Below are 461,373 nucleotides of genomic sequence, written 5' to 3' on the forward strand. Positions count from 1 at the left end.
CCGAAGAGGGCCGGCGCTACCTCGGCGCCATGGCCTGCGCCGCCAACTACGCCTGGGCCAACCGCCAGATCCTGCTGCACCGCTGCCGGGAGGTTTTCGAAGAGACCCTGGCCATCGGCCCGAGGGATTTGAACATGCGCCTGGTCTATGACGTGTGCCACAACATGGCCAAAAAGGAAGAGCACATGGTCGACGGCCGCCGGCAGTGGCTCTGCGTGCACCGCAAGGGCGCCACCCGCGCCTTCGGCCCCGGCCAGCGCGCCGTGAGCGAGGCGTATCGCGAGGTGGGCCAGCCGATTTTGATCCCCGGCGACATGGGCACCGCCTCTTACGTCCTGGTCGGCACCCAGCGAGCCATGGAAGAGACCTTCGGCTCCACCTGCCACGGCGCAGGCCGGGTTCTCAGCCGCAAGGCGGCCATGCGCAAGGCCAAGGGGCGCTCCATCGCCCGGGAACTCGAGGACCAGGGGATCCTCGTGCGTTGGACCGGCCGCAGTACCCTGGCCGAAGAGATGCCCGAGGCGTATAAAAACGTCTCCGAAGTCGTCGACGTGGTCCACGGCGCCGGCATTTCCAGGAAGGTGGCGCGGTTGCGGCCGTTGGTGGTGGTGAAGGGATAGAAAAAGTTTAAAGTTTAAAGTGTAAAGTATAAAGTGGTGGAAGTTTGTCGATTTTGACAGTACGTAACTACTTGTTGTCATTTGGGCGATTACCGGGTACGCAACGAAGTTTCGGCGCTGATCGGAATGATCACTGGATCCCGGATCAGGTCCGGGATGACGGGAAAGACAAGAATCAGGCCGTTACGAGACTGTCGATTTTTATGGTTCCTGTCGGCATGGGGCCTTTCCAGTGAAAGCCGAGCACACAGTAAAACCTTGACGCTGACCAGGATGCTTTAAGTATCCAGAATCAAGTTCGTGTTTGGGGTAGATTGAACATTACATGGCTGCATCTATAATAGACAGCATTCCTTCACTTAACACTTAAAACTTAACACTTTAAACTCTTCTTCTAAACAAGGAGCCATCATCGATGATCAATCCTGAAATATTTCGTCAATACGATATCCGCGGCATTGCCGGCAAGGACATGACGGCCGATGATGTGATGCGCATCGGCCAGGGCATCGGTACCTATCTGCAGCAGCAGGGCAACCGGCACGTCGCCGTGGGGCGGGATTGCCGAACGACCTCGGATGAATACGCCGAACGGATCATCGAAGGGCTGGTGGCCACCGGCTGCCGGGTGGTGGACATCGGCGTCTGCCCCACCCCGGTCTCCTACTTCGCCATCCGCCACCTGGAGACCGAAGGGGCGGTGATGGTCACCGCCAGCCACAATCCGCCCGAGTACAACGGCTTTAAAATTTGCAGCGGGGTGGATTCGGTCTTCGGGGAACAGATCCAGCAGGTTCGCGCGATCATCGATGAGGGGGCGTTCCAGAAAGGCGCCGGGGCCGTCGAATCCTACGAAATCCTGCCCGACTACATCGAGCATGTGTTGGACAATATCGAGCTGCGGCGGCCGCTGCGGGTAGGGCTGGACGCGGGCAACGGGACCGCCGGCATCACAGCCGTACCGATCATCGAGAACCTGGGCTGCGAGGTGCACGAACTCTACACCGAGATGGACGGCACCTTTCCCAACCACGAGGCCGATCCCACGGTGGCGGCCAACATGGCCGAACTGGTCGCGTTGGTCAAGGAGAAGGGGCTGGACGTGGGCCTCGGTTTCGATGGCGACGGCGATCGCCTCGGCGTGGTGGATGCCGACGGCAGCCTCGTCTACGGCGATCAGCTCATGATCCTTTTCAGCCGGGAAATACTCGGCCGCAAGCCGGGCGCCACCTTCGTCTCCGAGGTCAAATGCTCCCAGACCATGTACGACGACATCGAAAAGCATGGCGGACGGGCCATCATGTGGAAAACTGGCCACTCCATGATCAAGAAGAAGATGAAGGAGGTGAAGGCCGAACTGGCCGGCGAGATGAGCGGGCATCTTTTCTTCGCCGACCGCTACATGGGATTCGACGACGCGACCTATGCGGCCTGCCGCCTGCTGGAGATCCTGGCCGCCGAGAGAAAAACCATCGCCCAACTTCTGGCCGATGTCCCCAAGACCTGCAACACGCCGGAAATCCGGATGGATTGTCCCGACGACATCAAGTTCGATGTGGTAGCCCGCGTCACGGAATACTTCCGCCAGCGCGAAAAGGTCATCGACATCGACGGCGTGCGCGTCCTCTTCGACAACGGATGGGGCCTGGTGCGCGCCTCCAACACACAGCCGGCCCTGGTATTGCGCTTCGAAGCATTGTCGCAGGAGCGCTTGGCGGAGATCAGGAGCCAGGTGGAGACGGTGTTGGAGAAGATTAAAAAGGAAGTTTAAAGTGTTCAGTGTAAAGTGTTAAGTGGTGGAATTCTGTCATTATAAAATCGACAGGGCACCATCACATTAAACTTTAAACTCAATGTCGTTAACTTAAGCTGGCCACTGAGGGCGGGCATAAAGCCCGCCCCTACGAGGTCTTCTTGCAATACCGGCAGTTGCCATAGCCGGGTGTTGCAGGGGCAGGATTTATCCCCGCCCGCAGCATCGTTAAAACAATGACGCTGATTTTCAAGTATTAGACGGTGGATTCCACCATTATATAATCGACAGAATTCCTTCACTTTAAACTTTAATCTTTAAACTTAAAACTTTCACTTAAAACTCGATTAAAAAAAGGCCCTCATGCACACTCGAAGATTTGCCACCCGACGTCCCCCCGGTGCCACAAATGAATAAACCCATCTTCGCGACGCTTTTCTTCGCCCTGTTTTCAACCATCACCGGGGTGGGCATCGTGGTGCCGCTGCTGCCGGTCTACGCCCACGACATGGGGGCCGCCGGCATTTACATCGGGCTGATCTTCGGCGCCTTTTCCATATCCCGCACCTTCTTCCTGCCCTATTTCGGAAGACTTTCGGACCGCAAGGGGCGCAAACCCTTTATCGTCGTGGGGTTGATGGCCTACACGCTGGTGTCGGCGGCCTTCGTGGTGACCACCAGCGTGCTTCAGCTCGTGATCATCCGCTTCCTGCAGGGCATCGCCTCGGCCATGATCATGCCCGTGGTGCAGGCCTATGTGGGCGACATCACGCCGCCGGGCCGGGAGGGCTTCATGATGGGGCTGTTCAACATGTCCCTGTTCCTGGGGCTGGGATTGGGTCCGGTGGTGGGCGGGCTGATCAACGACCACTGGAGCCTGCGGGCCACCTTCGTCTGCATGGGGGTGCTTTCGCTGATCGGCTTCGTCCTGTGCCTGTGGCTGTTGCCCCCCCGACGGGAAGAGGCCGTCGTTTTGCGCCGCCGGCCGCCGCTGTCCTGGCGCGCCATCGTCTCCGATCGAACCGTGGCCGGACTTTTTATCTTCCGACTCGCCTACACGGCCGGCATCGGTGTGATCTGGGGCTTTCTGCCGGTCCTGGCCGACACGGAGCTGCACCTGAGCAGCGCCAGGATCGGTGTGCTGGTGATGCTCGGCGTGCTCGTCTCCGGGGCGGTGCAACTGCCCATGGGCAAGCTGGCCGACAAAGTCAGTCGCACGGCCATGGTGGTCGTGGGCGGCGTGCTGGCCGGTGCGGCCATGCTGGCCTATCAGCACGCTTACAGCTACGAATACCTGTTTGTGGTCAGCATTCTCTTCGGCCTGGGCGGCGGAACGGCCATGCCGGCCCTCATGGCCATGGCCGTGACCAAGGGCCAGCAGACCGCTGCCATGGGATCGATCATATCCCTATTGACCATGGCCCACAGCATCGGTATGTTTGTCGGCTCGGTGGGCGCCGGACTGCTGATGGACTGGTTCCAGCTGCGCTACGCCTTCCTGGTCGGCGCGATCCTGATGGCGTGCGGCACGGTCCTGTTCATGATGTTCACGGCCGGCCGCGCAGCGAACGAAGAGACTTGACCCCGGGCGGTCGCCTGAACCGGTGCACTGTGGCCCAAAAAGAAGAGAGACCCATGGCAGCCATTGAAATTCATCCTATCGGCATCATCTCCACTCCCTACCAGAAGGCCGAGGATATGCCCATCCAGCCGGGTGGTGCGGCCGAGACTGCGGGCGTGATCACCATCGACGAGGCTTACGCCGAGGGACTGGCGGATATCGAGGGATTTTCCCACATCATTTTAATCTACCTGTTTCACCGGAGCCGGGGATTCGAGCTGCGCGTAAAACCCTTTCTCGACGACCAGCTGCGCGGTCTGTTCGCCACCCGCGCGCCGCGCCGGCCCAATCCCGTCGGCCTGTCCGTGGTTTCCCTCGTCCGGCGGGAAGCCAACATCCTGCACGTCCGCAATATCGATGTGCTGGACGGCACCCCCCTGATCGATCTCAAGCCCTACGTGCCCTCGTTCGATGCGCCCCGGGTGACGGCTACCGGTTGGCTGGAAGGCAAACAGGGCGTGGAGAAGACGCTGCGCTCGGATGACCGCTTCAGCCGGCCTCGCTAGTGTCGGCCATGGCCCTGAACCCCAGGTTGCCGTAGCGGTGGAAGTTGTCGCAGACCGACTGGTTCCGCACGTAGTGGAGCAATTCCAGGCGCCCTTCCATCAGCACGGCGGCGCGGGCGATGTAGTGCCCGCCGCGGGCGGCCGCGGCGAGGATGTCGGCCGGCACCCGCTCCGGCGCGGCATATCGGACCCGCACATCCGGGGAGAGCGAAGCGGCGAGCTGTTCGTCGGACTGCCGATCCAACCGGGCGGGCCCCAGAAAATCCCGACCTTCCCGACCTTCGAGGAATTCGATCACCGGGCTGTGCATGTTGCCGGGAATGCTCACAACCACGGTGTTGCCGGCGATGCGGGCGGCCGCCACCCGAGCCAGCGCGTCGAACAGGGTGTCGTCGGGGTGCAGGCGGACGACGATGGCGCCGATGGGCCGGTAGCGGTGGATGTTGTCCTGGCCTCGCAGATGGAAATAGTCTTTTTCGACCCCGAACTCCTGCTCCCATTGAAATAGATAGCTTTTGACGGCGCGGCTGGTCTTTTGCAGGTCATCGGCCCATTCCGCCAGCCGGCCCCATCGCAGGCCGGCCTGCCAGGCCTGAATCCGGCTCAGCAGGGGGTGGGCTGCGCGGATCGCATCCACGCGCGGCGGCGCGGTTTCGGAAACCGCCATGAACTGCAGGACGTAGTTGGGCCCCCCGGCTTTGATGCCCGGCCCCAGGGCCGACTTGCCCATGCCGCCGAACGGCTGGCGCAAGGTGACCGCTCCCGTAGTCCCCCGGTTGATGTAAAGATTGCCGGCCCGCACGGAGGCCTTCCAATAGGCCTGCTCGCGCTCGTCCAGGCTCTCCAGGCCGGCGGTGAGGCCGTAGCCGGTCTGGTTGGCCAGCTCGACGGCATGTTCCAGGTCGTCGGCGCACATCACCCCCAGCAGCGGACCGAAGAATTCGGTGGTGTGGGTCACGCTGCCCGGCTGCACCCCGTATTTGATGCCCGGTGTCCAGAGGTGCGGATTGTCCGGGTCTTGCCGGGGCTCCAGGGCCCAGCGCTCCAGGGGTTCCAGGCGCGTCAACGCCCGTTCGAGGCGGCCGGCCGGGGGATGGATCAGCGGCCCCATGCGGTTGGAAAAGTCCCAGCAGGCGCCCACCGGCCGGCTTCGGACCGCGTCCACCAGTTTGCGTTCGAAATCTTCATCGTCGTAGACCTCCTTTTCCAGGATCAGCAGGGAGGTGGCCGAACATTTCTGGCCGCCGTTGCTGAAGGCCGAATGGACGACATGCTTGATCGCCTGGTCCCGGTCGGCCATGGCCGTGACGATGGTGGCGTTCTTGCCGCCGGTTTCGGCATGCAGCGCCAGGTCGGGCCTGGCGCGGAGCATGGCCAGCCCGGTGGCGGTGCCGCCGGTGAGGATCACGAAATCGACGCCCGGGTGGCCGGCCAGGTGCGCGCCGGCCGACTCGCCCGAGCAGGGCACGAACTGCAGCGCGCGCCGGGAGACGCCCGCCCGCCAGAAGCATTGGCACAGCACCCAGGCCACCGGCACGGCCTCGCTCGAGGGCTTGAACACCACCGTGTTGCCGGCGGCCAGCGCGGCGATCAGACCGCCGCACGGGATGGCGATGGCAAAATTCCACGGCGAGATCACTGCGCCCACCCCTTTGCCCCGGAAGGTCAAGTTGGGCATCTCCGCGAAGGCGCGCGCCGAATGGGGATAGTACTCCGCGAAATCGACGGCTTCCGACACCTCGGGATCCGCCTCGGTGAAGAGCTTGCCGGTGCCGGCGGCGGCCGCGCCGATCAGGTCGCCCCGCGCCTTGCGCAGTTCGGCGGCCACGGCCGAAAGGATGTAGTGCCGCTCGTCCAGCGGCAGGTTGCGCCATCCGTCGGTATCCGCCGAGGCCGCAGCCACGGCCGCATCGACGTCCTGGATCGTCGCCAGGCGGAAGCGGGCGACCGGGATGCGCTGGGGGAGCCGCGACGGGTCGAAGCACGGACGCACCTCGCGGTCGTCGTGTATCTCCCGGCCGTCGACCACCAGGGGGATCTCCATCGGCGGGCTGTCCGATGCGGCCATCCAGCGCTCCCGGATGGTTTCGGCCCAGTGCCGGTTGGCGGCCAGGCTCCAATCCGTGTCCGGTTCGTTGTGGAATTCGCCTTCGAACCAGCTGCCCATCTCTTTGGGAAAGCGTTCCGTCCGGTGGTCCTGCACGCGGTGGGTGACGGGCCCGGCAGGTTCCGGGCGGGCGCAGGCCGCCTCGAACCGGGCGCCGAGGCGGCGCCAGTCGGCGGAGCCGGGCTTCAGGCCGGGCGCATGGCGCAGAAAATTGTCCGGCGCCGTGTTTTCGTCCAGGCGGCGGACCAGGTAGGCCAGGGCGTTGATGAAGTCGTCCCGGTCGGCCACCGGCGCGTAGAGCAGCACCTCCAGGTCCTCTTCGCGCAAGGCCCGCCAGATCGGATCGGCCATGCCTTCGAGCATCTCGAAATGGCAGTGCGGCGCCACCCCATTGGCCTGGGCCGTGTGCCAGGCATAGGCCAGGTCGAACAGGTTGTGCGACGCGATGCCCAGGTGCACGGCCGGCGCATGTTCGGGCCGCAGGCCGAACCGCACCATGCGGATGTAGTTGGCGTCGGTGTCGAGTTTGGTGTCGAAGATTGCCGGGGGCCAGTTGCGGTGGGCCGCTTCCAGCAGTTCCATCTCCATGTTGGCTCCCTTGACGAGGCGCAGGGTGATCGGGCTGCCGCCCCCGGAGACCCGCCGGCGGGCCCATTCGGTGAGCCGTTGCTGGATGAAATAGGAATCCGGCAGGTAGGCCTGCAGCACGATGCCGGCGTTGCAGTCGATCAGGTCCGCCTGCTCCAGGGTCTGGGTGAATGCCGCCACGGTCATCTCCAGGTCGCAGAACGCCTCCATGTCCAGGTAGACCAGCTTGGGCACGCTGGCCCCGTCGTTGCGCTCGAAGCCGTGGGATTGGGCCGCATGGTACAAGGCCGCCAGACGGTCCGACAGGATCTCCACGCCGTGCCGCATGGCCAGCGGTTCGATCTGGGAGTAGATGGTGGAGATCTTCACCGAGATCGCCTCGATGTCCGGGCGTTCGAGATCCGCCAGATAGGCCTGCAGGCGGCGGGCGGCTTCCGCTTCGCCCAGCACCGCCTCGCCCAGGTGGTTGATGTTCATGCGCACCCCTTCCGCGCGCCGCTGCCGCAAATGCGCGCGCAGGGCGCCGGGATCGCCGTCGATGATGACCCGCCGCGTGTCGCGGCGCATCTTCTCGACCATCTTGGGCACGGTCCAGAAGGGCAGGTGGCGTCCCAGGGTCAGAAACATCTCGGCCAGCACCTTCTCTTTGGCCGAGAAGAAATGCGGCACCCCGCGGGTTTTGAGAATGGCGGCGATCTGGTCGGCCACCCGGCGCTTGTCGCGCGTTCGAAAGCAGCGGTCGAGCAGCTGGATCAGGACGACTTTGTCCTGGGGATGGTCGAGCAGCCGCGCCAGTTGCGCCTGGCTCTCTTTTTCTTCTTCGGTCGTCAACGCAATGGCGCGCGACAGCCACTTTTCGGCCGTCTCGACGGCTTTTGAAATGATGTCGGGGTGGCGATGTTCTTCCATTTGGACCTCGCGAAAAAGGGGGGAAACCGATCTACAGCGTTTCGGGAACGAAGGCGACCACGTCGTCGATGCGATCGCTGTCGGTCAGGAGCATCGCCAGGCGGTCGACGCCCAGGGCATTGCCCGTGGCCGCGGGCATCCGTTCCAGGTCGCGCAGGAACCGTTCGGGGGCCGGGTAAACCGCCTTTCCGGCGGCCCGGCGCCGTTCGCTCTCGGCGGCGAACCGCTGGCGCTGTTCGACGGGATCGGTCAATTCGGTGAAGGCGTTGCACAGCTCGATGCCCGCGATGTACAGCTCGAAGCGTTCGGCCAGGTCCGGTTGCCCGGGCTTCAGCCGCGCCAGGGCGCCGCAGGCCGCCGGATAGTCATACAGGATCACCGGCCGGGGCCAGCCCAGTTGCGGTTCGATGACCAGGCCCATGATCTCGTCGAAGCGCCCGCTGTCGAGCGCCGCCGACGCGGAGCAGCCGCCCCAGGTCCGGAAGGCATCGTCCACGCTCATGCGCGGCCACGGCGGCCGAAAGTCGATGGTGCGGCCCTGGTAGCTCAATTGGAGCGGCGACCCGAGCGCTGCCGCCACGTGCGGGACCAGCGCCTCGCACTGGGCCATCATGTGGGTGTAATCCTCGCCGGCCGTGTACCATTCCAGCATCGTCAATTCCGGCAGGTGGCGCCGGCCGCGCTCGCCGGTGCGAAAGCATTTGCAGATTTGATAGATCCGGGTGAACCCGTCGGCCAGCATGCGCTTCATGCACAGTTCAGGAGAGGTCTGCAGGTACCAGTCGCCGGCCGGCTCGGCGTCGATGTGCGTCTCCGGGGCCGGCGCCGGGATGCGAACCGGCGTATCGACCTCCAGGTAGCCCTGGCCGGTGAAAAAATCACGCAACGCGGCGATGATCCGGGCGCGTTGCGCCAGGTTTCGAAACCGTGCCGATGGGGGGATCGCTGCCATGAGGCCCATCGACGATCAGGCGTCGCCTTTCTTGCGCTCGAGGTACTTGTCTTCGGGCCGGTCCTGGAGAAACACATGGTCGAAGCGGGCCAGGTTGGCCGATTCGTACCATTCGTAGGCCTGGGCCCGGCAGGCCGGACACGCCTTGCGCGGCAGGTGCACCGCCAGGATGGCGACATCCCTGTCCGACGACGATTCGATGCGCAGGGCGCCGGCGCACTCGTCGCAGACGCGGATCGATTCGGATTGCACCTCGTAGATGTTGTCCGTGTCGTAGAAGATGCGCCGGGACCGCTGGTGGATGTTCGGGCCGACCCGGACCTTTTCGGCCAGGGCCTTGCGCTGCCGCCACTGCTTGAGCACCCGCAGGCCGGTCTGTTCGATCCAGCGGGTGGTGGCCGCGCTTTGCTGGTAGCGTTCCGGGTCGAAGTCCGGTTCGCGCAGGTGGTGGTAGTCGAGGCCGGCCATGGCCAGAATGATGCCGGTGTTGACATAGGGCAGGGCGCCCTCGATGGCGTAGCCGCCCTCGAGCACGGCGATGTCGGCCTGCAGCATTTCGGTCAGCTCGGCATAGCCCTGCGCCGAAAAGTTCATGTTGGTGATCGGGTCGGAGTAGTGGTTGTCCTGGCCGGCCGAGTTGATGATCAACTCGGGCTTGAAATCGTCCAGGATGGGCATCACCACCTCACGGATCGTGTAGAGAAATCCCTCGTCCGACGTCTGCGGCGGCAGGGGAATGTTCACCGTCAGCCCCACGGCGTTGGGGCCGCCCATCTCGTCGAGAAACCCCGATCCCGGGTAGAGCGTGCGGCCGTCCTGGTGCAGGGAGATGAACAGGGTGTCCGGATCGTGCCAGTAGATGTCCTGGGTGCCGTCGCCGTGGTGGCAGTCGGTGTCCACGATGGCCACCCGGTCCACGCCGTAGGCGCGCCGCAGGTACTCGATCATGATGGCTTCGATGTTGACGTTGCAGAACCCCCGGGCGCCGTGCACCACCCGGTTGGCGTGATGGCCCGGCGGCCGTACCAGGGCGAATCCGCGCTCGATCTTGCCGTCCATCAACGCCATGCCGATGGTCTTGGCTCCCCCGGCGCTGATGAAGTGGGACTCGGTCATCACCGTCCAGGGGTCCGGCACGCAGAAGTGCACCCGTTGCACATCCTTGATGTTGACCAGGTCCGGCTTGAATTCCGTGATGCCGTCGATATCCAGCAACCCCTCCTCGAACACCTGGTCCTGGGTATAGAGCAGCCGTTCTTCGCGCTCCGGATGCGACGGGTCGATGGCCCAGTCAAAGGCCGGAAAGAAGACGAGGCCGGTTTTCTTCTTGGTGAGTAGCATGGTTTTAGACCACCTGTTTATGGATGGGCGCTATTTTGAAATCGATATCGCGTTGGAGCCGGCAGAACAAAAGCCGTCCGGATAAAATAGAGCCATTAGAATCAGATCGCATACAACCGCTTAACACTTTAAACTTAACACTTAAAACTTTACTACAAATCTTCCCGCCGCAACTTCCCCGCGATCGGGTCGTACCCGGCGATGAGCCCCGGCTTGATCTGGGCCCTCACCCGGATGTTCTTGCCGATGGTGTGAAACCCGCGGATCATGTTGAACTGGTACGACTCGATCACCTCCATTTCGAGATGATCGGGATTGGCGCCGCGCTGCAGCGCCTTTTCACGCAGCAGGTCCAGCGTCAACTGCTCCGCGTCCTCCAGGCTGAAGCTGCGCGGGATGTCCCGCCGCGCCTTTTCGCCGGCCGCCACGGCCACCTGCTGGGCCGTGTCGGCAAAGAGCATCACCTCGCAGGTGGTGCGGGCCAGGGCGCAGCCCACGGCGTTGGCCACCTGCCAATGGGGCACCACGCTGACGCTGCCGTCGAACAGGGTCATCAGCTTTTCGGCGAACTGGGGCGCCGGTCCGCCGAGAATCATCAGATGGCGCGGTTTGATCTCGCTGCCTTCCCACAGCTCGTGAACCGTGTAGACCGGCTTGCTGTTGACGCGGTCGATCATCTGCTGCGCGCCGTCCAGAATCTGCCGGCAGGCCTGATCGAAAATCTGCACGGACGCCTCTTCCACAGAGACCTTGAGCCGGTCCGCGATGGGCTGCAAGCCTTGAACGGCGCGCGAACGATCGCCGCCGCTGACCAGCCCCAGAACACAAAAGGCGTCCGTCGGGGTCGGCACCGGCCCGCCGTAGGCCATGGCGCGGCCCTGGCGTTCCGGACCGATCGTCAGCACCCCGTCCTGCTCGTGGATCACGCTGTCGCCGCCCACACCGATGGATTGGGTGTGCAGCGCGCGAATCAAGGTTTTATACGGGCTGATTTCGATTCCCAACGGATCCAGCAGGGGAACCCCGTCGATGAGCAGGGCCATGTCCGTGGTCGTGCCGCCGATATCCAGGACCAGCGAGGCGCCGCTGCTGGGCGCATAGGCCAGGGCCCCCATGACGCTGGCCGAGGGGCCGGAGAGGATCGACAGGGCCGGATCGTTGAACGACGAATCGAAACTCATGTTCCCGCCGTCCGGCTTGAGAATGCGGATCGGCACATCGAGCCCCTTTTTGACCAGGGACTGTTTGACCGCTTCGAAGAACGCCTTGTGGACCGGGTAGACGGCGGCATTCAAATAGGTGGTGGCGATGCGCCGGGGAAAGTTGAGGCTGCCCGACAACTGGTGGCCCATGAAGACCCGCTCGAACAGCGGAGAGATCAGGCTGGCGATGTGCTTCTCGTGCTCCGGATTGTGCACCGAAAACTTGGTGGCCACCCCCGCATAGCGAACCCCCTTTTTCTTGAGATTCTGGGCCACCATGGCGATCTCGAAATCATCCAGAGTTTCGATTTCCCGGCCGCGGTGGTCCATGGCGCCGCGCACCACGTGAAAGTCCTCGTTGGTGCGGAACTCCCGGGGATCGATGCCCGGCCCGCCGGCCACGATCATGCCCACCGGCGGCAGTTTGTGTTGGACGATGAGATTGGCCGCCAGGGTGGTGCTGAGAACCGCTCTGCGGATCTCTTTGGGATCGACCCCCTCGGTCACTTTTTCAAGACCGGTGAGCACGGTTTCGAACAGGTGGTTTTCGTCGGTGAGGACCTTGACTTCCTTTTCGATGCCTTTCTGGCTGATCAGGGCCACATCCGTGTGGGTGCCGCCGACATCCAATCCTATGATCATGATTTTATCCCGGCAACATCCCAACCGGTCACTGCGTCCCGATGGCAACACCACCGCCGTCCGACGGACGCATGGATTGTTTCGTCGCCTGATTTGAAAATGTTATCGTTTGTCTGAAAGACGCCCCAAAGCCATGAAACCACGCTATCCAAAAGGCCCCCAAAAGTCAAATTTTCCTTTGTTGTTGACTCTGTTACGCCACATGGGCTATCAGAGACAGTTTATGTAACGGGTGCCGCCGCGCGAGGCGCATCCGGATGAAAAACGGCGGGCCTCACGGCGTGCCCGCCGGGTTCGGACACCGGGATCGGACACCAAGGTCAATAATAGATTCAGGTATATTAAATGATACAGCTCATTCGCGGATTCAAGGATATTCTGCCGGCCGAGACGGCGCTCTGGCAGCACATCGAGCGCACGGCCGCATCCCTGCTGGGTGATTTCGGCTACGGGGAGATCCGCGTTCCCATCATGGAGAAGACCGAGCTGTTCGCCCGCAGCATCGGCGAGGACACGGACATCGTCGAAAAGGAGATGTACACCTTCGTCGACCGCGGCGGCGACACGCTCACCCTGCGTCCGGAAGCCACCGCCTCCATCGTGCGGGCCTATATCCAACACAAAATGTACGCCGACGACCCGGTGCGCAAGTTCTACACCATCGGCCCCATGTTCCGTCGCGAACGCCCCCAGAAGGGCCGCTACCGCCAGTTTTACCAGATCGATGCGGAAGCCTTCGGCATCGAAAGCCCCCTGGTCGACGCCCAGATGATCTACATGCTGCACACCCTGTTCGAGCGGCTCGGCGTGCAGGATACCCAGGTGCTCATCAACTCCCTGGGCTGCCCGGATTGCCGGCCGCGTTTCAGGCAGGCCCTGCTCGACCTGCTCGACGGCGTGGAAGAGCAACTGTGCAGCGACTGCCGCCGCCGCAAGGCGAACAACCCGCTGCGCGTGCTCGATTGCAAGGTGCCCGGATGCCGCGAGGCCGTGGCCGGCGCGCCGGCCATCATCGATTACCTCTGCGACGCCTGCCGGGCCCATTTCGACACCGTCACGGGCGCCCTCACCGCCCACGGCATCCCGTTCGTCCTGGACAAGCGGCTGGTGCGCGGGCTCGATTACTACACCCGCACCACCTTCGAAATCCAGACCACGGCCCTGGGCGCCCAGAGCGCCGTGGCCGGCGGCGGCCGCTACGACGGCCTGGTCCAAGCCCTGGGCGGACCGGCCACCCCGGCCATCGGCTTTGCCATCGGGTTCGACCGCCTCGTGGAGATCCTCGGCCAGCAGACGCAGATCACCGCCGCCGGACCGGCCCTGTTCATCGCCGCCATCGGCGACGCGGCCCGGGCCGCGGCCTTCGACTGGTCCCTGCGGCTGGGCGGCGCCGGCCTGTATGTAGAGATGGAGCACGGCGACAAGAGCCTCAAAGCCCAGATGAAGCGGGCCAACCGGCTGGACGCCGGTCATGTGCTCATCGTGGGCGAGAACGAACTGGCCGCCGGCAAGGCCGTGCTGCGCGACATGGCCACCAAAGAACAGACCGAGCTGCCCATCGACGGCATCGTCGACGCATTGCGGCAGCGCCTGGCGCCATGAGCGCGACACATAAATTTCCATGATGACATAAGGAGTAAGGCAATTGGCTGATTTGCTTGGCGATATGAGACGCACCCACCATGGCAACCAACTGGGCGCGCAGGACGTGGGATCGGAAGTCGTGTTGATGGGCTGGGTTCAGCGCCGCCGGGATCACGGCGGCGTCATATTCGTGGATTTGCGCGACCGCGAGGGCATCACCCAGGTGGTCTTCAATCCAGAGATCAGCGCCGATGTCCACGCCAAGGCCCACGCCCTGCGCAGCGAGTACGTCATCGGCGTGCGCGGCCGCGTGGACCACCGTCCCGAAGGCATGGTCAATCCCAACCTGCAGACCGGCGCCATCGAGGTGATGATCACCGAGCTGCGGATCTTCAACACGGCCGCCACGCCGCCGTTTCCCATCGAAGAGGAGGCCGAGGTCTCCGAGGCGATCCGCCTGGCCCAGCGCCACCTGGATCTTCGCCGTCCGCACCTGCAGCGCAACATCATCCTGCGCCACAAGGCCGCCGCCGCCGTGCGCCAATACCTCAACGGCAACGGCTTTCTCGACATCGAAACCCCGGTGCTGACCCGCAGCACGCCCGAAGGCGCCCGCGACTACCTGGTGCCCAGCCGCGTCAACCCCGGCCAGTTCTACGCGCTGCCCCAGTCGCCCCAACTCTTCAAGCAGCTCCTCATGGTGGCCGGTTTCGAACGCTACTACCAGATCGTGCGCTGCTTCCGCGACGAGGACCTGCGCGCCGACCGCCAGCCCGAATTCACCCAGATCGATATGGAGATGTCGTTCATCGGCGAAGAGGACATCATGGCCATCTCCGAAGGGCTGATCGCCTTCATTTTCCAGGAAGTGCTCGGCGTGACCATACCCACGCCGCTGCCCCGCCTCACCTACCAGGAGGCCATGGCCCGCTACGGCCTGGACAAACCCGACACCCGCTTCGGCATGGAGCTGGTCGAAATCTCCGACATCGTCAAGGATTCCGGCTTCAAGGTCTTCGCCGACGTGGTCAAAAAGGGCGGTATCGTCAAGGTCCTGAACGCCAAGGGGTGCGTGGACATGACCCGCAAGGAGATCGACGACCTGACCCAGTTCGTGGCCGTCTACAAAGCCAAGGGGCTGGCCTACGTCAAGGTGCGCGACACCGAGTGGCAGTCGCCCATCGCCAAGTTTTTCACCGACGACGAGAAGGCCAGCATGGCCGAACGCATCGGCATGCAGCCCGGTGACCTGGTCTTCTTCATGGCCGATCAGCCCGCCGTGGCCAACGAGGCCATCGGCCAGCTGCGCGCCCACCTCGGCCGCAAGCTCGGCCTGATCGACCCAAATGCCTTCGCCTTCACCTGGGTCACCCACTTCCCCATGTTCGAGTGGGACGAGACCGAAAAACGCTACGAAGCCCTGCACCACCCGTTCACCGCACCCCTGGAGGAGGATTACGGCCGCCTGGAAACCGATCCCGTCTCCGTGCGGTCGCGCGCCTACGACCTTGTCCTCAACGGCTTCGAAATCGGCGGCGGCAGCATCCGTATCCACGACATGGATCTGCAATCCAAAGTGTTCAACATCCTGGGCATGGCGCCCGAGACCTACCGCGGCAAGTTCGGCTTCCTGCTCGACGCCCTGCAGTCGGGCGCACCGCCCCACGGCGGCCTGGCCTTCGGCTTCGACCGCCTGGTGATGCTGCTCTGCCGCGAAAGCTCGATCCGCGACGTGATCGCCTTCCCCAAGACCCAGAAGGCCGCCTGCCTGCTCACCGGCGCACCGTCGGAAGCCGCTCAGGCTCAGCTGGACGAGCTTTCCCTGCGCATCAAGGCCACAGCCAAGGTGTGAAGCATATGAAAATAAACAGTTTTCCGGCGACCTCAAAATTGCGAATAGCCCTTGACAAGTCGCCACGGTTTCTATAAAAGACCAATTTTCAGCAGGGGTGCCACACTGCCCCGACCACGATCCCTGATAGCTCAATCGGCAGAGCGGGTGGCTGTTAACCACTAGGTTGTAGGTTCAAGTCCTACTCAGGGAGCCAACAAAATCAAGGGGTTAGCCAAATGAGGCTAATCCCTTTATTATTTTGTGTGAGAATCCGTGTGAGACTTTTTCGAACCATTTGTCCTGCCTGCACTCATCTGACATTAACTATTGGATCACTTTCGGGCTGCTTTCGTAGGCTCGGATCCACTTGCGAATCGCGTTATCGCTGACACCATACTTTCGGCCAGTACCTTTATATCCGAGTTGTTCGACTTCACGCATCAATACATTGTATTGTGGGCGTTTCGTTACCTTTCTGTGCCAAAAGGCCAAGTGTTTGTTCGTTGGCCCTTCAGATAACGATGTTAAGTCGCCTTGGAGCAGTTGAGTGGCTTCAAGTTTGGCCATGGCCTCTCTGTCGGCCTCACCGATGGTGTGAAGATAGATCTCAGTCGTTCGCCGATTTTGATGACCCAAGATTCTCTGAATAACGCCTATTGGGACGCCAAGATCATCAAGCATCGAGGCGGTCAGGTGGCGGAGGGCATGAAACCGGAAATATCTTACCCCTGAAGCTTTGCACAGGGCTTTCATGAGCGATTTTCGCTCGCCATAGGGCCCCTTGACCCATTGCCCGACTTTCCTACTCCAATAGGTATGCCAAAATACCCACGGTAGGTCGTCCTTTCGGGTGTGGAAGCGATACCGCAAGATGTCGTATAGCCTTTGAATCATCGGCACCTCGCGCGGTTCCCGATTTCCACCTTTGCGCTTTCGGGTCCAAAGGGTCACAAGTTTCCGATCAAAATCGACATCATCCCAGGTCAGCGCATTGATTTCTCCGACCCGCGCAGCTGTCAGAATAATGGTCCACAAATACTGCTGCGCTTCGGGATCACCCGAAGATATCGCCTTGAGAACATCGTCTTTGGGTGGGATGTATTTTTTTCGTCGCTCTATTGGAAAAAACTCGATACCTGCTGTTGGATTATTATTGATGAAACGCTTTTTGATTCCGAAATTGAACAAAGCTCGCAGGTATTGGAGTTCTTTATTGGCAACGTGAGCGGAAACTTCCAGTCTGCCTTTGAGAAATAGCTCTATCATTTCCGTTGTTATTTCTCCGACTATCAAGCCTTTCCAATGAGATACCCATCGTCTGCCATGATATTTGATATCCCGATAATGCGTTACCGAATTATATGCCCTCACATGATCCAGCCGTCTATTGACCAAGTCCAAGAAGGCCATGTCGGTCTGGATCGTCTCGGACTGTATCGGCGGCGGCGCCGGATTTACAATCTCCTCCCTTCGTTCGTTTTCCGCCTTTCGAGCGGCGCCTTTTGTCTTGAACCAGCCCCTTGTGTGCCTGGTCCCGTTCAGGGTGAAGTCGTATCTCCATCCCTTTGCCTTTACCGAATAAACGCTCATAGAGGTCCTCCTTTCTGGGGAAGAGCAGAGAACCTCCGAGTTTCCTGCCGCCCAACGCCTGCCAGTGCTTGTACACCCAGCTGGGGCTTTTGCGCAGGTATAGGGCGACCTCCTCGGGTGTCAAAATATCGTGACCGCCGGGATTGTCAATGGAATCTGTCATGATGACCTCTGTCCTTCCCGGGTCCAGAGGTAACATCTTTTAAATTCGGTCAGTTATGACCTGTAACTAAATCGGTGTTGCGGGTAATTGGGGTAGGTTGGCCGGTGCACTGTGGCGGTGGCCTTAACATGATCGGGGTTCGGGACCCTGTATTGAATTATCGCTTAAAATTTTCAGTCATTTTGGAGTGACTGTTCTTGGTATAGGGAATGGAACTTAACCGTTGGGTTTCGATACCCATCCTGATTTATCCCGAAACCATTGGTTTTTATGCCTGGAATAAAACGGTCCGCCAGCAATCTACACAGTTGGTGTTGTTTGGAACAGCAAAACCACCGGGGTAGACAGCCAAAGTCAGCAAATTGGCCTGGGTTTTAAAACGCCGCATTAAAGACCGTGCGGTGCTCGAATCCATAATCCGGCTGAAGAAAACAAAAACTGTATAGGGTATTTCTTTCGACAAAATGATATCCCATTTCCCATCGTCCACTGAAAAATTGCCTGCATAGTCCACTTTGAATTCAGAACCCATGTAATTTAAGCTTTACTTAATTAAATCGATGACATAAAGATCTAATTCATTCATTCCTTAATCAATCCTTTCTGATCCCAATTTTTTCTAAACCTTTTGCTTGGTGAGTCGCAAGGGCTCCAGTCGGGATATAACTAAAGCCCATCGATGCAGGCCTGAACCGTTCAGGCCCTCTACCGTAGCCTAAAGTAAACCAAAAATTCATATATTATATTGAAATATTTGGGTATATAATGATAAAAAAATAACCAATAAGCTCACATGATGGTATGGCCGGTCATGTTGAAGGGTGGTGTTTCAAAATGATAAAAACCTGTTCCGAATGCCCACGAAGTGCTTCCTGTACGGAGCTTTGCGATGCCATAAAAAAAATGTTGGATCCTGAAATTAAGTCAACAAAAAATGATGACCGAATGACGTTTTTGGATCCAGGGGAAATTGAAAAAAACATCAAGATCGATGTAGGACGAAAATTTGAAGATATCGAAGATCTTAACGTGGAGTATTTGCAGACTCAGGTTGGTCCCCGATCGATGGGTCCGTCGCCGGATGAACTACGAATAATTAGAAAATATGTTGATGATGTGCTACGATCCGACCAGAAAAAATTAAAGGGTCGCTTCCTTTCCTTTCTTCGGTGCAATAGTATGGTAGATATTGCTACCAGGGCTAATGTTAAAAAACAGGCGATTTATAAGCAATTTTATAACATTGTAAAAAGAATTCACTACAGAATGTCAGCTGGAAAAAGGCACTTAAAAACAACGATTACTCCCTATCAATTCAAATTGAAATTGTCTTAAACAATATGAGAGTTGGCGATATGGATCAATATGGAGAACTATTAGAAATTGTTTTCTGGCATCAATTAAATAAGCAATTCAATGCACTTATAAAGAATGGCTATGGTATTGATGATGAATCAAGAGTTATTTTTAAAAATTTCATTTTAAATAATGAAGTATTTCGTAAAGTCACAGAAAAAGATCTAATTGATTCATTACCTTTATCTTTGATTACCGATTTAGCTGAAATTCAGACACTAACGCATGGCCTTTCAGAATGGACCGCGGCCATAAAAAAACTCAATGAAAAAATGGTCGCATTAGATCTCGATCAAGCATCCTACGAAGCCTTTGAAGTTGTAGAGAAGTTAGAAACAGAATATCAATTAACTAAAAGAACTGATGAGAAAGATGATCGTGAACTATTTACTGTTATCGATCAGTACGAAACTCTTTGTGAGAAAGTAGATAGAGATTTTTCTACTTTAATAGAAACATTATTTTATTTGAAATCTACTGCATTAAATAAAATCGGCACAATGTTTCAAATAAACCAATCCGTCAGATACAGCAATGATATAATGATGGTTGATTTTGAGAAAGAATCAAACCGCAACTCAATTCTGGAAGTATATAAAAATGAATTTTGTAAACCCGCGAAAGATGCGATTGGACATTTGGTTTCTGCAACCTCAGTTTTCTCAGACAGCGAAATCGTCCAATTTTTTAATAACATTGAAAGCGATTCGGGGGCTAAACAATCTGTTCTTGACTTTGTAAATAATGAAAAAGCCGTATTTCATAACCTTAATAGAATGACCAGAAGATTTAACGCTGAGCTTTCAAAACGACTGAACGACAACTTTAGCTATGACCTTCCCATTATTAATCTCAACAGTTTCTCATTTTTAGAATTCCCCTTCCCATCTGCCTAACGTCAGCTTTTTTTAGCGTAAATTCACCATCCCACTTTTATTAAGTCCAATACCATACACATTGTCATCCCCTTCCCAACACCATCTAATCGCCAACAATCGGCCGTTTAAACCGTAAAATTTAAATAACTAAATAAAACTATAGGTTACCCTTACTTTGAGTTGACTTTTTCCATTAACAGGATCTGTGAGGGCAGAATCACGGATCTGTCGGGCAACGGCAACAACTCAAAAAATTTGGCTGGGATGAATAGTGCATACGAAAGCCCAGCAGAAAATGACATTTAAATCAAGGAGGGGTAATGTCACGTATTATAAATGATTTTATCGATTGTTCCATACAAGGTTGTGGGGTCGGTTGTTTCCAGAATAATCCATTGGCTATTTCATATTCAAGGACAGTAGGAGCAAACCAACTTCGGAAATACAGAAAGTATGGGATTGTTCCTGCCGCGTTCATTGCCTATCTGAAGGCGAGCAATGCCCTTCAACCTGACGCATGGCTTCCGGAGCGGAAAAGAACGGTGCATGGTCTGCTGGATCTGCTCTGCCAAGGCCCGGAAAGGCATCCTGGTGAATTTTCTGAAGGAGAAGCACTGCGGGAGGCTTTGTTGGTCGAGATGTTTCCGGAGCTGAAAAATGCGATGGGCTCATCCGAACGCATTTGGCAGACGTTTGAACGGGACGGTAGCTTGTTTGGGTTAAACGGGCGAGGCGGAACAAGCAAGGCCCCTGATTATCTGGATGAAAAGTAATTAGCATCAATAAGTAAAAGTTCGATACCCTATCCTATGTCCGGCCGGATTCTTTCCGAGCCGGTTTTTTATGCCCCATCATTTATATAGCTGACGAAGTGGCCGACCGACCCCATTAGGGACAAATGGGACCGATGGGACAAATTCATTAATAACTTTTTAATTTCAACCGGGGGCATGCCTTGTCCTTAATTTAAAACATGGAGGTGTAAATGACAAAAAAGAAGAATTTGGAAGAAAGCTTGAGCCAGCAGGTGCAACTTTGTGCTGCGAAACAGGCAATCGATGAGACTGGTGTGGACCAGGTCCTGACAGACAATGGAAAGGACCCTCCTTCCCAGGATGCATTCGAAGATGAGGTGCCCAATGACGGTCCTCAGCCAAAACCCTGCACCGATCTTGGCAACGCCGAGAGATTGGTTGAGAGGTTCGGTCGTGAGATGCACTACTGCCAGGAAACCAACCTCTGGTATGTGTACCGACGCGGTAGGTGGATTAAGGGCTCCAAAGGAACAATATTTCGGATGGCGTATAAGGTCGTTCGAAGTATTGCCGATGAAGCGAAAGATGACCATCTGACGGCCGATCAGGCGGCTGACCTGAAAATCCATGCGAAAAAATCGGCATCCAAGGGACGAATAAGGGCCATGCTCGACCTGACCAAATGGTTTCCAGGTGTCTGCGTATCTGTTGGAGAAATGGACGCAGATCCGTGGCTATTGAATTGTTTAAACGGCACCCTTGATCTTCGGACTGGTCAGCTAAGAGCCCATGACTCAAATGATTTGATCACCAAGATGTTGCCCGTAAACTATGACAAAGATGCCACCTGTCCGGGTTGGCAGGCCACCATCGATCGGATCATGGGCGGTGATGAAGAAAAAATAGGCTTTTTGAAACGGGTCTTCGGATACGCATTGCCCGGGGTGACAAGCGAGCAATGCATGTTTGTTCTTTACGGTTCAGGTGCCAATGGGAAATCGACCATCTTGGAGATCTTTCGTGAGCTTTTGGCCGGCTATGCCATGCACACGACGACCGCATCTTTGTTGGGCTCCAACGGGTCACCGATCAGAAACGATTTGGCCCGCCTCAATGGGTCGCGGTTCGTATCGGCAGTTGAGGTCGGCATGGGTAAAAAATTGGACGAGGCCCTGGTCAAACAACTGACCGGTGGTGATCAGGTGACCGCCCGGTTCCTGTACAACGAATTTTTCGAGTACAAGCCCCAGTTCAAGCTGTTCATCGCTGCCAATCACAAGCCCGAAATCAAGGGCGTCGATCATGGCATTTGGCGCCGCATCCATCTCATACCGTTTGATGTGACGATACCACCGGAGGAGATTGACAGGGATCTGCCCAACACATTGCAGGCAGAGCTTGCCGGTATCCTGGCGTGGGCGGTGCAAGGATGTTTACAGTGGCAGGTGCAAGGGCTCAATGTGCCAGAGTCGATAAAAAATGCCACGGCAAGGTATCGTGCAGAAATGGATGTCGTAGCCGAGTTCATAAATGACTGCTGCAGACTGACCGCTGATAACAAAACGGCCTTGGCGGCTCTGTATGATGTGTACAAAAAGTGGGCGGATGATGCCTGTCAGGATGTTTTAGGCAAAAAGACTTTTGGCAACCTGATGCGTCAGAAGGGGTTTATTCAATCCAAAAGCGGGGGTGTTCGTTTCTGGAACGGCATTGAGCTTATCGAGCAGTAGCTTTCAGTTAAACCATTATATGCGGCAACGGCGGCTCCCATGCGGGGGCCATTTTTATTTACACGTTCTGCTTTCACGAAGGGGGTGGTTGCATTGAGGGTCTAAATGATCGCACGCGAAGAGAAAACTGGTCGGCCGATCCAATATCTGGGTCGGCTTTTTTAATTGAAAACATTCAAAAAGGAAGATTTTATGAAAAAAAATCAAATAGTAAAAGAAGAGAATCATGCAAAAGAGTTAGAGGGTGACTACATCACCGATATGCCGGTGGTCAAAACAGAGGCCCCAAGTGAAGACCCGTTGAATCGTTTCATCGAATGGCCCATCATCAGGCCAGATGGCACAAGACAACCCTTTCAGTTCCGCACGGCCGGTCATTTGATATCCAGTGGTGTTCATCCGGAAAACATCCAGGCAGCTAGCCTGATACATACCATTATGGTTTCGGCGGCATTGGAGCATCCCATCTCGGCAATGATTGTATCGGATGATCGTCAGGAGGTTGTTCGCGTGCTGGATCAGTGCAAGAAGCTGATCCCAAAGGACGCGACCATCGAAATTCAGAATCTAAAACCCGAGCATCTCTATTGCAAGGGCGGTGATCTGTTGGATCGCAAATGCATCATTTGCCCCGATGTGGGAGGATTTAAAACGGTGCATCGGGATCTGGACTTGATTATTGGCCGTGGGCATTGTGCCCGACAGGAAATCGTCAAGGGCAGATTTGAGTCCTCGTTGGCCGAATACAAGGCGAGGATGAAGATATCTATCATTGGAATAGATAATGGGCGGACAGACAAGGGATTGTCCCATCCGTCGATTCTCAAGATCCCGATTCGCGCTGGGGGTATCGCTTTGGATCTGCCGAATTCTAACTTGGTCGAACAGTTCGGCCTGCTGCAGGCTCCGCCATTTAAGGTTCGCAAGTCATTGCAGCGGCTCAAGCCAAGAAAGGTCCTCATACCCTTTGCGGCCCAACTGACCCAGGTCATGAAAGAAAGTGGTTGTGACTATCTTCGTGAAAAGATGGACGTCTTACTCAATATGATTTCGATATGCACCATTATCAATCAGCCGCCGCCGGTTCATCCAGCCGAGTTGGGGGCGATCATGTATGATACGGATGAAAGCGAGGTGCAGCGATGGCTCATTGAATCTGGCCTTCAATCGCCGGGGCAGGACGCTATGGCTGAGCCGCTTGTTGCCACAAAAGTCGATTATCACATCAGCCGTTTGCTATTAGATGGAATGCTACTGGTCGGGTCGACACGTTTTACTGACCGTCAGAAGATGATTTTCGATACGGTCAAAACCTTGAATATGGCCAAACTCAGCACCGCCTTGTTGAGCAAGGGCGATGATGTCGAAAAATTGTCCACGATTGCTCAAGGTTCAGGATATTGGGTCACACGAGAAAAGATATTCGAAAAGATAGGCAGATCCGATGCCAAATTTTCGTTATCGAGCATGAGCAACGATCTTATGGCTCTTGTGACGATGGGTATGCTGGAGCGTGCCAAGCCCCCCAAGAGCCGCTATTACGGCTACTATATCACGACGCCAACGCTTGAAAATGCAATTGGGTTGCCGGCTCCTGAAACGATCCAGGATCCGATCTATGAGGGTAAAGAGGTGTTGGTGGTCAATCCACTATCCGGTCAAGTCGAGAAGATTTAAAAATTTAAACTTTTAAAAATTCGGCAGCTTGAGCGGATAAATTTTTAAAACTTGAAACCTTGCCATGATGGCAGAGCTAAGGAGCCAATCTTCGTTTAAGGGGATTGGCTCTTTTAATTTTACTTTGAAAGGAAAAAAAAATGATTAAAAAATCGATAAAATGTGAAGGTACGCAAGAGTGGTCAGTAAAGACTGTAAATTGCTGCACCGGTTGTTCCCATGATTGTCTGTATTGTTATGCCAAAGAGATGGCCGTTCGTCGAAAACAACTGACGGTGGGACAATGGCCGCTTGAACGAGTGCGGGAAAAGGACGTGTACAAGTCTCATAAGAAATATCCTGGCCAGGTCATGTTCCCATCTACACATGATATTACCGATAGTAACTTGGATGCTTGTGAAAACGTCATTTGGCGGCTTGTTCAAGCGGGCAATCAGATCTTGATCGTATCCAAACCTCATTTCAACTGCATTGAGCAACTGTGCGTTTTTCTTCGCTCCTACAGAGATCAGATCCTATTTCGCTTTTCCATCGGCGCCCGCGATAATCGCATTCTTTCATTTTGGGAGCCGAATGCCCCAAGCTATGATGTCCGCAAGCAGTGTTTGATCCACGCCTGCCAGGCCGGTTTTAGGACATCGGTAAGTGTCGAGCCCATGCTCGATTCTGCCAACATAGATGCGCTTGTAAGCGATTTGTTGCCATATGTGACCCATTCGATATGGATCGGTACGATGAACCACCTGGTCCGCTTAGAGAAGCATGCAGACCCTGTTATGCTACAGGCCATCGATAACGTGCGTCAGGGGCAAACCGAAACCATCATCAAGGCAATTTATCGGCGCCACAAGGACAACCCGATGATCCGGTGGAAAAAAGAGATTAAAAAGATCGTGGGTATTCCAATTCCCAAGCAAAACGGGTTGGATATTTAAGCAGAAAATTGCAGAAAAATATTGGTGGGGCGATCTCCAACAGGGGGTTGCCCCATTCTTTTTGCACGGACGAGTTTGCAACTGAATACTTCATGCTTCATTCGCGGTAACAAATAAATACAAAAGCAATTATCATTGCTGTTCATTTCATTTATAGGAGGAGTTAACCATGAGAACACGTCAGTATTCAAAATCCCTCAGCGTGGCGCTGCCACAAGAACACTTCGATCTGATTAAACGGATTACAGACGAAAAACACATCAGCATGGCTGAATGGGTCAGAGATGCCGTGGCATCGGCGCTGAACAATATTAATCGAGAGGAGGATTATATGTAATGAATCCACAAAACATGATCACAGACAAAGAGCAATTCAAAAACACGGCAACACATTTTTTAAGCAGTTTGTTCGAAGCATCTATGCAGAACGATTGCGGTGAAATCCAAATTGACGGGTTTTGCAACGGACCAAAATATCAATCCTACCACAACACTATACCTGACGCTGTAGATGCAGCCTATAGAGCATGTCAGCAGGGTCTTGATGTCTATTATGGTGTAAATCCACGGGTAGGGAAGGCAGGCAAAGAGGAAAATGTACACTACCTGTCGTCCTTTCATGCTGAGATCGACTATGGACATGATGGCCATAAAAAGAAGCCGGAATACGATACGTATGATGAAGCGCTCACTGCAATAAAGGCATTTGAAATGCCAGCGTCACTTGTTATTCACAGCGGTGGCGGATTTCATTGCTATTGGATATTGGACTTTCCGGCAGAGGTTTTAAAAATAGGCTTAAATGACCTTAAGAACGTCAACAGGGCGATTTTAAGTAAAATCCATGCTGATGGTGGGACGCACAATATTAACCGCATATTGCGCGTTCCTGGGACATTTAACTTCAAGATCCCTGGCAATCCCCGTCCTGTAATTATAATTGATGACTCGGGGCCGACCTATGATCTGAAAGCGTTCGAATCATTTATGGATTTTCAGCCCAGACCCAAAAATAATGCGATACCACAAGCCACCGTCTATGATCCACCCTCTTCGGATTGGGATAAAAACATATCCTCACTACCGGTATCGGATAAAATCAAAAACCTGATCCTGCATGGTAAGGATGGATCCTATGCATCCCGAAGTGAGGCAGACCAGGCGGTTATTATTGCTTTGGTAAATAAGGGTTTTGACGCTGGCCAAATCAGGGTCATATTTGAAAACTATGCCATCGGTGCCAAATATCGGGAACACTCCTCGCCAGAGGCCTACCTGAAACACAGCATTGAAAAGGCCAAGGAGTTTTCCCATTTGACTGAAGAAGAGCGCCAGGATCCACTATTCATATCAGGCGCCCTGCAAAAAGACGACAAGGGTAAATACACCCTTAAAATCGTCAACTTTCAAGAATTCATGTATAAAAAGCATATGCTCAAATTCCTTGAAAAAGAGCGGGCTTTTTTCAGATACAATGGCCAATGCTATGAACAGTGCAGCGATGACCGGTTGAATAATATCTGTCAGGCCGAATTGGGTAAGCACCGTGAACTGTTTACACCGGCATCGAAAGCGAACTTTATCCATTATGCCATCGGAAATGATCTGATCGACATCGAGACGGCATTTGAAGACCAGGTCCGTTACCTGACCATGCAAAACGGCTTGTATGACCTGTCCCGATACAAGTTAGTCCCGCATGATCCGGACATATTTACGACCAACCTGCTGCCCTATGATTATGCCCCCAGCGCCCAATGTCCCAGGTGGCTCCAATACTTGAATGAAATTTTTATGGGTGATAAAGCGACAATCCTATTTGTCCAGGAGGCGGTCGGTTATGCATTCCATAAGGCCATTCCCAAGGCGGTCATATTCTTTTTAATCGGTGATGGTGGCAATGGAAAATCGGTATTCATCGATGTGATTAGCTGTCTCTGCGGGAAGGACAATGTGGCTAACATCAGCTTGAATCGATTGAACGATGAAAAATACCTGCCTGAACTTTTCGGAAAAATGATCAACGTATCGGGGGAAACGCCCAATGCCAGGTGCATGAATACCGATCTGATCAAGTCCGTCGTCGCTGGTGATTGGGTGACAGGCCGGGAGGTGTATAAGAAACCATCGAAATTCAAACCCTATGCCAAGCACTATTTGGGAATGAACACGCTGCCTGAAATCGAAGACAATACCTATGGCATGTGGAGAAGAATTCATGTGATCGAATTTCCGAAAAAATTTACCGAAAGTGAAATGGATGTGGAGTTGACCGGAAAGCTGATGAATGAACTGTCCGGGATATTTAACTGGGCGCTTGAAGGGTACAGACGGTTAAGGGATCATGATTTTATATTCGCTGTCAGTGATTCCATGAGAAAATCGAAAAGTCAGTACAAGCAAAAAAACAACAGCGTTTGTGAGTTTATCGAATCCCATTGTGACATCATTTTTTCGGATGACAGTTCAGCTCCACTAAAAGAGGTCTATAAGCTTTACCAGGAATTTTGTGAATCCGCTGGCATTAAACGGATATCATCGAAAATTGATTTTCGTAAGACGCTTGAGTCCGAGGGATTCTTGATTGAAAATTCGAGTAAACACGCCAATCAACTTCGGATATTTGCACCTGACAATGAAATCGTGAATTAACAGCAGTAAACGAGGGATTGTCCTGAGCGATTAGTCTTGGGATGATCTCTCGCTTATTTGAGCGGATTTTATGCCGATGAGAATTTTGATGTGTGAAAATTATAGTAAAAAAATGAAGAGCGTTGCTCTTCCCAAAGCTGCTTGCTGCTAAAAATAATAATCCCCGCAGATTTAGATTAATAAAATTAAAACGGATTAAAATGTTTTTAATCCCATAAATAAACTGATTCCAATATCTTACAACGAAAATTAAAAGATTAACTCACTTTATATCCCAAATACTCAAAAGTATAAAAATAATACAATATATAAAAAAGCATATATATAGTATAAAAGTTCAGATCTTCGTTAATCTTTTAATTTTTCAACTACTATATTGTTATTATTCCAAATAATAGATTAAAAGAGTTTTTTAAATAACTTCACATTTTTTAATCTCACCGAGATGGCATCTACAGTTTATCAGCAGCTAATCATTGGTCACATATTCATTTATCCTCGTATATCGTCTCAAGATTAAAGTTTTTAAAGCAGCAGCGACTTTGGGAAAAGCAACGCTTTTCAAACTATCTCTAAAATGGGTTGCGAATATTAGATTTCAGCTAACCTAAATTATTTTTAATAAATTCGGGCATCTTGCTTAGGGCTATAATTATTATTAAAGTTCTTTTGAATAGTGACGACTATTAAGAAAAGGAATCGGATATTTGCCAAAAATAAAATGAAAAGTAAGAGGTTTCTATGAAAAACCAGTGCAACAACAAAAAAGTTGAAATTATTGCTGCAGCAGTGATTAAAAAATTTAAAGAAATGAATGTACCACTTGAAAAGTCTAAGAAAGAAAATAACTATATTTCTCTTTTTTCGCCTATAATGATTTCGGTAGTCGATTGCCAGGTTTTAATTGGAATCGATACTAAAAAAGAAATTATAGGTATTAACATACAATATAAAAAGCAGTTAGAGGAAAACGATATACCTATAATGGTTGAATTTGCAAACTATTATAACAAATTATATTCTACAGTTGGGTTCGCAACTTTTGATCCAGAGAATACTATCATTCAATTTAAGGCAGGGGTTGAATTATTTCCGGGCAAAATTGATACTAATCATTTAGAGGCATGTTATAATTCTATTTATAGTGACGCAATTAGATATTTTGCATTTATTGAAAATACGAAGGACTCAGGTTACAGTGCGAAAGAATTAATGTCGAAATTTTGTGGATACAAAACTGATATCCCTTCAGCCGTAGAAGCCAAAATGAATTAATACTTAGGAGATAAAAGTGGACCAGAATAAATTAATGGCAAATACCAAAATGTTAGAAGAATGTTTCAAAAAGTTTGATCTGGAAATTGTAAATAAAAAAAATCAGACTGTTACTGGTATTAACCATACCGAATTTTCATCTTCCATTTTTGTAAACGGAGCAGGGCAGCAGACGTTCAATGCAAAATATTATCATGAGCTTAATATGATTGAAGTTTGTTTTTATTTGAAGTTAGACTTTGAATCGAGGCTCAGAGAGGCAATTGCCCATCTATTAAATCTTATTAATTCTTTAAGAAATGACTCTTTTTGGGCGATTTGCAGTTGCTGCAACGAGATAGAAATGAGATACGCAACTAGGATAAAAGATGTTATTTCAAAAAGCTATCTTGAAAGAATGTTTAAAAAATCATTATTCCTTGCAAAAACGTTTACCCCACTGATTCTCCATCTGATCGCATCTAAAGATGATCCATATCAATTGTCGAAGGAATTCTTTTTAAACAATAGATATTTGGCTATGAGGCGAATTATAGCAAAATACGATGAAAAGAATCCAAATGTTGTCTATATCGATGAAATGGCCCTTGATTGAATATTGTGATATGCATATGCTTCCTAAAGTTTAGATGGACATTAGTAGCTGTATTCTTTTCTATCGGATTTTTTTCACTCATTGCGGCCGCAGATATCCGTCGATGAAACGATAATGAAGAAATAAAGATCGGCGATGATTCTCCGGTTGGATATCATAAACTAAAGCATTTCACCGGAAGGCGATGAAGAACATGATCGTAAATGATAAAAGATTGGTTTAGGATCTTTCTGACTATCTTAACATCTTAACTGAATTAGTTAAGATCTTCCCGGACACCTTACCGAAAAAATAGTTTGGAACTCGGTGTAGGGGCGGCATAGCCGGGGGGACCATAAAATCCCCCCGGCTATGGCGGCCCGGTCGCTCTCTCGGTTATAATCGTTGTTGCCCAACAACCAACCGTAACCGAAAGGAGCCGACCATGACCGCCAAATCCAAATTAGCACAGAAACGATTGACCTTGCTACAGCTTGCCGAAAAGCTCGGAAACGTATCCAAGGCGTGCCAGATGCACAAAGTCTCTCGAAGCCAATTTTATGAATATAAACGAGCCTTTCAGCTCCACGGGCTGGACGACCTCATAGACAAGCCGCCGATCCCGGGATCGCATCCAAACGAACTGACCGATGAAGTGAAACAAAAGATCATCGATCTGTCCTTAAAGCATCCAACTTATGGCCAGCAGCGCATTGCCGACCAGCTGGCCCTTGAAGGGATCTCAGTGTGTGCCACCTCGGTGCGCAATCTATGGATCAAACAAGATCTGGAAACGCGCTACAAACGTTTGCTGCGCCTTGAAGATGTACACGCTGAAAAAGGCTTTGAACTGACCGAGCAGCAAATCCGGCTGATTGAAAAGGCCAATCCGTGTTTCAAGGAACGTCATGTGGAAAGCAGCTACCCTGGCCAATTGTTGTGTCAGGACACCTTCTATGTGGGCCGCTTAAAGGGCGTTGGCCGCATCTACCTGCAAGCAGTGGTGGATACCTATGGCAGCTTCGGCTTTGCCAAGCTGTATACCAGCAAGCGCCCAGAGACGGCCGTGGACGTGCTCTATGATCGCGTCCTGCCTTTTTACCAGCAACATGGGCTGCCCATCGAAGCGATCCTGACCGACAATGGCACCGAGTACAAGGGCCGGCCGATGATCCACCTGCATGAAATCTTTCTTGAGTTCAACGACATCGAACACCGCACCACCAAAGTGGGAAACCCCAGGACCAACGGCTTTGTAGAACGATTTAACCGCACATTGCTCGATGAGTTCTTTAGATCCTGCTTTCGCAAAAAACTGTATGAGTCGGTGCAAGCCCTTCAAACAGACCTGGATGCTTGGCTGCACCATTACAACTATGAGCGCCCCCACCGCGGCTATCGTAACCTGGGGCGCAGACCATTTGAAACCATTGAAAACGGAAAAATGGAACGAGAAAAAGTGATGGAGAAAGCCGCTTAATATTCTCCTCCCGAGAGAGTGAATTGTTCGGGAAGATTTTGACTTTTACATCTTAACACCTTGTGCCGTGAAATTTTTACCCGAGAAACCGGCCACACATGGCGTACCCTCTTTTGAGACAAATTTCCCTCGTTGTCCCATCTTCAAAATGATTGGCACCGGCCCGTCAATACAGCTTTCTATTCCCTTCTAACATTCTGTTATAATATCCTATTCTATTATTTCATTGACATAACAAAGCCATAGCGCTACGTATCACACGATCCCTGCTCCAAATTCATAGCTATAAATCAGATGACAAAGGATCGCCCAGTAGCGTATGAATAGAATTATTTCAATGCCTATTTTACCGTGATGACCGGGCAATGGGCGTTTAAAATCAGGTACTGGGCAGTGGAACCGAAAAACAACTTGCTCACCTTGGATCGCTTTCGAATACCAATTACGATTTCATCGATCCCCTTTTCCCTCGCATAGGAGACCAAGTCCTCACCCGGCGTCATTCCGCGCACCAGTAGTTGCGTTTCGCATCCGATGCCTTCACTGGTCAATTTATCTTTTCCGTTTTTCAACCCGGTCTCGAGATTCTGAATATCTTTTTGCTCGTCTTCGGTTCCTTTTTCCATAGAAGCCACTAAATGTAATTTGGCCTTAAATGCATGGGCATACTTGATTGACACATCCAACGCTGCTCTCGATCCATCGGATCCATCATAACAAACCATGATTTTCATATTTGCAACTCCTTAGATCCTTTTTTGTACCCGGCCGATAATTTGAATATATACCCATTCTCCATTGCAACTTTGCATGGCCACAAAAAAAATCAATTGGTTAAGAAGATTGTAACTATTGGATGCGTAATTATAAATGATGCAATGAATAAACTTGAGATCGACATTTTAAGTAAGCGCCTTTTTTTTTAAGGTATTGAAAACAAAGAAGTGTTGAAAAAATGTACTGGGTAGAGATGCTGCCACCGAACGGATTTACAATATAATTCCTTCTATGTATCCTGCGTGGCTGATTTACCAGTCTAACCAGAAATAATAGAGTTATCGGCCCTTGAAGGTCGGGTTGCGTTTCTCATGAAAGGCTGCCACACCCTCCATTACGTCATCGCAGTAATTGGTCACAAGTGTTCCGAGAGCGGCATCTTCCAACGCATTTTCGAGATCCATTTGCATCTGCTTGTACATCATCCTTTTTGTGATCCTCATGGCGATTGGAGGGCCTGCGGCGAGTCTTTTTGCCCATTCCCAGGCCACAGACATAAGATTTTCAACCGTCGTCACTTCATGCACCAGGCCAAGTTCTTTGGCTTTTTGGGCCGGGTAAATTTCAGAAAACAACGACATCTTCAGCGCATTCGCCAAGCCCATCACCCTCGGGAAAATCCATGCACCTCCTTCGTCTGGCATAAGCGCGAATCTGAGGCTCGTATCGCCCAATTTAGCGCTTTCAGCTGCAATTCGAAAATCGCAACACAATGCCAGCGTTAATCCCCCTGCAACAGCGGCGCCGTTAATTGCAGCCACCGTGGGTTTATCGAAACGCCAAAGGAACCTTACTATTTGATGGAAATTTTCGCGCATTTCGAGCATTGATTCAAGACGGTGGCCTCGGTAGCGTTCCGGATATCGATAGTCAGCTGAAACCTCCCCCCCGGAACAAAATCCACGACCGGCACCGGTAATGATGACCGCGCGCACCTCATCGTCATCGCGTGCGTTCGAAAGGGCCGTTATTATTTCATGAACCATGACTTCCGAATAGGCGTTCATTTTCTCAGGGCGGTTCATTGTAATGGTGGCGACGTGCTTCTCCTTTGAGCATATTATTTGGCTATATTCCATTCGCGGACCTCCATCCCGATATTCTCAATCTTAATATGCGGCTGCTGGGTTCAAAGGACCCACTGTTCACTTCAAGGAGATTTTCTTGAATTTGGGTGGCCGTTTTTCTATAAATGATGCGATGCCCTCTTTGAAGTCACCACGCACCATGCTTTCCTCCATCAAGTGGGAAGTCTCCTGCATTGCCTCTCCCAACTGCATGTTGAGGTGCCGGTAAACTTGCCGTTTCATTGCCATCAGAGACATGGGAGCCGTCGTATTTGCCAGATGCTCGATATAATTGATCGATTCCTCGATCAACCTTTCGGGTTTAAAAACCCGATCCACCAAGCCGATCTGGAAAGCTTCTGCCGCATCCACCTTGCGGGAGCTCCACAGCAGATCGAGCGCCCGCGAAGGATGGACGATCCTTGGTAGTATCCAGCTCTGTCCATGCTCAGCTACAAGTCCACGAGGAGAAAAGGATGTCAGAAACTTCGCATTTTCCGAGGCAAATCGCAGATCGCAAAAAAGAGAGAGTGACATGCCCAGCCCGACGCAGGCGCCGTTTACGGCGGCAATTATCGGTTTTCGAACGGACAGCAAGTAAGTAAGCCCAGGCCCAAAATTATCACCCATCGTCTTGTCGCCCGGGCTGACCTTGATCGTGTCTGATTGGCTTCCTTTTCCGTCTTGCTGCAGTTGATTAAGTGTATTCATGTCCACGCCAGCGCAAAAACCTCTGCCCGCTCCCGTAACGACAATGCCCGTTACATTCTCGAGGCCCTCGGCTTCTTGGACAGCATATCCGAATTCATCGATCATCGGATAGGTAAAGGCGTTGAGGCTTTCAGGCCTGTTTAGCGTAACAATGGCTGCATGTCCGACAAATTCGAGCTTTATCGATTCGTACATGACATCCTCCGGTTAAAAATGAGTTATTATTCGTAACCCATCAAGTCGAGGCACCCTCGGCATCAACGTCCTGGAAACTTCGGCGGACGTTTTTCAAGAAAGGCTTGTACACCTTCTTTGAAGTCTTCCGTCATGCCGCAACGGAGGTGTGTCTCGGCTTCGCGATCCAGCATGGTCCTGAAGTCCGCTGTTGCGGAGAGGTTAATATTGGCCTTCATGTAGCGGAAACTCGTCTGAGCCCCATGCGCGATGTGTGCCGCCACTTCGGTGACGCGGGCCTGAAAGTCCTCCTGCCGGACCACCTGGTTCACCAGTCCTATCCGGTGGGCTTCGGCCGCGTCTATGATGCTCGAAAGAAAAAACAACTCTTTTGCCTTCGGGCCACCCACGTATTGCGCCAGCAACCAGCTGGTCCCAAAATCGCCCCCGAGGCCCACACTTGCGTAAGCAGCCCCGAATTTGGATTTATCAGAGCAAATGCGCAGATCACATGCCAGGCAGATGCCCAGACCCGCGCCCATGGCAGGCCCGTTTACGGCGGCAATCGTCACCTTGGGCATATTGTAGAGTAGCCAGGAAAGCTCCTGTTCCTGCCGCAGGCCGTCGACATGCTGCTCCAGCGTCGAGCCCGCAAGCAGGTCCCCATTCTCCTTGCCCATCTTGGAAATGTCTCCCCCCACACAAAAGCCTCGGCCGGCGCCTGTTACCACAACCGCACCCACATTGGGGTCAACGCTCCACTTTTTTAAAACTTCGATGGCTTGGAACTCCATTTGAGGGCTGAGCGCATTCAGTTTTTGTGGTTGATTGAGGGTCAACGTTGCTACTCTTTCGTTAACCTCTGTCAGGATTAGATCATCGGGTTGAGCAGGTTTATCTTTCATCTTTTCCCCTTACTTTTGAAGAAAAACTCAAGTTAAAGTTTCAGCTCTTTTAAATCGAGTGTGCATTTTATAAAGATCCATTCGTTTACATCAGCGCCGGTTTATTCACATCGCTGAGCAGCCCTGTGCGCTCAACCGCATTTTCGATCACGGCTGCCAAAAAAAAAGCCTATGAATTTTAAGCCTAATGATCCTCATTTCCGATCTTTCCAAATGTAATCGTTGTCTGCCCCCAGAGCAGTCATGAGTCTGTTAATCCTGGTTGGAGTTTCAGACATTCGCGGTGGCAGTGCCGGAAGAGTGATAATACCTGCCCCTTGGGCCTCGATATCCACAAAGCTTCTGCGTATCTCCCAATGTTTATCCGCCGCAGCTTCCTGAGGGGTTCGCGTTTCGACCACCATTGGAAAACCTTTGGAGCGCAGTTTATCTCGAGCCGCTTTCGCGCCATAAGCAAACGTCTTGTCGAAGAGTTCTTTACGAGTGAACTTGGCGATTTCTTTTTTTATCTCGCGCTCGAGTTCATTTAGTTTTTCGGGGTCATCCGCGATTCGATCGAAAAGAAAGCGCCAATCATCTTCCAGATCCCATCTTCCAAGAATTTTGAGCAATCCCCGAAAATCGCTATCTGATGAAGCCGCCACGGTCACATAACCGTCCTTGGCCTTGTAATACCCATAAGGGAACAGGCACCAGTCGAAATTACCGATGCGCTTGCGCGGTTCCTCATTGGTAAAGCCCCATACCAGCGAGAAAGGCTGCCAGGTGGACAGGGCATCATAGGTGGCCACATCGACCATCTGTCCACGACCCGTTTTGATCCTAAAAAGCAGGGCGGTCAGAATGCCGGCAACGGCAACGGCTGCGCTCGTGTAGGCAGCCGTCCAGATTCCAGCCCTTAAAGGAAAATTGTATGGCTCTGGTGCCTCAGGACTCCCTGTCAAAGCCGGATATCCGGATTCGGCCTGGGCTGTCAGATCGGTATCCGGAATATTGCGAGCTTCTTTGGCTTTGGAGGTAAAGTGCCCGTAAGGGCTGAGTGCCGCATAGATCAGGCCGGGGTTGAGTTCACACATACTGCGGTAACCTGCACCGTGAAAATCCAAATAGCCCGGCTGCATTGCATCGATGACGATATCCGATTTGGACGCTAAACTAATAATTTTTTCCAAACCAGCGGCTTCTTCGATATCAGCTGTAACCAGGCATTTGTTTCTGCTTTCCATGACGAACGGGATACCGGCGCCGTTCAGGTATATGCCACTGTAAGTGGCCTCGCGGGCGGGATCTCCGCCCTGGGGTTCGATCTTGATGACGTGGGCACCCATTTCGCCGAGCATTGCCCCACATATTAATCCCGGAAAATTGGCGCTTCCCAGTTCGATGACATTCAGCCCATCGAGGGGACCTTTCTTAGCAGCATCCGGGGCCATCATTTGTTTCAATAGATTGTTGAAGCTGTCCAGGTGATCGCGGGTCTTTTTCCCGGTCATGTGTTTGGAAAAAACTTGTTCTTTTTTTTCCACGGGGATCATTCCTCTTCTTCACGTTTAAAATTGAACAGACTATCTTTAGCGATATCTATATAGCTGGGCGGACGTTTACCCACCCGGTTGTCCCAGTAGCCGATAACGCCTTCTTTTTCCAACAGCTGGATCTTTTTTTCAGTCAGACCAAGTCTTTCTTTCAGTATGAGGCGATTGTGATATCCGATAGGTCTTGTTAGTTGTTTTATCCTTCCTGGTGTTTCGCTAAGTGCTGCGGCTGGCCCCGCCCATGTACCGCGGCCGTACATCGGGTCCTCGAAATCGATAACGCTGCCACGTTCTTTACGCCACCGATCCGAGACCAGCCGCCAGTCATCCATCACTGGCGATGCTGCGAAGCCATGTTGCCGTGCCGCCGCGATGATTTCCAATTCATCGTGGTTTTCAATCCACTCCTCGACGCGCTTATTCAAAACATCGGCATTGACCTTTTTTAACCTATCTTTGGTTTCGGCAAATTCGGGGACGGTCGCAAGTTCGTCCGACCCCATGGCCTTGCATAAGGCTTTGAACTGTTCTGCTGTGGCGACCGCTACTGCAACAAAACGCTCGTCACGGGTTTTGAAAATTCCCGATGGCGACATGGTTGGGTCGAAATTGCCGCTCGGTCCTGGTGGGTCTCCGTCGGCGCTCTGGACGGTCCAATGCGGCATGGCTCGCATCAAAGCCTCTGTCTGGGTCATATCGATGTATTGGCCTTTTCCTGTTTTGTTTCTGTGGTAGAGTGCCGAAAGTACACCGACAGCCCCTAGAATTGCTGGGAAAAAATCTCCGAAGTAGTCGGGCAGTTTATAAGTATTATCTTCGGAATAGCCTGTTAGTCGCGCCACCCCTGACATGGACTGTGCGATCAGGTCATAGCTGGGGAAGTACCGTAACGGGCCGTATTGACCATACCCGCTGCAACTGATGTAAATAATGCGGGGATTTATTTTACTGATTGCCGTATACCCCAACCCCCAGGCCTCTATGAGTCCCGCCCTGAAATTTTCTATGACGACGTCCGCCTGCTTGGCCAGCTCCTTGACCAGCTCTTTGCCTCGCTCTTTCTTCAGATCGATCGCAATGAAGTACTTATTCGGGTTCAGCGACTGGAAATAAGGACACGAGTCCTTCCAGTATTTACCCCAGTAGGTTCCCGTCCGCCAGTCGTCACCCTCCTCGGGCTGTTCCACCTTGATGACTTCTGCACCGAAAATGGCAAGCCATTTGCCGACCATCGGGCCGAAAATCACGCGAGTCAGATCCAGAACCTTTATGTTTTCCAATGCTTCCGGTTTTTCGTTTATCCGTGCTGCATCGAAAAGCTTCCCTGTATAATCGAAGTAATCCTGTGGCATGCATCGCCCTCCTACAAGCCAAGATAGGCCTGCTTTACAAAATCATTCTTGAGCAAGTCCTGATTGGAACCTTCTAACACAATTCTGCCGTTTTCCAGCACATAGCCCCTGGATGCCAGCCTGAGTGCTTGGGTGACATTTTGTTCCGACAAAAGTATAGTGACGCCCTCCTCGCGGAGCTTGGCCAGGGTTGAGTATATTTCCAGCAATATTTTGGGGGACAGGCCGAGCGAAGGCTCGTCGATCATGAGTAGTTTCGGAAGCGCCATGAGACCGCGGGCGACCACCAGCAACTGACGTTCACCGCCACTCAAAAAACGCGCCTCCTGGGTCAGACGTTCATTTAGCCTGGGGAAGATCTTATAGATCCATTTTAGTGTCTCGGTCCGCTTTTTCCAGGCTTCATCGCGGCAAGAGGCGCCCATAAGAAGGTTTTCCCGCACGGTCATATGTGGAAATATTTTACCTCCCTCAGGGACCTGAGTTATGCCGACCGCATACCTTGCACTGGGCGATAAGCCATTAAAGCTTTGTTCTTCGAAGTGGATTTGACCGCTCATCAGCGGAATCAACCCTGACACTGCCTTTAGAATTGATGTCTTGCCCGCGCCGTTGGAACCGAGTAATGCGACGCATTCACCTTCTTTCACGTAAAAACTCACTTCGTGGATGACTTGAATCACACCGTAGGCGATATTTGCATTTTCAATTTTCAGCAATTTTCTCTCCTAAATAGGCCTCGATGACCATGGGATCATTTACGACATCCAAGGGGATGCCCGACCTGATGAGCTCGCCATGATGAAGCACAATCACACGCTGGGTCGCCTCCATAATGATCTTCATGACGTGCTCGATCCATAGAATCGTTACATGAAATTCATCCACCATTTTTCGGATGAGGCGCACTGCTCGTTTGCTTTCGTATTGGTTTAATCCGGCCATTACTTCATCGACCAGGATAAGCTTAGGGGTCGTGGCAAGGGCTCGTGCCATCTCTAACGCCCTGAGTTCAAAAAGAGACAGGTCGCGGGCCAGAGTGTTTCGTTTTCCGAAAAGGCCCACAAACTCAAGAAAGTGCGATGCGTCCAGCATGGCATCCCCCAGACTCATGTTCGGCCGCGGCTTTCCGCAAAAGGCACCCACCGCTACATTGAGAAGCGCTGTCATATCCGGAAAAGGTCGCGGAATCTGGTAGGTCCTGCTGATACCGCTGCGACAAATCCGATGTGGCTCCCATCCTGTGACGTACGTCCCGTCGAATTCGATCCGGCCTGTATCGGGTTTGAAAGCGCCTGAAATGAGATTCATGAGCGTCGTTTTGCCGGCGCCGTTCGGTCCGATCAGCCCGACGATCTCGCCGGTTTCGATACCGAAGGATACATCGTTGACAGCCACCAACCCCCCGAAACGTTTACTCACCCCCATTGCCTGGAGCAACATAACTTATGCCTTTCATGGTTACTTGCGCACACGCATGGTCGGGTAATATTCCCGATAGCGGTGTTTGCGGTAAATTCCATAGAGCCCCTCGGACAATGAAAAAAGAAGGATCATCAGAATGAGCGGGAAAAGGATGTAATTTATCGTACCCGCGAATGTGAGCAATTTTTCGAGGATGACAACGAAATATGCGCCGTAGATCGCCCCGTAAATGTCGCCCCTTCCACCAATCATGACCATAAGCAGAATCTTCAGCATAAATGGCAACTGGAGGTAAGTGACGCCGGCAAAAGTTCCAAAGTAATGAGCCGCAAACCATCCAGTTAAAGTGACCATTACGGAGGTAACTACAAAGCTAATGACCTTCCAGAGCTTTATGTTCAAACCGAGGCTCTCTGCTACGTCTTCATCATCGTTGATGGCTGCTGCATATAGGCCAATCCTGGATGAAAGCACTTTTTGAACAATGACCAGGTAAAGAACCATCATTGCCAGGGAGATATAACCCATCACGAGATATTCCGCCTTTATGCTTTGCAGCCTGACCAGCGGAGCAATCCCATAAAGCCCGGTCTCTCCCTGGAAAATTCGAAAATAGTAAGTGACCTCGAGAAAGATCAAGGGCAAGATTAATGTTATTAATGAAAAGTAGAGCCCCTTGGCGATGGTCGTAAGGGGGCTGAGTGCAAGTCCGAGTAATAGCCCCAAGCAGAAAGCTACGGGCAAGGTCTGCCAAGGCCCCCAACCGAAGTGGACGCTGAGCAAGCCTGCGGCGTATCCACCAAGTCCAACAAAAAATTGAGGCCCGAAGTTCATTCGCCCTATACCGGTCATCTGCCAGCCCAGTGGGATTGCGATGCAGGCATATATATTGGCGGTCGCAAATAGGCTTAAAAAATCGGCTTTAGAATGAAAAACGAGGGGAAGAGTCGCCAGCAGTGCGATCCCCAAAAGCGGATTCCGCCAGTAACGGGGTTCGATAGGCCATTCAAATTTCTTTTGACCGAGACGGAAGACCAGCAGCGCTCTCTTATGCTCTATTTTCACCATAATGATTCACTCTTCGCAATTCCTTGAGGTTTAAATAGCAACACGAAAAACACGATCACCAAGATCGACAGCCCAACGAGCCGCGGGTTGGCGAAAAAAGCCACTGCAGATGAAACAAACCCAACAATAAAGCTCGCCGCCAGGGTTCCCCGCAGATTGCCGAGCCCCCCCAAAATAGTAACGAGAATCGCCGTCTGGAGCATGGAATGACCCAGTGTGGGTTCTATTGACCAGATGGGAGCGATGACCAGCATGCAGACCGTAGGTGGAATAACCGACAACCCCATGGCCAGGGCATAGACTTGTTCGACCTTAACGCCAAGCAACCGCGCTGCCTCGCTGTCCTGGCTAACGGCCCTGATCTTGTATCCAATGCGTGTCTTCATGAGAAACAAGATGAAGAATGCTGTGATCAAAAGGGAAACAAAGACCATGACGATCATTTGGGTAGGAATAGTTGTCGTGCCTATCTGGATCGTGTCGGAAAAAATGGAAGTTGGGATATCCACACCGGCGGTAACAGGGTAGAAATGATTGACCGTTTCTTCCACGATCAAAGCGACCAGGAGCAATGAAGTGAGCAGAAGCTCCTCCTTTTCCATGTAGCGTTTGACAATAGGAAAGTAAACGAGGCCAATCCAAAAGATAAATTGAAGAACGAAAACACCAACAATCGATAACGCCAAGCTCAACCCAAAAGTACTTTTAAGCATCCACATCCCGTACACCGCGACCAAGAACGTGGCGCCATAACCTAGATTGAATATTCTCAAGACACCACATACAAGTGAAAATCCTAAGGAAATCAGAAGGTAAAGCGAGCCAAAGAGAACGGCATAGATCATGACTACCAGTAACGTTTGCATGAGCACCCCTTAGTTTTCATTATTAGGCGAGTGCGGGCGACCCGGCGGTCTCTGATTTCACTTTTCTCGGATTTTTTGACCATGCCTCGGATCGACGAGGCATGGTCACTCGGACGGCCGGATGCAGGTGAACTAAACTTTTATGTTTTATTGACCGGCGCGCTTTTTCAGTTCTTTTGACCGGATGTATGTCGCCTCGGGATTCGTTATTTTTACCAGCTCCGGAGGATAGACCAGCACGAATTTCCCGTCTTCTTGAAATTGGCCAATCAGTGAAGGATGGTAGGGATGACCTTTAAGCGGTTCATGGCGTTCGTCGAATTTCCATTTCCAGAACCCTCGCTGGATTTCAACCTTTTCAAGCGCACTAATGAGTTTACCCACATCGTTGACTGTACCAGCTTTTTCGGCGGCGCCCTTTACGATCCAAGGACCATCATAGGCACCGTAGGTGGATGCGAGCATTCCGGCCTTCTTTTCTTTCATTTTTTCGAATAACGTACGGGATTGAGCCGTGAAGGGAATTTCTATTTGGGGCCAATTGGAGGACGCACCCAGGGCTTGCCCACCTGTCATTTGCCAGAATGCAGCATAGCAGCTGGCTCCGCTCATCAGGATCAGATCAATATCCTTAGCTGCAGATTGGGCCCATTGTTTGGTCAAGGTGACCGTGTCCGAGTAACCGGTAAGCCAGTAAATAGTGTCGGCCCCACTCTCGGCTGCTTTTTCCAGCATTGGCAGAAACATTTTTTCTTTAATATCGGTTTCTGCGTAGTAAACCACCGGTATTCCTTCCTTTTCAAAGTATTCCTTGAGGGTCGGCAATTTTCCTTTTTCTCCCTTTCGGAACACCTCGGTCCAGCCGATGTCTTCTATCAGCAGGGCGAGTTTTTCGGAACCGACCGTGTTTTTAAAGAAGCCGGCGGAATCCAGCGCTTTGTTGTAGGCATCTGCTGTGCTGGAATAGACCCGAAAGAGAAACTTATATTTTTCGTATTCATCCGCCACAAGGTCGGTTAGCCCAGCGTGTGCGGTCCAGAAAGCAAACTGAAGGTGTGGGTAAGAATTGTAAAGCCGCGAGGCGACCTGGGCGCAAGCCGTGGTCCCCTCGGTGCCCTCGGTAAACACCAGGAAGCATTTATCCTCCATCACAAGCTTTTTATAGGCTGCGACGGCCAGAGGGACTTCACGCTTCCAATCCTCAGTGATAAGCTTTACCGGATGGCCGAGAATGCCTCCCTCTTCATTGATTTCATCGATGCTGATCTCAAGTGCGGCCTTGTTGCTCGCTCCATATGGGGTGGAAAGTGCTCCTATAAATCCAATTTTTAGGGGTTCCGCGGCATTAACCGTATCGATAGTAGCAAACATAGATATACCCACGATAAGTAGAACAAAACACACTGTGCCAAATTTGCTTATGGTCCCCATGTCATTCTCCTTTGTAATTTGTGTTTGACTTGCCACCTTTAAACGGAACCTATAACCAATTTTTTCCTAAATTCATTCATTGAAGCGAATTGGTGGGCAGTAACGGTACCAAGGTTGAAAAGCTCATCTCTCTGGTATTATTTAAACAGCACCAATCCATATTTCCGTATCCAATCCCCCTTTTTTTGGATTAGAGAATCGATATCGTGATTCAACAACACTAAAACAATATCCATGCCATTCTTGATGATTTCCGAAAATGATGCACAACTGCTGCATGGACTACAGGCATGAATTATCCGTCCATTATTCGTGTCGCAAAATAGCAACATTTTTGGACCTTCGATGTCGCATTTTAACGACATATAAATATATCTTAATCTCTGAACCATTTTTTCTATTTGAATTTTATGCTAAAATAAAAAAAATTATGTCGCAATAACGCGACAACTTTGTTAAACTTTTTTTAGGATTTCACCGCGCCGCCAGCGAAACTGGAGAGACAGATGGGGCTTTAAAGTGGCTAATTCGAACCAATCCGCCATTGGCAAGACCGTGATAAAGCCATGGATGCAAGTGAAATGGAAATTCGTAAGGGTACCGGGTAAATTCGTTTTTGATTTTTGTCAGAATGGCGGTTAGAAATTAAATGTAGTTTCCTTTGTTTTATGAGGTCCAATTGTCAAGATATCCATATATCAGAAAAAAATGCCCATAATATATTATGACTAAACGTATTTATAGTGGCATAAATTTTGTTTCAAACTTTACTGCGGTGACCATAGAAAAAGGCTAACTTTAGGATAAAAGGATTGGGATCTGTCGTGGGTGAAGTTCAAAATATTTGGAAATCTCTGCGTAAAACCGGCCATTGCGATGGTATTACCATAACGCCGGAAATCAGAGAGTCTTGGTCACGAAGCGAAAAATATGGGGTTGATCCATATAAACGTTATTGCGACGTGATCGTCTCTCCCGAAGAACTTAAAGAGAGGAGACATCGAAATAGTTTTTTAATGGAACAGGCAGCCGTGATGATGTCCCATCTCAACCAGTTTGTCGAGGGAACCGATTTCGTTTTTGCCCTGGCCGATCGCGACCTAGTCATTCTCTCCCGGGTGGGCGGTCAAGGTGGGCTTGATTTTGCTAACCTCGCCAATTTCGTGGAGGGAGCCGACTGGTCAGAAAAAGTCATGGGAACAACTCCGGCAGCCATTGCCCTTATCCTAAAAAAACCAGTTCAGTTTATTGGCTATGAATCATTTTGTCGAGTGGCTACCTTTGGCTGCGGCTGTGCATCCCCGATTTTTGACAGTGAGGGGGAGATCCTTGGATTCCTCACTGTCGCCGGACCGCAGCACCTTTTCAATCCTCACACGCTGGGTATGGCGGAGGCGGCAGCACGAGCTATCGAGCACCAGATGGCCCTCCTGGATTCATGTCAACAAAGTGAAATGGCCAACCTTCATAAAACAACCATCATGGAATCCATGTCTGAAGGTGTCTTAACGTTAGATCGCAATCACAGAATTACCCATATCAATATGATTGCAGGCAGAGTTCTGGGGATCGATTCAGCAAAGTCGGAAGGTAAAGCTCTTGAGAACCTGATGCCTCCCGGCAATGAACACTTTCTTTCCAAGCTATTCAGTAGCAAGAGACTTTCCGCAGAGCCTTTGTTGATCCGCAAAAAGGGAAAACTGGAAAAATTGGCCGTCAGTTCTACTGCTTTAATAGGACAAAATGGCAGGATCCTTGGCACGGTTGTCATCCTCCAGCCTATGAAACAGTACAAACAATTGATTGAAAGAGTCTCGGGAGCCCGCGCCAATGTTACTTTCGACCAAATCATAGGCCAAAGCCGTGAATTTACATCTGCCTTATCCTATGCCCAAAAGGCTGCCGACTCAGACTCCAACGTGCTTTTGCTGGGTGAGAGCGGAGTAGGTAAGGATTTGTTTGCCCAGGCGATTCATAACGCCAGTGATCGTTCTAAGGAACCATTCTTTGCTATTAATTGTGCTGCGTTGCCCAAGGAACTCATATCCAGTGAGTTGTTCGGCTATGAAGACGGAGCATTTACCGGTGCACGAAAGGGAGGAAATCCCGGTAAATTCGAGCTGGCTGACCAAGGGACGGTCTTTCTTGATGAGATTGGAGAAATGCCGTTGGACATGCAGGCCTCGCTGTTGCGATTGCTTGAGGAAGGGACTGTCGTTCGACTGGGAGGCAAAGAGGTGATTCCGGTTAATGTGCGAATCATCGCCGCCAGCAACAAAAACCTATTGGAGGAAGTCAAAAACGGCAATTTTAGACTCGACCTCTATTATCGACTGGGGGTCATGGATATCAGAATACCTCCCCTGAGAAACAGAAAGGATGATATTCCAGGATTGGTAACCCACTTCATAAAGTCAATCGGTCCTAAGCTGGGTAAATCGGTTCTTGGTGTTGATGATAAGGCAATGGCCTTGCTGCTGAATTACGACTGGCCTGGTAACGTGAGGGAGCTGAGCAACGCCATTGAACGCGCCATCAACCTCTCCTCGAAGACTTTGTTGACGGCAGACGATTTTTCTCTGGAGATAGGAAAACAAACACAAGCAGTCCCAGCGAGTATGGACTTTAGAACCACTAAGATGAACATGGAAGATCAGTTGATCAGGACATGCCTGCTAAAGCACAACAATAACCGGGTCAAGGCGGCCGAGGAACTGGGAATCAACCGAGCTACACTCTATAGAAAAATGGCAAAGTATTCTATCAAGTGATAATATCTTTGTTCAATGTTCAAAAGGGTTGAACTATGCCCGTCTTGCCAGAACTTTTACACCATATGTCTCTATAGTTTGCCTTAATTGTTCCATCTGATCCCGTTTGGGAGGCTCAGTATCTCTAAGCAAATAATCTCTACCCATTCGAATATACGTATTCAGGCCAAATTGATGATATGGGAGCAGCTCTATCTTCAGAAGATTTTTTCCGAGGCCGGATGCAAACTTCGCAGTGGCTTTGATGTTGTCAACATTATCATTACATCCAGGGATCACAGGGACACGAAGGATCAGGGGCCGAACTTGGGCAACCCTTTGTGCATTCTTTAATATCAGGTGGTTTGAGACCCCGGTCAACTCACGGTGGCGCGTGTCGTCCATATGCTTGATGTCCATATAGACCAAATCCAAGTGCTCGAGGAGGCTTTCCAATTTTGCCTGTTGGCAATACCCACAGGTTTCAATTGCCGTGTGATAAAATTGCCGTTTGCACAAAGCCAAAAACTGGGCCACAAATTCAGCCTGAAATGTTGGCTCACCGCCGCCAACTGTCACGCCTCCTTTGGAACGTCTGAAAAATGCACTATCTTTGCTAACCTCTTTAACGAGTTCATCCGGCGTGACTTTTTTTCCGACAAGCTCCAAAGCCTTGGCAGGACAGTTCTCTGCGCATTTTCCACAGTAATCACATAAAATTGCATCAACACTGACTCCCGTTTCATGGGATAACGATATAGCGTTTAATGCGCATGTTTCAACGCACGTGTTGCACTCCACACACTGTGTAGCGTCATATAACAACTCCGGGGTGTACTTCTGGGTATGCGGAGAGGAGCACCATAGACATCTTAACGGACACCCCTTCATAAAGACCAAGGTGCGTATGCCGGGTCCATCATGAATGGCAAATCTTTCGATACCTGATATAAGTCCGACCGCTTCGGCCAATTTAATACTCCCTCATGTTGTATTTTATTGTCGATCTTTTTTATTCAAACTACACATGTGCAGATAAACATATTCCCCATATTTGTTGATATTCTTTATTGCTAAACTAAAGAAATTCATCTAATTCTCTCCATCACGTTATTTATTCCAGTAGGGATCACGCAGTTGTTTTTTAATTACCTTTAAAAGAGCATTCCGTGGGAACTCTTTTCTAAATTCAATGGCGCTTACCTGCTGATACTTAGCAAGTCTTGAGTTTAGCCATTCTTTGAGGTCTTCTTCACTGACATGTGATCCTTCCCTTCTAATCACCAGTGATAGTGGCGTCTCGCCCCATTTCTGATGAGGAATTGCAATCACTGCCGCATCCACCACGTCGGGGTGCATCTTGAGTACCGATTCAATATCTGAGGCATAAATGTTGACCCCTCCGGAAATGATCATGTCTTTCTTCCGGTCCACGATGTAAAGAAAACCTTCTTCGTCGTACTTGCCCATGTCTCCCGTCTTTATAAATGTATAGCCGCGCTTATCCATCCACATTGACTCTTCATCTAAATCCCGTCTTTTGTAATATCCTCTAAACATGGTCGTTCCGAAACCAATTATTTCACCGTATTCACCCCAAGGCAATTCCTGCCCGGAATCGTCTATAATCCGAAAATCCATGCAATGCATAGGTTTGCCTACTGAGGCTACTTTTCTCAGCATGTTGGCCGGATCCAGACAAGTTGAGATACCCTCTGTATTTCCGTATATCTCAAAAAGTACATTGCCGAATCGCTTAATAATCGCCTTTTTCATCTCCGGCATTAATGTCGAGCCAGTGGAAAAAATGCATTTGAAGTTGGCTATGTCATAATCCCTTATTTTTGGATGATTCATGATAACGCCAAACTGAGTGGGAACCAGAAACGAGTGGGTCGGCCTTTCTTTCTCGGCTACTTTCATCCACCCTTCAGGATCAAATTGGGGTATTATAATAATTGTTCCGCCTTTTAACAGGGTCGGTTGCATAATTGACATACTTGCCGAGTGATATAAGGGAGTGCTGACGAGAGTTTTAGAGGTGTCTGTGATCCCAAAAAACGCGGTTAATTCGAGGGTCCATATGTATCGGCCGCAGTGGGTAAACAAAGCCCCTTTAGGAGTCCCAGTTGTTCCAGAAGTGTAAAGGATAAGGCCATGGTCTTCATTATCATATTTGACCACCGGATCCTTATCAGACACTTCCCATGTGAAATCCTCATAAGAAACCCAACCTTCCTTCTCGAATCCTACTGAAATGAAATACCCGGGTTTAATATTTATGAGTTTCTTTCTTATAGGATCTATGAGTGCTTCCATTTCTGGACCGACAAAGATTGCAGATGCGTCAGAGTCATTAATCAAAAGGCGCAGAGTTTCTGGTTGGGATAGAGCTGATAAGGGCACCATTGCCGCCCCAGACTTAGTAATGCCGTACATGATCTCGACAGTGCTGATCGCGCTGGGTAGAAGCGTACAGACCTTATCGCCCTTGCCAATCCCTCGTTGAATTAAACTGTTTCCAACTCGGTTCATGCGGCGGTTAAGTTCCCCCCAAGTGATACTATCTTCGCCGCATATCAAAGCTACTCTGTCAGCGTAGTGCAATCCATGGTGATTAAAACAGTCTTGTAGAGTGAAATATGGAATCCCAAATCTATTCATCCTACAACCTTTCATTTTTAGTGATTTTATAGAATAATAGTACTTGTATTTTGGTTACGTGATAGATCAACTAGACTACTGATTTTTTTGATTTCAAACTGAACCATATATTTCTGCTTATGAAAATTTTGGTGCATTATAAACTTCATAAACCTTAGGTATGAATAACGTGATGAACCAAAATTTATGCCTTACGAGGTATTTTATCGAATAACAAATACTTGTTTGATAATTTTTATCCATAATCAAGATAGGAGGATCCTATCTTTTATTAATGGCCATGTTCAGTTCTCGCAATAATGCTGTCCTGAAGTGGCTTGACCAATTTTACAAAATAGGCAACATATCCTGCGACCCTAACCATCAAATCCTGATAGTCTTCAGGCCTTTCCTGGGCAGCTTTCAGGGTAGCGGAAGAGACGAGGTTAAACTGGATATGATGGATTTTTAAGTCGATGAATGTTCTGATAAAACTTACCAGACGTGAAATCCCTTCCTGGTCACTGAAAACCTCCGAATTTAGTCTCATGTTCAGGGTTTCACCAAAAAAAACTGATGGGTTATCGATTTTGGCCACTGATTTTAAAACTGCCGTCGGTCCGTTGATATCGCTGCCAAGTGTAGGGGAGATCCCATCAGAAAGCGGTTCCCATGCCTTACGTCCCGAGGGGAGGGCGCCAATCATTTTTCCATGGCTAAAGTATGCGGCGAGAGGATTTTGATATGGCATCAGGTGCCCACCTCTGGTGTTTTTATGCTTCACAGTCTCCTTGCAAAACACCTCTGTCACCCATGCGACGAGGCTGTCAACGCTGTCATCGTCGTTCCCAAATTTTGGAGCATGAAGAAGCTGTGTTCGAAGATTCTCGTATCCCTCAAAATTGTTTTTCAATGCCGATAGTAATTGGTCCATGTCTATTTTCTTTTCATCAAACACCAGCTTTTTTATGGCAGCCAGAGAATTACCCACATCCACGGCTCCGGAAGTGGCAATGCAAGGGCCAAAGTTATAGCGAGCGCCTCCTGATTCTCTTGGAACACCCTTTTCAATGCAATCTTCGATCAGCGCAGACTGATAGACTGTGGGATACATTTCAGCCATGGCCAGTTCAAAGCAATCTATAATAATCGCGCAGTGCCAGGCTAGATATTCCAGCTGTTTGACAAAGGCCTCTTGCAGATCCTCAAACCTTTTAAATTCCCTGGGGTCCCCTGTCTTTATAGTCATCTGTTTGTTGTGCATCGGGCTCCACCCGTTCCATAGAGCCATCTCCAGGACTGCAGGAAGCGGTATGGCTGCCCCGAGGGTATATTCCGAATCATAATTGGCCACGTGGTTTTCGTTACATCCAATGGCTCCGCTCGTACGAGCTAATCCAAGAGGAACGGTGGGGCCCCCAAGATTTCCTCGCGATAGAAAGTTTTCAACGAATACGTCATTGTTTAGAAACGTTGGATGGCCGGTCCCTAAAGAACATAATTGACAGGCTTTGATCAGTAAATCATCGGGCGTCTTGCTATGCACCAAGATCCCGATATTCGGTTCAACCAGCCGAGTATGCATCATTCCTTCGAGGAACATAAAAGAGAGTTCATTGGTGGCATCGCTACCATCTGCATTAAGACCACCCACATCAAGGTGATAGCCGGCGCCCGAATGCGAATGGTAGGGAGTGGCATCCTGAGAAAACCGCATCATCCAGCAATCAATCAATTCCTGGGCTTCTTCTTTAGTAATTTTTCCTGCCTTCAGGTCATTGGAATAGTAAGGGTAGAGATATTGATCGGCCCGGCCGGGTGATACGGCTAATACCAAGGGCGTTTCCCAAAAGTTCATAATCTGAGTAAACCATACTGATTGCAGGGCCTCATGGAAGGTACGAGCGGGGTGCGCGGGAACCCAATCACATATTTCAGCAATTTTTTGGAATACTGCCTTTCCAACCGAATCAGGCTCCATTCGAGCCATTTCCCAGGCTTTATCTGCAAACCTCTTGCCGACCCCCGCTGCTGCTTCCATGGCTATGATTACAGCTTTTATAAAGGGGAGTTTCCTGAGATCTTCCGGGTTTCTCATGTCCAGCCTGGCCAGCCGATTCTCCGCATCTTGCTTTATCCCTAAAAAACCTTTTTCCAAAACCTTTTCATAACCGAAACTGCAGTGGCCCACATGCTGGTTCCGCATCAACTCGTCAATCAAACCCCGTCCCAGTGTTTCATGCTTTTTTTTCAACTTGATATAAGGGCTGCCATGAGGATCTGACAGGCTGACCATCCAGGCCTTTTCGCCGTCAGGGTCAGCATCCCCATAAAGAATATAACGGGTTTCGGGAGGCATCATCTGATAAGCTCGCGTTCCCCAATTTTTTCTCCATCCACCATCCCCCTTCCAGTAGGGGATGATTTCCTCCTTCAAAACACGCCGGTCTTCCTCGTCAATCTTCTCAATGTATTCGAGTTGCAGCTCAAATTTGGCTCCACGCTGCTCGGGACAGGCTGCAGTGGATTCCGGTGTTCCGGCAATCCAACCCACAAACAGTTCGTCCGGATATATGTTTATCGGCATTTCAGCCACCACGGCGGCAAAGGCCTTCGCCCGTCGCAGCACCATTGGTTCCCCTTCAGTTTCCTTCATTACTCTGGCAATAGCGCGGTCGGCATAGATGGTGTAGCTAGGCTGAGAATGTTTAAAGTTTTCCAAGTAAGCATTACGAAGACGCTCTACTCTAGTAGTAGGACTCGTGGTCATGAATTTTTCATAATTCCTCAGCATAATACATCTCCTATAGTAATTGGTGAACTTTCATAATCGGCTAACCGATAGTTACGAATTTAAACAACCAAAAATACCTGGCCAGAAATAATAGGATATTTTTTATAGATCATCCGGCCGCGTCTTCTCGGCCGATAGCGGACATGATCAGAAGATCAATACTGTTTTACAACAAAGCTGATAACAATATCCGTGCCATTCTTGACAATTGTCGAAATTGCAGGATGAATACTAAAAGGATCATCGCGATGAGGTTCCCGGCCTGAATTTAATTCGCGAAAAAGCAACATTCTCGGAAACTTGATGTCGCATTTTTACGACAATCCAGCCTGTGCTATCTCTGGATCTTCTTTCTGCTGAGATTATATATTACAATTTGATTACTTTAGGAGTCGCAGAAAAGCGACAACTTTGAAAACAGTTCAGGGTTTAAAAAATTACCACACTACCAGTCGAAACAGCGTAAACTGCGATGCATATGAGCGTTATGATCAGAGCGGATTTCATAATGCACTTAATGCCCTTAGAATATCCTGTTCTCAATTCAGGATGATAGGCGAAATGGCAGGCGTTGAATTTTGAGATATCCATAGGAAAAGCGTAGGTATCATCGCTTATAGCCAATTATAGATATGTCTTTAGCCTCATTAATCCACATCATATTGTAATATCGGGCGACTCAAGATTTTTCTGCCCCCTAAATCCCTCCACCCCGCCTCCATCTATATATATTAATCCCCAATAGACCACCAAACCCATCCCACCTAAATCCATCAACCCAACCAAGGAGGCAAATCCATGCTCAATTCATGCATTTTAACCGGCAACCTGGGCGCCGACCCCGAGATTTTCTATTCCAGCGAGGGCGACCCGGTAGCCACATTCAACCTGGCTTTCCGGTCATCGAAAAAGAAGACCGGCTGGATCAAGATCACCTGCTTTCAAAAACTGGCAGAAATCACAGAACGCCATTTGCATAAAGGCGCCCGCATCGCTGTAGTCGGCATCTTGGACCAGAACAAGTGGGAAACCGATGAAGGCGTCACCCGCACATCGATCCAGCTGATTGCCAATTCCATCGAGTTTATAAAGACAGACGGCAGGGGATTTGGCGACAACCCAGCCGATGATGTCCCTATCTGAACCACAAGGAGGGCGATGAAGACAAGAACCGCTGAACTGATCATCGCAATTGGACTTGAGCTGCTCGACTGGCTCAAAATCATACTCACGGAGAAACGGAGGAACCATGACGGCAAAAGAGATACAGAAAAGAAACCAGAAGGCGGAACAACTTAAAGTGCTGCAAAGCGATGACGGCCAATACTTCGTCGAAAGCAGCGAGGGCAAGATTTTATACAACGTGATCATCAGCGATGCGGGCGATTCATGCACCTGCGGAGACTATGCCCGCAATGTGAAAAAGTCACCTGACTTTAAATGCAAACATATCCTGGCTGTATACAACGCCATTCCCCAAAAACAGGTCGAAGGGGCCACTTTCTTAGAACGTCAAGCGCCCAAATTGGATGAACGCTGGATCACAAAGATTGAGGGAAAGGAATTTGTCAAATATCCGGGCCTGCTCGACCTGGGACATCAAAAGGGAATTTCCAGCATCGAAGTTGAGATCGTCCAGATGCCCACCGGGGACAATGGACATTTTGCTGTGTGTCGGGCAACCGTAATGTCAAAGCTCGGTGAGACGTATTCTGACATCGGAGACGCCAATCCCTCCAATTGTTCGAGCAAGGTATCGAAACATTTACTCAGGATGGCCAGCACCCGTGCCATTGCAAGAGCGCTCAGGTCCTATACCAATGTGGGGATGACCGCTTTGGAAGAGCTTGCCGACATCAATGAAGCCATCAACGAAGGGGGAAATCATGAGCATCCTAAAGCGCAATCCAGACCGGCGAAAAAGGCTCCTTCCAAGGCGCCAAAAAAGAGTGCTGCTGAAGATGACCAACCGAAATCAGACGCAGAGCCGGTGGCACCTGCCGTGGAAAACCAAAATCAGCCGGAGCCTTCTTCAAACACTGCTTCAAAGAGTCCTGCCCGTGCCGGGATGAGTGAGGCACAGCGCCGTGCCATATTCAATCTGTCCAGACGCCGGGGCATCAGCGTTGAGGAGATCGAGTGCATGGTTGAAGAATCCTATGGTGTCACGCTCGACAACCTAACCAGCAGCGATGCCTCGGCCTTCATCAGGCAACTGCAGACCGCTGCCTAAGGGAATTAAAGCAGATCCTTAACGTATGCCATTTTAAAGGCGATAGGCAGATCCTAACTCGCGCCAACCGGATGCCTATCGCCTTCGTATTTTAACAAATACGCAGCAACTGCGTTTTTAGGATGCCTATGAGGAGGAACTGATAATGGTTTTAAGTGAATTGCGGCAAACGCCGCACCTATCGGCATCGAGCATCAACGAATATGTGGAGTGCTCGCTGCTGTATAAATGCGGGCGCATCGACAAACTGCCTATGGAGTTTAAATCCGATGCCCTTGAGTTTGGCACCTGCATTCATCGGGTGCTTGAAGCATATTACAGCGCCAAGATGATGGGGGACCGGATGCTTTTAAAAGAGGTCCATGAGTTTTTCGTGTTCACCTGGTTGGATATGGCAAGGGGCAGAGATGACATCCGGTATGCGGACGGCAACGATTACAACTCGCTTTTGATGTTTGGAAGAGATCTACTGACTGCCTGGTATACCAAGTTGCCCGATGACGATTTTACGATCCTGGCCATAGAAGAAGCATTCAGTTTCAACCTGCCGGGTATCGATATTCCCATCATCGGGGCCATGGATCTGGTCGAACAGGATAGCTGCGGCACCATCATCATCACGGATTTTAAAACCAGCGGTCGGGCCTATTCAAAAGACGAAGTTGACCAGAACCAGCAGCTGACCATGTATCAGATCGCGGCCAAGCAAAACGGATACGGCAATCGTGAGATCCTGCTGCGCTTCGATACCTTGATAAAAACGAAAGTACCTCGTTTTGAACAGTATTGGACCACCCGTACAGAATTGGATGAACGGCGTTTGATTAAAAAGGCCAGGCAGGTATGGGACGGGATCTCAAAGGGAGTGTTCGTAGCTAACGATACCAGCTGGAAGTGCAAGGGGTGCGCCTACAAAAAAGCATGTGACGCTTATCTGGAAGGAGAAGAGTATGACCAAGCGAGCAATCAATGACGTTCAATCGTTTTTAACGTTCATGCAGTCAGACGGGGACCGGGTCTATCAGATCGTCAATGTGGAGTTGTTGCTCAGACGCCATCCACCCGAGGCGGTCGTGTCATTTTTGCAGGAGCTTCACAAAGATTACGGCAAGGCGCTGTCCAGGCTCATTCAGGAGGACAAGACCAGTTCCCAGATCAATGAACTGGTGGCCAAGCGCTTCCGCATCAAGATGGCCATCAACACCATTCGCAACCTTGAAAAGGAGGATCAGGCAGCATGAGCGAATTAAATCCCAAACAGCAGGAAGCGGCACAGTTCAAAGAGGGCATCGCCGCCGTCATAGCAGTGCCGGGTAGCGGTAAAACCAGAACCATGATGGAAAGGATCGGCATCCTTGTCACCGAATACGGCATACCGCCCGAGCATATCCTGGGATTGACCTTTACCAGAAATGCCGCCGACGAAATGCGATCACGCCTGGTGCCGGTATTAGGGGAGATGTCGTCACGGGTCCGATTGTCCACCATCCATTCGTTTTGTCTGCATCTGCTCAAAGTCGAGGGCAAAGTTTTTGAAATCCTGTCCGGCAAAGAGCAGCTGGTGTTCATCAAAAACGTCATGAAGGGCCTTAAGGTAAAGGATCTGACAGTGGGCACCGTGCTGCGAGAAATCTCTCTGGCCAAAAACAACATCATCGACCCGGTAGAGTTTAAAGCGCTTTTTGAAAGCGACAAGACCATGATGCGCATTTCTGAGATCTACCAGGCATACGATGAAGCCAAGGAACACAAGCTGCTGCTCGATTTTGATGACCTGCTCCTTGAAACTTACTTCCTGCTGCGGGATAACGATGAGGTGCGAGCGAAATACCAGGGCAGCTTTCAATCGATCCTCGTAGATGAATTTCAGGACACCAACCCGGTGCAGTTCGAGTTGCTGCGCCTGCTGATTCGGGAAGACGGCAATCCTGACGCTTCAAGTTTCTGGGTGGCCGGCGACGATCATCAGGCAATCTATTCATTTACCGGCGCATCCGTTGGCAATATCCTCAACTTTCAGTCCATGTTTCCCGGCTCCCGTCAGTTCATTTTGGATTTAAACTATCGATCAACGCCCCAGATCCTTGCTGCCTGTCAAAACCTGATCCGTCACAACGTCAAGCAGATCCATAAGGAATTAAAGACCGACAACCCGGATGGAGATGATGTCGTTGTGCTCGAAGCGTCCAATGAGGAAACCGAAGCCATGGGCGTGGTCAATGAAATCGTGGATCTTATCGAGCGCCATGGATATCAATACAGCGATATTGCCGTGCTCTATCGAGCAAATTTTCAATCCCGGTATGTGGAAGAGGCCTTCTTGCAAAACAAAATCCCGTATCACATTCAAAGCGGGCGCACCTTTTATGATCGCTACGAGGTCAAGTGTTTGCTGGACTATCTGCGGGTAATCCATGCCCCGGATAGCGATGAAGCAGACGAGGCGCTACTCAATATCCTCAATGTGCCGGTCCGCTATGTGAGCAACCAGGTCAAGGATCAATTGAAAGAATACTGCCGAAAGCGGGGGATTCATCTGTATGCAGGATTACAATCCATGATCATCACCGTTGCCTATGTGAGAAAGCTGATCAGAGAATTTGCAGCGTTCATGGACCCGCTGATTGAAAGCGCCGAAACATTAGAGCCCGTGCAGGTCATACAGAAAATTCGCATCATCTGGGACTATGATCGCTTTATCGTGGACGAAGACATTCCCAGTCCCGATGACATCAAGATTTCAAACATCAACCAATTGCAATTAGCGGCCGCCCGTTATTCAAACATTGCCGCCTTTCTTGAATATGCCGACAGCTTCACGGACGAGACAGTGGGTGACGACAAAGAGGGCGTGAGTTTAATGACCGTGCATAAGGCAAAGGGTCTGGAGTATGCCGTGGTGTTCGTGATTGGTCTGGTCGAGGGGCTGATGCCCAGCGGTAAAGGAAACTTGGAAGAAGAAAGGCGCATATGTTTTGTCGCCATCTCAAGGGCCATGAGATTGCTGTTTGTGTCATACCCATTGAACTATCTGGGGCAACCAGCCAAAAAGTCCCAGTTTTTGGATGAAATGCTCGGCAAGCGTAATGTCGACCTGCATAAATCCGCCGCTTAAAACCCCACACAACCGCTACAGCACCCGTTCTCTCTATACCCCATTATAGATATCACACCTTATATAAAAGGAGGTCCAATCGTGGATTTTCAGCTGATTCATTTCAGAGACGCAGACAAGATCATCGAGCAAAAGGCAATGGTCTCGGATGTGGCCATGACCATGGAATATGTGTTTACCGCCCTGCAAGGATCACTTTATCGAAAAGAGCTGCTACGTCTTGCCCTGGATGAAATGGGATGGCGGGAAAGCGGATGTCTCAATGTCATCGCCGGCCGCCGTTACCAATACAAGGGGTTCAAGCACGGTGTTGCCATCGATGGGCATTTTAGCGCCTACGAATATATCCTGGAGGGTCTGATGCGACTTCAGATCGGCTATGACAAGGGCAACATCGAAGCAGGAATCCTCATGCTGACCGCCAAGCGAAGTGAAAAAAGTCCTTATGGGGATATCGTGAGCATGGTCAAAGAGGACGTGGATTCGCTCTATCCAACCATATCCATGCCCGTATCGATCTGCCTGTTTGATTTGGGAGAGCCCTATTTGCCTGATTAGATGGAGGTAATGACATGGCCTACCCATTTGAAAAGATGACGACCCGTAAGTTGAGAAGTAAACTGCATGATAAATGCAAAGATGGTCGTCCTCATTGTGAAAACTTTGACCGTTCAGAAGCAAACCCATTGAACGTCAACTCCCGCAGATTCAATCCCACCCATTGTAAAATCAACGAGAATCCAACCAGCCGGTAATCATCAGCAATAGTCCGTAACCAGCATCTTTCCGGAAGCCACCCGTCCGCTTGTATGGATACGCACCCTGTAGAGTCGTCAGGGAAAATATAGTGCGCCAGGTGGTGAAAGGCGCATCTCCCGGAATTCAACCCTTAAAGGAGAATCGTATGAAACCCAATTTGACAACCCTTGGCAAAGTGTTCGACCGCGTGGATGCAATGTCGGTAAACTGCTTTGATCAGAACATCGCCGTGCCGGACATATCGTTTGATAACCTGGACATCGTTCGCATTGCAGGAGAGCCCCACCCGTTAAGGCCTGTGGCGCAAAGGTCCATATCCAATCGCCTGGGGATCCCCTATCCGTATTTGACCAGATGTCCATCCGATGTGCAGGCGATGAATTTAAACCACTGGATCAAGCATGAGAAAAATGACCAACTGCTGTTCCGGTTCGATGGACAGGAGGTGCGGGCAGTGTTTACGACCAAGTATATTCCCGTGGACAATTTCGAGGTGATGGAGCGTTTGGATTCCCTGGGATATAAACCCGAGACTCCGGTTCAATGTCATCTGGATACAGAGTTCATGTCGTTGAGCATCCCGGATGGTGCCAAGGCATTTGACATCAACGGGGACAAATTCAAACCGGGCATATCGATATCTAATTCGGAAGTAGGTCTGGCATCATTATCCATTGCAGCATTTGTGTTGAGACTGGTCTGCACTAATGGTCTTGTGGCGAAATCCGATGTGTCTGCCTCCTATCGGCATGTGAGCACCAAGATTTTAGGTGAGTTTCCCATCGTAATGGACAAGGTGTCGCTGGAATTGGGCGCCCAGCGGGAACAGTTCCGGTTGTCTTTGGAATCACGGGTGGATAATCCAGAATCGACCCTGGCCAGCTTCAATCGTCAGTTTGCGTTAAATGGCGGCGAAAAAGATGCTGTGGAGTGGGCCTGGCCACAGGAAGCTGGAGAGACCATGTTTAATGTGGTCAACACGTATACCAGGGCGGCACAGAAGGAGGATTTGCCGGCCGAATCGAGTTTTCGATTGTCACGGGTTGGCGGGAATATATTGGGGATGTTGAACTGAGAAACGAACTGTGGTTCGTTTTCTGGGGGATGAAATCTGGCCCGGTAGGTTGGGAGGGGGCACCGGGCCATATCAGCAAGCCTGTCATCATCGAATAGCGGCCCAGCTTGGGCTCATGAGCTGGGGCTTTATAGACGAAGTCAAAAATTTTTCGAAAACCAACCAGATCAAAAAATTTGATCAGCGGCAAAACGCCGCAAAATGCGCTCAGCTGCTCGCTACACGTATCATAAGCGGTTGACGCATTGATTTTCTTGGCTTTCGTGCCATTTGGGCTAAATCCTTTAAGGTTGCGGTTTTTGCTGAAATCTGATTTCTTGGATTTTACCATCTGGGTACCTCCTGTTGTTATGGGTTGTCTTTGCAACTCCCACATTAGCAAGGGTTCCCAGATGGTTTCTACCCTTTCTCGCTATTCAGGTGAAAAATTCAGGTAATAGTTTGTGCCAGGTAAATTAATGTGCTGGAAAGAGAATAACAAACAATGATAGATCTTACAAAGCAGAATGGAAATAATTTCCGATCTCACTAAAAGAGTCCAAAATTCTACATATATGAAACTTTTGGAACAAAACCAAGAACTGTATCACTTGCTTTTTCATCAAAGCCCTATAGGAGTCTATCTTTATGACAAACACTTGGTGATTACGGAGTGCAATGAGAGGTTCCTATCCATGATCCGGTCGAGACGCGAGCGGATAATCGGTCTGGACATGAATATGCTTTATGACAAACGCACGCTCCCGGCAATGCGTAGAGCCCTTCAAGGCAAATTAGGCGTCTATGAAGGCCCGCACCGGCCGAGTAAGAAGGCGCCCGAAACCTGGGCATATCTGAGATGTGCTCCCCTGTTCGACCGTAACGATGAGGTGGACGGCGGCGTTGCCATTATCGAAGACATCACCCGGCGGAAAACGCTTGAGACAAAGCTCCAGAATTCGCTTACGCGCATGCGCCAATATTCAGCTCGAATCGTACAGGAAGGTGAGAAAGAAAGGGCGCGGGTTGCACGCGAAATCCATGACATGCTCGGTCAGTCCCTTACATGCTTGAAGATGGATTTGGAATGGATGGCAGACAGAATAGGCCAACCGGAATACAGAGAGAAAATTTATTCCATGTCAAAAATGGTTGATTTAACAATCGAGTCCATGAGGAAGATTTGCACCGAATTGCGACCCAGCGTTTTGGAGGAACTGGGGCTTTCAGCCGCTGTGGAGTGGCTTGCGCAGGACATAGAGAACAGAACCGGTTTGAAAATCGAGGTCGATTGCGAAGACATTTTCCTATTCCCGGATCAGGCGACCACGGTTTTTCGCATCATTCAGGAGGCATTGACTAACATTTGTAGGCACGCGAAGGCGACGAAAGCGATCATCGTTCTTTTCATCAAGGACAAAATCCTTCATCTGGAGATCAGTGACAACGGCATCGGAATCAGTGAAGAGATTGTTACAATTAATAATTCTTTGGGCTTGATGGGAATACGCGAGCGAGTGCTTCTTTGGAACGGCACCGTGCATATAAAAGGGACCCCCGGCCGGGGAACCAGTGTCAGTGCAAGAATCCCTGTACCTGAATCGGAAGGTCGGGAGGTATGAATTGATCAGAATTTTTATACTGGATGATCATTCGGTTGTAAGGGAGGGGTTAAAGCGGATTATCGAGGAATCCCCAGATCTGAAGGTGATGGCGGAAGCCGCCGACGGGGCCGAGGCTCTTAGAGTGCTAAGCAAAACCGAGGTGGACCTGGTCATTACGGACTTATCGGTGCCCGGAATCAGCGGAGTGGAGCTGATCAGCCGAATGAAGGCTTTGAGGCAGAAGACGCCAATTTTGGTGCTAACAATCCATCCCGAGGATCAGTTCGGTTTAAGGATACTCAAGGCAGGGGCGTCAGGTTACTTGACGAAAGAGAGCGCCCCGCGAATGCTTCTGAGGGCGATTCAAAAAATTCTTGCAGGCGGAAAATTCATTAGCGAAACGCTTGCCGAACAGATAGCCCTACAGCTCGACAACGTGGACAAACTCCCGCATGAAAAATTATCCGACCGGGAATTTTCAGTACTATGTATGTTCGGTATGGGCAAAACAGTGTCGGAGGTTGCCTCCGAACTGGGTCTGAGTGTCAAGACGGTCAGCACTTACAAGGCAAGGATCATGCAGAAAATGCAGATCAAGACTACCGCTCAACTGATACGCTACACCATCATGAATAATCTCGTCTGAGACACATTTACGGCCGCAGGCCGCCTCAAAGAACTCGCCAAGGCAGGGTCGTTGGGCAAGCGACGCCGACCAGTTTCCACAATACAAATGATCGCAAAGCCGCATTCTAAGACCAATCAGCATGAAACCTTACAATCTTTATAGGTTTTTTCCTACAAATTTTTCCGGCCTTGTCTGATTGTTTCCTTTTTTTGGGCATGTAATATCAACATCAGGGAAATGAGGCTCAATTTGGGTATCTGATCGATTTCGGTTGGCGCATTCCTAAATACAGCAGATCCGTCGCTGGGTAAGCAGTTAATCATTATGGAATTGAACGATTTTCTATCTTACATTATTGCAAAACATACAAAAATAGGAGAAATTTAATGGCCACCATCCCAGAAGCGTATTTACCTCCCAAAGAATGTCTCCCCGAGAAGATTTTTGCACTCCCCGAATGCCGCCTTCCTGAGCGGTTGAACATTGTAGATTACTGCATCGACAGGCATGTGCGGGCAGGTAGAGGTGAACACATTCTCATTTATTTCAAGGACCAAAGAATTACTTACCGGCAGATGCAGGAATTGGTCAACAAGCTTGCAAACGCCCTACGCGAACTTGGCATGGATAGAAACGACCGGGTGATGCTGCGATCAGAAAACAATCCGAAAATATTTGCCGCCTATTTTGCATGCTGGCGAATTGGCGCGATCCCGGTGCTGACCCACCATTTGCTGCGAGCAGAGGAAATTGCTTTCAGGGCCAACGATTCGGAAGCTATATCCATCATTGCAAGCGCTAAGGGCTTCGATGACGTGCAAAAAGCAAGGCCCAGCTTCAAGACGGTCAAGGACGTCATCCTGTTGGACGGCACGATGGAAAACTGTCTATCCTATGATACCCTTGTCTCCAACCAGTCTGCGGACTGCGAAAGTGCAGACACCCATAAAAACGATTTGCTTAGAATTATTTACAGTTCAGGCACCACAGGCAATCCCAAGGGGATCATCACGTCGGTTGGAGACATTGTCTGCCTGATGGAAAGTTACTGCCCGAATATCTTGGACTTGAGACCTGAGGACGTCATTGGCGGCCATCCCGCATTTGCATTTGCTTTCGGCTTTTCTTTGCTCCTTTTTCCAGGTTTTAAGGGCTCCAGCGTGTCTTTAGTCGAAAGTTTCGACCCGAAGCAGATGTTCGAAACCATCCAGCAGCATAAGATTAGCGTCCTGTTCTGTGTGCCCACGGCATTCAGGATGATGCTGGGCGTCCAAAACGCAGAAAAGACATATAATTGCAGTTCGCTGCGAATCTGCCAAAGCGCAGGCGAATGGCTACCAGGGGTAACTACCAGGGAGTGGAAAAAGCGTTTCGGCGTGACGATCATAGATTCAGTTGGATCCGGTGACCTTAATTACTGGCTTACCACAACGATAGATACCCCAGATGACAAACTGGATTCATCGGGCAGACCCTTTCCAGGCGTTGAATGCAAAATCGTTGACGATTTTTTCAAGGATGTGCCCGTCGGTACGGAAGGCGAACTTTTGGTGCGGGCGCCATGGGGACAACAATATTGGCGGCGCCCGGACAAACAAAAGGAGGGTGTAGTGAAAGGCTGGAATAGGCCTGGGTTGATCTATTTAGAGGATGAGGACGGCTATTTTTGGTATCGCGGCCGCAACGATGAAATGATTGTCAGTGGGGGCTATAAAATTCCCGGTGGAGAAGTCGAGTCAGCGCTTCTTCAGCATCCTGCGGTGATCGAATGCGCCGTTATTGCAGTGCCCGACGAGGTAAGGGGTAACATCGTAAAGGCCTATGTGGTTTTGAAAGATGGATATACCGGCTCTGAGTCCCTGGTGGAGGAAATGAGGGATTTTGTCAAGCAGAAGATCGAGGTATACAAGAATCCACGAGCGATCGAGTTCGTTAAATCAGAGAATTTGCCAAGGACCATCACTGGCAAAATACAGCGGTTCGCACTGAGAGATCTGGAGAGGGCAAGACAGCAGAAAACCAATCGACAATAGCTTGGTTAGGAATTTAAGGAGATCGAAATGTCTATTAAAAAATATGGATTTTTTTGTTTCTTTTGCGGGAAGCACTGTAGTCTCATCGCCCACGTGCAAGATGGGAAGGTTATCAAGGTCACCAAAGACAGGGAAAGCGGTATTCTTTCCGATATATGCCCGGATGCAAAGGGTCCCGTAACCATTCCCGGTGTATACAATCATCCGGGACGGCTGAAATATCCACTCAAGCGAAAGGGAAAAAAAGGCGGCGGCCAATGGGAGCGCATTAGCTGGGACCAAGCCCTGGATGCAATTACCAGCACTTTTCAGTCTTGCAAAGACCAATTCGGACCGGAAAGCATCGCCATGGTCCTGGGAGAGCCCAAGGGCCTAGATTTCGCCTTCGGACAACGTCTCGCTTCGGTAATAGGGACCCCTAACGTTATCACGCCAGGCTGCTACTGCGGTGTACAAACAGCGGCCGCCAATCAGTTTACGCACGGTTCAATGATGGTGAACGCTGATTACGATACGAAAAAGACACGCTGCATGGTGATATGGGGTAATAACCCAAGGCATATCGGCGGGACTTTCAACGGCATGATGCCGACCGAGATCGATGAACGCCTTGACAACGGATGCAAGCTTATTGTCATTGATCCCGGCACTATCGATTATGCATCCAAGGCCGATCTGTGGATCAAGCCTAAGCCTGCTATGGACGGGCTTTTAGCCCTCGGCATGATCAAGGTGGTCATTGAAGAAGGCCTTTACGACAAGAAATTCGTGGGGCGTTGGACGGTGGGATTCGATCAACTCAAGGAACACATCGCAACGTTCTCCCTTGATGACATCGAAAGGGAAACCTGGGTGCCCCGTGATCAGATCGTCGCTGCGGCCCGAATGATTGCGTGTAACACACCTTGCATCATCGGCACGGGAAATGCCCTTGAGGGAACTATTGCAGCGCTTCAAACCTGCCGAGCGATATTTATATTGAACGGACTGACCGGCAGCGTGGGGGTTCCCGGCGGACTCATCGTCAAAACCCAGAACAAATTTTACAGGCCGGGCAAGTTTTACTTTCCGAAAGGATTTCCACGACAGAAGGAAAATTCCATTGCCAACCAATTTGTACTTGCGATCGGGTCGGCCTATGTTCCAACCCAGACGTTAGTGAATACCATCCTGACCGACAAGCCATACAGCATCAAAGCCGGCTTTTTCTCGGTGACCAATCCTCTCTGCACTTACCCGGACGCAAAGGCGACCTACGACGCCCTGATGAAATTAGAATTCATGGCCGTAGCGGAAATTTTTCACACTCCAACCACTGCTATCGCGGATATAGTCCTCCCAGCTGCATTGCCTGGAGAACATGCCACCATTGCCTATTGGCCAGCATGGACAGGGCAGGTCAAATGTGATCCGAAATTCATCGACCCACCTGGAGAAGCATGGCCCGACATGAAAATTTTCAACGAACTGGCAAAACGGCTTGGGTTCAGTGAGTATTTCTTCGAGGATACCGATGAGAAAATGCTGGATTTCTGGCTCGAGCCGGGAGGCATTACGTTCGAAGAATTCAAAACCAAACGGATTCTGTACCCTGATCATATCTACCTCAAAGGAAACGAGGACGGGTTTTTTCAGACGCCTTCGGGGAAGATGGAAGTTTTTTCGGCCCAAATGGAGCAATTGGGCATCGACCCGCTGCCCTACTATAAAGAACTCATGAAGCCTAAACAGGTGGCCTCCGAATCCGAGGATTACCCTCTCATCTTCACTAACAGAAAGGAAACGGGCTACATGCTTTCCGGTTATCGCTCCGACCCTGCGATGCGGAAGCGTTATCCAGAACCCTTGGTCGAACTTCACCCAGACACTGCTCGGGACGCCGGGATAGAAAAGGGTGACATGGTTTACATTGAAGCTGCCAAAGGCCGCATCGTTCAAAAGGCGCAATTTAACCCCGACTTAGACCGCCGGGTCGTCATGCCCGCGTTTGGTTGGTGGTTTCCCGAAGAGTCTGAAGAAACCCAATACGAGTGGCGGAAATCCAACATTAACATCCTGACCAACGGATACCCGGAGGAACTTTCCACCGGGGCCGTCCAACTCAGAGGAATACCGTGTCGCATTTACAGAGTGGACGACCAGGTGCTTTGAAGGATGTTTCGGTTGCCCGCAGCCACCGAAAAGCAACTGGCAGATGGAAAATTGGCGGCAGAAAATATTTTGAAGAGGAGGTGATTGCCTGCATCCCATCGTCAGCCCTTGCGTAAAAATGTAGCTTAAACCAGAAAAGGAGAATCAAATGAGACTTAATTATCGATCCTGCTTCACATACTTGATGTGCCTGACCATCGTACTTCTGACAGGTACTGCTATGGCTGAATCGGCAAAAACCTACAAATTCAAACTACAAAACATATATGTTCCCGGGACCACGATAGAGACCTATGCAGGGCCGAAATTCATCGAGCTCGTGGACAAGCTGTCGGGTGGCAGGATTAAAATCGAGAATTTTCCTCCCGGTGCCCTTGCCCCGCCTACGGAAATACTTCAGGCTGTAGGTGCGGGAATGTTTGAGATGTCGGCTTCGGCCGGAGCCTATGCGGCCGGAACCATTCCCGCTGCCTATCTGGAATTCGGCGTCCCTGGAGGGCCGAGAACTTTCGGGGAATTTGCATCCTTCTTCCGTAATACGGGCTATCTCGAACTGCTCAGGGAAGAATATGCCAAACAGGGCGTCTTTTTCATCGCGCCCTTAATTGACGAATGGTATGGTATGATTTCCAAGAAGCCTGTCCGGAAACTGGACGATTTCAAAGGGATGAAAATTCGGGCCACTGGGCTGGTTGCGAAAATGTTCGCAGAACTGGGAGCCTCACCCGTTTTTATACCATTGGCTGAAGTCTACACAGCCCTTTCGATGGGTACCATTGACGCAATGAGTTTCGCGGATCCTGATTCTCACTGGGATATGAAGCTGATGGAGGTGGCCAAATTCGAGATCGCCCCGCCCATTATGGTTTCGGCAGGCAACTTGATCATGAACCTCAAGATTTGGAAGTCTCTGCCCGAAGACCTCCAAGCCATCATCGAAGTGGCGGCCTGGGAGATTTCCTTCAGGGTTTTTGCCGCCACCAAGGTCGCCAGTTTCGATGCATTGGACAAGATGAAAAAAGAGCACGGCGTCGAAATAACTACCCTGCCTCCGGAAGAGGTGGAAAAGTGGGATGTTGTTAATCGCAAGGTGATGATGGACATCGCCAACAAGGGCCCCGCCGCAAAGAAAGCGGTCGATATGATGGTTCAGTGGATCGAAAAGAATCGAGAATATTTCGATTAAAAAAGTCGGGTCGTGCCCGGTATAATTCCGTTCCTTTGCTTAAGCGCAACTTCGGGATTTATGTGGCGGGGATTTCACCAGGAGAAAATACATGAAGGTTTTTTTTCGAATCGTCGACGGGATTAGTGTAGGCTTCATGTGGATATCGGTTGTCATGACATGGGCAATGGTGCTCATCGTTTTCAGTGGCGTCGTGGCCAGATATTTTTTCAATTCTCCGATAAATTGGATTCCCGAGTTTTCCCAATTTCTTTTCGGTGCCTCGTTCATGCTCGGAGGTGCCTATGTGTTAAAGATAAACGGACACGTTCGCATCGACATACTAGTCCGCCGGATTGGCCGCAAAGCGAGGGCCTTTCTCGAGTGCGTGAACTCCTCCGCATTCTGGCTGTTTAGCATGGTTTTGCTTTTCAAAGGAGCCGAAATGGCGATGACATCGCTGAGAAACATGGAGACTTCGGGCACCTATTGGGATCCTCCGGTTTACCCAATCAAGATGGTGATTCCTTTGGCGGCGGCACTGATAATGATTCAGGGACTGGGCAAGCTGATAGCCGATTTTACTACCATCTTCAAAGGCGATTAATAAATGGACATAGAATTAGTCACAGTTCTGATGTTTTTATTTTTTATTGTCGGCTTGTTCATCGGTATCCCGCTGGCATTTGTACTCGGTGCAATCGGAGTCGTTTTCACCATTGGCTTGTGGGGGGTTAACGGCCTGTATGTTGTTCCATCGTTGACTTGGCAGATGATGGGTTCGGAGGTTTTGATTGCCGTGCCCCTTTTCGTTTTGATGGGTGCCATCTTGCAACGGTCCGGTATTGCCGACGATCTGTACGATGTCGCCTACAAATGGGCGGGATCCATCAATGGAGGACTAGGGGCGGGCACGATTGTCATCTGCGCCCTATTTGCGGCCATGGCTGGCATTGCCGGTGCGGCCACGGTTTCTCTTGGCCTGATCGCCTTACCGGCCATGCGCAAGCGCGGATACGATACACGACTATCCATCGGTACCATCGCGGCCGGAGGAACGCTAGGGATTCTCATACCCCCGAGTGTGCCGATGATTTTTTATGCCCTTTTTGCTAGGATGTCCATTGGACAACTTTTTCTGGCCGGGATTTTGCCAGGGGTGCTCTTTGCCTTGCTACTAGGCATCTATATTCTCATAAAGGGAAAGTGCAGTCCGAACACTTGTCCCTCCATTCCATTTGAGGAGAGGGCTTCGCTTCGAGAAAAATTTGCGGCCCTTCCCGAGGTATTGCCCTCAATCATCCTAATCATTCTGGTTCTGGGATCCATCTTTTCAGGCATCGCCACTCCAACGGAGTCCGCCAGCGTCGGAGTTGTCGGATCATTCATCATTGCACTCATCAAACGAAAGGTAGATTTCAGGCTCATCAGAGAATCTACTTTTCAGACCGTCCATATCACTACGATGGTAATATGGGTGATGATGGGAGCTGCTGTCTTTGCCGCAGTTTACCAGGCTCTGGGTGCCTCACAGCTCGTGCAGAAAATTGCGGTTTCGGGAGACCTCTCGGTCAATCGATGGTTCATCATGGCCATCATTATCGCCATTCTTTTCATCGTTGGTATGTTTTTAGATGCATCCGCTATAGTGATTCTCTTCGTGCCGACCCTTGTTCCTCTGATAACGCAGCTGGGTTTTGATCCTCTGTGGTTTTCCGTGATTTTCATCATTTCCCTAATGGTTGGATATCTGTCGCCTCCTTTCGGGCTTTCGCTCTTTTATATCAAGGGCATCGTCCCACCCGATGTGAGCGATTCGGATATTTACACATCGGTCTTGCCATTTATCGGTGTTTTCATCCTCGGGACCTTGTTGCTCATACTTTTTCCCTCCATCGTACTGTGGCTACCGAAGGTCCTGATGTGATGCGATTAAATTGGTCCGGCTGGTGATGATGAGATCGGTTGTAGGAATTCTCGATTAAAAGGGGTGGACTTGCCAACAGTTCCGAATCCTTAATTAGAGGAGTTGATTGCGGCCTAAAACAGGATACGCTGCGGCAAATAAGGAAATCTCATGCTATCTTTGCCTTCAAAGCCATGGAAAAAAGTACGGATTGAGCTAATCGGACAAAACCTATGCCGGTTGACCTTTCTCAATCCCATTCCTTCTGTCCGTGAGTTTGAACAATTCTTGGAGGATCTCGAAGATGTCATTTCCGATAACGAGGACATCGTTATCAGGGATTTCGGGAAACGATATGTGGAATTGCGCATCACCGATTATAAGTCATTTAAAATACGTTTGGTTTTCTTGAATATCTCTGTCGCCCAGGAAGACGTTTGAATGCATATGGAGCTTACCGACCGGAAGTTGGACCAAACGCTGAGCCTTTGTCCTTTCTGCCTAAAAACCCTTCCTGCAACGATCAGGTTAGATGCTCGAGGGGAGGTATGGATGGAATGGGTTTGCCCGGAACATGGCCCGCAGACTTCCCCGGTTTGTCCGAATTTAGAAAGCTACCTATCGATCCGCAACATACCCCGAAAAGTAAAAAAACCTGCTGCTCAGAGGGAATCGACCGATGCTGGCTGCCCGAATGATTGCGGACTGTGTCCTGCCCACAAACAGCATACCTGCCTGGCCATATTGGAAATTACAAACCGCTGCGATGCAGGGTGTCACATTTGTCTGGCCAATTCAGTTGAACACGGCTGTGATTTGAGTATCGAGGCGGTAGAATTCGCCTTACGCCGATTCATCCACTATGAGGGAGCACCTGCACCTCTTCAGTTGAGCGGTGGTGAACCAACACTGCATGCGAATCTTTGTTCGATTATACGGTTGGCACAATCGCTCGGCTTCAGAAAAATAGAAATTGACACAAACGGCGGTGTCCTTTCGGAGAATCAGGACCTCTGTTTCAAGTTGAAAGAGGCCGGGCTGTCCGGTATCTATCTCCAGATGGACGGCATCAGGTCCGACATTTCTCGCAGAATACGCGGCCGCGATTTGACCGCAAGCAAACTAAAAGCGATCGATAACTGCAAGCGCTCCGGACTGCAGGTTGTCCTTTCCGTTACTCTTTTGCCTGGTCTAAATACAAATTATATTTGGGAAATGGTTCAGTTTGGAATTCACCAAGGACTGACCGGCGTCAACTTCCAGCCGGTCGTTTTAAGCGGACGGTATCCGCAAGATCTCCCCGCCGAACGGTCCTCTCGGTTGACGCTCGGGCATTTCCAGAAAAAGATTGAGACACAGAGCGGAGGGATAGTGTGTGTCGGGGATATGCAGCCGATTCCCTGTCCTAGCCCTTTGTGCGGTGCCATGGCCTACGTGATCATCTCCAACGGAAAGATAACGCCGCTCAATCGGCTCGTGGGGAAGGATTCTTTATCGGGCTTTCTTGCAGATCAGAGCGATTGGGAGGAAGTCCTGAAATGTCTGGACGAGGATTGTTCTTGCGGCCGGCCCTGTCTATCAGGAATCGGCAACTCGGACAGCCTCAGCGGCGCTCACGATTTTTTCTCGATAGGATTTCACGGTATGATGGACGCTTTCAGTTTTGATATAGAAAGAGCCAAACGCTGTTGTGTACATGAGCTGCTTCCAGATGGACGGCTTATTCCTTTTTGTCTTTACAACACTAAGTATAGAGGGAAATTGCCTGTTTGATATAATAACGCGGTTATCCACAAAACCCAAGTGATTAAAAAGGCTCGGGTCTCATCCACCTGAGTTGGAGCCATGACAAATTATCGAAAATGGCTCCGAATGCGCAAAAGATGGGAATCTGGGCACTAACGTCGGCCACCTCGGATAACTGATCGAATCTGTCACTTGGGTTTTGTGCATAACCGCATTAAATAATGGACGCGCCAAACTGGCCGATCTTTTGCCGCATATAAAACGCTTTGTCGATAAGAGCGCGCATCTGATGACCGATCTGCTTTAAATCTATCGAAAGGTCGGCAAGATGTTTGCCGCTCAAGATTGGGTGAACCATAGCCAGAAAGAATATGTTCGTGGTGAAGCTCACAATAACACGGCAGAGTCCTTTAATGCGAACCTGGAGCGCGCCAAACTGGGGGTTTTTCATTATATGAGTAAGAAGCATTTGGCGCGCTACCTCCACGAGGTCTGTTTCAGAATGCAATGGCATCCTAAATTTGAGTTACACAACTTAAAGCCTTTTTATTGGTTATAGATCCGTTTTTTTTATCCCCAAGATAGGTTGGAGGCCATTATCATGATTACCTGCACCGACATCCCCATCCTGCCCAATAAAGACAAGGAGTTGAAGGGAGGCAATGAAGGCCAATGAAAACGTTTGATCATCTCTTGGAGGCGTCCGCGGAGGCTCACGGACATCTGTGCCCAGGTCAGGTGGTGGGCGTGCGTATGGCCTTGTTGGGCTGCCGGCTCATCGGCCTGGACAATCCCCGCAGTATCGAACAGATCAAGAAACTGATCGTTTATGTGGAGATGGACCGCTGCACGGCCGACGCCGTGGCCTTTGTGACCGGCGTCAAATTGGGCCGCCGGTCGCTTAAGTTCATGGATTACGGCATCATGGCCGCCACCTTTGTTAACCTTGAGACGCAGAGCGCCTTCCGGATCATTTCCACTGAGGAGGCGCGCGACCTGATTTCGCTCTATGCTCCCGAGATAACCGAAAAACGCAGGCAGCAGATCGTGGCTTACCGTCGGATGCCCGACTGCGTCCTCTTCAACGTTCAGAAAGTGCGCGTGCTCATAGAGCCCCATGATCTTCCCGGGCCGACACGAAACAAAGCCACTTGTGCCCGTTGCGGGCAGGTGGTGCGTGATCACAGGGAGATCATCGAAAATGGACGTCCATTGTGCCGGCCTTGTGCCCAAAGCGCCTACTTTAAAAGTCCCCAGGCCATATCGTGGTCGGATATGAACTGGTCGCCGGGAGATGAGAAGTCAACCGCTTATCATGAAACAAAACCCGAGAAAAGAATAAGGAAAACGGTTACACCATGTTGAAAAAAGTGCCCCTGAAAGACGCTGTCGGCTCCGATCTGGCCCATGACATCACCGAAGTGAGACCGGGTGAGTTCAAGGGGCCGGCCTTTCGCAAAGGACATCGGGTCTGTGATGAAGATATTTGCCGTTTGCAGAGATTGGGCAAGAACCATCTCTACCTGATCGATCTAGAAAATGACGAACTCCACGAAAACCAGGCAGCCAGAATGCTTGCGACGGCCATCGCCGGGGAAGGCGTAACGTGGGAAGACAATCCCAAAGAGGGCAAAATCGAAATGTTTGCGCAGCACGACGGCCTACTGCGGATTGATATGGCCGCACTGGGGGCCTTGAACATGATCGATGAAGTGATGTGCGCCACCCTGCACAACCATACACGCGTCAGAAAGGGAGAATTGGTGGCGGCCACAAGGTCCATCCCGCTGGTCGTCAAGCGCGAACCGATCGAACGAGCGGTCGCCATCGCATGCCAGAAAGGCGCCGTGGTGGAAGTTAAAGCGATGAAAAAGGCGCGTGCCGGACTGATCATCACCGGCAACGAGGTTTATCATGGCCTAATTCAGGACGGCTTCGAGCCCATTTTAAAAAAGAAACTGACCGACCTTGATGCATCCGTCGAGACCGTCGATTTTCAACCGGACGATGCCGAACGTATAGCCAGGGCAATTCGAAACCAGGTGGATAAAGGATTTGATCTTTTACTGCTCACAGGCGGTATGAGCGTGGACCCGGATGACGTCACCCGGCACGGCATACAAATGGCCGGCGCCGAAGAGGTTCACTACGGTGCGGCCGTGCTGCCGGGCGCCATGTTTCTGGTTGCCTATATTGGCGAAACGCCGATTCTGGGCGTACCAGCCTGTGGCCTGCATCATCGTGCCACGGCACTGGATCTGGTCTTGCCGCGAGTTCTCGCAGGTGAACGAATCGGCAAAGCACAGTTGGCATTTCTGGGACACGGCGGGTTGTGCCGACAGTGCCCAAAGTGTTCGTTTCCCAACTGCGCGTTTGGGAAAGGCCTTTAAAACAAAAATCTTTATATTGAAAGAGGAAAAAAAGCGCACTGCCAAGAGCACAATTCTATTATGTGGAGGAGGCGTTTATGGTCAAGGCGGAAAATACCAAAGTTAGGAGTATATATCGGGTGCCCACAAGTTTACTTTATACTTGATCTCGTATTTGGCTATGACGGCTATCAATATCTTCGCATCCTTTACGAGAAAGGCGCTATTATTTAAAGGATTCCGAGGAATTTGCACAGTTTCAAGCCCCCTGTGTCAGGATAGATGTCGCCTCCCGGTGACGGGTTTTGTTTGAACAAAGGAGGGGCGATCCTGTAAAGAAGGGTTCATGAAACAATATCCTGACGAATTGAAAAACAGCATTATCGCCAGAATGATGCCACCGAACAATGAGTATGTTCCGGCCTTATCCCAGGAGACCGGAATACCCAAGGACACCCTGTATGCCTGGCGGATCAAGCATCGCAGAGGCAATCAGCGGCTGCGAGCGGAACACATTGACAGTACCAGCAAAATCAGCAGTGCCGACAAATTCGACATTGTGGTTGAGACCGCTTCTATGAATGAGGCGGAACTGAGCCAATATTGCCGTCGCAATGGTGTGTACCCGGAACAAATCAAGGCCTGGCAGGACTCATGTCGCAGCGCGAATTTGCCGTTGACCAACCGGATCGACAAGCAAAAGAATCGAGAGTTGACCAAAGAGAATAAGCAGCTCAAGGCCGAATTGAGGCGCAAGGAAAAAGCCCTGGCAGAAGCGGCGGCGTTGTTGATATTGAAAAAAAAAGTCCAGGAACTCTGGGGGGACCCAGAGGACGACTGACAGATCTGTCGCAGCGGCTTAACGCGTTAAAATTAATTGACAGTGCCATGGGCTCTGGAGCACGCTTGACAGCTGTCTGCGACATATTGAAAACTACACCAAGGACCATTGAACGCTGGCGTCATCAAACAGCTCAGGGCGATCGGCGAAAGATGGCTGCCGAGAAGCGGGTGCCGGCAAACAAGCTGACTCAATCCGAACGCAGCAAGATATTGCAGATCTGCAACCAGGCCGAGTTTGCAAACATGGCGCCCAATCAAATTGTGCCGGCCTTGGCCGATCAGGGCAGCTACGTTGCCTCGGAATCGAGTTTTTACAGGATCCTGCGACAGGAAAGACAACTGGCTCTCAGGGGCCGGGCCAAAGCCCCGGTGCACAAACGTCCTGATTGCATTGAGGCGACGGGTGCCAACCAGTTGTGGAGTTGGGACATAACCTATCTGCCGAGCGCCATCAGGGGGTTGTTTTTCTACCTGTATATGATCATGGACGTATACAGCAGAAAGATAGTGGGCTGGGAAGTATATAACAGCGAATCAGCTGAAAATGCAGCTTTGTTGATACGCAAAACATGCCTTAAGGAGACAACCACGGGCTCACCATTGATACTGCATTCAGATAATGGTTCGCCAATGAAAGGCGCTACGATGTTGGCCACATTGCAAAAGCTCGGGGTGGTCCCTTCGTTCAGTCGCCCTTCGGTGAGTAACGACAATGCCTATTCAGAGTCGCTGTTTAAGACCTTAAAATACCATCCGGGGTATCCGGACAGTGCATTTGACGATATGGACAAGGCTCGGCAGTGGGTATTGAAATTCGTGCATTGGTACAATGAAATCCATCACCACAGCGCGATAAAGTTTGTCACCCCCGGTCAACGCCACCGCGGGCAAGATATTGAGATATTGAAAAGACGGGACGCGCTGTATTGTAAAGCAAAGGGCCGGCACCCAGAACGCTGGGCAGGTATCTGCCGAGATTGGAATCCGGTTCGGGTAGTGAGTTTGAATCCGAATAATGAATTGAAGCGATTGAGTCGAGCAGCATGAATCAGTGGAGAAGAGCTATTTGAAAAATAGAGATGATGCCAATCATCTCATAGCTACCCAAAAGCCCCCTGCAGACAGGTCGTCAAGGGCGCGGTCTTCAGCGTTCATCTTGACCCTTGACGAACTGGCTGCAGGGGGCTACCTGAGCAAAAGTTAGAATGGGAAAAAAGCGACATCTTTCTTGACAACGACCGCAAGTGCCCCGCCTGCAAGTTTCGAAACATAAAACAAGAAAGGTGCTAAATCGTGCGATAAATCAAGATGAGGTTTTTCAGTGCACGTCGTTCATACATGTGGGTCTTTAAATACATGTTTTGGAGTTATCCCGCAACAGTAAATTCATAGATAAATCTCAGCTTTTGGTAAAGGCGACAACTATGACGTTAAAAAAACTATTATTTTTAAGGAGAGCAACTAAAGGAGGAAGCGTATGAAAAAATCAGTTGAAAGGGAGTGGAAACATGTATTTTGCCATGTCTGTCCAAGTCATTGCGCTCGTAAGGTAGCAGTTGAAGATGGAAAAATTGTGGCAGTGGAGCCGGACCCTGAGAGCGGCTATGCAAGTGCAAAGTGTGTTTATAACAAAAGTGAAATAATGAAAGAAGTCTGTACACATCCAGATCGCCTAAAATTTCCACAAAAAAGATTGGGGCCAAAAGGGAGCGGCAAGTGGAAACGAATTTCTTGGGATGAAGCTTTGGATACAATTGCCAAAAAAATCTTGAAATATAAGGCTGATTTCGGTCCGGATAGTCTTGCTATGATTTTGGGAGAGCCTAAAGAGATGGAATTCGCATTCGCACAAAGATTTGCGTCTGCATTTGGTACCGCAAACACTGTTACGCCAGGGAATTATTGAGGAGTGCCTAGACTGGCAGGTGCCAGTTCTGTTTTCGGAAATATTTTTTTTGCAGACCCTGGTCCCAAAACTGGGCTCCTATTGCTATGGGCATTTAACCCGATAGGCCTGATGGGTGGTGAGATGAGAGAGAATATAGAAGCAGCACTCTCAGCAGGCGCCAAATTGGTGGTCGTCGATCCGAAAAGAATCCAACTTGCGAGGAAAGCCGATCTTTGGCTTGCACCTAGACCCCAAAGCGATGGGGCTTTAGCGATGGGTATTATTAAAATAATAATCGAAGAAAAGCTATATAATGCAGATTTTGTATCCAATTGGACAATTGGGTTAGAAGAACTTGAAAAAGAAATTAAATCATTTTCATTAGAAGATGTGGAAAATGCTACCTGGATACCGAAGAAAAAAATTGAACAGGCAGCTAGATTACTTGCAGATTCAAAAAACCAGCCTGTTTGTTACTTTGAAGGAAATGGCATAGAGAGGAGCATTCATAGTTTTCAAGCATGCCGTGCAATAAATGTCTTGAGAGCTCTTCTCGGTGACGTGAACACCCCGGGTGGAAATTCTGAATTGACACCCCAACCTTTCGCAAGAATGGGGCGTTTTTATTTCCCGAAAGGAGTTCAAAGAAGAACAGATAGAGGCCTTTGTAGTCCCTTTCGTATAGGTGCCCCACACCTCTATGTTCCGCCACAGTCGCTAGTGAGGGCAATCTTGGACGAGAAGCCATATCCGATAAAGGCTGGCATAAATATCTTGACCAATCCCCTTGTGAGCTATCCGGATACGGAGGCTACTTACAATGCGTTTTTGAAACTCGATTTTTTAGTTGTGTCAGAATTATTTCCCACTCCAACATCAGCGGTTGCCGATATTGTTCTTCCAGCGGCTTGGGGTGGGGAGCATGAATCGGTGGGGTATTGGCCAGGATGGCAGCAACAAATTAGGGCTTATCCAAAGTTGGTCGATCCTCCCGGGGAGGCCAAACCGAATTCAGAATGGCTAAATGAGCTTGCAAAGAGAATTGGACTCGGAAAGTATTTTTGGGAGAATTGGCAAGATTGTTTGGATGAAATTCTTGAACCGGCCGGGATCACCTATGAGAAGTTAAAGGAGGTGAGATGTCTTGAAGCGACAAGGCTTTTCAGAAAACCAGATGAGGGAATTTTCCATACCGAATCGGGAAAAATTGAGCTATACTCTAATATGCTGAAACTGCTGGGCTATTCGCCAACTCCGGTATTTAGGGAATTAACCGATTTTCTTTATGATCCTTCCGAAGAATATCCTCTGCTTATGTTCAACGGTAAGGAAGCTGCATTCATGAATAACGGATATAAACATGTTAAGATGGCGAGGGCGAAAAGACCTTATCCAACGGTGGATTTAAATCCTAAAACGGCTGAGAAACTAGGCGTTGAGAAAGATGAATGGGTTTACATTGAAACAAAAAAGGGAAGAGTTAAACAGGTACTTAAACTGGACCCGGATCTCCATCCTAATCTGGTATTCCCATCGATGGGGTGGTGGTTCCCAGAAGAGTCTGACGATCTTTTTCAATTTAGGAAATCAAACATAAATGTACTTACCTCTTGTGATCCGCCTTATGATCCTGAGTTAGGCGCAGTGGAGTTAGGAGCCATTCCGTGTAAAGTTTATAAGGCTGATTAAAAGTGCCGGTGAACCCTTGATCTGTAATGGTTAAGACGGGGGGTGGATTGGTCCGAATGAAAAATGGGCGCTGATAATTGGGTGGTGTTTTTGCTTCGGTCTGTGGATGATTCTCTATACTGCGGCATTACAAACAAACTGGAAAAACGGTTATTGAAGCATACCTCAGGTAAATGCACCAAGTACACAAGATCCCGTTTGCCCTTACAATTGGTCGGTGTCAGTTCCAAAATGACAAAGAGTGCGGCGTTGAAACTGGAATACTGTCTGAAAAGGACTCCGACGCCCGACAAGATAGCTGCATTGGAACGATTGAACACAAATTGAGCAAGGAGGTAATTTTCACATGCTCCCGAATATCAATGAGGAAGACTTGATGACAGACCTGATCTGCTATTGTTTCAATTACACCAAAAAAGATATTGAACGGGATCTGCGACAAAACGGCAAGTCCACGATCATGGAGAAAATTCTTGCCGAAAAGCGGATGGGTGGATGTCAATGCGCTGTTAAAAATCCCAAAGGGCGCTGATGTCTTTCCGATGTCCGCCAGGTGGTGGAAAAATACATAACATATAGATTTAACAGCAAAAATATCATTTTTCGAGGAATTCTTACATGCCCCCGCAAAATCATAGGCGTCATATTCTGCATCCTGGCAGTCGGCATCTATGCTTGGAAATACAAAGAGCCGCCCCTGTGCCGACCATGTATCATGTTGCCCCTTGGTATCGGCGTCGGGTACGCCGTTTATTGGTTGGTGAGGCGGATGATTTGATTAAAATCGTTTATTTATGATTCTCCAACATAAAAGCCTTCCTAAAACAATTATTCTATGCACCGGAGATATGATCATATTCGCTTTTTATGAGATCCTGTTTGTCCTCTGGGTATTTCTTATATTTTTTTCTAACATGCTGATATTTAATTCTATAGATCGAATAGAAGAATCAATTGAATCAATTTGTGGCATTAGCTGAAATTCAACTGCCATTTCTTCAATCTTGTTAAGATTTAAACCAACCGCCTGCAATATTTCATCAGCGCTTTCTGTTTCGAAAAGCAATATGTCGAATATCAAGCAATTACCTTGGGAGGTGAAGCCAAGAGTGGTTGAATGACCGCCTTTGTACCACCCTTTGTTTTTATTGTGTTTTTGATATGTAATCCAGTCATATTTAGGGAAAACTTTTCTTGCCAACGCCTCCTGCCATTCGGCAAGGTAAAAACAACCACCATAACATTGGTACCACCTATAAGTATTTCTTTTTGGTAGATATTTCGAATAAATGCGTTCGAATTTTTCTTGAAATTTTAGGTTCACTTCCTTGACTTTTTTATCTTCTGAGCCTTGATAAAGACTATTGTCATAAACAACAATACCAGTAAAATCGACCCCCAAGCTTTCTAATATTTTATTGTATTCATGAAATAATTCGGAATATTCTGGATCTTCCCCCTGTTTATCAGATGCATATCCATGATGAATATAGGCTTTTGTATATTCCCATGGACCGTGTCCATTCTTTACATCCCACTGTGGCAAATGATTCCAATTAATAGGAAGCTTCGAAAATTGAAGCATGCCCTTATTAAGGAGTCCCTCTACTTCAGAATCATTAAGGTGTGGCTCGACAAGCTTCCAGTTCTTTTTGAAGTTAAAAACATTAATACGCATATTTCACCCCCATATTAAGTGCGTGTTTGTTCGTATATCGGTTGATTCACAATTTTCATGAGAGAATATTTATTCAATATAAAAATCAACAGGGTAAAAACAGACCAAGCCAACGCCAGATTTCTATACAATTGAATCATGTTGCCCCTTGGCATCGGCGTCGGGTGAGTTGGGTATTGGTTGGTGGGGAGGATGATATCTTAAGTGGGGTTCGAGCAGTTTAAAATTGCCTCATTCTGTGTGAGAATCTGTGTGAGAAAAAGTTTTCAAAACTGACCAAAACGTGGAAAATATACAAAAATGTAAAAAATGTATACCTAATAAATTCAATATTATAATATAAAATTAGGAGGTTAGGAAACTCAGAGGTTCTGCCTGTTAACCACTAGGTTGTAGGTTCAAGTCCTACTCAGGGAGCCAACAAAATCAAGGGCTTAGACGAAAAATCTAAGCCCTTTTTCTTTTTTGGTTTCAAGATACCCACCATCATACCCACCACCCACCAAAAACGAAAGCCCCAGGCATCGCGCCCAGGGCCTTGTCATTTAAATGAGATGGTCAGCTCATGCCGGGCAAGCCATCGCCTTATAGTATCGAGACTCGATCCCTCGGTGAGATACCGGGCGCCTTACGACCTGAGCATACCGTTCGGCAATCCTCATGAATGCCTGCCGATGGGATAGACCCTGATCGACGTAGTTCTCGACCATTTTCACGACCTGCCCACGGGTCAGCTTGCCATCAATAGGTGGATCATCGATAGGGGTTTCTTCCTGGAGTTCCTGGCCATCGAATAGCGCCGCGTAGGTGTCTGCCATCCGCTTGACCTTTTTGTTCACTACGTCTCGGTCCCGGTTGAACATTTTTGCCACCTCGATCTGAGTGAAACCGAACACATTGCACAGCAGGAAAAACTTTTGATCGTCGTTGAACTTGTCGGGCTTTGCGGCCTTTATGCCCTCGCGCCTGGCGTCCAGGGCCTCGATGATGCGCTCCACATGCTCCAGGGCTTGCTTGTACATGGAGACGATGCTGTTTTCCTCGACGCCATACTTTTCGGCCAGCAGGGAAACCGGCATCCGATTGAAAAAACGATCCACGAACACGGCCGTCTTTCTCAGGCGTAGGTCCTCGGAGCTGAATTGAATCATATCATCGGCGCTAAAATCTTCGACCTGGTTGTCCCTCAGCTCGCTGAAATGAACTTCACGGCCCATTGGATAACAGACGATCATGTCGTCGAAATGGCGCTCCATGACTCGGTTCCCGGCCCGTAGGATGCGCTCGACTTCCTTGCATGGTCGCCGGCATCGGTCCCGTTTCTTACAATCCGCGCAAAGTGCATGATGTTCCATGGGGTTGCTCCTTTGGTCGGCTGGAAAGTTTTGAAGGGGGGTGCCGGCCGCTCGCTCCTGCGGCCGGCGGGGGCGGCCTACTCGGTGGCGAGAGTGTTGCCGCCATCCATGGCGTTCATATTCTCGGCCCGCCGGACTTCATTTTTGGTCATGAAACCGGCATCCAGGGCGATCTTGTATGCCTCAAAGCGGGTCTTGGTATCGCCGCGCAGTAGATCATGGGTCAGGTATTCAGCGAAGTAGCGTTTCTTTTCGGATTCGGTCAGCAGGGACTTAAAGACGGCCTGCTCGATGCGGGTCAACCATGGCCTTAAGGTATGGGTCAAAAAAGAGCGGTTCTGTTCGGTGACGTTCGAATATGTGGATCGCTCGTAATCCATGACCAGGTTCAGCGGCACTCTGAATATGCGCGCAATCTCTACGACGCTAAACTTCATGCTATCGATCATTTGGCTATCTTCCGGGGAAACACCCACGGCCTGCCATTTCAGGTCGCCGGCCAGCACGGCCACCTTGTGGCTTTTCTTCGATCCTGCAAATCCCTCGTTCCAGTATTCCCGGATCGCTTTGGCCTGATCGACGTTGATGCTATGCGGTGAGGTCAGGATGCCACCCGGTGAGGCATCGTTTTTGAAGTATTTGGCGCTGTATTCCCTGATCGCAATGGCGCTGCCAAAGGTGTTCCTGCACATGGCCAGAGGCGAATAGCCGATGATCCCATCAGAGGACAGGCCACGGATATGCAGGATGTCTGAGGACCGATATTTGCGTTCCTGGCCATCGTTCTGATGGGTATAGATCAACTCCCGATCCTTCAGTTCGATGGACATCCGGCCCGGATGCAATGGCCACAGGGCCACGACCTCGCCGGCCTCGCGCTCGATGTAGGCAAAGGCATTGCCCCTGAGGGCCAGGTGCCCGGCCATCATCTCCCACAACTCAGAGGCGGTCATCAACGGATTGGGGATGTCATGCAGGATGCGGTATAAAGAGAAGTTTCTCGCCCGGTGCCGGTCGCCGTTCTCCTGGCGCTCGTACACGATCAACGGCAAGGATGCGATGGACTCGGCCAGGACCCTGGTACATGCGAACACGGCCGGAATCCCCATCACGGTATCGTCGGTCACCCTGGCGCCGGAAGTCGTTTCCTCGCCGCCATGATACTGATCGTAGCGTGCCCAGGATGCCGAACGGCGCTTCAGGAAGTCAAATAGACCCATATCATTACCTCAGAAGAAAAGGGGCGGTCACCCGCCCCATTGGGTTATCCTTCAGCACGTTCGGCCAGGGTCACACACCAGGACAGGGAATCGCCGTTGCGGGGGCTGATGTAGGTGTTCCAGGTGCCCATGCCGTCAACACGAACGATCACGCGATAGGACATCAAATCGTTGGTCCAGCCGGGGATGTTGGATTTCTCCAGGCGCAAGTCTTTGCGGAGGCCGATGGCGTATTGAGAGAGGTCAACAAACACCAGATCGCCGGCATCACCCAGGACGGGCAAGTTCGGGGTAAAAATCAGAGGTCGGCCCAAAAGGGTGAATTGCCCGTTGGATTCTTTGAACACTTCGACACGGCTGCCGCCGGTGCCGATGGCAATGCTCATGGTGAGAAGTTGCGGAATCGTCGTTTCGTTGGCCAGCCAGACAGCCTTGGAGCGGCCGGCGGGGTACATTCTGGCGAACATGTTGACCGCGTTTTCAAAAATGACGGTATCGGCCGATTGACCGGACTCTTTCGCCACTTCGATCTTGGCAGGGTTCTGCAAAATGCCTTGAGGCATACCGGCCCCGGTGCCGTTAATGAAGTGGTAATCCAGGCCCAGGCTGATGGACTTCTTCATGGCCATTTCGAGTTGAGACTCGAAACCCTGGCCGTCTTCGCGCAATTCGTTGCTGATGTTGCAAAAGATGGCGCCTTTGTGGGCTTTAAAGGTAATGGATCGCAGCTTGCCGTCTTGAGCGGTGCCCTCGGCATTTTCCGCCAAAAACTCCATGGCGAAACCGCCATACAGCAGGCCGCCGGACTGATCCTTGCCATCCCATCCGGGCACGGTGCGGGTCGAACTGGTCATCGGCCATACGGTTGCCCTCGGTCTGATGATCTCGTTCTGGAGAGACTCGTCCAGCCATTGCGCTGCCAGGGGATCGGGCACGGAAAAACCGCCGGCCGATCCGGTGCCCTCGATCATGACGCGCTTGAACTTCTCCATCTCGGCATCGTCGGCATCGCGCACTTCACCGAACATGCCCTTGTAGGAGCGGTCCGCCGCCGGTCCGCCCTCGAACCGGATGGTCCGGTCCTGCTTTTTCTCCAGTTCGGGCTTGAATGTGCCCGAGCGTTTGGCGAGGTCTTCCTTGCCGGCCTTGGCCAGTTCGATGGCCTCGATGCGGCCGTCAAGGGTGCGGATTTCGCCCTTCAGCTCATCGAAACGAGCGGTCGCGGCATCGTCCAGGTTCTCGGTCATGGCCAGCTCGGTGAGTTCATCGACGGCCCTTTTCTTCGCCTTCAAAATGTCGTTGTAATCCATGGTAGTCTTTTCCTTTTTGATGATAGTAGTAATTGAACGGCCAATACCGGCCGCCGGATCGGCGCCGGCCGCCACCAGGCTGCACTCATAGGGCTGCCACTTGGTCACCAGGTAACCTTTGGCGGTCCTTTTCTTCTCTTTGATGAAATATCCGATGGACAGGTTCCGAAGTATTCCGTCCTGGATGTCTCCCCATATGCGGTCTTGTGATTTGCTGATGCGAAGCAGACCGCGCAGCTTGCCGCCTATGACCTGGAGACTTTCGACAATGCCCACGGGCAAGGATCGCTCATTGTGAGCGGATATGAGCGGCAGGGGGGCACGGGTCAGGTCGATGGCATCAGGATCATGGGAGAGGACTTCTTCGCCGTCATAGCGTCTTACGGGGTAGGTGGTGGATAGTGTGGCTTCTACGGTTCTTTGATCGGCATCACGAATCGATCCGACCTCGATTTGAAACGTACGTTTCTCCATGTGGCATCCTTTCAAAAAAAAGAGGGACAGGTAACGATGGTGCGGCATCGCTCCCTGCCCCCCTCTCCGCTTCGCAAACCGGCCAGCCATCCGGTCAACGAAAAATTACATTTATGTCATTCCATAAAATAAATATTACATATTTGTCAAGTGAATTATTCACATCCACATAATTGTCGGTTCTACCTTTTTGACCTGGTTGCGGATGGCGCCGTCCAAGGCCATGGCCAGGGCCACGGACAGATCGATCTTTTCCCTGCTTTTGGACTTGGAAAATTTCACGTTCCCGGCCGGGTCCACCTCGGCAATCACATTACCCAGGCACCATTTGAGGACCGGATGATCCGGATAGGCGATCTTGCGTTCCAGGATCAACTTTTCCAGTTCCTTGCAGGGTGGGCTCATGCTGGCAAAACCCTGCCCGAACTCGAGCACGGTCATGCCGGCCTCGGTCAGATCGTTCACAACTCGGGATGCTCCCCATCGGTCAAAGGCGATGGCCCTCAGGTCATATTTTTTGGCAAGTTCATCGATCCGGGCAAGGATCGGTCCGTAGTCGATCACCGATCCCGCCACGGCCTCGATATGGCCTTGCCGCTGCCATACGTCATAGGGCACCCGATCCGCCCGAGAGCGTTCTCTGATGGCCTCAGACGGCACCCAGGCGAACGGCAGGACGTAAAACGGTTCATCCTCGACCTGAGGCGGAAAGCATAAGACAAAGGCGGTGAGGTCCTGCGTAGATGATAGATCGAGTCCGCCGTAACATGGACGGCCGGAGAGGTCCGGGAAGTCCACAAGGGCACAGGCATCGATGTCGCCGGTTGACATCCATCGCGCCTCGGCATCGACGCGCTGATTCAGGTACAGGTTGCGAAATGTCGCTTCCTTGGTCGGAATCCGTTTGGCCTGCTCGGCAAATTGCTTCATTTCCTCCAGGGACCGAAAATCACCCAGGGCAGGGTTGCAGGACTTCCAGACGACCAGGTCCCAGGGGTCCGCGTCATCCGGTGCCGCATAGACGCACCCGAAAAATGAAGGGTCTGGGGGCAGGCTGCCGTCATCCAGACCGATGGCATAGTCCACAAGTTCGGACATGACATGATGCGGATCCGGGCTTTGGGTTGATATGACGATCATCAAGGGTTCGGCACGGGCGCCGGTGCCGGTGACCAGGTTGTCGTACAGTTCACGGGTCCGAGACTGAGCGAGTTCATCGTAGATCATGAAGGACGGTGACAGACCATGGGCTTTGCGGCCATCGGCCGTCAATGCCTTGTAGACGGTGCCGGTCACCATGTCGGTGATCGTCTTGTGGAAACTCTGGATATGGCATCGGGCTTCAAATTCGGGGATGGCCAGGATCATGGCTTCCATTTCTCGGAAGGTGATCGCCGCCTGTTCCCGGTCGGATGCCGCGGAATAGGCTTGACCGCGGGCCTCGGCCTCGGGTCCCAAAAGGTGACATAGGGCGAGGGCGGCAGCCAGGGCGGTCTTGCCATTTTTTCTCGGGAAACTTAGAAGGGCGGTCCTCACAATGCGCTTCCCGCGCCGGGTCCGATAGAGGGCCCGGACGATCTTACGTTGCCATGGACGGAGTTTGAACTTCCGGCCGGCATGGATGCCTGAGGTGATCGGCAGGGACTCGATAAAGGCGATCACCCGAGCGGATCGGGTCTGACCTGGCTTGTCCCAGGGGTAACCGTCCGGGTAATATGGTTCCCGGCCGGCCTGCTCGGCATATCGTTTAGCTGCACTTTTTGGTCCTCGTTTGCCCATTACGAACTTTCTCTCAAAATTAACTCCGCGCCGTGTTGCCAGCCCGGTCGATGGCGTTGCCTACGCGATGATTTTCCCGCCGGAGAGCGGCCTCACGCGCTGTTTTCCGCTGATGGCACCGTCTGCATAGGCTTTGAGCGTTATCTTCACTCAGAGGCGCTCCACCGTCCTTCAGTTCAACAATGTGATCGACAATAACAGCAGGCTCGATGCGTCCTTCAGCGAGGCATTGCTCACAAAGCGGTTGCTTCCGAATGTACCAATCTCGGAAACGGCGCCATGCACCCGTACCATAGAACTGGTCCCGGACCTTGACCGCCTTAATGGGCTGATGCTCGGCACAGTAGTTCGAGTTGGGTTCGGCCAGGTTGTTGCATGGGAAACAGGCGCAGTATCTACGGGGTTTCATCGCCATCGATTTCCCCCATCGTCATGCGTTCCTTGATCTGTTCCTTTGTTAAATCATCATAAGCAGACGTCTTCTTTTTCGGTTGATGTTCCTCACAGAACTTCGATCCGGGTATGGATGGATTTTGACAGCGTAAATGTTCACAAAGAGGTCTGACTCTCGGCTCGATCATGTTAAATTTTGGTTTTGTGGTCATTTCATTTTCCTTTCGTTTAGTTTTTTGCTGGTTGATACCATCCTTTTTGTTTCACGAATCGGCAGCCGTCAACCAGTTTATACTCATACTTCATGCCTCTGGGGTTGCTCCCCTTGAATTGCCCTTTGAATTTGGAAATGGTGCAAACACCGTAATCCAGCAGCAGGGAGAGGATCGGCTTCTCGTTGCCGAACGATCCACCACGGCCATATTGGGCGTTTGGGTCCTTCTGGAGAGCAACAACAGCGATCCCTTGACCGATCTTATGATGCAGGGCTGCCAAGTACTCGGCCACCCGATAGAATTCATTGTGGACTTCCAGGTAATCGATAAGGTTCAGGTCATCGCGGCCGGTTCGGATCACATCTTGAAAGCCATCCGAACGGGAGTAAAACTTGATCGGCCACATATCGGGGGTCATGCCTGGAAATTTGGAGACGCGCATTTTGAAGGCGCTGGCATTCAGTTCTGAGCTGAAATAGTGGACGTTCCACTTCCGCATGTTCTCCTTTGCGATGTTCATCAGGAATGCGGATTTCCCGGCATCTTGGCTGCCGGCCACCAGGACGATTGATCCGGGGGGAATTTCGATCATGGTGTCGAGTTCAAACGGCAGCCATATTTGGACCTTCTCTACGGGAGCGTTCTGCCAATCCTCGGCCGCGCAGTCGGACTCAACACGGCGATATGTACCGACTTTTCCCTTGACCTTCTCGATCAATCCTTCCTTTTCCAGTCGGCCCAGGACGACATGCCCCTTCTTTTTTTCCTCGCGTGTTGTCAAATGTTGGCATTGGAAGACAAATGTTGTCGTTATGTTGTCAGATGTTGTCAAAATGAAGTCCCGAATCTCTTGCGTAAGGTTCCGATCACGGGAATCTGAGCGTTTCAGGGCTGACTGAATTTTGGTCTGAATCTCTTTTTCCGGGAAAGGCGGGTTGCAATTTCTACCGAAAAAATACATGTATTTTTCGATATTTGCGTTATCCATGCCACCCTTGACCAGACAGTTGGCGAGGTGAAAAAGGGTCTGGTCGCGGCCACCTTCATCAAAGGAAATGTTGTCAAATGTTGTCGGATGTTGGCAAATGTTGGCACTCTCGGGGGGGTGCCCACATACATCCCCAAAAGGAATTCTATCATTATATGGCGCGCTCGAGGGCGCGCTAGCAACGGCGAGGGTGTCAAAGAGCATTGATGGCATTTCGGCCATCGCCACCTCATGGATGCCGAAGTTTTCCATCCATGCGTAAGGCTTGCCGTTGGCGCCAATACTCGCAGGGGCAACAACGTATCCGCCATCGGTCCGAACGTCACAATCGGTAATCACCCTGGCACGATTAACCAGGCCAGACCGATACCTGAACCAATAATGCCACCCGCCTGATGGGGTCCGACATATCGGGGTCAGGATGTTCTCGGGCAGGAATTCGTTAAGGGCGTCATGGCCGGCCTGAGAATCAACGTCAACGACCATCAGGTTCGATATGGCGCCGGTAACGATCCCGATGTTGGCCTCAGGCCATTGCTGCCACCAGGCACGGATTTGCTGCTCAGAGGCGGCTTGACGCTGGCATTGCTGCCACTTGATGAGGGGCTTTTTGTCGCGGCCCACGGGGATGATGGAATAACCTTTCGATTGATACCATAGAGCCTGATCTAAAATTGATTTCACGGCCGCACCCGATCCCTTCAATAGCATTCAAGAAAAGCGTTGATGGCGTCGATTTGTTGGCTTCTCTGGGGGTCGAACGGCTGACTTTCGAGTTCGGCCAGCAGGACCAGCATATCCAGGCGCAGTTGGCGCCGGCGGATGATGGTTTGGATTTCTCCCCGTTCCCACGGCTGCGCCACGGGCAGGACCTTGACCAGTTCGCGGATGATGTTTTGATGCTGCTCGATGGGGGTCATTGTCCACCCCCTTCCGGATACACGGTCGCCCGCTGAAGAATTTCATGGACGGTCGGCCAGAAGTAGCGAACGGATTTACCGTCCTTGGAGTACGGGAATCCCTTGCCCATATGGCGCTCATTGGCGAGGGTCTGAACGGACTTGCCGGTTCGGCGGGCCACTTCGGCGGGCGTTAGCCAGATTGGTTCTGCTTCGAATTGCTTCATGATTTTTGCTCCTTCTAAAAAAAAATACCTGCGAATCAAACTTGATGCACAGGTATTACATGAAGCAAAAATCTAATCAGGAGACGCAATAAAAAAGTTTTGGGGTTACATCCCCCTGATCGCCTCTCGGGCAAGTTTTTTGGGGTCGGAAAGATTTATGCCAATAGCCTCGAAAATAATAATCAGCAAATTGCAAAACGGACCTGGATCGGTACTTGTTGGCTTTACACCAAGGTTTTCATAGAAACATTTTGCAATGCGGGTGGCGAGTTCCTTGCGATTGGTTCTCGATTTTGTGTTCTCTGGAATCGATTCCGCTCCCCGCTTAAATGCGTCAAGAATTTTTTGGATATGTGGTATTGCGCGACCAGCATTGAATTGAGCGACATGATTAAAGGATCCAGCATTTTTTTCCATGGCCATATATAGTTCATCAATGCTATCTGGAGTAAAAGGAGCTATGTCGCATTTCTCGACCTTACGGAGTAATCTCAATGTGTCCTGTAATAACTTTACTGCATCATTTACCCCTGGTCGGATTTCCGCTATTTTCCTTCTATCGTACTGCTCTCCGAGTTTGCCTCCCAAGTTTTGGCTTATAGCTATCGGGGCTGAGCATAGTGATTCAAGGAAGAAAATAAAAGTCCTCACCCGGCCATCGTCAAAGGCTTTCAGTTCTTCCTCAATACTTGCCTTTTCCTCAGGCGTAAACCGCAATTCGGTATCGGTTTTCTCAACCCCGTTGCTCAAATAGACAATTTGTTTGATTTCCATATATCACCCTGTCTGATCTTTCTTCTCGGTAACAGCAGCCGTCACCAGCTCGCCGGCCAGGTTGCTGGCCTGCCTCAGTGCATCGTCTCGTAAATGGGCATATCTCGCCGTCATAGTCGGGCTCTTATGGGTCAAAAGTCGTTGCAAGGTATAGAGGTCAACGCGCCCGGATGATGCCAGCATCGAGGCGTAAACGTGCCTCAGACCATGAAGCGGCCGGAATCCGACCGGCAGCATGGCTGCTTTTCTGATCCGGTCAAATGCCTTGCGGCACTCCGTTAAATGGGTGCCTTTTTTGCGGCCTGGAAACACATAGGGGTTGCCGTCCAGGGCGGTGATACCGACGAATATCTTCTCGGCCATCTCGTTCATGGGGATGGTCTGGTCCCGGCCACCCTTGGGATCGCGGATGGCGATGAACTTTCGTTCGAAGTCCAGATCGGCCCATTTGAGCCCGAAAATCTCTGATCGACGCATCCCGGTATAGAGGGCAATTCGCATCACATTGGCAGCGGCCTGATCTTCATCGGCATCCAGGGCCTTTAGTAGCGCCTTGAGTTGATCCTGGTTCAAGTCCTCAGTGGTCTGGTTGTTCAGCCGGGGAACTTCGATTTTGAAGGGCAGGGGAGCTATCAGGCCGCGCTTGACACCATAGTTGATGGTCCGTCGCAATATCTCAAGCACTCGGGCAGCCTGGGTGCGCTTTCCGGATTTTTGCAGAGACAGACGAACTCGGTCAACGTCCAGGGGCAGCAGTTCGGCCGGGTCCTTTTTGCCGATGCCATCCCGTAGGTGCAAGTCGAATTTGCGCTTGTCATGGCCCAGGGCCTTATTGTCGGGGTTTGATTCACAATAGGCATCCCACAGCTTAGCGATGGTATATCGGCTGTCCTCGGCCCTCTTGGCTGCTTCTACTGCCGCCCGTTTTTCGACGTTCGGCAATTCCCGGCCCTCTATCTTATTGGTGCGGATCCGGTTCGCCTTGGCAGGGGTCATGTCGTCTTGGTACTGGCGCCCAGCTTTCTCTTGGATACGTTTGCCGTCCTTGCGATAGTCGATGTAATAGATCTTTTCGGGCTTGCCGGTGGCAATGGCCTTGCCCATGATGAAATAGACACCCGGATAATCGGTTTTGAATCTCTCTTGTGCCGGCATCATGCCCCCTTTGTGGTGGGTATTTTGGTGGGTGCGATCATCCCCGAAATAAAACCATCAGTTTTTCATACCCACCACTATACCCACCACCCAAAATGAATGTCAAGGTATTTTAAAGTAGGCAAGTAAATTAAAAAGTCCAATCAAAAAAGGATGATAAAACAGATATGGTATTTTCAGGTAAAACGCGGTAAGTACCAAAACAATGGCTGTTAACCACTAGGTTGTAGGTTCAAGTCCTACTCAGGGAGCCAATCAAAAATAGCGCATTTCGAGCGCTTGTTAATTTAACGCAAAACCCCGAGGAAGTCGTTCCTTGGGGTTTTGCACTTTTAGCCTTTATTCACAGCCTTTTGCGGCGTCGGATCGCCGCCTCCCGATTCTCCGCTTCCAACCGTTCTGCCCGGGCATCGACTGTAAACCCGGGGGTTGCGTCCGAATCCCAAGACAATCTTTCATGAATTCTCCAATTCTCCGTTTAACATGTCTTCTTGGTTAACGCCTGGGTTTCAACCGAACCCCGATCCGACACTTCATGATTCCTTCCGGTAGGTAAACAGCGTCAACCGGATGATGGGTCCGGTCAAATGCAAATCACCAGACAGCGGATGCGGCCGTGAAACGGAGACCATTTTGGGTGCCGTCGACATCGCGTCAAAGCGGTTTCCGGCAAGCCCCAAGGGCTCTTCCCCAGTCCCTTCCGCGCCTGCCTGCGGCATCCACAACACAATCCTGCGGCCTTTCGCAAGGAGGGATCGGATGCCAAAAAAAGAAAAACTTCCCCATAGAATCGACGAGACCGTCGCGGAGATCGCTGCGATACTGGCCCGGGGCTTTTTGGAATACAAAAGAAATAGGCAACCTGCCGAAGATTTGGCAAACCTTGAACGTGATGTGAGCCAATTCGAAGAATCTAAGGAACTTGTCGAGAAACGTCTTGCTTGTTCGCCCTACCAGAGCGTTCATGCGCTCAAAAGTTAACGGCTGGGAGATTTGAACGGTAATCCATTGATCAAGGAGATTTCGGATGGAAGCAAGACTATTTCAGGAGATTCAAGGCCTTTCACGCATGACGGTGGGCGAACTGCGGGAAAAGTATATCGAGGTCTTTGGCGAGGAATCACGCTCTTTTCACAAGGATTTTTTGCGCAAGCGCATCGCCTGGAGAATCCAGGCCCTGGCCGAAGGTGACCTGTCGGAGCGCGCCAGACGACGGGCTGATGCGCTGGCCAACGACGCCGAACTGAGAATCCGGACCCCGCGCAAGCCGGTCGAAACCGACATGGCACAGGAGATATCCAGAATATCGACCCGCCGCATCTCAGGCGGCCGCGATCCCAGGCTGCCCATTCCGGGAACCATCCTCGCCCGTGAGTTTCAGGGCCGTGATATCGTAGTCAAGGTCCTCGACCATGACTTCGAGTTCGAGGGTCGGCGATATAAATCATTGTCCGCCATAGCCCGGGAAGTCACCGGTACCAAGTGGAACGGGTTTCTCTTTTTTGGCATCGACCATAATCGGGGGACCGGCTTCAAAGCCAAAAGGAGTTGATCATGTACCAAAGGATCACAAACGAACGGCCCGATGTAGGTGATCATGTCCTGGGGCTGTTGGAGAACCTTCATCGACGAATCGAGCGCCTGGAACGCGGAGCCAGATTGCCGCTCGAGGAGGCTGAGGCTTTTGCCGATTTGTTTGAGCGTATGCAGACCGACGAGACCCACAATCTGGAGTTGCACACCAGTTTAATCATGCAGCATTATAATGGTGAGAATGAGCAATCACAAGAATCTATCGATTAACCACAAGATTTTATTTGCATTTTTATCTTTCTTTGCTATAGTTTTTTATTCTAGAAAATCTAAATACATTTTACACGTGCTGATGCTGACAGGCCATTACATGAAGCACCTTGTCTATAATTTCGGTGAAAAATTGGAGTCATGTGGTCGGCTACCAATCTCTTTAATGGCCCCTGCCAACCCAAATAGCCTGCAAACTCAAGATGACAGATAACTGTATGAAAAAGATACAAATACGGATGTTGGACATGTTTTGTGGCGGTGGCGGCAGCTCACGTGGGGCGGTTATGGCTGGAGCGACGCCAGCAGCTGCTCTGGACATGTGGAAACTGGCTGCCGAAACATATAAGCTGAATTTTCCGGAATCCACAGTTTACCGAATGAAAGCCAGTTCGTTAACTCCTGCGCGCATCCTGAATGAAGTCGGCAGGATCGACCTGCTTCTCGCATCACCGGAGTGTACGAGTCACAGCGTGGCCAAAGGCAATAAACCCCGATGTGAAATAAGCAGGGAAACTGCTTTTGAGGTTATCCGCCTCGCCAAGGTTTTAAGGCCGCGTTGGATAGTCGTTGAGAACGTCATGCAGATGCAAAAATGGCGTCGTTTCGACGAATGGCATGAAAAAATCATGGACATTGGCTATCACACCGAGAGTGCCATATTTGATGCACAGTATTTCAGTACTCCGCAATCGCGTCGACGCCTGTTTATTGTGGGTGATCTGGAAGGCGCACCTGTTCTGCCCAATCCCGGGGGGCGCACAAAGAAAACAGTTGATAGCAGCATCCTGGGGCGTGGTGAATCGAAGAATGCGCCCTGGGCCTTCTCGCCGGTCAACAGCCCAAGGCGTGCCAAGGCAACTGTTGAGCGTGCAGAAGGTGCTATCAGAGAACTCGGTGCTGATACTCCATTCATCATGGTATACTATGGCACAGACGGTGCTGGGGGATTTCAAACGCTCGATCGCCCGCTACGGACTGTGACAACACTCGACAGATTCGCTATCGTACGGCCGAACTGTAATGGTCACGAAATGCGGATGTTGCAGCCACCTGAGCTCGCTGCTGCAATGGGTTTCCCAAATTATCATGTCTGGCCACAATCAAGTCGCCGGGAACGAATCAAACTGATTGGAAACGCTGTCTGCCCACCAGTAATGCAATCCATTGTAAAAGCGTTGACTGGCGGGTGAGAAAAGAGGCCCCGATGTGGCTTATCAGTTAACATACTCGGATCGTGAATTTCTGCTGCAGACATTCGACACACTTAAGTCTGAATGGCGCGGAGAGGACGAACAGCTGCTTGCAGGTGCATGCGACTGGGCAAAAAGACTTGAACCCAGCTGTGGATTCGAGCATGCACTGACGCGTGATATCGCAGTTCTTTCCAGGTTTTTAACATCCCATAAAACAGACCAAGACCTGTCCGATATTGCCCGTGGCGGACTGCTTTATGTGTTGCGGGCGAGCCAGAACGATCCATCCAGGCTCGGGGCGCTTGGTCTTCTTGATGACGCATTTATTACGAGTTTTGCCGTCCACGAGATCCGCGTCAGGCTTGACGAACAGGCGGTTTATAACCCTCCTCGATTATCTCGGGATGAACAAAAGCATGCTGAGAACCTGTTTTTGGAACTAGCTGAAAAACCCGTATCAAATGATCAATATCTGATCGATAAATCCCGAACCGTCTGTGATGGATTAGCCAACCTTGCTGCCTGCGGCCTGTTTCAAAGGCTGAAAAGAAATGTTGAATTTCTCATTACAGTGGTTTCGAATGCAGACTGGAGTCAGGAACAGCGTTGCTATGCTCGTGCAGCCCTGAGCTATTTGATTTGTGAAGAAGACGCTATCGATGATCGATTAGGAATTGTTGGATACCTCGACGACAATTTTATTGCCCAGATGGCTGTAGACTTAATTGAACCAAAACGTGATCCATGGATTGAAGTCCTTGACACAACAGTGGGGGCTTGGCCATTTTTGAATTCCATGGTGATTGACGATGGCAGCGGTGGTCGCCCGATTTCTGAATACGTGATTGTGAATTCTGCACTCTCATGCCCGTTGGTAAGAGGAGGACAAAGTGGCTTGACCGCCCTTGTTGTCCCGTTTGTAGGTCCGATGCCGCTATTGCTTGGTTTTGTTGCTTCTCTTGGATTGATACAGAATTCAGGGCAGCACGAAGTTTCGGAGAATACATTTATTAAAGGACAAAAGGTTCTCGTTGATAACAATGCAATTGCCGAATTTGCCGGTATCAAAGAGATTAACGGGCATAGAAGGTTTGGTCTGACCCAGGACCTGTATCGGAATGGCCATTACCAGCCATGCACGCATTGGTGGCCCATATCATACTTGCGTCGACTGACACTTGCTGACTCGTCGCGGTCCACCCGCGGGAAATTGACCTGCGATCTTAGCAAGAGCGGCGCGATGCTTCCAGCCTTGGAATACTTGTTTAATGCGAGCAGGTCCGCAGATCTTGCAGCCGTCAGAAAAAAGATGCTCGTTGTGACACCGGTGACAGTTGCAGGCGATTTGGCAAAACGTTTGCGATTTTTCGGTTACCCATTGAAAGAAGTTGTACCGATGGGCAACATCGTCGACAATGAAATCAAACCCTGGTCAAACAGCTTTGGCCAGCAAGAACCTCTGCTTGTGTTTTCATCTGATGTGGATGTTGCATGTGTCTATGCCGAAGAACATTCAGACCTAATAGATACAATCATCATTGATATGACAGGTCGAAATTCAGGAAAATTCGCGAGCCTGGGCGAACTGCAACGCATGGATTTCCAGACTCTCGTTATTACTCCAGAAAGGTCTGCGAGCGAGTTTCCTGTTGAAGACGATGATTCAATTATTATGTGGGAGTGGGATGCTAAAGATTTATCGGCATTACTGTGGCCAAAGGGTAAGGTGACAGATGCAGACGGCATAATCGTTCGATACGAGCACAGGTTGCAGACTCAATCATCCGTTGTGCCGCAAGCAAGGCTCATAGATTGCCCATTGACCGATGAAGTTTTCGAATCGGTCAGGCATCTTAAATCTGTCGCGCAACAACGGGGTGAGGACTTCTTGGCTGAACTTGATGAACTCGTCGTTTTGGCGTTTGGAGTCACATCATATATGTTCCGTTCGGCGACCTTGCTGACCGATAATATTCCGTCGTACCATGCAATAAAAAATAACATCGTAAGGATTGGGGATATTGCACGAGAGTCTCGTTATCTGTCAGAAATGGAGCAAGCTGCAGCCACCAACATAAAGGTGTTGCTTCAGGACCTTTTTGAAAAACTGAAGATGGACAATCCAAAAGCCATCGCAGTTCAAGAAATTCTGGATGCTCAGTCGGGGCGGGCGATCATCTGTCCTGATCGTCGGCTTCTCGTCGACCTGGAACAAGTATACGGAAACCAAGGCCTCCGAATCCTGAGTGACTATGCCCCTGATGATGAAGAGAATATCGGTGGCGCTATTATCCCGGGCTGGTTTCGCAAAGACCGCATGGCAAGAATACTCATTCCGCCTGCAACCCAACCATTGACTTTGCTGCTTTACAACCCGGAGTACCGATGGCATGCAGACTTCTGTCATGAGCGAAAGATATCCCGGATGAGGCGAGCGAGATGCGGCAGACGATCAAAGGTGTTTCCGAGTGTAAGAGGATGGGCCGAGCAGGATAACGAGAGGGCACGCTTGGCCGTGGATGAACATGATTCCAGCTTTCTACGCGAACTGGAATCCATCCAGGAGCGGATTCATGCAGCACGCCGGAAGCATGCATATCAGACCGCAAAATCCGACGGAAGCGAAATAGAGGTTCCTGCCCGCCTTGTTTTGTTTGAGGGCGGAGCCCATGCATTTTTGCGGGAGTCCTATAAGGCCACCGTCGTAACTCATCTCCTTGATGCCATTGTCGAAGACACGGAAAAAGAGAACGTGGATGTTAGCTACAAGACAGCGAAGGAGCTCAAACCCAATGATGCATTACTGTTTCATCGCCGTTCTGACCGTGACGTAATTCGGATGACCGCAGATGAAGATATGCCCGAAGGCCTTCGCGAGACTGCCATGGCGTGGCAAAAAGCGCTGGTGAGTTATGCGCAACGAGAAGACTTGAAACCCCAGGAAATACGTAAGCATCTCAGGATCGCGGGTTGTGCCGTTCACATCCAGACCATCCGTGGCTGGCTTCATGATAATGACAGGATTGCTCCCCGCCAATATGAAAGGGATATTGGCATCATTGCAAAGGTTACTGGCGATCCTTACCTCAACAATAACCTTGAGACCGTGCTTGACTCTGTCAGCGCCGTATTTGGCGCTCATCAACGGGCTTCACACAAACTGGCACGGAAGGTTTTACGTCGCGCTGTCGAAATTTTAAAAGAAGAACGCCGCCAGTTGAAACTGATTGAGCTTGAATCCGATATAGTGCTTGCCCGTATCATCGAAATAGATGAGTACGACACAAATGTTCGCCTTTCAATGATCAACCGTTTGCAGGAATCAGAGCAATGGCACGTGTGATCCCTGCGTCGATTCATCCAAACGTGCGCAGCGGCGCAGAGCAAAAATTGTTTGGCATAATCCGCGATACACCTGGAACAGACGATTGGGTGTGCCTGCACTCGCTTGGGCTGGCCCGGCATGCCAGGAAACGGCGCGGGGAGATCGATTTTCTACTACTTACACGCAAAGGTGTTTTTGTTCTTGAGGTTAAAGGCGGTCGCGTTTCACGTCGTGACGGCGTGTGGGAATTTACTGATCGCTATGGCATTGCTCATGAGAAGCATGAGAGCCCTTTTGACCAGGCTTCCAGCGCGATGTTCGCTCTGGAACGCGATGTACAGCAGGAGTTTCGGAGTGATCAACGAAGATCCCGCTTGCTGTTTTGCTATGGGGTCATGTTGCCGGACATTATTTTCAATGAGGCAGGTTGTGAAGCGGACCTCAGGTTGGTTTACGATGCGCGTGATCGTCACAGGCCCATAACCGACTTTATTGAGCGTTTGTCAGCCTTTGCCAGAGAGAGTGATTCACGCAACCGTTACGCACCCACAGATAAAGACATCCAGGCGCTTGTAGATTTCCTGCGGCCCGATTTTGATCTTGTACCTCCTCTCGGGGTCCAGGCAGATGCTGCAGCAGACAAATTCTTGTCCCTCGAAAGAGAGCAATATGCGGTGATCGATGCCTGGGAGCAGTATAATCAGCCCCGGGTATTGGTTCAGGGTGGGGCAGGAACCGGAAAAACCCTGCTTGCCCTTGAAGCTGCTGTTCGCGCAGCCCAGAAGACAGAAGGTAAGGTATTGCTGCTATGCTATAACCGTTTGCTTGCAAGGTTTCTAGAGGAAAATGCAAAAACCCGCCATCTGGCAGGTGAGATCCAGGTCAAATCAATTTACAGCCTTCTGAACGATCTGATCAGCGCCTCATCGTTTTCAGGTGAGTTCATGAGCAGGCGCTCCGATCTTGATGCATCAGTTGTATATCAGCAGCTATATCCCGAATATGCCTCTCTTGCTCTGATCGAACTGAACACCATGCCGGCAAAAACACTAGTCATCGACGAAGCCCAGGACATGATGACAATAGGATTGCTGGATGTGATTGATGCATTTGTGGAAGGTGGACTCAAGAGCGGTCAATGGCGCATATTCTGCGACGTCAATAACCAAGCCAGTGTATTTGGTGCTTTCAACCAGGAAGCTTTGGAGCGTTTGATGTCTTATGGGCAACTATCGATCCTTGCGACTAACCGCAGAAATACAAAGCCGGTCGCCGAGGAGACGGCCATGCTGACCCGCCCGAGGATTGCTGCCCCAGCTTCCATAGCTGGAATTCCGGTCCAGTACAACTGGTATAAGACACCAGATGCGCAGGGCCGAAAACTTTCATCTGTTCTTAAATGCCTGCATCGCGAGGAAGTGGCCCCCGGCCGCATCACCGTGCTTTCAGCACGCAACCTTGAGAAATGCTGCGCTGCATCCATATCCAATCCTAACCTTGTACCTGTGCAATGGAACAATGTATGGGAGATTGTCACCGGAAAATGTCCATCGGCCAGCTATTGCACGATTTCGGCATTCAAGGGGCTTGAAAACGATTTTATTATTCTGACTGACATAGAGGACCTTGAATCCGATTGGTGGCGATCCGTAATTTATGTGGGGATGTCACGGGCACGGGTCGGTTTATACTTGCTTATGCATGAGTCGCTGCGCGAGGTTTATGAGACACGTCTTCGTCAGTGGATGGCAGAGAAAAATATTCAAGAGATGGGGACTGAACAATAATATGGAGTCAACAGAATGACACATGAGGAAATCTTCAGGCAGCAGATGATAGAGGCCCTTCGGCATGAATTGATTGGTCCACCATGGCTTACGACAGGAACCGGAGGAGATGTCGGCAATGGAATTGTCGAGCAGCCCGGTGAGGTACTGCAAGAGTCTCCTGTCCAGCGGTACTCTGCTGGCGTCCTGTTCCCACCTAGCCAGCCAATAATTGAGGTAGAAGATGCCGATGTCTCAACTGATGAACCTGAACTTGATGAAGCGAGGCCAGAGATTTTTGCAGATGAGGAGGTAAGGGATTCGGATAAGAAAGGACGGGGAAGCGATGCAATCAGTGACGCATATGATGAAACCGTCCGGATGGCAAATGAATTTATGCCTGCAGCCATCGGCTTGACATTCATTGCCAAAGTGCCAGCTGAGGGTCTGATTATTCAACCCCGCGCAGCAGTGTATAAGTCACAAAAACCTGGGGGAGCGGATTCGAAACTGAGGGAGTGGCATCGGATTGTGCTGGACCTTGAGCCGGTAAGGCTGAAAATTCCGCAAAATACCGTTCGTGATCTGCAATCATTCAAACTCGCAGAACACCTGCGTTTGCGCGCCATTTATCATCTGCGCCAAAATGGGGCGTACCTCATTACTGTATCGTTGCTCAATACAAGGACATCCACTGGAAATACCTTTCCGTCAGGCGCCGACTGTTTTTTTCAGACCGAGTTTGATGTGACCGCACTGGACAAACAGTATGTGTTTTTTGAGTACCGTACATCACCTGGGGTTTTGAACGATCCAGAGGAGGCAGCCCTGGAACTGCTCTACAGAAAACGCAGGGCATTTGCCGTCGGTCATGGGTGCGCCGCCGACTGGGGGACGGAATCGGGTGGCCGTACAAATCGGATTGCGACATCCACGATACCGGCATTCAAGGTAGCACCTGTCCTGCCTCGAGAAGGTTCTGGCGATGAACTGAACATGTTCGTCCTTTCCGGCGCTGAAGGCAGAATGACACGTGAAGAGATCCCCGGATTGCTTGCTCAGCTCAAACGGGATTACGAGGCCTGGATCCGTGACAGGGAGGAGGAAGTTGACACCCTGCCATCGCATCTTCAGGAAGCCGCTCGTCGGAATCTGGCATATTGTCGTCGGTGTCTGTCACGAATTCAGGCTGGAATTGAATTGCTCCGCACAAACGATAATATGTTGACTGCATTCATGCTCGCCAACCGTGCCATACTCATGCAGCAGTACCACTCCCGCAGAGAAAAGCGTACAATTTCGGGACCATGGGAAGGCCTACCAACGAGTTATGAACCGAGAGAAACACGAAATGGCCGGTGGCGTACATTCCAGCTTGCCTTTATTCTGATGAATTTGTTGTCGCTCGTAAAACAGGAGGATGGAACCGACCATCCTGACAGAAGTCTTGTGGATTTAATCTGGTTCCCGACTGGAGGCGGAAAAACGGAAGCCTATCTCGGTCTGGCTGCATGCGACATATTCCTTCGTCGTCTGAACAATCCCGAAAACGCTGGCTGTACTGTCCTGATGCGTTATACATTGCGACTTCTGACGGCACAACAGTTTCAGCGCGCAAGCTCCATGATTTGTGCTTGTGAACTGATACGTCGCGAAATGTCAGGGGCGCTGGGGAATGAACCCATCACTATCGGACTCTGGGTCGGCCTCTCCCTTACGCCCACTCGGCGCGGCGATGCTATCAGAGCTGCAAACGCTCTTGCCAATAAGCAAAAACAGGCTGAAAATCCGTTTCAGCTATTGAAATGTCCCTGGTGCGGAACGGAATTGGACGACCGCGAGCACCTTGGCTATTTGCCACACCCCAGACCTAAGACCGTTATATTTAAGTGCCCTGATTCCCGCTGCCCGTTTTCGAAGAGGAGCAACCGACTACCTGTGATGGTTGTGGATGAGGATATTTATGAATCACCACCGACACTAATTATTGGTACAGTGGATAAGTTTGCCTTGCTTGCTTGGAATGGTGATTCAGGAAGCATATTTGGTCATGGCACGCAGTACGACCCTCCCGACCTTATAATACAGGATGAACTGCACCTCATTTCAGGCCCTTTAGGTTCTGTAGTTGGCTTGTACGAAAGTGCCATCGATATGCTTTGTTCCTGGCGAGGAAGACTTCCCAAAATTGTGGCATCTACGGCAACAATTCGTCGGGCTTCACAGCAATGCCGGTCCCTTTATGACAGGGATCTGTTTCAATTCCCGCCACAAGGACTGGATATTTCAGATTCTTACTTCGCCATAGAGGATGCGCATGCACCAGGTCGGATATATACTGGTGTGTTCGCAACCGCAGCACCTTCATTCGTTACGGCGATGATTCGTACCTTAAGTTCGCTGTTTCAGTCCTGTAAATCAATTGCACTTCCTGACGGTGCAAAAGAAAGCTGCCGTGACCCCTATTGGACAGTACTTCAATATTTCAACAGTCTGCGCGAGCTTGGCCATGCTGCCACTCTTGTCGAAGCCGACATCCCCGAATACATGTGGGCCATTGTCAGTCGGGATCGCATACCTAAAGAACTATGCCGACGCTTCCTCTCTAGCGAAGAGCTCACTAGTCGCCGAACTGCTGATGAAATTCCGAAGATACTCGACCGACTCGAAGTGAAATATCCGCGCCAATCCGAAAATGATCCCTATCCCCTCGATACACTGCTGGCAACTAACATGATTTCAGTAGGTGTTGATGTTTCTCGCCTGGGCCTGATGGTAGTGGCCGGCCAGCCAAAAACCACATCGGAATACATCCAGGCGAGCAGCCGCGTCGGTCGTTCGGACAAATCTCCAGGATTGATCGTTGCAATGTACAACCCAGGCAAGCCGCGGGACAGGTCTCATTACGAACAGTTCCGTGCCTATCACTCAGCTTTTTACAGATTTGTCGAACCGACAAGTGTTACTCCATTCTCCATCCCGGCCTTGGAGAGGGCACTGCACGCAGTGCTTGTCGTAATTGCACGGCATCTGGCCAGAATAGAAACGCCGGACAAGATTGAACCGACTGCAAAAGCCATAAACAATGCTGTTAACTTTATTCGTTCACGTTGTGAGAACTCGCATCCCGAGCACTCATCCCTCATTGAAAGCAAGCTGCGTGCCTTGCTGCGACAGTGGGTCGAATTCAAGCCTGGGATATGGGGAGGCTTTGGCCGGCCACCCGAAAATCAGCCTCTGATGTACCCTGCTGGTACTGAACCGCGTGTGGAATGGGACGTTTCATGGCCTACACCAACATCTATGCGAAATGTTGACGTAGAGTGTCTTGCACGAGTGGTCTCGACATATCCTGATCCAAACGAATCAACAACGGGGGAATAGCCATGGCACGAAAATCGTTAAGACGATCACAGGCAGTGATCCCATTTGGCATAGGTGCGCTGGTTGATTTCCCGGGACAGAGTCTCATGGCTGCAGGGTTGGACGTTTGGCCAGATCAGCCAGAGTGTCAGGTCCGTGATGACCGTTTGGCTCGTCGGCTTGAGGTGGATTATTTCCGTTCTCCGCCACCACCACCGCAGCCCGGGTTTGCAGGTGAATATCTTCCCTTTGTACGGTTTCCTCTGTGGCATTTTTGCCCCCGATGCAGGACTATGAAGAGGGCCAACTGGAACGACGTTTCCCCGCCGCGCTGCGACAGTGAATTGTTGCCGCTGCGTACGGGAGCACCATCTTGTGCAACGCTTCCAGAGAAAAAACGATGGCGCATGGTTCCATTGCGATTTGTTGTGGCCTGTGAGAATGGACACATCGACGATTTTCCTTGGGTACTGTGGGCACACAGCAGGCCCGGCGAGTCATTGGATACTGTTACACCATGCAATGATCCTGTGCTGCGATTCAACTATACTGGGAAAGCCGGATTGATGGGGCTGCTCATTAAATGCGAAGCGTGTGGAGCCAAAGCACGATCATTGATGGGATCAGCTGGACCAAATTCGCTAAAGGGCTTTAAATGCGAGGGTAATCGGCCATGGCTTGGACCGCATGGCCAGGAAAACTGTATTTCCGTGGATCCGCCACGGATGCTGCAAAGAGGTGCAACCAACCTGCATTTTTCGAAAATTGCCAGCTCCATTCTTATTCCGCCATTCAGTGATCCTATCCGAAAACTGGTTGATGATGCTCATAACTGGAGTGTCTTGACGTCAGGAGTCGAGGAGGGCGGGACACCCGACGAAATGCGTTTGCGAATCTTCGCTGAAATGAAAAAACTCGACTTCAAGCGCCTTAAAGAGGTGGTTACTCAGAAACTCGCTGGTGTTGGTCTTGAAAATGGTATTCAAACCGAAGAAGAATACCGGTTCTCCGAATACAAGGCTATGTTGGAGTCCCCTGGTGACACGGATCAGGAGTTCATCACGGAAAAACCAGAAATGGGCACCTATGAGGAGGATATCCGTGAATACATAGATCAGGTCGTATTGGTGAAGAAACTCGCAGAAACACGTGTTTTAACAGGCTTTTCACGCATCAACCCGCCACCTTACCGTGAATTTGACCAGCAGGATCAATCGCAGTTGAGCCTTCAGGCAAAACCCTGGTTGCCTGGTATACGCGTTTATGGCGAAGGTATCTTTTTCACTTTGAAGGCATCAAAAATTCAACTGTGGCTCAGCAATACGGATACCCGGCGCTATGATGAAATCTTTGCGAACCACCGGCGCATTTATAACAAACTGGGCCGAAAACCTCGGGAAATCCCCTCCAAGTTTTTTCTGCTGCATACGCTGGCGCACATCCTGATCCGTCGTTTGAGTTTCGAATGCGGATATGGGAGCTCCTCCTTGAGGGAACGGATATATTGTTGGGAGGGCGATGACCGGGCCATGAACGGTATTCTGATATATACTGCCGCTGGCGACAGCGAAGGAACAATGGGCGGTCTTGTCGAGCAGGGGAAGCCTGGCCGGCTAGAATTCCTGTTTCAGGGTGCGCTAAAAGACGCATTATGGTGTTCCACCGATCCACTTTGCATTGAAAGTCACGGGCAGGGTATTGATTCGTTAAACCGCGCAGCATGTCACGCCTGTGCATTGTTGCCTGAAACAAGCTGCGAAGAAGGTAATCGTTTCCTGGACCGTGTAGCCGTGGTTGGAAAGCCTGATAACCTTTCATTGGGCTTCTTCTATGACATCGTGAACAATATTTTGTCAGGCACTGAACAGGAATAGAGAGACGTTGGCTGCTATAAAAGAATTCGATTTTATAAAATTGGAAGAATCAGATCTCATCGTTGATGCTGTATACAAGGGTGGACGCTCAGCGAATGCCGGGGATGATCCTCTGCATCCACTAATTGGGGTCAGTAATCAAGGGGGGTTTCGTTACCTTGGCAATGTTGAAACGCCGCGCTTAGTTGTACTAACGTCAAGTTTCAATGATCCGGATTGGCCGGACAACCTTGATAAAGAAACAGGGATTTTGACTTATTTCGGAGATAATAAGCGACCTGGACGTGCACTGCATGAAACTCCACGAAATGGAAACAGGTTGTTGCAAAATATGTATAATGCGGTTCATGCCAACCCTCCTCGCAGGGAGGAGGTGGCCCCAATCCTTGTATTCGGAAATGCAGGGTCTTTCCGAGATATGGTTTTTCTTGGGTTGGCTGTCCCTGGGACACAAGAATTAACAGCCATGGAAGACCTTGTCGCTGTATGGAAAGTTGCAGGGGGACAGCGATTTCAAAACTATAAGGCTTCGTTTACAATCTTAAAAGTGCCCTGTGTTTCTCGTGATTGGATCAATGACATTAAACTTGGCGACCCCCTGTCTATTAACTGCCCAGTTCCGTATAAGCGCTGGGTACAAAATGGAATCTATATCCCGTTAAAAGCAGAGAGCTCAGTAGAACATCGGAGCAGGGCAGAGCAGATGCCTGAAGCTGCTGAATCCCAGGAGATTGTTCGAACTATTCATGAATATTTCAAGGATGCACCGGTTTTGTTTGAAGCGTGCGCCGCAAATATAGCTCAACTGATGGATAGGAATTTTTTCTCCTTCAATCTCACCAGGCCAAGCCGGGATGGTGGTCGGGATGCCATTGGTCTTTATCGAATTGGTCATGGTGCTTCTGCGATTTATGTGGATTTTGCCTTGGAGGCAAAATGTTATGACCTGGCAAATTCGGTTGGTGTTAGAGGATTATCACGCCTGATTTCAAGGCTGCGACATCGCCAGTTCGGTGTTATAGTGACGACGTCATACATAAATTCACAGGCGTACCGCGAACTAAAGGAGGATGGTCATCCTGTTGTGGTAATTGCGGCGAAGGATATCGTTTCGATTTTATCGCTTTCAGGTCTCAACAGGGTTGAGGACGTTCGGCATTGGCTTGAGACCAATTTCCCGAAGTAAAAATTGGGAACTTCCGAAACCTGCAAGGCAGAAAATGGCAAAAAAAAATCAGAATAAAAAACGGACAACGCCAAAGGCCGGCCACCGTTCCTGGGCTCCAGGTAATGCCCCCATACCTGGCGAACATCGTGGCGATATCATGTCTGCCGAAAAGCGCAGTTGGGTCATGTCCCGGATCAAAGGGGAAAATACCAAACCTGAAAAAATTATTTTTGCCCTCCTTGAAGAACATGACATTTCATTCTCGAGGCACGTAAAGACACTGCCGGGTAGACCTGATATAGTTTTTCATCAGGCGAAGATAGCCGTTTTTATTGACGGAGATTTTTGGCATGGCTGGCGATTCCCCTTATGGCAACATAAGCTATCTGAAAAATGGAGAGAAAAGATCGCCGCAACCAGGAAGCGAGACCAGAAAAATTTTCGGAAACTACGTCGGTTGGGGTGGCGAGTCATTCGCATCTGGGAGCACAAGGTTGAACGAGCGTCCGAGGATTGCGTGGAAAGAATTCTGAAAGCACTGAAGCGAAGTCCGTCCCGCATTTCTAAAAATGATGGACGATTACAATGTTGAGTTCGTATGGATTATGTCTAAGTATATCGCCTGCAACCGTGAAAATATCAAGCAGCTAATTCGGACTCCAACGATCAGAAGGCACATTTCCAAACAGCAATCCTGGATCAATGAGCTGCTTGATGATTTCCCGTTGGAACAAAATCAGGCGATTTGATAAACAGGACATTAGCCTTAAATACGTTTCCTCTGGAGAACACGGCGTACTCTTTAAAAAGTTGATAAATTCCAATTTGTTGGCGTTTACCTGCCAATGGGAGAATGTTATGAAGAGGGTTGCACCCGGGGAGCCAGTCAAAAATAGCGCATTTCGAGCGCTTGTTAATTTAACGCAAAACCCCTAGGAACCCGTTCCTCGGGGTTTTGTAGTTTTAGCCTGTATTCACAACCTCTTGCACGGCCAGGCCGAACTTGTCCGATTCTCCGTTTCCAACCGTTACACGTGGGAATCGAACGTAAACCCCGGGGTTACGTTTCAACCCCCGGTACATTTTTCCGCGAACTCTCCGTTTCAGGTAACAGGCACTACTAATTTTGAGTTAGCCCAAAAGATCGAAGCCGATAAGAAATACCCACCCATAATAGTACCGAAGGCGTTGCGGAATCCGCACCCCTTTATTCAACAATCCCAGGAGATCCTTGAACTATGTCAACCGAATGATGTCGGGATTATCGAGCCAAAGGACAAGAATTGTCTGGATATCCGCGTTTCAAAAAAGAGCCTGCCGCGTGCACTCAGAATTATGAATGCGCTCATCAATGCCCTGCTCGAGAGAGGATTCGAAGTTTTTCAGGAAGATGGCTCGCTTAAGGTCGAGATTGAAAAAGAATACTTGGGGATAGGTATTACCGAGGAGATCATCTCAAAAAAGACCAAACCCAGAGACACGAAGCTGGATGGATATTACCATTTCGGCCACAGCCGGTTTGACTACGTGCGTATTCCTTCTGGCAAACTGTGCCTGACCATCCATGATAGGGGCCATTATTGGGGTGATAATTTTCGTAAAAACTGGCGAGATAAAGAAAAAAAGCAAGTTGAAGACTGCCTGGATGCTTTTATTATCGGACTCCATAAAAGGATTGCCCAGAAAAAGGAACACCGGCGTCAGGAAGAAGAGCGTGAACGACAGCGTCGTGAATTGGCGCGTCAAAGGGAGGAACAGGAAAGACGGCGTGCTGAGCTCGAACGTATGATACGGCAGGAAAAAGCGCGGGTCGCAAAACTGGTCACCGACGCAGAAAATTATGAAAAAAGCAGACTGATTCGAGAATTCATCGATGCCGTCGAAAAGGAGCACTCAGGCGGTAACCCTGTTTATGTCACGGATCAAGATCATGAAACATGGATGAAGTGGGCAAAAGAGCAGGCCGATAGACTGGATCCATTATCGCATAGTCCCTCATCCATACTCGACCAAGCTGCGGAGACGGATAAGGATGGGCCTGACGATGATAAAAAACCCGAAAACCCTTTTAAACGACGGTAACGGCACAAAGATAGTTTGCCGCTTTCTGGCTGCAGCAGGGCGACATAGATGGAAGTCTCGGTAATTTCCTGATGCCTTCGATGTCCCGGGGGAATACCCAGTTGCCTTGGTTGAGGGGTGGATTCTCGGTGTGATGTGATGGGGCCGTATTGACAAACATTGGCTTTTAGCTTATTCTCAATTCGCGAATCGCGAAAGGAGAATGACTGATGATTCTCAAGCCCCAAGATGTTTTTGTGTTAATTAAATTGATTTCAATTAATCCACATGAGTGGGCTTACAATACCTTGGCTGTTGATTTGGGCATGAGTCCATCCGAAGTGCATGCCGCTGTAAAGCGCTCTATCAAAGCTGGATTGGCAAACCAGGGTGAGTCCCAAATCAAACCCAATATCAGCAGGCTTGAAGAATTTCTTGTTCATGGCATCCAGTACGTATTCGTTCCGGACAGAGGCGAGCTGACGCGCGGAATGCCCACCGCTTTTGCGGCTAAGCCCTTGCTCGGAAAAATTGTTATGCCGGATGAACCCGCGCCTGTTTGGCCAGACCCGGAAGGCCCTGAGCGTGGTCAGGCATTCTCGCCACTGTATAAATCCGTACCCAAAGCAGCACGGAAAGATGCGCTCCTTTATGAATACCTGGTGATCGTCGATGCTATTCGAGGCGGTAGAGCCCGAGAGCGGGAGTTGGCGATAAAAGAATTAACGATGCGATTCAGGCAATGGTTATAAAAAAAGACCACCCCAATATCAAAATCCTTGAATCGGCCATTCAAAAACTTGGCCCGCTAGTCGATGAAATGGTCTTTTTGGGAGGCTGCGCCACCTGCTTGCTCCTTACCGATCCGGCCACACCGCCGCCCCGTGTAACCTATGATGTTGACGTCATCGTAGAAGCAGCATCTTTGTTGGATTATCACAGGTTGTCTGAAAAACTCAGAAGGCATAATTTTTCTGAAGACCTGAGTCCTGACGCATTCATATGCCGGTGGCGGTGCGGTGAGACCATTTTGGATGTCATGCCGACGCATTCGGGCATCCTTGGATTTGGGAATCAATGGTATACGGCCGCCTACACCGCCGCAATCTCTGTACCACTGCCTTCCGGCAAACTGATTCGGGTGTTACCAGCGCCATACTTTTTGGCCACTAAATTCGATGCCTTCAAAGGGCGGGGTAACCAGGACTTTCTTTTGAGCAAGGATATGGAGGATATCGTAACCATTTTGGATGGAAGACCGGAGATCGTCGATGAAATTCAGCAGGTGGCTGACGATTTAAGATCATACCTGTCCGGTGCACTCTCAGAACTATTGAACAACAGGCATTTTACCGATGCTTTGCCTGGCCACCTGCCTCCGGATAAAGCCAGTCAATCCAGATTGCCGATCATTCTCAAGCGCATTGATTCAATATCTAAGCTTTAGGGGCAAGAATAGCCGATTAATATCGTTTCCATCTCCAGTAAACTGAGAAAATAATAAAAAGTAGATAAAATACGATATGTTGAGACTCTGCGGCGTAAACGGAGAATGTTATGAAGAGGGTTGCGCTCGGGGATCCTGCCTGGCGGTTTCGGTCCAATAGAGCTTCATAACTCTTTGTCCAGATCCTCATCCGAGATCACCCGCCCATTTTGGACATCTGTCAATCCCCTTTGCACGGCATCGACGAAGCGGGCCTGTTCCGTTAGGAGGTCGAAATCGGACGGAGATATCAGCACTGCCGCTGCCTTGCCGTTCTGGGTGATGACAAGGGGGCGGTGTGAACTCTTTACTTCATGAAGCATCCTGGACGCTTTATTTTTAAAATCCGATAGGGAAACGATATCTTGAGAAATATTGATCGGTTTCATAGTTTTCACCTATTTAACTTAGGCTGATTTTGATCTTTAATATGGGCCAGAATTCGGGCTTCATCAAGTGAATGTTCTGTCAGCATTGGTGAAAGTGCAAGGAACTCCTTATTCCAGGAAATTTTGATTGAGAACAATTTCTCTTTCGAAGTCGGGAAAGGATCAGGCGGGTCGTGTGTGGCGCCGGATAAACACAGCCACGTCGGCTTTGTCAATGTCGCCCCGAGCCACGGCCAGCACCATCTCGGCGAGGTCATTCTCGGGGGCGTCGAAGTCAAATCCATTCAGGTAGAGAAAAATGAGTGCAGTTACAGCACCGACGCGCTTGTTGCCATCGACGAAGGGATGGTTCTTGACCAGGTGGAACAGACAGGCTGCGGCCATCTCGTAAATGTCCGTATGCAGGAACTGGCCTCCATAGGTAGCCGACGGCATACCGAGGGCGGATTTGAGCAACTCGATATCCCGGATGCCGGCGGCGCCACCGTAGCGGGTAACCTGGTCCTGGTGGATTTCCAGGACCTCGCTCAGCCGGAGGAAGATAGGCTCCACTGTTTATTCCGCCAGCTTTTTCAAGGCCTTGGGGTACCTGGTGTTCACCTTGTCGAGAGCGGCTTTGAAAGCTTTCCGTCGACCGGCATTTTTCACCGGGCTGAGAATCAGGACCTGCCCGTCGGTGGAAATATCGAACGGGGTATCGGCGTCTGCACCAATCAGTTCCAGCACAGGCTTTTCAATCACTAGTGCCAAGCTGTTTCCGTGTTTAGTCAGGGTCTTGATCATGGCTCGGACCTCCCATTTGCGTTGACACATTGTCGATACAAAGATACAACAAGCAATCGACCCGGTCAAGGGCCGTTTGCAATATCCGAAATCTCTTCGCCAATAACAAGATTCACCGGTATCCTCTACCCATCCCGGTTTGCTAATTTTTCGGCATATGTTCTGGGAGTGTGTATCTACATGCGTTCCTTGCCATTTTTATAGAAATCTCCAAGTCCTCGTTTTATTCCGTGGATCATTTGACTCTCCTCCATCCTCCCAGGTCCGCTTTTCTTATGCGGTCTGAATCATGTCAATAAATTCGGGGAGCATCAAAATATTCACGTGTCGATCTTTCGGCATTTTGACAACGGCCTGCGAATAGCAGCCGGTGCAGATATGGACCATGGTGTCGCTTTGGACATGATCGAGCATATGCGCCAGGCCGGCAGGTGTAAAGCAACAGGAGGGCGCGCTGATCCTGTTTACGGAAAGTCCTTTGATCTTGTCGAAGACCTGATTTGTTGATTTCAAATCCACGGGAACAGGTGCAAAGCGGCGGTGTAGCTTATAGCATCCGGCATAATAATCGATTTGTCGATTGCATTCCAAAGTGCCGATGGACTCAAGCAGGACCTCGGGAAAATAGATGATGTTCTCCTCTGGAAACGCAAACTTATAAATTGGATAGCATGGCGAGCAGAAAAGAATGGTTCGGTTTGCCCCCAGCTTTTTCACCTGTTCGATGTTGTTGCCGACAAATTCTTTTGAAAGCGTGCGGCACGCTTGCATTGCCGTTTCATCTTTTGCCTTGATTGCCGGCCGATACAGATAATTGCCGCAGCAATATTCCTTGGACAAAAAGGTGAAATCAACGCCGGCGCGTTCCAGTATCCGGGCGAATTTTTCCACTGCATTGGGAACCATTTTCAGATTTTGACAGCCCATGATGACCACATTTTCCGCCGGGCGATCAAACGGGAGATTCATCGCTTTCATCGTTTCGATGCGGTTGGGTAGATTGTCGAAAGTGTGCCCGAGGGTCCGAATGGTTTCGACCATTTTGGCATCGATCAGCGGGTGCATCATCTTGATCCTCCATAGTGGTTGGATATCTTGTTTCCCTTCGCCTTCATTCGTCTCAGTCTCGCACCGTGACCTCGAACCCGCCTTTAAACGGGACCGTTATGGTTCGGAATCGGTTTACAGGGTCATGCACGAACTCAAAGTAGTCGCGGTAGAGGTTGGCGAACGCCGTGGTGTTGTCGCAAGCCACGATGGCCCCTGGACGCAGGTGCGGGGCAACGAGCTCCAGAGCTGGCAGTGCCACTTCCCAGATATCAATCAGCATGAAATCTACTGGACCGCCTACATCGCGCAGGGTCTGTCGGAGGTCCCCCTCGCGCAACTCGATGAATTCGCTGAGCCCGGCCTCCCGGAAATTGGCTCGGGCGGCTTTTGCTTTCTCAGGCTCGTACTCTGTTCCAATGACCACACCGTGTCCGACCCGGTTGTCGCGCACCGCCGCGGCAAGGTGGAGTGTCGATACCCCAAATGAAGTGCCGGCTTCAACGACCCGCGTCGCCCGCAGGGAACGGCAGAGCATATAACAAAACTGCGCTTTCTCTTGGTCAAGAGCAACCATCTTGTCCGCGAAAAAGCGATGCATGTCCTCGTCAAAGCGGTAATTCTGATCCATGGTGCCTTCCTGCACCCGCCGTGCAATGTAAGCTTTAATTTCGTCGTTTTGCTTTTTGCTCTGTGAATACAAACGGGCGAGGAGGGACTCGAGCGTCGGGTCGTTCAAAGGGGAGGTCATTTTTTGTTTCTCCTTAGTTTCAACCGTGGGGCCCTGTTTGCTGTCGTGCGCGATCAGGCACATACTGCGTAGAATGCCACAGGCATGCCTGTACCTATCGGCGTCCATCCAAAATTGCAATGTGTTTAGACGATGCTTCAGCGCATGGATGACGGGCAGCCGGTTCAAATGAACCAAACAGAACCGCCACATGGATATTCATCTGATTGGGCAATCGTACATTTATCGAGATTGACCAGATGGATAGAATGAATATGGTACGACGTAAACCAGGAACTCACAGTCGTTTTCGTAAATAGACCCCGGTAAACGATCTTCCCTGGTCAAGGAGGGAAAAATGAACCCAAAAAAGATACTCATCGGCTTGTTGTTTTCGGTAGGCCTGATGCTTGGAGTTTCCAGCTGCCAACCCGATCCTCATTCCCCGGAAGGTATTTTGAAAAACGTCGATGCCAGGCAAGCCATTTCGATCGCAAATGAATGGAAGTGGTCCAAAAAAGAGATCAAGAGCCATGTGACGAGCCGCAACGTCGTGTTTGAAATACCCGAACATAAACCCATCCGGATTCCACTGCCTGATGATCAGATGATGATCGCCATTGCACCTTACATAAATCAGACACACACCTGAGGTGTTCACTTCATGTCCTCCTGTCAGGGGGAGCTGCCTGAAACAACGTTTGAAGTGAGCGCAATCGATCAGAAAGGAAATGAACTTTTTAAAGGACCCAAAACCACCTTGAAAAATGGCTTCTTTGAGATCTGGTTACCAAGGGACCGCAATATCCAGTTGACGATTCAAGGGTTGGGACTGAAAACCCAGGGGCAGATTGGGACCTTTGACCAAAGCGATACCTGTATTACCACGTTTCAATTGAAGTAAAACAATGCTGAAAACCAAGGGCGGAAGTCGACCCAACCGCCGCAATATCAGCGATGTCCTCTCTCGCCTCGACAATTATTTCGTCATGGAGGATGTGAACGATGCCTGCATCCTGAAGAGCAGTTGTTTGTCCAATTCAATCAACGCCGACTTGAATCCATCGGCCGCCGTTCCCTTGACACGATGAAAAGAAGGAGATGACATGATCTATACCGAAGAAACCTTGAACCTCGCCCATGCCAGCTTCGAGGCGCTGGACAACTATATCGAATTTGCCCAGGAGAAATTGGTGCCTGTGCTGCCGGAGCTGGGGGCAAGGTTGATCGCAGCGTTGAGCAGCGACGTCGAGTGGTTCTGCCAGGTCAAGCAGATCATGGAATTCGATAACATGGCGTCGCTCAAGGCGTTTCGCGTGAACTGCAGTCGGAGCAAAGCCTGGGGAGACTACGCCGCCGGGCTCGAGGACCATGCGCCTGTAAGGTCCTGCCGGCTGTTGGAACCCCTTGGACATGCCGTTCCAAGCGAGGTTCTGCACCAAGCCATTGCCGACAGCAGGGAAACGCCGAACCACGGCTATTTGTTTGCCATACTGGAAGCCGCCAATGGGCAGATGGCCAAGCTGGAAGCGGGGCTTGCGGAGTCCCGGAAATTCGTGCCGATCATTGCCAGCTGGCGGCCCATCAGCGGAAGCCCGAATGAAGTCATCGATGTCTGGAAATCCCCGGAGCCCCAGCAGAAATACGAGCCAGCAGGAGAGTGGCGGACAAAGTTTTTAAGGAGTGTCCGGCTGCTGGCCCCGAAAGAAAGGGCGATGCGGCTGATCGCCCTGCCATTTTCACCCCTGCGGTAGAGAATATTCGGGACTCTTCGAGGATGGTTCCATATTTTTATGGCTCTATTTTTATGGAGATGCGGCCGAATCCGGCTGATCCAGTACAGATCTCACTTTATCCGTCAACCCCCTGATGGAAAATGGTTTTTGCATGAAATGGACGTTATTCTCCAGGACGCCCCGGTGCATGATGATATTTGAAGTGTATCCGGACATGTACAGGACTTTGATGGCGGGTCTGACTCGAATCAGACGCTCTTTCAGCTCCTTGCCGTTCATTTCAGGCATGACCACGTCGGTGATCAATAGATGGATGGCTCCTGGATGGCCAAGGGCCTGCTCCAACGCCTGGGAGGGTTTCTGGGCTGTCAGCACCGTATAGCCATTGTGTTCCAGCACACTTTTGATCAGATCCAGAATCGTTGCTTCATCCTCCACGACGAGGACCGTCTCGGTTCCTGTTGCAATGGGGGCGTCAGCGGCCCTTGTCGTATCCTCCAGCACCTGTTCAGACTTGGGCAGGTAGAGTCTGAACGTGGTTCCCATGCCCGGCTCGCTGTACACGTTGATAAACCCCTCGTTTTGCTTCACGATGCCGTAGACCGTGGCCAAGCCCAACCCGGTGCCTTCGCCGACTTCCTTGGTGGTGAAAAACGGTTCGAAGGCATTTTGAAGGGTTAGCTTGTCCATGCCGCAGCCGTCATCGCTGACCGCCAGCATCACATACGCCCCGGGCTTGAAGCCGGCGTGAACCGCGCAATAGTCCTCATCCAGGACCCGGTTCCTGGTTTCGATGGTGATGGTTCCCACCCCTGCGATGGCATCTCGGGCATTCACGCACAGGTTGGTCAGGAGCTGGTTCACCTGGGTCGGGTCCATCTTGACCGCCCACAGGGTCGTGGCCGGATGCCACAACAGTTCGACATCCTCCCCGATCAAGCGGCGCAACATCTTCAGCGAGGTTTCGACCACGTGGTTGAGATCGAGCACTTTGGGCGAGATGGCCTGTTTGCGGGCAAAAGCTAAAAGCTGCTGGGTCAGATCCGCCGACCGTTCGGCAGCGCGGTAGATTTCCTGTAAACTCGACCGATGGGGGTCGTCCGGCGCCATTCCCAGCAGCATCAGTTCGGTGCGGCCCAGGATGGTGCTGAGCATGTTGTTGAAGTCGTGGGCGATACCGCCGGCCAATGTCCCGACCGCCTCCATTTTCTGTACCTGGCGCAACCCATCCTCCAGCCGCTTCAACTCCGTAATATCGGACAAGGTGACCAGGGCCCGGCCGTCGGCCAGAAAAACCCCGTGAAACTCGACATCCTTGATCCGGCCGTCCTCGCAGGTCACCTTGAACTCCCGCGCGGCACGGACGGTCTGCCTGGCGGCCTCCCAATCCTCGATCACCTGTCGGCGGTAATCCGGGTCCGGATAGGCGCGGGGAAACCAGTCGTCCAGATGGTTGATCTCCACCTGGGTGTATCCGGTGAGGTCGGTGAACCCCTTGTTGGCCACCACCAGGCGGCCGCAGCGGTCCCAGATGGTGATTCCCAGGGGAAGGCTTTCGAACAGGTTGTTGAGCATATCGCGCTGGTTGCGCAAGGTCTCGTAAGCCTGAATCTCTTCGGTGATATCGTGGGCCACGGCATAGGTGACCCTTTTTTCCGGGGCCGGGTGGGACACCCAGTTCAGCCAGCGGTAGTCGCCGTTTTTGCAGCGATAGCGATTCTTGAAGTTGATGACCTTTTCACCGCGCCGAAGCTTGTCGGCGATCTTCCGGCGGGTGGCATCGACGTCGTCCGGATGGACGAATTCGGTGAACGGCACGGAGAGCAGTTCCGCCTCGCTGTAGCCGAGGGTAGCCATAAAGGCGGGATTGACTTTGAGGAAAGTGGCGGTTTCGATGTCGGCGATGCAGATCATGTCCAGGGACATGTTAAACAGGGTCTGCTGTTCCGACTGGGCGTGTCGGATCTCGCTGATATCGACGACAGCGCCCACAAGTCCGGCCACCTCGCCCTTTTCGTCGCGGAACACATGCTTATGGTAAATGACGGGCCGGATACGGCCCATTTTGTCTTTGACCTCGAATTCATAGACTTGCAATTGCGGGTTCTTGAGAAGATCCAGGTCCTTTTGATGATAGATCCGGGCGTGCTCGCCGGGCCACAGCTCCTCGACAGTTTTTCCGCGGATCTGTTCGGCGGTGACGCCCATCAGATCAGTAAACGCTCTGTTGCAGCCTTGATAGCGGCCGCGGGTGTCCTTGTAAAATATCGGCGTCGGGATCGAGGCCAGCAGTGATTCGGTAAAATTCAGGCTGCGCTTGAGTTCGGCTTCCAACTGCCCCAGGTGTCGGGTTCGGGCTTCGAGGTCGGCAACCCGCTGCTGCAACGCTTCATAGGTGGGTTTGGCGGGCATGGATTCCCCCTGCGTGCGTGATTCCTGTCCATCTTGTAATAGGACGTTTTCTTTTCACCACTGAGTATGGCAGTACTGCCCATTTGTGTCAATACGCAAATAAATACAGTACCTTGTACTTCATGGCGATCCTGTCTTCGTAAACAGGACGGTATCGGGCCGTTGTATTCAAAAACGGTCGAGTCATAGCCTGCCGGTTTTGTTTGCCATAGACAGGGAAAAGGCCGTAAATACACGGGTCATATTTAACGAAATGTCAAAAGCAATAACGGAAAAATGCCCGGTGGTTCAAAACGAAGGGGGCGGCGACAGGCTGCTTGTGCCACCGCAGCATCATGATTCAGGCAGTTTGGTAGAGATAATGACTCTTAAAAAGTGGAGTGGAGATAATCGTGAGTGAAGAGAAAGGCACCTCGATCGACTGGCACCGGCTGGATTCAAATGAGGCCGCGCGGAAACTGAAGTCATCCGAAACGGGTCTTGCCGCCGAAGAGGCGCGCCGCCGCTATGCGCAATACGGACCCAACGAACTCATCGAAAAACAGCGCAAATCGTTGTGGATGATGTTTTTGGATCAGTTCAAGGACTTCATGATTCTCGTGCTGATCGCCGCCGCCTTCGTGGCGGGGGTGATCGGCGAACCGGCGGACAGTATCGCCATCGCCGTGATCGTCATGCTGAACGCCGTACTGGGGTTCGTACAGGAATACCGGGCCGAAAAGGCCATGGATGCGCTGAAAAAGCTGGCGGCCCCCTCTGCCGTCGTGATCCGGGACGGGCAGGCCGCGTCGGTCGCCGCGGCGCAATTGGTGCCGGGCGATCTCGTGATCCTGGAGGCCGGCAACGTGGTTCCGGCCGATCTTCGGCTGACCGAGGCGGTCCGGCTCCGCATCCAGGAGTCCGCCCTGACCGGCGAGTCCGTGGCCGTGGAAAAGGACAGCCGGTCCATCGAGGAGGCGGACCTGCCCATCGGCGACCGCAGGAACATGGCCTACAAAGGCACCCTGGTGACCTACGGCCGGGGACAGGGACTGGTGACCGGCACCGGCATGCGAACCGAGCTCGGGCGGATCGCCGGCATGCTCCAGGACCAGGGTGAGGGGCGGACCCCGTTGCAGAAACGGCTCACCACGTTCGGGCAGAAGCTCGCCTGGGCCGTGCTGGCCATTTGCTTCATCGTATTCGTCACCGGATTGCTCAGGGGAGAGCCGCCGCTCCTGATGCTCCTGACTGCGATTTCGCTGGCGGTGGCGGCCATTCCAGAGGCCTTGCCCGCGGTGATCACCATCTCCCTGGCGCTCGGCGCCAGGAAGCTGGTCAGGCAGCAGGCGCTGGTGCGAAAACTGCCGGCCGTGGAAACCCTCGGATCGGTCACCTATATCTGTTCCGACAAAACCGGCACGCTGACGCTGAACCGCATGGTCGTGGAAGAGGTCTATGTCGACGGCCGCCGGCAACCGTCCAGGGAGATATCGCCGCTGGCCCGGGAGACCGGCGCAGGCGGGACGCCATCGGGCGGGGATGCCGTGGATCTGTTGTTCAGCGCCATGGCGCTGTGCAACGACACCCGTCGGGAAGGTTCGGACACCCTCATCGGCGATCCCACCGAAACGGCGCTGTTCGAGCTGGCCCGCGCAAAAGGGTACGACCGGGACAAGCTGCATGAAAGCCATCCCCGGGTGGCGGAGATTCCCTTTGATTCGGACCGTAAACTCATGACCACGTTCCATCCATGGAAAGACGGCCGGGTCGTTTCCTTTACCAAGGGAGCGGTCGAGGAAATTCTGGAGCGTTCCGAATCGGCTGTCGGCAACCGCGGGCAGGAGGCGGTGGACCGCCCGAAAATCCTTGAAGCGGCGGACCAGATCGCCGGCAACGGCCTGAGAACCCTGGGATTTGCCATGCGTGTGTGGGACGCCGTTCCCGATCCCCCGACCTCGGAACAGGCGGAAAAAGCCATGGTCTTTATCGGCATGGTCGGCCTGATGGATCCGCCCCGGCCCGAAGCGGCGGAGGCCGTGGCCATGTGCCGGTCGGCGGGCATCCGGCCGGTGATGATCACCGGAGACCATCCGCTGACCGCTGCAAAGATCGCGGAGCGGGTCGGGATCATCCGCGCCGAGGGGGAGGGTGTCCTGACCGGGCGGGAACTCTCCCGGCTGCCATTGGAAGCATTCGAGGACCGGGTGGAGCGGATCCGGGTCTATGCCCGGGTCGCCCCGGAGCAGAAACTGAAGATCGTCGAGGCCCTGCAGGACAAGGGACATTTCGTGGCCATGACCGGGGACGGGGTCAACGATGCGCCGGCGCTGAAACGGGCGGACATCGGGGTGGCCATGGGCATCACCGGCACGGATGTGTCCAAGGAGGCCTCCCACATGATTCTGCTGGACGATAATTTCGCCACCATCGTCAAGGCCGTGCGGGAAGGGCGGCGCATCTTCGACAACATCCGCAAATTCATCAAATACACCATGACCAGCAATTCCGGGGAGATCGTCACGATTTTCCTGGCGCCGTTTCTCGGCCTGCCCATCCCCCTGCTGCCGATCCACATCCTGTGGATCAACCTGGTGACCGACGGGGTGCCCGGTCTGGCGCTGACCGCCGAACCCGGCGAGCGCAACATCATGAGCCGCCCCCCGCGGCACCCCAGGGAGAGTATTTTCGCCAATGGGCTCGGCGTCCACATCGTATGGGTCGGTCTGCTCATGGGCGCGGTGTCCATCGTCACCCAGGCCCTGTTCATCAACAGCACCCAGACCCACTGGCAAACCATGGTGTTTACGGTTTTGTGCCTGAGTCAGATGGGGCACGTGCTGGCCATTCGCTCCGAGCAGGACTCTTTTTTCAAACAGGGCGCCTTTTCGAACAAGCCTCTCCTGGGTGCCGTGCTGCTGACATTCGCTCTTCAGATGGCCACGATTTATGTCCCGGTGCTCAACCCGATCTTTAAGACCGCGCCGCTGACCGCCGGCGAGCTTGTCATCACGTTGCTGCTGTCCACGGTCGTGTTTTTGGCGGTGGAGATCGAAAAGACCATCAAAAGGTCGAAACTGAAGCGTTCTTGATCGCATCCTCTCCCGCCGTGCGGGGGGGGCATGGGTTAGTCAAGATCATGGCAACGGGTGTGACCGGATCGGACGCGATGAAAGCCAACCCGGTGTGTTTACCCTTTTGCGGCGCCTGTCGATGCCAGTTCCGCGATCAGTTGGCCGGTGACCGAGCCGTCGTAGCCGGGCAGGCAGTCCAACTCTTTGTGCAGGCAATGCGGTAGGCGCCTTCGCGGTGGGAGAACACTTCGTTGCGATACCCATTGATGGCTTCTGAATCTATGCCGGCCGTCCTCAATTGATCGTCCAGAAGCACCCGAAGTGCGGCGCCGGGTTCGCGATTGACAAAACGCACCATGGGCTGTGCCAGATCGGCCACGGTGCGAATGCCCAGGGGGTTGCCCCTGCCTACCATCAGCCCCTCCTCCATCAGGGAAAAACCGAACACCCGGACGGGCGTGTTCATCCGCTGGCGCGCGGCCTCCACATTGGATTCGGCTTTGCCCGAATTGTGCAGGTGGGTGCCGGCGACGTGGGCCGGTCCCCGGGCGAGGCCGTCGGCTGCGCGCAGGCCGAAGGGGACCGATTCCGTGCCTTTCAATGGAAAGCCCACCACCCGGTCCCGCACCTTTCCCAAAGTCAGACGGGTGGATGGTTCGACGGTGTCGCTGACCACCTGAACCGGCGTGTATTCGGGCGGCGCGGTCTCGACAAACAGATCGTCCACCCGGCAGCTGAACAACCGGCCAACTGAAGGACAATCGCCGTGTTGGGCAGGTTCCGCCCGGATTCGATGTCGTATATTGCCTGGCGCCGAATGCCCAGGCTTTCGGCGAGCTCTTCCTGTGACCAACCTTTTTTCAGCCGGAATTCCTTGACATCGTATCTGATGGTGTCGCGATTGAGACTTTTTTTCCGGCCCATGAGCACTTGCTCAAAGTGCCTCCCATGCCGGCAGGGCGGGGTGCTCCGATTCGTGTACGCATTTCGGCCCGGAATGTGGCCGTGGCCCTCCAGGCACCCAGCGTAACCAGCTTCCAGAACATTTTCCCCGGCAAGGTTGACCAGATCATTGATCAGGGAGAATCTTATGTCGATCTGCGTTTGAATATCGGTTGTTTTCTATGGGCACGCATTACCCGTCAATCCTTCCTGGACTTGAATCTGAAAACGGGCCAGCCGGTATTTGCACTTATTAAAAGTGTGGCCGTATCATCAGGTGCCGTCAATGACGTGGTGAACGAGCGCAAGACGCAAAGAATCTGACATGCACCCAGACAGTCCATAGAACTGTCACCCACCGCAGGCAGGGACTCAGCGGAGGTGCACAGGGCGAATCGGGTACTGAAAATTTTGTATTTCGACCTCATTATTTCCGCTCCGGACCGGAAATCTTTTCACCCTCGCTTATGATTTGGCGCATACCCGGATGGTGCTGGCACCGAACCCCGCCCACTCATTCAACGGCCTGTCCGATACAATAACGAATCCTTCTCTGCCGGGATCATCCGTCGAGGATATTGAAACGTCACCGACCATTTTGTGGGTCGCCGGGTCTATGGCGATGGTCAAACCGTCTATTTCCTTGATGAGATCGTTTGCTCCGGGCGCTTCCGCCGCCAGGCCGAGGGACGCGTCGCAGCATCCTGTCGATCGAATCTCGATGCGCACGGAAAGCGGCAGTCCCTTTTCCAGCAGCGTCCTCTTGATGTCCTCACAGGCAAGCGGACCAAATTTGATCATCGCTATTGTCCTCCTATTTTTCAGCACGTCAAGACGGAAGAATTTGAGGGGGCATGCTGTCGGCCCGCCCCCTCATATCGTGATGGTGTTTAATATACCTGCCTGCAGAGTTCAAGGGTTCCCGCCGGACTGAATAGGGGGCTTGCGTTGTAAAGCACTACCGGGTCGCCTGCGGCATCCAGAATGCGCGCTTCGAGAGCTTTTTCGGAAATCCCTAAACCCTGGTCTCATGGGATGTTCCACCCTCTTCATCAGCCCCATTTTTCCTCGATCATGTCGCGGATGGAAAGCCGTCAAGGCGGCAAAAAGTTATTGGGCCAACCCACTATTTTGAGGTAGACTTGTAAACTACTGCACACAGCCCGGAGAATCGGCATGATCGAAAAAGTGATCATCATGGGGGCCGCCGGCCGCGATTTTCACAATTTCAACGTCTATTTCAAAGGCAACCCCCGCTATCGGGTCATTGCCTTCACGGCCGCCCAGATTCCGGATATCGAAGGCCGGACCTACCCGCCGGAGCTGGCCGGCGAAGGCTATCCGGACGGGATCCCCATCCACCCGGAGGTGGAACTGGCCCGGCTGATCCGAAACCACCGGGTGGACCTGGTCGCCTTTTCCTACAGCGACGTCCCTCACGTCCAGGTCATGCACAAGGCCGCCATCGTAACGGCCCAGGGCGCCGATTTTATCCTGCTGGGGGCCGCCTATACCATGCTGAAGTCCCGGAAACCGGTGGTTTCCGTCTGTGCCGTCCGAACCGGTTGCGGCAAGTCCCAGACCACCCGCAAGGTGTGCACCATTTTCAAGCAGCACGGCTGGCAGGTGGTGGCGGTTCGCCATCCCATGCCCTACGGCGATTTGAGAAAGCAGGTGATCCAGCGTTTTTCTTCCTACGAGGATTTCAAAACCCACCAGTGCACCCTGGAAGAGCGGGAAGAATACGAACCGTTGGTGGACCAGGGGATCACGGTCTATGCCGGCGTGGACTACGGCAAAATCCTCGAGGCCGCTGAAGAGGAAGCGGACATCATCGTATGGGACGGCGGCAACAACGATACGCCTTTTTATCGTCCCGATGTCCACATCGTGCTGCTCGATCCGCACCGGGTGGGGCACGAACTGCTCTACTACCCCGGTGAAACCAACCTGCTCATGGCGGACATCGCCATCATCAACAAGGTGGACACGGCGGATCCGCAAAACGTCGCCCGCTCCCGCGAAAACATTCGCAGCCATGCGCCCGATGCCCAGATCGTGCTGGCGGAATCGCCCATACGGGTCAGCCGGCCGGAAAGAATCAAGGGCAAGCGCGTGCTGGTGGTCGAAGACGGCCCCACCCTGACCCACGGCGAAATGCCCTACGGGGCCGGGGTCATTGCCGCGCGGACGTACCAGGCGGCAGAGATCGTCGATCCACGGCCCTATGCCGTGGGAAGCCTGAAAAAGACCTTTGAAGCGTATGCCGGCACCGGACCGGCGCTGCCTGCGATGGGGTACAGCCCGGAGCAGGTTCGAGACCTGGAGCGGACGATCGACCGGGTCGACTGCGACCTGGTGCTGTTTTCAACACCCATCCAGCTCAAACGCATCTTGAACATCGACAAACCCTCGATCCGGGTCCGTTACACCTACAAGGATCACGGGGCGCCGCTGCTGGAGGACGTCCTGCTCGACAAACTCAAAGGCCGCATGCCATGAGAGCGGAGAAAGCCAAAAAACTAGTGCTGGTCGCACTGGGCGGGAACGCGCTGATCCGCAAGCACCAGACCGGCACCCTGGAAGAGCAGTTGGAGAATCTCAAGGTGCCGATCCGGGAGATCGCCAGGCTGTCCATGGCCTACCGGATCATCATCACGCACGGCAACGGTCCGCAGGTGGGCAATCTGCAGTTGCAGCAGGAATCGTGCAGCGCGGTGCCCAGGATGCCGCTGGAGATCCTGGTGGCCCAGACCCAGGGGCAGATCGGATACATGATCGAATCCACCCTGGACAGCGAGCTGATGGCGCTCGGCATCGTGACCCAGAAGTATATCGTGAGCCTGATCAGCTATGTCGTCGTGGACGAACAGGATCCGGCCTTTAAACATCCGTCCAAGCCCGTGGGTCCGGTCTATTCCGAAACGCAGGCCGCATCATTGCCCTATCCCACGCGCAAGACCGCCAAAGGCTACCGCCGGGTGGTCGCCTCGCCGAAACCGTTGACCATCGTGGAAAAGAGGGAGATCCGGGAACTCATCAAACGGGACTTCATCGTCATCTGCTGCGGCGGCGGGGGCATCCCGGTGATCCGGGAGGGAAGGTCCTTTTGCGGCGTGGATGCGGTAATCGACAAGGACCTGGCCAGCGCCAAACTGGCCGGGGAGGTGGGCGTGGACATTTTCGTCATCGCCACGGATGTGAAAGGCGTCGCCCTCGATTATGGCAAGGCGGGCGAGAGATATCTTCGAACCCTTTCCTGCAGGGAGGCAGTGGTGTACCGGGAACTGGGGCATTTCCCCGACGGCTCCATCTGGCCCAAGATCGAGGCGGGGATGCAGTTTTTAAACAGCGGCGGGCAGACGGCAGTGATCTGCTCCATCGAAGAGATCGGCGATGCCGTTCTCGGCAAGGCGGGAACGCGGATTATCCCCTGAATCCCGTTTTTCTTCTCCTCAGGCCTCGTTCCACATTCACCACGAAATCCTGCACGTTGGTCAAAATGGCGCGCGCCGACAGGGAGCCGCGGTTGACCAGTTTGCTCACCGCGAACTCGGACATGTCGACCGAGTAGAAATAGACCGGCCGGACCCCATGGCCCTCCGTCACCTGGTAGGCGGGGACCATGTTGCCCGTGGCAATGGTGTGCAGTACGGTCGCCATGCCGATGACGGTCGTGGCGCGCCGCGCAATGGCTCGCATGCGGTCCTGGGCCTGGCAGGCGTCGGTGATGGTTTCGGGAAGGGGGCCGTCGTCGCGGATCGAGCCGGCGAGCACGCAGGAAATGTCGTTTTCGACGACCGCCTTCATGATGCCGTTGCCCACGATGCCGGCATCGATCGCCTTTTCGATGGAACCGATCGCCCTGACCCGGTTGATGGCGTCCAGGTGGTTGTAGTGTCCCAATTCAGCGCTTTTCTTGGCATAGATCCCCTGGCCCAGGGCCGTCGAAAAGAGGGCCGCCTCCACATCGTGGACGGCCAGTGCGTTTCCGGCCAACAGGGCGTGGACATAGCCCTCGGCGACCAATTTGGCAAAGGCTTCGCGGGAATCTCGGTCGAATACCACCGCCGGTCCGAGGACCCAGACGATGAACCCGTTGCGGCGTTCGAATTCCAGAAGATCGTAGAGCTCGTCGTAGTCGATGGAAAAGGAGGTCTCGCGGGTCGTCCGGGTGCGGAACGCAAACTTCTGCAACGTCTGGTCCTGGGATTCAAACGGCTCGGCATGCACGAAGATGCCGTCCTCGCCGTTTTCCCGCCGGCCGCAGGCCACCCGTTCGCCGCGTTCGAGTTTCCGGAACGCCTTGACGACCAGCGATCCGTCGTCCCGTTTCACCACCACGCAGTCCATCCGGGACTGTTCCAGGAGCGTCCATCGGTTTTTTTCCACCTGGAAATACTCCGGGTGGATCGAGGTGGCGTGATAATCGTCCGGGGCTACGCCGGATTTTACGACCCGTCTGAACGTTACCGGCGGAGCGTCCACGAACGGCGGCTGTGTAAAATCCGGTGGGTGATAGGCGGGAAGTTGGAAGGTCATGGCGTGCTCCTTGCTGTTTTCTTCATTCCGACATGAGGACCACCGAATAGCTGCTGAAGAAGACCCATGTCTCGTCTCCCTCGGCCAGGCCCAGCCGCCGGCTGCTGTCGCTGGTCACTATGGCACACACCTCTGTGCCGTCGGCAATCCGCACCACATATTCGGTATTGATGGCGCCCCGGGTGATCTTGTCAACCGTGCCATTGAACCGGTTGTCCGCGCTGCACTCGAGGCCGTGGCCGTTTTTCGACAACATCACCCACGGGGCCTTGACCTCGGCCGCAATGGTCTTGCCCGGTTTCAGACCCAGGCGCTGCACGCTGTCGTTGGTGATCACCGTGGTGACCACGTGCCCGCCCAGGGTCACGATCTCCACGCGGGTTTGAATGTCGCCCTGCTCGATGGTTCGAATGCTGCCGAAAAACGAATTGCGGGCGCTGGTCTTGCGGGAGAATTCCTTTTCCACGATCAGACGGGTCACCTGCTGGATCTCCTCTTCGGAAAAGGAGACAAAGGAGGAGGTCAGGTTGGGCGTCGAATGCCCCAACAGCATCTGGACCGCAGGCAGGGGGAGGTTGCTCTGCATCAGCTCCACGGCCCGCGATTTGCGCAGAACTTCCGGCGCGCCGAGCTGCTTGGGGATGCCGCAGGCCTCTGCGCGCTCATAAAACTTGCGGCGGACAAATCCGGGATCCGTCTGGAACATCCCCTGCTTCCCCTTATTCAGGGATGGATCGCTGATCAACGATCGGATCTCATGGCACAGTTTTTCAGGCAACTGGACCTTGCGCCGGTGGCTGGATTTTCCCCTGGCGCGGCCCAGGATGACGAATCCCTTGTCGAACTCGAAATCCCGGCCCGGGTCGAGATTCGCCGCCTCATGGAGCTTTGCGCCGGCGTAGCGGATAATCAGGAAAATGAGCAAGATGCGGCGCCGCGACCTGAGCACGTCGGGACGCGGGGCTGCCTTGGTCCACTCACGGAAGGATTTCTCCAACCGGTCGAGCTGGACCGAATCGAGGTATTTGTCTTTTTCCGGCGTGGAGAAGATGCGTCCATGGTAGTTTCGCTCGGGCGCCGAAGGCGGCCGGGGGGATTGGCTGTCGGTTGTCTGGTCAGATTTTTTCATGGGCTCTCGACGATGCGATCGTTGTCCCTGTCGTGTGCCGTGCAGCTCCACACCCAATGTCGCATATTTAAGACGTTCCGGTTTCCATACGGGCGGGGTTAACCCCCGCCCCTGCCCCGCCGGTATAGGTCTACGGCCTGTATTACCACCCGAATCTCGTAGGGGCGGGCTTTATGCCCGCCCGCAACATCCAGTCATGCTCATGGCCTCCATGCCGACAATGAGCTTGACATTTGTGGGGCGCATCCGTAGTATCACGATTAATACAATAATCGTGATTATGCGTCAAGGCCGAGATTGCCATTTCATGCCGGCGGACCCCGCCGGTAGCGAGCAATCGCCAGGAGAAAGAGACATGGATGTAAACGAAACCACCGCTCGACGATCCGGCGCCGTTTCGGCGTTCCGTTTCAACCGCATGGAGCTGGCGGGCAGCCTGGGCGACCTGGGAACCATTCTGCCCCTGGCCATCGGCATGATTTTGATCAACGGTCTCAATCCCCTGGGGTTGTTTTTGGGCGTCGGCCTCTATTACGTGTTTGCCGGGCTCTATTTCAGAGTCACCAGCCCCGTGGAACCCATGAAGGTGATCGGCGCCTATGCCATCGCCACCGGTATCACGGCCAGCCAGATTCAGGCGTCGAGCTTGTGGATCTTCCTGTTTCTGCTGGTGATCGGCGGGACCGGTATCATCACCATGATCGGCCGATACATTCCCAGACCGGTCATTCGCGGGGTCCAGCTGTCCACCGGTGTGTTGCTGGTGACCCAGGGCGTGAAGCTGACCCTGGGCACCGCCACGTTTCAGGCCCTGCGGGATGCGGCCGAACCCTACCTGAGCATCCAGAGCCTGGGGCCGATACCTTTGGGTCTGCTGATCGGCGGGATACTGGGGGTGCTCACCCTCTTGCTGCTGGAAAACAAACGATTGCCCGCGGCCATTGTCGTCGTGGGCGCCGGCCTGTTGACCGGCATCTTGCTGGGAACCGGCGAAGGACTGCACCTGATCCGGCCGGGCCTCTACCTGCCGGATCTGCTGCCCTACGGATTTCCCTCGGCCGGCGATTTCACCTTCGCCCTGCTGGTGCTGGTCCTGCCGCAGATTCCCATGACCCTCGGCAATGCCGTCATGGCCAATGCCGACCTGTCGATCCAATATTTTCCACAGGATGGCCAACGGGTGACCTACCGGGCGCTTTGCATCAGTATGGCCCTGGCCAACCTGATGAGTTTCTTCCTGGGCGGCATGCCCATGTGTCACGGCGCCGGCGGCCTGGCGTCCCGCTATCGTTTCGGCGCCCGCAGCGCCGGCTCCAACCTCATCATCGGCGCCATATTCGTCGTTCTGGCGCTGCTCCTGGGCGAACATCTCATGGGCGTCATCTACCTGCTGCCCATGGCCGCCCTCGGGATCCTGCTGATTTTCGCCGGCGCGCAGCTGAGCCTGACCCTTCTCGACATGAAAACGCGCAAGGAGATGTTCGTACCGATCCTCATGGTGGGGATCACGCTGGCCTCGAATCTGGCCGCAGGCTTCCTGATCGGCATTGCCGTGGCCTATGCACTGAAATCGGAAAAGCTCAACGTTTGACGGCGCCGTCATTCGAGCAATTCTAATTGAATATGATTCACCTGAGGGCTGCATTACAGAAGTAGTTTGATAAAAGAATTCGCGTGGCATCGGTGATGGCAGGCGTGGGTGGAGCAGGTGACCGATGCCACACGCCAAGCTGTCAAGTGCCGGTAAAATGCACGGCGGGCGGCCCAGAAACTCGCTGCGCTCAAACAGTCTGGACCGCTTGTCCGCCGTTTGCATTAAACCGGCACCAGGACCGCAGGCGTATGTGGCCCTGGCCACCTGCTCCACCCACGCCGGGTTTAGTGGATGGCGTTCAGTTAGAATCGTTGCCGGTTTTCAACGACTGTTGACGAATTCATCAATTTCTGATGAAGCCCATGAAAAGATAACATAACAGACAACACCTATCTATGACGGAGCTTATAGAATGAACCCATCCCCCTGGACCAAATTCACCCTGCTCGAGGTCGCCAACAGCTACTGGAAAACCTGCGCCCTGCATACGGGCGTGAAACTCGAGCTCTTCACGGTCATCGGCGACGAAAAGATAGATGTCGAAGCGGCAGCCCGACGGATCGGTGGAAACACGCACGGCGTTGAAACGCTGCTCAACGCCCTGTGCGCCATGGACCTGCTCACCAAGGAGAAGGGGCTTTACGCAAACACGGAATTCTCCCTCAGGTACCTGGTGAAAACATCGCCGGATTACACGGGGTTCATCATCATGCACTACCACCACCTGATGGACTCGTGGAACCGGATGAGCGAATCGGTCCTGACCGGCAAACCCTGCCGTCAGAGACCGGTGACCGCCTCGGAAACCGAGCGGGAGAGTTTTTTGATGGGCATGTTCAACCTGGCCATGGACCTGGCGCCCCATTTCGCCAGGGAAATCGACCTTTCGGGACGGAAGCGGTTTCTCGATTTCGGCGGTGGGCCGGGAACCTACGCCATCCATTTCTGCCTGGAGAACCCGGGGATGACGGCCACGGTGTTCGATCTGCCCACCACCCGTGTCTTTGCGGAAAGAACCATCGCACGTTTCGGCCTGACCGAACGGATCGACTTCCAGGAAGGCAGCTATGTCCACGATATCGTGGACTTTGACAAGGCATACGACGTGGCCTGGCTCTCCCACAACCTTCACGGCGAAAATCCGGAAGACGCGGAAAGGGTCGTGGCCCACGCGGTATCGGCTCTGAAACCCGGAGGGCTGGTGTTCATTCACGAGTTCATCCTCAACAACGACAAGACGGGCCCGTTGTTCCCGGCCCTGTTCTCTATCAACATGCTTCTCGGCACGTCCGGCGGCCGGGCCTATTCCGAACAGGAACTCCTGACCCTTCTTGAGAAAAACGGAGTGGTGGATGTGAAACGGCTGGACGTGAAGGCGGCGGTGACATCGGGCATCGTGTGCGGACGGGTGGGGGCTGCCTGATCTTTCATTGACCCACAGCTATTCAAACGGAATTTGATTCCCCCTGAAGGGAGTGCCCTCCAAATTATCTTTAGCAAGAATTTGTATGGCAAGGCAGATGGCAGGCGTGGGTGGAGCAGGTGGCCAGGGCCACATACGCCTGCGGTCCTATTGCCGGTTAAATGCAGACGGCGGACAAGCGGCCCAGACTGTTTGAGCGCAGCGAGTTTCTGGGCCGCCCGCCGTGCATTTTACCGGCACTCGACCGCTTGGCGTGTGGCATCGGCCGCCTGTCCCACCCACGCCGGGTTTAGTGAATAGCATTTAATTGGAATAGCTGATTGACCTTTAGGTCCAAAGCAAATAATCAGACTCAAAGCTGGGTTGAACAATCGGGTCGATCCGATCCAGACCATCCCGGGAGGCATCCATGCCGGAACTGACATGCATCTTTTGCGGAGGCCGCGCCGAGCTGCACGGCCGGTGAGCCAATTTTAAGTTTTCAACCGGCGTCCATGGGGGCGCGTGCCATGGCCATCACCACTTTCCAGGGATTTTTGAGCACCGCCGGCCTGCACCACGGGCTGCTGGTCGATTTGTGCGCCGAACAGGGCGTGATCACGCGCGCCCAGCTGCTGGCCTACATGGAGCGGCACCTCATCGCGCCGGCGGAAAAAGACCGGCTCATCGAGCGCTATTGCCGCACGGCGATCCTCTACGCCGAAGCGGACTGTGAATATACCGTCAACCCCATCGTGGCCGGTCTGGTCAATTTTTACGAGCGCCGCGGCAAGCTGACCCACGCCGATTTTCTGCGCGACCAGATCTACGAGATCGGCGCCCTGACCGACCTGCTGCAGCAGCAGTTGTTCGCCGAGGAACCGGTGGTGGCCCAGGTCGCCGATACGGTGGACAAGCTCTACCTGGCGGTGCGCGACGTTCGCGAAAGCGGTTACCAGCATTACCAGGCCTGCATGCGGGCCTTCGGCGACATGAAGCGCAACGATGCGGGCCGGCCGATCGACGCTCGCATCGAGTCGTTGCGGACCGTTCACCGCCGCTACATCGAGCCGCTGCGCGAGCTGATCGATCCCCAGTCCGAACCGGTGCGCAAGATGGCCCTGCTGCGCCGCCGCATGGCCGACCTGGCCGCCGACCGCCGCCTGCTGGGCGAGTCGGTGGAGCTGGACATGCGCCGGCGCCGGCTCAACATCGATATCCAGTATATCGACTACACCCTGATCCGCCATTTCGAGACCCTGATCGACACCAGCCGCTCGCTGCTCAACTCCCTGCTCGAGGAGAAGAGCATCAAGGAGGCCCTGGCGCGCTGCCTGGGAAACCTGGGGTCCGTTTGGCCGCGACTGCAGGCGGAGACGATCGTGGCCCCGGGGTTGATGTCCAACCAGGCCGCCGACCTGGAGAAGGTGGGCCTCTTCTTCAACGACGTGGCGCACCGCAAGTTCGTTCCCCGGCCGCGGCCTCTGGCCATCCATCTGCCAAAGGAGGAACCGGCCGACCGTCTCCTGCTCATGGAGGAGACGCTGCTGGCGTGCATCGCCAAAGAGCGCCATATCGCCGGCTGGCCGGGGTTCGTGGCCCGGGAATTCGGCGACTATCCGCCCGGCGAACGGCTCAAGGCCATGGTGCTGCCGCTGGTGATCACCGATCCGCCCTTTGCGGTGCGCATGGGCGATCGTCCTTTTGCCATTGATTTGAATGAGTTCGAGGTGGAGATGGAAGATTTCGATGTTACTTGGGAGTCTATCCATGGTTGATGCGCCCCAGGATACCCAGAAAATCATCCAGGTGCTGCTGCGCGGGTACCAGTTCAGCGACTCGGATCTTTACAAGGCGGTCTACGACCGCTGGTACGCGATCCTGGACCGGCATTTCGACTGGTTCCGGGATCACCTGGCGCTGAGCGGGTTCACCCTGTCGCGTGAGAAGCAGGTGATCTTTCTCGAAAAGGAGAACAAGACCCTCAGCCAGGAGGAGCGACAGGCCGTGGTGGCGCTTTTCCTGCTGGCCGATCTGTGGCTGGAAAAGGGCAAGAGCTACGGCGACCTGTTTCAACTGAGCGTTCCCTGGGCCGAACTGGACTGGTTCCGGGACGGGTACGGCAAGGAGTACCTCGACCAGGTGGGCATCGAAGGCGGCAACGACGGCGCCCTGGAACAGCTCTTCCGGCGCCTGGCCAACAAGGGGTTTCTGGAATACGACGACAATGCGCGGACGATGACGCTGCGACGGCCCGCCGAACGGCTGATCGACTTGGCGCGGCGGCTGCACCAGCAGATCAACACCGGGGAGCCGGACGACACCGTGGCAGAAGCACAAGAGCAGGGCGATGCATAACTACACCAGCAGCATCCGCAGAATCGGGCTGATCAACAGCGGCATGTTCGACACCCTCAGCCTCAACTTCGATGTCGAGGCCGTTCACCTGGTGGGCGCCAACAACGTGGGCAAGACCAGCCTGATCGCGCTGATCCAGTTTCTCTTCTTCCCCACCATCCAGGAGATGACTTTCATCAAGCCGGTGGGAGAATCGCTGAACTTTTACTTCCGGCCGGAAGGTTCCTATATCCTCTTCGAGGTGCGCACCATCACCGGCAGCATCCGCACGGTGGGCATCTACGGCACCGGCGAATCGGACTCGCGGGTCAACTTCGTGTTCAACGGGGCTTTCGATCTACAGGCGTTTCTCGGCCCGGACAAAGCGCCGCTGCCGTTGCAGGAGCTCCAGTCCGCTTTCTTTACCCGCGACTTCGCCCGTTTCGATCGCTTCGAGCGCTACGAAGAGGCCCTGCTGGGGCTGCACACGCGCAGCGAGTACAACGTGCCCATGTTCGATCTCTCCAAGACCAACTTCCGGCTGCTTCGGAAACTCATGCAGGGGCTGCTGCGGCTGGACCGCATCGACGCGGCCGATGTACAGCAGTTCTTGATCCGCATCGTGGAAAAGGGGGCGGTCAGGACCAGCTTCAACTTGCTGCAGGATTTCGAGCAGAAGTACCGGCACATCAACCGGCTGCGGATCGAGCTGCACGAGCTGGAAGGGCTCAAACCGGTCATGGCCCGCTACCAGTCGATCCTGGCCCAGATCGCCGCGGCCGAGGAGAACCGGCAGCGACATGCCGAACGGCTGTATCACTTGTCTGCGGTTTACCTGGCCCGACTGGCCGCGGAAAAAGAGGCGCGCGCCGGCGAGAATCAACGCCAGGAAGAGCGGCAGGTGCGGCTGGATCAATCGATCAGGCGCCTGGTGCAGCGCATTCACGAGGCCGGGACCGAACTGAAAGATATCGAGGCCCGGAAGGCGCGTTTCGCAAAGCTTTCCGAGATCTGCTCCCGGCACTCGGAACCCTTGATCCGCCAGGAGCGGGACGAATTGACCCACAGCCGGGTGGAGTTGCAGAACGCCCTGGCGGCGGTTCAGGCGGGCGATGCCGGGGATCTGCAACGGCAGTTGCGCAGTCTGGAACGCGAACATGAGCGTGTGCTGCGCCTGATGCAGGCCGGCACCCTGCAGCAGCTTTGGGAGGAGGCCGGTTTCGACGAATCCCATCGGGCGCTGCTCAGGTTCCTGGTCTCCCATGATCTGGCCAGTCTGCGGGCGGCCGAGGTCTTGACCGACCGGGAGGCGTTTCTGGACGCTTCGGCCCGGGTCACCGGATTCCTGGATGAGGAGGGGCGCTTCCAGGCGTTCGGCCTGGATGTGCCCCGGTCCGCGTGGTTCGTGCCCGACAAGGAGCAGGAACCCCTGGCGTCTCGGAAATCGCGGCTCGAAAGCGACATGGCCAAGGTGCGCGCGCGGATCGAGATCGCCGGAAACGTGGCCCGCAAGGAGCAGGAGCTCAGGGACCTGGATGCGGCTGTCCGGGACAAGGAGACGCTTCTGGGCCAGTTCGCCGAGCTGCAGGAGTTGACGGCCCGCTGGGAAAATGCCGATCGCCTCGCTGCCGAAGAGAAGCGGTTGGGCGAGGCGGTGCAGCGGATGAGCCAATCCCAGGAAGAGCAGGAGAAGGAGAACCAGGCCCTGCGCCGGGAGCAGCTCAAGACCCATGCCGCCCTGCAGGCCGCCCAGGCCCAGTGGGAGCATGTGAGCCGCGCGCACGATCGGTTGACGTTCTGTGAGAGCGACGCGCCGCAACAATTGGACGAGCTCACCCTGGAGGCCTTGCGTGACGAATATCGCCAGCTGCAGGCCCAACTGGAAGAGATCGTCAAGGCCATGGGGCGCCTGCAAAACGATTTGAACGAGCCCAAGGCCGAGCTCGAGGCACGCTACGAGCGGGCCGCGGCCGACATCTCCTTCGAGCGCTGGCTGGCCCAGAAGGCAAACCTGGCCGAAGAGGTCGGCGGGCTGGAAGCCCAGCTGCAGCGCGAGTACGATGGGGTTTTCACCCTCGTGCGGGCCAAGCTCTCCAAGATCACCCAGGCCTACGCCGGGGTCGAGGCCCAGGTGGCGGCGCTGAACAAGGCGGTGCGCAACGTGCGCATCTCCAACATCGAACAGATCGGCGTGGCCCTGGAGAAGACCGACCTGCTGGACGCCATCGACCACAGCACGCCGGGCCAGCTGGACCTGTTCGCCGCCAGTTCGCCGGCCACACCCCTCGAAGCGGCCCACGCCATCGTGGAAGATTACTTCAACCAGATCAAAAAATACGGCAACGAGATCAACCTCAAGGACATGTTCCGCCTCAAGTTCTCGGTGCGGTTCAGCTACCAGGACAAGCCGGTGGAGCGTTACGAGATTCACCGCTTCGAATCCCACGGCACCGAGACCGGCGTCAAAATCGTCATCTACCTGGGGCTGATCGGCCTGCTGCAGGAGCGCAAGAACATCGTCGGCACGCGCATCCCCTTCTTCCTCGACGAGGTGGGCAGCATCGACGCGGACAACCTCAACCAGTTGATCGCCTACTGCGGCCGCAACAACTTTCTGCCCATCTTCGCCAGCCCGGAGATCCGCAAGGATATTTCCCACAACTACATTTTCCGGCGCAACGGCAGCCGCAGTTACCTGGCCGCCATGGTGAAGGTCACCAAGAAACCCCAACCGCCGGTGTCCGATGAAGCGCCCCGCCTGGCTGACCACGCTTCTTGAAACGGGCAGGGTGGCCCATTCGGCCGCCGACGGCCGGGTCGTGGGCGAGTTGCTCGCCCTGGAGATCGTCGCCATTCGCAGCGCCGGTCTGCGGCGGACCGTGGTGGCCGCCGATCCGGCCCAGTTGCGCCAATGGACGGACGCCAGGTACCCGCCGCATGCGGTCGATTGGCAGACCCTGCCCACGCGCCAGGCCAATATCGTGCGCAGCGGCGGGAGCAAAATCGGCAGGAGCGCCCATTCGGTGCTACCGTTTCTCTTCAAGTGGTTCGGCGACGGCCCATTGAGCGCCATGACCCGCACCTATGGCATGGCCGCCGCGTGCAGCGACCGGCTGGCCGAATTGCCCGTGCCGGTCCGCTGGCGGCTGCTCACCATCGAAAACTGGGAGCCGTTTCACCGCACCGACTATACCGGTGCACCTGTCCCGGTGATGGCGGCCTACCTGGGCGGCAATGTCTCCGAGATGGTACTCGACGCCCTCAATGCCTTTCGCCACCCTCCGGAAACCGTGCTGCACTTCGGCGATTACGACTGGGAGGGGCTTTACATTTTCCAGCGTCTGCAAAAGGTGGTGCCCTCGGCCAGGCTTTACATTCCAACGAACCTGGAGACGCTCTTTCAGCAGTACAGTCGCCGGGAATTTCTCGACAAGCAGAAGCGCAAGGCCGCCTTCGACACCGACAATCCCGAATGCGGGCCGGTGATCCGGCTGATCGAACAGTACAACGGTGGAGTGGAGCAGGAGGTGGTGGATTTGCCGGAGATGCTTTCGCCTTGAATAATATTCCGTCGTGATGCCGGCGCCGGTGTAACCTTTTTTGGGCCAACTATTCTGTCTGGCTGGTGTGCATTAAACCCGGCGCGGGTGGAACAGGTGGCCGATGCCACACGCCAAGCGGTCAAGTGCCGGTAAAATGCACGGCGGGCGGCCCAGAAACTCGCTGCGCTCAAACAGTCTGGGCCGCTTGTCCGCCGTTTGCATTCAACCGGCACTAGGACCGCAGGCGTATGTGGCCCTGGCCACCTGCTCCACCCGCGCCTGCCATCTGCCTTGCCATGCAAATTTTTTCCTGAAAATATTTTGGAGAGCACCCCCTTCCGGGTGGATCACGTTCAGTTAGTGGTGATGGACTCGTAACAAGTCGTCAGAATTGCTGTCTTGACACCGATGATCCGAACGACTATGGTCACGCCCATCAGTGTGACCTACCTTTTCCGGCGCATCTTCAGCATGCCGAGGCTGCATCTGTTTTTCATCGTCAGATGCGAATGTTTCAGAAGATCAACAGAGACCATCAGATGAATACACAGCGAATTTTTATTTTTTTAGGGCTTATGCTCCTGCTGGCCTGCAAGAGCACGGCCCAGCCGTTGCCTCAAAGCGAAAAGCTTTCCCCCGCCAAAGTCAAGGAGATCGCCGCAAGGATCGACCGCCGTCACGGTGATTTGCCTTCGGAAATGCGCCGTCGCATTCTCGAAACCGTCGTTCGATCCATTGACAATATGGTGTTCATCGAAGGCGGGGAATTTGAGATGGGTGATTTCGGCATCCCATGCGAATACGATCCATCCAACATGTGCGAGTGGCCCTGCGGCCTGGCACCCGAGGAGATGTGTCCGATCACCATGTACACGGACGATGACCATCTTCACAAGGTTCGGCTGAGCAGCTTTTACCTATCCAGGTATCATACGACGTTGAGAGATTTTGATCTGTTTCGGACGGCGCATGGAAAAGAGTTGTTTGATAAAGAGTATCGAGAGAGAGAGGATCTTAAAGTGCATTTTTTGCCCAATAAGCCTGCGCATACAAAAGGTTGGCAGGAGGCCAAGGATTACTGCTTATGGCTGGGTGAGTTGAGTGGGTATCCGGTTGACTTGCCGACGGAAGCCCAATGGGAGTATGCAGCCCGGAATCGCGGCCAATATGTTTGGTATCCGACCGATAATGGTAATATCGATTTTGGAAGAAATTACCCTCGTAGGCAAGAAAACATGAATCCAATTGTATCATCAATCGGCAGCGTCTCTCCAAATCCACTCGGCCTGTATGATTTGGTTGGGAATGTGAATGAATGGGTAAATGACTGGTATGCGGAAGATTACTACCTGGTATCCCCAGTAGACAATCCTACGGGGCCGGAGAATGGGAATAAAAAGGTGATGAGAGGAACACCATTCTATGAAACACCTTGGATGACCGCGCACTCCGTTTTGCGCAGAGCTGAAGATCTAATCAAAAAAGATTACTACTCGACCTTAAGCTTTCGTTGCGCCATACAAATGGACAGGCCCTTGGAGGATTAATCTCGCATTTAAGCAACGCCATCGAAAAGTCCGCTGGTTTTTGCTGCTATTAGTATCTCCCTTTTAAGATTGGGATTTCTTGTTGCCCAAGCAATTGTTTTTTTGTTTTCAGCCTTTAGAGAGCTTTCTGGAAGGTTGTGAATGAATTGATTGAATTGATCTTGCTGGCGCCCATCCAAGATTGAATTCAACCGATTTAGACTTCCAGCAGCATTGACTTTTTCGGCTTTGGGAGACATATGTTCCAATACTTTGACAAATTGGTGCCAGCTGCCAATTGAGCTCAAAAGTAAAACAATCGCCTCTTCCTGACCAGACTCCCAACTGCCGATAAAACTCTCGCTTAAGACATAAATCATCGGCCCCACTGTTTCTGGAGGCAACTTTCCAATGGACAGGCTTTTGCCATCCAACAACACCGTTCTATCTTGAAGCAAGTTCGTGGCTATTCTTTCCGCCTCTGCTTTTAAGAATGTGCGAAACTGCCACCACCTCATGACTTCGCGAAAGCCATTTTGAAATATCTCCGCAGCAGTCCGGCCTGGAGATGAAATTGCCTGATAAATTCCAAAAGAAATGAATTTAAATGCCTCTTCCGTAACACTATACAAGTAACGGTAATCGATATCCGCCAACGCCTCGCACACCAGTTTGATCACATCGTAGATTTTCTCAAAATCGACGATGGTGCCGAACCCGCCGGCGGCACCGGGCCCGAATACCAGGCTGGCGTTGCAGTTAAAGGTCAACTGGTCCTTGGATATGCTCAAACCAAAATTGGCGCCGGCGCCCAGGCCGGCGGCCACGTTGCCTTCGGTCTTGACCGTGGCCAGTTCGCGCCAGTTCCCCGCGCCGCTCATCTGCCGGCCGTAAAGCCGGGCGCCGCGGCCTTGGTGGGCCGGCGCGAGCCACTGCAGGTCGCCGCTCAGGCTGCCGCCGGCCCGGGCGCCGGCAAAGGCTTCGGCTTTAAGGCCCAAACGGCCGCCCAGGCCGACCGATACGGACGGGGTGCCGAGCAGGGCCGTGGCGCCCGAGGCCACCTCCTGCGCCTTGTAAGTGGCTTTGATCCCTGCGTCGGCAAAGGCCTGGGCCCCGGTAAAACAGCTGAGCACGACGCTGCCGTGCAGGCGCAGCGCGCCAAAGGGATGGTGTATCGTCTGCCCCAGCCCGTTGCGGTAGGACAGGTGCAGGGGATAGCCGCCCTGGGACGGATAAAAGGTGTTCAACGCGACCTTGCCTTCGGCGAGGGAGATGGCGGCGCCGGCCTTGACCCCGATTTCCACCTGCCCTTTGTCGATCTGCCAGCTGTTGATGCCGGCGCTGGCCGAGGCGGCAAAGCGCAGCAGGTGGGCTTCGGCGCTTACCGCATAGCGGGCCGCGTCGGCATGGTCGCTGGTCCAGGCAAATTCCCGGTGCAAGGCATTGAGCAGGTTGTCGTCGCGGCTGGACCAGGTCTTGAGCCGGGCCTCCAGGGTGCCGAAGGTGCTGGTGTCGGCATCGTCCTTTATGCCTTGCTTGATATCCGCGATCAGGCGGGTGGCCAACTGCCGGTTGAACGGGTGGGTGCGAAGCACGTCGGTGTGCACGGTTCTGCGCCATGAGACCTGTTCCCGGTACCGGGCGCGTATATAGTAGCGCCGGTCCGGCCGGCTGAAGACGACCACCTCGATCACCTGGGTGCCGGTGCTGCTCTGGCGGCCCCGTTCGTAGGCCACGGCGCGCTTGCTTTTGGCGCCGTCGGACGGCGCGCCGGCCACCGATGCCGGTCGCCGGGCATCGGGTTCCGGCGCGGGCCGCTCGTCGAGTTGCCGCTGCACGGCGGCGATCTGTCCGTGCAGCTCGTTTAACTTGACCTGCCGCAGGGCCTGCCAGTTGCTCTCCACGTAGCTGCCTTTCAAACCGTCGCGCAGCAGCCGGGGGTGATAAGCCTGGTAAAAGTCGCGGGCCTGGCGCAGGGTGTACAACCGGCCCTGAAGGTCCTCGGCCGTGGTCAGATGGGTATCGGGCGCGATGTCCTCGGTGGGGGTTAGGGTCAGCAGCCCGGCATCTCTTGCTTTCAGGGCCCAGCGCTGTTTCTGGCAGCGGATGCAGCCGCACTCGGCCTCCGGATCCGAGACGTTCAGACAGGCCATACAGTCATCGGCGTTCTGAAGGATGTGGTGGAACTCGTCGATGAGCCGCTGCACCTCGTCGATCTCCTGCTTCAAGGCCTCGCTCTCGTCCTGGTCCAGCACGTAAAAGTGCGCCTCTCCGGTGATGTGCACGATGTCCACCAGCTGTTGTTTGAGGCGCAGCGGTTGGACCGGTGTCCCGGCCCGGGCGTCTGCTCCGGGCGCTGCAGAAGAAATTGGAATTGCATTAGAAACAGGCGCTGCCGCAGAAGCGGGCCCTGGTGCAATGGCGGCATCCGGCCGGATTGTCGCCGATGGCACCGGGTGGCTTTCGGATGTTTCGCCGGCCAATGCGCCGTCCGCACTCTGGGGTGCAAGCGGCGACTGGGTAAATGTGCCCCGGCCGGTCAGGGCGCTGCCCCCGCTGTTGAAATTGATGCGCGGCGCGCCGATGGCGATGCCCGATGATCCGATGGTGACGAAGCTGGGCCCCACCTTCAACGTCAGGCGGGCGCCGGCCTCGAGCACCGCGTCGGCCAGGGCCGCAATGTCCATGCTGCCGCCGGTCTGAAGCACATGGTCGCCGCCGCTTTTGCGTTCAAGGTCCTTGCCCACGGTCAGGCAGGCAACGCCGTCGATTGTCTCCACAGCATCGGCGCCCACGCGGAAATGGCGGCTGCCGCCGATGTGCGTCAGACGCGAGCCCTGGATATGGGTGTGGGCGCTGCGGCCGACAAAGGTGCGCCGGTCGTTTTCGACCACCAGGTCCATCTGCCGCTGGGCATGCACAAAGAGCTGTTCGCCCTCCTTGCGATCTTCGAAGCGGATCTCGTTGAACCCTTCTCCGGATGTCGAGCGGCTTTTGATGGTCGATACGCTCTTTTGGGCGGGCAGGGGGTAAGGCGGCAGGTTTTGCCCGTGGTAGAGCCGGCCGGTGATCATGGGCCGGTCCGGGTCGCCCTCTTCAAAGCCCACGATCACCTCCTGGCCTGCTCGCGGCAGATGCACGGCGCCCCAGGCGGTGCCGGCCCAGCTCTGGGTAACGCGCACCCAGGTGCCGGCCGGCGTGCCTCTTTCCCAGTGAAACCGCACCTGGACCCGGCCGTGGCGGTCGGTGTGGATCTGCCCGTCGGCCGCACCGGTCACGATGGCGGTTTGCACGCCCCGGATCACGGGCTTGGGCAGGGGCTCGGGCCGGATGATGGCCTCGGCCGGCACGGCCGTAAAGGTGTTGACATAGATGGTGCCCCGGGCCGTGTTCACCTCCTCTATCGACTGGGGCTGATCGCCCCGGTGGCGGACCTGCACGGCCAGGTAGGCGCCGTCGTCGGCCGCGCATAGGTGGCCGTCCGTCTTGAAGATCAGGCCCGGGGCCAGGCCAGGCTTCGTGCTCCTGCCTTCGGCCAGGTCCCGGTACATGCGCTGCTGCTCTTCCCGCACCCGGGCCAGGCGGCGGCCCTGGTCGGGCAGCCGGTGGCCGCCCGGATAGTCGTAGTGCGTCCGGCCCTTGTCCTGGCCGGAGGATGCGGTGGTCAAATTCAGGGCCGGTCTTTCAAAATTGTAGTCGCCCAATTCCACCCGGTCGCTGGTCAGCGTAAAGGTGCGCGCCCAATCGATGATGGCTTCATGTTCTGGGACCAGTCCGGCGCCGGGGTGGTAGTCCAGGGTCCGTTCACCCGCGATCCGGCCATAGGCCGCCGGGCTGTCGCCAAAGACCATGCGGTGGCGCTGCCGATCGTGCTCGAAGAAAAAGTAGATCCCTTCCTGGGCCAGCAGTCGGCGCACGAAAGCCAGGTCGCTTTCGCGGTACTGCACGCAATGCTCCCTTGGCGGATACTTGCCCTGCAGCCGGAATGCCCACCCATCGGGGTCCAGGCCCGCGGCTTTGAACACCTGCGCGACGATTTGAGGCACGGTAAGACCGGCAAAGATGCGGCAGTCGCTACGCAGATTCAGCAAGGCGGCCTGTGGCGCAAGCCGGGCCTCGTAGCGCTCCAGTCGCCCGGATGCTTCCCGGTAAAAAAATTCGGTCACCAGGCCGTGGAAACAGCGTTCATGATCCCGCCCCTGGACGGTGAGGCATCCGCTGTGACCGAGCGCGGCCTCGCACGGGACCCGATCCTCGCTGGCCAGGTTCAGGCGGACTTCAAACGGTTCGGAGATCTTTTCTGTGGCCGTGAAATCGACGACCAGAAATTCGATGCCGCCGACGGTGAAGCAGAAGCGCGCGGCATCGGACGCGGGCACTGTCATGGGCGCCTCCGATGGGGGGTAACGATATACAGGTTTTACTTCCGGTCATCCCGACAGGCCGCGGGTGCGGCGTGGATGATGCTTCTCCTCGAGGCAGGGCAGATCCGATGACGATCTGCAGCCGTTCCGAATGTGAGGAAATTTTGAATGAATGAATCGGTGCGCAGTATGACGATGTGAAGCGGAGTTGTCAACCGTCAATATGAGGCATCGCCGATGGTGGACCGTCGACTGAGCGGTTCTAAACTTTATGGTGACATGCGCCCTTAGTGGATGGGGACTATGCAACAGGCGCAAAGTCCTTTAGAATTGAAATCAACATGAGCATTTTTAAGGACACCTTCAGTCCAGGCGGTCTGCAGGCATGAACCTCGAACTGTTGCCCAGGGGGAAAGGCAGCTACCTGCTGGTCCTGAGACTGCCCGAGCTTAAGACAATACAGGTCGGCCGCCTGGGCTGCATCGCATTTCAGCGCGGGTGGTATGCCTATGCGGGCAGCGCTTTTGGGCCGGGCGGACTGGCCGCTCGTCTGCGCCATCATCTCGTGCCCGTGCGCCGGCCGCACTGGCATATCGACTATTTCCGCGTCGAAGCGAGGGTGACCGAGATCTGGACGGCCGAGGGCATGCCTTGCCGGGAGCATGACTGGGCTTCGGCCCTGACCAAGGGGATTGGGGCGGGAACCGGTATACGCGGGTTCGGCTGCTCGGACTGCCGGTGCCTCTCCCACCTGATCTATTTCAAACACGGGTTCAAACACGGGTTCAATCGCCGGCCGGCGAAAGCTTGGCTTATGAAAGTATTAGGGGAGGGCACCGTCAAATGCTGCATTCGCAAATGACACCTGTTGGAAGTCGGTTTCGAAACCTGAAGGTTCTGCCGGTTATCCTGTTTTTGCTTTTATGCTTCATCTCCTGCCGGCAGGTTGTCCCACCCGATGTCGAACATCGGCCGATCTGCGTGCCGGCCGAGGATTTCAACCGGCTTTTTGAACGCACGGGCCCCGGATGGACAGGAGGCGACGGCACCCTGTCCGTTTTGCTCCCCGACGGCCGCACGCTCTGGCTGTTCGGCGATACGCTCCTGGGCAGGGTCCGGCCAGACGGGACCCGGCCCGTCGATACCCCCTTTGTCCATAATTCGCTGGTCGTGCAAGAGGGCGCTCGGTTGGAGACGCGCGTCGGTTCTGTCCGGGGAGAGCCGGGTGCCTTTTTCTCCCCTTCTTCTGCAGAAGAATGGTTCTGGCCCGGCCACGGTATCGTCGTGGGCAATCGCCTCAAGATTTTTCTGCATCGTTTCGAGCAAACCGCTCCCAAGTTGTGGGCCTGGCGCTGGATCGGCACCGATCTGGCAAATGTCTCCCTGCCTTCGTTGACGCTGACCGGTATCCAGCCTGCGCCATCGGATAATCAGATCCTTTATGGCGTCTGCCTTCTGGAAGCCGACGGCTATACGTATATCTACGGCACGGCCGACCGGCACCATCCCAAAGAGGCCCATGTGGCGCGTGTACCGGCCGGCCGCCTGAAAGGGCCGTGGGACTATTTCAACGGTGCTTGCTGGTCGGGGCAGGCGGTCGCAACGTGCCGTATCCTGGCCGGCGTCTCCACCCAGTACAGCGTGATTCGGTCCGGTCGTCACTTTTACCTCTTCACCATGGACGGTCGCGCCGTGTTTTCCAATCTCATCGTCGTCTACCGAGCCGTTCATCCCCAAGGCCCCTGGCAGGGACCGCTGGCCCTTTACCAGGCCCCGGAAGCCGACGATCAGGTGATTGCCTACAATCCCTTTGCACATGTGCAATTCCTTGACAAAAACCGTGTGCTCCTGTCGTACAATCTCAATCATGTCTCCAACCCGGACGCCTTGTACCAGGATGCCGCCCTGTACCGGCCACGCTTTGTCCGCGTCGATCTCGGCGAAGCGGACCGGCGGTTAGACGCTGAATCGCAGCTCCAGGTCGGCGGTAACCGATAAAAATAGAGCGAGCGTTCGATTTTTTGGGTTGACAGCGCCCCCGACAGCTTGCTAAAAAATGCGGCACGGACCATCCAGGCGGATAAACACTTAAAATCATACGAGGTAGTTAACATGATCAAATCAAGACTCTGCGACCTGATCGGCATCAAGTATCCCATCATCCAGGCGGGCATGGGCCCTTTCAGCAACAACAATCTGTGTGTCGCCGCAGCCAATGCCGGCGTACTCGGACTGCTGTCCACCAGCGGTCTTTTCAGCAAGGAAACCCAGCCCTGGGTCTACAACGCATTTTGCGACAGCGGCGAGGCGGACCGCGATGACGACATGGCGACGGCTTTCGAAAAGGTCCTGAAACGAACCTATCGACTGGTCAAGGATAAGGGCGGCGTATACGGGCCCAACGTGATGGTCTCCGCCGAGCTGAAAGAGCAGGCCAATATCATGATCGAAACGGCCATCAAGGTTCGGGAGGAAAATCCCGACATGAAAAACCACCTCAAGGTGATGTACACCTCCGCAGGCGATCCCATGGGGTGGGGCGAGAAGATCAAAAAAGCGGGCTTCACCTGGATTCACATCGTGCCCTCGGTCAAGGGTGCGATGCGTTGTAAAAAGGCTGGGGTCGATGTGATCGTCGCCTCGGGGCACGAGGGTGGTTTCCATACGCACTGGGAGCCGCTGCACTCCATGGTGCTGCTGCCGGCCGTGGTCGATGCCGTAGCGGATGACAAGACGCTGGTGATCGGCGGCGGCGGGTTTTCCGACGGTAAGACCCTCGTCGCGGGCCTGGCGTTGGGTGCCGACGGCATCCTGATGGGCACCCGTTTTCTGGCCACCCAGGAAAGCGATTTCCACCAGATCTGGAAAGAGGGCGTGGTCAAGGCCGGAGACCGCGGCACACTGATTGCCCGTGGTTTTGTGGGCCCGGCCCGGTGGCTGAGGACTCCTCGAAGTGAAGAACACGCCCAAAATACCCTTAAAAAGTCACCCGGCGTTTTTCTCGGCACGCCCGATGATTATTCCAACCTCGACATGTCGCTGATCGAATACGAGATCGAGTCCATCAAGGCCACCTACGAAGGAAACGAAGAAAAGGCGCTCATGGCCGCCGGCGAAGTGGCCCAGCGCATCAAGGACATGCCCAAGGTCAACGACATGGTTCAGAACATTATGAAGGAAGCAGACGAAGCGTTTGCGCAATTGACCCGGAAGTTTCAAAAATAGAAGTTCGATTCGAAAAAATGCCGGAGACCTCTGTTCGGTCTCCGGCATTTTTGTTATGTTGGCAACCTGTGGCGACCGCTCCTTGCCGTCCGACGGATGGGAAGCGCGACTCCTTTTATCCTTTCAGCCAGGGGAAGTGGCCGAAACATGACGATCCAAGCCAAAAAGATATTTGCAATGGTGGATTATGATACATGCAACCCCAGGGACTGCAATCCTGAAAAAGGGGTCTGCCCGGCCGTAGCGGCCTGCACCCATAAAGTGATCAAACAGATCGACGGCCCATTCGAGCCCCCCATCATTTTTTACGACCTGTGCATGGGATGCTGGGACTGCATCGAGGCCTGTCCCCTGGATGCCATCCAAATGAAAGAGGTGTCATAGGCCCGATCGTGCGGCTCGACCTGTTTTTCTCCTGCCTTTTCCGCCCGCTTTTTGCTTGCCAAATCACCTTGGGACACATACTGTTTTTATAGTTTTATTTGTCATTTGCCTTTCCCTGGCGGTCTGTGACGGGGCAGATCGTATCGCCCTGCCGAAAACCCTTCGCCGATCGACCCGATATGGCCGACGTCGAGCCCCTTGGGGGGTGTCCGAGGAATGGGAAACAGGAAAGAGGAGGCGTTCTACGGCCATTCCATGAAACCATTCGAAATCGATGAACCCGGAAAAAACAGCAGAAGCGTCCTGCCGGCGAACGCCGGCATCCAGAACTTACTGAAAATACTGGATTCCGACTTCCACCGGAATGACGGAAAAAGCGAATTTCGAACTTTTTTCGAGGCTTTCAAAGGTGGACATTTAAAAATTCACCTGCGATTGCTGATTCTGGGGATTGTTCTTTGCCTGGCGCTCCCGGCTGCAGCCGCCGCCTGGGCCGCTGATGCGCCGTTGAGGATCGGCGTGTTGGCCATTAGAGGCACGGATCAATGCCTGGATGCCTGGACGCCGACGGCCGACTACCTTAACCGGCAGGTCGCCGGTCGCCGCTTCAGGATCGTGCCGTTGACCCACGAACAGATCCATCCTTATGTGCGTGAGGGAAAGGTCGATTTTATACTCACCAACTCGGCGTCTTATGTGGAGTTGGAATACCACTACCGGGTCAGCCGCATCGCCACCTTGAAAGAGCGGCATCCGGGCGGGGTCAGCACCCAGTACGGCGGGGTGGTTTTTTGCCGAAGCGATCGAACGGACATCCGCACGTTCAGCGAATTGACGGGAAAGTCTTTCATGGCGGTTTCCGAGGTGTCCCTGGGCGGATGGATCATGGCCTGGCGGGAATTCAAGGAGAGCGGCATCGATCCGTACACCGATTTCAAATCGCTGAGCTTTGGTGAAACCCACGACCAGGTCGTCTATGCGGTCAGGGATCGGCGGGTCGATGCCGGCACCGTGAGAACCGGCACGCTCGAGGCGCTCAGCGCCGAGGGTAACATCGATCTATCCGATTTTTATGTGTTTCCGATGCGCCACGAGACGGACGAGGTGCTGCCCTATCTGTGCACCACGCGCCAATATCCCGGGTGGCCCATGGCCAGGGTCAAACACACCCCCGATTCCCTGGCCGAGAAGGTTTCCGTGGCCCTGCTGAAAATGCCGCCGGATGCCATTGCGGCCCAGGTGTCGGGCTACGCCGGATGGACGATTCCTTCGGATTATCAGCCGGTGCATGAATGCATGAAGTTTTTGAAAATCGGCCCGTATGAAGATCTGGGACGGATCACCTTCTCGGATATCCTGCACACCTACGGTCACTGGATCATTTTGGCCACGGCCCTTTTTTGCATCATGGGCGGTTTCGCAATGGCGGCGATGAATCTCAACAAGCGCATGAAAGCCGCCAACATTCGCCTGCATGGAGAAATGGAGTTGCGCAGGGAAAAGGAGCGGGAACTGCATCTGGCCAAGGAGATGGCGGAAAGTGCCACGCGGGCCAAGAGCGAGTTTCTGGCCAACATGAGCCACGAGATCCGAACCCCCATGAACGGCGTCATCGCGGCCGCGGATCTGGCCCTGGGCGAACCGGTGCCTCCCAAAATCGAACACTATCTGAAAATCATTCACGGCTCGGCCTACTCCCTGCTGGGCATCATCAACGACATTCTCGACTTCTCCAAGATCGAGGCCGGCAAGTTCGAACTCAAGGAGCGGGTTTTCAGGCTGGGCCAGGTTATCGACCAGGTGATGGAGTTGTTCGTCAACAAGGCGGCCGAAAAGGGTATCGAGCTGCTCGTGGATATGGAGGTGAACGCTCCCAAGCTCCTCCAGGGGGACCCGCTGCGCCTGCAGCAGATTCTCACCAATCTGGTCAGCAACGCCATCAAATTCACCGATACGGGTGGGGTGATCCGGATGGATGTGATGGAACTGCCCGAAACCCAGGAGGCCGCCGCCGGAGATGAAATCGTCCTGGACTTTTCCGTGACCGACACCGGTACAGGCATCGCGCCGGAATACATCGGCCAGCTGTTCGAGCCTTTCAGCCAGGCCGATACCTCCTCCACGCGCAAGTACGAAGGCACCGGCCTGGGGTTGAGCATCTGCAAGCAGCTGGTGACGATGATGGGCGGAGAGATCGGCGTTCAAAGCGAATTGGGCAAGGGCAGCAAGTTTTACTTTACGGTGCGCATGCGCCGTCCAGCGGACGAATCGTTGCCCAGGCTGGTCGTCCCGCAGGATATCCGGGGGCTGAAGGTGCTTGTTGTCGACGATCTGGCCGACAGTCGCACCATCATGCGCAAGATGTTGACCTCTTTGGGCTTCAAAGTGGAAACCCTGCCATCCGGGGTGGACGCCATGCGGCGGCTGCAGCCCGACAAGATGCGCGATGATCCAGTGGAACTGATCATGATGGACTGGAAGATGCCGGAGATGGACGGCATCGAGACATCCAGGAGAATCCGGGAGGAGTTGGGCCTCACCCTGCCCATCATCATGATGACCGCCTTCGGCAAGGAGGAGCAGCGCATTAGGGCGCAGGCCGCGGGTATCAACGGCTACCTGACCAAGCCGATCTATCCTTCCACGCTTTTCGATGCGATCATGGACGGCTTCGGCAAAGAAGGTTTCAAAGCCCCGGGCCGAGAGAAGGAGTTTACGACCAAGGCATCGATTTATCGCAAGCCGTTGAGGGGGGCCAGGATTCTGGTCGCCGAAGACAATCCCACCAACCAGCAGGTGGCCTTGGCCATATTGGAAGGCGCCGGTATGGCCGTCACCATCGTGAACAACGGAGAAGAGGCCGTGCAAGCCGTCCAGGCTGGACCCTTCGACGCTGTGCTCATGGATATTCAGATGCCCCGCATGAACGGCTACGAAGCCACTCGGACAATCCGGCAGATTCCGGAGTTGGCCCATCTCCCCATCGTCGCCATGACGGCGCATGCCATGAAAGGAGACGAAGAGAAGTGCCTGGAGGCGGGGATGGACGGGTACATTTCCAAACCTGTCAACCAGGATCGGCTCTTCCACACCCTCTGGAGAGTGATCCGGGCCCACGGTGGCGATTTGAAATCTATTGCCTCGGCTGCGACGGACATCGAAGCGGGGGTGGGCGGCGATCGCGACGGGGTCAAGCCGGATCGGGAATTATCGGAACCCGAGGTTCCCACCGAACAGCCGTTCATGCTTCCCGCCGCGTTGCCCGGCATCGACATCGGTCGCACCCTGAAGGCCCTCGAGATTGACGGGCCCACATTTATGCGCATTTTAAAAGGGTTTGAAGCCCATCATCGACCGATGGGAGAAAAATTGCGGGAAGCCTTTGCCGCCAGCGATGTCGAGCAAATCCGTCAGGTGGCTCATGCACTCAAGGGGAGCGGCGCGAATATCGGTGCCGCGGCTTTGAGCGCCGCGGCCGCTTCGCTTGAAGAGGCCTCTTCAGGCGAATCCCCGGCGCCGCAGCATCTCGGAAAGCTGATCGATGCCGTGGTGGCCGCTCTGGATCAGGTGCTCACATCGATTCAAACCCTGGAATCGGCCAAGCCCGCTCCGGAGGCGGTTTCGGCGTCTCCCGAAGCGTGCCTGTCTCTGGAAGAGCTGTTACAGGAGCTTGCCGGTGCCGTGGATCGGGCCGATCCGGAACATATTATGAAACTCATGCCTGCCATCGAACAACAGGCGGGCAGTTGTCAACAGATGGACCGGTGCAGTTTAAAGACCCTGGAAACTCAGCTCGCACGCTACGACTATGACGAGGCGCTGGAAACCATTCGAAAGCTATCGAAAAAGGGACAGAAAGTACCATGAACGATTCGCGACCCCTCGTGTTGATTGTGGATGACAATGCCACCAACATCGACCTGCTGGTCAATACCTTACAAACCGATTATCGCCTGGGAATCGCCAAAAGCGGTCCAAAGGCACTGGAATACGTGGGAAAGCAGAAACCGGACCTCGTGCTGTTGGATATCATGATGCCGGATATGGATGGCTTCGAGGTGTGCGAGCGGATGAAGGCCGATCCCGACACCGCCCCCATACCGATCATCTTCATCACGGCCATGACGGAAACCGTCAACAAGACCAAGGGGTTCGAACTCGGGGCGGTGGACTATATCACCAAACCGTTTCATGCCGCGGAGGTCAAGGCACGCATTCGAACCCACCTCTCCCTGGAGGATATGCGGCAGCAGCTGAAGAACCAGAACGTGATTCTGGAAGACCAGGTCGCCCAGAAGACCGCTGAAATCCGCCAGATTCTCAACGCCAGCATCCGCAGCATGGCCCTCATGGTCGAGATCCGGGACCCTTACACTGCCGGCCACCAGCAGCGCGTGGCCGAGCTGGCCTGCGCCATCGCCGAAAAGATGGGGCTGCCGACATCGGCCATCGACGGTATCCGGATCGCCGGCATCCTTCACGATGTGGGCAAAATCCGGATACCGGTGGCGATTCTCAGCCGGGCGGGCCAGCTGCTCGATGCCGAATACGAAATGCTCAAGATTCATCCCCAGGTCAGCTTCGAGATCATCAAGGACATACCCTTCCCCTGGCCGGTGGCCCAGATGGTGCTTCAGCATCACGAGCGGCTGGACGGATCGGGATATCCACAGGGGTTGAAAGAGGACGAGATTTTGAAAGAGGCCAAAATCCTTGCCGTGGCCGACGTGATGGAAGCCAACAGCTCGTTTCGCCCTTACCGTCCTGCCCGGGGAATAGAGACCGCCATGGAGAAACTATTGGCGCAAAAAGGGATCCGCTACGATGCCGAGGCCGTGGAGGCTTGCCTGGCGCTGTTCAACGACAAAAGCTTTAGGTTCGATGCCAACGGCGGGTCCATCCGGCAATTTTTTTAGCCGGTCCAACCGGGATGGATTGCCAGAAAGTCGGTACCAGACGGCGCCGTAAGAAGCTCAAGATCAAGGCGCGCGAAATTCCGTGTCCTGAGGCTTACTGGTCGTACGCCGCAAGGACCACGGGATGAGCGCAACGCAGATATTGGGCTTCTTACGGCGCCGTCAACTTTCATGCCGTCAACATGTTGCCCCACAGCCCATGGATATTGCAATACGCCAGGGCGTAAAACGCCTTGAAATCCTTGATCTGGTTGATCTGAAAGCGGACGTTGGGATTGGAGTAGACCGGCGCCCAGGCCGCCCGGCCCAGGTTGATCACCTGGTTGTTGTCCTTTTTGACGCCATACAGCTCGATCCATGAAATGTGGTGTTCCTGGGTGTTCGGGTGGGGCGTTTCGTGGCCGACCACGACGCGGACGATGTCATGGCCTTCCTTGTACCCCTTGTCCACGGTGACGGTCGGAACATGCTTCTCCTTGCCTTCGCTCTGGCTGCTTTGGATGATGGCCGAAAAATCCATTTTTATTCTCCTTTCCCTGATTTACAACTCCGAGGGTTGGGCCATGGGGATCAAAGCCGGGGATCCACCTGACCGGGGCCGCCGCACTCGGGAAGATAACAGGTCACGTTGATGAATTCGCATTTGCTCTTGCATTCGGGGCAGACCTCGGGTGGTTTCGGGGCGGTGAGTAAAAAACCGCATTTGCTGCACTTCCAATAGGTCAACCCGCAGTTCGGGCAAATGTCGCCTACAAACTGGTTCGAGGACGTGTATCCACAACGCGCGCACGTCCATTGTTTGGGTTCCTCTCCCATACGCCGCCTCCTGTGGTTATCGGGTTAATCGAATCTTTTGGCTGCATTGAGGTGATGAAGTTATAGTCAATGCCGTTAACCTAAGGCGTTTGGTTTTCATCCGGGCGGGGCTAAACCCCGCCCCTACAACGCCCGATCATGGCAACTGCTTCTATTATCATAAGATCTCGTAGGGGCGGGCTTTATACCCGCCCGCAACGCCTGCTTAAGTTAATGACATCGAAGTCATGGTGTTTATCCATTCGCCTCAGGTTTTGGGCATCACGATGATCACTGCGACCAGTACGCCGCCGGCCAGGGCTACCAGGCGGAAGTTCTTTTGCTCCGGCTCGTCGCGGGGCAGCAGATGGGTCGCGCCGACATAGACGAGGGCGCCGGCGGAAAGTGAAAGCGAGGCCCCAACGTACTCTTCTCAATCTTGCTGATTCAGACTCATCGTTTTGGAACGTCCGGAGAAGCGGGTTCCTTCCCGGATGATGCGACCTGTTCCATTGCTTCCAGGGCCTCGCACGCATAGACGACGGCCGGCCCGCCGCCCATCATGATGGCGACGCCCAGGGTCTCCAAAATCTCCTCGCGGGTGGCGCCGGCCCGCATGGCGTCGCGCAAATGATAGACGATGCAACCTTCGCAGTGCGTCGTAATGCCGATCGCCAGTGCCATGAGCTGCTTGGTCTTGGCGTCCAGGGCACCCGGCGCGGTGGTCGCGCCGTTGAGTTGGGCGAATGCCGACATGGGACCGCGCAGATCCCGGGCCAGTCTGGCCGTCATCTGTTGCAGGTGCTTATGGCGTTCTGGGTAGTCGTGTTTCATGGTGTGCATCTCCATTGGGATTGGGGCCGATCGATGACACAGACCGTTTCCGATCTGTCACCCGGAGGTCGCGGACAAGCAGAAGCGTGGCTCAACTGGTACGGGAAGAGAAGTAGCCGAGCATTTCCGACAGGGTGTTGAGCTTGCCGTAATCGGATTCGGGCACGGTGACACCGAGCGCTTCATCGATGCGGATGAAGAAATTCAATGCATCGAACGAGTCGATATCGAGCGCCTTGCGGATATTTTCGTCCGGCCCAAGGGTCGTTGGGTCCGACTCCGGAGCGATACGCTGGAGAATGCCGAATATGACCGTTTTAACCTCTTCCGGGTTCATAACTTCGCAGGCTCCTGAAGATAATGGTTCAAGGCATCGAGAAACTGGGCGCCGCGATGGCCGTCTGTGGCGCGGTGGTCGGCCGAAAGGGTAGCGGTCAGGACCGGGCGTACCCCGAGCATGCCGTTTTCCGCCCAGGGCTGCGCCATGGTCTTGCCGAATCCCACAAGGGCTACCTGGGGCGGGTAGATGACCCCGAAAACCGTCTCCACGCCGAGGTCGCCCAGGTTGGTGATGGTGATGGTGGCATCGGTCATTTCGGAACTGCGCAGGCCGCCGGATCGGGCCCGCTCGATGAGATCCCGCAATCCGGCGATCAGTTCGTCCAGGGACTTGCCGTCCGCATCGAGAATGGCCGGTGCGATGATGCCGCCCTGGCGCAGGGCGATCACGAAGCCCACGTGGACCGCCTCCGATATCCGTTGGTGGTCGTCGATCCAGTGGCCGTTGAGTTCGGGTACATCGCCCAGGGCGAGCACCACCGCGCGAATCAGCGGCACAACGGGCAGGATCCGCTCCTTGATGGGGCGTTTGAGATTCTCGGCGGCCAGCCAATCCAGGGTGCGCTGCATATCGATACGCGTCTGGAGATAGTAGTGGGGGATTTCCCGCTTGGAGCGCGCCATGGCGTTGGCGATGGCCCGCCGCATGGCCGCCGTGTAGTCCTTGGCGACCGGCTTTTCGGAAGGCGGCGCCGCGCCCTTCTGATCGGGTCGTGTGGATGGGGGCGGCGATGGCGCCTTGGCCGATGCTTTCTTCACATCGGCCGCGCTTATGACGCCGTCCGGTCCCGTGCCCTCGAGGCCGGCCAGATCGATACCGCGTTCGGCGGCCAGTTTGCGGGCATAGGGGGAAGCCTTGGCCCGCTCGATCCCGGGCGCGGGAATGATTGGCGGGGTGATTTCTCGTTCATCGGTGGCTGCCGGCGCAATCCGCGCAGTTTTGTCCACCACCTCGTGTCGGGGCGTTTTCGCCAGCGGCCGCGACGGGGGGACGGCGCCGGTATCGGATCGGATGACGGCCATGACCGTGCCGATGGCCACCTTCTGACCCGGTTCGACGAGAAGCGCTTCGACGATGCCGTCTTCGTACACTTCGATCTCGATGGCGGCCTTGTCCGTGTCCACCACGGCGATGATGTCTCTTTTCTTAACGTGGTCCCCGGGTTTGACGCGCCACTCGAGGAGCGTACCCGATTGCATATCCGAGCCCAGGCTGGGCATGCGAAATTCAGCCATCGGCACCCACCATCTTCCGGACCAGGTCCACTATCTTATCGGTTTGCGGCAGCACGGCATCCTCCATGTGTTTGGCATAGGGCATGGGCGCTTCGACGCTGCACAGGCGCTGAACCGGGGCGTCCAGCTCGTAAAAAACGCCTTCCATGATCCGTGCGGCGATTTCGGCCGAGATGCCGCCGCTGCGCCAGCCTTCGTCCACGATGAGCGCACGGTGCGTCCTGGCGATCGAAGTGAGGAACGTCCGCTCATCCAGGGGGCGCAGGGTGCGCAGATCGATGACCTCGACGTCGATGCCCTGCCTGGCGAGGATTTCCGCCGCGTCCAGGGATTTGAAGAGACTGGCCGAGTGCGTGAGGATCGTCAGGTCTTTTCCCTCCCTGCGCACGTACGCCCGGTCGATATCCACCGGGCCGGCATCGGGGGCCAGGGTGCCCTCCATGTTGTAAAGCCCGCTGTTTTCGAAGATCAGCACCGGGTCCGGATCCTCCAAGGCGGTCCAGAGCATGCCGCGCGCGTCCTCGATGGTGGCCGGGCTCAACACCTTGATGCCGGGGATGTGGGCATACCACCCCTCCAGCGAGCGCGAGTGCTGAGCCGCCAGCTGCCGGCCGCCGCCGGTGGCCATGCGGATGACGATGGGAACATTGAACTGCCCGCCGGACATGTACAGATAGAGGGAGGCGTTGTTGATGATCTGGTCGGCGGCCAGCAGGCTGAAGTTGACCGTCATCACCTCAACGATGGGCCGCATGCCGCCCAGGGCCGCACCGATGCCCGCGCCAACGAAACCCGATTCGGACAGCGGGGTGTCTCGTATCCGTTCCGGGCCGAATTCGGCCAGCAAGCCCTTGCTCACTGCGAAGCAGCCGCCGTATCGTCCCACGTCTTCGCCCATGAGAAAAACGCGCTCGTCCTTCTGCAGAGCCTCACGAATGGCTTCGCGCACGGCTTCGCGATAGGTGATCTTTCGCGGCGCCTTGTCGTCACTGGTCATCGCTCCCTCCGTTCCGAATAGACGAAGCGCGTCAGGTCTTCGAGGGGTTCCCAGGTGCACGCCTCGGCGAAGGCAACGGCTTCGCCGATTTCTTGCGCCACCTCGGCTTCGATGGCTGCCACATCGCCATCGCTCAATATCCCTACGCCCTTCATTTTTGCGATGAAGTTCGCAATCGGGCAGCGCTTTTTCCACTCTGCGACTTCCACTTTTTCCCGGTAGAGCTCCGGGTCGTACATGGAGTGGGCCCGGAAGCGATAGGTACGGCACTCCAGGAAATAGGGCGTGCCGCTCGACCGGATCGCCTCGGCCGCCGTTTTTGCGGCCGCCTCGACCGCCAGCACGTCCATGCCGTCCACCGCCGCCGAGGCTACATCGTAGGAGGCCGCCTTGCGGGCGATATCCTGGACGGCGTGCTCGAGTTTCAACGCCGTGCCCATGGCATAGAGGTTGTTTTCGCAGACGAACAACACCGGCAGTTGCCACAACGCCGCCAGGTTCAGGCTTTCGTGGAATTCGCCTTCGGCAACGGCGCCTTCGCCGAAAAAACAGCAGGTGACGCGCCCTTTCTGCTGCATCTTGTCCGCCAGCGCCAGGCCGACGGCGATGGGCAGGCCACCGCCCACGATGGCGTTGCCGCCGTAAAACCGGGTCTTGCCGTCGAACAGATGCATGGAGCCGCCGCGGCCGCGGCTGCACCCCTCCTGCTTGCCGTACATCTCCGCCAGGATACTGCCCGCGCCAACGCCCCGGGTGAGCGCATGGGCATGCTCGCGATAAGTGGCTACGACGGCATCGTCCGGTGTCAGCGCCTGCAGGACGCCTACGGCCACCGCCTCTTCGCCGTCATAGAGGTGTAAGAATCCCCGTATCTTCATGGCACTATAAAGTTCGGCGCATTTCTCCTCCAGGCGCCGGATGCGGATCATGGCGTGCAGCAGATGCAGCGCATGATCGCGGTCCACCGTCGCCGCCTTCTTTTTCCCCTTGCGTTGGGTCGTCATTCCGAATCCTCCAGGGTCGAGAGGTCACCTTCGGGCCATCCGAGCTCCCGGGCCTTGAGCAGCCGCCGCATGATCTTGCCGGCCTTGTTTTTGGGAAGGTTCGACTTGAAATCGATCTCCTTGGGAGCCACGGCCGAACCCAGTTTTTTACGGGCGAAGCCGATGAGCTCCAGGCGCAACTCGTCGCTGGGCGCAAAGCCCGGCTTCAGGGCCACAAAGGCCTTCACCATCTCCCCGATGAGCGGGTCGGGTTTTCCGATGACGCCCGCTTCGGCCACGGCCGGATGCGCCATTAGCATGCTTTCGACTTCGAAGGGGCCCACCATGTGGCCGGACGTCTTTATGATGTCGTCGGCGCGGCCCACGAACCAGAAGTAACCGTCCTCGTCGCGCCTGGCCAGGTCACCGGTGAGATACCATCCGCTGACGAAGCATTTGCGGTAGCGTTCGTCATCGTGCAGATAATTTCGAAACATGGAGGGCCATCCCGGCCTCAGGGCCAGGTCTCCCTGGACGCCCGGCGCCTCGATCACCTCGACCGTGTCGTTGTCCACCCGTTGGACGATGGCGGCCTCGATGCCGGGCAACGGGCGGCCCATGGAGCCGGGCCGGATCTCCATGGCCGGAAAGTTGGCGATCATGATGCCGCCGGTTTCCGTCTGCCACCAGTTGTCGTGGATCGGCAGTCCCATGGCCTTTTCGCCCCAGACCACAGCCTCGGGATTGAGTGGTTCGCCGACGCTGTGAATGACGCGCAGGCGGCTCAGGTCGTTTTCCCGCGCAGGCTCGATGCCCATGCGCATGAATCTGCGGATGGCGGTGGGCGCGGTGTACCAGACGGTGACACGCTGTTCGGCCAGGATGCGGCACCAGCGCACGGCATCGAAATCGGCCTCGTCGACCACGTTGGTGATGCCGTGCAGGAGCGGTGCGATGATGCCGTAAGAGGTGCCCGTGACCCAACCCGGATCGGCCGTGCACCAGAAGACATCGTCCGGGTGGAAATCCATCACATATTTGCCGGTCATGTAGTGGGTGAGCACGGCATTGTGGACGTGGAGGGCGCCCTTGGGCATGCCGGTGGTGCCGCTGGTGAAGTGCAGGAGCGCGATGTCTTCGGGGTCGGTCGGGGGGATGACGAAGGCGTCGGAGGCTTCCGCCATGAGTTTGGGCAGGGAGAGGAGGTCGCCGGCCAGATGGTCGACGGCATCGACAAGGAGAACATGCCCGAGCCTGGGCAGCTTTTCGCGCAGTTGATGCACCTTCTGGCGGTAGTACCGCTCGGTGGTCAGCAGGATTTTCGCGTCACCGCGGCTCATGCGCTGGAAGATCGGTTCGGGGCCGAAAGCAGAGAAGAGGGGGCAGAAGACGCTCGTGTTCTTGAGAGTGCCCAGTGCCGCGACGTAGAGCTCCGGGATGCGGCCGGCCAGGGCGCACACTGTATCGCCTTTGCCGGTGCCCAGTGCCTGGAGAATGTTGGCGAAGCGGTTTGTTCGGGATTTGAGCTCGGCGTAGGTGATGGCGAGTTTCGCCCTCTCGCTGCCGAGCCATTGAAGGGCCACGCGGTCGCGAAGCGGGCCCTCGGCATGCCGGTCCACGGCTTCATGGGCGATGTTGAGCCCCCCGTTCTCCGGGAGCCCCTGGAGTTCCGCGCGGATCGCAGGCCAGGAAAAATCAGCATACGTAGCGTCATAATCCAGAAGGTTCGGAACCTTCTTCATGGATTCCGGATGCTTCTGGATGGAGGTCCAAAACAAGTTCGTACCTCGCTATATGTGGCTTTAAGAGCGATGGGGTTTTCTAAAATATTGACAAAACGGTCGACCTGGAAAGCCAGCGTTTAAAAAAAGAATAGGTCAGCGGTCGGGACCTGTCAATGTTTACGCTCTGTCATCAGCGATTCTAACTGAATGCCATTCATTAAACCCGGCCCGGGTGGGGCAGGTGGCCGATGCCACACGCCAAGCGGTCAAGAGCCAGTAACATGCACGGTGGGCGGCCCAGAAACTCGCTGCGCTCAAACAGTCTGGGCCACTTGTCCGCCGTTTGCATTTAACTGGCTCTATGACCGCAGGCTCACGTGGCCCTGGCCACCTGCCCCATCCGGGCCTGCCATCTCCGCTGCCATGCGAATATTGTTTATCAAACATCCTGCCTTTAAGGGTGAATCACATTCAGTTAGAACCGCTGCTCTGTCATCGTTTCACGGTTGACCAGGAGGCTTACCATGGTCCAATCCTCCGGCCCGCCGGGCATGCCGTTCGGGTTCAGCGGCAGGCCGGTGGCACCATCCCCCTCCAGGTCCAGCCGGCATCTGATGGTGATCCAGATTTCCCGTTGCGCCGTCTCCCATGCCAAGGGCCAATGGAGGGTGAATTGCCTGAGGGGCCGCCGTGGATCGATTTCCAGCACGATGTTGTCGGCATAGGTGAGCCGAGGCAGGGTGTCGGGGCCTTGGCCGCCCTGGTGCCACATTTCGATGTAGAGCCGGCTCCGGTCGGGCACGAAGTGGGGCAGGGCGACCCGAATGTGGGCGGTATGGATGAATCCTTCGAGCGGATTGGCGGCATGAAAGGTTCTCTCCCGGTAGGTGCACGGGTGCTGGAGGGTTTTCGTTTTGGTCAACCGCACGTCGATTTGCGGAGCGAACAGTGCACCGGCGAGTGACGCGCAGGCGGTTTCGGGTCGTTCGCACCATGCGCGAAAACGATCGCCGGTCTCCTTGCGATCCACGAGGAGCCGATGCCTGTTTTGGATCTGCTGGAACATGCCGCCCAGCCGCACCTTCTCTCCGGGCAGGCGCAGATAGAGTCGTCCGTCGCGCAGCTCGAGCCGGCCGCCGTCCTTGATGTGCCAATCCACGATGGTGCCCTGTGCATCGATCCAGAGAAACGATCCGTCGGGCTCTTTCCAGAATTCCATTACCTTGCAGGATCCCGGGTACTTCAACATGTTCCGGTTGCCGCCGACCGGAGGCCCCCAGTGCACGTTCCCGGGCCGGTGCCCGGCAAACCGGGACGTGGATGTTTCGATGCCTTCCGGCAGATCTTTAGCGTTTTTGGTAGCGTTTTTGGCAGCGTCTTTGGCGAAGGGACCATGGGCGAGCCACTCGGCCAGGGGTGAATCGTCATCGAATCGGTCCACGAGCGGGACCAGGCCTGCCAGAACCCTGGCCGGGCTGATCCATGAAACGGCGTCGCTGGAAATGTCTGTCAGAGGGGGCGAGGCGCTGCCTTGAGCGAAAAGCGCATGGCGCCAGGCTGCAAAGGACAGTACGCCCGAATCGGAGGACCAATGCCAGCCGGACTGACCAGGGGCGGCATCCGGATGTCGCAGGGAACAGGCGATCATTTCCCGGCCCGAGGGATAGGCGCTCCAGGCATCGGCGTCTGCTCCCAACAGGCATGGGAAAGCATCGCCGTCCTCGGAAGAGGGGTGCCGGAGGATAGGCCCGCCGGACGCGTCTCGGGCATCCGGTCTTCCGGCCGCACGCGCGGCCGTTCGCGCATGGATCAGAAAGGCATCCAGCACGGAAAGGTCGACCAGGGATCCAGCCTGATCCATCCAAACCCTGAATTGATCCTCGTCGTTCAATTGATCTCTTGTGGCCTGGATTGCACGGCAAACATTCCACGCTTCGAACATCGCGAGAATCGTCGCGACGGCATTCGGGTCCCAATGATGTTGATTCGTGGGATGGCGGAACCGGTCCAGCAGGCCGGGGTCGCGGCTGACCAGCAGGTCGATCCGGATCCCGGTTCGGTAAACGGCCTGGCGATGTTCGTCCCAATGGCCGTACGCGATGCGGCCGTGTCGCAAGTCGGCGATGGAGAGCGTGCCGACGGGGGTTCCCATAGGGTCCATCACCCTGAGCCCGGCAGATGCCTCCGGTTCGGGGAAGGTGATTACGCCTTTTTCGACACCTGGCAGGGGGTTTTTGACCAGGGTGCTGCGGCTGGAGAGCCGCCGTTCGATGCAGCACCCTTGCAGCAGCTCCTCGTCCGTTGTCCGATCGCCGTCGGCTTGTCGGTATCCGTCGCGATCCATGCCAACGTTGATCAAAACGGTCCAGGGGCGCATGAGATCCGCCATTTGATGCGGCTGCAGGGTGCCCTGCAGGGACCGCTCGATCAGCCTTCTTGCTTCATCGGGAGAGGGTGCTTGCCGGGCCGCATGTCGTACCGCGTCCCGGAGTTCAGAGGTTTCGGCGATCATACCCAGGCCGAACGCGGCATTGGCCAGCCGCACCAGACTCTGGCGCACGGCCGTGCTTTTTGTTGCCAGGGCGGCTTTGGCAAAGTGGGTGGCGAATGCGCTGACCGGATGCATGCCCGCCGTATCGGCGTTTTGAAATTGCTGGGGCTTGAAAATGGCCGCGTGAGGATCGGCGGGCGTGAGGTTGGGCGTCCAGCCGTCGGGGCCGGACGCAGGGAAAAGACGGCTGTGGAGAGGGTGGTTCTGAACCGGGTCGGCGATGGCGAAAAGGAGGGCCGCTCCGGGATCCTTGCAGGTGAGCCGGGCCGTGTCGGGCGTCCGGGTCTCCAGGCCGATGTCCAGGGTGTGGCTGTGATCGGCCAGGCGGGCGATGAGCTGTTCGACCACCGACCATCCGTCCAGGTAGCCGAAAGTCGATATTCCTCCGGGATCCTGCCGGCGGCAAGGGTTGGGGAGTAAAAAGTAGTCGTCGATCATCAACACCAGCAGATCCAGCGGGTCGCGGGTCCGGGCGGACAGATAGGCGACCAGGTCGGCTTTGGTACGCTCGATCACGGCACGAAGTTCGCGTCGTTTTTCCGCGCCCAGAGCCTCTTCGATGGCGGCCTTGTCCAGGCGGGCGGCCATGCGGTCGCGTTGCTGTCTGGCGTGTCGCCATTGTCGCCGATCGGCCTTGGGATGGAGACGGCGCCACTGCCGGTATCCGGGAAAAGGGGAGAAGAAGAACTGGGCGGCCGGCAGCGCACTGTCGAACCACCGGCCGGGATCATAGCGCCGTTGCTGGACGCACACCTTTGGAGCGAGGACCAGGGATTTGAGCAGCGCCTCCATGGCGCGCCATGCCTGCTGGTACTGGCCGGCCAGTCGCCGGGCCACGAGCAGGGGATCGGGCAGGTAGACGGCGGCGATGCGATGGCCGCGGTAGCGCCTCAACGGGTCGGTGCCGTTGATCGGGCGGCATGGCGCGTCGGCGATGTCGCGCAGGCGGCCGTCGGGCGTATCGAAGCGGCCGGGGTAACCCGAGAGGTCCAGCACGGTGAAGCGGCGGTCCCGACGCCGGACATCCACGGGGATTTGCCGCGCCCGGGCGATCATTTGGGGGGTGAAACGCGGGTCGTCTTCGGCCGGACCGCCCATGGCGCAAACGGTGTGCCACGACCACTGGACTTCTGATAAGGCGAGGGCGACGCGTTGCGGCTCGCCGTCGATCGTGCGGGGCACGATGATGCTTGAGACGGCGCGGCCGGTGGGCTCGCGTGCGTCGCTGCCGGCCTGGGTCGGCAGGGCCAGGTTGACATCACGGAAGGTTTGGTCGCCTGAGGCATAAAGCTCCCGCCACAGGTGGCCGTTCACGTAGACGTAAAGCCAGCCGTTGCGCAGCGGCTCGGCGCTGTGCGCAGATTGCCAGGGATCGGCGCAGGCCAGGGGGACCAGCGGGATCAGCACCGTCGGCCATGAAACGGCTTGGGACGGCAGGTCCACCGGTCTGGCCGCCCGTTGCAGGGGGATCGGGCAGGCGGCATCCGCGGTGTCACAGCAGCCCGGATCGAGATAGACATGGCGCCGTGTCCGGGTAATGCCGGCGATGACCACCTCGCTGCGGTGCTTGTCCTGCCCCTCGTTGATCAGGGTTCGGCAGCGTGGGGGATCGATGGTGTGCAGGGGGTTGTGTCTGACGGCGGCACTGGTGATGCGCTCGCCGCAAAAGCTTTCGAGGCCGGTGCCGGCGATTTCGACCACCAGTTTGAAACCGCGGGCGGATGGTTTGGACAGGCGAACGGGATGGGATTCGGACGATTTGTGCTGCCGACGCGGCGGCTCCAGCCGGTCAAGAATGGCGTTGTCGATCATCTGTGCGCTTTCCTGCCGGCCCTGCCGCGGGTGCAAATGGCGCCGGCCCTTATAGGGCCATGCCGGCAAAGGGAACCTGTGGGAAGATCCCCATGGATTGAAGTCGGTTTATGACATTTTGTTCAACGGTCGAAGAATGGGCCGTTTCGTCATGCGTTCCGGAGTTGGCAGGAAACAATCTGACCGGAAGTTTTGCCGGAAATTTCGCCGGAAGTTTCGCCGGAAGTTTCGATAGATGGAAAATGGGTCACCCCGGACGGAAGGTTCGTATCAATTCATTTTCAGAGAATCAACTCAAATTTGACGGTGCCAGTGATTCTAACTGAATGCCATTCATTGGATCCGGCCCGGGTGGAACAGGCGGCCGATGCCACACGCCAAGCGGTCAAGAGCCAGTAAATTGCACGACGGGCGACCCAGAAACTCGCTGCGCTCAAACAGTCTGGGCCGCTTGTCCGCCGTTTGCATTCAACTGGCTCTAAGACCGCAGGCTCACGTGGCCCGGCCACCTGCCCCACCCGGGCCTGCCATAACCGTTGCAATGAGAGTTTTTATTTCAAACAATGCCTGGAAAGCAGGCCTTTCAGGGTCAATCACATTCAGTTCGTACTGGTGTGACGATGCCTGTTTACGAATCCTTCCATTCTTAATGGATTCGCAAACCGTCTTCGCCAGACGGCGCCGTAAAAAGTTCAAGATCAAGGCGCGCGAAATTCCGTGTCCTGAGGCGTACGGGTCGTACGCCGCAAGGACCACGGAATAAGCGCAACGCAGATATTGGGCTTTTTACGGTGTCGTCAATTTTTGTTCTACATGCTGGCGGTGCGCGAGCACCAGTTTGATTTCTCCATAGGAGTAGTCGTCCCCCAGGCCGGTCTTCAATGCGTTGAGCGGTGCGTCGGGCATGTCGGCAATCATGTGTTGGATGGCCTGCTGTTTTTCTTTCGGCACGAGGCGGCCGATGTCCAGTTCACCCCTGGATACGAACCAGGCCAGATGGCCTTCGATCGTGGTGACGGCCAGTCCCCGCTGGGCCGCGATCTCGGGAATGGTCAGTCCTCGGTCGAATAATTCGAAAGAGATCTTCTGGGTTTCGTTTTTCTTTTTTTTCTTCTTTTTCTTCTTATCCGGAGTCACTTGGGACTCGTGGGACGGTGCGGAGGTGGATATGTCGGGCAGCACCACTTCCTGGATGCCGTGCCGGCGGCGGTAGTCGGCCACGATGGCGGTCAGGTCCTGGCCATATTTCGATGCCAGGCGTGTGCCGATGCCCTTGATCTGTTTCAGACCGGCGGGGGTGTCGGGCAGGTGGATCGCGATCTGCACCAGGGTCTTCTGGTGCATCACCTGGTAGAGAGGAACGCCCGCCTCTTCCGCCTGCTGCTTGCGCCATTGCCGGAGCGCTTCGAAGAGTTCGGGATGACCGACATCCGCTTGGCTGTAGGTGATGGTTTCGGTTTTCGTCCGGGGCGCATTTTCTTCCACGGCGGCAGCCGAAAGCGACCGCAGGTAACGGTCCGGGGCAAACCCTTCGCGGCAGGACATCACACCGGCCAGCTTTTGGACGGATTCGGTGCGCAGCAGCTTCAAGGCGTCGTTGATTTTCTTGCGGACCTCCTTGTTGTCGCTCTCCACCGCGATAGTGTCGAGAAAAGGGCAGAGAATCTCTCTGAATTTCTCTTCAAAATAGGCGGCGGCCTTTGTCAGCCGCTCCCTTATTACGGGATCCTCTTTGGGCTGTGTTTCACCGGTGAACATCCCCTGCAACTGGCGGCGGAATTTTTTGCCCACCCCGCCGATATGAACGGCGGTCTGACGGTGAACCTCGCCGATGTCGGTACTGCTGGAGACCTGGATCAGCTTGGCGTTGCCGCGCAACAGTGTCGCCAGACGGCCGAGCAGGCGACCCAGGTCATCGAAATCGAAGCATGCCAACAGGAGTTGCTGCTGGTAGCGCCGCTTGGCAGCCGCCAGGGTTTCGGGGCTGGGATGGTTGTCGGCTGCCTGGCGGATAAAGGATTGGACGGCCGGGTCGGTTCTGACAGCCGAGGATGTCAGCGGCGAACTCAAGACCATACCTTCAAATGTCCGGCAGCGGCTCAGGGCCACATAGACCTGACCGTGGGCAAAGGCGGCCTGGGCGTCGATGACGGCCCGGTCGAAGGTCAACCCCTGGCTCTTGTGGATGGTGATGGCCCAGGCGGGTTTCAGGGGATACTGACTGAAGGTGCCGACGACCTTTTGCGAGATGTCACCGCTTTTCGGGTCCACGGTATATTCGATATTTTCCCAGGTGCTCTTCTCCACCCAGACGGTGCTCGCGTTGCCGGGGCACCGGACTTCGACGGCGTCTCCCGAAATCCCGACGATTTCGCCGATCTTACCGTTGAAATAGCTCTTTTCGCCGCTCATGTCGTTGCGCACGAACATCACCTGGGCCCCGATTTTCAATTCCAGAAACGCGGCGGTGGGATAGGCCTGCTCGGGAAATTCCCCGGAGACCTCTGCCCCGAAGCGGCGGCTTCGGCCCGGCAGGGCGTTCATTCGTTCCTCGTTGATCGCGTCGGCACCGCGGTTGTGCGTACACAACACGATACACCCTTCGCCGTGGCGGGGCGAATAATGAGGGATGCAGCGGGCATTGAGCTGTTCTATGGTTCTGGGATCGAGCCGGTTGTCGCGCACCCGGTTGAGCAGTTCGATAAAGGTCGGGTCCGTTTGGCGGTAGATGTGCTTGAGCTCGATGGGGACCAGTTCGGTGCGCCCGAGGGCCGCGCAGCTGAAAAAATAGGGCGACTCATAGTGCGCTTTGAGTATCTGCCATTCCGCCGACTTGGCCACCGGCGAGAGCTGCTGCAGGTCGCCGATCATCAGCAACTGCACACCGCCGAAGGGCAGGTCCGAACGGCGGTAACGCCTGAGCACGCTGTCCACCGCATCGAGCAGGTCGGCCCGAACCATGCTGATTTCATCGATGACCAGCAGGTCGAGGTTCTGGATGATGTTCCTTTTCTCCCGCCTGATTCTATGACTCCCGGTATGCGGTTCGCTGCCGGGTATAAACGGACCGAACGGCAGCTGGAAAAAGGAGTGCAGGGTGACCCCGCCGGCGTTGATGGCCGCCACACCGGTCGGCGCGGTCACCACCATTCGTTTGTGGCACTTTTTCTTGATGGTATGCAGAAAAGTGGTTTTGCCGGTGCCTGCTTTCCCGGTGAGGAAGATGTGGCAGTTGGTCTCCTGGACAAACGCTTCGGCCAACTGGAGTTCAGGATTGGAAAAGCTCATGGGTGTTTCCGCTGAATATCCATTATCATTTGTTGCCATGAATGGGCGTGCATGAGAAGCTTGCGTTGTGGCCCGAAACTATGTCAAAAGTGGGGCCTTATGTCAATATTGACGCCATTCCAATAAGTTGCATGGGCGTTGAATCGTTGCGTGTATTTCCGTTCAGTGAAAAGGAGGTTGGCCATGGGTCTCAGGGATTTTACCATTTACGATGTGATCTGCCGCAACGCGATGCTGTATCCCGGCGCGGATGCCGTGGTTTTTGGCGAACGACGGATGAACCATGCGCAATACAAGCACGCCTGCGACCGTTGCGCGGCCGGTTTGACCCGGGCCGGCGTCGGTCTCGGCGACCGGATAGCGGTGGTGGCCCATAATTCGGATCGGTTCCTGGTGCTTTATGGTGCCGCAGCCAAGATCGGCGCCATTATCGTGCCGGTCAACTGGCGTTTCCAGCAGGATGAAATTCGATATGTGCTTGCAGATTGCAGCCCCAAGGTGGTCTTCGCCGGCAGCGAATACCACGCGAACGTGACCCTTGCGGCGGGTCAGGTCGATTCGATCCAGGCCTTTTACAACATGAGCGGCGATGGAGAGGCCGATGGGTTCAAGGCATTCGACACCCTACTGAGCGACGAAGGCGCGGACAGGCATTTCGACGTCGATGGAGACACCGGTTTCGTGGTCATCCACACCGCCGCGGTGGGAGGATTTCCGCGCGGCGCGCTTCTAAGCCAGGCCAACATCATCGCCGGGAATCTGATGGCAATGACCCGCAGCGACCAGGGGGAAGAAGAGTGCCATTTGTGCCTGCTCCCGCTTTTTCATATCGCGGCCCTCTCTCGAACCATGGCCGTCATGCACCAGGGCGGCAAGAACGTGATCACCGCCCGGTTCGATGCGGCCGCGTCCCTGGAACTGATCGCCCAGGAGCGGGTGACCACGTTCGGATCGTTTGCGCCCATAGTTAAAATGCTGCTCGACGCGCACGCCCTCAAGCCCGCCGACCTGTCGAGCCTGCGAAGCATCGGCGGTTTGGAGGATCCCCAAAGCGTGGCCGCATTTTTGAAAATCGCCCCCAATGCGGCCTTTTACAGCGGTTTTGCCCAGACCGAGGCCATGGGCGTGACGGGCAGCAATGCCGCCGAGAAGCCGGGCAGCGCCGGCCGGCCCTCGATGCTCTCCCGGGTCCTGCTGGTCGACGATGAGGACCGGCCGGTGCCGGTCGGACAGGCCGGCGAGATCTGCGTGCGCTCGCCGGCCGTGTTTCTCGGCTATTGGGGGCTGGCGGAAGAGACGGCCCAGACTTTCCGCAACGGGTGGCACCACACCGGAGACCTGGGGCGTTTCGACGAGGACGGGTATCTCTGGTATGTGGGCCGCAAAGCCCAGAAGGAGCTGATCAAGCCGGGCGGCGAAAATGTCTACCCGGCCGAGGTGGAACGCGCGATCCTCAGCCATGGCGCGGTCGGCGAGGTGTGCGTGATCGGCGTGCCCGATGCCCAGTGGCGGGAAGCCATCAAGGCGGTGTGCGTTCTCAAACCGGGCGCCGAATTGACGGCCCAGGCCCTGATCGACCACGTGGCCGCGAGCATCGCCCGGTACAAAAAGCCCAAGCACGTGGTCTTCGTGGCGGCACTGCCCAAAACCAAGGACGGCGCCGTCGATCGCGCCGCGGTCAAGGCGCAGTATGGCGGGCAATAGAAGTGGTTTCAAGGCGTCGATGCCTTAAAACCAATTTGGAGATAGGGTCGAAGAAAGTACCAGGGCGGGCATAAAGCCCGCCCCTACGAGATCTTTGTCATACAAGCAGTTGCTTATAGCCGGGTGTTGCAGGGGCGGGGTTTATCCCCGTCCGTATGGAAATCTGGATGCTCTAAGTTAACGGCATTGGACTAAAAGTGGTAGACGAAGCGGAGGTTGTAGCGCTCGCCTTCCGGTCGGTTTTCGGCCTTGCTTTCGAAATAGGCGTTGAAGAACAGGTGGGCGTCCTTGCTGATGTGCCACAACAGGCCGGGACCGATGGCCAGTACCTTCTCCCGGGTATCGTCCACGCTGTCGCCGTCCACCTTGAGGTCGGTGATCTGCTTGAGGAAGTAGCCGTTGAGCCCCACGCGCAGCATGGGCAGGACCTGATAGGCCGTGGCGAAATTGAGATGCACGGCCTGTCCGGCCTGGGTGTCGTCGGCAGCCCCATAGGCACGGTTGGGGTCGTCGTTCTTGGCGTTCCAGAGATAGTGGATGCGGGTGGAGACGGTCCACTGGGGCGTAATGAACAGGGTGCCGGCCCAGTAGGGGTTGAAGGAGAAGAAATTGCTGCCCGGGTTCAGTTCCTTGTCGTCGTCGTATTTTCCGGTTGGCAGGATGCACTGCAGTTCGATGCGGTGCATGAAGCGCGGGCCGTTGGCGCCCATGATCGGGCCCCACTGCAGAAAGGGGCCGACGAGCAGGTCCCCCAGACCGTCGCCGTTGTCTTCGGGAAATGGCCCGGCGACATCATATGACGCATCGAGAAACACATACGGGACGATGACATCCAGGCCCCACTTGCCGCCGGCCAGGATGGTCTGATCCGATTGATAGATGAATTGTGTCAGGCTGATCCAGGCGTCGAGGTCCTCACCGGCACCGCCGCCAAAAAGATTGCCGCCGTTATCGTTGGTGAATTCGTCGGCGGTCCAGTATTGCAGGTACTGGGTGAAATACAGCCCCGGGCCGGCCGGCGGACCGCCGTCCATGAAGCTGGTGAAGCCCAGGTTCACCGAGGGTAGATCATAGGCCTGCCCCGACATCGGCATCAACAGGCAGGCCAGCGCCAACCCTGCACCTATCCATGAACGTAACCGTTTCATCGTCTCCTCCTGGTTTGTGGGGTTCTGATCCGTAAGGGTGGTCGCCCTCTAAAATCCTATCTCGGGGCGTAAGTCAAGCGCTCAAATCGAACGCCCCTGCCAAACGATGTTTGCATGCCTTCAAGATATGGCTTGCTGTCCGATCATTGCGTGAGCCGCACCCCCTTGTCCTGGGGGGATGGTTCGCCGTCAGCCCTTCTGGTGGGATGAGGGAGTTAAAAGGGCCACGGAAAATCTTGACCGATGCGGTCCCGGGTCGATATACCCAACCGTACGCCTTGCTTTGCAGACATTCCGGGTTCATCCATTGATACGAATGGATCATATGAGGTAGACGATTGGATATCGAAAAATATCTGCAACTCGATTATTGGAAAGCATCGGCCACCGCGTTGCAGCAGTGGTTCCTGCGCGACGTATGGGTGGTCGAAACGTTGTTGGAACTCGTCGTCATTCTTCTCTGTATCGCCCTCGGAGGGCTGGTCGCCCGACCGTTCAAGCCCCGTTTGGCTCGGTTGGTCGAGCAGCGCAACTGGCTAACGTCGACCATCGGGCGTTTTCTCGCCGCCTTGCAACAGGTGCTTGCGTTCGCCCTCTCCGTGATGCTGCTGGCCCTGGCCATGGTCATTTTCCAGCGGTTCGAATTGAGCAGCCGGATCGTCAACACCGCCATGAGCCTTCTTTCGGCCTGGGTCATCATCCGCCTGGTGACCTCCATATTGCGCGAGCCTGCATGGCGGCGCTATATCGCGCTGTTTACCTGGACCCTCGCGGCCCTGCATATTCTCGATCTGCTGCATGCATTTCTCGGGTTGCTCGACAGTCTGGCGGTCACCCTGGGTGGCGTGCGCATTTCGATCCTGTTGATCATCAAGGCGGTCATTTTCCTCACCATCCTGTTGCGCTTGTCGCTGGGGGCCTCCAGCTTGCTGGAAAAGCGCATCCGGAACATGGAAGGATTGACCCCTTCGATCCAGGTGCTGTTGTCCAAGGCCCTGAAAATTACCCTTCTGGCCGTCGCGGTGATCGTCACCCTGAGCAGCCTGGGCATCAATCTTTCGGCCTTCGCCTTTTTCGGCGGCGCTATTGGCGTGGGGGTCGGCTTCGGATTGCAGAAAGTGGTCTCCAATCTCGTGAGCGGCGTCATTCTGCTCCTGGACCGCTCGATCAAGCCCGGCGACGTCATCGAGGTCGGCTCGACCTATGGCCGCATCGAGTCGCTGGGAGCGCGCTACGTTTCGGTGGCGACCCGTGACAATACCGAATACCTGATCCCCAACGAAGATCTGATCACGACCCAGGTGATCAACTGGTCCTTTTCCGACAAGCTGGTGCGTCTCAAGGTGGAGGTGGGGGTTTCCTACAATTCCGATATTCACCAGGTGATGCGTCTCATGGTGGCGGCGGCTGCCGGCATCCCCAGGGTGCTCTCGAATCCCAAGCCGCTGTGCCAGTTGAAGAATTTCGGCGATAGCAGCATCGATATGGAGCTGCGGCTATGGATCAGCGATCCGGAAAACGGCGTTTCCAATGTCAGCAGCGACGTGCGCATCGCCGTCTGGGATGCGTTCAAGGCCAATGGCATCGAAATTCCGTTTCCCCAGCGCGATCTTCACATCAAGTCGGGATTTCGGGAACCGCCGAAAGCTTGATGCGTTCACCGCCGCTCCGATCCACCGAATGGACCCCAAAGAATTGAAGCATAAAGAACAAACGGGAGGCAGCGATGTGCCTCCCGTTTGTTTGTTTCGGCGAGATTACACGGGCAGGAAGGTGACGCCCAGGCCGAAGATGACGAACGACCAGAGCATGGCCACGAAAGTGTACCCCATGATGTCGCGGGCCTGGAGCGTGCATCCGGCCGCCACCACCGGGAAGAAGGTCAGGGTCCAGAACGGCTGGATCATGTTGGTCCAGCTGTCGCCGTAGCCGACGGCCATGGACGCCTTGGCGATCAAGGCCTGGGTGGCATCGGTGGCCAGGCCGGCATTGGCGGCCACAGCCTTGGCCGCTTCGACGATGGGCTGCCCCACCACGGCCCATTCGCCGCCTCCCGAAGGTACGAAGATATTGATAAAACCGCCGGTGATGAAGGCCACGAAAGGAAAGCTGCCCGGCGAGGTGGCCGCCGCCAGGGAGGTGGCTACCGCTTGCCCCAGACCGGTGTGCATCATGATGCCCATGATGCCGGCGTAAAAGGGAAACTGCAGGATGATGCCGGAAACGTTGGAACAGGCCCGTTTCATGGCCACCACGTATCGTATGGGGGTTTTGTGGGCCAGCATGCCCAGGATGATGAACAGGAAATTCATGATGTTGAGGTTGATGTCAAAGCCCTTGGAAGCGAAGTGGTCGACGATGATGTAAAGTCCCATCAGCACCACCAGCATGTTGATGATCAATGACGAGTTGAGCATGTCGCTGAGGCATTTGTCCGGCAAGGAGAGGCTTGCGGCCTCCTCTTCGACGGTCATCTGTTTTACGGGAGCATCGCCCGAGCGCATATCGTCGAAGGACTGCACCTTGTCATCCGATGGGCGCATCATGACGAAAAGGATGGGCAGCGTGACGAGCAGGGCCAGGTTGATCACGATGTTCATCGGGCAGGTCAGGGTCAGGGTCGTGGGTATGATCTCTGAGAGAACACCGGCCTTGATCAGGAAGTTCTCAGGCGTATTGATGGTCAGCGGAATCGAACCGGAAAGCCCGCCGTGCCAGGGCAAAAAGGAGGCATACACCGCGGCGGCCGTCAGACGGTAGTCCACTCCCTTGACCCGGGTGCCCAGTTCACGGGCCAGCACGGCGGTCAATACGATCCATCCCCAGGAGATGAGGGAAAAGATCTGACCGACGAAAATGACGGTGGCATACACTGCGATCGGCGTATTGATCCGGGCGGCCAGCCAGTCGATGAACCGGGTGGCGACAGGGCTGATGGCAATGGCGTAGCCGGTGACCAGGATCAGCACCATCTGCATGGCGAATGCCAGCAGGCTCCAGAATCCCTTGTACCAGGCCTGGGCGATCTTGACCGGTCCCACATCCATGGCGAACAATGCCCAGACCGCCGCGATGAGGGTGAGGATCAAGGCAAAGATGAAGGAGTCCGGCAACCATCGTCTGAACCGCTCAGCAAAAAAACTTCCAATCTGTCCTAGCATGTCTCCTCCTTTGGTTTGTGCAGGTCCGACAACCCTATTTGAACGCCAAGCCTATTTGAACGTCAAGATAGATCGCCGTGGATCGGCACCGTGTTAAAGTTATGCTGCGATCCCGCATATGGTTTCCCCGCTGGTACGCTCTTTCCCGGCGCCATGCAGACAAGGACGGTTCCACACGGATTGATCGCCGGCGCAGTGACTGTGGCCCGCAGGGCAAGGCGGCGCTAATGGTTCAACTCTTCCCGGTCTTCGTACTGTTTCAGACAATTGGGATTGGCCAACGCATCTTTGTTGGTTACCGGATCTCCATGGATGACGTTGCGTACGGCCAATTCAACCTTTTTCATGTTGATGGTGTAGGGGATTTCCTGCACCTGGATCACCTTGGCCGGCACATGCCTCGGACTGCAGGCTTCGCGGATGGTCTGCTTGATCTTCTTGGTCAGGTTGTCGTCCAAGGTCGCGCCCTTGGCCAGGGTGACGAAAAGGACCACCCGCACGTCGTCCTGCCATTTCTGCCCGACCACCACGCTGTCGGCCACTTCCGGCACATTTTCCAGGGCGGTGTAGATATCGGCCGTGCCGATGCGCACCCCGCCGGGGTTGAGCGTGGCGTCGCTGCGGCCGTAGATCGTGATGCCGCGGGTGCGGCTGTTGACGCTGATGAAGTCGCCGTGGGTCCAGACGCCCGGAAACTTGGTGAAGTAGGCATTGCGGTAGCGTTCGCCGTCCGGGTCGTTCCAGAAGTAAACCGGCATGCTGGGAAAGGCTTTGGCGCACACCAGTTCGCCGGTTTGATCGTAGACCGGCTGCCCGGCGTCGCTGTAGGCATGAACGTCGAGGCCCAGGGCTGGTCCCTGCAGTTCACCTGCATGAACCGGCAGCATGGGATTGCCCAGGGCAAAACATCCGTTCAGGTCGGTGCCGCCGCTGATCGAGGCCAACTGCATGTCGGCTTTGATGGCCCGGTAGGCATATTCAAAACCTGAAACGGACAGGGGCGAGCCGGTGGAGCAGATCATGCGCAGCTTCTCCAGGTTGTACTGTTTGCCGGGTTCGAAGCCGGCTTCGTCCAGGGCGGTGATGTAGCGGGCGCTGGTGCCGAAGATGGTCATGCCCACCTGCTCGGCCAGTTTCCACAGCACTTCCGGCCCGGGATGAAAGGGCGACCCGTCGTAAAGGACCAGTGTCGCGCCGCCGGCCAGGCCGCAGGTCAGCCAGTTCCACATCATCCAGCCACAGGTGGTGAAGTAGAACAGCACGTCGTCGCGCCTAAGGTCGCAGTGCAGCAGGTGCTCCTTGAGCTGGTTGAGCAGGATGCCGCCGTGGCTCTGGACCATGCACTTGGGCTTGCCGGTCGTCCCGGAGCTGTACATGATGTAGAGAGGATGTTCGGCCGGTACCTGCACGAAATCGACTGGTTTCGGCGCAAAGGGAGCCAGAAATGCTTCCCATGAAACCGCGTTGGGCACGGTCGAAAGGTCCGGTGCGTTGCGCGTGTAGCCGACCACCACCACCTTTTCCACCTTGGGCAGTTGCTTGAGGATGCCGCCCACCCGCTCCAGGCTGTCGAAGGCTTTGCCGTTGTAGAAGTAACCGTCGGCGGTGACGAGCACCTTGGGCTCGATCTGACCGAAACGGTCCAGCACACCCTTGATACCGAAATCCGGGGAAGAGGAGGACCAGATGGCCCCCAGGCTCGCCGCGGCCAGCATGGCGACGATCGTCTGGGGCATGTTGGGCATGAATCCGGCCACCCGATCGCCCCGGGTGACGCCCGCCGCGGCCAGGGCCTGGGCCATGCGGCTGACCTCTTCATAGAGGCCCTTGTAGGTGAGCGTTTTCAAGGGCTGCCCTTCACCCTGGAAGATCAGGGCAGTACGATCGTCACGGTAGCGCAGCAGGTTTTCGGCGAAGTTGAGCTCTGCGCCGATAAACCATTTGGCGCCGGGCATGCGGAGCGGATCGTCGACCACCGTATGGTAAGGTTTGCTGGCGATGATGCCGGCGAATTTCCAGAAGAGTTCCCAGAACTGGGGAATATGATCCACCGACCATTGCCAGAGCTGGTGGTAGTCTGAAAGGGACAGGTTGTAACGCTGGTTGGCCTCGTTCATGAAACGCACCATGTTCGAATTGCGGGTAAAAACTTCAGAGGGTCGCCACAGGGGTTTTGGATTTTGCATGCTGCCTCCCTTTCAAATATGGGTAGTCCCGATTTCGGGGAATCAGAATCCGACGTGCTGCAGACCTTTGAGCCCTAAAATTTTTCGTGCTTCGGCCGGGGTGGCGGTTTCCACGCCCAGTTCACCGGCGATCCGCTTGAGTTTGGCCACCTGCTCTCCGCTGCTTTTGGCCAGAACTCCCCTGGACAGGTAGAGATTGTCTTCCAGACCCACCCGGGCGTGGCCGCCCATGAGCAGGGCGTGGGTGGTCATGGCGAATTGGGCGCGGCCGGCCGCGCAGACCGACCATTGGAAATCCCCGATCTGCTGGCGTGCGGTCTGCACCAGGAACACCAGATTCTCCACAGTGGCCGGTATGCCGCCGAGGATGCCGAGCACGAACTGCAGGTAGACCGGTTTCTGAACGTGGCCCGCCTCGATCAAATAGGCCAGGTTGTTGATCATGCCCACGTCATAAATCTCGAACTCCGGTTTGGTGCCGTTGCGTCCCATCAGTTCAGCGAACTGGCGGATCGTGAGAAAGGTGTTGGGAAAGATGAAGTCTTCGGTGCCGCCGAGGTATGGCTTTTCCCACTCGTACTTCCATTGTCCTTCGAATTTGGGGACCACATGGAACAGGGCGAAGTTCATGGAACCGGCATTGAGACTGGCCAGTTCCGGTTTCAGGGTGGAAACGACCCTGCCCCGATTTTCGACCGAGTCGCCGAGGCTGCCGCCGGTGGTGAAACACAGGATGATGTCGCAACGGCGTTTGACCTCCGCGGCCACCTCCCGGAAGATTTCCTGATCCGCTACGGGTTGACCGTTTTCCGGTTTGCGCACATGCAGGTGGGCTACCGCGCCGCCGGCCTCGTAAACGCTCATGATGTCTTCGACGAGTTGAGTCGGCGTGAGTGGCAGATAGGGTGACATGCACGGGGTATGGATCGCGCCGGAGACGGCTGCGGTTATGATGGCTTTTTGGGGCGTTTGGTTTTCCATCGGTCTGACTTCTCCTTTGCCTGTGGTCATTGCCTCAAGGTTGTCGGTAAATATGAGATTTTCATTCTGTTTAGGGTATCGTCATGGCGTATAGATCACCATGACGCATTTGACCTCCTGATCTCCGTCGGCGACCCCGCGATGGGGGATGCCTGAATCGAAATAGACGCAATCTCCGGGATTCAGGATGTAAACTTCTTCTCCATGGAAAAAACGCATGCGACCCTCGAATACCAGCATCATCTCCTCGCCTTCATGTTGAAAAAACTTGTTGCTTTTGGATCCCCCAGGAAGGGTCAAAATGGAGGGCATCATTTTCTTGTTCGGATACTTATGGGCCAACGTCTCATACGAGTATCCGAAATCGTCCCCGCTGCGGGCCATCAGGTGCCGCTCTTCCTTGGTAACGACCGCACATCGGGCGGTGGTCACATCTTCTCCGAAGATTTGGGGAAGGGTGACGCCAAGTGCCTTGGCAATGACGATCAAGGTTGAAACGGGAGGTGATTTTTTCGAGTTTTCGACTTTGGATAGATATCCTTTGGTGTAACCGGTGCGTTTCGCCAGAGCCTCCAGGGTGAGACTCCGGGCGACCCGAAGGGATTTGATGTTCTTTCCGATGTCGGCTTCTTCAAACATACAGGCCTGTTCCGCCAGGTCCCGGAGCGCTGATCGCCAAAAGAGAACAGACATCTCAGCGCAGGGTTTCCAAATATGAAAAATTTGAGCTGTAAAATCTGAAAATGAAATATATAATTGAATTTTATATAAAAAAACGATATGAAAAAGTTTCCCTTCAGAAAACCTACGGCGCTTGCCGATTTCTGTCAAGTTGATTTTCCATCAATCCAAAAAAATATGAGCGCCATCTATTATATCGCACCATTCACCGATCCGGTCACAGGCCAAGGCGGCCGTTTCCTTTCCAATTGGCATATTCTCAACCTATTGGTTTGAAATAAAAATGAACTGAATAAGGACGAAAAACCACCATGCGCCGCAGGCCTTCATCATGGCAGATGGGATGGCATGCCCTGCCCCTGGTGTGTGCGATTTTGTGTACGGATTTGGATAGGTGTCATGAAAAATAGACATCTGCTACCTTCCAGCTGCTCTTTACCGCCACTGCCAAAGGTTGAAAGCAGCACATTGATCCCAATCTGCTGAAAAGTGGATAAGTGCCCGCAGTTTTGCTTCTTTTCTGCGCCCGGGCTAATTCTACTCAAGAGGGTTCTGATAGACTGGCATCGAAATTGCTTCATGGCCAGCCGAAGATGATTTTTAGTACTTTTTAGGCGAACCCCAATCAGAAGACATTATCAGACATTATTGCTTGCACTGAGAAAAAGGCAAACCACTTGAAAGGGTGGGACGCAAAGCCACTGGCCTAAGTCCTTCAAGCCGAAGGATATGGAAGCAGGGTTGCCGGGCAGAGGCGCGACATTTCACGATGCACCTTTTTGCGCGGTGGTTTTGCATCGGGAGATGTCATGGAAGATTTCTTCTCTATTACCATAGGGTCGATGACGGACGAATTTTTTCTTCCGGCATATTTCTACTCATGCGCCGCAGGTGACCTGGCATGGTGCTGAAGAAATCAAGCTCGATATGCGCCGCAGCCTATGTCGCCACGGCCGCTCTATGCCTCCTGGCCATCGTTCTGACGGCACCATCGGCATGGTCGGCGCCGTGTGATCTCAAGCCCGGAACGCCGGCCATCATCCGCCACGATCTCGGCACCAGCTATTGCGAGCTGTGTGGTTACGGTTATGTCACGGTCATCATCTCCAACGGATACGAGGAGGTGGACATGACCCAGATGACATTGGTGGAGAACCTGGCCAGCTCCGGCCTCACCTTCGCTCCCGCCGCCCCCACGCCCGTCAGGTACCAGGTGAACGGGGGGCCTTGGATGGTCGGTATCGCGCCGGCCGTCAGCGGCCCCAACAATTCGATTCTCACTTGGACATCCGCCGAGATTCCGGCCTTAGCCAGCCTCGCGTATGCGCCCGGCATTCATGATATCAACAGCCTCACCGTCACCTTCGCGGTGGCCCACCACGATCCCTCGATCCAGGAGCAGTTGGTCGGCGCCACCCGTTTGATACAGGCCGATCTGACCTATGACACAGAAGGAGACGAAGCGTGCTTCCCCGGTCTGGCAACGGTCGGCACCGGTCTGAACCTTTTGCCGTTGCGCGAACCCGAGCCAGAAGTCTTCAAGCAGGGCCGCAACGTCGATGCCGGGCAGGACAGCGGGGAGTATTCCGGCGCCGTCTACGGCAACGTCAACGACGACCTGATCTGGCGCGTCCGGGTGACCAACGACGGTTCTGCCGCCCTTCAGGATCTGCGTTTCGACGATCTGATGGGAACAACCAACATCGACATAAACTACGTCTGTCCGACAGAAGCCACGGCCGCCACCGTGGCGGCCAACGACGGCGTGGATCCCGGCGGTACGGGATGTGTGCCGGTGATCGGCAACAGCGTCGATAACTTCGATGTGGACAATCCTTTCGGGGAACCGGCCACCGACTCACCTGACCTGGTCGATGTACCGGAGATGGATTCGGCCGACATCTTCCTGGTGGGCAAGGTCCCCAGCACGCCCAACGGTTCATGTGGGGCCGCCACCACCAACACGGTGTCGGATGTGCAATGGGGCTGTCAATCCCAAACACCGGCCGGTGGCATATTGGCCACATCCGCGGGGGCATCGCCGGGCACTGCTTCTGCCACCTTGAGTACTTTTTCTGACGCCGGCGGGACCAATCTCAGCATCGTCACCCAGTACATCGGCATCGCTTCGGCCGCTCAGCCGGCAGGGGCAAGGGGGCGGGTGCGCATCACCATCCGAAATCTCACCGGCGGCACGATCAAAGGGATCCACCTTCGCGATGTGCTGCCCGCCGAATATGTGGTCGACCCCACGTTCACCCCGAATATCACGGCTTATGGCGCATATGGCACCTATCCGGGTTTGACCGACCGGATCGAATGGACCAATCCGGCGGGGGGCACGGTTCCGCTCACGACCACCGATCCGGCCGTGGCACTTTCCAACACGGCGCCGGAGTTCCGGCTTTACAGCAGTACGACCCATCCCGATCATGCCGATCAATTCGACCTGCTGCGCCACGGCGACCGGCTGGTGATCAATTTTGGCGTGATTCTGGTGCGGCCCGAATCGTACGATCGCACGGCCAATCTCGATGTGCGCACCGAGGACCCGGCCAGCGATCCGCCGGGCACCGATCCGGCCAATGCCATCGAGGTGGAGAACCGGTTGTATGTCGATTTCGAAAACTTTTGCCAGCCCGGTGTCACGCAGCATCCACCCAATTATCCCATCGTGACGACCCACCAGACCGATCCCGAAGACCTGGACATCAATATCGCCGGCAGCGAGCTGGTTTTTATCCTGACCGGCGATCCGGCCCAGCGTCTGCCGCTCACCGTCAATTTGACCAACAACGGCGGCCACCAGGCTGAAGATTACTACGCCTACGTCAGCTTCGGGGAAACCATGCAGGTGGTCACCGTGCCCGCCGGATGCAGCCTGACGGCCAATCCGCCGGCGCACCGGGAGTGGCAGCTACCGGCGTCGATTCCCTCCACGGCCGCGGTATACCAGTGTTCCAACGGCGGGAGCATCGCGCCGGGGCAGACCGTGGGGTTTACTTTCGAGGTGGTCAAGAGCAGCGATCCGGGAGCGCTGGCGGCCGATGACCTGACTTTCCGCGCAGACGTGACCGGTGAGATCACGCTCTACGACGGCACACCGCTCTGGTTTCCGACCTCCACGGCCCGCGCCGACGGCATCACCGATTCGGCCAACACTTACTCGGTGGACGGCGTGCGCGCGCGCGTGGTCGGGTTCAACCTGCTCAAATCCCAGGTGGGCACCTGTTCGGAGAACAATCCGCCGCCCGGCTCCCCGGACCTGCTGGTGCAGATCGGCGAGGAGTGCGCCTATCACATCGACACCGGCGGCTGGTTCGGGTTCCAGACCCCCGGGTTCACCTACATCGCCGTGCAGGATATCCAGGTCGTGGATCAACTGCCCGATGGCCAGGGGTATATCTCCTCGACCGATCCTTACGCGGCCAGCACGTCGGACATTCAGGGGGTCACCCTCAACCCGGCCGGCCTCTCCCCGCTCGACGAAGCCGTTGCACCGGATTACGTGAACTGGACCTTCAATACGGTGGTGCCGTCCCAGCGCATCAATGTCATCGACCAGTGGTTCCGGGTCGATCTGCGCTCGCGGCTGTTGAACGATCCTCAGAATGTCAGTGCGGCCCCCAACCGGCATGCGGCCCTGAGCACCAACACGCTCAATTCCTATTTCCAGGCCGTCTTCTTCAACGACAGTACCGGCATGGAGGAGGTCTACGACCTGGGGCCGGGCACGATCGGCTACCCAAGAGTGGAGGTGCGCCGTTTTTCGCTCACCGTCACCGAGCCGGAGATAACGGTGGTCAAAGAGGTGTGCAACGAGACCTTATACGGCGCCGGCCCTTCGTGCAGCCATTTCGTTCCCCTGGCCGACGATGGCGACGCTTACGACAACTACGTCTACCGCATCACCCTGACCAACACGGCGGCTGCCGACGGCGTGACGCGCGCTCCGGCCTATGATGTCACGGTCACCGATACACTGGATGCCATGGACCTGGCCTATGTGCTGCCGTTCGGCGCCGACGGTCTGAACAACGACGGGGACGGCGCCACGGACGAGGCGGGTGCGGGCAGCGAGGGAAGCATCGGCGACAACGTCGTGGACAACGGCACACCGGCCCAGATCATTTTTTCATATACTCATAGCACGGCGCTGCAGCGCATCGATCCCGGTGCGTCGGTGCAGTTGTACTACCGAGTCGATTTTGACGATGACGCCGCGCCGCTGCAAACTTTCACCAACACGGCGGGCGCCGCCTACGACAGCCTCGAAGGCGGTATTGTCGACGATTTCAGCAACCAGAGCGTCCCCCAGCGGCCCAACGGCGACATCGGTGGCGCGCGCATCTACACCTCGGATGCAGCTTCGGCTGCGGTGCGCATCATTCCAGTAGAGACCGAACCCAAGAGGATCGCGAGCCTGTCCAACACGCCCCTTGCAACGGCACCGGCCGTTCAGGGCGTGTCCATCGGTGAGGAGATCGAATATCGCCTCACCACCTCGCTGCCCGTGGCCCTGCTGCGCAACTTCGTCATCCGGGACGAGCTGCCCGAAGGCATGCGTTGCGTCGAAGCGCCGGCCGTCAATCTCGATGCACCGCCTTATGCCGCTGCGGGTTTCGATCCGGGCGGCGTCATTACGCCCACCTGCGGCGATGATTTCGTCGAGTGGCAATTCGGCGACCAGCGGGTCACCAACGGGACGATGGGCGAACGATACGACCTGGATATCGGCTTCATCGCCCGTACCGAGAATACGGCCGCCGTCAACGACGGGGACGTGATGTCCAACGGCGATCCGGCCACCCAGGCCTTCGCCCGCTACCTGGATGAAAACGGAACGGCCGTGACGATCGATTTCGGCCAGGTCGACGTGGTGGTGCGCGAACCGCTTATCGAGATGACCAAGGCGTTTGCCGTGGCCGCCGCCGATGCCGCCGACGTGCTCACCGTGACGGTAACGGCGACCAACACCGGCACGGCGACGGCCTACAACCTGCGCGTGCTCGACGATCTGGACGGACGGAACCTGACTTACATCGGCAATGTGAGCGGGACGCAACCACCGGACCATGTCGATATCACCACCCTGGGCGCCAACCGGCCGATCTTCAGCTGGAACGCCCCCAATGGCATCGACCCGGGCGGCACCATCGGCTTTACCTTCGACGTCCGCGTGGACGACGTTGTTGAGCCCCTGGAAGTACTGGACAACACCCTCCAGGCCGATTGGACGTCCCTGCCCGGCCGGACCACAGCACTCAACAGCAGCGGCCTGATCGGTGCCGACGGTACGGAAAGCGGCATGCGCGTCGGCGCACTGCCCCATGCGGGCGACGCGGTCAACGATTACGAAACCGTCGCCGGCGCCCAGGTGACGGTCCCGGCCGTGTCCTTGACCAAGAGCGACCTCGATCCGGCGGGGGTGCCGACGATTGGCGCGCACAAAACGTTCCGGCTCGACATTCGTCTGCCCGAAGGCGTCACTCAAAACGTACGGGTCGCCGACAGCCTCGATGCCGCCGGACTGAGCTACGTTCTGGAGAACAACACCGGTTTCGATGTCACTTACACCTTCGAGGGGATCGCCGCCATCAATGGCCTGGCGCCGGCCGAAGCAGCCTTGAATGCCTTCCCGGTCGACGGGAGCAGCGGCAGCGTGGTGTGGGATATCGGCACGGTCGTCACCCAGACTGAAAACGACCCGAGCGCCGGCGCCATCGATCCCCTGATCCGCATCCAGTATTATGCCCGGGTCAACAACGACCTGGACACCGACATGGGCGACAGCCTGCAAAATGGTGCCACGGTCACCTCTACCCACGGCGAAACCGGGGCCGACGAAACCGCTGCCGACGATACCGATCCGGTCACAGTGGCCGAGCCCCAGCTCACGGCCACCAAGACGGTAAGCAACGTCACCAATCCCGGCAATCCCCCGGGCGGCGGGGACGTGCTCGAGTATGTGGTGTCCGTTACCAACGCCGGCACGGCCACGGCCTATGACGTCAATGTGGTCGACACCCTGCCGGCCAACCTGACATTTTACAATGGGTTTACCCCAACGGCGCTTATCGCCGGTACGGCCGTGGCGGGTTTCATTCCAAATCCGGCCAATGAACCCGCCGGACCATTGGTCTGGGGTCGGGACAATGCGGACGAGAGCCTGGACATTCCGACAGGCCAATCCCTGGTGCTCACATACCAGACCGTAGTCCTGGCCATGGGCGGCGATATCAGCAACAGCGTCACGGGGGACTGGACCAGCCTGGATGGCACCAGCAGCCTGGAGCGCACCGGCGAAGGCTGCGGCGTCGCCAGCGATCCCAACGACTACTGCTTCGGCCCGGTGGTGGCCACGGTGGCCACGGTGGATACCACCAGCATTGCCAAGAACATCACCGCCGACACCTTTGACACCGTGCCTTGGAGCACCACAGCCGACGCAGTGGCCCGCATCGGGGATTTCGTCACCTACCGCCTGGCCCTGAACCTCACCGGCGGTCTGACCCAGGCCATCGAGGTCCGGGACCAGTTGCCCGGGGGCATGGCATTTGTCGGCACCATCAGCATCAACGGCGATCCCACCGTTAACTATACCCCACCGGCCAGCGGTGCAGGCTCCAACTTCAGTTATGCACCCATCACCAGCGCCGGCGTGCCCGCAGTCGGTGCCACCGGCACCTTGAGCTGGATGATCGGCGATGTGAACAACGATCCCTTCGGCGATCCCACCACCGATACCCTGGAAATCCTCTACCTGGCCCGCATCCTGCCGGATGCCGGCATCCCCCATGTGGACACCACCACCCTGACCAATACCGCGGCCATGGACTATGCCACGGCCGCCGGTCCGGCCGCCACGTTGACGGCCAGCACCGACCTGACCCTGGTTCAACCCATACTGGCGGTGGCCAAGTCTGCGGTTGCCTCCGGCGGGGACACGGTGCTGGATGCCAACGAGCCGGTCACTTACACCATCGACATCGCCAACACCGGCGGGGCCCCGGCCTACGACGCCCGGCTTACCGACATCATCCCGGTGGGCATGCGTGACGCCGGTATCACCATGGTCAGCACGGAGCTGGTGTCGGGCACCAGCCTGCCGGTTCTGGCCCCCGCCTTTGATGCGGCCACCGGTCAGGCCACCTGGGAGCTGGATACGGGCACGCCCGACGCCTATACCATCCCGGCCGGCGACACCTTGCGCATCGTCTACACCATCACCACCGATGCGGGCCTGGCCGCCGGCATGACCCTGACCAACCAGGCCCAGGTTCAACACTACTGGTCCCTGGAAGACGATGCCATTCCCACCTATGCCGGTGTGCACGGAGAGCCTCAGCTTTACGGACCAACAGCTGTGGCCGGAGTCACTTTCACCACCGATGCCGCCGATCCCCTGACCAAAGAGAACCCCGCCCAGACTACCGTGGCCGTGGGTGAGCTGTTCGTCTACCGCCTTACCGTACCGGGCACACCCATGGCCACGGCTTTACATGATGTGCGCATCCTCGACGACCTGGATGCCTCGGCGGCCGACCTGTCCTTCGTCAGCGTTGCCAGGATCTCCGGTTCCCAGCCCTGGACCCCGGTGAACACCGGCACGGTCACCAACCTGGTCATCGAAGACACGACGGTGGGCATTGATATTCCGGCCGGCGAGCAGATCGTTGTCGAGATCACCGTCCTGGTGGCAGATACGGCGACCAATATTCCCGGCCTGACCTTCACCAACACCGCCGACTATACCTACAACCAGGTCAACGACGATGCCGCCACCCGGACGCCCGGCGGCGATGACACCACGGATCCGATGACCATTGTGGGGGCCGACAGCGTGGTGATGGCGAAGACCGGTCCGGCCACCATGCAATTGGCCACCCCGGGCGCCTATACCATCGATCTGCACAACACCGGTTCCGGTACCCTGTGGAATCCCACCGTGGTCGACCAGATTCCCAACACGGCCGACGGCGGCATGTGTGCGGCGGGCCCCGCCAACATTACGGCCCAGATCTTTCAGGATGACGGCACGCCGGCCTCCCCGGTCTTGACGGAAGGTACCGACTACACCGTTGCCTTTGATGGCGACCCCTCGTGTCAATGGCAGCTCGACCTGCTGTCCCCGGCAGCCGGCGTGCCCGCCGACCATCACCTGGTCATCACTTACGACCTGGAACTGGACGCTGATACGGCCAACGGCGTCACCCTGACCAACATCGCCGGGGTCACCCGGTGGTACAGCGCCGACCCCGACGGGGCCGGAACGCCCCACACCTATACGGGCCCCCTCACCGACGGCACCCCAGGCACCGCCGACAACCAGGACGACCACAGCGTCACCACCGAAGCTCCGGTGCTGAACTTTGAGAAAACCGTCATCAATGCCACCACGACCCAGGATCCGGGCAGCGATGCGTCCCCCGGCGACACCCTGAGGTACACCCTGACGGTGACCAACGCCGGACCGGCGGGCCTTTCGAATTTCACCATCACCGACGAATTGGATGCGCTTCATGCCACGCCGATCTTTGCCGCCGGCACCCTCACCCTGGTTTCGGTACCCCCCGGTGCCGGCACCTCGGCCACCGACGCCAACGGCGGCACCAACGGCACCGGCCTGGTGAGTGTGGGCAACCTGAACCTCGGGGCGGCCGGCAGTGGCGACGACACGCTGGCCATCACCTTCGAGGTCACCCTGGCCCCGGTGATTGCCAACGGCACCGTGGTCCATAACCAGGCCCAATTGACGGCCATCGACCCCACGCCGATGCTCAGCGACGATCCTAATCTTGGCGGGACCGTCGATCCCACCCAGACCCTGATCACCTCGGCCCCCGAGTTCCAGGTGCTCAAGACCTCCGCTGTCCTGGACGGGGACCCCGCCGTGCTCCTGGCCGGGGAGAGGCTGCGCTATACCATCACCGTCAAAAACATCGGCAATGAAGATGCGGTCAACGCCAATCTGCGGGACAGCATCCCGGCCAGCACCACCTATGTGACCAACTCTACCACCCTCAACGGCACGACCGTGGCCGACTCGGCCGCCGGGGTCAACCCCCTGGAAAGCGGCATGCCGATCCATGCCCAGGAGAACACCACCCCGGGCTACATGCGGGCCGACAGCGATGCGTCGGCCGGCAACGTGGCCACGGTGACCTTCGACGTGCTGGTGGACCCGGCGGCCATGGACGGCCTGGTGATCTCCAACCAGGGCTTTGCGGGCGGCGAGGGCGACGGCGGCGCAACCCTGCCCGAGCAGCCCTCGGATGATCCGGACACCACAGTCCCCGACGATCCCACCCTCGACGTCGTGGGCAGCCTGCCCCTGCTTTACGCCCACAAGACCGTGGCCATTGCCGTTGACGGCGGGACAGCCGGCATTGTGGATCCAGGGGATACCCTATCCTACACCATCGCCATCAGCAACACGGGGGCTATTGACGCCACCGGCGTGGTCCTCTCCGATACGGTGCCGGCCAACACCACCTATGTGGCCGACTCCCTGCAGTTAAACGGCACCACCGTCACCGGCGCTGCAATGCCTCTCTTGCCCCCCGGCCTCTCCGTGCACTCCAGTGACAACCCGGGTGCCGGGATCATCTCCGCCGGCCAGAGCGCCACGGTGACCTTCCAGGTTACCGTGGACCCGGGGACGCCCACGGGCACGGTGATCAGCAACCAGGGCACCGTCACCTCCAACGAACTGGCCGACGAACCCACCGATGCCGACGGGGTTCCCGCCAACGGGGACCAGCCCACCCTGGTGGTGGTGGGCGATGCCCAATTGCTCACCATTACCAAGGAGGTCGCCGTGGTGGGCGGCGGTGCGGCCCTGCCCGGCGCCGAGCTGGAATATGTGCTTCGGGTGACCAACGCGGGCAGCCTGGCCGCCACCGATGTGGTGATCACCGACGCATTGACCACGCCCCCATTGGACACCCAGATCGCCTACGTCACCGGCTCGGGCACCCTGGACGGCGCTATCAACGGGGTGAGCTATGCCGGCGGCGTGCTCGAGGCTGACTACGCCGCCACCTACGGGGATCTGGCGTCCGGGGATACGGCCGTGGTCCGCTTCCGGGTCCAGATCGATACCGGACTGACCGCCGGTACTACCATTTCCAATACCGGCGAGGTGGCATGGAACGGCGGTACCCAGACCGATTCAGCCAGCGTGTCCATCGATGTGGGCGGCACCGCCGGCAGCGCCACCCTCAACGGCGCGGTCTGGCATGATATGAATTTCGACCGCAACCCGGACACGGCCACCGAAACCCCCATGGAAGGCTGGCGCGTCGAATTGTACCGCAACGGCAGCCTGGCCGCCTCGGCCCTGACCGATGCCGGCGGCGCCTATATGCTCAACGGCCTGGTGCCCAACAACGTCACCGGCGACATCTATGAGCTGCGCTTTCTGGCCCCCGGCGCCGGTGCCGACACGGCATCCATGGGCACCACCGACTCGCCCTTCACCGATGGGCACCAGCGCATCACCGCCATCACAGTGGCCTCGGGCAGCAATATCCTGGACCTGAATCTGCCCCTGTGGCCCAACGGTGCAGTCTACGACGCCATGGCGCGCACCCCCGTTGCCAGGGCCCGCCTGACCCTGGTCGATGCAAGCTCCGGCACAGCTGTTTCCGATGCCTGCTTCGATGATCCGGCCCAGCAGGGCCAGGTGACCACGGCCAACGGCTTTTACAAGTTCGACTTGAATGCCGCCTGCCCGGGGGTTGGTGATTACCTGATCGAGGTGACGCCGCCGACCAGCGGATACGTGGCCCCGCCTTCGGCCATCATACCGCCCACCACCGACGCCGGCACAGCGGCCTATGATGTGAATAGTTGCCCGGACGATGCCTTGACCGGCATCCCCAATTGCCAGGCCACACCCCATGCGGCCATACCGCCGGCCTCGGTGGCCCCCGGCGATCCGGGCACCGCATATTACCTCCATCTGTCGATGGAAGGAGGCGCTCCCCCTATCAACCAAATTTTTTACAACCCCATTCCCCTGGATCCGGAAACGGACAGCGCCGTGGCCATTACCAAGACCGCTTCTCTGATCAACGTGACCCGGGGATCCATGGTGCCCTATACCATCACGGTGACCAATGTCTTCGGCGTGCCGCTGTACGACTCGGCCATCGTGGACCGTTTCCCGGCCGGTTTCAAGTACGTGGCCGGCAGCGCCCACCTGGACGGTGCGGCCGTCGAACCGCAAATCAACGGCCTGCAGCTGACCTGGGACGATCTCGACCTGACGGTAAACCAGGTCGTCACCATAAAACTGCTGCTGGTGGTCGGCTCGGGCGTTTCCGAGGGCGAGTATGTCAACCGGGCCTGGGTGATCAATACCGCCATGGGGGCCACCATTTCCGGTGAAGCCACGGCCACCGTTCGCGTCATCCCCGATCCCGATTTCGATTGCACCGATGTGATCGGCAAGGTGTTCGACGACCGCAACCTCAACGGCTACCCGGACGAGGGCGAATCCGGCCTGCCTGGCGTTCGGGTCGTGACGGCGCGCGGGCTCATCGCCACCAGCGATGAACACGGCCGTTTCCATATCACCTGTGCGGCAGTTCCCGATGAAGACCGTGGCAGCAACTTCATCCTCAAGCTGGACGAGCGGTCCTTGCCCACCGGTTATCGCCTGACCAGCGAAAATCCGCGCGTCCAGCGTGCCACCCGCGGCAAGATGCTCCGTTTCCATTTCGGGGCAACCATCCATCGCGTGGTGCGCATGGATATGGCCGACGGCGCGTTTGAGACCCACACCAGCGAATTGCGCCTGCAGTGGGTCCCGCGCATCGAAGAATTGGTGGCAGAACTGGGCAGGTCTCCGTCCCTGCTGCGGCTTTCGTACCTGGCCGACATCGAAGAAGAAGCCCTGGTGCGCGAGCGGCTCGACGCCCTGAAGAAGCGGATCGTCCGCCGCTGGGAAGAGGTGGACGGTGGGTACCGCCTGGCGGTGGAAACCGAGGTGTTCTGGCGCCGTGGTGGACCGTACACCGGCCGGTGATTGTGAAGAGATGGAAGAAGGTATGAGATTGATCCGATTGAAGTCGATGCGATGGATGATCAGAAGCGGCGCGGCCCTGCTCTGCTGGTGGGTCGTGGCGGCGACGGCTTCCGGCGCAGAGACGGGGGCCGACAAGGCATACGCCGCCGGCGCCTCGGCCGAGATGCATCTGCCGGCCGACGCGTCCTTCACGCCCTGGGTCCACGATCCGGCCATATTCGAAGAAGCGGCGGGCGATCGCACCGAGGTGCGCGCGGCCGTCGCACAACAAGCCCACACGGTCAAGCTCGATCACCTGGTGCCCCCCATCCATTTCGGCCTGGGCGAGGTCGACATTCCCGATGACTATCTCGACCTGCTGCGCCGCGTGCTCGAGCGCATGCGGGACCGCGCCAACGTCCGGCTACATTTCATCGGTCATGCCGACACGCTGCCGCTCAGCGACGAGCTGCAGGCCCGCTACGGCGATAATATGGGATTGTCCCGCGAGCGCGCCGGTACCGTGGCCGAGTATTGCCAGCGGGCTCTGGGATTGCCGCCCGAAGCCATCTCGTACGAAGGTTTGGGTGACATCCAGCCGGTGGCCGACAACGGAACCGAAGCGGGGCGTCGGCTCAACCGGCGGGTGGAGGTGCAGGTGTGGTACGACGAACTGAGCGAAACAGTGGTCGAAGAAGAGGTGGTGGTCCCGCGCGAGGTGCATCGTATAAAAGTGTGCCGAACCGAGACGGTCTGCAAGCTGCGCTACAAGGAGGGACACGCCCATCGCGCGCGCGTCCAGAATCTCATTGCGCCGCTCCATTACGACCAGGGCATGTCCGAGGTGCCGGCGCTTTTCCTGGGCCAGGTTGACCAGGCCATTCGCAACCTGGGCGGTAAATCCGGGCTCGTCGTCAAGTTCATCGCATACACGGACAATGCACCCCTGGCAGAACGGGACCAGCGCATCTACGGCGATCATACGGGCCTTTCCAAGGCCGTGGCACGGCGCATCGCCCAGGCCGTGCAGGAGCAGATGGGGATGCCCGATGGGGCCGTGGAGAGCGAGGGGCGGGGTGCGTCCCGTCCTATGGCGGCCAACGATACGCCCCGGGGCCGGGCCTTGAACCGGCGCGTGGAGGTGGAGGTCTGGTACGACGATCCGCTGCAGGACCTGCCGGACGAACCCCAACTCTGTCCGGACGCCGCCGGCGTGGAGACGGTCACCCGCGTGCACCAGGCCCTTTCCGGCGACTTCGCCCCGATCCTCTTTGAAAACGGTGAGCCGGTGGTTACCGCCGAAGCGGTCGAACAAATGCGCCGCGCCATGGACGAAGTCGGCGACAAGGCCCATGTGCGCCTCCGCTTTGTCGGCTACACAGGCAATCAGCGTTTGGAGCGGCGCACGGCCATGGTGTACGGCGACGACATCGGACTTTCCATGGCGCGGGCCCGCCGGACCATGGAGGCGGTCTGTGCGCAGATGAAACTCGCCCCGGAGCAGGCCGAATTCGACGGGCGGGGATTTGTGCACGCCGACGACGTGGTCAACGCGGGATTCACCGCTTCCGAGACCTCCCGCGTGCAGATCCAGGTGGTGTATGACGAACCGTTGGTCCTCGACGAATATGAAGGGGTGGAAGTGACGCCGATCACCCGCGAAGTGACGCCGGCCGACCCGTTCGCCCTGAATCTCATGCGGATCACGGTGGACGGCAGGCCGTTGGACGATCCCGGAAAATGCACGGCCGATGTGCAGCGCTGCACCGACGTGGCCCTGGACAATGCCCGTATCCAGTTCAAACACGACAGCCTGAAGCGGGAGCCGCGCTTGAATGTCACCGCCTGGCCGCGCACGATCTGCTATCAGGACCGGATCGAAACCGATGGGGCCGACGACCTGGTGCGGTTCAGGCTCTATGCCAACTACCGCAGCTTTATCGAGCGGGCCGAGGTGCGCATTTTCAACGACGCCCAGTCGACCCGCGATCTGCCCCTGGCCGTCATTGCCATGAATGGCGACGGCATGGCCCAGTGGCAGGCCGGGTTCGAGGACTTTGCCGGGCCGTTGCGCAAATTGCAGTACCTGGTGCGGGTGTATGACCGCCAGGGCCGTTTCGACGAAACCGCTCCCCAGCCGCTGTGGGTGGCCGACCGCCTCGATCCGGCCGCGGCCCGGGAAGATGCCGACCGGGAGCTGCTCGCCGGATACGGGGAAAGCCGCATCGCCGTGCAGAACATCGTGCTCAGCGGCGGCACGGTGCAGGCGCACGGCACGGCCATACCGGAAGGTTACGGGGTATGGATGGCCGGTTACCCGGTGCCCGTCGACGCCCAGGGCCGATTCGTGGCCGAAGAGATCCTCCCCGACGGTTTTCACACCGTCGAGGTGGCCGTTCTCGACCGGCAGGGCAACGGCGAGCTGTTCCTGCGCGATCTGGCCTTGAAGACCAGCGACTGGTTCACTGTGGGCATCGCCGATCTGACCGTCTCCGGCAACAAGACCAACGGGCCGGCCGACCTGCTGGCGCCCGACAAGCCGCAGTACAGCGAAGACATGAGTCTTCAGGGCCGTCTGGCGTTTTACACCAACGGCCGGTTCGACAATGGGTGGTCCCTGACGGCCAGCGCCGATACCCGCGAAGGCCCGGTCGACGAAATTTTCTCCAACTTCATGGACAAGTCGCCCGATGCCCTGTTCCGGCGCATGGATCCGGACTATCACTACCCGACCTTCGGCGACGACAGCACCGTGGTGGAAGATGCGCCGACCTCGGGCAAGTTCTATGTGAAGGCGCAAAAGGACGACACCTACGGCCTGTGGGGCAACTTCAAGGTCGGCTATGCCGACAACGACCTGGCCCACGTGGACCGGGGGCTGTACGGCGCCAACCTGCACCTCCAGCCCCGGAATGCCACCTCGTTCGGCGAGCCGCGGCTGCTGGTGGACGGGTTTGCCGCGGACCCGGGAACGGTCGCCGGGCGCGATGAGTTCCGGGGCACCGGCGGTTCGCTCTTCTTCCTGCGGCGCCAGGATATCCTGGAAGGCTCCGAGCGCGTGCGCATCGAGGTGCGCGACAAGGATTCGGGCATCGTTTTAGGAAGCAAAACCCTCACCGCGGTGCTCGATTACGACATCGATTACCTGCAGGGCCGCATCCTGTTGTCCGTTCCCCTGGCCTCGACCGCGGACGACAATCTGCTGGTCAACACCGATGGCATCAGCGGCCATCCGCTCTTCCTGGTGGTGCGCTACGAGTTCACCCCCGGTTTCGACGATCCCGACACCGTCGCCTTCGGCGGCCGGGCACACTACTGGCTCAACGACCACGTGAAGGTCGGCGTGACCGCCAGCCGGGATGAGGCCGCCGACGTCGAGACCGACATCGGCGGCGCGGACCTGACTCTGCGCAAGTCCGCCGCCTCCTGGATCCGCATGGCGGTCGGCCGGACCAAGGGCGCCGGCGTCACCGAATCCACCTCCCTGGACGGCGGATACGAGTTCACGGCGGACGACGCCGGGCAGGAGAGCGGCACGACGGCCTCGGCCTACCGCATCGATGCCAGTCTCGGTTTCGGCGATCTCTTCGAAAAAGGGCGGGGCAAGATCACCCTTTACCTGCAGGATCTCGAAGCCGGCTACGCGGCGCCGGGCCTATCCACCAGCCGCGATGTGACCCAATATGGCGGCACGGCGGATCTGCCGCTCACGGACCGCATGTCGGCCCGTATGAAAATGGACAAGCAGGTGCAACCCGAAGGCCTCGAGACCGAGGCCGGCGAGGTTGACCTCGACTACCGCCTGACCAGCCATTGGACGCTAAGTTCCGGAGTCCGCACGGACAGCCGGGAGGATCGTTCCGCCGTGGTTCCCCAAACCCAGGAGGAGGGCGATCGGACCGACGGGGTGGTGCGGTTGGGCTATGATTCCCACGCGCGCTGGTCAGCATACGGATTCGTACAGGAGACGCTGAGGAACAGCGGCAACCGGGATGAGAACGGGCGCATCGGGGCGGGCGGCACCTGGCGCCTCACCGACCGCTTCAATCTCGTCGGCGAACTTTCCGACGGCGACCTGGGCCCGGCGGCCACCCTGGGAAGCGAGTATCTTTATTCGGATCGAACCACCCTCTACGTCAATTACACCCTTGAAAACGAGCGCAGCGATAACGGCCTGCGGGCCAGGAAGGGGAACCTGGCTTCCGGATTCCGCACCCGCTATTCGGACAGCGCCAGCATCTTCGTAGAGGAACGGTACGCCTACGGCGACGTGCCCACGGGATTGATGCATTCCGCCGGCGTGGACCTGGCGCCCGTGGATCATCTGAATTTTGGCGCCAATGTCGACTATGGAACGCTCAAGGACCCCGTGACCGCCGCCGAGATCGAGCGCACTGCCGCGGGCGTCCGGATCGGCTACGGCATCGAACGCCTGAGCATCGCGAGCGCCCTGGAGTACCGGGTGGACAACAGCGAGCAGCCGGATACCAGCTTCGCCAAGCGCACCACATGGCTGTTTAAAAACAGCTTCAAATACCAGATGTCGCCCAGTTGGAGAGTCCTCGGCAAATTCAATCATTCGATCAGCGAAAGCTCGCTGGGAGACGATTACAGCGGCGATTATACCGAGGCGGTGATCGGCTACGCCTATCGGCCGGTTCACAACGATCGGCTCAATGCCCTGTTCAAATACACCTACTTCTACAATTTGCCGTCGGTCGATCAGACGACCGGCAGCGGTTCCAGCGTGATCCAGCGCAGCCATATCGGGTCCCTGGACGTGATGTACGATCTGACGCCACGGTGGACCCTGGGCGGAAAGTACGCCTATCGCCACGGCGAGGTCGCTCAGGACCGGGAGGACCCGGAATACTTCCAAAGCCGCGCCCACCTCTATGTGCTCCGGGCCGACTGGCATTTCCTCCATCGCTGGGATGCGCTGTTCGAGGTCCGCCGGCTCGATCTGCCCGACGCCGAGGACAGCCGCAGCGGTGCGCTGGTCGGGCTCTACCGACACATCGGTGCGCATGTCAAGGTGGGGGTCGGTTACAACTTCAGCGATTTTTCAGATGACCTGACCCAGATGGATTACCGGCATCAGGGGCTGTTCATCAACTTGATCGGCAAAATTTAGAGCAGGGGGCGCAGACAGGTGGCGGTTATGAAGACATTATGGAAAACATTGGGATTGGGGATGTTGCTGCTGGGGTTGGGCTTTCCGGCCCATGGCCAGGAGATTTCCCGTGAACAGATCAAGGGGCTCGACGAGCAGGTACAGGAGATCAAGACCGACGTCTTGAGCATCGCGGCGGAGTTGAACCGGCTGGAAGAGAAGCTGCTCTACCCCTCCAACACCCAGGTGGCTTTCTTCGTATCGCTGGCCAGGGGCGAAAGCTTCCGTCTCGACGCGGCGGAGATCCGGTTGGGCGGCCAGCAGGTGGCCCACCACATCTACACCTTCAAAGAGCTGGAGGCTTTGCGGAAAGGCGGCGTGCAGCGCATCTACACCGGCAACCTGCGGTCCGGGACGCATGACCTGCAGGTGTCGGTCGTCGGTAAATCGACCGGTGGCGGGGATCTTCAGACAACCGGGAATTTCAAGGTGGTCAAGGACGTGGGCCCCAAATTCGTGGAGATCGTACTCTCCGCCCAGGGCGTCACTTTCAAGGATCGATAGCATATGACGAGGCTGATTCTCATTCTGGTTCTTCTTATGGCGGCGGTTGGTCCGGCCGCAGCCGATCCGTCGGATCCGGCGGAGCTGAAGGATCTCTATTTCGGCGAGGCGCTCTACCATGCATTTCAAGAGTCGTGGTTCGACGCCATCGCCCGGCTCGACGCAGAATTGGCCCAGCACGGCGGCGTCGATGAGCCCGAGCTCGATACGCTCTACCACCACCTGAACGAGGCTCGATTCGATGTGGGCGATTTTGAACTGGCCTACCGCATGCATCGCCGGGCCGGCCGCGCCATTACCGCCGTCATCGAAGGCAATGTGCCTGAAAAAGTGCGCAATGCCGCCATTTACCGCCTGGCCCGGATCTATTTCCAGAAAGACCAGCCGCTCAACGCCCTTTACGCCATCGACCGCATCGGCGGCGATGTGCCCGATGCGATTCGTGAGGATGTGGCCTTCCTGCGCGCCCAGATCCTCATGGCCAACGGCCGTTTCGCCGATGCGGCGAAGGTGCTGCAAGGACTTCAGGACGCCAGGTCGCTCAAGGGCTTCAGCACTTACAACCTGGGCATCGCCCTGTTGCGCGATGGAAACGAGCAGGAAGGGCGCCGGCAGCTCGATCGGGCGGGCCAGGTGGACGGCGCCGGCTCTCTGATCCAGGCCATCAAGGATAAATCGAACCTGGTGCTCGGTTCCAAGCTGATGGCGGAGCAAAACTACGAAAACGCCAAACTGGTGCTCGACCGGGTGCATTTGAGCGGGCCTTTTTCCAACCGCGCGTTGCTGGGTTCGGGCTGGGCGGATGCCTATCGGGACGATTTCCAGCGGGCGCTGGTGCCCTGGAGCATCCTGGTGACGCGAGAGGTCACCGATGCATCGGTTCAGGAGGCCCTGCTGGCCCTGCCATACGCCTACGGCAAGTTGGCCGTCCATGCCAAGGCAGCCATCTTGTATGGCCATGCGCTGGAAAAGTTCGGCACCGAAATCGACAAGCTCGACGCTTCGGTCAAGCGCATTCGCGAGGGCCATTTTCTCGAAGCCCTTGTGCGGGAAGAACTGAAGCAGGATGCCAACTGGGTCGTGCGGCTGCGCGAGCTTCCCCAGTCGCCTGAGACTTATTACCTGCTCGACCTGATGGCCTCCCATGATTTCCAGGAGTCCTTGAAGAACTATCTCGACCTGGAGGGTTTGCGCAAGCGGCTGTCCAGCTGGACCGGGGACCTCGAGGCCTTCGAGGAGATCATCGCACACCGCCGGGCATACTATCAGCCCTTGTTGCCGGATCTGGACCGGGCCTTCCGTCAGCTCGACTCCCGCATGCGCCTCCGGCTGGAGCAGCGCGACCGCATCGAGAAGCGGCTCCAGGCCATGCTGGTGGTGCCCCGCCCGGACTACCTGGCCACATCGGCAGAACGCATCCTGGGCGAGGGCATCGCGCATCTGGCCGGCGCCGCTGATACCCTGAGCGCGGCGGATGTCGCCAGGATCCGGCGTCTGCGCGGCGTTCTGGACTGGAACATGTATACCGATTACGACCGGCGGCTGACCGAGGCTCACACCCATCTGCGCGACCTGAACGACGAGGTGGCGCTGATGCAGCGGCAGTATACGGTTTTTGTGCGCACCCGGCAGGCGGCTTCCCAGAGTTACGAGGGTTACGGCGATACGATCCGCCGCTTGAGGTCCCTGATCCGGACGGCGGGAGAGAAGGTGGACACGCTGATGGCCCGCCAGGGAAACATGCTCGAGGGGATGGCCGTGAGCGAGCTCACCCGGCGCCGCGAGCGTTTGGCCGAGTTTCAGATCAAAGCGCGCTTCGCCTTGGCGGACAGCTACGACAGGGCCACCAGGGCCCAGACCGAGGAGAGGGTGGCTCAATGATCTCGCGTCGACGATGCATCTTGTGGGTTGCCGGCATGCTTACCTGCATGCTGATTGGATGCCAATCCATGGGCGACAGGGATACCATTGCCAAACTGCGTCACGTGCGTATCGACATCAAGGAAGAACGGATCGAAGGCGGTCTGGACAAGGCCATGCAGAGCTATCAGCGCTTCCTGGATGAAACGCCGGATGCGGCCCTGGCGCCCGAGGCGATTCGGCGACTGGCCGATTTGAAGATCGAAAAAGAGTACGGGACCCTGACCGATACGGCGGCTGCGACCGGACGGGCGCCTGCACCCGCGTTGAGCGCCCCTGAAAAAGCGTCCGGCCCGAAGTTGTCTCCCATCGGGGCGCCCGCCAATGGGACCGGCGCAACCCCGGCCCAGGGACCGGGCGAGGCGGAATCCGAGGCCGATTTTGAAAAACGGGCCACCCGGGGTGAGACGCCGATCGGCAACGAGGAGCGCAAGCTCGATCTGCCGGCCGGTGCCGAAGGGGCCGATGACCTGGAGCGGGCCGGGGCCTTGGAGGCTGTGGAGCTATACCAGCGGCTGCTCGATGAATATCCCCTGTACGATCGCAACGACCAGGTGCTGTACCAGATGTCGCGCGCCTACGAAGAGCTCGGCCGCATCCCGGAAGCCATGGCGGTGATGGATCGCCTGGTGCGCGAGTTTCCGCAATCCCATTATGTTGACGAGGTGCAGTTCCGGCGCGCCGAATTCTTCTTCGCCCACCGGCGCTTCCTGGAGGCCGAGGAGGCCTATGCCACCATCGTCGATATCGGCGTGGGATCGTTTTACTACGAACTCGCGCTCTACAAGCTCGGCTGGACCTTTTACAAACAGGAACTCTACGAAGACGCGCTGCACCGCTTCATCGCCTTGTTGGACTACAAAGTCGCCACGGGCACAGACTTCGAGACGGTCGAGGATGAAACCGAACGCAAGCGCCTGGAGGACACCTTCCGCGTGATCAGCCTGGGCTTTTCCAATCTCGGCGGCGCCGAATCGGTGGTGGCGTATTTCGGCGACTACGGTCAGCGGAGCTACGAAGACCGCGTTTACAGCCACCTGGCGGAATTTTACTTCGACAAGCGCCGTTATGCCGACGCCAGCGCCACTTACAATGCCTTCGTGGACCGCAATCCCTTCCACAAATCGGCGCCCAACTTTCACATGCGGGTGATCGAGATTCACACCTCCGGCGGTTTCCCGACCCTGGTGCTCGATGCCAAAAAGGCCTTTGCCCGGAATTACGGGCTCAAGGCCCCCTACTGGGAGCATTTCGATCCGGCCGGCCGACCGGAGGTCCTGGACCACCTGAAAACCAACCTCAAGGACCTGGCGACCCATTATCACGCCTGCTACCAGGATAAGCGCCAGAAGGACGACCAGCCCGAGCATTTCGAGGAGTCCCTGCACTGGTATCGGGAATTTTTGGCCTCTTTCCCTGCCGATGAGGCGTCGCCGATGATCAATTATCGCCTGGCGGATCTTTTGTTTGAAAACCGGTCCTTCGGCGAAGCGGCCGTGGAGTATGAAAAAACGGCTTATGGCTATCCGGCCGACGAGAACTCCTCCGCCGCCGGTTATGCGGCGGTATACGCCTACCGAGAGGCGCTGGCCGCCGCGGTTCCCGAAGCGCAGGACGGGGTCAAGCGCGAAGTGGTTCGCAGCTCGTTGAAGTTCGCGGATACCTTTCCCGCCCACCAGAAGGCAGCCGTGGTGCTGGGTGCGGCAGCCGATGATCTATACGTCATGAAGGCGTACCAGGAAGCATTGGCGGCCGCGAATAAATTGCTCGCGACCTTTCCCCAGAGCGATACCGAAGTCCTGCGCGCCGCGCATCTCGTCGTCGGGCACGCCTCCTATGAACTGTTGAGCTACGGCGATGCCGAAGCCGCATATATGGAGGTTTTGGCCCTGCTGCCGCAGGAAGACAAGAGCCGTCCCGGAGTGATCGACAACCTGGCGGCGTCCATCTACAAGCAGGGCGAGCAGGCCAATGCCGCCCAGGATTACCGGGCGGCGGCCGACCATTTCCTGCGGGTGGGCCGCAGCGCGCCGACTTCCAAATTGCGGGCCAATGCCGAATATGACGGTGCCGCGGCGCTGATTCAACTCAAGGATTGGCCGGCGGCGGCGGCCGTGCTCGTCGGCTTCCGCGACACGTTCCCGGACCATCCCCTGCAACCCGAAGTGACCAAGAAGATCGCCTATGTCTACCGTGAAAACGGCCAGCTTTCCCAGGCGGCCGCCGAATACGAGCGCATCGAAACCGAGGCCACGGATGAGGAGATCCGGCGAGAGGCGCTGCTGGTGGCGGCCGAGCTGTATGCCGAGGATCATCAACCCGCCCAGGCCCTAACCGTCTATCGGCGCTATGTGGCGTTCTTCCCGCAGCCGGTGGAGATCCATCTTGAGACGCGCAACAAAATCGCCGACATTCTCAAGACCCTGAGCGATCGCGACGCCTATATGGCGGAGTTGGCACAGATCGTGGCTATCGAGGCGGACGCCGGTGCGGAACGCACCCCGCGGACGCGTTTCATTGCCGCATCTGCCGCCCTGGTGTTGGCCGAGGCGGATTACGAGCGGTTCACGGCGGTCCAGCTGGTCAAGCCCTTCGAGAAGAATCTGCGCACCAAGCGCGATCGCATGAAATCGGCGACCCGGGCCTTCAATGCACTCATGGCCTATGAAATCGGAGAGACGACCGCCGCGGCGACCTACTATCTGGCTGAAATATATGCTCATTTTTGCAAATCGTTGCTCACTTCGGAACGCCCCGAGGGCCTCGATTCACTGGAACTGGAGGAGTACGAACTGGCCATCGAAGAGCAGGCCTATCCTTTCGAGGAGCAAGCCATCACCGTGCATACCAAGAACCTGGAGCTGATCGCCATCGGCGTTTACAATCGCTGGGTCGACAAGAGTCTGCAAAAACTGGCCGCTCTGGTTCCCGCACGCTATGACAAACCCGAAGATCGCGGCCGGGTGATGAATTCACTGGAAGGTTATGTCTACGAGATCGTGCGTCCGGCTCCGCAAGCTCCGGAAGCGGTTGCCGGACAGCCAAACGAAGCGTCCGGGTCGGAGGCGGCAATAGATCCCGACGGCGGAGCGCAAGCGCCTGTATCATCCCCGGGGCCGATGAATGAACCTGTGGCCGAGGCAGGTGAAACCCCTGTGGCGCCTGAAGCCGGCGAGACAACGGAAAGCGCCGCACGGGAATCCGTGGAGCAGTAGAGCAGACGATGGGAATGACGACGATGAAAGCAAGACAGAGTATGCCATGCAGAAGAGGGACAAGGAACGCCGAACCCATCGGCGCTATCTCGGCCTGGGTGATACTGGCGGCACTCCTGTTGACGGGGTGTGCCATCTCCGGTCGACCGGCCGCCGTATCCGGCCCGCATTCGCCGACCACGGCGCAGGGGCAGGCCATGGAGCGCTTCGCAGCCGGGCGTGAAGGGTTTGTCATACGGGAGGTCCCCCAATTGGATGCAGCGGGTCGCGAAGCATTCGAGCAGGCCGTGCAGCTGTTGAACCGGAAGGAATATACCGGGGCCATCGTGCTGATAGAAAAGGTGATTGCCCAGTCGCCGGGGGTCACGGCCCCATATATCAATCTCGCGCTGGCTTACCAGGCCATCGATCAGGCGGACAAGGCCGAGACGCATCTGAAAGCGGCCCTGGACTTGATTTCCGATCATCCGGTGGCCTGCCAATTATACGGCCTGCTGTGCCGTGAGACGGGGCGTTTCGCCGAAGCACGGGCGCATTATGAAAAGGCGCTCGCGCACTATCCCGATTACTACCCCGTGCATAAGAATCTTGCGATTCTGTGCGACCTCTATCTCAATGATCCGGCCTGCGCGCTGGAACACTACCAACGATACAGCGAGGGAGCGCCGGAAGATGGGCAGGTCAGGCTGTGGATCGCGGATCTTCAAGGGCGGATGGAACAAAAGTGAGTCCGCCATGTTATTTGAACCGGGTGCGTCTATCGGGGGGGTGAGCGGAGATGTCGGGGGCGAGGGTGTCGGAGGCTTCGAGGGATTTGGATGGGGAGGGGTTATGTATCGTTGCTGGATGATCTGTTTGTGCATGGTGTTGATTTCTTTCGGATCGGCGCTGGCGGAGGAGAAGGCGAAACAGACGGACGAAGAGACCAAGGAACTTTCCGGCATGTCCATCGTCGGCAACGACGAAGCGCCCAAATCGCTTTATATCGTGCCCTGGAAAAGCTCTCAGATCGGCATGGAGACCAGCCTGGACTCGATGCTCAACGAGGGCGAGCGACCCGTGGATCGTGATGTCTTCATGCGGCAGCTTGAGTTCTACCGCGTGAGTACCGCGAAATAGTGAAGTTGTTCTGATGAGGAGGAAAAAATGGGATTCTATACAATGGTGGCCTTTTTTCAGAAAGGCGGCATGTTCATGTACCCGATCATGCTGGTGTTTGCCGTGGGTGTGGCGATCGCTTTCGAGCGCTGGATCCAGCTGTACCGCATCCGGAATGCCAATGGAAAGATGTGGCTGCAGCTGCACCCCTTACTGGCCAAGGGTGAATTTGAAAAGGCGCGCCAAATGGCCAACAAGGACAAATCCAGTATGGCGCAGATGCTGGGCATGGGACTGGCGCGTCAGGGAGCGGTACGGCGCCGCGAAGACATCGAGATCGCCATGGAAGAGAGCATGATGGAGATCATCCCGCAGTTGGAAAAGCGCACGCCTTACGTGGCGTTGCTGTCCAACATCGCCACTTTGCTGGGTCTTTTGGGGACCATCATGGGGCTGATCGAAGCCTTTACGGCAGTGGCCAACGCCAACCCGGCGGAAAAGGCCGACCTGCTGTCGGCCAGCATCTCGGTGGCCATGAATACCACGGCCTTCGGCCTGATGGCGGCCATCCCGCTGTTGCTGTTTCACGCCAAGCTGACCTCCACCACCGGCCAGATCGTCGACAGCCTGGAGATGGCATCGGTCAAGGCCCTGAACAGCATCTCCAATTACGCCAAACGTCAATTTGAGGCGAGTTGATTATGAGCCGACGAGAAATGAAAAAAATACGAATGCAGGAGACACCCGCCCTGGACATCACCACCTTCCTCAACCTGATGGTGGTACTGATTCCATTTTTGCTCATCAGCGCCGTCTTTTCGCGCGTGACGATCATGGAGTTGAGCGTGCCGACCAGTTCGGGCGGTTCGGCCATCGACACACCCAACTTCGCCATCGAGGTGATCGTTCGCAAGGCCGGCTTCGAAATCGCCAACGGATCGAGCGTGGAGGCGGCCATCCCAAAAAAGGAGGGGCAGTACGATATGGAGATGCTGGGCGAAATGCTGCTGCGCCTCAAGGCCCAATATCCTGAGAAGGAGGACGCCACGGTCCTGATGGAGCCGGATATCGAATATGACTACCTGATCCAGATCATGGATGCCGTGAGGGGCACGGAGATCATGGCGGAAGAGGGTGAAGAGGTTCGCAAAGTGGTCCTTTTCCCGGATATATCCATAGGAGATGCACCATGAAGAACAGCAGACGTCTGAAGCGCATGGCGCGCAACAAAAAAAAGGTATCGGGACTGAACCTGACCTCCCTGATGGATGTGTTTACCATCCTTGTCTTTTTTCTTCTGTTTCACTCGTCTGGGGGGGAAGCGGTGGAGGCGCCCAAACAGATCAAATTGCCGGACTCCATTGCCGAGGCCAAGCCGAGAGAAACGGTGGTCATCATGGTCAGTCCCGACGTGGTGCTGGTCCAGGGGGAGGCCGTGATCGAAACGGCCGAGTTGCTGACCTCGGGCAAGGAAACGATAGGGGAAATTACGGCGCGGCTCGAGCAGTTGGAACGCAACATCATCGGGATCAGCACCCGAACGGTGGTGGACAGCAAGGAGGTCACCATCCTTGCGGACAAAAGCATACCGTTCAGCGCGCTTAAAAAAATCATGTCAACCTGCACGGGTTCTGGATACGGTCGTATTTCACTCGCCGTTATCCAGAAGGCCGCCCAAACTTAGCGTGAACGCCGTGAATACATCCACATCCATGTTAGCAGAAGAATTGATGCCGCTGAATGCCGAGATCCAGCGTATCGAGGGGCAATGCGAAGCCCTGGCGGGTCAGTTGCGCGCCGTCGAAACGGAGCTCGAAGGATTTGCCGCGGAGCGCCAGCGATTCGACGCGTTGCGGGACGTTTGCAAGGCCTTCGATCGGCTGGGGGAACTGCAGGCGGAAACACTTTTCTGGGACGGTATGGCACCTGCCGAAGATACCGCCGCACACCTTCAGCGGGTGCGCGATCGCGTGGCGCGGTTCGAAGGGGAGATCAGCGGCTTCCTCGAAAAGCAAGCGTCGCTGCGCGAGCAGATCGAACGGCACACCAGCGAGCTGGATTTCCTCTACGAAGAGGTGCGCGACGCATACGACCGGGAGGAGCGGCGCAAGGAAGAATTCGTCATCGAAAGAGATGTCTCTTCCGTTCCCCACCGCGCCATGATCATGCCCTGGACCAGGGAGGCCGAAAGCGAAAAGCGTTTCCGCCGTGCCGTACTGGTCGCCTTGCTGGTCTGTTTCATCTGCGGCGCCGTGTTCCAGATGGTCAGCGTGCCGGTCCCGGACCGTTCGGTGGCCGTGGTCGAGATTCCCGAGCGGCTCGCCAAGCTGGTGAAGAATGAGCCGCCCAAACCGGTGGCGCAACCCAAACCCGTGAACAAGCCGCCTCAGGAAGAGATAAAAACGGCCCAGGAGACGACCCAGCCCAAACCCGAGCCGGCCAAGCCCGAAAAACCGTCCAAAGAGGCCGGCGGGTCACCCAAACCAGCCCAGGTGGCCAAGGCGGGAGGCGGTGGCGGCGGAAAGGCCGCGGCCCGTAAAAAGGCCGAGCGGGTCGGGGTGCTGGCATTCAAAAACACCTTCAAGGATCTCATGGCGGAGACGCCCGTGGCGAAGCTGGGCACCGAGGCCCGGGTGACCAAGGGGAGTCCTCGGGTGGCAGGCCAGGCCGTGGCCCAGCGATCACTGGTCGCCATGCAGGCCAAGGGCGGATCCAGCGGCGGTATCGCCTACGCCGCGGTCAGCCGCAATGTCGGCTATGGAAATGTCGACCGGCTGGGGGGCGGCGGCATCGGCAAGGGTGGCGGCGGTGGCACTGGCAACGGCATCGGTTACGGTTCCGGTCCGGTCGAAAGCGCCATTGCCGATATCGCCGAATCGGCGCGGCCTTTGAGCGACGGCCCGGGCGCAGGCCGGACCGACGAAGAGATTCAGATCGTCTTCGACCGCTACAAAGCGACGTTGTATCGGATTTATAACCGTGAATTGCGCAAGGACCCGACCCTGCGGGGCAAGATCCTGCTGCGCCTCAGCATCGAAACCAGTGGGGAGGTGTCAATGTGCAAAGTGGAATCCACCGATCTGGGATCGCCGGAATTGGTGGCGATGATCGTCGAGCGTATCCGGCGGTTCAATTTTGGCCCCAAGGAAGGGGTACCCAAAATGACCATACTTTATCCGATCGATTTTCTGCCCGCCGGATAGGCGGGACATCTTAATTTGGCGCTTTGCCTGTTATCAGGAGGAAAACCATGGGAATCACTACAATGGTGGCATTTTTTCAGAAGGGTGGGTTGTTCATGTATCCCATTCTGTTCGTGTTTGCGGCCGGCATGGCCATTGCGCTGGAGCGCTGGGCCCGGTTGGCGCATATCCAGAGCGTGAATCGCAAGATGTGGAATACCCTCCATCCCATGCTGGTCAAAGGGGATTTCGACAAGGTCCGGGCCATTGTCGACAAGGATACATCCACCATTTCGCGCATGCTGGGCATGGGACTGGCGCGTCAGGGAGCGGTGCGGCGCCGCGAAGACATCGAGATCGCCATGGAAGAGAGCATGATGGAGATCATCCCGCAGTTGGAAAAGCGCACGCCTTACGTGGCGTTGCTGTCCAACATCGCCACTTTGCTGGGTCTTTTGGGGACCATCATGGGGCTGATCGAAGCCTTTACGGCAGTGGCCAACGCCAACCCGGCGGAAAAGGCCGACCTGCTGTCGGCCAGCATCTCGGTGGCCATGAATACCACGGCCTTCGGCCTGATGGCGGCCATCCCGCTGTTGCTGTTTCACGCCAAGCTGACCTCCACCACCGGCCAGATCGTCGACAGCCTGGAGATGGCATCGGTCAAGGCCCTGAACAGCATCGCCCATCTCAGCAGGCAGCGGTTTGAGGAGAAACTGGAATATTCGGAAGGTCAAAGGGCGGCCGGTGCAAAAAAGCCGAAGATGCAAACAGCCTTGGAAGGCAAATGAAGGCCTTGCCTTCACACGGTTCGCTCGTAACCCAAAAAAGGAGAGAAAATGAAAAGAATCAAATGGTTGGCTCTGGCTCTGATGATCGTTTCGATGGCGATGCTTACGGTTTCGTGCGCCACGCAGGCAACGCAAACCGAACCGTCCCAAGAGGCAGCATCGGCAAGTGTCGACGCCAAAACCGATTCGGTCGAAGCGCGACAAGCGTCTCAAACACCCCAGGCGGCTGCCGATTCCGGGGCAGCCGCCACGTCGGAATTGTTGGAAGAGCAGATCTACTTCGATTTCGACAGTGCCCTTCTGACCGGCCCGGCCACCCAGCGGCTCATCGGCAAGGCGGATTATCTCCGTCGACACGCGGACGTGACGGTAACGGTGGAAGGACACTGCGATGCTCGCGGTACCGAAGCCTACAACATGGCCTTGGGGCAACGGCGGGCCGAAGCGGTGAAGCGTTTTTTGTTGGATTTGGGTATCCGCTCCGAACGGGTGGAGACGATCAGCTATGGTGAAGAGCGGCCGGCAGTTTCAGGAAACGACGAATCGGCCTGGGCCCAGAACCGCCGGGCGGAGTTTCTGATCGATTGATACTTTGACCCTTCAAGAACCCAACACAAGTTAACAGGGCGGCCACCACTGGGGCCGCCCTCGGCTTTTTGCCTGGGAGCCTCATCCAGATGCCGGTTTGCGTTTTTGAAACCGATCGTATCGGCCGGCATGGATTGCCCGTAATGGCATCGCGGTGGGATTCGGGTCAAGCGGCGCTTGACCCGGACGAGCGTCTGTGGGATGAGGGCCATCAAAAAGGAAAAAATGGACCAAGGGGCACACCGAAGGCGCCATATGGATTCAGACCCACCCGAATTGCTGAACTACCAACTGACCCGCATCAAGACCGAGGCGGCGACCGGGTATTTTGATTGTGTTCCCGCCGAGCCTTATGGCTTCGAAGAGGCGCTGGACGAGGCCCGCCGCCACCCCAACGACGAGTTCATTCGCAAGCACGTGTTGCGTCTGGTCGGCGCCTGGACGCCGCAGGACCTCAAACGCGCTGTTCTTCAAGTTTCCGATGACGACCTGTTTTTAAAAGCGCTTTTTTTCGAGGCATGCCTGCTCATTGAGCCGTTGGCCGCCCTGCGCGGGCTGTTTCCTGAAAGAGAGCGCGGCCGCCTGGCCAAGGCTTCACCCCTGGTATTCATCAAAGCGCACCGACAGGCCGATCATCGGTTGCACCGGCGTTGGATCGATCGCCTGCGGCCCAACTTTCTGGAACACGAGGCACTGCCCGCACCCGAGGAGATCGGTCTGCCATCGCCGGCGGATGCGCAAAGCGTGGCCCGTGCCCTGGTCGTAGAGGAACCATTGGAGCGACTGGCCTTATCCATTGAAGACCAGATCGGGAAAGGCCGGATCGGTCAAGACATCGCAGCGCCGCTCGATCCCGGGGAAATCACCGCATTGGCACTGGAACGTTTGACCGCAGCGGGCATTCAAGTGGGTGGGGAGATGCGCCACGAGGCCTCCCTGAGTCCCATCGCCCTGCTGCGCAACTGGCAATTGGCGGTGAGCGTCGATTGCGGCCGGCATCGTTACCGCCTCCAGGGCGAGCAGATTGCCTTTGGCAGAGGTTTGGAACTGGAAGCGGCCCGGGTGGCCTGCGTAATGGAGGTCGTCGAGCGGGTCAGCGCCTATGCCGGTATCGCCGGTGATGAAGTGGTGGGATATCGGACAACCCGCACCCTGGTGCATGCCCGGCTTTCCGATCTGACCTGCAGGGGCAGGGCCGCCCTTGATCCGAACCGATTGGGCCTGGAAGCCCCTTACCGGGATGAGCCATTGTACTGGGTCGAGGGTCAGGCGGCCGGAAAGGACGGGCGCTATCCCATCCTGGTGCCGTCTCAATGCGTGTTTTTGTTTTGCAATCTGGATGAGATCAAACTCTTTTCGGCGCTGGGCTCCAACGGCCTGGGCGCCGGGTCCACCCACTCTCAGGCCAAGTGCCAGGCGCTGCTCGAGCTTATTGAACGTGACAGCGCGGCCACCATCCCTCATGTGCCGGAGCTATGCTTTGATGTGGAAACCAGCGAGGATCGCATCGCCAACCTGCTCCGCAGCTATGCCGAGCGAGGCATTCAGGTGGGCTTTCTCGATCTGACCGGTCCGCTGGGTGTGCCGTGTTGCAAGTGTTTCGTGGTGGACGGGCAAGGGCAGGTGGCCGCCGGCACTGCTGCCGCGCTTGACGCCCGGAAAGCCTTGGTTTCGGCCCTCACGGAAACGCCCTATCCCTTTCCCAATGGGCCGCCCTCCCGGCCCCTGCCGCCGGCCGCGGTGCGGGTGCCCCTGGAGGCGCTTCCCGATTACGACCGCGGTGATGCGGAGCAGAATCTCATGCTGTTGGAACGGCTGCTGCAGGTGAACGGCTTCGAGCCGATATACGTCGACCTGACCCGGTCCGACCTCGGATTGCCGGTGGTGCGGGCCATTATCCCAGGCATGGAGATGACGGGGGATTTCGACCGCTTCTCTCGGGTGCATCCCCGGCTTTACGGACACTACCTGCGATATGCACAACCCCGCCGGGCGGGGCGGGGGAAGTAAAAAGGTCAAATCCCCTCGGCGCTCTGGGCGCGTTTCAACTCCTTCTTCAATATCTTCCCTGTCGGATTTCTCGGGATCTGGTCGATGAACTCCACGATTTCAGGTATCTTGTAGCGCGCCAGCTTGTCGGCCAGGTAGGATTGGACCGCTTCGGCCGAAAGTGCATTCGGTTCGGACAGTTCGATCACTGCCTTGACTCTTTCGCCCAGCGCCGCATCGGGATAGCCGATCACCGCGGCCGCCACGATCAGGGGATGGCTTTCGAGCACCATCTCGATCTCTTTGGGATAGATATTTTCACCACCGCGGTTGATCATGTCTTTCTTGCGGTCGACCACATAGAAAAAACCATCCGCATCCTGAGTGCCGATGTCGCCGGTGCGCAGCCAGCCGTGTTGCAGTGTCTCGGCCGTTGCCTTTTGGTCGTGCAGGTAGGCGAGCATGGTGTTCGGGCCCTTGACGCAGATTTCACCGCGCGTGTCGACCGGAAGTTCATTGAGATCGTCGTCGAGGATGCGCACCTCCTGCTCGGGCAGGGCGATCCCGATAGAACCGATCTTCCGCCGGCCGAGCGGCGGATTGACCGTGGAGATGCCGGTGCCTTCGGTCAAGCCGTATCCTTCGACGATTTCCACGTTGAAACGCTCCTTGAAGCCCTTGATCAAATCGATGGAAAGGGGCGCCGCACCGCAGAAGGCCCACCGCAGTTTGAGTCTGGCACGATCGACCTGGGAAGGATCGATTGAGTAATAGACGTAGTTGTACATGGCGGGCACGCCCATCAGGATCGTGACGCCGTTGTCGAGGATGGCCGGCCAGAAATCCTTGGGTGAAAAGGACGGGCGGATACACAGGGTCTGCCCGCAGAAGGTCATGGGATAGGTCCACACACAGATGGGGTTGGTGTGAAACATGGGCAGCAGGATCAACATCGTGTCGTCGCCCTGCACCAGGCCAAGACGGGCCATGGCGCGACAGATGGAGAGTTGGTTGCCGTTGGAGATCATGATCCCTTTGGGCCGCCCCGTGGTACCCGACGAATAGAGCATCAGGGCGGGATCTTCCAACCCCTGGGGCTCAAATGCCGCGTCATCCGGGTATTGAGCGAGAATGTCGGCCAGGGTGGTCTGAGAAATCTCCTCGCGTCTGACACCGTCGCCGACCACCTCCACCACCATCGGCTTGTGCGTCGCGGCGTGGTAGCCCTTGACAAAATCGGCCATGAAGGCATCACCAACAAACACCACCCGCGGTCGGGCATGATCGAGGGCATAGGCGATTTCGGGGCCCTTGAGTGAAAAATTGAGGAGTCCGGCCACAGCCCCGATCTTCTGCGCGCCGAACATGACATCGTAGATCTGGGGGGAATTCATGATCATCAGGGAGACGATGTCGCCCTTGCGGACCCCCCGGTCGATCAGAAAATTGGCCACGCGATTCGCGTTCTGGTTGGTCTGCGCATAGGTGCGGCAATCATCGCCGAACAGCACGTGGCGACGGTCGGGGATCTCCTCGGCCCGCACGGCGATCATCTCGGCCAGGCTGGTAAAAGAGGTGCGCAGACCTTTTAAGAAGGGCAGAGCTACGAGGTCCACAAAGTTGGCAGCGGGAACAGCGGTTTTTGAAGTCATAATAGTCTCCTTTTTGGCGAATTCTATTGGGAAGGTTTTTCTCTGTCAACCTCGAACCGAGCATTTGTTCAGTTTCCGAGCGCCCGCGGAGACGATGTCAACCCTATTCTAAACCCCCCAAGACAGCCCAGTTGGGCTTGCATCGGACCGATATTGTAATATAATTATTTTCAGTCACATACCTGCTGACCTCTTCTGCCCAGTTAGGAGCCGGCTTGCGCCCACCTTCAGAGACCAACACCCAGTCGTTCTTCGACCTAATAAGGGATCCGGGATCTGTGCATAACTTCGCACACTACCTTATCCTCGGCGGATTAGGTCTCATCGCCATTTTTGGCCTGCAACACTACAGCTTTCTCTCGTTTCACGTCATCATTGAAATGTTCAGCGTCGTAGTGGCGTCCGCCATTTTTCTTTTTGCCTGGAATACCCGAATTCATATTCAAAACGGCGCCATTATCGTGTTGGGCGCCGCCTATTTGGTGATCGGCGGCATCGACTTGCTGCATACCATCGCTTACAAAGGTATGGGGGTTTTAAAACTCGATGACGCGAATATCGCCACCCAGCTCTGGATCGCCGCCCGGTATATCGAAAGCCTTACCCTGTTGGTGGTGCCGCTGTTTTCAAACCGTATGGTGATCCTCCATCGCGCCGTCTACGCCTACCTGTTTATTTTCGCCCTGGTGATCGGCAGCATATTCTTCTGGCCGATATTTCCATCGTGTTTCGTGGAGGGGGAAGGACTGACTGGCTTCAAGAAGATCAGCGAGTATGCGATCGCTGCAATTTTACTGGTGGGATTGTGGAACCTCATGCGCCGCAGAAGAGAGTTCAACACTGTCGTTTACCTCGCCTTGGGGGTTTCCATTGTACTTACCATTGCCTCGGAACTGGCCTTCACCTTCTACGTCAGCGTTTACGGTCTGTCCAATTTTGTCGGGCACCTGTTCAAGCTCGGATCCTTCTGGCTGATCTATAAGGCGATTATCGAAACGGGATTGCAGCGGCCTTACGCGTTGTTGTTCAGGGAGCTGGCTCAAAGCGAGACACGCTACAGAGAGCTGGTGGCCCAACTACCCACGGGCATCTGTGAGATCGATCCCGAATTGCGCATCACCTACATCAACCCGGCCGGGTTGAGGCTCATCGGGTATGACGATGCGGAGCTCCGCCAGGGGATTCGCCTGAATCAGGTCGTGGACGAACTCGATGAGGAGGATGCCAGACAGTGGTTGGCGCAATTTGCTGACAATGATGCGGCGAAGAGCGCCAGTGTCCGACTTAAACGAAAAGATGGGGCACTGGTGGATGTCATCGTCAATTGCACCACGGTCTATCACCGGGACCGGACCGTATCGATCCAGGCCAGCCTCACAGACGTGACCGAAATGAACCGAATGCATCAAAAGCTGCAACAGGCAAACAAGATGGAAGCCATCGCCGTCCTGGCCGGCGGCATGGCGCATAAGGTTAACAATCTGCTGATGGGCGTCGTTGGACATCTTGAGCTGATGAAGATGATTGCGGGCGAGCGGCGTCTGAAAGCGGAGGAATTCACCAGAGTCTTCGACAATTGCGAGAGTATTGCCGAATTGATCCAGAAGCTGCTGGCGTATGCCAGGGGCGGGAGATACCAGAGCCAACCGATCGATGTTGCGGGATTCGTGCAACATGTTCTGGAGGAGCAGACGGAGCCGTCCGGCAAGGATATTGCTTTCTCCCCTGACTTTCCTTCAGGACTGCCGCGAGTGTCGGCTGATCCCACGCAACTGCAAATGGTGGTGTCAAGTGTGGTCGATAATGCGGTGGAGGCCATCGAGGAGAGTGGACGCATCGACATCGCGCTTCACAGCGTGGAGGTGGATGAAGAACAGTGCAGGGAGATGCCCGGCATGATTCCGGGGCACTATGTTCGATTCACGGTGCGGGATACCGGCAAGGGCATGGACGCCGAGACCCTGCGGCGGATTTTCGAGCCATTCTATACGCACAAATTCACGGGGCGTGGTCTGGGCATGCCGGCGGTTTACGGCATCGTGAAAAACCACGGCGGATGGATCGGGGTCGATTCCAAGCCGGGTCAGGGGACCACCGTGGAGATTTACCTGCCGGCGCTTTGATCCCAGTTTCGCAAGTGGATTTTCAAGTTTGAAGGTTTTAAAATGTAAAGCCTGACCTGACGGAAACTTGTCCGTAACCTTTTTCTCGACGATGTTGACTTTTCGTTCTAGTAGGTCAGCACCATTCCTCCGTCGAAGAGCAGATCGCCGCCCACCAGATACTTGCCATGGCTGGACATGCCGAAGAGAAACAGGTTGGCCACCTCCACCGGTGCCATCATGGTCTTGATGCGTGATTTGCCCATCATCACGTCCCGGACCACCGCCTCTTGGGAGATGCCCCGCTGGGCGGCCTGGGCCGGGATCTGGTTGAGCGCCAGGGGCGTGCGCACGAAACCGGTGCTGACGGTGAACGAGCGGATACGACCCTCTCCCTCGGCGCTGATCGATTGCGCCAGGGCGCGCAGCCCGAACTTAGTGATGTTGTAGACCGGCTTTTTGGCCGTGCAGATGTGGGCGTGAACCGAGGCCATGTGGGCGATGACACCGCAGCCGTCGGCGGATCGGCGCATGTGCGGGATGACCAGCTGAGAAAGAAAAAATGGAGCGCGGAGCATGAGCCGTTGCATCAGGTCGTACTTTTCCATGGGAAAGGTATCGACCGGATCGATATGCTGGATGCCGGCGATATTGATCAGGTACTTGATGGATCCCTGGCGGGCGGCCTGATCCACGCCCGCTTTGACCTGGGTGTCGTCGGTCAGATCGGTGAGCACGAAATGCATGCGTCCGCCCAATTCACCGGCCAACCGGGCCGTGTGCTCGCCTTCGGGGGCGTTGATGTCCAGTCCCACTACCGTGAGGTTGTTGGCTGCCGCGGCCAGGGCCGTGGCCCGTCCGATGCCGGTGCCGGCCCCGGTGACGATGCAGACATGGCCGGGGTGGAAATCGGCCTCCTCGATTTTGAGGATCTCCTCTCGGGTAATGTCGGGCTCTTTCAAATCTTCAGGTGCGGAAGTCTCCATGGTGTCACCTCTTTGCATGTTGAACGGTTGATAAATCTACTTTGTTTTTCGGAGAGTGCATGAATAGAAAGGCCGCCCCGACGATCAAAAGGGCGATAAGATAGAGCGCCGGCGTGAAGCTGCCCGTGGCATCGAACAGCAGGCCGGCCAGCAACGGGGCCAGGGCCGCCGGCACATTGGCCGAAAAGAGCAGGCCATACACCTGTCCCAGGGCGGCGCTGCCCCAGCGGTGGGCTACGCTGGAAGCATAGAGTACCAGGACACCACCGTAATTGAACCCCGTAAGCCCGGCAAAGAGCAGCAATCCCCATGAGGATACCAGCACCCAGGGCGCCAGCAGCAGCACCAGGGCCTGGGACAGCAGGTTGGCGCTGACCATGGCCCTTCCGCCAAGGCGGTCGAACAGCCATCCCCAGGTGATACGACCGGCGGCGTTGGCCAGTGCGAACAATCCTACGGCCGTGACCCCGGCGGCCAGGCTGCCGCCGATAAAGAGTTCCTTCAGATTGGCATTGACCGTGAAACCCGCTGCCAGTCCGCATCCCATGGCCAGGTAAAGTCTTCGAAAGTCGCGTTGGGAGATAATCCGGCCGAGGCTTCCAGCTGGTGGTTTGCCCATGTGTGTGTCCGGCGGGTATTGCATGCACAGGCCCGCGCCGCCCACCAGGACCATGAAGGCGATCCCCAGGATTTGAAAGGTGGCAAAAGGCGTCGCCTCTTGCACGGTCATCAGCCAGGCCCCGATCTGGCTGACCAGTGCAGCCCCGCCGCCGAATCCGGCCACGGCAACGCCGGTGACCAGCCCCTTGCGATCGGGAAACCAGCGGATACACGTGGCGATGGGTACGATGTAGGCAAATCCGACACCGACCCCTGCCATCAACCCGATACCCAGCATGGTGAAGAGAAAAAGATCATTGCCCCAACCGGCCACGATCCATCCGCAGCCGAACAGCAGCCCGCCCCCCACGGCGCAGATTCGCGGCCCCAGGCGGGGGAGCAGTTGGCCGGAGAAAATCATGGTCACGGGAAAGGCGAAGTAAAAGAGGGTAAATGGCAGCTGCACCGGACCCTGCAGCAGCCCGGTGGAATCCTTCAACGGCTGAACATAGACCGACCAGGAATAGGTCGCTCCGAGGCACATCTGCATGGCTACGGATGCGATCAGGATCACATAGCGTTTCAATAGTCAGCTCCAATAAACAAGCCAGTAGTTTTGAAATAAAGAAGAGTTTTAAGTGTTAAGTTTTAAGCGTCAAGTGAAGGAATTCTGCCGATTTCGATGTTGTTTGCACCGGGCCACTCATTTGCTCGAATCCGGCCTGCACCCGTACGAATTTAATGCAATTTTGAAAGACCCGGCAAGCTATTTCAATATGACGAGAAAGGGTTTGTACGGGTTGTCGTTTTCACGGTTAGGATGTCGCGCAAAGGACAATTTCGTTCTTTCCCTCAGCCCTTAGAATCGGAGTCCATTATTTTCCATAAGTCCTGGATGCCGGCGTTTACAGGTATGACTCCGCCGAAAACACCTGCGATTTTATCAAAAATAGACAGCATTCCACCACTTCAAACTTAACACTTTACACTTCAGATTTTTAATCTCTCCGCCAACGCTTCAGCCAAGTGCGCCACCCGTATCTTCATTCCCCGCTGTCTTGCCCCACCGCGCAATTGCATCACGCAGCCCGGGCATTCGGTGACAAGCAGCCGTGCGCCGGTGGCATCGATGTCGGAGAGCTTTGTCGTCAGAATTTCGGCCGAAATTTCCGGAAACTTGGCCGAGTAGGTGCCGCCGAAACCGCAGCAGGTCTCCTCTTCGGCCGCAGGGATGAAGCCGTAGCCGGCGGTGGCCATCAGGGCCTTGGGCGCGGTGTGCTCGTCCATCCCCCGGCAGAGATGACAGGGTGCGTGGTATGTGGTCGTTTCACCGCCGGCGGAAAATGCGGCATAGTCGATCGCCAGAATATGGTGGAGCAAAACGCTGAGCGGCTGTACCTTTGCGGCGAACTTCTCGGCTTTCGGCCCGACATCCGATTCGTCCCCCAACAGGCGCGGGTAAGCGTGGCGCAAGTGGGAGGCACACGAGGCGCAGAGGGTAACGATATAATCGAAGCGATCCGGGTCGATAGCCGCTACGTTCTGGCGAGCCACGTCGCGGGCGGCCTTGTTTTCGCCCATCATGGCCACGGGCAGACCGCAACACGATTGCTCCATGGGGAAATCCACATCGACGCCGTGTGCGGATAGCAGCCGGAGGCCGGCTTCGAGCTGTTCCGGGTAGACGAAGTCCTGCACGCAGCCGGAAAACAGCGCCACTTTACACCGCGGTTGGGCCACGCGGTACCGCAGGGCCGGCCAGCGGTCGCGGAAGGGCCGTTCGGCGATGGCCGGCAGGGCCCGGAAGTTGTGCTGTTTGGAAAAGATGTGGGGCAGGTGGCGCAGGTAGGCCGTACCGCCGGTCACCGGACGCTGGGCGAGTTGCGCCGAACGGAGCAGGGTGTGGAACAGGCGGCGGTTTTTCAGCACAGTGGCCAGCATGGTGCTTTGCAACGGGTGGCCCTCTTCGTCCTGGATGCGGGCGTGTACCTCCTTGATCAGTTGCGGCAGGTCGATGCCCGCGGCGCACACCGCCTTGCAGGCGCCGCAGTTGATGCAGTTCTGTACCAGGTTGCGCGCCTTTTCGCGGCCGTGGAAGAAATAGGTGACGATCAGTCCGATGGCGCCGATGTAAATGTGGCCGTACTGGTGACCGCCCACCATGCGATAGACCGGGCAGACATTGGCACACGCGCCGCAGCGTACGCAGCGCAGCACCTGGGAGAAGATCGGGTCTCCGGCCAGGGCGCGGCGTCCGTTGTCCAGGAAGACGATATGCATCTGCTTGGCAGTGCCTGTTTCAGATGGATGGTATTCGGCCGGACCGGTGATCCAGGTGACGTAGGAGGTAATGGCCTGTCCGGTGGCGTTGCGCGGCAACACCCGCAGAATCTTGAGCGCGTCGAGCAGCCCGGGCAGCAGTTTGTCCAGGCCGACCAGGGCCACATGCACCCGTGGCAGGGTCGTGACCAGGCGGGCATTGCCCTCGTTGGTGACCAGACCGATGGTGCCCGTGTCGGCGATGGCGAAATTGGCCCCCGAGATGCCCATGTCGGCCTGGGCGAACTTCTGGCGCAGTTCCCGCCGGGCCACCTTGACCAGGCGTTGTATTTCCGAATCCTGGTGTTGTCCGGTAACCTGGGTGAACAGGTCGGCCACCTGGTGGCGCGACAGGTGAATGGCCGGCATCACCATGTGGGAGGGGCCTTCGTGCCGCAGTTGGATGATCCATTCCCCCAGATCGGTTTCGGTCACTGTTAACCCCTCGTGCTCCAGGTGATGGTTCAGGAGGGTCTCTTCCGCGGTCATGGATTTGGACTTGATGACCGTGCGCACCCCGTTGTCCCGGGCGATGTCGGCGATGATGCGGTTGGCCGCATCGGCAGTCGCGGCCAGGTGGACCTTCACCCCCATGGCCTCGGCGTTGTGCTTGAATTGGCTGTACAGATGATCCAGCCGATGGAGGGCCTGGTCTTTTGCCGTGGACACGTCGGCCACAAGGGCGTCGATGTCCATTTCGGCGAATGCCCTGGCGCGCGACTCCCGATACGCAACTGCGAATTTGTCCATGGCTTCCCTCAGGAAGTCGTTGGCCAGTGCCCGGCCCACCTCGTGGCGGTAGCCTTTGAGTGTCTTGGCTTCCTGCATTACACCTCCTCCAACATGAGCACATGAAGCTCCAGGGGCCCATGGACACCGATGGCCAGCACACGCTCGATGTCGGCCGTGCGGCTGGCGCCGGTGATAAAGGCCAAGTAGCCGGCGGGCTTCTGCATGAACTCGCGCAGCTCCGCTTCGGCGGACAGGGCATCGCGCCGCAGCCTGGAGATCGGCAGCACAGCCACGTGGATCTCGCTGATCATGGTGGCCAGGCGCACCTCTTCACTGCCGGAATCGATGACCAGGGTGCCGGTTTCCGCGATGCCCAGGTCGGCCATGGTGAAACCGATATCGATACCGGCCAGGTGTCGACGCAGGGGTCGATCGGTGAGCAGGATGCCCTTTGGATCGCATCGCTGCTTGAGCTCAGTCCAGGCTTCGGTCGATAGGGCCGGTGCAGCGATCACCTTCTGCTGCTTCAACCCGCAAAGCGCCTCTGCATCTGCCGAGAGCGGCTCGCCGCAGCCGGCAGCCAGCAATTGGCAGGCTTCCTTGCGTTCGCACAAGTCGAGCGCATAATCGAAAGCCTCCGCCATCCCGGCAACCTTCGCGACTATAGCCGAAACCGCTTCCGCCCGTTTTTGAAAGGTCTCTTCCAGTGCGGCCATCGCCTTCATAAGAAATTCTCCTTGGCACTATTCTCCGAAAAAGATGCCCGGCAGCCAGGTGATCAGTTCCGGAAAGAACGCCAGCAACAGGATGCTGGCCAGCTGGAGGGCGACAAACGGCAAAATGCCCTTGTAGACATGCATCATGGTGTAATCCGCGGGCGCCACGCCCTTGAAGTAGAAGAGCGCGTACCCGAACGGCGGCGTCAGGAACGAGGTCTGCAGGTTGACGCACATCAGGATCGCAAACCACAATGGATTGAAATCGAGCTCCATGGCAATGGGCATGAAAATCGGCACTGTGATGAACAGGATGGCGGCCCAGTCCACGAACATGCCCAGGATGAAAACGATGAACATCATGATGATCAGTACCAGCCAGCGGTTCATGCCGCTGCCGATGAACAGGTCGGCCACCACGTCGCCGCCGCCCATGCTCAGAAAGACGGTGGAGAAGAAGTTGCCGCCGATGAAGAGCATCATGACCATGGCGGTCGTTTTCAAGGTGGCCACGCTGGACTTGCGAATCACCGTCCAGCTCAATGCCTTGTTGAAAAGAGCCAGCAGGAAGGCGCCCAGCGCACCCATGCCGGCGGCCTCGGTGGCCGTGGCGATGCCGGCCAGGATGGTGCCCATGACCATGAGGATCAGACCCAGCGGCGGCAGCATCGATTTAAGTGTCATACCCCACTTCTGGGCGCTGGTCCACCTGCTGGCCTCCTCGCGGCTGATGGGCGGCCCCAGGCGTGGATTGAGGTTGCAGCGGATGGTGATATAAAGAAAGTAGAGCCCGGAAAGCAGTAGGCCGGGAAAAATAGCGCCGGCGAAAAGGTTGCCCACCGAGGTCTCCTTGAGGCCGGTCAGGCCGGCGAAGACCACCATCATGATGCTCGGCGGAATCAGGATGCCCAAGGTGCCCGAAGCGCAAATGATGCCGCTGGCCATCTCCTTTTGATATCCTTTGCTCATCAGGGCCGGCGTGGCCAGCAGGCCCATGGCCACCACCGAAGCGCCGATGATGCCCGTGGTCGCGGCAAAGACCGTACAGACCGCGACAACGGCCAGGCCCAGGCCGCCTTTGATTTTGCCGAGCACCACGTACAGGGATTCGAACAGGGCCTCGGCGACCTTGGATTGATCGAGCAGTTGGGCCATGAAGATGAACAGTGGAATCGCCACGAGGGTGTAGTTGTTCATCAAGCCCCAGACCACATTGGCAAAAAGATTGAAAAGGGCCGGCACATTGAAGCCATTGTCGATAAGTCCGAAAAGCGTCGCCACGCCTGCCAGCGTGAACGCCAGCTGGTGGCCCAGGGTAATGGCCGCGATCAGCGTCGCGAACATGGCCAAGGTCATAAGTTCGATGCTCATTCGCTTTATACCTCCGCTGCGGAAGCCGGCTTATCGGCCGACGAAAGTGAGTTGATGGACTTGATCAATGTGGAGATGCCCTGCAGCAGTAAAAAAGTGAAGCAAAGCGCCATCAGGATCTTGATCGGATAGATCGGGGGTGCCCAGCTGGTGGAGTTGAGCTCCCGTTGAGTGGTAGACAGCAGGGCGAATTTCCATGACCAGATGGTCATGCAGGTGAAGACCGGGAGAAAGATGACCAGGTTGCTGAGGATGGAGAGGATTGCCTGCCCGCGCCGGCTGGCGCGCGAGCTGAAGATATCCACCTTTACATGTCCGTCCACCACATCGGTGTAGGCCAGGCCGAACATGAAGTGAATACCGTACAGAAAGGTGGTGGCCTCGAAGCCCCAGATGGTCGGCGCGTTGAATACATATCGCATGAACACTTCGTAGACCACGACCACCAGCAGGGGAATAATGAGCAGCGCCGTCCATTCACCCTGCTTGCGGTTGAATGTATCGATCGCTGCGCTGACTTTTTCCAGCATGTCGCACCTCTTTTTGGATAGGCCTTGCGGCAAAAGGCCCCTTGCCCATGGAAAGGGGCCTTTTGTCCGTTCGGGAGGGGATTATTCCAAGATTTTGCCGCCCATGTAGGTCTCGTAAGGCCAGGCGGCCGCTCCGCCGCGCGCTTCGCGCCAGTCGGTATAGCTTTTCAGGAACTCTTCCTGGGAATCCACCACCTTCTTGACATCCGGGAACTTTTTCTTCAGTTCTTCCATGTACTCATAGGTGGTCTTGCGGAATTGGAGCAGGGTATCCTTGTCCATGTGGACGATCTCGATCTTCTGCTTGAACCTTCGGATCGCTTCGGCATTGAGGCCGTTGATCCAGTTGTAGCTCCACAACTGGGTCTCCTTGGCAGCGATGTCGACAATCCACTTCAGATCTTCGGGCAGTTTGTCATAGGCCGGCTTGTTGAAGAAGAGGGCGCATTGAATGCCGGGCTGATGGACACCGGGCTGGATGGCGTACTTGGTGATTTCGTCAAAACCCATGGGATAGTTGATGGCCGGCGAGGAGAATTCGGCCGCATCGATCACGCCGCGCTCCAGGGCCAGGTAGATCTCGCCGCCGGGCAGTGGGCTGACCGAGGCGCCCAGGTTGTTCAAGATGTCCATGTACCAGCCCACGGTGCGCACGCGCATGCCCTTGAAGTCTTCCATCTTGGAGGCGCGTTTGTTGGAAAAAAGTCCCATCTCCTGGCCGCACTGGCCGCCGGGCAGGGCCACCATGTTGAACTTGCCATAGAGCTCGTTCATCATTTCGGCGCCGCCTTTTTCATAGAGCCAGATGTTGTACCCTTCTGCGTCCAGGCCGAACGGCACCGATGCAAAGGCCACGAAGGCTTCGTTTTTGCCCTTCCAGTAGCCGGGCCAATCGTGGCCCACTTCAGCTGCGCCCTGGCTCACGGTGTCGAAACTCTGCATGGCCGGCACCATTTCTCCGGCGGCAAAAGGCTTGATGTCCAGACGGCCGGCGCTCGCCAGACGGACGCTGTCGCAGAAGTGCACGGCGATGTCATAGAACAGAAGCCCCTTGTCCCAGGGCATGACCATCTTCCAGCGGATCTTTTCGGTCGACGGTTTGAAAGAGACGCGTTTGGCCGAGTCATGGCGTTTGTCCATGCCGAATTTTTCGCGTTTCTCGGCTGCCGAGACGGCCGTTGCCAGACATGCAGTGAGAAAAAACACCATCAAAAGTTGGAAAAACCTCCGCATAAATTGCCTCCTTGGATTCCTGAGCGGTTAAAAACGGGCTATTTCAGGTTCATAGATGGGTCGCCAGCGCGCGTTGCAGCGATGGCTGTGATAAGTGGACACCCCCCTTCCAGTGAATGTGATGGAACACCTGCAGAACGAAATGGATATTGTGGAAATGGTATGACCATTAGCTATTTCAGTCCTGTCGCATCTGTCAAGAATAAATTCTTGCGCAATTAAAAAGACAGTGATAACAGATTTTTATAAAATTCCAAATCGATAATGAAGATCCGAAAAATATCGAATGATATTCACAACAAAGGTCATACCAATAAAAAAATCAGGGGGGCCCATGGTGCATGCAGCCATCGTCAAACAGTTGAAAGATCTGGTTGGGAGTCAGAATGTTTTCGACAACAAGGCCGATCGGGTAACCTATGCCTATGATGCGGCCGTATTGGAACCCCAGCTGCCGGCGGTGGTGGTGCGCCCGGAGAATTCCGAGGTTCTCGGCCGGGTGGTTGCCCTCTGCAACCGGGAGGGGCTGCCGCTGACGGTGCGCGGCGCCGGCACCAACCTGAGCGGGGGCGCCATTCCCCAGCAGGGTGGCGTGGTTTTGCTCACCAACGGGCTCAATCGAATCCTGGAGATTAACAGCGAGGATATGTACGCCGTGGTCCAGCCGGGCGTGATCACAGCCCAGCTGGCCGCGGCCGTCGAAGCCAAGGGCTTGTTCTATCCGCCCGATCCCGGCAGCCAGGCCGTATCGACCCTGGGCGGCAATGTGGCCGAAAACGCCGGTGGTCTGCGCGGTCTCAAATACGGCGTGACCGCCGACTATGTCATGGGGCTGCGTTTTTACGATGTCGAGGGCAATCTCATCAAAACCGGGTCGCGCACGGTCAAATGTGCCACCGGTTACAATCTCAAGGCCCTGATGATCGGATCGGAGGGCACGCTGGGTGTGCTCGACGAGATCACCCTGAAGCTGATTCCGCCGCCGCGCGCACGCAAATCCATGTTGGCCGTCTTCGACCAGATGGAACGTGCCTCCCAGACCGTGGCCGCCATCATCGCCCACCATATCGTGCCGGCCACCCTGGAGTTTCTGGACAATTTCACCATCCGCGCCGTTGAGGACTTCAGCCATGCCGGTTTGCCGGTTGAGGCTGCTGCCATCCTGCTGGTCGAGGTGGACGGCCATCCCGGCCAGGTGGCCGAGGAGGGCGAGCAGGTCGAGGCGATTTTAAAGCAGATGGGGGCCAAGGACATCCAGGTCGCCCGGGACGACGCCCAGCGCGACCGCATCTGGGCGGCCCGGCGCAGCGCCCTGTCGGCCCTGGCCAAGCTCAAACCCACGGTGGTCCTGGAAGACGCCACTGTGCCGCGTTCTAAAATTCCGGCCATGGTGCATGCCCTTCAGGGAATCGCCCGTCGGTTCGACCTGGCCATCGGCACCTTCGGCCACGCGGGCGACGGCAATTTGCACCCCACTATTCTCACTGACAAGCGCGACAAGGGGGAATGGCAGCGGGTCGAGGCGGCCATCGAGGCCATTTTCGACGAGGCCCTGGCGCTTGGTGGAACCCTTTCCGGCGAACATGGCACAGGCCTGGCCAAAGCGGGTTTCCTGAAAAAGGAGACTGGACAGGGGGCCATCCTGCTGTCCCGGCGTATCAAGTCCGCATTGGATCCCAATCGTATTCTCAACCCTGGTAAAATCATAGGAGACTGATATGGCCGACATGCACGCGCTGGTTCGTTTGATGCGCGAAGTAGAGGATCAACTGGCGAGTTGTATGCGTTGCGGCATGTGTCAATCGGTTTGCCCGCTGTATGCCGCCACCGGCCGGGAGGCCGATGTGGCCCGCGGCAAACTGGCCCTGCTCGACGGCCTGCTGCGCGAAATGTTCGACCGGCCGGACAGCGTTCGCGAACGCCTCGACCGGTGTCTTTTATGCGGATCATGCCAGGCCGGCTGCCCGAGCGGTGTGCGGGTGATGGACATTTTCATCAAGGCGCGCGCCATCCTGGCCGGCTTCAGCGGCCTGTCGTTCTCCCAGAAAATGATCTTCAAGGGGATGCTCGCCCATCCGGCCCTGTTCGACCAGTTGACTTTCTGGAGCAGCCGCTTCCAAAAGCTGCTGACGCGTCCGATCAACGAGATGCTGGGCACATCCTGCGCACGTGTCATGTCGCCGCTGATCGGCGATCGTCATTTCAAACCCCTGGCGGATCGTCCGTTTCATCACGAAGTGCCGTTCCTGGACACGCCGGCGGGCCGTTCCGGTCGCAAGGTGGCGTTTTTCGTGGGGTGTCTGCTCGACAAGATATTTCCCAAGGTGGCCGGGGACGTGGTCACGGTTCTCGAAAAAGCCGGCGTGGGTCAGCTGATACCGCAGGGTCAGGCGTGTTGCGGCATTCCGGCCTTGTCCGCCGGGGACACCCAAACCTTCCAGAAGCTGTTGCGCCACAATCTGGAGCGGTTTCCCGTCGACGATTTCGATTACCTGGTCACCGCCTGCGCCACCTGTACTTCCACCATCAGAAAGCTGTGGCCCCTGATGGCGGAAAAGGAAGATACCAGCACACGCCGCCGGGTGGCCCGGATAGCAGAAAAGACTTTAGACATCAGTCAATTTCTGGTAGATGAGCATCTCTTGACGGACGTGCCCTCCGTTGGCCGCGCGTCCAAACCGACGGAGGTCACTTACCACGATCCCTGCCATTTGAAAAAATCGCTGGGCGTGTCGGCCCAGCCGCGTACCGTGCTCAATGCCATCGAGGGCATTCGGTTCGTGGAAATGGAAGGGGCCGACCAATGTTGCGGCATGGGGGGCAGTTTTAACATTAAATACTACGAAATTTCCCGGGAAATCGGAGAGAGGAAGCGCAAGGCGATACAAGCGTCACGATGCAGCGTGGTGGCCACCAGTTGCCCGGCCTGCATGATGCAAATCAGCGATGTGCTTTCCCGGGGTGGCGATCCCATTCGCGTCAGACATGTAGTCGAACTCCTTGCCGAGCGTTGGAAAGATAATGACAATTACCCTTCAGCCCATTAAACCCAAGAAGATTTCCGACCAGGTATTCGAGCAGATCCGCGAGTTGATCTTTCGCGGGCAGCTCAAAGCGGGCGAACAACTTCTACCCGAACGCGAGTTGTCCGAGGCCATGCAGGTCAGCCGGACCACCGTGCGCAACGCCATTAACAAATTGGTGGTGCTGGGCCTCCTCGAACACAAACAGGGGCAGGGTACATTCGTCCGTTTTCCGGATACGCGCCTGGACAACCCGCTGGCCGCAGCCATGGAGGTCGAGGATGCGACCATCGCCGATCTGTTGGAAGTGCGCATGGGACTCGAGTGCAACGCAGCGGCCCTGGCGGCCCAGCGAGCCAATGAAGAGGACCTGCGTTTTATGGATGCCAGCCTCGAAGAGATGCGCGTCGAGGTGGCTTCGGGTCGTCTGGGCACCGAGGCCGACACCGCCTTTCACATGGCCCTGGCCTATGCAACGAAGAACCCCGTGCACGTCTACATCATGAAGAATTTTTATGATTTTCTATTCGTGGGTATCAAAAAGAACCTCAGCCATCTGTACGAAGATCCGGCCAACATCGATCAGATTCTAAGCCAACACAGTGAGATCATCGAAGCGATCCGTAAGAAGGATGCCCAGGAAGCCTTGCAGTCCATGCATCGGCACATCCAGTTCGTGCAGGACTTTTTCCGCAAACGGGGTTGAACTGCTCCAAGACGAGTATGGTGTTTTCTACAGGGTGGAGCATGTCATGATCCATTCTTTTTTCCGTTTGGGACTTCGTTTCAAGCGCCTCGTGTGGGGGTGGACGCTACTGCTGGTGCTGGTTGCCTGCGGCGCCAGGCAGCCGGTGCCCGAGCCGGCACCCTACCTGGAGATTGGCATGGCAAGCTATTATGCGCGCAAGTTTCATGGCCGCCCGACGGCCAGCGGCGAACCCTACGATGATAACGCCTTGACTGCGGCCCATCCCCACCTGCCTTTCGGCACCCTGCTCAAGGTCAAGAGCCTCAAAAATCATCGCACGGTCGTGGTGCGGGTCAACGATCGCGGGCCGTTCATCAAGGGGCGCATCGTCGACGTTTCCCGGGCTGCGGCCAGACGGCTGGGAATGGTGCAGGACGGCCTGATGCGGGTCGAGGTGACCCTTGCCGAGTCTCCTGATGGCACGATCTGATGGATATCCAGATATCGGGCCAACGGGTCGTTTGTGGCTGGACACTACCTGGCGAAAGCCCAGGGATCGAAGGTATCCTTTCCCTCGCGCCGCTCGAGATTCGGATCGATGACCGTATTGAAGGCCACGCGATCGCTGTGCTCGTCGCATCCGTTGGGGCAGACCAGTCGGCCATCTTTTCTCTTGAACAAGATTTTCTTGCATTTCGGACATCGTTTCATCACATCACCTAAAATGGGGTATAGCAAAACCGCAGGCTTCATCGAGACCGACCCGTGGTTGCATTAGGTTGAGTCGTCAAACTCCTTACTTTTCGGTCCCTATGGCAAACAAAGCAAATTCAGTGCCATAAAAAACATCAAATAAATACGGCATGATATAAAACGGCAGTCTTTTTAATGTGGGGGAAACGTCAGGAAGTGCCCGGCTATTTCTTCTCAATTATGAATTTTTTTTCCTATTGGCATGGCCTCGCGTTTCCATGAGCCATTTTTTTGTTTTGCACTCCGGCCACTGCTATTTTATGCTGATGCCGTCTTTCAAATATGTCTGAATATATGGAGATGGCATGGAACCCCTGATCGTTTTTTCGATATTCTTCCTGATTGTCGTTCTCGCCTGGCTGGTCGGGACCTATAACCGTTTCGTGAAATTCAAAAACGGCATCGAGGAGAGCTGGAGCGGTATCGATGTGGCGCTGAAACGGCGCCATAATCTGATACCCAATCTGATCCGTGCGGTTGAAGGGTACAGCGAACACGAGGCTATTCTTTTCCGGACCAAAGGTGACTATCTGACCGGATCGAGCGGGGTTTCGAATCGGAGCGAAGAGGAGAGCCGAATCTCCGAATCGCTGCGCGGTCTTTTGGGCTTGGCCGAAGCCTACCCGGACCTGAAGGCCAGCGCCAACTTCATCGCGTTGCAGCAAAGCTTGAACGAAATCGAGGAAGATGTCCAGAAGGCCAGGAATCGATACAACCGATACGTGGGTAAATTCAACACGCTGGTCGAATCTTTCCCGGCCGTTTATATGGCCAGAAGATTCGGATTTGAAAAGCGGAACTACTTCACGCTCGACCTGGCCACCCAACGGGAATTGCCGGAGGTCGATTTTTCATCATCCGGCAACGCCAAGGAGTGAAGGGGATGGAACGATTGACCGGAGAGAATGACTTGGCGGGCGTCGATCCAGACGGCGCTTTGAAAGCAACCCGGAAACGTTTTGGCTGCCTGCAAGTGTTGGGACTGATGACGCTCGCCGCCCTGGTGGCAGCGGGATTGACCTTTTTCATCATCAAATTTTACTTCTTCCCCTCTGAATTCAAGCCCGTGACCTTGAACCCCGCCGAGGAAAAAATCCTGGCGGCCAAATTGGAAAAGCTCGATTCAGCCAGCGGCGCCAATGTGCCGCATCGCTTGTACGATACCGGCAGAGCGGCCCCATCCGCGCGGACAGATCCAGGCCCGCCGCTCGAACCCGAACGTTACGACGAAAGCAAAATGAAAAGGGAGATCGCCTTTACCGAAAAGGAACTCAACGGCCTGTTGGCTAAAAATACCGATCTCGCCAGGCGGTTGGCGATCGATTTGTCCGACGATCTGGTCAGCGCCAAATTGCTCGTACCGGTGGATCCCGATTTCCCCATCTTCGGTGGAAAGATCCTGCGGGTCAGGTCCGGTATGGGATTTTCCTACTCCAAAGGAAAACCCGTCATCATCCTCAGGGGCATCAGCATCATGGGCGTGCCCATTCCCAATGCCTGGTTGGGCGGTTTGAAGAATATCGATCTGGTGGAAAAATTTGGCTCCGGCAACGGTTTCTGGAAGACCCTGGCCGACGGCATAGAGGATTTGAGAGTCGAAGACGGTCTGCTGAAAATCAAGTTCAAGGAATGAGCGCGCCGCCGCTCCCTATCCCTTTCCTTAACATATCAGGGGAAACCCCTACCATTCACCTCCCAATGGTCACCCGAAACCGGCGTGGACAATCCACCTCGCTGATTTATTTTTTAATTGTGATCAAATAGAAAAAGGAGGTCGAATCATGAACGCCCAGGACAACCTTAAAGATATCTTCACCCAAGCCATGACCGAGCTGGTGAATGCCAATTACCTCAAAAGCATCGCCCTGTTGACCGAAGTGCTGGTACGGGAACCAAAACACAAACTGGCGCTCACGGCCCGAGGTTCCGCATTCTTACGGCAGGGCAACATCGACAGGGCACTGGCTGATTTCGATCGGGCCATCGATGCTTATCCGAACTATGCCCGCGCTTATCACCTGCGCGCCATCGCCCGCAGTGAAAATGGCGACGATGCCGGGGCCATGGCCGACCTGGACCGGGCCATCGCCATCGATCCGGAATATGGGGCGGCCTACTACAGTCGCGCCAACGTTCACAGCAAAGCCGGTCGCGACGATGCGGCCGGCGAAGACGCGGCCATGGCCACCCAGATCGGCCTGCACAACATGGAGCGTTACAGCAATGGTAACAACGTCTGGCGGACCGGCCATTTCGCGGTCGAGGACGCGATGGAAACCGAGTTGATGCGCTAAGTCAATCCGCTCTCCACACTGACGCCTTTGGGGTTGCCCAAGGGCGTTTTTTTTACGAACCATTCAAATTTTTTCAAACGGTGTGACCGGATCTGTCACACGCCTTTGATAATGTCGCCTCCAGAGGATGAAACATCATTTCAACCCAGGAGGACGACATGACCTATCATTGCACAATTCAGGACGGCCAGGAAGCTTACGAGTATCACGGCAACACCGCCATCGAGCGCACCCGCAAAGTCCGCGGCGGGGTACAGCGCGACTGGCTCTTTTTCGATTCGGCCGAGGAGGCCGAGGCGTTTTTCAATGATCACTGCGCCTGTTGCGAGGCCGCGTGATGACCGGGCGTCTGATCGGCGGGGTGATCGACTGCGCGGCCATGGCGCTGTTCGTGGTCTTCAGCGCGGGTTTGACGTGGCTGGTCTGGTATTGAGCGGCAGGCGCAGGGTGATGGTGCAGCCGGTTTGGGGGTTGTTGGCCGCCTCGACCCGGCCGCCCATGGCGGCGACCAGCTTTTTGACCAGGGCCAGGCCGATGCCCGTCCCGCTGGTACCCCGGGTCAGGGCGCTTTCGGCGCGGTAGAAGTCGTCGAATACGCGTTTGAGGGCCGGGCGGGGGATACCCGGCCCGGTGTCGGCAAGGGCGATGCGCACCCATGGACCTTCGATTCGGGCATCGATGCGGATGCGGCGATCCGGGGCATTGCGGCCGAACTTGATGCTGTTTTCGATGAGGTTGATCAACACCTGGAGCATGGCCTCGCGGTCGCACGCCATCTCGATCTCCCGGCCGGTGCCGATGGTCAAGTCGAACCCTTCCTGGGCCAGCTTGGGCGCCATGATGGCGTGTGCCTCATTGAAGAGATCCCCCAGGCGGCCCGGCCTCAACTCGACGTGGTGCTGCTTTTTCTCCAATTTGGCCAGGGTCAGCACGTTGTTGATGAGTCGGGAGAGGCGGGTGCTTTCCGACCCGATGATGCCGAGGTATTCCTGTTCGCGCTGGGGGGTGGCGGCGATCCCCTGTTCGAGCATCTCCACGTACATGCGGATATTGGTCAATGGCGTCTTCAACTCGTGGGTCACCGACGAGACGAAGCGGGAGCGGCGCTCGGACAGATCGACCACCGATCTCACGCTGTGGTAAATGGCGAACAGGCCCAGCAGCAGGACTGCACCCAGGGCTGCCAGGGCGATGTGTACGCTTTTTCTGGCCGGCGAGGCCGGGATGTGATCGGAAGCGATGGCCGCGCGGATGAAATCGAACGGTGCGGGGAACGTCCGTTGGGCCACGACCCGTCCGTCCCGGGCCGCGCCACCCGTTTCCAAGGTCCCGTTTTGCGATTCGACGCCGGTCACCGCCAGGGTCAGGCGCGAGAAGGCGGCCATGGGATGGGGCTTGAAATAGACGTCGGCCATGTGCTGCAGAAACGGCGCGAGCACCAGCACGAACCCCTGCCTGAGAATCTGGTCGTTGACCGCCACCCGGCGGAAGATGAAGACCCGGTCCGAATCGATGAAGAGCGACTGCATGGGCGCCACCTCGACCTGAAACCGCTGCGGGTCCGACGGCGGTATGGAGGATTCGGGGGAACGAATTGAGGCAGCCGGCGGCGCCGGCGTTTCCCGGCGTTCGGGCGTTTCCACCGCGGCGTCGATTTCGGCTTCGACCCTTTCCGCTGCTTCGGGCCGCGGAGCGACGGCGTCGGCCGCCTGGCCGGCCAGGTTGGACATTTGACGCGGCGTGAGCTCTTCGACCCGGACGCTTTTCTGACCGAGATGCGTCTGGGACGACTTGCGTTGGGGCGCGGCCAAATACCGTTCGGCGAATGTGGATGGCTGCGTTTTCGGCGGTTCGGCCTTCGCCGCCCGGGTCATGCGCGGTTCAGGTGCCGAAGGGGGAAGGGCCCTTTTTTTTTGATTGAAGGCCTGGTTGACCGCTTCGAGCGCGGCGACGACGTCGCGGTGTCGGGGTGGGGCCTGTCCCGCGTCGGCGACCAGGGGGGTTTGCATGCGGCCGTCCGGTTGGTTTTGCAGATATCCGAGGATATAGGGCTCTTTTGGAAGCGAGGAGAGCGGCGAGGCCATGCCTTCTGATGCCGGCGTCTGATATTCGTCCACGGCCCGGCGCTCTTCGCGCTGGATCAGTTCGGCCAGCTCTTTTTGCATGTCATCGATCAAGGCTTCGGCGAAGAATTCGAGCTGGGCCAGCTCTTCCCGGGCCACGCCTGTATAGGTGCGCCAGACTACATAGGAGAGCGGCACGGAAACCGCGAGGCAAAAGAGAAGAAAGTAGAGTTTTAAACGGACCACCGATACCCCTCGCCGCGCACCGTCTCGATGAGACGCACCTGTTCATCCAGCAACGATATTTTTTTGCGCAGTTTGAGAATGTGGATATCCACCGTGCGGGTTTCGATGTCCGCGTCGGCGTAGTGCCACACCTCTGTGAGCAACTCTTTCTTGGGGACGATGCGGTGCTGGTTCTGGTGCAGGTAGACGATGAGATCCATCTCCCGCCGGGTCAGTTCCTGGCTATGCGCACCGCGCACGGCCTGCAGGTTCCGGCCGTCGAAGAAGATGCCCTGGCACTGAATTCGTTCTTCTCCGGTGGGCTTGCCGCTGCGCCGCAACACCGCCTCCACTCGGACCATCAATTCCCGCAGGGAGAACGGTTTGCTGATGTAGTCGTCGGCGCCGGCCTTGAAGCCGGTGACCACATCCTCTTCGGCCCCCTTGGCGGTGAGCATGATGATCGGCTGGGTCGGCTTTTGGCGTCTCAGTGTCCGGCAGATGGAAAAACCGTCCATCGTCGGCAGCATGACATCCAGGAGCACCAGATCGTAGGCGCCGCCCAGGGCGGCATTCAAACCGCTCCGGCCGTCATCGGCCCCGTCGGCGGCATAGCCGTTGAAGACCAGAACATCTCTAAGACCATTGAGAATCGCGGGGTCGTCTTCGACGATCAGGATGCGGGCTTTGGGTGGCTTCATCGATTTCCTATCCTCCGATGACGGTCGGCGGTGGCCAAATCTTCGGCCGGCCGCCGGCAGTTCGCCCAAGATTACATCAATCGCGCGACCCTGCAAAGTAAAAGTTTTGTAAAAATCGGGGCCTAACCTTTTGCATTTCTTTGAATTGTCTTTTGCCGGGGTGGGCATAGAATCGCACCATGAAAGACCGGTAAAACGCAACATTCAACGAAGGAGGGAGACTATCATGCGCACACTGAACAAAGGAATGATCGTGATCTTGGGACTGATCGCCGTGACCGTGGCGGCATTGGCTTACATGGGCGTGCATCCCGGGGCGGTTCAAGGCGGTCCGTTACCGGATATGGGGGGCGACGGCCGGGTGAGTGTGGCGACCCGCATCACCCAGGACAAGGTTCTCGTCGGATCGGATGGCCGGGTTGCAATGGCAGTGACCATGGCGGCTGCGGCCGCGACACCGTCCGACGACGAGCCGGTAAGACCCGTTGACCTGGTCATCGTCATCGATCGCAGCGGCTCCATGCAAGGGCAGAAAATCGAGGCGACCCGCAACGCCGTCCTGCAACTGATCGAGCGGTTGACCCCCAAGGATCGGCTGGCCCTGGTGGCCTATGCCGACGGGGTACAGGTGGTCGCCCCGCTGACCGCCATGTCGGCCGACCGGCACACCCAATTGGCCCGACTCATGGCCCAGATCCAGGCCGGCGGGAGCACCAATCTGGGGGGCGGGTTGCGGCAGGGCATCGAGTTGCTTCAGACGGCGCCTGACACGGCGCGTCAGCGCCGGGTGATCCTGATCTCCGACGGGCTGGCCAACCAGGGAATCACCGATCCGGGTGCCCTTGGGCAAATGGCGGCCGCGGCCACGGACGGTCACTTTGCCGTCAGCACGGTGGGCGTCGGCCTGGAGTTCAACGAGTTGCTCATGACTACCATCGCCGACCACGGTCTGGGCCGTTATTATTTCCTGGAGGACCCGCTGGTGTTCGCCCAGGTGTTTGAAAAAGAGTTCCAGACCGCGCGCCAGGTGGCGGCTGCCGACGTGACCCTCAGGGTGCCTCTGGCCGAAGGGGTTCGTCTGATCGACGCCGGCGGTTATCCCATCCGGAGAGCAGCGGGGCATGCCGTGGTGCGGGCCGGCGATTTGATCGCCGGCGGCGAGCGCAAACTGTTTCTGACCTTTCAGGTGCCCACCGATCGGGAAGGCCGTTTTTCCATCGGCGGTGCGCGACTCACCTACCAGTCCCAGGGCCAGGAACATGCGCTGGCGCCGACCGGGGAATTCTTTGTGGCCTGCAGCATGGATCGGCAGGCGGTGACAGCCAGCGTGGACAAGGAGACCTGGGGCGGGCACGTGGTTCAGGAATCCTACAATCAGCTCAAAGAGGCGGTGGCCGATGCGCTGCGGCGGGGAGAGGCCTCGGAAGCCGAACAGCGCATCCGCGACTATGCGGCCGAGAAGCGCCGGATCAATGCCGCCGTGGGATCCGCTGCCGTGACCCGTCATCTGGATCAGGACATCAAGGCTCTGGAGGAGACGGTGGCCGAGACGTTTGCGGGGCCGCCTGCGGCCGTGGCGGCCAAACAGAAGCAGAACGCCAAGGCCCTGCAGTACGAAAGCTACCGGGAGCGCCGGGCCAAAAATTAGACGAAAGGAGACGAGAAGATGGGTGTGATGACTCGCATTTTCAGATTGTTTAAAGCCGACCTGCACGGCGTGATGGATCAGGTGGAAGATAAAACATTGCTGCTCAAACAGTGTGTGCGGGAGATGGAGGGCAGCCTGCAGGAGAAACGGCAGCGGTTGGACGGCTTGAACCGGATCTCCCGGCAGATGGACGCTGAACGTGGGGCGCGGGAAAGGGAACGGCAGAAAGTGGCGGCCGACCTGGACCTGGCCGTCCGCAAGGAGAAGGACGATATCGCCCGGGTATTGATCCGCAAGCGGCTGGTGCTCGAGGCCGACGATGACCGTCTGGCGCGCCGGCGGCAGCAGTTGGACGCGGAGCACGTCCGCCTGGGTGAAGTGATCCGGCAACAGGAGGAGCAGTTGGAGCGTCTCAAGGTCAAGTGTGCGGCCTACTGGCAACAGATGGAAAGCTGCGCAGGGGGTGACGCGGCCGGAAGGTGGGGCGATGCTGCCGCCCATAGTCATCCCTCGGAGGAAGAGGTCGAACTCGAACTGCTGCGCTGCAAGGAGAGCGCGGCCCAGGGCGGTGTCCCCCAAGGAGGTGCCCAATGATCAAACCCGTGCGCACGACCATCGTTTTCGGTTTGGCGAGCGGCCTGCTTCTGCTCCCGGTGGCATGGCTGAACGCGAGCCATTGGGGCTGGTCTGCGGCCTTCCAGTTGGCCCTTTGGGCCGAGGCCGCGCTCTATGCCCTGCTGCTGGCCCGCTGGAGCCGAACCGGTCTGCTGTCCATCGTTTTCCCGCTGGGTATACTGCTGGGTGCAGCCCTCTGGCCGCAGGTCTCGGCCGCCTTCTTTCTGCTCGGACTGGGAATTTTCAGCTGGATCCGAAGCGGCATCTGTTTCAAACGCCATGTCCTGCGGGGATTGATGGCCGAAGTGCTTACCGTGGGGGGTGGCGCCGCCCTGGTGGCCATGTGCCGGCCGACCACGCCGTTGACATGGGCGGTGGCCGTCTGGCTCTTCTTCCTGGTGCAGGCGCTCTACTTTTTTATGGTACCCGGTGTGTCACCATCCACCGGCACGCAAGGGGACGAAGACCCGTTCCAGGTGGCCCTGCGGGAAGCTGAAAGGGCCATAGAATCCTGAACCGTTTATCTATAAGGATGTCCGGAATGATGTCAGAGACGATGACAGCCGGGGTCGGATGGGAGTCGTCATGATCGCGTGGCCGCCTCGACCAGGGCGGCCACCAACTCCCTGCAGAAATCCGGGATGTCGGCGACCACGCGGCCCCACACCTGGTTGCCCTCTCTGAAGGCCGGCACATCCACCCAGGTGGCGCCGGCGTTGACCAGGTCGTCCCTGATGCCCGTCGAACCGGTGGCCCGGCGGCCGCGCACGATGCCGGCCGAAATGGGCACCCACCCGCCGTGGCAGATGCTGGCCACGATCCGGCCGGCATGATCCATATCTCGGACCAGATCGGTGGCCGCCTTGTGGCGTCGCAGTTTGTCCGGGGCCCAACCACCGGGAATCACTACGCCGAGCAGATTGTTCGCTTCAAGCGATGCGATGGTTGCGGTGGGTTGAATTTTCAGGCCGTTCTTCCCGCGCACGGGACGGGTATCCAGCCCGGCGGCAACGACCTCCGCGCCCTCTTCCTGCAGCCGCATGAAAGGGACGTAGAATTCGAGGTCCTCAACACCTTCCGCCACGAGGACGGCGATGCGATGGCTTTTTAAACGCATGATGGCACCTCATCCATAACCGACCCAGGGTATTCATTCTGAGACGGCTAAAAGACTATTTCAGGCTGCACAGGGTTTCGATCAAGTCGTCGAACTGCTCCCCGCTGAAGCAAAACTGCATGCGGGTAAAACCCTGCCTCAGCCGTTTGACCGCCTCGCCCACCTCACGGCGCCGCAGAATTACATCGGCCATGAGTTGGGCCACGCTTTCGAAGTCACCTGGCTGCATGCCGAAACGCGTCATTTCAGCCACCCCCAGGCGCAGGGCGCCGGACGCGGTAAAACCTTCTTCTTCGGGTACGGCCTGGAAGTTACAGATGATATGATTGGATTCCAGGCGTCGGGCCGCGTCGGGCCCCTGGGCATATCCCACCCGAACGATGACCTGGTGGGTTTCGGTAAAGTCGATGGCCGGATCCCCGGCCACGTCCAGGCCGCAGGCCTTGAGCGCGCGGGCGAACGCCTTGGCGTTTTGAATGACCATGGATTGGTAGTCGTCCTTGAAGGCGTTCATCTCCATGGTCGCCAACAGCAGCCCGAGCAGGGTACCCAGATGGTGATTGCTCACCGATCCGGGGAAGGCGCGCCGCTGGATCGCTTCCCACAGGGGCATGGCGAGGGGATCGGCCGGGTCCATGTCGGCGGCTACCACCCCGCGCTGGGTGCCGAAAAAGGTTTTGTGGGTCGATCCGGTCACCAGGTCGGCGCCCTCGGCGAAGGGCTGCTGAAAGTGCGGGCCATAGAGCCCCAATACATGAGCCATGTCATAGAGCAGCACGGTGTCGAGACCGAGTTCGTCGATCATCCGGCGCATGTCCGCCACAGGTTCCTTGTGCAGGATCATGCTTTTTCCCAGGATGATCAGTTCCGGCCGGTAGCGCGCCAACAGCTCACGGCACGCATCGATGTCCACGTTGTAGGGATTGTCGGCCAGCACCGGAAAGTTGACCACCGCCGGCCGCTCGGTGGTCGGATCGCGCATCACGTAGTCGCGAAGGGCGCCCATGGGTTGGGCGCTCAGGTGTCCGCCCCTGATGATGTGGTGGTTCATCACCCGCCGGATGCGGCGTTGCTCGCTCTTGCGATCGTTGCGATTGAGATGGTCCACCATGGCGCTGAAGACCACCATGTTGGCCATCTGTCCCGAGATGGGCCGCAGGTCCACCTGGCGGCAGCCGAAATAGCGGCGCATCTCTTCGGAGAGGGCCTGTTCCACGGCGGCGATGAAGTCGGTGCCCTGGTAGTAGAAGATGTCGGCGTCGGCAAAGGCCTTGACCGGCTTGTGCTCGGCATAGCGTCCCACCGGGTCGCTGATGGAGAGCTGGCGCACCAGCGGCGAGGGCGTCTGCTCCGACGGGATCAGGTTGATGCAGTGCTGCTGGCGCCAGGCATGGTTGTCGATGGCTTTGAGAACCCACTGGTGCGCCTTATCGGTGGCGGCCGATATCGCATCGGGTCGTTTGTTGCGCAGGGTGCGGCGGTAGTCTTCCCACATGATGGCCCGGGCATAGGGCGGGGCTTCGCTGCGCAGGAAATAGGGCATGACACCGGCCTGGAGCCGCTTGCCGCGGACATCGACGCTGACCACGGCGCCATCTTCGATCCGGCTGTCCAGATAGCCCAGGGCAATGGCCCGCCGTTCGCTCCGCTCGGTGAGCCGGGCCGAGAGGCCTTCCCCGTCGAACACCCAATAGGGCACCATCGTCCCGCTGGTGACCCACCCGGCCGCTGTTTCTTTGCCCGAAATCGATACGAACAGCGGTGCCCCGGCACGGGCGATGCCTTTGTCGATGAGCGCCAGGGGTCGAACCCGGAAGGGCAGATCGGCCAGGCGATCATAGCGTCCCCGGGACATCTCGTGAAGGGCCTGGAATTGCCGCTGCAGTGCTGCTTTGCCGATAAAATCGCCTTTCAGCGGCGAGAAACTCACCGCGAAACGGGCCAGGGCGATGGCGAAAATCGGAATCGGGCGGCCCGTGGGATCGTTCCCCAGTTCATGGCCGTACAGCGGCAGGCCGGCTTCGAGGCGCAGGGTGTCCCGGGCCCCGAGCCCGACCGGAAGGGCGCCCCCTTCGATGAGCCGATCCCAGACGGCCTCTGCACATCTGGACGGAAAGAAGAGCTCGAAGCAGAGCGGTTCGCCGGTATAACCGGTGCGCGCAATCCACAGGTCGTGATCCTCATAGCGAGTCGTACGCAGTTCGTTGCGCTGGGGTTCCGGCAAGCCGTCGCTGCCTGTCATCGCCTGGAGGATCGCCTTGGACCCTGGACCCTGCAGGCTGAGCATGGTGATGTCGGCGGTCTGATCTGTCAACTCGACCGCCGCGAAAGACCGGGCCGCGGCCTGCAGGTGCCGCCAGTCCTTTTCCCGGTTGGCGGCATTCACCACAAGCAGGTAGTGGTCCGCGAAAAAACGATAGAGGTAGGCATCGTCGACGGCGCTGCCGTCCTCGGCCGGGATGAGGGTGTACTGGCTCTGTCCCACCTCCAGAGCCGCTGCATTGTTGGTCAGCACGTGCTGGAGGAACGGCAAGGCGCCATCGCCGCTCACGATGAAGCGCCCCATGTGGGCCACATCGAAGAGACCGGCGCCGCGCCGGGTGGATAAATGCTCCTTGAGGATGCCCGTCGGATATTGCACCGGCATCTCCCAACCGCCGAAGGGCACCATCTGGGCGCCCAATGCCGCGTGTTTCGAAAACAAAGGAGTACGTCCCAAGGATTCCATGAGTCTTATCCTTTCCGCCAGGGGATCAACTCAGCCAGAACACCACGCCCCGAAAGAGGCCCCAGGCCAGCGCCAGAACCGTGGCCAGTAAACAGCCGCCGGCCAGCATCCGGTGGGCGAGGGTTTCTCGGGAGCGTTCATTATAAGATAACACCAGGCCGGTTGCGGCACCGGCGGCCATGCCGCCGATGTGGGCCCAGTTGTTGATGCCGGGAACCATGAACCCGAACAGCAGGATGAAGAGCGCCCAGCCGCCGACCTGTTTGTACACGGCCTGGCCGAACATGCCGCCGCGGCTTTTACCGTAATAGAGGGCGGCGCCGATCAGTCCGCACAGGGCTGCAGAGGCCCCGATGGTAAGGGGAATGCCGGCGATGTAAGAGATCCAGAAGCCGATCACCCCGCTCAGGGTGTAAATGCCCAGGAACCGGTAGGCGCCGTACATCTGTGCGATGAGCGGGCCGATCTGGTACAGGGCCATCATGTTGAAGAAGATATGCAGGATCGATCCGTGCAGGTAGTTGGCCGTCAATAACGTCCACCATCCACCGCCTCGGTTCATCAGGAGCGTGCCGGTGGCACCCAGCGCGGCCAGCGTATTCTGATCCGGAGAGAAGAGTCGCAACGGATTGAAACCGGCTCCCAGCATGCGTGGATGGATCAGCCAGCTCAATACGTACATCCCGATGTTGACATAGATGATGATGCGAATGAGGTTGTCTCCCGAGCCCCATCCGCGCGTCAGCAGGTTGTTTTTCCAGCGGGAGCCGGGCGTTTGTATACCGCAGAACGGGCATCGGGCTTCATCTTCGCTGATCAACTTGCGGCAGTTGGGGCACAGGATGGACTTTCGCGAGGGACGATTCATTTAACGAACCTTTCTACCACTGCCACTGCACCGGGTTGTCATCGAGATGGTCGGTCACCGTGCGGCCGATACGGTCCATGGCTTCGAGGTCGGCCGCCTTGAGCCGGATTTCGCCCGCCGCCGCATTCTGAACCGCCTGCTCGGCGTTGCGCGCCCCTGCAATGGCGAAGCAATTGGGTTGGGCGGTCACCCATGCCAGGGCCAGTTGGCCGAGGCTGATGCCGTAAACATCGGCGATAGGCCGCAGTTGTGACAGCGCGGCCTGCACCCGCGCGTAGTGGTCGGGTTGAAAAAGACGATGCCCGGCACGATGGTCGCCTTTGGCGAACTGATGGCCGGGGCCGAATTTGCCGGTGAGCAGTCCCTGGGCCAGGGGGGAGTAGGCCAGCACACTCAGACCATTTTCGGAACAGTACGGACCGGCGTCTTTTTCGAGCGCGCGCCAGAAAAGCGAGTAGGGCGGCTGAAGGCTTTCGATGGCGCCATACTGCGACGCCTCCTCGATCTGCTGCCGGTTGAAATTGGAGACGCCGATGGCACGGATTTTACCCTGCGCCTTGAGATCGTTGAGCGCGCGCATGGTCTCTTCCACGGGAACCACCGGATGGCCGAACGTCCCTGCCGGCCAATGAATCTGATACAGATCGATATGGTCGGTTTTCAGGTTTTTCAGGGAGCGGTTGCAGGATGCGATCACCTGGTCGTATTTGAGATGGTTGGAAAAGACCTTCGAGGCCAAAACCACGCGATCGCGCACATCCGCGAGGGCTTCGGCGATGATACGCTCCGAATGGCCGTTGCCGTAAACTTCGGCTGTATCGAAAGTGTTGATGCCGGCATCCAGGGCGGCGCGCATGGCCTTTCGGGTGTCATTGTCGTCGATGCCCGTCCACATCGCCTTGCCCGCCTGCCAGGTGCCCATGATGATCGGCGACATGTGGATGTCGGTATGTCCCAATTGGCGTAGTTCCATGATTCCTCCTTGATGAAAGCGTCGATCGGTTTGGTTCGCTATCCGGCGCATGATTGACAGTAACAACGGATACAGGTGGTGCAAGGTGTGTGTGCGTTCGGCGACAGCTTAGCACAGATGCATACCACAGATGCATACCATAGATGCATACCAATTGCATCTCAAAGCTGTGAATGGCATAATGCCTTTATCGCTGCACCCACCCATGAGGAGACCGATGGTAATGAAGTACACGCTCGCTCCAATCCTGTTCGCCGCGCTGATCGCCCTGGCGGGATGTGCCCAGTTCCGCAACGTCTATCCCCAGCTGACCGAGACCCAGGCGCCCTTGGTCGCCGATTGCCAGCGCCTGGGCGTGATCGCCGAAACCGCCAACGCCGATCATCTCTCCAGCTACATGGCGCGCCAGTCCATGGAGAACCGGGTGAGGGAGCGCGCCGTCCAGCTCGGCGCAACGCATATCGTCTGGCTGCACCGCACCGACACCTCGGCCACGGCCCAAGCCTTTCGGTGTGCAGCGGACTGAAGGCGGTCGCGCGTCCATTGAACCCCTCCTTTGCCATTTCCGTTCGCAACCTGGTCGAGCTTGTCCTTCGCAGCGGCGATTTGAGCGCCGAATTCCGGGGATCGGCCAGCGCCATCGAGGGCATTCGCGCCCATCAACGCATCCAACGGCAGCGGCCGGCCGGTTACGAAGCCGAAGTGCCGGTGCAGGTGCGTGTGGAATTAGCCGGTGTCGCCTTGGACATCGGCGGGCGCATCGACGGTGTTTTTCCCGACGCCGAACCGGTGGTGATCGAAGAGATCAAGAGTACCTTGCGTTCCCTGAAAGAGATCGAGGCCGAGCCCAACGAGATCCACTGGGCGCAGGCTCAATGCTACGCTTACATGTACGCCCGCCAGGAAGGGCTGGCAGAAGTCGACATCCAATTGACCTACCTGCAATTGGAGAGCGAGCGCACCCTGACGCTGATGCGCCGCTTCGAAGTCGATGCGCTGGCGATTTTCTTCGATGATCTGGTCGCCCGATACCGTCAATGGGTGCAATGGCGGTTCGATTGGTCCCGGGTCCGGGATCGAAGCCTCGCGGCCCTGCCGTTTCCTTATGGCGCGTATCGTCCCGGGCAACGGGACATGGCGGTGGCGGTCTTCAGGACCATCCGTGACAGCGGGCAGCTCATAAGCCAGGCAGCCACGGGGATCGGCAAGACCATGGCGGTCCTCTATCCCACGCTCAAGGCCCTGGGCCAGGGATCGACCCGCAAGGTGATCTTCTTGACCGCCCGCACGACCGGCCGACTGGCCGCGCAAACGGCCCTGGCCGAACTCGCGGACGCAGGTATGCGCCTGAAATGGATGTGTCTGACCGCCAAGGATAAGATCTGTTTTTCGCCTGACAGCGCCTGTTCGCCGGACGAATGCCCCTATGCCAAAGGTTTTTTCGATCGCCTCAACCCGGCCATCCTGGCGGCCCTGGACCACGACGCTCTGGAGCGCGACACCATCGAGCATCTGGCCCGTGATTTTCAGGTCTGCCCGTTCGAGTTTTCATTGGAACTGGTCGATTGGTCCGATTGCATTATCGCCGACTACAACTACGCCTTCGACCCCACGGTGCGGTTGAAGCGGCTGTTCGAAGAGGGTGGGCGGCACGATACGCTCCTGGTGGACGAGGCGCACAACCTGGTGGATCGCTCCCGGCAGATGTTCTCGGCCGATTTGAACAAGCAGGCGGTTCTCGAACTGCGCGGGGCGCTCAAACAAGAGCAGCCTCGCATGTACAAGGCCTTGGGACGGGTCAACGCCTGGTTGGCTGCACTGCGGAAGCGCTGCCAGGAGGCAGGCGGCACGCGGGTGGATGCGGATCCTCCGCAGGGGCTTGTCGACCGGGTGCGCGCCTTTCTCAAAATGGCCGATCGATGGTTGCGTCTCAACGAACCCAAGGCGTATCGGGACGGTTTGCTGCAATTTTATTTCGACAGCTCGCGGTTTGTCCGTGTGGCCGAGAACTACTCGAAGGCCTATGCGACCGTTGCCGAAGCCAGGGGCAGGGATCTTCGCGTTCGGCTCTTTTGTATCGATCCTTCCGATCAGCTGATCGAGTGCTGGCGGCGATGCCGGGCCGCCGTTTTTTTCTCCGCGACCTTGACACCCGTCGACTATTTTCAATCCGTTCTGGGGATCTCACCGGATGCCGGACGACTCGACCTGGTTTCTCCTTTTCCGACAGCACATCTGGCTGTTTTTGCCGCTACCGGGATTTCGACCCTGTACCGCCGCAGGGAAATTTCCCGGTCCGCCGTGAGTCGTGCCATCGCAGATATGGTATTGCAGCGGGAGGGCCACTATCTCTTTTTTTTCCCCTCCTACGAATATTTGAGCATGATCCGGGAAACCTTCTGCGACAGCCATCCAGATGTGGACGTCATCGTGCAGTCGAGCGACATGGACGAGGCCTCCCGGGAACGCTTTCTGGCGCGCTTCACCGACCGGGTGGAGCGCACCCTGGTGGGATTTGCGGTGATGGGCGGCATTTTCGGCGAAGGGATCGATTTGAAAGGAGAGTGCCTGACAGGCGCCGCCATCGTGGGCGTCGGCCTGCCGGGCATCGACACGGAACGCGAATTGATCAAGGCCTACTATGACCTGAACGGACGGCGGGGTTTTGAATACGCCTACCAGTATCCAGGCATCAACCGGGTGCTGCAGGCCGCCGGCCGGGTCATACGCTCGGAGACGGACCGTGGCGTGGTGCTGCTGATCGACGAGCGATATGCCCAGCGGCGCTATCGGACCCTCCTGCCCGCCAACTGGCAAGTCCGGACGCTTGCCGATCTTTCCCGGTTCAAAACGCTCTTGAACGATTTTTGGGACCATTCCGCCTGAAAGACGTGTCGACCGGTTTTTATGCGCCCAGTGACCGAATCAGAAGCAACGGACGATCGATCTGATGCAGCACGCCGGCCGCCACGCTTCCATAGAAGGCACGGCTGAGCCCGCTGCGGCCGTGGCTGGCCATGGCCACCAGGTCGACCTGTTCGCGTTGGGCGGTGTCGATGATGGTGTTGACCACGGGCCCGTGCCCGTACAGCACCTCGGCTGTTATCCCCTTGGCACGCCATCGCTCGATGATCGCATCAAAATAGGATTGGATCTCTTTGCGCTTGAGGGCCATGTGCTTTGCCAGCTTTTCCTGGTCGACCACTTCGTCGTGTTCGAGCATCATGGGGGGTTCCTCGACGAACAAAAGGATGACTTTGGCGTCGAAGCTTTTGGCCAGACTCTCGGCATGGGGCAGGATCGCTTCGGCACGTTGGGATGCATCCAGGGGCACGAGCAGCTTTTTATACATGGTGAACCTCCTTGGCATTGGATTCGTTTGAAAAAGAGAATACAGCAAATGATATGCCATTCGGGGGAGCCTGCTGTCGGGCGGGAACTATTTTGGGCAAATGATTAAAGTATACATATCAAGAAGTTGAGATACATACCAAGAGGCATCGGCACGGATTGCCGGGGATGGCTGTCGCGATACATGCCCGGAAAGAGGGGGAACGGGGAAAAGGGGTATTCAGATTGGCAAGAAATCTGACAGGACAGTAGGTCTCTGCCGGTGTGGCGGTTCGATTTGAACCTGATGCCAGTGAGCCGACGCTCTTTAGTGAGAGGGGTGTTGTTCAGGCCCTTTTACAATCCCCTTTTGGCGCTTATCTTGGTGATACGTCCAAACCCATGCATTAAAGGAGATCGACATGACGCAAATCGGATCGGAAATGAATCAATACCCCCGCGAAACCGTCAAGATACAGGTGACCGACGGCGCACTCGATCTGGCCGCAGCCAGCGCGATGGCCAAACAAAAAGCACGTGCCATGGACCCCAACGCGATGATGCTATCCTACCACAGCGGAAAAACGGGTGAATTCTGGCCGGCCTACGAATGCGGCGGCGGCGACCGCCCACCGTGGCTCGTGTTTGCCGAGGCCAGGGGATATAATTTGACAATCGACATCAACGATGGCGAATTCGAGTTTTTTTATTTGAGATTGTAAGCGGTTGAGAGCAGACCCGTGGAATGCCCAAAGGGTCGGGCACCGAAGACAAAAACCACCTCTCCTCCGCCGGCCGGCACCTGGCGGGAAGGTGGTTCATGTTATAAGAGGGGTGAAAGTTGAACTTCAGCTTATGGAAATTTGGTCCTAGACATCGTCAGTCTGAACACCATCCACGCTTTCCAGGCAGTATTTTCGCCAAGCACAATTAAGCTGATCGCAGTCGACGGCTCCGCGCCTGAAACAATCGGTCAGGCCTTCTGCGCGCTGCAAGCTTCGAATCATAGCGGTAATGTCCACATAGCGTTTGTTGTGAGCGGTGTTCCCTGCCTCCCGAGGTATGCAGGGTGTGGATTGTCTCAATCCATTTTTCTCCCCTTTGGTTCCTAGATCCATTTTTAGGTGATCTGTCATTCCAAAGATCCAATCTTTCCTGATCAGTCCTTCGTCCGACCAAACCAAAATTGAAATCCTTTCCTTTGTCAGGATGCAACTTTCGGCATGCCGACCTAACCGGGAAAAAATCCCGAGTTAAAAAGGATTTTTTCCCGGAATGCCATTTTGATTTTCGTAAATTTTTTCACTTGTCCTGATCAACAGGCGCCAACGGTTTTATGGCCCGTTGTCAGCAAACATTCAACGCACTGGCGAAAGGGGATGCGATCTGGAAGCGGCTCTCCTCCGAAAAATCCACGGCAGTGTAGACATTGGTCTCTCTTCGAGCCAGTTGCATGCCCTGGATGTTCTGCAACATTTCACAGGTTTTCAGACATTCGTCTTTGGGAAGGTGTCTTTTTGGACAGTCTTTGCAGGGAGAAGAGATCATGGCGCGCTCCTTTTGGTGAAAATGGTAACTGTCTAAATCCACTATGAAAAAATATGCTTTTGATAATGCTGACTCCAACTATATGGGGGTGGGCAGTCCTTGTCCATAAGGCATCGGCATCATTTTTATAGGGATATTGGGGAGGTCCGGGAGAATTTCCCGGGAAAAATCCGGCTGGCTTTCTGGTTGCCGGTTCCGTCCGGCCTTCAGGGGAACCAGATGGTCAGGCGGGTGGGCACGGCTACTCTTTCCACAAATCCACGTCGATCAATCCCAGGCGGGCGGCATAACGCACCAGTTCCATGGCGCTGTGAATATCGAGCTTGCGCATGATGTTGGCCCTGTGGTTCTCGACCGTCTTGACGCTGATGCAAAGTTGCTCGGCAATCTGGCCTTTGGAGGCGCCTTCGGCCAGCATGCGCATGATTTCCTGTTCACGGGAGGTGAGCTTGCCGTAGCCCGCATCGCTGACCTTGGCTTCTTTTACCGGCGAGTTCATCAGCTTGGCGATCACTTCATGGGAAATGGAGGAGTCGAGGAAGTATTCTCCGGAGGCAACGGCTTCCAAGGCCTGGGCCAGGCGCTCGGCGGCGGATTCCTTGATGACGTAACCGGTGGCACCGGACTGGAAGGCCTCCACGATGTAATCGATTTTGGAGTGCATGCTCAGTATCATGATGCGCGTGTGGGGAAGATGATGACGAATCTTGCGGGCCACTTCCATGCCGGTCTCGTCGGGCAGGGAGATATCCAGCAAAACCACGTCGGGTTTCAACTGGCTGGCTTTTTCAAATCCTTCACGTCCGGTGCCGGCCTCGTCGATCACTTCGAACCTCCCATTGCGCGAAATAATGGTCTTGATGCCTTCTCGAAAAAGGGGGTGATCGTCAATAATCAGAACTTGTCGCTTCTCTTTCAAGATAATTCTCCTTGATCGGAATGGTGATGAATATTCCGGCCCCTTTACCGATTCGCGATCGAATGTCGATGGTGCCGTCGAGGAGGTTGACTCGTTCGACCATGCTTTGCAGGCCCATTCGCTTTTCCTTGAAGGATTTTGCCCGCCAGCGCTTGGCATCGAAGCCTTTGCCATCATCGATAATGCGCAGCATGAGGTTGGGCGAAGACGCCACCAGTCGAATGGTGACCCCTTCGGCCTCGGCGTGCTTTTTGACGTTATGAAGCGCCTCCTGGATCAGGCGGTAGATGTTGATCTGGATGTCTTCGTCCAAGTTGAGATCGTCGAGACCGGCGGCGATGAAGTCGATTTTCAGGTTATTGTTCTGGGCGAAATCTTCGCAGTAAAGAAATAGCGTCCGCACCAGTCCGAGCTGGTCCAGGCCCGGGGGACGCAGATCGTAGGCCAGGTTGCGCACATCGGAAATGGATCGCTGCAGGATCGCGATAATGTCGCTGACCTGTTGCCGGGAGTCGTCGTTGTTCGGAGGATTGATGCTGAATAGGGTTTGCAGGCGGATTTTTAAAGAAGAGAGGTCCTGGGCAATGTGGTCATGCAGATCACGGGCAATGCGGTAGCGCTCGTTTTCCTGGGCCTTGATCAGTTCGTGGGTCAGTGTGTGGATCTGCCGGCGGGTCTGCTTGAGTTCGGTGACGTCCACACCGACCCATAGAAACTCCAGGGTTTCACCCTCTTCGTTCAAAATCGGACGATTGGTCCAGGTGACCCAGACCCGCTCCCCGTTGGACCGCATGTTTTCCAACTCGTTGGTTTTGAACTGCTCCGGGTGAAGCATGAAATCCGAAATCTCTTCCACGATGCTGCGGCCGTTGCTGGTTACTGTGGGCAGGATGGTTTCGACCAGCGTCCGTCCGACGATTTCGTTTTCACAGTAGCCGAAGAATTCCTGGGCGTATTCGTTGACAAACTTGATTTTTCCCTCGGTGTCGAATCGGATGATGAGGCTGTTGGCGTTTTGGACCAACTCGCGGAAATTGGTTTCGCTTTGGCGCAGAGCAGCCTCCGCCTGTCTGCGGGAGGTGATGTCCCTGGCCGTGGTGTGGATGCAGGGAATCCCGGCAAAGGTCATTTTTTTGCTGCTGAATTCCGCGTGAATAATAGGACCGTTTTTGTGTTGGAGGGCGATTTCGCTGTTGAAGGATTCACCGGACTGGATGCGTTTGAAATACTCCTGGTAGGCCGATTGGTCGATGGTGTTATCCAGGTCGTAAATCAGCTTATGGATCAGGTCCTGCTTGTCATAGCCGGTCAATTGGGTGGCTGCGGCGTTGGCGTCCAGGATTCGGCCTCTGGCATCGCTGATGATAATACCGTCCTTCGAGCCGTCGAACAGGCTTCGATAACGTTCCTGGCTCTCACGCAGGGTCTTTTCGATCTCTTTGCGTTCCTCTATTTCCAAACGGAATTGGGCGTTGGCGAAGGTCAATTCGGCGGTACGCGCTTTGACCAGGTCTTCCAGGTGGTCGCGGTGGTTTTTAAGTTCCTGTTCGTTTTCCTTGCGATCGTGAATATCGGTCATCATCGCGTACTTGGACACCGTCCCGTCGATATGGCGGATAGGGGCGTTGACCACCAGATACCAGCGTTTGTCGATGGGACTGATCACCTCCCAGCGGATGGTTTCTCCTTTGATGATGCGGTGGTTGATGCACCAGGGGCAGGCCGTACTGCGGCCGAAGGCCCGGAAGCAATAATCGCCCGTCGCATCGCGGCCCAGATGTTCGATCATGCGATCGTTGAGATATTCGATGTGATAGTCGGCCGAGCAGATGTAGATCATGCCGTCGAAGGCATCGACCATAGCAGTGAAGAGGCGGTCGTTTTCTTCGAGAATGGCCAGCAGGGTTTCGGATGCCGTACCATCGATGTCGGACACGGACGGGCCCTTACGCAGCAGTTGCCGCAAGCGTTCCCAGGCGGTGGCTGGATACGCACCGGGGGTTGGACGCATGAGAGAGTCCCCTGTGATCAATGGATCTTTTCCCTTATAAGCCACGGCGGCAATGGACTTCCCGGAATTGGTGTCGTTTAAAAAAGCGCTTGTTAATTTGCCATGAAAGGTGTCGAAAGGAAAGGTAAATTTTAAATACCGGGTGCAATGGATGCACCATGCGGTGCTTTACTTGGCATCGCTTTTATGTCATTTAGGTCCAACTGTCGCGGTGGACGGTACCGCCGAGCGATTGATCTGTGCGGGTGATCTGTGCGGGTGATCTGTGCGGGTGATCTGAGTCGGGCCACAATGTAACCTTTTGGTAATAAAATGTTATAGATCTCCGGGGCAACGGAGCGTTGCGTTCGGGCCGGGTCGTAGAGGACAGGTGGAAATGAAAGCCAGACAAGCGGTCATCTCTTTTTCCCAAAGTGAGAAGGTCAAGAGCGGACTGATATGGGCCTCTCAGTGCGTTCATATCCTGCAGAACCTGCCGGAACAGGACAAAAAAGGTGCCTTGGAGATTCTAAGATCTCTTGTGGCCATGATTTCCAATGAGGTTCAGTTGGCCCGCCAGGCTTCCGGGGATGGGGTGTGGCTGGAGGTGGACAAGTGTTTGAAAAACGCCCGCATCATGATCGATTCGGGGGTTGCGGCCGAGGCGGAGTATCACTTTACCCAGGGTTTGACGCAGGTCAACAGAATCGGGCAGAAAAGCATGACCTGCTTGATTGAAAACGGCTTGCTCACCTAGTATTCATCCACAAATGGTCAATCTGCGGACGGACACGACCCAACCGATGGTTTTCAAAGGGGTGAACCCATGCGCCTGTGCTTGATCTATGTCACCACCAAAGACAAGGAAGAGGCCCGGGCGATCGGGCGTGACGTGGTGGCGTCGCGCCTGGCCGCATGTGTCAATATTTTCGATCATATGAATTCCATGTATTATTGGGAAGGAGCCTTTCAAGACGATCATGAAGCGGTACTGATCGCAAAGACCACCGAAACGCTCTTGCCCGATCTCATCGCGGCGATCAAGCAACGCCACAGCTATGATTGCCCCTGTATTGTGGCGCTTCCGATAACAGACGGCAACCCGGACTTTCTCCAATGGGTTGCGGATCAGGTGATGCCCACCCGCGGGCCGGAGGGCCCGGTTTGAGACCTGAGTCCATATTTTTTAATGGTAGAGGGAACTGGCAGCAATGAAGGACGAGCGCGGATTATACTACTACCCTTTTCCCACCAACAAACACGTGCGCATGTACGTGCGTCAGGAAGGGGAGGAAATCGAATTTCGATTATGGAATCAGGACGACGCAGGGCTCTGGGACGATCACGGATGGATCCCGTATGGGGCCATCTTAAAGGCCCAGGCCCTGTACGAGGGCGGGGCCTTTGACCCCAAAAGGGCTTACGATCTGACCTTGGCCAAGGAGCTGATCCAAGAGAACCGGCCGGATCCGTCACGCCGATGATGCCGCCGGTCTCCGTCCGTTAAGACACAACGCAAATCATCCGCCCCGACAACATGCCAGGTGGGCGGGTTGAAGATTCAATCTCTCGCGCCGTGCCGATATCGGGCAAAAGTCCCATTCAGGGTTGGGCACAACCTACATCTGTTGCAGGATCTGCTTGACCAGATTGCCATCGGCAGCGGCGCCGAAATGGGCCATGATCGGTTTCATGGCCTGCATTTTGTTTTTGAATTGTGCGAAATCGACATTGGCGGCAATCCAGGCTTTGATGTCGTTTTCATCGGCCATTTTCGGCAAATAGGCTTCGGCCACCTCGATAAAACGATTGGCCTCTGCCTTGCCGCTCTGGGCCAGCACCTCTTTTTCCGATTTGATCAGCTTTTTGATGATCCCGACCACTTCGTTATCCGGCAGGGATTTGTTTGCCTGGCGGCCGAATTCTCCCATGATCACCCTCAGGATGCTTTTTTTCTCTTCATCCTTGGCCTTCATGGCCGCAGCCAGATCTTTTTTAATTTGTTCCTGCAGCATCATCTTACCTCCCGGTCAAATGGTGACCTTGCATCCTTCAACTTTCCCCGTGTCTCTCTTTCAGGGGGGCATTCATTTGTCAAGATGCAACCGAGGGCGCGATTCTAACAGAATGCGATTCAGCAAACCCGGTGTGGGCGGAGCAGGTGGCCGGGGCCACCTGCTCCACCCACACCTGCCGAAACCGTTGCATTGCGAATTTTTATCAACCAGCGCTTGGAAAGCGCGCCTTTCAGGGTCAATCATATGCAGTTAGAATTGCTGTGGGTCACCTTGTTTTGGTTGGGGTTTTTAGCTATATCTTTTTTTGCATCCGAACAGAGCGTGAGGTATCAGGCCACCGTGCCTGGTCCAGGAGGGACCCATGCGTTTACTTCTCGTCGAAGACGATGTGAAAATCGCTTCGTTTGTCGTCAAAGGGCTTTCGGCGGCCGGTTTCGCCGTGGATCACGCCACGGACGGTGAACGAGGATTGGATCTCGGGTTGTCGGAACCCTACGATGTGATCATCGTGGATCTCATGCTTCCCAAGCGTGATGGTCTGTCGCTTATCGAACGGTTGCGTCGTGAAAAGATCAAGACACCGGTCATCATTCTGAGTGCCAAGGACTCGGTGGACGACCGCGTCAAGGGGCTGGAGATTGGCAGCGACGACTATCTGACCAAGCCATTTGCCTTTTCGGAGCTGTTGGCCAGGGTGCAGGCCTTGATGCGGCGGGCGAGCGGCACCATCGAATCGACCCGGTTGACGGTCGGCGATCTCAGCCTCGACCTGGTGACCCGGGAAGTGGCCCGCAATGGGCAGCGGATCGAATTGCAACCCCTGGAGTATGCGTTGCTGGCCTATCTGATGCGCAATGCAGGCAAGGTGGTTTCCAAGACCATGATCATGGAGCATGTCTGGCACTACAATTTCGATCCCCAGACCAACGTGGTCGAGGCACGCATCTGCCGGTTGCGGGACAAAATCGACAAAGGTTTCGACCCAAAATTGCTGCACACCGTTCGCGGGGTCGGTTATGTTCTTCGCAAGGATAAGTAAGCTTCGGAAGTCGCTGGCCTTCCGCCTGACGGTCTGGTATGCGGTCATTTTCGTGCTTTCTTCGATTGTCGCCTTCGCGTTTTTTTATTTTCTGATCACCCAGGTGATCCGCCAGAAGACCGATGCCGAACTGCTCTCCCAGGCCAATGGGCTGAGTCACATTCATCTGCTCCAGGGTCCGGAGATGATGCGCCGCGCCGCCGTGTTAAAGGCCCAGGCGACCGGTGAGCAGAAGATGTTTTTTCGCCTATTTTACCCGAGCGGCGTCTCTTTTGCTTCGTCCAACATGACCTATTGGAACAATATCGGCATCGACCGGTACGCGGTGGACGCCATCGTCGAAGGCGGCGCTTCCTATCGTTACGTCACCCAACGGGTGCCGGGCGAGGCATACGATGCCCGGGTCATTTATAAACGCATCAACCACAGCATCCTGCTCCAGATGGGCTACTCGCTGGAGAACGAGGAGCGTCTGGTCCAGACCTTCGAGCGCACCTTCCTGGTGACCATGGCCGTGCTGCTGGCCGTCGCGGTGATCATCGGATGGTTCATGGCTCGGAGGGCGCTGTCGGGTGTGGCCATGGTCACTCGTACGGCGCGCCAGATCTCGGAAAACGATCTGGAAAGTCGGGTGCCCGTCCTGCGACGGGATGACGAAATCGACCAACTGGCCGTCACCTTCAACCAGATGCTCGACCGCATCCAACAACTGGTCGTCAGCATGCGGCAGATGAACGACAACATCGCCCATGACCTGCGCAGCCCTATCACCCGCATACGGGGCCTGGCCGAGGTGACGCTGACTCATTCGGCCGGCGTGGAAGACTATGCCCAGATGGCTGGCAACACTATAGAAGAGTGCGATCGGCTGTTGCAGATGATCAATACCATGCTGGCCATTTCCCGTACCGAAGCAGGGATGGATCCTGCCTCGTTTCAGGTCGTGGACATGGCCGTGGTCGCCCGGGAGGCCTGCGCGCTTTTTCAGCCATTGGCCGAAGACAAGGCGATCGACTTGCACTGTGCCATGGAAGAGGGCGGCTGGGTGTCGGGGGACCCGCCGATGTTGCAGCGGATGGTGGCCAACCTGATCGACAATGCCATCAAGTATACGCCCGAGGGTGGGAGGGTCAATGTGGGGATCCGTGCCAATGGGGACAGTTGCGAGATGATTGTGGAGAACAGCGGACCGGGCATCCCCAAAGAGGACCAGGCGAAAGTTTTCCAACGTTTTTTCCGCGGAGATGAAAGCCGTTCCCAGGGTGGGGCCGGTTTGGGGCTGAGTCTGGTCTACGCCATCGTGACCGCCCATGGCGGATCGATCGACCTCGAGAGCATTCCTGCTCGACACACGCGCTTTCGGATTCGTCTGCCTCTGGTAGCCTCGCGCTAGCCGGTTGGCTCGATTCCCATCTTTACTGCCCCGCCGGACCCACCGCTGAAAAATTCTTAATGTGATCAAATGGTAATCTTTAGATCATTTTTTGGTCATCTGCATGCGTTATATTCGAAGCAACTTCAAAAACAACCGCGTTGGACGAATCAGGAGGAATGTATGAAACAAGGTAAAGGGTATCTTTATTTGATCGTATTTTTGTGTCTGACTCTGGCTGCGCCGTTGACCATCGTTGCCGCCGGCGCTCAGAATCGGGATGTCGTCATGGTGCCGGCCAACTTTTCCGAGCTGGCCGAGATGGCCCGCCCCGGGGTCGTCAATATAAGGACCGAACGGACAATGAAAGGCGGCGGTCGTGTCTTCCGCCACTTCTTCGGTGATCAGTTCCGGGGACATCCCAATCCCTTCGAGGAGTTCTTCGGTCCGTTCAACAATGAACCCGAAAGAGAATACAAGCAGCAAAGCTTAGGTTCCGGCTTCATCATCGACAAAGAGGGGTATATCGTCACCAACAACCATGTCATCGACGACGCGGACGAGATAAAGGTACGGCTCTACAACGAAAAAGAGTACGAGGCCAAGGTGGTGGGCCGCGATCCGAAGACCGATCTGGCCCTGATCAAAATCGAGGCCCCCAAAGACTTACAGCCCTTGACCCTTGGCAACTCGGACGAGCTCAAGGTAGGGACCTGGGTGGTGGCCATTGGCAGTCCCTTCGGCCTGGAACAAACTGTGACCCAGGGTATTGTGAGCGCCAAGAAGCGTGTGATCGGCGCTGGGCCTTACGACGATTTCATCCAGACCGATGCCTCCATCAACCCGGGTAACAGCGGCGGTCCCCTGCTTGATCTGCAGGGACGTGTCGTCGGTATCAATACGGCCATCGTGGCGAGCGGGCAGGGCATTGGTTTTGCCATCCCCATCGACATGGCCAAGACCATTGTGGCCCAACTCAAGGACAAAGGTGAGGTGACCCGCGGATGGCTGGGGGTCGGCATACAGGATGTCACGCCCGAACTAGCCGAGTATTGGGGCCTCGACAGTACCAAAGGGGTGCTGGTGACCCAGGTATTCGAGGGTGATCCGGCGGACAAGGCAGGTGTCAAAAAGAACGATATCATCGTGGCCTTGAACGATCAGCCGGTCACCACCGGAAGAGAGTTGTCCGCAATTATCGCCAATACCCCCGTGGGTGAGAAAACACGTATCACGCTGATTCGGGGAGGAGAGAAGATGTCCCTCACCGCCAAGGTCGCCAAACGCGAGGAAAAGTCGTTGCAGGCCGCCAGGGAGGATGAACGCAGCGATGTGCTGGGCCTGCAAGTGGCTGACCTGACGCCTGAAAGAGCTCAGCAATTCGGTTTGGACAAAGAGGAGAGCGGTGTCTTGGTGGTGGACGTGGAAAACGGCAGCCGTGCAGATAAAGCCGGTGTGCGGGTCGGCGATATTGTCAAGGGGATCAATCGGAAAAAGGTCGAAAATTTGAATGACTATTCGGCCGTCATGAAAAAGGCCGATGATAAGGAGGCTCTTCACATGCTGGTTCTGCGGCGCAACGAGGGCCTCAAGGCCATCAAGATCGTTCCATAACCCCCTCCACGGGCGTGCTTTTGGCGCCCGTTTCCATCCGGGTCGGCAGCCAGAGATTGCTGCCGGCCCGCTTCATGACTATTCCCTTTGTGGATGGGCGCTATATAAGTCTTGACAGAAAAGCATTCGCTCAATAAATTGTCGTTTCAAAATCAAATCGCGCTGTCTATCCAACAGCCAGGGAGTAGAGCGTCATGCCTGTTTACGAATTCGAATGCAAATGTGGCCATGTTTTCGAGGATCTGGTTCCCATGGGGACAGAGGAGGCCAAGTGTCCTCACTGCAAACGCGAGATGGCTAAAAAAATTATGAGTTCCTGCACCTTTGAACTAAAAGGTGGCGGATGGTACGCAGACGGATACGCCTCGACCAAGAAATAGTACCCCAACGAACTGCGGGACCCGCAGGCAGCAACCTTCCAAAACCAAGTGCACCGGCATCGAGCTGGAGGCATGGTGTGCTGGCGTTTATTTTTGATTCAGATCCCGGCACGAGTCCAACCTTATCGTTTGTCTATTGTTTTCAACCTTTTCCAAGGAGGTGACATGGCGCATTCTGCTGTTGTCCCTGACATCGGCGCACTGAGTTCGTTTGCAATGCAAACCATCCGTCAAATGGGTGACGAAGCCATTCAGTTTTATGGTCGAGGCCGTTTGCATCCCCCGTTCGATCAGAACCTCGTCACCCAGGCCGAGCTTCATCTGAACAACTCCTTTCAAAAAGCTATTGCTGCTCAATTCCCCCAGCACCAGATTTACGGCCGAGATCCCTTGGGTGAAGGGTATACCCACGGAGCCAAAAGATATTTGTGGGTGTTCGATCCATTGGATGGCGTCGACAACTTCCAAACGCGGATTCCGATCTGGGGTATGTCCCTGGCCCTTTACGAAAACAACTGGCCGGTCTTCGGATGTTTTTACATGCCGGCCACCAATGACCTATTCTATGCCGTTGCGGAGCAGCAGGCCTTCTGGAACGAGCGGCCATTGACACTCGTGGACCGCGGCGATCTTTCCCAAGAGAGCCTGATGCTGACATTTTCCCGCTTTCACCAGCACTATCGCTCGCAGTTCCCAGGCAAAATCAGGGCGCTCGGCAGCACCGGGGTGCATGCCTGTTATGTGGCCATGGGAAGGGCCGACGCAGCCATCGTTGCCAATGAATCTTTCAAGGATTTGGCGGCGGTGCGCATTATCGTCGAATCGGTCGGCGCCAAGATCTACCGGGCCGATGGATCCGACTTTTTTCTGGGCGATTATGTGGATGGCACCCGGATCGATGATCACCTCATTATCACCACCCCTTCCAATGCCGAATCGGTCTTGGAGTGTTTGCAGGCCATTCAGTAGCGTCTATGGACCGCGTGGCCCGGTGGTCATGAACGGATTGGTTACGATTTGACCTTCTGAGGTTTCGCAGGTTGTTTTTCCTTGCGGTAGAAGAAGGCGCAAATGGCTAATACAAGACTGTAGGCTGTGATGATATACCACATCTCATCTGAGGTGCGGCGCGCCACCAGATAGAATAACCATCCAGAAAAAATTAGTAATTTCGGTTTCATAGAGTTGTCGCCAGCAGATCGCCGATCCATACAACCAGTGATAATAGATGCCGATGTGTAACCATATCGGCCGATGGGGCTCAAACTTTAATCGGCATGAAAGGGCACGGGTTTCCCGGTGCGATAGGCCAGTGCCTGGCAGGTGGCGACCAGGTCGCCGCCGCCATTGGTCACCTTGATCGCATACGTGGCGGTTTTGCGCGTGGCGGCCACTTCATCGGCCTGGGCCACCAGACGATCACCGGCTTCGGGGGATTTGATGTAGGTGACGTTGACGTTGAGCGCCACGGCGATGTCCCCGTGGGTTTGGGAGGCGGTCTCGAACGCCTCGTCGATGAGGGCGAAGAGCGCCCCGCCATGGGCGCGGGCGTAGATGTTGTTCATCAAGACCGGGTCGTAGGTCATTTCAACGATCGAATGCCCCAGCGATAACGCCGTGAGAGACATGTGAAGGGCTTGCGCGAAAGGCTCCCTGGAAACAGCCCGGAAAATTCCTTCCTTCACCCCTTGATCCATTTGCACTGTTTTTACCTTCGGTTACGGCTCGGTTGGCGACTGGATTCTCCCCAGGTTCCGACTGAGTAAAATCCGCTTAGGTCTCTTTGAACCGCCAGAACGGGTAATCCAACTCGTAGGTGGCCACCCGCCCCGGATTGGCCTCGCGGCTGGCGACGACCCATAGATTGATTTGACGATGTTCAGACACCTTCGGCGTCATGGGGTCCCAATCGGGCATGAGGATCAGGGCGTTGTCCGCGCTATACTCTATGTCGCCGGATTCTTTGAAGGAACTTAGATCCGGAGTCTCTCCGTAGCCCCCACCTCTGCCGCGGCTCAATTCGCTGATCACCAGGAAACAGACCTGGTGGTCATCCCGAATCGACTCGAATTGGCGCAGCCAGGAATCGATGCCGGTTCGCCGTTCGGTTAAATCCTTAAAGGGGAGTTTGTGCAGACTGTCGACCACCACGAGCACTTCATCCTTTCGGGTTTCATGCTGGAGAAAATCGATATGGCGCCGCATGGTGTCCGGGGACAACCGGCGATCGTTGACCACCCGGAAATAGGTCAACAAGGTTTTGAATGTGGTGGTGGCCTGTTTGAGACGCTCGGCCTCGTCCGCTGAGAAAGCACCACTGCGGATCTTTTTTTCGGCGACGTCGCTCAGGCGCACCAGGGTGCGTATGTATATTTTTTGCCGTCCGTTCTCAAAATCATAATAGATCACCGGGACGTTCCGGCGGGCCACCTCGGTCGAGACCTGCATGAAAAAGCAAGATTTACCGGCCTTGGGCGGTCCGCCCAGGATATTGATCCCACGCAGACCGTCGGTGTGGCGGTCGAATTTGGTAAAACCGGTTTGAATCCCCAGCAACGTTTTACCCTTGTCTTTTTCCAGCAAGGTGATGAATTGACGGTGCTCTTTTTCGGGGGATGCGAACGGAGAAAACGCTTTGGATTGACGGATCATCTCCTGAAGCGTTCTCTTCAGCACATCCAATGAACCGGCCGCCAGTTGCGGCAAGTGGTCCCCTCGTTTGAACTGTTCCGGCCAGGTCAGGATGCGGGCCTTGAATCCAATGCGTACGGCCAACTCCCGCGCCGATTGACGGGATTCGGGCGTGTTGGATACCAGAAGAAAGAGATGTTCGATACGTTTCAGACGTTCGGGATTCACGGCGCTCAAGTCGGAGGCGGATGGGAATGCGATCGCCGGATACCCCAGGGCGTGCAGAATCAGCTGACTCAGTTCTCCTTCGGTGATGAACAGGGCGCCGCCTTGGCAGTGACCGATGGCCGGTGCATTGTAAACGGCCGCCTCGCCTTTGAAGAAGAGTTCGTTGCCGTGCCAAAAGAACTCCTGGGGCTTGCCGGGCATCACACAACGCGCGGCATAGGCCAATCCGGTTTCCTGGGTGTAAGGATGAACCAGGTAGCGGCCGTTGAACCCGACGCGCATCGCATCGAGCGTCGATTGGGTAACGTGATATCGAGCAAAGAAGTCGTATTGATCCTTGCCCATGAGCGAGATGAATTTTTCGATTTCCGAGCCCAGGTGGCGGGGCGGGTAGGCGACATCCGAAGCAAATCCGTCATCGTCCGGATCGAATCCCGGGACCTGGCGGCCGTCGAGGCCAAGCAGGCGGGCAAAGTGAAGATGAAAGCCGCCGGGCACGCAGCCCGATTGGCATTTGAACATGCCCCGGAAAAAGCTGTCCGTGTTAAGAAGCACCGTCAACTGACCCTGTTTTTCTCGTTGGTTCTGAATGCAAAAAGGGCAGGGCGCAACCAGGTGAAAGCCTTTCCACGAGCCGCCTGGAAGATGGGTTTGGTAAAAGTGTTTCACCTGTTCAAAAGGAATCATCGTCGAAGACCTTTTCCGGCAGTCGAAGGGCGTATCGCGTATCGGGCTGGTTCTAACCCGTCAATGGTTTGCGGGCAAGGGAAATTTCATGCCGATGTGCCTTGACAGCATAAAAGGTTATATTACTTTTTAATACAAAACAAATTCATAATGAAATGACGATCCTGTTTTTCCTTCGGTAAAACTTTTTAAAATCAATTGGATCACGTAGGAGAAACAAGATGCCCAAGAGTTACTTCGCCATCCTAGGTGTATCTTCCGGGGCATCTGCGGAAGAGATTAGATCGGCCTATCGCCGTCTGGCCAAGACCTATCACCCCGACCATTTTTCAGGAGACAGCGAGCCTTTTCGCCAGGTGCAGGAGGCCTATTCCGTTCTGAGCGACGAACGCCGGCGCCATGACTACAAGCAGGCGATCGATCGTGCCGTCAAACCGCGCCCGGTGCGCCGGCCGCCGTCGGCTTCCCATTCGGCCCCAGAACCGCTGATTCCGGAATCGCGCCCTGCAGATCTGGGCGATATTTCGCCGGTGACATCGTTCTATACCTTCTCCCCTTCGTTTGACGAAATTTTCGACCGGTTGTGGCAGGGGTTCGGCGACCGGGGACATTTGAAATCGGGTCGATTGCAGCATCTCACTCTGGAGGTCCCGTTGACCCGGCAGCAGGCGCGGGCCGGCGGCACGGCGAGGGTGCTTGTTCCAGCCCGGACCGTTTGTCCCACGTGCCGTGGATATGGCAGCGTGGGGCCTTTCATGTGCGTACGATGCGGGGGCGAAGGGTACGTTTCGGGGGAGATACCTGTATCCGTGGATTTTCCAGCGGGACTCGCCGCCGATCATGCCGTGGTGATCCCTTTGCAGCGCTTCGGTATCGACGATCTGCGCCTGACCGTTCTGTTCAGGCCCACCGACGCCGACCGGTTCTAACCGGTTGTTGAACGACTTCGCCGGATAGCCTGATTCTTACTCTCACGATGGTTGCGCGAGCGGTTGGACACGATCCACCGTCAGGGTGGCCGTTCCCCAGTTCTGCTCGACCCGTCCCTCCAGAAGATAAGGACGGCCGTGGTCGAGCAGGTGACAGAAGCGATCATAAGCCCGGGGAAAGAAAGTGGTCTCTACCACTCCGGTATCGTCTTCGAAGGTGAGAAACTCCATGGGCTCTCCCCGCTGGGTGTGAACCACTTTGCCGGTGATCAGCCACCCGGCGAACCGGACGCGGCACCCTGTCCGCCTGATGACCTCGCGGGCGTCAACTGCGCCGGCCCGGCGCGCCGTGCTTTTGAAAAGCGTCATGGGATGCCGGTCGCAGAGAAACCCCAACACCTTAAATTCCCGGCGCAACCGCTCCATGGGGTCGTCGGGCGGCAGTTCCGGCGGCGCGAGGCGATGGCCGCCACCAAAGAGGTCGGGTGCGCCGGCGGCGGATTTGCGGCCGGCACGCCACTGGGCGAGCACCCATAGGAACTGAGCCCGGGAGAGGTCGGGAGCCAGACGGTCCAGGGCGCCACACAGGATCAAGGCCCGCGCCTCGGCGTCGTCGGGCCGGATACGCTCCCAAAAATCGCTGGGGTCCGCGAAAGGCCGCCGCTCCCGCTGCGCCACGATCCGCCGGGCCGTTTCGGCCGCAAGGCCCTTCACCGCCATCAATCCCACCCGAATGCCATCTCGATCCCCGGTCCATTGGATGCGGCTGCACTGCACGTCCGGTCTTTTAATGGTTACGCCCAGACGGCGCGCCTCGGAGACGTAGGCGAAGGTGCTGTAAAAGCCGCCCTGGTTGTTGATCACCGCGGCCATGAATTCAGCCGGAAAGTGGGTCTTGAGATAGGCGGCCTGGAACGACACCCGGGCATAGGAGGCGCTGTGGGGTTTGCAGAACGAATAGACGGAAAAACTCATCATCATGGCCCACACCGCTTCGATCTGTTGCGGCGTCAGGCCTCTTTCCCGTGCGCCCTGGGCGAAGCGCCGGCGGAAATCCTGTAATCGATGCGCCCGGTCTTTCTGGGACATCACCTTGCGCAGGCCGTCGGCTGCGGCATCGTCGAAACCGGCCAGGGCCATGGCGGCCCGGGAGACATCCTCCTGGTAGACCATGATCCCGAAGGTCTCGTCCAGCACGTCGGCGAGCAGGGGGTGGATGGGCGCCCAGGCGCCGCCGTGCAGCCGCCGGATATACTCCTGGATGAAGCGGTTGGCCGCGGGCCGGATGATGCTGGAGTGGATTACCAGATGATCGAAGTCGCCGACGCCGGATTTTTGCTGGAGCAGGCGCGTGGCCGGGCTTTCGATGTAAAAGCACCCCATGGTGCGGCCCTGGGCCAGGGTCTCCTGGGTGGCCAGGTCGTCTTCGGGGTTCCAGTGGGTTTCATCGAAGGAGGTTCCGTTGGTTCGAACGTTATGGATAGCGTCCCGGATGACGCCCAGGCTGCGGTTGCCCAGCAGGTCGATCTTCACCAGACCGGCGGTTTCGGCGGCGTCCTTTTCCCACTGGATGATGGGTACCCCCTTGGCGGCGCGTTGGACGGGGACATAGTCCTGGATGGGGTTCGGGGTGATCACCACGCCGCCCGGATGAACCGACAGGTAGCGGGGTTTACCGAGCAGCTGCCGGGCCAGGGCCAGAATTTGCGGCCAGGGATCATCCAGGCCCAGCTTCCGGGTTTCAGGGTGGCGTTTGAGGTCGGCCAGCAGGTCGGCTTTTTCATGGCGGTGCCAGAACCAGGGCAAGCGTCCCGTTACCCGTCCGATTTCGGCATCGGTCAGGCCGAACACCTTGGCGGTTTCCCGGATGGCCATGCGGGGTTGGAACAGGATGTGGCTGGAGACCATGGCGGCCCGGGCGCCGTAGTGGTCGAGGACGCCCTGGATCACCCCGTCGCGTTCGTCCCAGGCAAAATCCACGTCGATGTCGGGGGCATCCTTGCGGCCTGGATTGAGAAAACGGCCGAAGTAGAGGTTGTGCTTGATCGGACAGACATTGGTGATACCCAGGCAATAGGCCACCAGCGAGGCCGCCCCCGATCCCCGGCCGCAGGTGCGCGGGCTGTGCTGGACGATGTCCCGCACGACGAGAAAATAGGCACAGAAGTTCATGCGGGCGATGGTTTGCAATTCGTGCTCCAGGCGGTCCACAACCGGTTCGGGCAGATCGCGGCCATAGCGGTGCTGCGCTCCCTGGTAAGCGGCCTCACGCAGCGCCTGATTCGCCGGGCGGCCCTGGGCATCGTGCCAGGGCGGCATGACCAGGCCGAAATCGGGGCCCATGAATTTCAGCTGCGCGGCGATGAGGTGGGTTTGGGCCACGGCTTCGGGGCAGGCGGCAAACCGATGGTAGTAGATCTCGGGTCCGGCGAGCCAGGCATTGGCCGGCGCCGTCTGATCGGCGGGCAGCCGTTCCAGGGTGGTGTTCTGATCGATGGCCCGCAGCAGGCGGTGGCAGCGGTGGTCGTCGGGAGAGAGAAAAAAGCTGCCCGGGGTGGCCACCAGGGGGATCTTCAGCTCCCGGGCGCGTCGCCGTAAGGGGTGGGTGGGCGCCAGGGGCGTGCGCGGCATGGCGGCGTAGACCTGCACGCCGGCTCGGTGCCAGCGGGTCAGCAGATCGGGATCGGCGGTGAGCACGATCAGCCCCCGGGCCTGCGGGGGCAGGGCGCCGGCCAGGTCGAATCCCGCGTCCATATGGCGCCGGGTGAGCAGGCGGCACAATCCGGTATACCCCTCGCCGTCGGCGACCAGGCACACCGCCCGGCGCGCTCTTTGCGGGTCGGTGATGTCGGCTCCCACGATGGGCGTCAACCCCTCCCGGCGACAGGCCTCCAGAAAGGGCCACAGGCCGTAGAGGTTGTCCGTGTCGGTGAGGGCCAGCCGGTCGTAGCCCAGCCGCCGGGCCGCTTGGCAGAGCGTCCGGACCGAGGCGGTGCCCCACATGAGCGAGTGGTGCGAACGGACGGTCAGCGGAATCATTTCAGCCCGTCCACGCGCTGCCCATGCGCACCGCCTGGCCGCCGAAGCGGTCGCGGATCTTATCCATCGCTGCGATCAGGCGTTTTTGCCGCAGCACCGTTTGGCCCTCTTCGGCAAAGAGCGGCAGTTGGGCCGGCGGAAAGACCAGGCGGTCGCAGATCAGGCGCAGATGGCGGACCCGGGTGCGCCGGGAGACGGCCAGGTGCAGGGCGCGGCGGGCCGCGGGAAAAAGGGCCAGGTCGTTGGCCGTGGGCGGCTCCAGGCGGACCTGGCGGACGCAGCGCCGGCCGTCGCTGTAATCCGCGGCCACGGCCAGGCGACGGGCCACCCGACCCTGCTGGCGCAGGCGCCGGCCGGCCGTCGCCACCAGGGTGTGCAGCCGGCTCTCCATGACCGGTAGCGCGTGGACGTCGGTGCCGAAGGTGTGATTCAGGGCCACCCGGGGCGCCGCCTGGTCCACGGCCAACACCGGCGAGGTATCGATACCGCGCAGGGCCGCGTCGATTTCCGCGGCCGGTCGTCCCAGGGCCACGGCCAGTCGGGCGGCCCCAAGACCGACGACCTGGTGGACACGGGTCAGGTTCAATTCGCGCAGCCGGATCAGGTCCGGGCCTTCGATGCCCGGTACGAGCCAGACCGGCAGGGGCGCCAGGAAAGCCGCTTCGCCGCCCGGGGGCACGATGCAATCGCCTTGGGGTTTGACCAGCCGCGAGGCCACCTTGGCGATCAGTTTATTGGCCGCCAGGGACCAGATCGGGTCCAGCCCCAACTCCTTCCAGGCTTGGCTGTGCAGGCGCCGGGCCACGTCCACGGCCGGTCCGAACAGGCGACTGGTGCCGGTTACGTCTACGAACAGGTGGCCGTCGCGATCGCCGGGCTCGATGCGCGGGGAGTAGGGCAGGGCGTGGCGCAGCAGGTCGGCCATGGCCTGCTCATAGCGGGCCGGTTGAGGGGGGCGGATCACCAGGTCACGGCACAGGCGTCCGGCTCGTGCCAGAGGCATGCCTTTGCGCACACCGGCCTGGTAGGCTTCTTCGCTCATGTCATAGACCACGGCCCGGGCCGCCCCTTCGGGCGCAATGATGACCGGTCTCCCTGCCAGGCGCCGGTCCAGGCGTCGTTCCACGGCCACGGCAAAATCGGCCACATTGATATGAATGATGTTTCGGTCCATGGGTTCTGGTGCTTTCGTGCGCCGTTTTCAATGGAACGCCCTGCCGGATGAACGGGTGCAGAGTTCTGTCATGAGCATGTTGGCATTGCGCGGCGCCTGGGCACGCACGTGGTTGTTGAAAAAGGCGATACCGCTATGCGCCCGGGCCGCCATTTTGGGGATGATCGTCCGGCTCCATTGCTGTAACTCGTTCGAACTGTAAAGGTAGTCGAACTGCTTTTGCATGTTGCCCGAGCGCCAGCCCCGGGCATTGCGGCCGTGAAAACGGACGTAGAAGAGATCCGGATTGGTGACCACATCCAGTTTGGGGAACAGGTAGGGCAGATCGGGCGCATCCACCGCCACGAGGGTGACCCGCCGCCGCTGCAACTCGTCGAAGACCGGTGCCAGGGCCCAGGTGCGGTGGCGGAACTCCACGGCCAGGGGCAGCCCCGCCAGGGCATCGAGCAGATGGGCCAGATAACGGCGGTTGGCCGCGTTGCGTTCGAACGTGGGGGGCAGTTGGATCAGGACGGAAAGGAGCCGACCGGCCTGCATCAGCGGCGCGATGCCGTCACGGAACTGGACCGCTTTGCCGCGCCAGCCGTGGGGATCGATTTCGTGGGTCATGGTGCGGGTCAGCTTGGCGGCAAAACCGAAATCGGCCGGCACTTTGGGGAGCATGCGTTCCATGGCCGCGGCCCGGGGCATCTGGTACCAGGTGTAATTGAGCTCGGTCACGCTGAATTGCCGGGCATAGAGCGCCAGCATCTCGCGTGCCGGGGTGCCCGGCGGATAGAAGCCGGCCTCGCTCCATTCCGGATAGGCGTATCCGCTGGTGCCCACCCGCAGCGGGCATGCAGGGGCTGTGTCGAGAGGGACTGAGGGTGTCGCCGATGATGCCGCCGATGATATCATGGATTTTTGTCGCCTTTGCCTTTTTGCCGGATAACACTACGAAACCGCCGCGCGTTGAATGCCGATGACCTTGCCCTGCACCAACACCTCGTCAAAACCGTAAAACATGGACGCAAAATCGGGGTTCTCCGGTCGCAGCTCGATGCGGTTCTTGCGCAGAAAGAAGCGCTTGACCGTGGCCTCCTCGTTGTGCACCAGGGCCACCACGATTTCGCCGTTGCGGGCGTACTGGCGCGGCGTGCAGATGGCCAGGTCTCCGTCGAGAATCGCGGCATCCCGCATGGAATCCCCCTGCACCCGCAGGGCGAACAGGTGCTGCTCCTGGAACAGGGCGGCATCCACGACCACGGTGCCGTCCCACTCCTGCTGGGCATACATGGGCAGACCCGCGGTGATCCGGCCCACGATGGGGACTTCGCGCCAGCGATGCGGTGCGATGGGTTGCTGGGCTGGATTGAGCAGAAAAAGGGTCCGGCTGTAGCGTCCTTCGCGTTTCACGTACCCTTTTTCCTCCAGTGCCTTGAGTCCCTGGGCCACGGCGGCATGGCTGATGCCCAGTTCGGCGGCGGCCTCCCGCAGGCTGGGCGCCTTGCCGTCACGATCGACACTCCGGCCCAGGTAGTCGAAGAGCTGCTGTTGTTTGGGGGTCAGTCGGGGTTGCATGGCCACTCCGTTTTGGTGGTTTTTAAAAATCTATAATCGACGATATGTAAATGTCAATGTAAATATTCATGTTGATTTTAATCGTTACATTCAGAGGGATCGCCGCTTTACAGGTTCGCGGCGGTGGGATATGATCGCCGACCGTTTTCAAGCCATGGGGGATGCATGCCTGACACTTCGGAAAATTTTGATATCGATCGGTTCGTGGATTTGCTCGCCGCCGCATATGCCCAGTGGCGGGCGCCGATCATCACCTTTCTGGCCAACCGCGGCGCGACGCCTTTCGAGGTGCTCGTGTCCACTATTTTGTCCCTGCGCACCAAGGACGAGGTGACGTCGGAGGCGGCGGCCCGGCTCTTTGCCCGGGCACGCACGCCGGAACAGATGTTAGACTTGGGAGAGCACCGGGTGGCCGAGTTGATTTATCCGGTCGGGTTCTATCCGACCAAGGCCAAACGGCTGGTGGAGATCAGTCGGATCATACGGGACGAACACGGCGGCAAGGTGCCCGATACCATGGAGGGGTTGTTGGCCTTACCCGGGGTGGGGCGCAAAACCGCCAATCTCGTGCTGGTGGAAGGCTACGGCCAAGACGCCATTTGTGTGGATACCCATGTGCATCGCATCAGCAATCGCATCGGCTACGTGCAAACCCGCACGCCCGAACAGACCGAGATGGCATTGCGCGACAAGCTGCCGCGCAGGCACTGGATCCGCTACAATGAGCTGCTGGTGGCCTTCGGCCAGGTGATTTGCCGGCCCATATCCCCGTTTTGCAGCCGCTGCCCGGTGGCATGGATGTGTCCGCGGATCGGGGTGGCGAAGTCGAGGTAGGATTCGTTGTGCACTATTTTTTTCGCGGCTGGTCGCCCACCAGCTCTTCCATGGTGATCTCGCCCCGTTTGCTGAACGGGATTTTCCCCGGCCACACGGCGCCGTTCAAGCGCATGTGCCCCTTGACGGCATAGGTCCACTTCTCATTTGAGGTGCCGTTTTGCATGCCCTGGATGAGATGATGGGCGACACCGACCATGTCGATCATGGCGGCGAATACCGTGACCGTAACGATATCGCTGCCGTAGGCGGGGATTTCCCTGTCCGGATTGGCGACGCCATTGGCCAGCCGGCGCCCATTGAGCGACAGGTCGCAATTGATCCCTTGAATCGGCAGGCTATGGTCGTTGGGGTTCGATACCCGCAGATCCACCTGGAATATGGATTCGAATCCTTTGATCTCCTGCAACCGGATGGCGGCCAGACCAATGTGCGGGGTTTCAAATCCACCCCCCAGGGTGGCGCAGCCAAACAGCACGAGTGCCGGGACGAAACCGCACAGGCGCATGATGACCCGCCGGATGGAATGCCATCGCATATGTTGGACTCCTTTAATCCTTCTTGCGGTCCGGAAGGGTCAGCCCTTTAAGCAGTTCCATTCCCTTTTTTTCCAGATCCTGCTTGAGTTCTTTTTCGGTCGGAATGGCCTTTTTAAGAGCCTCCTTGTCCGGCAGCGGTTGTTCCAGCAGGGCTTTGAGATCCGGCTTGAATTTTGGCTTTTCGAAGGTCCCCCCGACGTTGACCGGCACCATCACCCCCGAACGCTCTTTGGCGTCGCCTTGTCCTTTTAGAGTCCCCACGAATTTGGGATCGATGCGGAGGTTCAGGGTTTCCTGGGCCAGGTCGGCCGATCCGCTGGCGGCGACGCGCAGTAAGGGCGATACGAGGTTGGCGACCTCCAAGGTGGTTACACCATTGTCGGCGATAAACTGAACCACCAGTTCGCTGAAATCGGTGCGCGGTTTTTCAGAGGATTTTTCAGCCAGACCGAAGGCCGACTGAACATTGCGCACCATGCCGTCCAGGTCGAGGCCTATGATGGCGCCGTCCTTGAATTGGAGCTTGCCATTGCCGCTCAGGGTCCTGCGAATCGTATCGGCCGTGTCGCCGCTGAATTGAAGATCCAGGGCCGCACTCATCATGCCCTGAATCATCTCTTTGTCGAGCAGGTCCTTGATCAAGGGGGCGGACTGGACACCGGCGAGTGTAACGGTAGCCTTGCTCATCGGTTTGCGGGATTGCACGTTGACGGTGCTTTTTGCGGCCAGATGGCCATCATAGAGCGCCATCCCAAGCGGATCGATCCGAATGATGCCGTCGCGGGCCGTGGCCTTTAACATGATGTCTTCCACGATCATGTTTTTGGCCTTGATGCGGCCCGCTTTCAGTTGCGCATCCAACACGAGTTTACGCAGAGGGGCATAGTCGGTTTCGGCTGTCTCGGGAGTGGGGGTCCGGGCTTTATCCTCTTTGGAAGACTTTTTTTCAGAAGGCGGTGGTAGATAGCGATCCAGATCAATACGATCGAGTTCGGCGGAGAGTTGCAGATCAGGCTTGCTCCATGTCTGACCACGCCCCTGAAAGGTGATTCGGGAGTCGTCCAGCGTCAGCTTTCCATCTGAAATGGCGACCCGATCCGGTTGTCCGGAAACGGTCAAGTCCAGGGCGATGCGATCGAGAACCTGCGGGTCCGCGGTGCTGAAGGGGAGTGCTATGTTGGCCTCCTCCAGCGCTTTTCGCAACGAAAAAGGCGAGACTTGGATGCCGGCGTCAAACCGGGGGGCCTCTAAAACATTTTCGATTTGTCCCTGAATACGTGCATCGATTTTTTTCAGCAAGACGGCCACGATGTCCAACTGGATCGGTTTCTGACCGATGGGGGTACCCAATGGACCGGCCGTTCCTTTCACTCGGATCGGGTGCCCGTTGGCTATGGCATTGAAATCTATTCCGATCGGCTGATCCATGGAGAGATCTGTAAGAATCAGGCCCACATCCTTGATCTCTTGTTTTGTTCCGGCCTCTTGATCCACAATGAGAAACCGACCGTCGGTGATGGCGAACTCTTCGGCTTTGAGGGATTTAATTGGAAGTCCGGTCTTTTTAGCGGATTCTTGCGGCGTCGAGCTTTTCGCGCCCGCAGCGGTCGCGGATTTTGCCGCTTCTCCCAGGCCGTCCAGATTGCTTTTGCCCGTGTTTGATGTTTCCAGGACAATATGTGGGCTTTTGATCACAAAGCGCTTGATTTCATATGTGCCGGTGAGTAGCGGCAACAGTTTGATGCGAACTTCGAACAAACCGACGGAAATAAAGTTTTTTTCACTAAAACCAGAAGGATTTTGAATAGATACATCAGAAAGGGCCAGGCCCACCCACGGGAACACGGAGGGGACGATTTTGCCGCCCAACACGACACGTCGGCCCATAGCATTGCTTGCTTCGGTCTCGATCGCCGGCTTGTACTTCTCGAAATTGATGACCATGGGGGCAATCATGACGGCCACCAGAACAACGACGATCAAACAGACAATGGCAATCAACACCCATTTTAAAGGTTTTGGCATGCAACCTCCATTCGGTAAGGGTACGGTGATTTGTCCTTGTCTCCGGACAATGGCTCGCATCCGGGGTGGGTTCTAATCAATGCGAATGTGGTTTCAAGACAGGATCTGTGCATGACTATCTCAAAGCCCCTTCGAAGTTGCAAGTAACCTAATGCTTTTAACTGGAATGTAAATGCATACCGGAAGGTCGATCCTTGGACGAGTGTAGGTTTTTGGTTTTAATTTTCCTTGTTTTTTCATGCCGATTTGGGCAATTCAAAGGAATATTTTTTATCAACCGTTGGTTTACTGATGATGGATATCTTCGATCAAACCAAAAGTGCACAACCTGCCGAATCCAGGCCCTTGCCCGAGCGTATGCGGCCGCGAACCCTGCAGGCGTTTGTGGGCCATGCCCATGTCGTCGGACCGGGCACCCTGCTGGCCGAGGCCATTCGGAACGACCGGATTTTCTCCATGATCCTCTGGGGGCCCCCGGGTTCAGGTAAAACCACGCTGGCCCGCATCATCACCCAGGCCTCGGGTTCTTATTTCGTTCACTTTTCCGCTGTTTTGTCGGGCGTCAAAGAGATACGTGCGGTGATCGAGGAGGCAAGGGAACAGTTGCACAAACATGGTCGCAGAACGATCCTGTTCGTGGACGAAATTCATCGGTTCAACAAATCACAGCAGGATGCTTTTCTCCATCATGTCGAAAGCGGTCTGTTGACCCTCATTGGTGCGACCACCGAGAACCCCTCCTTCGAAGTGATCGCGCCGCTGCTTTCCAGATGCCGCGTCGTGACGCTTTCGGCATTGACCGAGGCGGATTTGCGAGCCATTTTAAACCGGGCACTCGACGATGTGGAGAACGGTTTGGGACGGTACCGACTGGCACTCAACACCGAAGCGGCAGAGCATCTGATTCGTCTGTCGGGCGGCGACGCCCGGACGGCGCTCAACAATCTGGAGATGGCCGCATTTATGACCCTGGCAAGACAGGGACCGACCCAGGACCAGACGCCGAGGGTAATTGATCTGGATGACGTTGAAAAAGCGGTCCAGCAAAAGGCATTGCAATACGATAAAAGCGGCGAAGAACACTACAACCTGATCTCCGCATTTCATAAGAGCCTGCGCGGCAGCGATCCGGACGCGGCTCTCTATTGGTTGGCGCGCATGCTCATGGCCGGTGAAGACCCCCTGTATGTGGCCAGGCGCATGGTGCGGTTTGCATCGGAGGACATCGGCAACGCCGATCCGTATGCATTGCGCCTGACCATGGCGGCCATGGAGGCTTTTCGATTCATCGGTCCGCCCGAAGGCGAACTGGCGCTGGCCCAGGCGGCCGTCTATCTGGCTACGGCGACCAAAAGCAACAGTATTTACAAAGCCTATGGAAGAGTCCAGGAGGTGATCCGGAAAACGGGCACCCTGCCTGTGCCGCTACATATCCGCAATGCCCCCACGCAACTGATGAAATCCCTGGGTTACGGTCGTGATTACCAGTATGCCCACGACCATAAGGACGCCTTTGTACCCCAGCACTATCTTCCCGAGCAGCTGCAGGGCAATATCTATTACTTTCCCCAGGAACGGGGGTATGAGAAGCTGATCAAACAGCGAGTCGACCATTGGCGGCAGCAGTTGGCCGGTCAGAAAACGAAAAATACCTGAGCCATTCCCGCCTTTTTCTTCAAAATTCTGACTATCGGATGTCTGCCCCATTGCGCCGATGGGTTGGTATTTTTATTCGTCATCAACATGCCAATCGATAAAAGTTGCCTCACAACCCTGGCAATCATTGCGCATTGATTTATTTTATTAATAGTTTTCGTGCCGGTGGCCGCTCGGTCTGGAGGAGGCAATCGGCTCGGGCCTTGGGTTATTTTAAGGAACATTTAACCGTAAACAATTTGAGAAGAGAGGATTGTCTTATGTCTCAATTGATTGCCTGTAAATCCAAAAACGGCATTGTTCTCGCTGCGGACGGCAAAGCGGTTGATGTGGATATGAATGGAAATTTGATCGAGCTCAAAGTGGATCGACTGCATCAGTTGTCCAACAATGCCGCGATTTTGAATGGCGGGGCCGCCGCGGGTGAATTCATGTGCCATTCGCTGAAGCAATTCGTCTATGGTGAAAACTTGACGTATGTGGACGAAATCTACCAGGCGGCATTGCCTTATTTGGCGACGGAGTATGAACGGTTCATGCGCAAGACCTGTGAAATTCGACCTATCGACCCCATCCACCAGGTCACCTTCATTCTGGGCGGATACACCAAGAATGACCCTGAAAATCCCTTTCGCATGTACCTGCTGTGGACCAAGCGAAAACTGCCTCTGCTGGACAGCGACGAGATAGGAACCAGTTTCAGCGTGCCGCGTATTATCAAGCTCGAGCACCGCCTGCACCAGATCGTCCAGCAAAGTGGTGAGTTGGACCGCGTGATTACGGTCGTTCGCAAGGAGATGGAACGGTTGGCCGAAATCGACGATGAGGTGTCCGAACCGCTATCATACGCTTACATCACCGAAGACGGTTTCAAACAGCTTTAAACTGAAAAAAGGTCTGTGCCCTATTGCTGGCCAGACCTTTTTTATCATGGCATGGTGCCCCCGGCAGGAATCGAACCTGCGGCCAACAGATTAGGAATCTGCTGCTCTATCCCCTGAGCTACGAGGGCATTGATATGGTCAGCGAGATATCATAGCAGCCGGCAATTTGAAAGAGGCAGCTTGCTCGGAACGCCGGACAAAATGGTTTCTTGGCCCCACCTGAGAGTCTCCGGATTCCGGTCAGGCTGTACTTGCGGCCGTCGGGGGCGCTTACTCGATGAAAAGCTTCTGGCCGGGGAAGATTTTGCTGTGAGCCGTCAAGCGGTTGATTTTTAAAAAGCGCTGCAAGGCCATATTGTGCTTTTGAGCGATAGTGAACGGGCTGTCACCGCTTTTGACATAATAGGTGGTCAACTGGCTGGCATCGGGCAAGGGTTCAGGTTTGTACCCGGGAATGTTGAGTTTTTGACCGATATAAAGATTGTTGGAGGTCAGGTTATTCAGGGCGACAATCTGTTTAACGGTAGTCTGGTACCGGTTGGCGATGTTCCACAGAGAATCCCCCTTGTGGACGTGGTGCACACCAGAAAAATCCTTCTTTGATAGTTGCTGTTGGGCGGCAACCGCCGCCACGCTTCCTCGGACGGGTATCTTGAGGCGCTTTCCGGCGCGAATAAAGTGCGAACTGCGCAGGTTATTGGCCCGCATGATGTTCGTTACACTGGTGCGGTAGCGTTTGGAGATGGTGCCGAGGGTTTCACCCCTTCGGACGCTGTGCCAAACAAATGCCCTTTGCGGCACGTTGCTCGTCGGCATGGTATCGAGCGCGGCCAGGAGTTTGTCAGCATGATCGGTAGGGACTCTGAGCGAGTAGGGCTCGGGCGGCAGGATGGAGTAGCGCAGTTCGGGGTTGAGCTCCTGTAGGTCGGCCAGCTCCGCGCCGATGGCTTGACCCACGTCTTTAAGGTGAACCTGGCGGTTGATTTCTACCTCTTCATACACAAGGGGGGGGTCGAAGGCAACCTGTTCCAGTCCATACTTTTCCGGATTCTTGACAATATGCAGTGTCGCGAAAAAGCGGGGCACATAACGGGCGGTTTCAAGGGGTAGTCGCTGGTACAAATCCCAGAAGTTGTCGAGATAATTGATATTTTGGGTTTGGATAACCTTCAGGACCCGCCCCTCGCCGCAATTGTAAGCAGCAAGCACCGTCGCCCAGTCGCCGAAAATATTGTGAAGTTCTTTCAAGTAAGCGATTGCCGCATCTGTTGATTTAATAAAATCAATACGTTCGTCTATATACTGGTCGCGCTTCAAACCGAATTTATAGCCAGTGGAAGGTATGAACTGCCAGAGCCCCAGCGCGCGCGCCTTGGAAAGGGCCTTCACCTTGAAATTGCTCTCGATCAGAGGCAACCATGAGAGTTCTTCCGGAAGGCCCGCTGCTTTCAGAGCTTGCAATATATAAGGACGGAATTTGCCTGAACGCTGATAGGCGCTTATAAAATATGGTTTTTCTCTGCCTGTGGTAAACGAGCGCAACTCCGCTTCGATGTGGCGGTTCATCTCCATCGGTATCTCGTCATGGTGACCATTGACGACGATGTTACGGGAGGCATAAATTTCAAGAATGCGTTTGGAAATCAGAAAACGAAGGTCCTCTTTTTGCTGGAGAAGCTTGGCTTCCTGTTTGGAATCGATCTCCAGGATCAGCGAATATGCCTTGTCCAAGGCCTCAAATGCGATATCGAGCTCTCCTTTTTGCCAGGCCGACTGACTGACCTCGCAAAAGTCCAGTGCTTCGTCCAGTCTGGCCTGCGCCTCCTTGTCGAGGACGGCGTTCTCTTTCATGTCCGCAAGGCATTCGGCATCATCAGGTGCGCATGCCTCGGCAGCCGTGTTGGTTGTGTCGGCACCGTCGATCGCTGGCGTCTCAATGGCATCACTGAGGGCGGCCACCTCATCGCTGGAGGATTCAGCTTCGGTTAATGGGGTTTGTTGTCCAGCGGCGGGTTCCTCGCCAAACCGGGAAACGTCGGATTGTTCGTTTTGAGCTCTCACCGACGGGTTAAGGCGATCAGTTGCTTGGCTGCGGCCTGAGAAGGGCATGCTGCTGCATCCCCATGATAGAGCGATAACCGTGATTGCCGAAAAAAGTATCAAGTTGCGTTTCAAGGCTTTTCCATCCCTGTTTTCAGGTTCGTGCACCTGGTTTGAATAATGAGCGGTTGAAAATGCGGGTCAGTGGTCGTATTTAATCGGTCTGAAACACATTATGCGCGTTTTTTGGCTGCACGATACCATATGTCTTGCTGTTTTTGTCAAGTAATTATCGACAAATAAACAAAGTTATAGAGCATATCGGCCCTGCGGCTGCGATCTTGAGTCCGAAAGTCATTTTTTTTACAAGGGTCGAAAATATCGATAGACGGAAGGGTGCGTAGTCACAAAATGTGTTAAACATAGAAAAAAAGAGTAAATAGGAGATAGTGAAACATTAACAAGAATAAATGAGAATATTTCTCATTTTTGATAAAAATATGGAAATTTATAGGTTTGTTTTTTACCCTCCATATGAGTAAAAGATGCATTTTTAGTTATCTCGACGCTATTAAAGGGCTTCGAGAGGATCTTTAATATGAATGATTGGTCAGATATTAGACGCCAGCGTAGCTCAGTCGGTAGAGCTACTGATTTGTAATCAGTGGGTCGGGGGTTCGAATCCCTCCGCTGGCTTCAGGATATGAATGCGGTGGGGTTCCCGAGCGGCCAAAGGGAACAGACTGTAAATCTGTCGGCGAAGCCTTCGGAGGTTCGAATCCTCCCCCCACCACCACTCACGCACGATTGCTATTTGTAGGAGATATCCGGTTTCGGAATCGTTTCTGACTACATGGCTTCCATCATACGCGATGTGCACATCATGGCGATTGGCAGATCTGCAGTGAATCGTATGAATGCGGGGGTTCTGAATAACATTGGGATATTATTAAGCGGGAGTAGCTCAGTTGGTAGAGCTTCAGCCTTCCAAGCTGAATGTCGCGAGTTCGAGCCTCGTCTCCCGCTCCAAGTTTTCTGAACGTCACGCGGCCTTCGATCAGAAAAATCCGAACAACAGCAACTCAGCCCACGTAGCTCAGTCGGTAGAGCGCTTCCTTGGTAAGGAAGAGGTCCATCGGTTCAATTCCGATCGTGGGCTCCATTATTGAAGATCAACGTGCCAATGGCGATGGGGTCAGCCAAACAACAGCGCCTGTAAGACGGCAACCCAATTTTAAATTCGAGAATGTTTGAACGACCATGGGAGGGACGAGATGGCGAAGGCAAAGTTTGAGAGAAAGAAGCCACATGTCAATGTAGGGACGATCGGCCATATTGATCATGGCAAGACGACGTTGACGGCAGCGATCACGAAGCACAACGGTTTGAAGGGTATGGCGGAGTTTGTGCCGTTTGACCAGATCGACAAGGCGCCGGAGGAAAAAGAGCGCGGGATAACGATCGCGACGGCGCACGTGGAGTATGAGACGGTGAACCGTCATTATGCGCATGTGGATTGTCCGGGTCATGCGGACTATATCAAGAACATGATCACGGGTGCGGCCCAGATGGACGGTGCGATATTGGTGGTGGCGGCCGATGACGGACCGATGCCGCAGACGCGGGAGCACATATTGCTGGCGCGTCAGGTGGGTGTGCCGCGCATTGTGGTATTTTTGAACAAGTGCGACATGGTCGATGATGAGGAGTTGATCGAGCTGGTGGAGCTGGAGCTGCGCGAGCTTTTGACCAAGTATGAGTTTCCTGGGGATGACACGCCGATTATTCGGGGCAGTGCGCTCAAGGCGTTGGAGAGTGATGATCCGGACAGTGCGGAGGCCAAGTGCATCTTTGAGTTGATGAATGCGATCGACACGTTCATTCCGGAGCCGAAGCGAGACATCGACAAGCCGTTTTTGATGCCGATCGAGGATGTGTTCAGCATCTCGGGTCGTGGCACGGTGGTGACGGGTCGTGTGGAGCGAGGGATCATCAAGGTGGGTGACAACGTGGAGATCGTAGGGATTCGTCCGACGATCAAGACGGTGTGCACGGGCGTGGAGATGTTCCGCAAGCTGTTGGACGAGGGTCAGGCTGGTGACAACATTGGTGTGTTGCTGCGCGGGACCAAGCGGGATGAAGTGGAGCGGGGCCAGGTGGTGGCGGTACCGGGCACGATTACGCCGCACACCAAGTTCAAGGCTGAGGCGTACATATTGAGCAAGGAAGAAGGCGGGCGGCACACGCCGTTTTTCAATGGGTATCGGCCGCAGTTTTATTTTCGGACGACGGATGTGACGGGGATATTGAATTTGCCCGAGGGCGTAGAGATGGTGATGCCTGGGGACAATGTGGCGATCACGGCCGAGTTGATTACGCCGATCGCGATGGAAAAAGAGTTGAGATTTGCCATCCGCGAAGGTGGACGTACGGTCGGCGCCGGCGTGGTGAGCGAGATTATCGAGTAAAGACCAAGGAGTCGACACGTGAGAGTGATTGTAACGTTGGCATGCGGCGAGTGCAAACGCCGAAACTATACCACGACGAAAAACAAGCGGACCACGCCAGACAAGCTGGAGTTCAGTAAGTATTGTCGATTTTGCCAGAAGCACACCCTTCATAAGGAAACGAAGTAGGATTCTGGTGCAGGAACGACGATACAACCCGTGCAGGCCAGTAGCTCTAATTGGTAGAGCATCGGACTCCAAATCCGGGTGTTGGGGGTTCGAATCCCTCCTGGCCTGCCAACTTTTTGCCGGAAGAGGCTATAAGGCTTCGCAGTGAATGGCCGGCTGTGCCGCAATAAAACTTCCTGATATCGGTTAGGGGTGGCATGGGACGCATACTCAAGAAAAAAGATCCAAGCAAAAAGAAGGCTCAGCGCTTGGAAAAGCAACAGGAGACAGCGGAAGGCGGTTCGGCTGAAGGCGCGTCAACTTCTAAAGCCGCTGTTGCTCAGAAAAAAGCTGCAACGCTTGTAAAGCAAAAGCCTGTTTCAAGTGAAAAGAATTTTTTCGAAAAAAGCATTCAATTTCTGCGTGAAGTAAAAATTGAGCTGAAGAAGGTAACCTGGCCATCCAGAAAGCAAACAATGGGATCGACCGTGGTGGTGATCATTCTGGTGATGGTCATCTCACTGTTCTTGGGCGTTGTTGACTTTGGATTGTCGAACCTGATTCGCGCAGTGCTCCCTTAAAAAAAGAAGGTGAATCGTGGCATTGCAGTGGTATATCGTCCATGTTTATTCAGGGTTCGAAAATAAGGTGAAGGCCTCCCTGGAAGAACGGATCGCTAGCTCGCCCCATCCCGATAAATTTGGTGAGGTTCTCGTGCCGACCGAAGAAATCGTGGAGCTGGTAAAAGGCAAGCGTCGGACATCCGCGCGCAAATTTTATCCGGGCTATCTGCTGGTTCGCATGGAATTGGACGATGAGACCTGGCACATTGTCAACGATACCGCCAAGGTGACGGGTTTCCTCGGCGGAAGGGACAAGCCGACTCCGCTGACCGATGAAGAGGCGGACCGTATATTGAATCGAATGGAAGCCGGCAAGCTCAAACCGCAACCCAAATACTTTTTCGAAACAGGAGATGAGGTTCGGGTGGTCGATGGGCCTTTCACAAATTTCAACGGTACAGTAGAGGAAGTCAACCAGGAGAAGGGCAAGATCAAGGTCCTGGTGAGCATATTCGGACGCTCCACGCCGGTTGAGCTGGAATTCGTCCAAGTCACCAAGCTTTAGCGCATGCCGGCGCCATCTCGCGCTCGGACAAATGATACCATGCGTACTATTTTTCGAACGGCTGGATTGTCGGGCCGAATCGCAATCATTAGGAGATAAGTAACAACCATGGCGAAAAAGGTAATGGCACAGATCAAGTTGCAAGTCGAGGCGGGAAAAGCCACACCCTCGCCCCCCATTGGGCCTGCGTTGGGACAGCATGGCGTCAATATTATGGATTTTTGCAAGGCATTCAATGCAAGGACGGCCAACGAAGCAGGCATGATTATACCTGTCGTGATCACCGTTTACCAGGATCGAACATTTACTTTCATCACAAAGACTCCGCCTGCGGCTGTATTGCTCAAAAAAGCCGCCAAAATCGCCAAAGGCGCAGCCGATCCGAAACGGGATCGCGTGGGAAAAGTGACCCGTGCCCAGGTTGAAGAGATTGCCAAACTTAAAATGCCTGACTTGAACACAAACGATTTGGATGCTGCCTGCCTGATCATCAGTGGAACGGCTCGAAGCATGGGGATCGAGGTCGTATAAACGCGGATCAAAGGCGGCCACTTTCACCGGCGCCAACTTGATGTCACAGGCTAAGGAGTGGGAAAAGAGAAAATGCCGAAACGGGGTAAAAAATACTTACAAGCAAAAAGCACGATCGATACGCAAAAGCGGTATGAATTTGCAGATGCCGTGGAGTCGGCGATAAAGGCGTCCTACGCTAAATTCGATGAAACCGTTGACGTTTCAGTGCGGCTGGGTGTCGATCCGCGGCATGCCGATCAAATGGTTCGCGGAACGGTCGTGTTGCCGCATGGTTTGGGCAAAGAGGTCAAGGTGTTGGTTTTTGCCAAGGGTGAAAAAGAGGCCGAGGCCAAAGAGGCTGGGGCTGATTTTGTCGGCAATGAAGATCTGATCGAGAAAATTCAAGGCGGTTGGTTTGGATTCGACAAGGCTGTCGCCACGCCGGACATGATGGGCGCGGTCGGCAAGATCGGCCGGGTTTTGGGGCCCCGTGGTTTGATGCCCAATGCGAAAACCGGTACCGTGACATTCGAAGTGGCAAAAGCTGTTCAGGAACTGAAGGCGGGCAAAATAGATTTCCGCGTCGAGAAAGCCGGAATCGTTCATGCCCCCATGGGCAAGGTGTCTTTCGGTACAGATAAGATCGTCCAGAACATTTCGGCCTTCTTGGAGACTATTGTACGACTTAAACCCTCATCCAGTAAGGGTACCTATCTCAAAGGAATTGCCATCTCAACCACCATGGGGCCTGGGATAAAGATTGACGCCGCAGTAGTGAAGGACTTGGTCAAGTAGATTGGCTCATTTGTTAACGGATCCATTTTAACAGAAAAATATAAAGCGCGATGGTCGGTTTTAGAAAGCCAAAGGAACGCATCATCCGGCATCCGCTTTTAATCACGCTGTCAAAGACCGTAGGTGCACGTCTGCCTTTGCATAGGAAAGACCGTGTCTAATTGGCGAAAGCCGGCCTACCGAGACAGGTTGCAGGGTATCGGTTTCAAATATCACTTGTGAGCACTCGAGGCCGATTCCGGAATATTGCACTTGTACGCGTTATATCCTCCGGTTTTTACAGCCATGGAAGGAGGTGTTAGGTAAACTTGAATATCGACGATAAAAAACAGTTTGTCCAAGAGCTGCAGGAACGACTCGGCAAAAGCAAGGTGGCCATCCTGACCGACTATAAAGGACTTGACGTGGGTGCGATGACCGAGCTGCGCAGTAAACTGCGCGAGGCCAACATTGAGTACCAGGTCATAAAGAACACCATGCTGCGTCTCGCCTCGGAAGGCACGGAAGTGGCGTTGATCAAAGACCAGTTCAAAGGTCCGAGCGCCATTGCGCTCAGCTATGATGATCCGGTCGCACCGGCAAAAATCCTGACCGAGTTCGCCAAGACCAATAACAAGTTTGAAATCAAATGTGGCGTTCTAAATGGATCGGTCATGGATCTGGCGGCGATAAAGGCGCTTTCGGCGCTTCCTTCGCGCGAAGAGTTGCTGGCAACAGTACTCTCGGCAATGATTGCCGTTCCCACTTCACTGGTCCGTGCCCTGAGCGATGTGCCGCGAAGAATGCTCAATGTGCTGCAAGCTATCAAGGAGCAGAAAGAACAACAGGCCGCCTGATCCATTTCGGCTTGCAATTCCCTTTTATAATTAAAATTTGCTGATGTACGTTCATCGCGAAAAGTCTGAATATCGGAGGAATAAACACAATGGCTGACGTAACGAAACAAGATGTTATCGATTTTATAGCAAACATGTCTGTATTGGAGCTCTCTGAACTCGTCAAAGAGCTTGAAGAGAAATTCGGTGTATCTGCTGCTGCACCGGTGGCCATGGTGGCTGCTGCCGGGCCTGCTGGTGATGCGGGTGCCGCGGCTGAAGAGAAGACAGAATTCGACGTTATTCTCACCACCGCCGGTGATAAAAAGATTGCAGTCATCAAAGAGGTTCGCGCGATTACCGGACTTGGGTTGAAAGAGGCCAAGGAACTCGTCGATTCTGCACCCAAAGCCGTGAAAGAAGGTATTGCCAAGGAAGAGGCCGAAAAAATCAAAGCCCAATTGGAAGAAGCCGGTGCTCAAGTCGAACTCAAGTAATTGGATGTGGTGATATCGTCATCAATTACGCTGAAAATAATAAAAGAATTATTGCAATGCGAAAATGGGGTGGAAAGGCCGTAAACCTTTTATCCCATTTTCGCGTTTCCTAAAGTCTTAGAAAAAAAGTGGAGAGACCATGGCAGCACGGCTATCGCTGGACAAGCGTATTCGTAAGAATTTCGGTAAGATCAAGAAGATTGTGGAAATTCCTGATCTTATTGGCATGCAAAAAGAATCCTATCGCCGTTTCCTGCAGCTCGATGTGCCTCCCGAACGGCGCGAGGACATCGGGCTTCAGGCGGTATTCAAATCGGTATTCCCAATCAAGGATTTTACCGGCAGCGCATCGTTGGAGTTTGTCTCCTATCGCTTTTCTGAGGCCAAACATAGTGAAGATGAGTGTATTCAACGCGGTATGACATATGAACTACCGGTCCGCATTACCGTGCGATTGGTGGTTTACGATGTCGACAAGGAAACAGGTCTGTCCAATATCCGTGATATCAAAGAGCAGGAGATCTATTTTGGCACCATCCCCCTGATGACCGACAAGGGGACATTCATCATCAATGGTACAGAACGCGTGGTCGTCAGCCAGCTGCATCGTTCGTCGGGTGTCTTTTTCGATCACGACAAAGGTAAAACGCACTCTAGTGGTAAAATTATTTACAGCGCACGGATTATCCCCGTACGCGGCTCCTGGATCGATTTGGAGATCGATCCCAAAGACATCGTTTACATTCGCATCGACCGCAGGCGTAAATTCCCCGTCACCACCCTGTTGAAGGCTTTTGGTTATACCACCGAAGACTTGTTGACTTATTTCTATGCCAACGAACGGGTCGTCATCGAAGGGCGGCGTGCGTTTAAAATATTCAGTGAAGAACAATTAAAAGGGCAACGGGCCAGCCGGGATGTCGTTGATCCGACCACCGGAGATGTTTTGGTCAAAAAGGGGCGAATGTTTACCCAGCGAGCGGTCAAGCAGATGAAAATGCTGAATATCGAACGCTTTCCAATTGCCCCGGAAGAGTTGATCGGAAAAGTCTTCGCGGTCACCATCGCCGATCCGAAAAGCGGTGATCTTTTGGTGCACTCCAACGAAGAGATCAACGACGAAAACTTGGCTTTGCTCAAAAACGCGGGGATAAACGAGTTTGACATCCTGCATACCGACGGCGTTTCCAGCAGCGATTCGATTCGCAAAACCTTGCTTCTGGACAAGGTATCGAGCAAGGAAGAAGCGCTGATCGAAATTTATCGTCTGATGCGTCCCGGTAACCCGGCGACGCCGGAAGTGGCCCAGGATTTCATGGACCACCTCTTCTTCAAATCCGCGTATTACGATCTATCCAGCGTCGGTCGTTTGAAAATCAATCTTCGCCTGGGAATTCAAGCGCCCGTTTATCTGCGGACACTGCGAAAAGAAGACATCTTGCTGACCACCAAGACCTTGATTGATCTGCGGGATACCCAAGGCGTGGTAGACGATATCGATCATTTGGGAAACCGTCGCGTGCGCGCAGTCGGCGAGCTTTTGGAAAATCAGTACCGCATCGGACTGGTCCGCATGGAACGGGCGATCAAGGAGCGCATGAGCCTGCAGGAAGTCGATGCCCTCATGCCGCATGATCTGATCAATCCAAAACCGGTTTCGGCCGTGGTCAAGGAGTTTTTCGGAACGAGTCAGCTGAGTCAGTTCATGGATCAGACCAACCCGCTTTCGGAGACGACCCACAAACGACGCTTGAGTGCATTGGGCCCCGGCGGCTTGACGCGCGAACGCGCCGGTTTCGAGGTCCGGGACGTTCATCCCTCCCATTACGGCAGAATCTGCCCCATTGAAACACCAGAAGGTCCGAATATCGGGTTGATCGTTTCTCTGAGCACCTATGCGCGGGTCAACGATTACGGTTTCATCGAGACCCCCTATCGCGTCGTCAAAGACAGCAAGGTCACCAAGAATGTCAATTTCCTCAGTGCGTTCGAGGAGAAAAAGCATCCCATCGCTCAAGCCAATGCGCCGATCGACGATCAGGGCGCTTATATCAATCCGCTCGTGACCTCAAGGGTCGCCGGTGAATTCATGATGGTGGAGCGTGAGCAGATCGAGCTGATGGATATTTCACCCAATCAACTGGTGAGTGTCTCGGCTTCGTTGATTCCTTTTCTTGAAAACGACGACGCCAACCGTGCGCTCATGGGATCGAACATGCAGCGGCAAGCCGTGCCTTTGATGATGAGCGAGGCGCCATTGGTGGGCACTGGCATCGAAGGGGTAGTGGCCAAAGACTCTGGAGTGACCATCGTGGCCGATCGTGACGGGGTGGTCGAGCAGGTAGACGCCTCCCGCATCGTCATCCGTCATGACGGAGAAAAGGGTCGGGACAAAAAACCGGTGACCATCTACAACCTGTCAAAGTTTATCCGTTCCAACCAAAACACCTGTTTCAATCACCGCCCCATCGTCAAGCAGGGACAGCGAGTGCATGCCGGTGATATCATTTCCGACGGTCCGGCCACGGACCACGGCGAACTGGCGCTCGGCAAAAACGTGACCGTGGCCTTCATGCCGTGGGGTGGGTATAACTTTGAAGACTCGATTCTGGTCTCCGAGCGACTGGTTCGGGACGGCGTTTACACTTCGATTCACATTGAGGAGTTCGAGGTGGTGGCGCGCGACACCAAGCTCGGCAAAGAAGAGATCACCCGCGATATCCCCAATGTGGGGGAAGAGGCCCTTCGAAATCTCGATGACAGTGGCATTATCCGTCTGGGGGCCGAAGTTGTTCAAGGAGATATCCTGGTCGGGAAAATCACGCCCAAAGGCGAGACCCAACTGTCTCCGGAAGAAAAATTGCTGCGCGCCATATTCGGAGAGAAGGCCGGTGATGTGAAGGATACCTCGTTGCGCGTGCCGCCGGGTGTCGAAGGTATCGTTATCGATGCCAAGGTTTTTGCCCGCCGCGGCACGGAAAAAGACGAGCGTACCCAGGAAATCGAGCTGAGTGAGATTACGGTGCTCGAGCGCAATCGGGACGACGAACTCAAAATCATCGAAGAGATCGTGCGAGAGCAAATCATAAGCGCCGCGGAAGGGAAGGTTTTGGCCGCCCCGCTGAAAAAGGGTAAAAAGGCATTGGCAGGCAAAGGGAGCCCCGTCACAGGCGAGCTGCTGATGGATATACCCGTCGCCCAGCTGGAAAGCCTGGTCCTTGAAGACGCGGAGACCACCGAAAAGGTCCATGACCTGATCGAGCAATACCGGCAGCAGTGCGATCGCGTCAGAGAGGCTTTCGAACACTCATTGGAGCGTTTTGAGCGAGGCGACGAGCTGCCGCCGGGTGTGATTAAAATGGTCAAGGTGTATGTGGCCATGAAGCGCAAGTTGTCCGTCGGCGACAAAATGGCAGGTCGGCATGGCAACAAAGGCGTGGTGTCGCGCATTCTGCCCATGGAAGATATGCCCTACTTCAACGACGGCACGCCTGTGGATATGGTTCTCAACCCCCTTGGCGTTCCGTCGCGTATGAACGTCGGCCAGATTCTCGAGATCCACCTCGGGCGCGCGGCCAAAGGGCTGGGAAATCAGATCACTCAAATGATCGAGGAAAAGCGGGTCGCCGATATGCGTGAAAAGATGAAGCGCATATTCGATGACAAGGAGACGGTCTCCGCCATAGAGGAGCTCAATGAAGACGGCGTCATGGCCATGGCACAAAATTATAGGAATGGTGTTTTTATGGCCACCCCTGTTTTCGACGGTGCCAAAGAGGAAGAGATCAAATCTTTGCTATCAGAGGCGGGTGTCTCTCCGACCGGTCAAGCGACGCTCTACGATGGTCATACCGGTGAACCTTTCAAGGAAAGGGTCACGGTCGGCACCATGTACATGCTCAAATTGCACCATCTGGTCGACGACAAGATTCATGCCCGTTCCATCGGTCCTTACTCTCTGGTGACGCAACAGCCCCTGGGCGGAAAGGCCCAATTCGGCGGTCAGCGCCTGGGTGAGATGGAAGTTTGGGCCATGGAGGCTTATGGTGCGGCGCATGCACTGCAGGAATTCTTGACCGTAAAATCCGATGACATGGCCGGCCGTACGCGTATGTACGAGAAGATCGTCAAGGGGCAGAACATCCTTGAGCCGGGGTTGCCGGAATCCTTCAAGGTGTTGACCAAGGAGCTGCAGGCTCTGGGGCTGGATGTTTCCCTCCTGGAAGAGAAAGATCTACCCAAGGAATAGGAACGCACCGTCGATGCAAGATCGCGGAAACGCGTTTGATATATTTTAATAATTTCCCAACCAGAGGAAATATTTATGGAAACTTTGTACGACTTTTTTGCCAAACCGACTGATCCACGTCAGTACCGGGGAGTTCGGGTCGCTCTGGCTTCTCCTGAGCAGATTCGGCAATGGTCTCACGGGGAAATTAAAAAGCCGGAAACAATCAACTATCGGACCTTCAAGCCCGAGCGAGACGGTCTGTTTTGTGCCAAGATTTTTGGACCGACCAAGGACTATGAGTGCAACTGCGGCAAGTACAAGCGGATGAAACATCGAGGCGTGATATGTGAAAAGTGCGGCGTCGAAGTGATTCAATCCAAGGTTCGCCGGGAGCGCATGGGGCATATCGAACTGGCCACCCCTGTGTCGCATATCTGGTTTCTCAAAAGCCTGCCGAGCAAGATCGGCAACCTGCTCGATCTGACGCTTAAAAGCATGGAGAAGGTCCTCTATTTCGACTCCTATATCGTGACTGACCCCAAGGATACCGCTTTGCAGCGCGGCCAGCTTCTCACCGAAGAAAAATACAGGGAAGCGCTGGAGCTGTATGGCAGCAAGTTTGAGGCCGGTATCGGTGCCGAGGCCGTGAAGCAGTTGTTGCAGGGCATGGATCTGAATCAGCTCTACACCACTCTGCGCGAAGAGGTTCGCAGTACCAATTCGGTGGCCAAGCGCCAGAAGCTCTCCAAGCGGCTGCGAATCGTCGATGCCTTCCGAAAAAGCGGCCTCGATCCGGTCTGGATGATCATGGATGTCATTCCCGTGCTGCCGCCGGACCTGCGTCCGCTGGTCCCATTGGAAGGCGGCCGTTTCGCGACTTCGGATCTCAACGATCTCTATCGGCGTGTGATCAACCGCAACAACCGCCTGAAACGGTTGGTCGATCTGAAGGCCCCGGACATCATCGTTCGCAACGAAAAGCGTATGCTGCAGGAGTCGGTGGATGTCCTGTTCGACAACGGCCGCCATGGCCGTGTCATAACGGGAACCAACAAACGGCCCCTTAAATCGTTGAGCGACACCCTCAAAGGAAAGCAGGGGCGATTCCGACAGAACCTGCTCGGGAAGCGTGTCGACTATTCAGGTCGTACCGTCATCACCGTGGGCCCCAACCTGAGATTGCATCAATGCGGCTTGCCCAAGAAAATGGCCTTGGAGCTTTTCAAGCCGTTTGTTTACTACCGACTGGAACAAAAGGGGCTCGTTTCAACGGTCAAGAGCGCCAAGAAGATGGTCGAGCGCGAAGTTCCGGAAGTGTGGGATACCCTCGACGAGGTGGTGCGTGAATACCCCGTCATGCTCAACCGCGCACCGACACTGCACCGACTCGGTATTCAGGCCTTTGAGCCGACCCTGATCGAGGGTAAGGCCATACAACTGCATCCATTGGTCTGTACCGCCTTTAACGCAGACTTTGACGGCGACCAAATGGCCGTTCACGTTCCCCTGTCGGTCGAGTCTCAAATCGAAGCGCGTGTGTTGATGCTCTCCTCCAACAATATTCTGTCTCCGGCCAATGGGAGCCCGATCATCGTTCCCAGCCAGGACATCGTGTTGGGCACCTATTACATGACCCGCGCAATCGACGGCCGCAAGGGCGAAGGGAAGATTTTTTCAAATCCCGAGGAGGTGCGTATCTCTTACGATGCGCGCGAAGTCGACCTGCATGCCAAAATCGTGGTTCGTGTGTCGGGCAAACGTCACGAAACGACGGTCGGAAGAGTCCTCTTTTGGGAAATCATGCCCAAGGACAACCTAATGGTGATGCGTCATCTGATGGTTGGCACCCGCGACGAAGCCGAGTCGATCCTTGGTGAGATCAACGAGGGTAAAGATTTCATCGCGTTGATTCAAACGCGGTCACACAGCGATGATCGAGAGCAGGATGGATTTATCGGTCAACTCAGACGCGATGAGTTTCAACGCATTTTCGATATCAAACAGGACATCGTGGACAAGGTCTATGGCCTCGAAGAGGGTGATGTCACCTCCGTGATTAAATGCGGGGACGGTTTTCACATCTTTCAGATAGTCGAAAAGCGCCAGGAAATGCCGTTCGAAGCCGTCAACAAGGCTATGGACAAAGGGGCTCTGCGTGATCTGGTGGACTTTGCCTACCGTAACCTCGGGCCCAAAGCGACGGTCATCTTGTCTGACCGCATCAAGGACACGGGGTACAAATATTCGACCAAGGGCGGGCTCTCCATTTCCATCGATGACATGATCATCCCGGAAGCCAAGTGGGAGATCCTCAAGCAGGCCGAACAGCAGGTCACCGAAATTGGTCGTCAATACACCGAAGGTCTCATAACCCAGGGCGAGAAGTACAACAAGGTCGTCGATATCTGGGCCAAAGCGACCGACGATGTGGCCAACGAGATGATGGAATCCATGAAAAATGCGCCCGTCTATGATGAGAGGGGCAAGCCTGTTCTAGATGAAGACGGCAAGCCGATAATCGCCGAGAGCCTGAACCCGATTTATATGATGGCGGATTCGGGTGCCCGCGGCAGTAAGGACCAGATGCGGCAGCTGGCCGGTATGCGCGGTTTGATGGCCAAGCCTTCGGGTGAAATCATCGAAACACCGATTCAGGCCAACTTCCGAGAGGGATTGTCGGTGCTGCAGTACTTCATCTCAACCCACGGTGCCCGTAAAGGTTTGGCCGACACAGCATTAAAGACCGCCAACTCGGGATATCTGACTCGCCGTTTGGCCGATGTGGCCCAGGACGCAACCATCACCGAACCCGATTGCGGTACGATGATGGGAGTGGAAGTCGAGCCGCTCATGGAAGGTGGTGAGGTGATCCAGCGTCTTGGAGAGCGCATTTTAGGGCGCGTTACCGTTGAAGACATACTCGATCCCTTTACCGATGAAGTGTTGATTCCGGCCAACCATGAGATTGACGAGCGTGCGGTCAAAATTATCGAGGAGGCTGGCATCACGCGTGCCAAGATTCGGAGCGTGCTGACCTGTCAGACCAAATTCGGCGTTTGTGCCGCCTGTTATGGCCGTGATCTCGCCCATGGAAAGCGGGTGGAAATCGGACAATCCATCGGTATCCTCGCTGCGCAGTCCATCGGCGAGCCGGGTACCCAGTTGACCATGCGTACATTCCACATCGGTGGTACGGCCAGTCGGCGGGTCGAGCAGGCCGACATCCGGGCGCGTACGGCCGGTAACATCAAATATCTGGACCTGAACATCGTCCAAAATGCCGATGGCCACAATGTGGTCATGAACCGGCGTGGTGGCGAGTGCGCCATTTTGGGCAAAGCCGGTCGTGAGCGTGAACGTTTTCCGGTCATCTACGGCGCCCATATCCTGGTCAAAGACGGCGAAGCAGTCGAACCTGGCCAGTTGCTGGCTTCGTGGGACCCGTTTACCACGCCGATCATCACCGAGGTGGCCGGGACGGTCAAATTCGGTGACCTGGTGCCGGGCAAAACCATGCAGGAGAAGGTGGATCCCGTGACCGGCAAATCGAGCCGCACGGTCATCGAATCCAAGACCGGTGAGGAGCGCCCGCGCATCTCGATCAAGGGCGAGGACGGCAAAACCGCCAAATTGAAAGGCGGCAGCGGCATGGCGCGATACATACTCCCGGTGGACGCCATTCTGATGATCGAAGAGGGCGATGAGGTCAAGGCCGGAGACGTGGTTGCCAAGCTGCCGCGGGCCACGACCAAAACCAAGGACATCACCGGTGGTCTACCGAGGGTCGCCGAGCTTTTCGAGGTGCGAAAGCCCAAAGAAATCGCGGTGCTCAGCGAGATCGAAGGTTACGTCAGCATTGCCAAATCCACCAAAAAAGGAAAGCAGAAGGTAACGATTTCACCGGTGGACGTGGGGGACAAGAAGGAATATCTGATTCCCCGCGGCAAACATATCAACGTATACGAAGGTGATTATGTAAAAGCAGGTGAGGCACTCGTCGGGGGGTCCGCAATCCCTCAGGACATCCTGAGAATCAAGGGCGAAGTTGCCCTGGCCCGTTATCTGGTGGACGAGGTACAAGAGGTTTATCGTCTCCAGGGTGTCCGTATCAACGACAAGCACATCGAGGTGATCGTGCGCCAGATGATGCGCCGGGTTAAGGTCATCGATGTGGGCGACACCGATTTTATCGTGGAAGAGCAGGTGGACCGAACCGTTTTCGACGACGCCAATAAGGCGGTGATCGAACAGGGCGGCAAGCCCGCTACTGCCGAACCCTTGATCCTAGGCATCACTAAGGCGTCGTTGAGTACCGACAGCTTTATATCGGCAGCGTCATTCCAGGAGACGACGAAGGTGCTTACGGACGCATCGATCGCCGGCACGGTGGATTATTTGCGCGGTTTGAAGGAGAACGTCATTATGGGGCGCTTGATTCCGGCGGGTACAGGCCTTCTGGATTACCTGGGGCTGGAGGTCCAGCAAAGCGAAATGGCTCTGGAGCGTTCATAAGATTGCCAGATGAGGTTATGACCATAAAGGAAGGAAATTTCGGCACGGTGGAATGAATCCGGCCAAAAAAGAAACAGCGCTTAGGAAAATCTCTTGACAATATAGGGATATCTGTATACTAATCCGCTTTTTCCGTAGGCGCTTATCCCGTGTTGAAAATCATTAAAAAATAGGGGTTAAAAAAGATTATGCCGACGATCAACCAATTAGTTAAAAGCGGGCGCAAGCGGGTCAAGAAAAAGACCAATACTCCGGCCTTGAAGGGGGCGCCTCAAAAAAGAGGTGTTTGTACGCGTGTGTATACATCCACCCCCAAGAAGCCGAACTCGGCGTTGCGTAAGGTCGCCCGTGTCAGGCTGACCACCGGTATCGAGGTAACCGCATACATCCCTGGAATCGGCCACAATCTACAAGAGCACTCGGTGGTGTTGGTGCGAGGCGGCCGCGTAAAGGACTTGCCTGGTGTGCGGTATCACATCGTGCGCGGCACACTGGATACTCTGGGCGTGGAAGACCGTCGGCAGGGGCGCTCCAAGTATGGCGCCAAGAAGCCTAAATAGTCGATAACCAGCTAATGACAGCCGAATGATGGTGTAGCAAATGCCAAGACGAAGAGAAGTACCCGTAAGAACTATTATCCCCGATGCCAAGTACAGCAGCAAACTGGTTGCCAAGTTCATGGCTTCCTTGATGCGTGACGGTAAAAAGAGTGTCGCCGAATCGCTGATGTACGATGCTTTCGACATCGTTGAGCAAAAGACCAAGGGGCAGCCTGTGAAGGTTTTCGAGCAGGCGCTGGATAATGTCCGTCCCATGATTGAAGTCAAATCCCGCCGGGTAGGGGGATCGACATACCAGGTACCGACCGAGATTCGGCCATCCAGGCGAACGGCATTGGCGATTCGTTGGTTGATCAGCTATGCCAGGAACCGCTCCGAACTGGGGTTCGCGGCCAAGCTTGCCGGTGAGTTGATGGACGCCGCCAACAATCGCGGCGGCGCAGTCAAAAAGCGAGAAGATACCCACAAAATGGCTGAGGCAAACAAGGCATTTGCCCACTACCGCTGGTAAGAGGAACGCGACCGAACGCGCAATAGGTTTTAAATCACGCGATCCGGATATATGGGGAGCCATTTAAAACCTATTATTTTGTCTAATCGATAGCCCGATTTGGGAGGGACGAGATGGCGAAGGCAAAGTTTGAGAGAAAGAAGCCACATGTCAATGTAGGGACGATCGGCCATATTGATCATGGCAAGACGACGTTGACGGCAGCGATCACGAAGCACAACGGTTTGAAGGGTATGGCGGAGTTTGTGCCGTTTGACCAGATCGACAAGGCGCCGGAGGAAAAAGAGCGCGGGATAACGATCGCGACGGCGCACGTGGAGTATGAGACGGTGAACCGTCATTATGCGCATGTGGATTGTCCGGGTCATGCGGACTATATCAAGAACATGATCACGGGTGCGGCCCAGATGGACGGTGCGATATTGGTGGTGGCGGCCGATGACGGACCGATGCCGCAGACGCGGGAGCACATATTGCTGGCGCGTCAGGTGGGTGTGCCGCGCATTGTGGTATTTTTGAACAAGTGCGACATGGTCGATGATGAGGAGTTGATCGAGCTGGTGGAGCTGGAGCTGCGCGAGCTTTTGACCAAGTATGAGTTTCCTGGGGATGACACGCCGATTATTCGGGGCAGTGCGCTCAAGGCGTTGGAGAGTGATGATCCGGACAGTGCGGAGGCCAAGTGCATCTTTGAGTTGATGAATGCGATCGACACGTTCATTCCGGAGCCGAAGCGAGACATCGACAAGCCGTTTTTGATGCCGATCGAGGATGTGTTCAGCATCTCGGGTCGTGGCACGGTGGTGACGGGTCGTGTGGAGCGAGGGATCATCAAGGTGGGTGACAACGTGGAGATCGTAGGGATTCGTCCGACGATCAAGACGGTGTGCACGGGCGTGGAGATGTTCCGCAAGCTGTTGGACGAGGGTCAGGCTGGTGACAACATTGGTGTGTTGCTGCGCGGGACCAAGCGGGATGAAGTGGAGCGGGGCCAGGTGGTGGCGGTACCGGGCACGATTACGCCGCACACCAAGTTCAAGGCTGAGGCGTACATATTGAGCAAGGAAGAAGGCGGGCGGCACACGCCGTTTTTCAATGGGTATCGGCCGCAGTTTTATTTTCGGACGACGGATGTGACGGGGATATTGAATTTGCCCGAGGGCGTAGAGATGGTGATGCCTGGGGACAATGTGGCGATCACGGCCGAGTTGATTACGCCGATCGCGATGGAAAAAGAGTTGAGATTTGCCATCCGCGAAGGTGGACGTACGGTCGGCGCCGGCGTGGTGAGCGAGATTATCGAGTAAGAAAGAATAACCCATGATAATGAATGCTAAAATCAGAATTCGGCTAAAAGCATACGATCACAAATTGTTGGATCAGTCTGCAACGGATATTCTTGACACCGCGCGAAAAACAGGTGCCAAGGTGGTGGGACCGATTCCCTTGCCGACGAAGATCAACAAGTTTTGTGTGCTTCGATCACCCCACGTCGATAAAAAATCTCGAGAACAATTCGAGATGCGAACCCACAAGCGAATGTTGGATATCCTGGAGCCGACTCAGCAAACCGTGGACGCGCTGATGAAACTCGACCTATCGCCGGGTGTCGATGTGGAGATCAAACTGTAGCTTAGGAAATGAATAGCCATGAGCAAAGGACTGATTGGTAAAAAACTGGGAATGACCAGTGTCTTTACGGAAGACGGGCGGTACATCCCGGTGACTGTGATTCTTGCGGGTCCCTGTGTGGTCACTCAGATAAAAACTGTGGCCACCGACGGATACAATGCACTCCAACTGGGCTTTAAAGAAAAAAAGCTTCAAAGGACCAATAAACCGCAGCAAGGGCATTTTAAAAAGAGCGGCGGTCAATGCTTCGATTATACGAGAGAAGTCGCAGTGGACGACCCTGCCGCCTATTCCCTGGGACAGAGCCTTGGCCCCGATCTGTTCGCGATTGGCGAAAAAGTCGACGTCATTGGCAAAAGCAAGGGGCGCGGTTTTTCGGGCGTTATCAAGCGTCATGGCTTCGGTGGAGGACGTGCTACCCATGGTGGCAAGTGCCACCGTATTCCTGGTTCCATCGGGTCCAGTGCATGGCCTTCGAGAGTTTTTAAAGGGAAAAAATTGCCGGGGCGCTACGGTGGAGAAGGAAAGACTGTCCGTAACCTGGAGATATTTGATGTTCGTCCAGAAGAGAATTTGATTTTGGTCAAAGGGGCGGTACCCGGTCATCGGGAAGCGTTAGTGATGATCCGAAAGCCAAAATTCTCCGAAAAGAAATAAGGATGGCCTGAACGAAGAATGTATCGGTAAAGCATTTCGTTTGCCGAAACATGTGATAAGGCCCTCAATGAGGAATCGTATGGCAACAGTAGATGTTCTAAACATTCAGGGTGACAAAGTATCCCAGGCCGACTTGCCGGACGAAATTTTTGATGTACCGGTAAAGCGCTGCGTCATGCATCAAGTGGTCAAGGCACAATTGGCCAAGAAGCGCGCCGGTACTGCAACAGTAAAAAACCGTCATGATGTCAAGGGAAGCACGCGCAAACTCTACCGACAGAAAGGGACCGGCCGCGCCCGCCGCGGGGATATCAAGTCTCCATTGCTTCGTGGTGGAGGTGTCGTTTTCGGACCGCACGCCCGCTCTTATGAGCAAAAAGTTCCAAAAAAAGTTCGGAAGCTTGCCTTGAAGATGGCGTTGACATGCAAGTTTAAAGAAGACGAACTGATGGTCGTTGATAAATTTGAACTTGCACAAGTCAAGACCAAAGACTTTTTTGCGGCTGTCAATACACTTAAGGCGAACAACGCATTGATCGTCATTGATCAACCCGATCGAACACTGGAGCTTTCTTCACGAAATGTCCCTGGCGTGAAGGTGATGCGTAGTGAAGGGCTAAATGTCTATGACATCCTCAAGTATGAAAAGTTGGTTCTGCTTGAAGGTGCCATAAAGAGCATCGAAGGGAGATTGCTCAAATGATTGATTACAATATCATCAAGCGGCCGATCCTGACCGAAAAAACCAATATACAGAAAGATCAATACAACCAGGTCACTTTCGAGGTTGACAGCCGCGCCAACCGTATTGAGGTAAAACGTGCCGTAGAACAGATATTCAACGTCAAGGTGGCCGATATACGGACTATGCATGTAGAGGGAAAATTCAAGCGTCGTGGACGTATATTAGGAAAGCGGCGTAACTGGAAAAAAGCGGTCGTTAAACTGATGCCCGGCCAGCGAATAGAGTTTTTTGAAGGGGCCTAAGGCTAGGAGTCACTGAAATGGGAATCAAACGAGTTCAACCGACATCCGCTGGAAGAAGATTTCAAACCTTCTCCGATTACGAAGAGATTTCAAAGAAGTCACCGGAGAAGAGCCTCATAAGAATCCTCAAGAAGAGCGGCGGCCGGAATAGCAACGGTCGCGTCACGGCCAGATGGCGAGGCGGCGGGCACAAACGTTATTACCGTCTTATCGATTTCAAACGCGATAAAGACGGAATCCCGGCAAAGGTTGCCGCCATCGAATATGATCCAAACCGCAGCGCCCGGATTGCATTGCTTCACTATGTGGATGGTGAAAAGCGATACATCCTGGCACCTGCCAAAATCACTGTCGGTGACTTCATCATGTCGGGACCAGAGGCGGATATCAAACCCGGTAACGCACTGCCGCTGGCCAACATCCCCTTGGGAACCCAGATCCACAACATCGAACTCAAGTTGGGGAAAGGGGGGCAGATTGTTCGAAGTGCCGGCAGTTTTGCACAGTTAATGGCAAAGGAAGACCCTTACGCCTTAGTCAAACTGCCATCCGGCGAAGTTCGCATGGTGCTGTTGAAATGCAAGGCGACCATCGGACAACTCGGGAACGTCGAGCACGAAAACCTCAGCATCGGAAAAGCAGGAAGGAAAAGATGGCTGGGGCGAAGACCCAAGGTGCGTGGTGTGGCCATGAACCCGGTTGACCACCCCATGGGCGGCGGCGAGGGGCGTTCTTCAGGCGGACGCCATCCATGTACCCCATGGGGGATACCGACCAAGGGTTACCGGACGAGAAACAACAAGTCCACTGATCGTTACATTGTAAAGCGCCGGAAGTAATCAAATAAATATGAGATTTCAAAGCAATACACGAAAGACACGAATAAGTTTAGACCAATTGCGGGATGTACAGGAGAAGATATGCCACGGTCATTGAAAAAAGGTCCGTTCATAGAAGACAATCTAATGAGCAAAGTCCTGATCGCACAAGAAAGCCGGAGTAACAGGGTGATTAAGACCTGGTCACGCCGCTCTACAATAATTCCGGAAATGGTTGGACTGACGCTGGCGGTTCACAACGGGCGTAAATTTCTTCCCGTCTTTGTGACTGAAAACATGGTCGGGCATAAATTGGGTGAGTTTTCCCCGACCCGCACCTTTTATGGGCATGCCGCAGATAAAAAATCCAAAAAGAAATAGGCAAGGGTTTAAGGAGCAGGGATCATGGAGGTAAGAGCAGTTGCCAAATATGTGCGCATCTCACCGCAAAAAGTCAGGCTCATTAGCGATGCAATCAAGGGCAAACCGGTAGAAAAGGCTCTGGCTACGATTAAATTCATGCCTCAGAAGGCAGCCGGTATCGTTGAGAAAGTGTTGCGGTCGGCTGTCGCCAATGCCGATCAGGTGCCGGACCTCGACATCGATGATTTGGTCGTTGGCAATGTAACCGCAGATGTCGGTCCGAGCCTTAAACGCTTCAGGGCAAGAGCCCGAGGCCGCGGTACCCGCATCATCAAGCGCACCAGTCATGTGACGGTCGTATTGACCGAGGTATAGTCGTCATTCAGAGGAGGAAACAGCTTGGGCCAAAAAGTCAACCCCATAGGATTAAGGCTGGGTATCATCAAAACATGGGAATCGAAATGGTACTCGGACAAAAAGTACGCCGATTACATCCAACAGGATTTTGAACTGCGCAATTTTGTAAAAGAAAAATTGTTTCATGCCGGTATTTCACGGATCGAAATTGAACGCTCGGCCAAGCGCATCCGTCTTAGAATCTACACGGCTAGACCCGGTATCGTCATCGGCAAAAAGGGCTCCGAAATCGAAAGGCTCAAGCAAGAGCTCGAAAAGAAAGTTTCCCAGGAAGTACTTATTGATATTCAAGAGGTGCGTAAGCCCGAGATTGATGCACAGCTGGTAGCTGAAAACGTGGCGATGCAGATCGAAAGACGGGTTGCTTTCCGGCGTGCCATGAAGCGTGGCGTCACCTCCGCTTTGAGGTTCGGCGCGCAGGGGGTTAAAATTATCTGTTCCGGGCGCTTGGGGGGAGCTGAAATGGCACGTACAGAATGGTACCGTGAAGGCCGGGTTCCTTTGCATACCCTGAGAGCAGATATTGATTACGGTTTTACCGAGGCCCGCACGACCTACGGCGCCATCGGCGTCAAGGTCTTTATCTTTAAAGGTGAAATTCTCAAGAAGGAAGACCAGCAACCCGAGAGCTAACGCTTTAATATCGATGTTCATATGCCGGCGCAACGTAAGGGCGACCGCAAGGCATCCTGAACCAGGAGAGTGGGAGTTATGTTAAGCCCAAAAAAAGTCAAATTTCGCAAACAACAAAAAGGCAAAATGAGAGGAACAGCCAGACGCGGGGCGACTCTCAACTTCGGTGAATTTGGATTGCAGGCTGTTGATTGCGGTTATATTAGCTCCAAACAGATCGAGGCCGCGCGTATCGCCATGACTCGCCACGTCAAACGCGGCGGGAAAATTTGGATTCGGATTTTTCCGGACAAGCCTGTAACCAAGAAACCGGCCGAAGTTCGAATGGGTAAAGGTAAAGGCGCTCCCGAGGGTTGGGTGGCGGTGATTCGACCAGGACGGGTTCTTTACGAAATGTCTGGCATATCGCGGGAAATGGCCCAAGAGGCATTGAGGTTGGCCGCACATAAGCTCACTATCAAAACACGTTTTGTAGAGAGGAGCGAAGTGATATGAAAGTAGAAGATATCAGAACGCTCAGTCAGGACGAAATGCGGCAGAAGTTAACCGATCTGAGGAAAGAGCTGTTTAATCTGCGTTTTCAACATGGTATCGGGCAGCTTGAGAATCCGCGTAAAATCAAGTTGATCCAAAAGGATATCGCGCGTATCTTCACGGTTTTGGGAGAGATGGCGCGAAACCCCAAGCAGATGGATAATTAGGGGCGCATATAATGAATACACGTGGAATGAAAAGACAGGTAACGGGAACCATCGTCAGCAATAAGATGGATAGAACAGTGGTCGTGGTTGTTGAGCGATTGGTCAAGCATCCATTGTACAAGAAATTCATCCGCAGGCAGCATAAATACATGGCCCACGACCAAGATAACGAGTGCCAAATCGGCGATCGGGTGCTCATTACCCAATCCCGACCCTTGAGCAAAACCAAGCGTTGGCGTGTCAGCCGGATCCTTGAGAGGGCGGTCTAACAGTAGAGGAATGAGAAAATGATTCAGAGCGAAACTAGACTTACTGTGGCAGACAACTCCGGAGCGCGCGTGTTGTACTGCATCAAAGTGTTGGGCGGGTCGCGTCGCCGATACGCCAGCATTGGCGACGTGATCGTCGTATCGGTAAAGGACGCCATCCCAAACGCCAAGGTCAAAAAAGGGGATGTCCATAAAGCTGTCATAGTGAGAACCTCCAAGGAGATCAGGCGCCCGGACGGATCCTACATTCGTTTTGACGACAATTCTGCGGTGCTTATTAATAATCAGCGCGAACCCTTGGGAACGCGTATTTTTGGCCCTGTCGCCAGGGAACTGCGTGCAAAACGCTTTATGAAGATTGTTTCGCTGGCCCCCGAGGTCTTATAGCGACGGAGTATAGCCCTATGCAGCGATATAATTGTAATCTAAAAAAGGACGATAAGGTCAAGGTCATTGCCGGCAAGGATAAAGGAAAAATCGGCAAGGTTATTAAGGTCGACCGAAAAAATGAGCGTGTCCTTGTTGAACATGTCAACATTGCAAAACGACATCAGCGTCCAACTGCTCAAAACCGGCAAGGCGGGATCGTAGAAAGTGAAGCCCCATTGCATTGGTCCAATGTTATGTTGGTTTGCAACAAGTGTGTAAAACCGGTTCGTGTGAAAATGCAACGGCTCGATGACGGCAAAAAAGTTCGCATATGCCGCAAGTGCAATGAGCAGATTGACGCCTAAGCGTCCTCAAAGGTGGCGTCATCTCGCGGAGGATTGGAATGTCACAGCTTCAAAAACAATATCAAGAGCAAATAGCGCCCAAGCTTAAAGAGAATTTCGAATATACCAACGTCCATCAGATCCCGAAGATTGACAAGGTCGTTTTGAACATGGGGCTGGGAGAGGCCATTCAGAATATCAAGATTCTGGATTCCGCAGTAGAGGAGCTCATGGCCATTGCCGGACAGCGACCGGTAGTCACCAGGGCAAAAAAATCCATAGCAGCATTCAAGCTTCGAGAGGGAATGCCGATCGGCTGCATGGTTACCCTGCGTGGTAAACGTATGTTCGATTTTCTGGATAAGCTCATTAACGTCGCCTTGCCCCGCGTTCGAGACTTTAGGGGGATTTCGCCCAAAGCTTTCGACGGTGCTGGAAACTATTCGCTCGGGGTCAGAGAACACATTATTTTTCCCGAGATAGATTACGATAAAATCGACAACATCAAAGGAATGAACATTACCATCGTAACCACTGCCAAGAGCGACGAAGAAGGGCGTGAGTTGTTGACCCTTATGGGGATGCCTTTTCGCAAATAAAAAGGTTCTAAGGAGGGAGTTTTGGCCAAGACATCATTACGCATGAAAGCGCAGCGTAAGCCTAAATTCAGCGTAAGAGCATATAACCGGTGTCCTTTATGCGGGAGACCGCGTGCGTTTATCCGCAAATTTGGCATATGCCGCATCTGTTTTCGTAATATGGCATCTTTAGGTAAGCTGCCGGGAGTGGTGAAATCAAGCTGGTAGGACTCCCATGCGGATGACTACCTCCTTATAGCGTAAATCAGGCAACGAATTTGAGTTAAACGGAGAGTACAATGGCGATCACCGATCCAATTGCCGACATGCTCACCCGGGTGCGTAATGCCGGGAAGGCAAAACTGAACAGCGTGGATATCCCCGGTTCGAAATTGAAGACAGAGCTTGCAAAAGTGATGAAGAGCGAAGGATATATTCGCAATTATAAATTCATCAAGGACGGCAAGCAAGGTATACTGCGGATCTACTTGAAGTATGGGGATAACCAGTCCCATGTGATTCTTGAAATGAATCGTGTCAGCAAACCCTCCCGCAGGGTTTATGTCAGTGCCAGCGACATTAAGCCAATTTACAATGGACTGGGAGTCGCGATTTTGTCTACCTCGAAAGGAATTCTGACCGATCGACAGGCGAGAAAAGACAATATCGGCGGCGAAATTCTTTGTACAATTTTCTGATCCGGTTTATGCCAACACGGTCTTGATCCATATTCCCAAAATGATTGGATCGGTGCCATATTTCATATTTCCCTGTCGGGAGAGTTAAAGAAAAATTTCTGACGCATAGAGCTGGAACATAGAGGTGGAAAGATGTCTCGAGTAGGAAAGAAGCCAGTCGCCTTGCCCGAAAAGACCACCATCAATTTCAAAGATGGTATGGTGACGGTTCAGGGTAAAAATGGCAAATTGACTCACATGGTTCATCCGGATATCGATCTCAAAATTGAGGCAGACCGGATAGAGGTGGTCTCCAAGACAGAAGACCGGAAGGCAAGTGCCTTACAGGGCATGACCCGTAGTTTGCTGGATAACATGGTCACCGGTGTGAGCAAGGGATACGAACGCGTGCTGGAGATCAATGGAATCGGTTATCGGGCTGAGGCGAAAGGCAAGAGCATTCTTTTCAATCTCGGGTATTCACACCCCATCGATTTTCCGTTGCCGGACGGCGTTTCGGCAACCGTAGAGAAAAACAATATCGTCAAACTGGCCGGTATTGATAAACATCTTCTGGGGCAAACGGCCGCAAGAATTCGACAACTGCGACCACCTGAGCCATACAAAGGCAAGGGCATCAAGTACGCCGAAGAATATATTCAACGCAAGGCCGGAAAAACGGGTACGAAATAATTGTCATATTCGGATGAATGGACACTTAACATCAAATATCTATTAGACGCACTTCATGGTCTAAGATCTTAGCGGGGATCAACATGAGCTCGACAAGTAAAAAAGAAGTCGCCCGATTGAAACGAAAGGCGCGAATTCGGAAAAAAATGAAGGGAACTATGGAGCGTCCGCGGCTTTCGGTGTTTCGAAGCGCGAGGCACATCTACGCGCAAATTGTAGATGATACTGCGGGTGTGACCCTCGTAGCGGCGTCGAGTGTCGAAAGCGCGTTTAAAGAACAATCAAAATTTGAAAACAAAAAAGCGGCTGCCGTATTTGTCGGCAAAATGGTCGCACAGCGCGCCTTGGAAAAGGGAATCAAGCAGGTTGTATTCGATCGCAACGGCTTCCTGTACCATGGCAGGGTCAAGGCCGTTTCAGACGGTGCGCGTGAAGCGGGACTCAATTTTTAGCCGATGGGCATAACGTTATAAGGAGGCAAGCCCTTGTATAAACAAGATGTCGATGAAAACCAATTAATTGACAAGGTCGTGCATATCAGTCGAGTCGCCAAGGTTGTTAAGGGTGGACGTCGCTTCAGTTTTAGTGCCATCGTCGTCGTTGGTGATGGCAAGGGAAGTGTCGGCTGCGGACTTGGAAAAGCCGGTGAGGTGCCAGAGGCCATTCGCAAGGGTGTCGAGAAGGCCAAGAAGAACATGACCACCGTCCCTTTGAAGGAAGGAACCATACCCTTTCAAGTGGTCGGACGTTTCGGTGCAGGTCGGGTTATGTTGAAGCCAGCATCCGAAGGTACCGGCGTGATTGCGGGTGGCGCGGTAAGGGCTGTGCTCGAAGCGGTGGGTATTCAGAATATTTTGACCAAGTGCATGGGGACCAACAATCCGCATAATGTTGTGAAGGCAACCATTGAAGGGTTGCAACAGCTTCAAAGTGAGGAGCAGGTTGCCGCAAGACGCGGGTTGCAGAAACAGGATTTAAGGTAGGGGATTAAAGACATGTCTGGCAAAATCAATATCACCCTTAAAAAAAGCATGGTCGGCCGACCTGAAAAGCATCGTAAAGTGCTTCGTGGTATGGGGCTCACCAGGATCAACAAAACAGTTCAGCTGGAAAATACGCCGGCGATCCGGGGCATGATTGAAAAAGTGTCGCATCTGGTTACGGCTGAGGAGACAAGATAATGAAGTTGCACGAGTTGAAACCCGCCAAAGGAGCGACCAAAAATCGCAAGCGGAAAGGGAGAGGCGTAGCGTCCGGGCAAGGTAAGACCGCTGGGCGTGGAAACAAAGGCCAGAATGCCCGTTCAGGCGGGGGGGCCAGGCCTGGCTTCGAAGGTGGCCAAATGCCGCTTCATAGAAGACTCCCCAAAAGAGGTTTTACCAACATCTTCAAAAAAGAGATGGCAGTCGTCAATCTGAAAGACCTGGAAGGTTTCGATTCCGGTTCTGTGGTAGATTCTGCCACGCTGGTGCGCAATGGGCTCGTCAAGGGCCGGTGGGATGGTGTCAAGCTTTTGGGGCAGGGAGAGATTCGCGTTCCGCTAACGGTTAAATTGAATGCCATCAGCCGCACCGCAAAAGATAAAATCGAGGCGGCCGGCGGGTCCGTAGAGGTCATCTAAATGGTTGGCAGCGGTTTCGGTAATCTTTTTAAAATTCCTGAGTTGCGGCAGCGAATCTTTTTTACTGCGGCACTGCTATCGGTTTACCGCATCGGTGTCTATGTGCCGACGCCGGGTATCAATGCGGGTGCGCTCAAGGATCTTTTCGCGTCCATGCAAGGGACCATATTCGGGGTATTCAATATGTTTACCGGAGGTGCCTTGGAGCAATTATCCGTATTTGCGCTTGGCATCATGCCCTACATCAGTGCGTCCATCATTTTGCAGCTACTCACGGTGGTCATTCCCCACTTGGAAGAGCTGAAAAAAGAAGGTGAGCAAGGTAGAAAAAAGATTACCCAGTATACCCGTTACGGAACAGTTCTTCTCAGCATTATTCAGGGATTTGGCATCGCCGTGGGGTTGGAAGGGCAGTCATCACCCACCGGTGTTGGGGTCGTATTCGATCCAGGCTGGGACTTCAGATTGATGACCGTGATTACCCTGACAGCCGGAACGGCTTTCATTATGTGGCTGGGAGAGCAAATCACAGAAAGAGGGATTGGAAACGGAATATCTCTGATTATTTTTGCCGGCATCGTGGCCCGCATGCCGGCTGCTATCGGCAATACCTTCAGGTTGGTCCAACAAGAAGAGTTTAACATTTTTGGTCTCATTGTTTTGCTCGTACTGATGATTGCCGTTATCGGATTCATTATTTTTGTCGAGCAGGGACAGCGGCGTATTCCCGTGCAATATGCGAAAAGAGTCGTGGGACGGCGTATGTATGGAGGACAAAGTACCCATTTACCGTTAAAAATTAATTCATCCGGCGTCATCCCCCCGATATTCGCCTCTTCAATTTTGATGTTTCCTGCGACCATTGCCCAGTTTGCCGAGGTGGGGTGGCTCAAGAGCATATCGGACGCCGTTCAACCCGGCGGGATTTATTACAACATCGTATTCGTGGGATTTATCGTATTTTTTTGCTACTTTTACACGGCCGTTACATTCAATCCTGTAGATGTGGCTGATAATATGAAAAAAAATGGCGGGTTCATACCTGGAATCAGGCCTGGGAAACGGACAGCGGATTACATTGATCGCGTCTTGACCCGCATCACATTGGGTGGCGCCATTTATGTCTCTGCAGTGTGTGTGTTGCCGACTGTTTTGATTGCACAATTCAATGTACCGTTCTATTTCGGAGGTACCGCATTACTGATCGTTGTCGGAGTGGCCATCGATACCATCGCTCAAATGGAATCGCATATGCTGACGAGACACTATGAAGGCTTTTTGAAAAAAGGCACCATGCGAGGCCGAAGGTGATCGATACGTGCATAATCGCTACTTGGAATTCTATAGATAGGTAAGTCGGCAACCCAAGGGGGGACCATGGCCAAGGAAGAACCAATAAGGGTAGAAGGTGTTGTGCTGGAGACATTGCCGAATGCAATGTTCAAGGTTGAGCTGGAGAACAAACACCAGGTCCTGGCCCATATCAGTGGAAAAATGCGAATGCATTTTATCAAAATCCTGCCCGGAGACAAGGTGACGGTTGAACTTTCTCCTTATGATCTCACCCGAGGAAGAATTACCTATCGGTCGAAATAGACCATGCATCGACCGATGATGGACATGTAAATGAATATCGCTGGACTTAAAGCGCACTCAACATAGGAGCTAAGAACAATGAAGGTCAGGGCATCAGTAAAAAAGATCTGCAGTAAATGTAAGGTTGTTCGCCGCAAGGGCGTTGTGCGGATCATTTGTGTAAACAAAAGACACAAGCAAAGACAAGGTTAAAAGCCTTATTTGAAGGAGGATTCGCTTTGGCACGAATTGCGGGTGTAGATTTACCGAGACGCAAAAGGGTCGAGATCGCGCTGACCTACATATATGGAATTGGTCGGTCGAGATCGAATCTTATTCTGTCACAACTCAACATTGACCCCAATACGCTTACCGACGATCTCACAGATACAGAGGTCAACGATATCCGTAAGGTGATTGACGGCAACTTCAAAGTTGAAGGCGAGTTGCGGACCGAAGTGTCTATGAATATTAAGCGGCTCATGGATCTGGGGTGTTATCGAGGTTTAAGACACCGACGCGGGTTGCCGGTTAATGGACAACGTACCAGCACAAACGCAAGGACCAGAAAAGGGCCCAAACGCTCGGCGGTCAAGAAAAAGGGCGCGGCAAAGAAGAAGTAGCACGCTAACCGTTAAGGGATGTAACAGATGCCAAGAAAAACCCGTACAAAGAAAAAAGAGAAAAAAAATATCGCCAATGGTGTGGTGCATATTCAATCCACCTTCAATAACACCATTATTACCATTACGGATGCGACCGGTAATGTCGTTTCATGGTCGAGCTCCGGCGTTATGGGGTTCAAGGGCTCCCGAAAAAGCACGCCCTTTGCTGCCCAGGTGACTGCGGAAGATGCAGCCAAAAAGGCAATGGAACACGGCATGAGAAATGTTGAAGTCTACGTCAAAGGCCCAGGAGCAGGCCGCGAATCCGCGCTGAGGGCGTTGCAGGCTGCGGGTTTCACCGTTACGATGATCAGGGATGTGACCCCCATTCCGCACAATGGTTGCCGCCCTCCGAAACGTAGAAGGGTATAATTACACCAAGTTGAGATTTGGTCTGAAAATCATTTAGAAAAACACCAAATCCGCTCCATTGCTATAAGGAGGCAATATTGGCACGATATACTGGTTCGGTATGTAGAATATGCCGAAGGGAAAATTTAAAGCTGTTCCTGAAAGGTGATCGTTGTTACTCAGATAAATGTGCGTTCGACAGGCGCAGTTATGCCCCGGGAGAACAGGGACAACGTCGTCGTGGGAAAATATCCGACTATGGCGTTCAGCTGCGAGAGAAGCAAAAGGTCAAACGGATGTATGGCCTTTCCGAGAAGCAGTTTCATTTGAGTTTCGTCGAAGCAGATCGTCAAAAAGGGATTACGGGTACCAATTTGCTCGTACTTTTGGAAAGACGACTGGATAATGTGGTCTATCGCTTAGGTTTTGCTAACTCGAGAAGCCAAGGCAGACATTTTGTCCGGCACAATCATTTTCTGGTCAACGGAAAACAGGTGAATATTCCCTCCTATCTGCTTGCTGTCGGCGATGTCGTCAGTGTTAGGGAAAAAAGCCAGAAAGTACAGGCGATTTGTGATTCGGTAGAAGCTGTCGTCAGGCGAGGCGTCCCCCAGTGGCTGGATCTCGAAAAGGACAAAATGAAAGGCGTTGTCAAGAACCTGCCTGTCCGCGATGATTTGACCATGCCGATGCAGGAACAGCTTATCGTTGAGCTCTATTCCAAGTAGTTTATTGGCTCGTAGATAATGCTCAACTATCATTTACTTCGAGCTCGGCATCAAATTTTTAATATTTTACAGGCTGGAGAATGGGTATGCCATCAAATGAACTTATGTACGTCAACTGGCAAGAGATGATAAAGCCGGAAAAAGTGCAGGTATCCAGCACGAATGAATACGGCAAGTTCGTTTGCGAGCCGCTTGAGCGTGGTTTCGGAACGACCTTGGGTAATTCGCTGCGGCGCATCATTCTCTCTTCCTTATTTGGCGCTGCAATTACATCCGTAAGGATAGACGGCGTTCAACATGAGTTCAGTGTTATCCCCGGCGTTTTAGAAGATGTATCTGAAATCATTTTGAATCTGAAGCAAGTGCGTTTGAAGACAAAAGATTACCAACCGCGCAAGCTGACCTGCAAAGCGAATGGAGAAGGAATTGTCACTGCCGGGCAGTTCGTAAGCCCGGACGGCGCCATAGAAATTCTTAATCCTGAATTACATATCGCCAGTCTATCCCCCGAGGGGAAGTTGGTTATGGAGATGATGGTCAAGGGCGGTAAGGGTTATTCGCTGTCTGAAGCCAACAAGGAAGAAGATGCGCCAATCGGCACCATTCCCATCGATGCGGTATTTTCGCCGATTAAGCGAGTGAATTATGTTGTAGGGAACGCACGTGTTGGACAACGTACAGACTACGACAAGTTGACCCTTGAAGTGTGGACGGATGGTAGTGTTTCACCCGAAGATGCGGTGGCCTACGCGGCAAAGATTTTCAAGGACCAATTATCGATATTCATCAATTTTGACGAGGACGTCGAAGCGGATAGCAGTAAGAAAATGAGTGACGACGAACTGGTTGAATTTAATGACAACCTGTATCGCAGTGTCGACGAACTCGAATTGTCTGTGAGAAGTGCCAATTGTTTGAAGAATGCAGAAATTAATAAAATCTACCAACTCGTACAAAAGACAGAAAACGAGATGCTTAAAACCAAGAATTTCGGGCGAAAATCCTTAAATGAAATCAAAGAGGTTTTGACAGAGATGGGGTTGACGCTGGGTATGAAGCTCGATGGATTCGTACCACCACCCGAAGATACGGCAGAAGAAGAAGGGGAGTTATAGTTGCCATGAGACACAGAAAATCAGGAATCAAGCTCGGCCGTACCACCAGCCACAGGCAGGCCATGTTTCGTAACATGGTGACCTCCTTGTTCAAATATGAGCGCATACGCACCACCGACGTAAAGGCCAAGGAATTGCGCCGTTGGGCTGACCATATCATTACTTTAGCTAAAGTCGGCGATCTGCATGCACGCAGGCAAGTAATGGCGATTGTGCGCGAAAAAGACATTGTACACAAGCTGTTTGAAGACGCCGAAAAGCGGTTTGGGAAAATCAACGGCGGATATACCCGAATTGTTAAAATTGGTACCCGCCCTGGTGATTCAGCACCCGTTTCATTGGTAGAGCTGGTTTCGACAGAGGAAGCCAAGCCAAAAGCCAAGAAAAAGTCCAAATCACCAGAAAAAGTAAAACAACCTGAGCCGGTAAAACAAGAAAAAGAAGATACCGCAGAAGCATCGGCCGCCGCTTCGGCTGATCAAGCATCGACATTGCCGGAAAACACAGAAGAGCCGACTGGCGAAGGCAGCGCCGATGCAGTCGAGGCCTCGCCGGTAAAAGCAGAAACCGATCAGCAAGCCCCACAGGCTGACGCTGAATCAAAAGATGCTGAGGAAGTTACCAAAAAGCAGGAATAATTGCCTAAGCATATGTGTTATGAGGGCTTTCCCCTGAATTTAGACAGGGAAAAGCCCTTTTAGTTTTGACGGCAACGTCCGGTAATGACCCGTTACCGATTCATCTACCCTGCCCCCTTCCGAACCTGCCCCAATGATTCGATCGATGGCAGGTGACTTCAAACACCTCTCCAAGCGGCATCGAATTCGACGGATACGGTCCGGCTACAAATCCTGTCGCCCAATTTGAGGGGTTGAATCCGGTGAATTGTTTGAGATATACATTAAAGATACGTTTAGGACAGCCTTCCTGGGGACGGACCATTTCATGTATCAGACTTATTTCGGATTAAAAGAAAAGCCTTTCAAACTGGTGCCGAATCCTGATTATCTCTATTTGAGCAAACAGCATGAGATTGCACTTGCGCATTTGACTTACGCCATGGATCAGGGCGAGGGTTTCGTCGTGATTACCGGTGAGGTGGGTACAGGCAAAACCACCTTGTGCCGTAATTTTTTAGAAAGATTAGATGAAAATTCCTCCTCGGCTTATATCTTTCAGCCAGCTCTCGACTCCGTGGAGTTGTTGACAACCATATGCAATGAATTCGGAATTCGAACCACACAAGCCAGTTTTAAACAGTTGCTCGATGTGATCAATGCCTTCTTGATTCAACAAAACCAAGACGGCCGAAAAGTCGTCCTGCTCATCGATGAGGCCCAAAATCTGAGAGTTGAAAATCTGGAATTGGTTCGAATGCTGTCGAACCTGGAAACCACTCGCAGCAAACTGTTGCAGATTATCTTGGTTGGGCAACCTGAATTGAGCGATAAGCTCGATTCCTACGAGTTGCGTCAATTGGCACAACGCATATCTTTAACGGCCCACCTGTCACCGCTCGGTTTCGATGAAACGGCCAGTTACATTCATCATCGGGTGCATATCGCGGCCCAACGTAACTTGACTTTGTTTACCCCCGCTGCCTGTCGCTTGATATTCAAATATTCAAAAGGCATCCCGCGGATGATCAACATCGCCTGTGACAGAGCCTTGATAACCGCTTTCAGCATGGAGCGGCCGAAAGTCACACGAGCCATCGCCGGAAAGGCCATCCAAGAGCTGACGATGCGCGGGCGCCCTCCAAGTCCTCATCCTATTAAGAAAATATTGGCCTGGTCTCTCGCATGTTTGGTCGTTTGCGCTTTTGCGGGCCTGTTTTATTTTAACAGGCAAGAGATCGTGAAGCTGTTCGTTCCGAATCATATTACGGCGAACCGGATTGATTCTACGAGGGTGAAGCGCGACGTCTCCTTTGGTGAAACAGGAGAGGCCACGAAGACTTACAAGATAGATGAACCCACACCATTGAGCATTTCGCCAACCCCAGAACCCACATCAGAACCTGCAATTGCTTCAGCCGCCGCCGAGCCACAGCTTTCACCTACCCGTCCGCACAACCCCATTCAAGATGCCTTGGCACTGCTGGATCATCAAAACAGTCGCTTCGCTGCACTGGCTCATCTGTTGGCCTTATGGGAGCAACCGCACCCCAACCAGGCGCAACTGCCATCCCAAATCGAGGACACCGGCTACTTCGATATCGCCGCCCATCAATACGGATTGCGATTGCATGCCATTGATTCCGATTGGACACTGGTCAGGCGATTGAACCTGCCGGCCATTGTGGCCTTAAAAAAGGAAAACTCCGAGGAACTCGTCTTTGCTGCCTTGGAAAAGTGGGACGAGAAAGGCATCTTGTTAAGGATCGAAGGCGCTCCTTCTGCCATCGAGACCAACCTTGAAGGTCTGATGCCACTTCTGGATGGCAGTGCCTATGTGTTCTGGAAAAACATCCTTGGATTCGATGCGCTGATCACCGAGGGCGCACCACCGAAAGCCGTTCATGCCATCAAAGCGCTTTTAAAGAACATCGGTTATGATCAGATCGGTGATAGTCCTGTCTTTGACTTGCATACCAAACAAGCGATTCTCGATTTCCAGAAGCGTCATTTTATCGAACCAGATGGTCTGATTGGACCGTTGACCAAAATTTTGCTGATTCAACAGGCGCAAGCGGTTAAATATCCGCAATTGAGCATGGAATAGGAGACCGTCGTCGAGTGAGTACCATTTTAAAAGCGTTGAAACGGTTGGAGACGGAACAGGCCCTCGGACACGCCGAGGGGTTGCCCGCGCCGCTTGCTTTCAACACCCAGGGATCACTACGCCGCAAAAAGATATTTGGTGTTTTCCCAAATCACCGTTGGGCATGGATCGTTATTGTTTTGTTTTTATTGGCAACTGTCACGATCGTTGTTTCGTTCATCCAGCGGCAGCCCCCTCAGATGATCGACGGTGCCCGGCAAGCCTTTGATAACCGGTCTGATCTCCGCACCGCGGAAGCTCCGAAGGACCCATCCGCGACCCCCTCCGCTTCATCTGCGCCGGCACCTGCACCAGAGAGCGATCCGGTGGTTTTGAAGGATGCGCTGGAGGGCCGACCCGTAAGGTCGCAGGGTCCCCCAAGCACCGGGGAACCATCCGGCTCGATGGATTCACCTGGGCAACCGCCGCATACCGGTCCATCGTTTATGGAAACCCCACAACAGCGCATCATCGTCACCGATCCCCCTGAGGATGTCGGCCAGGGAGCGTCGATCGTCGCGACTCAAATGGAGAAACCGGACAATACACCGCTGCAGCAGGCGCCTTCCGATCCTGCCCAAAATGGGGCGGATCCCTACGCAACAGCACGGCGAATGACCGATGGCCGTCTGGAGGTTCAAGCGATTGCCTGGGCCGAGGAACCGTCCGAACGCATGGCCGTGATTAACAACCACATCGTTCGCGAAGGTGGCAGTGTGGAGGGCTTTTTTATTGTCCGCATCGGCAAGGACACGGTTATCCTTCGAGAGAATGGCCGTTTGCTGAAGATTCTCTTTGGCGAGCCATAGGGCGACACATCTGACGGCCATGACGGGTCGGGTGCAGAGCCGGCTGCGATGTGAAAGATGACGGGTCCTCTGGGGCCTGGCGGCACAATGATGTGCGGGGCGATCCAGTTGCCGGCAACCGGTTTTCATGCCATGAGCCATGGATACTTCGTTACAAGTAGCGGGAAATGATCCGGGAATTGGATGTTGATTATGCCACCCTTTTGCGCTAAACCATCACGATCCATGCAATCAGACCACTTGCGCCCAGGGGCAGTTCAACGGAGTGATATTTCAATGGATCCATCCCATATTCTTAAAGATAAAGTGGTGCTGGTGGTTGATGATGAACCGGACGTGCTCGATACCGTAGCGGATATACTGGATACCTGCCACATTACCAAAGCGCGTGATTTCGAAACTGCCCGCCAATATTTGATGAGTTTTACCTACGATATCGTTATCTTCGACATCATGGGCGTCAATGGATTCGAGCTGTTGAAGATGGCCGTCAAGCGGGGTTTTCCTGCGGTGATGCTGACGGCCTACGCACTAACCCCCCAGGCCTTGGAAAAATCCATCCGGTTGGGTGCTGTGAGCTTTCTGCCCAAAGAGAAGATGAGTGAACTGGATGATTACCTGGCGGACATTGTCCTGACCGGAAGCAAGCCCAGATGGGGGCGGCTTTTCGAAAAGCTTGGGGATCTTTTCAGCAAGCGTTTCGGATCGGATTGGAACGAGCGGAATAAATTCTTCAAAGAATTTGAAGAGACCCTCAAAATGAAGGAGAAGGATGATGGTTAAAAAGTCGGCGACAGCCTTAATCGCATGTCTGGTGATCATCGGGTTTTCATTCCAACCGGCATTGGCAGCTTACAAGGTGGGGGCCATTTTTTCGGTCACCGGGGGCGCCTCGTTTCTAGGTGACCCAGAGAAGAAAACCGCTCAGATGGTGGTGGATCAGATCAACGGAGACGGGGGTATCAACGGTGAGAAAATAGAGCTCATCGTCTATGACGATGAAACCGATCCTACCAAATGCAATTTGCATGCGAAGAAACTTATCACCCAGGACAAGGTTGTCGCGGTTATCGGGCCATCGGTCAGCGGGCTTAGCCTCGCCATCATCCCGGTGTTCGAAAAGTTCAAGACGCCATTGGTTTCATGTGCCGCCAGCTACAAGATCGTCTATAATGAAAAGACTGGAAAGCCCTATAAGTGGGTTTTCAAAACGCCCCAATCCGACAGCTTGGCGGTCGAGGCCATTTACACCAAAATGCAATCCATGGGCATCAACAAGATCGCAGTCATTACCGTTACCGATGGCTATGGGGCCAGTGGTCGGCACGAATTGCTGCGCTTGGCCCAGGCTTATAAAATGGATATCGTAGCAGATGAGAAATACGACCCCAAAGATACCGATATGACCGCTCAGCTCACCAAAATTAAGGGCCTGGCTCCCCAGGCCATCGTGAACTGGTCTGTCGGTCCCACACAGGTAACGGTGTTGCGCAATTGGCGGGATCTTGGAATGACCTCCATTACATTTTTCCAGAGCCACGGTTTTGGAAGTCGCAAAAACATCGAACTGGCCGCTGGTGCCGCCGAAGGTGTCCTCTGTCCCTTAGGAGCATGCAACATCGCCGATCTGCTGCCCGAAGGCCACCCCCAGAAGCAGGTCACCATGGCGTATCAGAAGAGTTATACGGAGACATATAACGAGCCCTTGAGTTCGTTCGGTGGCCATGCATGGGATGCCATTCAGCTCGTGGTCGATGCACTCAAGGCGGTTGGCGGGGATCGCGCCAAGATTCGGGACTACCTTGAAAACAAGAAAGGCTTCGTCGGTCAGCATGGGGTGTTTAACTTCTCACCAGAAGATCACAACGGTTTGACCAAGGAGGCCTTTCAAATGGTGGTAGTCAAGGACGGCGACTGGGCCTTGGCCGAATAATGCCGGTCAGGAGGCGAGAACCCACATCAGAGGGGAGCAGACAAGGCTTCTGGGTGGACATTACCCTGCTCATCTGACAATAACCATCAAGGGTGGTCGATCATTGCGCCGCCCTTGATTGCTATCGTGAATTCACATGTGCTGATGGAAACTATATCTGCTGCCAGCCAACTGTTTCAATTCATTGTCACCGGTCTCACCGTCGGGGCGATCTACGCCATGGTGGCGATCGGCTTCAACATTATCTATAATGTGACCGAAATCATCAATCTGGCCCAAGGGGAATTCGTGATGCTGGGTGGATTGATCATGGTCTTCATGCACGTCACCGTGGGACTTCCGATGATCCTGGCCTTCGTCGCCACCGTATTGTTGGTGACGCTGACGGGTACGATGTTGGATCGCCTGGCCATCAAACCCATTCGGCAGCCTTCGGTGATGACCTTGATCATCGCCACCATCGCCGCCTCGATTGTCATCAAGGGGACGGCCATGCTCATCTGGGGGAAATCGCCATATGATCTGCCTGCATTTTCAGGCAGGACGCCCATCGAACTGGGGGGTGTCATCATTCAGCCGCAGTATTTGTGGGTGATCGGTTTTCTGGCCGTAGTGGCCATCGGCCTCACCTTGTTCTTCAACCGCACCATTTTAGGCAAAGCCATGGCCGCATGTGCGGATAATCCCGATGCCGCAAGACTGGTGGGCATCAATGTCCAGTATATGGTGTTATTATCTTTTGCCCTTTCCGCCGCTATCGGTGCGATTGCCGGCATGACTCTGACGCCTATCGCCTTGATGGATTACGATCGCGGGGCCATGCTGGCCATCAAAGGTTTCGGCGCGGCCATTCTCGGAGGATTGGGGAGTTTTTCGGGTGCCGTTCTGGGCGGGTTGTTAATCGGTTTGATCGAGTCTCTGGGAGCCGGCTTTTTGCTGTCCGGCTACAAAGACGCCTATGCTTTGATCGTACTGCTGCTTGTTCTCTTTTTACGTCCCAGTGGTATGATGGGAAATTTCGAAGTCACGAAGTTCAAAAGGTTTTAGCGATGCTGAGGATACGCAAGGCGCCCATCTGCGTCGGTGCGCTTTTTATTCTTTTGTTTCCATGGGTCGCCGGGAGATTGCCAGCCATCGAGCACTACCCTGACCTGATGGTGTTTGCCGGTATCTACTGCCTGATGACCATCGGGATGAGTTTGCTTATGGGCTACGCCGGTCAGATCTCGTTGGGACATGCCGCATTCTATGGCATCGGCGCCTACGCCTCGGGTATTCTGACGACCCAATACAATCTGAATCCCTGGCTCTGCATTCTCCTCGGCAGTGTAGCGGCCACCGCGGTCGCCGTCGTTGTCGGGGCACCGTCACTGCGGTTGCGTGGACATTATCTGGCCATGGCGACGTTGGCCTTTGGCATCATTGTCAACATCGTCTTTCGAGAAGAAGCGGAATGGACCGGTGGCCCGGATGGTATGGGGGGGATACCCGGGCTGGACATCTTTGGATATTCGTTCGATTCGATCCATAAATATTACTACCTGGTATGGATCGTTGTAGCCATCGCTTTCTTTTTTACGATCCGGTTGATTCAATCGCCCACCGGCAGGGCGCTCAGAGCGATTCATGCGAGCGAGGCGGCGGCGAGTGCCATGGGTATCGATATTTCGAGATCCAAGATCGTGGTTTTTGCTTTTTCGGCGATTCTCGCTTCTGTAGCCGGCAGTTTATATGCGCATTACATGAATTTTATCAATCCATCGACTTTCGATACGCTCTTTTCAATCAAACTCGTCATCATGATTGCGTTGGGAGGCATGCATACGATCTGGGGTGCCGTGGTGGGGTCGGTGTTGTTCGCCTTTCTCAGCTTCGAATGGCTTCACCAATTCGGAGAGTACGAAATCGTGGTTTACGGGTTGGTCCTGATGATGGTGACCATCTATCTGCCGGAGGGATTGGTCGGGCTTCCCGGCAGGATTGTACAACGCGTAAGGAGATAGGTGCCGATGGCATCTGCGCCGCATAGCTCGCACTTGCTGGAAATCGAAGATTTGGTCATGGCCTTTGGTGGATTGACGGCATTGATGAATATTCAACTCCGTGTCGACAAAGGCACCATCAGGGCCATCATCGGACCCAACGGGGCCGGCAAGACGACCCTCTTCAATTTGATTACAGGTGTGCTTTCACCCACCGAAGGCACCATCCGTTTCAACGGTCATGTCATCAGCGGACAGAAACCGCATAAAATTGCGGCCCTGGGAATTTCACGCACCTTCCAGACCGTCGAACTGTTCGACAACATGACGGTGATCGAAAACGTCATGGTGGGGCGTCACCTGCATATCAACACCTCTTTTTTACACTGCGGTTTGGGTCTGCCCGCCATTCGATCCCAGGAAACAGCGATCGAAGCCCATGCCATGGCATTGCTGGACTTTATTGGTCTCGCCGACAGGGCGAACAGCATGGCCGAAAGCCTTCCCCTGGGTGAACGCAAGATTTTGGAGATTGGCCGTGCGTTGGCCACCGATCCTTTGCTGGTCTGCCTGGATGAGCCGGCGGCCGGCTTGAATGAAACCGAAACCGAAACGGCTGCCCGATTGATCAAGTCGATCAAGGACAAGGGAATCACGGTGCTTCTGGTGGAGCATGACATGAAGGTGATCATGAATATTTCGGATCAGATCACCGTGCTCAATTACGGTGAAAAGATCGCCGAAGGCACGCCCGAGGAAATCCGGGGCAATCCCAAAGTTATTCAGGCCTATCTGGGGGATAGTATTGCGGTCACATAAAATCATGTCACGTGATAAGAGCCGACAACGCCTTGGGGAAATCATCGAACAGCAAGGTGGCACATCAACCCATGATGCTTGATATTCAAAATCTGAACGCCGGGTATGGCGCGATTGCCGCAATCAGGGAGATCTCGCTCGAGGTTCCGGAAGGCAAGGTGGTGTCCATCATCGGGGCCAACGGAGCCGGTAAATCCACACTGCTCAAGGCGGTTTCGGGTTTGAACAAGAACCGTTCCGGTCGCGTCCTGTTCCAGGGAAAAAACATCGTCGACATGCCTGCGAACCGTATTGTATCCTTAGGATTGTCCCAGGTGGCCGAGGGAAGGCAGATTTTTGCCCATATGACGGTAGAGGATAATATCCATCTCGGAGCCTACCTGTATTACAAGCGCGGCAACAAGAGAGAAATAAGGGACCGCATCGAAAGAATTTATGAGTTGTTTCCAATTTTATCCAAGCGGGCCAGACAGATTTCAGGTACACTCTCCGGTGGGGAGCAGCAGATGCTGGCCATTGGCCGTGCGTTGATGACGCGGCCCAGGTTACTCCTTCTGGATGAACCCTCCATGGGATTGGCGCCGATCGTCGTGAAGGAGATATTCCATACCATCGAACGTCTCAACCATGAGGGAATGACCATATTGCTGGTCGAACAGAACGCCAGGGCAGCCTTGCAAATCGCCGATTTCGCCTATGTGCTCGAAACAGGCCGTGTTGTCTTGCATGGCCCCGCCAGTGACTTGATCAACGACAACCAGATCAAAGAGGCCTATTTGGGTGGATAGTTCGAAACGTTGAGGCTCGATGCGTCCGGTGATCCGCAGCAATGGCGGTTGGATATCCACTGAACGAAAATTATTTTATTAAAAGGTTTTGATGCATGGATGAAGATGTCAAGAAAAGGACTCAGGAGGTTGCGGCGCTCTACTTCGAAGGTGTGAGCGAGGAAAAACCCTTTGATCTCTGGCGCGCCTTCGACCCGGAATTGGGCAAACAGCTGTCCCTTTTCATAACGGGCAGGATGTACGGTCGGGAGAAGATTTCTCACCAGACCCGCCAATTGGTCACTGTTGCGGTGTTGACCGTCCTCGGGCGAAGCGAAGAGCTGAAGCTTCACATCCTTGCGGCTCTCAATGTGGGGTGCACGCCACGCGACATCGCCGAAGTGATTTTCCAGACATTTACCTATGCAGGGATTCCGACGGTGAATATGGCACTGAAAGTCCTTCGGGGTGTGCTTGTCGATAAGGGACTTTGGCCTTTGGCGCAGTGAAAGTGGAGACATCGGAACACTGACCGATGTCTTTGGCATTTTGGATACCACGGTTGTCGTGCATGTTGCCGGCAATCCAAAGATGAGCTGGAGACGATTGCGATGAGACCCTATTTTAGAAAAATGACGACTTTCGGACAGGCATTGAATCCCGGACAAATCAAAAGCGGCCAGGAGAATTTGGAAAAGATCAAGCAGGTCGAAGCTGATGTCGATGAAGCCGTGAACAAGGTGAAAAACGCCGGTTTCCCGGCTGAGAAGATCAATGCGCGGGGGCAGCTGACCGTCTTTCAGAGACTCGAATACCTGTTGGACCCGGGGACGTGGTGTCCTTTACATACGTTGTTCAACCCCGAGGACAACATCGAAGGGACGAGCAATGTCATTGATGGGTTGGGAAAGATTTCTGGCAAGTGGGCCGTGATTATTGGATTCGACAACAAGGTGATGGCAGGCGCCTGGTTGCCGGGCCAATACGAAAATATTCTTCGGGTGACCGATCTTTCCACGCGGTTGAATATTCCGTTGGTGTGGCTGGTGAATTGCTCGGGTGTGAAATTGACCGAACAGGAAAAATTTTACGCCAACCGGCGCTGCGGCGGCACACCCTTTTTCCGTCACGCGGAGATGAACCAGCTGGGCATACCGATTCTGGCCGGTATCTACGGCACAAACCCAGCCGGCGGCGGATATCAGGGCATCAGCCCGACGATTCTCTTCGCCCATAAGGATTGCAATATCGCCGTGGGCGGCGGCGGCATTCTCAGCGGCATGTCCCCAAAAGGCTACTTCGACGAAGAGGGCGCCGAACAATTGATCAGCGCCGCCAAGCAATTCAAGGTCAAACCGCCGGGAAGCGTCGATATTCACTACGATGCGACCGGATTTTTCCGATACAAATACGAAACCGAAACCGATGTGCTCGATGGTCTCAAGGAGTTCATGCGGGATATTCCGGCATACAAGCCCAAGTTCTTCCGGGTCGCCGATCCCATGGAGCCGAGATTCTCGGCCAATGATTTATATACGCTGGTCCCATTCAACCAGAAGCAGATCTACAATTTCGATGAGGTGTTGGCGCGCCTGGTCGATGGCAGCGAACACCTGGAGTTCAAGCCCGATTATGGTCCCGAAATTTACACCGGCCTTGTCAAGGTGGACGGATTCCTCGTGGGCGTCATCGGCAACCGGCAAGGCTGGCTCGGGGAAAACTATCCCGAATATGCCGATTATCCAGGGATCGGCGGCAAGCTTTATCGCCAGGGGCTCATCAAGATGAATGAATTCGTCACCCTCTGCGGCCGTGATCGCGTTCCGATCATCTGGTTCCAGGACACTTCCGGCATCGACGTCGGCGATATCGCCGAGAAAGCTGAACTGCTCGGACTGGGCCAGTCTCTGGTGTACTCCATTCAACAGACCGGGGTGCCCATGCTGCTGGTGGTGTTGCGCAAGGGCACGGCCGCAGCCCACTATGTCATGGGCGGCCCGACGGCTAATCGGCACACCGCCTTTACTTTGGGAACCGCCACCACCGAGATATACGTGATGCATGGGGAGACAGCCGCGGCCGCAAGCTTTTCCCGGCGCCTGGTGAAGGAAAAGGAGGCCGGCCGGCCACTTCAGCCGGTCATCGAGAAGATGAATGAGATGGTCAAGTCTTATTACGACAATTCGCGGCCGATCTACTGCGCGCGTAAAGGCATGGTGGACGAGATCGCCAAGATGACCGAGTTGAGAAGCTATCTGAAGGCCTTCGCCGGTGCGGCTTACCAGAACCCCAAATCGATTTGTCCCCAGCATCAGATGCTGCTCCCTCGGGTCATCAAGGGATAATGCCGCATCGCAGGGCCTTTGGATGTGTCGAATGTGGGGTGGTGGCTTGGAGAAGAGGCGCGGTGCCGGCCAGGGCGGTCAATCTTTTGTGTAGTAAACGCCCGGGATCCAGCTCTTATGCAGTTTGGTGGTCTTATCGGCCAACGCCTCTGTTTCGTCAATAAACTTGAAAACATGTTTGCCGATTCGAATGATATCGTTGTGGTCCAGACGCTTCAGGGCAACCGCCTCACCGTTCACATAGGTGTGGTTCGTACTTTGTAAGTCCTCGATGTAGTATGTCACCGCCTCCTGCTGCTCGGCGTCCTGTGTCATCGTGATTCGAGCATGTTTTTGACTGGCCAGCTTATCATCCAGGAAAATATCGCAATCCGCCATTCTGCCGATCTGCATTTCCGGCTTTTCCAAGGGGATTTTTTTGATGGTCAACCCTTCGTGTACGAGTACGAGAATGGCCATAGCGGTTCTCCTCTTCACGGTTCCTGCGGAGTGTCGTAAGCTTCGACCCGGGGTGCCGCATCGATCAGCTCGGCCCTGCAGGCCTTCAGCGCCTCCAACAGGTCACCTGCCGTGGCAAAACGGTCGTCGGCCGTCTTGGCGAGCAGGCGATTGACGATCCGTTCGCAGCAGAATGGCGCTTCGGGCGCAATTTCGGCGAGGGGTGCGTGGGCAGTGTGGTTGATGGCATACAAAATGGCGCTGATCGAATCCCCCTTGAACGGTTTGGCGCCGGATAGCAGTTCATAGAAGACGACCCCGAGGGAAAACAGATCGGAACGGCCGTCCAGCGGTTCCCCGTTGACCTGCTCCGGCGACATGTAGTTGGGGGTGCCGAGAATGACGCCCTCGCTTGTTTGCGACGCGTCCATGACATGGGCGATGCCGAAATCCGTCACCTTAACGCGGCCGTCTTCCAGCACCATGATGTTACCGGGTTTGATGTCCCTGTGGACCACCCCCTGGGCATGGGCATAAGCCACCGCGGCAGTGACATCCACGATCACATCGAGGACGCTGTCAAAGGGCAGTAGATCGCCGACTTTGCAATGGTGGGTCAGGTCAGTGCCGGTGAGCAGTTCCATGGCGATGTAGGCCATGTCATGCTCCTCCCCAACATCGTAAATCGACACGATGTTGGGGTGGGCGAGTTTACCTGCGGATTCCGCCTCCCTGAAAAATCGTGCCTTGACCTCTGCCAGCTCGTCGGAGGCGACCTCCGCATAAGCCAAGGTCTTGATGGCCACCTCGCGGTTGATTTTCGGATCCCGGCCGAGATAAACGGTCCCCATGGAGCCCCGTCCTATTTCCTGCAGGATTTCATAACGTCCGAAGGTCGGCTTGATACCGGTGTCGTCGATCATCAACGGCGCCTCGCTACGGGAGCCCCCGGCGTTCATGGAGATCGCGCTGTCCAGCGGCTTGAGCCGCTCACTGCGTTTATCGATGTCCTTGAACGGTCCGTCCGCGCGGATATGTTCATATATGGACAGAGCCCTGTTGAACATGCGTTTGCGTTCGAAATCGAGGGCCAGGTTGTACAGCAGATCCTTGACCGTATCGTCCTGAACCGGGCACTGCATGTATTTGTCATAGGCCATGTCGAGCATGCCCTGGCCCTGGTACGACAGTCCGAGCGCCTTGTTGGCCTCGAGTCTTTCGTTTTGCCGGACGCGGGATATGCTGGTCCACTGAAGGATGACGAATCCAAGGCAGGCCAGCACAACGGGTGCAAAGACCTTGACCCAGTAGCCATAGCCCACCAGCAGGATCGCTCCCATGCCATACCAGGTCGCCATAAAAATCAGCAGAATGGCCCCGCCGATGGTCGCATTGACGCGCGGGAGCACAAAGGCCAGGAAAAAGGCGAAGTAGAGCATCGCCAGCATTTCGAACCAGTGCGCCCAGGGGGGTCTCGAGAGGCGCACGTTGGATAAGATTCCTGCCAGCAAGTTGGCGTGAATTTCAACCGCCGACGCCTTGACCCGGGACCTGACACGATAGGTTTGGGCCGTTTCCGGATCGGTCAGACCCAAAAGGACGATTTTGCCCTTGAAAATAGACGGATCGATCGTTCCGTCGAGTATTTCTGCAGCCGTGTAAGTGCGTTTTTCCGTCCATTCACGGTTCAGGTTGAGCAGCATCTGGTAGCGCCTGTCGGTCGGCAGCAGCAAATGCTTGACGTTCAGCTGCGGTTCTCCAAAAAAATCATTGCCGATTTTCAGGTCCCACAACTGTGCATCGAGATATTTGATGGCCATCTGAAGGGCGAATGCGGGGAAAAGCCGGCCATTGTAATCGACCAGCAAGGGCACCCGCCTGACCGCACCATCCGGATCTTCATGAATGTTCACATGGCCCATGGCCCCCGCTTTTTTTGCCAGATCGTCGAAGGACTGCTTCACACTCTGGGCGCTGGACAGCGCGCCTGGCGCAGCGGCAAAAATTTGACCCAAAAGACCAGCCTGATTCCGCTCATCGACGGGGAGTGTTTCCGCTTTCAGGGAATTGATCACCAGGAGCCCCGGCAGTGTTTCATTTCCCGAAACGGTTGATCCTTTGGCAGAAAAGCGGATGGGCAACACCACATTTTTCGCCCGGCGAACGGCCGTGATCAGATCCGAATCCTGGTTCAAATCCCTCTCGGCAGCCGCCAGCAGATGGTCTACCAGTTCTGCCGTGCGTTTGCCTCCCGGCCATTTCTGTTCACTCGCTTTTTCCCGTAATTGTTTGATTTCAAGCACTCCAAGGTTTTGGTCCGGGTGCTCATAGAGCAGGCATATGCCTTGCGCCGCCGCTCCGTGGGCCGATAGAATCCGAACGATTTCGGCGATTCGCGGACGCGGCCAGGGCCAATCGCCGAATCTGTGGAGGCTCTCTTGATCGATAGCGACGATTTCGATGGGTTGCTCGTCGGGCGCACGAAAATAACCGGCCCATAGATCGTAATGGGCGTTTTCCAGCGGCGCCCAGGGGCAATGGGAAGAGCTCATGACGGCCATGAGGAAGGCGGTGAGCAGGGCGATTCGGACGGCCGGCGAAGCGAGAATCTTTAATGCGATGGAGCGAATTTTAGGATTTGATAACAACGTGTTACCTTGATGCTGAATGTTTACGGCCCGGATGCAAATCCCGTTGTAAAACTTTATATCTATATAAAATCATTTCCAAATGAGCAAGCCTGCTTTTCAAACCGGTTGCCATTATGATAGTCTGATTACCAACGCGGCTACAGGATGCAACAATTGGACCGAAAGGACCGCCATGCGTGCGGAAATCAAAAGAGACCGGGATGCGGTGGAATTCTTGACCGGCGAACGATGCCATATCAAGGAGGTCGCCAACGATGCGGGAGATGAGTATTTGTCCATTGCCCGCGCCCGGGTGGAGCCGGGGGTTGTCACGGCGTGGCATAAACTAGACGGGATTGCAGAACGTTACATCATCTTCAGCGGCCGGGGAAGGGTTCAAGTCGGCGAAGCCCCACCGGTATCGGTCGAGGCCGGTGACGTGGTGCGCATTCCTGCCGGCGTGCGGCAGCGGATCGAGAACACGGGTCGCGACGATCTCGTTTTCTACGCATTGTGTTCACCGCCTTTTCAACAAGAGCGCTATGTATCCCTGGAGTAATTCTATCATGTCTCCAGAATCGGTAACCGACGAACAAGGAGCAGACGATGGGCAATTGGAGTGAATTCGAAGCTTACGACGCGATGGGGCTGGCTGAATTGGTGCGCAACGGCGACCTGACGGCCATGGAACTACTCGAGAGCGCGCTCGCGCGTGTGACCGCGCGCAACCCCGAGCTCAATGCCGTGGTGTTGCCCATGTACGACGAGGCACACAGGCGGATTCAGGCCGGGCTGCCCGATGGTCCGCTGCGCGGCGTTCCTTTTTTGCTGAAGGATCTGGGCCTGTGCTACAAAGGGTTTCCCACATCATTCGGCAGCCGGCTCTTCGCCGATTTCGTGCCCGACTATGACAGCACCCTGGTCGAACGCTACCGCAATGCGGGCCTGGTGATGTTCGGAAAGACCAATACACCTGAATTCGGGTTGACCGTCACCACCGAACCGAGCCTCTACGGCCCGTGCCACAACCCCTGGGACCTGTCCCGATCCACCGGTGGGTCGAGCGGAGGTGCAGCGGCGGCCGTGGCATCGGGTATCGTGCCTGTGGCCCACGCATCCGATGGCGGCGGCTCCATTCGCATACCGGCGGCATGCTGCGGGCTGTTCGGCCTGAAACCAACCCGGGGTCGAATCCCGGCCGGTCCTCCCCAGGGCGAAGGATGGAACGGCATGAGTACCGATCACGTCATCTCGCGATCGGTCCGGGACAGCGCCATTTTTCTGGACATCTCGTCCGGCCCCGCCCTGGGTGATCCCTATTCGGCACCCGCTGTCCAAGGGCCCTTTTTATCCGAAGTGGCCAAGGCGCCCGGCAGCCTGCGCATCGCCATGACGGTGACCTCCCTCAACGGCATCAAGGCCGATCCGGAATGCATCGCCGCCGTCGAGGATGCCGCCAGGTTGTGTGAATCGCTGGGACACAAGGTGAGCGAGGCCGCACCGGAAATTGACGGCGAGCGGTATCAGGATGCGGCGTCCGCCATCATGAACGCCAACACGGCGGCTGCCGTGGATGCCCGCCTCAAAGAACTTGGGCGAGAGCTGGCCGAAGAGGACCTGGAATACATCACCCAGCGCGCCGCGGGAAGCGGCGCTAAAAGCAGCGCATCGGGTTTGATCCAGGCGATTCAATTCATTCACCAAACCGGACGGCAGGTCGCCCGCTTTTTTCAATCTTACGATATCCTCCTGAGTCCGGTGCTGCTCAAGCCACCGGTGCCGTTGGGCTATCTTGACACCCGCAACCATGATGTGCGCGGGTATCTTACCCGTCTGCTTTCTTATTTTGGTTTTACGGGCCTGTTCAACGGCACCGGCCAGCCTTCCATGTCGGTGCCGCTGTTCTGGAGCAAAGAGAATTTGCCCATCGGCACACTCTTTTCGGCTCGTTTCGGCGAGGAAGCCCTCTTGTTTCGCCTCGCCGGCCAGTTGGAGCAGGCGCGACCCTGGTGGAACCGCAGACCACCCATGGCCGGGACGGCCGTCTAACGCGGATAGCACCCACATTCATTTCTGAAGAAAGGAAATTCAATGGCAAACCCCGTGCTCACCTTCGACCACGTCCACCTGCTCAGCCAGGATCCTATAGCGGCCGCCAAATGGTACGCCGAAAAACTGGGGGGAGAGATCATGGCCACCACGGAGGTTCGCGGTGCACCCCAGGTGCTCGTTCGGTTCCAGGGCGCCACGATCATCATCCGCGGTCAGCGCACCGGCGAGTCCGCAGGAGATAAATCAGGCCTGCAATGGGGGGTGGATCACTTCGGGTTTCGAGTCAGCAGCGATTTTGACGGCTACTGCGACCGGCTGAGACGCAACGGCGTCGCCTTTTCCATGGACCCGGTGGACTTCGGTCCCGAGCTGCGGATCGCATTCATCCAGGCGCCCGACGGCGTTTCGATCGAATTGCTCCACCGGAAGGCGTGAGACCCGGCAAGCTTATTGCCCGTCGCCGGCCCGTGCCTCCAAAAGGGCGCGCAGCCGGCTTGCCCAATGCCCAGGGCCTCCGGTGCCGATGGTCTGGTCGTCGATGGCCACCACCGACAGCACCTCGGTGACCGTACCGGTGAGAAACACTTCTTCGGCCTCCATCATAGCCTGGCGGTCGAAAAAGGCTTCAACGACCTCCATGCCGTGCTCGTGACATATGTCGATGAGGACGGCGCGGGTGATCCCAGGCAGGATGTTGGGGGTCAGCGGATGGGTCATCAGCCGGCCATCCTTGCAGATGAACAGATTGGAGGCCGTCGCTTCGCGCACCACGCCTTCGGGGCTTACGAAAATAGCGTCCTGGACACCGGCATCCAAGGCCTGCTGCTTGGCCAGCACATTGGGTAGCAGCAGCACGGTTTTGATGTCGCAGCGTCCCCAGCGGATATCGGTCACTGTAATAGCCCGAATGCCTTCCTTGATATACCTTTCCGGGGTCTCGGGCGCTTGCCGAACCGTAATCACGATCTGGGGGTGGGGTTGGGCCGGAAACGCATGGTTGCGCGGTGCCACCCCCCGGGAAATTTGGACATAGACGCCTGCGCGGGGGATGGCTGCTCTTTCAAAGGTCGTGAGGATCGCTTCGCGTATTCGGTCGCGGGCGATCGGTGGGAAAGAGAGGCCTGACAGGGAGTTTTCCAGCCGGTCCAGGTGGGCCTCCACCGCGAACAGCCGCCCTTTGTAGCTGGCCAGATATTCGTAGACCGCATCGCCGAACTGGTAGCCCCGATCCTCCACCGGTACGCGGGCCTGATCGATGGGCATGATGTCGCCGTTCAAGTAGGCTAATTCGGGCATGATGTTCTCCCCCCCCCTCCAGTGTAATGGTTTGACTTTGGTGCGGCCTTTCCGTATAGCAGGGTCGCGCTTGCATTGGCCACAATTTTATAAGGAAAGTATCTTAAAATATACGCATGAAACCTGTTGTCGCCATCATCGGACGCCCCAACGTGGGCAAGTCCACTCTGTTCAACCGCATGACCCGCCGCCGCGACGCCATCGTCGACGACCTGCCCGGTGTGACGCGAGACCGCCATTATGGTGATGCGCAATGGGATGACCAGCTTTTCATCGTCGTGGATACGGGTGGATTCGTGACCGGAGACGATGATCTCTTCGCCGCCCACATCCGCGCCCAGGTGGAGCAGGCGGTGGCCGAAGCCGATGCCGTGGTCATGGTGCTCGACGGCAAAAACGGGCTGTCACCCTTCGATCACGACCTGATGAAGTGGCTGCGCACCATCAAACAGCCGATTTTTTACGTCGTCAACAAAATCGACGGGCCCGGACAGGAATCACACCTCTACGAATTCCACGCCTTGGGTGTGGAGCGGCTCTTTTCCCTTTCTGCGGAGCACGGTTACGGTGTTCCCGATTTCATGGACGAGCTGGTGGCCGTGCTGCCCCGGGCCGACGCCCCGGCGGCATCCGACGAAATCCGTGTCGCGGTGGTCGGGCGGCCCAACGTCGGTAAATCTTCGTTGATCAACCGCCTGGCCGGCCAGGAGCGATTGTTGGTCAGCGACGTGCCGGGAACCACCCGGGATGCGGTGGATACGGTCGTTCAAAAGAAACATCGCACCTATCGCCTGATTGATACCGCCGGCATCCGGCGCAAGGCCAAGGTCGATCTGAAGCTCGAAAAATTCTCCATCATCAAGTCGCTCAAAAGCTTGGAGGACTGCGACGTGGCCCTGATCCTGCTCGACGCCGAGCAGGGGATCACGGATCAGGATATCAAGGTGGCCGGCTACGCTTACGAACGCGGATGCGGGGCCATATTCCTGGCCAACAAGTGGGATCTGGTCGACGCCCGAACGGTGACGCCGCACAAGTTCGGCCAGCGTCTCTACGAATCGGCCCGGTTTCTGCAACATGCCCCCCTGCTGACCGTATCGGCCAAGACCGGACAGCGTATCCAGAAGATCTTTCCCCTGATCGAACGGGTGTTTGCCCAGTACGCGACCCGCATCGGGACCGGGGCGTTGAACCGCGTCTTCAAGGAGGCCACCGAACGCACCGAACCCCCGCTGCACAAGGGTCGACGGATCAAGTTCTATTATGCCACCCAGATCTCCGAACGACCGCCGACCATCGTCGCCTTCGTCAATTACCCGGACGCGGTTCATTTTTCATATCAACGCTATCTCCTCAACCAGATCCGCAGCCAGACAGGGTTGGACATGACCCCCTTGCGCATATACTTCAGGCTGCGGACCGGAAAAATCGAGTTTGGCAAGTGGAAAAAGAACAGGCCCCAGAAGAGACGTCCCAGGTAATCGGTCTGCCCGGTGCGATGGCATGTATCGGGTTGAATTGAAGACGATTCCAATTACCCGCTGTGGCACTGATTTTGTATATATTTTTCCTGCTCCTGGGACGGGACGGCACCGGTTTGCCGTTCGGTTCAGGGATCGTCATGACGACAACCTATTGGCCACAATTCAAGGAGTTGCGGAATGAGTTGGTATTACAAGGATGGGGGGCAGGAGATCGGACCGATCAGCAAAGCGGAACTGGCCGCTCTAATCAAATCCGGACGAGTCGGTGGCCAGACCATGGTACGCAATATCACCATGGACGCCTGGCGGCCACTCGCACAAATGATTCGACCCGCGGCATCCGGGTCGGCAGACCCTTCCCCGCCGGCGCCACCCGCGCCGCCTACCGCGCCGGACGCTTCGCGCTCCGTCCCCATGCCGGACATCCCATCGGTCAAATCCCAGGAACCGTTCCAATTCAAGGGCAGCGGCGGGGAGTATTTCAAGATCTGGATCGTCAATGTGCTGTTGTCCTTCGTCACCCTTGGGATCTATTCGGCCTGGGCCAAGGTGCGCCGCAAACAATATTTTTACGGCAACACCCGCTTGGTCGGCGCCACCTTCCGCTATCTGGCCGAGCCGACCAAGATATTGAAGGGGCGAATCGTGGTTTTTCTCGGCTTTGCCATTTACATGGTCGTCAATCAGATTTTTCCACCGGCGGGCTTCGCTTTTGGGTTGGTGTTTCTTTTTATACTGCCCTGGCTCGTGGTGCGGTCGCTGGCCTTCAATGCACGCAACAGCGCCTGGAGAAATATCCGTTTCAATTTCAATGGCACTTACGGCGGCGCGGCTAAGGCCTTCGTGCTCTTTCCGCTCCTTTCGATTCTGACCCTCGGCATCCTGGGCCCCTATGCCCACTACCGCCAGAAGAAATTCATCGTGGAAAATTCGACCTATGGGACGACCGCTTTTGCCTTTCACGCTACCGCAGGGGATTACTACCGCATCGTCTATATGTTCATGATTCCCGTGATCGCGGCCATTGCCGTTGTCACGGCGGTCACCATGCTGGTGCCGTCATTGTCCGCACCGGTGGCCCTGCTGGTCATGGTCGTCATGTACCTGTATGCGTTTGCCTATTTCACCGTTCGGTCGAGCAACCTGCTGTACAACTCCGGCGCCCTGCGTCAGCACCGTTTCAAGGCAACCATGAAGATCAAGGCGTTTGCCATGATCCTGCTGACCAACACCCTGGCCATCGTTTGCACCCTGGGGTTGTTTCACCCTTTTGCCCAGGTGCGCGCGTATCGATACAAGATCGATCATCTGGCCTTGCTGCCGGCCGGCGACCTGTCCCAGTTCGTTGCGGCCGAATTGAAGCAGACCAGCGCCCTGGGTGACGAGCTGTCCGATTTCATGGATTTTGATTTTGGTTTGTAAACAATAAGGTCCTTCCCGGAATGATCACCATTCGCGGAAAATGGTTCGACGGTAAAAGCTCCGCGCAGACCGATGTCGTGCTCAAGGTGTATGATACAGATGCCCTGCAGGTCGAGCGGATCGATAATGGAGAGATCCTTTGTCGCAGGAAGAGCTTCGACCTCCGGGTGTCGGATCGTCTGGCCCAAACGCCCAGGCTGTTGAACTTTCCGGATGGCGCGGTCATGGAAACCGACGATAATGCAGGGGTGGACCGGATTCTCGAGCAGATCCGCCGGGATCATTGGAGCCTTTGGGTGCACCTGCTCGAGACCCGCAAGCTTTATGTGCTGACGGCATTCGTGATTGTGCTGCTGATCGGTACCGGGATGGTAAAATTTGGCGTTCCGGCGGCAGCAGGGTGGGTTGCGGTCGCGCTGCCCGATTCTATGTACGATCTGGCCGATCGGCAGACCCTGGACTTCCTGGATAAGGCGCTCTTATCTGATTCCACGCTGCCGCAGGCAACCGAAGAGCGGGTGCGCGGGCACCTGCGGCCGGCCATCGACGCTCATCCTGACCTGGGACTCGAATTGCAGTTTCGCAAAGGCGGCAAACTGGGTCCCAATGCCTTTGCCCTGCCCGGCGGCACCATAGTGTTCACCGATGAAATGGTGCAGATGGCTGGCCATGACGAAGAGTTGCTGGCCGTAATGGCCCACGAAATCGGCCACGTGGTGCACCGGCACGGCATGCGCCGCATGGTTCAGGATTCCATGCTTTCCTTTGCCATTCTGGCGCTGACCGGTGACGCGTCCGGCGTCTCCGAACTTTTCCTGGGGTTGCCCGTGGTCCTCACCGAACTGGCCTACTCGCGTGCTTTTGAACGCGAGGCCGACCGTTATGCCCTCGATTACCTGTTGGCCAACGGTGTGTCACCCGAGCGTTTCGCCGACATCCTTGCGCGTATCGACCAGCAGCACAAGGCCCAGGCGACCGGAAAGAGTGACGGGCAAGGGTGGACCGGCTATCTCGCCACCCATCCCCCCACACCGGAGCGGGTCAAGTCGTTTCGAGAGGCCGGCGCGGCAGAATAGCATCTCGCCAAGCGGAACCTCAACCCGCATAGCTTCGACCATCTTCGTCACTTTTCATAAACCCATAATATCACCAGTTGCGTTCCAGAAAGCGGAGTCTTCGGTTCATCGATCTGCTCTGCCCCTATCGCCGAGCGAGCATGGGTCCCAATGGTCGCCCGCCGAACAGGTGCATGTGCAGGTGGAAGACCTCCTGATTGGCGTCGCGATTGCAGTTGACCAGCAGACGGTAACCGCTTTCGGCGACCCCCTCTTTTTCGGCGATGAGTCTGGCCACCGTGAACATGTGGCCGACCAATTGCTCGTCTTCGGGAGTCACATCATTGACAGTGGCAATCTCCTTGTTGGGCACGATCAATACATGGGTTGGGGCTTGGGGATGGATGTCGCGGAAGGCTGTCACCTGCTCGTCCCGATAGACGATGTCGCTGGGGATTTCGCCCTTGATGATCTTGGTGAAAATCGTTGCCATGGTCTCTCCTTTGGTCGAAAGGTTGAGTCGTCTTATCCGTCGTCTCCAGGCGTTGAACCGAGGCTACGGGTCGGAGGCGGATGCGCGGGTCAGGCGTTCGCGGCGCCACACCTTGGTGGTATCGCGGTCATAGCTGCGCAGGTCGCAGGAGGCTTGGCGGCAGACCGGACATTCGTCGGGTGCGCAAGGGTCCATGTGCACCAGGACATCGGCGTTGCCTCCATAAGCCTCGACCAGCAGGGATTCCAGGATTTTGGCTTCATGATGAGCCTTGTCCAGGGAGAGGTCTACGGGCAGCACCAGGTGCAGGTCGATGTGGACGAAGGCTCCGGCCCGCCAGGCGCGCAACTGATGAATATCGACCCACTCCGGCCGCCGGTTGCTTATCAGGATGGTGGCGATCCGATCGAGAAGAGCCGGGTCCGAGGCATCCATGAGTCGCCGGTAAGATTGGAATACCAGCTGGCCGCCGGTAATGAGGATGTTGATCCCGATGAGGCAGGCGATGAGCCCGTCGAAGCGCAGCCACCCCGTCAGGTAGACCAGGCCTAAGGCGATGAGGGCTGCGGCCGAGGAGTAGACATCGGTGAGCACATGTTTGCCGTCGGCTTCCAGCGCCAAGGATTCGGTGCGCCGCCCGGTGCGGACCAGGTAGAGGCCCAGCAGGAGGTTGATTCCCGTGGCGCCGAACAGCAGGAGCAGACCGGTTTCCAGGTTGGGCAGGGGATGGGGATCGATCAGGTGGCGCACCCCGGAGTAGAAAATGCCGCCGGCGGCCCCCATGATCAGCGCCCCCTCGAATCCGGCCGAAAAGTATTCAATCTTGCCGTGGCCATAAGGGTGGTCGGGATCGGGCGGCTTGGCCGAAATCCATATGCTGAGGCCCGCGAAAGCGCTGGCCGCCACATTGATGATCGATTCCAGGGCGTCGGACAGCACCGCCGAGGAGTGGGTCAGTCGATAGGTGATGAATTTCACGGCCAACAGAAAGAGACTCACCATAAACGAGATCGCTATGGCGCGCATCCGGATGCGCTGCAGATCGGTTGGCGCTGCCGTGGAGGGGCTGCGGGGGCGCTCTTCTTGCCGATCATGTGTCATGGGAGTCGATTCACCTTCGCAATTGGCGTTCATCGTTGGTCGACCGGGGATCGCGATGGTCGCGGTCGTTGGAGCGGGTGTTTCCCATCTTCCTATCTGTCAGGCGGTCGGCCGGTTCAAACGATCCAGGACCCGATAGAGCGCCTGGGTACCCAGGTTCTCTTCGCCCTGGGCCATGGCCGCCACGTAAAACTGGTTGACCAGGGCCAGTCCGGGCAGGCTCAGGTTCATGCGGCGGGCCTCGTCCAGGGCAATGCCCATGTCTTTCACAAAATGCTTGACGAAGAATCCAGGATCGAAGTTGCCGTCGGCAATGCGGCGGCCGATGTGATTGATGGCCCAGGAGCTGGCGGCGCCCTGGCCGATCACATCGATGATGGCATGCTGTGCCATGCCGGCCCGGTGGGCATAGAGCAGAGATTCCACGACCCCGATCATGGTGCCGGCGATGAGGATCTGGTTACACATCTTGGTGTGCTGGCCGGCACCGGGGCCCCCCATGTAGGCGATGTGCCGCCCCATGCAATTGAACAGCGGCACGACTCGATCGTAGGCCGCCCTATCTCCGCCGGCCATGATCGCCAGGGTCCCCTCCCTGGCGCCGATGTCGCCGCCCGATACGGGCGCATCCAGAGCCGCCACGCCCTTCTGCAGCGCACGCTCATGAATCCTGCAAGCCAATTCCGGACTGGAGGTGGACATGTCCACGATCACGGCACCTGTTTTGGCGCCGGCGAGCGCACCCTCGGCCGATAGGATCACCTCCTGCACGTCGCTCGGATAGCCGACAATGGAAAAGATCACCTCCGCAGACCCGGCAACTGTCTTGGGGGATGGACACCACCGGGCGCCCCGATTTATCAGGTTTCCGGTTTTGTCACGGGTGCGATTGTACACATAGACGGTGTGCCCGGCCTCGATGAGATGACCGCACATGGCGTTGCCCATGACCCCCGTTCCGATCCATCCAATGGAGACTGCTCTCATGATGAACCATCCCGTTTGTGAGAGGGTTTGTTTTCGATCCAAATCGGCTACATGTGGAGGACACTGAATAAAATGACGTTTCAGCGGTCGACAGATGGTGAGAAATATATAATTGTTAACAGGTGTGTCAAGCGGCGAAAGAAACGGGGGTGTTATGGACGATATCCGGGTGGCCTGCTACAGCGGTTATCGCGGCGAGCAGACGCCGAAGCGATTCTGGCTCTCGGAACGGTGCATTGAGGTGGTACGGGTGATCGACAGCTGGCTGGCGCCCGATCATCGCTATTTCAAGGTGCAGGGCGATGACGGCGGGCGCTACATTCTCCGCCACGATCCATTTGCGCAGCGATGGTCCCTGACCTTTTTCGATCAGACCTGATCGGGTGGGTCGGCTTCGGTATCCTCCACCGCCTCGTCGATGTCCGGATCCGCTTCGTTCTCCGGCGCCGCATCGGCTGCGGACGCGCGTTCGATGGTCGGGATGATCAGTTTCTGATGAAATTTCAAGGCGGCCAGGTCGACCTCCGGGTTGCAATGCTTGAGCAGCCACATGGGGATGTCGAATTTTCCCCGGCAAAGGGTCCAGATGCTGTCCCCGCGTTGCACCCGGTAAGGCTGCAACTCGCCGACGCGATAGACCGCATAAAAATCTTCCTGCAGGCGCTTGTGATATTCATAGCGGTTCTGTTCAAAAGATTCGGCACTCGTGCGGCCGAGGGGAATTCGAATCTTCTGGTGCAACTGCAGCACATGGCCGTGCGGCAGGCCGTTGAGGCGGCGGACCCGCTGGGTGGATACCCTGGCCCACTCGGCATAGTGTCCCAACGTCTCCTCGACCTCCACCTGAAGGATGCCCACCAGTTGGCCCTTGTACTGGATGATCCGCTCGAAGGCCACATCAGCGGTCACGATTTCCACATTGCGGGCCTGCCGGTCCAGATCGGCTGTGTTTGAATCGGCATCCGATTCGGCGTCGGCGGATGTCAAGGGAATGACGGAGGCGAGCAGGGGCTGCGGATAGTGGTCCGGTTCGACCGTGTCGGTTGGTGAGGACACGTTCGCCACGGCCTCGGGTGCAGCGGCGGGGGGTACGGGCGTGTTTTCCGCCAGGACCGTCTCCGGTGTCGCGATTGCAGGCGCCGTCGTTGCCGGCCGGCGGTCACCCCCGGCTGGTATGCGCAGGGTCTGGTGCGGGTAAATCTCGGCCCTGTGATTCAGATTGTTGGCCAGAATCAGGTCGTCGAGCCGGACGCGATGCAAGCGGGCGATCTTGCCGGCCGTATCTCCCCGCTGCACGGTGTAGAACAGGCTGCGTTTCTGTTCAGCCTGGAACAGGTTGTCGGGAATGGCGGCCATGGATGCCTGGTCGTGCGAACCGACTTGGGGCAGGCGCAGGGCATACCCCTTGGGCACATGCTTTTGCCCGCTGAGAACCGGCTGGCGGAGGGCCGGATTCAACTGTTTGAGGACTTCGGGGGAAACCTTGAAATGGCGGCACAGATCGTCGAAAGCCGAGTAGCCCTGCAGATTCAACACACGGGTCGGTATCGGTGCATCCACATCCAGCGCACCGAAATAAGTTTCATAGTTTGATGCCACCTGGCGGGCCGCCAGGAACTCGGCATAAAAATTCCGGGACGCGAACTTGAACGACCGGCTGCGATACGATTGGTAGATCGTCTCGAAATCCCCATGCAGTGCCTTGGCCCGCTGCATGCCTGCGGCGCCGTGGTTGTAGGCGGTAATGGCCAGGGGCCAGCTTTCCAGCTTGTCGTAGTTCTCCTTGAGAAGTTGAGCGGCCGCATGGGTCGCCAATATCGGATCACGTCTTTCGTCCAGAACATAGCCGACCTCCATGAAGCGTCTGCCCGTGGAACGGGTGAACTGCCACATGCCGGCCGCACCATATTTGCTGTACGCATTGATATTGAAGGAAGATTCCACATGTGGCAGGTAGGCCAGATCGTCAGGCAGACCGTGGGATGCGAAGATCTCCCGGATGCGATCGATATAAGCGCCGGAACGCACCAGTCCGGCTTGGAATCGGTCTTTTTGGCCGATTTGGCAGCGGACCCGGTCGGCCGCGAATCTGAATTGACCCGCATCGTCAGGATCGTCGAACAACGCCGCCACCCGACGACACGTTTTTTCCGGTGAGCGGGGATTATGGGCCAGGCGTTGTAGAATGTGCTGATATTTCTCTCTCGCCAGTTTCATGCGCTTGCGATTGACTCGACTGGCACCGGGAACGTCATAGGGGATCAGTTCGATGATCTCGTAAACGATGTCCATATTCAGGCTGTCATGCACGATCCCCTGGTCGGAGCCGTATTGGGAGTATACCCGCGTCCAGAAGTTCACGTTGGGAACAATGGTGTCGGGTATGGGAAACGGATCGGGAGATGCACAGGCCGTCCCAATGTTGGCCGCCCCCATGGAGGAGGCAACGAGAAAGAGCAGAACGCAGAGTGTCCGTAGGAAAAATTTTGAAATCATGTAGAGTCACCTTTGACCAAATCCGGCAGGATTGCTTGCCTTGATGCTACCAGAGCCAGGCAAAGCAAATAGCATACCAGTATCCTGGATTCCTGGACTTCCCAAAAGTTCCCGATTGATGCCGAATTTTCGCTTTCCCACATGTCTACCATCGTGTACCGGCGTCAAAAATGGGACACCCGCTGACAACGATCGCCCCTCAAACGCTCTTGCATTTGAGGGGCGGGGGTTTTAGATTCAGCCAATGGCAATGGCCCATGTCGACCGACGGCGACCGGCCAAACGATAGACCGAGGAGCGGCGCCATGAAAATCGAGGTTCAACATATCCCTTCCCAGGGGACAAGACTGTCCTATCTCAAGCCGGCCAGAGCGTTCCCGGTGATCAAGGAGATGGAAGAGCACGGGGAGTGCCTCTTCAACACCCCCATCGCCATAGAGTTGGACGTGCTGCGCGAGCGGGAATTGATCCGGGTGGACGGCGTGGTGTCGGCCACGGTGCGGCTGGCGTGCAGTCGCTGCCTGGAAACCTACGACCATGACCTTCGGCATCGATTTCGATTGCGTTTTTCACGCCAAATCCCAACGGACGTGCATTCGGGAGGAAAAGACGAGGTGGAGCTGACCGCCGAGCAGATTGGGCTGATTTTTTTCAGGGAGGATACCATCGAGCTCAAGGATGCGATCCAGGAGCAAATCGTTCTTTCCATCCCTTACAAGCCATTGTGCAGCGAGTCATGCAAGGGCCTGTGCCCCCAATGCGGTGCGGATTTGAATCAAGGACCTTGCGGGTGTCCAGCCCAACGTGCCGGCAACCCGTTTGAAGTGTTGAAGAATCGTCAGTGGCCGACCTGATCGTCGTCACGTTTTTATGCGAGGAGAACACAACCATGAATCGCCTGCCAACGCATCGGTTCGAATCCGGTAAGGGGCATCGCCGGAAAATTTGCCTGGCCTCACCATGGGTCGGTCTGTTGGCCATCGCTTTTTTTCTCACCGGGTGTTGGCAGGATGCCATCCACATCGATGTGAACTTCCGCCGGCTGTTCGGGTTGGCCAGAGAGGACCGCGTCCTGTTCGAGGATCATCCGGTCGGAAAGGTCACCGCCATCGAATACCGGCCCGAAGGCATCTACCGGGTCGCGATCGAGGTGGACGAGGGGTATGCCCATGCCCTCACCGAGCATTCGCGATTCTACGTGGCCGGTGATCCCGGCCGGCAGGGGCACCAGGCCGTCATCATCGATCTGACCGCCGGCGGTGGCAAACGGTTGGAGGACGGTGCCACGGTGAGCGGTGAAGCCGGTTCCGACGTGTTTGCCCGCTGGAAGCGCGAGATGGAATCCGGCCTGCAGTTCCTGCAGGAACAGATTGAAAAATTCAGCCGTGATGTTCAAGGCATACCGGAAAGCGACGCTTACCAACAATTGAAGCGTTCCCTGCAGGATTGGGCCGAGGAGATGGAGCGCGCCGGCGAGGGCGCCCGCGAAAAGATCGAACGCGAATGGTTGCCGCGCATCCAGCGAGAGCTCGACGCGCTCAGGGAGCAGTTCAAGTCGCGTGGCCAGGAGGAGCGGTTGGAACCCCTGGAAAAAGAGGTCGACCGGATCCGCAACATCTGAATCGAGGTGTCAGCGTTATGGCTATCCGACTACTGGCCCGGGAACTCTACCGTCAGCAGAAGGTCGTGGAAGATCTCGAACGTCGATTGGCCGCCGGTCCGCCGGTCGATCAGGAGAAGATCAAAGAGGCTCTGCGCAAGGCCAGGGCGGAAAGGGATTATCTGCGCCGGGCCCTCGATGGAAAGATCGGGCGCTGATCGATCACTTCTTGAAAAACATGTAGGCAGCCAATCCCACCAGGATGACGGCGAAAATCCTTTTGAAGTTGGCCGTTGTGACGTGTTCCACCAGCCGCGCGCCGATCTGGGCACCGATGATGCCGCCTAGTCCCAGGAGAATCCCGGCCCGGTAGTCGACATTGGCCAGTTTGTTGTGTGCCAGCAACGCGGAGATGGAGATCACCAGAATGGCCAGAAAAGAGGTGCCTACCGCTTTTTGAGCCGCGTATCCCATGAACAGCAGAAGGGGAACCATCAGGAAGCCGCCCCCCAGCCCCGAAAAGGAGGCGCCGATCCCCACCAGTATGCCGAACAACGCCATCAGGATCAGATTTGCATTCGCACTCATCTATGAACCTTTCTGCAAGAAAGCATTCTACTAGGTCTACGGGCCATTGAAAGGACATCCACTGCCGTCCCTATTTGGACCCCGGTTGCGGCTTTGTCAACGCCGTTTTTTGGACAGGACCTGGTAATAGTGGCTCAACTTGCGGAACACTTCCGGGTCGCCGCCCTGATCCGGATGGAATTTGAGCGCCAGCTTGCGGTACAGGCGCGTCAACGACGCCTGGTCAATGGTTTTCAGCTCCTTCCAGGGCATACCGAACAAGCGGCCGGCCTCTTCGACCTTGATCTGCACGCTGCGTGGCGGATGATAGACCCGGTGACGGCGGATGAAGTCCTCCACATAGGCCTGCCAGGGCGATGTGTGGGGGACCTGGTAATCGAAATACATGATGGCGTACTTGACCAGGTCCTCGCGCAGGCCGTTGGGTTCCGGTGTGTCGATCCAGAACGCCGCGTCGGCGTTCAAGCGGCAGAGACGGGAAATAAAAAAGGCGTCCATCTGTTCTATCAGGGGCTGGTCCGGCGCCTCGTCGGGGACGAACCGTTTCAGTTCGAATATTACCGAAACGTAAAGGGCGCGCTGGTGGGTTCGAAGGGTGCGCTCCTCGGCCAGAAAGTACTGTTCCAACTCGTCCCGGGATCTGGCGTGCAGCGGCCGGAAGACCTTTTCCGGCACGCGGTGGATGTGGCGCTGTTCGCTGTGCCCGAACCGCAGGTAGTGGTAGCGGCGCTTGTCGAACAGATGGATCGGTTTCGGCGGGGTCTGGGAAGAGTTCAGGGCCGCCGGTGGACGTGTCTGCCGGCGGCTGCGATCGAACCCGATGATGACCCGCTGGATGTGGGGCTCGATAAAGTCGAACAAAATCCTGTCCAGGTCTTCGGAGTCGACCGCCATGCCGGCATTTTCAAGGGCGTCTTGCAAGGCTTCATCATAATAGTAGCCGTTGCCGCCCACGTAGACGATATAGCGCGAAGGGTCCGGTCCCAGGTCGAACAGGTCGCGACTTTTCATCCGGCCATCTTCGGGATAGGAGTGGCGGATCAGGTAATGGGTCTTCCCCTGCTTTTTGACTCGGGCAAGGTACATGTCGGGTTTCTTGACGACGAATCGTATATAGGGTTGTTTGTTGAAATCGTTTGGCTCAAGAAAGATTGGATGAGCATCACTCCGGGTTGGAAAGGCTTTTCCTGAGCGCTTCGATGCACTCGTCGCAGTTGTTCTGTCGTCGATTGCCACCGGCGCAGTAGTTCAGAAAAGATTGAATCCAATCTTGACCCGCCCGTGGACAGGTAAAAATATATTCGATGAAGCAGACCAAACGTTCGATGGTCTTGGGATCGATGGCATGCTCCATCTTGCAGGCCGAGGTTTCAGCCGTCAGCGGGTCGATTTGAAGCACCTTCAACAGGAACTCCTTGATCACTGCATGACGATGGGCGATGTCGCGGGCGATGCGCTTTCCCTTGGCCGTCAGGGTAATGTAACTGTAGGGCTGGTAGTTGATGTACCCTTTTTCCGAGAGGGCCTTCAGACCGCCGGTGACCGAGCCCCTTTGGATTTGCAATCGATCGGCAATCTCTTTGGCTCTGGCGACTTTCTGGGTCTCTTCGAGTTCAAGGATTGCCTCGAGGTAGTTTTCCAGGCTATCGGAAAGATCGTCGCGGGTGGACATTCTGTCTCCTTTCAATTTGGCCTGAAAATAACATCCCTGTCTTTATTAGTCAAAATTAAAAAAATAGGTTGTGCAATAAAAACGTATTGACAACATTAAAAGTTAGGTGTAGCTAACATTCCCAAACTTTCCACAACCAGGCAGATCTTCGGGAGGCGCGACATGCCGAGAGTGAATATGAGACAGATGAGATCCAAACAGTCCGGGACCATCGCCGCCATCACCGCGGCCGGTGAATTGGGGCGCCGCATTCGCGACATGGGCCTGGTGCCGGGCACCCGCATCACCGTCCAGGGTCGGGCGCCCCTGTATGACCCGGTGGCCTTGCGCTTGATGGGATTCACCTTAACCTTACGGAACAGCGAAGCCGATTATATCGATGTGGAGGTAGACGATTAACATGGAAGCCATGATCGCCCTGGCCGGCAATCCGAACTGCGGTAAAACCACCTTGTTCAACAGCCTCACCGGGGCACGCCAGCACGTGGGCAACTATCCGGGGGTGACCGTCGAGAAGAAAGAGGGCATCTACCGTCTCAACGGCCACAGGTTCAACATCGTCGACCTGCCCGGAACCTACTCCCTGACCGCCTATTCTCTCGAGGAGGTGGTGGCCCGTGACTTTTTGATCAATGAGAAGCCCGGTGTGGTGATCAATATCGTGGATGCCTCCAACCTGGAGCGCAACTTGTACCTGACGCTGCAGTTCATCGAGATGGGCATGCCGGTGTGCATCGCCTTGAACATGATCGACATGGCTTACAGCCGCGGGATCAAGATCGACCACGAGGCCCTTTCGCGTTTGCTGGGCGTTCCGGTGGTGCCGACCATGGCCCGCAGCGGACAGGGCAAGGAGGATCTGATCCGGGCCGCGCGCCAGGTACTCGAAAAGGAAGGCGGGCGAACCGAACTGAAGATTTCCTATGGACCGGATATCGACGTCGGATTGGATCGAATGGAAGCCATCATCCGTGAGGTCGGTTTCATGACCGATACCTATCCCTCCCGCTGGCTCGCCCTCAAGTATATGGAAAGCGACGAACAGATTCGTTGCCTGGGCAAGCAGCGCGATGCCCAGACGGCAGAGAAGTTGGAAAGCATCGTTGAGGAGGTCGCCAATCATCTCCAGTTGACCGTCGACAGCTTTCCAGAGGCCATCATCGCCGATTACCGTTATGGATACATCCGATCCGTGCTCAAACAGGGGGTGATCAGCTACAGCGGCGACCGCAATCGCCTGTTCGTTTCCGACAAGATCGACAAGGTGGTCGTGAACCGTTTCGCCGGTCCACTGATTATGCTGGCCGTGCTATTGGGTCTTTACCATTTTACATTTACCTACAGTGAAATACCCGTGGCCTGGACCGAGGCGATGTTCGGCTGGATGGGCGAGATGGTGGACCGTTACATGCCCGACGGCCTGCTCAAATCGATGATCATATCGGGGGTCATCGACGGGGTGGGCGGCGTGCTCGGGTTCGTGCCCCTGATCATGTTCATGTTTTTCGGCATCGCCATTCTGGAGGACTCGGGCTACCTGGCCCGGGTCGCCTTCATGCTCGACCGGGTGTTCCGCATTTTCGGACTCCACGGCAGTTCGGTGATGGCCTTCATCGTTTCCGGGGGCATTGCCGGCGGATGCGCAGTGCCGGGTGTGATGGCCACACGCACCCTTAAATCCCCCCGTGAGCGTCTGGCGACCCTGCTCACGGTGCCGTTCATGAACTGCGGCGCCAAGCTGCCGGTGTTCGCATTGCTGGTGGCCGCCTTTTTCGCGGAAAAAGAGGCGCTCATGATGTTCGCCATCACCATCGTCTCCTGGATCGGGGCCCTGCTGGTGGCCAAGCTGCTGCGCACCACGGTGATCAGAGGCGCATCGACGCCGTTCGTCATGGAACTGCCGCCCTATCGGCTGCCCACCTTCAAAGGGCTGCTGATCCACACCTGGGAGCGCACCTGGCAGTATATCAAAAAGGCCGGCACCGTGATCCTGGGCATTTCCATCATCTTGTTCGCCCTGATGACCTTTCCCGGCCTGCCGGCCGATCAGACCGCTGTATTCGAGGCCCAGCGTGAGGACTTGCGGGCAACCCTGTCGGACGATGTCGACGGCGAACTCGAAGCCGCGGAGGACGGTACCGACCTCTCGGCGGCCGCCCGCGCCGTTCATCTGCAGCTGCTGCAGATCGATGCGGCCGAGGCCGAGGCGGCCCTGAGACACTCCATTGCCGGCCGGTTCGGGACGGGATTGGAGACCCTGAGCCGGTGGGCCGGTCTGGATTGGCGCACCAACATCGCCCTGGTGGGTGGCTTTGCGGCCAAGGAGGTGATCGTGGCCACACTGGGTACCGCCTACTCCTTGGGAGAGGTCGATCCCGAAGATAGCCGCTCGCTTTCCGAGATCCTGGCCCGCTCGCCCCAATGGCGGCCATTGACCGCGTTGAGCCTGATCGTTTTCGTCATGTTCTATGCCCCTTGCTTTGTCTCCGTGGTATGCATCGTCCGGGAGGCCGGTTCCTGGAAGTGGGGCCTTTTCTCCATGGTCTTCAACACGATATTGGCTTTCACGCTATCCGTGGCCGTGTTCCAGGTCGGCCGGCTGGCCGGTTTTTAGAGGAGGTGCCCATGCAGACCGCGATCGTCATCCTCATCGTCGCACTGGCTGGGTATTACCTGGTGCGGCGCTTTTACAAGAACGTCCAGAAAAGCAACACCGAGGGGTGTTCCGGGGATTGCGCCTGTTGCGGCATGTCGCAAAAAAACACATGCCAGATCGAAGATCACACCAAAACGCCCAAATGATCATTCGCAGGTCCCGATGATCCGCCAACAGGAGGCACGCCATGAAAAACGAGCGAGCGACGGCCCATGATTTCCGATCGGTGTTGAGCCTGGACCCCTTGCTCGACTTCTGGCGAAACCAAGTGGTGCCCATGTGCCCGCATACCGCGTCGATGTTCGAGGCGGCCGTCGGCCGCCTGGAAGCGGACGGCGCGATCGGCGGGCAGGAACTGGATCCGGCCAAGATGCGGCAGCACCTGGCGCATCTGGTGCCTCTGATGACCGCCGTTTTTCCCTCCTCGACCTGGGAAAGCGACCTGGCCACCGCCGTGACACCGCTGGACAATCGGCCGTTTTTCTACACGCCCCTGTTCGAGCGCTATTTTTTGCCCGACGATGGGCGCATGCGCGGCACCCTCAAACAGCCCCAGGTGGACACCGCCGTTTTCCAGCGCTTGCGCGCCTTCTGGCTCATCCTGGACAAGGTGTACGGCATCGTCCAGGGCCGCAGCATTCCCGTGGTTCGCACCATCGTGGACCCGGAGACCGGCCTGGATCGCCATTACCGCATGCTGCCAGACTGGCAGTTCCTGCGGGTGGCCACCCAGGGCCGGCCCGAACCCCTGAGCGACAAGGACCGTGCGGCGATTCTGGAGAACATCGATGATCCCGAGGTGCTGGCCCGCCTGGTCCCGGCCCAGCGGTTCGAGTTTCAAGGGTTTATCGTCATCCGGGCCGTGGACATCACTCAGTCGGAAGTGCTGGCCGACCTGGAAAGAGGACTGATCGACCAGGAGACCATCTTCTGCTCGGACGGCTTCGGTCGGCTCCAGCAGCGGCTGCGTATCCTGTTCGGCCGACCGGACCTGCGGGCCGGCCTGGGCGCCCTGCACGGCGATCAGGTGTGGGTCGTCAACGACCAAGAGCACTCCCCCGCCAACTGCATCTTCAAAAACTCCAATCATGTCCGCGTGGCCGATCTTCAGGGCTCCATGTGGCTGCGGGCGGTCAATCAGAGAGACATGCTCATCGTGCCCGATCTGGCCGACGGGCAACGGCTGTCCCCGGCCGAACAGGAGCTGCTCGATCTCGGCTTCCGTTCTGCCCTGATCGTGCCGCTGATCTACCAGGGGAGCATCATCGGCACCTTTTTCATTCTTTCGCCCCGGCCCAACGACTTCGATGCCATGGACAAGCTGCTGATCAAACCCACGGTCCCCCTCTTTTCCATGGCCCTGAAACGCGGCGTGGACGATATCCACAACGAGGTGCAGGCCATCATCAAGGAGAAGTGCACCGCCCTGCACCCATCGGTGGAGTGGCGCTTCCGCCAAGCCGCCTTCAGCCACCTGGAGCGTCGCCACATGGGGGAAGCCTCCGAGCTCGAACCCATCGTCTTCAAGGATGTGATCCCTCTCTATGGCCAGACCGACATTCGTGGCTCTTCCGAGGCGCGCAGCCGCAGCATCCAGGCCGATCTGACCGAGCAGCTGCGCCTGGCCCGCGAGGTGTTTGAACGAGCCGGCCAGATCAAGTCGTGGCCGTTGATCCGGCAATTCGACTATCGCATCGCGCAACGCATCGACCAGTTGCGCCAGGGCCTGCCCACCGGCGCCGAAAGTGAAATGATCGCCTTTCTCAAGCAGGAGGCGGAACCGACCTTCGAAGAATTGCTGCGCATCGGGCCGCGGGTGGCCCAGGCCGTGGAGAATTACCGACGCGCCCTCGATCCCCGGCACGGTTTTGTCTACCGTGAGCGCCAGGCTTACGAAACCAGCGTGTCTCTGCTCAACGCCCGTCTGTCCGCCTACCTGGAGCAGGCCGAAGCTGCGGCGCAGAAAGAGTATCCCCACTACTTCGAAAAGCATCAGACCGACGGGCTGGATTATGTGATCTATCTGGGGCAGGCCATGCGTGAAGACGGTCACTTCACCGCCTTTCACCTCCAGAACCTGATCCTGTGGCAGTTGATTCTGGCCTGCGGTATGGCCTGGCACACCGAGCAGACCAAGCCCGAACTGTCGGTGCCTCTGGATACCTGTCACCTGGTTTTTTACAGCACCACGCCGCTGTCCATCCGGTTCCGCTATGATGAAAAACGTTTCGATGTGGACGGCGCCTACGACGTCCGCCACGAAATCGTCAAGTCCAGGTTGGACAAGGCGGTGGTCAAAGGCTCGGGCGAGCGTCTCACTCAGCCCGGGCGTATCGCCATCGTCTATGCCCACGCGCACGAAGCCGAAGAGATGCGACAACATCTGCACTATCTGCAATCCAACGAACATCTGCTCGAAGACATCGAGCCGCTCGAACTGGAAGACCTGCCCAGCGTCAAGGGATTGAAGGCCTTGAGAGTCGGCGTCAATCTCGAGGCGCCGGCCCTGGCCCGGCAGGTAACCCTGGTCGCAGCTGGCTGAACCGCCGTATAACAGTGTCCGTCCACAATTAGGCAAATGGGGCCGATATCGGGCCAATTGGCCATTTATGGATGGGAACTGACTAATTCACACCGTGGCGCAGTGCGATCTTCTCAAACATCACCACCAGACCGGCCGTCAGCGTATAGATCGATCCGATACTCAGATTTTGTTCGGCCGTGTCGTCGAAGAAGATGTTGAGCGTCGAGGAGATGCCTTCCTCCGGCTTCCAGTAGCAGATCAGGACCGGCAGCAAGGGCAGGGGGTCGAGCACCAGGGAGATATCCGACTCGTAATGGTTCTCCACCCGGCGGCCGTTGAACAGCTGAACCAGGTCTTCGAAAAGATCGGTATAGGTATCGGCCAGACGCTTGAGCGGCTTTTCACAGCGTTGGCCGAACAGACGGTAGTAATCCTTGCCTTTGGGCAGCTCGCGCATGGGCACCCAGTTGCCCGACGGGGTCACGCCGCCGGCTTGGATGATGTAGTTGAGAACCGGCACCGCGATCCAATGGTGGATGTGAATCTCCCCATAAAAATTGCCCCTGGCGTCGACGCTGAAATTTTTGCCCAGCGTGCGCAATGTGAGACGTCCGTTGGAAAAATCGGCGCCGATTTTTTTCGCCGTCTCGGCCAGATCGACGCCCGCAAGCCGTTGCTTCAGTCCGGCCAGGGTCTTTGCCAGTTCTTCACGAGGGTCTTTACGGCCCGGCGCCTGGTCCCCGAAGCTTTCGAGATCTTCGGGCGACACAAAAGGACAGTCGGACAACGGGCGTTTTCCCTGGAACACCCCGGCGGCGAAAGCGAGGCAGGTGGCCTCGTTGCATTTGCGGCAATTGGTTTTGGGCAACAGTTTGAACACCGCCATGACATTGTCGAATTCAGCCATTATCTACTCCTTTTGAACATTCGTACCAAGGCAATCCAAAACAAATTAACTCGTTTGGGGGAAAAATAAACCCCCTAGATCGCACAACGATCTGATATCCCACGTTCCAAAACCGAAAAAATAGAACGAGCGTTCGATTCTTTTTGTTGACAGCGCCTCAACCCGCTTGTTAGGAAAGGAATTGCACCTGAATCTTAAATCCAATCAGTACCGGTATATCCGGGCAGGAGGACCCCATGAGGACAAAACAGGATTACATCAACGCGCTGTCTAAAATGAAACGCAACATCTATTTCGACGGCCAGTTGATCGACCGCACCGACGAATTGCAGATGGAATGCATCAACAACATCGGCACCACTTACGACGAAGCAGCCAGGCCCGAAAACCAGGAGCTGATGACCGCCATCTCCCATCTGACCGGCGAGCGCATCAACCGTTTTACCCACATCCATCAGAACAGGGATGACCTGCACAAAAAGCAGGACATGACCCGCATGCTGTGTCAGAAAGTGGGCGGTTGCATTCAGCGCTGCATGGGCATCGACGCCACCAACGCCATTTACAACGTCTCCTACGAGGCGGACAAGATGAACAACGGCGAAACCAGCTACCATGAAAATTTCAAAAAGTGGCTGACCCGCTTCCAGAAGGAAGACCTCATCGCCTGCTGCGCCCAGACCGATGTCAAGGGAGACCGTTTGCGCCGTCCGGCCGACCAGCCCAACGCCGGATCCTACGTTTACATCAAAGAGCGGCTCAAGGACGGCATCGTGGTGGAAGGCTGCAAGCTGCACATCTCCGAAGCTTCGGTGTCCGACGAAGTGCTGGTGGTGCCCACCCGCGCCCTGCGCCCCGAAGACAAGGATTACGCGGTTTCTTTCGCCGTTCCCGGCGACTGGGACGGTCTGAAACAGGTGGCCACCATCCATCGGTTCCGGGAGCGCAAGCACTTCAAGCGCGGCTGGGTGCCGGCCTCGACCGATTCCTACATGATCTTCGACAACTGCTTCATCCCCTGGGAACGCGTCTTTCTGGCCGGGGAATATCAGCACGGCGGCATCCTGGCCCTGCTCTTCGCCCTGTTCCACCGCCACTCCTATTCCGGCTGCAAGCCGGCCATCGGCGACGTGATCATGGGGGCCGCGGCCCTGGCCGCCGAGGTCAACAACGTGCACAAGACTTCTCACGTGCGCGAAAAGCTGGCCGAACTGATCATGGTCACGGAACTGGGCTACGCGGCCGGTTACACCGCCTCGGACCTGGGCGGGCCTAAAGTGTACATGCCCGGCAAGGGGCTGGTGCCCTACGGCCCCGGTTCCTACATCCCCCACTCCATCTACTGCAACGTGGGACGCTGCCTGACCGGCGAAGCGGTCTACAGAGAGGCCGAAATCCTGTGCGACATCGCCGGGGGCGTCGTGGCCACCTTCCCCCACGAAAAGGATTTCGTGAATCCGGAGACCCGGGACCTGTTGCTCAAATACACCCAGCGCAATCCCAATATGCCGGTGGAAGACCAGGCCCAGTTCTGGCGCTACCTGGGCGACGTGCTCTGCTCGGCCAAGGGCGGCATCCACAACGTGGGCGGTTTCCACGGCGGCGGCTCGCCCATCATGGAGCAGATCGCCATCACGACCCAATACGACATCGAATCCCGCAAGAAGGTGGTCAAATACATCGCCGGCATGAGCGGCGGTGATCGCGAAGCCCTGGCACCCAAAAAAGAAGAATAGCAGCGTCCCGTCCCATGGACGCAAACGCACCAGATCTAAAGGGCAGCCGGAAACGGCTGCCCTTTTTGCGTCGGGTGTATTGAAATCCAACACCAAAGCCGCTATTAAAGCGGTAAAACCTTCGACCAAGGAGCGATTCGACATGACCCAGGAAATAATCACCCGCCAGGAAAACGGGGTGTTTACCATACAGATGAACCGGCCCGAAAAGAAAAACGCCATCACCCAGAACATGTATACCCTGATGGCCGAAGGCTTCAAGCGGGCCGACCAGGAAGATGCCGTGCGGGTCGTGGTGTTGTGCGGCACCCAGGGCATCTTTACTTCCGGCAACGACATCGGAGACTTCATGGCTCGCGCCTCCAATCCGAGTGACGAGGTGCCCTCGGCCAGTGCCGACTTTTTCGAAGCGGTCATCTCCCTGCGCAAACCCCTGATTGCAGCGGTGCAGGGTTTTGCCATCGGCATCGGCACCACCATGTTGCTGCACTGCGATATGGTCTTCGCCGGCAAAAGCGCCCTCTTCAGTACCCCTTTCGTCAACCTCGGCCTATGCCCTGAATTCGGTTCGTCCTACGTTTTGCCGCGCCTGGTCGGCCGCCAGCGCGCCTCGGAGCTCTTCCTGCTCGGCGAACGCATATCTTCGGAAAAGGCCTGCGAACTGGGTATCGTCAACCGGGTCATCGCCGACGATACCCTCATGGACGAGGTGATGGAGATCGCCCGCAGACTGGCCCGCAAATCCCCGGCCGGCCTCATGGCCACCAAGCAACTCATTAAGGGTTACACGGCTCAAAACGTCCGCGAGGCTATCCAGACCGACGGGGCCATGTTCGCGAAGCTGATGTCCGGTCCCCAGGCCCGCGAAGCCTTCGAAGCTTTCGCCGCCAAGCGTGAACCGGATTTTTCGAAATTCTAAATTCTGCACTCGAAAGAAAACTCAAAAACCCGCAGAACTTGCATGCCGGAGCCGATCCGTCATGCTGAACTCGCAAGACTTCTGAATGACATAAAAAATCTATGACAAACGGATTTCTGCCGAACAACAAGAAAGTCGGATTCGGCACTATTTGCGTAACCAGGGTCGATTTTGTGCTTAAGGCTTTCAGTCTACCGCCCATTATTCTCCTTTTCGACAAAAGATCTATCTGCCCCATCCGGCTTGACAATCATTAAAATCGGACATTCTTCAATGAACTGCATTGACTGGACAAAGGCCCCCTGATAAGAAGCCGGGCACGTGTGGTAAACCAGTAAAACAAAACCGGTTAACGAAATGGAGGCTAAAAATTCATGATTAATTGCAAAATCGCCGACATTGCTGAAAAAATCATCTCGTTCGATGATTGGAAAACATCTCATGAGCAGGCCCTTGCGCTGATTCCCAATACTGAGGAGACGATATTGGATTTGATCGGTTGCGCCAACAAGATCCGGCAGCGGTTCAAGGTGCAGCCGGTATTCAGGTGCGGCATCGTCAATGCCAAAAGCGGCCGGTGCGCGGAGAATTGCGCGTTCTGTGCGCAGTCGGCGCACCATCGCAGCGCGGTGGATATCTACGGACTGCGTTCGGCAGATGAGCTGGTCGATGAAGGGTTACGGTTGGCGGCAGCCGGTGCCACGCACTACGGGATCGTGACCAGCGGGACGGCGTTGAACGAATCGGAGATCGATACGGTGTGCCGGGTTGCGGAGCGGTTGCGGGCTGGCAGCGGGTTGCACCTGTGTGCTTCATTGGGCCTGCTTTCCGATTCGGCGGCACGCAAGCTCAAAGCCGCCGGAATCGATCGGTATCACCACAATCTGGAGACGGCCCGCAGCTATTTCGACCAGATCTGCACCACCCATTCCTACGATGAGATGATCGCCACCATTCGGACCGCCCGGGCGGCCGGGTTGGAGGTGTGCAGCGGAGGGATTTTCGGGATGGGCGAGTCCTGGCCCCAGCGCGTCGAGCTGGCGTTTCAACTCAGGGAGCTGGAGGTGGATTCGGTGCCCGTCAATTTTCTCAATCCCATCCCGGGCACGCGCATGGAGGGGCGATCGCCCCTGCCGCCTCTGGAAGCCCTGGCCTGCATCGCCTTGTTTCGCTTTATTCACCCCCACAGGGACATCACGGTGTGCGGCGGACGCGAGTTGACCCTCAAGGATTTTCAGTCCTGGGTCTTTTTGGCCGGCGCCAACGGCCTGATGGTGGGCAATTACCTGACCACCCGGGGTCGCGGCATCGAGACGGACCTGGAGATGATCGCGGCGCTGGGATTGACGGTATCCTAGCGGTTCGTACAGATTTCACTTCCATTGACCCCACCGGATAGCGACGCTCGCCGGCATGGTCCCAGCGCCGCCGTCCCTTGCCATTTCATTTTTCGAGGCTATATTGTTCGTGCTTTAAATTCCGCTTGCCGTTCTTGCCATGCCGATAGCTGCATGGACGATAGTTCATCCTTGGACAACGATACCACGGGCGCCATCCGGTTCTTTCTGAATTGAAGGGAGATGCGTCGGTTTTCCGTCCGAAACACGGTGTGTCGTGGATCGGTCGTGTTCGTCGGCGATTGAATAGGGTGTATGTATTTAAATTGAAGGCGCAAAAGAAAGGAGCGGTTTATGCAGGAAAGAGGATGGGGATGGATGGTGTTGGCAATGGTGCTGGCGGTGGCCGTGGCGGGATGTGCGACCCAGGCGTTGTCGCCGCCGCCGCAATTTACCCCGGAGCCGATTCAAAAGGGGATGTGGACGCAGAAGGTGGAGCACCTGGCGTTTGTGCTGGATGGATCGTCGTCCATGCTGGAAGGGTACAACGGGGTGGAGAAATTCGCTCTGGCGCGCAGCGTGGTGGCCAATTTCAATCAGGGCATGCCGGACTTGAAGGTCCAGACGCTGGTGCGGTCCTTTGGTCACGATCCCGGTGTGTCGCCGGCCTCTACCATGGCGCTGTTCGGACCGGCCGATTATTCACGTGACGGGGTGGCTTCCGGTCTGAAGCGGGCGGCCAAGGCGGGCGGCCCGAGTCCCATGTACAAGGCCCTGCAGCAGGTGGGCGCCGATTTCAAGGGAGCTGAGGGCGATGTGGCGCTGGTGGTGGTGAGCGACGGCGAAGAGATGGGCGATGCGCCCCTGGCCGTGGCCAACGGATTGAAGGCGCAGTTCAAGGATCGGCTGTGCATCTACACGGTGCTGGTGGGCAACGATCCGGCCGGTGCGGCGCTGATGGGCAAGCTGGCTGCGGTGAGCGGCTGCGGCCGTGCGATCAAGGCGGGCGATGTGGCCACCGGCGGCCAGATGGCCGGTTTTGTGAAAGAGGTGTTGCTGGGCGAGGTCAAGGACAGCGACGGGGACGGGGTGCCGGATGCGAGCGACCGCTGCCCGGGAACGCCGCGCAACGTGGCTGTGGACAGCCAGGGGTGTCCGAAGGATACCGATGGCGACGGGGTGTACGACTACCTGGATCGCTGCCCGAACACGGGTGCGGGTGTGAAGGTCGATCAGTACGGTTGTCCGGTGCCCACGGCGACCAAGAGCGCGATCGTGACGGCGGCCGGGACCTGGATTTTCAAGGGGATCCAGTTCGATAACAACAGCGCGGTGCTCAAGGCCTCGTCCTACGGGGTGCTCGATGAGATCGTGCAGGGGATGAAGGATCAGCCCAGCCTGAATGTGGAGATCCAGGGCCACACGGACATTTCAGGTGCGCATGCCTACAACATGGGTCTTTCCAAGCGCCGGGCCGATGCGGTCAAGGCGTATCTGATCTCCAAGGGGATTTCCGCCGAGCGCATGACGACCAGGGGCTACGGTCCCGACCGGCCGGTTGCGACCAATGCCACGGCCGCGGGCCGCGCCGAAAACCGGCGGGTGGAGTTCAAACCGGTGTACTAACCGATCGGCCCTGATTGAAACATGACGACGAGCGTGTGATGACAGGTGGGGTGGATCCTCCTTCGCCCCACTGTTTTTTTATGATCATACGGTTGAAATCTTAGTCCGCTTCGCCTATAGTCGCGCCCGTTGCAAGCTTTGAAATACGCCGTGGAAAGGAAAGCGAAGTGGAAAAAATCGTACCTAAAAGAATGTTTTTTACCAAGGGGGTGGGCTACCATCGCAACAAATTGCAAAGCTTCGAGCTGGCCCTGCGCGACGCAGGCATCGAAAAGTGCAACCTGGTGACCATTTCGAGCATCATGCCGCCGGATTGCAAGATTCTATCCAAAAGCGAGGGGCTCAAGTGCCTGGTGCCCGGGCAGATCACGTTTGTAGTGCTGGCGCGCGAGTCGACCAACGAACCGAGCCGGCTGATCACAGCAGCAGTGGGTCTGGCGCAACCCAAGGATAAAAATCAGTACGGTTATATTTCCGAACATCATGGCTTCGGCCAGAATGCCCGCCAATCCGGTGATTTTGCAGAAGACCTGGCGGCCACCATGCTGGCGTCCACCCTGGGCATCGAGCTGGACCCGGATCAGGCCTGGGACGAGCGCAAGCAGCACTATGTGGCCGGCAAGGATCGCCTGTTCGTGAGCCGCAGCATCGCCAAGGCGGCCCATGGCCACAAGGACGGTTTGTGGACGACGGTACTGGCCTGTGCGGTTATGCTGCTGGTCTAACCGTGCGACTGTTTCGTGAAACTACTTCGGATCACGGCAGCTGACCCAGCGGGTCCCGGATTCATCGAGAAAGAGACGTCATGAAGTCATTGTTCAAGGATGCACCGGATATCGTACCGCAGCGGTTGCAAAAGGGGATGGGCGTTGCCGAGCTGATCGAAATCATGGGGCGCACCTGCTTCGAGGCGCGCAACGTGCGACGCGCGGCCCGGTTGTACGCCCGCATGATCGATCAGGGCGATACGATCTGGCTGGGAATTGCCGGCGCCGGGATCGCCGGTGGCATGGGGGGAATGGTCATCTCCCTGCTCGAGGCGGGCTTTGTAGATGTGATCTGCTCCACCGGGGCGCAGGTGTATCATGATTTGCACTTTGCGTTCGACCTGCCGGTTAAATCGATTCATCCCCATTACGACGATGATCTTTTGCGCCGCCACGGCGATACGCGCATCTATGATATCGGCATCCGCGAGAAAGAGACCCTGGAAGCCCAGGATGCGGTGATCCGGCGGTTCGTGAAGGAGCAGCACCCGGTGCTGGGCGAAAGACCCATCTCTTCCTGGGAGTTCAATCACCATCTGGGCCTTTGGGTCAATCAACAGGCTCCGCACCCGGAGCGAAGCTTTACCGCGACGGCGGCGCGATTGGGGGTGCCGATTTTCTGGGATTCACTTTCCAACCACTCGATCGCCATGAACCTGGTGCGGACCGACCGCGAGGGATTTCCGATTCACGTGTCGGCGCAAAAAGATATCTCCCATTCGGCGGCCATCGCGTTTACTTCCGAGAAGACCGGTTTCCTGGAGCTGGGCGGCGGCGGACCGAAGAATTTCATCCAGCAGACCGGGCCGACCATCAGTCAGATTCTCGGTGTCGACTTCGAAGGTGCGGACCGGGGCATCCAGATCGGGACGGCAGTGGAGCGCGAGGGCAGTTTGTCGAGCTGCACGTTCGGCGAGGCGGTGACCTGGGGCAAGTACCAGCACGCCGACGAGACCAACCTGGTTCAGGTGTGGGGTGAGTACAGCATTATCTTCCCCCTGCTGGCAGCTTACGCTATAGAGACGTGCGCTCCCAGGCCCGCCCGGATGATCAGCAACGACATAGCCGATCGCGTGGCCCGTCTGGAGACGGCTCAATGACCCCCCATGACACGCCTTTTCTCGCACCGCCTGAGGAGTATGGTGATTTCGACGCAGCCCGGGCCGTGGTGGTGCCCTTTCCTTACGAGGGCGGCGTATCCTATGGACTGGGTACGGGGGACGCGCCTCAAGCCGTTTTGGAAGCCTCTCAGCAGGTGGAGTTTTACGACGAGGAGTTGGACGGCGAGCCTTACAAGGTCGGGATTGCCACCATCGCCGCACCGCCCATTCCAGCCGATGCCAGACATATGCTGGCCCTTCTCGAGCGCACGACCGATGAGCTGTTGAACCAGGGAAAGTTCCCGGTGATCGTGGGCGGCGATCATTCCATCTCCAGCGCGCCCATGCGCAGCGTCTTCAAGAAGTATCCTGATATGGGCGTGATCCAGTTCGATGCCCACGCCGATTTGCGGGAGACTTACGACGACAGCCCGCTGAGTCACGCCTGCGTGATGGCCCGCGCGCGCGAGATGACGCCGCATACCTTGCAGTTGGGAATTCGCAGTATGGACGTCGAGGAGGCGCGCCTGATTCGGCGGGAAAAACTGGCAGTGGCGACCATGCGCCAATTGCGGCAGGGTCTTTTTGATCTGCCGGCTGCTCTGGCGGCCCTTCCCGAAAAGGTGTTTGTGACGGTGGATGTGGATGTGTTCGACTGGAATGTGATTGCCAGCACCGGCACGCCCGAGCCGGGGGGAATGGGCTGGTACGAGGCCCTCGATCTGCTCAAGATGATTTTTCATACCAAGCATGTGGTCGGCTGCGATGTGGTCGAGCTCTCCTACCGGCCCCATGATGCCAACTCGCCCTACGCCGTGGCCAAGCTGATCCACAAGATGATCGGCTACAGATTCGCCGCGTCGATCCCGCCCGCCTGAAGAGACATAACTCCTCTTTTTTGAAAGTCGGAAAATCGAAAGAACGCGTCGAACTATTTTATACCTGGGTCTATAGCTTGAGCTTCCTCTATGGTCGGTCTGTGCTCGGGCGATCCGTCGCCGGGCGATCAGGGGCTTTGGAATGGCGGATCCAAAGCATGGAAAACCGGATGACCCCCGGTGTTTCAAGGACCTTTCATCGGGATGTGGAAGGCAAAGCTGCGCCGAAACGCCTCAGTGGGCTTGGGTTGACCCGGCTGCCAGGTGATTTCGCTGAAGCGAAAGCGGCCCTGATGGTCCACGGTGAGCAGCGATGAAGACCGGGTGCCGTAGGTCGGGCTGGTGATAAAGACCGGGCTGAGCATACGCTCCCAGGCGAAGTCGATGCCGGTGTCAGGCAGGTGGTGGTCCGGTGCAGGGGTCTGATCCTGCAATAGACGCCATATCTTTTCTTCGGAAAATTTGCCGCCACTATTCAGCACTTCCTGAAGTTTGCTTTTGGACCGTTGCACCTTGGGCCAGGGGCTGTCGAACAGGTGGTTGCTCAGACCATGGACACCGGCTTCGACTTTCCTGATGGTTTGGTCATAATTGGAGAAATAGAACAGGCCGTCGGGGTCGCCGACGATCAGGTTGAACCCGTTGTATTTATCCGCGGCGGCCTGAATGGATTGCAGGTATTGCGTCGGCGGCATATCGCCCAGCAGATAATCGGAAACCAGATGGCCCCTTGAGGGTGCCCCGGGTTTTATATTTTTCGGGTCGCGGTAGTTGGTGATGGCCGCGATGCATCCCCTGGCATTGACGCCCATCCAGGTGCCCTGCTGCTGCAGATCCCTGCCGGCCAGGATTTCGGTGTGGTCCTGCCAGTGGCCGAGGGGAGCGGTGGGCCGGTCGTAGAATTCGTCCCGGTTGGCCGCCAACACCAGGCGATAGGCGGGATGAACAGTATAGGCGAATGCGATCAGGCACATGTGAACGAGTTTAAAGTGTAAAGTTTAAAGTGTAAAGCATCACTAATCCTGACTGTATGTGATTCAGCTTGAAAGACATGCTTTCCAAAAGCTTTTTGATAAAAAATACGCATCGCAACGCACACGGCAGGCGTGGGTGGAGCAGGTGGCCAGGGCCACATACGCCTGCGGTCTTAGTGCCGGTTTAATGCAAACGGCGGACAAGGGGCCCAGACTGTTTGAGCGCAGCGAGTTTCTGGGCCGCCCGCCGTGCATTTTACCGGCACTTGACTGCTTGGCGTGTGGCATCGGCCACCTGTTCCACCCACGCCGGGTTTAATTAATCGCGTTCAGTTAGAATCGCTGACAAGGCCGATTGAGTGTTTATAAACGCCGAAGGCTATGATATAAAAGCGTCTTTGCATCAGCGAACGGCTTGTTTAAAAAAAATAGGCACTAAATAGTGTCTGTCCACAAATAGGCAAATTGGGTCGAGATCAAGGCGCGCGAAAAATTCAACCGCAGGCATATGGCTGATATTCCGAGGATTAAATTTTTTGCGCAACGCCGATATCGGGCCAATTGGACATTTGTGGATGGGCACTAACGAGTGTCCATCAACTCAAGGGGGATCATCATGCACAAGGTTGTGATCGTAAGCGGGGCACGAACTGCGGTGGGAGCTTTCGGCGGTGGTTTCAAGGATGTGTCGGTGGTAGAGATGGGCGCATTGGTCATGCGAGAGGCCATGAAAAGGGCTGGACTCAAACCGGTCGCCGACGACCGGATGAGGGAGGTCGCTGCGGATAAGTTGAAAGGCCAGGGCTTGATCGAGATCGAAACGGCTGCCGGCCCATGGGATGCGGATGCCCAACCGGTGGCGGTCGACGAAGTGATCATGGGAAATGTGCTGCAAGCCGGTCAGGGACAGAACCCGGCCCGCCAGGCCATGGTCAGAGCCGGCTTTCCCAAGGAGACCCCGGCGTTTTCCATCAACAAGGTGTGCGGATCGGGCTTGAAGGCCATTGGATTGGGCGCACAGGCCATTATGACCGGTCAGGCCGATGTGGTGGTCGCCGGTGGACAGGAGAACATGAGCCGGGCACCCATGGCCCTGCCCAAGGCGCGCTGGGGCCATCGCATGGAGCTCACCGGAACCGGTGAGATTTACGATCTCATGGTTTTTGATGGTCTTTACGAGATTTTCTACGGCTACCACATGGGCATGACGGCCGAGAACATTGCGGCCTTGTACCAGATCAGCCGCCAGGAACAGGATGAACTTGGTCTGTTGAGCCACCAACGGGCCATGGCCGCCATCAAGAACGGAATCTTCGCCGAGGAGATCGTACCGATGACGATCAAGGGCCGCAAAGGTGATATCGTGATAGATACCGACGAGCGTCCCATGGAAACTAGTATGGAGAAGATGGCCAAGCTGCGGCCGGCGTTCAAAAAGGATGGGACGGTTACGGCGGGCAATGCTTCCGGTATCAACGATGGTGCGGCGGCCGTGGTGTTGATGAGCGCCGAAAAAGCGACGGCCATGGGGCTGGAACCCATTGTCAGCATCAAGTCGTTCGCTTCGGGCGGGCTCGATCCCGCATATATGGGGCTGGGGCCGGTGCCGGCGGTGCGCAAGGCATTGGCAGCGGCGAAAATGACCATCGCGGACATGGACATGATCGAATTGAACGAGGCCTTCGCATCCCAGGCCATCGGCTGCATGCGGGAGCTGGGCATCGCCATGGACAAGCCCAACGAGTTGGGGTCGGGAATTTCCCTGGGGCATCCCATCGGCGCCACCGGTGCGCGTCAGATGGTCAGCGGTATGAACCAGATGCGACGCAAAGGATACCAGACCGGCCTGATCACCATGTGCATTGGCGGCGGTATGGGTATGGCCATGGTTATCGAGCGATAAACGCTTTACATTTAAGACAGTTACTGATAAAGCACGAGTACCATTCATCGTGGTCGGTTCGGTTGGTGGTAACCATATGGTGTGGTTTTTCCGTTTGCTCACCATTTTCTTGATCGTGTGACGGAAAGCGGTGGGCAAGCGGACCGATCGGACATGAACGGTCCGTCATCATGCGAGAATTGAATCGTTAAACATACGAGTGGGAAACAAACCATGGATATCAGTAGACGGTTGGCAATCTTGGTTTTTTGTGGTGTTCCGGCCATCATCGGCGGTGGCATTGTCTATGCGATTTTTGGCAGCTTGACCCCCATGTGGATTTACGAAGCGCTGCTTATTGTTACCGCCGGTGCATTGGTCAGTCGCTGAAAATCCCGGCCGTTTCGTCCAGAAATAGTGAGGGAGTCCGTCTAACTGGCCCACAGAATCGTGGGCAAGGCCCGTCCCGAGCGCCTGCACGGTGTGAGCACCCGTATTGTAGAGGGGTTTGCAACCGCCGACGCCCGTCGCAGATGTGAATAAACATCCCCCAGTATTCAGCGCACTTTCGCAATCGGCCTGGATGTGCGCTTCAGGTAGTAAAACCGGACGACTCCAGATGACTGTCGGGTGCCATACGCCGTTTGGCCCGTCTCGATCAGGGGAGGCACCATGGGTGATTTAAATGCCCGAAATCCCATTTTATGGTTCTTCCTGGCCTGTTTCATCGGGACCATTTTTACACTCGGTTGGCTATTGAAGCCTTTTTTCCCGATCTTGGTGCTTGGGGCAGTGGTCAGCGGCATCTGCTATCCGCTTTACAACGCCATTCAGCGGCACCCGAAAATCGGGGCACCGATGTCCGCCTTTCTCACCTGTTCGCTGGTTTTTGTGATTCTCTTTGTGCCCATCGTCTTTTTTGTGGGCAGCCTGACCCAGCAGGCTTTCGGTCTTTATCAAATGGCAAGAAGCGCGGTGCTCAGCGAGCAGGTCAACGCACTCCTGCGCGATTCGCACATCCTGGACAGAGTCAATGCATTCCTCGCCAACTTCAATTACACGATCACCGGCGAAGAAATCAAGAATGCCGTCTCAGAAATCGGTAAGTTCGTGGGCTTGTTTCTGTATGAGCAGGCCAGGGCCGTTGCCTCCAATACCCTGGCGTTCCTGGTCAACTTCCTGATGATACTGATGGTGATCTATTTCTTGTTGTTAGATGGGGAGCGGCTGATCAATTATCTGATCGAACTTTCTCCGTTGCCGGCAGACCAGGAACACATGCTGATCAACAAGTTCAAGGAGATGGCCTCTGCCGTTTTGATCGGTAACGGGTTAGGCGGATTGATCCAGGGGATCCTGGGCGGATTGGTGTTCTGGGTTTTCGGCTTTCAGTCGGCTTTTCTATGGGGTGTCATTATGGGCCTGCTGGCATTTCTTCCGATTGTCGGTATCGGCGCGGTGTTTATTCCGACGGCGATTTATCTCTTCGTCAAGGCGCATGTCGCGGCGGGCATCTTTTTTCTCGTGTTTTATGTAGTCCTCTCGGGTGGGACCGAATATATCTTCAAGCCAAAGATTGTCGGCAAGCAGGCCAAGATCCATCCCCTGTTGATTTTCTTCGCCATTATCGGCGGCCTCAAATTGTTCGGTATTCTCGGCATCATATACGGGCCTTTGGTGGTGACCGCTTTTTTGACCATGGCCGATATTTACCGGGTCAGTTACAAGCGTTTTGTGGAGAGAGAAGATCTTTAGGGGCAGCGTTCCCGGTAGCCTGTTGATCGGCTTTATAGGGGCCTGTATGCAAGCGATAAGGCATTTACAACGGCATGTTGCCGTTGCTGAGATTCGGAAAGGGAAACTATGACGACATCGGATACCCAGCCTGTGGTGAGTATCGAGAAGGAGATGAAAAAGTCTTATCTCGATTATGCCATGAGCGTGATCATCGGCCGGGCGTTGCCGGACGTGCGTGACGGACTCAAGCCGGTCCATCGACGCGTGCTCTTCGCCATGCGCGAGCTGAAAAACGACTACAATAAACCTTACAAAAAATCCGCGCGTATCGTTGGTGATGTGATCGGTAAATATCATCCCCATGGCGACACGGCGGTCTACGATACCATCGTACGCATGGCCCAGGATTTTTCCATGCGCTACACCCTGGTGGACGGGCAGGGTAACTTCGGCTCCATCGACGGCGATTCACCTGCCGCCATGCGCTATACCGAAGTCCGCATGACGCGCCTGGCCCACGAGATGTTGGAAGATTTGGACAAAGAAACCGTCGATTTTAGCCCCAATTACGATGAATCGTTGCTTGAGCCGACAGTTTTACCTTCCAAGCTGCCGGCACTCATGGTCAATGGGTCGGCGGGTATCGCCGTGGGAATGGCCACCAATATTCCACCACACAATCTTTCGGAGGTGGTCGATGCGACCATCGCGCTGATCAACCAGCCGGAATTGACCTGCGATGAGCTGATGCACTATCTGCCGGGACCCGATTTCCCCACTGGCGGGATCATTTACGGTACGGCAGGGATCAAGGAAGCTTACCGTACCGGCCGCGGCATTATTCGAATCCGCGCCAGGATGCAGGTTGAAAAAGACCGCGCCGGCCAGGAGACCATCGCGGTCAGTGAGATCCCTTATCAGGTCAACAAGGCGCGGCTGATTACCAAGATCGCCGAATTGGTCAAGGACAAGCATCTCGAGGGCATCAGTTATGTCCGGGATGAATCCGATCGTCGGGGCATGCGTATCGCCATCGGATTGAAAAAGGGAAGCGTCTCGGAAGTGGTGATCAATCAACTGTTCAAACACACACAGATGGAGAACAGTTTCGGGATCATCTTCCTGGCCGTCGTCCGGCAGCGTCCGGAAATTTTGAGCCTCAAAGAGATGATCGCCAATTTTGTGAGTCACCGCAAAGAGGTGATCATCCGTCGCACCCAATTTGATTTGAAAAAGGCCGAAGAACGCGCCCACATATTGGAAGGGCTTAAAATCGCCCTTGAAAACCTGGATACGGTCGTGCAATTGATCCGCCAATCGGCCAACCCGGGCGAGGCCAAGGAGCGCCTGATCCAGACGTTTGGACTCTCGGCCATTCAAGCCCAGGCGATATTGGACATGCGGTTGCAGCGGCTGACCGGGCTCGAGCGCGACAAAATCGTTGAGGAGTACAATACCGTTTTGAAAGATATCGCCTGGTTCAAGGAGATACTGGCCAGCGAGCAGTTGGTTTACAACCTGATCAAGGATGAACTGGTCGCCCTCAAGGAGCAATTCGGAGACGCCCGCCGCACCGAGATCGTGGAAAGTACCCGGGAGCTGAGCCTTGAGGATATGATCGCCGAGGAGGATATGGTGGTGACCATCTCCAGCTCGGGATACATCAAGCGCAACCCGATAACGCTCTACCAGTCCCAGCGCCGCGGCGGCAAAGGCAAGACCGGTATGGGAACGAAGGACGAGGATTTCGTATCCCATCTGTTCATCGCTTCCACCCACCACTATTTTCTTTTCTTCACCAACCGTGGAAAAGTATACTGGTGTAAAGTCTACGATATCCCCCAAGCCGGCCGGACGAGCCGGGGCAAGGCCATCGTCAACCTGCTCAATTTCGAAGAGGGGGAGCACATGACGACGGTTCTGGCGGTACCCGCTTTCGAGCCGGGCCACTATGTGCTCATGGCCACCAAGGCCGGAACAGTGAAAAAGACCGATTTAATGGCCTTTTCACGCCCCAGGACCGGCGGTATCATCGCATTGGGCCTGGCCGAGGGGGATGAATTGATCGCAGTGCGCATCACCGATGGCACCCGGAATGTCTTTCTCGGATCGGCCATGGGTAAATCGATTCGTTTCCACGAGTCCGATATCCGGCCCAGCGGCCGGCTATCGAGGGGCGTGCACGGTATGCGTCTGGACCCGGGCGATTGGATCGTGGGAATGGAGGTGGTGCTCTATGGCCAGACCCTCTTTGCCGTAACCGAAAACGGATACGGCAAGCGCACCTCCATCGACGAATACCCGGTCCACAAGCGCGGCGGCAAGGGGGTCATCACCATCAAAACCAATGAGCGTAACGGTAAGGTGGTCGGTATCCTGGTGGTTAAAGACGATGAGGATATCATGATGGTAACCGATCGCGGTAAGATTATCCGGATTCCGGTGAGTAATGTTTCCGTGATCAGCCGCAATACGCAGGGCGTGCGATTGATCGGCATGGAACCTGGGGAACGGGTGGTCAGCGCCGCGGGACTGGCGGAAAAAGAGGAAGAGGAGGAGACGGGCACGGATTGAACTCGCCCTGATTCGACTGGACGAACCAAATCTCGATACATACGGGAATCACGGAAAACACAACCCGCTCAATAGATGCAACAACAGGTTGATTGATGAATACTTGGCAAGAGACATCCAGAGTTCGTGTCGGCGTGGTCGGCGGTGGCAGTTGGGGGACGGCACTGGCCAATTTGCTGGCCGGAAAGGGCTACCTTGTGGATTGGTGGCTTTTCGAGCCGGATCTGTGTCGGCAGATCGAAGAGAAGCATGAGAACAGCATCTTCTTGCCCGGCATTACCCTTTCAAACAATTTGCGACCTTCAAACGATTTGTTACACGTGGTGGGTCATAAAGATCTGGTCCTGGTGGTGGTCCCATCCCACGTGATGCGTCATGTGATGCAACAGATCGGTGATCGTCTTTCGACGGATACCATTCTGGTGTCGGCCAGCAAGGGAATCGAAAACGATACCCTCATGACCATGTCTTCGGTCATCCAGGACGCGTTAATCGGGTTGGATGCCGATCGCATACTGGCGATATCCGGCCCCAGCTTTGCTGTTGAAGTCGCCAAAGGTGTCCCGACCGTCGTGACGGTGGCGGGCCGCGATTTGGCGCGGGCCGAGTTTGTCCAGCATCTTTTTGCGACCCCTTTTTTCAGGGTATACACCAGCGACGACGTGATTGGAGTCGAGTTGGGCGGTGCCGTGAAGAATGTCATCGCCATTGCCGCAGGCATGGTCGATGGCCTCGGTCTGGGGCTCAACACGCGGGCCGCTTTGATTACGCGAGGGCTTGCCGAAATCAGGAGGCTCGGGCATGCCATGGGGGCCAACCCAGGGACGTTCAGCGGTTCGGCCGGTCTTGGTGATCTCGTGTTGACGTGCACGGGAGATTTAAGCCGGAATCACACCGTGGGGAAAAAGATCGGCCAGGGCATGAGCCTGGAACAGGCATTGGAAGATATGCGCATGGTCGCAGAAGGGGTCAAAACGGCAAAGTCCGTTTACAACCTGTCAAGGCGGGAAAAAGTTGAAATGCCGATCTGTCATGCCGTGTACCATATTATTTACGAGGGCCTTTCCCCAAAAGACGCGGTCTATCAATTGATGACCCGGGATTTGAAAAACGAGCTCGAAGAAGGATAGATTGCTTGTGATCGGGTGCGTTCAAATAATCGTGAGCACGACGCCGGGCGCGATGGAGCGATGCCATGACGCTATCTGGAAAATTCTCAGCTGAAATGCCTGAACCCACATCTGGGGAAAAATCGAACGACACGCCAACCTGTTTCGGAGACTTGAACATCGTCTTTCCGCTCCGATCGGACGGATTGCGGGTGACCCCGGTGACTTGTCTGCAATGCGTGCACAAGACTCGTTGTTTGAGAGCAGCGATGGGGAAAAAACAGGGGCTGACCGTTCGCGAGGAGATGATCGATCGCGCCTACCGGGGCGGCGTCATGGGGTTTTTTCAACGGTGGTCTCAAAAGAAGAGTATTCATCGCCAGAAACAATCGGATGAAAAGAACCCCGCTTCAGAAACGAACGATGGTTGACGACCATCCTCATCAAGAGATCGATCGGTGGCCGGGCCCCTTCAAAGCGTGCCATTTTTTTTCATGATTCATCCCTTCCCAGGAGGTGACGTATGTCCAAGCTCAGTGTTCGGGATCTTTCCTTGAAGAGTAAGCGGGTGTTGATGCGGGTCGATTTCAACGTACCATTGAAGGATGGGCGGGTGGTTGACGATAACCGCATTCGAGCGGCGTTGCCGACGATTCGCCATATCATCGATCAGGGCGGTAAGTTGATTCTGATGTCTCACCTGGGCCGACCCAAAGGTGAGCGCAAACCCGAGCTTTCCCTGCGGCCTTGTGCCCGGGCGCTTGCGGACCTGTTGAACATGCATGTCGATTTTGTTGACGATTGCGTTGGCCCGGAAGCAAGTGCAGCGGTCGATCGAATGGCTGAAGGACAAGTTCTGCTTCTTGAAAATCTTCGCTACCACAGTGCTGAAACCAAGAATGATCCTGAATTCGCTCGTCAGTTGGCGGCTTTGGGCGATGTTTATGTCAACGACGCTTTCGGGACGGCCCACCGTGCCCACGCGTCCACAGAAGGCGTGACCCATCATCTCCAGCCGTGTGCTGCGGGTTTTTTGATGATGAAGGAGCTCGAGTACCTGGGCGGTATCATGGCCTCGCCGAAGCGTCCTTTTGTGGCCATACTGGGCGGCGCCAAGATTTCCGGAAAGATCGACGTCATACAAAATCTGCTGCCCAAGGTCGATCGGTTGCTTATCGGTGGCGGCATGATGTTTACCTTCCTGCATGCCAAGGGGATTGGCGTGGGGCGCAGTTTGCTCGAAGAAGATCGCGTCGAGATGGCCGCCAAGCTCATGGATACGGCTGGAGAGAAGCTGGTGTTGCCCGTGGATTGCCGTGTCAGCTCCCATTTTGACATAAAAGCGGGAGAGGTGGAACACCTGCAGACCGTAGATGTTTCCTCCATTCCGCAGGATGGCGCCGGGTTGGATATTGGCGAGGCCTCCCTCGTGCTTTTCGGCGATGTGCTCAAAAATGCCCGGACCGTGGTTTGGAATGGCCCCATGGGCGTGTTTGAAATTCAGGAGACGGCCGTCGGGACCTTTAAAATCGCGCGGCTTTTGGCCGAACTCACCGATCGTGGTGCCATATCGGTGATCGGCGGAGGGGATTCGGCCGCCGCGGCCGCCAAGGCCGGCGTGGCATCCCGGATATCCCATATCTCCACGGGAGGCGGTGCATCGCTGGAGTTTTTGGAGGGCAAGCCGTTGCCAGGCGTGGAAGCATTGACGGATAAGAAATGATCCATCATGAATGTTCAACAAAATCTTTCTGCTCAAGGGTATGACCCAATTGACGGTCTGTGTTTTTAGTGTTAAGGCTTAAACATTACACGCTATTATGTACACGCCGTCTGACCTGATATCAGTGTTGTCCCATGCAGACTTTTTTATCTATCATTGGAATGATGCCGGGAGAGAAGATTGGCTTTTTGGAGCGTCAGAGAAGAGTTAAGCCTGGTTAACAGGCTGCGCAGGTCTTACTATGAATTGCTTCGGGACGACATGGACCAATTCATGCTGGACTATGCGTTGGTGCAATCCTATCAACGCTTTTTAAAAAGTGGCACCCAGTATCCATTTGTGGAAAAACGCGAGCTCAAGCCCAGGGCCCGTATTCCGAGTATCGAGCATGAAGACCAGAATGCTTTCCTGGTGGTCTTTGTGGAAGATAGCATCCCCGTCCGTTACAAGAAGTATATTCGCTTTTTTAACCTGAACAGAACGACCAAGAGCAACCTGCTGCAGATCAAGGCATTGCCCCTGCCAGACAGCTTCGACCGAAATCAAAAATATATCGAATCCGCCCATTTCTATGATTTTCTGAGGCTGCTGTTGCCTGTCGATTATGCCTTGCTGATTCAGCGCGATCCGGGCAGCCATCTGAAAAACCGCTATCTTCTGTCGCACTTTCACGTGCGTATCGATTGGCCCATTGCCGAGGCGGCGGAAGACATGGCGCAGACATTGCGCTATATTTCCAAGGACTTGTATGAAAAGGGCGACGAATATGCCGACACCGCTCAGAAGAAATTCTTCGAATACTACGGCGTCCCTGTCATGGTGGGCGGAAGACGGACGGCCGCCATTGTGGCCGCCCAGTATTTGAAACGGATCCCTTGTATCTCAACCGTCTATGTCGGCAGCAGTGAGTCCCGCGCCTTGATTCGCATCTCGGAGCGCGGGGTCTCAAAATCCGTCCTGATGCCCCTGACAGAGGATGAGATGCAGCAGTTGGCCAGCGCCAATAACATGGCGCTGCCTACTTTAAAAAAGAACTACGTGGTGGCGCGAGAGAGCCAAAAAAGCATCTGTATTTTTCAGGTTTCATATGCCTACACCAATCACGCCCGTCCTCCGGATGATGGAAAGTTGCGCGAAATCAATCCGGATGTCAATTGGCTGACCGTCGGACAGGAACACATCCTGACCAAGCCCGGTGTTATAAAATATCCACCGCTGCCCGTCGGAATCATATACAGTTAAGCCGGACAAATTCAGGCGGCCACCGTGCGCAGGGGCGATGTGCTCACCGTGCGCAGGGCCGATGTGCTTTATTCTGCGATTAAATCAGGATTGATGCCTGTGTAAAAGTCGTTACCGGACGGCATCGTAAAAAGTTCGAGATCAAGGCGCGCGAAATTCCGTGTCCTGAGACGTACTTGTCGTACGCCGCAAGGACGACGGCATGAGCGGAACACAGATATAGGGTGTCGTCAAGATTGGGTCGCAAGCCCAATGAGATAATGGCCCTTGAAACGGCCATCATCATTTTTGGTTATATGTTTGATCTCGGTTTTGATGTTCTCCGATACACCTGCCGAGTCGGCAAGGTAATAGGTCATTTCGATGGTGTCGCCTACCTTCAGGTGATTGAGCACTTCCGAGTCCTCTTTGACCAGAATACACATTCCTTTGGGGGAAATGTTCCACAACTTGAACTGGTAAAAAGAATCGAGACCTTCCGTGGTGAACTGGACGCTGTAGTACCGTCCATCCATCGCTCGCATTTCCGCTCTTCTCTCAGGTCTGCTTTCGTGCAAATGTTTCGTGCTCATCGTATCCCTCGCTTGCGATTGCGAAAAAAGTAGCAGATGGTTGCAATAAAAATTAAAATATCATGTAATCAATTAGATATCAATGAATCTGTTAAAAAGGCTTGTCAACGCATCAGGAAATCGCTATGCATGCGAGCATGTGCCTAAACATTTCAACGGGTTTGCCGGTTCATCCATGCGATTTTAAGGGATTCACACATCGAGCGAGGAAGTTGATATGGCATTTTTAAAAAAAGAGTGGAAAGCTGTTGTCGTGACCTTATGGTTGGTCGTCATAACTGTTTTCTTGTTCCAGATCAATGGCCAGATCAGTGCGCTGAACGAAAAGACCGCTAAAATTGCTTCTACTCTTGATTCGGTGGAAAGTGTCGTTATCAGTACCGATTCAGCTGTCATGCGGACATCTGAGAAGGTGGACAAAGTGGAATCCGAGGTGGGGTTCATTGTTGAAAGAATCAGAAGGCGATAGTCGTTCGAGAGGGGAGACGGACGGTTTGAAAGGCTACCAGCGAAAGTATCTGCGATCGCTGGCGCATGCCTTGAAGCCGGTTCTTCTGGTGGGCCAAAAGGGAATCACCGGATCGGTCATTTCATCTCTCGAAGAGGCGCTTGGCCAACACGAATTGATCAAAATCAAATTCTTGGAGAACAAGGCCAAGATGGACAAGTTCGCCATGCTGGAGACTTTACAAAACGCCACTGGCTCTTTTTTCGTCGGCATGGTCGGTCACATTGCGACGCTCTACCGGCCCAATCCGAACGAGAGAGATCAACACATCAGATTGCCCAAAAAAGAGGCTGACCAATAGGTCCGCCATACGCTTGGCAAACCGAAATCCAAACCTATTGCTTTCTCACCAATGCCTTCACCGCAGTCGTTGAGGCGGATGTCGCCTGCCGACCACTTTTGGGATCCATCAAAATATAATGGGTATCGTCCGGGACGTCGAAATAAGCCGGTGGCTGATCGGTCAGGGCGCTTTGCATAAATTTTTGCCATATGGGTAGGGCGGCACGCGCACCCGTTTCGTATGGACCGAGCGAAGTCGCATCGTCATTGCCCACCCAGACGCCGCTAACCATATTCGGAGAGTAGCCGATAAAAAGTGCATCTCGGTATTCATTGGTCGTTCCGGTTTTTCCGGCCAATGCGTTGTAAAAATATCCGGCGCTGCGTCCGGTGCCCTCCTTCATAACCGCAGACAGCATATCGGTTATGATGGCCGCCGAGGCGCGGGACAAGACGATGCGTTGTTCGGGTTTGGTTCGCCAGATCGCATCTCCCTCGTGGTTTCGTATCTCCATTATTGCATAGGGACGAATGTATTTCCCCTGGTTGGCAAACACATTGAAGGCCGAGCTGATCTCGAGCAGGGTCGTCTCCGAGGTTCCCAGTGCGAGTGATAAGTTTGGCTTCAAGTTGTTGGTAAGGCCCAGCGTGTGGGCAAACTGCACTACCGAACTGGGACCTATTTTTTCTATCAGTCTGACGGCAGGTATGTTTTTCGAATGGGCAAGGGCCCAACGCAGCGAAACCTCCCCTGAGAAGCCTTCGGAAAAGTTTTGCGGCTGCCAATCGGATTTCCCGTCGGTGTTTCGAAAAACGACGGGGGCATCCAACAGCAACTGGTTCTGTCCAAACCCTTTCTCGATAGCAAATGCGTAAACAATGGGCTTGAAAGCCGAGCCGGGCTGGCGCAAAGCCGCGGTTGCCCGGTTATAACTGTTTCTCGTGCCTGGCAGTCCGCCAACCATGGCTATGATTCTGCCGGTTTTCACGTCCAGGGAAATCAGTGCCGCCTGCGGTGTCGCCTGGGAAAGGCCGTTGTGCTGCATCCTGATGCGCAAATCCTCCAATCCGGCGGCGACGGCGGCTTCGGCGGCTTCTTGATGGCGATATATGAGCGTGGTGTAGATCGTGAGCCCTCCCTTGTAGAGCAGGTTGTCGCCCAAGTTGTCTTCAAGGTCATTCTTGATGTACTCCACAAATTCCGGGGCTTTTCTACCTTGTGGGTCCCTTGGGGAAACAGCTACTGGCGAGGATACGGCCTGTGCGTATGCGGCTTCATCGATCACACCGGTGGTAAGCATCTGTTTGAGGACGATATCGCGTCGGCGGGTGGCCAAATCCGGATGGACGAGCGGCGAATATCGCGATGGTGCCTTGGGCAACCCGGCAATGAGGGCGCATTCGGTCAGGTCTAGATCTTCTATGGCTTTATTGAAATAGATCCTTGCCGCCGATGCTACGCCATATGCGCCGCTGCCGAAGTAAATCTGGTTCAGGTAAAGCTCAAGAATTTCCTTTTTGGTATAGCGTCGTTCGAGCTGCAGGGCCAGGACCGCTTCTTTCAATTTGCGGGTGAATGTTTTGCGGGGGGTTAAAAACAGCGTTTTGGCCAGTTGCTGGGTCAGTGTGCTGGCGCCTTCGGAGAGACGCCGGCGAAGGATGTTCTTGACGGCAGCCCTGAAAATTCCTTTGATGTCAATACCATTATGTTGATAAAATTTTCGATCTTCGGTGGTCAGCAAAGCACGCTGAAGGTGTCCAGGTATCTGTTCGAGGGTAACAGGGTCTCTTCTTTCGATGAAAAGCTCGGCCAGCAATACCTGGTCGGATGAGTAGACCCTTGTAATGGCTGATGGCCTGAAGTCTTCCAGGGACTCGATTTGGGGAAGATCGCGGGTCAGCGACAACAATCCACCCGCCGTGACGCCGCAAAGGAGCCCGATAAAAAGAGCCGCCCAGATCAAGCCCCGGAGTTTGTTTCGCCTTTCGGAAGGTGCCTTTTTAGCGTTGGCTGTCATGATTGACTATTATGGCGCATGGCGATAGTAAGTGTCCATACTGCAGAGACCGCTTTTTGAATTTTTTCTTTCCGGAGCATATCAAATGAGCCATCATCACCATGATCACGATTCACATCCTCAATCCGGCCAATCACTCAGTTTCAACGAAAAAGGTGAAAAATTGTTGCACCACTGGCTGCACCACAATGAGGAACATGCCCAAAATTATCGGCAATGGGCCGTCGAGTTCCGTCACTACAAGCTGGAAGACGTGGCGGCGCTGCTCGACCTTGCATTCGAATTGAGCCAGAAAATCAATGACGCTTTAAATGAGGCGTCGATCCTTTTGAAATCCCACGGCGATTAGGTGTGCCGCCGAAGGCCTCGGTCCGTGCGATCCCCCGTTCCTCCATGTTGAGGGGTTCCATTGGCTTGATCATCCAGACAAAGCCTGATCAGGTCGAGCGGACGGCATTGAGTGTTTGAAAACCGGAGCCTTGCGCGGGTACCCGGATGGGCGACGTCGATGGCATTCCCGTCCCAATCCGCGATGCCTTCGATGGTATCGGGAATCGGTGGCCCTTTGGGCTGGACGATTTCCACGGCATTGCCCGTTCGAATCTGGTTGCGAACTTCTACGCAGGCGTGTCGCGCGGCGGGGGTCGAGATGACTTTCGCCGCCAAGGTATGACGTGAAGGTCCCGGCGCCTGGTAATTCGGCTGGGTCTGTTGGTTTTCGTCAAGATAAAACCCGGTGCAGTATCCACGGCTCGTGACCTTATTGAGCTCCTCCGGCCAGTAAGGCCGCACATGGTAATCGGAGGGGGCATCGTAGTACCTGTCGATTGCTTCCCGGTATATCTTTACGGTAGTGGCCGCATAATGAATGCTTTTCATGCGCCCCTCGATCTTGATCGCGGTGATGCCGCTTTTTACCAGATCCGGCAGGTGCTCGATCATGCAAAGATCTCGTGAATTAAAAATATAGCTACCCCTTTCATCTTCTCCGATAGCTAAAAATTGTCCCGGACGTGTCTCTTCTACAACGGCATATTTAAATCGACAGGGCTGGCAGCACATGCCCTGGTTGCTCGGGCGTTGGGCCAGGAAGTTGCTCAGCAGGCAGCGTCCCGAGTAAGAGATACACATCGCGCCATGCACGAAGACTTCTACTTCCAATCCGGTGCAGGTGTGTGCGATAGTTCGAATTTCGGAAAGCGACAACTCGCGCGCCAGATTGATGCGGCCGACACCTTGCGATTGCCAGAAAGAGGCGGCCGCTGCGTTGGTGGTGTTGGCCTGGGTGCTTAGATGAATGGATACATGGGGAAGGATGCGGCGCGCCAATTCCACCACGGCCGGATCGGCCACGATGAGGCCGTCGATCTCGATGGATGACAGTTGCTCCAAAAAATTCCTTATACCATGAAGGTCTGCATTACGCGCATAGATATTGACGGCAATATACGCCCTGGCGCGATAAGCGTGGGCCATGGCGACGGCTTCTCTGATTTCCGGGGTTGAGAAGTTGGCCGAGAAATTACGAAGACTGAACTGCCGGCCGGCCAGGTAAACGGCGTCCGCGCCATAATGCAGGACGATTTCCAACTTTTCCATGCTTCCGGCCGGAGCCAGTAGTTCGATTTTTCCTTGGTGGCTGTCGCTGGTCATGTGGCGATTCATTTCGATGGGTGGGTCGATCCTTTTAACCTCATTGTTAATCTTCTTGATTTTGGGTTTGATGTTAGATCCGGGTCTCATGTTGTTGGCGACCGTATGGGGTCACCGGCTATATCGTCAACGGAGGAACATTTGGGCCAGGCAAGGCAGGCTGGAATTCAGGCGATCGAACGAGAACACCTCTAAAGAAAGTGCACCCGTGTAGGAGTTCAGGCAATCCCGAACGGTTTTGATGGCCATCTTTGGCATTTGGTCCAAGCCGAGATGATCCCGGCCGCCGCAGACACCATGCAGATGGACCATCGTGGTGCGATCACCGTATATTTCCCATGTTTTTTCGAGGTCGTATCCGAAACGCAAGACATGGCCCATATCGATGCAGACGGCCAGATCGATTTGATGGACCAGCGCTTCGAACCATTCGGGTGGATAATCGAGTGTCTCGATCGATATTTGCCTGGGACTCAGCCGGCTCATGGTCAGGAGATCGATGAGACTTTCCGCGTTGCGTATCTCCCAGCTATTGATCAATGGTTTCTGATGATCGGTCTCATGATAAGGCAAGTGCAGGGTATATGTGGTTGGAGCCAACGGGTGGGCCCGTTCGATAGCCCTGCAGAGCCGTTCCACTGCCCATCGGCGATCTGTTTTGCTTGAGGTCGAGAGATCCAGATCGGTCGGCAGATGAATGTTGTAGGTCAGGTCATTGGCGATGCCCAGGGCTGCCAACTCCTCAATTTCCGATTCGGAGGGCAGTCGGTCGTCACCGCTTTCCAAAAGCAAGAGTTCTATTTCATCCACAAAAGAGGCCAGCATTCGCACATTTTCGGCATATCCCGCCGGATAGATGAACGAAGGTACGCTGAGTCGAAAAGGAAAACGCCGTTTATACGGTTCGCTTAGATCTGAAAATACGCGAGTTGAGTCTGCGTTCATTTTAGCTGTTTCTACTACAAGAGCCGGTTGACAGCCGCGAATACTAAAAAAAGGCCCGATTCCGTCACTTCTATCATCGCCCCCAGCATATCACCGGTAACGCAGTTGATTTTCACACGATAAAATAGCAAAATCGAAGCCGTGATGGAAACGGTGGCGGTAACGGCCCAAACGAATCCCCATGGCGTGATCCATACCATGATGGCGGCTGGCACGCCTAAAGGCCAATAATCGGCGAGCTTCAGGCGGCGCTCGAAAAATGAGTGCCCGGTGCCGCCGTCAGGACGGCCGTATGGCAACACGTGCACGGCGAACATGACGGTTGCCCGTGATAGGGCCGGTATGATCAGAAGCCACAGCGGGCGATAAACCTGAATGGCCGACAACCCGGCCCATTTGATCCCCAGGCAACAAATCACGGCAATCACGCCGATGGCGCCGACGCGGCTGTCTTTCATGATTTCCAGGGCGCGTTGGGGTGGGCGGCGACCGTATAATCCATCTGCGGTATCCGCCAGACCGTCCAGATGCAACGCACCGGTGATGACCACCAGAAAAAGAACACTTACGGCCGATACAACTTCGGGCGGCCAGATCAAGGTTCCAAGATAATCCGCTGCGACCAAAAGGCCGCCGATGATTAATCCACACAATGGGAAAAAGGGAAGGGTCTTATGCGCTTGGAACACCCCGGTCGGGCCACAGGGGATGATGGTCAAAAATTGAATCGAAGCGATTAAACCACGCCACATGGGGCTGACGTTCACACTTTCTGATCGCAAGTATCGATCGCTTGAGGCTTGATGGTGAAGGGGATGCCGGCCACCATCCAGATAACACACTGGCAGGCAGCGGCGATTCGCTGGTTGACCCAGCCAGTCAGGTCCCGGTACCGACGCGCCAGCGCATTTTCAGGCACAATGCCGGCCCCCACCTCGTTGCTGACTAGAACAATGGGACAAGGCGGAACCTTCAGGACGTCGCAAAGCTTTTGGCATTCTTTCAGGATGGTGGTGTCATCCGCCTCTGCCATCATCATGTTGCTGATCCACAAAGTGAGACAATCTATCAAAATCAGTCCGGCCTGGTCGCCACGCGAGGTAATGGCCGCTGCAATTTCGATGGGTACTTCGAGGGTTTGCCACTCCGCACCGCGTTCCTGCTGATGCCGCTGAATGCGTCTTCTCATTTCTTCGTCCTGGGCTGTGCAGGTAGCAACGAAGGTCTTCGGTCGCGCACCGAGTCCATCGGCCAGCGATAGCGCGTGACTGCTCTTGCCACTTCGGCAGCCGCCGATGACGAGGGTGCTTTTCATCGTTTCGATCATCTCAAATAATAGAGGGCCGATAAGCGCACGGCATATTGGCCCTGGATCGCTGGCAGGCGATACCGGATTTGAACCAGCGAGTTCCATCGTGTGAAAGCAGTAAATCGGATATACCAATATTCATCTTAAAAAAACAGTTAGATACAAGGAGCAATGGTTTAATTGGCAGCTTACGGCGGCTACCATATCTTGGTTTGCGGTCGAAGGCAAGGCCACATCCTCGCAGCCGACAGTATTAAAATTACATTGCCGCTTTAGCGAATATCAAATTATACTTGTGAAAAATGGTCAAAAAACACTCCAAAGGGGAAGGGCGATGTCGTGGCCTCTGAGCTGAATCTATCGGACCTGGAGAAAAAAGTTGCCGAATTGGAGCAAAGAGAAAAGGCGCTTCTGAAGGAGCTTGATCTTTACAAGCTGGCCATCGACTCGGCGGAATTGGGAATTTGGGATTACAAACCGCTGACAGGCGACTCCCGCTTCAGTTCGCAGTGGCTCGGCATGCTGGGGTATGAAACGGATGAATTGCCATCGACCTATGACACCTTTCTGAACCTATTGCATCCCGATGACAAAGAGGCGATCGCGGCGGCCGTACACGATTTCGTGGCACAGCCTAAGGCCATATTTTCCTTAAAATTCCGGTTGCGAGCGAAAAATGGCGACTGGCGTTGGATCCATTCCAAGGGCGTGGTCGCCGCAACGGATCCGCAGGGCAGGGTGACCCGGATGGTCGGGGTGCATTTTGACATCACCGATCGCCAGCGGTTGGAAATCGATTTGAGCACGACCCGTTTCAGCTTCGACAATGCCCCCATCGGTATTTACCGGATCGCGTCGGACGCCAGGATTCTGGATATTAACAAACAGGCAGCCATGAATCTTGGCTATTCGGTGGAAGAGATGCGCGGCATGACCCTCTTCGACATCGATCCGGACGTGAAAGGCGGCATATGGAAGGAGCTCTGGAAGGTCTTGAACAAACGGGGAAATGACGGTTTTGAGAGAGTCCATAGACGCAAGGACGGTACCCAGATGCCAGTAGAGATTTCATCCAAACTGCTCGAATATGACGGTACGCCATTTGCCATTTCGTTTGTCAAAGATATCACGGAACGGAAGAACGCGGAAAAGGAAAAGGAGTATTTGCAAAAGCAACTGCTCCAGGCCCAGAGAATGGAGTCGGTTGGCCACCTGGCCGGCGGCATCGCACACGATTTCAATAACATTTTGTCCGTCATCATCGCCAATGCAGATTTGGCGATGCGCAATCCGGCGGTGGGCAACAGCGCCGACCGTTATCTCAAGCAGATTCAGGATGCGGCATGCCGATCCTCGGATTTGGTCAGGCAGTTGCTCGCATTCGCAAGGAAACAGACGATCAAACCGGTCGTGCTGGACATCAACGAAACGATCGCCAAGATGCTTGGCATGCTGCGCAGGCTCATCGGGGAAAACATCGAGCTGACCTGGGTGCCCGTCCCGGAACGGTGCCGGGTGATGCTGGATCCTTCTCAAATAGATCAGTTGCTGGCCAACCTGATGGTCAACGCAAGGGACGCCATCGATGGCACCGGAAAAGTGACCATCGAGACCAAACGCGTCGAAATCAACGAATCGTATCGAAAGAAACGGTTATGGTTCAAGCCGGGCATCTATGTGATGCTGTCCGTCAGCGATACGGGCTGCGGCATGGATAGGCAAACCCAGGAGCGGATTTTCGATCCTTTTTTCACGACCAAGGGTGTCGGGCGGGGTACGGGGCTGGGGCTGGCGACGGTGTACGGCATCGTCAGGCAAAACAAGGGGTTTATCCACGTGTCCAGCGAAATCGGCCGCGGAACCACATTCAAACTCTATTTTCCAGCCACCGAGGTGCCAGTGGAGAAAATCAATTCGGGGATTTCCCCGGAGTCGACACTAACAGGCTCGGAAACGGTGTTGATCGTGGAGGATGATCCGGGCATTCTGGAGGTCGCGGAAGCGATTCTGAGCCATTGCGGTTACACCGTCATGGCCGCTCGAGCCCCCGGGCAGGCCGTCGACATGGTGCAATCTTCTTCCGGAAAGATAGACCTGCTGCTCACCGATGTGGTCATGCCGGTGATGAATGGCCGTGAGCTGGCTCAGCGCATCGAGGAGATCAGACCCGGCATCAAATGCCTTTTCATGTCTGGCTACACGGCCGATGTCATTGCCGATCACGGTGTGCTGAACGAAGGGGTGAATTTTCTTTCCAAGCCGTTTACCGTACCCGAACTGGCCCGAAAGGTGCGCGAAGTCCTTGACGGGTGATCTGTGCCGGACGCACTTGTAAGCAGCCAGCCGTGAATAAAAAAAGCCGAACTCTTTTTGGTAACCTTTTGGCACCCAAATAGTACGGCTTTCAAATTGAAAAATCGGCGTAGCTGACCGATTGAATAGCTGGTAGGCGGTACTGGATTTGAACCAGTGACTTCCACCGTGTGAAGGTGGCACTCTCCCGCTGAGTTAACCGCCCGTTTTCCGGCGCAGACCGCAACATCGTCACGTGTTTTCCAGTCGGCGCAATAATGGCAGGTTATAAAGGTTACGGCTCTTCCAAGTCAAGACCTTTTTTGGTTTCGTCGAGTGACCCTTCCATATCCGCTTCCTGGTTATCTTCAGGCAGATCGACCGCTTGCGGAATATCCAAATTGGCCCCGAACTCGGCAAGCTCGGCAGGAGTGGGTAAATCATTCAAATCTTTAAGATCAAACATTTCGAGAAAAAGCTTGGTCGTGGCGTAGATGAGGGGACGCCCCGCAATCTCTTTTCTGCCCAGAACACGGATGAGTTTACGCTCCATCAGCTGGCGCAGCACGCCGCCGCTGTCCACTCCCCTGATGTATTCGATATCCGCACGAATGATCGGTTGTTTGTAAGCGACTATGGCCAGGGTTTCCAACGCGGCTTTACTCAAGCGCTGCGGTGACGGTTGCAGCATTTTTTTGATCCACTCGTGGTATTCGGGGCGGGAGCGCATTTGCCAGCCGCCGGCCACTTCGCTCAACCAAAAACCACCGCCACGTTGTCCATACTCTTGCGATAGCGCTTGCAAGGCATCTCGTATGTCTTTGGCCTCTGCCGTTTCGATTATGGTGCGCAATTTGTCGACGGTGAGCGGATCTTCCGCGACAAACAACAGGCTTTCGATAATGTATTTGAGTTGTTCCATACTTCGATCTATTGATAGAAGATTCGAATCGTGCCACTTTGAGTGTGTTGCGCGACCCTTACCAAACTCATCTTCATCAACTCCAAAAGGGCCAGGAAGGTAACGATGATATCCCTTTTCCGGGGATCTTGGGGAAACATCTCCAAAAAGGCAATAGAGCCTTTTTCTTCCAGAACGGTGATGATGGCGTTCATGCGATCCTTTACCGAGATCGTTTCTGCCGATAGATCGACCGTATGCTCCTTTGAGACCTTTTGGAGAATACGTTGGAATGCATCTATGAGCTCGAAGAGTCCGACTTGAATCAAATCCTGGTCATCTTTGAGAAAATCAACGGACTTGGTGCGTCGTGTGAAAATTTTGTCGCCGAGCATATTTCGGTTGGCCAGTTCTTCGGCTGCGGATTTGATTTGCAGATATTCCGCCAAAGGGCGGACGATCTCCATGCGTGGGTCCTCCTCCTCCTCTTCGGAACCGTGAGAAGGAAGCAGCATGCGTGATTTGATCTGTGCAAGGGTAGAGGCCATCACCAGAAAGTCACCGACATTATCGATATTCAAAAGCTGCATCCATTCCAGATGGGCCAAGTATTGTTCGGTGATCAGGGCAACCGGGATGTCGTAAATATCGACTTCATTCTTCTTGATCAAATGCACCAGAAGGTCCATCGGTCCTTCGAAGACATTTTCAAGTTTTACTTTATAATCGGATTCGACCATGGTTGTCCGTTTCCACCCACAGCGGGGGATCCATCTGGGCTTGAACACTTATCAAAATTTAATTTTGTACTGTTTCAAAGAGTTGGAATCAAGAAAATTGTTTATGAGTTGGTCGATATCGGTGCCACCTCAATGGACATTCGTGTGATCTGTGATGATCTGTTTGACAAATTCGATTTCATCGGTGCGGGTTTCAACCTGCTTATTGATTTTCGCATCCAATAGCTTGTCGAGTATCTTGCTGAATAGGGGGCCGGGGCGTAGTCCCATGTCGATGAGGTCTTTTCCTCCGACGGCGGGTGCGATGTTGCGCAGGTGGTTATAATATCGAGAAATCGCCTTCTTCACGGGTTTCATGTCAGTCACGGCCATCATGTAAAGAATCAACTCTGTTTTGAATCCCTTGAGGAGATGGTACAGGTCGCTATCGGTATCGGGTAGTCGCATTTCCATCTGGTTCAGACAATTTTGGGCAACAAATCGGTCTTTACAGACGAGTCGTTCATATTTCGGAGCCAGTTCGAATCTCTTGCAAATCTTTTGCGATTCATCCTGGTCAAATGAATGGATCAGCGCCATGAAAAAAACGGTCCATCGCAGATAGGTGCTGCCGGTGAATAGCAAATCGTGCCAGGCAATGGCACTCGCCACAGCATTGAGCATGTCGATAAGCTCTTTGTCGAGGACGATCGTGGGATGGATGACTTTAAGGAGGTCGAAATCCTGCATCCTGACCAGGGATGGTATGGGGTTTTCCTCTTCCAGGATCAAGCGAATTTCGGTAAACACGCGGCGGCCGCTCAAGCGCTCAAAAAAATCCATTTTTACGGCATTTTCAATCAGACTCGCCGTCAATTTTCCAATAGCGAAATCAAAACGCTGCTCAAATCGGATCGCTCTGAAAACCCGGGTTGGGTCCTCGACGAAACTCAGGTTGTGCAATACCCGGATCGCTTTGTTTTTTAGATCTTTCTGAGCCGAAAAAAAATCGATGAGTTGGCCGAATTTTTCGGGTGTGAGCTGTATCGCCAGGGTGTTAATCGTAAAATCGCGCCGAAACAGATCCAATTTGATCGAACTCATCTCAACATCAGGCAAAGCGGCCGGCGAGCGATAGTATTCCAGTCGGGCGGTAGCCACGTCGATTTTAAATCCATCTGGAAAGATGAGCACCGCCGTACCAAAAGCTTTGTGCGCATGAATACGCGTTTTGTTCTGATCGGCAAACGCCTTCGCAAAAGCGATTCCATCGCCTTCGACGACAATGTCGATGTCCTCGTTGGAACGATAAAGAAATAGGTCTCGGACGAAGCCGCCGACCACATAAGCCGAATAGTTTAACTGTTGGGCGACTCGTCCAATATCTTTCAGCAGTTGAATGACCCGACGGGACAGTCGCTCCCGCATGAAATTGGCGACGTTTCGAGAATGCCGCTGGGATGCCTGCTGGAATGTATCTTGATGCCGTTCTTTACCGCTGCGATGTTGCTGTACCAGCATATTGAGCAGATCGGTCCGGGTAATCACCCCGACAATCTTGTCTCCTTCCATGACAGGCAAAACACGTTGTTTGTTTCCGATGATCTTTTCCTGCACCTCTGACAATTCGGCCTGAGGGGAAACAGTGAGAAGTTCAGTGTTCATGTAATCCTGGACCGGCACTTGACCGAGGTGGTGAAAGATGGCCTTTTCGATGACCTGTCGCGTGATATAACCCACGAGTCGGCGCTTACCGTCTGACTCGGAAGTGACCAGCAGCGCATTGATATTGTATCTTGTCAGGGTCGTATTGGCTTCTGCGCAACTGATCCCCACGTCCACCGAGATGGGCGGTGCAGACATCAGGTGGCTGGCCATACGTTGAGCTCTGACCCTCTGGTTGAGCTCTTTGAACAACGATTGTTCGACCTGAGTCAAGGTTTGGCCCTTTATCGCCGCTGAAGCGGCATACGGATGGCCACCACCGCCCAAGGCAGTGATGATGTCCCCGACATCCACCTCCTCGGTGCGACTGCGTGCAACGACGTATACCTTGTTTTCCATCATGGCCAGAGCGAAAACGGCGTTGATATCCTCCATTTTTATCATTTTATGGATCAAAAAAGCGAAATCCGGCAGGTAGTGTTCGAAAGTCGCTGTAGTGACAACGATTTCGATGCCGTTGATGACATAGCGGGTCGCGGCTTGAATCAAATCGTTCAGATATTGGATCTGTTCAGGGCTGATTTCACGTGCAATGAGATTGGCGATGACGTTTATATTGGCGCCCTGGGATACGAGAAAGGCGGCGGCCTTTAAATCTTCGGCGGTCGTCGAAGGAAATGTAAAGGCGCCCGTGTCTTCATAGATCCCCAGGCATATGATGGTGGCCTCTTCGGCGGTCAGGCTTTTATTTTGCGCCTGTATCAGTTCTGTGAGAATTGTGGCTGTTGCGCCGGTTATTCGATGGACCTCGTGCTGGCCGAAGATATCTTCGTCTTTGATGGGGTGATGGTCGTAGATATGAATTTCCAACCCGGGATTGTGAAGAATTTCGGCCAATTTGCCAATGCGGTCGGCACTGCGGGTATCGACCAGTACCAATCGCTTTACCTTTTTTAAATCTAAGTCTTTGATCTCTGCCAGATTGTACAGGTAGACCATGGATTGAATAAAAAAGTTGCGCAAGTTCTTCTCTTGGGATCCGGGAAAAACGACTAGTGCACCCGGGTACAGCTTTTGTGCTGCCAGCATGGATGCCATGGCATCGAAGTCGGCGTTAATATGGGTGGTAATGATCGTTAGGTCATTATCCGCCAGTAAGGGATCAAAACTCGTAACGGGGTTGGGTGACGACATGGATTCCTCATATTTTTAAATGGTTCTATAGTTTTTACATTTACATATACGAGTCCTTTTGGCAAGCACTACCCATATATCATGCTGTCTTCTGGCGGTCGTGCGTCGATCCACTCCGGACGATTACCCAGTTTAGATTATGGGATGATATAATTTTATTGGTATCGGATTTGCATGATATTTCGCAATTCGGTTTGCAGAAGCGTATAAAATGCTGTGAAATAAATGTGTTGTTGTTTAAACGAGTTTATGGTAGCAAAATTATGAACAAAATCAGGCTATGCGAGTTGCCGACAAGGCAGAATCGCAGGAGAGGGATAGCGGGCCGAATGGTTGGGTTAGGTGTTGTGTCGGTTTTTCGACGGTGGCGAATCTAAGAGGGCAAGTCCATATTTCCCTTTTTTAGCTTGAAACTGCACTGATAGCTTTGGAGAGTCCTATGCCGGTTTTTTTGTGGGAAGGAAGGAATCGAAACAACCAGATTCAAAAAGGGGAGCTGGAGGCCGTCAGTGCCGAGGCGGTCCGGGCGCATTTAAATCGAATTCGAATTTCCCCGACCAAAGTCAAGAAAAAGCCCAAAGATCTATTCGAGAATGTCGCTTTTCTTCAGCCCAAGGTCAAAGAGAAGGACATCATCATCTTTTCGCGTCAATTTTCCACCATGATCGATGCCGGTCTGCCCATCATTCAGTGCATGGACATCCTGCAATCACAGCAGGAAAATCCGACGTTTAAAAAAATGTTAAAGGAGATCAAGGAGTCGGTCGAGAGCGGGGCCACCCTGGCCGATTCTTTGAAGCGATATCCCAAGCATTTTGATAACCTTTTCGTCAACATGGTGGCCGCGGGTGAGGCAGGCGGTATTCTCGATATCATTTTAAAGCGGCTGTCCGGTTATATGGAGAAGGCGGCAGCGCTGAAGCGCAAAGTAAAGGGGGCCATGGTCTACCCGGCCATCACCATTTCCGTGGCCATCATCGTCGTTGCCATTATTCTGGTTTTTTGTCATTCCCGTTTTTCAGGAGATGTTTGCCGATTTTGGATCGGCGCTACCAGCGCCGACGCTCATCGTGATCGCCATCAGTGAATTCGTAAAATCCAAAATCCACTACATCATCGGCGCGGTCATTCTTTTTGCCCTCGCATTCAGGCAGTATTACAAGACCAGTAAAGGGCGATTGGTCGTGGATGCAGTGATGCTTAAATTGCCCGTATTCGGGATTCTATTGCGCAAAGTGGCGGTCGCCAAATTTACGCGTACCATGGGGACCATGCTGGGCAGCGGTGTGGCCATTCTGGACGCATTGGATATCGTCGCAAAAACGTCGGGCAATAAAGTAGTTGAGAATGCCATTTATTCGGTTCGGACCGGGATTGCCGAAGGTCGCACAATGGCCGATCCGTTGCAGGCCAGCGGGGTTTTTCCTGCCATGGTGTGCCAGATGATCGCCGTTGGTGAATCCACCGGTGCTTTGGATGCCATGTTGGAGAAAATTGCTGATTTTTATGATGAAGAGGTCGACCAGGCTGTTGAAAATCTGACTGCCATGATCGAGCCGATGATGATTGTGTTTCTGGGGGTCGTCATCGGTGGTTTGATTGTAGCTATGTATCTCCCAATCTTCAAGATGGCAGGCGCAGTCGGAGGGTAATCTTCTTCTGTTTAGTTTCACCAAAAATGAGTCGGCACTCCCGAAGATCAAGGTGAAAGTAATTCATCAAGATTTTGGCGGAACATGGTAAAGTTCCAAAAGGGATCGGGTTTAACTTCTTCATAAATGGATCTATATTTTTTTGGTTCAATTTCAATCAGCTAACTCGCCAAGTAAAGCGATTAGCGTTCATATTCATCCAAAGCTTCGATGGCTGATGCTCGCGCGGGTGCTGTTCACCGCATTGCTTCTGGGCGCAACCATCATTTTTCAGTCCCGACTTGGCAGCACGACCAATCCCTTGGTAGGGCTGATTTATGTCCTCATTGCCGCGATTTTCGTGCTCTCCCTGATATATGCGGCGTTATTCCCGAAGATCACACGACATGAACTGTTCGCTTTCATTCAAATTGCGATCGACTCTTTTATAGTATCGCTTATCGTCTTGATTACTGGCGGATTTTTCAGCTTGTTCACTTTTCTTTACCTGGTGGTCATTATTTATGCCAGCATGATCCTTTATCTGCGAGGGGGCCTATTGATCGCTATCTTCAGCAGTATTCAATATGCTGCTCTTGTCATAGCACAATTTACAGAGGTAGCCCCCTGCCTCGCAGCCGTGGCAGATGGTTCGCCGGGTCGCTTGGATGGCCTTTATGTCACCTATAAAATTTTGATCACGACCGCTGCCGGTTTCGCAGTCGCAGTTTTGAGTGGAATGTTGACCGAACAAAACCGCAAAACACAAAAAGAGCTGACAACCATGGAAGCCCATCTAAAACGGGTTGAGAAGATGGCGTACATGGGAGAGATGGCAGCCGGCTTGGCCCATGAGATCAAAAATCCGTTGGCATCTCTGGTGGGTTCAATCCAAATTCTCAAGGAGGATTTGAGATATAATCCCGACCACGAACGCCTGATGGACATCGTACTGCGTGAGACTGACAGGTTGGGAACCCTGGTCAACGATTTTTTGTTTTTTGCCAGACCGCCTGCAGGAAAACCTGAGATCCTGGACCTGGAGGAGGCCATATGCGATATCGTACAACTCTTTGAAAAGGACACTCACCACGCCAGGCATGTCGAGATCAAGCAGACCCTATCCCCCGGTATCCGGGTGCTGATGGATTCCGCTCACCTGCGTCAAATTATATGGAATTTGTTGTTGAATGCGGCTGAAGCCGTATCGGAGGATGGTCGGATCGAAATTCACGCCGTGGCCATCAAGAACAACGAGGTGAGCGTCCACGTCATCGACAATGGATGCGGTATCGCGGACAATGTGATACAGACCATTTTCGATCCTTTTTTCACAACCAAATCTGAAGGGACTGGGCTGGGGCTGTCTATTGTCCATCGTATCCTGGAAGCCTATGACAGCCGTCTTCAGGTTCAGTCGGAACTTGGTAAGGGCACAACTTTCTCCTTTACGCTAAAACGATCCGGCAAGGTCCATTGACCTCATTAACAGAACCCACCTGGACGTGACCTGAAGGACCGTAACCGGGTCCATTCTTCCGACTTCTTCCCCTTCCAGTTGTGATATCCAGCAAGGGAAAATTGAAAAATAACGTATTCGTTTGTGCACTTTCAGTGTTTGTATTTTTATACTTTCCACATGCTGTCTTTTTCTCTTTTCTGACCCATGGTTTGTATCAGACTCAAAATTGCTGGAAAATTCAACTGTTATTGCAATATAAAACTCCGTTGTGGATGGCATAGCTTTTGCTTTTATGGCTGATAAATCGATCCACCATTGCTCTCTAACTTTTAGCTCGAAAAAGGCAAATCATTCGAAAGAATGAGACGCAAAGCCACTGGCCTAAGTCCTGACCCATCGGGATATGGTAGCAGGGTTGCCGGGCGAAGGCGACATCTCCTGATTCACCGCCGATCGCACGGTATATGGTAATCGGGGGATGCCATGTTTAAAAAAAGATCGTTTTATCTCGTCAGACGTTGTCTTGCCGCTCTCCAATTTATTATTCTGACGTTGCCGCTGGCTGTTTCAGCCGCTCAAGTGACGTTGCAGTGGGATGCCAACGACCCTTCTCCAGCAGGTTATCGTCTCTATCAGCGCACATCGGGCCAATCGTATGATTATAATTCGCCCGTCTGGAGTGGTACTCTAACGACGGCTACCCTGAATGGCTTGATAGAGGGAACCACCTATTATTATGTTGTGAGAGCTTACAGCGGAAGCGACGAGAGCGGTGATTCCAACGAGGTGCAATTCACCCCCGTTGCCATTAATATGGATAGTGACGGTGACGGTATCGACGATGCATCGGATGCGTTCCCTAACGACTCATCTGAATGGTTGGATTCGGATGCTGACGGCATCGGTGATAATGCAGACACGGATGACGATGGCGACGGCCTGCCTGATGCCTGGGAAGTACTTTATGGCTTAAATCCGCTATCCGATGACGCCGGTCACGATCTGGACAACGATGGCGTTTCAAACATGGAGGAGTATCTTGCCAACAGTGATCCATCCCAGGCGCCTGCCAACCTCTCACCAGAAAAGCCGCGTCACCTGGCTCCGTACGATGCTGAAGCATCCGTCGGTCTGACGCCCATTCTGGCCACCGAACCGTTTGCAGACCCGGACGATGATGGTCATGCCCGTAGCTGCTATCAAATCAGCACTTTTGAGGATGATTTTACCACCCTGGTTTACGAAAAGACCAGCTCAGTTCACCTGACGCAGCTGGATCTCCCCGATCTGGTTCTCGATCCGGATACGACATATCTTTGGCGTGTCCGCTTCTACGATAGCCGCAATGGTATGTCCGAATGGTCTGACCCCACCTCATTTACGACCGTCGCTTATGGGGAGACTGGTGATGAAAATGGTAATGGAATATTGGATGTCCAGGAGATAGATGGTTATTTGGATCTCGATCAGGACGGCAACAACGATGCACAGCAAGATGGCATGTTGGCTGTCCAATCGAACGATGCGTTCAACCCATATATCGCGATAAAAAGGGTTGACGCCAACACCCAATTGATCAGCATTGAAGCGATAAGCGGCGAGGGACTTTCCCTGGCATCCAACCACAACCAGCCGGAGTTTTTGACCGGAATCATCAATTTCAAACTCTACCTTTTGAATGGGGCCACCGAGACATCCGTTGTGGTTTACTTCTCACAACCAGCTCCTTCAAATGCCCGGTGGTACAAATATGATCCTGACCAAGGCTGGTCGATCTACTCGGATGTGGAGTTCAGCAGTGACCGCCGATCACTGACGCTGCACCTCGAGGATGGCGGTATCGGCGACACGGATGGCGTGCAGAATGGTGTCATCGTCGATCCCGCCGGTTTAGGCTACAGCACCCAGGTTTCCGACGATGCCTCGGGCTCGACTTCCTCGGGTTCGGGTGGGGGCGGTGGGTGCTTTATATCGACGACAATCACGGCGGAGTCGGGTCCCTCTGGATGGGACGCGATCGCTCTTCTACTGCTTATCAGTGGGTTGGCGGCCGTGGGCGGATTTTTCTTCGCCCATCATGGTGGTCGAGGGTCTGAAGCGTCGGGGCAGAAGCCGGGATCGGAAGAGGGCACGATCCGGTAGCAGGACTCAGGGCGTTTGGTGACCGAAATAGCCGTCTGCCTGGATGGTAATCCGCATCAGTTCACTTTCGAGGCTGCGCGTACACTGCTGCAGTTGAGCCAACTTTGCATCGGCCGGCACCATGACAGGTTTGCCGTAGGCCAATAGACAAGGGCTGGCAGGGTAGGGCAGCATGAAACGATCCCAACTTTTGAACACCTTGCACCATTTGGCACTGTAGGTCACCGGTATAATCGGATAACCGCTCTTTTGAGCCAGGAAAACAACCCCCGGCTGCACTTTGTAGCGCGGCCCCTGTGGGCCATCGGGAACGATCCCACCGACCTTGTCATGGTCACGCATCTCTCTGATAAGCCTGGCCATTGCCCGTGTACCGCCCTTGCCGGTCGACCCTCTTACCGTCGTGTGACCCTGGCGTTGAAGGATTTGGGCAATGATTTCGCCATCGGCAGAATTACTCACCAGTATGGCCGCGTTCCAGCCCTGGTGCAGATAACTCACCAATAGGATGCGAGAGTGCCAGAAGGCAAAAATGTATTGCCTGGATTCCAATAGAGACGCGACCGCGTCTCGTCCTCTGACTTTAATCCTGGATCCAAGGAACAGCAGATCGACCAGCGACTTTCCCGCCCGTCCAATGATACGCCATTTGAGTCCTGGCCCCGTTTCGTTTTTACTAAAAAGCATCTCTGTCATCCATTAACGCTTTGGCAATTTGCGCTACCTGATGCGATGCTCCCGGTGCTCCCAGTTTTTGACGGACAGAGAGCAGCGCTTCGCACATTTGCATGTAACGATGGGGATCGGATAGAATTTCCAAGGCGGTTTCAGATATGATTTCCGGAGAGGCGTCTTTTTGAATCAGTTCGGGCATGATACGTTCTCCGGCAATTAAATTGACCAGTCCAATATGCGCCACATCTATCAGCGCCCGGCCCAGCCAATAACTAACGGGAGAAACCGTATAGACAATGATCATGGGGATACCACAGATGGCGGTCTCAAGCGTTACGGTTCCCGAGGCGACAATGGCCAAATCGCAGCGTGGCAACAGATCACAGACGGCTTGGTTGGTGACTTCGACGGTGTTGACCGGATGTCGCGCCATGATATCGTCAATCATGAGAGGGTCGATAGAGGATGCACAGGAGACCAGCAGGCGTAGCGATGGAATATTTTTCTGTAAGCGCCTCGCAGACTCGAGCATGATCGGCAAAAGTGTGGCGACTTCCCGATCCCGCGATCCGGCAAGCAGGGCAACGACCGGAGAGGGACCTGGCGGTGCACAGTTCCGCACCGGCACGCGTCCGGTGGGTGAATCCATGAGCGGGTGCCCTACGAATGTCACCGGCACGTCATGCTGCTGATAAAAGGACGCTTCAAAGGGTAGAATAACCGCCATATGGTCGACGCGCGCCTTGATTTTTTTGACCCGACCCGCACGCCAGGCCCAGATTTGAGGGCTGATGTAATAGAGAACTGGAATTTCCAGTTTTTTGGCTACTGCGGCCAGATGCAAATTAAAGTCGGGGAAGTCGATCAGAATCAGCAGATTCGGTCTCAAACCGGCCAGCAGCTTCTTCAATCGCGACATGGATTTGAGCACTTGCGGTGCTTTGGATAATGCCTCCGTGATACCGACGACCGCCACCTCGCGCGCATCGATGAGTACCCTGGCGCCGGCATCGCGCATGCGCGGTCCACCCATGCCGCAAACGAAGACCGGGCCGCAATATGATTGCATCGCCTGGATCAGGTGGGCGCCGTGGGCATCCCCGGATGCTTCGCCGGCAACCATTACCACCGTTTTTGTTTGTTCTGGGCTGGGCATTTGAAAGATTACTTTACAAGCTGATCACGGGTGCGATGAATCTGATCCATAATGCTCAGAGCGATCTTCAGCGCGTCGCGACCCATTTGGCCGGTCACTTCCGGCGTCTGTCGATGGATTACCGACTTCACAAACGATTTCAGTTCATCTTCCAATGCATCGGCCTGGGTAAAACAACGTTGATCGATGGTCATTCCGGGAATGATGCTGTCACTTTTGCGACCATCCGGGTGAATGATGGTGATTTCGCGTTTCGAAAAATCGACGGAGACATAGGCATTTTTCTGAAACATCCTGATTTTACGCTCATTTTTCATTGAAATGCGACTGGCTGTCACGTTCGCCACGCAACCGTTTTCAAACTCCAGGCGTGCATTGGCAATGTCTGCATTGTCTGAGATCACCGGGACACCGGCCGCATAGATGTTCTTAATCTTGGAAGGAACGAAATTAAGGATGATGTCTATATCGTGGATCATCAAATCCAGCACCACGCTGACATCCAACCCACGTTCTTTGAAGATGCTCAACCGGTGCGACTCGATAAAACGGGGGCTGTCGACGACGCCCCGCAGTGCCATCACTGCCGGGTTGTAACGCTCAAGATGACCCACCTGAATGATGCATCCCTTCTGTTCGGCTATTTGAATCAACTCTTCCGCTTGGTCCAGAGTGGTGGTCATCGGCTTTTCGATGAGCACATCCACATGATGATTCAAAAAATCCCGGCTGATCTGGTAGTGATATTCCGTTGGCACGGCGATGCTGACCGCATCCAGGCGGTCGATCAAGTCTTTATGGTCGTAAAATGCCTGGGTATCAAATTTGCGGGCGATTTCATCAGCTTGTTCGCGCCGTTGATCTACGACCCCCACCAATTCCACATCCGGCATACGGGCATATTTTTCGGCATGGAATTTCCCCAAGTATCCGACGCCCACCACACCCACGCGAAGCTTTGCACCATCGAGGGGCCGCTTTCCCGATAAATCAGTCGTCATAGGCACTTCCATTCATGCAGATATAAACGGGTCATGTTGTCATCAAGACAATCAACTACCATTCTCATGGGCATGACCATTTCTAATGTCATCATCGTTGAGGGCGATGATGGTCATGCCATATCGATCTGCTGTTCGAATCATCGTCTCCCGGTCGAAGACCACGGCTTTTCCGGATTCGATCGCCAGAGTCCTGATCTTCGCCTGCTGCATGGTCTCGATGGTATTCAAGCCTACCGCCGGGATGTCGAAGCGGGTGTCCTGGTTAGGCTTACAGACTTTTACGACGACCGCCTGGCCCTTGGATAGTGCACCACCGCGGGCGATGGCCGCGTCCGTACCTTCGATCGCTTCCACTGCCAGAACGGTGCCGCCGCCAGTCACCACGCACTGTCCGATATCCAGGCGTCCGATCTCTTTGGCAATTTCCCACCCCAGACGAATGTCCTCGGTTTCCGTGCGCGACGGCTTTCGTCGTGTCCAATTACCTGCCGGTGCCAATAGTTCGGGCAGTAAAAAGGTCGAAGCCTGAATTTGAACGCCTTCACTGGCCAACAGTTCAGCAAAGGCCCTCAAGATGGCATCATCGTGGGTGTGCCGCATGGTGGCAAGCAGGGCCACCGCCTTGATGTCCGGCCTCACATTGGTGAACATCTTGGTTTTGGTAACCCCACCGAGCATCACAGCGTCTTTAATGTCATTGCTTCGGAAAAATTTGATGATTTTTTTGATCTGGCCCAGATAGAGCCACTCCAAGGCAACGACATGCTCGACCAGGGTCGGATCGGTTTCGCCCTGATACGCCACGGCATACACCTCCAACCCCTTCTGGCGTGCCGTTTGGGCAAAGAGCAGGGGGAACTGACCGTTCCCGGCGATCAGGCCTATTTTTTTGGGCATATGTGTGTCTCGATCAGGGTATCTACCGAGTGATGCCGCGCTCCGACGCCTTGATGAACGCGATGAGTGTTTTTATCTCAGGCACCGGTTCCACTTCTGCCTCCACCCGCTCGATGGCTTCGTTCAATGTCAGGCCGAAACGAAAGATCAGCCGGTAGGCCTTTTTAAGTTGAGCCACCGCCGACGGAGAAAAGCCGTGGCGTTGCAGTCCGACCTTGTTCAACCCATGGAGGGTGGCCCGGTCGCCGGAAGCGATCACGTAGGGCGGGATATCCTTCACCACTGCGGATTTGCCGCCGATATAGGCATGTTCGCCCACGCGAACGAACTGATGGATGGCCACCAATCCTCCCAGGATCGCATGGTCGCCTACGGCAATGTGGCCGGCAAGAGTGGCATTGTTGGACATGATGACATTGTTGCCCACCTTGCAGTCGTGGGCAATATGGGCATAATTCATGATCAGGCAATTGTTGCCCACCAGGGTCAGGCCGCCGCCTTCGGCCGTTCCTCGATGAATGGTGACAAACTCGCGAATCATGCAGTTATCACCAATCTTGACCCACGTCTCTTCGTTCTTGAATTTGACCGCCTGTGGCTGGGCTCCAAGGGCGGCAAATTGAAATATTTTGCAGTTGGCACCTATTTCCACGTAGGGGTCGATGACCACGTGGGACATGATCTGGGTGCCGGGCCCGATGCTGACATTTTCTCCGATGATGGCATAGGGCCCCACAGACACACCATCACCGATATGGGCTTTGTCGCTGACAATTGCAGTTGGATGAATCATGGTTTATTCCTCGAATGTTGCCATTAGCTCGGCTTCGGCCGCAACTTGATCGTCGACCTTGGCGATACCTGCCAATTTGATGACCTTGGCCCGCAGTTTGATGATTTCCACTTCAAGAATGAGTTGATCACCGGGAACGACCGGTTTTCTGAATTTAACTTTATCCAGCCCCATGAAATACATCAGTGTTCTTTCAGACCTTTTTTCCCGGTTGGCCATGAATAGTACGCCACCGGCTTGGGCCAAGGCCTCGACAATGAGAACGCCCGGCATGATGGGCGTTTCGGGAAAATGGCCTTGAAAGAACGGTTCGTTGAAGGTCACATTTTTCAGCGCCTTGATTTTCTGTCCGGGAATGCATTCCAAAACGCGGTCAACCAAAAGAAAAGGGTATCGATGGGGCAGGAAGCTCAGTATTTTTCTGATATCTATCGATGTATCCATTTTTCGATTCCTTTGATAGTTTCGGCGCCAGCCCCTCTGGTACGGCGCCGAAAAAAGTCCTATTCAGTAATGGACGCCTCTTTTTCCAATCTTGCGATCCGTTTTTCCATCTGTTTCATTTGCTTATACAGGTCCGGCAAATTGGGTATGACGTGCTGCACTCGCAACCATGTACGGTGGGGGATTGCATTGATGCCACCGGAGACGACTTGATGGTCGCCTATGTTATGGCCGACGCCTGTTTGAGGCCCGACGATCGCGCCGTTTCCAATGGAGATATGGTCTGCAATGCCCGCTTGCCCCGCCAGAATGGCGTGATGCCCAATGGTGGTGCTGCCGGAAATTCCCACTTGCGCCACGAGAATGGCGTGTTCGCCCACGACCACGTTGTGGGCAATGTGGACCTGATTGTCCGTTTTGACCCCTTGCTGTATCCAGGTTTTGCCGAAAGTGGCCCGGTCGATGGTATTGGCGGCACCAATTTCGACATCGTCGTCGATTTGCACGATGCCGGTTTGGGGCATTTTTAAATGCCTGCCGGCCTCTTGAACAAAGCCGAATCCATCGCTGCCGATCACACTGCCGGCATGAACGATCACACGACGGCCAACACGGCAACGTTCCAGGATCGACACATGTGGATAGATGATGCTTTCTGGACCGATGGAGACATTGTCGCCGATGAACACCAGCGGGTGGAGGATGACCCCGTCGCCGAGCACGACATTTAGTCCGACAACGGTTCCTGCCCCTATGCAGACGTCTTCGCCGAGCTGGCAATTGTCGCCGATCACAGCCGACGGGTGAATGCCCGGATCCGGCTTCGGCATGGGATGAAATTGGGCCAGCACCTTTACAAAGGCGAGCTTTGGATTGTCCACTTGAATCATGGAGACGCCCGCCTCGGTCACATGCGATGGTACGATCACCGCCGACGCTTTGGTTTGATCCAATTTTTTAAGGCTGGCGCCCTTTTCGGCGAAAGTGATATCTCCCGCTTGTGCTTGGTCGATGGGGCCTGCACCCGATATCACACAGTCAGGGTCACCCAAAAGGTGGCCGTCTACCAGCTGTGCAATTTCATTCAGGGTCATTTGCATCGCACACTATCCTTTGGGGCCTTGATTCTGCTTGCCCCGTTTGGCGTATTGTTCATTATACAGCTTGATGATGGTGTCGGTGATGTCCAGATTGCCCGGTGCGTAGACCACGCTGATATCCTCAAGAATCAAAAGATAGCCCTCCTTCTTGCCATAGGATTGGATCAGCTGGAGAACTTCCTGACGCACTTCGTTGACCAACCGGACCTGCATCTCTTGAATTTTTCTGTCATATTTTATCTTCAGAGCTTTGACATCGGCAATCTTCCGATCCAGTTCCCACTTGAGTTCCTCGCGTGCCTCTTTACTCATGATGCCCGAGTCTTTTTCGAGCCTTCCCTCCATAGTCTTGATTTCTTCACCCTTTTGCTTGAGATCCTGCTCCATGCGCTGCCCCTCGGTATTGACGAGGTCTTTTACCGCCTTGCCACCCGTGGAGTTTTCGAAAATGGTTTGAAAGTTGATCGTTCCTATTTTAGCCACATCCGCACAGAATCCGGTCGTTACGACCGCAGTCAAAAGAAACGCAAACATCGTCAGGGTTGCACCCACTGTCTTTCGAATTCGCATGACACCTCCATGGTATGGATGATGACGAATCATCCGTTTTGTGGACGGGCACTCATTAGAATGATGATTAACGAGTGATTCGGCCGATCTCACGGTTCGTTATTAACGCAAATTATCGCCCATGGCAAACGATGGCTGCGACGGGCAATATCTTACGGCATGCGCCGCGTTTAGAAGGACCCTCCCAATGTAAACTCCCAATTGCCACCGGATTCCCCCTCCTCGCGGTCGAGAATCCATCCATATTCCAGCCGAATGGGGGCAAACGGGGAGTTCCAGCGGATACCCACGCCAGCGCTCTGGCGCAGATCCCCCAAGTCTATCCGGTCGTCATAAACATTCCCGGTATCGTAAAAGACCACACCGTTGACCCCGGCTTCGGAAACGATAGGAAAGATGATTTCGAAGTTGAACATGGCCATCTTTTCTCCGCCGATTTCCACCTCCCGGCCGTCGCTGTTAATCTCGGTCAGGTGGACACCCCGGTATCCGAAACCGCGCATGGAATTGATGCCGCCGAGATAAAACTTTTCATAGTCCGGGAGCAGCTTGTCGTCGCTGTTCTCGTGCACGACACCGACCTTGGCATTGGCAAAACCGATGATCGGTTTCCAAATCGGGAAGTACCACGAGGTTTGGCCCACATATTTCGTAAAACCGATGTCGCCGCCCAATCCGGCATATTCCACGGAGACCAGGTGTCTTGAACCTTCGGTGGTATTGAATGCCCGATCGCGAGAATCATAGACCAGGCTGACGTCCGCGCTGCTGGTCAGGTTGGTGCCCTCCAGCTCCTTGATGTTGTCGGAAACCTCCGATCGGTATGCATCCTCTATGCTGATGTCGCTGATGTCCAGGTTGTATCCCCAGTACACATTGGTGTAATCGGCCACCGTGTAGCCGAAGGTCACGCCGCCGCCTTTGCTGTCCCGGTCATATTCATCGTAGTCCTTGTCCTGATTGTAAGCGCGGACAGTTCCCTTCAAAAGCGTATCCATGATGTAAGGTTCAGAAAAGCTCGCCACAAAGTTGGTGGTGCGGGACCCGATCTGCCCGGAAAAACTCATGGCCTGGCCGCGGCCGAGGAAATTGCGTTTGCTGATCGAACCGGTCAAAAAGACGTTCTCCTCGGAGCTGTACCCGGCTCCGAAACTGAAGGTGCCGGTGGGCTTTTCGGTGACATCGATTTTCAGGACCATCTTGTCCTCGGAGCTGCCCTTGATCGTATCGACCTTGATATCTTCGAAATAGTCGAGACGGTAAAGGTTCCGTATGCTTCGCTTGAGCGCCTTGCCGCTGAACAGACCCTGTTCGTGGACGTGCAGTTCACGTCGAATCACCTTGTCCCGGGTGATGGTGTTGCCGTTGATCAGAATCTTTTCGAAGTAGACCTGGGCGCCCATTTTAATATGAAAGACGATATCGGCCGTCAGGGTTTCCTGGTTTTGATCGATAGATGGTGAGACATCGGCATAGGCATATCCGTAATCTGAGTAGAAATCGGTGAGCGCCAGAACATCGCTGCGAACTTTGTCCCGATTGAGGAAAGCTTCCGAAACGATGCCAAGCTGCTGCAACAACTCTTCTTTAGGCACGATGAGATCGCCCGCAATATCCACCTGGCCGACTTTATAGCGCGATCCTTCTTCGATTTTTAGGGTGACTTGGATGCCTTCTTCCCCGATCTCCACCACCGGCTCCCCGACGCGGGCATTGATGTATCCGTTGTTGCTGTAAAAAGCATTTAGCCGGGCCACATCCTGGTCCAGCTTGACGCGGTCGAGGTCGCCGGATGAGGTGAGCCAGTAGAAAAACCCCTTTTCAGAGAGGTCCATCTCTTTTTTGAGCCTTTTTGCCGTGAAGGCCTTGTTTCCCTCGAACACAATAGAAGTGACATACAGCTTGGGGCCTTCGTCGATGATGAATTCAAGGTCGGCCTGGTTGTTGTCCAGGGGGTTGAGCTCATAATCGACTCGAACTTTATGATAATTTTTTTCTTTGTAAAGCGTTTCGATCTGGTCGATGTTGCTGCGGATTTTGAAGATGTTGAGTATCGCGCCGGTGCTGATGGTCAAATTATCGCGGATATCCTCTTCCTCGATGAAGGAGTTGCCCTTGATGTTGATGCGACGGATGGTGGGTTTTTCTTTCACATGAAAAACGATGCGGCGGCGGTCTCCATCCGGCTCGGCTTCGACCCGCACATCATCGAAATATCCCATGGCGTAAATGGCGCGCAAATCTTCCGAAAGCGCTTGCGGTTTGAATACACTATTGGGTCGGGTTTGCAGAACGCGCATGATGGCATCGGCCTCGATGCGTTGCTGCCCCATGACCTTGACTTCGCTGACCAGTTGACGTTCAAACAATTCCATCCCGATCTGGTTGGCGAGATCGTTGGTAATGGTGATGAGGTTTTCGAGGTTCCGACCTTGGGTGAAAAAACGCTTGGGTGTGCTATCCGCTTTAGTGGCCAGTAATTGGGCGTCGATGCTGAAATCGTTTCCGATAAGGGTAAAGCTGCCCCAGATGACCTGATCTGCATCCTGGCCGATGGCAAACTGCCGAACCTGGGCTTGCCCGGCACGAGCGGCCGCTGCGGCCGTTTCCATATCGGAATCTTGCGGCGTAACGGTGATGGCCCCTTCTTTTTCGAGCTGTCGCGCCAGCACGGATGAAATCTGGCTGCTTAAATAGCCGACGTCTCGATCTGCGTTGATATTTAGGGGCATAACCATGACTTTTGGTGTTTTCGATATGCCGTTGGCCGCCATGATAACATCGAGGGGAAAAATCAAGAGAAATGTCAGGAAGGTGACCCAGATGGTTTTCATGGGAGGAATCAGTCGGTTCAATGGCATCGTCGTTTCGCCTGTATCTTCTGGCACTCTTCGCAACGCATGAATATCATAAATAAACGAGCCGGCCATCGGTGATGGTGGCCTGACGTTCCATGACATGGGCCAGTTCCATATTGTGTGTTACGACCACCATGGCCATCCCCATTTCACGGTTCAACTCGAGCAAAAGTTCATGGATCTGTTCACTGTTCTTCTTATCCAGGTTGCCTGTGGGCTCGTCGGCGAACAAAATCGGTGGGTTGAGAACCAATGCCCGCGCCAGGGCAACGCGCTGCTGCTCGCCACCGGAAAGATCGGTCGCCTTGTGGTGAAACCGGCCGGCAAGGCCAACGCGATCCAGAATGGATGCCGCCAACTGCTCGGCGCGCTCTTTATCCATTCCTTGGATCAGCGCAGGCATTAACGTGTTCTCCAAGGCTGAAAATTCGGGAAGGAGATGATGAAATTGGAATACAAACCCCATCGTCTGATTGCGAAAACGTGCCAGTCTATGTTCGTCGAACAGGAACACATCTTCACCCTTAAAATAGAGCTTGCCGCTGTCCGGGTAATCCAATGTCCCTAAAATATGCAACAAGGTCGATTTCCCGATGCCCGATGCACCCACAACCGCCACGGTCTCACTCATACGCAAGGCAAAGTCAAGTCCATCGAGCACCCACAGGTCGGCGTCGCTGCTTCGAAAGCTTTTGCTCAGTCCGATAGCACGCAGAAGCTCCGTCGTGCGTTTTCTGTCTGAGCTGTTTGCGCAAGCGTGGCCACGTGACTGTTCAACCATACCGGATCGCCTCCAGCGGGTTGAGCCGCGATGCCTGGCGGGCAGGGTAAAGGGTGGACAGGAAGCTGATCGTCATGGCGCAAAGCGCCACCAGGGTCACATCCCATGCATTGAGATGCACCGGCAGGGCAGAGATGTAATACACGTCACCGGGGAGACGAACCAGTCCATAGCGGCTTTGCAGATAACAGAGCAGAACGCCTAAAAGAACCCCCGAAACCGTCCCGATCGTTCCGATGAGCATGCCTTGAAAGACAAATATGTGCCTGATGCTTTTGCTCGTGGCGCCCAACGTTCTCAGTATGGCGATATCCTTCACTTTTTCCATCACCATCATCACCAGTGAACTGGTGATACTGAACGTCGCGACCAGTGTGATGAGTGTTAGGGCGATAAACATGGCGGCTTTTTCCAGCTTGAGTGCTGAAAACAGATTCTTGTTGAGCTGGGACCAGTCGCGCAGGCGAAAATCGTTGCCGAGACGGGCGGCAAGTTCCTCGCTGATATTCAGGGACCTGAATACGTCACCCACCCGCACTTCGACGGCACCCACCGCTCCATTGGATTGGTTCAGTGTTTGTGCGTCTTCTAACCTCATAAAGGCCAGGCTTCCATCGTATTCATACATACCGGTTTGGAAAATATCCGCCACAACAAAGCGTTTCATGTATGGGACGAAACCCACCGGCGCTAATTTTCCCCTAGGGGAGACGACGAAAAGGGTATCGCCGCGAATGAGGCCAAGGTTTCGAGCCAGATCCCTTCCCATGATGAGTGGCGGCCATTGGACCCCAGATGGTGAGGAGGTCTCGGGGTGGGATTGCGAGAGCAACGCCTTCAGCTGAGCCAGTCGAAGACCGTCGCCGGCCGCTGCCGGGTCGACGCCTTTGATCACCGCGATGGCAACGCGCGTTTCCGATTTGAGCATGACTTGCAGCTCCTCGAGTGGCCAGACCGCTTCGACACCTGGTACCTGTCGGGCCATGGCCACTATCTGCGCGTAGTCGTGTATCGGTCCTTCTTTCTGATCAATAACAATGTGGGGCTCGATCCCCATGATACGTGTTTTAAGGTCTGTCTCGAAACCGGCCATCACGCCGATAACGACGATGAGAGCGGTGACGCCGATCATCACGCCGGCGATGGACAACAGGGTGATCAACGACAGGAGCGTTCCCTTGGGTTTGGATTTAAAGTAGCGTCGGCTTATAAATAGTTCGAACCGCATTATCCCCCAGATCGATGGACCGGCACACCTTGACGAACAACGACAACCTCGCGACGAATATTGCCCGCGTGGTCAGCTTTTAGGCTTCATGTGGGGAAACAGGATCACCTCCCGGATAGACGGAGAATCGGTCAAGAGCATGGCCAGCCGATCGATGCCGATTCCTTCGCCGGCCGTGGGAGGCATGCCATATTCCAGCGCTTCGATGTAATCTTCGTCCATGAGATGGGCTTCTTCATTCCCTTCCTGTCTGTCTTGGACCTGTTCGAGGAAGCGGGCGCGCTGGTCGTCCGGATCGTTGAGTTCCGAGAAGCCGTTGGCGATCTCAAAGCCGGCAATAAACAGCTCGAACCGTTCGGTGAGGCCCGCTTCCGTATCGCTCCTTCGCGACAACGGAGACACCTCAACCGGGTATCCCGTAATAAATGTAGGTTGAATCAGTTGCGGCTCCACCAATGCCTCGAAAAGTTTGGTAATGATCTTGCCGACGGATCTGGTTTTGGTCAGCTGGACCCCTTTGGCAGAGGCGAAATCGATCAGCCCCTCACGGTCTGAGAGCAGTCCGGGATCGACGCCGCCGAGTTGTTGCAGCGATTCGGTCATGGTCATCCGGTGCCACGTGCCCTTCAATTGAACTGTTTGGCCTTGATAAACCAGTGTGTCGGAGCCCAGGATGTCGGTCGCCAGATCGGCAAACAGCGACTCGGTCAACGCCATCAAGTCATGATAGGTGGCATAGGCCTGGTAGAACTCGAGCATGGTGAACTCTGGGTTGTGCTGGGTGGAAATACCTTCGTTGCGGAAGTTGCGGTTGATTTCAAAGACCCGTTCGAAGCCGCCGACCACCAGCCGCTTCAGATAGAGTTCCGGGGCGATGCGCAGGTAGAGATCCATGTTCAGCGCATTGTGATGGGTCACAAACGGTGCCGCCTCGGCCCCGCCCGCAATTGGTTGCATCATCGGCGTTTCGACTTCGAGAAAATCGTGCCGCAGAAAAAACTGGCGAATGGCCTGGATAATCCTGCTGCGCGTCATGAATATCCGCCGAACGTCGGCATTCATGATCAGATCGACATAGCGCTGGCGGTACCGTTTTTCAGGGTCTTTCAACCCATGAAATTTTTCCGGAAGAGGACGCAAGGCCTTGCTCAAAAGCGAGACCTCGGTGGCCAGCAGGGTCCACTCCCCGGTTTTGGTTCGAAACAGGCTCCCCGTCAAGCCCACGAAGTCGCCGATATCGAGCCGTTTGAAAATGGCGTAGGCGTCCGGTCCGACTTTGTCCTTACGAATGTAGGCCTGCATCTGGCCGCTACGATCACGGAAACGCACGAAAGCCGATTTACCGAAGCTGTTGACGGCCATCATTCGACCGGCCGTCGTGAAGCGCATCCCGTCGAGTGCATCGGCCTCGTTTTGAACCACGGCCGCCTGGATTTGAGCTATTGTATGTTCGACCTTGAAACCGCTTGGAAAGGGATTGATGCCTTCATTGCGCAGCGCCTCCAATTTGATTTTGCGCTGCTCCATCACATTGACTGTTTCGGTATTCCCCATGCTATTCCCTCTATATGCAGAAAACGGGTCATTCGATGTTTTAGTGAAAACATCGTACCCGTTATTTTAAAAATCGGCTGCCCTTTTGGCTGTCGATTGAACAGATTTTGCTAACCTATTTGAAGGGTTGTGTCAAGGTATAGTTTTTTCGCGAATGCACTGCGGTTGCCGATTCCGCCTGCCTGAACCGGTTCCAAAGCAGTGGATGGATCGAGGCATTTTTTGCCCATATGGCCAGTATGCATTTGAAAATTGACATAATGCTTTCCCGCCCATAGGATAGCCGCGACATAAATTGAATACGGATAGAGATTGTCCATGATCATTCAGCGTTACATTTTCAAGGAATTTTTGCCGCCTTTCGGGATCAGCCTCATCTTTTTCTCATTCATATTTTTGATGATGCAGTTGCCCGAGATTGCCAACTACGTGGTGAACTTCCAGATCGGCCTATCGACTGTCGGGCTTCTGATGCTTTACACTATGCCGTTCTTTTTGCAGTTTACGATACCCATGTCGGTCATGATCGCCGTGCTGCTCTGCTTTTTGAGGATGTCCGGAGACATGGAAATCGTTGCCCTTAAAGCCGGCGGTGTTCATCTCAATCGATTGCTGCCACCGGTTTTGGTATTCGGTTTGATCGGCGCCCTGTTGACCTGCTGCATGGCCGTTTTCGCATTGCCGGCAGGGCGCAAACATTCCAAACAGTTGCTTTACGATGTGGCGTCATCCCACGTGGATGTCGGTCTCAAACCACGCCAGTTCATTGATATGTTTAAAGGTGTTGTCATCTACATCAACGATATCGACAACGAGGCCAAGACGCTTTCCGACGTCTTTATCGAGGACCGGCGGTCCAACCAGCTCACGAGTACCGTGCTCGCCCCCAAAGGACAGCTCACTTACGATCCTGAGCAGGCCGTGGCCAACCTCAGGCTCTTTAACGGTACCATCCACCAGGTCGACCTGGTTCAAAAGCACGCCAATGCCATACAGTTTGAAACCTATGACCTTCGGCTGGATATGAGCAGCAGTCTGTCCTCGGGCGACATTGGCAAGGAGCATGTGCAGGAGATGAGCTTGTCCAGGCTGCGGGAAACCATACAATCCGCAAAAGAAAAAAACAGTTCCTACTACAAGGCCTTGAAGGAGTACCATAAAAAATTTTCGTTACCGGGAGCCAGTCTGGTCATGGCCCTGTTGGCCATGCCGCTTGGTATCCGGTCGCGGACTTCCAAACGAGCCTATGGTATTGGATTGGGATTGTTCTTTTTTTTGCTCTATTATGTCATGCTGTCGGGTGGATGGGTCCTTGGGGAATCGGGATTTTATCCTCCCGCCATCGGCATGTGGGCCCCCAACATCGTGATTCTGGCGATTGGTGTGTTTTTATTGATCCGGGCCAATGACGAGAAACCCATACTGCAATTTAATATATCTCATTGGATAAGCAGATTAAGTAGTAACAATTGAAGTGTAAGTTTTATGATATGAGTGTCATTATTCTGATTTTGACGACAAGCCGCCACCTGCAATAAGACGACATATGACCCTATTCGGCCGTTACATCGCCACTGAAATTGCCAAGTCCTTTCTCATCATTCTGATGGTCGTGACCGGTATTTACCTGACCGTCGATTTTATCGAAAAAGTGGACAACTTTATCGAAGCCGGTTTGCCGGTTATTCGCGCATTGCTTTTTTTCATCTTCAAGTTACCTTTGATCCTCGTCCAGGTCACACCCGTGGGTATTCTTTTGGCTGTGATCATCACCTTCGGATTGATGGCCAAGAACAACGAACTGCTGGCTCTGCGGGCAAGCGGCGTGAATTTGATGTCACTTCTCGGGCCGATCATGTGGTGCGGTGTGGCCGCCTTTTTGTTTGTCATGCTGATCGCCGAAGCGGTGATGCCTCTCACCGTGCCCCAATCCGATCAGATTTGGATCGAGGAGGTAAAGGGACGAAAGACCTCAGGTGTCAAAAGAAGTGATATCTGGTTGAAAGGGAGCGACACGGTTTTACACGTAAAATATTTCGATCCCGGCGATAGGATCGCCAAGGGGATCACGATTCATCGATTCGATGGGAACTTTGGCTTAAAGGAGCGTATCGATGCCGAGACCGGGCAATTCCAGGACGGCCGATGGGTGCTCGAGAAGGGCTTGGTTCAGAGTAAAAGCAATGGGTACACGGTGGAACCATTTGACAGGAGGGAGGTCGTGCTCGAGTTTGTTCCTGAAGATTTGGTGCAGCTGGCACCCAAACCTGAAGCCATGAATATCGCTCAGTTATATCGATACATTCAAAAAGTGGAATCAGAAGGTTACGACGCCACCCACTACCGTGTCGATTTGCATGCCAAGTTCGCTTTCCCTGTCATCGCATTGATCCTGACCATGATCGGCGCCGGTTTGGCCGCCCGCGGAAAGATTAAGGAGGCCCTGGCGGGAAGTGTCACCTATGGATTGGGCATTGCTTTTTTGTATTGGATCGTTTTCAGTTTCTGCCTCTCCCTGGGTTATGCCGGCAAGCTGCCGCCGATTCTGGCAGCTTGGGGGGTGAATCTCATATCCACATGCGTGGCTGGGTATCTACTTCTCAATGCAGATTAAAAATAAATGGTCAACCGTGTTGAATATGGAGTTGCGTGACCCTATGCATAGACTGTTGAAGGAGATAGCTGACGTGCTGGGCAGTCGTCGCCGGTATCCCTTTTTCTCACTGGCGACCCTCCTGCATGGTGGATCGCTGCTCTACAGCACTGCAACAGCGTCACGAAATGCGCTTTACGACCATGGGATGTTGCCGACTCGAGGGGTGGACCGTCCGGTCATCTCCATCGGCAACATCACCGCCGGCGGTACCGGCAAGACACCCATGACCGTGCAGCTGGCAAAACTGCTGAAGTCATTTGGTTTGAAGGTGTTGATCGTCAGCCGGGGCTACAGGAGCCTCGGCGAAAAAGCCGGGGCCGTGGTCAGCGATGGCAAAAGGCTGCTTTGCGATGTCCACACGGCAGGCGACGAACCCTATTTGATGGCGAGCCTGCTTCGTCAGGTGCCGGTGATGGTCGGACAAAATCGATTCAAGACGGCCCGCAGGGGGGTGAAGCTGTTCTCACCGGATGTGATTCTGCTGGACGACGCGTTTCAACACCAGGCCATGCTACGGGACATCAACCTCGTGTTGATGGACGCCAACCTGCCTTTGGGGAACGGTCATTTGCTGCCCCGTGGGCCGTTGCGGGAACCGCTGTCGGGTTTAAACCGGGCCGACGCGATCGTATTCACCAGGTGCGGGCCTTCCCAAATCACAGTGCACTCCGATTTAGCCCATCTGCTGTCCACTAAACACGTATTCCATTGCCGACACATCACCGTCTTGCGCGGCATGGTTCCGGCCGGCCACTCCCTTGACCATATGGCCATGGCAGGCGAAAAGGATTCGCTTGCAACGATATCGCAGGGAGGGCCGGTTTTCGCCTTTTCGGGCCTGGCCAACAACCCCAATTTTTTCTGCTCTATTTCCAAAATGGGTAGAGATGTCAGAGGCACGGCCGGCTTTCCGGATCACCATTACTACAGCAGCGGGGAGATCGGCGACCTGGTCCGGCGTGCCGAGCAATTGGATTCTCATGCCTTGATCACTACCGATAAGGATTTTGTGCGGCTGCCCAGGTCCATTTCGCTCAAACTGGATTTGTTCGTTTTGGGGGTTGAGATCGACTTTCGGGAAGATACGGAGCGATGGCAAGGTTTCATTCGCCAACGATTGGCAGCATGCGACGCCCAGATATCAAAAGATTCCCAAATATCGACGCGGGTCGATTGAAATGGATATCCTGATCGTAAAACTGGGAGCCTTGGGAGACATCATCAACACCCTCCCACTCGCGATTCAACTGAAACAGCATTTCAAGGCCCAAATTCATTGGATCACGGCCCCCTTGAGCTATCCGCTTCTGGCCGGACACCCCGATATCGACCAGGCCATCCTGTTCGACCGCAATAAGAGTGGGGTCGCCATCCGTTCATTGCTGCGTCGAATCAGGTCCCAACAATTTGACCTGGTGCTCGATCTGCAGCGAACAATGAAATCGGGCCTGATCTGCACCGCTGCCCGTGGCAAACGGAAAATCGGATTCGATAAGGGACGATGCAAGGAGATGACCTGGCTGCTGCCCTTCGAAAGAATACCGGCGGGCGATCCACATGCCCACATGGTCGATCAATACCTGGATTTTGCCCGCTACCTCGGTATCCCGGCCGGCAAGGTACAGTGGCACATCCAGTCCGGTGGGCATAAGGTCCAAGGGCTGCCCCGTCGTTACGTGGTGCTGAATATCGGTGCCACTAAACCGGCCAACCGCTGGACGGTTCAGGGATTCGCCGATCTGGCAATGATGATTCGAAAACAGTGCGGTATGCCCTGTGTGTTGACCGGCGGACCGGAAGATGTGCCCATGGCTTCACAAATCGTCGAGCAGCCCCCTGATAGCAACATCATCAATCTTGTCGGGAAAACGAGTTTGCTCGAACTCGTCGATCTCCTCAAGGACGCTATCATGGTGGTTACCTGCGATACCGGTCCGATGCATTTGGCCGTGGCTTTGGGCAAGAATGTGGTGGCTCTTTTCGGCCCTTCTGATCATCGGCGAACCGGGCCCTATCGTGGGAAAGTCATCCGCGCCAAGGTCGATTGCATACCTTGTAACCGGCGTAGCTGCCGTAAGCCCATTTGCATGTCCGGCATTCGGGCCGAGGATGTCTTCCCTGTCTTGAAAAAATATCGGGTTCTTTCGGAAATCGATGAACCGGAAGTAAATGAAATAGATGATAAATTTTAATACGTTGCAGCTTGGATGGGGGTGCATAGCAGGTGGGGCAAGCCATGTTTAAGAACTGCCCGACACCATCGCCGACAATACCTCATCTTCAGACTTTCTAAACTTCCATGATATACCGTGCTCTTATCAAAATCGATGATATAGACCTGCTCTTGGTCGTCTACAAGAACGTTGCCAGGATGAAAATCGGCATGTAAGATTCGATTCTCAACCAAGAGTCTGACTTGCACAACGAGCCTTTCCATGATCCCTGAAATGCGCTCGGGAAATGTTTGGCTCAATTGGGCCAGGGTCTGGCAATTCGGTACCTTCCTTGAAATGAGCCAGCCTTCGTAAAATAGCCGCCCACGATAACCGAAGGCCAGGGGTTCGGGTACGTTGATGCCGGCCTTGCTGGCGCGTTCCATCTGTTCGTATTCGATTTGACCTCGTGTTTTTGAGATCCTCAAATAGTGTCGCTTGACCAGGTTTGCGATCAACCCACCGCGGTGGTAATGTTTGACGACAGTTGCGCCAAACCCTTCCAAGTGTGCATCTAAAACGGCAGTTCTGCCGGCCAAAAGGCCGTCTGGCTTTTGGGGCGGTTTTTTGAACACCTCGACCATCTGCCGGGTTTGAAGGGCCGTCAGTCGTTGTGAACTCCCGATCTTGAAATGATCGATGCAATGACAAACGATATCACTCAAAAAGGACTCCCGTTCAACAGCGTAACCCGCTTCACTGGACATATGGTCCTGACTACTTAAATAAGCTCTCTATTCACTAACTTTTCAATGGCTTGAATCACTTCTTGCGCCTGTGGCCCCCTCATACAGGCTTCGGTGCCGTTGGGGCATCTCATTGAGCCATGTCGACGACAAGGTTTGCATGCAAGATCTTTTTGTTCGATGACGATAGCCTTGTTCTGCCATGGCCCGTAGCCAAATTTTGGCGAAGTGGCGCAAAAAATTACGACTGTGGGAATCTTGAGAGCCGATGCCATGTGCAGAGCCATGCTGTCATTGCAAACCACCACGCGTGCATGCTGCATCACAAAGGCGGATTCGGATATGGAGCTACGACCTGCAAGATTGAGCACTTCAAGGTCTCGTGCGACTCTATCGCATATCTCCTTCTCAGAAGAAGCACCTAAAAGAACCACACTGATTTTTTTCTTCAGCAAATAACGGGAGACCTCCCGGTATCCCGTCCAATTCCACATTTTGGTTCGCCAGGCACTGCCGGGTACGAGGACGGCGTATTTGCCTGATGGTGGTAAATCTTGTTTCCAAGTCGCATCAATTTCGCCTGCTTTTGGCGGATAGAGCCTCATTTGAGCAAATTCTGGGTTGATTCGACACTCTCCTGAAAGAATAGACAAATTTCGCAGCACATCGTGCTGGCTGAAATCGCGTGATGTCAAGTGGTGGTACAAGAATTTGCCCTTTGCATCGTGACAGCCGATTCGCAGTGGTATGCGTGCCATCCATAGCAAAAGAGAGGTGCGGTAGGATCGATGTAGTGAATAGACTCGGTCAAAGGCCATGGATTTGAGCCTGCGGCTCATCCGTATTAAACCGGAAAGACCGGCATCACCGGCGCGTTTGTTCAGCGGGATAACGCCAGTTAACAGCGGATCCCGGCGTACCAGATCGGCGGCCAATGGCGTGGTCATCATCCAGAGATCCGCCTTGGGGAATAGGTCTTTGATGGCGGCGATCACAGGCGTCGACAGGATCGTGTCACCGAGAAAGCTGGTCTGTGCGAGTAATATTTTCATTTAAAAAGACACCTCAAATTCAGGCGATCGCATAATATGGTCGTGTTCACAATAAAAAACCCGCCAAGTTGAGCAATTGAATAATTGCTATCCAGCTTCAGGTGTGTGAGGTGGTTGCATATACTCATAATTCTGGTTGACAATAATAACGGGAACTGTTTTTTAGCGCCTTTACCGAATTGGTGATTTTTATAACAATTACGAACCGATTGGAACAGCGTTGTTTAGAATTTGCCACATAAACCTGGCCAAGGGGTTTCGAGGCGGAGAACGGCAGACCGAACTGTTAATCAGAGCGATAGGTGCTTTTGAAGATGTCTCTCAGACAGTTATCCTTCGCAAGGATTCGCCGTTGATCGACCGGCTTGATGGCAGTTCTCCAAGGCTTGAACTGCATGTCGTATCCAAGCCATATATCCGATATGCTTTCTTAATCCGTGATTGCAGCCTCATCCATGCACATGAGGCCAAAGCCGCCCAGTTTGCGTACCTGTCAAGCAGGCTGTATCGGCGACCTTATTTAATTACCCGACGGGTCCCCAACCCCATTAAGTCCAACCCTCTAAGCAGGCGGATTTATATCAAATCAAATATGGTGGTGGCATTGTCCGGAGCCATAAGGGATTTGCTTGTGAAATATGACAGTAGGCTGAAGCCAGTGATCATTCCCAGCATGGTCAGCAATCTGCCGTTTGACCCGGTGTCAAAGGACGAAATCAGGCGTCGCTTTACTGGCAAGTTCCTGGTCGGCCATGCCGGCGCCTTGGTCAATCGTCACAAGGGGCAGCAGTACCTGTTGGAAGCTGCAAGTATCCTGGAAAATGTCTATCCGAACATCCATTTTCTTTTCTTAGGACAAGGAGAGGACGAGAGCTGGTTGAAAGGCCTGGCAGATGGGTTGAGCAATGTGACTTTTACAGGATTTATTGAAAACTTAGGCGATTATCTTGCTGCTTTCGACCTCTTTGTATTTCCGTCTCTCCAGGAAGGTCTGGGCTCGGTCCTTTTGGATGCGATGCAATTCAGATTGCCTATTGTGGCAAGTGATGTAGATGGAATTCCAGATATCATTGAACACGAGAAAACAGGTTTGCTAGTGCCTCCAAGGGATGGCAAGGCCCTTTCCAGGGCCATCGAGAACCTGTACCTGAGTGGGGATAAGCGCTTGATGTTGTCCGAAAACGCTTATGCAGCAACAGTGAAATATCATCCGCGAGAGATTGCCGCTCTTTACTTAAGTGCATACAAGCAAATACTCAGCAGGCTGATCTGAATCCCCCCTCAGGGGGTTAAACGCGCATGTCGATTATCAGAATTTAGAGCAGAACCAAATCGTCAAAGGGTGTTATGATTAAAAATATTCAAGAATTACATCAATTCCTGCCATCCATAAACGGCGCAAGCCGTTCCAAGAATCATTTTTGTGAAACCATGGGGCTTCTTGGAGTCGCTATCTATGCCTTTTCTTTTCCCTTTTCCAAAGATCTCTGTTACGTTGGTGAGTGGTTGATGCTTGGCGCTTTCGTCTTATCTCTTCCCCACATCTGGCCCATCATGAAAAACGATCCCTTATGGATCGCCTTTGTGGCATTTCTCATTTTTATGTTGTTTAAAGCCATTTTAACGTTGGTGGCATATTCAGGTGAGCTGGGTGAGGTCTTGAATGCTATCCGTTGGCGTGCGCGTTTTTTCTGGCTTTTTATTGTCGCCTGGTGGGTCGGCGGTACGAAAAGCTCTATATTGAGATTAATGGCTTTCGCCCTTGTTGGTTTTTTCATCTTATTGTTAATCGGCTATGAGCCCCACCTTTTTCAAAAAATAATGAGAGGAATGAGGGTTGGTTTCGGGTTGAATCCCCAACATTTCAGCTTGTTTGCAGCTACAGCGCTCTGTGGATGTCTTTTTTTTGCAAAGAATTTTTGGGGAACCAGATATCGATACGCAAGAATTGTAATATGGAGCCTGCTGGTCTCGTGGTTATTGGTGCTGATAATTGCATCCCAAGTACGTGCCACCTGGATAGCAGTGATCGCTGTCTTGGTTTCATCAGGAACATACGCTCTGTTCGCCGTTCTTTTTAATGAAGCGAAAAAAAGATCGATGCATATGGTTTTAGGGCTTATTTTTTTGGGAGTGCTTTTGGGGGTGGGATATCATTTTTTTCATGAGCCGTTACATAATAGAGTATATCGTGATTGGGATTCCGTGAATAACATGATTTCTTCAGGTTTTGAAAATATCGACCCTACGACCTCTTCGGGGATTAGGATGACATTGTGGAAGTGGGCGGTCGATAAAATCAAGCAACACCCGATCGTCGGATGGAAAATTGACAACAGCAGCAGGGACTATCTCGGAAAGGAAGGTCTAGACAAACGTGTTGCAAAATTTCATCATGTGCATAACAGCTACCTGGAAATCTTGTTGAATCAAGGTGTGTTGGGTTTCGCACTGTTTCTATTTTTTCCATGCTATGTAATTTTCTCAGTTTCTTCATGTTACCGAAGGGAGAAAATCCCGTTTCATTATTACGCCTTTTTCTTAAGTGTCGTCATTCTTTTCAGTATCGTTAACCTGTTCGAGGCCTATTTTACGACTTGGCTTTTTTGGCCATATTTTTCGGTTTTTTGGGGCGGTTTTTATTCGTTCGCGCTATGGTCTCGGAAAAATCCTTAAAACACACTGCCGAAATGACTAATTCCGATATCAACTTTTCGATAATCATCCCCTGCTACAATGCCTCCATGTACATAGATAGAGCCATCAACTCAGCATTGGCCCAAAGGATAGGCAACTATGAGATCATAGTTGTAGATGATGGCTCCACCGATACGACGGATGATATCTTGCACGCATACGTATCCACGAATAAATATCGAATTTCCTCTATTCGTCAAGAAAACAGAGGGCCTGCCGCTGCACGAAATAGGGGAATATCCGAATCTAAAGGCGAATATCTGCTTTTTCTTGACGCAGACGATGAGTTGTTGCCAGACGCATTACAGGCGTTTCAATCAACTCTGTGTGAAGCCAACTTCAAATACGATTTTGTTTATGCCGGGCATTATTCTGTAAATATAGCTGGTAAAACCAAAAAATTGTGTCCGGAATCAAGAGAGGTTAAGGGTCCCCGCGAATTTAAGCGGCTCATTGAGGGCAAGGGTGTAAGCCCGACCCATGGTGCTATAGTTATACGCAAGAGGTGCTTCCAGAAACTGTCTTATCCAGAATCGATTCGATGCAACGAGGATTTTGTTCTGTTTGCGCATTTGTTCGCTTTGTATTCAGGTAGAGCGATATCGCGCCCTGTGGTTTTCAAATACAAGCGGGAAGGAAGCTTACGTGGTGACACACAGGCTATTGTCGATGCCGTGACCAAAGCGCCCGCCCTGCTTTTCGACCCAACTGTGCTGCCGGATGAGTATTTTAAGTTCAAACCGCTTTATGTCGCCAAAAGATATTTGGAGAAGGCAAGAATCAATTTCAAAAACAGGGAATTTTCTGAATTTCGCAAAACATATCATCAATCAATAGAGGCTTATCCTCGAACCATCTTTAAACACAGGTTTCTTATTAGATATCTCTACGCTATTGCCTGGTTGGCTTTAAATCATGGGTAGAGAGTATCTCAAAATAGAAGGCAATGTGCATGGTTGATAAAACACTTCCGATATCTCTGGTAATCATTACCTATAACGAAGAGAAAAACATACGTCGATGCCTTGAAAGCGCTTTTGGGATGGTTTCGGAGATTGTCATAGTAGATTCCGGTTCTACAGATGGAACAACCCGAATCGCCTCCGATTACAACGCTCACGTTTATCACAACCCGTGGCCAGGTCATGTAGCTCAGAAAAATATTGCACTATCGAAATGCACCCAGCGATGGGCTTTATCTTTGGATGCCGATGAGGCCATGTCCATAGCTTTGCGTTTTTCCATTGAAAATTTATTCCGTCGAGGTGAACCGGATCGATCCGGATATTGGATCAATCGGAAGAATTTTTACCTTGGCGAATGGATAGAGCATGCTTGGTATCCCGAATGGCGCCTTCGAATGGTAAAAACAAACAAAGCCCTTTGGGTGGGATCCGATCCTCACGATAGATTGTCAGTCAGTGGCCCGACTGCTAAATTAACTGGAGATATTTTGCATTATTCATATGCCGATCTCCAAGATCATATCAGCCGGACCATCAGCTATGGGCGAATTGGGGCTCATACCCTGGTGAGTCGAGGACAGGATTTTAAATGGTATAAGCTTGTTTTTTCTCCTCTTATCAGGTTTGCTAAAAGCCTGATATTGAAACAGGCATGGCGGGATGGTTGGCGAGGATGGATTATCGCTTACTCCTCTCTGATAGCCTGTTTTGTAAAGTATGCTCTCGTGTTCGAAGCGAAATTGAATAGAGAATCCAAAGCTGATGAGGAGGCGGAATGGAAAGCGCCGAAGTAATATCGCTGAAATACCCGCTTGTATTTGTGGTGGGTATCGCCCACAGCGGATCGACTTTGTTGGGAAAATTGCTTGACATGCACTCTCAAGTGTTGTGCGTCGGGGAATTGTTGCGCATAAGGGATGCAATAGAAAAGGCTTATCCTTGCAGTTGTGGCAAGAAGCTCGAGGATTGCGATTATTGGCACAGACACATTGAATGGATAAAAAATGAGGCCGGCCTGAATTTCAAACACTTTACGCAAGGACTATATGCGAAATTGTGTGCACTTTCGGGCAAAAACGTCGCTGTCGATCTGTCAAAAACAAGGGTGTTGCGTATGATGGATGGTTTTTTCGTCAATAGAATGAAGAGATTTAGAGACGCAGGCTTTATTCTGCTCCTGCGAGATCCCAAAGGGATAAGCGCCTCTGCGATGCGCCGAACAGATAAGTCGCTGGACAGATTTTTAAATAGATATCTTAAATGGATGAACAGATTTCAGAAATTGGTTGATAACGAAGGTGACAGGGTGCTTATCCTGAAATACGAGGATTTATGCAACACACCTGATCAGGAAATTATGCGTCTTTGTCAATTTATAGGTATAACATTCGAACCAGGAATGATGGCCCCTTCTGACAAAGAACATCATTTTGTTCATAGCAGTACCTCAAATTATATGAAAAACTTAAACACCCTGAAAGTCGATAATCGCTGGCAGCATGAGCTCCGAAATGATGATATTGCGAAGATTGACTTCATCATTAACAAGGTGAAGTTGTTAAGGCAGGCATACGCAGGTAGTTAATCATTTTAAGTGCGTTATGAGATGACATCACTGAAGTAATGAATTTAGGTTGAAAGAGGGGGGATGACTCGGAATGAGGGTGGCTTTGGTTCATCCGCACTATCGTCCAGACGGTGGTGCGGAGACGGCGGTTGTTCATACTTTAAATGCACTGCGACTTAAGGGTGCACAGGTAAGTATCATCTCCAGGCATTGGTCAGAAAAGGACAGAGACAATCAGGTAATAACGTGCAATCCGTTTTATATCGGCAGATTATGGCGTGAATTGGGATTCGCCAAGAAAGCAGAAGAAATTGTTTCCACACTGCAAGTCGATATCGTTCAATCTCAAATTAGAATGTCCGGTTGTGATATATATCGCGCAGGTGGAGGGGTGCATCGTGAATGGCTGCGTCAAAGGAACAGGATTTCCGGCCCTTTTAGAAGGTTGTTGACTATATTGAGTGCATATCATGGCTACAAATTGCATTCCGAGAAGCAAATCTATTCTGATGAACGGTTGAAGGCGGTCATATGTAATTCACATATGGTGAGCCAAGAGATTAAAATGTATTACGGAGTACCTGTTGAAAAGATCCATGTGATTTACAACGCAGTGGATCTCCGAAAATTCGATGCAACCGCCAATAAGGAAAGAGGGCGCAATCTTAGAGACCAATTGGGAATAGCGGATGATAAAATCGTTTTTCTTTTTGTCGGGTCTGGCTATGAGCGAAAGGGTCTATCCACGCTATTGGAGTGCATGGCGAATATGCCGGGCGACTGCATTTTGGTCGTGGTTGGTAAAGAATCGCGTATACGGAAATACTATCGTAGATGCAGGCAGTTGGGCCTTTCTGAAAAGGTTATTTTCGCAGGAATGCAAAAGGATGTGGTGCCATACTATGCGGCTGCCGATGCCTTTGTTTTGCCAACATTATATGATGCCTTCGCCAATAGTGTTCTGGAAGCCATGGCTTCCTCGTTGCCAGTCATCACAAGTTTAAAGTGCGGCGCTGTGGATCTCATCGAGAATGAACGAAATGGTTTTTTATGCGACTCCCTCGATAAAGAACTTATTATTAAGTACATGCACTTACTGAGAAACCCCGCTATTAGATCAACTGTAGGAGATGCAGGCCGGAAAACTGTTGAAAATTTCACTACAGAAAATATGAGCAAACAACTCTATACTCTTTATGAAGAAATATTGGGTTGAAAATATGCTGCCGGTCAAAAGGCGCGTTGTTATAGCACCCTCATGGAAAGGTAACCTTGAAGTCACTGCTTTGTGTGACAATTTAGAATTACAAGTATCGTCTGCCACCGCTGAAGTATTTAAAGATGACGCTGCAGCCAAGGTGGTGGCGACCGATTTTTTTTCACAGAGACTGATTGTGAAGCAGTACAATCCCAAGAACCTCCTAAAATTGTTGAGCCGAATGCTTAGAAAGTCAAATGCTCTAAAAACATGGGAAAACGCAAATTATCTTTTCAATGAGGGCGTTGAAACGATCAGGCCGGTTGCATTGATAGAGGATCGTATCGCAATTTTCAGCATCAAATCTTTTTTTGTAGGAATATTTATTCCCGGAGACGACGCTAGGACATTTTTCAGGGATAGGAGCAAAACTTCCAGTGAGCGGCGTGACGTAGCGGAAAGAATCATCGATTCACTGGTTGCGCTGCACTCAAAGAACATCTTTATAGGCGACACCAAGGACACAAACATCGTAATAGGGCTGGATGAAATTTTTTGGGTGGATCTGGAAGAATTGAGCCACCCGAGATGGAAATGGCTCCGGCGTAAAAAGATGATCCGCGACTGGCAGGTGTTTTTTTACAATTGGAGAAACGATAACCCCAGTCGGAAGCTTTTTTACGAGGTAGCAAAAGGTAGATTGGATCGACGGCTTTATTGGGCTCTTGTTAGACAAGTGGCATCTTACAGCAGAAAGAAGTTCAAAATTGATGAGGTTCAATCACGATTATCGGGGGCAACCGACAATGCAGACAAAATATTGGCCCAGGTGAGACAGATTGTGCAAGGTTCGATCAATCCCGCCTGGGAAAAAGTGGAAAGTTCCAATTCCGCCATCGTTGCCCGCAGGGATATAGACGGTGCCTTGTTGTACTGTAAAGTATATCTCCCCAGAAACAATAAGGAAGGGTTGAAGCGATTGTTCAGGGCGGGGCGGGGAAAACGTGCGGTCAGAAACGAGCAAATGATGCGCGCTGCGGGCTTTTCTGTTCCTGAAACGCTTTACTGGGGGAGGCAAAAAGTGAGGGAATATACTGTCTCCATAGGCATCGATGGGATCTCGATGATTACTTGGTTGAATCAACACCGCCATGATCCAAAAGCCAAGCGCACGGTGTTACGACGATTGGGCGAAGAAGTGGGAGCATTGCATTTGGCGGGATTTGCACACGGCGATCTGAGAATGGGCAATGTGCTGTTGCAAGGGCCACCCGAAATTCCAGAATTCGTGTTTCTCGATAACGAACGTACATCACATTTTAGAAAGATACCAAAAAGACTGGCCATTCAGAACCTGCGGCAGATCAATACGGACGCCGTATCCAGGTTGAGCCGAAGCGACCGGTTGCGGATTTTCAGAGCCTATCAGAGCGTGTATGGCGCTTTTAAAAAAAAGGCGGAAAAGAGAATGATTGCAGAAATAGAACACCTGACCAGAAAACGGCTTGCCGCCGCGTTAAAATAAACTCCGGATCGAAGCCAGAATAGAAACCAAAAGCTATGAACACTTATAAAAATTCAATGCACGTGCTTCTGTTTACCTTTTTATACGCCTTGGGGCTTATCCCCCGGAGATGGTCGTCCGCCATTGCCAATGCAATAGGGACTATATGGTATGCTGTGGACAAAGGCCATAGAGATATAGCCCATGAAAACATGGCCAGAGTGTACGGTGACAAGAAGAGTCGGGTGGAAATTAGAAGCGCCACACGCCGTAGTTTTGGCCAGATTGCCCAAATTCCGTTTGAAATGGGGTGGGCCTTGAGAATGAACAGGCAGGATTTCATGCGGCACTGCAAGATCACGGGGCTGCCGAATTTGCGCCGGGCATTCGCCAAGGGCAAAGGCGTGTTGATCCTTACGCTTCACATCGGCAATTGGGAATTGCTACCTATGGCTTATATCGACAGCGGTTTGAATGTAAGTATGGTTTATCGGCCCTTGGACTTCAAACCTGCCGACGAGTTCATACTCAATTATCGTTCCAGACATGGGGCTCAGCCGATTCCTAAAAAGAAGTCCATGCGCCGGATATTAAAAGCTTTAGCACAGAGAGATTGCGTGGGCATATTGCTAGATCAGACAGCAGGCATGAAGGCTGGAATCTTGCTGGAGTTTTTTGACCATCCGGCGTGGACCAACAAAGGCCTGGCGCTGTTGGCCTCAAAGACCCAGGCGCCGGTGATCACTTCATTCCTGATACGTAATGGCCTGAATTATGAAGTCCATATCGGTCCGGAAATCCCACTGGTTCACACCGGCAGAAAAGAAGATGATGTTCGAATCAATACGCAGCGTTATAATCAAGCACTGGAGGAGATCATCCGCAAATATCCAGAACAATGGCTCTGGATGCACCGGCGATGGAAACAGAGAGGGAAAAAACGCAAAATCAAAAACGTATCATAAAAAGGGTATGTTTGAGTCCGCGCCATTGACTTGCTTATCCGCGAACTGAATCTCATACAACTTAGCGTACTCCCCACCGCTTTCAAGTAATTCGGTATGGGTGCCGGTCTCGACGATGCGGCCATCGACCACTACGGCGATGCGGTCCGCTCCTGATATGGTGGAAAGTCGATGGGCGATGACCAGCGTGGTTCGTCCCTTCATCAGGTTTTCCAGCGCTTTCTGAACGATACCCTCCGCTTCAGAATCCAACGCAGATGTTGCTTCATCTAAGATGAGTATCGGAGCATCCTTGATAAGCGCCCTGGCGATACAGAGGCGCTGCCTTTCACCACCGGAAAGACGCCCCCCCAATTCTCCGATCATCGTGTCGTAGCCTTTGGGAAAACGCTGGATGAAATCATGGGCGTAAGCCGCCCGCGCTGCGGCTTCAACCGCATCGTCCGGGGCCTGTCGATTGCCGTAACGGATGTTGTCCCGCACGGTTTCATTGAATAAAATTGGTTCTTGTGTAACAATTGCAATTTGTCGGCGCAGGTCGGAGGCCTTGAATTCGCGGATGTCGATGCCGTCCAGGGTGATCGATCCGTCCGTTACGTCAAAAAACCTGGGAATCAAATTGGCTATGGTACTCTTACCGCCTCCGCTCATGCCCACCAAAGCCAACACCTTGCCTGGATCCATGCTGAGGTCGATGCCTTTGAGGACTGGTTTATCTTCGTAACTGAACTCGACCTGATTGAAATGGATGCTATGGGTGTCGGTGTCGGGAATGGTCTGCGGAATTACCGGATCGGGAATATTGTTCGGTGTTTCGATGACATCGTAGATTCGATCGGTTGCGGCCAATCCGCTCTGAACTTTAGTGTTGAGCTTGCTGAGTTTTTTGATCGGTTCGTAAAGCAAGATGACGCAGGTCAGAAAGCTGATGAATGCACCTGGGGTGGTTTTATCCTTGATTACCTCCCACCCGCCGTACCAGATCACCAAAGCGATGCCGATGCCGGCGATAATTTCCATCAGTGGAGAGGCGATGGCGCGAACCTTAACGCCTTTGATTTCCAATCTGAAAAGATCGGCGGTCTTGCCGAAGAACCGCTGCTTTTCGTGCGTTTCCATGCCGAACGCTTTGACGATCTTCGTTCCGGCGAGGGTTTCATGCAAAAAGGCGGTCAGTTCGGCCATCGCCACTTGGCAACCCGTGCTGATTTTTCTGACCCGACGGCCCAACAGAAAGACAGGGTAGAAGGCGATGGGCAGCACGACAAAAGCCAGAAGCGCCATTCGCCAGTTCAGATATAGGATCACCCCCATAAGGCCGAGAACCGATGTCGTATCGCGCAGAACTCCGGCCACTGCGGTGGATACCATATTTTTAAGCTGGTTCACGTCGTTCGTGATCCTGGACATCAGGACACCGGTGCGCTCTTTTTGAAAATAGGAGAGCGGCAGGTCCTGAATCTTGTCATAAAGTTCATCACGCAGACGACGGATGACGTTCTCGCCGACATAATTCATGAAATATTCGTAACCATATTCTCCAAAGCCTCTGAATAGAAAGACCACGAGTATAGCCAACGGCAGTAAAAAAAGTCCGGCGGCATTCTTGTTCATGAAAATGTCGTCGATCACCGGTTTGGTCAGATAGCCCATGGCGCTGGTGGTGGCCGATATGACCACACTACACAGCCCTGCCATTATCAAACGTCCCGCGTTCTGTTTGATCAATGCCAGCAATTTTTTGTGGCGCGGTTGGAATTCGAATTTAAATGGAAATTTCAACAAAATATCCTTTGGGTATGTTTTCTTGAGTGATCCGGACGGTCAAACCGCCCCGTTTTTAACCCATACCATCTCGTTTGTAAATGGTGCGGGTTTGGCCAATAGGGCAGAAGTGCAGGAACAAATGCGGGAAAACCATTGCAGACCCTAAAACAACATGGGTTGGGATATTCGTTGCCAACCTATCTGCAGCGTTATATAAGAACCCAAAAAATGAAGGCCAAAATGGCGTCTTACCGCTTAGTTTCTGTAATGACTTTGGTGGTGCCCGGCAGCCGAAATATAATCATAAACGAGCCTATGCCTCATAAAGAGATCGACCTGAATCATCTAAAAACCTATGTCGCCGCTGATCGGCCGTCCAGCGTGACGACCGCCTTGGAAGGCGTGCCGCCGCGGGCAGGTATGACAATCAGGCAGTTTCTCGACGAATTGCCTGGGCTGCTGAAGGCCGAGGATTTAAAATCAGTGGCCCGGGCCGTCGTTGCGGCAAGGGACACAAGAAAACCGGTCATCGCCATGCTGGGTGGCCATGTGATCAAGACCGGCTGCAGTCCGATCCTGGCCGATTTGGCCGTCCATGGTTTCATTACCCACTTTGCGTCCAACGGCAGTGCAGCGGTTCACGATACTGAGCTGGCCACTTGCGGGCATACCTCCGAGGATGTTGCAGTTCAGCTGGCAGATGGCTCTTTTGGCATGGCATCGGATACGGCTGAATTGATCAATCAGGCGGCAATTCGCGCCGTGCGAACCGGCGAGGGGTTCGGCGAAGCGATGGGGGCCATGCTGGTGGAACAAAATGCGCCCTATTTGGAGCGGGCATTGCTCGCCCACTGCCGGCGGATCGGAATTGCCTATACCCTTCATGTAGCGATCGGCACGGATATCGTCCATCAGCACCCGTCGGCCGACGGTGCGGCCATCGGAGCGGCCTCCCTGCGCGATTTCAGAATCTTCGCGGCTGCGGTGGCGGATTTGGATGGCGGGGGGGTGGCGTTGAATCTGGGCAGTGCCGTCATCATGCCCGAGGTGTTTTTAAAGGCCCTGGCCATTGCGCGCAATCTGACCGGTGGGCCCAGGGATTTTACGACCGCCAATTTCGATATGATCCAGCACTACCGACCATCGGTCAATGTGGTTCAACGGCCGATTCTATGCGGAGGACACGGATATGCGATCACCGGCCATCATGAAATCATGATTCCCCTGCTGGCGGCGGCCATACACGCATATGCCTGAACCGGAATCCGGAAGCTGTGGTAGGGTGAGGAGTGGTGATGTTTGCGGAAATCTTGGAACGCCATCTGGCGTGCTTTAAGCAACTGCCGGACCTGGAGCGAGAGGTCGACGATATCGCCAAACGCCTGAGCGGCGTGATCGCCGGCGGTCATAAGGTTCTCATCTGCGGAAACGGTGGATCGGCCGCCGACGCCCAGCATTTCGCCGCCGAGCTGATCGGTCGTTTCGAAAATGAGCGGGCGGCCTGGCCGGCGGTGGCCCTGACCACCGATACCTCGATTCTGACGGCCGTTGGCAACGATTACGGTTTTGACCAGGTATTTGCCCGTCAAGTGCAAGGGTTGGGGCGGTCCGGCGACGCGCTTATCGGCATTTCCACATCGGGGAATTCCGGCAACGTGATTCAGGCCGTTCAGGAAGCCAGAAAACTGGGAATGTATACCGTGGGGTTGCTGGGCAAGTGCGGCGGCGCCATTAAGCCGCTGGTGGATTCGGCCATCGTCATCGACGATCCCGCCACTGCGCGCATCCAGGAGGCCCATAGTTTTATTCTCCACTACTGGGCCCTGGTGATCGAAAACCGCATCTGCGCCGCACGGTCAGAGTAAAAACCACGCTCAGGCGCAACCGGCATAACCGACTCAGGTACCCTCATGCAGAAAATGCCAATCTTATTTGAAGAAGCGGATATTCTCGTGGTCGGCGACGTGATGCTGGACCGCTATGTCTGGGGCCAGGTCAAACGCATATCACCCGAAGCGCCGGTACCTGTGGTACAGGCCCAGCGCACCACGGAAACCTTGGGCGGCGCGGGCAATGTGGCATATAATCTGGCCGCTTTGAATTGCCGGGTGAGCCTCATCGGTGTGTGTGGCGCGGACCCGACCGCTCGATCGCTGCGCGATCTGCTCACCGCCAAGAAGATAGACGATCTTCTGCTCGCGGATCCGGCGCGGCCGACGACCACCAAGACCCGCATCATGGCCCATAAGCAACAGATACTCCGCCTGGACGACGAGCAGGTCCGTCCCATGGATGCGGAGATCATCGCCGGGATTCGAAATGCCTTTTCAACCGGATTGGAGCGCTGCAAGGCGGTGGTCCTTTCGGACTACGGCAAAGGCGTATTAGCGGAGACTTCTTTTGTCCAGGAGATGATTCAGGCCTGCCGCAGCCGTTCGATTCCCGTACTGGTGGATCCCAAGGGCATGGATTGGCAGCGCTACCGCGGGGCCTCGGGCGTTACCCCCAATACGGCCGAGTTGGAGATGGTGGCCGGTTCTGCCCTGGAGACCGATGAAGCCGGATTGATCGCTGCGGCCGAGCAGACCCGAGAACGTTACGGCCTGGAATGGTTGCTGGTTACCCGCGGGGCAAAAGGCATGTGCCTCGTCCGGTCCGATACGACACCGCTTCTCATTCCAGCTCAGGCACGGGAAGTTTTTGACGTGTCGGGTGCCGGCGATACGGTCATCGCCACCCTGGCCGCGGCGCTGAGTGTCGGCACGCCGCTGGCCGATGCCGCCCGGATCGCCAATCAAGCAGCCGGGATCGTTGTCGGCAAGCTGGGCACCCAGCCCATCCTGGCGTCTGAGCTGGCTACGGCCCTGCACTTCAACGACCAGCGTCGCTTTTTTCCCTATTCTGCGGCCAAGTTGTCCGATGTGCCGGCTGCCACGGAAAAGATCGGCCAGTGGCGTGCCGCTGGAGAACGCGTGGTTTTTACCAACGGCTGTTTCGATCTGCTGCATCCCGGCCATATCAGCCTGCTCTACAAAGCCCGCTCACTGGGCGATCGCCTGGTGGTGGGGCTCAATACCGATGCCTCGATCAAACGGTTGAAGGGCAGCGGCCGTCCGATATTATCGGAACACGATCGTGCGGCCATGTTGGGCGCCCTGGCATGTGTGGATTTGGTGGTGGCCTTTGACGAAGATACGCCCATCGAACTCATCAAAGCCTTGCAGCCGGATATTTTGGTCAAAGGATCGGATTACAAGCCCGACCAGGTGGTGGGTAAAGAGGTGGTCGAGTCGTATGGCGGATCGGTCCAACTGGTGGATCTCGTGGAGGGCTACAGCACCACCCGCTTGACCGAGAAGGTGATCTTGGAATATCAGCGGCGGAGCACCCGAATTGACGCCAAGTAGCAAGTTGACCAGACCAATCCACCTGCAAGGGCTACCGGTTCTCCTCTTCGAGCAGCCGTTCAAAGTAGGCAATGGTTTTTTTCAGCCCCTCATCCAGGCCGACCACCGGTTGCCATTGAAGCTCCTTGCGAGCCAGCGCGATGTCGGGTTTGCGTTGGCGTGGATCGTCCTGTGGTAAGGGTTTGTAAATCACCTCGGAAGCGCTGCCCGTTAACTCGATCACCTTACGGGCCAGTTCCATGATGGTGAACTCGGCCGGGTTGCCCAGGTTGACCGGTCCGATCATCTCATCGGAAGAATTCATCAACCCGATCAATCCCTCGATCAAGTCGTCGACATAACAGAATGAGCGGGTCTGTTGCCCCTGACCGAAAACGGTGATCGGCTCGTTTTTAAGGGCCTGCACGATGAAGTTGGAAACCACCCGGCCGTCGTTGGGGTGCATGCGGGGACCATAGGTGTTGAAGATGCGTGCCACTTTGATTTTCAAGCGATGCTGCCGGTAATAGTCGAAGAAAAGAGTCTCGGCGCAGCGTTTGCCCTCATCGTAGCATGAACGGATGCCAATGGGATTGACCCGGCCCCAATAGGATTCCGGCTGGGGATGTACCTCCGGATCCCCGTAGACCTCGCTGGTGGAGGCCTGGAGAATCCTGGCCCTCACCCGCTTGGCCAAGCCGAGCATGTTGATGGCGCCGTGGACACTCGTTTTGGTCGTCTGCACCGGGTCGAACTGGTAGTGGATGGGTGAGGCCGGGCAGGCCATGTTGTATATTTCGTCCACTTCGAGGTAGAGTGGAAAAGTCACATCATGCCGGATGAATTCGAAATCGGGATGATTCAGCAAATGGCGGATGTTGCGTTTGGTGCCCGTGAAGCAGTTGTCCACACACAATACATCATGGCCCTGTTCAAGCAGCCGTTCGCACAGGTGGGACCCGAGAAATCCACAACCCCCGGTGACCATGATCCGTTTGGACAGATGCATCTGCTTCCCCTTTTCTGCTTGAGGTATCATTATTTCGGTCCGATTGCCTTGTAACCGATTTTCACCCTGAAGTCCATGTCCCCCGGCGGTGTTTGGTGCTTGTGTATATTTTAGAATAAAATGCAGAATACTTGGATGTATCGCTTGGTGGTTGCACTTTTGATAGAAGTATGGAAAATAACGCTTCCATCAACCCACGAGAAGGAGGGACCATGGCCATCGATCAACATTTACTGGAACTCCTGGTTTGCCCGCAGTGCAAGGGGGATATCCGTTTGAATGCCAAAGGGGACGGACTGATTTGCGATGCATGCAAGTTGGTTTACGAAATCAGGGATGATATTCCGATCATGCTTATCGAAGAAGCCAAACCATTGTCCGAAACCGCTTCATGACATGCATTGCCTGATGGGTCTCTCTGGCCCCGACCGCTTGTTGTACTTTAAAAGCCTTTTTCAGCGGGAGGCAATGTTGCCATGAGTCTGCCGCAGCCGCCTCAACCGGCCAAACTGATCGTCGGCCTGCTTTTGAAAGAGCAGTCCCTGGTGCCGGAGCTGGCCGAGGCACTAGAGACTGAATTTGGCGCCATAGACATGGTGAGTCCTTGGTTTACTTTCGATTATACCAAATATTATGCATCGGAGATGGGGCAACCCTTGCACCGCCGCATGCTCGTCTTCGAGGAATTGATGCAACAGCATGCGTTGGCCCAAATCAAGCTGACGACCAACCGCATAGAAAACCAGTACGCGCGTGACGGTAAACGACAGGTCAATCTCGATCCCGGGTATCTGCTGTATGAGCGATTCGTCCTGGCTACCGGTAAAAACTACACGCATCGCATATATATAGGTGAAAATATTTATGCCGATCTGACCCTGATCTATCAACAGGGCCAATACCGTGCGTTGTCCTGGACCTATCCGGATTATGCGGATGACCAGATGCGCCGGTTTCTTCTGAAGGTCCGTCAAAAATACGGAGCCGATTTGAACCGCAACGGGGCGGGATTGCAGCTCGGATCATAAAACCCCGACCTGTCTCGATCCTTAATACTAATCAAACGAGAGCGAGATCCAATGCTCAAAAGCATGACCGCATATGCCGGTGCCGAAAAATCCGAGGGAGAATTGACCGCCAATGTCGAAATGCGTTCCTACAACAGCCGCCATCTGGATCTGGCCGTTCGAATGCCGCACGGCTATGCGGCATTAGAAGAAAAGGTCAAGGGCAAGATTGCCACCGCGTTGGTTCGCGGCCGCGTCGAAGTGCGCATCTGGGTCAAGGATACCTCCGAGCAGGCGTGTGCATTCGAAGTGGACAGCGCAAAAGCCAGGGCCTTTCATGCGGCCGTAACACGCCTGAAAACCGAATTGAATCTGGCCGGAGAGTTGTCGCTGGATCGTCTCATCGATGTCAGCGGGATCATCCAACCGGTGGAAGATTGCACCGCCACCGATGCTGCCTGGCCGCTGATCGAGGCCGCCTTGTCGGAAGCTTTGGCCTCCCTGGATCAGATGCGGCTGCAGGAGGGCAATCACATCGGGGAGGATTTCGCGCAGCGTCTGGAGCTGATTGAAACACACTTGGACGCGATCGAAAAAGAGTCAGCCGGGCTGCCGGCTCTTTATCGTGATAAATTGACATCCCGCATCGAATCCCTGACCCAGGGGGTGGTCGAACTGGATCCGGTTCGCATCGTCCAGGAGGTGGCCGTAATGGCGGACCGCAGTGACATCTCCGAGGAGATCGTCCGGGCGCGCAGTCATATGCTGCAGTTCCGGGCCCTGGTGAAGGGGCCAGAGCCGGCCGGCCGGCAACTCAATTTTCTGTTGCAGGAATTCAATCGGGAATTTAATACCATGGGATCCAAAATCGGACAGGCCGACTTGGCCCATTCCATAGTGGCTGTCAAAGCGGAGATCGAAAAACTGCGCGAACAGGTGCAAAATATCGAATAAGCCTCGGACGAGAGGGAAAAAGAGGGGCGGATGGAAAAAAACCTGCTCAATATCGGATTCGGCAACACCGTAGTGGCCGAGAGGGTGGTGGCCATCGTTTCACCCAACTCATCACCCATGAAACGGCTCAAGGACGAGGCCCGGGATGACCATCACTTGATCGATGCCACACATGGCCGGCGCACCCGTTCGATCATCATCATGGACAGCAACCATATCGTGCTGTCGGCCATCCAGGCCGAGACCATTTCCCAGCGTTATGAAATGCTCAAAGAGGCCGAAGAGTAAGTGACCATGCACACATGGACCGACACAGATTCCCACGCCCGGACCAACCGCTCAGGAAAACTCTTCATCGTCTCGGCCCCTTCCGGCGCAGGCAAGACGACGTTGTGCGGCATGGTCAGGCGCCATTTTAAAGACCTGGCGTATTCCATATCCTCCACAACGCGCACACCAAGACCAGGCGAGCGTAATGGGATCGACTATTTCTTCGTGAGCCGGGAAGTATTTGAAGATGGGATCGCACAGGGCCGTTGGGCGGAGTGGGCCGAGGTGCACGGCAATCTATACGGCACATCGGCCCAATGGATCTCACAAGCCTTGTCTGAGGGCAGGGATATTCTCCTGGATATTGACGTCCAGGGGGCCCGCCGGCTGCTCACCCATTTCCCGGATGCGGTTACTATCTTCATTTGTCCCCCCTCCATGGCCGACTTGGAACAGCGTTTGAGGCAACGGGGCGATGACGACGAAGCCACCATCGCCCTCCGGCTGCGTAACGCCCAAGCCGAAATGGATCAGAAGGACATGTATCGACACGTCCTGGTCAATGATGATTTGGACCAGGCCAAATCCGAACTCATTGCATTAATTGACAGCTACCGATCCCCAGCTTGAAAAATCAGTTCATTCACTTACGTTATATCGTAATACAGGGATCGGATGACAGGCGAATGGTTCATATTCAATGGATGTGCTTTATGGATACCATCCGGTCCTGGAGGCGCTGCGGGCGCGACGGCGCCGGATCGGCAAGGTATGTCTCGGGAAGGGCAAAGGTGCCCCGCGGAGGCAGGCCATAGCCGATGCGGCTGGTCAAGCGGGGGCCGCAGTCGAATGGATCGCCGCCCAGCAGATCACGGCCATCGTGGGGCACCCGCGCCACCAGGACGTTTGTGCCCAGGCGTCGCCCTATCCGGTGGTCACACTCGAAGCTCTTATGGACGAAATCACCAAGTCGAGCCGCCCCCCATGGCTGCTGCTGCTCGATCAGGTGGTCGATCCGCAGAACCTGGGTGCCATGGCAAGGACAGCCCACTGTGCGGGCATGCAGGGGATCGTCATACCCAAGGATCGTTCGGCGCCGCCATCGGCTGCGGCCAGTAAGGCCTCGGCCGGTGCACTGGAGCACATGCGCATTGCGTATGTGACCAATCTGGTGGATGCCATAGTAAGATTGAAAGAAAAGGGCATGTGGGTGGCCGGTGCGGATCGAGATGGTGAACAGTCCATTTTCGAGGCCGATCTGGCGGGACCTTTGGCCATCGTCATTGGTGGTGAAGAAAAAGGATTGCGTCCCCTGGTCCGGAAACACTGTGATTTCATCGTCTCCATTCCGCAGACCGGTCCGGTCGGTTCCCTGAATGCTTCGGCGGCGGCGGCCGTTATCGTCTACGAATCCTTTCGGCAGCGCCTCGTCGCATCGCGGCATGGCGACTGAGCGCTCGTTTAGCCACAAGATTCCAACGAGTGACCGGCCACAAATAGGCAAATTTGGTTGAGATCAAGGCGTGCGAAAAATTTTACCGCAGGCATATAGTTGATATTCCGAGGATAAAATTTTGAGTAGAACGCAGATATCGGGCAAATTGGCCATTTGTGGATGGGCACTGACGAGTGCCCGTTCAGATATCGGGCCGATTGGCCATTTGTCGATGGGTTCTCACTATACCAACTGCAGCGCGACAGAGGAGGTCGACGATCAATATGGAAAACAGGCAACCTCAGAAAATTAAACTGAAGGCAGACGGTGCACTCGATGTTCCCGAGACCCCGATCATTCCCTTTATCGAAGGCGACGGCATCGGACGCGACATCTGGCCCGCTACCCGGCTCGTCCTGGACAAAGCCATCGAGGCGGCTTACGGGGGCCGGCGCAGAATCGAGTGGCATGAATTGCTCGTGGGAGAGAAGGGTTTTCATGAAACCGGCGAATGGCTGTCGGAGGAGGCTTTGGCGGCGATTCAGGACCATGTCGTTGCCATCAAGGGACCGATGACGACGCCCATCGGCACCGGGATCCGCAGCTTGAACGTGGCCATTCGGCAAAAGCTGGATCTCTATGCCTGCGTGCGTCCGGTCCGTTATATCCATCCGGTGCCGAGTCCGATGAAATCACCGGAAAAGATCGACATGGTCGTGTTCCGGGAGAACACCGAGGATCTGTATGCCGGCATCGAATGGCAGGCGGGCAGCGATGAGGCGCGCAAGGTCATCGACTTTTTGAATACCCAGATGGGAACGGAACTCTCGGGCATGACCGGCATCGGGATCAAACCGATCAGCGAAAAGAACACCAAAAGGCTGGTGGCCATGGCGATTGCCTATGCCGTCGAACAGGGGCGTAGCAGCGTGACCCTGATGCACAAAGGCAACATCATGAAATTCACCGAGGGCGCTTTCAGCCGCTGGGGCTACGAAGTCGCCAGGGAACGGTTCGCCGAGCAGACGCTTACCGAGGCGGATCTCTACGACCAGCATGGCGGACGACGCCCGGAAGGCAAGGTGGTCATAAAGGACCGCATTGCCGATATGCTGTTCCAGCAAGTGCTGCTGCGGCCCGACGAGTTCGACGTCATCGCCACCCCCAATCTCAACGGGGATTATATTTCCGACGCGCTCGCGGCCCAGGTCGGTGGGCTCGGTATGGCGCCGGGCGCCAACATTGGCGATACGTGTGCGGTGTTCGAGGCCACCCACGGCACGGCCCCCAAGTATGCCGGCCTGGACAAGGTCAATCCGAGCTCCCTGATCCTGTCGGGCGCGATGATGCTCGATCACATGGGCTGGAAGGAGTCTGCTGACAAGGTCAGGAGGGCATTGCAGGCCACTGTAAAAGACGGGATCGTGACATACGATTTGGCGCGACAGATCCAGGGGGCCAAGGAGGTCAAGTGCTCGGCGTTTGCAAAGGCGATCACCGAACATCTATAGGGCATGTGGACCTCGATTCGAGGTTCTCATCGCCCGACGGCGGGTTTTCGCCGCTTTGCAAAGGTCTTGGCCAAGTGTGCCGCAACCTGATCCTCACCTTGGGCCAAGCGCTCTTTCCGGCGACCTGCTATGGGTGCGGCCAACTGTTTGGTTTGCCTCGCCCGGCATCCGGGAATCTCCTGGCGAACCCCGGCGACACCGCTCGTTACCATCCGAGCGACGAAGTGTTGCGCGGCTTCTTGTGCAAGTCCTGTTTGTCCCGCTACGAGGCGGCGATTTCGCCGCTTTGCTCGCGATGCGGGTTGCCCTTTGCGTCGTCTCAGGCTGTCGACCATGTCTGTGCAGAGTGCCAGGTTCGACCACCTGCCTACATCATGGCGCGGGCCAGCGGTGTGTATAATGACGTATTGAAAACCATGATCCATCATTTCAAATATGGCGGTCGCGAACACTTGGCCAGACCCCTGGGGCGGATGATGTGGCGAACCTTACGTGAAAACTGGCAGCCCGATCAGATTGACCGGGTCGTCCCCGTGCCCCTGCACACCAGCCGTTTGCGATACAGGGGATTCAATCAGGCGTACGCCTTGGTTCGCGAATGGCCCAGGTTGGCCGCCCATGGCGATTGGCGCCTTTCCGGCGATTGGTTGGCCCCTGACCTATTGGAACGCCGTCGCCCCACCCAGCACCAGACCGGTTTGGACAAGGGACAGCGATTGGACAATCTTTCCGATGCGTTCGGACTGGCCAAAGGGCATGCCATCCGTGGCCTAAAAGTCTTGCTGGCGGATGATGTCATGACGACCGGTGCCACCGTGGAAGCATGCAGCCGAGCGCTGCTAGACGCCGGCGCGCGGGAGGTGCATGTGCTTGCCGCGGCCCGGGCGGTACGATAGGCGGACGCGATGCGCTGGGTCCAACGCCATGGCTTGAGATATCTGCAATTCGCGCAACTGGACGCGATTCCGGGATTGTGGCACGGCATCTTCACGCGCTTCTGCATGGATGGACGGGAAGGTTCGCCCTCTGCTTTCAATATCGGGTTGAACGTCGGCGATTCGGATGCGAGGGTCCATCGTAATCGGTATCGCATGTTGGATGTTTCGGGATGCCGAACCGCCGTTTTTGCACGGCAAGTCCACGGTCATCAGGTGGCCCTCTGGCAATGCCCCGCGGCGGACCATCCGAAGGGGCAGGGGCGTGATGTGGTTTACCTGGAAGGCGATGCCCTGGTGACCGACCAGCCTGGGGTGGCGCTGGTCATTCAGACCGCTGATTGCCAAAGCGTGCTGTTGGCCGATCCGGAACGGGGCGTGATCGCCAATGTACACGCCGGATGGCGGGGGAGTATCGCCGACATCGTGGGGCGCACCGTTGGCACCATGGTTTCGCAATTCGGTTGTCTGCCCGAGAACATTGCGGTTGGCGTCGGTCCTTCGCTGGGGCCTTGTTGCGCCGAGTTCATCAACTACCGTGACGAGATCCCGCCTGTTTACTGGCGCTATAGAGGGGCGGGCGATCGTTTCGACTTCTGGCGTTTGAGCATCGATCAGTTGGTCAGCGCAGGCGTACCGGATCATCAGATTGCGTTGTCGAACATCTGCACGCGATGCAATACATCCACCTTTTTCTCGCATCGGGGGGAGGCGGGCAGGGCCGGCCGGTTTGCATCGGTGATCCTGATGGAGAGTCGATTGAGAGAATCCAACACAAGGGAACTCAAATGATCCAGCAGCAAGCAACCGTATTATGGAATCAGCCTGTGGGCCCCGGATGTTACCGGATGGGTTTGGCGTGCACCGGCGGATACGAGGCGGCCGTGCCGGGCCAATTTGTCATGCTCCAGGTCGAACCGGGATTGGCCCCGTTATTGAGACGCCCCTTTTCGATCTTTGCGCTCATCGGCGACAGGGATCGTCCCAAGGGCATCGAATTGCTATACAAGGCGGTCGGGAAAGGCACCCTCAAGATGGCCCGGATAGAACCTGGCCAGCGCGTCGATCTCCTAGGTCCACTTGGGCGGGGGTTCAGGGTGAACGTCGGTGAGTCATCGCAGATATACCTGGTCGCCGGCGGCATGGGGGTGGCACCGATTCATTTCCTGGCAACCCATCTCAAACAGTCAGGAGTCGATACAACCGGGTACAGACTTTTTCTTGGCGGCCGGTCGCGAGCCGATGTGTTGTGTCGAGATGAATTCGTCGCCATGGGAATGCCGGTGACGGTGACCACCGACGATGGCAGCAGTGGGGAACAGTGCTTGATCACCGATCCATTGGAGGAAGCCGTGCGACGCAAAGCGCCGGATATGATTTTCGCCTGCGGACCTCACGGGATGTTGCACTGCCTTGCCGGCATGGCCAAGCGTTATCATGTGGCCTGCCAGCTCTCCATGGAAACGATGATGGCCTGCGGGATGGGGGCTTGTCTTGGATGCGCGGTGCCGATGGCCGAGAGCGGGCAAGGGTACCGCCACGTGTGTGTCGACGGACCGGTCTTCGATGTGGGCGAAGTGAAATGGTAGGCCGCCTTCTAAGGGCTCATTTTAGCAATGACCCCTTTCATGTGAAAAGAAAATCGCGCGTTGGGAGGGCGCCCATAGGCAATTATGCATTGACTTGGACCGTCGGCTGTGTTAGGTGCTCGATCTTTAGATGCGCTGTGAAAACAGCTTCCCAACACCGCTCTTTCGTATGAAAAAAGAAACGCGGCGCTACATACAAGAGCTTGCTTATTTCAGCACCATCGGGCTTTCTGTAGCGTTATCCATTTTCATCGGTCTGGCCATTGGCGTCTATCTTGATCGGCGTTGGGACACATCACCATGGCTGACCCTCATTTTTATCGGACTCGGGATCGCGGCAGGCTATAAGAATCTTGGCCTTGCCATAAAGAAGAGCCGCAAATTGTAAATGTGACCCTGGCGAGGGAGCACCTTGGAAATTCAGCAGCGGATCATCCGATTCATCAGACGGACAAACTGGATCCTGTTTGCCGTTGCCAGCCTGGCTGGCATCTTGCTTGCGCCGGCGCAATTTGCGTGGGGGATCATTGCAGGCGGTGCCATTGTCACCATTAACTTCCACCTGCTGGCCAGAACCTTGAAAAGTGCGTTGACCCCGCCACACCTTTCGTCACACAATGTTATCCTTGCCAAATACTATGTCCGCTTCATCATCAGCGGCATTATCATTTTTATCCTCATCCGACAGCATTGGGTCAGCCCCCTGGGGCTGTTTGTTGGTTTGTCTGTCGTGGTCGCCAGTATCACCCTGGCCACGCTCATCGAAGTTAAGCGACTGATTTGCAAGGAGGCGATTTAAGGATGGAGCATCCCTATCTGTTTTTCGTGAAATTATTCGAGCTTTTCGGTGAGGGCGCCGGCCATTTCGCACACGAATACCCCTATGTCGTCTACTCGTGGGTATTGATGGCCTTCTTGATTATCGTGGGTTGGTTGGCGGGCAAGGGCGTTCAACTGATACCCGGTAAACTGCAGAATCTCCTGGAACTGGTGGTTTCGGGTATCGAAGACTTTATGGTCGAAACCATCGGAGAAGAGGGGCGTTGGCTCTTCCCGCTGGCGGCCACGGTATTTATCTACATTTTTATAGGGAACCTGATCGGTATCATTCCCGGTTTTTTCCCGCCCACCGCCAATCTGAACACAACGGCGTCGTGCGCCCTGACGGTGGTCATTTTCACCCATGTGATCGGCGTCAAATATCACGGTGCGGCCTACGTCAAACATTTCCTCGGGCCGGTATGGTGGATGTCGCCGCTGATCTTCATTATCGAGATCATCGGCCACCTGGCACGTATCCTGTCGCTCTCTTTCCGTCTCTTCGGCAATATGATGGGTCATGAAATCGTGCTGGCGATTCTCTTCGGCCTGGCCGGCGCCTTCTTCGCACCGCTGCCCATCATGGCCTTGGGCATTTTCGTGGCATTCGTCCAGGGATTCGTCTTTTTCCTGCTGTCGATTATCTACTTTCAAGGTGCCATGGAGCACGCCCATTAAGCACGGGTATCTACGAACCTATGCCTCGTAAAGGCATTGAATAAGTTTGGGTTAATGGAAGAAGCCCATTTATAACTAACACTTCACAAGGAGGTAGTTGAACACATGGAAGCTCAAGCATTGCAATTCTTTATCGCTTGCGTCACCGCCGCTGGTTTCGGTATCGCCATCGCCGCTTTCGGTTGTGGCATCGCTCAGGGCCTTGGCCTGAAATCCGCCGTTGAGGGCATCGCCCGCAACCCCGAGTCTTCAGGTAAAGTGACCGTTACCCTGCTGATCGGTCTGGCCATGATCGAGTCTCTGTGTATTTACTCGCTGGTCGTCGCCCTGATTCTGATCTACGCACATCCCCAGGCCGGGGCCATTGCAAAGATTTTCGGCGCCTAATTCGACACACGTTCCATACGCACAAGATCCAAAAAAAGGGGCATCCTCTGAAGCTATGAAGGGGGATGCCCCTTTTTCATTTTCAGGACGTGTTTCAGGAAGTGGCCCGTATGTGAACCATTCAGCATGGCGATCTCTTCCGGAGTTCCTGTACCCAGGACATAGCCGCCACCTTCGCCGCCCTCCGGTCCCAAATCGATAATGTGGTCCGCCGATTTGATCACATCCAGATTGTGTTCGATCACGACAACGGTGTTGCCGTTGCCTACGAACCGGTTGAGCACCACCAGCAGCTTGTTGATGTCGTCCATGTGCAATCCGGTGGTAGGCTCGTCAAGGATGTAGACGGTTCTCCCCGTGCTTCGTTTGCTGAGCTCTCTCGACAGTTTGATTCGTTGGGCCTCACCTCCGGAAAGCGTCGTAGCGGATTGCCCCAATTGAATGTATCCCAGCCCCACATCCACCAACGTTTGCAGCTTTTCGCGGATGGCCGCAAAATTTCTGAAGAAATCGAGCGCCTGGTTGATCGTGAGATTCAAGACTTCCGCGATGTTTTTGCCCTTATAGCGGATTTCCAGAGTCTCGCGGTTGTAGCGTTGGCCGTGGCAAATATCACATGGGACATAGATGTCCGGTAGAAAATGCATTTCTATTTTGATGATGCCGTCGCCATGGCAGGCCTCGCAACGTCCCCCTTTTACGTTAAAGCTGAATCTGGATGGTTTGTAACCGCGCGTTCTAGACTCTGCGGTCTTGGAGAAGAGATCACGCACAAAGGAGAACAATCCCGTGTAGGTGCCCGGATTGGATCGCGGTGTACGACCGATGGGGGATTGGTCGATATTAATGACTTTATCGATCTGTTCCATTCCCGCAATGCTGTGAAACCCACCGGCTGCGATCCGGCTCTGGCGCAATCGCTGAGCCAGTGCGTGATGCAAGGTGTCGATGACAAGGCTGGACTTGCCTGATCCAGAGACGCCCGTCACACAGGAAAAGCAACCAAGAGGAAAGCGCACCGTGATGTTCTTCAGGTTATTCCGATTGGCACCGTGGATGATGATGGCCTGGCCGTTCCCCTTTCTCCGGTTATTGGGGACGGGAATTTTTTTTACACCGGCAAGGTATTGGCCCGTCAGTGAATCTTTGGCCTGGGACAACTGCTGGGGTGGGCCGGCAAACACCACGCGACCGCCTTGCACCCCGGCGCCTGGCCCCATATCGACGACAAAATCTGCAGATTCGATGGCCTCTTGATCATGTTCTACCAATAGAACAGTGTTTCCGATATCGCGCATTCTCCTCAACGCTTCAAGCAGTCGGGCGTTATCGCGTTGGTGCAATCCGATACTCGGCTCATCCAGGACATAGAGAACCCCCGTCAGTTTCGCTCCGATCTGAGTGGCCAAGCGTATCCGCTGGCTTTCGCCACCGGACAGGGTATGGGCAGCGCGATCCAGGGTCAAGTAGGAAAGGCCGACATGGGAAAGAAACTGCAGACGCTCCGTGATCTCCTTTACGATTTTTTCTGCAACGACCGCTTTCTTTCCCTCGAGTCGCAAAGATTGAAAAAAGTCAATCGCTTGATCTATTGAGAGCGTCGTGACCTGGTGAATGGCATGGTGTTGAATCTTTACCGCCAGGCTCTCCGGCTTCAATCTGGCACCGTTGCATACGGCGCATGGCAGGAAGGCCATGTAGGTTTGGAGTTCTTCGCGGATTTGGGCAGACTCTGTTTCGTGATAGCGACGTTGCAGTTGAGGGATAAGGCCTTCGAATGGATTATTGTACAAATGCTGGCCGGAGTCGCGATCCACGGAAAAGCGAATGACGGTATCTCCGCTCCCGTAAAACAAGGCTTGCCGGAACGCTTCGGGTAGATATTTGAAGGGGGTGTAAATATCCGTGTGGTACTGGCAGGTAAACGCTTCGAGGAATTCGGTAAAGTAGACCGATTGTCGGTTCGCCCACACGAGGACCGCTCCGTCTCGTAACGATAGCTCCGGATTGGGCACGATGAGTTGGGGATCGAACACCGAGCGTGTCCCGAGTCCATCACACGCCGGACAGGCGCCCTGAGGAGAGTTAAACGAAAAATCGGCCGGGGTGAAATCTGAATATGTCGTTCCGCACTGATGGCAGGCCGACCTTTCATTGAAATGAAAGAGACGGCCATCATCATGCGCGTTTCCCTTTTGACAAAGGACTTCGGCACGACCCCCGGAAAGAGAGAGTGCAAGCTCGAGGGAGTCTGCGAGTCGATTCGAAGCGTTTTTCTGAATAACCAAACGATCGACAACGGCGTCGATCGAATGGTCCTTTTTGGGGGACAGTTTACCAACGTCCTCGATGGGCATCATCTCACCATCGATACGAACCCGCGCAAAACCTTCCCTTCTCAGCCGTTGTATAACGTCCGCATGGGAACCCTTTTTGTTACTTACCAGCGGCGCCATGATGACCACACGGCTCCCCGCGGAGAGGGTGTTGAGTTCGTCCACCATCTGATCGATGCTTTGGGGTTGCACAGGGCGACCACACAGATGGCAATGCGGTGTGCCGATGCGCGCATAGAGCAACCGCAGATAATCATAGATTTCGGTTACCGTGCCGACGGTGGACCTTGGGTTGTGTCCGGCCGTCTTTTGCTCGATGGCGATGGCCGGCGACAAGCCTTCGATGAGATCCACATCCGGCTTTTCCAGGCGCTCCAAAAATTGACGGGCATAAGTCGAAAGAGATTCGACATAACGGCGTTGGCCTTCTGCATAGAGGGTATCAAAGGCCAGGGTGGATTTCCCGGATCCGGAAAGGCCGGTAACCACGATCAGTTTTTCCCGAGGAAGGTCGAGATCGATGTTCTTTAGGTTGTGCTGCCGCGCACCGCGGATCATAATTGAGTTCATCGCTTTTGATAACGTCGACCAATGATGCTGTAAACAACTTTTCCGAAAGTCCAATATTTTTAATATATGCAGGAACCGTGCGCAGTAAAGTGTGCCGATTCGGGCTTTGCGGGCAACTGCTCGAAATCCATTCGAATGTTTTTTTGAAGAAAATGGGGCTCGGTGGTAACCCATCTGGGTCCCGAAAGGAAACCACTGTTTTTAAAAAATGTAAAAATCCGGCGTAAAACAGAGGAAATCAAAGATCATCATTTGTCGGCAGTTTGTTTATAACTATGGATATGCTTAAAATGCTTAAATAAAAACTAAAACTAAAAGGGCGCTAATTTGTAGACCTCTCACGTGTCAATTATAATAATAAACAATATAAACAAATAAATAGATTGATGTGAGCAACGTGTAAGGATGGCGTGAGGAGACTTCAGGTCTTTCGGATTGACAGTGAAGGGTCTCTGGCCTATTACGAATCCATACTTTTCAAGGATTTGACCTTTTCGAATAATCCGGAATATTTATAAAAACTGTCTGATTTTCTTAATGTTTGCCTGGCTGTTTGCGTTGGGACAGAGGTCGTGTTCAGCAAAACGAAGCGTATTTTGGTCGGATTGTTTTTTGTACAGGGAAAACGGGAAAAGGTGATATGGAGAATATCTGGCAGAAGGTAAAGGCCGCGCTTACTGATTTTGTTCCAGATCATGCCTACCGGATGTGGATCGAGCCCCTGACGCTCGGGACCATTGATCCCAATGTGTTACAGCTCAATTGTCCCAATGCTTTTTTCCGCAGACGGGTGAAGGAGCATTTCGGTGAATTGATTTGCCGGGAGCTGCAAAAATTGACCGGCAATGCCACGGAATTGAAATTTGCGGTTACAGAGGGAGATCATGGCAGGTCCAATTTGACGGAGTTTCCCGAACAGCTTCCATTGCCCAACATTCATTGCCAGCCTCATTTCGGACGGCTGTTGCGACAGGATTATACTTTTGATCAGTTCGTGGTTGGTAAGAATAATGAATTCGCCTATTCTGCAGCATTATCACTGGCCATGCGGAAATCCGCACAGCAGCATTCGCTTTTTCTTCTTTCAAAGACCGGTATGGGTAAGAGCCATCTGTCTCAAGCCATTGGTCATCAGATTTTGGCGGAATCCAAAGCTGAGCGCGTGTACTATATGACAGCCGAAGATTTTACCAATGAAATGGTATCCTCCTTCAAGACCAATTCGGTTAGCAAATTCAAAGATAAATATCACAACGGATGTGACGTGCTGCTATTGGAGGATATCCATTATCTGAGTGGAAAAGAACGTACCCAGATCGAACTGGCGCACACGCTCGATTCACTCTACAACGAAAATAAAAAGATTATTTTTTCAAGTTGCTGCTCACCCTCCGATATTCCAAAACTTAACGAAAATCTTCGGTCTCGCCTGACATGCGGTTTGATTTCCAATATCGATCCTCCCGATTATAAGGTGCGTGTCAAGATTTTAAAAAAGTATGCCCGTGATAATGGATGGGAAGTGCCAATCGAAGTTTTGGAATTTTTAGCATCAGAACTGACTCAGGACGTTCGACAGCTCAAAAGCGGTTTGGTGGGTGTTTCGGCCAAGGCTTCCTTGCTAGGCAACCCTATCGATATTGAAATGGCAGGCGATGTCGTGAAGAATATCGTACGCCAATCGGAATCGATTACGATCAACACAATCAAGAAGCTCATCTGCAAATACTACAATATCAGTCAGAAAGATTTGGTGTCCCGTTCGCGAAAGCAGGCATTGGTGCGTCCCCGCCAAGTTGCCATCTACTTGGCGCGTCGTTATACGGACCAGCCGTTACAGGCCATTGGAAAGAGTTTCAACCGGTATCACGCTACGGCCCTGCATGCCATCGGAATGGTAGAAAAAGGGATTCGTCAAGGAGGATTGATACAGCGGCATGTGGAGTATTTTTGCAAGCGTCTGGACAATGGAGATTATTAAGCGCGCTATTGAATCGTGCCGAATAGATCGTCGGCGATGGATAGATCAGACAATAACTCCATTTTAATGTTCTGCTCCTGTTCAATGGCGCAACGAATCCTCAAGGCACAATGTTTGGCGCAAAGGGCATTGGTTCTGTCGTAATCTCCGAAGCAGTCGAATTGATCATCGAAAACTGATGTGAAGCGTTGGCTTCTGCTCATCGCTCTCCCTTTATGTCTAAAAGTCCTACCATTTCCCGGTGAACATGGCTATTTGTAGCCAATATCTGCCAATCTCCAATATTATAGGGATGGCCTTCGTAATTCGTCACTTTGCCACCGGCTTCTTCGACGATGCACAAGCCAGCTGCTGTATCCCAAGGCTTCAGGTTTTCTTCCCAAAAACCTTCAAAACGACCACATGCCACCCAGCAGAGATCCAGAGCGGCCGACCCGAGACGTCGCACGCCTTGGGAGGACTTGAGGCAACGCTCGAAACGAGCGAGCGTCAATCGGGGATCCCGCGTCGTAATGGTATATGGGAAGCCGGTGACAAGCAGACTATCGTTGAGCTTGCATGTCGATGAAACGTGGATCGGTTGGCCGTTTAGAGAGGCACCCTGGCCACGGGTGGCAAGGAACAGTTCACCCCTGTTGGGATTGAACACGAGACCCAGCATGATGGTATCGTTTTGGGCGTAGGCTATGGAAACCGCATATATAGGAAGGTTGTGGGCGAAATTGGTAGTCCCATCCAGTGGGTCGATGATCCACAGGTTGGGTCCGCCTTTTCCAGAATTGCCGCTTTCTTCCGCTAATATGTCGTGATTGGGGAAAACATCGCGAATCGTTGCAATGATGCTTTGTTCCGCTTCCAAATCCGCTTCGGTAACCAGGTCGATAACACCTTTTTTAGCCAACTGCTTGACATGGCCGAAATGGCCGTTCAGTATTTTGCCGGCGCGGTAAGCCGCCCGTATGGCGATACGCTTAATTTTGTCTAAATCCATAAGGTCGGCACTTTATCCATTTTGACATTTGGTTGTCAAGCTTCAAAGGGCAGAAGGCTCATGAACTGCATAGCGCAATGCGGCGGGCAAAGAGAGGGAATGTCAACTGTTCCGGACCGAACTGTTGTCCGCATCATTAATGATGGCGGCCATTTTATCGATCAATGGGAGAAGTGTCGCTCGATTGCGCGCACAGATCGGAATTCCGTTCAAGCGTTGCGTCCATAAGGATAGATCGGCTTCTGAAACCAGATCCATTTTATTGAGAGCGCGCACCTGAGGGATGTGGCTCAATTCGAGCTCGTTGAGAATCTTTTCCACGGCCTGAATCTGTTCGAGGTGGCGTGGATTGCTGACATCGATAACGTGCAACAGAAGGTCGGCACTTTCCAATTCCTCCAGGGTGGCTCGAAACGCGGTCATCAAATCCTTTGGAAGATTGCGGATAAATCCAACCGTATCGGTGATGAGCACCTCCACATCTTTGGGGAAACGCAATCGTCTGCTGGAGGGGTCCAACGTGGCGAAGAGACGACTTTCGGCCAGTACGTCGCTATGAGTAAGGGTGTTGAGAAGGGTTGATTTTCCTGCGTTGGTATAGCCGATGATGGAGATGATCGGAACACCTTTCTGCTCTCGTTTTTGCCGCTGCTGTTTACGGTGCTTTTGGACTTCGAGCAACGCCTTTTCCAGCTGGTTGATGCGATCGCGAACACGTCGCCGGTTTATTTCCAGCTTGGTTTCTCCCGGTCCTCTTCCGCCTATGCCACCGGTGAGGCGCGACATGGCGGTGTTTTTGGTGACCAGACGTGGCAGCAGGTATTTCAATTGGGCCAATTCTACCTGCAATTTTCCTTCTCTACTGCGTGCGCGCTGGGCGAAAATGTCCAGGATCAATTGGGTTCGATCGATGACTTTAGTTTCGATCTGATCAGTAATGGTTTTGATTTGGGACGGATTCAAGTCCTGGTCGAAAATGAGCAGCGATGCACCCAACTGGGAGGTCTGTATTGCCAGCTCTTTCAACTTGCCTTGCCCCATGAGGGTGCGCGAATCGATTTGTTTGCGCAGCTGCAGGATGGTATCGACCACTTCGATATTGGCCGAACGGCATAGCTCTTTCAGCTCTTCCAATGAGTCGACCGCGATTTTACGCGGCGCCGAAGTCACGCTGAAAAGAAGTGCCCGTTCGATTCCGGTTGCAGCCTGGGTGCGGACTCCCGCCGTGGTCATCTCATGTTCCAGAGCCAGGATCAGGTCCAGGCACCCGATAGAAAGCTGGTGGGGCAGCAAATCCTCTCTGATCTGGTAAGGGGCTTGCTGCAGGTCTTGCCCTGGAAGAATGTGAGCCCAATGAATTTTACGAGGGTATCCTTCTTCATTCAGCGAGATGGCGGCCATGGCATCGAGGCGCAATAAGGCCAAATCGGTGAGGTCGTCCTGATTCAAGGGGCCGGCTTGTAAATGCGTGTGAATACATCGGACACCCCTCAAGCGGCCCGGGTTCGCCCTGTATTCCGACAGTTCGGGGATAAAAATGCCCTGTGCATCTCCCACCAGCACATAGGCGACTTTGCCGCTTCGATTGATAAGCAAACCGATCTGGCGCTGGATTTCATGGGAAAGCAATCCGATGTCGCGCGCCAGTTCGGGTGTGATCAAGAATTCGGGAGAGACACGTCTGCGGTAGAGGTTTTCCAAACGTTTGAGTTGTGCGCTTTTCAGCCCCCGTGCGTTGCCCCATACTTTTTTCATGCCGGGTTCTCGAAGCGTGTATAGGCACCCAGGAAGGTGAGGGGAACGACACCTGTCGGGCCATTGCGCTGCTTGGAGAGAATGACTTCGGCCGTGCCGCGATTGGGATTGTTTTCGTCTTTATTGTAGACTTCATCACGGTAGATGAAAGCCACCACGTCGGCATCTTGCTCCAATGCACCGGATTCCCTCAAATCTGAAAGTTGAGGTCGCTTGTCGCTTCGCTCTTCAAGTTTCCGGTTGAGCTGTGACAAAGCCAGGACCGGAACATTCAACTCTTTGGCCAGAAGTTTGAGGGACCTGGAAATTTCTGATATTTCCAAATCGCGTCGCTCTGTATCCTGGCGGCCTCTCATCAGTTGGAGGTAGTCGATCACCACCAGGCCAAGGTCTTTATCCATCTTCAGTCGTCGGCACTTGGTGCGAATGGAGGTGGTTGAAATATCCGGTGAGTCATCGATGAAGATGGGCGCTTCGGAAAGGGACCCGGCGGCATCGGTGATACGGTGCCAGTCTTCAGGGTTGAGAAAGCCGCTTCGGACGCGAGAGGAATCCACCCGGGCTTCGGAGCAGAGCATACGCATGGACAATTGCTCTTTGGACATTTCCAAAGAGAAGATGGCTACCGGCACATCGCTTTCAAAAGCGGCATTGCGGGCAATATTGAGGGCCAGGGCGGTTTTGCCCATGGCCGGTCTGGCGGCCAGGATGATGAGATCCGATCCCTGCAGTCCCGATGTCATATGATCCAGCCGTGTGAATCCGGTGGGGATGCCGGTGATCAGCGCACGGTTTCCCTGGCGCTCTTCCAGGGCGTCGATATTGGCTTCGATGACCTTGCTGAGCGGATGAAAAGCGGCCCGATGTTTGTTCTCAGATATTTCAAACACCGCCCCTTCGGCAAAATCGAGGACCTGATCGAAATCGCCGGCCTCTTCGTAGCAGCGCTGTGTGATTTCACCGGCCTTGGCAATAAGTCGGCGCAATGCCGATTTGTCCCTTACAATGCGCGCGTAGTGGCTGACATTGATCGCCGACGGCACGGTATCTACGATCCGGGCCAGGTACGCGGCCCCACCCACTTTTTCAAGCTGGTTGGTGTCCCGCAAAATGTTGGTCAGAGTAATCAGATCTACAGGTTCGGCCTTGGAGAACAGGGACGCGATGGCGGCGAATATGGTCTGATGCGCTGTACGATAAAAGTCTTCGGGGCGAAGAAGTTCGAGCACATCCAGAAGCGTGCTGTTGTCCAGCAAAATTGCACTGAGAATGGACTCTTCAGCCTCGATGCTTTGAGGCGGAAGTTTTTTCAGGGTTGGATCGTCGGATGTGTTTTTAGGATTTAATACCATTGAAGTGCCGACCGGGAACCATACAGCCGGTCGCTGCCGAAAGTTGTGAAATCATCGGCAACAACCGGCGTAAAGGCGTACATTACTCGGGCACTACGTGAACTGTGATTTCGGGTTTGATGCCTTTGTAAACGCGAATCGGGATTTTAAAGGTGCCGATCGTTTTGATCGGTTCGGTCAGTAGCATCATCCTCTTTTCAACCACAATGCCGTCTTTTGCCAAGGCGTTAATCACGTCCCTGGCAGTTACCGACCCATAGAGGCGATCGCCTTCATGCACCTTGGCCGCCACCTGACATTCCACACCTTCCAGGCGCTGGGCCATTTGTTGGGCCAATTCCCGCTCTTTTGCGATCTGGAGTTCGAATTTGGCTTTTTCATGAGCCAGTATGCTCCGGTATTGGGGGGTCGCCGGGACTGCTTTACCCTGGGGCAGCAGGTAGTTGCGGGCATAGCCGGGCGCCACCTTCACTTCGCTGCCGATGATGCCGAGCGAATCTATCGTTTCTTTCAATATGACTTTCATCCAAAACCTCCATTGCCACTGCTGCGGCAATTACCATATTTCTTGATGAATTATTGGCCGATATACTTGCCCCGACCTTAATCAAGAGTACCAACAAACGGCAGCAAGGCAATAGCCCGCGCGCGTTTGATCGCCAACGTCAGGCTGCGTTGATGCGATGCGCATGTACCGGTAATCCTGCGGGGAATGATTTTTCCACGTTCGGTGATGAAATAACGCAGGGTTTTGGCATCCTTGTAATCGATTTCAATTTTGCTGTCGGCACAGAAGCGGCACACTTTGCGTCGATGATATACTCTACGTTTTCTCCTGACTACCGGCTTTTTTGCAGTTGTATTTCTCATGTGTCGCTCCTCTTAATTCTCAGGGGCAGGTTCATTGACCTGGTCGTTTTGTGCCGCCGGGCTCTCCTTGCCGCTGGATGAACCGGCCACCTGCTGCTCGGATGCGGATTGGCCCTCATCGCTTGCTGCAGCTTCCTGGGGAGCTCCTTCCTTTTCTTTGGCGGCCGCGAGATCGGCCAATATCTTTTCGGCATCTGCATGTGGGTCGATTTGAACCGTCAAATACTTCATGACACGGTCATCGATGCGAAAAAAGCGTTCAATTTCGTCGACCACTTTTCCTGTTCCGCAATAATCCATCAGGACATAGTATCCGCGAGGCTTCTTTTTGATTTCGTAAGCCAGTTTTTTTACGCCCCATTGGTTTTCCTGCAGGAAGACACCCTCTTGTTGGGGAATGATTTCACGGGTTTTCGTGATTAGGGTGGTGCGGTCTTCTTCTGAGATGTCTGGATCAATAATAACAATCGTTTCGTACCGTCGCATAGAGCCTCCTTACGGATAATAAAGCCCCGATTTTTGTCGGAGCAAGGATAGCGGCCATCTGTTTTTAAAAATGGTATAGATAACACCATGACATATTCGATGTCAAGGAATATACGCATGGTTCAAGCCGCTGTATCGCATGCATATTTGCATTCCGTTGAATTCGACCCGATTTCTGTCGGGTCCATTCGAAAAAAAGGGGGCGATCCTGAGATCCCCCCCGTTTTATTTTTTTGGTGGGCCGTGTTGGAATCGAACCAACAACCTACTGATTAAGAGTCAGGTGCTCTGCCTAGTTGAGCTAACGGCCCGTTTTTCGTACCGGGGCTTGGTAACAGGTCTGGCACCTGTTGTCAACGGTTTTCCAGAATCCAATGGCGCTGCGGGTTATTGCTGCCAATGGCGCTCTTTTTCCTTGCGAGCCATTCGCCGTTGTTTTTTCCGATCCATTTGATCCCGGTGCTGTTGCCGCTTCCTGGCCTGCTGGGCAACCGGATCGGATTGAGGATCCATAAAAAAGCTGCCGGGCGTTTCATTGCGTTGCATCGCTTGCTGGGGCCGAGCCCGTGCAATATCTGGCTGCTCCTTTGGCAGTGGCGGGCCGCTGAAGGTGGCGGGTTCAATGCGGTCGGCCAGATAAAGCCTTTCACCGAATTGGCGGAAAAACGAACCGGCGCTTGCGGCCTTGGCTGTTTGAACGGTGAGCAGGATTGGATCGTTATCTATTCTTTTTCCGATTCTCATGGCCATGGAGAGGTCGGTTGACAACAAAATAAATGGTTGGCCGGCAGGAAGAATGCCATTTTCATGCGTCCATCGGTAGGCGCGACGCCGAATCGCCGTGTGAAGAAGCTTGGGCAGTGTATCGGGTACCATAAGAGCAGGCATGCAGTCCCTTTGGCGAGCACGGATAAGCGGGCCGTTGATTTCAAGCTTGGCCGGCTGTGTCAGCAACAACAGCGTGTCGATATGGGATTGACGGATGTGTTTCCATCCAACCTCTTCATGCAGGGCTTGAAGCAGTGACTTGATCTTGAAATATCCTTCGGCATCGGGCAATAGGCCAAATTCGTCCGGATGCCTGGAAAGTACGTACAACAGGAATTTTTCAAGCTTGACGATCTCCTTCGGTACCATTGGCGTATCTTTCCCTGTTGGTGTTGAGGTTTGATGGCCTGCGGACTCAGGACATTGTCTCGTGGCCGTTTTTTATTCGCGGCTGTGTAGTGGTCCAACATATGGCGATGTTGCCTTGACCCCCATCACACGGTCTGATATTTTTGCGCTTCTCGTAAAGGATGTCAAACCTGCAAGGGAGATGCTTCGAAACCGCGGCAAGATTCCTGGGACTCTTCCAATGGATAAATGAAAGGAACGCCAATGAAGTACACCACCTCACAACGCTTGTTCGACCGGGCAAAGGAACTGATCCCCGGGGGGGTGAACAGCCCGGTCCGTGCCTGTCGTTCCGTGGGTGCCAATCCGCTTTTCATTCGCCGTGCCGAAGGCAGTCGAATATTCGATGTGGATGGCAATGGTTACATTGATTATGTCGGTTCCTGGGGTCCAATGATTCTTGGACATCGTCACCCCGCGGTGATCGAGGCGCTGACTGCTGCCTTGGCCAATGGCACCAGTTATGGTGCTCCGACCGAACTCGAAGTCGAGATGGCTCAGTTGATCATCGATGCCGTACCTTCGGTAGAGATGGTGCGTATGGTCAATTCCGGTACCGAGGCAACCATGAGTGCGATCCGATTGGCCCGCGCTGCCACGGGGCGCGATTTGATCGTCAAGTTCGATGGTTGCTACCATGGCCATGCCGACAGCCTGCTGGTCGAAGCCGGGTCGGGAGTGGCGACCCTGGCCATTGCGGGCAGTCCCGGGGTGCCCGAATCTTTTGTTTCACACACGGTTTCCATCGCTTACAACGATAGCGAGGCGGTCCGACAAGTCATGGCGGCCAAGGGGGATAAGATCGCAGCGGTGATCGTAGAAGCGGTGGCCGGCAATATGGGCCTTGTCCCACCCGTGGAAGGGTTCCTTAAAACACTGCGGCAGGAATGCGACCGAAGTGGGAGTGTGTTGATATTCGACGAGGTGATGACCGGTTTTCGAGTCGCTTATGGTGGCGCCCAAAGCCTGTACGGAATAAAACCCGATCTGACCTGTTTTGGAAAAATTATCGGTGGCGGGTTGCCTGTCGGTGCATACGGCGGGCGACGCGACCTCATGACCCAGATGGCACCGCAGGGCCCGGTGTATCAGGCCGGCACGCTTTCGGGTAACCCGCTTGCCATGGCTGCCGGTATCGCCGGGATGCGAGAGTTGGGCAAACCCGGCTTTTATGAAGCCTTGGGAGAAAAAGCCAGCCGGTTGATTCAAGGGCTGGGGGCAGCCGCCAAAAAATATGACATTGCGGTCTCGATCGCGAACGTTGGATCGATGCTCGGTCTGTTTTTTGTCGATACCCCAGTGAGGAACTTCGAGGATGCCAAGCGGTCAAATTTAGACAGGTTTTCTGCCTACTATCGCATCATGCTGGAGAACGGGATTTACCTGGCACCGTCCCAGTTCGAGGCATTGTTTGTTTCCGCTGCACACGAAGAGAGTGATATCGAGGCGACCCTTCGAGCCGCGGAGGCGGCATTCAAGCGGCTGAGCGATAAGCAGCAATAGCACAGCCGGTTCGCGGCTGAATTCGGGGGAGGGGCGATTTGACGATCGTTTTTATTAAAATCGATACTTACAAAGAATCCAAGGGGCAAGATTCACTTTCAAGGGGTCCGGGGCGAATGCATCCGTATTGAGATCCTCTTTTTCGTACCACAGCCATTGTAGATCGAGATTAATCGCATACCGATCGGATAGTCGAATATCCATATTCTCCTGGGCTGTCAGATCTTCCAGGGAAATGACAAATTCCCTGGCCTGGTTTCCAGGTCCTCTAACATGAATTCGAGCCATTTGAGGGACCGAGTAAAACGACGAACAGCCAACCAGTGCCCATATCAGGCTGAGTGCGATCACGACGGTGAGTCGTTTTTTCATCGGCGTTCTCCATTTTTCTTCAAAGGCCGATATCAATCCAGGATGTAATGCATCGGATTCACGGGGACACCATTCAAGTGGACTTCGTAATGCACGTGGGGGCCGGTGCTGCGGCCGGTGTTTCCCATCAATGCTATGGTCTCTCCGCGCTTAACGCGCTCCCCTTTCTTTTTTAACATTTTGTGCAGGTGGCCATAGCGAGTGAGCATGCCATAACCGTGATCGATCGTGATCATGTTGCCTATCAGCCATTTTTCCTGGGCGTAAGTGATGACACCATCAGCTGGGGCGATGATCGGCGTGTCTTGATGGTTGGCGATGTCAATGCCTTTGTGAAATTCGCGGCGACCGGTAAATGGTGATACGCGATAGCCGAAATCCGAGGATACCCATCCTTTGGCCGGACGCAGCGATGGTGTGGACGCCAGCAGGTTGCGTTTGCTTTTCAGAGACTTGAGCAGGGTTTCAAAACTGTTCTGTTGAACAGCAGACGCTTGATTGACCTGGTTGATGTGGGTATGCATGTCGCGTACGAGACTGTCGTGACCCTCTTTGAGGGGTAAATCGGTGTCCAGATCGTCTGGCATGGAGCCGCCGATGGCAAAAAGGGAGGCCTGATCGGCTTTGTGTTCGAGGTTTGCCAGGATGCGAATCTTGCTTTCGAACTCATTGAGTGAAATGAGGTTGGCTTTCAATTCGTTGATATTTTGAGCAAATGTCTGCAGTTGTTTGCGCTGGCTCTCGATGTCAGCCCTTTGTCGCATGATTTGAGATTGCATCTGCTCTTTTTCGGCAACCGATCGATAGAGCCGGGTATAGTGGTATCCACCCGCAGCGATAGCCGATATGGTGATACACACGGTTGCAACGAGCGCGGCCATGAGGCGTTTGGAAACGACCCTTTCGCGAACAGGGCTGCCTTTGTCGTCGATTACCAGGACTGTGTAATGTTTGCTCATGTGCATATCGTTTGTTGTCTGTCTACTTTTGGTTAATCGCTTTATGTTTTATTGGACATTCACGCCAAAATCTTTATTAAAAATTATATGACTCGATGGAGTGGTGCCGCCCCCATTGGATCTACATTTCATTTTGAACTTGTTGTTAAGCCATTTGCACTTCATCAACGCCCTTCCTGTTTGACCGATTCAGACCCATGCAATAACAATGCCTTCCTCATGAGATGAGCGGGGCAGGCGAATATCCGGCAGGGCAGATAATAGTGTCGTTTTGAAATTTGAAGGCCTGAATCGTTCATAGACACGGCTTCAGACTGACCTGCGGACTTGAATTGGAAAGGCCACACGATAAAGTTTTAGGGTCCAGGCGGGAGTGGGCGGAGCGACCCGCTGTGACGATTTTCGGCAAATGGAATGCCGATGATTGTCAATGCGTTGGCCGGGATGTCATTTTTCCGGGTGGGGTTGGCGGTAATTGGCTATGGATCAGATATCCCTCACATCAAATTTAGAGATCAGACGGGAGAGGTAGGTCCTCTGTATGTCCATCAATTTTGCGGCCTTGCTGCGATTGCCGCTCGTATGTTTCAGGTTGAGGACGATGAATTCCTTTTTGAACTGGTTCAGGGCTTCTTCTAAAGTAAGGCCCACTTGCAGGCCCGGGTAGTTGGTTCGCGTCGAACTGATGGGCAAATCCTCGGGCAGGATCTCTTTGCCATTTCCCATGACCACGGCACGCTCAATGGCATTTCGCAATTCCCGGATGTTACCGGGCCAATCGTAATGAACCATTTTATCCATGGCCGCACTGGATATCTTGAGGTTGGGGGTGACGGTTTCTTCTTTGAAAATGGAAAGAAAATGGTTGGCGAGCAGGGGGATGTCCTCTTTGCGTTCACGCAGGGTCGGCATGTTGATTTGGACGACGTTGAGGCGGTAGTATAAATCTTCGCGGAATTTGCCGTTGGCCACCTCTTCGTCCAGCTTTTTGTTGGTCGCCGAAAGCACCCGCACATCTACGCTGATGGGGATGTTGCCGCCGACTCGATAAAAATTTCCTTCCTGCAGCACCCGAAGCAATTTGGCCTGCATGCCGGGCGTCATTTCACCGATTTCATCCAAGAATATGGTCCCCTCGTGCGCCAGTTCAAATTTACCGATTTTTCGCGCCACAGCGCCGGTGAAGGCCCCTTTTTCATGGCCGAACAACTCATCTTCCAACAAGGTCTCGGGCATGGCTGCGCAGTTGAGTACCACAAGAGGCTTGTCCTTGCGCGGGCCTGCGCGGTGGATGAGGCGGGCCAGCAGCTCTTTGCCGGTGCCGCTTTCACCGAGTATCAAGGCACTGGCCTTGGAGTTGGCAACTTTGAGACCGTCGGCGATGACTTTTTCCAGTGCAGCGCTTTTGCCGACCATTTCATGGCGGACCTGCAGTTCCTGCTTCAGGTCCTGGATCTCCCGCTTGACTTCTTGAAGGTTTTGGGCCTGCCCGAGCGCAAGGGCTGCCAAGGCGGCGAACTCTTCAATCAGTTCGAGATCGTTTTCACCGATGGGCCTACCATCCTCCTTGTCTATGATTTGCATCACGCCAATGATATGGCTATCCCTTTTGAGTGGCACACACGCGATCGACTGGGTTTCAAAACGTATCGATTCGCTGATTTCCTTGAACCAGCGCGGATCGTTACGCACATCGGCGATTAACAGGGGCTTTCCTGTTTCGGCCACATGCCCTGCAATCCCCTGGCCCATCTTGACACGGTACTCTTTGACCTCCCTCTTCTTTTCCCCGGTGGCCACTTGAAAGAAAAGCGTATTGGATTTACGATCCACCAGCAGTAAAGAGGCCGCTTTTGCTTTCAGGACCCGGGCTGCGGATTCAATGATAAGCTCCAATAGCTTGTCCAAATCCTGCACCGAAGAAACCCATGTGGATATTTCTTTCAGGTGGGAGATAAGGGACGCATCACTCGATGAAATTTTTTTGGCCATGGTCGTTTATACCAAAAATTGTTTCGTCCATCCAAAGGTTGTAAGGTCGAACCAGGGAAGACCAGTGTCGGAATATGGCAGCCTGCATTGTTTGAGAAACTTGACGTATCATAACCAAGAAGAGGATGAGTGTCAAATCAAACTCTGGAAATTATATGTAAAATTTCAAAAGTTGATTCACCGCGGGGGCGTCCCAGCCGTCCATGGGAACGGTCGGGTTTTTTAAGGAAGCATGGATGGACTGTATAATAGATATTGATGTCGAATCTGATAGACGACGATATCCCCAGCGCTATTGTTCTTTTAAGGGTTATCCTTTATGAAAGATGAAACGGTGTGCCCAAAAACCTTCAAATCAATTGCCCAAAAAGGATGGCGATAATGCCTTCGCAACCTGCAATCCGTTCGTATGAAACCATCCGTCACATTCATTTAATTGCCGTTTGTGGTACGGCTATGGGAGCCTTGGCCTGCATGCTCAAAGAGATGGGATATGCAGTGACCGGGTCTGACCAGCATGTCTATCCACCTATGAGTGATTTTCTTAGAGCGAAGGACATTGCCATCTTCGAGGGGTTCAGCGGACGGAACCTTGAACAGCGGCCGGACCTGGTCGTGGTGGGCAATGCCGTATCCAGGGAAAACCCGGAAGTGCAGGCCATGTATCAGTTGAATCTGGCCTATTGCTCCATGCCCCAGGCGATCAATCGGTTTGCGGCCGCCGGCAAGAAACAGATCGTCATTACCGGGACACACGGCAAGACCACCACATCGTCCTTTATTGCCTGGCTCCTGCATTGTGCGCGCCTGGACCCATCGTTTCTCATCGGTGGACTGCTTGCTGATTTTCAAAGTAATTATAAGGTGGGCAGCGGTGATTGGATGGTTCTGGAAGGGGATGAATACGACACCGCGTTTTTTGACAAGGGGCCGAAATTTTTGCACTATACACCCGAATTCGCAGTTCTGACCAGCATCGAATTCGATCATGCCGATATCTATTCTGATTTGGATCATGTGAAGCAGGCTTTCGAGGCATTTTTAAAGAGACTCACATCTACGAGCAGCCTTGTGGCTTATGATTCGGATCACAACGTGGCCGAACTGATGCCGGGTACCGCTGCGCAGGTCGTGACATATGGCAACGATCCGAAATCGGCATGGCGCCTGGGGCGCGTGGATATCCAGCCGCCCTATACACTTTTCGAAACCTATCACCATGGAGAACATTTCGCCGACTTCAAGACCCGCATGATCGGCAGGCATAATCTGGGAAATCTTCTTGCTGGTATCGCCATTGGAGAGCGCATGGCCATCGATACCGCGGTCATCTCGCAAGCAGTAGAGAGTTTTAAGGGGGTTCGCCGCCGCCAGGAAGTCCGCGGCGTCAAAAACCACATCGTGGTGATCGATGATTTTGCCCACCACCCCACGGCAGTCATGGCGACCCTAGAGGCCGTTAAATCTTTTTATGGCTCCCGGCGGCTGATGGCCCTTTTCGAACCTCGAACCAACACCAGTCGGCGAAACGTTTTTCAATCGATCTATCCCTCCTGCTTCGATGCGGCCGACCTGATTTGTATCCGGCAGGCGCCGTTGCTCGAAAAAATTCCTGAAGATCAGCGTTTTTCCTCCATGCGCCTGGTCGAAGACATCAAGAAACGGGGTGGGGACGCCCATTTTTTCGAGGATACCGACGGTATCATTTCGTTCGTCGTGAGCAAGGCCCAACCCGGAGATGTCATCCTTGTCATGTCCAACGGCGGCTTCGACAACATCCATCAAAGGTTGCTGGAATCGTTGTAAATCCGCTCGCCAGGACCTGTCGAAGGTGCATTTGCCCGCAAGTCGGATCTGCATCGTCGAGATCACCTCCGGCTGATCATCCGTCATCGATCGGTTCTTTCGCTTGACATTGACACATTTTTACGGTTAACCCACCAATGCTCTAAGGTTAACAACATAGGGGCCCCCTGGTCGCAAGCACGATTCTCGATCAGGGAAGGTTGACAGACGCGTAAATATAAGAAGGACGACTCCAGATGAAAGCAGAAATCCTCGACATGCTCAGTCAATCCGAAGAGCCGGTTTCAGGGGAAAGACTCAGCACCGCGCTTGATGTATCCCGTGTCGCTGTCTGGAAACACATTCGTCAACTTCAAGAATCAGGCTACGATATCCAGGCAAGTCCGAAAGGCTACCGATTGTATTCCGCCCCGGACACCCCATTTCCATGGGCGTTCGGTCCGCTTGCAGAACGGCTTCATTACTACCCGGAAGTGACCTCAACCATGGATAAGGCCATGGAGCTGGCCCAATCCGGGTGCCCTGCCTTTACCGTGGTCGTGGCCGAAAGGCAATCCAAGGGCAGGGGACGCCTGAGCCGAACATGGCAATCCTCCGCAGGCGGCCTCTATTTCACATTGGTATTAAGGCCAGATATATCTCCGGAAAAGAGTCCGCTGTTGAATCTGGCGGCGGCGGTGGATCTGTCCACGGCGATCGAAAATCTTTACGGCATTCATTGCGGGCTTAAGTGGCCCAACGATCTTCTGGTCGATGAGCGCAAACTGGCAGGGATTCTATCGGTCATGTCGGCGGAGTCCGACCGCGTCGAGTTTGTCAATATCGGCATCGGTGTCAATGTTCACAACGATACCCGTAAGGTTCAACCGCCGGCGGTGTCGATTTCGCGCCTTACCAAACTGCGGGTTTCAAGAACGGATATTCTGAAAGCCTTTTGGGAAAGGTTCGAGCGGCGCCTTTGCCAACAGCAATTGGATCGCGTCATTGACGAATGGCGACAGAAAACCATCACCCTGGGCCGATGGGTGAAGGTGCAAACCATTCATGACACCATCGAAGGGCGGGCCGTTGATCTGGAAGAGACGGGTGCTTTGATTTTGGAGACCGATGACGGTCAGCGCAAAACGGTCGTATACGGCGATTGCTTTCATCAAGGTCATGCACGTGGCCAAAACAATTGAGGGGCAGTGATGAACGACGATCTTTCCATTCGCAGGCTGGTCTTTGCGGCCATGATGGCGGCGATGATTTCCGTCGGGGCATATCTGGCAATCCCCATCGGACCGGTCCCCATCGTGTTACAGAACCTGTTCGTGCTGGTCGCCGGACTGTTGCTGGGCAGTCGCTGGGCTGCGATCAGCGTCGGCGTCTATTTGCTGGCGGGTGCATGCGGATTGCCCGTTTTTGCAGGCGGGACAGGTGGTATCGGCCGTCTGATCGGCCCCACCGGAGGATATCTGTTCGGCTTTTTGGGCGCTGCTTATATAGTTGGCCTGATCGCCGAACGTGCCAGTGGACGATTTTTTTTGGAAGTATCGGCAATGGTGGTCGGCTCTTTTGTCATCTATGCTTTTGGGGTGGCCTGGCTCAAACACGTCACCGGTATGACATTGAGCCAAACCCTGGCGGTCGGTTGTTATCCTTTCATCCCTGGCGATGCCATTAAAATGGCCGTGGCGTTGCCCATTGCACGGACGGTCAGGCCGTTGATTCAAGGCTATTCGCCGAACTCTACCGGTCGATGGTTGAGCAAAACGGGAAACACGGACAATTGACGATGAAACCCCCTATCGAGACCTCGCACAACTTCATCGAAATAAAACACCTAACCCATCATTTCGAGGGAGGAACGGGGGGCATCACCGATGTCTCGCTGAACATCCAAAAAGGTCAGTTCCTTTTGATCGCCGGCGCGAACGGCTCCGGCAAGACCACCCTCCTGAGGCACTTGAACGGATTGCTGCTTCCCCAGCAGGGTGAAGTGATCGTCGATGGGGTTTCCGTGCGAAAGGACCTTCTCCGCGCGCGACGTAAAGTTGGAATGGTTTTTCAGGACTCAGAAAGTCAGATTGTCGGGCAGACCGTATATGAAGACGTGGCGTTCGGCCCCGAGAACCTCTGCTGGCCGCGGGAGGCCATCGACCGCTCGGTCAGGCAGGTTTTAAGAGAATTGGATCTATCCGATTTTTGCGATCAGAGCCCTCACCTTTTATCTGGAGGTGAACGGCGGCGCCTGACCATCGCCGGTGTGCTGGCCATGCATCCCGATGTTATCGTTTTGGACGAGCCTTTTGCGAACCTGGATTATCCTGGTGTGCGGCAGGTTCTCACACACTTGCTCAGGCTCCACCAGGACGGACATACCATCGTAGTGGCGGCCCATGATCTCGAAAAAGTCGGCTGTCTGGCGCAGCGCCTCGTGATTATGGTCAAGGGACGCATTGTGGCCGACGGTCCGGTCATGACCGTTTTGCCGCAGGCCGAAAAATTTGATGTTCGACTACCCTGCGCCTTTCGCCTGGGGCAAGCGGTGACCTCATGGCTCAATTGACCGTATTTGGCTATCGTTATTGTGCTGCTCTGATTCATGCCATGGATGCCAGAGTGAAACTGGCGGCCCTGGTGGCCCTGGGTATCGCTTCCCTGCATGCCGGATCGGTGGGCATGATGATCGGGACATGCTTGGCGTTCTTCGTCCTGCTGCAAGTCAGGATACCGATCCGGCAGGCTGTTTTCGAGTTGAGATGGTTTATGGCCCTGGTTTTGATCGTCTGGTTGATTCGTTGCCTCAATACACCTGGACAAGCCATCGTGGCCTGGCACGGCATCGCCCTGACCCTCGAAGGTGCTGTGGCCGGTGCCATGATCGGTTGGCGATGGCTCTTCATCGTTTGTCTTGGCCTCGCTTTGAGCGCCAGCACCAAAACGACGGATATCAGCGCGGCCGTCCAATGGGGATTGAGGCCCTTACTCGGCAAATCGGCAGATAAAATAGGGCTCATGATCGGACTGCTGATGCGTTCCATCGAGATCATTTTGACTCAAGCCAGACAGATCGCCGAAGCGCAACGCGCCAGAGCCATCGACCATCGCAAAAACCCCATCTATAAAATAAAAATGGCCCTCATACCCCTTCTGAGAGGCTCTTTTCTCACCGCGGATCGAATGGCGACGGCCATTTCATCCAGATGTTACGGTGACTCCCGCACACCCCATGCCTGGCATTTCACACGAAACGATACCATTGGGGCGTTGGCAATTCTTTTGATTTGCGCCGCAATGGTATTGGCTTGACGCTGTTTGCCTGGGTGCCTCCCATCGTCCGGCTCGATATTCGATTCCATATGTTTCAATGGGTGCAATGAATTGACACCCATCGGAAAGCTATAGTAAGTTCAGTCGCTACGACAAGTTAAAATCGTCGTGATTCCGGCAAACTGGCTGTTTGTTTGGGCCAAAAGGGAGAAGGGCCTTGAAAGTCTTGATCGTTGGCGCGGGCGAGGTCGGTTATCATATCGCCGGGCGTTTGGCATTGGAGAACAAAGAAGTCGTCGTCATCGACAGAGATGCGGATGCGCTCAGGCGGGTCGCCGAAAACATGGATGTACAGACCATCAATGGCAGCGGCAGCAGTCCCTCCGTTTTGACGGATGCCGGTATTCGCCAGGCTGAAATTCTCCTGGCGGTGACCAACCAGGACGAGACCAATCTGGTGGCCTGCCTGGTCACCGACATTCTCTCCCCCAGTACAAAAAAACTGGCCCGCATCAGGGGTGCGGATTTTGATCCCTACCACGAAATGTTTCGTGAACAAGTGCCCCACATCGACACCGTGATCAATCCGGAAATTGAAGTCGTGAAGACCATCGAACGCCTGATGCGCGTGCCAGGCGCAGTGGATGTGGGGGAGTTCGCCGACGGCCGGATCCAATTCGTTGGAGTGAATTTGGAGGCGAACGCCCGATTGGCCGGCGTGCGGTTGTCCGACCTGCCGAACATCGCAGGCAACCAGCGCTTGCTGATTGCCGCAGTGGTTCGTGAGGATGAGTTGATTATCCCCACCGGACGGGATCGCTTGCTCCCGGGCGACCTGGTTTACTTTATCAGTGAGGGAAAGGACCTGCTGGGGGCCCTCTCGATACTGGACAAACATGCTGAACCCGTCAGACGGGTGATGATCATCGGCGGTGGGCGCATTGGATATCGGTTGGCGGTTCAGTTGGAGGCCCAGTCGATTTACTGCAAAATAATTGAGCGAAACGCCCGGCGTTGCGCCGTGCTGGCCGAACGGCTCAACAAGACCATCGTCCTGCATGGCGATGGATCTGATCAAAACCTGCTCAACGAAGAAAATATCGGTGATATCGATGTCGTCGTCACCCTCACCAACGACGAAGAAACCAATATCCTCTCATCCCTGTTGGCAACGCGTCTGGGGGCACGTAAAGCCATCACCAAAATCAGCAAGTTCAGTTATCTTCCATTGATGACCGCCATTGGCATCGAACAGGTGGTCAGTCCACGGCTGTCGGCAATCAATACCATTCTCCAGCATATTCGACGGGGAAAAGTGCTTTCGGCGGTCGCTTTGAAGGGCGAGCAGGCCGAGGCCCTTGAGGCCGTCGCTTTGGAGACCTCCGATATCGTCGGCAAGCCTTTAAAGAAAATATCCTTTCCCAAAGGCGCCATCGTGGCCGGGATCATCCGTGGGAAGGAAATCATCATTCCGACCGGCGACACGGTCATCGAGCCGAACGACAGAACCATCATTTTTGCGCATCGCAGGGCTATTCCGGGCATTGAAAAGATCCTGGCCGTCAAGTTGGAGTATTTCTAATGCGCTGGCGATACATCGTTTACATCGTCGGCGCCCTGGTCATGTTCCTGGGCTTTACGATGGCCGTCCCGCTCGGCTTTGGTCTGTTCTACGCGGACCAAAGCGTCCGACCGCTGCTCAAGTCCATGGGAATGACCATTTTGGCCGGCGGTATGCTATTCATTTTGTTTCGAAAAGAACGCACCGCCAGTCTCAACCAGCGCGAAGGCATGGCCATTGTCACCGTTGGGTGGACGGCGGTGGGTTTCTTTGGTGCCCTGCCATTTTATTTCGCAGACGGCCACTGGGAACTCGTCGATGCTTTTTTTGAGTCGGTCAGCGGTTTCACCACCACCGGCGCATCCATTCTTGCGAATGTGGAGGCTCTGCCCAAGGGGCTTTTGTTATGGCGCAGCTTTATCCAGTGGCTGGGCGGCATGGGGATCATCGTCCTCTCCATTGCCATTCTACCGTTTCTGGGGGTCGGCGGAATGCAGCTCTACAAAGCGGAAGTACCGAGTCCGGTTCCCGATAAGCTGAAACCCCGGATCCGGGATACCGCCAAGATTCTGTGGAAAGTTTATGCGTTGTTTTCTTTCGTCCAGCTGGTCTTGCTCATGCTGGGCGGAATGACTTTCTTCGATGCGTTGTGCCATGCCTTTACCACCATGCCCACCGGTGGATTTTCCACTAGAAACGCATCGGTCGCCCATTTCGACAGCGCATACCTGGATTTTGTCATCATTATTTTCATGGTGTTGGCCGGCATCAATTTTTCATTGCACTACCAATTACTTCGAGGCAAACCACTTGCCTTTTGGAAGGATCGTGAATGCCGGTTTTTCTTAGCCGCTTTATTGGTGCTCATCGCTGTGGTCAGTTGTGATGTTTTCAGCGCACAGATTTACAATTCCATTGGCGGGGCCTTCCGCTACGCCGCTTTTCAAGTCGTTTCCATTGTGACGACCACCGGGTTCGCGACCGCCGATTATGAGACCTGGCCCGCACTTTCCCAACACATTCTGCTCGCATGCATGTTTCTGGGAGCATCGGCCGGCTCCACTGGTGGCGGTATGAAATGCCTCAGGATCATGCTCTGCTTCAAATATTGTTACAAAGAGCTCTTCAGCCTGGTTCACCCCCGGGCCATCACGACGATCAAACTCGGTGGACAAACGGTGTCCGAGGAGATCATGCGTAGCGTCCTGGGTTTTCTGGCTCTTTATGTTGGCCTGTTCGGTCTGTCGACGATCGTGTTGGCCGGGTTTGGCGTCGACTTCGTCACCGCCTTCGGTGCCGTGGCAGCGGCCATCGGCAATATTGGACCGGGTTTCGGGGCCGTGGGGCCGGTTGAGAATTATGCCCTGATACCCGTCGCAGGAAAATGGTTGCTGATCTGGTGTATGCTGCTCGGTCGCCTGGAAATATACACCGTGCTCATTCTACTCGTTCCTGAGTTTTGGCATAAATAGCCAGGAGCGTGGGTCTTGGTTCAAAAAAATCTACACTTATCGAAAATGGTTGACAAACCCAGAATCAGAGGATAAAAACGCATTTTTCGTGATGGGGCCGTTAACTCAGACGGTAGAGTATCTGCCTTTTAAGCAGAGAGTCGTTGGTTCGAGTCCAACACGGCCCACCATATGACGAACATTAAGTTTCGTCCCCATCGTCTAGCCCGGCCCAGGACACCGGCCTTTCACGCCGGCGACAGGGGTTCGAATCCCCTTGGGGACGCCACTAATAAAAACAGGCACTTAGGAGATAATCCGGGTGCCTGTTCTTATTCTTGCTGAGTGAAAAACTGAGTGAAATTCAAATGCATTTTTGAACATTGGCCAATTCAAGCAAACTTATCGCTTCCTGCGTAGTTGTATAATTTCCCTCAACGTAAATCTCTGTCGTGGATTGCCTGCGGTGGCGCAATACTTGTTGGACTTTTTTCAACCCGACCTTCTGAAGGTCGTTTAGATACTTGGCAACGCTGTGTCGAATATCATGATACCCAAAGGGTTCGACTCCTGCGTTTTCACATAGGGATTTGAGCAATTTTCTGCGGCTAACAAATGGTTTTCCATAGAGCTTGCTTTTGGGGTCCATGTGGCAAAAAACAAATGGGCTGGTAGGGTGGCGATTGGTCCATTGCCATAAGAGCAGCTTTTGAAGGTCGTCATTCATCCAAAGCTTTTCATATACCATCTCGCCTGTGCGGCTTTTCTGGGTGCCCAGGCGCACCCATCGCTCTTCAAAATTAATATCGTCTACCCACGTCCATCGAAAAATCTCACTTTTTCGAGCACCGGTATGCCAATATGCGCCAATCAATACTCGATCATGCCCTTGAGCAATAAGCAGAACCTTCAAAATATCTTGGATAGGGATCAACCTGCGGACCTGTTTTTCATGGCGCTTCATTTTGATGGGGGCTGTAGGGTCGTGCATTACACCATATATTTGTTGTATCCATGAATAAAATGCCTTGATGTTTTTACGATCCTTATTGGCCGAGTTGGCGCTTTTGCTTTTTGCCCGTTCATTTATAAATTCAAGGATCATCGGCGGACTAATGTCGATTACGCTCACATCTCCGACAAACTTGTAAAATCGTTCCAGGCAATACCGCTTCTCGTCAAAGGTTTTAATGCCGAAGTTGATCTTGCAATCGGCAAGGTATTTCTGGGCGAGGCTCCATACGCCAAGATCTCTATCTTGGGAAGAATACCGTTTCTGGTTCTCCTTGACCCGCTCCTTTTCGTCCTTTACCCACTGACGAGCCTCGTCTTTGTATTTGAAGAACCCCTGCGCCCGGATTCTTTCCCCGTTCAGCATGAACTCCGCCCGGTAACCCCATTTGGTTTTCCAGATGCTCATACAATGCCCTCCGTGTGGTCCGCCATGAACCTCCGATCTTGCTTGCCGGCAGGACCCCTCGTCTCATCAAATCCCTAACCGTATCGACCTTGAGGGACAGCTCCGCGGCGACCTGATCTGGTGTCAGTATAGCGTTTGGCCACTGACTGTCAACGTTCGCTTTGTACTCCATTGTTACCCCGTTTCCGGGTCCAGGAGTAACATAATATTTTGATTATATTATATAATCGTAATTAAATCGGTGTTGCGGGTAATTGGGGTGGGTTGGCCGGTGCACTGTGGCGGTGGCCGTAACATGATCGGGGTTCGGGACCCTGTTGCATTGAAATTTTGGTTAAGAAGAGGTCCGGGTCTACAATACCCGAACCTCTTTATTACCTGTAGCTACGAATCAGTAAATCAAAGCAGGCCAATATGGGTATGTTGAATCGTAGTCGACGAAGACCTTGATATTGGCCTTTGCAAACATTTCGCAAAACTTTATAGCTATGTCGGCCGATAGATTCGCGTTCGTGTCATCCCAGAAACCAATATGGACATATGCTGCTTGGTCCTCAGGCAACCTGATAAACCAATGCTCACTAAAAACCAACTCTTTGTCATCCTTCTCATCGTATACATTGACGATGTTCATTTCCATATTCTTTGCCAAGTCACTGATTATAAACCTGATACCTTCATTATTCATGCACATTTTTTTCCTCTCCTTTTTGCCTTTTTTAAAACTGCTTTGCGACTGATACTGATTGGCTCCTCAACTTTTTCGAAGCCAAACTTGATTCGGAACAGCCTTTTTTTTTCTTCGTCCATCACTTGCTCACCACCTTTCATGGCCGGCTACGGGCCTTGATCGCTTTCTATGTTTTTTATATGTATTTTATTGGCAATTGATGAAGATTTAGGACATAATGAACTCTAACATATTGTAATATAGAGGTATAATATAATGAGTCTAAATTTTATCGATAAACTGACGCAAGATATTGAAAATAAAGAAAATAACAGTAGGCTGGCCTTGGAGTTGGCCTGCATAAGCCAATTGGTCTATCAAAGCGGGATCCAGCAACAGCAGATCGTCACTTTGCGCGTGCTCGATGTGGTTGCACCGGACGGCACCATTAAGAACGCTATAAAAGCAAAAAAGGCCGCCCGCGATGATACAGGTATTCTGCTCACAGACGATGCAAAACATACCCTAAAAACCTACCTGGAGGCCATGAAGAGCAAGTATCCGGATTTGTTTAAAAAAAGAAAACCGCTTTTCCCTTCCTATGGGAATGTAAGAACCCTCCGGCGTCATTGGAAAAAATTCGGTGTGAGTTATGAGGAGATCCGTCAGAATGGAATGAAGGCCCCCCACATCAATAGGAAACGTTCAGGTTTGCCTGTGGGTAAAATCTATAATGAAGGCGGAAGGCTCTTTGACATCACCCCCAGACAATACTATGCGGTTGTCGCCGATAGGAAAATGCCATCGGGTCAGCAGGTCAATAATGGTAGGCAGATGTACAAGCTCTTGGCCCTTCTTGAGGCGGCCGAGAGAATTGATAAAAATGATCCGACGGCCAAAGCTGAGGCTGCAAGATTGTTGGCTGAGGCAGAACAGGCCCTTGAAAAGATAAAAAGCGTCGAGATGCGCAATAGATACAATGCCATCATTGATAATATAAAGGAAAAAGTAGGTCCCCTCCTAAACCCATAAAATTTATTAACTAATAATTATTTATTTATTTCAATATGTTATTTTATTTTTGTCCCTAATCTTCATGCCCAACCAATAAAAGACACATCATTAAAAAGAGAGAGTCGTCAGACCGACACACTTACCCAGTTACGCAAACCCACCATGTTACAAAAGGCAAAATACCTGAAATAATTACCTTATTCTGAGCGATCTCTCTCCGAAAGGAGAGATTCATGAACAGAAGAGGTAAGCCATGTCCTACCCCCAAAATTTTAAATGAAATTAATGCAATTGGCGCGGATATCGTTGAGGCTGCCCGCGATGAGGGCCTTACAACGAAACATCTGGCCGAGCTCATCCACAGCAAGACCCGCGAGCTTGCAAAGGTATTTCATCAGCTCAGCCGCCCTGATTCTGGAAATGGGGATGACTGATGATGGGAAAGCTCGTCAATTTCTGCGCCGGGGCTGATAAGAATAAACGCCCCGTACAAGCCAACAACTATTTACTGAATGCAGCGGAGTACGGTTCCAGCGGCCGCCGAATCGAAAAGGCAAAGTCTCTTGTACAGGCTGCCCAACCCCAATGTTTCATGCTTGATTCAGGGGGCTACCCGTTACTCAATGCCGAACAAAAAGGATGGAAGATCACCCATGATCAAGACCGGCCACTGATCTATCGAAAAGGGGAGATCAACCTCACCCCCAAGCACGTCATGGAGTGCGCGTCCATATTAAAACCAGATATCGTGTTCGCTCTCGACTTTCCTGTAGGCAAGTTCAAAACGGACGATGAGCGAGGCCGAGAGTTTAGCAGAAAGCTTCCGGTCAACGACCAGTGGGCGCACGAGTCGGCCGAGTGGCACAGAAGGTTATGTCCGGAAGCAAAGCTGTTTCAACCCGTGCAAGCCTACCGTATCAATCACCTCGATACCTTTTTTAAGCGCGCAACAAACGTTCGATTTGATGGCGTCGCTATGCCGGTCAGGAAAGCGAAGCTTCATGAAATCGCCCTGTTCATGACCAGTTTCTTTCAGCGCGGCTTCAACCAGGTGCACCTGCTGGGAACGGCAAGCTTTTTACAGATCGCTATGTTCGCTTTTTTTGCGGGCAGCCTGTTCGATTGGGTGTCGTTAGACGCCACAAGCTGGAACTCGGCTGCAATTCGTGGCGGCTTCCTGAGCCAAAAAAACCTTTCGCGCATAGACCTGCGACCGAACAGGAAGCTCGATCCTGGTGTTTACAACGACTGTCCTTGCCCATTTTGTTCAGGTCAAAGCTTTACTGAAATCCAGGGTATGCCCAAAAAGCAAAAGTTCGAGTTGCTCCGCCAGCACAATTGGTGGGCCATTGACAGGGTTGTCACCGACCTTGAAAAGAACAGCTCCAATTTGCAGCAGCTCGAAAGGTTTCTGAAGAATCGGAACGCCAACTCCGTCGAAATCGACAATCTGATCAACACGCTCGCTTTGGTCGATTGCCTAAAAAACGACGATATCGAGGTGCTTGCGACTATACTGGGCCCCATTTCAAAAAGATGGAAATCAACTGAACGTTCACGGAACCCAACCAACCCAATTTTGGCCCCCCGGAAGCAAACTAAATTGTCCCCGGATGAAAACCAGACTTGTTCGTCTGGGCACTTTTCTTCCGATCCTTGGTCGGAATTAGAACAAAATAAAAAAATAAAACAGGAGGATAAGCAACATGTCGAATGAAGAAAAAGTCTCATTAACCATCAGCATCACTAAAGAGTATCGCGACCGGCTGCGCACCATGGCCGCCGAGCAGAATCTGAAAGACCCGGATCTGCTCACCTCGGCATCGACCATCGCCCGGCAGATCATCTGCGATTACCTGGATCGGGTCGCAGAAAATACCCCAAAGGAGGACCAGAAAAATGGATAACGACCAAAGATATTTCATCATGATCTCGATACCGATGCCCTGCGCATACGCGTTGAGCAAACAGGTCAGGGATCACAACCAGAGGCAACCGAACCAAAACGTATCGATCGAAAAGCTCGCTGAAGAGGCGGTTTGCGATTACGTGGATCGGATCGAACAGATGGAGGCAGCGCTACAACCGGCCGGCGCAAAGTCTCCATCGGAGCCCGAAAAAAACCCTCCGACGGCTTGTAAAGCCGAAGTGGGAAAGTAACATCGGTTGAGGAACCATTCATGTCCTACTACGGTGAACTCAAATCGAAGAACGATATTATGAACATTGCCACGGCCCACGGATTTGCCGGAACCAAAGCGGGCAAGGCATGGCAAGGGGAGTGCCCCAAGCACCCCAGCGCAAGCGGTAAATGCCTGGTCATCTGGCCGGGCATCCAGGGATTTAAATGCTATCATTGCGGGGAAAGCGGCGATGTCATCGATCTGGTCATCTTATATAAAGGATGCGACCACATCACGGCCGTCAACTATCTGGCCGACCGGGTCGGTATGCCTCACTTGTCTGGGAATACCCAGCTGTCGCCCGAAGAGCAGGCCCGCATTCAAGCAGAAGCCCAAGAGGAATCGCTGGTCTATGACATGCTGACCGAGGCGGCCGACTGGTATCATCGGCAGCTGCGGAACCATCAAAGCATCGTTGATCATCTGTTAAATCATTACGGCTTTTCCAAGGAGATCATAGATGAGCTGAAAATCGGGTTTGCGCCACCAGGCACCAGTCATCCGAAAATCACCTCGGATCTTGCACATCATCTGGAAAGCATTGCCCGGTTCAACGGACAGCTGGCCCTGTCGGGGTTGCTCTCATCCAAGGATCCCCAAGGGCCGTATTTCGACTTCTTCAAGGGTCGGATCGTGTTTCCCTTTTGGAGAAACGGCAAGGTGGTCAACATGATCGCCCGGGCCACAGCGATGACCCCTGTCGACCGCTTCGAATGCTATGCCGACAAAGGCGGTAATCTCAAACCCGATGAGAAGGGCAATCCGGAATACATCAAGTACAAGAAGTTGCGAGTGCACATCTCCCGGTTCATCGGCACCGAAACCTTCATGGGGCTGGACTCCATTCGCGGCGCACGTGAAGTGGTGATCACCGAGGGGGCGCCCGATTGGGTCAGTGCGGTCGATCATGGTTTTGCGGCCATATCCCCGGTGACTACGAACTTTCGTGAAGAGGACATGGATAAGCTCGCCCAAGTCACTGCCCGTGCCGATACCATCTACCTCATCAACGACAACGAAGATAATGCGGCGGGACAGAAAGGCGCCCTGAAAACTGGAAAATACCTCACTGCTCAAGGCCGGAAGGTTTTCTTGGTCGAGTTGCCCAAGCCAGAGGGTGAATCGAAGATCGATCTGAACGAATACCTTGTGGATCACAACGCCGATGACCTGCGCGGTTTGATGGCGTCGGCCAAATCGATCCCCGACGTCCTGATCGATGGTCTGCCGGAAGATTATGTCAAAGCGCAACCCGTGATGAAAACAGAGCTGTTACCCCTTCTTCTTGGAATGGATGACGGCATTCGGGAACACTATCTGGATCGAATCCGTAAAAAGGTCACCACCTCGAAAGCGGCCCTCACCGCAGATCTTGATGAGGTCAAACGGATTGCTGATGCCCAGGCAAAGGAGTCGGACCAGCCAGTCATTGATCCGGCCCTTCAAACAGCGGCAGAGGCCATCGCTAAAGATCCCGCCTTGATTCGCAAACGCATTGATGCCGTCAATCGATCCGGGGTCGTGGGCGAGCGAAACGTCATTGCCATGTATTTTGCTGCACTCGACTCCCGTCTTTTGCCAGAGGACACGGCCAGCCCCAACGCCCTTGCCATCAAAAATACCGGGCATCACGGTTCGGGCAAATCCTTTACGATGAAAAAATGCCTGGAGCTGTCTCCCGAAGAGGCCTATCACCTGATTACCAGCGGCAGCGCCAAGAGTCTTTATTACCTGCCAAAAGGGTTGAAACACAAATGCCTGATCGTGGCCGAGGCCTTCCAGTTCCAGGCCAACAACGCGGGAGACAGCGAATTTGTATACGTGGTGCGCAGTCTGCTCAGCGAAGGTTGCGTCTCGTATCAGGTGCCTCAAAAGGATGAAGACGGCAAATTCATTACCGTTGAAAAACGCCTGGACGGGCCGACCAGCTTCATCACCACCACGATCATCGACAAGTTAGAGCCCCAGCTCGAAGACCGCCTGTTTACGATCCATCCCGATGAGTCCATGGGACAGACCCGGTCGATCATGACCATGACGGCCAGAATAAAGGAAGGCAGCTTCGAAGGCATCGACGAACAAGCCATCGATGCATGGAAGCATTTTCACGCCCTGCTCAAACCGGTCGAGGTCGTCATCCCCTATGCCGGCCGTATATCGGATTATCTTCAGCGGGGAGAAAGATTGCCCATTGCCACACGGCGGGCCTTTAACCGGGTCATGGCCATCATTCAGACAGTGGCCTGCGCCTATCAGTTCCAGCGTTCCAAAGATTCCAAGAGCCGTTTGATTGCCGAGATGTGCGATTACTGGATGGCCTTGCAGATCGTCAGAGAGGCCTTTAAAGAGACGCTCGGGCATCAGGGCAAAGCAGCGATCGAACGGATCAATTTCATCCGGGAAAACGCTCCTGTGCAATACGGCACGTTAACATCGCAATGGGGGGTGTCCAAGTCTGCCTTGACCGGTTGGGTGCGCGGCAAGTTGTACGACAACATCCTGTCATGGTGTGATGAGGACGGGGTGGAATTTATCGATGATGCGGCGCTGAAAAAGGCCAAGCATTCGGGCAAGGCCTATCTGAAGATCAACGATGACTTCCAGGTGGACGATGTGACCGGCCTGCCAACACCGTTTGAGTTAACCGCAGATCCGGATTGGAATGAGGGCGGAAAATTCTACCAGTTGTTCGACCTTGCCTTGGATCGAAGGCCGGCCATTGAAAACGTTACCGTCGATGATGAGGGTGCTGTTGAAAATACGATGGACGATGCGATCGAGGGGCCCGTAGAAGTATTTAGCTTTGACGATATTGGTATTAGCAATTGAAATTCTTTATATTTTAAAACAGGGGAGCGCCATCAAATTGGCCTCCCCAATTCACTTTTAGGAGGGATTAAAGCAAATGGAATGGACAACAGTAAATTTCGGAAAGCACAAGGGGCTAACGATGCCCCAAATGATTTTCAAAGACGCGGACTGGTTTTTCTATGCGTACGAGAAGGGGTTCTTCAAGGGGGAACATGCCAGACAGGCTTACGAGCTCTACCGGCGGGCGCGGTCGATTAAGGTGCCGCCAAGAAATGGTCAGACGATGCTGGTCGAGTATGTTATTCACCATGATTTTCGAAAAGGAACCGATAAGTTTGGCACCATGAGGCTGATTGCCGATGGGCCGGGACTTGAACGATTAAATGTCTCATCGGTAATCGATTTCTATATCCCAAGATCATATGCTTCGTACGATAAGACCGGCAACAAGAATTTTGTGGCGGCCCTCAAAGCGATCCTGTTCGGCAACCCATCGAAGCGGATGAAGCGGAAGGCCTGCGAGGACTTTTTCAACGATGATGATAATTTTGATTTGCCCTGATGCGTGGGATGAGGAACCGCTGATGGTGGGTCGGTTTAACCGGTGAGAATCACGCCAGACAGGTGTTTATAGGTGTTTTGAGGTGTTTAGGTGGGGGGTAAACACCTGCCTGGTGATGAAAAGGCACGAAACATGGCGTTTTTTACATTTAAGGTGGTAGAGGTGTTAAGGTGTTTACCTATATTCCAGGAAATTGGGTTTCGGATTTTTTTTGAAGGGGATGTGGCGCCGGAGTGAACTTTTGGCCGTTACCGACTGTTTGGTTCAATCGACAAAACAGGGTAAACACCTAAACACCTTGGGTCATGGTGCTGTAACCTTTTGATTATCAATGGATTGCAGCCACTCAAGGTGTTTACCATGGTGTTAAACACCCATAAACACCTTGGTTTGCCTGGTTTTGATGGGAAGTCCGGTGGCCGCTGTGAAAAAGCACCCGTTTTCAGATTCCGCGACTTTAAAATTGAACCCCCATCAGGAAAGTCGGTTTCATCAATAATCTAAACATCCAATCTCGCGATGGGATCATTTAAAAACTTGTCGATTCTCCCCTTAACTTCATCTAAAAGCGGACCAGCTTCGGCGGATATATGGTCCAAATACCCTCTCCATCTATCAACTTCCTCGACCACTGCAGTAAAATTGCGGGATTTTACAAAAGTACTGATCAATTGAAAAACGTCTTTAGCAGGCTTTTTGCCCCCCCATATCAATTCATGCTGACCAGGTTGAATGCCGGTTTCATCCACAGAGTATATTTTGCCAGTTGATTTTTGCAGAATCAGATTTCGGCTGGCAGTGTCTCTAATTCCAAAAACCCATCTGAAACAGTAATTGACCATGACTGCAGTCCACATTTCCATATTTTCATCATTAATTTCGGTGAGATATTTGAAAGGATTGGGCACGATGTCATTCGAATCATAATTGAGCAAGATAAACGGGTGTGGTTCAATTTCAGTTTTCACAATCTCAACATCAGCTAAATCTGCCTTTCCTATTTCTTCGCATTCAAGAAATATTAAATCAGGGCCATATTCCTTTACTTCACATTGAATGGGATGCAAATATTTGGATTCCAATTTTCTTTTGACCTCGTTACAGATCACATGATCCAGTGCGCCTTTAGCATTTTTAAACGGCCCTTTCATGAATTTCCGGCTTCCATCCTTGAACTCGACAATGAAGGCATAGGGTTTTTTCTGGGAGGTCCTCGATTGTGTGAGAACGGCCTTCGCGTAATCGAACGGTAACTGAATTAAAAATGAGCTTTGACGATTTTTAACAACCTCGATGATCTTTTTTGGAGTCTCAATCCCCATTTTTTCTGCCTGTAGGTATGCTTGTTCACCCTCTGTTTGCCAACTATTTTCAAATCTCTCATTTGCCACATATGCGGCCACTTCGAAAAAATGCTTTAACCCACGACCCATTCTTTTCCCTGTCGTGGTATGCCTGTCATAAGCATAATCGGGTATTTGTTCCTCTATTATCGGAGCTGATAAATGTTGATGAAAGCTGGTTTTATATTCCCCGTGGGTGTAATTGATATCTCGGCACAGCATAACAACACTTCCGACTAACATTAACCGCTCACCACTTCTGACATGCTCCTTGACCCACCCTGAGATTAAATCTGAATTTTGACTCTTACTTCGCTCTTCGATCAAACTTATAATTTCTTTTTCATGCCCCATAAATGTATCAACAACTGTTGCGTAGTACACTGCCTGTCTTTCATCTTTCCTATTCAAGGCATCAACAAAACATTGGAGATACTCAGACACATTTTTACTAAAAGTTTCATTATGATAGATGTCATATAGAGTGATGAAAGATAGCATGGGGAGCAGTCTGCTTTTACAACTGATAACCTGAGCAGTCACCACTTGATCTATAATATCGAAGAGTTGCTGATCATTTTTGGCATCTTGCTTTTTGATATTTTTCTGTATTCGCAAGTTTTCAAAAGTATCGTAGCGCTCGCTTACGTATTCAACCATCGTTGGGTCCGCCAATCCAATATCCTCAGCGGAAATCATAAACAATCGATTCCAGAGCCAACCCGGCATACCTAATTCCAACATTTGTTTGGCATAATATCGAGCCAGATTAATTTCACATCGCCGAATAGCTTTTTGTACGACACTGACATAGACATAACCATCTTTCCAATTTTTCTTTTTTTCCCAGGCGTAGCAATAGAGACAACAGTTTTTACAGGTACCTTGACTACCAACATCATAACTCGGAATGCAGCGACACAGAGTCCTTTGCCCCGCATCGCTCAACCCTTTAATTTTATCGAGAAATGAAAGCAGATCCGCATTGGTGCTGGTACTGCGGATCAGATCATCATCAACGCATTTGTTTTGTATTATTCTATAATCTGCGCTTAGTGCCGAAGAGCCTTCAGCACATGTGGCTAACTGGATGCCGTGTTGATTTGCCATTTGGACAATCGCATTGCAGATAAAAAGCTTGTCTTCCTGGGAAAATTCTTGAGTATTGATTCCAGCCTTTTTTAACTTGGTTTTGGCCTCATACTTTTCAGGATCCAGAAAACTGATCACCAATTTTTCAGTGTATCCAGCAACGTTTTGCATTATGGCGGCTACTTTATCGACAAGGTCTTGCCTGCTGATTTTATCCGCCAAAATCAACGGATCAAATCGCCAGACAACTCTTTGCTTTCCGATTAAACAAGATAGCGAGCGGAATGTTGCGATTCTTTGCGCAAGCGGCGGGATATGAGGCTCGAGTTTGAGTGCATCATAATCATTAAGGGTATAATTGAAATAATACTCGATACCCATCCGATCTATTTCATTGAGATGCTGCAGCAATGGTTCAGGGTTTTTAGTCCAGAAGACAATAAATCGGGTTTTTTCGAATGAAACCGTATAATCCCTGCCCATGTGTTTAAACGAGACATGCCCCTGGCGTAGGGCGTTCATAAAATCATCGCTGAAATAGTTTGGGATGTCTGATCTTCTGGTGGCTGAGATTATGTATGGTGCATCGACCTCCGTTTCCCCTCCTTCTGCATCAGTGATTATTGCCTTTTCCCAGGGAATTTTGACCTTTTCGCCGGCTGTTTTCATTTTTTTCAGAACATCACTCTTCCACTTGATGAGTGCATTGCTCTCAAATGTGCCTTTGATTTTATTGAGGACGGGTGGCAGTTGATTGTGCTCAATCTTAATGATCTCATTTTTCAAATGTAAATCGGCCCCTTTTTTCATTTCGGTCAGATGATTCATCGTGCCGAGCCAGATATTTTCCGTAATAAAGGGCTGGACATCATTGACCAGGGCCTCGATGTTCGGGGTATCGAGCATCGGCTCTATGCTCACTGATGTGCGAAAACCATGGTCAAAGGCATATTGTAAACTCTCCTTGCGTTCCTGGTAGCGCGGGGCGTTTGGCTCCCAGAATTGAAGGATTCGGTCATCCATGGCACCAATGGTAAATCTGAGCAGGATTTTGTCTTTGAAAAACTCGCAAGCGCTGCAGATCCTTTTGATGCAGTCCAACCGTGGTTTCGTGACGATCAACACTTCGTTTCCGGCCCGCAAAAGCTTTCCCAATACTGTAAGGTAGGCATCGAGATTGGTGGGTGTGATATCGTGTGTGGACGGAAATCCAACCAAACCATCATGCAATTTCCGTGGTTGATCGACATCATCTTGACGAATACGCATTTGTGGCCATTGGCCGTCTGCAATTTGACGACGCCGGAGAGCAGCAGCTTTCGCATAACAGTAAATGCAGTCGTTTTCACAACCGGTGCAGATATTGACATTATTCCCGGATTTGGTCCAATCTTGAAACCGACCCTTGCCTTCAATCTGTACGTCTGTCTTTTCCTCGATAACCTTGCCCAAGCTGTCTAACGTCTTGCTGTGGGCGCGAATCTGAACTTGGCTGTTTTCAACTTTTTTTTGCACTCTATTATAAAGTTGCACAAGCTCTTTGGGTTCACGTGTTCGAAGATCCGCAATGGGTGGTATGGTCGTCAAATCGATTTCATGAGGCGAATATTGCTCATCGATGTATTTTTTAAAGTCCCGAACCGACAAGTTATTTTCAATTGCTGCCTGGGCAAGTTGTTCTTTTTGCTGAAAGGCGGATTGAATCGTTGCATCGAAATCTTCGGCTGCTACCGATTTGAGTTTGGGGACATGGAGCAGTTGCAACTTGTGACTGTGACCGAGGATTCCAAACGTTTGTAATCCCTGCTGTGCACATATCGCTTCATGAGCTGCCAGGTTCACAGCATTGTAAAACCATCCAATCGAAGGAGTCCCATCATCCCCGGCGCTGGGTTGTGCTTTGATTTTTTCAATGAGCGCCTTTAAATTTGGCGGTTGATCTTTGGTCTTGTTTTTAGCAAGTGCTGCTCGATGGTCGCCCTCATAAAAGGTATCGATGATGTATTGACCGGCCTCAATCATTGCATCGTGGAAATGAGTCCGAAATATAGTTTTCAGGTGTTCAAAGGCTTCCGAAACGATGCTTTCATCATCAGTTCTCAATCGATCTAACATTTGATACCCCCTGTCTTAGATGATTTTCACTATTCAAAATCATTTGTTTGTGGTTTTGCAAAGATGATACCAGCAGAAATAGTTGATGTATTACCTGAATTTTGCACGCATACGGCCGTAACGGCTCATGCCCGCTAAATTCTCGAGATGGATCAAATCTACCGCGCTCGTCCTCAGGCCGCCGTCAGTACCAATAAAGAGAGCGACCTGAAGTAGAACTGCCCGACAGAATGCGTCGTATGTATTTATAATGAATCATCATATTTCCATGCAAGAAATTTTGTGCATTAACAACAGATCTACCCGCCAGGTGCCTGGAGTATACCGCCAGCCCATGGCCTGGGCTTGAACCTTTTTTCGTCAATGTATTTCAGGAAAGACATCAATGCCGGCGTTCGGCTGTCATGGATAGAATAACGAACCTTATCTCTATTTGAAGCCGTAACCACCTTGGCCGCGATCATTAACAGGCGCAACCGCGCAATGCGCACCGTGTTGGTTTGGATGCCTTCAAATCCATGGCCTCCGGCCGCTTGTCTGGGGTATGCGCTCTGCTCGGCCAATATCTTCAAATAGCGCCAGATATTGTAGGCCAGCATGACGATTTGGAAATAGGCATAGTTGTTTTTAAAGCGAGACGAGGGGATGGCATCCAGACCTTCGCGCTTGGCTTCTCCCACAAGATTTTCGACGTCGGCCCGCTTGTCATACTCGGCGATGACCTTGTGAGCCGCACGGCGTAAATCCGTGCAAAAGATGCGGTACTCATAACGATCAGCCTCAAACAGTTCGTATTGCACGCATCGATCTTTGGCAACATTTTTATCTTTGGGGATTCGCATGGCCACGAATCGAACCGGCATCTGCCATCCCATTGGCTGGTAAACACAGCTGTTGAACTCATAGGCGTTGCGCTTGTGCGGGCGGTACCAGCGCCGTGGATCAAATGGCGGTTCGCACCCTTTGTTGGCGATGATGAAATTGTAACCGGCCTTGATGCATTCATGGATGCTTTCCCAGCTTTGAAACTCGGCATCCGCGCGGATCAACACCTGCCTCACACAGCCGGGAAGGTATTGTTTGATTTTGGCGATAAACGAGGCGGTTTGCTCGCCGCTGATGGTTTCGCCCTTGCGAAGTTTGCCCAGCAGGTACTCACGGCTTTGTTCGATGAAGCATAACACCGGGCGGTATCCCTTTTTGCCCCGATTTCTTGGATTGTGGCCTTTTTTCGCCCCCTGCTGGTTGCCGAAAACCGTTTCCACGGTCGTATCGATATCCAGGCAGATGCGGTAGTACGATAGATCGCAAAGCCGCCAGACCCGCTCACGTAAATGGGCCATCACAGCCAGCAGTGAATTGGCTTGGTTGATACCCAGGCTGTTGACATAGCGCCAAAATGTGCTGGCCACCGGAAGCCGCGTCAGGTTGAAAAATCCGCACAGCATCGCATCCAGCCGCAGGTAGGAAAAATGCCAAATTCGGTTGAACCCTATAAACAGTAGCATCAGCAAGCCTGTCATCATCGAATAATGGCCCAGTTTGGGTTCACGGGCCGGCGCTTTATAGGCGAAGTCAAAAATTTCTCGAAAACCAACCAGATCAAAAAATTTGATCAGCGGCAAAACACCGCCAAATGCGCTCAGCTGCTCGCTGCACGTATCATAAGCGGTTGACGCATTGATTTTCTTGGCCTTCGCGCCATTTGGGCTAAATCCTTTAGGGTTGCGGTTTTTGCTGAAATCTGATTTCTTGGATTTTACCATCTGGGTACCTCCCTGCTTTTATGGGTTGGCTTCGTAACCCCCATTGTAGCAAGGGTTCCCAGATGGTTTCTACCCTTTCTCGCTATTCAGGTGCAAAATTCAGGTATTAGATATAATTACGGCAGGTTAAATAGGCAGGACAAGGACAAGTCGCTTATGTAATTGACAATCTAAGACAATTTTTGGACGTTTTTTGGAAAGGATGGAGGGGGCGATTTTCAGTATTTTGAGCAATACTTCCGAAATTAGCGATAGGACGACATGGAGACTCGGGTTGCTGGGGAGAAATTGCAGTAAGAAACGGCCCGGAAGGCGAAAGATATCACAGGTCCACCGGCACGCTATTGAGGAATGGCATAAAATCGTGGATGTCAACATTTCCCCACTTTCTGGATGGACATAGCGTATGGAACGAGAACATTGCACTAAATCCGCTATCCCGCAATATTGAGCTTGCCCTGCATTATAATTTTTTATACATTTCGGGCCGTATCACAAGTTTCAATTAACCATCGTCGAAGCGAAACCAAGAAACCAACCTTTTAAACCGTCGCACAGCTTCGCATGTGTGGGCTTCCCAACAACCAAGTCATTGGTTCGCCCCTTCGGAGGCAAAACGCCGCAACGTTGCAATGCTTGAATGTCCATAGGTTTTCCCATATGACTCGTTCATGCACACATCCAAACAGCAATGAATCAGCGAGGATTTGGCTATGCACTATGGAAGCTACCAATTCAACTGTCGGTTTCAAAACGATGCTCGCTTACCCGTCTTTAAAGGGTCGACCCTTAGGGGCGTTTTCGGAAGGGCGCTCAAACAGGTGGTCTGCGCCCTGCGGCGGCAGGAGTGCCCCACCTGTCTGTTGAAAAAGCAGTGTCTTTATCCATCGGTGTTCGAACCCGAGTTGCTGGATGACACCGGCGTTTACGGAAAATCGGTGCCGCCACACCCCTTCGTGATCCAGCCCCCCGATGATGAACATGCTGACTATCCCAAAGAAGCCCCCTTCCAGTTCAATCTGCTGTTGTTCGGAGAGGCCAACATGCGACTGCCTTATTTCATTTACGCCATGGACCGCATGGGACGTATCGGCATCGGCAAACGCATCGACGGCGCCCGGGGCGCCTATCTGTTGGAATCGGTCCGGTGCAACGGCCTCACCATCTACACCTCACGGGACCAGAAGATCAGCGAATCACCACCATTGGCGGCGCTTGCCCCTTATCCGGCCGGGCAAGACCATTCAAGCGCCGGCCGAACGACCCTGACCTTTCACACGCCCTTGCGGCTCAAACACCAAAACCACCTCAGCACCGACTTGCCCTTTCATGTGCTCGTTCGGGCCATGTTGCGCAGAATCTCCTCTTTGATGGCCCATTTTAACGGCGGCGAACCACAACTCGACTACACCGGCCTGGTCCAACGCGCCCAAGTGGTGAAAACCGTCCAAAGCACCCTTGTTTGGGAAGATTGGCGCCGCTACTCCCTGCGCCAGGAACAGGCCATGCTGCTTGGCGGCCTGAAAGGCAGCATCACTTATGAAGGCGCGTTGGATGAATACCAGCCGCTGATCGATTTTTGCGCCAAAGTGCACCTGGGCAAGCAGACCACTTTCGGCCTGGGCCGCTACACCGTGGAGGCGGCCCCATGAAAAACATTCTGCTGGCCGTCGTCGGCCTCTCGCCCCAGGTGGTCACCGAAACCCTCTATGCCTTGCACCAGATGAACCGCCCGGTGCACACCATCCATCTGATCACCACGCGGGCCGGTGAAGAGATGGTATTGGCCCAGTTGCTCGGCGGCGGCAAAGGGGCTTTTTACCGCTTTTTGAAAGCGTACGGTCCGCCCAGCCACGGTATCGACTTCGGTCCCGGCCACATCCATGTGGTCCGTGACGACCTCGGCGCCGAAGTCGATGACATCGAAAACGAATACGACAACGCCGCGCTGCTGGAAACCTGCATGCGCCTGACCTTCGACTTCACCCGCGACCCCGATATCGCCGTCTTTTTCTCCATCGCCGGGGGCCGCAAGACCATGGGCGCCTGCCTGACCCTGGCCGCCCAGATGTATGCCAGACCCCAGGACCGGCTTTATCACGTGCTCGTCTCCCCGGAGTTCGAAAGCAACCGCGGCTTTTTCTTCCCGCCGGCCCAGCCCGAAACCATCGAACTGAAAAACAAGCGCGGTGAGACCTACTTCAAAAGCACCAGCTACGCCAAAGTCAACCTGATCCACATGCCCTTTATTTCCATTCGCCCCCAACTGGCCCCCGAAGTGCTGGACCAGCCCAGAGACCCGGCCACGCTCATGCTTTCGCTCATTCGGGAGACACCCGAACAACTGCTGGTTCACTTAAAGGACGGCAAGCTGCGCTATCGCGGCATGGAGATGGACATGGCGCCCGGCCGGTTGGCGCTCTATGCCTTTTTCGCCTTGCTCAAAAAAGAGTGCCCCGCGCCGGAACAAAAATGCAAAGCCTGTGACCAGTGCTTTGTGGACCACGAAGGCGTCAGCCGCAGACAGCCCGAGATCACCAGACTCTACAAACAGATGTGCGGCACCCGGCCGACCGGGGAGATGAGCACCACCGGTATTCTGAACCTGAACCTGGACAATTTCAAAAGCCTGAAGTCCCATATCAAACGGAACTTGCTCCAGGGCTTCGGCCCCTTGGCCGCGGAAAAGCTCGAAATCGCCTCGGTCGGGAAAAAACCCTACACCCGCTACGGCCTACTGATTGACAAAGCGGTGATCGAATTGGTGATGTGAGCCTGAAGATTCAAGATTATTTCGGTCGGCAAGAAGTGAATGGCCGCCGGTGTTCAACGCGGGTGTTTATAAAGATCATCGTGGGAAAGCACGCGCAGCAGAAGGATATCCGCGGACCAGTCCGGATTGCCCCCCGGCAGATGGGCACCTTGTTCGATATGGTGTGAGCATAATGACAAAAAGCGAAAACGTCAATTACGGAAATTTCGTATTGTATGCACACAGGCGCCCCCCCGCCCCCCGATCTTTTGGGGGAGAGGGTCGGGGGTGAGGGGGGAAATGACAACGTTGCAGTCCTTGAACAATATGATGCCCCACAAATAGGATGGCGCATCGAAAGGAGATGATATGAAGCATCAGGAACAAGAGATTCTGGTAATCGCGGCCTTATTGCATGATATTGGCAAATTCGCCCAACGTGCGGGCGCCCCCAAAAGCAACAACATGGAAGGTGAATACTGCAGAGTCGAAAGTGGGCGGCCGACCCACACGCATGTGCTATATACCGATCATTTCATCGAGCATATTCTGCCCCTGCCCAAAGAACTCGCCGATCCGCAGGTTCGCGGTATGATTGCGCGCTTGGCCTCGGCCCACCATAAACCCGCCGCCGGCAATCTTATGGAAGAAGCACTCAGCGTCGCGGATCAACTTTCAGCAGGGACGGACCGGAAGTCCGGCGAAGAGAGCCAGGGTGATTATAAAAGCGCCCGACTGGTTGCCATTTTTGAACAACTCAGCCTCAGCGGGCCGCGGCCCTTAAAAGAGCTGCAATCAGGGCAGTACTACCCTCTGGTGCCGATTACTGAAAATGCCTTTCCCACTTCCCTGGAGCAGGCGCGTGAATCCGACTATACAACCCTGTTCGAGCAATTTTGTGAGGCGCTGAAAAACCTTCCCCTGGATATGGGCGTAGCCCACTACACGGACTCATTAATATCGCTGCTTGAGGAGTTTACTTGGTGCATCCCGTCATCCACCTACCGCTCCCTGTCGGATATTTCACTTTTCGATCATGCAACCACCACGGCAGCCATTGCCCAAGCCCTCATGGTGTATCATGCCGAGCAAGGCGGGACGCCGAAGAGAAACAGCAACGGTCCGCCCAAGTTTCTGCTCGTGGGCGGCGACCTGTCCGGCATTCAAAGCTACATTTTCAAGCTGGACAAATCTCACGGCAGCGGCATCGCCAAGCTGTTCAGGGCGCGCTCCTTTTTCCTGCAAGCGCTCACGCGTTCGGTTTATGTCGAACTGCTAACGCGCCTCCGGCTCTCCCCGGTTGCGCGCATCATGGACGCAGGCGGGCGCTTCGTCCTGCTGCTGCCGGCCACTGAAACGTTGCGCGCCGCGCTTCCCGATTTCGAACTGAAAGTTCAACTGTACTTTTTTGAACGCTTCAGGGGTGAACTCAGCTTCAATCTTTGCTGGTCAACGCAATTGGCGGAGCACGATTTCCAGCAGGAACGTTTTCAAAAGCATCTGGACGCCTTTAATGATGCCCTTGAGGCGCGCAAACTGAATAAATTCGATCATCTTATCTCGACCGGACTGAACCCCGTAATGGACCTTGATTACGCAGCTTACAGCGCGGGGGATTGCCCAGTCTGTCATGCCCGGCCCATCGATCGCGATGCAAGCAATCATCACCGGGGAAGATATGGCGTGGATGTAGACCTTTGTCGGGATTGTGCCGAGCAGATTGAACTCATCGGGACCCGCCTGCCGCGCAGTGAGTTTATCCTCTTTGAACGCGAGGGTAAAAATGCGGTTCAGTTGTTCGGCAATATTACCTTGCGCCTGAAGGAGACTATCGATCCACACAGGGACCATGCGGCCATCCAGATTGTGGCCATGCATCAAAGAGGACGTTTCGCCTATCAGCCCATCGCCACGCACCTACCTCTTATCAGCGATCAAGACGTAGCCCAATGGCGGTCGTGGGGCGAAATCGATGCTGCGCCGGACGGCAATATGTCAATGGAAGGAGAGCCCATTGAGATTGGTGAAGCCAAGACCTTCAACCTTCTCGCTTGTTCGGCGCGCGAAACCACACCTGAAGGTAGACCCATCGGTCGCAGGTTCCTGGGCGCATTGAAGGCCGATGTGGACAACCTCGGACTGCTCTTCAGCATCGGATTGCAGGACCGCCTCTCCATTAGCCGTTTTGCCAGCCTTTCCCGCATGCTCAATCACTTTTTCAGCGATGACTTGGTGCGTTGGATAAAGGCCGAGTACCCGGACCTATATATTGTCTTCGCCGGCGGCGACGATCTTTTTCTGATCGGACCCTGGCTTCAAATGGGCCGTTTTGCCATGGCATTGAACAAGCGATTCCAACAATTCACGGCCGCCCGGCCCCAGGTCACGCTCTCCGCCGGTATCGGTGTCACAAAACCCGGACTGCCGATGCACGCCATCGCCGCCCAGGCCGAGGAGCATCTTGAAAAAGCCAAAAGGAATGAAGACAAAAACAGCATCAATCTATTTTCTACCACGGTCGGTTGGAACGACTTCGCTCGGCTGCTTGAAAAGGGCGATTGGCTTCATGCACTGATGCGTGACGGTCAGGTCCCCAAAGCCCTGGGCAACCGCCTGCTCTACTATGGGCGCGAGCGGCAAGCTTTCATGGATGGTGAGATCAAGCGAGGTATCTACCTGTCGCATATGCGCTATGATTTTGCCCGTAATATCAACGAGAAAACAGTTAAAAAGCCGGAAGAAAGGACGGCCATTACTGCAATCCAACAGGACGAATTCCTGCTCGATCACATAGACCTGCCCTTGACATGGGCGCTCTATCGTTTGCGAAAAGACAATTGAAGGAGGGATTATGAGCTATTTCGATTCTACCGGCAAGCACATCCGGCCCGAACTCCTCGATGAGGAGGCGCAGCAAGTCGCCAGTCGGTTTGTCCAGACACGCGACGGCCGACCCAACGAGCGCGATTCCATCAAAAACTCCCAGCTCAGGCGTTTTTTTAACGAATTCAAAACCTTGGAAAGGCAACTCCACAGCACCCAGGGCAATGAGGAAGAGGCGTTCAAATCCATCAAACCTCTGGTTAAAATGACTCATGCCAAGGTGGAGTATGCCAAGGCCCGCAGGGTGGTCCCACAAGCCTTTGTCGACTGGTTGAAGAACAATGTCCTGGCCATCGAAACAGCAAAGGACTTCAAGGCCTTCTTGCTGCACTTCGAGGCCGTCGTCGGTTTCTGTTACGGGTTGAATCCAAAAGATTAAGGAGGAAAATGGATATGCAGCTTCAAGCGATCAAAAAAATCACAGGAACCATCACCGTGTTGACGGGTTTGCATATCGGGGCCGGCAAGGAGAGCCTCGAAATCGGCGGCCTCGACCAACCCATCATTAAAAATCCTTTGACGGGTGAACCCTACATTCCGGGGTCCTCCATCAAGGGCAAGATGCGCTCACTATTGGAGACCTCGCGCTACATGCAAACCAATCCGGAGACAAGGGATTATGTCATGGGCAAGAAGGACAAGAGCGGGCGCGGCATGGCCTGTGGATGCGCCCGAAAAGGATGTCCGGCATGCACCATCTTCGGCACCTCCGCCGCCGAGAAGGGACCTGACCTTGGCCCTACCCGATTGATAGTGCGTGACGCTTTTCTGACCGAAGAATGGCGGGAGCGTTTCGGTCGGGGTGAACTGGCCATGGAAGTCAAATATGAAAACACCATCGACCGTGTCCGGGGGGTGGCCGAGCATCCCCGCCCGCTGGAGCGCGTGCCGGCCGGTGTTGCGTTCAGCTTTCACCTGTCGTTCAAGGTTTTTGAGGACGATCCGCCGACGTTGCTTGAAGATGTGTATCGCGGGTTACACCTCATCGAACTCGATGCCCTGGGCGGGAATTCGTCGCGAGGGTGCGGGCAGGTCCGCTTCGACAATCTGCATTGCGATCAAGACAAAATTGATCTTATGGCATATCCGCTTTAGGAGGACCCAATGGCGCTATACAGATATCGCCTGACACCGCTTTCGGCCTTCGCCACGCCCTTGCGCAGCGACACCCTTTACGGTCATCTGCTCTGGGCCGCGGCCATGCTGCATGGCAAGGCGCGGGTCAACTCACTTATCGAGGCCTTTGCCGCTGGCTCGCCGCCATTTATTTTTTCCAGCGCATTGCCGGCCGGTGGACTTCCATTTCCAGTGCTCCCCGGTATTGCCCGCGGTCGTTTCAAAGCGCAATTTGCCGACACGGGCAGTCTGTTTGAACAGTTGCGCGCATTAAAGTCGTTTCGCAAGCAAACCCATTGGCATTTAGAGCAATGGCAATGCCTTGAGGGGCGCATCAGTCAGGAGCGCTTGTTCACCGAATGGCTGGTGGCCAAGGCCGGGCGGAAGGCACAAAAGCAACCAGCAAAATTTAACCCGGATGCGACAACCGTCTATCAACCGCATGTCAGCATCGACCGACTCAGTGGCAGCGTGCTTCAAGAGGGTGGCCTCTTTTTTTCCAGCGGCACCTGGTACCGTCCGGGTCTGGCCCTCGATCTGTATGTCGAAACCGCTGACCTTGATACTTTTGAAACCCTTTTCCGGCACGTGGAAACCGTGG

General features: G+C 54.7%; 399 protein-coding genes, 11 tRNA genes, 3 pseudogenes and 2 riboswitches (2 of these 415 only partly in view). Of the genes and pseudogenes, 266 read left to right on the top strand and 147 right to left on the bottom strand.

Features of this window, described 5'->3' with window-relative positions:
• The 4 genes from DFT_RS07160 to tsaA all read left to right on the top strand — a co-directional run.
• Positions 1-620, top strand: partial view of an RtcB family protein gene (locus DFT_RS07160; RefSeq protein WP_054030540.1) — the 3' end only. 814 nt of this gene lie to the left of the window's left edge; only the last 620 of its 1,434 coding nucleotides appear in the window; its start codon lies beyond the left edge, outside the window; it ends in the stop codon at positions 618-620.
• Between the two features lie 415 nt (positions 621-1,035).
• The gene (locus DFT_RS07165) at positions 1,036-2,391 is read left to right on the top strand and encodes a phosphomannomutase/phosphoglucomutase (protein ID WP_369688306.1); all 1,356 of its coding nucleotides are present in this window, start codon (positions 1,036-1,038) and stop codon (positions 2,389-2,391) included.
• A 391-nt stretch (positions 2,392-2,782) separates the two neighbouring features.
• Positions 2,783-3,955, top strand: a complete 1,173-nt coding sequence (locus DFT_RS07170; protein ID WP_054030541.1) for an MFS transporter — start codon at positions 2,783-2,785, stop codon at positions 3,953-3,955.
• Between the two features lie 53 nt (positions 3,956-4,008).
• Positions 4,009-4,500 carry a tRNA (N6-threonylcarbamoyladenosine(37)-N6)-methyltransferase TrmO gene (tsaA, locus tag DFT_RS07175; RefSeq protein WP_054032396.1) on the top strand — a complete coding sequence of 164 codons (492 nt, stop codon included), beginning with the start codon at positions 4,009-4,011 and terminating at the stop codon, positions 4,498-4,500.
• Here the strand turns inward: tsaA and DFT_RS07180 are convergent.
• The 4 genes from DFT_RS07180 to DFT_RS07195 all read right to left on the bottom strand — a co-directional run bounded on the left by DFT_RS07180 (position 4,484) and on the right by DFT_RS07195 (position 12,241).
• Positions 4,484-8,104, bottom strand: a complete 3,621-nt coding sequence (locus DFT_RS07180) for a proline dehydrogenase family protein (RefSeq protein WP_054030542.1) — start codon at positions 8,102-8,104, stop codon at positions 4,484-4,486. The two genes, tsaA and DFT_RS07180, sit on opposite strands and share 17 nt — an antisense overlap.
• Positions 8,105-8,135: 31 nt before the next feature.
• The gene (gene epmA, locus DFT_RS07185) at positions 8,136-9,056 is read right to left on the bottom strand and encodes an EF-P lysine aminoacylase EpmA (protein WP_054032397.1); all 921 of its coding nucleotides are present in this window, start codon (positions 9,054-9,056) and stop codon (positions 8,136-8,138) included.
• 15 nt (positions 9,057-9,071) lie between these two features.
• On the bottom strand, positions 9,072-10,397 hold the full coding sequence (locus tag DFT_RS07190) for a histone deacetylase family protein (protein ID WP_054030543.1): 1,326 nt from the start codon (positions 10,395-10,397) through the stop codon (positions 9,072-9,074).
• A gap of 152 nt (positions 10,398-10,549) precedes the next feature.
• A complete protein-coding gene (locus DFT_RS07195) occupies positions 10,550-12,241 on the bottom strand; it encodes a hydantoinase/oxoprolinase family protein (RefSeq protein WP_054030544.1) in 1,692 nt (563 codons plus the stop codon).
• Positions 12,242-12,586: 345 nt separating this feature from the next.
• Between DFT_RS07195 and hisS the strand changes: the two genes are divergently transcribed.
• From hisS to DFT_RS07210, 3 genes are all read left to right on the top strand, one after another.
• Complete coding sequence (hisS, locus tag DFT_RS07200; protein WP_054030545.1) at positions 12,587-13,843, top strand: histidine--tRNA ligase; 1,257 nt, start codon at positions 12,587-12,589, stop codon at positions 13,841-13,843.
• Between the two features lie 43 nt (positions 13,844-13,886).
• A complete protein-coding gene (gene aspS, locus DFT_RS07205; protein WP_054030546.1) occupies positions 13,887-15,677 on the top strand; it encodes an aspartate--tRNA ligase in 1,791 nt (596 codons plus the stop codon).
• 120 nt (positions 15,678-15,797) lie between these two features.
• Positions 15,798-15,873, top strand: a tRNA-Asn gene (locus DFT_RS07210).
• Positions 15,874-15,983: 110 nt separating this feature from the next.
• On the opposite strand, the gene DFT_RS07215 is transcribed toward DFT_RS07210, so the two are convergent.
• Complete coding sequence (locus DFT_RS07215) at positions 15,984-17,249, bottom strand: tyrosine-type recombinase/integrase (RefSeq protein ID WP_076750432.1); 1,266 nt, start codon at positions 17,247-17,249, stop codon at positions 15,984-15,986.
• Positions 17,250-17,680: 431 nt separating this feature from the next.
• Positions 17,681-17,944, bottom strand: coding sequence for a hypothetical protein (locus DFT_RS25735; RefSeq protein WP_152971892.1), 264 nt, complete (start codon positions 17,942-17,944; stop codon positions 17,681-17,683).
• A gap of 302 nt (positions 17,945-18,246) precedes the next feature.
• Between DFT_RS25735 and DFT_RS07220 the strand changes: the two genes are divergently transcribed.
• From DFT_RS07220 to DFT_RS07270, 11 genes are all read left to right on the top strand, one after another.
• A complete protein-coding gene (locus tag DFT_RS07220; protein WP_152971893.1) occupies positions 18,247-18,747 on the top strand; it encodes a hypothetical protein in 501 nt (166 codons plus the stop codon).
• A 20-nt stretch (positions 18,748-18,767) separates the two neighbouring features.
• Positions 18,768-19,664, top strand: a complete 897-nt coding sequence (locus DFT_RS07225; RefSeq protein WP_152971894.1) for a hypothetical protein — start codon at positions 18,768-18,770, stop codon at positions 19,662-19,664.
• A gap of 302 nt (positions 19,665-19,966) precedes the next feature.
• Positions 19,967-20,419, top strand: coding sequence for a hypothetical protein (locus DFT_RS07230; RefSeq protein WP_054030549.1), 453 nt, complete (start codon positions 19,967-19,969; stop codon positions 20,417-20,419).
• Between the two features lie 212 nt (positions 20,420-20,631).
• Positions 20,632-22,131 (top strand): DNA primase family protein, encoded by a 1,500-nt coding sequence (locus tag DFT_RS07235; RefSeq protein ID WP_054030550.1) that lies wholly within the window; start codon positions 20,632-20,634, stop codon positions 22,129-22,131.
• A gap of 192 nt (positions 22,132-22,323) precedes the next feature.
• Positions 22,324-23,808 (top strand): hypothetical protein, encoded by a 1,485-nt coding sequence (locus DFT_RS07240; protein WP_054030551.1) that lies wholly within the window; start codon positions 22,324-22,326, stop codon positions 23,806-23,808.
• A 140-nt stretch (positions 23,809-23,948) separates the two neighbouring features.
• Complete coding sequence (locus tag DFT_RS07245; protein WP_152971895.1) at positions 23,949-24,743, top strand: radical SAM family protein; 795 nt, start codon at positions 23,949-23,951, stop codon at positions 24,741-24,743.
• Between the two features lie 169 nt (positions 24,744-24,912).
• A complete protein-coding gene (locus DFT_RS26165) occupies positions 24,913-25,080 on the top strand; it encodes a hypothetical protein (RefSeq protein WP_161807095.1) in 168 nt (55 codons plus the stop codon).
• On the top strand, positions 25,080-27,395 hold the full coding sequence (locus tag DFT_RS07255) for a DNA primase family protein (RefSeq protein WP_083453377.1): 2,316 nt from the start codon (positions 25,080-25,082) through the stop codon (positions 27,393-27,395). Before DFT_RS26165 ends, DFT_RS07255 begins: the two co-directional genes overlap by 1 nt.
• A gap of 741 nt (positions 27,396-28,136) precedes the next feature.
• Complete coding sequence (locus DFT_RS07260) at positions 28,137-28,670, top strand: hypothetical protein (protein WP_054030555.1); 534 nt, start codon at positions 28,137-28,139, stop codon at positions 28,668-28,670.
• 16 nt (positions 28,671-28,686) lie between these two features.
• Positions 28,687-29,265, top strand: coding sequence for a hypothetical protein (locus tag DFT_RS07265; protein ID WP_054030556.1), 579 nt, complete (start codon positions 28,687-28,689; stop codon positions 29,263-29,265).
• 424 nt (positions 29,266-29,689) lie between these two features.
• The gene (locus tag DFT_RS07270; protein ID WP_054030557.1) at positions 29,690-30,724 is read left to right on the top strand and encodes an IS481 family transposase; all 1,035 of its coding nucleotides are present in this window, start codon (positions 29,690-29,692) and stop codon (positions 30,722-30,724) included.
• A gap of 341 nt (positions 30,725-31,065) precedes the next feature.
• Here the strand turns inward: DFT_RS07270 and DFT_RS07275 are convergent, their stop codons facing one another.
• The 11 genes from DFT_RS07275 to DFT_RS07325 all read right to left on the bottom strand — a co-directional run bounded on the left by DFT_RS07275 (position 31,066) and on the right by DFT_RS07325 (position 42,035).
• On the bottom strand, positions 31,066-31,458 hold the full coding sequence (locus tag DFT_RS07275) for a universal stress protein (RefSeq protein WP_054030558.1): 393 nt from the start codon (positions 31,456-31,458) through the stop codon (positions 31,066-31,068).
• 321 nt (positions 31,459-31,779) lie between these two features.
• Positions 31,780-32,580, bottom strand: a complete 801-nt coding sequence (locus tag DFT_RS07280) for an enoyl-CoA hydratase/isomerase family protein (protein ID WP_054030559.1) — start codon at positions 32,578-32,580, stop codon at positions 31,780-31,782.
• 66 nt (positions 32,581-32,646) lie between these two features.
• On the bottom strand, positions 32,647-33,474 hold the full coding sequence (locus DFT_RS07285) for an enoyl-CoA hydratase-related protein (RefSeq protein ID WP_054030560.1): 828 nt from the start codon (positions 33,472-33,474) through the stop codon (positions 32,647-32,649).
• 62 nt (positions 33,475-33,536) lie between these two features.
• Positions 33,537-34,358: an enoyl-CoA hydratase/isomerase family protein gene (locus tag DFT_RS07290; RefSeq protein WP_054030561.1), complete on the bottom strand. Its 822-nt coding sequence runs from the start codon at positions 34,356-34,358 to the stop codon at positions 33,537-33,539.
• Positions 34,359-34,552: 194 nt separating this feature from the next.
• Positions 34,553-35,884, bottom strand: a complete 1,332-nt coding sequence (locus DFT_RS07295; RefSeq protein ID WP_161807096.1) for a CaiB/BaiF CoA transferase family protein — start codon at positions 35,882-35,884, stop codon at positions 34,553-34,555.
• A gap of 5 nt (positions 35,885-35,889) precedes the next feature.
• Positions 35,890-37,245, bottom strand: coding sequence for a CaiB/BaiF CoA transferase family protein (locus DFT_RS07300; protein ID WP_054030563.1), 1,356 nt, complete (start codon positions 37,243-37,245; stop codon positions 35,890-35,892).
• A gap of 11 nt (positions 37,246-37,256) precedes the next feature.
• Complete coding sequence (locus DFT_RS07305) at positions 37,257-37,964, bottom strand: ABC transporter ATP-binding protein (protein ID WP_054030564.1); 708 nt, start codon at positions 37,962-37,964, stop codon at positions 37,257-37,259.
• Positions 37,951-38,688 (bottom strand): ABC transporter ATP-binding protein, encoded by a 738-nt coding sequence (locus DFT_RS07310; RefSeq protein ID WP_054030565.1) that lies wholly within the window; start codon positions 38,686-38,688, stop codon positions 37,951-37,953. The genes DFT_RS07305 and DFT_RS07310 overlap by 14 nt, the downstream gene beginning before the upstream one ends.
• Before the next feature lie 18 nt (positions 38,689-38,706).
• Entirely contained in the window at positions 38,707-39,738 is a 1,032-nt protein-coding gene (locus DFT_RS07315) for a branched-chain amino acid ABC transporter permease (protein ID WP_054030566.1), read from the bottom strand.
• Complete coding sequence (locus DFT_RS07320; RefSeq protein WP_054030567.1) at positions 39,732-40,604, bottom strand: branched-chain amino acid ABC transporter permease; 873 nt, start codon at positions 40,602-40,604, stop codon at positions 39,732-39,734. The genes DFT_RS07315 and DFT_RS07320 overlap by 7 nt, the downstream gene beginning before the upstream one ends.
• 147 nt (positions 40,605-40,751) lie before the next feature.
• Complete coding sequence (locus DFT_RS07325; RefSeq protein WP_054030568.1) at positions 40,752-42,035, bottom strand: ABC transporter substrate-binding protein; 1,284 nt, start codon at positions 42,033-42,035, stop codon at positions 40,752-40,754.
• Positions 42,036-42,847: 812 nt separating this feature from the next.
• Here DFT_RS07325 and DFT_RS07330 point away from each other — a divergent pair.
• Positions 42,848-44,806 (top strand): sigma-54-dependent Fis family transcriptional regulator, encoded by a 1,959-nt coding sequence (locus tag DFT_RS07330; RefSeq protein WP_054030569.1) that lies wholly within the window; start codon positions 42,848-42,850, stop codon positions 44,804-44,806.
• Positions 44,807-44,839: 33 nt separating this feature from the next.
• On the opposite strand, the gene DFT_RS24900 is transcribed toward DFT_RS07330, so the two are convergent.
• The 3 genes from DFT_RS24900 to DFT_RS07345 form a co-directional block, all read right to left on the bottom strand.
• Positions 44,840-45,757, bottom strand: a complete 918-nt coding sequence (locus tag DFT_RS24900; RefSeq protein WP_161807097.1) for a glycyl-radical enzyme activating protein — start codon at positions 45,755-45,757, stop codon at positions 44,840-44,842.
• A 138-nt stretch (positions 45,758-45,895) separates the two neighbouring features.
• Positions 45,896-47,464, bottom strand: a complete 1,569-nt coding sequence (locus tag DFT_RS07340; protein ID WP_083453378.1) for a class I adenylate-forming enzyme family protein — start codon at positions 47,462-47,464, stop codon at positions 45,896-45,898.
• Positions 47,465-47,720: 256 nt separating this feature from the next.
• On the bottom strand, positions 47,721-50,222 hold the full coding sequence (locus DFT_RS07345) for a glycyl radical protein (protein ID WP_054030572.1): 2,502 nt from the start codon (positions 50,220-50,222) through the stop codon (positions 47,721-47,723).
• Between the two features lie 798 nt (positions 50,223-51,020).
• Here DFT_RS07345 and DFT_RS07350 point away from each other — a divergent pair.
• The 24 genes from DFT_RS07350 to DFT_RS07465 all read left to right on the top strand — a co-directional run bounded on the left by DFT_RS07350 (position 51,021) and on the right by DFT_RS07465 (position 75,937).
• Positions 51,021-51,365: a single-stranded DNA-binding protein gene (locus DFT_RS07350; RefSeq protein WP_054030573.1), complete on the top strand. Its 345-nt coding sequence runs from the start codon at positions 51,021-51,023 to the stop codon at positions 51,363-51,365.
• 106 nt (positions 51,366-51,471) lie between these two features.
• Positions 51,472-52,455 (top strand): SWIM zinc finger family protein, encoded by a 984-nt coding sequence (locus DFT_RS07355; protein WP_152971896.1) that lies wholly within the window; start codon positions 51,472-51,474, stop codon positions 52,453-52,455.
• A gap of 145 nt (positions 52,456-52,600) precedes the next feature.
• Positions 52,601-53,428, top strand: coding sequence for a RecB family exonuclease (locus DFT_RS07360; RefSeq protein WP_054030575.1), 828 nt, complete (start codon positions 52,601-52,603; stop codon positions 53,426-53,428).
• Positions 53,406-53,696 (top strand): hypothetical protein, encoded by a 291-nt coding sequence (locus tag DFT_RS07365; RefSeq protein ID WP_054030576.1) that lies wholly within the window; start codon positions 53,406-53,408, stop codon positions 53,694-53,696. The genes DFT_RS07360 and DFT_RS07365 overlap by 23 nt, the downstream gene beginning before the upstream one ends.
• Entirely contained in the window at positions 53,693-55,570 is a 1,878-nt protein-coding gene (locus tag DFT_RS07370) for an ATP-dependent helicase (RefSeq protein WP_054030577.1), read from the top strand. Before DFT_RS07365 ends, DFT_RS07370 begins: the two co-directional genes overlap by 4 nt.
• Before the next feature lie 81 nt (positions 55,571-55,651).
• The gene (locus DFT_RS07375; RefSeq protein WP_054030578.1) at positions 55,652-56,128 is read left to right on the top strand and encodes a hypothetical protein; all 477 of its coding nucleotides are present in this window, start codon (positions 55,652-55,654) and stop codon (positions 56,126-56,128) included.
• Positions 56,129-56,474: 346 nt separating this feature from the next.
• The gene (locus tag DFT_RS07380; RefSeq protein ID WP_054030579.1) at positions 56,475-57,404 is read left to right on the top strand and encodes a DUF932 domain-containing protein; all 930 of its coding nucleotides are present in this window, start codon (positions 56,475-56,477) and stop codon (positions 57,402-57,404) included.
• A gap of 554 nt (positions 57,405-57,958) precedes the next feature.
• Positions 57,959-59,005, top strand: a complete 1,047-nt coding sequence (locus DFT_RS07385; protein ID WP_161807098.1) for a PAS domain-containing sensor histidine kinase — start codon at positions 57,959-57,961, stop codon at positions 59,003-59,005.
• A gap of 1 nt (position 59,006) precedes the next feature.
• Positions 59,007-59,633 carry a response regulator gene (locus DFT_RS07390; RefSeq protein WP_054030581.1) on the top strand — a complete coding sequence of 209 codons (627 nt, stop codon included), beginning with the start codon at positions 59,007-59,009 and terminating at the stop codon, positions 59,631-59,633.
• Between the two features lie 368 nt (positions 59,634-60,001).
• Positions 60,002-61,648, top strand: a complete 1,647-nt coding sequence (locus DFT_RS07395) for an acetate--CoA ligase (protein WP_054030582.1) — start codon at positions 60,002-60,004, stop codon at positions 61,646-61,648.
• Between the two features lie 27 nt (positions 61,649-61,675).
• A complete protein-coding gene (locus DFT_RS07400) occupies positions 61,676-63,799 on the top strand; it encodes a molybdopterin-containing oxidoreductase family protein (protein WP_054030583.1) in 2,124 nt (707 codons plus the stop codon).
• 148 nt (positions 63,800-63,947) lie between these two features.
• Positions 63,948-64,985, top strand: coding sequence for a TRAP transporter substrate-binding protein DctP (gene dctP, locus DFT_RS07405; protein WP_054030584.1), 1,038 nt, complete (start codon positions 63,948-63,950; stop codon positions 64,983-64,985).
• A 91-nt stretch (positions 64,986-65,076) separates the two neighbouring features.
• Complete coding sequence (locus tag DFT_RS07410; RefSeq protein ID WP_054030585.1) at positions 65,077-65,571, top strand: TRAP transporter small permease subunit; 495 nt, start codon at positions 65,077-65,079, stop codon at positions 65,569-65,571.
• A gap of 3 nt (positions 65,572-65,574) precedes the next feature.
• The gene (locus DFT_RS07415) at positions 65,575-66,891 is read left to right on the top strand and encodes a TRAP transporter large permease (RefSeq protein WP_054030586.1); all 1,317 of its coding nucleotides are present in this window, start codon (positions 65,575-65,577) and stop codon (positions 66,889-66,891) included.
• 150 nt (positions 66,892-67,041) lie between these two features.
• Positions 67,042-67,311: a hypothetical protein gene (locus DFT_RS07420; RefSeq protein WP_054030587.1), complete on the top strand. Its 270-nt coding sequence runs from the start codon at positions 67,042-67,044 to the stop codon at positions 67,309-67,311.
• Positions 67,312-67,317: 6 nt separating this feature from the next.
• The gene (locus tag DFT_RS07425) at positions 67,318-68,643 is read left to right on the top strand and encodes a radical SAM protein (RefSeq protein WP_439950907.1); all 1,326 of its coding nucleotides are present in this window, start codon (positions 67,318-67,320) and stop codon (positions 68,641-68,643) included.
• 301 nt (positions 68,644-68,944) lie between these two features.
• On the top strand, positions 68,945-69,175 hold the full coding sequence (locus DFT_RS27225) for a transposase (protein ID WP_076750437.1): 231 nt from the start codon (positions 68,945-68,947) through the stop codon (positions 69,173-69,175).
• Between the two features lie 113 nt (positions 69,176-69,288).
• The gene (locus tag DFT_RS07435; protein WP_054030590.1) at positions 69,289-69,981 is read left to right on the top strand and encodes an FmdE family protein; all 693 of its coding nucleotides are present in this window, start codon (positions 69,289-69,291) and stop codon (positions 69,979-69,981) included.
• Positions 69,975-71,006 carry a molybdopterin-binding protein gene (locus DFT_RS07440; RefSeq protein ID WP_054030591.1) on the top strand — a complete coding sequence of 344 codons (1,032 nt, stop codon included), beginning with the start codon at positions 69,975-69,977 and terminating at the stop codon, positions 71,004-71,006. Before DFT_RS07435 ends, DFT_RS07440 begins: the two co-directional genes overlap by 7 nt.
• A gap of 325 nt (positions 71,007-71,331) precedes the next feature.
• A protein-coding gene (locus tag DFT_RS25435; protein ID WP_152971897.1) for an IS3 family transposase occupies positions 71,332-72,875 on the top strand; the annotation gives its coding sequence in 2 pieces (ribosomal slippage) (positions 71,332-71,791 and positions 71,791-72,875; 1,545 coding nt in all).
• Positions 72,876-73,305: 430 nt separating this feature from the next.
• Positions 73,306-73,734, top strand: coding sequence for a molybdopterin-dependent oxidoreductase (locus tag DFT_RS07455; RefSeq protein WP_054030594.1), 429 nt, complete (start codon positions 73,306-73,308; stop codon positions 73,732-73,734).
• A gap of 123 nt (positions 73,735-73,857) precedes the next feature.
• Positions 73,858-75,405 carry a molybdopterin-containing oxidoreductase family protein gene (locus DFT_RS07460; RefSeq protein WP_054030595.1) on the top strand — a complete coding sequence of 516 codons (1,548 nt, stop codon included), beginning with the start codon at positions 73,858-73,860 and terminating at the stop codon, positions 75,403-75,405.
• 63 nt (positions 75,406-75,468) lie between these two features.
• Positions 75,469-75,732, top strand: coding sequence for a GIY-YIG nuclease family protein (locus DFT_RS24910; RefSeq protein WP_076750439.1), 264 nt, complete (start codon positions 75,469-75,471; stop codon positions 75,730-75,732).
• A 19-nt stretch (positions 75,733-75,751) separates the two neighbouring features.
• Positions 75,752-75,937, top strand: a complete 186-nt coding sequence (locus DFT_RS07465) for a bacterioferritin-associated ferredoxin (RefSeq protein WP_161807101.1) — start codon at positions 75,752-75,754, stop codon at positions 75,935-75,937.
• A gap of 333 nt (positions 75,938-76,270) precedes the next feature.
• Here the strand turns inward: DFT_RS07465 and DFT_RS07470 are convergent, their stop codons facing one another.
• The 12 genes and pseudogenes from DFT_RS07470 to DFT_RS07525 form a co-directional block, all read right to left on the bottom strand.
• Positions 76,271-77,083: a hypothetical protein gene (locus DFT_RS07470; protein ID WP_054030596.1), complete on the bottom strand. Its 813-nt coding sequence runs from the start codon at positions 77,081-77,083 to the stop codon at positions 76,271-76,273.
• A gap of 563 nt (positions 77,084-77,646) precedes the next feature.
• Positions 77,647-78,438, bottom strand: coding sequence for a hypothetical protein (locus DFT_RS07475; protein WP_152971898.1), 792 nt, complete (start codon positions 78,436-78,438; stop codon positions 77,647-77,649).
• A gap of 77 nt (positions 78,439-78,515) precedes the next feature.
• The gene (locus DFT_RS07480; RefSeq protein ID WP_054030598.1) at positions 78,516-79,658 is read right to left on the bottom strand and encodes a phage portal protein; all 1,143 of its coding nucleotides are present in this window, start codon (positions 79,656-79,658) and stop codon (positions 78,516-78,518) included.
• A gap of 44 nt (positions 79,659-79,702) precedes the next feature.
• Positions 79,703-81,442: a phage major capsid protein gene (locus DFT_RS07485; protein ID WP_054030599.1), complete on the bottom strand. Its 1,740-nt coding sequence runs from the start codon at positions 81,440-81,442 to the stop codon at positions 79,703-79,705.
• Between the two features lie 159 nt (positions 81,443-81,601).
• Positions 81,602-83,221 (bottom strand): terminase large subunit, encoded by a 1,620-nt coding sequence (locus DFT_RS07490; protein WP_054030600.1) that lies wholly within the window; start codon positions 83,219-83,221, stop codon positions 81,602-81,604.
• A 154-nt stretch (positions 83,222-83,375) separates the two neighbouring features.
• Positions 83,376-83,636: pseudogene (locus DFT_RS27230) on the bottom strand (HNH endonuclease family protein); the annotation flags it as partial.
• Positions 83,617-83,826: a hypothetical protein gene (locus tag DFT_RS07500; protein ID WP_054030602.1), complete on the bottom strand. Its 210-nt coding sequence runs from the start codon at positions 83,824-83,826 to the stop codon at positions 83,617-83,619. The pseudogene DFT_RS27230 and the gene DFT_RS07500, both read right to left, overlap by 20 nt.
• A 16-nt stretch (positions 83,827-83,842) precedes the next feature.
• Positions 83,843-85,501, bottom strand: a complete 1,659-nt coding sequence (locus DFT_RS07505; protein WP_161807102.1) for a bifunctional DNA primase/polymerase — start codon at positions 85,499-85,501, stop codon at positions 83,843-83,845.
• A 17-nt stretch (positions 85,502-85,518) separates the two neighbouring features.
• The gene (locus DFT_RS07510; protein ID WP_054030604.1) at positions 85,519-85,737 is read right to left on the bottom strand and encodes a hypothetical protein; all 219 of its coding nucleotides are present in this window, start codon (positions 85,735-85,737) and stop codon (positions 85,519-85,521) included.
• A complete protein-coding gene (locus DFT_RS07515; protein ID WP_054030605.1) occupies positions 85,734-85,943 on the bottom strand; it encodes a helix-turn-helix domain-containing protein in 210 nt (69 codons plus the stop codon). The genes DFT_RS07510 and DFT_RS07515 overlap by 4 nt, the downstream gene beginning before the upstream one ends.
• Before the next feature lie 105 nt (positions 85,944-86,048).
• Positions 86,049-86,717 carry a hypothetical protein gene (locus tag DFT_RS07520; protein WP_054030606.1) on the bottom strand — a complete coding sequence of 223 codons (669 nt, stop codon included), beginning with the start codon at positions 86,715-86,717 and terminating at the stop codon, positions 86,049-86,051.
• A gap of 3 nt (positions 86,718-86,720) precedes the next feature.
• Complete coding sequence (locus DFT_RS07525; protein ID WP_054030607.1) at positions 86,721-87,872, bottom strand: tyrosine-type recombinase/integrase; 1,152 nt, start codon at positions 87,870-87,872, stop codon at positions 86,721-86,723.
• 759 nt (positions 87,873-88,631) lie between these two features.
• Between DFT_RS07525 and DFT_RS07535 the strand changes: the two genes are divergently transcribed.
• The 13 genes from DFT_RS07535 (at position 88,632) to DFT_RS07605 (ending at position 105,875) form a co-directional block, all read left to right on the top strand.
• Positions 88,632-88,853: a hypothetical protein gene (locus DFT_RS07535; protein WP_054030609.1), complete on the top strand. Its 222-nt coding sequence runs from the start codon at positions 88,632-88,634 to the stop codon at positions 88,851-88,853.
• A gap of 46 nt (positions 88,854-88,899) precedes the next feature.
• Complete coding sequence (locus DFT_RS07540) at positions 88,900-89,424, top strand: DUF2924 domain-containing protein (protein ID WP_054030610.1); 525 nt, start codon at positions 88,900-88,902, stop codon at positions 89,422-89,424.
• 2 nt (positions 89,425-89,426) lie between these two features.
• Positions 89,427-89,675, top strand: a complete 249-nt coding sequence (locus DFT_RS07545; protein ID WP_054030611.1) for a hypothetical protein — start codon at positions 89,427-89,429, stop codon at positions 89,673-89,675.
• Positions 89,676-89,893: 218 nt separating this feature from the next.
• Positions 89,894-90,868: a DNA cytosine methyltransferase gene (locus DFT_RS07550; RefSeq protein WP_054030612.1), complete on the top strand. Its 975-nt coding sequence runs from the start codon at positions 89,894-89,896 to the stop codon at positions 90,866-90,868.
• A gap of 16 nt (positions 90,869-90,884) precedes the next feature.
• On the top strand, positions 90,885-94,214 hold the full coding sequence (locus tag DFT_RS07555; RefSeq protein ID WP_054030613.1) for a DrmE family protein: 3,330 nt from the start codon (positions 90,885-90,887) through the stop codon (positions 94,212-94,214).
• Positions 94,202-95,983 carry a nuclease-related domain-containing DEAD/DEAH box helicase gene (locus DFT_RS07560; protein WP_054030614.1) on the top strand — a complete coding sequence of 594 codons (1,782 nt, stop codon included), beginning with the start codon at positions 94,202-94,204 and terminating at the stop codon, positions 95,981-95,983. The genes DFT_RS07555 and DFT_RS07560 overlap by 13 nt, the downstream gene beginning before the upstream one ends.
• 15 nt (positions 95,984-95,998) lie before the next feature.
• Entirely contained in the window at positions 95,999-99,346 is a 3,348-nt protein-coding gene (locus tag DFT_RS07565) for a helicase-related protein (RefSeq protein ID WP_054030615.1), read from the top strand.
• Positions 99,347-99,348: 2 nt separating this feature from the next.
• Positions 99,349-101,199, top strand: a complete 1,851-nt coding sequence (gene drmB, locus DFT_RS25440) for a DUF1998 domain-containing protein (RefSeq protein WP_083453382.1) — start codon at positions 99,349-99,351, stop codon at positions 101,197-101,199.
• Between the two features lie 7 nt (positions 101,200-101,206).
• Positions 101,207-102,385, top strand: coding sequence for a restriction endonuclease (locus DFT_RS07580; protein ID WP_076750441.1), 1,179 nt, complete (start codon positions 101,207-101,209; stop codon positions 102,383-102,385).
• 34 nt (positions 102,386-102,419) lie between these two features.
• On the top strand, positions 102,420-102,959 hold the full coding sequence (locus DFT_RS07585) for a very short patch repair endonuclease (protein ID WP_083453383.1): 540 nt from the start codon (positions 102,420-102,422) through the stop codon (positions 102,957-102,959).
• Positions 102,960-103,351: 392 nt separating this feature from the next.
• Positions 103,352-104,449 (top strand): hypothetical protein, encoded by a 1,098-nt coding sequence (locus tag DFT_RS07595; protein WP_152971899.1) that lies wholly within the window; start codon positions 103,352-103,354, stop codon positions 104,447-104,449.
• Positions 104,450-104,658: 209 nt separating this feature from the next.
• Entirely contained in the window at positions 104,659-105,180 is a 522-nt protein-coding gene (locus DFT_RS07600; RefSeq protein WP_054030620.1) for a hypothetical protein, read from the top strand.
• The gene (locus DFT_RS07605) at positions 105,171-105,875 is read left to right on the top strand and encodes a hypothetical protein (protein ID WP_054030621.1); all 705 of its coding nucleotides are present in this window, start codon (positions 105,171-105,173) and stop codon (positions 105,873-105,875) included. Before DFT_RS07600 ends, DFT_RS07605 begins: the two co-directional genes overlap by 10 nt.
• 164 nt (positions 105,876-106,039) lie before the next feature.
• Here DFT_RS07605 and DFT_RS07610 read toward each other — a convergent pair whose 3' ends face one another.
• The 5 genes from DFT_RS07610 to DFT_RS07630 all read right to left on the bottom strand — a co-directional run bounded on the left by DFT_RS07610 (position 106,040) and on the right by DFT_RS07630 (position 109,061).
• Entirely contained in the window at positions 106,040-106,303 is a 264-nt protein-coding gene (locus tag DFT_RS07610) for a type II toxin-antitoxin system Phd/YefM family antitoxin (RefSeq protein WP_054030622.1), read from the bottom strand.
• 162 nt (positions 106,304-106,465) lie between these two features.
• A complete protein-coding gene (locus tag DFT_RS07615; protein WP_054030623.1) occupies positions 106,466-106,855 on the bottom strand; it encodes a type II toxin-antitoxin system death-on-curing family toxin in 390 nt (129 codons plus the stop codon).
• Positions 106,856-106,858: 3 nt separating this feature from the next.
• Positions 106,859-107,086: an AbrB/MazE/SpoVT family DNA-binding domain-containing protein gene (locus DFT_RS07620; RefSeq protein WP_054030624.1), complete on the bottom strand. Its 228-nt coding sequence runs from the start codon at positions 107,084-107,086 to the stop codon at positions 106,859-106,861.
• 273 nt (positions 107,087-107,359) lie between these two features.
• Entirely contained in the window at positions 107,360-108,154 is a 795-nt protein-coding gene (locus DFT_RS07625; RefSeq protein WP_054030625.1) for a heterodisulfide reductase-related iron-sulfur binding cluster, read from the bottom strand.
• Positions 108,155-108,206: 52 nt separating this feature from the next.
• The gene (locus DFT_RS07630; RefSeq protein WP_161807104.1) at positions 108,207-109,061 is read right to left on the bottom strand and encodes an O-methyltransferase; all 855 of its coding nucleotides are present in this window, start codon (positions 109,059-109,061) and stop codon (positions 108,207-108,209) included.
• 160 nt (positions 109,062-109,221) lie between these two features.
• On the opposite strand from DFT_RS07630, the gene DFT_RS07635 reads away from it, so the two are divergent.
• From DFT_RS07635 to DFT_RS07650, 4 genes are read left to right on the top strand one after another with little or no spacing between them, the layout of a single operon-like run.
• Positions 109,222-109,515 carry a hypothetical protein gene (locus tag DFT_RS07635; protein ID WP_054030627.1) on the top strand — a complete coding sequence of 98 codons (294 nt, stop codon included), beginning with the start codon at positions 109,222-109,224 and terminating at the stop codon, positions 109,513-109,515.
• A gap of 12 nt (positions 109,516-109,527) precedes the next feature.
• Positions 109,528-109,767: a CueP family metal-binding protein gene (locus DFT_RS07640; protein WP_054030628.1), complete on the top strand. Its 240-nt coding sequence runs from the start codon at positions 109,528-109,530 to the stop codon at positions 109,765-109,767.
• A gap of 4 nt (positions 109,768-109,771) precedes the next feature.
• Entirely contained in the window at positions 109,772-109,954 is a 183-nt protein-coding gene (locus DFT_RS07645) for a hypothetical protein (protein WP_054030629.1), read from the top strand.
• A 15-nt stretch (positions 109,955-109,969) separates the two neighbouring features.
• Entirely contained in the window at positions 109,970-110,617 is a 648-nt protein-coding gene (locus DFT_RS07650) for a hypothetical protein (RefSeq protein WP_054030630.1), read from the top strand.
• Between the two features lie 51 nt (positions 110,618-110,668).
• Here the strand turns inward: DFT_RS07650 and DFT_RS07655 are convergent, their stop codons facing one another.
• A complete protein-coding gene (locus DFT_RS07655) occupies positions 110,669-113,011 on the bottom strand; it encodes a hybrid sensor histidine kinase/response regulator (protein WP_054030631.1) in 2,343 nt (780 codons plus the stop codon).
• Positions 113,012-113,403: 392 nt separating this feature from the next.
• Here DFT_RS07655 and DFT_RS07660 point away from each other — a divergent pair, with 392 nt between their 5' ends.
• Complete coding sequence (locus tag DFT_RS07660) at positions 113,404-116,082, top strand: cation-translocating P-type ATPase (RefSeq protein ID WP_200907039.1); 2,679 nt, start codon at positions 113,404-113,406, stop codon at positions 116,080-116,082.
• A gap of 136 nt (positions 116,083-116,218) precedes the next feature.
• Here DFT_RS07660 and DFT_RS25445 read toward each other — a convergent pair whose 3' ends face one another.
• Both DFT_RS25445 and DFT_RS27235 read right to left on the bottom strand, forming a co-directional pair.
• Positions 116,219-116,791, bottom strand: a complete 573-nt coding sequence (locus DFT_RS25445; RefSeq protein WP_200907040.1) for a substrate-binding domain-containing protein — start codon at positions 116,789-116,791, stop codon at positions 116,219-116,221.
• Positions 116,704-116,988, bottom strand: a complete 285-nt coding sequence (locus DFT_RS27235) for a helix-turn-helix transcriptional regulator (protein ID WP_076750444.1) — start codon at positions 116,986-116,988, stop codon at positions 116,704-116,706. The genes DFT_RS25445 and DFT_RS27235 overlap by 88 nt, the downstream gene beginning before the upstream one ends.
• An 81-nt stretch (positions 116,989-117,069) precedes the next feature.
• On the opposite strand from DFT_RS27235, the gene DFT_RS07670 reads away from it, so the two are divergent.
• Positions 117,070-117,330, top strand: coding sequence for a TOBE domain-containing protein (locus DFT_RS07670; protein WP_235506192.1), 261 nt, complete (start codon positions 117,070-117,072; stop codon positions 117,328-117,330).
• 141 nt (positions 117,331-117,471) lie between these two features.
• Here the strand turns inward: DFT_RS07670 and DFT_RS07675 are convergent, their stop codons facing one another.
• The gene (locus tag DFT_RS07675) at positions 117,472-117,807 is read right to left on the bottom strand and encodes a hypothetical protein (RefSeq protein ID WP_054030634.1); all 336 of its coding nucleotides are present in this window, start codon (positions 117,805-117,807) and stop codon (positions 117,472-117,474) included.
• A gap of 375 nt (positions 117,808-118,182) precedes the next feature.
• Here DFT_RS07675 and DFT_RS07680 point away from each other — a divergent pair, with 375 nt between their 5' ends.
• Positions 118,183-119,508, top strand: a complete 1,326-nt coding sequence (locus DFT_RS07680; RefSeq protein WP_054030635.1) for a cyclic 2,3-diphosphoglycerate synthase — start codon at positions 118,183-118,185, stop codon at positions 119,506-119,508.
• Positions 119,505-120,443 (top strand): carbamate kinase, encoded by a 939-nt coding sequence (locus DFT_RS07685; protein WP_054030636.1) that lies wholly within the window; start codon positions 119,505-119,507, stop codon positions 120,441-120,443. Before DFT_RS07680 ends, DFT_RS07685 begins: the two co-directional genes overlap by 4 nt.
• On the opposite strand, the gene DFT_RS07690 is transcribed toward DFT_RS07685, so the two are convergent.
• Complete coding sequence (locus DFT_RS07690; protein ID WP_054030637.1) at positions 120,433-121,548, bottom strand: putative NPN-dependent ornithine cyclodeaminase; 1,116 nt, start codon at positions 121,546-121,548, stop codon at positions 120,433-120,435. The genes DFT_RS07685 and DFT_RS07690 overlap by 11 nt on opposite strands.
• A gap of 22 nt (positions 121,549-121,570) precedes the next feature.
• Positions 121,571-122,677 (bottom strand): TOBE domain-containing protein, encoded by a 1,107-nt coding sequence (locus tag DFT_RS07695; protein ID WP_054030638.1) that lies wholly within the window; start codon positions 122,675-122,677, stop codon positions 121,571-121,573.
• A gap of 355 nt (positions 122,678-123,032) precedes the next feature.
• Here DFT_RS07695 and DFT_RS07700 point away from each other — a divergent pair, with 355 nt between their 5' ends.
• The 7 genes from DFT_RS07700 (at position 123,033) to DFT_RS07730 (ending at position 133,099) form a co-directional block, all read left to right on the top strand.
• Complete coding sequence (locus DFT_RS07700; protein WP_054030639.1) at positions 123,033-124,268, top strand: putative sulfate/molybdate transporter; 1,236 nt, start codon at positions 123,033-123,035, stop codon at positions 124,266-124,268.
• Between the two features lie 415 nt (positions 124,269-124,683).
• Entirely contained in the window at positions 124,684-125,694 is a 1,011-nt protein-coding gene (locus tag DFT_RS07705) for a methyltransferase (protein ID WP_054030640.1), read from the top strand.
• Positions 125,695-126,203: 509 nt separating this feature from the next.
• Positions 126,204-127,451, top strand: a complete 1,248-nt coding sequence (locus DFT_RS07710) for a hypothetical protein (RefSeq protein ID WP_054030641.1) — start codon at positions 126,204-126,206, stop codon at positions 127,449-127,451.
• The gene (locus DFT_RS07715) at positions 127,444-128,031 is read left to right on the top strand and encodes a condensin complex protein MksE (RefSeq protein ID WP_054030642.1); all 588 of its coding nucleotides are present in this window, start codon (positions 127,444-127,446) and stop codon (positions 128,029-128,031) included. The genes DFT_RS07710 and DFT_RS07715 overlap by 8 nt, the downstream gene beginning before the upstream one ends.
• Complete coding sequence (locus tag DFT_RS07720) at positions 128,024-130,789, top strand: Mks condensin complex protein MksF (RefSeq protein WP_054030643.1); 2,766 nt, start codon at positions 128,024-128,026, stop codon at positions 130,787-130,789. The genes DFT_RS07715 and DFT_RS07720 overlap by 8 nt, the downstream gene beginning before the upstream one ends.
• On the top strand, positions 130,755-131,570 hold the full coding sequence (locus tag DFT_RS07725) for a Wadjet anti-phage system protein JetD domain-containing protein (RefSeq protein WP_054030644.1): 816 nt from the start codon (positions 130,755-130,757) through the stop codon (positions 131,568-131,570). Before DFT_RS07720 ends, DFT_RS07725 begins: the two co-directional genes overlap by 35 nt.
• A 521-nt stretch (positions 131,571-132,091) precedes the next feature.
• A complete protein-coding gene (locus tag DFT_RS07730) occupies positions 132,092-133,099 on the top strand; it encodes a formylglycine-generating enzyme family protein (RefSeq protein ID WP_083453384.1) in 1,008 nt (335 codons plus the stop codon).
• Between the two features lie 8 nt (positions 133,100-133,107).
• Here the strand turns inward: DFT_RS07730 and DFT_RS25450 are convergent, their stop codons facing one another.
• Positions 133,108-137,463: a type VI secretion system Vgr family protein gene (locus DFT_RS25450; RefSeq protein WP_083453385.1), complete on the bottom strand. Its 4,356-nt coding sequence runs from the start codon at positions 137,461-137,463 to the stop codon at positions 133,108-133,110.
• A gap of 364 nt (positions 137,464-137,827) precedes the next feature.
• On the opposite strand from DFT_RS25450, the gene DFT_RS07740 reads away from it, so the two are divergent.
• The 6 genes from DFT_RS07740 to DFT_RS07765 all read left to right on the top strand — a co-directional run bounded on the left by DFT_RS07740 (position 137,828) and on the right by DFT_RS07765 (position 145,967).
• Positions 137,828-138,304 (top strand): GIY-YIG nuclease family protein, encoded by a 477-nt coding sequence (locus tag DFT_RS07740; protein WP_054030645.1) that lies wholly within the window; start codon positions 137,828-137,830, stop codon positions 138,302-138,304.
• Complete coding sequence (locus DFT_RS07745) at positions 138,286-139,440, top strand: DUF5005 domain-containing protein (protein ID WP_083453386.1); 1,155 nt, start codon at positions 138,286-138,288, stop codon at positions 139,438-139,440. The genes DFT_RS07740 and DFT_RS07745 overlap by 19 nt, the downstream gene beginning before the upstream one ends.
• 114 nt (positions 139,441-139,554) lie before the next feature.
• A complete protein-coding gene (locus DFT_RS07750; protein ID WP_054030647.1) occupies positions 139,555-140,667 on the top strand; it encodes an NAD(P)H-dependent flavin oxidoreductase in 1,113 nt (370 codons plus the stop codon).
• Positions 140,668-140,814: 147 nt separating this feature from the next.
• Positions 140,815-141,051 carry a 4Fe-4S binding protein gene (locus tag DFT_RS07755; protein WP_054030648.1) on the top strand — a complete coding sequence of 79 codons (237 nt, stop codon included), beginning with the start codon at positions 140,815-140,817 and terminating at the stop codon, positions 141,049-141,051.
• A gap of 216 nt (positions 141,052-141,267) precedes the next feature.
• The gene (locus tag DFT_RS07760) at positions 141,268-144,918 is read left to right on the top strand and encodes a response regulator (protein WP_083453388.1); all 3,651 of its coding nucleotides are present in this window, start codon (positions 141,268-141,270) and stop codon (positions 144,916-144,918) included.
• Positions 144,915-145,967 (top strand): response regulator, encoded by a 1,053-nt coding sequence (locus tag DFT_RS07765; RefSeq protein ID WP_054030650.1) that lies wholly within the window; start codon positions 144,915-144,917, stop codon positions 145,965-145,967. The genes DFT_RS07760 and DFT_RS07765 overlap by 4 nt, the downstream gene beginning before the upstream one ends.
• Positions 145,968-146,136: 169 nt before the next feature.
• Here the strand turns inward: DFT_RS07765 and DFT_RS07770 are convergent, their stop codons facing one another.
• The 10 genes from DFT_RS07770 to DFT_RS07815 all read right to left on the bottom strand — a co-directional run bounded on the left by DFT_RS07770 (position 146,137) and on the right by DFT_RS07815 (position 160,526).
• On the bottom strand, positions 146,137-146,487 hold the full coding sequence (locus DFT_RS07770; RefSeq protein ID WP_054030651.1) for a desulfoferrodoxin family protein: 351 nt from the start codon (positions 146,485-146,487) through the stop codon (positions 146,137-146,139).
• Positions 146,488-146,537: 50 nt separating this feature from the next.
• Complete coding sequence (locus DFT_RS26475; RefSeq protein ID WP_054030652.1) at positions 146,538-146,783, bottom strand: rubredoxin-like domain-containing protein; 246 nt, start codon at positions 146,781-146,783, stop codon at positions 146,538-146,540.
• Positions 146,784-147,215: 432 nt separating this feature from the next.
• Complete coding sequence (locus DFT_RS07780; protein WP_054030653.1) at positions 147,216-147,596, bottom strand: carboxymuconolactone decarboxylase family protein; 381 nt, start codon at positions 147,594-147,596, stop codon at positions 147,216-147,218.
• A 91-nt stretch (positions 147,597-147,687) separates the two neighbouring features.
• Positions 147,688-147,933, bottom strand: coding sequence for an acyl carrier protein (locus DFT_RS07785; protein ID WP_054030654.1), 246 nt, complete (start codon positions 147,931-147,933; stop codon positions 147,688-147,690).
• Entirely contained in the window at positions 147,930-149,171 is a 1,242-nt protein-coding gene (locus DFT_RS07790; protein ID WP_054030655.1) for a dihydrolipoamide acetyltransferase family protein, read from the bottom strand. Before DFT_RS07790 ends, DFT_RS07785 begins: the two co-directional genes overlap by 4 nt.
• A complete protein-coding gene (locus DFT_RS07795; protein WP_054030656.1) occupies positions 149,164-150,168 on the bottom strand; it encodes an alpha-ketoacid dehydrogenase subunit beta in 1,005 nt (334 codons plus the stop codon). The genes DFT_RS07790 and DFT_RS07795 overlap by 8 nt, the downstream gene beginning before the upstream one ends.
• A complete protein-coding gene (pdhA, locus tag DFT_RS07800; RefSeq protein WP_054030657.1) occupies positions 150,165-151,172 on the bottom strand; it encodes a pyruvate dehydrogenase (acetyl-transferring) E1 component subunit alpha in 1,008 nt (335 codons plus the stop codon). The genes DFT_RS07795 and pdhA overlap by 4 nt, the downstream gene beginning before the upstream one ends.
• Positions 151,169-152,929, bottom strand: coding sequence for an acetate--CoA ligase (acsA, locus tag DFT_RS07805; protein WP_054030658.1), 1,761 nt, complete (start codon positions 152,927-152,929; stop codon positions 151,169-151,171). Before acsA ends, pdhA begins: the two co-directional genes overlap by 4 nt.
• Before the next feature lie 421 nt (positions 152,930-153,350).
• Complete coding sequence (locus DFT_RS07810; protein WP_054030659.1) at positions 153,351-157,238, bottom strand: hypothetical protein; 3,888 nt, start codon at positions 157,236-157,238, stop codon at positions 153,351-153,353.
• A gap of 786 nt (positions 157,239-158,024) precedes the next feature.
• On the bottom strand, positions 158,025-160,526 hold the full coding sequence (locus DFT_RS07815) for a helix-turn-helix domain-containing protein (RefSeq protein ID WP_054030660.1): 2,502 nt from the start codon (positions 160,524-160,526) through the stop codon (positions 158,025-158,027).
• 183 nt (positions 160,527-160,709) lie between these two features.
• On the opposite strand from DFT_RS07815, the gene DFT_RS07820 reads away from it, so the two are divergent.
• Entirely contained in the window at positions 160,710-162,230 is a 1,521-nt protein-coding gene (locus DFT_RS07820; protein WP_054030661.1) for an AMP-binding protein, read from the top strand.
• A 191-nt stretch (positions 162,231-162,421) separates the two neighbouring features.
• Here DFT_RS07820 and DFT_RS07825 read toward each other — a convergent pair whose 3' ends face one another.
• Positions 162,422-163,378, bottom strand: coding sequence for a SphA family protein (locus DFT_RS07825; protein ID WP_054030662.1), 957 nt, complete (start codon positions 163,376-163,378; stop codon positions 162,422-162,424).
• 338 nt (positions 163,379-163,716) lie between these two features.
• Here DFT_RS07825 and DFT_RS07830 point away from each other — a divergent pair, with 338 nt between their 5' ends.
• A complete protein-coding gene (locus DFT_RS07830; RefSeq protein WP_054030663.1) occupies positions 163,717-165,030 on the top strand; it encodes a mechanosensitive ion channel family protein in 1,314 nt (437 codons plus the stop codon).
• A gap of 105 nt (positions 165,031-165,135) precedes the next feature.
• On the opposite strand, the gene DFT_RS07835 is transcribed toward DFT_RS07830, so the two are convergent.
• From DFT_RS07835 to DFT_RS07850, 4 genes are all read right to left on the bottom strand, one after another.
• Positions 165,136-166,539: a short-chain fatty acid transporter gene (locus tag DFT_RS07835; protein ID WP_054030664.1), complete on the bottom strand. Its 1,404-nt coding sequence runs from the start codon at positions 166,537-166,539 to the stop codon at positions 165,136-165,138.
• Positions 166,540-166,763: 224 nt separating this feature from the next.
• The gene (locus DFT_RS07840) at positions 166,764-168,725 is read right to left on the bottom strand and encodes an acetoacetate--CoA ligase (RefSeq protein WP_054030665.1); all 1,962 of its coding nucleotides are present in this window, start codon (positions 168,723-168,725) and stop codon (positions 166,764-166,766) included.
• Between the two features lie 42 nt (positions 168,726-168,767).
• Positions 168,768-169,706, bottom strand: coding sequence for a beta-keto acid cleavage family enzyme (locus tag DFT_RS07845; RefSeq protein ID WP_054030666.1), 939 nt, complete (start codon positions 169,704-169,706; stop codon positions 168,768-168,770).
• Between the two features lie 81 nt (positions 169,707-169,787).
• Positions 169,788-170,345 (bottom strand): helix-turn-helix domain-containing protein, encoded by a 558-nt coding sequence (locus DFT_RS07850; protein ID WP_054030667.1) that lies wholly within the window; start codon positions 170,343-170,345, stop codon positions 169,788-169,790.
• A 699-nt stretch (positions 170,346-171,044) separates the two neighbouring features.
• Positions 171,045-171,136: riboswitch (cyclic di-GMP riboswitch) on the top strand.
• Between the two features lie 152 nt (positions 171,137-171,288).
• Here DFT_RS07850 and DFT_RS07855 point away from each other — a divergent pair.
• The 14 genes from DFT_RS07855 (at position 171,289) to DFT_RS07920 (ending at position 200,881) form a co-directional block, all read left to right on the top strand.
• A complete protein-coding gene (locus DFT_RS07855; protein ID WP_054030668.1) occupies positions 171,289-182,421 on the top strand; it encodes a DUF11 domain-containing protein in 11,133 nt (3,710 codons plus the stop codon).
• 22 nt (positions 182,422-182,443) lie between these two features.
• Positions 182,444-187,534: an OmpA family protein gene (locus DFT_RS07860; protein WP_152971900.1), complete on the top strand. Its 5,091-nt coding sequence runs from the start codon at positions 182,444-182,446 to the stop codon at positions 187,532-187,534.
• 27 nt (positions 187,535-187,561) lie between these two features.
• On the top strand, positions 187,562-188,077 hold the full coding sequence (locus DFT_RS07865) for a hypothetical protein (protein WP_054030669.1): 516 nt from the start codon (positions 187,562-187,564) through the stop codon (positions 188,075-188,077).
• 3 nt (positions 188,078-188,080) lie between these two features.
• Complete coding sequence (locus DFT_RS07870; RefSeq protein ID WP_054030670.1) at positions 188,081-189,958, top strand: hypothetical protein; 1,878 nt, start codon at positions 188,081-188,083, stop codon at positions 189,956-189,958.
• Between the two features lie 68 nt (positions 189,959-190,026).
• Positions 190,027-193,212 (top strand): tetratricopeptide repeat protein, encoded by a 3,186-nt coding sequence (locus DFT_RS07875; protein WP_200907041.1) that lies wholly within the window; start codon positions 190,027-190,029, stop codon positions 193,210-193,212.
• 41 nt (positions 193,213-193,253) lie between these two features.
• On the top strand, positions 193,254-193,940 hold the full coding sequence (locus tag DFT_RS07880) for a tetratricopeptide repeat protein (protein ID WP_054030671.1): 687 nt from the start codon (positions 193,254-193,256) through the stop codon (positions 193,938-193,940).
• 103 nt (positions 193,941-194,043) lie between these two features.
• Entirely contained in the window at positions 194,044-194,331 is a 288-nt protein-coding gene (locus tag DFT_RS07885; protein ID WP_054030672.1) for a hypothetical protein, read from the top strand.
• Positions 194,332-194,358: 27 nt separating this feature from the next.
• Positions 194,359-195,009 (top strand): MotA/TolQ/ExbB proton channel family protein, encoded by a 651-nt coding sequence (locus DFT_RS07890; RefSeq protein WP_054030673.1) that lies wholly within the window; start codon positions 194,359-194,361, stop codon positions 195,007-195,009.
• Between the two features lie 17 nt (positions 195,010-195,026).
• Positions 195,027-195,503, top strand: coding sequence for an ExbD/TolR family protein (locus DFT_RS07895; RefSeq protein ID WP_200907042.1), 477 nt, complete (start codon positions 195,027-195,029; stop codon positions 195,501-195,503).
• Positions 195,500-195,994: an ExbD/TolR family protein gene (locus tag DFT_RS07900; protein WP_054030675.1), complete on the top strand. Its 495-nt coding sequence runs from the start codon at positions 195,500-195,502 to the stop codon at positions 195,992-195,994. Before DFT_RS07895 ends, DFT_RS07900 begins: the two co-directional genes overlap by 4 nt.
• A gap of 46 nt (positions 195,995-196,040) precedes the next feature.
• Positions 196,041-197,513 (top strand): AgmX/PglI C-terminal domain-containing protein, encoded by a 1,473-nt coding sequence (locus DFT_RS07905; RefSeq protein ID WP_200907043.1) that lies wholly within the window; start codon positions 196,041-196,043, stop codon positions 197,511-197,513.
• 47 nt (positions 197,514-197,560) lie between these two features.
• Positions 197,561-198,283 (top strand): MotA/TolQ/ExbB proton channel family protein, encoded by a 723-nt coding sequence (locus tag DFT_RS07910; protein WP_054030676.1) that lies wholly within the window; start codon positions 197,561-197,563, stop codon positions 198,281-198,283.
• Positions 198,284-198,331: 48 nt separating this feature from the next.
• Positions 198,332-198,871, top strand: a complete 540-nt coding sequence (gene pal, locus DFT_RS07915; protein ID WP_054030677.1) for a peptidoglycan-associated lipoprotein Pal — start codon at positions 198,332-198,334, stop codon at positions 198,869-198,871.
• A 255-nt stretch (positions 198,872-199,126) separates the two neighbouring features.
• Positions 199,127-200,881: a YcaO-like family protein gene (locus tag DFT_RS07920; RefSeq protein WP_076750652.1), complete on the top strand. Its 1,755-nt coding sequence runs from the start codon at positions 199,127-199,129 to the stop codon at positions 200,879-200,881.
• Between the two features lie 5 nt (positions 200,882-200,886).
• On the opposite strand, the gene DFT_RS07925 is transcribed toward DFT_RS07920, so the two are convergent.
• On the bottom strand, positions 200,887-202,512 hold the full coding sequence (locus tag DFT_RS07925; protein ID WP_054030679.1) for a class I adenylate-forming enzyme family protein: 1,626 nt from the start codon (positions 202,510-202,512) through the stop codon (positions 200,887-200,889).
• A gap of 278 nt (positions 202,513-202,790) precedes the next feature.
• Here DFT_RS07925 and DFT_RS07930 point away from each other — a divergent pair, with 278 nt between their 5' ends.
• Positions 202,791-204,635: an MASE3 domain-containing protein gene (locus DFT_RS07930; protein WP_054030680.1), complete on the top strand. Its 1,845-nt coding sequence runs from the start codon at positions 202,791-202,793 to the stop codon at positions 204,633-204,635.
• Between the two features lie 107 nt (positions 204,636-204,742).
• Here DFT_RS07930 and DFT_RS07935 read toward each other — a convergent pair whose 3' ends face one another.
• The 7 genes from DFT_RS07935 to DFT_RS07965 all read right to left on the bottom strand — a co-directional run bounded on the left by DFT_RS07935 (position 204,743) and on the right by DFT_RS07965 (position 213,101).
• The gene (locus DFT_RS07935; RefSeq protein ID WP_054030681.1) at positions 204,743-205,600 is read right to left on the bottom strand and encodes an SDR family oxidoreductase; all 858 of its coding nucleotides are present in this window, start codon (positions 205,598-205,600) and stop codon (positions 204,743-204,745) included.
• A gap of 4 nt (positions 205,601-205,604) precedes the next feature.
• Complete coding sequence (locus DFT_RS07940) at positions 205,605-206,786, bottom strand: MFS transporter (RefSeq protein ID WP_076750448.1); 1,182 nt, start codon at positions 206,784-206,786, stop codon at positions 205,605-205,607.
• A 404-nt stretch (positions 206,787-207,190) separates the two neighbouring features.
• Entirely contained in the window at positions 207,191-209,347 is a 2,157-nt protein-coding gene (gene ldhH / locus DFT_RS07945; protein WP_054030682.1) for an L-lactate dehydrogenase (quinone) large subunit LdhH, read from the bottom strand.
• On the bottom strand, positions 209,347-209,976 hold the full coding sequence (locus tag DFT_RS07950) for a LutC/YkgG family protein (protein ID WP_054030683.1): 630 nt from the start codon (positions 209,974-209,976) through the stop codon (positions 209,347-209,349). Before DFT_RS07950 ends, ldhH begins: the two co-directional genes overlap by 1 nt.
• Before the next feature lie 18 nt (positions 209,977-209,994).
• Positions 209,995-211,338, bottom strand: coding sequence for a TRAP transporter large permease (locus DFT_RS07955; RefSeq protein WP_054030684.1), 1,344 nt, complete (start codon positions 211,336-211,338; stop codon positions 209,995-209,997).
• A 5-nt stretch (positions 211,339-211,343) separates the two neighbouring features.
• Positions 211,344-211,868, bottom strand: a complete 525-nt coding sequence (locus DFT_RS07960) for a TRAP transporter small permease subunit (protein ID WP_054030685.1) — start codon at positions 211,866-211,868, stop codon at positions 211,344-211,346.
• A gap of 81 nt (positions 211,869-211,949) precedes the next feature.
• Positions 211,950-213,101 (bottom strand): TRAP transporter substrate-binding protein, encoded by a 1,152-nt coding sequence (locus tag DFT_RS07965; RefSeq protein WP_054030686.1) that lies wholly within the window; start codon positions 213,099-213,101, stop codon positions 211,950-211,952.
• Positions 213,102-213,435: 334 nt separating this feature from the next.
• Here DFT_RS07965 and DFT_RS07970 point away from each other — a divergent pair, with 334 nt between their 5' ends.
• The 4 genes from DFT_RS07970 to DFT_RS07985 are packed head-to-tail and all read left to right on the top strand — an operon-like array spanning position 213,436 to position 217,302.
• Positions 213,436-214,818 (top strand): FAD-binding oxidoreductase, encoded by a 1,383-nt coding sequence (locus DFT_RS07970; protein WP_054030687.1) that lies wholly within the window; start codon positions 213,436-213,438, stop codon positions 214,816-214,818.
• A 1-nt stretch (position 214,819) separates the two neighbouring features.
• A complete protein-coding gene (locus DFT_RS07975) occupies positions 214,820-216,148 on the top strand; it encodes a (Fe-S)-binding protein (protein ID WP_054030688.1) in 1,329 nt (442 codons plus the stop codon).
• Complete coding sequence (locus DFT_RS07980; protein WP_054030689.1) at positions 216,123-216,830, top strand: FadR/GntR family transcriptional regulator; 708 nt, start codon at positions 216,123-216,125, stop codon at positions 216,828-216,830. Before DFT_RS07975 ends, DFT_RS07980 begins: the two co-directional genes overlap by 26 nt.
• Positions 216,831-216,876: 46 nt before the next feature.
• Positions 216,877-217,302: a septal ring lytic transglycosylase RlpA family protein gene (locus tag DFT_RS07985; RefSeq protein WP_054030690.1), complete on the top strand. Its 426-nt coding sequence runs from the start codon at positions 216,877-216,879 to the stop codon at positions 217,300-217,302.
• A gap of 44 nt (positions 217,303-217,346) precedes the next feature.
• Here DFT_RS07985 and DFT_RS26175 read toward each other — a convergent pair whose 3' ends face one another.
• On the bottom strand, positions 217,347-217,523 hold the full coding sequence (locus DFT_RS26175) for a hypothetical protein (RefSeq protein ID WP_161807105.1): 177 nt from the start codon (positions 217,521-217,523) through the stop codon (positions 217,347-217,349).
• Between the two features lie 347 nt (positions 217,524-217,870).
• Between DFT_RS26175 and DFT_RS07990 the strand changes: the two genes are divergently transcribed.
• From DFT_RS07990 to DFT_RS08005, 4 genes are all read left to right on the top strand, one after another.
• Positions 217,871-218,443, top strand: a complete 573-nt coding sequence (locus DFT_RS07990) for a LemA family protein (RefSeq protein ID WP_054030691.1) — start codon at positions 217,871-217,873, stop codon at positions 218,441-218,443.
• Positions 218,444-218,448: 5 nt separating this feature from the next.
• Positions 218,449-219,198: a hypothetical protein gene (locus DFT_RS07995; protein WP_054030692.1), complete on the top strand. Its 750-nt coding sequence runs from the start codon at positions 218,449-218,451 to the stop codon at positions 219,196-219,198.
• Between the two features lie 148 nt (positions 219,199-219,346).
• Positions 219,347-219,859: a tetratricopeptide repeat protein gene (locus DFT_RS08000; RefSeq protein WP_054030693.1), complete on the top strand. Its 513-nt coding sequence runs from the start codon at positions 219,347-219,349 to the stop codon at positions 219,857-219,859.
• Positions 219,860-220,017: 158 nt separating this feature from the next.
• Positions 220,018-220,197 (top strand): hypothetical protein, encoded by a 180-nt coding sequence (locus tag DFT_RS08005; protein WP_054030694.1) that lies wholly within the window; start codon positions 220,018-220,020, stop codon positions 220,195-220,197.
• 60 nt (positions 220,198-220,257) lie between these two features.
• On the opposite strand, the gene DFT_RS08010 is transcribed toward DFT_RS08005, so the two are convergent.
• Positions 220,258-222,168, bottom strand: coding sequence for a sensor histidine kinase (locus DFT_RS08010; RefSeq protein ID WP_054030695.1), 1,911 nt, complete (start codon positions 222,166-222,168; stop codon positions 220,258-220,260).
• The gene (locus DFT_RS08015) at positions 222,156-222,848 is read right to left on the bottom strand and encodes a response regulator transcription factor (protein WP_054032407.1); all 693 of its coding nucleotides are present in this window, start codon (positions 222,846-222,848) and stop codon (positions 222,156-222,158) included. The genes DFT_RS08010 and DFT_RS08015 overlap by 13 nt, the downstream gene beginning before the upstream one ends.
• 226 nt (positions 222,849-223,074) lie before the next feature.
• On the opposite strand from DFT_RS08015, the gene DFT_RS08020 reads away from it, so the two are divergent.
• From DFT_RS08020 to DFT_RS08030, 3 genes are read left to right on the top strand one after another with little or no spacing between them, the layout of a single operon-like run.
• Positions 223,075-224,496: a vWA domain-containing protein gene (locus DFT_RS08020; RefSeq protein ID WP_054030696.1), complete on the top strand. Its 1,422-nt coding sequence runs from the start codon at positions 223,075-223,077 to the stop codon at positions 224,494-224,496.
• Between the two features lie 18 nt (positions 224,497-224,514).
• On the top strand, positions 224,515-225,090 hold the full coding sequence (locus tag DFT_RS08025) for a PspA/IM30 family protein (RefSeq protein ID WP_054030697.1): 576 nt from the start codon (positions 224,515-224,517) through the stop codon (positions 225,088-225,090).
• Positions 225,087-225,626, top strand: coding sequence for a hypothetical protein (locus DFT_RS08030; protein ID WP_054030698.1), 540 nt, complete (start codon positions 225,087-225,089; stop codon positions 225,624-225,626). Before DFT_RS08025 ends, DFT_RS08030 begins: the two co-directional genes overlap by 4 nt.
• A gap of 68 nt (positions 225,627-225,694) precedes the next feature.
• Here DFT_RS08030 and DFT_RS08035 read toward each other — a convergent pair whose 3' ends face one another.
• From DFT_RS08035 to DFT_RS08050, 4 genes are read right to left on the bottom strand one after another with little or no spacing between them, the layout of a single operon-like run.
• Positions 225,695-226,228, bottom strand: a complete 534-nt coding sequence (locus DFT_RS08035) for a type 1 glutamine amidotransferase domain-containing protein (RefSeq protein ID WP_054030699.1) — start codon at positions 226,226-226,228, stop codon at positions 225,695-225,697.
• A 55-nt stretch (positions 226,229-226,283) separates the two neighbouring features.
• Positions 226,284-228,956: a glycine cleavage system aminomethyltransferase GcvT gene (gene gcvT / locus DFT_RS08040; protein WP_054030700.1), complete on the bottom strand. Its 2,673-nt coding sequence runs from the start codon at positions 228,954-228,956 to the stop codon at positions 226,284-226,286.
• Positions 228,957-228,981: 25 nt separating this feature from the next.
• Positions 228,982-229,824, bottom strand: coding sequence for a rhomboid family intramembrane serine protease (locus DFT_RS08045; protein WP_054030701.1), 843 nt, complete (start codon positions 229,822-229,824; stop codon positions 228,982-228,984).
• Positions 229,825-229,837: 13 nt separating this feature from the next.
• Positions 229,838-230,797, bottom strand: coding sequence for an aldo/keto reductase (locus DFT_RS08050; RefSeq protein ID WP_054030702.1), 960 nt, complete (start codon positions 230,795-230,797; stop codon positions 229,838-229,840).
• 223 nt (positions 230,798-231,020) lie between these two features.
• Here DFT_RS08050 and DFT_RS26180 point away from each other — a divergent pair, with 223 nt between their 5' ends.
• Both DFT_RS26180 and DFT_RS08060 read left to right on the top strand, forming a co-directional pair.
• Positions 231,021-231,323: a hypothetical protein gene (locus DFT_RS26180; RefSeq protein ID WP_054030703.1), complete on the top strand. Its 303-nt coding sequence runs from the start codon at positions 231,021-231,023 to the stop codon at positions 231,321-231,323.
• 17 nt (positions 231,324-231,340) lie between these two features.
• Positions 231,341-233,683, top strand: a complete 2,343-nt coding sequence (locus tag DFT_RS08060; RefSeq protein WP_054030704.1) for a helicase C-terminal domain-containing protein — start codon at positions 231,341-231,343, stop codon at positions 233,681-233,683.
• Between the two features lie 19 nt (positions 233,684-233,702).
• Here the strand turns inward: DFT_RS08060 and DFT_RS08065 are convergent, their stop codons facing one another.
• Positions 233,703-234,149, bottom strand: a complete 447-nt coding sequence (locus DFT_RS08065; RefSeq protein WP_054030705.1) for a universal stress protein — start codon at positions 234,147-234,149, stop codon at positions 233,703-233,705.
• A 400-nt stretch (positions 234,150-234,549) separates the two neighbouring features.
• Here DFT_RS08065 and DFT_RS08070 point away from each other — a divergent pair, with 400 nt between their 5' ends.
• Complete coding sequence (locus DFT_RS08070; protein WP_054030706.1) at positions 234,550-234,849, top strand: AF1514 family protein; 300 nt, start codon at positions 234,550-234,552, stop codon at positions 234,847-234,849.
• Positions 234,850-235,474: 625 nt separating this feature from the next.
• Here DFT_RS08070 and DFT_RS08080 read toward each other — a convergent pair.
• The 3 genes from DFT_RS08080 to DFT_RS08090 form a co-directional block, all read right to left on the bottom strand.
• Entirely contained in the window at positions 235,475-235,675 is a 201-nt protein-coding gene (locus tag DFT_RS08080) for a hypothetical protein (RefSeq protein WP_054030708.1), read from the bottom strand.
• Between the two features lie 241 nt (positions 235,676-235,916).
• Positions 235,917-236,594, bottom strand: a complete 678-nt coding sequence (locus tag DFT_RS08085) for a response regulator (RefSeq protein ID WP_054030709.1) — start codon at positions 236,592-236,594, stop codon at positions 235,917-235,919.
• Complete coding sequence (locus tag DFT_RS08090; protein WP_054030710.1) at positions 236,563-238,605, bottom strand: PAS domain S-box protein; 2,043 nt, start codon at positions 238,603-238,605, stop codon at positions 236,563-236,565. The genes DFT_RS08085 and DFT_RS08090 overlap by 32 nt, the downstream gene beginning before the upstream one ends.
• A 376-nt stretch (positions 238,606-238,981) precedes the next feature.
• On the opposite strand from DFT_RS08090, the gene DFT_RS08095 reads away from it, so the two are divergent.
• The 3 genes from DFT_RS08095 (at position 238,982) to DFT_RS08105 (ending at position 240,068) form a co-directional block, all read left to right on the top strand.
• Positions 238,982-239,341, top strand: coding sequence for a hypothetical protein (locus DFT_RS08095; protein ID WP_054030711.1), 360 nt, complete (start codon positions 238,982-238,984; stop codon positions 239,339-239,341).
• A gap of 69 nt (positions 239,342-239,410) precedes the next feature.
• On the top strand, positions 239,411-239,752 hold the full coding sequence (gene cutA / locus DFT_RS08100) for a divalent-cation tolerance protein CutA (RefSeq protein WP_054030712.1): 342 nt from the start codon (positions 239,411-239,413) through the stop codon (positions 239,750-239,752).
• Positions 239,753-239,795: 43 nt separating this feature from the next.
• Positions 239,796-240,068, top strand: a complete 273-nt coding sequence (locus DFT_RS08105; RefSeq protein WP_054030713.1) for a hypothetical protein — start codon at positions 239,796-239,798, stop codon at positions 240,066-240,068.
• Positions 240,069-240,203: 135 nt separating this feature from the next.
• Here DFT_RS08105 and DFT_RS08110 read toward each other — a convergent pair whose 3' ends face one another.
• A complete protein-coding gene (locus DFT_RS08110) occupies positions 240,204-240,602 on the bottom strand; it encodes a GatB/YqeY domain-containing protein (RefSeq protein WP_054030714.1) in 399 nt (132 codons plus the stop codon).
• 361 nt (positions 240,603-240,963) lie between these two features.
• Here DFT_RS08110 and DFT_RS08115 point away from each other — a divergent pair, with 361 nt between their 5' ends.
• The 5 genes from DFT_RS08115 (at position 240,964) to DFT_RS08135 (ending at position 245,976) form a co-directional block, all read left to right on the top strand.
• Complete coding sequence (locus DFT_RS08115) at positions 240,964-241,641, top strand: response regulator (protein ID WP_054030715.1); 678 nt, start codon at positions 240,964-240,966, stop codon at positions 241,639-241,641.
• A 52-nt stretch (positions 241,642-241,693) separates the two neighbouring features.
• A complete protein-coding gene (locus tag DFT_RS08120) occupies positions 241,694-243,034 on the top strand; it encodes a sensor histidine kinase (RefSeq protein ID WP_161807106.1) in 1,341 nt (446 codons plus the stop codon).
• Between the two features lie 162 nt (positions 243,035-243,196).
• The gene (locus tag DFT_RS08125) at positions 243,197-244,627 is read left to right on the top strand and encodes a DegQ family serine endoprotease (protein ID WP_054030717.1); all 1,431 of its coding nucleotides are present in this window, start codon (positions 243,197-243,199) and stop codon (positions 244,625-244,627) included.
• Between the two features lie 194 nt (positions 244,628-244,821).
• Positions 244,822-245,007, top strand: coding sequence for an FmdB family zinc ribbon protein (locus DFT_RS27240; protein ID WP_054030718.1), 186 nt, complete (start codon positions 244,822-244,824; stop codon positions 245,005-245,007).
• 165 nt (positions 245,008-245,172) lie between these two features.
• Positions 245,173-245,976 carry an inositol monophosphatase family protein gene (locus DFT_RS08135; RefSeq protein ID WP_054030719.1) on the top strand — a complete coding sequence of 268 codons (804 nt, stop codon included), beginning with the start codon at positions 245,173-245,175 and terminating at the stop codon, positions 245,974-245,976.
• Between the two features lie 41 nt (positions 245,977-246,017).
• Here DFT_RS08135 and DFT_RS26185 read toward each other — a convergent pair whose 3' ends face one another.
• From DFT_RS26185 to DFT_RS08145, 3 genes are all read right to left on the bottom strand, one after another.
• Positions 246,018-246,188: a hypothetical protein gene (locus tag DFT_RS26185; protein ID WP_161807107.1), complete on the bottom strand. Its 171-nt coding sequence runs from the start codon at positions 246,186-246,188 to the stop codon at positions 246,018-246,020.
• A gap of 87 nt (positions 246,189-246,275) precedes the next feature.
• Positions 246,276-246,692, bottom strand: a complete 417-nt coding sequence (locus DFT_RS08140; RefSeq protein ID WP_200907044.1) for a PaaI family thioesterase — start codon at positions 246,690-246,692, stop codon at positions 246,276-246,278.
• A gap of 88 nt (positions 246,693-246,780) precedes the next feature.
• Positions 246,781-248,421 (bottom strand): DnaB-like helicase C-terminal domain-containing protein, encoded by a 1,641-nt coding sequence (locus DFT_RS08145; protein WP_161807108.1) that lies wholly within the window; start codon positions 248,419-248,421, stop codon positions 246,781-246,783.
• Positions 248,422-248,774: 353 nt separating this feature from the next.
• Between DFT_RS08145 and DFT_RS08150 the strand changes: the two genes are divergently transcribed.
• Positions 248,775-249,482 carry a DnaJ domain-containing protein gene (locus tag DFT_RS08150; RefSeq protein ID WP_054030722.1) on the top strand — a complete coding sequence of 236 codons (708 nt, stop codon included), beginning with the start codon at positions 248,775-248,777 and terminating at the stop codon, positions 249,480-249,482.
• Positions 249,483-249,524: 42 nt separating this feature from the next.
• Here the strand turns inward: DFT_RS08150 and DFT_RS08155 are convergent, their stop codons facing one another.
• From DFT_RS08155 to lexA, 4 genes are read right to left on the bottom strand one after another with little or no spacing between them, the layout of a single operon-like run.
• Positions 249,525-252,521, bottom strand: a complete 2,997-nt coding sequence (locus DFT_RS08155; protein ID WP_054030723.1) for a DNA polymerase III subunit alpha — start codon at positions 252,519-252,521, stop codon at positions 249,525-249,527.
• Between the two features lies 1 nt (position 252,522).
• Complete coding sequence (locus DFT_RS08160) at positions 252,523-253,695, bottom strand: DNA polymerase Y family protein (RefSeq protein WP_054030724.1); 1,173 nt, start codon at positions 253,693-253,695, stop codon at positions 252,523-252,525.
• A 27-nt stretch (positions 253,696-253,722) separates the two neighbouring features.
• Positions 253,723-254,592 carry a DUF72 domain-containing protein gene (locus DFT_RS08165; protein WP_083453392.1) on the bottom strand — a complete coding sequence of 290 codons (870 nt, stop codon included), beginning with the start codon at positions 254,590-254,592 and terminating at the stop codon, positions 253,723-253,725.
• A 36-nt stretch (positions 254,593-254,628) separates the two neighbouring features.
• Positions 254,629-255,255: a transcriptional repressor LexA gene (gene lexA, locus DFT_RS08170; RefSeq protein ID WP_054030725.1), complete on the bottom strand. Its 627-nt coding sequence runs from the start codon at positions 255,253-255,255 to the stop codon at positions 254,629-254,631.
• A gap of 165 nt (positions 255,256-255,420) precedes the next feature.
• On the opposite strand from lexA, the gene DFT_RS08175 reads away from it, so the two are divergent.
• Positions 255,421-256,089 carry an endonuclease III domain-containing protein gene (locus DFT_RS08175; RefSeq protein ID WP_054030726.1) on the top strand — a complete coding sequence of 223 codons (669 nt, stop codon included), beginning with the start codon at positions 255,421-255,423 and terminating at the stop codon, positions 256,087-256,089.
• A 13-nt stretch (positions 256,090-256,102) separates the two neighbouring features.
• Here DFT_RS08175 and DFT_RS08180 read toward each other — a convergent pair whose 3' ends face one another.
• Positions 256,103-256,627: an LEA/WHy family protein gene (locus DFT_RS08180; RefSeq protein ID WP_054030727.1), complete on the bottom strand. Its 525-nt coding sequence runs from the start codon at positions 256,625-256,627 to the stop codon at positions 256,103-256,105.
• Between the two features lie 13 nt (positions 256,628-256,640).
• Positions 256,641-258,653 (bottom strand): AsmA family protein, encoded by a 2,013-nt coding sequence (locus DFT_RS08185; protein WP_054030728.1) that lies wholly within the window; start codon positions 258,651-258,653, stop codon positions 256,641-256,643.
• Between the two features lie 291 nt (positions 258,654-258,944).
• Between DFT_RS08185 and DFT_RS08190 the strand changes: the two genes are divergently transcribed.
• Positions 258,945-260,309 carry a replication-associated recombination protein A gene (locus tag DFT_RS08190; protein ID WP_054030729.1) on the top strand — a complete coding sequence of 455 codons (1,365 nt, stop codon included), beginning with the start codon at positions 258,945-258,947 and terminating at the stop codon, positions 260,307-260,309.
• A 260-nt stretch (positions 260,310-260,569) separates the two neighbouring features.
• Entirely contained in the window at positions 260,570-261,193 is a 624-nt protein-coding gene (locus tag DFT_RS08195) for an Ntn hydrolase family protein (protein WP_054030730.1), read from the top strand.
• A 52-nt stretch (positions 261,194-261,245) separates the two neighbouring features.
• Here the strand turns inward: DFT_RS08195 and DFT_RS08200 are convergent.
• A tRNA-Arg gene (locus DFT_RS08200) sits at positions 261,246-261,321 on the bottom strand.
• 142 nt (positions 261,322-261,463) lie between these two features.
• Entirely contained in the window at positions 261,464-263,368 is a 1,905-nt protein-coding gene (locus DFT_RS08205) for a lytic transglycosylase (RefSeq protein ID WP_152971901.1), read from the bottom strand.
• A gap of 488 nt (positions 263,369-263,856) precedes the next feature.
• Between DFT_RS08205 and DFT_RS08210 the strand changes: the two genes are divergently transcribed.
• From DFT_RS08210 to DFT_RS08475, 57 genes are all read left to right on the top strand, one after another.
• Positions 263,857-263,929: transfer RNA gene (locus DFT_RS08210), tRNA-Thr, on the top strand.
• 15 nt (positions 263,930-263,944) lie between these two features.
• Positions 263,945-264,029, top strand: a tRNA-Tyr gene (locus DFT_RS08215).
• A 157-nt stretch (positions 264,030-264,186) separates the two neighbouring features.
• Positions 264,187-264,262, top strand: a tRNA-Gly gene (locus tag DFT_RS08220).
• Between the two features lie 56 nt (positions 264,263-264,318).
• Positions 264,319-264,395: transfer RNA gene (locus DFT_RS08225), tRNA-Thr, on the top strand.
• 112 nt (positions 264,396-264,507) lie between these two features.
• Positions 264,508-265,701, top strand: a complete 1,194-nt coding sequence (gene tuf / locus DFT_RS08230) for an elongation factor Tu (protein ID WP_054030732.1) — start codon at positions 264,508-264,510, stop codon at positions 265,699-265,701.
• 24 nt (positions 265,702-265,725) lie between these two features.
• On the top strand, positions 265,726-265,869 hold the full coding sequence (gene rpmG / locus DFT_RS24930; RefSeq protein WP_439950911.1) for a 50S ribosomal protein L33: 144 nt from the start codon (positions 265,726-265,728) through the stop codon (positions 265,867-265,869).
• A gap of 34 nt (positions 265,870-265,903) precedes the next feature.
• A tRNA-Trp gene (locus DFT_RS08235) sits at positions 265,904-265,980 on the top strand.
• Between the two features lie 86 nt (positions 265,981-266,066).
• Entirely contained in the window at positions 266,067-266,429 is a 363-nt protein-coding gene (gene secE / locus DFT_RS24935) for a preprotein translocase subunit SecE (RefSeq protein ID WP_076750451.1), read from the top strand.
• Between the two features lie 16 nt (positions 266,430-266,445).
• The gene (nusG, locus tag DFT_RS08245; protein WP_054030733.1) at positions 266,446-266,976 is read left to right on the top strand and encodes a transcription termination/antitermination protein NusG; all 531 of its coding nucleotides are present in this window, start codon (positions 266,446-266,448) and stop codon (positions 266,974-266,976) included.
• A 108-nt stretch (positions 266,977-267,084) separates the two neighbouring features.
• A complete protein-coding gene (rplK, locus tag DFT_RS08250; RefSeq protein ID WP_054030734.1) occupies positions 267,085-267,507 on the top strand; it encodes a 50S ribosomal protein L11 in 423 nt (140 codons plus the stop codon).
• 72 nt (positions 267,508-267,579) lie between these two features.
• Positions 267,580-268,284 carry a 50S ribosomal protein L1 gene (gene rplA / locus DFT_RS08255; RefSeq protein WP_054030735.1) on the top strand — a complete coding sequence of 235 codons (705 nt, stop codon included), beginning with the start codon at positions 267,580-267,582 and terminating at the stop codon, positions 268,282-268,284.
• Positions 268,285-268,592: 308 nt separating this feature from the next.
• Entirely contained in the window at positions 268,593-269,120 is a 528-nt protein-coding gene (gene rplJ / locus DFT_RS08260) for a 50S ribosomal protein L10 (RefSeq protein ID WP_054030736.1), read from the top strand.
• An 89-nt stretch (positions 269,121-269,209) separates the two neighbouring features.
• Positions 269,210-269,596, top strand: a complete 387-nt coding sequence (rplL, locus tag DFT_RS08265; RefSeq protein ID WP_054030737.1) for a 50S ribosomal protein L7/L12 — start codon at positions 269,210-269,212, stop codon at positions 269,594-269,596.
• 139 nt (positions 269,597-269,735) lie between these two features.
• Positions 269,736-273,845 carry a DNA-directed RNA polymerase subunit beta gene (rpoB, locus tag DFT_RS08270; RefSeq protein WP_054030738.1) on the top strand — a complete coding sequence of 1,370 codons (4,110 nt, stop codon included), beginning with the start codon at positions 269,736-269,738 and terminating at the stop codon, positions 273,843-273,845.
• Positions 273,846-273,920: 75 nt separating this feature from the next.
• The gene (gene rpoC / locus DFT_RS08275) at positions 273,921-278,339 is read left to right on the top strand and encodes a DNA-directed RNA polymerase subunit beta' (protein WP_054030739.1); all 4,419 of its coding nucleotides are present in this window, start codon (positions 273,921-273,923) and stop codon (positions 278,337-278,339) included.
• A gap of 188 nt (positions 278,340-278,527) precedes the next feature.
• Positions 278,528-278,899 (top strand): 30S ribosomal protein S12, encoded by a 372-nt coding sequence (gene rpsL / locus DFT_RS08280; protein ID WP_054030740.1) that lies wholly within the window; start codon positions 278,528-278,530, stop codon positions 278,897-278,899.
• Between the two features lie 40 nt (positions 278,900-278,939).
• Entirely contained in the window at positions 278,940-279,410 is a 471-nt protein-coding gene (gene rpsG / locus DFT_RS08285; protein ID WP_054030741.1) for a 30S ribosomal protein S7, read from the top strand.
• A gap of 113 nt (positions 279,411-279,523) precedes the next feature.
• Positions 279,524-280,717 carry an elongation factor Tu gene (gene tuf, locus DFT_RS08290; protein ID WP_054030732.1) on the top strand — a complete coding sequence of 398 codons (1,194 nt, stop codon included), beginning with the start codon at positions 279,524-279,526 and terminating at the stop codon, positions 280,715-280,717.
• Positions 280,718-280,730: 13 nt separating this feature from the next.
• Positions 280,731-281,042 carry a 30S ribosomal protein S10 gene (gene rpsJ / locus DFT_RS08295; protein WP_054030742.1) on the top strand — a complete coding sequence of 104 codons (312 nt, stop codon included), beginning with the start codon at positions 280,731-280,733 and terminating at the stop codon, positions 281,040-281,042.
• Positions 281,043-281,060: 18 nt separating this feature from the next.
• A complete protein-coding gene (gene rplC, locus DFT_RS08300) occupies positions 281,061-281,699 on the top strand; it encodes a 50S ribosomal protein L3 (RefSeq protein ID WP_054030743.1) in 639 nt (212 codons plus the stop codon).
• A 79-nt stretch (positions 281,700-281,778) separates the two neighbouring features.
• Positions 281,779-282,402: a 50S ribosomal protein L4 gene (gene rplD, locus DFT_RS08305; RefSeq protein WP_054030744.1), complete on the top strand. Its 624-nt coding sequence runs from the start codon at positions 281,779-281,781 to the stop codon at positions 282,400-282,402.
• Positions 282,399-282,686: a 50S ribosomal protein L23 gene (rplW, locus tag DFT_RS08310; protein WP_054030745.1), complete on the top strand. Its 288-nt coding sequence runs from the start codon at positions 282,399-282,401 to the stop codon at positions 282,684-282,686. Before rplD ends, rplW begins: the two co-directional genes overlap by 4 nt.
• Positions 282,687-282,703: 17 nt before the next feature.
• Complete coding sequence (gene rplB / locus DFT_RS08315; RefSeq protein WP_054030746.1) at positions 282,704-283,525, top strand: 50S ribosomal protein L2; 822 nt, start codon at positions 282,704-282,706, stop codon at positions 283,523-283,525.
• A gap of 81 nt (positions 283,526-283,606) precedes the next feature.
• On the top strand, positions 283,607-283,885 hold the full coding sequence (gene rpsS, locus DFT_RS08320; protein ID WP_054030747.1) for a 30S ribosomal protein S19: 279 nt from the start codon (positions 283,607-283,609) through the stop codon (positions 283,883-283,885).
• Positions 283,886-283,909: 24 nt separating this feature from the next.
• On the top strand, positions 283,910-284,242 hold the full coding sequence (rplV, locus tag DFT_RS08325) for a 50S ribosomal protein L22 (RefSeq protein WP_054030748.1): 333 nt from the start codon (positions 283,910-283,912) through the stop codon (positions 284,240-284,242).
• Between the two features lie 24 nt (positions 284,243-284,266).
• Positions 284,267-284,917 carry a 30S ribosomal protein S3 gene (gene rpsC, locus DFT_RS08330; protein WP_054030749.1) on the top strand — a complete coding sequence of 217 codons (651 nt, stop codon included), beginning with the start codon at positions 284,267-284,269 and terminating at the stop codon, positions 284,915-284,917.
• Between the two features lie 78 nt (positions 284,918-284,995).
• Positions 284,996-285,412, top strand: coding sequence for a 50S ribosomal protein L16 (gene rplP / locus DFT_RS08335; RefSeq protein ID WP_054030750.1), 417 nt, complete (start codon positions 284,996-284,998; stop codon positions 285,410-285,412).
• The gene (rpmC, locus tag DFT_RS08340) at positions 285,409-285,618 is read left to right on the top strand and encodes a 50S ribosomal protein L29 (RefSeq protein WP_054030751.1); all 210 of its coding nucleotides are present in this window, start codon (positions 285,409-285,411) and stop codon (positions 285,616-285,618) included. The genes rplP and rpmC overlap by 4 nt, the downstream gene beginning before the upstream one ends.
• Before the next feature lie 11 nt (positions 285,619-285,629).
• Positions 285,630-285,887 carry a 30S ribosomal protein S17 gene (rpsQ, locus tag DFT_RS08345; protein WP_054030752.1) on the top strand — a complete coding sequence of 86 codons (258 nt, stop codon included), beginning with the start codon at positions 285,630-285,632 and terminating at the stop codon, positions 285,885-285,887.
• Positions 285,888-285,905: 18 nt separating this feature from the next.
• A complete protein-coding gene (gene rplN, locus DFT_RS08350) occupies positions 285,906-286,274 on the top strand; it encodes a 50S ribosomal protein L14 (RefSeq protein WP_054030753.1) in 369 nt (122 codons plus the stop codon).
• A 17-nt stretch (positions 286,275-286,291) separates the two neighbouring features.
• Positions 286,292-286,621: a 50S ribosomal protein L24 gene (gene rplX / locus DFT_RS08355; protein WP_054030754.1), complete on the top strand. Its 330-nt coding sequence runs from the start codon at positions 286,292-286,294 to the stop codon at positions 286,619-286,621.
• A 38-nt stretch (positions 286,622-286,659) separates the two neighbouring features.
• The gene (gene rplE / locus DFT_RS08360; RefSeq protein WP_054030755.1) at positions 286,660-287,199 is read left to right on the top strand and encodes a 50S ribosomal protein L5; all 540 of its coding nucleotides are present in this window, start codon (positions 286,660-286,662) and stop codon (positions 287,197-287,199) included.
• A 21-nt stretch (positions 287,200-287,220) separates the two neighbouring features.
• Positions 287,221-287,406 (top strand): type Z 30S ribosomal protein S14, encoded by a 186-nt coding sequence (locus DFT_RS24940; protein WP_076750453.1) that lies wholly within the window; start codon positions 287,221-287,223, stop codon positions 287,404-287,406.
• Positions 287,407-287,477: 71 nt separating this feature from the next.
• Complete coding sequence (gene rpsH / locus DFT_RS08365) at positions 287,478-287,876, top strand: 30S ribosomal protein S8 (protein ID WP_054030756.1); 399 nt, start codon at positions 287,478-287,480, stop codon at positions 287,874-287,876.
• Between the two features lie 132 nt (positions 287,877-288,008).
• Positions 288,009-288,548, top strand: a complete 540-nt coding sequence (gene rplF, locus DFT_RS08370; protein ID WP_054030757.1) for a 50S ribosomal protein L6 — start codon at positions 288,009-288,011, stop codon at positions 288,546-288,548.
• Between the two features lie 83 nt (positions 288,549-288,631).
• Positions 288,632-289,000, top strand: coding sequence for a 50S ribosomal protein L18 (gene rplR / locus DFT_RS08375; RefSeq protein WP_054030758.1), 369 nt, complete (start codon positions 288,632-288,634; stop codon positions 288,998-289,000).
• Between the two features lie 33 nt (positions 289,001-289,033).
• The gene (rpsE, locus tag DFT_RS08380) at positions 289,034-289,531 is read left to right on the top strand and encodes a 30S ribosomal protein S5 (protein WP_054030759.1); all 498 of its coding nucleotides are present in this window, start codon (positions 289,034-289,036) and stop codon (positions 289,529-289,531) included.
• A 12-nt stretch (positions 289,532-289,543) separates the two neighbouring features.
• Positions 289,544-289,729 carry a 50S ribosomal protein L30 gene (rpmD, locus tag DFT_RS08385; RefSeq protein WP_054030760.1) on the top strand — a complete coding sequence of 62 codons (186 nt, stop codon included), beginning with the start codon at positions 289,544-289,546 and terminating at the stop codon, positions 289,727-289,729.
• Positions 289,729-290,169, top strand: coding sequence for a 50S ribosomal protein L15 (gene rplO / locus DFT_RS08390; RefSeq protein ID WP_054030761.1), 441 nt, complete (start codon positions 289,729-289,731; stop codon positions 290,167-290,169). The genes rpmD and rplO overlap by 1 nt, the downstream gene beginning before the upstream one ends.
• Complete coding sequence (gene secY, locus DFT_RS08395; RefSeq protein ID WP_054030762.1) at positions 290,170-291,480, top strand: preprotein translocase subunit SecY; 1,311 nt, start codon at positions 290,170-290,172, stop codon at positions 291,478-291,480.
• Between the two features lie 66 nt (positions 291,481-291,546).
• Positions 291,547-291,765 carry a translation initiation factor IF-1 gene (infA, locus tag DFT_RS08400; RefSeq protein ID WP_054030763.1) on the top strand — a complete coding sequence of 73 codons (219 nt, stop codon included), beginning with the start codon at positions 291,547-291,549 and terminating at the stop codon, positions 291,763-291,765.
• A 78-nt stretch (positions 291,766-291,843) separates the two neighbouring features.
• Positions 291,844-291,957: a 50S ribosomal protein L36 gene (rpmJ, locus tag DFT_RS24945; RefSeq protein WP_076750454.1), complete on the top strand. Its 114-nt coding sequence runs from the start codon at positions 291,844-291,846 to the stop codon at positions 291,955-291,957.
• 26 nt (positions 291,958-291,983) lie between these two features.
• Positions 291,984-292,367, top strand: coding sequence for a 30S ribosomal protein S13 (gene rpsM / locus DFT_RS08405; RefSeq protein WP_054030764.1), 384 nt, complete (start codon positions 291,984-291,986; stop codon positions 292,365-292,367).
• A 27-nt stretch (positions 292,368-292,394) separates the two neighbouring features.
• Positions 292,395-292,781 carry a 30S ribosomal protein S11 gene (rpsK, locus tag DFT_RS08410; RefSeq protein ID WP_054030765.1) on the top strand — a complete coding sequence of 129 codons (387 nt, stop codon included), beginning with the start codon at positions 292,395-292,397 and terminating at the stop codon, positions 292,779-292,781.
• A 77-nt stretch (positions 292,782-292,858) separates the two neighbouring features.
• Positions 292,859-293,488, top strand: a complete 630-nt coding sequence (gene rpsD / locus DFT_RS08415) for a 30S ribosomal protein S4 (protein ID WP_054030766.1) — start codon at positions 292,859-292,861, stop codon at positions 293,486-293,488.
• Between the two features lie 86 nt (positions 293,489-293,574).
• A complete protein-coding gene (locus DFT_RS08420) occupies positions 293,575-294,603 on the top strand; it encodes a DNA-directed RNA polymerase subunit alpha (RefSeq protein ID WP_054030767.1) in 1,029 nt (342 codons plus the stop codon).
• Positions 294,604-294,608: 5 nt separating this feature from the next.
• Complete coding sequence (gene rplQ / locus DFT_RS27445; protein WP_054030768.1) at positions 294,609-295,241, top strand: 50S ribosomal protein L17; 633 nt, start codon at positions 294,609-294,611, stop codon at positions 295,239-295,241.
• A 307-nt stretch (positions 295,242-295,548) separates the two neighbouring features.
• Positions 295,549-297,327, top strand: a complete 1,779-nt coding sequence (locus tag DFT_RS08430) for an ExeA family protein (protein ID WP_054030769.1) — start codon at positions 295,549-295,551, stop codon at positions 297,325-297,327.
• A 14-nt stretch (positions 297,328-297,341) separates the two neighbouring features.
• Complete coding sequence (locus tag DFT_RS08435) at positions 297,342-298,175, top strand: general secretion pathway protein GspB (protein ID WP_054030770.1); 834 nt, start codon at positions 297,342-297,344, stop codon at positions 298,173-298,175.
• Positions 298,176-298,451: 276 nt separating this feature from the next.
• Entirely contained in the window at positions 298,452-298,958 is a 507-nt protein-coding gene (locus tag DFT_RS08440) for a response regulator (protein ID WP_054030771.1), read from the top strand.
• Positions 298,951-300,108, top strand: a complete 1,158-nt coding sequence (locus DFT_RS08445) for an ABC transporter substrate-binding protein (protein ID WP_054030772.1) — start codon at positions 298,951-298,953, stop codon at positions 300,106-300,108. Before DFT_RS08440 ends, DFT_RS08445 begins: the two co-directional genes overlap by 8 nt.
• Positions 300,109-300,252: 144 nt before the next feature.
• Positions 300,253-301,155 carry a branched-chain amino acid ABC transporter permease gene (locus DFT_RS08450; protein ID WP_054032410.1) on the top strand — a complete coding sequence of 301 codons (903 nt, stop codon included), beginning with the start codon at positions 300,253-300,255 and terminating at the stop codon, positions 301,153-301,155.
• Between the two features lie 2 nt (positions 301,156-301,157).
• On the top strand, positions 301,158-302,111 hold the full coding sequence (locus DFT_RS08455) for a branched-chain amino acid ABC transporter permease (protein ID WP_054030773.1): 954 nt from the start codon (positions 301,158-301,160) through the stop codon (positions 302,109-302,111).
• Positions 302,112-302,117: 6 nt separating this feature from the next.
• On the top strand, positions 302,118-302,909 hold the full coding sequence (locus DFT_RS08460; protein WP_054030774.1) for an ABC transporter ATP-binding protein: 792 nt from the start codon (positions 302,118-302,120) through the stop codon (positions 302,907-302,909).
• A gap of 71 nt (positions 302,910-302,980) precedes the next feature.
• Positions 302,981-303,697: an ABC transporter ATP-binding protein gene (locus tag DFT_RS08465; protein WP_439950908.1), complete on the top strand. Its 717-nt coding sequence runs from the start codon at positions 302,981-302,983 to the stop codon at positions 303,695-303,697.
• 95 nt (positions 303,698-303,792) lie between these two features.
• Positions 303,793-304,185: a carboxymuconolactone decarboxylase family protein gene (locus DFT_RS08470; RefSeq protein WP_054030775.1), complete on the top strand. Its 393-nt coding sequence runs from the start codon at positions 303,793-303,795 to the stop codon at positions 304,183-304,185.
• A 102-nt stretch (positions 304,186-304,287) separates the two neighbouring features.
• Positions 304,288-306,021 carry an acyl-CoA carboxylase subunit beta gene (locus tag DFT_RS08475; protein WP_054030776.1) on the top strand — a complete coding sequence of 578 codons (1,734 nt, stop codon included), beginning with the start codon at positions 304,288-304,290 and terminating at the stop codon, positions 306,019-306,021.
• A gap of 78 nt (positions 306,022-306,099) precedes the next feature.
• On the opposite strand, the gene DFT_RS08480 is transcribed toward DFT_RS08475, so the two are convergent.
• Positions 306,100-306,480, bottom strand: coding sequence for an FHA domain-containing protein (locus DFT_RS08480; protein ID WP_054030777.1), 381 nt, complete (start codon positions 306,478-306,480; stop codon positions 306,100-306,102).
• Between the two features lie 14 nt (positions 306,481-306,494).
• On the bottom strand, positions 306,495-309,107 hold the full coding sequence (locus DFT_RS08485; RefSeq protein ID WP_054030778.1) for a serine/threonine-protein kinase: 2,613 nt from the start codon (positions 309,105-309,107) through the stop codon (positions 306,495-306,497).
• 175 nt (positions 309,108-309,282) lie between these two features.
• Here DFT_RS08485 and DFT_RS08490 point away from each other — a divergent pair, with 175 nt between their 5' ends.
• From DFT_RS08490 to DFT_RS08500, 3 genes are read left to right on the top strand one after another with little or no spacing between them, the layout of a single operon-like run.
• Positions 309,283-309,648, top strand: coding sequence for a cupin domain-containing protein (locus tag DFT_RS08490; protein WP_054030779.1), 366 nt, complete (start codon positions 309,283-309,285; stop codon positions 309,646-309,648).
• A 47-nt stretch (positions 309,649-309,695) separates the two neighbouring features.
• Positions 309,696-311,138 carry an amidase gene (locus tag DFT_RS08495; protein WP_054030780.1) on the top strand — a complete coding sequence of 481 codons (1,443 nt, stop codon included), beginning with the start codon at positions 309,696-309,698 and terminating at the stop codon, positions 311,136-311,138.
• 42 nt (positions 311,139-311,180) lie between these two features.
• Entirely contained in the window at positions 311,181-311,576 is a 396-nt protein-coding gene (locus DFT_RS08500) for a VOC family protein (RefSeq protein ID WP_054030781.1), read from the top strand.
• A 12-nt stretch (positions 311,577-311,588) separates the two neighbouring features.
• On the opposite strand, the gene DFT_RS08505 is transcribed toward DFT_RS08500, so the two are convergent.
• A complete protein-coding gene (locus DFT_RS08505; RefSeq protein WP_054030782.1) occupies positions 311,589-312,437 on the bottom strand; it encodes a D-amino acid aminotransferase in 849 nt (282 codons plus the stop codon).
• Positions 312,438-312,553: 116 nt separating this feature from the next.
• Between DFT_RS08505 and der the strand changes: the two genes are divergently transcribed.
• From der to DFT_RS08520, 3 genes are all read left to right on the top strand, one after another.
• Positions 312,554-313,918, top strand: a complete 1,365-nt coding sequence (gene der / locus DFT_RS08510; RefSeq protein ID WP_054030783.1) for a ribosome biogenesis GTPase Der — start codon at positions 312,554-312,556, stop codon at positions 313,916-313,918.
• 180 nt (positions 313,919-314,098) lie between these two features.
• Positions 314,099-315,343 (top strand): DUF898 family protein, encoded by a 1,245-nt coding sequence (locus DFT_RS08515; RefSeq protein ID WP_054030784.1) that lies wholly within the window; start codon positions 314,099-314,101, stop codon positions 315,341-315,343.
• 20 nt (positions 315,344-315,363) lie between these two features.
• Positions 315,364-316,419, top strand: a complete 1,056-nt coding sequence (locus tag DFT_RS08520; protein ID WP_054030785.1) for a M48 family metallopeptidase — start codon at positions 315,364-315,366, stop codon at positions 316,417-316,419.
• A 124-nt stretch (positions 316,420-316,543) separates the two neighbouring features.
• Here DFT_RS08520 and DFT_RS08525 read toward each other — a convergent pair whose 3' ends face one another.
• The 3 genes from DFT_RS08525 to DFT_RS08535 all read right to left on the bottom strand — a co-directional run bounded on the left by DFT_RS08525 (position 316,544) and on the right by DFT_RS08535 (position 318,979).
• Positions 316,544-316,891, bottom strand: coding sequence for an HIT domain-containing protein (locus tag DFT_RS08525; protein ID WP_054030786.1), 348 nt, complete (start codon positions 316,889-316,891; stop codon positions 316,544-316,546).
• A 63-nt stretch (positions 316,892-316,954) separates the two neighbouring features.
• Complete coding sequence (locus DFT_RS08530; RefSeq protein WP_083453395.1) at positions 316,955-317,992, bottom strand: cation diffusion facilitator family transporter; 1,038 nt, start codon at positions 317,990-317,992, stop codon at positions 316,955-316,957.
• 99 nt (positions 317,993-318,091) lie between these two features.
• Positions 318,092-318,979 (bottom strand): NAD(P)-dependent oxidoreductase, encoded by an 888-nt coding sequence (locus tag DFT_RS08535; protein WP_054030787.1) that lies wholly within the window; start codon positions 318,977-318,979, stop codon positions 318,092-318,094.
• 154 nt (positions 318,980-319,133) lie between these two features.
• Here DFT_RS08535 and DFT_RS08540 point away from each other — a divergent pair, with 154 nt between their 5' ends.
• On the top strand, positions 319,134-319,358 hold the full coding sequence (locus DFT_RS08540; protein WP_054030788.1) for a hypothetical protein: 225 nt from the start codon (positions 319,134-319,136) through the stop codon (positions 319,356-319,358).
• On the opposite strand, the gene DFT_RS08545 is transcribed toward DFT_RS08540, so the two are convergent.
• Positions 319,349-321,475 carry a LysM peptidoglycan-binding domain-containing protein gene (locus tag DFT_RS08545; protein WP_054030789.1) on the bottom strand — a complete coding sequence of 709 codons (2,127 nt, stop codon included), beginning with the start codon at positions 321,473-321,475 and terminating at the stop codon, positions 319,349-319,351. The genes DFT_RS08540 and DFT_RS08545 overlap by 10 nt on opposite strands.
• 305 nt (positions 321,476-321,780) lie before the next feature.
• On the opposite strand from DFT_RS08545, the gene DFT_RS08550 reads away from it, so the two are divergent.
• Genes DFT_RS08550 through DFT_RS08560 form a run of 3 tightly spaced genes read left to right on the top strand, consistent with a single transcriptional unit; the run spans position 321,781 to position 323,293 of the window.
• Positions 321,781-322,329, top strand: a complete 549-nt coding sequence (locus DFT_RS08550; RefSeq protein WP_054030790.1) for a YceD family protein — start codon at positions 321,781-321,783, stop codon at positions 322,327-322,329.
• 35 nt (positions 322,330-322,364) lie between these two features.
• Positions 322,365-323,096 (top strand): MlaD family protein, encoded by a 732-nt coding sequence (locus tag DFT_RS08555; protein WP_152971904.1) that lies wholly within the window; start codon positions 322,365-322,367, stop codon positions 323,094-323,096.
• 17 nt (positions 323,097-323,113) lie between these two features.
• Positions 323,114-323,293, top strand: a complete 180-nt coding sequence (locus DFT_RS08560; protein ID WP_054030792.1) for a hypothetical protein — start codon at positions 323,114-323,116, stop codon at positions 323,291-323,293.
• Positions 323,294-323,297: 4 nt separating this feature from the next.
• On the opposite strand, the gene DFT_RS08565 is transcribed toward DFT_RS08560, so the two are convergent.
• The 3 genes from DFT_RS08565 to DFT_RS08575 all read right to left on the bottom strand — a co-directional run bounded on the left by DFT_RS08565 (position 323,298) and on the right by DFT_RS08575 (position 325,335).
• Positions 323,298-323,663 (bottom strand): sulfite exporter TauE/SafE family protein, encoded by a 366-nt coding sequence (locus DFT_RS08565; RefSeq protein ID WP_083453397.1) that lies wholly within the window; start codon positions 323,661-323,663, stop codon positions 323,298-323,300.
• Between the two features lie 96 nt (positions 323,664-323,759).
• Positions 323,760-324,749: a DnaJ domain-containing protein gene (locus tag DFT_RS08570; RefSeq protein WP_054030793.1), complete on the bottom strand. Its 990-nt coding sequence runs from the start codon at positions 324,747-324,749 to the stop codon at positions 323,760-323,762.
• Between the two features lie 76 nt (positions 324,750-324,825).
• Entirely contained in the window at positions 324,826-325,335 is a 510-nt protein-coding gene (locus DFT_RS08575; RefSeq protein ID WP_054030794.1) for a metal-dependent transcriptional regulator, read from the bottom strand.
• A 186-nt stretch (positions 325,336-325,521) separates the two neighbouring features.
• Between DFT_RS08575 and DFT_RS08580 the strand changes: the two genes are divergently transcribed.
• Genes DFT_RS08580 through DFT_RS08590 form a run of 4 tightly spaced genes read left to right on the top strand, consistent with a single transcriptional unit; the run spans position 325,522 to position 330,533 of the window.
• Positions 325,522-325,734: a FeoA family protein gene (locus DFT_RS08580; RefSeq protein WP_305791180.1), complete on the top strand. Its 213-nt coding sequence runs from the start codon at positions 325,522-325,524 to the stop codon at positions 325,732-325,734.
• Position 325,735: 1 nt separating this feature from the next.
• Positions 325,736-327,949 (top strand): ferrous iron transport protein B, encoded by a 2,214-nt coding sequence (feoB, locus tag DFT_RS08585; RefSeq protein WP_054030796.1) that lies wholly within the window; start codon positions 325,736-325,738, stop codon positions 327,947-327,949.
• 11 nt (positions 327,950-327,960) lie between these two features.
• Positions 327,961-328,137 carry a FeoB-associated Cys-rich membrane protein gene (locus tag DFT_RS26190; RefSeq protein WP_083453398.1) on the top strand — a complete coding sequence of 59 codons (177 nt, stop codon included), beginning with the start codon at positions 327,961-327,963 and terminating at the stop codon, positions 328,135-328,137.
• Between the two features lie 41 nt (positions 328,138-328,178).
• Positions 328,179-330,533, top strand: a complete 2,355-nt coding sequence (locus tag DFT_RS08590) for a GAF domain-containing protein (protein WP_054030797.1) — start codon at positions 328,179-328,181, stop codon at positions 330,531-330,533.
• Between the two features lie 82 nt (positions 330,534-330,615).
• Here DFT_RS08590 and DFT_RS08595 read toward each other — a convergent pair whose 3' ends face one another.
• Positions 330,616-331,422, bottom strand: coding sequence for a DUF3786 domain-containing protein (locus DFT_RS08595; RefSeq protein WP_054030798.1), 807 nt, complete (start codon positions 331,420-331,422; stop codon positions 330,616-330,618).
• 236 nt (positions 331,423-331,658) lie between these two features.
• On the opposite strand from DFT_RS08595, the gene DFT_RS08600 reads away from it, so the two are divergent.
• The 7 genes from DFT_RS08600 to speB all read left to right on the top strand — a co-directional run bounded on the left by DFT_RS08600 (position 331,659) and on the right by speB (position 339,785).
• Positions 331,659-333,158, top strand: a complete 1,500-nt coding sequence (locus tag DFT_RS08600; RefSeq protein WP_054030799.1) for a 4-hydroxyphenylacetate 3-hydroxylase family protein — start codon at positions 331,659-331,661, stop codon at positions 333,156-333,158.
• A gap of 142 nt (positions 333,159-333,300) precedes the next feature.
• Positions 333,301-334,077, top strand: a complete 777-nt coding sequence (locus DFT_RS08605; protein ID WP_054030800.1) for an enoyl-CoA hydratase — start codon at positions 333,301-333,303, stop codon at positions 334,075-334,077.
• 374 nt (positions 334,078-334,451) lie between these two features.
• A complete protein-coding gene (bioB, locus tag DFT_RS08610) occupies positions 334,452-335,435 on the top strand; it encodes a biotin synthase BioB (protein WP_076750456.1) in 984 nt (327 codons plus the stop codon).
• A 333-nt stretch (positions 335,436-335,768) separates the two neighbouring features.
• Positions 335,769-337,040 carry an OmpA family protein gene (locus DFT_RS08615; protein WP_054030801.1) on the top strand — a complete coding sequence of 424 codons (1,272 nt, stop codon included), beginning with the start codon at positions 335,769-335,771 and terminating at the stop codon, positions 337,038-337,040.
• A 167-nt stretch (positions 337,041-337,207) separates the two neighbouring features.
• Positions 337,208-337,765, top strand: a complete 558-nt coding sequence (locus DFT_RS08620; protein ID WP_235506195.1) for a pyruvoyl-dependent arginine decarboxylase — start codon at positions 337,208-337,210, stop codon at positions 337,763-337,765.
• An 80-nt stretch (positions 337,766-337,845) separates the two neighbouring features.
• A complete protein-coding gene (locus DFT_RS08625; RefSeq protein ID WP_054030803.1) occupies positions 337,846-338,907 on the top strand; it encodes a deoxyhypusine synthase family protein in 1,062 nt (353 codons plus the stop codon).
• Positions 338,904-339,785 (top strand): agmatinase, encoded by an 882-nt coding sequence (gene speB, locus DFT_RS08630; RefSeq protein WP_054030804.1) that lies wholly within the window; start codon positions 338,904-338,906, stop codon positions 339,783-339,785. Before DFT_RS08625 ends, speB begins: the two co-directional genes overlap by 4 nt.
• Before the next feature lie 185 nt (positions 339,786-339,970).
• Here speB and DFT_RS08635 read toward each other — a convergent pair whose 3' ends face one another.
• Positions 339,971-340,759 carry an NRDE family protein gene (locus DFT_RS08635; protein WP_054030805.1) on the bottom strand — a complete coding sequence of 263 codons (789 nt, stop codon included), beginning with the start codon at positions 340,757-340,759 and terminating at the stop codon, positions 339,971-339,973.
• A 616-nt stretch (positions 340,760-341,375) separates the two neighbouring features.
• On the opposite strand from DFT_RS08635, the gene DFT_RS08640 reads away from it, so the two are divergent.
• From DFT_RS08640 to DFT_RS08670, 8 genes are all read left to right on the top strand, one after another.
• Entirely contained in the window at positions 341,376-342,662 is a 1,287-nt protein-coding gene (locus DFT_RS08640) for a thiolase family protein (RefSeq protein ID WP_054030806.1), read from the top strand.
• 213 nt (positions 342,663-342,875) lie between these two features.
• A complete protein-coding gene (locus DFT_RS26480; protein WP_200907045.1) occupies positions 342,876-343,031 on the top strand; it encodes a hypothetical protein in 156 nt (51 codons plus the stop codon).
• Positions 343,032-343,313: 282 nt separating this feature from the next.
• Entirely contained in the window at positions 343,314-344,396 is a 1,083-nt protein-coding gene (locus DFT_RS08645; RefSeq protein ID WP_054030807.1) for an AI-2E family transporter, read from the top strand.
• A 108-nt stretch (positions 344,397-344,504) separates the two neighbouring features.
• Complete coding sequence (gene gyrA / locus DFT_RS08650; protein WP_054030808.1) at positions 344,505-346,952, top strand: DNA gyrase subunit A; 2,448 nt, start codon at positions 344,505-344,507, stop codon at positions 346,950-346,952.
• Between the two features lie 95 nt (positions 346,953-347,047).
• On the top strand, positions 347,048-348,082 hold the full coding sequence (locus tag DFT_RS08655; protein WP_054030809.1) for an NAD(P)H-dependent glycerol-3-phosphate dehydrogenase: 1,035 nt from the start codon (positions 347,048-347,050) through the stop codon (positions 348,080-348,082).
• 248 nt (positions 348,083-348,330) lie between these two features.
• Positions 348,331-348,492: a DUF3306 domain-containing protein gene (locus DFT_RS26720; RefSeq protein WP_235506196.1), complete on the top strand. Its 162-nt coding sequence runs from the start codon at positions 348,331-348,333 to the stop codon at positions 348,490-348,492.
• Positions 348,493-348,584: 92 nt separating this feature from the next.
• Positions 348,585-349,784, top strand: a complete 1,200-nt coding sequence (locus DFT_RS08665; RefSeq protein ID WP_054030810.1) for a phosphoglycerate kinase — start codon at positions 348,585-348,587, stop codon at positions 349,782-349,784.
• Positions 349,785-349,964: 180 nt separating this feature from the next.
• On the top strand, positions 349,965-351,026 hold the full coding sequence (locus DFT_RS08670; protein WP_054030811.1) for a hypothetical protein: 1,062 nt from the start codon (positions 349,965-349,967) through the stop codon (positions 351,024-351,026).
• Between the two features lie 230 nt (positions 351,027-351,256).
• On the opposite strand, the gene DFT_RS08675 is transcribed toward DFT_RS08670, so the two are convergent.
• A complete protein-coding gene (locus tag DFT_RS08675; RefSeq protein WP_152971906.1) occupies positions 351,257-351,598 on the bottom strand; it encodes a PilZ domain-containing protein in 342 nt (113 codons plus the stop codon).
• A gap of 217 nt (positions 351,599-351,815) precedes the next feature.
• Between DFT_RS08675 and DFT_RS25745 the strand changes: the two genes are divergently transcribed.
• Positions 351,816-352,067 carry a hypothetical protein gene (locus tag DFT_RS25745; RefSeq protein WP_054030813.1) on the top strand — a complete coding sequence of 84 codons (252 nt, stop codon included), beginning with the start codon at positions 351,816-351,818 and terminating at the stop codon, positions 352,065-352,067.
• Positions 352,045-352,407, top strand: a complete 363-nt coding sequence (gene yhbY / locus DFT_RS08685; RefSeq protein WP_235506197.1) for a ribosome assembly RNA-binding protein YhbY — start codon at positions 352,045-352,047, stop codon at positions 352,405-352,407. The genes DFT_RS25745 and yhbY overlap by 23 nt, the downstream gene beginning before the upstream one ends.
• A gap of 34 nt (positions 352,408-352,441) precedes the next feature.
• On the opposite strand, the gene DFT_RS08690 is transcribed toward yhbY, so the two are convergent.
• Positions 352,442-354,406 (bottom strand): penicillin-binding protein 1A, encoded by a 1,965-nt coding sequence (locus tag DFT_RS08690; protein WP_054030815.1) that lies wholly within the window; start codon positions 354,404-354,406, stop codon positions 352,442-352,444.
• An 85-nt stretch (positions 354,407-354,491) separates the two neighbouring features.
• Between DFT_RS08690 and DFT_RS08695 the strand changes: the two genes are divergently transcribed.
• A complete protein-coding gene (locus DFT_RS08695) occupies positions 354,492-354,755 on the top strand; it encodes a DUF8180 domain-containing protein (RefSeq protein ID WP_054030816.1) in 264 nt (87 codons plus the stop codon).
• On the opposite strand, the gene DFT_RS08700 is transcribed toward DFT_RS08695, so the two are convergent.
• The 4 genes from DFT_RS08700 to cobU are packed head-to-tail and all read right to left on the bottom strand — an operon-like array spanning position 354,752 to position 358,319.
• On the bottom strand, positions 354,752-356,149 hold the full coding sequence (locus tag DFT_RS08700; RefSeq protein WP_076750457.1) for a peptidase U32 family protein: 1,398 nt from the start codon (positions 356,147-356,149) through the stop codon (positions 354,752-354,754). The two genes, DFT_RS08695 and DFT_RS08700, sit on opposite strands and share 4 nt — an antisense overlap.
• Before the next feature lie 36 nt (positions 356,150-356,185).
• Positions 356,186-357,004: a cobamide remodeling phosphodiesterase CbiR gene (gene cbiR, locus DFT_RS08705; protein ID WP_076750459.1), complete on the bottom strand. Its 819-nt coding sequence runs from the start codon at positions 357,002-357,004 to the stop codon at positions 356,186-356,188.
• A gap of 14 nt (positions 357,005-357,018) precedes the next feature.
• Positions 357,019-357,756: an adenosylcobinamide-GDP ribazoletransferase gene (gene cobS, locus DFT_RS08710; protein WP_054030818.1), complete on the bottom strand. Its 738-nt coding sequence runs from the start codon at positions 357,754-357,756 to the stop codon at positions 357,019-357,021.
• Between the two features lie 11 nt (positions 357,757-357,767).
• Positions 357,768-358,319, bottom strand: a complete 552-nt coding sequence (gene cobU, locus DFT_RS08715; protein WP_054030819.1) for a bifunctional adenosylcobinamide kinase/adenosylcobinamide-phosphate guanylyltransferase — start codon at positions 358,317-358,319, stop codon at positions 357,768-357,770.
• Positions 358,320-358,652: 333 nt separating this feature from the next.
• On the opposite strand from cobU, the gene DFT_RS08720 reads away from it, so the two are divergent.
• The gene (locus tag DFT_RS08720; RefSeq protein WP_054030820.1) at positions 358,653-360,626 is read left to right on the top strand and encodes a hybrid sensor histidine kinase/response regulator; all 1,974 of its coding nucleotides are present in this window, start codon (positions 358,653-358,655) and stop codon (positions 360,624-360,626) included.
• 130 nt (positions 360,627-360,756) lie between these two features.
• Here DFT_RS08720 and DFT_RS08725 read toward each other — a convergent pair.
• The 4 genes from DFT_RS08725 to DFT_RS08740 form a co-directional block, all read right to left on the bottom strand.
• Positions 360,757-360,831: transfer RNA gene (locus DFT_RS08725), tRNA-Val, on the bottom strand.
• 69 nt (positions 360,832-360,900) lie between these two features.
• Positions 360,901-361,527, bottom strand: a complete 627-nt coding sequence (scpB, locus tag DFT_RS08730) for an SMC-Scp complex subunit ScpB (RefSeq protein ID WP_076750460.1) — start codon at positions 361,525-361,527, stop codon at positions 360,901-360,903.
• Between the two features lie 8 nt (positions 361,528-361,535).
• A complete protein-coding gene (locus DFT_RS08735) occupies positions 361,536-362,246 on the bottom strand; it encodes a segregation and condensation protein A (protein WP_054030821.1) in 711 nt (236 codons plus the stop codon).
• 129 nt (positions 362,247-362,375) lie between these two features.
• Positions 362,376-365,084, bottom strand: a complete 2,709-nt coding sequence (locus tag DFT_RS08740; protein WP_054030822.1) for a CBS domain-containing protein — start codon at positions 365,082-365,084, stop codon at positions 362,376-362,378.
• A 439-nt stretch (positions 365,085-365,523) separates the two neighbouring features.
• Between DFT_RS08740 and DFT_RS27525 the strand changes: the two are divergent.
• The 3 genes and pseudogenes from DFT_RS27525 to DFT_RS26485 all read left to right on the top strand — a co-directional run bounded on the left by DFT_RS27525 (position 365,524) and on the right by DFT_RS26485 (position 370,319).
• Positions 365,524-366,736 (top strand): annotated as a pseudogene (locus tag DFT_RS27525) (type II secretion system F family protein).
• A 142-nt stretch (positions 366,737-366,878) separates the two neighbouring features.
• A complete protein-coding gene (locus DFT_RS08750) occupies positions 366,879-368,195 on the top strand; it encodes a two-component system sensor histidine kinase NtrB (RefSeq protein WP_152971907.1) in 1,317 nt (438 codons plus the stop codon).
• Between the two features lie 314 nt (positions 368,196-368,509).
• A riboswitch (cyclic di-GMP riboswitch) is annotated at positions 368,510-368,600 on the top strand.
• A gap of 60 nt (positions 368,601-368,660) precedes the next feature.
• Complete coding sequence (locus tag DFT_RS26485) at positions 368,661-370,319, top strand: fibronectin type III domain-containing protein (protein ID WP_054030824.1); 1,659 nt, start codon at positions 368,661-368,663, stop codon at positions 370,317-370,319.
• 6 nt (positions 370,320-370,325) lie between these two features.
• Here the strand turns inward: DFT_RS26485 and DFT_RS08760 are convergent, their stop codons facing one another.
• The 12 genes from DFT_RS08760 to lysS form a co-directional block, all read right to left on the bottom strand.
• Positions 370,326-371,006 (bottom strand): lysophospholipid acyltransferase family protein, encoded by a 681-nt coding sequence (locus DFT_RS08760; RefSeq protein WP_054030825.1) that lies wholly within the window; start codon positions 371,004-371,006, stop codon positions 370,326-370,328.
• A complete protein-coding gene (gene lpxB / locus DFT_RS08765; RefSeq protein ID WP_076750462.1) occupies positions 370,996-372,150 on the bottom strand; it encodes a lipid-A-disaccharide synthase in 1,155 nt (384 codons plus the stop codon). Before lpxB ends, DFT_RS08760 begins: the two co-directional genes overlap by 11 nt.
• Positions 372,151-372,158: 8 nt before the next feature.
• Positions 372,159-373,151 carry a Gfo/Idh/MocA family protein gene (locus DFT_RS08770; protein WP_054030827.1) on the bottom strand — a complete coding sequence of 331 codons (993 nt, stop codon included), beginning with the start codon at positions 373,149-373,151 and terminating at the stop codon, positions 372,159-372,161.
• Positions 373,152-373,202: 51 nt separating this feature from the next.
• Positions 373,203-374,051, bottom strand: coding sequence for an LpxI family protein (locus DFT_RS08775; protein ID WP_054030828.1), 849 nt, complete (start codon positions 374,049-374,051; stop codon positions 373,203-373,205).
• A gap of 22 nt (positions 374,052-374,073) precedes the next feature.
• On the bottom strand, positions 374,074-374,844 hold the full coding sequence (gene lpxA / locus DFT_RS08780; RefSeq protein WP_054030829.1) for an acyl-ACP--UDP-N-acetylglucosamine O-acyltransferase: 771 nt from the start codon (positions 374,842-374,844) through the stop codon (positions 374,074-374,076).
• 3 nt (positions 374,845-374,847) lie between these two features.
• Positions 374,848-375,288 carry a 3-hydroxyacyl-ACP dehydratase FabZ gene (gene fabZ / locus DFT_RS08785; RefSeq protein WP_054030830.1) on the bottom strand — a complete coding sequence of 147 codons (441 nt, stop codon included), beginning with the start codon at positions 375,286-375,288 and terminating at the stop codon, positions 374,848-374,850.
• A gap of 59 nt (positions 375,289-375,347) precedes the next feature.
• Positions 375,348-376,388, bottom strand: coding sequence for a UDP-3-O-(3-hydroxymyristoyl)glucosamine N-acyltransferase (gene lpxD, locus DFT_RS08790; RefSeq protein WP_054030831.1), 1,041 nt, complete (start codon positions 376,386-376,388; stop codon positions 375,348-375,350).
• A gap of 6 nt (positions 376,389-376,394) precedes the next feature.
• Positions 376,395-376,958 (bottom strand): OmpH/Skp family outer membrane protein, encoded by a 564-nt coding sequence (locus tag DFT_RS08795; protein WP_054030832.1) that lies wholly within the window; start codon positions 376,956-376,958, stop codon positions 376,395-376,397.
• Between the two features lie 170 nt (positions 376,959-377,128).
• Positions 377,129-379,819 (bottom strand): outer membrane protein assembly factor BamA, encoded by a 2,691-nt coding sequence (gene bamA / locus DFT_RS08800; protein ID WP_054030833.1) that lies wholly within the window; start codon positions 379,817-379,819, stop codon positions 377,129-377,131.
• Positions 379,820-379,865: 46 nt separating this feature from the next.
• Complete coding sequence (locus DFT_RS08805) at positions 379,866-380,597, bottom strand: ABC transporter ATP-binding protein (protein WP_054030834.1); 732 nt, start codon at positions 380,595-380,597, stop codon at positions 379,866-379,868.
• Complete coding sequence (locus tag DFT_RS08810; RefSeq protein WP_054030835.1) at positions 380,590-381,825, bottom strand: lipoprotein-releasing ABC transporter permease subunit; 1,236 nt, start codon at positions 381,823-381,825, stop codon at positions 380,590-380,592. Before DFT_RS08810 ends, DFT_RS08805 begins: the two co-directional genes overlap by 8 nt.
• 72 nt (positions 381,826-381,897) lie before the next feature.
• Positions 381,898-383,379 (bottom strand): lysine--tRNA ligase, encoded by a 1,482-nt coding sequence (lysS, locus tag DFT_RS08815; RefSeq protein WP_054030836.1) that lies wholly within the window; start codon positions 383,377-383,379, stop codon positions 381,898-381,900.
• A gap of 318 nt (positions 383,380-383,697) precedes the next feature.
• Between lysS and lptF the strand changes: the two genes are divergently transcribed.
• The 4 genes from lptF (at position 383,698) to DFT_RS08840 (ending at position 388,227) form a co-directional block, all read left to right on the top strand.
• Positions 383,698-384,852, top strand: coding sequence for an LPS export ABC transporter permease LptF (gene lptF / locus DFT_RS08825; protein WP_054030838.1), 1,155 nt, complete (start codon positions 383,698-383,700; stop codon positions 384,850-384,852).
• Between the two features lie 73 nt (positions 384,853-384,925).
• On the top strand, positions 384,926-385,993 hold the full coding sequence (lptG, locus tag DFT_RS08830) for an LPS export ABC transporter permease LptG (RefSeq protein ID WP_054030839.1): 1,068 nt from the start codon (positions 384,926-384,928) through the stop codon (positions 385,991-385,993).
• A 43-nt stretch (positions 385,994-386,036) separates the two neighbouring features.
• A complete protein-coding gene (gene lpxK / locus DFT_RS08835; protein ID WP_161807109.1) occupies positions 386,037-387,212 on the top strand; it encodes a tetraacyldisaccharide 4'-kinase in 1,176 nt (391 codons plus the stop codon).
• Position 387,213: 1 nt separating this feature from the next.
• Positions 387,214-388,227, top strand: coding sequence for a glycosyltransferase family 9 protein (locus DFT_RS08840; RefSeq protein ID WP_054030841.1), 1,014 nt, complete (start codon positions 387,214-387,216; stop codon positions 388,225-388,227).
• On the opposite strand, the gene DFT_RS08845 is transcribed toward DFT_RS08840, so the two are convergent.
• Together DFT_RS08845 and DFT_RS08850 are read right to left on the bottom strand one after the other, a co-directional pair.
• Positions 388,224-388,913 (bottom strand): lipopolysaccharide kinase InaA family protein, encoded by a 690-nt coding sequence (locus DFT_RS08845; RefSeq protein WP_161807110.1) that lies wholly within the window; start codon positions 388,911-388,913, stop codon positions 388,224-388,226. The two genes, DFT_RS08840 and DFT_RS08845, sit on opposite strands and share 4 nt — an antisense overlap.
• Positions 388,914-388,969: 56 nt before the next feature.
• Positions 388,970-389,986, bottom strand: coding sequence for a glycosyltransferase family 9 protein (locus DFT_RS08850; RefSeq protein WP_054030843.1), 1,017 nt, complete (start codon positions 389,984-389,986; stop codon positions 388,970-388,972).
• 352 nt (positions 389,987-390,338) lie between these two features.
• On the opposite strand from DFT_RS08850, the gene DFT_RS08855 reads away from it, so the two are divergent.
• The 8 genes from DFT_RS08855 (at position 390,339) to DFT_RS08890 (ending at position 398,882) form a co-directional block, all read left to right on the top strand.
• Complete coding sequence (locus DFT_RS08855; RefSeq protein ID WP_054030844.1) at positions 390,339-391,259, top strand: glycosyltransferase family 4 protein; 921 nt, start codon at positions 390,339-390,341, stop codon at positions 391,257-391,259.
• Between the two features lie 74 nt (positions 391,260-391,333).
• The gene (locus DFT_RS08860; RefSeq protein ID WP_054030845.1) at positions 391,334-392,662 is read left to right on the top strand and encodes an O-antigen ligase family protein; all 1,329 of its coding nucleotides are present in this window, start codon (positions 391,334-391,336) and stop codon (positions 392,660-392,662) included.
• A 14-nt stretch (positions 392,663-392,676) separates the two neighbouring features.
• On the top strand, positions 392,677-393,606 hold the full coding sequence (locus DFT_RS08865; protein ID WP_054030846.1) for a glycosyltransferase family 2 protein: 930 nt from the start codon (positions 392,677-392,679) through the stop codon (positions 393,604-393,606).
• A gap of 29 nt (positions 393,607-393,635) precedes the next feature.
• Entirely contained in the window at positions 393,636-394,442 is an 807-nt protein-coding gene (locus DFT_RS08870; RefSeq protein WP_054030847.1) for a glycosyltransferase family 2 protein, read from the top strand.
• On the top strand, positions 394,424-395,233 hold the full coding sequence (locus DFT_RS08875) for a sulfotransferase family protein (RefSeq protein ID WP_054030848.1): 810 nt from the start codon (positions 394,424-394,426) through the stop codon (positions 395,231-395,233). Before DFT_RS08870 ends, DFT_RS08875 begins: the two co-directional genes overlap by 19 nt.
• A 73-nt stretch (positions 395,234-395,306) precedes the next feature.
• Positions 395,307-396,431 (top strand): glycosyltransferase family 4 protein, encoded by a 1,125-nt coding sequence (locus tag DFT_RS08880; protein ID WP_054030849.1) that lies wholly within the window; start codon positions 395,307-395,309, stop codon positions 396,429-396,431.
• Positions 396,432-396,435: 4 nt separating this feature from the next.
• Entirely contained in the window at positions 396,436-397,938 is a 1,503-nt protein-coding gene (locus tag DFT_RS08885) for a lipopolysaccharide kinase InaA family protein (protein ID WP_054030850.1), read from the top strand.
• 35 nt (positions 397,939-397,973) lie between these two features.
• Positions 397,974-398,882, top strand: coding sequence for a lysophospholipid acyltransferase family protein (locus DFT_RS08890; protein WP_054030851.1), 909 nt, complete (start codon positions 397,974-397,976; stop codon positions 398,880-398,882).
• Here DFT_RS08890 and msbA read toward each other — a convergent pair.
• The gene (gene msbA / locus DFT_RS08895) at positions 398,877-400,664 is read right to left on the bottom strand and encodes a lipid A export permease/ATP-binding protein MsbA (RefSeq protein ID WP_152971908.1); all 1,788 of its coding nucleotides are present in this window, start codon (positions 400,662-400,664) and stop codon (positions 398,877-398,879) included. The two genes, DFT_RS08890 and msbA, sit on opposite strands and share 6 nt — an antisense overlap.
• Before the next feature lie 300 nt (positions 400,665-400,964).
• Here msbA and DFT_RS08900 point away from each other — a divergent pair, with 300 nt between their 5' ends.
• The 3 genes from DFT_RS08900 to hldE are packed head-to-tail and all read left to right on the top strand — an operon-like array spanning position 400,965 to position 404,056.
• Positions 400,965-401,906 carry a GSU2086 family protein gene (locus tag DFT_RS08900; RefSeq protein WP_054032417.1) on the top strand — a complete coding sequence of 314 codons (942 nt, stop codon included), beginning with the start codon at positions 400,965-400,967 and terminating at the stop codon, positions 401,904-401,906.
• Positions 401,907-401,944: 38 nt separating this feature from the next.
• Positions 401,945-402,514 (top strand): D-sedoheptulose-7-phosphate isomerase, encoded by a 570-nt coding sequence (locus DFT_RS26955; RefSeq protein WP_054030852.1) that lies wholly within the window; start codon positions 401,945-401,947, stop codon positions 402,512-402,514.
• 54 nt (positions 402,515-402,568) lie between these two features.
• Entirely contained in the window at positions 402,569-404,056 is a 1,488-nt protein-coding gene (hldE, locus tag DFT_RS08910; RefSeq protein WP_200907046.1) for a bifunctional D-glycero-beta-D-manno-heptose-7-phosphate kinase/D-glycero-beta-D-manno-heptose 1-phosphate adenylyltransferase HldE, read from the top strand.
• Positions 404,057-404,087: 31 nt separating this feature from the next.
• Here hldE and DFT_RS08915 read toward each other — a convergent pair whose 3' ends face one another.
• The gene (locus DFT_RS08915; protein ID WP_054030854.1) at positions 404,088-405,044 is read right to left on the bottom strand and encodes a UDP-glucuronic acid decarboxylase family protein; all 957 of its coding nucleotides are present in this window, start codon (positions 405,042-405,044) and stop codon (positions 404,088-404,090) included.
• A gap of 212 nt (positions 405,045-405,256) precedes the next feature.
• Between DFT_RS08915 and DFT_RS08920 the strand changes: the two genes are divergently transcribed.
• From DFT_RS08920 to atpE, 14 genes are all read left to right on the top strand, one after another.
• Positions 405,257-405,439: a Trm112 family protein gene (locus DFT_RS08920; protein ID WP_054030855.1), complete on the top strand. Its 183-nt coding sequence runs from the start codon at positions 405,257-405,259 to the stop codon at positions 405,437-405,439.
• 81 nt (positions 405,440-405,520) lie between these two features.
• Positions 405,521-406,072, top strand: a complete 552-nt coding sequence (locus DFT_RS08925; RefSeq protein WP_054030856.1) for a DUF4416 family protein — start codon at positions 405,521-405,523, stop codon at positions 406,070-406,072.
• A 51-nt stretch (positions 406,073-406,123) separates the two neighbouring features.
• A complete protein-coding gene (locus DFT_RS08930; RefSeq protein ID WP_054030857.1) occupies positions 406,124-407,005 on the top strand; it encodes a YicC/YloC family endoribonuclease in 882 nt (293 codons plus the stop codon).
• 30 nt (positions 407,006-407,035) lie between these two features.
• Complete coding sequence (locus DFT_RS08935) at positions 407,036-407,293, top strand: DUF370 domain-containing protein (RefSeq protein WP_054030858.1); 258 nt, start codon at positions 407,036-407,038, stop codon at positions 407,291-407,293.
• Positions 407,294-407,299: 6 nt separating this feature from the next.
• Complete coding sequence (gmk, locus tag DFT_RS08940; protein ID WP_054032418.1) at positions 407,300-407,905, top strand: guanylate kinase; 606 nt, start codon at positions 407,300-407,302, stop codon at positions 407,903-407,905.
• Positions 407,906-407,975: 70 nt separating this feature from the next.
• Positions 407,976-408,728, top strand: coding sequence for a 23S rRNA (guanosine(2251)-2'-O)-methyltransferase RlmB (gene rlmB / locus DFT_RS08945; protein WP_054030859.1), 753 nt, complete (start codon positions 407,976-407,978; stop codon positions 408,726-408,728).
• Positions 408,729-408,994: 266 nt separating this feature from the next.
• On the top strand, positions 408,995-410,221 hold the full coding sequence (gene icd, locus DFT_RS08950) for an isocitrate dehydrogenase (NADP(+)) (RefSeq protein ID WP_054030860.1): 1,227 nt from the start codon (positions 408,995-408,997) through the stop codon (positions 410,219-410,221).
• The gene (locus DFT_RS08955) at positions 410,182-411,117 is read left to right on the top strand and encodes a ComF family protein (protein ID WP_152971909.1); all 936 of its coding nucleotides are present in this window, start codon (positions 410,182-410,184) and stop codon (positions 411,115-411,117) included. Before icd ends, DFT_RS08955 begins: the two co-directional genes overlap by 40 nt.
• Before the next feature lie 9 nt (positions 411,118-411,126).
• Entirely contained in the window at positions 411,127-411,948 is an 822-nt protein-coding gene (gene pgeF / locus DFT_RS08960; protein WP_054030862.1) for a peptidoglycan editing factor PgeF, read from the top strand.
• A 56-nt stretch (positions 411,949-412,004) separates the two neighbouring features.
• A complete protein-coding gene (locus DFT_RS25750; protein WP_161807112.1) occupies positions 412,005-412,745 on the top strand; it encodes a dihydroorotate dehydrogenase electron transfer subunit in 741 nt (246 codons plus the stop codon).
• 130 nt (positions 412,746-412,875) lie between these two features.
• The gene (locus DFT_RS08970; RefSeq protein WP_235506198.1) at positions 412,876-413,133 is read left to right on the top strand and encodes an AtpZ/AtpI family protein; all 258 of its coding nucleotides are present in this window, start codon (positions 412,876-412,878) and stop codon (positions 413,131-413,133) included.
• 24 nt (positions 413,134-413,157) lie between these two features.
• The gene (locus DFT_RS08975) at positions 413,158-413,544 is read left to right on the top strand and encodes an ATP synthase subunit I (RefSeq protein ID WP_054030865.1); all 387 of its coding nucleotides are present in this window, start codon (positions 413,158-413,160) and stop codon (positions 413,542-413,544) included.
• 2 nt (positions 413,545-413,546) lie between these two features.
• A complete protein-coding gene (gene atpB / locus DFT_RS08980; RefSeq protein WP_054030866.1) occupies positions 413,547-414,242 on the top strand; it encodes a F0F1 ATP synthase subunit A in 696 nt (231 codons plus the stop codon).
• A 105-nt stretch (positions 414,243-414,347) separates the two neighbouring features.
• Positions 414,348-414,629: an ATP synthase F0 subunit C gene (gene atpE, locus DFT_RS08985; RefSeq protein WP_054030867.1), complete on the top strand. Its 282-nt coding sequence runs from the start codon at positions 414,348-414,350 to the stop codon at positions 414,627-414,629.
• A gap of 53 nt (positions 414,630-414,682) precedes the next feature.
• Here the strand turns inward: atpE and uvrA are convergent, their stop codons facing one another.
• Positions 414,683-417,535, bottom strand: a complete 2,853-nt coding sequence (uvrA, locus tag DFT_RS08990) for an excinuclease ABC subunit UvrA (protein WP_054030868.1) — start codon at positions 417,533-417,535, stop codon at positions 414,683-414,685.
• Between the two features lie 640 nt (positions 417,536-418,175).
• On the opposite strand from uvrA, the gene dnaA reads away from it, so the two are divergent.
• Positions 418,176-419,516: a chromosomal replication initiator protein DnaA gene (gene dnaA / locus DFT_RS08995; RefSeq protein ID WP_054030869.1), complete on the top strand. Its 1,341-nt coding sequence runs from the start codon at positions 418,176-418,178 to the stop codon at positions 419,514-419,516.
• 5 nt (positions 419,517-419,521) lie between these two features.
• Here dnaA and DFT_RS09000 read toward each other — a convergent pair whose 3' ends face one another.
• From DFT_RS09000 to DFT_RS09040, 9 genes are all read right to left on the bottom strand, one after another.
• On the bottom strand, positions 419,522-419,719 hold the full coding sequence (locus DFT_RS09000; RefSeq protein WP_054030870.1) for a hypothetical protein: 198 nt from the start codon (positions 419,717-419,719) through the stop codon (positions 419,522-419,524).
• A complete protein-coding gene (locus tag DFT_RS09005) occupies positions 419,716-420,507 on the bottom strand; it encodes an inositol monophosphatase family protein (protein ID WP_054030871.1) in 792 nt (263 codons plus the stop codon). Before DFT_RS09005 ends, DFT_RS09000 begins: the two co-directional genes overlap by 4 nt.
• Before the next feature lie 102 nt (positions 420,508-420,609).
• A complete protein-coding gene (gene hflX / locus DFT_RS09010; protein ID WP_054030872.1) occupies positions 420,610-422,262 on the bottom strand; it encodes a GTPase HflX in 1,653 nt (550 codons plus the stop codon).
• Positions 422,259-423,614 carry a replicative DNA helicase gene (dnaB, locus tag DFT_RS09015; RefSeq protein ID WP_054030873.1) on the bottom strand — a complete coding sequence of 452 codons (1,356 nt, stop codon included), beginning with the start codon at positions 423,612-423,614 and terminating at the stop codon, positions 422,259-422,261. The genes hflX and dnaB overlap by 4 nt, the downstream gene beginning before the upstream one ends.
• An 82-nt stretch (positions 423,615-423,696) precedes the next feature.
• Complete coding sequence (gene rplI, locus DFT_RS09020; RefSeq protein WP_054030874.1) at positions 423,697-424,140, bottom strand: 50S ribosomal protein L9; 444 nt, start codon at positions 424,138-424,140, stop codon at positions 423,697-423,699.
• A gap of 77 nt (positions 424,141-424,217) precedes the next feature.
• Positions 424,218-424,484 (bottom strand): 30S ribosomal protein S18, encoded by a 267-nt coding sequence (gene rpsR / locus DFT_RS09025; RefSeq protein ID WP_054030875.1) that lies wholly within the window; start codon positions 424,482-424,484, stop codon positions 424,218-424,220.
• A gap of 12 nt (positions 424,485-424,496) precedes the next feature.
• Positions 424,497-424,970, bottom strand: coding sequence for a 30S ribosomal protein S6 (rpsF, locus tag DFT_RS09030; protein WP_054030876.1), 474 nt, complete (start codon positions 424,968-424,970; stop codon positions 424,497-424,499).
• 234 nt (positions 424,971-425,204) lie between these two features.
• Positions 425,205-425,281, bottom strand: a tRNA-Lys gene (locus DFT_RS09035).
• Positions 425,282-425,357: 76 nt separating this feature from the next.
• Positions 425,358-426,107: an RNA 2'-phosphotransferase gene (locus DFT_RS09040; protein ID WP_054030877.1), complete on the bottom strand. Its 750-nt coding sequence runs from the start codon at positions 426,105-426,107 to the stop codon at positions 425,358-425,360.
• Positions 426,108-426,350: 243 nt separating this feature from the next.
• Here DFT_RS09040 and hemL point away from each other — a divergent pair, with 243 nt between their 5' ends.
• The gene (hemL, locus tag DFT_RS09045; RefSeq protein ID WP_054030878.1) at positions 426,351-427,649 is read left to right on the top strand and encodes a glutamate-1-semialdehyde 2,1-aminomutase; all 1,299 of its coding nucleotides are present in this window, start codon (positions 426,351-426,353) and stop codon (positions 427,647-427,649) included.
• A gap of 54 nt (positions 427,650-427,703) precedes the next feature.
• Here the strand turns inward: hemL and DFT_RS09050 are convergent, their stop codons facing one another.
• From DFT_RS09050 to DFT_RS09060, 3 genes are all read right to left on the bottom strand, one after another.
• Positions 427,704-428,021: a hypothetical protein gene (locus tag DFT_RS09050; RefSeq protein WP_054030879.1), complete on the bottom strand. Its 318-nt coding sequence runs from the start codon at positions 428,019-428,021 to the stop codon at positions 427,704-427,706.
• A gap of 32 nt (positions 428,022-428,053) precedes the next feature.
• Positions 428,054-428,980 (bottom strand): peptidoglycan DD-metalloendopeptidase family protein, encoded by a 927-nt coding sequence (locus DFT_RS09055; protein ID WP_054030880.1) that lies wholly within the window; start codon positions 428,978-428,980, stop codon positions 428,054-428,056.
• A 486-nt stretch (positions 428,981-429,466) separates the two neighbouring features.
• A complete protein-coding gene (locus DFT_RS09060) occupies positions 429,467-430,972 on the bottom strand; it encodes a sigma-54 interaction domain-containing protein (protein ID WP_054030881.1) in 1,506 nt (501 codons plus the stop codon).
• Between the two features lie 381 nt (positions 430,973-431,353).
• Between DFT_RS09060 and mpl the strand changes: the two genes are divergently transcribed.
• The 9 genes from mpl (at position 431,354) to DFT_RS09105 (ending at position 439,334) form a co-directional block, all read left to right on the top strand.
• Positions 431,354-432,778 (top strand): UDP-N-acetylmuramate:L-alanyl-gamma-D-glutamyl-meso-diaminopimelate ligase, encoded by a 1,425-nt coding sequence (gene mpl / locus DFT_RS09065; RefSeq protein WP_054030882.1) that lies wholly within the window; start codon positions 431,354-431,356, stop codon positions 432,776-432,778.
• 236 nt (positions 432,779-433,014) lie between these two features.
• Complete coding sequence (locus DFT_RS09070; protein WP_054030883.1) at positions 433,015-433,959, top strand: biotin--[acetyl-CoA-carboxylase] ligase; 945 nt, start codon at positions 433,015-433,017, stop codon at positions 433,957-433,959.
• 9 nt (positions 433,960-433,968) lie between these two features.
• Entirely contained in the window at positions 433,969-434,553 is a 585-nt protein-coding gene (locus DFT_RS09075; RefSeq protein WP_054030884.1) for a biotin transporter BioY, read from the top strand.
• Between the two features lie 2 nt (positions 434,554-434,555).
• Entirely contained in the window at positions 434,556-435,329 is a 774-nt protein-coding gene (locus DFT_RS09080; protein WP_054030885.1) for an energy-coupling factor ABC transporter ATP-binding protein, read from the top strand.
• On the top strand, positions 435,317-436,072 hold the full coding sequence (locus tag DFT_RS09085; RefSeq protein ID WP_076750468.1) for an energy-coupling factor transporter transmembrane component T family protein: 756 nt from the start codon (positions 435,317-435,319) through the stop codon (positions 436,070-436,072). The genes DFT_RS09080 and DFT_RS09085 overlap by 13 nt, the downstream gene beginning before the upstream one ends.
• Before the next feature lie 178 nt (positions 436,073-436,250).
• Positions 436,251-437,615 carry a Trk system potassium transporter TrkA gene (gene trkA, locus DFT_RS09090; RefSeq protein WP_054030887.1) on the top strand — a complete coding sequence of 455 codons (1,365 nt, stop codon included), beginning with the start codon at positions 436,251-436,253 and terminating at the stop codon, positions 437,613-437,615.
• A complete protein-coding gene (locus DFT_RS09095) occupies positions 437,615-439,066 on the top strand; it encodes a TrkH family potassium uptake protein (RefSeq protein ID WP_054030888.1) in 1,452 nt (483 codons plus the stop codon). The genes trkA and DFT_RS09095 overlap by 1 nt, the downstream gene beginning before the upstream one ends.
• Before the next feature lie 94 nt (positions 439,067-439,160).
• Positions 439,161-439,236, top strand: a tRNA-Lys gene (locus DFT_RS09100).
• A 20-nt stretch (positions 439,237-439,256) separates the two neighbouring features.
• Positions 439,257-439,334: transfer RNA gene (locus tag DFT_RS09105), tRNA-Glu, on the top strand.
• 75 nt (positions 439,335-439,409) lie between these two features.
• Here the strand turns inward: DFT_RS09105 and DFT_RS09110 are convergent.
• The 4 genes and pseudogenes from DFT_RS09110 to DFT_RS26960 all read right to left on the bottom strand — a co-directional run bounded on the left by DFT_RS09110 (position 439,410) and on the right by DFT_RS26960 (position 441,278).
• Positions 439,410-440,465 carry a tyrosine-type recombinase/integrase gene (locus DFT_RS09110; RefSeq protein WP_054030889.1) on the bottom strand — a complete coding sequence of 352 codons (1,056 nt, stop codon included), beginning with the start codon at positions 440,463-440,465 and terminating at the stop codon, positions 439,410-439,412.
• A gap of 40 nt (positions 440,466-440,505) precedes the next feature.
• Positions 440,506-440,637: pseudogene (locus DFT_RS27255) on the bottom strand (helix-turn-helix domain-containing protein); the annotation flags it as partial.
• A gap of 219 nt (positions 440,638-440,856) precedes the next feature.
• Entirely contained in the window at positions 440,857-441,153 is a 297-nt protein-coding gene (locus DFT_RS09115) for a hypothetical protein (protein ID WP_152971911.1), read from the bottom strand.
• Positions 441,150-441,278 carry a hypothetical protein gene (locus DFT_RS26960; protein WP_268750671.1) on the bottom strand — a complete coding sequence of 43 codons (129 nt, stop codon included), beginning with the start codon at positions 441,276-441,278 and terminating at the stop codon, positions 441,150-441,152. Before DFT_RS26960 ends, DFT_RS09115 begins: the two co-directional genes overlap by 4 nt.
• Positions 441,279-441,411: 133 nt before the next feature.
• Here DFT_RS26960 and DFT_RS09120 point away from each other — a divergent pair, with 133 nt between their 5' ends.
• From DFT_RS09120 to DFT_RS09150, 7 genes are all read left to right on the top strand, one after another.
• On the top strand, positions 441,412-442,167 hold the full coding sequence (locus DFT_RS09120; protein WP_054030891.1) for a hypothetical protein: 756 nt from the start codon (positions 441,412-441,414) through the stop codon (positions 442,165-442,167).
• 215 nt (positions 442,168-442,382) lie between these two features.
• A complete protein-coding gene (locus DFT_RS09125; protein WP_054030892.1) occupies positions 442,383-442,583 on the top strand; it encodes a hypothetical protein in 201 nt (66 codons plus the stop codon).
• The gene (locus DFT_RS09130; RefSeq protein ID WP_054030893.1) at positions 442,583-443,866 is read left to right on the top strand and encodes a tRNA guanosine transglycosylase family protein; all 1,284 of its coding nucleotides are present in this window, start codon (positions 442,583-442,585) and stop codon (positions 443,864-443,866) included. Before DFT_RS09125 ends, DFT_RS09130 begins: the two co-directional genes overlap by 1 nt.
• Positions 443,856-444,056 carry a hypothetical protein gene (locus tag DFT_RS09135; RefSeq protein ID WP_054030894.1) on the top strand — a complete coding sequence of 67 codons (201 nt, stop codon included), beginning with the start codon at positions 443,856-443,858 and terminating at the stop codon, positions 444,054-444,056. Before DFT_RS09130 ends, DFT_RS09135 begins: the two co-directional genes overlap by 11 nt.
• Positions 444,049-444,309 carry a hypothetical protein gene (locus DFT_RS09140; protein ID WP_054030895.1) on the top strand — a complete coding sequence of 87 codons (261 nt, stop codon included), beginning with the start codon at positions 444,049-444,051 and terminating at the stop codon, positions 444,307-444,309. Before DFT_RS09135 ends, DFT_RS09140 begins: the two co-directional genes overlap by 8 nt.
• A 20-nt stretch (positions 444,310-444,329) precedes the next feature.
• Positions 444,330-447,161, top strand: a complete 2,832-nt coding sequence (locus DFT_RS09145; RefSeq protein WP_054030896.1) for a CHC2 zinc finger domain-containing protein — start codon at positions 444,330-444,332, stop codon at positions 447,159-447,161.
• Positions 447,162-447,237: 76 nt separating this feature from the next.
• Positions 447,238-447,705, top strand: coding sequence for a hypothetical protein (locus DFT_RS09150; RefSeq protein WP_152971912.1), 468 nt, complete (start codon positions 447,238-447,240; stop codon positions 447,703-447,705).
• A gap of 500 nt (positions 447,706-448,205) precedes the next feature.
• On the opposite strand, the gene DFT_RS09155 is transcribed toward DFT_RS09150, so the two are convergent.
• Together DFT_RS09155 and DFT_RS09160 are read right to left on the bottom strand one after the other, a co-directional pair.
• Complete coding sequence (locus tag DFT_RS09155; protein WP_054030898.1) at positions 448,206-452,255, bottom strand: DUF1848 family protein; 4,050 nt, start codon at positions 452,253-452,255, stop codon at positions 448,206-448,208.
• 299 nt (positions 452,256-452,554) lie between these two features.
• Complete coding sequence (locus DFT_RS09160) at positions 452,555-454,021, bottom strand: IS1380 family transposase (RefSeq protein WP_054030223.1); 1,467 nt, start codon at positions 454,019-454,021, stop codon at positions 452,555-452,557.
• Between the two features lie 713 nt (positions 454,022-454,734).
• Here DFT_RS09160 and cas6 point away from each other — a divergent pair.
• The 6 genes from cas6 to csm4 all read left to right on the top strand — a co-directional run.
• Positions 454,735-455,673: a CRISPR system precrRNA processing endoribonuclease RAMP protein Cas6 gene (gene cas6, locus DFT_RS09165; protein ID WP_054030899.1), complete on the top strand. Its 939-nt coding sequence runs from the start codon at positions 454,735-454,737 to the stop codon at positions 455,671-455,673.
• On the top strand, positions 455,670-456,794 hold the full coding sequence (csm6, locus tag DFT_RS09170; RefSeq protein ID WP_054030900.1) for a CRISPR-associated ring nuclease Csm6: 1,125 nt from the start codon (positions 455,670-455,672) through the stop codon (positions 456,792-456,794). Before cas6 ends, csm6 begins: the two co-directional genes overlap by 4 nt.
• Before the next feature lie 348 nt (positions 456,795-457,142).
• Positions 457,143-459,614: a type III-A CRISPR-associated protein Cas10/Csm1 gene (gene cas10, locus DFT_RS09175; protein WP_054030901.1), complete on the top strand. Its 2,472-nt coding sequence runs from the start codon at positions 457,143-457,145 to the stop codon at positions 459,612-459,614.
• A gap of 10 nt (positions 459,615-459,624) precedes the next feature.
• A complete protein-coding gene (csm2, locus tag DFT_RS09180) occupies positions 459,625-460,035 on the top strand; it encodes a type III-A CRISPR-associated protein Csm2 (RefSeq protein WP_054030902.1) in 411 nt (136 codons plus the stop codon).
• 14 nt (positions 460,036-460,049) lie between these two features.
• A complete protein-coding gene (gene csm3, locus DFT_RS09185) occupies positions 460,050-460,751 on the top strand; it encodes a type III-A CRISPR-associated RAMP protein Csm3 (RefSeq protein WP_076750665.1) in 702 nt (233 codons plus the stop codon).
• Between the two features lie 9 nt (positions 460,752-460,760).
• Positions 460,761-461,373: the 5' portion of a type III-A CRISPR-associated RAMP protein Csm4 gene (gene csm4, locus DFT_RS09190; RefSeq protein WP_054030904.1), read on the top strand. Its footprint extends 365 nt past the window's final position; only the first 613 of its 978 coding nucleotides appear in the window; the start codon lies at positions 460,761-460,763; the stop codon falls past the right edge of the window.

The organism is Desulfatitalea tepidiphila (assembly GCF_001293685.1).
Lineage (GTDB): Bacteria > Desulfobacterota > Desulfobacteria > Desulfobacterales > Desulfosarcinaceae > Desulfatitalea > Desulfatitalea tepidiphila.

Bases quoted from the DNA above. Each gene is read 5' to 3' on its own strand.
- DFT_RS07165 (WP_369688306.1), top strand. From the start codon at position 1,036: ATGATCAATCCTGAAATATTTCGTCAATACGATATCCGCGGCATTGCC.
- DFT_RS07170 (WP_054030541.1), top strand. From the start codon at position 2,783: ATGAATAAACCCATCTTCGCGACGCTTTTCTTCGCCCTGTTTTCAACC.
- tsaA (WP_054032396.1), top strand. From the start codon at position 4,009: ATGGCAGCCATTGAAATTCATCCTATCGGCATCATCTCCACTCCCTAC.
- DFT_RS07180 (WP_054030542.1), bottom strand. From the start codon at position 8,104: ATGGAAGAACATCGCCACCCCGACATCATTTCAAAAGCCGTCGAGACG.
- epmA (WP_054032397.1), bottom strand. From the start codon at position 9,056: ATGGCAGCGATCCCCCCATCGGCACGGTTTCGAAACCTGGCGCAACGC.
- DFT_RS07190 (WP_054030543.1), bottom strand. From the start codon at position 10,397: ATGCTACTCACCAAGAAGAAAACCGGCCTCGTCTTCTTTCCGGCCTTT.
- DFT_RS07195 (WP_054030544.1), bottom strand. From the start codon at position 12,241: ATGATCATAGGATTGGATGTCGGCGGCACCCACACGGATGTGGCCCTG.
- hisS (WP_054030545.1), top strand. From the start codon at position 12,587: ATGATACAGCTCATTCGCGGATTCAAGGATATTCTGCCGGCCGAGACG.
- DFT_RS07215 (WP_076750432.1), bottom strand. From the start codon at position 17,249: ATGAGCGTTTATTCGGTAAAGGCAAAGGGATGGAGATACGACTTCACC.
- DFT_RS25735 (WP_152971892.1), bottom strand. From the start codon at position 17,944: ATGGGTTCTGAATTCAAAGTGGACTATGCAGGCAATTTTTCAGTGGAC.
- DFT_RS07220 (WP_152971893.1), top strand. From the start codon at position 18,247: ATGATAAAAACCTGTTCCGAATGCCCACGAAGTGCTTCCTGTACGGAG.
- DFT_RS07225 (WP_152971894.1), top strand. From the start codon at position 18,768: ATGGATCAATATGGAGAACTATTAGAAATTGTTTTCTGGCATCAATTA.
- DFT_RS07230 (WP_054030549.1), top strand. From the start codon at position 19,967: ATGTCACGTATTATAAATGATTTTATCGATTGTTCCATACAAGGTTGT.
- DFT_RS07235 (WP_054030550.1), top strand. From the start codon at position 20,632: ATGACAAAAAAGAAGAATTTGGAAGAAAGCTTGAGCCAGCAGGTGCAA.
- DFT_RS07240 (WP_054030551.1), top strand. From the start codon at position 22,324: ATGAAAAAAAATCAAATAGTAAAAGAAGAGAATCATGCAAAAGAGTTA.
- DFT_RS07245 (WP_152971895.1), top strand. From the start codon at position 23,949: ATGATTAAAAAATCGATAAAATGTGAAGGTACGCAAGAGTGGTCAGTA.
- DFT_RS26165 (WP_161807095.1), top strand. From the start codon at position 24,913: ATGAGAACACGTCAGTATTCAAAATCCCTCAGCGTGGCGCTGCCACAA.
- DFT_RS07255 (WP_083453377.1), top strand. From the start codon at position 25,080: ATGAATCCACAAAACATGATCACAGACAAAGAGCAATTCAAAAACACG.
- DFT_RS07260 (WP_054030555.1), top strand. From the start codon at position 28,137: ATGAAAAACCAGTGCAACAACAAAAAAGTTGAAATTATTGCTGCAGCA.
- DFT_RS07270 (WP_054030557.1), top strand. From the start codon at position 29,690: ATGACCGCCAAATCCAAATTAGCACAGAAACGATTGACCTTGCTACAG.
- DFT_RS07275 (WP_054030558.1), bottom strand. From the start codon at position 31,458: ATGAAAATCATGGTTTGTTATGATGGATCCGATGGATCGAGAGCAGCG.
- DFT_RS07280 (WP_054030559.1), bottom strand. From the start codon at position 32,580: ATGGAATATAGCCAAATAATATGCTCAAAGGAGAAGCACGTCGCCACC.
- DFT_RS07285 (WP_054030560.1), bottom strand. From the start codon at position 33,474: ATGTACGAATCGATAAAGCTCGAATTTGTCGGACATGCAGCCATTGTT.
- DFT_RS07290 (WP_054030561.1), bottom strand. From the start codon at position 34,358: ATGAAAGATAAACCTGCTCAACCCGATGATCTAATCCTGACAGAGGTT.
- DFT_RS07300 (WP_054030563.1), bottom strand. From the start codon at position 37,245: ATGCCACAGGATTACTTCGATTATACAGGGAAGCTTTTCGATGCAGCA.
- DFT_RS07310 (WP_054030565.1), bottom strand. From the start codon at position 38,688: ATGTTGCTCCAGGCAATGGGGGTGAGTAAACGTTTCGGGGGGTTGGTG.
- DFT_RS07315 (WP_054030566.1), bottom strand. From the start codon at position 39,738: ATGGTGAAAATAGAGCATAAGAGAGCGCTGCTGGTCTTCCGTCTCGGT.
- DFT_RS07320 (WP_054030567.1), bottom strand. From the start codon at position 40,604: ATGCAAACGTTACTGGTAGTCATGATCTATGCCGTTCTCTTTGGCTCG.
- DFT_RS07325 (WP_054030568.1), bottom strand. From the start codon at position 42,035: ATGGGGACCATAAGCAAATTTGGCACAGTGTGTTTTGTTCTACTTATC.
- DFT_RS07340 (WP_083453378.1), bottom strand. From the start codon at position 47,464: ATGAAAGGTTGTAGGATGAATAGATTTGGGATTCCATATTTCACTCTA.
- DFT_RS07345 (WP_054030572.1), bottom strand. From the start codon at position 50,222: ATGCTGAGGAATTATGAAAAATTCATGACCACGAGTCCTACTACTAGA.
- DFT_RS07350 (WP_054030573.1), top strand. From the start codon at position 51,021: ATGCTCAATTCATGCATTTTAACCGGCAACCTGGGCGCCGACCCCGAG.
- DFT_RS07355 (WP_152971896.1), top strand. From the start codon at position 51,472: ATGACGGCAAAAGAGATACAGAAAAGAAACCAGAAGGCGGAACAACTT.
- DFT_RS07360 (WP_054030575.1), top strand. From the start codon at position 52,601: ATGGTTTTAAGTGAATTGCGGCAAACGCCGCACCTATCGGCATCGAGC.
- DFT_RS07365 (WP_054030576.1), top strand. From the start codon at position 53,406: ATGACCAAGCGAGCAATCAATGACGTTCAATCGTTTTTAACGTTCATG.
- DFT_RS07370 (WP_054030577.1), top strand. From the start codon at position 53,693: ATGAGCGAATTAAATCCCAAACAGCAGGAAGCGGCACAGTTCAAAGAG.
- DFT_RS07380 (WP_054030579.1), top strand. From the start codon at position 56,475: ATGAAACCCAATTTGACAACCCTTGGCAAAGTGTTCGACCGCGTGGAT.
- DFT_RS07385 (WP_161807098.1), top strand. From the start codon at position 57,959: ATGAAACTTTTGGAACAAAACCAAGAACTGTATCACTTGCTTTTTCAT.
- DFT_RS07395 (WP_054030582.1), top strand. From the start codon at position 60,002: ATGGCCACCATCCCAGAAGCGTATTTACCTCCCAAAGAATGTCTCCCC.
- DFT_RS07400 (WP_054030583.1), top strand. From the start codon at position 61,676: ATGTCTATTAAAAAATATGGATTTTTTTGTTTCTTTTGCGGGAAGCAC.
- dctP (WP_054030584.1), top strand. From the start codon at position 63,948: ATGAGACTTAATTATCGATCCTGCTTCACATACTTGATGTGCCTGACC.
- DFT_RS07410 (WP_054030585.1), top strand. From the start codon at position 65,077: ATGAAGGTTTTTTTTCGAATCGTCGACGGGATTAGTGTAGGCTTCATG.
- DFT_RS07415 (WP_054030586.1), top strand. From the start codon at position 65,575: ATGGACATAGAATTAGTCACAGTTCTGATGTTTTTATTTTTTATTGTC.
- DFT_RS07420 (WP_054030587.1), top strand. From the start codon at position 67,042: ATGCTATCTTTGCCTTCAAAGCCATGGAAAAAAGTACGGATTGAGCTA.
- DFT_RS07425 (WP_439950907.1), top strand. From the start codon at position 67,318: ATGGAGCTTACCGACCGGAAGTTGGACCAAACGCTGAGCCTTTGTCCT.
- DFT_RS27225 (WP_076750437.1), top strand. From the start codon at position 68,945: ATGTTTGCCGCTCAAGATTGGGTGAACCATAGCCAGAAAGAATATGTT.
- DFT_RS07435 (WP_054030590.1), top strand. From the start codon at position 69,289: ATGAAAACGTTTGATCATCTCTTGGAGGCGTCCGCGGAGGCTCACGGA.
- DFT_RS07440 (WP_054030591.1), top strand. From the start codon at position 69,975: ATGTTGAAAAAAGTGCCCCTGAAAGACGCTGTCGGCTCCGATCTGGCC.
- DFT_RS07455 (WP_054030594.1), top strand. From the start codon at position 73,306: ATGAAAAAATCAGTTGAAAGGGAGTGGAAACATGTATTTTGCCATGTC.
- DFT_RS07460 (WP_054030595.1), top strand. From the start codon at position 73,858: ATGAGAGAGAATATAGAAGCAGCACTCTCAGCAGGCGCCAAATTGGTG.
- DFT_RS24910 (WP_076750439.1), top strand. From the start codon at position 75,469: ATGGGCGCTGATAATTGGGTGGTGTTTTTGCTTCGGTCTGTGGATGAT.
- DFT_RS07465 (WP_161807101.1), top strand. From the start codon at position 75,752: ATGCTCCCGAATATCAATGAGGAAGACTTGATGACAGACCTGATCTGC.
- DFT_RS07470 (WP_054030596.1), bottom strand. From the start codon at position 77,083: ATGCGTATTAATGTTTTTAACTTCAAAAAGAACTGGAAGCTTGTCGAG.
- DFT_RS07475 (WP_152971898.1), bottom strand. From the start codon at position 78,438: ATGGAACATCATGCACTTTGCGCGGATTGTAAGAAACGGGACCGATGC.
- DFT_RS07480 (WP_054030598.1), bottom strand. From the start codon at position 79,658: ATGGGTCTATTTGACTTCCTGAAGCGCCGTTCGGCATCCTGGGCACGC.
- DFT_RS07485 (WP_054030599.1), bottom strand. From the start codon at position 81,442: ATGGAGAAACGTACGTTTCAAATCGAGGTCGGATCGATTCGTGATGCC.
- DFT_RS07490 (WP_054030600.1), bottom strand. From the start codon at position 83,221: ATGGGCAAACGAGGACCAAAAAGTGCAGCTAAACGATATGCCGAGCAG.
- DFT_RS07500 (WP_054030602.1), bottom strand. From the start codon at position 83,826: ATGACCACAAAACCAAAATTTAACATGATCGAGCCGAGAGTCAGACCT.
- DFT_RS07510 (WP_054030604.1), bottom strand. From the start codon at position 85,737: ATGACCCCCATCGAGCAGCATCAAAACATCATCCGCGAACTGGTCAAG.
- DFT_RS07515 (WP_054030605.1), bottom strand. From the start codon at position 85,943: ATGAAGCAATTCGAAGCAGAACCAATCTGGCTAACGCCCGCCGAAGTG.
- DFT_RS07520 (WP_054030606.1), bottom strand. From the start codon at position 86,717: ATGGAAATCAAACAAATTGTCTATTTGAGCAACGGGGTTGAGAAAACC.
- DFT_RS07525 (WP_054030607.1), bottom strand. From the start codon at position 87,872: ATGCCGGCACAAGAGAGATTCAAAACCGATTATCCGGGTGTCTATTTC.
- DFT_RS07535 (WP_054030609.1), top strand. From the start codon at position 88,632: ATGCCAAAAAAAGAAAAACTTCCCCATAGAATCGACGAGACCGTCGCG.
- DFT_RS07540 (WP_054030610.1), top strand. From the start codon at position 88,900: ATGGAAGCAAGACTATTTCAGGAGATTCAAGGCCTTTCACGCATGACG.
- DFT_RS07545 (WP_054030611.1), top strand. From the start codon at position 89,427: ATGTACCAAAGGATCACAAACGAACGGCCCGATGTAGGTGATCATGTC.
- DFT_RS07550 (WP_054030612.1), top strand. From the start codon at position 89,894: ATGAAAAAGATACAAATACGGATGTTGGACATGTTTTGTGGCGGTGGC.
- DFT_RS07560 (WP_054030614.1), top strand. From the start codon at position 94,202: ATGGCACGTGTGATCCCTGCGTCGATTCATCCAAACGTGCGCAGCGGC.
- DFT_RS07565 (WP_054030615.1), top strand. From the start codon at position 95,999: ATGACACATGAGGAAATCTTCAGGCAGCAGATGATAGAGGCCCTTCGG.
- drmB (WP_083453382.1), top strand. From the start codon at position 99,349: ATGGCACGAAAATCGTTAAGACGATCACAGGCAGTGATCCCATTTGGC.
- DFT_RS07585 (WP_083453383.1), top strand. From the start codon at position 102,420: ATGGCAAAAAAAAATCAGAATAAAAAACGGACAACGCCAAAGGCCGGC.
- DFT_RS07600 (WP_054030620.1), top strand. From the start codon at position 104,659: ATGATTCTCAAGCCCCAAGATGTTTTTGTGTTAATTAAATTGATTTCA.
- DFT_RS07605 (WP_054030621.1), top strand. From the start codon at position 105,171: ATGGTTATAAAAAAAGACCACCCCAATATCAAAATCCTTGAATCGGCC.
- DFT_RS07610 (WP_054030622.1), bottom strand. From the start codon at position 106,303: ATGAAACCGATCAATATTTCTCAAGATATCGTTTCCCTATCGGATTTT.
- DFT_RS07620 (WP_054030624.1), bottom strand. From the start codon at position 107,086: ATGATCAAGACCCTGACTAAACACGGAAACAGCTTGGCACTAGTGATT.
- DFT_RS07625 (WP_054030625.1), bottom strand. From the start codon at position 108,154: ATGATGCACCCGCTGATCGATGCCAAAATGGTCGAAACCATTCGGACC.
- DFT_RS07635 (WP_054030627.1), top strand. From the start codon at position 109,222: ATGAACCCAAAAAAGATACTCATCGGCTTGTTGTTTTCGGTAGGCCTG.
- DFT_RS07640 (WP_054030628.1), top strand. From the start codon at position 109,528: ATGTCCTCCTGTCAGGGGGAGCTGCCTGAAACAACGTTTGAAGTGAGC.
- DFT_RS07645 (WP_054030629.1), top strand. From the start codon at position 109,772: ATGCTGAAAACCAAGGGCGGAAGTCGACCCAACCGCCGCAATATCAGC.
- DFT_RS07650 (WP_054030630.1), top strand. From the start codon at position 109,970: ATGATCTATACCGAAGAAACCTTGAACCTCGCCCATGCCAGCTTCGAG.
- DFT_RS07655 (WP_054030631.1), bottom strand. From the start codon at position 113,011: ATGCCCGCCAAACCCACCTATGAAGCGTTGCAGCAGCGGGTTGCCGAC.
- DFT_RS27235 (WP_076750444.1), bottom strand. From the start codon at position 116,988: ATGGGCCGGAAAAAAAGTCTCAATCGCGACACCATCAGATACGATGTC.
- DFT_RS07675 (WP_054030634.1), bottom strand. From the start codon at position 117,807: ATGATCAAATTTGGTCCGCTTGCCTGTGAGGACATCAAGAGGACGCTG.
- DFT_RS07680 (WP_054030635.1), top strand. From the start codon at position 118,183: ATGATCGAAAAAGTGATCATCATGGGGGCCGCCGGCCGCGATTTTCAC.
- DFT_RS07685 (WP_054030636.1), top strand. From the start codon at position 119,505: ATGAGAGCGGAGAAAGCCAAAAAACTAGTGCTGGTCGCACTGGGCGGG.
- DFT_RS07690 (WP_054030637.1), bottom strand. From the start codon at position 121,548: ATGACCTTCCAACTTCCCGCCTATCACCCACCGGATTTTACACAGCCG.
- DFT_RS07695 (WP_054030638.1), bottom strand. From the start codon at position 122,677: ATGAAAAAATCTGACCAGACAACCGACAGCCAATCCCCCCGGCCGCCT.
- DFT_RS07700 (WP_054030639.1), top strand. From the start codon at position 123,033: ATGGATGTAAACGAAACCACCGCTCGACGATCCGGCGCCGTTTCGGCG.
- DFT_RS07705 (WP_054030640.1), top strand. From the start codon at position 124,684: ATGAACCCATCCCCCTGGACCAAATTCACCCTGCTCGAGGTCGCCAAC.
- DFT_RS07710 (WP_054030641.1), top strand. From the start codon at position 126,204: ATGGCCATCACCACTTTCCAGGGATTTTTGAGCACCGCCGGCCTGCAC.
- DFT_RS07715 (WP_054030642.1), top strand. From the start codon at position 127,444: ATGGTTGATGCGCCCCAGGATACCCAGAAAATCATCCAGGTGCTGCTG.
- DFT_RS07720 (WP_054030643.1), top strand. From the start codon at position 128,024: ATGCATAACTACACCAGCAGCATCCGCAGAATCGGGCTGATCAACAGC.
- DFT_RS07725 (WP_054030644.1), top strand. From the start codon at position 130,755: ATGAAGCGCCCCGCCTGGCTGACCACGCTTCTTGAAACGGGCAGGGTG.
- DFT_RS07730 (WP_083453384.1), top strand. From the start codon at position 132,092: ATGAATACACAGCGAATTTTTATTTTTTTAGGGCTTATGCTCCTGCTG.
- DFT_RS25450 (WP_083453385.1), bottom strand. From the start codon at position 137,463: ATGACAGTGCCCGCGTCCGATGCCGCGCGCTTCTGCTTCACCGTCGGC.
- DFT_RS07740 (WP_054030645.1), top strand. From the start codon at position 137,828: ATGAACCTCGAACTGTTGCCCAGGGGGAAAGGCAGCTACCTGCTGGTC.
- DFT_RS07745 (WP_083453386.1), top strand. From the start codon at position 138,286: ATGCTGCATTCGCAAATGACACCTGTTGGAAGTCGGTTTCGAAACCTG.
- DFT_RS07750 (WP_054030647.1), top strand. From the start codon at position 139,555: ATGATCAAATCAAGACTCTGCGACCTGATCGGCATCAAGTATCCCATC.
- DFT_RS07755 (WP_054030648.1), top strand. From the start codon at position 140,815: ATGACGATCCAAGCCAAAAAGATATTTGCAATGGTGGATTATGATACA.
- DFT_RS07760 (WP_083453388.1), top strand. From the start codon at position 141,268: ATGGGAAACAGGAAAGAGGAGGCGTTCTACGGCCATTCCATGAAACCA.
- DFT_RS07765 (WP_054030650.1), top strand. From the start codon at position 144,915: ATGAACGATTCGCGACCCCTCGTGTTGATTGTGGATGACAATGCCACC.
- DFT_RS07770 (WP_054030651.1), bottom strand. From the start codon at position 146,487: ATGGATTTTTCGGCCATCATCCAAAGCAGCCAGAGCGAAGGCAAGGAG.
- DFT_RS26475 (WP_054030652.1), bottom strand. From the start codon at position 146,783: ATGGGAGAGGAACCCAAACAATGGACGTGCGCGCGTTGTGGATACACG.
- DFT_RS07780 (WP_054030653.1), bottom strand. From the start codon at position 147,596: ATGAAACACGACTACCCAGAACGCCATAAGCACCTGCAACAGATGACG.
- DFT_RS07785 (WP_054030654.1), bottom strand. From the start codon at position 147,933: ATGAACCCGGAAGAGGTTAAAACGGTCATATTCGGCATTCTCCAGCGT.
- DFT_RS07790 (WP_054030655.1), bottom strand. From the start codon at position 149,171: ATGGCTGAATTTCGCATGCCCAGCCTGGGCTCGGATATGCAATCGGGT.
- DFT_RS07795 (WP_054030656.1), bottom strand. From the start codon at position 150,168: ATGACCAGTGACGACAAGGCGCCGCGAAAGATCACCTATCGCGAAGCC.
- pdhA (WP_054030657.1), bottom strand. From the start codon at position 151,172: ATGACGACCCAACGCAAGGGGAAAAAGAAGGCGGCGACGGTGGACCGC.
- DFT_RS07810 (WP_054030659.1), bottom strand. From the start codon at position 157,238: ATGATCGACAACGCCATTCTTGACCGGCTGGAGCCGCCGCGTCGGCAG.
- DFT_RS07815 (WP_054030660.1), bottom strand. From the start codon at position 160,526: ATGAGCTTTTCCAATCCTGAACTCCAGTTGGCCGAAGCGTTTGTCCAG.
- DFT_RS07820 (WP_054030661.1), top strand. From the start codon at position 160,710: ATGGGTCTCAGGGATTTTACCATTTACGATGTGATCTGCCGCAACGCG.
- DFT_RS07825 (WP_054030662.1), bottom strand. From the start codon at position 163,378: ATGAAACGGTTACGTTCATGGATAGGTGCAGGGTTGGCGCTGGCCTGC.
- DFT_RS07835 (WP_054030664.1), bottom strand. From the start codon at position 166,539: ATGCTAGGACAGATTGGAAGTTTTTTTGCTGAGCGGTTCAGACGATGG.
- DFT_RS07840 (WP_054030665.1), bottom strand. From the start codon at position 168,725: ATGCAAAATCCAAAACCCCTGTGGCGACCCTCTGAAGTTTTTACCCGC.
- DFT_RS07845 (WP_054030666.1), bottom strand. From the start codon at position 169,706: ATGGAAAACCAAACGCCCCAAAAAGCCATCATAACCGCAGCCGTCTCC.
- DFT_RS07850 (WP_054030667.1), bottom strand. From the start codon at position 170,345: ATGTTTGAAGAAGCCGACATCGGAAAGAACATCAAATCCCTTCGGGTC.
- DFT_RS07855 (WP_054030668.1), top strand. From the start codon at position 171,289: ATGGTGCTGAAGAAATCAAGCTCGATATGCGCCGCAGCCTATGTCGCC.
- DFT_RS07860 (WP_152971900.1), top strand. From the start codon at position 182,444: ATGAGATTGATCCGATTGAAGTCGATGCGATGGATGATCAGAAGCGGC.
- DFT_RS07865 (WP_054030669.1), top strand. From the start codon at position 187,562: ATGAAGACATTATGGAAAACATTGGGATTGGGGATGTTGCTGCTGGGG.
- DFT_RS07870 (WP_054030670.1), top strand. From the start codon at position 188,081: ATGACGAGGCTGATTCTCATTCTGGTTCTTCTTATGGCGGCGGTTGGT.
- DFT_RS07875 (WP_200907041.1), top strand. From the start codon at position 190,027: ATGGGCGACAGGGATACCATTGCCAAACTGCGTCACGTGCGTATCGAC.
- DFT_RS07880 (WP_054030671.1), top strand. From the start codon at position 193,254: ATGCCATGCAGAAGAGGGACAAGGAACGCCGAACCCATCGGCGCTATC.
- DFT_RS07885 (WP_054030672.1), top strand. From the start codon at position 194,044: ATGTATCGTTGCTGGATGATCTGTTTGTGCATGGTGTTGATTTCTTTC.
- DFT_RS07890 (WP_054030673.1), top strand. From the start codon at position 194,359: ATGGGATTCTATACAATGGTGGCCTTTTTTCAGAAAGGCGGCATGTTC.
- DFT_RS07895 (WP_200907042.1), top strand. From the start codon at position 195,027: ATGAAAAAAATACGAATGCAGGAGACACCCGCCCTGGACATCACCACC.
- DFT_RS07900 (WP_054030675.1), top strand. From the start codon at position 195,500: ATGAAGAACAGCAGACGTCTGAAGCGCATGGCGCGCAACAAAAAAAAG.
- DFT_RS07905 (WP_200907043.1), top strand. From the start codon at position 196,041: ATGCCGCTGAATGCCGAGATCCAGCGTATCGAGGGGCAATGCGAAGCC.
- DFT_RS07910 (WP_054030676.1), top strand. From the start codon at position 197,561: ATGGGAATCACTACAATGGTGGCATTTTTTCAGAAGGGTGGGTTGTTC.
- pal (WP_054030677.1), top strand. From the start codon at position 198,332: ATGAAAAGAATCAAATGGTTGGCTCTGGCTCTGATGATCGTTTCGATG.
- DFT_RS07920 (WP_076750652.1), top strand. From the start codon at position 199,127: ATGGATTCAGACCCACCCGAATTGCTGAACTACCAACTGACCCGCATC.
- DFT_RS07925 (WP_054030679.1), bottom strand. From the start codon at position 202,512: ATGACTTCAAAAACCGCTGTTCCCGCTGCCAACTTTGTGGACCTCGTA.
- DFT_RS07935 (WP_054030681.1), bottom strand. From the start codon at position 205,600: ATGGAGACTTCCGCACCTGAAGATTTGAAAGAGCCCGACATTACCCGA.
- ldhH (WP_054030682.1), bottom strand. From the start codon at position 209,347: ATGCAGGAAGCCAAGACACTCAAAGGCTACCGCCACGAGGTGGGCCGG.
- DFT_RS07950 (WP_054030683.1), bottom strand. From the start codon at position 209,976: ATGAAGGCGATGGCCGCACTGGAAGAGACCTTTCAAAAACGGGCGGAA.
- DFT_RS07955 (WP_054030684.1), bottom strand. From the start codon at position 211,338: ATGAGCATCGAACTTATGACCTTGGCCATGTTCGCGACGCTGATCGCG.
- DFT_RS07960 (WP_054030685.1), bottom strand. From the start codon at position 211,868: ATGCTGGAAAAAGTCAGCGCAGCGATCGATACATTCAACCGCAAGCAG.
- DFT_RS07965 (WP_054030686.1), bottom strand. From the start codon at position 213,101: ATGCGGAGGTTTTTCCAACTTTTGATGGTGTTTTTTCTCACTGCATGT.
- DFT_RS07970 (WP_054030687.1), top strand. From the start codon at position 213,436: ATGGTGCATGCAGCCATCGTCAAACAGTTGAAAGATCTGGTTGGGAGT.
- DFT_RS07975 (WP_054030688.1), top strand. From the start codon at position 214,820: ATGGCCGACATGCACGCGCTGGTTCGTTTGATGCGCGAAGTAGAGGAT.
- DFT_RS07980 (WP_054030689.1), top strand. From the start codon at position 216,123: ATGACAATTACCCTTCAGCCCATTAAACCCAAGAAGATTTCCGACCAG.
- DFT_RS07985 (WP_054030690.1), top strand. From the start codon at position 216,877: ATGATCCATTCTTTTTTCCGTTTGGGACTTCGTTTCAAGCGCCTCGTG.
- DFT_RS26175 (WP_161807105.1), bottom strand. From the start codon at position 217,523: ATGAAACGATGTCCGAAATGCAAGAAAATCTTGTTCAAGAGAAAAGAT.
- DFT_RS07990 (WP_054030691.1), top strand. From the start codon at position 217,871: ATGGAACCCCTGATCGTTTTTTCGATATTCTTCCTGATTGTCGTTCTC.
- DFT_RS07995 (WP_054030692.1), top strand. From the start codon at position 218,449: ATGGAACGATTGACCGGAGAGAATGACTTGGCGGGCGTCGATCCAGAC.
- DFT_RS08000 (WP_054030693.1), top strand. From the start codon at position 219,347: ATGAACGCCCAGGACAACCTTAAAGATATCTTCACCCAAGCCATGACC.
- DFT_RS08005 (WP_054030694.1), top strand. From the start codon at position 220,018: ATGACCTATCATTGCACAATTCAGGACGGCCAGGAAGCTTACGAGTAT.
- DFT_RS08015 (WP_054032407.1), bottom strand. From the start codon at position 222,848: ATGAAGCCACCCAAAGCCCGCATCCTGATCGTCGAAGACGACCCCGCG.
- DFT_RS08020 (WP_054030696.1), top strand. From the start codon at position 223,075: ATGCGCACACTGAACAAAGGAATGATCGTGATCTTGGGACTGATCGCC.
- DFT_RS08025 (WP_054030697.1), top strand. From the start codon at position 224,515: ATGGGTGTGATGACTCGCATTTTCAGATTGTTTAAAGCCGACCTGCAC.
- DFT_RS08030 (WP_054030698.1), top strand. From the start codon at position 225,087: ATGATCAAACCCGTGCGCACGACCATCGTTTTCGGTTTGGCGAGCGGC.
- DFT_RS08035 (WP_054030699.1), bottom strand. From the start codon at position 226,228: ATGCGTTTAAAAAGCCATCGCATCGCCGTCCTCGTGGCGGAAGGTGTT.
- gcvT (WP_054030700.1), bottom strand. From the start codon at position 228,956: ATGGAATCCTTGGGACGTACTCCTTTGTTTTCGAAACACGCGGCATTG.
- DFT_RS08045 (WP_054030701.1), bottom strand. From the start codon at position 229,824: ATGAATCGTCCCTCGCGAAAGTCCATCCTGTGCCCCAACTGCCGCAAG.
- DFT_RS08050 (WP_054030702.1), bottom strand. From the start codon at position 230,797: ATGGAACTACGCCAATTGGGACATACCGACATCCACATGTCGCCGATC.
- DFT_RS26180 (WP_054030703.1), top strand. From the start codon at position 231,021: ATGAAGTACACGCTCGCTCCAATCCTGTTCGCCGCGCTGATCGCCCTG.
- DFT_RS08065 (WP_054030705.1), bottom strand. From the start codon at position 234,149: ATGTATAAAAAGCTGCTCGTGCCCCTGGATGCATCCCAACGTGCCGAA.
- DFT_RS08070 (WP_054030706.1), top strand. From the start codon at position 234,550: ATGACGCAAATCGGATCGGAAATGAATCAATACCCCCGCGAAACCGTC.
- DFT_RS08080 (WP_054030708.1), bottom strand. From the start codon at position 235,675: ATGATCTCTTCTCCCTGCAAAGACTGTCCAAAAAGACACCTTCCCAAA.
- DFT_RS08090 (WP_054030710.1), bottom strand. From the start codon at position 238,605: ATGCGTCCAACCCCCGGTGCGTATCCAGCCACCGCCTGGGAACGCTTG.
- DFT_RS08095 (WP_054030711.1), top strand. From the start codon at position 238,982: ATGAAAGCCAGACAAGCGGTCATCTCTTTTTCCCAAAGTGAGAAGGTC.
- cutA (WP_054030712.1), top strand. From the start codon at position 239,411: ATGCGCCTGTGCTTGATCTATGTCACCACCAAAGACAAGGAAGAGGCC.
- DFT_RS08105 (WP_054030713.1), top strand. From the start codon at position 239,796: ATGAAGGACGAGCGCGGATTATACTACTACCCTTTTCCCACCAACAAA.
- DFT_RS08110 (WP_054030714.1), bottom strand. From the start codon at position 240,602: ATGATGCTGCAGGAACAAATTAAAAAAGATCTGGCTGCGGCCATGAAG.
- DFT_RS08115 (WP_054030715.1), top strand. From the start codon at position 240,964: ATGCGTTTACTTCTCGTCGAAGACGATGTGAAAATCGCTTCGTTTGTC.
- DFT_RS08125 (WP_054030717.1), top strand. From the start codon at position 243,197: ATGAAACAAGGTAAAGGGTATCTTTATTTGATCGTATTTTTGTGTCTG.
- DFT_RS27240 (WP_054030718.1), top strand. From the start codon at position 244,822: ATGCCTGTTTACGAATTCGAATGCAAATGTGGCCATGTTTTCGAGGAT.
- DFT_RS08135 (WP_054030719.1), top strand. From the start codon at position 245,173: ATGGCGCATTCTGCTGTTGTCCCTGACATCGGCGCACTGAGTTCGTTT.
- DFT_RS26185 (WP_161807107.1), bottom strand. From the start codon at position 246,188: ATGAAACCGAAATTACTAATTTTTTCTGGATGGTTATTCTATCTGGTG.
- DFT_RS08150 (WP_054030722.1), top strand. From the start codon at position 248,775: ATGCCCAAGAGTTACTTCGCCATCCTAGGTGTATCTTCCGGGGCATCT.
- DFT_RS08155 (WP_054030723.1), bottom strand. From the start codon at position 252,521: ATGATTCCGCTGACCGTCCGTTCGCACCACTCGCTCATGTGGGGCACC.
- DFT_RS08160 (WP_054030724.1), bottom strand. From the start codon at position 253,695: ATGGACCGAAACATCATTCATATCAATGTGGCCGATTTTGCCGTGGCC.
- DFT_RS08165 (WP_083453392.1), bottom strand. From the start codon at position 254,592: ATGATATCATCGGCGGCATCATCGGCGACACCCTCAGTCCCTCTCGAC.
- lexA (WP_054030725.1), bottom strand. From the start codon at position 255,255: ATGCAACCCCGACTGACCCCCAAACAACAGCAGCTCTTCGACTACCTG.
- DFT_RS08175 (WP_054030726.1), top strand. From the start codon at position 255,421: ATGCCTGACACTTCGGAAAATTTTGATATCGATCGGTTCGTGGATTTG.
- DFT_RS08180 (WP_054030727.1), bottom strand. From the start codon at position 256,627: ATGCGATGGCATTCCATCCGGCGGGTCATCATGCGCCTGTGCGGTTTC.
- DFT_RS08185 (WP_054030728.1), bottom strand. From the start codon at position 258,653: ATGCCAAAACCTTTAAAATGGGTGTTGATTGCCATTGTCTGTTTGATC.
- DFT_RS08190 (WP_054030729.1), top strand. From the start codon at position 258,945: ATGATGGATATCTTCGATCAAACCAAAAGTGCACAACCTGCCGAATCC.
- DFT_RS08195 (WP_054030730.1), top strand. From the start codon at position 260,570: ATGTCTCAATTGATTGCCTGTAAATCCAAAAACGGCATTGTTCTCGCT.
- tuf (WP_054030732.1), top strand. From the start codon at position 264,508: ATGGCGAAGGCAAAGTTTGAGAGAAAGAAGCCACATGTCAATGTAGGG.
- secE (WP_076750451.1), top strand. From the start codon at position 266,067: ATGGGACGCATACTCAAGAAAAAAGATCCAAGCAAAAAGAAGGCTCAG.
- rplK (WP_054030734.1), top strand. From the start codon at position 267,085: ATGGCGAAAAAGGTAATGGCACAGATCAAGTTGCAAGTCGAGGCGGGA.
- rplA (WP_054030735.1), top strand. From the start codon at position 267,580: ATGCCGAAACGGGGTAAAAAATACTTACAAGCAAAAAGCACGATCGAT.
- rplL (WP_054030737.1), top strand. From the start codon at position 269,210: ATGGCTGACGTAACGAAACAAGATGTTATCGATTTTATAGCAAACATG.
- rpoB (WP_054030738.1), top strand. From the start codon at position 269,736: ATGGCAGCACGGCTATCGCTGGACAAGCGTATTCGTAAGAATTTCGGT.
- rpoC (WP_054030739.1), top strand. From the start codon at position 273,921: ATGGAAACTTTGTACGACTTTTTTGCCAAACCGACTGATCCACGTCAG.
- rpsL (WP_054030740.1), top strand. From the start codon at position 278,528: ATGCCGACGATCAACCAATTAGTTAAAAGCGGGCGCAAGCGGGTCAAG.
- rpsG (WP_054030741.1), top strand. From the start codon at position 278,940: ATGCCAAGACGAAGAGAAGTACCCGTAAGAACTATTATCCCCGATGCC.
- tuf (WP_054030732.1), top strand. From the start codon at position 279,524: ATGGCGAAGGCAAAGTTTGAGAGAAAGAAGCCACATGTCAATGTAGGG.
- rpsJ (WP_054030742.1), top strand. From the start codon at position 280,731: ATGATAATGAATGCTAAAATCAGAATTCGGCTAAAAGCATACGATCAC.
- rplC (WP_054030743.1), top strand. From the start codon at position 281,061: ATGAGCAAAGGACTGATTGGTAAAAAACTGGGAATGACCAGTGTCTTT.
- rplD (WP_054030744.1), top strand. From the start codon at position 281,779: ATGGCAACAGTAGATGTTCTAAACATTCAGGGTGACAAAGTATCCCAG.
- rplW (WP_054030745.1), top strand. From the start codon at position 282,399: ATGATTGATTACAATATCATCAAGCGGCCGATCCTGACCGAAAAAACC.
- rplB (WP_054030746.1), top strand. From the start codon at position 282,704: ATGGGAATCAAACGAGTTCAACCGACATCCGCTGGAAGAAGATTTCAA.
- rpsS (WP_054030747.1), top strand. From the start codon at position 283,607: ATGCCACGGTCATTGAAAAAAGGTCCGTTCATAGAAGACAATCTAATG.
- rplV (WP_054030748.1), top strand. From the start codon at position 283,910: ATGGAGGTAAGAGCAGTTGCCAAATATGTGCGCATCTCACCGCAAAAA.
- rplP (WP_054030750.1), top strand. From the start codon at position 284,996: ATGTTAAGCCCAAAAAAAGTCAAATTTCGCAAACAACAAAAAGGCAAA.
- rpmC (WP_054030751.1), top strand. From the start codon at position 285,409: ATGAAAGTAGAAGATATCAGAACGCTCAGTCAGGACGAAATGCGGCAG.
- rpsQ (WP_054030752.1), top strand. From the start codon at position 285,630: ATGAATACACGTGGAATGAAAAGACAGGTAACGGGAACCATCGTCAGC.
- rplN (WP_054030753.1), top strand. From the start codon at position 285,906: ATGATTCAGAGCGAAACTAGACTTACTGTGGCAGACAACTCCGGAGCG.
- rplX (WP_054030754.1), top strand. From the start codon at position 286,292: ATGCAGCGATATAATTGTAATCTAAAAAAGGACGATAAGGTCAAGGTC.
- rplE (WP_054030755.1), top strand. From the start codon at position 286,660: ATGTCACAGCTTCAAAAACAATATCAAGAGCAAATAGCGCCCAAGCTT.
- rpsH (WP_054030756.1), top strand. From the start codon at position 287,478: ATGGCGATCACCGATCCAATTGCCGACATGCTCACCCGGGTGCGTAAT.
- rplF (WP_054030757.1), top strand. From the start codon at position 288,009: ATGTCTCGAGTAGGAAAGAAGCCAGTCGCCTTGCCCGAAAAGACCACC.
- rplR (WP_054030758.1), top strand. From the start codon at position 288,632: ATGAGCTCGACAAGTAAAAAAGAAGTCGCCCGATTGAAACGAAAGGCG.
- rpmD (WP_054030760.1), top strand. From the start codon at position 289,544: ATGTCTGGCAAAATCAATATCACCCTTAAAAAAAGCATGGTCGGCCGA.
- rplO (WP_054030761.1), top strand. From the start codon at position 289,729: ATGAAGTTGCACGAGTTGAAACCCGCCAAAGGAGCGACCAAAAATCGC.
- secY (WP_054030762.1), top strand. From the start codon at position 290,170: ATGGTTGGCAGCGGTTTCGGTAATCTTTTTAAAATTCCTGAGTTGCGG.
- infA (WP_054030763.1), top strand. From the start codon at position 291,547: ATGGCCAAGGAAGAACCAATAAGGGTAGAAGGTGTTGTGCTGGAGACA.
- rpmJ (WP_076750454.1), top strand. From the start codon at position 291,844: ATGAAGGTCAGGGCATCAGTAAAAAAGATCTGCAGTAAATGTAAGGTT.
- rpsK (WP_054030765.1), top strand. From the start codon at position 292,395: ATGCCAAGAAAAACCCGTACAAAGAAAAAAGAGAAAAAAAATATCGCC.
- DFT_RS08420 (WP_054030767.1), top strand. From the start codon at position 293,575: ATGCCATCAAATGAACTTATGTACGTCAACTGGCAAGAGATGATAAAG.
- rplQ (WP_054030768.1), top strand. From the start codon at position 294,609: ATGAGACACAGAAAATCAGGAATCAAGCTCGGCCGTACCACCAGCCAC.
- DFT_RS08430 (WP_054030769.1), top strand. From the start codon at position 295,549: ATGTATCAGACTTATTTCGGATTAAAAGAAAAGCCTTTCAAACTGGTG.
- DFT_RS08440 (WP_054030771.1), top strand. From the start codon at position 298,452: ATGGATCCATCCCATATTCTTAAAGATAAAGTGGTGCTGGTGGTTGAT.
- DFT_RS08445 (WP_054030772.1), top strand. From the start codon at position 298,951: ATGGTTAAAAAGTCGGCGACAGCCTTAATCGCATGTCTGGTGATCATC.
- DFT_RS08450 (WP_054032410.1), top strand. From the start codon at position 300,253: ATGGAAACTATATCTGCTGCCAGCCAACTGTTTCAATTCATTGTCACC.
- DFT_RS08455 (WP_054030773.1), top strand. From the start codon at position 301,158: ATGCTGAGGATACGCAAGGCGCCCATCTGCGTCGGTGCGCTTTTTATT.
- DFT_RS08460 (WP_054030774.1), top strand. From the start codon at position 302,118: ATGGCATCTGCGCCGCATAGCTCGCACTTGCTGGAAATCGAAGATTTG.
- DFT_RS08465 (WP_439950908.1), top strand. From the start codon at position 302,981: ATGATGCTTGATATTCAAAATCTGAACGCCGGGTATGGCGCGATTGCC.
- DFT_RS08470 (WP_054030775.1), top strand. From the start codon at position 303,793: ATGGATGAAGATGTCAAGAAAAGGACTCAGGAGGTTGCGGCGCTCTAC.
- DFT_RS08475 (WP_054030776.1), top strand. From the start codon at position 304,288: ATGAGACCCTATTTTAGAAAAATGACGACTTTCGGACAGGCATTGAAT.
- DFT_RS08480 (WP_054030777.1), bottom strand. From the start codon at position 306,480: ATGGCCATTCTCGTACTCGTACACGAAGGGTTGACCATCAAAAAAATC.
- DFT_RS08490 (WP_054030779.1), top strand. From the start codon at position 309,283: ATGCGTGCGGAAATCAAAAGAGACCGGGATGCGGTGGAATTCTTGACC.
- DFT_RS08495 (WP_054030780.1), top strand. From the start codon at position 309,696: ATGGGCAATTGGAGTGAATTCGAAGCTTACGACGCGATGGGGCTGGCT.
- DFT_RS08500 (WP_054030781.1), top strand. From the start codon at position 311,181: ATGGCAAACCCCGTGCTCACCTTCGACCACGTCCACCTGCTCAGCCAG.
- DFT_RS08505 (WP_054030782.1), bottom strand. From the start codon at position 312,437: ATGCCCGAATTAGCCTACTTGAACGGCGACATCATGCCCATCGATCAG.
- der (WP_054030783.1), top strand. From the start codon at position 312,554: ATGAAACCTGTTGTCGCCATCATCGGACGCCCCAACGTGGGCAAGTCC.
- DFT_RS08515 (WP_054030784.1), top strand. From the start codon at position 314,099: ATGAGTTGGTATTACAAGGATGGGGGGCAGGAGATCGGACCGATCAGC.
- DFT_RS08520 (WP_054030785.1), top strand. From the start codon at position 315,364: ATGATCACCATTCGCGGAAAATGGTTCGACGGTAAAAGCTCCGCGCAG.
- DFT_RS08525 (WP_054030786.1), bottom strand. From the start codon at position 316,891: ATGGCAACGATTTTCACCAAGATCATCAAGGGCGAAATCCCCAGCGAC.
- DFT_RS08530 (WP_083453395.1), bottom strand. From the start codon at position 317,992: ATGACACATGATCGGCAAGAAGAGCGCCCCCGCAGCCCCTCCACGGCA.
- DFT_RS08535 (WP_054030787.1), bottom strand. From the start codon at position 318,979: ATGAGAGCAGTCTCCATTGGATGGATCGGAACGGGGGTCATGGGCAAC.
- DFT_RS08540 (WP_054030788.1), top strand. From the start codon at position 319,134: ATGGACGATATCCGGGTGGCCTGCTACAGCGGTTATCGCGGCGAGCAG.
- DFT_RS08545 (WP_054030789.1), bottom strand. From the start codon at position 321,475: ATGATTTCAAAATTTTTCCTACGGACACTCTGCGTTCTGCTCTTTCTC.
- DFT_RS08550 (WP_054030790.1), top strand. From the start codon at position 321,781: ATGAAAATCGAGGTTCAACATATCCCTTCCCAGGGGACAAGACTGTCC.
- DFT_RS08555 (WP_152971904.1), top strand. From the start codon at position 322,365: ATGAATCGCCTGCCAACGCATCGGTTCGAATCCGGTAAGGGGCATCGC.
- DFT_RS08560 (WP_054030792.1), top strand. From the start codon at position 323,114: ATGGCTATCCGACTACTGGCCCGGGAACTCTACCGTCAGCAGAAGGTC.
- DFT_RS08565 (WP_083453397.1), bottom strand. From the start codon at position 323,663: ATGAGTGCGAATGCAAATCTGATCCTGATGGCGTTGTTCGGCATACTG.
- DFT_RS08570 (WP_054030793.1), bottom strand. From the start codon at position 324,749: ATGTACCTTGCCCGAGTCAAAAAGCAGGGGAAGACCCATTACCTGATC.
- DFT_RS08575 (WP_054030794.1), bottom strand. From the start codon at position 325,335: ATGTCCACCCGCGACGATCTTTCCGATAGCCTGGAAAACTACCTCGAG.
- DFT_RS08580 (WP_305791180.1), top strand. From the start codon at position 325,522: ATGAGATCCAAACAGTCCGGGACCATCGCCGCCATCACCGCGGCCGGT.
- feoB (WP_054030796.1), top strand. From the start codon at position 325,736: ATGGAAGCCATGATCGCCCTGGCCGGCAATCCGAACTGCGGTAAAACC.
- DFT_RS26190 (WP_083453398.1), top strand. From the start codon at position 327,961: ATGCAGACCGCGATCGTCATCCTCATCGTCGCACTGGCTGGGTATTAC.
- DFT_RS08590 (WP_054030797.1), top strand. From the start codon at position 328,179: ATGAAAAACGAGCGAGCGACGGCCCATGATTTCCGATCGGTGTTGAGC.
- DFT_RS08595 (WP_054030798.1), bottom strand. From the start codon at position 331,422: ATGGCTGAATTCGACAATGTCATGGCGGTGTTCAAACTGTTGCCCAAA.
- DFT_RS08600 (WP_054030799.1), top strand. From the start codon at position 331,659: ATGAGGACAAAACAGGATTACATCAACGCGCTGTCTAAAATGAAACGC.
- DFT_RS08605 (WP_054030800.1), top strand. From the start codon at position 333,301: ATGACCCAGGAAATAATCACCCGCCAGGAAAACGGGGTGTTTACCATA.
- bioB (WP_076750456.1), top strand. From the start codon at position 334,452: ATGATTAATTGCAAAATCGCCGACATTGCTGAAAAAATCATCTCGTTC.
- DFT_RS08615 (WP_054030801.1), top strand. From the start codon at position 335,769: ATGCAGGAAAGAGGATGGGGATGGATGGTGTTGGCAATGGTGCTGGCG.
- DFT_RS08625 (WP_054030803.1), top strand. From the start codon at position 337,846: ATGAAGTCATTGTTCAAGGATGCACCGGATATCGTACCGCAGCGGTTG.
- speB (WP_054030804.1), top strand. From the start codon at position 338,904: ATGACCCCCCATGACACGCCTTTTCTCGCACCGCCTGAGGAGTATGGT.
- DFT_RS08635 (WP_054030805.1), bottom strand. From the start codon at position 340,759: ATGTGCCTGATCGCATTCGCCTATACTGTTCATCCCGCCTATCGCCTG.
- DFT_RS08640 (WP_054030806.1), top strand. From the start codon at position 341,376: ATGCACAAGGTTGTGATCGTAAGCGGGGCACGAACTGCGGTGGGAGCT.
- DFT_RS26480 (WP_200907045.1), top strand. From the start codon at position 342,876: ATGGATATCAGTAGACGGTTGGCAATCTTGGTTTTTTGTGGTGTTCCG.
- DFT_RS08645 (WP_054030807.1), top strand. From the start codon at position 343,314: ATGGGTGATTTAAATGCCCGAAATCCCATTTTATGGTTCTTCCTGGCC.
- gyrA (WP_054030808.1), top strand. From the start codon at position 344,505: ATGACGACATCGGATACCCAGCCTGTGGTGAGTATCGAGAAGGAGATG.
- DFT_RS08655 (WP_054030809.1), top strand. From the start codon at position 347,048: ATGAATACTTGGCAAGAGACATCCAGAGTTCGTGTCGGCGTGGTCGGC.
- DFT_RS26720 (WP_235506196.1), top strand. From the start codon at position 348,331: ATGGGGAAAAAACAGGGGCTGACCGTTCGCGAGGAGATGATCGATCGC.
- DFT_RS08665 (WP_054030810.1), top strand. From the start codon at position 348,585: ATGTCCAAGCTCAGTGTTCGGGATCTTTCCTTGAAGAGTAAGCGGGTG.
- DFT_RS08675 (WP_152971906.1), bottom strand. From the start codon at position 351,598: ATGAGCACGAAACATTTGCACGAAAGCAGACCTGAGAGAAGAGCGGAA.
- DFT_RS25745 (WP_054030813.1), top strand. From the start codon at position 351,816: ATGGCATTTTTAAAAAAAGAGTGGAAAGCTGTTGTCGTGACCTTATGG.
- DFT_RS08690 (WP_054030815.1), bottom strand. From the start codon at position 354,406: ATGACAGCCAACGCTAAAAAGGCACCTTCCGAAAGGCGAAACAAACTC.
- DFT_RS08695 (WP_054030816.1), top strand. From the start codon at position 354,492: ATGAGCCATCATCACCATGATCACGATTCACATCCTCAATCCGGCCAA.
- DFT_RS08700 (WP_076750457.1), bottom strand. From the start codon at position 356,149: ATGAGACCCGGATCTAACATCAAACCCAAAATCAAGAAGATTAACAAT.
- cbiR (WP_076750459.1), bottom strand. From the start codon at position 357,004: ATGAACGCAGACTCAACTCGCGTATTTTCAGATCTAAGCGAACCGTAT.
- cobS (WP_054030818.1), bottom strand. From the start codon at position 357,756: ATGTGGCGTGGTTTAATCGCTTCGATTCAATTTTTGACCATCATCCCC.
- cobU (WP_054030819.1), bottom strand. From the start codon at position 358,319: ATGAAAAGCACCCTCGTCATCGGCGGCTGCCGAAGTGGCAAGAGCAGT.
- scpB (WP_076750460.1), bottom strand. From the start codon at position 361,527: ATGGAACAACTCAAATACATTATCGAAAGCCTGTTGTTTGTCGCGGAA.
- DFT_RS08735 (WP_054030821.1), bottom strand. From the start codon at position 362,246: ATGGTCGAATCCGATTATAAAGTAAAACTTGAAAATGTCTTCGAAGGA.
- DFT_RS08740 (WP_054030822.1), bottom strand. From the start codon at position 365,084: ATGTCGTCACCCAACCCCGTTACGAGTTTTGATCCCTTACTGGCGGAT.
- DFT_RS26485 (WP_054030824.1), top strand. From the start codon at position 368,661: ATGTTTAAAAAAAGATCGTTTTATCTCGTCAGACGTTGTCTTGCCGCT.
- DFT_RS08760 (WP_054030825.1), bottom strand. From the start codon at position 371,006: ATGCTTTTTAGTAAAAACGAAACGGGGCCAGGACTCAAATGGCGTATC.
- lpxB (WP_076750462.1), bottom strand. From the start codon at position 372,150: ATGCCCAGCCCAGAACAAACAAAAACGGTGGTAATGGTTGCCGGCGAA.
- DFT_RS08770 (WP_054030827.1), bottom strand. From the start codon at position 373,151: ATGACGACTGATTTATCGGGAAAGCGGCCCCTCGATGGTGCAAAGCTT.
- DFT_RS08775 (WP_054030828.1), bottom strand. From the start codon at position 374,051: ATGCCCAAAAAAATAGGCCTGATCGCCGGGAACGGTCAGTTCCCCCTG.
- lpxA (WP_054030829.1), bottom strand. From the start codon at position 374,844: ATGATTCATCCAACTGCAATTGTCAGCGACAAAGCCCATATCGGTGAT.
- fabZ (WP_054030830.1), bottom strand. From the start codon at position 375,288: ATGGATACATCGATAGATATCAGAAAAATACTGAGCTTCCTGCCCCAT.
- lpxD (WP_054030831.1), bottom strand. From the start codon at position 376,388: ATGCAAATGACCCTGAATGAAATTGCACAGCTGGTAGACGGCCACCTT.
- DFT_RS08795 (WP_054030832.1), bottom strand. From the start codon at position 376,958: ATGCGAATTCGAAAGACAGTGGGTGCAACCCTGACGATGTTTGCGTTT.
- bamA (WP_054030833.1), bottom strand. From the start codon at position 379,819: ATGCCATTGAACCGACTGATTCCTCCCATGAAAACCATCTGGGTCACC.
- DFT_RS08805 (WP_054030834.1), bottom strand. From the start codon at position 380,597: ATGGTTGAACAGTCACGTGGCCACGCTTGCGCAAACAGCTCAGACAGA.
- DFT_RS08810 (WP_054030835.1), bottom strand. From the start codon at position 381,825: ATGCGGTTCGAACTATTTATAAGCCGACGCTACTTTAAATCCAAACCC.
- lysS (WP_054030836.1), bottom strand. From the start codon at position 383,379: ATGGGGAATACCGAAACAGTCAATGTGATGGAGCAGCGCAAAATCAAA.
- lptF (WP_054030838.1), top strand. From the start codon at position 383,698: ATGATCATTCAGCGTTACATTTTCAAGGAATTTTTGCCGCCTTTCGGG.
- lptG (WP_054030839.1), top strand. From the start codon at position 384,926: ATGACCCTATTCGGCCGTTACATCGCCACTGAAATTGCCAAGTCCTTT.
- lpxK (WP_161807109.1), top strand. From the start codon at position 386,037: ATGCATAGACTGTTGAAGGAGATAGCTGACGTGCTGGGCAGTCGTCGC.
- DFT_RS08840 (WP_054030841.1), top strand. From the start codon at position 387,214: ATGGATATCCTGATCGTAAAACTGGGAGCCTTGGGAGACATCATCAAC.
- DFT_RS08850 (WP_054030843.1), bottom strand. From the start codon at position 389,986: ATGAAAATATTACTCGCACAGACCAGCTTTCTCGGTGACACGATCCTG.
- DFT_RS08860 (WP_054030845.1), top strand. From the start codon at position 391,334: ATGATTAAAAATATTCAAGAATTACATCAATTCCTGCCATCCATAAAC.
- DFT_RS08865 (WP_054030846.1), top strand. From the start codon at position 392,677: ATGACTAATTCCGATATCAACTTTTCGATAATCATCCCCTGCTACAAT.
- DFT_RS08870 (WP_054030847.1), top strand. From the start codon at position 393,636: ATGGTTGATAAAACACTTCCGATATCTCTGGTAATCATTACCTATAAC.
- DFT_RS08875 (WP_054030848.1), top strand. From the start codon at position 394,424: ATGGAAAGCGCCGAAGTAATATCGCTGAAATACCCGCTTGTATTTGTG.
- DFT_RS08880 (WP_054030849.1), top strand. From the start codon at position 395,307: ATGAGGGTGGCTTTGGTTCATCCGCACTATCGTCCAGACGGTGGTGCG.
- DFT_RS08885 (WP_054030850.1), top strand. From the start codon at position 396,436: ATGCTGCCGGTCAAAAGGCGCGTTGTTATAGCACCCTCATGGAAAGGT.
- DFT_RS08890 (WP_054030851.1), top strand. From the start codon at position 397,974: ATGAACACTTATAAAAATTCAATGCACGTGCTTCTGTTTACCTTTTTA.
- DFT_RS08900 (WP_054032417.1), top strand. From the start codon at position 400,965: ATGCCTCATAAAGAGATCGACCTGAATCATCTAAAAACCTATGTCGCC.
- DFT_RS26955 (WP_054030852.1), top strand. From the start codon at position 401,945: ATGTTTGCGGAAATCTTGGAACGCCATCTGGCGTGCTTTAAGCAACTG.
- hldE (WP_200907046.1), top strand. From the start codon at position 402,569: ATGCCAATCTTATTTGAAGAAGCGGATATTCTCGTGGTCGGCGACGTG.
- DFT_RS08915 (WP_054030854.1), bottom strand. From the start codon at position 405,044: ATGCATCTGTCCAAACGGATCATGGTCACCGGGGGTTGTGGATTTCTC.
- DFT_RS08920 (WP_054030855.1), top strand. From the start codon at position 405,257: ATGGCCATCGATCAACATTTACTGGAACTCCTGGTTTGCCCGCAGTGC.
- DFT_RS08925 (WP_054030856.1), top strand. From the start codon at position 405,521: ATGAGTCTGCCGCAGCCGCCTCAACCGGCCAAACTGATCGTCGGCCTG.
- DFT_RS08930 (WP_054030857.1), top strand. From the start codon at position 406,124: ATGCTCAAAAGCATGACCGCATATGCCGGTGCCGAAAAATCCGAGGGA.
- DFT_RS08935 (WP_054030858.1), top strand. From the start codon at position 407,036: ATGGAAAAAAACCTGCTCAATATCGGATTCGGCAACACCGTAGTGGCC.
- gmk (WP_054032418.1), top strand. From the start codon at position 407,300: ATGCACACATGGACCGACACAGATTCCCACGCCCGGACCAACCGCTCA.
- rlmB (WP_054030859.1), top strand. From the start codon at position 407,976: ATGGATGTGCTTTATGGATACCATCCGGTCCTGGAGGCGCTGCGGGCG.
- icd (WP_054030860.1), top strand. From the start codon at position 408,995: ATGGAAAACAGGCAACCTCAGAAAATTAAACTGAAGGCAGACGGTGCA.
- pgeF (WP_054030862.1), top strand. From the start codon at position 411,127: ATGCGCTGGGTCCAACGCCATGGCTTGAGATATCTGCAATTCGCGCAA.
- DFT_RS25750 (WP_161807112.1), top strand. From the start codon at position 412,005: ATGGGTTTGGCGTGCACCGGCGGATACGAGGCGGCCGTGCCGGGCCAA.
- DFT_RS08970 (WP_235506198.1), top strand. From the start codon at position 412,876: ATGCGCTGTGAAAACAGCTTCCCAACACCGCTCTTTCGTATGAAAAAA.
- atpB (WP_054030866.1), top strand. From the start codon at position 413,547: ATGGAGCATCCCTATCTGTTTTTCGTGAAATTATTCGAGCTTTTCGGT.
- atpE (WP_054030867.1), top strand. From the start codon at position 414,348: ATGGAAGCTCAAGCATTGCAATTCTTTATCGCTTGCGTCACCGCCGCT.
- uvrA (WP_054030868.1), bottom strand. From the start codon at position 417,535: ATGAACTCAATTATGATCCGCGGTGCGCGGCAGCACAACCTAAAGAAC.
- dnaA (WP_054030869.1), top strand. From the start codon at position 418,176: ATGGAGAATATCTGGCAGAAGGTAAAGGCCGCGCTTACTGATTTTGTT.
- DFT_RS09000 (WP_054030870.1), bottom strand. From the start codon at position 419,719: ATGAGCAGAAGCCAACGCTTCACATCAGTTTTCGATGATCAATTCGAC.
- DFT_RS09005 (WP_054030871.1), bottom strand. From the start codon at position 420,507: ATGGATTTAGACAAAATTAAGCGTATCGCCATACGGGCGGCTTACCGC.
- hflX (WP_054030872.1), bottom strand. From the start codon at position 422,262: ATGAAAAAAGTATGGGGCAACGCACGGGGGCTGAAAAGCGCACAACTC.
- dnaB (WP_054030873.1), bottom strand. From the start codon at position 423,614: ATGGTATTAAATCCTAAAAACACATCCGACGATCCAACCCTGAAAAAA.
- rplI (WP_054030874.1), bottom strand. From the start codon at position 424,140: ATGAAAGTCATATTGAAAGAAACGATAGATTCGCTCGGCATCATCGGC.
- rpsR (WP_054030875.1), bottom strand. From the start codon at position 424,484: ATGAGAAATACAACTGCAAAAAAGCCGGTAGTCAGGAGAAAACGTAGA.
- rpsF (WP_054030876.1), bottom strand. From the start codon at position 424,970: ATGCGACGGTACGAAACGATTGTTATTATTGATCCAGACATCTCAGAA.
- DFT_RS09040 (WP_054030877.1), bottom strand. From the start codon at position 426,107: ATGGTACCGAAGGAGATCGTCAAGCTTGAAAAATTCCTGTTGTACGTA.
- hemL (WP_054030878.1), top strand. From the start codon at position 426,351: ATGAAGTACACCACCTCACAACGCTTGTTCGACCGGGCAAAGGAACTG.
- DFT_RS09050 (WP_054030879.1), bottom strand. From the start codon at position 428,021: ATGAAAAAACGACTCACCGTCGTGATCGCACTCAGCCTGATATGGGCA.
- DFT_RS09055 (WP_054030880.1), bottom strand. From the start codon at position 428,980: ATGAGCAAACATTACACAGTCCTGGTAATCGACGACAAAGGCAGCCCT.
- DFT_RS09060 (WP_054030881.1), bottom strand. From the start codon at position 430,972: ATGGCCAAAAAAATTTCATCGAGTGATGCGTCCCTTATCTCCCACCTG.
- mpl (WP_054030882.1), top strand. From the start codon at position 431,354: ATGCCTTCGCAACCTGCAATCCGTTCGTATGAAACCATCCGTCACATT.
- DFT_RS09070 (WP_054030883.1), top strand. From the start codon at position 433,015: ATGAAAGCAGAAATCCTCGACATGCTCAGTCAATCCGAAGAGCCGGTT.
- DFT_RS09075 (WP_054030884.1), top strand. From the start codon at position 433,969: ATGAACGACGATCTTTCCATTCGCAGGCTGGTCTTTGCGGCCATGATG.
- DFT_RS09080 (WP_054030885.1), top strand. From the start codon at position 434,556: ATGAAACCCCCTATCGAGACCTCGCACAACTTCATCGAAATAAAACAC.
- DFT_RS09085 (WP_076750468.1), top strand. From the start codon at position 435,317: ATGGCTCAATTGACCGTATTTGGCTATCGTTATTGTGCTGCTCTGATT.
- DFT_RS09095 (WP_054030888.1), top strand. From the start codon at position 437,615: ATGCGCTGGCGATACATCGTTTACATCGTCGGCGCCCTGGTCATGTTC.
- DFT_RS09110 (WP_054030889.1), bottom strand. From the start codon at position 440,465: ATGAGCATCTGGAAAACCAAATGGGGTTACCGGGCGGAGTTCATGCTG.
- DFT_RS09115 (WP_152971911.1), bottom strand. From the start codon at position 441,153: ATGAATAATGAAGGTATCAGGTTTATAATCAGTGACTTGGCAAAGAAT.
- DFT_RS09120 (WP_054030891.1), top strand. From the start codon at position 441,412: ATGAGTCTAAATTTTATCGATAAACTGACGCAAGATATTGAAAATAAA.
- DFT_RS09125 (WP_054030892.1), top strand. From the start codon at position 442,383: ATGAACAGAAGAGGTAAGCCATGTCCTACCCCCAAAATTTTAAATGAA.
- DFT_RS09130 (WP_054030893.1), top strand. From the start codon at position 442,583: ATGATGGGAAAGCTCGTCAATTTCTGCGCCGGGGCTGATAAGAATAAA.
- DFT_RS09135 (WP_054030894.1), top strand. From the start codon at position 443,856: ATGTCGAATGAAGAAAAAGTCTCATTAACCATCAGCATCACTAAAGAG.
- DFT_RS09140 (WP_054030895.1), top strand. From the start codon at position 444,049: ATGGATAACGACCAAAGATATTTCATCATGATCTCGATACCGATGCCC.
- DFT_RS09145 (WP_054030896.1), top strand. From the start codon at position 444,330: ATGTCCTACTACGGTGAACTCAAATCGAAGAACGATATTATGAACATT.
- DFT_RS09150 (WP_152971912.1), top strand. From the start codon at position 447,238: ATGGAATGGACAACAGTAAATTTCGGAAAGCACAAGGGGCTAACGATG.
- DFT_RS09155 (WP_054030898.1), bottom strand. From the start codon at position 452,255: ATGTTAGATCGATTGAGAACTGATGATGAAAGCATCGTTTCGGAAGCC.
- DFT_RS09160 (WP_054030223.1), bottom strand. From the start codon at position 454,021: ATGGTAAAATCCAAGAAATCAGATTTCAGCAAAAACCGCAACCCTAAA.
- cas6 (WP_054030899.1), top strand. From the start codon at position 454,735: ATGCACTATGGAAGCTACCAATTCAACTGTCGGTTTCAAAACGATGCT.
- csm6 (WP_054030900.1), top strand. From the start codon at position 455,670: ATGAAAAACATTCTGCTGGCCGTCGTCGGCCTCTCGCCCCAGGTGGTC.
- cas10 (WP_054030901.1), top strand. From the start codon at position 457,143: ATGAAGCATCAGGAACAAGAGATTCTGGTAATCGCGGCCTTATTGCAT.
- csm2 (WP_054030902.1), top strand. From the start codon at position 459,625: ATGAGCTATTTCGATTCTACCGGCAAGCACATCCGGCCCGAACTCCTC.
- csm3 (WP_076750665.1), top strand. From the start codon at position 460,050: ATGCAGCTTCAAGCGATCAAAAAAATCACAGGAACCATCACCGTGTTG.